The organism is Vibrio sabulosilitoris (assembly GCF_055391395.1).
The window spans coordinates 514600-975972 of record NZ_AP029599.1; the positions used below are offsets into that span (position 1 = coordinate 514600).

A 461373-nucleotide genomic window follows, 5' to 3' on the forward strand; every position below is an offset into this window, starting at 1 on the left:
CTGAGTTCGATAAGTGTGCTGCAGACATGCTAATGATTGGTTGGCACCCTGATACTGAAGATTCAGCCAACTTCACTGAGTTCCTGACTATGACTCGAAACAGTGATACAGGTAAAGGTCAGTACAACTGTGGTTACTACAGCAATGCTGAAGTTGATCAGCTAGTGAACGATGCGAACGCGGAAACAGACCTAGAGAAACGCGGAGTGATGTTGAAGAAGGTAGAGGAAATTCTTTACGATGAAGCCGCATTTATCCCGCTACACTGGGAAGATCCTTCATGGGCAGCGCGTAGCAATGTTGAGATTGGTCCAATCGTCAACGGCATGAACTTCCCATACTTTGGCGACCTAGTGGTCAAATAAGTCATGTGTTTGAGTTCGCTATAGCATAGGCCTCCCTCAAGGTCGGGGGAGGTCTTGATCTACTTAGCGACGCTTTTTGGTGCTTAGCTCTGTTCAGTCGGGTTAGGTGCCATTTTTAAGACTGAACACTGACTCCTCTTATCGCGCTTTTCTATTGTTTATCCCATAGCCAAATGAACCAAAATGAAGTTCATCGCTAGGTAACAAAGCAGCGCAACAAGAGTGGAGTTGTTGACTGAAACTCAAGGATAGTTAAGGGGCAGGGAATGTTTTCGTTTCTGGTCAAGCGCCTGTATCAGGCACTGATAGTGATGTTTGTGATCAGTTTGGTGGCGTTTGCCATTCAAGATAATCTTGGCGACCCGTTGCGCGAGTTGGTTGGACAATCGGTTTCTGAAGCCGAGCGCCAAGCGATGCGTGATGAGCTCGGCCTGAATGATCCCTTCATAACTAAGTATTCACGCTTTGTAGGCAGCGCCCTGCAAGGTGATTTAGGTACCTCCTATTTCTTCAAGCGACCAGCGGTGGATGTGATCCTCGACAAGCTGGTTGCGACACTCGAGCTCGTATTTGGCGCGACATTAATCATCGTTGCGCTGTCGATCCCGCTCGGGGTCTACTCCGCGATTAATCCCAAGAGCTTTTTTACTAAGGTGATTATGGCCGGCAGTAGTATCGGTATCTCGATCCCGGTCTTTCTGACCGCAATTATGCTGATGTATGTGTTCTCGATTGAGCTCGGTTGGCTGCCGTCCTATGGACGTGGACAAACCACCAGTCCATTTGGTTGGGACTCGGGCTTCTTTAACCTTGATGGCCTGCGTCACCTAGTATTACCAAGCATTGCTTTGGCATCGATCATGCTGCCACTGTTTATCCGTCTGGTGCGCTCAGAGATGCTCGAGGTATTGAGCTCAGAGTACATCAAGTTTGGTAAAGCCAAAGGCCTAGCACTGAACAAGATCTACTACCAGCACGCACTGAAAAACACCATGTTACCAGTGCTGACCGTTGGTGGCGTACAGATCGGCACTATGGTTGCCTACACCATCCTAACTGAAACCGTGTTCCAGTGGCCGGGCACAGGGTCGTTGTTCCTCGAGGCGATCAACCGCGTCGATACACCGCTTATCACCGCCTACGTGATCTTCGTTGGCCTGATTTTTGTGGTGACCAACACCATCGTTGATCTGATGTACGGCATCATCAACCCAACCGTCGATATCACCGGTAAAGGAGCATAATCATGGAACAATCACTATCAGCTCCATCTCGTTGGGAGCGATTTAAGCAGTCAGACTTTCTGTATTACTTTGTGCGCGATAAGGTCGCGATGACTAGCTTTGCTGTATTTTTGATGTTCTTGGTTGCCGCTCTGCTTGCGCCATGGATCGCCACAGCGGACCCGTATGATCTGGCCACTATCAATATCATGAATTCAGAGATGCCACCGATGTGGCTCGATGGAGGAGACTCGGAGTTTATTCTTGGTACGGATGAGCAGGGGCGCGATATCTTCTCGACCATTCTTTATGGTGCTCGCCTTTCTTTGACAATCGGCTTTCTAGCAGTAGCGTTACAGCTGTTTCTGGGTGTTGTTATCGGTCTATCTGCCGGCTACTTTGGCGGTCGCATCGATAACTTCCTGATGCGTTTTGCCGATATTCAACTGTCGTTCTCAACTATGATGGTCGCTATTATTGTCTCGGCGATCTTCAAAGCCAGCTTTGGCAGCCAATTCTACAGCCAATACGCGGTGGTAATGCTGGTGGTGATCATCGGTATCGCGGAGTGGCCGCAGTATGCGCGTACCATTCGTGCCTCGGTTCTGGCAGAGAAGAAGAAAGAGTACGTTGAAGCAGCTCGCGTGATGGGCTTTAGAGCGCCACGTATCATGTTCCGTCATATTTTGCCAAACTGCCTATCGCCCATCTTGGTTATCTCAACCGTACAGATTGCCAATGCGATCATGTCAGAAGCCGCGCTGTCGTTCCTCGGTCTGGGTCTGCCAGTCGATCAGCCGTCTCTTGGCGCGCTGATCAGTATCGGCTTCCGTTATATCTTCTCTGGCGCTTGGTGGATCACCGCCTTCCCAGGCTTGGTGTTAGTGACACTAGTGTTGGTGATCAACCTTCTTGGCGACTGGCTGCGTGATGTGTTTAACCCGAAAATCTACAAAGGGTGATCATTTTTACGGACAGCTAGGATAAAAGCCGTATAAACTGGAGTTAAGGCTCTGGAAATCAGCCAATTAACGAGCCGCATTGATGCGGCTCTTTTTTTGTTTGCCGGGCGGTAATAACGGCGCAACAAGGAAACCGATATATGGATATAGGCTCTTTACGTGACAAGTTTCGTGGCAAGGCAATGGTATCGCTCATCGCTTTGGTGGGCGTGAATCTGCCGACTCAAGCCGCAGATACTTTTCTGTGTGATGCCACCCAGGCATCAAGCACTGAGCTTGCGGTGTTGGAAGAAACCTGTCCAATTGGCGCGGGCCTGTGGGGGCAACAGCAGCCCAATCAACCGGTCTCAATGTTCTGGATTCAGTGCGGTATCTTCGCTAAACCATTGACCCTAGAGCAAGCTAAGCCGCTGTATAAGGTGATTAAAGCCGATGTCTGGGCAAGACCAGAGGAGCGGGGCAGTCGCTGCTTGATAGGGCCTTACGCATCGCTACTAGAAGCTAATATCGATCTGCGTGAGGTCAAACGCGTCAAAGGCTATCGCGAGGCATTTGTGCGTGCCGTGTATAAGCCTGATGGCGAGATGGGGGCGGTGAGTGATACCGCGAATACCGTGGCGACGAAGAAGCCCAAAATCAAATTAGACGTCAAAGTCCCACCCATGATCGCCAAGTCTCCAGCACCAGCATCGCATGCAGCAATGCGGCTCAGTAGTGTGGTCAATGGCGTGAGCTACAATATGCCCGATCTCAGCTTTAGCAGTGACGCTTTTTATATGGAATACGGTAAGCCATGGACACGCCTAAGCTACACGCGCGCAAATCAGATTTGCCAGCAGCTCAATATGCGCCTGCCAAGCGTGGGAGAATGGCAACAACTGATTGACTCGCGGGTGTTAGACCGCGGTGAGTGGCCGGTGCATCTACCCTATTGGGGGGAGGAGCGAACCGGGCTATTTACCACGGGGCGGGTCAATCCGCTTTCTGGCCAGTCACTATTGAATGTGATGTGTGTGAAGTAAATTAAAAAGGCTCGAGCAGAGCCTTTTAGGATAGTCAGTTTAGATACACTGCCGATTAGAAGTTGAAGATCAACTGAGCTGATGCACCGTAGTTTTGGTCTGCGCCGTAAGAGCCTGAGATATCAAGACCAAACACGCCAAATGGTTTTAGACCGATACCAGCAGTGAGCACATCTTCTGCGTGGTCCGTCATCGAGTGCGCGTAACCAACACGCACTTGTGCCCAGCCCCAAGCGTTTAGCTCAGCACCAACGCGAGCGAACTGAGTGCTGTACTCAAAACCTTTAAAGTACTCTTTCTCTGTTAAATCAACATCTGCTGCAATGACAAACCAGCCACGGTCATATGATGTGCCGATAACATACTCGGGATTGAGGACGAAGGTATCAGGTAAGCCATTGACGCCATTGGTTTCAAGCTCGCGAGCAATCAAGTTGCGTGCACTAAAGCCTAGATTCCAGCGATCGCTTAGCTCATACGCCATACCGATATCTAGGTTAAAGCGGGTCTCAGAGTTTGCGTCGGCAAAGTCGAACTCATCATCTTCAACCTCATCAACACTTTCTTGGTAGAAAAGGGCATGCATGGTTTGTGCTTTTGGCGACACACCTAAGTGAAACGGCTTGTTAAACAGAGACAGCTCACGAGCGAAAGTTAAACCGATATCCACAGTGGCGCCACCATAAGCATTCGCGGTAGAAAGCAGTTCGTGGTCTTGTGGGTTATTCGGGTCAATATCGAAGTCACCCTCGTCAATATCGACACGACCAAGCACATTGACATTAACTAAAGCAAAGAAGTTAGTACTGAGGTATTTGTTTGGAATCGCGATGATCATGCCTGTGCTTGCCTCGACAGCGACAGTCTCACCGTCAAGTTCACGCAATATATTTTGCCACTCTTCTGGTGAGGCGTCGAAATCACCATCATCAATGGCGTCTTCCCAAGCCATGTAAGCATCATCTAAGCGTTCAATGGTATCCACCATGTCACTGTTATCGTGCACACTTGCACTTAAAGTGGGGATAATCATCCCAAAGTTATCGCTATCGCCGTATTGAGAGGCAAGGGCCGGGTTATGGATACTGCTGGTGAGGTAAGTGGCAGAGGCCACTCCGGTACCGCCCATGGCAAAAGAGCGCGTATCTACCGTGGCATTTGCCATCATAGGTAGAGCGAGCGCGACTGACACTGCTAATTTCGTGAACTTTTCCATCTGTACTTATTCCTGATTGGTTCAATTTTATGTAATTTTTGTTATTGCACTAACGTATTTCCCACTGTTAGTGCAGTGACTATTTTGGAATAAAAAGCACAGAAATAGAACATAAAAAACCAGTAATTTATCACTAAATAACTGGTTTTTTAGAAGTTTTGGCCAAATTAGCTTTGCATGTAATTTTCTGGCATATCAATGCGTGCTACACCAGATTCAACTGCTGCTTGTGCAACTGCACGTGCAACTCTTGGCAGTAGGCGTGAGTCCATCGGTTTTGGAATGATGTAGTCGTGACCAAACTCAAGCTTGTCTGCACCTGCAGCCTGTAATACCTCGGCAGGAACGGGCTCTTTGGCAAGCTGACGAATCGCCTCAACTGCTGCCAGCTTCATTGCATCGTTAATCTCGCTTGCGCGCACATCAAGTGCTCCACGGAAGATAAACGGGAAACACAGCACGTTGTTGACCTGGTTTGGATAGTCAGAGCGACCGGTGCCCATGATCAGGTCATCGCGCACTTGGTATGCCAGCTCCGGCTTGATCTCAGGGTCTGGGTTTGAGCAAGCAAATACAATAGGCTTGTCCGCCATCAGTTTTAACGCATCAGGTGAAAGCAGGTTCGGACCTGATACGCCAAGGAACAAATCAGCGCCAGTAATGACATCCTCTAGGGTGCGCTTATCGGTGTTATTCGCAAATAACTGCTTGTACTCATTCAGATCATCACGACGAGTATGAATAACGCCTTTACGGTCGAGCATATAGATCTTCTCACGCATCGCACCGCACTTGATCAGCAGCTCCATACACGCCACAGCGGCAGCACCGGCGCCAAGGCAGACGATGGTCGATTGTTCTAGCTTCTTACCTTGCAGCTCGATCGCATTAAGCATACCTGCTGCAGTCACAATCGCGGTGCCGTGTTGGTCATCATGGAAAACCGGCACGTCACAGCGCTCAATCAAGCGTTTTTCAATCTCAAAGCAATCAGGCGCTTTAATATCTTCTAAGTTAATGCCACCGAAGGTATCGGCAATATTCGCCACGGTATCGACAAACTCATCGATGGTGCGGTGCTTGACCTCAATATCAATCGAATCAAGACCAGCAAAGCGTTTAAATAGTAGTGCCTTACCTTCCATCACTGGCTTAGATGCCATTGGACCAAGGTTACCCAGGCCCAAAATCGCGGTACCATTAGAGATAACCGCGACCATGTTGCCCTTGGCAGTGTACTTGTAGACATTGTCGGCATTCGCCGCGATTTCACGCACCGGTTCGGCAACGCCTGGGCTGTAGGCGAGGGCGAGATCTTGCGCTGAATCGGCAGGCTTGGTCAGTGAAACGGCAATCTTGCCAGGCGTCGGTTGGGCATGATAGTCAAGCGCTTGCTGACGGAGTTGCTCTTCGGCTGTTGGGGGCGTTGAGTCGTGTTTATGGTCGGACATAATTGTCTGCTTTTAATCCTAGTTTTCAGTTTCGATAGTGTTGTACAAACCGAGCAATGACAGTGCACAACGAAATTTCTGCAGTACAAACTACTGATAATAGGATAAATTACAAGTCGGCGTACGACTAAATTAGCTGAGAAGGTTTTTAGCGGGTGGGGTAAGGCTGTGATGAGGTGTTGATACGCGGATGACGGGCAACAAAAAAGGACACCCGAGGGCATCCTTTTTCAAGCTTTGCTTCTAAAGAATTACTTCTTAGAAGAAAGAGCACCGAAACGCTTGTTGAAGCGATCTACACGGCCGCCTGTATCAACGATACGCTGCTTACCAGTGTAGAATGGGTGACATTTGTCACACACGTCTAGGTGGATTGAATCTTTTGCTAGAGTTGAGTTGAACTCAAAAGTGTTGCCGCAAGAACAAGTTGCTGTTACAGCTTTGTATTCTGGGTGGATACCAGCTTTCATAGGGAAAACCTCAAATTAGGCCGTGTCGCCATCCAACTCTACGCTGGACACCACACGTAATTAAACAAAAACGTTTCAGTAGCGATACCGCTGTCAATGCACATTGTACAAATTCAAGCCATATCACTAAGGCGCGATATACTAATGAAACGAACGGCTGGGATCAACCAATTTGATAAAATAATCGCCACTTTTTTGTTCAATAGTCGGCTCAGCGATTGGATCAGGGCTAGATTGGGTATACTATGTCGCCTCTGCAAACCTTATCAATTTGTCCATGCGTCCAACCATCGCCCGTGTATCTTTGCCAGTTCCGCTGGATAGGTCATTTGACTATGAGATCCCTGCTCACCTTTTCCCTGTGATTGGCGGGCGTGTCAGTGTGCCTTTTGGACCGAAAACCTTGATTGGTATTGTGACCGCCTTTGCCAGCGAGTCGGAGTTTGACAAGCTCAAGCCGATCAAGGCTGTGCTTGATAGCGAGCCTTTATGGCCAGACTCTCTTTATCAGCTGCTGGTGTGGTGCAGTCAGTACTATCAGTATCCACTCGGTGACACCTTTGCCAATGCCATGCCTGCTGCGCTGAAAAAGGGCAAGCCCGCCCAAGTGACGGCCATCGTAGAGTGGCATCTTAGTGAAGAGGGGCGCTCTCAGTTGATGGCGGGCTTTAGCCGCGCGAAAAAACAGGCGCTGGCACTGCAGCTGCTAGAGCACGGCGGAATGACGCGCGAGGCGCTCGCAGAACAAGGCGTCTCATCCAGCGTGGTCAAAGCGCTTGAGGAAAAGGGCTGGATAAGCGCCAAGTCGCGACTGCCTACTATCCATCCGTGGGGACGTGAGGTAGAGAAAGCAGCGGATAAACCCAAGCTCAATGAGGAGCAGGCGGTAGCGATTGCCAGCGTCAATAACCGCGGCAGCTACGGCTGCTTCCTACTTGAGGGAGTCACTGGCTCGGGTAAGACAGAGGTTTACCTTAATCTAATTAAGCCAGTGCTTGAGTGCGGTCAGCAGGCCTTGGTGTTGGTGCCGGAAATTGGTCTTACGCCACAAACGATCGAGCGATTTGCTTCGCGGTTTGATGTACCGATCTCTGTGGTTCACTCGGGACTCAACGAGACCGAGCGACTCAATGCTTGGCTCGCGGCGCGCGATCGCGCATGTGGCATCGTGATTGGTACCCGCTCAGCCTTGCTCACACCGTTTGCCGATCTCGGCATTATTATCGTCGATGAGGAGCACGATAGCTCCTACAAACAGCAAGATAGCTTGCGCTACCATGCTCGAGATGTGGCAATCATGCGTGCTAACAAGCAAGGTATCCCGATTGTGCTTGGCTCGGCAACACCGGCCCTAGAGACTCTGCACAATGCACGCAGCGGCAAGTACAGCCACTTACACCTTACCCAGCGTGCGGGCAACGCCAAACCCACCACTAATAAGGTGCTCGATATCAAGGGGCTGTACCTTGAGGGTGGGCTGTCTGCGCCATTGATTGCGGAGATGCGCAAGCACCTGGATTCGGGTAACCAGGTATTACTGTTTCTCAATCGGCGTGGCTTCTCTCCGGCGTTGATGTGTCATGAGTGTGGCTGGATCGCTGAATGTCAGCGCTGTGAGGCCTATTACACTTATCACCAAAACAGCAATGAGATCCGCTGTCACCATTGCGGATCACAAAGACCCGTTATTCACCAGTGTCATGGGTGTGGAAGTACTCACTTAGTGACGGTCGGGGTTGGGACTGAGCAGCTTGAAGCGCAGCTTAACCAACTGTTTCCGGATTACAGTGCGATTCGCATCGATCGAGATAGCACGCGGCGCAAGGGCAGCCTCGAAGAGGCACTCGAGTCTATAAGGCGCAATGAGCATCAGATCTTGATTGGTACTCAGATGCTCGCCAAGGGACACCATTTTCCTAACGTCACTCTGGTTGCGCTGCTGGATGTCGATGGCTCGCTCTACAGCAGCGATTTTCGCGCCTCCGAGCGTCTGGCACAGCTATTTATTCAGGTGGCAGGGCGTGCGGGTCGCGCCAGTAAGCGGGGTGAGGTGATCCTGCAGACACACCATCCAGAGCATACGTTGCTCCAAGCCTTGCTCAAACAAGGTTACGATCAGTTTGCCGACACGGCGCTGCAAGAGCGCAAGATGGCTCAGTTGCCGCCGTTTAGCTTCCTGACCCTGTTTAAGGCTGAAGCGAATGATAATGCACTTGTAGAGCAGTTTTTGCGCCAGGTTCGTCATACCCTAGAGGCGCACCCCCTGTTTAGTGGTGGCGATGTGGTATTGGGTCCAACGCCAGCCCCCCTGTCTAAGCGCGCTGGCAAATATCGTTGGCAACTGCTACTTCAAACACAAACGCGCGGGCAAATGCAGCGATTACTCGCCAGCGCCAAGCCTGCGATAGCGATGCTGCCTTTGGCAAAAAAGGTGCGCTGGAGCCTAGATATCGAACCACAAGATCTCAGTTAGGTGGTCAGTTATTGGGCAGATTTGGCGGGTTGTGATGGCCATCACTACTTGCCTGCAAAAAATGTTAATTGTCCCGTAACATAAAATTTATTAATACTTACACTAGTTTATCGAATAGAGAAAAATAGAGATGAAACCAAGAGGACAAACCTTATGGCGACAATGAAGGATGTTGCTTTACTGGCTGGGGTTTCGACAGCGACGGTGTCCCGTGCACTGATGAATCCAGAAAAAGTCTCCGCCGCCACTCGCGAGAAAGTCGAGGATGCGGTGATGGAAGCCGGATATTCACCCAATTCGTTAGCGCGCAATCTGCGTCGTAATGAATCTAAAACCATTGTTGCCATCATTCCAGACATCTGTGATCCGTACTTCTCAGAGATCATTCGTGGTATTGAAGATGCGGCGATGGAGCATGGGTATTTGGTTCTGCTTGGTGACAGTGGTCAGCAGAAAAAGCGTGAGTCCTCCTTTGTTAACTTGGTTTTCACTAAGCAGGCTGACGGCATGTTGCTGCTCGGCTCAGATCTGCCGTTTGACGTGAGCAAGTCTGAGCAGAAGAATTTGCCTCCGATGGTCATGGCCTGTGAGTATGCGCCAGAGCTTGAATTGCCCACAGTGCACATCGATAACCTGACTTCAGCCTTTGAGGCAGTGAACTATCTCGCCCAGCTTGGGCACAAGAAAATCGCTCAATTGTCTGGTCCCGACACCTCGGCATTGTGTCAGTTTCGTCATCAGGGCTATCAGCAAGCGCTGCGCCGAGCCGGGCTGGATATGAAGCCGGAGTATGTTGAATACTGTGACTTTAACTTTGAGGGTGGCGTGGCTGGTGTGCGTCGATTACTGTCTAACCCTGAGCCACCGACGGCGATCTTCTGCCATTGTGATACCCAAGCGATTGGTGCAATTCAAGAGGCGAAGCGACTTGGCTTTAGAGTTCCCCAGGATCTGTCGGTGGTTGGCTTCGATAACATTGATTTTGGCATGTACTGCGATCCACCGCTGACCACCGTCGCTCAGCCTCGCTATGAGATAGGCCGCCAAACCATGCTAATGATGCTAGAGGTGCTGCGTGGCAATGACGTTCGAGCAGGCTCGCGCCTTCTGGATACTGAACTGGTGATCCGCGATAGCGCCGCGCCACCAAGACTGGTGTGAATCGCAGTCGCTCATATCAATTACGCTTTGAATAGAACCGGTTAGGTGTTTTTTTATCACCATAACCGGTAATCGTTGTTCTCAACAGACGTTCTGCTTTACCATGCATAGCGTCATCCACTGATTATTTTTATATTGTTGTGGCAAAAGATTATGTAAAACGTGGTCGCGGAAACACGCGACGCCCAACCAAACGCGGTGCTGCGCCGAAGAAACCTTGGCGCAGTGGCCTGTTGGCGATCCTGCTGATTGGCACATTCAGCTATGGCCTATATCAACTGCATATCGCCGATGAGCCCGCCAAGCCTGCGCCTGTGCAACCCAAGCCACAGCCAGTGGTCAAACCAAAGCCGAAGCCTGAACTTCCACCTAAGCCAGAAGAGAAATGGGATTACGTCGAGTCTCTACCAAACCGTGAGGTGAAGGTGGAAGCCAAAGAGCTCCAAGTATCTGAAATCCCATACATCATGCAGTGCGGTGCTTATAAAACTCTAGATCAAGCCGAGTCACGTAAGCTGGATATTGCCTTCCAAGGCATCGAGAGCAAAGTCGTGAACCAAGAAGGCAGTAGCTGGTATCGCGTCGTCCTTGGCCCTTATAAGATGAAACGCGACGCCGAGCGTGACAAGCACCGCTTGGAGCGCGCGAAGATTGAGCCTTGTGCGATTTGGAAGCAATCCGCGCAATAAGCGCAGGGGCGAGGCGCGAGGACGCTGGCGCTTCGGGGAGCGAGGAGTTTATCGATGTGGTTACTTTTTCGCTCTCCCTGCTATCGGCTGGTCCTCACCTTTTGTTTCTCTGTTTCGTTTCCAGTTGCTTATTACAGATTCCCTCTCGCAACTTAAAGCGCAATCAACACCATTATTTTTCCTCAGAATTTTCGTAACCCACCCCTCGCTCCTCGTAGGGCGCAGCCCGTCCCCGTACCTCGCCCCTAAAAAGAGGGGGGCTTGAATTCCCCCTTTCCGAGCCTCATATAACTTTCATATCCAATGTGAAATTCTAATTAGAGGCTCGAATCATGACTACGATTGTATCTGTTCGCCGTAATAATAAAGTTGTCATTGCTGGTGATGGGCAAGTGTCACTGGGCAACACTGTAATGAAAGGGAACGCACGCAAGGTTCGCCGTCTGTATAACAACAAAGTACTGGCTGGATTTGCCGGCGGCACAGCCGATGCGTTTACGCTGTTTGAGCGCTTTGAGAGCAAGCTGCAGATGCACCAAGGTCACTTGACCAAGGCGGCGGTTGAGCTGGCGAAAGACTGGCGTAGCGACCGCGCTCTGCGCAAGCTAGAGGCACTGCTCGCGGTAGCCGATGAGACGGCATCGCTGATCATCACGGGTAACGGAGACGTAGTTCAGCCAGAGAACGACCTGATTGCGATTGGCTCAGGCGGCAGTTTTGCCCAAGCTGCGGCAACTGCGCTGCTTGAGAATACTGATCTAGATGCAACAGAGATCGCTGAAAAATCGCTTAAAATTGCTGGTGATATCTGCGTGTTTACTAACCATCACCACACTATCGAAGAACTAGAAATACCAGCGAACGCTGAATAACCCCAAGATAGTATGTTGTCGACTGGCCTATGGCCAAGCAAAGAATTAAGGAAATCCTATGTCTGAAATGACTCCTCGCGAAATTGTTCATGAGCTTAATCGCCATATCATTGGCCAAGATAAGGCCAAGCGCTCGGTGGCGATCGCACTGCGTAACCGTTGGCGTCGTATGCAGCTTGAAGAGAGCTTGCGTGCTGAAGTAACGCCAAAGAACATCTTGATGATTGGCCCAACTGGTGTCGGTAAAACCGAAATTGCCCGTCGCTTGGCAAAATTGGCCAATGCGCCGTTTATTAAGGTTGAGGCAACCAAATTTACCGAAGTGGGTTACGTGGGTAAAGAGGTGGAAACCATTATTCGTGACCTGACCGATGTGGCGATCAAGATGACCCATCAACAAGCAATGGAGAAGGTCAAATTCCGCGCAGAAGAGCAGGCAGAAGAACGTATTCTTGATGCGCTGTTGCCACCGGCCCGCGATGCATGGGGTCAAAATGAGCAAAGCGAGGATAACTCGAATACACGCCAAATCTTCCGCAAGAAACTGCGCGAAGGCAAGCTCGATGACAAAGAGATTGAGGTTGATGTCGCTGCGCCGCAAATGGGCGTTGAGATCATGGCGCCTCCAGGCATGGAAGAGATGACCAACCAGCTTCAGGGCATGTTCCAAAACCTGGCGGGCGACACCAAGAAAAAGCGCAAGCTTAAGATCAAGGACGCTTTCAAGGCGCTGACGGAAGAAGAAGCGGCCAAGCTGGTCAACCAAGAAGAGCTTAAAGAGAGCGCCATCAGCAACGTAGAGAACAACGGCATCGTATTTATCGATGAGATTGACAAGATCTGTAAACGCGGCGAAAGCTCAGGCCCAGATGTCTCGCGTGAGGGTGTTCAGCGTGACTTGCTGCCACTGATTGAAGGCAGCACAGTATCGACCAAGCACGGCATGGTCAAAACCGACCATATCCTGTTTATCACCTCGGGTGCTTTCCAGGTAGCCAAGCCATCGGATCTGATCCCTGAGCTGCAAGGCCGTCTGCCAATCCGCGTTGAGCTCGAAGCGCTTTCTAGTGATGACTTCAAGCGTATCCTAACCGAGCCTAAGGCATCTCTGACCGAGCAGTACTCAGCACTAATGAAGACCGAAGACGTCAACGTGAGCTTCACTGAAGATGGCATCAACCAGATCGCAGACGCCGCCTGGCAGGTGAACGAAACCACTGAAAACATCGGTGCCCGCCGCCTACACACGGTCATGGAGCGCCTAATGGACGAGATCTCATTCGAAGCCACCGACAAAGCCGGCAGCGAGCTAGTCATCGACCAAGCTTATGTGAAGGCCAAGTTGGGTGAGCTGGTTGAGGATGAGGATTTGAGTCGCTTTATTCTCTAAAGCGCGATAGCGCTTTAAGGGGCGAGGTTCGGGGACGGGCTTTGCCCTACGAGGAGCGAGGGTTTCCGTTGGTGTGGATGGCTATGCATTCCTTCTTATAACTCTGCGCTTTACACAATAAAAAGCCAATGGCATCGCCAATGGCTTTTTTTGTTGGCTTAAGCGGAGAGGCCAGGGAGAGTGAGAACGTCGCCAGTAACGATAAACTCCTCGCTCCCCGTAGCGCTAGCGTACTCGCACCTCGCCCCTGAAAAGCCTGCGGCTTTTAGACCATTAACACGAAAATAATAGCGAGTAAGGTAATCGCCGAAGCAAACCAATAACAAGCGATCTTCCCAACCACGCCTGTGTGGAATTTTAGGTCGTGCATGCCGTGGTGTAGGCGGTGCATGGCATGCCACATCGGGAGGGCTAGGGTGGCGATGATGAATAGGCCGCCGATGATCGAGCCGACAAAGTCGCGCGCGCGATCGTAGCTCAGGGCCTCTGCATCAATGATGCCTAGCGGGACCAGTACGCCTAATACAAACACTGTGATTGGGGTCAGCATAGCGAACCAAGTGCCGCCAGCGCCAAACAGTCCCCACCATATTGGCTCGTCCGAGCGTTTCGGGGCAGTATCTACCTTAAAGTTGGTATGACTCACGATAAACTCCTTAGACAATAATCAATACGACGAGTGAGATAAAGGCAACGGCTGCCCATTGTGCTAGCACAATCAGTCGTTTATCGACTGACTTACCCTTAAGTTTGATCGGCATAACCTGCGGCATCATGCTAAAGAAGGTGTGTGCATGGAACAGACTACCCGCCAGAGCAACCAGGTTAATACCAACCACCAATGGGTTAGCCATAAATGCCAGCCAGGTTTGCCAAGCTTCAGGGCCCTTAACCAAAGCGCCAAGGCCGAAGGTCAAAAACAGGGTAAATAAGATCAGTGGCAGCACCGTCGCTTCACGCAGCATGTAGAAACGATAGAAGGCGTGGTTTTTCCACCAAGTGCGCTTTACCTCGCGCACGTAAGGTTTACGATTACTCATAATTACACTTCCTCTGCCACAGGCTTACCATCAGGCTTAAGCATCGCGATAACAAAGTCCATTGATGAGGCGACTTTACCTTGGTTCACAGCCGCTGCTGGGTCAACGTTCTTCGGACAGACCTCAGAGCAGTAGCCAACAAAGGTACAGCCCCAAGCGCCGTTTTCACCATTGATGATCGACATACGCTCGTCGGCGCCATTATCACGGCTATCCAGGTTGTAGCGATGCGCCAGCGTCAGCGCTGCTGGGCCAACAAACTCAGGGTTGAGACCAAACTGAGGACACGCCGCATAACACAAACCACAGTTGATACAGCCAGCGAACTGCTTGTAGCGCGCCATCTGCTCTGGAGTTTGGATGTTAGCGCCGTCTTCTGGCGTGCGGTCATTGCCAATAATGTAAGGCTTAATGGCCTCGAGACGCTCGATAAACGGCGTCATATCAACAATCAGGTCTTTCTCGATCGGGAAATTGGCCAGTGGCTCAATCTTCACGCCGTTCGGGTAGTCACGTAAGAAGCTCTTACATGCCAGCTTAGGCACACCGTCGACCATCAGGCCACAAGAGCCACAGATTGCCATACGGCAAGACCAGCGGTACGACAGGTTTTTATCTAGGTTGTCTTTGATGTAGCCCAGTGCGTCCAAAATAGACATGGTTTCATCAAATGGCACCTCAAAAGTCTGGAAGAAAGGTTCTGCGTCACGCTCAGGGTCGTAGCGCAGGATCTCAACTTTCTGAATACGAGTAGATGACATTAGGCTTGCTCCTCTTCCTTATTCTCGGCTTGCTCTGCAGCCTTCTTCTCTTCCGCCGCCGCTTTTTCTGCCGCTTCACCGTAGAGACGCGCTTTTGGTTGAGACTTAGTGATAGTCACATCGCTGTAGTCGATACGTGGATCGGCATCGGCTTCGTAGAAGGCCAGCGAGTGTTTCAGGAACAACTCGTCATCACGCTCAGTACAACCCTCATCTAGGCGCTGGTGGGCACCACGAGACTCTTTACGCAAGATAGCCGAGTGAACCATGGCCTCGGCCACTTCTAGTCCATAGCCAACCTCAATCGCATAGAGCAGATCAGTGTTGAACACCTTGCCTTTGTCCTTGATGCTGACTTTTTTGTAGCGCTGTTTTAGCGACTGCAGCTTCTCGATGGTTGCCTGCATCAGATCTTCTTGACGGTAGATACCACAGCCTGCTTCCATGGTGTGACCCATTTCCGTGCGGATATCAGCCCAGTTCTCGTCGCCTTCTTGGTTTAGCAGCGCAGTGATGCGCTCTTCAACCGCCTTAACTTGGCTGTCGATGGCGTCTTGGTTCCAACCCTTGAACTCTTCCACACGCTTAACCGCGTTTTCACCCGCGACGCGGCCAAACACCACGAACTCAGCCAGTGAGTTTGAGCCCAAACGGTTCGCACCGTGCAGACCAACCGACGCACACTCACCAACCGCAAACAGGCCTTTAATGCGTGTCTCACACTGTTTGTCAGTCTCAATACCACCCATGGTGTAGTGCACCGTTGGACGGATTGGGATCGGCTCTTTGGCTGGGTCAACGTTAACGTAGGCTTTCGATAGCTCACAGATAAACGGCAGACGCTCTTGCAGGTACTCTTCACCGAGGTGAGTCAGGTCGAGATGCACTACATCACCAAGAGGGTGCTTGATGGTGTTGCCTTTTTGCTGCTCATGCCAGAAGGCTTGTGAAACCTTGTCGCGAGGACCCAGTTCCATGTATTTGTTTTTCGGCTCGCCAACCGGCGTTTCCGGTCCCATGCCGTAATCTTGCAGGTAACGGTAGCCATCTTTATTGACGATGATCCCGCCCTCACCACGACAACCCTCGGTCATCAGGATACCGGTGCCAGGAAGGCCGGTTGGGTGGTATTGAACAAATTCCATATCACGCAGTGGCACGCCATGACGATAAGCCATTGCCATGCCGTCGCCAGTCACGATGCCGCCGTTGGTGTTACAGTGATAAACGCGGCCCGCGCCACCAGTGGCAAGCACGACTGATTTTGCCTTGATGGTGACCAGTTCACCCTCAGACATGTGGATGGCGACCAAACCTTGCACTTCGCCCTCATCGACAATCAGGTCGACGACGAAGTATTCGTCAAAGCGGTTGATGTTGCTGTATTTAATCGAGGTTTGGAAAAGGGTGTGCAGCATATGGAAGCCGGTTTTATCCGCGGCAAACCAAGTACGCTCAACCTTCATGCCACCAAAGCGGCGCACGTTCACTTCGCCGTTCTCTTTACGGCTCCATGGGCAACCCCATTGTTCCATCTGAATCATTTCGCGGGTTGAGTTCTCAACGAAGAATTCAACAACGTCTTGTTCACACAGCCAATCGCCACCGCCAACGGTGTCGTTAAAGTGGTTATCAAGGCTGTCTTCATCTTTGATGACGGCAGCTGAGCCACCTTCCGCCGCAACGGTGTGAGAGCGCATTGGGTAGACTTTAGAAATCAGAGCAATCTCTAGTTCTGGGTTTGCTTCAGCCGCAGCGATTGCGGTTCTCAGGCCAGCGCCACCAGCGCCAATTACTGCGATATCTGTGGTAATTGTTTTCACAGTTATCCTCCAGGTGTGTAAGTGAAATCAGCGGTTTATACCGCTCTAATCTTCTTTTTTCTAGTCTGAGCCCATGCATAAAATCATCAATGAAAGGCTCAATAATGCCACCTATCCCAAAGTGGTAGCCCAGTGTAAAAGACCCAGATGAAGGAAAAATTGATTTACTTAGGTTTTTGCGGCGGAATTTCAGCCAGACAAGCGAGATTTGCAGCAAACTGTGACTAGGCTCACCGGCTGATAATGGGTTGAACAGTAGGCGAAACGCTTGGGTCTAGGGCGATGAACAAGTACACTACGGCGGTCAAATATCATGAGAATTACGTATGTCGAACTCCCAAGCATGGCAGCCTTCTGCTTCTATTACTCAGCTCAAACAGCGTGCACGCATCATTGCCCAGATCCGTGATTTTTTCGCCCAGCGTGAGGTGATGGAGGTCGATACACCAGCGATGAGCCATGCCACCGTCACCGACATCCATCTGCATACGTTTGATACTGAGTTTGTCGGTCCCGAGTACACCAATGGACAAACTCTGTACCTGATGACCAGCCCAGAGTTTCACATGAAACGTCTGCTTGCCGCGGGCAGTGGGTGTATCTATCAGATCAATAAAGCGTTTCGTAACGAAGAAAACGGCCGCTACCACAACCCGGAATTCACCATGCTCGAGTGGTATCGAGTCGGCTTTGACCACCATGCCTTGATGAATGAGATGGATGAGCTGTTGCAGCAAGTGTTAAACAGTGCGCCAGCCGAGCGCATGACCTATCAGCAAGCTTTTCTCTCTGTTCTTGGGGTATGCCCACTCGAAGCCTCAATGGATGAGCTAAAACAGGTCGCCGTCACCTTGGGTCTTGCTGATATTGCACTGCCAGAGCAAGACCGTGACACCTTGCTCCAGCTGCTGTTTAGCGTCGGTGTTGAGGTCAAGATTGGCCAAAACGCGCCAGCCTTTGTCTACGACTTCCCAGCCAGCCAAGCCGCCCTGGCAAAAATTAATCCAGCCGATCCGCGGGTTGCCGATAGGTTCGAGGTGTACTTTAAAGGTATCGAGCTCGCCAATGGCTTCCACGAACTCGACAACCCGCAAGAGCAATTGACCCGCTTTGAACAAGACAACCAAAAACGACTTGAAATGGGCCTCAAACCCCAACCCATCGATCACCACCTGATCGCCGCTCTCGAAGCCGGTCTACCCAAGTGCGCGGGCGTCGCGCTTGGAATCGACAGGCTTATTATGTTGGCGCTTGGGTGTAGTCATATTGACGAGGTTACAGCGTTTGCTTTTCCAAGGGCGTGAAGCAGAATCGAGAGTCGAGATCGTTTCACTGCGAGTACGCTGCGCTCGAGGGGTGTAATACTTGACAGCAGTGGCAGAGGTTGAGAGGTTTTCTCGCCTCTCGCCTCTCGCCTCTCGCCTCTCGCCTCTCGCCTCTCGCCTCTCGCCTCTCGCCTCTCGCCTCTCGCCTCTACCCTAAGTGTCCAAGCACATTGATGTTCTTGTCCTCTGGGATCTCGTTGTAAGACAGAACAATCAAACCCTTAGCAAAGGTGCGTGCGTAGCGGGATAGGAGGGGGCGTAGTTGTGGTGCAACCAATAGAACCGGTTTGAAACCGTTTTGTTTTAGTTGCTCGCGGATGTTGGGCATGTTTTGTTGTAGCTGCGCGAGTAGGTTTGGCTCTACTGGGAAGCTGTCTAAGGCGACACTGCCAGCTTGTTGGGCTTTGTTTAGGGCGGTCATTAGCATCTTTTCCAGATTATCGCTGAGGGTAAAGATATTAAAGTCATTGCCCGTACCAACCAGGTGGTTGGTGAGCGTGCGTTTGAGGCCGCAGCGGATATCTGAGGCGATAAGGATCGCATCTTTGGTCACTTCACTGCTTTCTAGCATGATTGAAGAGATGTTGAGAGTGTCCTTGACTGGGACTTGATCCGCCAGTAGTTGGCGATAGATACGCATCTGTTGCTGGTGGGTCAGCTGCGTTGCTAGGCTTTCTGCCAGTTTTGGCGAGTGCTGGGCAAGACGCTCCATCACGCGCTCGACATCATCGTGATTAAACAGCTCTGCGGTGTGCTCTTTGATGATTTTACTCAGGTGAGTGGCAATCACCGTCGCGCCATCGACAACCGAATAACCTAGGTTTAGTGCCTGCGGCTTATTGTTGGGCTCAATCCATACTGCATCAAGCTGATACGCTGGGTCTTTTGCGAGTACACCATCTAGTTGACCATAGACTTCACCGGTTGCCAACGCCATCAAGCGCTCAGGGTCAATCTCGCCCTTGGCGAGGGTCTCACCATACAGCGAGATGGTGTATTGAGTTGGCTTAAGCTTAAGGTTATCGCGAATAGCGATCTCTGGGATCAAGAAACCTGCTTGTTCTGTAATGGTCTTGCGCACGCCGCGTACACGCAACGCGAGTGGCTCACCTTGGTTTTTATCCACTAGGTTCACCAGGCGATAGCCAAGCTCAAGCGAGAGTGGATGAACATGTGGGACATCTTGCCAGTCAAGCGTGGGTGCCTCGTCTTGAGCCACGGCCTCAGCCACGGCCTCGGCTTGCTCAAGGGGCTCAGGGTCGAGGTGTTTGCGACCCTGTTTCCACGCCGCGAAGGCGAGCAGAGCGGCAAAGCTGAAGAAGGCCAAATGTGGCATGCCCGGTACGATACCGATAATAAGCATGATGCCACTGGCTGTCGCGAGTGTTACTGGAGAAGCCAGCATCTGCTTTTGCACATCATCCGATAGCTCACCGGAGTCACTGACTCGGGTCACAATGATGGCAGCGGCAACCGCAAGCAGCAGTGAAGGTATTTGTGCGACCAAGCCGTCACCAATAGTGAGCAGGGCAAAGCGTTGGAAGGCTTCACTTGCGGCGAGGTCATGCTGAACCATACCTATGGTTACACCACCGAGAATGTTGATGATCAGGATCAGCATCCCGGCAATCGCATCACCACGAACAAACTTCGAGGCACCATCCATCGAGCCATAGAAGTCCGCCTCACGCGCGATCTCACGGCGACGCTCTTTGGCCTGGTTCTGGTCGATGATACCGGCGTTTAGGTCGGCATCAATCGCCATCTGTTTGCCGGGTAGCGAGTCAAGGGTAAAGCGCGCAGAGACCTCGGAGATACGCTCACCACCTTTGGTGATCACCACAAAGTTGATAATCATCAAGATGATAAACACTACGATACCGACAAAGTAGTTACCGCCAATTACCACATTACCAAACGCTTGAATCACCTTACCAGCGGCATCGCCCCCGTTGTGACCCTCGAGTAACACCACGCGCGTCGAGGCGACGTTGAGCGTGAGGCGCATCAGGGTGGCGATAAGCAAGATGGTCGGGAAGACACTGAACTCAAGTGGTCGCTGACTGGAGACCGCGACCAAAAGCACGATCACCGACAGTACGATATTAAAGATAAATAGCGCATCAAGTAGTACTGGTGGCAACGGAAGGATCACCATTGCCAACACGGTTAGCAGTAGGATCGGGATGCCAAAGTAACTATTTTTAATCGCTGGAAATATTAAATTTAGTCTTTCTTTCATAGGAATATCTACTCGATATGGCGATTGTGTAAGTGGTCAGGGTTAATTCAATGGGTTAATCGTGGCGCAGCGCTTTAGGAATAACCAATGGCGGTAACGGCGTTGGTTTTCGCGAGCGATCTTGTCGGTACTCTTTCAGTTGCATCACGTAGGTCAGTACATGGGCAATAGCGACAAACAGTGGACCTGGCACCTCTTGGTCGACGCGGGTATTAAAGTACACTGCTCGGGTCAATGGTGGCAGGTTGAGGATCTCGACATCATGTTGCCTTGCCACCGCTTGGATGCGCAGCGCCATCTCATCCTCACCCTTGGCGACGACAAACGGAGCACCGGCGCGCGATAGGTCATACTTGATTGCCACGGCGTAGTGGGTCGGGTTGGTGATCACCACATCCGCCGTTGGCACCGAATTATCGATTCGACGACGCGACATCTGTTGCTGCAACTGTTTGATCTTCTGCTTAATCTCAGGGCTACCTTCAGCGTTTTTATGCTCTTCTTTGACCTCTTGCTTGGTCATCTTTAGCTGCTTGGTGTGATTCCATAGCTGATAGGGCATATCGATAAGGCCAATCAGAAGCACGACAAAACCGAAATAGATCAGAGCTTTGATCAGGTGGCCCAAGGTGGTACTGATCCCTTGCTCAAGCGGGGCACGCTGCGCGGCGATCAGATTGGCCAGATTACTGCTCAGTAGCCAATACAGCACGCCGCCGATAAAGACAACCTTGAGTATCGACTTGGCGAGCTCGACCAAGGACTTGATCGAAAACAGGCGTTTAAATCCCTCAATCGGGCTGATTTTGCTTAGCTTTGGCTTGATAAGCTTAAGTGACATCACCCAGCCGCCTGGGATCATTGAGCTTAAAATTGTCACCAATATCAGCACCGCTGCCATAGGGATAAACAAACCACCTAGCAGCAAGACACTCTCAGTTAATTTGCGCGTCATGATGTCTGGCTGGCGCAGCTCCTGAAACGAGAGCTGGTAGTTAATCGTAAACAGCTTCTGTGCCTGCTGGCCGAGATAGTGACCATATGCCCAAAGAAATAGGGCGATAGCAATAAACAAAACCCCAACGACAAACTCTTTCGAGCGCGCCGCCTGACCTTCCTGTTTGGCTTTGCGCAGTTTCTGGGGACTGGGTTTCTCGCTTTTGTCTTGACTGCTTTGATTTTCAGCCATGGCTAGCTACCTCCCATTTGGCGCATTTGTTCAAGAATGTCGTGCGCCAGCTCAGCATAGATGCTTGGCAGCCCCGACAGGGAGAGCAACACGGCACACAGGCCGAGCATCATCGACATCGGAAAGCCAAGGGCAAAGACGTTCAGCGATGGTGCGGCACGGTTCATCACACCGAAGGTCAAGTTAACCGTCAGCATGGCGGCGATAGTCGGTAAGGCGATCGATACAGCGGCGACCATCATCCAGCCAAACAAGCCAATGAAGTAAGTGAGTGACAATTCACTGATACCCGCGCCGACCGGGAAGCGCTCAAAGCTTTGAATGACCACATCAAGCGCGACTAAATGGCCATCAAGAGACAGGAACATCAAGGTGGTGAACATCAAAAAGTAGTTACCCAGCAGGGCAACGGAGATGCCATTGGCAGGGTCATTCATCATTGCCATACCAAGGCCCATCTGCATCGACATGATCTGACCGACCATCGCCATGGCAGCAAACAGAAAATGCAGAGTCAGGCCGAGCAGCGCGCCGATAGCCACCTGCTCTAGGGCGATGGCAACGGCCTGAATAGAAATAGGGTCAACCTCGGGCATCGCGGGCAATAGTGGCCCTGCAACGGCGGCGATCACCAGAGCGAGAAGAATGCGAATTCTGGGGCTGATATAGCCATCACCGTAGAAGGGCATGGTGATGAATGCGGCGGACAAGCGAAAAAAGGGCCACCATACCTGACCGAGCAGCGCCGTGATTTCAGCAAAACTAACCGCGTACATTCGACCTAACTTACGATGGTTGGGATGGTGTAAAACAGATCGGTAAAAAAGGTGCTGATATTGCGCAGCAGCCAGCCCCCGGCAAAGATCAACATCAACAGTGTGGTGAGCAGACGAGGTAAGAAGCTCATCGTTTGCTCATTGATTTGGGTGGTGGCCTGGAAAATCGCCACCACCAAACCCACCAATAGACTCGGCCCAATCAATACCACCACCATAGTAATGATCATAAAAATGGCATCGGCGTAGAGGTTAGCGATTGCTGGGTTCATGGCTAGAGCCCTCCAAAGCTGGCGCTCAGGCTGCCAACCGTCATCGCCCAGCCATCCACCATCACAAACACCATCAGCTTGAATGGTAAGGAGATGATCAAAGGGGAAAGCATCATCATACCCATGGCCATCAGCACACTGGCAACCACGATATCGATGATTAAAAACGGAATAAACAGCATAAAGCCAATCTGAAACGCGGTCTTGAGCTCACTGATCACAAAGGCTGGCATCAGTACGGCGAAGCTGATTTCCTCTGGTGCCATATTCAGTGGTTCGTTGGCGATACGCAGCATCTGCTCAAGGGCGGTCTCATAGGTCTGGCTGAGCATGAATTGGCGAACTGGCTGCTCAGCGACAGAAAACGCCTGCTGCAGGGTGATCTCACCGGCCTCGTAGGGCTGATACGCGTCTTCGTAAATAGGAGTCCAAACTGGCTTCATCACCAGCATAGTCATGGTTAACGCAATACCAATCAAAATACGGTTCGGCGGACTCTGCTGCAGGCCGAGCGCTTGACGCAGGATCGCTAGAACAATAATGATGCGCGTGAAACTAGTCATCATCAGCAGCATGGCGGGCAGGAAGGAGAGGGCGGTCATCAAGACTAAGATCTGAACCTTGACCGAGTACTCTTCACTGCTGTCACCGTCGTTAACGGTGATAAATGGAATGCCTTGATCAGCAAAGGCCAGGGTTGAAAACAGCCCCAGCCCGGTGATCAATAGCAGCCCAATAATGAGCTGCTTGGATAATTGCTTAGAGCGAAACTTCATTCAGAGCATCTTCTGCGATATTGGTTAGGCGCAGGCCATACTTATCGTTGATGACGACCACCTCGGCGTGACCAAGCAGGTGACCATTGACCTTCACATCCAGTGGCTCACCGTTAAGCTTGTCGAGCTCGATCACTGAGTTAGGTCCTACTTGCATCAGTTCACCAAGAGAGATAGAGGTGCTGGCGACTTCGAGGGTGACGGATACCGGGATCTGGCGGAAGAAGCTCAGCTCGCGCGGTGCCGTTGTCGGCGCCTCAGCCGCTGCGACAGGGTTTGGCTCAGAAAATAGGTCACCGACATTGGAGTCGAAGTTCAAATCATCTTCAAGTGATAGGTTTAGCTCAGTCATAATCAAAAATTCTCTGCTGGATTAAGGTGGTCCGTGATCTGCAAGACCAAATGGTTGTTTTGCTCGGAAACGCGTGCACGATACAGCTTTTGCGCTCCAGCACTTACTTCAACAATTTCTTGGATATCGGAGGTGATGATGTCGCCAACTTTCAACTGCGTCACTTGCTCAAGCGACATCGTCTGCTGAGCCAGCACAGCATTCAACTGCACCGGGATCTTGCAAAGCTGTTTATGACGTCGGTCGGCAAGCTCTTGTGGGTCTAACTCGACTGTGTTGCTGGCTTGGCCCAGTGCGATAAGGAGCTCATCATCCATCTGCAGGCTAAGCTTGCCAACGACTTCGCCGACGGTAAGCTCAAAGTGAGCGTTGAGACAGCAGCTGCTCAGTGGCGCAGTGTGTGTATTCTCGCGCCATGAGGTATCGAGTTGCTGCAAGATAACTTTCGCTAAGCGCGCTTGGACTCGTTGCTCACTAGCATTGAGCAGCAGTAACCCTTCAGACTCTTGTGCGGGTGTGTTAAAGCATGGCGTACCACCATAGAACGCATCTGCTAGACGAGTGAGCAAGGCGGGGCTCACCTCAAGCATGCAGTCTCCACCATGCCTTTCATGAGTAAAATGAACCGGCGCTTGGTAAGACACCTCAGTCGTACGCATTTCTAGGCCAAGATGACATAAGCGTACTCGACAATCGTTACGTTTAGTCATGGCATTGAGCGTCACAGTCAGCGCTTTTTCGGCACGGCTAATCTTTGGTGTAAGATTATTTTTAGCAATATTTAATGGTCGACCCAAAGTGATTGGATCGATATTAAATGCATCGTTATCACTGGTGACCGGACTGGTGTGCTGGTTAGTAGTATTGCTCTTCATATGGCATCTGAAATAGTTGGAATAATGACAATTTACAGGCGCTATATACCTAGAAACTTATTGAGCATTATATAAGCGCGTTACTTTGCAGACATTAAGCCTTATATGGCATGAAATTAATATGTGTTTTTTAAGCATAGTGAACCAAGATCTCAGTTTTGACTTTTTAGGCGGAAATATTTAATTTTTATGTAATGTGTGAATTGCGTCATGCAGAGTGAATTTTGTAATAATTACATAAAATACAGCATCTTAATGTAAAGGCGCGGTGTATTTAACTTGTTTGAAAGGTGTTATTTACTTAAAGTTAACATTGTCAGCAAAGTGAAAAATACACGCAACTGTAACCGTGTATTAATATTTCTGATCAATAAGTAGGCGAATGTGATCTTTACCCAATCGCTAAAAATAAGTCACTCAATTGTGGTGGTATTTATTATTTACAGAAAATAGCATATTCAAGATTTTATTATTCTAGTTCAAATTGTTATTTAAATTTCTTTCCTGATTCCGCATTGCATTTAGTCGTTGCTCATGGCGTGAGAGTGTCGCTTGAGCCGTTTAACATCTAGGCTGCATCAGTTGCAAGGGATTCAGATTTTATTGTGTGGCTTAAGGAGTAGAGATGGATTTCACTAAATTACTTGTCATTGGTGTCATATTGATACCAGGCCAACTGCTTGCCCAAACGATGCAAAAGCCGCTTGATCTGATTGAATGGCGCTACAGTGGCGATAGCTTCCACTGTCAGATGGAAACTGCGCTTAAATTCGATGGTCAGGCGCGCATCTTGGTTCGCTCAGGTCAATCACCGGTGTTTACGCTTGAGACCTTCCAAAGACCTGTGGCGGTTGAATCGGCTTGGCTGAGTATCAACAAGCAGGTTTGGCGTATCGAAAAGTCGGTTGATCGATGGCTTGATGGTGATGTCACTGGTGACTATGGGTTGAGTTTCTATGATGAGACGGCAATCAAGTCACTGCTCAATCAGATGGAGCAGGGGGCATGGGTTCAAGTCTCTGCGCGTGATGAGCACACTGGCAATGCCGTTCACTGGGATATTCCAGCGGTCAATTTCACGGCTGGCCTGCAAGACATGAAACGCTGTATGGCTGAGCTGCTACCAATGGACTTTGCCGGAGCGCAAGACAACCAGTTCCATTTTGCCACCAACCAAGTAGAGCTGGCTGAGCAAGATATTCAAACGCTAAAAGATTTGGCGACCTACATAAATTACGATAGCTCTTTATCGCACATTCTTATTGATGGCCATACGGATAACGAGGGTCACTCTCTGAGTAATCTCGACCTATCACGTCAGCGCGCGGTTCAAGTGAGAAATCAGCTGATTAACCATGGCGTAGACGGCAACAAGATCCAGCTGCGAGCACATGGCCAACGTTACCCTATGGTACCGAACATCAACGAGTCGAATCGCAAAAAAAATCGTCGCGTGCAAGTCCGCTTGGTGCAAGGAGGCAACTCGTGAGCTTTTCTTCTCGACCCGAGGTAATTTTTGCTCATGCCTGCGCCCAGCAATCAGCGGCAGCAGGCAGAGAATTAGCACAAGCAGGCTATGGGTTCCACTGGGTTGAGTCTGGATTTGATGCGCTTATTAGATTGAGCGCCGCGCCAGATTCAATCTTGATTGTATCGTCAGAGCTGAGTGATATGTCACTGCTTGAGGTTATCGAGCGCTCGAAAAACCTTGCCCCTCTTTCAACCACCATCGCGATTGTTGATTACGTACATAATCAGTTGGCCAGTGAGGCGATGCGCCTCGGTGCGTCTGATTATCTGCTGCAGCCGTATCAGCCACAGCAGCTCACCGATTTGGTCCAGCGTGTCTCGACGGTGCGTCAATCTTCTTCTCAGTTGGTGGCGATCAGCTGGCGCAGCCAACAGGTCTTACAGCTTGCTCATCGCGCTGCGCAAACCGATGCCACCGTGTTGATCACCGGTGAATCGGGGACCGGTAAAGAGGTCCTAGCTCAGTATGTTCATCGTCACTCGTTTCGTCGTGAGGGGCCTTTTGTAGCGATCAACTGCGCGGCTATCCCAGAATCTATGCTAGAGGCTGTGTTATTCGGTCATGTCAAAGGGGCCTTTACTGGCGCCACCTCCGCGCAGGCAGGTAAATTTGAAGAGGCCAATGGCGGTACCTTGCTGCTCGATGAGATTGGTGAAATGCCACTCGCGGTGCAAGCAAAGCTGCTGCGTGTCTTGCAAGAGCGTCAAGTCGAGCGCTTGGGTAGCCACAAAGCGATCGATTTGGATATTCGTATTATTGCGGCAACTAACGTCGACTTGCAGCGCGCTGTGAGTGAGCGACAGTTCCGCCAAGATCTCTACTATCGGCTCGATGTGCTGCCACTTCAGTGGCCACCGCTGCGAGAGCGCAAAGAAGACATCTTGCCACTGGCGGAGCACTTTATTGCCAAGTACAACCGAGGTTGTACAGAAACCTGCCGCTTAACGGCAGAGGCGCAGCAGGCACTGCTCGGCTATGACTGGGTCGGTAATATTCGTGAGCTTGAAAACACCATTCAACGCGCCTTGGTGATGCGCCACAGCACCTGGATCACTCCCCAGGATTTGATGCTGCAAAACCTTGCTGGCATTCAGCCTCAAGCAGCAGTGACCCAAGCCCCACCTGTGGCGGTCCAAGAACGACTTAAGTCAACCAAAAAGCAGGCAGAAAACCAATACATACTCGATACCCTGGCCAGGTTTGATGGACGCAGAAATCTCACTGCTGAAGCGCTTGGTATCACCACCCGCGCGCTGAGATACAAACTTGCGGCGATGCGTGAGCAGGGAATTGATGTCGACGCCGTCCGCCAGTATGCCCATAGCGCGGCTTAACTAAGAGAGTAATTTGATGTCAATGCAACACTCCACAATGCACAACAGCATGATCAATACCATGGACGCGATGCGTGAACGAGCGCAACGCGGGGTCGAGATCCAAGCCAATGCGCATACCGCACAGCAAGATAATTTTCAGACCGCGATTCAACAAGCCGTGCGTCGAGTCGATCACCATCAGCAACATGCCAGTCAAATGACGGCCGATGTGGACGCTGGTCGTTCGGATGATTTGGTGGGGGCAATGGTAGCAAGCCAGAAGGCGAGCTTATCGTTTCAAGCCCTTACCCAAGTAAGAAACAAAGTACTGTCTGCCTACGATGACGTACTGAGAATGCCACTTTAGTGAGGGTTAAATGAGCACAACAGCAATAGAGAGCCAGTCTAGCAGCAGCGAGTCTGCGCGCTGGAAGCAGTGGCAGGAAAAGGCAATGACTGCGATTAAAGAGAAGAATAAGGCGGCGATCATTACCGCGATCGCGGCCTTGATTACCCTCTTTCTTGTGGTCGTGCTCTGGACTCAGTCAAGCCCATACCGGGCCTTGTATGGCGAGTCAGAGCGATACGATAGCGCAGAGATCTTAGAGGTATTGACCCAAGCCAAGATCGCGCACCAGATCGACAGTCAGACTGGGCAAATTTTAGTTCCTGAGAATAAGCTCGCTGATGCGCGAATCACTCTGGCGGCGCATGGGGTTAAGGCTCAACTGCCAGCTGGCCTTGAGATCTTGGACAAGGCGACCGGGCTTGGCACCAGCCAATTTATCGAAAACGCCCGCTACCGCCAAGGGCTTGAGGGTGAGCTGGCGCGCACCATGCTGGCAATCAGCGCGGTCAATAATGCGCGTGTTCACCTCGCCATCCCGAACCGCACCTTGTTTGTCGGTATCAACGACGAGAAGCCATCGGCGGCGGTGATGGTTGAACTGCTTCCTGGACGCTCACTTGAGCAACAGCAAGTCGAAGCGATCGTTAACCTGGTTAGCGGCAGCATCACCGGCATGCCTATCGAGGGTGTGTCTGTGGTCGACCAGCACGGCAACTTACTCAGCGCTGACATTGGCAATGGCTCTAACTCACGCCTGAGCGTGCAATACCATGAGTTGCAGCAGCGCACAGAGCGCGACATCGTCCACCGTGCCACCGATATGCTGGCGCCGCTACTTGGCGAGGGTAACTTCCGTGTTCAGGTTTCGGCGACACTCAATTTTGATCAAGTTGAAGAAACCGAAGAGTCGATCGAGGGTGACCCAGTTCTGCGCTCTGAGTTTAGTAAACAAGACAACTCTCAAGGCCAGCTAGCGCTGGGTATCCCGGGCGCGCTGAGTAATCAAGCTCCAATGGCGGATGCAGATGGGCAGGCTAATGAATCGCGCAACGAGCGTGCAGAAAGTTCGCGCCAATACGACTTTGGCCGCAAGGTGCGTCATACCCGCATCGCGCAAGGTGGGGTAGAGCATCTATCGGTCTCGGTGCTGATCAACGATGCCGTCAATGAACAAGGCTGGCAGCAGGCTGAACTTGAGCAGATCGCTCAGATGGTGAAAGACTCTGTTGGCTATATCGATGAGCGTGGCGATCAATTTAGCCTCCACGCGTTTAATTTTGCAAGGAGCCCAGAGGTGGTAACAGTCTCCGTGCCTTGGTGGCACCAACAACAAAACCTAACCTTGATCCAATATGGCCTATACGCCCTGCTGGTGTTGAGCTTCTATTTCTTTGTATTGCGCCCACTGATTAAGGCATTGACGCAATCCTCTGTCCCGGTTGAGCGAGAGGTAATTGTTCGCCGCGCCGCTCCAGTCCCGGCTTCAGAGAGCAGCAATATCAGTTCATCACCAATTGACGGCGGCCAAGATCTCGCCGATGCATTGATTGATTCAATTCAAGCGGGTGGTGGCCTTGGCGATGACGGTTCATCAAGTGATGGCACGGATATCTACGACCTGCCACCAATCGGGTCCAACCTTGAAGTTCAGGTTGAGCATTTACAAAAACTAACTAACGCGGAATCAGAGCGCGTTGCGGATGTTGTGAAGAAGTGGGTGAGTTCCAATGAGTCTTAGTAATCTGTCTTTGCCGGATGATGTGTTTCTTGATCCGATTGAACAAGCGGCAATTTTATTGCTGTCTATGGGTGAGGACGCTGCTGCCAAGGTAATGGCACATATGTCCCGTGATGAACTGCTGAAGGTGAGCCATGCGATGGCTCTCCAACCAGCGATCCGCAGCATCGAAGCGCAGTTCGTTCTGCAAGGCTTTTTTGATGAATTTCGCGCCCAGTCTGGTATCAGCGGCGCGTCACGTACCTTCTTACAGCGCACGCTAGACAAGGCACTTGGCGGTCGCCTAGCGCGCAACCTACTCGATAGTATCTATGGTGATGAAGTGCGCACAGTGATGCAGCGCCTGCAGTGGGTACAACCAAGCCAATTGGCGCAGTTCCTTAGTCATGAGCATATTCAGATGCGTGCGCTGTTTATCGCGTTCTTGCCACCCAATATCGCCTCTGAAGTGATGGAAGAGTATGACGAGCAGACGCAGCATAATCTCTTGTATCGTATCGCCAACCTCAGTGAGGTCACGCGCGATGTGGCCGATGAGCTGCAAGAGCTGGTTGAGCGCTGCATCGAATACTTGGCTGACAACGCCAACTCGATTGTTGAGGGTGAGCAGCAGGCAGCGGATATCATCAACCGCTATCAAGGTGACCCAGCAACCCTAATGAGCGCGCTGCAAGAGCAAGACCAAGAGCTGGCAGAGCGCTTGAAGAGTAAGATGTACGAGTTCAGTATTCTCACTCGTCAGACTGAGGCGGTGCGCACGCGTATCGTTGAATCGATCCCTGTTGAAACCTTGGCTCTTGCGCTTAAGGGGGCAGATAGCCAGACACGTAAGTCGATTCTATCCATCTTGCCTAAGCGAATGCGTCAGTCATTTGAGACTGAGATGGCCTCGATGGGTAAGGTTTCCCTCAATCAGGTCAAGCGTGCGCGTGATGAGATCATGGAGTACGTCCGTGAGCTTAACGAAGCGGGCGAGATTGATCTGTTGTTGTACCAAGACAAGACAGTGGAGTAGCTATGTTTAGACGCAACACTATTATGCGCCTTGCGCCGCATCAGTATCGCAGCTTTCGTTTTCCACCGATTGTTGACCCATCACAACTCGCCCAAACCACGACGCCACAGGTACCGGTGGAAGATGAGTTTGGTCTAGGAGAGTTTGGTTTTGATGAGTTTAACTCAGTGGCCTCCTTTACCGATGAGCCAATGCTCGAGTCCTCACCCGAGCCAAGTATCAATGAGCCCGCGGCGGAGGATATTCAGCAGCAATACAGCCAAGGCTTTCAACTTGGTATGACCAAAGGTTATGACGAAGGGGTGAAAGAGGGCATTGAAAAAGGCCAAGCGCAAGGGTTTGAGCAAGGACTGACTGCCGGTCAGCAGCAAGGAGTTGAGCAGGGCATGGCAGAGGGTAAGAAAGCCTTTCTTAAAGCGGCGAGCCCCTTTGAATCAATGACGCAAAAGCTTGAGCAGCTATTTGTTGAGCAAGAGCGCCGTCAGCGTGAGCAGGTGTGCGAGCTGGTACAAAAGGTCGCGCAGCAAGTGATCCGCTGTGAGCTGGCTCTTCAGCCACAGCAGATCTTGGCACTAGTGGAAGAGACCTTAGAGACGCTGCCAAGCGAGCCCGAGGGCATCAAAGTGATGATGGCTCAAGAGGAGTTTGCCCAGATCCAACAGGTCGCAGGTGAGAAGATCAAGCAGTGGAATATCGTCTGTGACCCAGATTTGCGTCAAGGCGATTGCCGAATCATCACCAAGACCGCCGAGGCGGATGCTGGCTGTGAGCAGCGACTAGAGACCTGTATGCAGGCGGTGCAAAAGCACTTGCTTGAAGAGCCTGCTTTAGAGCCAAGCCTATGAGCAATGCGATAGACCAGCGACTGCAAGAGGCGATGGACTCGATCCATACCATACCAGTGGCCAAGGTCACTGGTCGTTTGGTTAAGGTGACCGGGCTGATGTTGGAAGCTGTCGGCTGTCGTTTGCTTACCGGTCAGCGCTGTTGGGTTGAAACTGGCAGTGGTGAGCGGATTGAGGCGCAAACTGTCGGCTTTAGTCACGATGTCGCCTACTTGATGCCAATCCGAGCGGCAAGCGGATTGTTCTCCGGCGCACGTGTCTGGCCGGTTGAAGGCGAATGCTCGCTATCGATCAGTAATAACTGGTTTGGTCGCGTGGTGAATGGCCTTGGTGAGCCTATCGATGGCTTGGGTGAGCTTGGTCATGGTGAGCGGATTAGCCTGCAGGGACAGAGCGTTAACCCGATGCAACGTAAACCCATCACTGAGCCCCTGGATGTTGGCGTGCGCGCCATCAACACCATGCTGACCATGGGTAAAGGGCAGCGCTTGGGGCTATTTGCCGGCAGTGGTGTGGGTAAGAGTGTCCTTTTGGGCATGATCACCCGCCAAACTCAGGCCGACGTAGTGGTGGTTGGACTGATTGGTGAGCGTGGCCGTGAGGTCAAAGAGTTTATCGATCATGCTCTTGGACCTGAAGGGCTGAAAAAGGCGATAGTGATTGCCTCACCCGCGGATGAATCTCCCCTAATGCGCCTGCGTGCCTCTAAGCTTTGTCATCGCGTTGCTGAGCACTATCGCGACCAGGGCAAGGATGTGCTGCTTTTGATGGACTCACTCACGCGCTTTGCAATGGCGCAGCGTGAGATCGGCTTGGCGCTTGGCGAGCCACCGGCAACCAAGGGCTACCCACCTTCCGTGTTCAGTATGCTACCTCAGCTGGTCGAACGCGCCGGTAATAGCCATCATCCACAAGGCAGTATGAGTGCCATCTACACCGTCCTGACTGAGGGCGATGATCAACAAGACCCGATTGCCGACAGTGCGCGGGCCATTCTTGATGGCCATATCGTGCTCAGTCGCCAACTAGCGGAGTCAGGCCACTACCCAGCGATCGATATTGCTCAATCGATTTCTCGCACCATGCCTCAGGTGGTGGATAAAACGCAGGTGGCGGACGTGATGCAGTTTAAGCACCTATATAGCCGCTATCAGGAAGTCAAAGAGCTGATCCCACTCGGTGGTTATCAGCCAGGTAATGATGAGGTGATGGATACCGCGGTACGCGTCTACCCATCTCTGATGAACTTCCTTCAACAAGGTCAGGATGAATCCTCGCCGTTTGACCCATCACTACAACAACTTACCCAACTGATTGGAGAGATAAGCCATGGCAGCTAGACCAGGACTGGAGCGCTTTCGTGATATCCACCAAGACCGTTTAGAAAAGTTAGGCCAACAACTGCAGCAGCAGCGCAGCCAAAGCGAGCGCTACGCCCACAATGCCCAGCAGCTGCAAACCATCTATGACGAATGCCAAGTCAGTGGCGGTGAGAGCGCCTTCGCCTGGCACAACCGTCACCAACTGCGTGGTAATCTGCAACACCTAGAGAAACTCCAACAGCAACACCTAGCCCTAGCCGAGGCCGAACAGCGCCGCCTACAGCACACTCTCATGCAGCAAAACGTCAAGGTCAAAAGCCTAGATACCGTGCTCGATAAACGCAAAAAAGCCGCTCAACTAAGAGTGTCGAAGGCTGAACAGAAGTTGAATGACGAGATTGGGGCGCAGCGTTATTTCCATCAGAAAAGATAGAGTCGAGAGGCGAGATCGTTTCACTGCGAGTACGCTTCGCTCGAGGTGAAGTAGTACTTAACAGTCGTGACCAAAGTTGGAGAGTTTTCTCGTTTCTCGCAATGAAGTTATCTTGCTATTCGATAAAGGTTTGAGGGACGAATCTGGCTCTGCCGGATGGGAGACGAGGAGTGTCCACGAGCGATGGACACCTCGATTCTCGCCTCTCGCAGTGAAACGGCCTCGCCTCTGCCTAAACCTATTCAGGCGCGTAAGTCTGGACCGAAGCAGGTTGCGTCAGTTCCGTGAGGATGCTTTGTTGCATAGTGAGCAGTTTGCCGTTGCGCTCGTTTTGTACTTGGCACTCATTGACCAGGCGGTGCAGCTTGTTCCAGCTGGCTTGCAGTGGCTCGGCAACATGGCTCGGCAGCGCGGCGATAAGTCGCTTCACACCCGTAGCATCGGCAGAGACACCGATTTGCTCTAACATCTTGCTGCGCTCCTCGGCGCGGCCAGTGAGCTTGGCGAGGAACTGCTGCTGCTTGCCTGCGGCGGCTTCTAGGCGCTGCGACTCACGCTTTGTCATCCATTCATGCTGACTGCGCATCACCTTGAGCAGAGTTTGGTAGTCTTTTACATCGGCTTGCACGCCCTGGATAAAGGCTTTAATGATGGCCGTCTTACTCATTTACTCACCTTGGTGGGTAGTGAAGATCGCTGCGGCCAACTCATCCAAGTCGACGGAGAATTGCCCTTGCTGTAGCTCAGCACGCACTTGATTCACGCGCTCAAGATCCACCTCAGGTAAGCTACGCAATTCTTGCTGCAGAGATTCAAGCTCTCGCGCTTGTTTGCTGACCGTCGCCAGCTTAGTTACTTGACTCGATGCCACGCTATCGGCCTCTTTTGCTTGTGGTGCATCCTGGCTAGCGCTGCGGGTCGTGATCAGCGCTGGGTTACTATTGGAACTAATATTAATCATCTGCTCTGTCTCTGGTTGAATAGGCTCACTGAAAACAAACGACCGAGGCGGTGGTTTTCTTTAGTAAAAGCTAAAAAAGAGTGCGAACTTTTCCGCTTTCCATCACCACGGCCTGGATCACACGCCCTGAACTGCTGTTTCGTACCCGAATTTGCTGGTCTAGGTAGCCATTCTCGAGCGCTGTGCCTGTCATACTGGCGGAGAAGCGATCGCTGCCGGCATGAATCACCACCTGCTCACCTCGGGCAATCACGAACGGCGCACTGATCCGAGCTCGTGTGATCACCTGACCTTGGCGGATCTGACGCTGCGCGCGCAGTCCCACCATCTGCTCAGGACTCGCGACAAAATCGCGATTGTGGCTCGCGAGCGGCTCGCGACGTAGCTCAAGATCATCGAGTTGAACCAAGGCATCTTTGGCGATAGTACGCTGGGCATAAGTGACATTGACTAAGGCATCGGCCTGCGCCTGCGCTTGAATTGACCAACTGCCTTGCTCGGGGCAGGTGACTCGATAGCGCAGCCGACCTGCCGGGTGGAGGCGCTTATCGCGACGCTCAAGCACTAGGGGATCATCACAGGTGAGGCGATGACTCCCCGGAGGCAGGCTTATGTCAATTTTTGGCTCGCTTAAGCGCCAGCCATAGGTTTGGTCGGCCTGAGTCATTGCCTGTTGGATATCGCTGTTAATCGCTTGTGCAATCACAACGTTATCGGTGCTGTCGACCTTGGTTTGAGCCAGTGCCGCGGGCAAGCACTGGCAGAGCGTTAGGCCAATAGCGATAAAAGCGAGTTTGAAATTCATATTGCTAGTTCCTGTCCAAGCACCTGATTAGGTGCCTGTTTCCTCTTCCGATTGTACTTCCTACTGGGCGGAAGTATTGCTTCCCTTTATTGAGTTGTGTGTGTTTTTATTCAGCAAAAACAGTAACTTAAAACATGGCACGTATCTTGTTATGTCTAGTGCCTAACTCAGTAATTGTTGGCAAGGATACTCAATGACAATCAGTTTTGATAGTGCACTTGGCATTCATCCGCATGCTTTAAATCTGCGCGCAGAGCGCTCAACAGTCATCGCGGGTAATTTGGCCAATGTCGATACCCCGGGATACAAGGCGCGGGATTTTGATTTTCAATCGGCGCTGAGTGAGGTCGAGCATCGCAGTCGTTCTGGACAGCGCATCGATGCAGCTGCGACACCACTGCAGTATCGCAACCCATACAACAATGCGATTGACGGCAACACCGTCGAGCTCGGTGTAGAGCAAGCGGCGTTTGCCCAGAATGCGATGGACTTTGAAACCAGCTTGACCTTTCTCAACATGAAATTTAAAGGGCTGTCGACAGCCATAACAGGACAGTAATCGTATGTCATTCGGAGATATTTATCAGATTGCAGGCTCAGCGATGACGGCGCAGACCACACGTCTCAACACCATCGCCAGTAATCTTGCTAACGCTAATACTGCCTCAAGCAGCGCAGCTGAGACCTACCGTGCGAAAAAGCCGGTATTTGCTACTGTGTATCAGCAGCATCAAACCTCACTGATGAGCCAAGACGACGCCTTTAAGGGCGCACGTGTTCAAGTCTTGGATGTGGTCAGCACCGATGCGGACGCCGACAAGCGCTACGAGCCAGGCAACCCAATTGCTGATGCTGATGGCTATGTCTACTACCCACATGTGGACGTGGTGCATGAAATGGCGGACATGATGTCAGCCTCACGCAGTTTTGAAACCAGTGTCGACGTCCTCAGTCGCACGCGCAGTATGCAGCAAGGGCTGCTGAAACTCGGCCAGTAAGGAATCGCTATGCTTGCAGCAATGTCAGACAGCCCAAACACCAACTCGGGCAGCAACGATGGTCAGATCGCAAATAATGGCGGTCAGGACAATACCTTCCTGACTCTAATGATCGCCCAGATTCAAAACCAAACCCCGCTTGACCCACTGGATACCACTCAGTTTATGACCCAGTTGGCACAGATGACCCAGGTCGAGACCATGCAGTACATGAACTCAACCGTGACCAATCAGATGGTGCTGCTGGATAACATCCAGGTACTGACCACCGCAGGCATGGTCGGCCAGGAAGTGCGTGTTGAGACGGACGAGATTGAATTTGATGGCTCGAAACACAATGGCGTGATTGATCTTACCAGCGCCGTCGACGACCTGAAAATCGAGATCCGCGATGAGGCGGGTCAAGTGGTCGAGACGATTGAGCTTGGCGGTCACAAAGAGGGTGAGGTGGCGTTTGTCCTAGACCCGAGAGCCATGGGTTTGGCCGATGGCCATTATGAGATCTCGGCGGTGACCAATGATGACGACTACACCCCAGCCATCATGATTGAGGGTGTGATCGATAAGATGCGTATTCCACCAGGTGGAGGCTCACCAGAGTTCTTGATCTCTGGCCTTGGCTACGTGCCGTTCTTCCAAGTGACCCAGTACGGTGACATGGACCCAAGTGATGACACGCCAAGTGTCTCGCCATTGATGAATCGTTTTGCTCGCCGGTAGTTCAACCCAGCAGCTAGTTGTAATGCTAATTAACCCAATTTAGGACCAATTCAAATGAGCTTTAATATTGCAATGAGTGGCTTGAACTCCACTTCACAAGAACTTAACACCATCAGTAACAACATTGCCAACGTCTCAACCGTAGGTTTTAAGTCCTCACGTGCTGAGTTTGCTGCGGTAATGAACGGCGGCATGGGCGGCGGTGTTGAGATGTCAGCGGTGTCGCAAAGTTTTAATGGTGCCAATATGGTGATGACAGGTCGTACTACTGACCTTGCGATTGGTGGCAGTGGCTTCTTTGTGATGGAAGGCCCTGATGGTAGCACGACCTATACACGTGCGGGTATGTTCCATCAAGACAAAGACAACGTTATCGTCGATAACGCCGGTAACCGCCTGCAAGGCTACAACGTCGATAGCAACGGCAACATCATAACGGGCTCAGTGACTGACCTACAAGTTAAGACTGGCTCAATACCAGCAGAAGCAACGGGTAACGTTGACTTTACTGCCAACCTAGATGCTGGCGCGTCAGTGGTCGATAGCGAGGAGTTCCCATTCGACCCCGAAGATAGCGATAGCTACAACTCATCTTACACCACGACAGTTTACGACTCGCAGGGTAACGAGCACACCATGACTCAATACTTTGTTAAGACCGATGAAAACGAGTGGGAGGTGCATTACACCATGAATGGTGAAGCACTTGGTCAGACGACCACCATGGAGTTTGACAGCGAGGGTAACCTAACCGCGCCTGCAGGCGGCGTGACCATCAACTACGACCCAGCTAACGGTGCATCAGCGATGCAGTTTGATATCGCGATGAGTGGCACGACTCAGTATGGTAGTGATTTTGCTGTCTCAGCCAATCGCTCAGATGGTCATACTTCGGGTGAGCTCACGGGCATCATGATTAATGAAGATGGCTACCTATTTGCCAATTACAGCAACGGTGAGCAAATGCTTCAAGGCCAAGTTGTATTGGCGGACTTCCCGAACAGTGGTGGTCTGGTGCAGGTCAGTAACACGGGCTGGAGCGCAACCCAAGCTTCTGGCCAGCCATTGGTTGGAGCGCCGGGTACCGGCACACTAGGCTCCCTAAATGCAGGTTATTTAGAAGAGTCGAACGTTGATCTGACTGGTGAGCTGGTTGGCCTAATGACGGCGCAGCGTAACTATCAAGCCAATGCTCAGTCGTTGTCTACTCAGCAGCAGCTTACTCAAGTGCTGTTCAACCTATAAGTGATTCGTCATGGATAAGATGATTTACACCGCAGCAAGCGGCGCTGCGCGCACCTTCACCGCGCAGCAAGTGGCCAGCAATAACCTGGCCAATATAAATACCCACGGCTTTCGTGCAGATATGGAGCGCGCGCACTCTTACGCGGTAAAAGGCGCAGCGTACGACACACGAGCGCTAGTGCAGCCACAAACCAGCGGCACGCGCTTTGACGCCGCTGAGCTGCAGCAAACTGCGCGTGACCTTGATTTGGCAATTCGCGGCAATGGTTTTTTTGCGGTGCAAACGCCAGCGGGCGATGAGGTCTACACCCGTGCAGGTAACGTTGAGCGTAACGCCGAAGGCGATCTGTCGGTCAACAATCTGCCCCTGCTTGGAGAAGGTGGAGAGGTGCTGAATGTGCCTCTGTACAGCTCAATCGAGTTTGGCACTAACGGTGCGATCAACATTGTCCCTGAAGGGGAAGCCATCGCGATTGAGGTTGGTCAGGTCAAACTGGTTAACCCAGATACACGCGATCTGCAAAAGCTTGAGACCGGTCTGTTTGGCAGCGAAGAGCCGTTTGCCAATGCCGCAGAAGGTGAAGTGACGATGGTCTCTGGTTTTCTTGAGCAGAGCAACGTCGTCGCCGTTGAGGAGATGGTGACCTCAATGCAGCTGAGTCGTAACTTTGAAATGCAATTAAAAATGATGCAAACCGCTGAAAAAGCAGCGGAAGCAGGCAACAGAATTATCCGCGGGTAGAGGAATTAATCATGAACGCAGCACTATGGATCAGTAAAACCGGCCTCGCGGCACAAGACGCCAAGATGGCGACGATTTCGAACAACCTAGCTAACGTGAACACCGTTGGTTATAAACGCGACCGCGTCGCATTTGAAGACTTGTTCTACCAAATTCAGCGTCAGCCAGGCGCGATGGTTGATGAAGTAAACGAACTACCAAGCGGTATTCAGCTTGGCTCAGGTGTGCGTGTGGTGGGGACGCAGAAAGTCTTCACCGAGGGCATGTACCAAACCACTAACCAAAGTCTAGATGTGGCGATTGATGGTCAGGGTTTCTTTGAGCTAGAAACGGCTGATGGCGATCTGGCTTACACCCGTAACGGTCAGTTCCACCTCAACTCAGAGGGCATGTTGGTCAACGCACAAGGCCTGCCTCTAGCACAAGGTATCCAGGTCCCTGACGATGCAGAAACTATCACCATCGGTAGCGATGGCACGGTATCAGCGAAAGTGGCTAACAATGATTTCCCGCAGGATATCGGTCAGATCACCCTGGCGAACTTTATCAACCCAGCCGGTCTTGAGGCTCTTGGTGGCAATATGTACCGCCAAACAGCATCGAGCGGTGATGCAATTGATGGTATTGCCGGTGAGGGCGCATTTGGTCAGCTGAAGCAGGGCGTCCTTGAGGGATCGAATGTTCAGGTGGTTGAAGAGATGGTGGATATGATCACTACTCAGCGCGGCTACGAGATGAACGCGAAAGCATTGTCGTCTTCGGATGAGATGCTGCAGTACGTTAACCAAGTTCTATAAACAGTAGGAAGGGCAGTACGTATGCTGAGATGGCTAGCCTTGCTTTGTAGTGTCGTAACCCTAATGGGTTGCGCCTCAAGCACTCCACCACTAATTGATGATCGCCCGTCACCCGACGACGATGTCTACGCGCCGCCAGCTCTGGACTATTCACTGCCAGATGCAGAGGCTGGGTCGGTGTATCGCGATGATTACATTTGGACCCTGTTCCAAGATCGCCGCGCCTATCGCGTGGGCGATATCCTAACCGTGTCGCTTGATGAGGACACTCGCTCAAGTAAGCAGGCCAATACCAACTTTGGTAAGAGCTCGTCGGTTGGTATGTCCGGTGGCTATGATAACGGCAGCAGCTCTGGTGGTGTCTCTGGTAACCTCGGTGGCGATCGTGATTTTAAAGGTGGCTCGGCCAGCTCTCAGCGAAACTCACTGAGTGGTTCAATCACTGTGATGGTGCATGAGGTATTGCCCAATGGCGTGCTGCGCATCAAGGGGGAGAAGTGGCTGCGCCTAAACCAGGGTGATGAGTTTATTCGCCTCAATGGTCTAGTGCGGGTTGATGACATCAACAACGGCAATGAGATCTCCTCTCAGCGTGTTGGTGATGCGCGGATCACCTACTCACAAAGCGGTGTGTTGGCGGATGCCAACGAAGCAGGTTGGCTGACCAAGCTGTTTGTTAATCCACTGTTCCCATTCTAAGAGGTCACTATGACGGACAAATTTTTTGTGCTGGTAGGTCTACTGATGGTCTCGATTGCGATCGCGTTGCCGACCGAGGCGGCAGGCAATCCTTCTTTTTCTGCTAGCGAGCGTCACCTGATTGACCTTGTGGATATTCAAGGCCTGCGTGATAACCAGTTGGTGGGTTACGGTCTGGTAGTGGGCCTAGATGGCACGGGTGATCGTAACCAAGTCAAGTTCACTAGCCAGTCAGTGACTAACATGTTGCGCCAGTTTGGCCTGCAATTGGATGACAATATTGACCCGAAGCTGCGTAACGTCGCGGCGGTCAGTGTACACGCCTCTATTCCACCGATGGGCGGCAAAGGTCAAACCATCGATGTCACCGTTTCCTCAATTGGTGATGCCAAGAGCTTGCGCGGCGGCTCACTGCTGATGACCCCGCTGCGTGCTATTGATGGCCAGGTTTATGCCGTGGCACAAGGCAATCTTGTGGTTGGCGGTATCAAGGCAGAAGGTCGTACTGGCTCAAGCATTACGGTTAACGTGCCGACCAGTGGTCGTATCCCGTCAGGCGCGATTATCGAGCGCGAGATCCCATCCGATTTCGTCTCGAAGCCATTGGTGACGCTAAACCTGCTGCAGCCGAACTTTACCACCGCGCGCAATATCTCTCGCACCATTGATGAGACGTTTGGTCCGGATACCGCAATGGCGGTGAGCCATGCACGTATTGAACTGCAAGCACCGGAAGACCTAGAGCAACGCGTGGTGTTTATGTCGATGCTGGAAGAGATGACGGTTGATATTGGCCGCCAGCGTGCCCGCGTGGTCTTCAATACTCGTACTGGCACCGTGGTGGTTGGTCAAGGCGTACAGATCGGCCGAGCTGCGGTCAGCCATGGCAACCTAACCGTCACCATTGGTGAGTCGTTTAATGTCAGTCAGCCAAATGCCTTTGCCGGTGGTAACACTGTGGTGGTGCCGGAAACCGACATCGATATTGCCCAAGAGCGTAATCCAATGTTTATCTGGCCAGAGGGCGTTGAGCTGGAAACCATTGTCAATGCAGTCAACAGCTTAGGCGCGTCACCGGATGATGTGATGGCCATCCTTCAAGCGCTCAACACCGCAGGGGCACTCAATGCCGAGCTGGTAGTGATCTAGGAGCGAAGGATGAGTATTACCGTGATGCCGATTAACCCAATGACGATTCAAGCCATGCCTGGGCGCTCTTCTAGCATCAGCAGCAACACTGCGCTAGGTGGTGTTAATGCTTTCGACAGTCGTAACCTTAATCAACTTAAGGTAGCCGATGAGCAGCAGGCCTTAGAAGGTGTGGCCGAGCAGTTCGAGTCGATGTTTCTACAGATGGTGCTCAAACAGATGCGCCAGGCCAACGAGGCACTCAATGACAACGAAAATAACCCGTTGTTTAACAGTCGCGAGCTGAAAACCTATCAAGAGTTTTTTGACGGTCAACTGTCGATGGAGATGGCCAAAGGCAGCATTGGCCTTGCAGAATCTATCGTTGCACAGCTCTCGCGTGAGGATAGCAATCAAGTGGCGAATTTGACGCCCGATCCATTTAAGGAAACCGACGATTCGGTCGCTTTATATTCTCAACAGCAACCGACGGTTGCCCCTTCACACAGTTCACGCGCATTTCAGCAGCCTTTACTGCTGGTGAACGACAAGGAGACTGAATTATGAGTTTGATGAACATTGGTCTTTCTGGCGTCAGCGCCAGTCAGATTGGGATGAATGTCACGGCGCAGAACGTAGCCAATATCAATACCCCAGGCTACAGCCGCCAGTTGGTGCAGCTTGGTGCCGTCGGACCTAACAGTATGGGCGAGGCGGGTAATGGCGTGAGCGTCAACAGCATCCGTCGCATCACTGACCAGTATCAGACTAACCAACTGTTTCGCGCCAGCTCGATGCTGGGCGCAGCATCGACTTCCGCGCAGCAGCTTGAGCGCTTGGAGAACTTATTATCAGCCGATTCGATGGACATCGATCAGGGCTTTAACAGCTTTTTCTCTGCCTTGAATGGTTCGAGTGTTTCACCCTATGGCTCGGCCCATCGCATGCAAATCATCAGTGAGGCGGAAGCACTTGCCAGTCGCTTTAACCAATTGAGTGGTTCACTCGATGGTCAGTATGCGGATCTTAACCAGCAGCGTGAATCGGCAGTGGCGCAGGCGAATAGCCTATTGACTAACATCGGTAAGCTTAATGAGGAGATCCGCAAGGGTGAAGTCAGCGGCGTTAATACCTCAGCACTGCAAGATGAGCGTGATGTATTGCTCACTGAGTTATCTGAGATTGTCGATGTACGCATCACCGATGCAGGCGATGGCACCATCGACCTAGCACTGCCCAATGGACAGCCTCTAATGAGTGGGAATCAAACGGCTCAGTTTGGCCTGATCACCGACCCAGATAATCCACAAAGTAAGATGCTAACTCTGGGCTTTAATGGCCAAGAATTCCCAGTTGGCTCAGATATTGGTGGCAAGCTGGGCGCACTGGATGACTATGAGCATGACGTGCTCAAGCCTGCGATGGATGTGATCAATGATATTGCGCTTGAGTTTGCCACTGCATTTAACAACCAGCTAGCGGAAGGTTTCGATCCCGAAGGCAACGAAGGTAAGCCCTTGTTTGTCTTTGATCCTGAAAACCCTGCATCGACCTTATCTATCGACCCAGACTTCAAGCCTGAGGACTTGGCTCTATCATCCGATGGCACACCTGGTGATAACGGTAACTTGCTGAAATTGATTGAAATCCAAGATAAAGAGTTTGAGATTGGTCACCTAGGTAGTCAAACCTTGAGCGGCGCATACTCATCATTGGTGGGTGATGTGGCGGTGAAATCACGTCAGGCTAAGTCTGACTACCAGGCTGCAGGCAATATTTATGTCCAGGCGACGGTGGAAAAGTCGGGCACCAGTGGCGTCAATATGGACGAAGAAGCGGTTAACTTGATGAAATACCAGCAGGCCTATCAAGCCAACCTGCAGGTGATCAGCACCGCCAATCAAACCTTCTCTGCTGTAATGCAGCTGTTTTACTAAGGATTTCCCATGCGTGTAAGTACCCATCAATATAGCCAGATGATGTCGTCGAGCTTGAATAATAACTCGCTTGGCCTGAACAAACTGATGCAACAGATGGCCACTGGTAAGCGATTGCTGCTGCCATCGGATGATCCAATGGCAGCTACCCGCGTGATGAGTCTGCAGAGCCAGCAGGCGTCACTTAGCCAGTATCAGAGCAACATCGACTCAGCCGATATATTGCTCAAAAACCAAGAGACACATTTGTCGAATGGGGTGGATGTGATGCTGCAGATCCGTGATTTGATGCTGTGGGCGGGTAATGATTCCAACAGCGTTGATGAGCGTGCAGCGATGGCGAGTGAGTTAGAGCAGTTGCAAGACACTCTTGTCTCTCTGATCAATGCCAAGGATGAGAACGGTAAATACATTTTTGCCGGGAACGAGGTCAATACTAAACCTCTGGATAAAGACGCTGATGGCAACTGGGTGTACAACGGTGACAGTGGTGTTCGCGAAGTCGTAATTGGCGATGGCGTGACGGTCAAAGTTAACGTCAACGCTGGTGATATGTTCTTCTCTGACGATACTAATTTGTTTAGTCAGATTGATGCCCTAGTGGAAGAGCTGCGTGATCCTGATTTTACCGCTGGTGGCAGCGATATTATCGACGCCAGCGTTAAGGTGCTGGATGAGGCACTTGGCTCGGTAACTGCTGCGGTTACCGATCTCGGTGTACGTCAGAACACGCTGATGACAGTGTCAGACGGTCATAGTGAGATTGAGCTGTTCAATAACCAGTTGATTGGTCAGCTTGAGGACCTAGACTACGCGGATGCGATGATTGAGTTCAATAACTATTTGTTAGCGCTGCAAGCAACCCAAGCAACTTATTTGAAAACGGCTAACATGTCTTTGTTTACTATGATGTAATAGCCAAGGTGGCGCAGTTGTGACGACGTGCGCCATCCTTGTTTCGACCCTTAGCATACAGTTAGGTTTATATCACTATGGTTTCCCAAATCAGCGATCTTAGAGCTGCCGCGTCCGGCAATCACAATCAGCCTCAAGTCATAGCCAAGCGCACAGAGCAGAGCAGTGCGGTTGCTGAGAGTCGCCAGCGTGATCCCATTCGTCTGTCGCGCACGCTCACGCCAGAGCATACGCGCTCGCAAAGTCTGCTGCAGCGCGCTCAGCATCAGCTGGCGTCGGCGCAGGTTGCGGAGCAAACCCTGATGGATTTGGGTAAAAGCCTAACTGAGCTCAATAAACGTCTGAGCAGTGCCTCGCGTAGCACACACGCCTCGCATCAAGTTCAGTCGCACGTTGAGCAGCTGACCGCGAATATGGAGCGTGAGTTTCAATCGGCGCAGTATCAAGATCAGCCTGTTCTGAGTCGCCAACTTAAGCCTATTTATCATGGTGAAGGGCAGACAACGTTTAAGGTCAAAGGGCTTGAAACTCAGCGCGTCGTGCCGCGTGATGAGATGCTGGTGTTTAACCTTGGCAAAGGGGGGGCCAGTGCCGTCCCGGTTAAGTTGCCAGCCAATGCCACGCCAGAAAAAATGGCCCAGCAGTTTCGCCAAGCCTTCAACGAGCACGGTATTGGTGTCGGGCTGGATAAGCAGCGCCAACTGGTGTTCAGTGCCAATGAAGGCGACTGGCAGCGCTTGCAGCAGAGCCTGAAAGTCACCGGTCAAGGCGAGCGCTTTCCGGCCGGACGCGCTAATCGCGCCAAGCTCGATACGACCCAGCTGCGCTTTGAGCCAACCAAGCTTAAAGCGGATAAGCCGTCACTGGCAGAGAGTCAGGCCGAAACTAAGCAGTTGCTTCAGCAGGTCAAAGCGAGCATCCAAGAGCTGCGCGACTATCGCCGCGTGATCAGTAATAAGATGTCGGATATCAGCAGCCGCAATGCGCAGCTGGCCGAGCTCTCTTTGGATACTGCTCAGCGTGACCTAGAGGCGATACTGCCGGCGGAGCTGAGCTTTACTCAGGTGTATCAAAATATCCGTATCCAAGCCAACGTCCATCGCCATACTGTGGTGGCCCTGCTATCTAAATAAGGCTTGGCTGCGAACTGTCATCCACTGACTGTTCGCCTAGCGTCTGGTGGAGGGGGTAGCCCTCCCTGCGGGCAATAGTCAACTATTGCCCATTAGTGAGACCCAGATGCAATCCCAACTTCCTCCCGGTATCGAAAAACTGGTTCGTGTCGAGCCACAGCAACTCAAGAGTGAGCGTCAGCTCTCCCAACCTGCGCAGCAGGCCAGTCATGTGCCGGCACGCCCTGGGCAGCAGCAACTGCCTGGGTTAATGATGCCACTTGCTCAATGGCAGGTGGTACGGATGCTTTATGCGCCCCATTCAGTCACCACCAACCCACGCGAATCCGCTTATCAAGCTCCGCCGCAATCCAGCCCCTCGCTGCAGTTTTCTGGTGAGCGGGGCGTATTGATGGCCAAGTTTGAGCTAGATGGTCAGGTGCACCAATTGCGCTGGCAGATCACGCCGGGTGAGGCTATTTTGCTCGGGGCTAGTTTAGCACACGAGCCACTGCTTAAATTGCTCCCCTCACTTAATGGCACGTGGCGTATCGTCGCCAATGGCACCGATATGGTTGATCCGCTGCAACTGCTTTGGCTTCCTATCGGCGCTGTTCAGACAAGTGGATTGACCACGGTTCCTTTCTATCAACAAGTTTGGTTTAAGCGTTTAGCGACCTTATTGGTCGCTCTTGGCGTGGTGTTTTTTGCTTGGCAGGGCTAAAGGTGAGGAGAGAAGACTCCTTGTTTAGGTGGTCAAATAGTGATCCCGAGCAAATAAAAATACCCATATCGGACTTAATTTAATTTTTTTCTTGTCGTCGAAAAAAGATCGCTAATTTTTTATTTAAGCGCCGAGAATCAAGTGACGTTTTCAAGTTGTGTAAGCGGTACAGTACAACAATAGAGGATTTTACTCATGCTTTCGATCCACACTAATTACACGTCACTACTGACGCAAAACAACCTAAACAAAACTTCTGGTGCAATGGACCAAGCGATGCAACGCATCTCAACGGGCTTCCGTGTAAACTCAGCTGCAGATGACGCAGCGGGTCTTCAAATTGCAACTCGTCTTCAGTCTCAGTCTAACGGCCTATCGGTTGCTTCACGCAACGCGCAAGACGCAACGTCTATGCTGCAAACAGCAGAAGGTGCATTCGACGAGATGACTAACATCGCGCACCGCATGAAAGACCTGGCAACTCAAGCTGCAAACGGCACCAACTCAGATACTGAGCACGCAGCAATGCAGGCAGAATGGGATGAGCTGCAGTTAGAATTGAACAGTATTGTTTCTAACACTCAATACGGCTCAGGCAACAACCTATTGGGTGCTGGTGGTCTACTAGATGGCCCAATCACCTTCCAAATTGGTGCTTCAACAAGTGAAACAATGACAGTGAACGTTAAGCCAGCTCTGGATGACGTGCGCGCTCAAATCACTACTTTAGCTTCAGAAGATCTAGCGACTGATGCGGGTCAAGCGATGGATGCTGTTGATGCGTTGCTGAATGGTGATAGAAGTGATGCTGATGTGGCTAACCACACTCAAGGTATCGGTGAAGTACGTTCACAACTGGGTGCGACTATCAACCGTCTAGACCACACAGTAACCAACCTTGGCAACATGCGTGAAAACACTGAAATGGCGAAAGGCCGTATCATGGATACTGACTACGCCGTAGAGTCTTCAAACATGATGAAGAACCAAATGTTAACGCAAATGTCTATGTCTATGCTTTCTCAATCAAACGGCATGTCTGGCATGGTAATGAGCCTAATCTAATCCATTAGCGATTGAATTTCAGGCAGAAAACCGCACCTCTCGGGGCTGCGGTTTTTTTATGCCTGAAATTCAGAGGCGAGAAGCGAGATCACTTCGTTGCGAGAGGCGAGGGCGCTCACAGCGCGCGGATTACTCCTCGCTCCCCGAAGTGAAACGTCCTCGAACCCCGCTTCCTATGCTTTGTGAGTAATGGAATCGAGATCAAATTAAGCCATTTCAACAACATTAATTCCGCTTAGTGAATGGTCGTTGATAGTCATTAATGACCAATAAAAAACTGCGTCCCACCAGTGAATTTATTCACTGAGTTGTATGCGGAATAAAGCGGATAACGGCTTTTCCGCGCAGCGGAAGCTTCCCTTCCGCCAAAAAATCCCCTTCGTAGCTAAAATCGGCGAAAAAGTGGGTATTTGTGAGGAAAATGGGCGTAAAAATTAATATTTGCTCAGGTTATAGGTTGGAACGCATCTTGCTCTAACAAGGTATTGGCCGACAGCACAGACCTGATGATATGACTCAGCCTGAGACGGCAAACAGAATAGGAACAGCGAAATGATTGATCCAGCACAGATGGCGATGCAGATGGTGATGATTCAGCGTCAGCCATTTGATATTCAATACGGCAACCAGAAGAAGATGTATGAGACCCAGCTTAATGCTTGGAAAGAGATCGACTCGGCATTTTCTAGCTTCAAGTCCGCGCTTGATGGCGTGAACCAGCCGGATAATAGCTTTGTTAAGAACTCAGTGACCACCAACGAAGATGGTTACATCAATGCCACCGCTGGCCGTTATGCCCGCGAGGGGTCGTACGATGTGTTTGTCGAGAGACTGGCCAAGGCGCAACAAGATACGGTGAGCTTTGGTGGTGACAGTCTGCCAAGTGAGGGCACGCTGACATTAACCGTCACCAATGAGAAAGGGGATGAAGAAGACATCGTCATCAACTTTGCTCAGTTCGATGACTTCCATGCCCTTGCCGATCACATCAACGAGCTGGATGCCGGCATCAATGCCAGTGTAGTGCGCTCGGATGGCGAGCTCAATCTGATGCTCAGTGCAGAGGAGACAGGGGCTGAAAACGGCTTTGGGGTTAAAGTCGATGGTGTTGAGCACTCGCATAACCGGTTGAGTGAGGCACTCGATGCCGTGGTACATCTTGGTGGCGAGGGCGGCCTTGTTGTCAAAAGCAGTGATAACGTGTTTGACGATGTGATCTACGGTGTCTCCTTTGAGGTGACCAAAGCCCATGAGTCGGGTGATGCCCCAATCACTATGGTGGTCGGTACAGACCAAGAAGCCTCTAAAGAAGCGGTTGAAGAGTTTGTTGATGCCTATAACGATCTGATGCGTGTGCTGCTCAAGCATACTCAGACCGAATATCAGGTAGAGAATGATGACGGTGACGACGATGACGAAGACAGTGATTATACCAAGGTCACCGAAGCGGGCGTACTAGCCAGTGATTCTACAGCCCGCAGTATAAAAAGCAGCCTCAACAATGCCATGCGCGGCATGTATGACGAAGGCACGTTATACAGCATCGGCATCGAAGCTAACCGTGATGGCACACTGAAGATTGATAGTGAGCGTTTTGAAAAAGCGTTATCGGAAGATCCAGAGAAAATCGATGCAATCTTTTTCGGCGAGACAGGGCTACTGAATAACCTTGAGCGTGTCATTGATCCGTACACAGGTAGCGCCAACAGTGGCAACAACTTGCTAAAAACTCGCCAAGATACCCTTCAAGGCAATATTGACCGTGTTGAGGACAAGAAAGAGCGCCTCGATTACCGCATGGAAAAAACCTACGAGCGTTACCTGCGCGAATACACCGCAATGTCACAGGTGATGTCACAGATGCAGTCGACTGGCTCAATGTTTATGTATTAAGGAAACCATGATGTTTAGCGAAGAAACGGGCTTTGATGCCTATCACCAAGTGGATGTCGAGGCACAAGCCGCGGCAGCTAGCCCTTATCAATTGGTTTTGATGCTGATTGACGGGTTTCTCGATACCTTAACTCGTGCAGAAGCACACATGAAGGCTAAGCGCCTAAGAGAGAAGGGTGAGTCAATCGCTCGTTGCCTAGACATCATTGGCGGCTTGAACAGCTCACTGGACATGGAGCGCGGCGGCGAAATGGCAGCACAAATGAATCGTCTCTATGACTTCTGCAGCCTACGTCTCTTCGAGGCCAGCACACAAAACGACCCGACCAAGCTGTCAGAGGTGCGCACTGTGATGACCAACATCCAGGAAGGATGGCAAAACTTTGGAGCCACGCATGGAAATAACTAGCACTGACCTGCGCAAGTTAGCGCTGCATATCGGTCACTGCTGCGAGAAAAAAGAGTGGCAGAAGCTGCGCAGTTTGGATCTCAAGATCCGTCAGGTACTTGAGCATCTCAAGCAGCACCCGCAGATGGCCCAAAGGCTACAACGTGATATTGCTCAGCTGCGCACCCAGCACAGTCAGGCGATTGAACGCTGTGATGAAGAGAAGCAGCGCATTGGGGAGACTCTAGCACGGCTGCATAACCAGCGCGAAGGCCTACAGGGCTACGATCAAGTAGAAAGGAGTGGGCTATGAGCACGGTCAGTGCCGCAGGTGCCAGTTCGGCTGCGCCATCTGGTGTCAGTAGTCAGGTGAGTTCAGGCGGGCATTCTGAGCTGAGTTTTGCTGAGCTGCTCGGCATCACTGAGCTGCCGAGCAGCCAAGAGGGTGAGTATTGGTTCGACCTTTACGATCAGCTCAAACACCTGGCTGAGCAAGAGGATTGGCAATTTAACCAAGACGAGCCGTTTTGGGCGCAGTTGACCCCAGAAGGGCAGTTTCGCGTTATCTCAATCGCGAGTCAGTTTGATGGTGAGGTGCAGCAGCAACTGGTGCAGATGATGCGCCGCGCGGATGGCCTGCAAAGCGTCGATGTGATGCTGGGCCAAGCTGGTCATAACCAAACGATGTCGGGCGCTCAGGGCGAGCATCATTCGCTGAACTTCTCGCAAGCACTCGAGCGGATGATGGCCAACGCTATGGTGCCAGTTCGCTCTGAGTTCAACAACCCAGAGCTATTGCAACCTACCAACAATCAAGCCTCACTCTCGATGCTGATGGCGCAAACAGGCAACTTTACCAGCACCGCCCAAGCCACTGGGGAGGTGCAGAGCACGCAAGCTGAGTGGGCGCCAATTAAGGTCGATGAAAACAAGCAGGCTTGGGGTCAGCAGATGCTCTCGGTACTGAAAGACCGAGTGCAGATGCAGATGAATCAAGATATCTCTCAGGCGCGCATTCGTCTCGACCCGCCGCACCTAGGTACCTTGGAACTGTCGGTTAAGGTCGAAAATCACAAGGTGCATGTGCAACTGTTTGCTAGCGATCCAACGCTAAGAGAGGCGATCTCTTCTCAGGCAGAGCGCCTGCGCACGGACTTGGAAACCAAGCAGCTGGCCGGGGCCAGCGTCGATGTTGATGTCAGTGATCAACCCCAAGAGCAGGGTGAGCCTCTATTCGTTAGCGAGCATCTGATCGCTGAGTCGAACTGGCAAGACTCCAACTTGCTCACTTCCGGTCCTGAGGACCATCGAATTACACGAATTATCTAAGGATGACACCATGATCAACTTTAATCACCCGACGGCCAAAGTGCTTCTGGCCGGTCTTGTTGCCGCCGCTCTGGTGGCGGTTACCGCCGTGGGTACCTACTCGATGATGGATAACCGCATCAATAGCGGTCAGGGGATATTTGGCTCGAAGAGCGACGAGAGTCGTGCGCACTTTATGCCATTGGATAAGTTTGTTATCTCGCTCAATGGTGATGAGCGTATGCACTACCTACTGCTTGAGCTGGACATAAAAACCATGAGCGAACGCGCGCATGAGGAATTGCACGATTATCGACCCATCGTCAATAACGTGCTTTTGAAGATGTTCAGCCAGACCTCGTACGAAGAGATGCGTGAGATGGATGACATTGAAGAGTTGCAGCGCAAGGTTAAGGCTCATCTAACCAGCACGCTGGCACAAAATGGCTATCAGCATGGCATCACCGATGTGCTGTTTACTAAGTTGGTTCTGCAGTAAGTAGGAGCGAATCATGCTGGATGCTCAGTGTAGTTTACCCGAGGAATATATCGATATTCAGCCCAAGCCCGCAGCCCGCAGCGAAAGCGAGGTACTGAGGGATTATCTGCCGCTGGTCAAGCGCATCGTTAATCAACTCAGACCACACTGCAGTGCGGCGGTTGGCGCCGATGATATGGAGCAGTTGGGCCTGATGGGGCTTTTGGAAGCGCTGCGCCGCTATGGTGAGCCCGATGAGAATTTTGGGCTGTTTGCCTCAAGGCGTGTCCGCGGGGCGATCTTAGATGAGCTGCGTCGACGCGATTGGCGACCACGCCAACTGCGTCAGCAAGCGCACGATCTGATGAACAAGCTCAAAGTCCTAACCAAGAAACTCTCTCGTGAGCCGAGTGAGCACGAGATCTTAGCTGAGCTCGGTTTAACCAGTAAAGAGTACCATCACCTGTTGTCGGTCAGTCAAGCGGAGGAGCTGCAAAGCCTGGATAGCTTGATAGAGCAGAACGGTGAAGGGTATCACCCTGAGAGCATCGAGGATGGCACGCGCCAGTTAATAGACCAGGATTTGATCCGCTATGCACTGGGCAAATTACCAGAACGAGAACAAATCATTTTAAGTTTGTATTACCTAAAAGAGCTGAGCCTTAAAGAGATCGCCATGGTGGTGGGTCTGACTGAGGCTCGCGTCTGTCAGTTACATAAAGCAGCACTGAATAATCTGCAAACGATGATCAAGCAACAATTATAGAGGAAAAATCATGCAACAAATTATTGGGATACTGGTCATTGTATTTGGCGTGTTCGGTGGCTATGTCGCTGCCGGCGGCTACCTCAACACCATGTGGCAACCAGCAGAGCTGGCGATCATTTTGGGCGCAGGTATTGGCGCAGTTATCTTGGGTAACCCACGCCATGTGATCGTCGAGATGTGGCGTCAAGGCACTTCGATTGGGGTGAAGAGAGATGAGCGTCGTTTGTATCAAGAACTGCTGTCTTTGATGCACCACCTGCTGGAACAAGTGCGAATTGGCGGTATGCGAGCGTTGGATGAGCACATTGAAGAGCCGGATCAGAGCAGCTTATTCCTGGCTTACCCAGAGATCATGGAGCACCCGGGCTTGGTGGTGTTTATCTGTGATAACTTCCGTTTGCTAGCGATGGGTAAGATCTCAGGTCATGAGCTGGAGGGTATGCTTGAGCAAGAAATCCTAGCGATTGAAGATGATATGCTCAGCCCATCGCGCAGTATGCACCGTCTAGCGGAAGCGATGCCGGGCTTTGGGATTCTTGCTGCGGTGATGGGGATTGTGATCACCATGACTAATATCGATGCCGATATGGCGCAGATTGGTATCAGTGTTGCAGCGGCACTGGTGGGGACCTTTTTGGGTATCTTCTTCTGTTACTGTGTGTTCGAGCCAATCAGTGCTGCGATGGCGAAGAAGATCAAGCGTGAGATTTCAGCCTATGAGTGTGTGCGCGCCATCTTAGTGGCGTACGCGACGGGCAAGTCTTCGTTGGTGTCTGTGGATGCAGGTCGTAAGTTGATCCTGCTGGATGTCAAGCCGACCTTCTCTGAGATGGAGAGTTGGGTAACTCAGCGAGTGTTCCAATAATGCGTAGTCCTACCCAAAATATCATTGTGCGTCGACCCCGACGCCGCAGCACTGAGAGCTCGAACAGTAGTGCGTGGAAAGTCGCCTTTGCCGACTTTACCCTCGCGATGATGGCCTTCTTTATGGTGATGTGGGTACTTCAGGTCACCACAGAGGATGAGAAGCAGCGGATTGTCGGCAAACTGGCCGGCAACCCAGACCTAATTGCGGTTGATGAAAGCTTTAATAATAACAGCCCAATGGCGATCGACTTTGGCGGTAGTGCGCTGCCCGATCAGATTAGTGCGGTGCCAAGCAACCCTGAAAACTTGGGCAATAGTCTGACCATTCAGGTTAAAGATGGCGATAGCAATAACTTCGGTGGTATCGGTACAGAGAGCTTAGCTTTGATCCCAGGACGTTACGACAACCAAGAGCAGATGACGATATTGGGTGAGTTTATCGATCAATACAGTGCTAACTTACATGTCAGTGAGCATGTTCAGGTAGAGATTGTGCCACAGGGGTTGCGAGTACTGATCAATGACGGTGATGAAAAACCGATGTTCCGCCGCGGTGGCGCTCAGTTTACTCACTTCTTCGAGGATCTGTTACTTGCCCTAGCACCCGTGTTCACCACGGTTGAAAACTCATTAATGATCTCCGGTCACGCCGACTCAACCGCGTTTGACCGCCGTTCATCTGGCAACAACTGGGTCCTTTCCGGACAACGCGCCCAACGAGCCCGTGCAGTGCTTGAATATGGCGGCATGCCAACCGAGCGGGTATCAAAAATCACTGCGATGTCCGACACCATGCTGCTCGATGCCGACAACCCAACCAGTCCAGTCAACCGCCGGATTGAGATCCTAGTCCTCACCGCCGAAAGCGAACAAATGCTCAACGCCCTGTTCGGCTACGGCAATGAACCAGGCACGGCGTTGGAAGAGGCGCGTACGGCGGCGGCTTATAATCAACCATTGGAAATCTATTGATTTCCAGAGGCGAGAGGCGAGATCGGGCTTTGCCCTGCGAGAACGCTTCGCTCGAGATGGTGGAACACTTGACAGCGGTTGTCTGAGTTGGAGAATTTTCTCGCTTCTCGCTTCTCGCTTCTCGCTTCTCGCTTCTCGCTTCTCGCTTCTCGCTTCTCGCTTCTCGCTTCTCGCTTCTCGCTTCTCGCTTCTCGCTTCTCGCTTCTCGCTTCTCGCTTTTATTTTTCCTCGCCTCTCGCCTCTCGATTCTCGACTCTCTCTCGAAGAGAGATTTTTTCACTTTGAGACAAGTACGCCAGTTCCAACCCGTTAATCTGCGCCTGCTCGATTTGGGCGGCTGATAATCCGGCCTTTGGTGCGGCTACTTGATATTCGTGGGGTAGCTCGATGCCTTCGACGGCTGGGTCGTCGGTGTTGATACACGCCATAACGCCGTGCTCAAGGAAGGTCTTGAGTGGGTGGGTGGCGAGGGACTCGACCGTGCTGGTTTGGATGTTTGAAGTTAGGCACGACTCGATGCCGATGCGGTGCTTGGCGAGGTAGTCCATAAGTTTTGGGTCTTGAATCGCTTTGACGCCATGGCCGATGCGGGTTGCGCCGAGCTGCTCGATGGCTTGCCACATGCTCTCAGGGCCAGCCGCTTCACCGGCGTGGACTGTGACGGCAAGGCCAGCATCGCGCACTTGCTTAAAGTGAGAAACAAACTGCTCGCCAGGTTGACCAAGTTCATCACCCGCAAGATCAATAGCCACCAAGTGATCACGTTGAGTCAGCAGGCCATCAAGCTCTTGCTGACAGGCTTCGGTGCCAAAAGTGCGGCTCATGATGCCAATCAGGTTAGCTTGCACGCCAAAATCACGCACCCCAGCTTGAACCCCATCAACCACCGCCTCAACCACGCCTGCGATAGGCAGTTGGTGCTTCATCGCCATGTAGTAAGGCGAGAAGCGCAGCTCGGCGTAATCAATCTGCGCGTTCAGCGCATCTTGAACATTCTCATACGCCACGCGGCGACACGCATCCAGGTCACCCAGCACCGCCACTCCCCAATCAAGCTTACTCAAAAACGCCACCAAAGACGGCTCAGCCTCAACAATCTGTACATGCGGCGTCAGGTTCGCCACATCATGCCCCGGCAAGTCGATTCCAAACTGCTGGCCCAGCTCTAGAATAGTCTGAGTACGAATATTCCCATCAAGATGACGATGGAGATCGGTAAGAGGAAGGCGTTTATTGATCATTGGAGTTATCCCTGCAGCTATTTAAATAAAGTCAATCGTAATTAAGGTATAGCGCGCTGAGGCGCAATTGACCGTAAAATACAGGGATATATCAGATTCATGGCTGTCGTAACAGCGTTATTCGCGGCGGGCGGGGAGGTAAACGTTTGCGCAGCGGGATCAGAAGCGAGAGTCGAGATCGTTTCACTGCGAGAACGCTTCGCTCGAGAGGGTGAAACACTTGGCAGCGGTAGTCGGGGTTGGAAAACTTTCTCGCCTCTCGCCTCTCGCCTCTCGCCTCTCGCCTCTCGCCTCTCGCCTCTCGCCTCCGATTTTAATAGAGTTCTTTAAGCTTACGCGTCAACGTATTACGCCCCCAACCAAGCACTTTCGCCGCTTCTTGCTTGTGGCCGTTGGTGTGTTCTAGGGCAGCTTCTAGAAGAATGCGCTCGAACTCTGGCAAGGCAACCGAGAGGATGTCGGAGTCGCCTTGGGCGATGGAGCTTTTGGCCCAACTGGCTAGTTGGGTTTGCCATGAGCCTGAGCCTGGGGTGCTGAGGGTTGATTTCTCTTCGATTAGCTCACTTGGTAGGTCGTTGGGCAGGATTTCGCTGCCACTGGCCATGACGGTCAGCCAGCGACACACGTTCTCTAGCTGACGAACGTTGCCTGGCCAATCGAGGCGGTTGAGCACTTCGATCGTTGAAGGGTGGAGGGTCTTGCTGTCCACGCCAAGCTCATCGGCGGCGCGTTTGAGAAAATGCAGCGTCAATTGCTCGATGTCTTGCTTGCGCTCGCGCAGAGCTGGGATCTGTACACGGATAACATTCAGGCGATGGAATAAGTCCTCACGGAAGTCTCCCTTATGCACCAGTTTCTCAAGGTTCTGGTGGGTCGCAGCGACAATGCGCACATCGACTTTAATTGCCGAGTGGCCACCAACGCGGTAAAACTGACCATCAGCAAGCACACGCAGAAGTCGCGTCTGGATATCGAGCGGCATGTCACCAATCTCATCCAAGAATAAAGTACCGCCGTTGGCCTGCTCAAAGCGACCTTGGCGCACGCTATTCGCACCGGTAAACGCACCTTTCTCATGACCGAACAGCTCTGACTCGATCAAATCTTTCGGGATTGCCGCCATGTTGAGGGCGATAAAGGGTTTTTGTGCCCGTGGGCTATGGCGATGGAGGGCGTGAGCAACCAGTTCTTTACCAGTCCCGGATTCACCGTTAATCAACACTGAGATTGATGAGCGAGATAGTCGGCCAATCGCGCGAAAGACCTCTTGCATTGCTGGCGCTTCACCAATGATCTCTGGCGTGCTGGTATCAAGCTCGTCTTTCATCGACTCTTGGCGCTGCTCTTGGCGATGGGCGAGGGCACGCTCAACCAGGTTCAAGGTCTCATCGACATCAAACGGCTTAGGCAGGTACTCAAATGCACCTTTTTGATAGGCGTTGACGGCCGCATCGAGATCCGAGTGCGCGGTCATAATGATGACGGGCAGCTCTGGACTTTGTGAATGGATCTGTTGCAGAAGCTCGATACCGTCTATCCCTGGCATACGGATGTCTGAGACCAGTACATCAGGGGTCTCGCGCTCAAGCGCGAGCAGGACACTTTCACCGTCGGCGAAGGTTTCGCAGCGGATATTGGCGGAGGAGAGGGTCTTCTCCATTACCCAGCGGATAGAGCTGTCATCATCAACAACCCACACATATCCTTTACTCATAATTCTCGTCCTCAAACTTGCTCACTGACATTGTGATAATTTTTAATTGAATTCTATTGCGTCTGATCCCGGCAGGTAGCGTTAAATCGGCAAATAAATAGTAAAAATGGTTCTACCCGGCCAGCTCTCGACATCAATCTTACCCTGGTGCTGGTCGATCAAATTCTGTGCGATGGACAGTCCTAGCCCGGTGCCGCCCTCGCGGCCGCTGACCATCGGATAAAACAGGGTATCTTGCAGCTCAGACGCGATCCCAGGCCCGTTGTCAATCACCTCGATGCGCGCAGCTAATTTATGGCGCTTACCGTGAATATTGGCTTGATGCACCGTTCTGGTGCGAATGGTGATCAGGCCATGCTCCTGCTTCTTGAGAATTTGCCCGGCATTGCTGACAATATTAAGCAGGGCTTGCTCAACCTGATCCGCATTCATCAGAATATCCGGCAAGCTTGGGTCATAATCACGCTCAATCACCACATCGGAGCCCACCTCGAGCTCGACCAATTGACGCACTTTCTCAAGGATTAGGTGAACATTTTCTTGCTGTTTTTTACCGGGCTTTTGTGGGCCAAGCAGGCGATCCACCAAGGCGCGCAGGCGGTCAGCCTGCTCGATAATAATATGGGTGTACTCTTTGAGACCTTCCTCCGGCAGGGCACGCTCAAGCAGCTGTGCTGCCCCGCGCAGGCCGCCTAAAGGGTTTTTAATCTCATGGGCAAGGCCACGCACTAGAAGCTTGGCTGCCTGCTGCTGGGCATGCTGATTGAGTTCTTGGGTGAGTCGGCGCTGCTGGTCAATCTTGCGCATCTCAATCAGCAGCATCAACTCACGCTGCCATGACACAGGGCTTGCGGTAACCTCAAGCATCAGCGGTCGACCATCCACCACAAACGTGACGTCGCTATCGGTCATGCTTTGCCCGGTCTGCAGAGGCTGAGTGAGCAGGGCAAGGTCAAGCGAGGCATGCTGGATCAGCTTAGAAAGCGGCTGCTCTAAAAGGCGCTTAGCGCTTTGACCAAACAACTGCTCTGCAGCAGGGTTAGCATGGCGCACCACAAGGTGCTCATCGAGCATCATGGTCGCGGTAACAACATTATTAAGAATCGCCTGACTGAGTTCGCTATTCACTACTGCTTCCTTGTACTTGAGAGGATGAGCTAATGACTCATGCACTATTTTGGTGCGCTTGCATCAAGTATGGCGCATCATTATGGTGAGAGAAAGCAAAATCGCTTATCTAAGACAGCGACTTTACGCTGATTTGATCTAGATGCACCTGTATGGGGTTAACAATGCAATAAGCGCGCCGATTCTCGGCAGAGGCGGAAGAGCAGAGGCGAGAATCGAGAGGCGAGAAGCGAGGGGGATTTGTGGGTGTGGATGGGTTGTCATTCTTGCAGATGAGTTTTTTGGGCTTTGTGAGTTTTTAAAGAGACTCGGGCTTGAAGCGAGAGGTGATTTACAAAACGTCGGGCAAGCGCTGCGTGCTCCACCACCTCGCCTCTCGATTCTCGACTCTCGCCTCTAAAAACTAAAAAGGCCCGCCAAAACGGCGAGCCTTTGAATAACATAAACCAATCCGGCTTACATCAAGCGATCTTATACAGAGTAGTAAAGTTCGAACTCAAGTGGGTGAGTTGTCATGTTTACTTGCTCAACGTCTTGCGACTTAAGCTCGATGTATGAATCGATGAAGTCGTCAGAGAATACGCCGCCAGCGGTTAGGAACTCACGGTCAGCGTCTAGTTCGTCTAGCGCTTCTTTTAGTGAGTAAGCCACTGTTGGGATTTCTGCTGCTTCTTCTGCAGGTAGGTCGTAAAGGTCTTTATCCATCGCTTCGCCTGGGTGGATCTTGTTCTTGATACCGTCAAGACCAGCCATAAGCATTGCTGCGAAACATAGGTATGGGTTCGCTGATGGATCACCGAAGCGTAGCTCGATACGACGTGCTTTCGGGCTTGGTACCACTGGGATACGGATAGAAGCAGAACGGTTACGTGCTGAGTAAGCTAGCATAACTGGCGCTTCGAAGCCTGGTACTAGACGCTTGTATGAGTTAGTAGAAGCGTTGGCGAAAGCGTTGATTGCTTTAGCGTGCTTGATCACACCGCCGATGTAGTAAAGTGCAGTTTCAGATAGACCGCCGTACTTGTCGCCAGCGAATAGGTTAACACCGTCTTTCGCTAGAGATTGGTGAACGTGCATACCGCTGCCGTTGTCACCAACGAGTGGCTTAGGCATGAATGTCGCCGTCTTACCAAATGCGTGAGCAACGTTGTGTACAACGTACTTGTAGATTTGGATTTCGTCAGCTTTAGTGGTTAGCGTGTTGAAACGAGTCGCGATTTCGTTCTGACCCGCAGTCGCCACTTCGTGGTGGTGCGCTTCAACAACAAGACCCATCTCTTCCATGATTAGACACATTGCAGAGCGGATGTCTTGTGAAGAGTCAACTGGAGCTACTGGGAAGTAACCACCTTTAACGCCTGGACGGTGACCTTTGTTACCTTCTTCGAAGTCAGTACCTGTGTTCCAAGCCGCTTCGATGTCGTCGATCTTAAAGAAAGAACCAGACATGTCAGTGTTGAACTTAACGTCGTCGAATAGGAAGAACTCTGGCTCAGGACCGATCAGAACGGTGTCTGCGATACCAGTAGCGCGCATGTAGTCTTCAGCGCGGTGAGCGATAGAGCGTGGGTCACGGTCGTAACCTTGCATTGTGTCAGGTTCTAGGATGTCACAACGAATGTTAAGAGTTGCTTCTTCAGTGAATGGGTCAAGAACAGCAGAAGCCGCGTCTGGCATCATTACCATGTCTGACTCATTGATACCTTTCCAGCCTGCTACTGAAGAACCGTCGAACATTTTACCTTCTTCAAAGAAGTCTGCGTCAACTTGGTGTGCAGGGATAGAAACGTGTTGCTCTTTACCTTTTGTATCAGTAAAGCGTAGGTCAACAAATTTAACTTCGTTTTCTTGGATCAGCGATAGAACGTTTTCAACTGACATCTTGGATAACCTCCAGTGTATTTAAAGCGTGTATGACTCGATTCTTGGAATCCAGCATTGAATAGTGTCTAAATATGGTCTACTCGATGCTGGTTTTTCTTAAAGCCAAAATCGTGCCAACTTTTCAATTCCTTAAATTTCAATAACTTGTGATTTTGCGCTTCATCGTGAAGCAAACGGTTGCACCATTATTGAAAGCTAGTGCACCAGATTGGTGCATGTGCGTAATGTTTGCACTGTTTTGTACCAATCTAGTGCAACTATTCAGCACTCTATGGCGAAAGATGTCAATCCAAACCCACAATATTCACGGCGAAAACTTCCGCCGTCTTCTATGCTCATCAAAGCAACGGGTTATAGATCACATATTCGTGCGATTCTTAGCAAAATCTGGTACATTAACGGCCGTTTTTTTAATCAAACTCGTGGCCAGCTATCCACTCCCGCTGAAATAGAGAGGGAAATTAAGCGATAACTGAGCGGCGACTCCACCTGAGTGAAGCAAATTCATGGCAACTCCACAGATTGATAAATTGAGAAACATCGCGATTATCGCGCACGTTGACCACGGTAAAACGACCCTTGTAGATAAGCTGCTTCAGCAGTCTGGTACGCTTGAGTCTCGCGGCGAACAAGAAGAGCGCGTAATGGACTCGAACGACATCGAGAAAGAGCGTGGTATTACCATTCTGGCGAAAAACACTGCCATCAACTGGAACGACTACCGTATTAACATCGTAGATACTCCAGGACACGCGGACTTCGGTGGTGAAGTAGAACGTATTATGTCGATGGTTGATTGTGTACTGCTGATCGTAGACGCAGTTGACGGCCCAATGCCTCAGACTCGCTTCGTGACGCAAAAAGCATTCGCTCACGGCCTAAAGCCAATCGTGGTTATCAACAAGATTGACCGCCCAGGTGCACGCCCTGATTGGGTTATGGACCAAGTATTCGACCTATTCGATAACCTAGGTGCAACCGACGAGCAGCTAGACTTCCAAGTGGTTTACGCATCAGCACTGAACGGCTGGGCAACCAGAGAAGAAGGCGAAACGGGCGAGAACATGGAGCCGCTATTCGAAACTATCGTTGAAGAAGTAGCAGCACCAGAAGTTGACCTAGACGGCCCACTTCAGATGCAAATCTCTCAGCTTGACTACAGCTCATACCTAGGTGTTATCGGTGTTGGCCGTGTTACTCGCGGTACTATCAAGCCAAACCAACAAGTAACTGTTGTTGGCGCTGACGGTAACACACGCAACGGTAAAGTGGGTACAGTCCAAGGCTACCTTGGCCTTGAGCGTCACGACGTTGACCAAGCAGCTGCGGGCGACATCATCGCGATCACAGGTCTTGGCGAGCTGAAAATCTCTGACACTGTTTGTGCACAAGGCGATGTTGAAGCGCTGCCACCACTATCGGTGGATGAGCCAACGGTAACCATGACTTTCCAGGTAAACACGTCTCCGTTTGCGGGTAAAGAAGGTAAGTTCGTAACGTCACGTAACATCCTTGAGCGTCTAGAGAAAGAGCTGGTACACAACGTTGCACTACGCGTTGAGCAAACTGACGATCCAGACAAATTCCGCGTATCAGGCCGTGGTGAGCTTCACCTATCGATCCTGATCGAAAACATGCGTCGCGAAGGCTTCGAGCTAGCAGTATCTCGTCCAGAGGTAATCATCAAAGAAGTTGATGGTCAGCTAATGGAACCGTTTGAAACGGTAACGATTGACGTTCTTGAAGAGCACCAAGGCGGCATCATGGAGAACATCGGTCTGCGTAAGGGTGAACTGAAAGACATGGCACCAGACGGCAAAGGTCGTGTGCGTATGGACTTCATCATGCCATCTCGTGGCCTGATCGGTTTCCAAACTGAGTTTATGACCCTGACTTCAGGCTCTGGTCTTCTTTACCATACATACGACAGCTACGGCCCACACAAAGGCGGTAACATCGGTCAGCGTATCAACGGCGTACTGATCGCTAACGCGGCAGGTAAAGCTCTAACCAACGCACTGTTCAACCTACAAGAACGTGGCCGCCTATTCATCGGTCACGGTGTTGAGGTTTACGAAGGCATGGTTATCGGTATTCACAGCCGCGACAACGACCTAACGGTTAACGCTCTGAAAGGTAAGCAGCTAACCAACGTTCGTGCATCAGGTACTGATGACGCTCAGGTTCTTACTCCGCCAATCAAGCACACTCTAGAGCAAGCACTAGAGTTCATTGATGAAGACGAGCTAGTAGAAGTAACCCCTGAAAGCATCCGCATCCGTAAGAAATTCCTAACGGAAAGCGACCGTAAGCGCGCTTCTCGCGCGGCGAAATAATCCTTTCGTCTAGCTGAACGCTTTTAGAAATGAGCCCTAGGTTTTTATACCTGGGGCTCTTTTTTTAGAGGCGAGAGTCGAGATCGTTTCACTGCGAGTACGCTGCGCTCGAGGTGGTGTAACACTTGACAGCAGTGAAAGAGGTTGGGAAATTTTCTCGCCTCTCGCCTCTCGCCTCTCGCCTCTCGCCTCTCGCCTCTCGCCTCTCGCCTCTCGCCTCTCGCCTCTCGCCTCTCGCCTCTCGCCTCTCGCCTCTATTTTTTCAGTTGGGCGATGAACTTATCAGATTCCGCAATCGCCGCGTTCATTTGTTGGATTGCGAGTTCGATGTCATTTTCTAAGCTCATAAACTCGCCCTGTAGTGAGCCGATGGCTGAGGCGTTGAGGTTGTGTTTTAGGTAGAGGGTGTTGTCTCTTAGGGTGTTGAGGACGGGGGTCATCTTTTGTTCGGCGCGCTTCATGGCGCTGAGCATGGTTTGGTAGGATGACTGGGTGGTGCGTAGTTGCTGCTCGCTCGAGCGGCGCAGGTTGTCGTTGGTGTAGAGTTCGAGTTCTTCATTCCATTCGGCGAATAGGGCGTCGGAGACATCCTCGATGCCCTTGATACGGTCGCGCACGTCTTCGGCGGCGGCCTCACTGGCCTCGTAGCGACTGTTGATGTCGTTGTAGGCGCTCTCAAGCTCACCACCGTCGAAATTGGTTAAAGCGGAGAGTGCCTCAAGCGCGCTGGTGAACTCTTGCTGCGCGTCTTGTTGGGCGGTTTTGGCGTCTTCGACTCGGTCGACCATGATGTCGCGTTTGTGATAGCCGACCTGCTCCATAGCGGCATAGTAGGTGGAGGAGCAGCCGGTGAGCATCAGGGATAGAAACAGCAGGGCAGAGATGGCACGCATATCGATTTCCTTTCGATTAGAATGAGTTAGACTGAACAAGTATAGTTGAGTGTATCGGCTTGCGACGATGAAAGTCATGACGGTGCAAAAACGAGGCAGTCACGCCATACTGAGAGCAGGCCGCGTAGCAGTGGACTAATTTGTCGGTCGAGAGCGTGATAGAGAATCATGGATGAGGTGGATGAGAAATAAGTTAAGTCCCAGTATTGAGAATCGGCTTGTGCCGTATTACCACTTTGTGCGTTACCTAGGGCGGCGGATGCACCACGATCGTGTCAATGTGAATGCGGGCTACTTAGCTTACATTACCTTGCTATCGGTGGTGCCACTGGCCACGGTGCTGTTGTCGGTGCTATCGACCTTTGCGATATTCTCCGATGCCGGAGAGGCGATTCAAGACTTTGTCATCACTCATTTTGTGCCGGCAGCTGGGCAAGCAGTGCGCTCGGCACTGTCTGAGTTTATTGCTAATACCGGTAAGATGACCGCGGTGGGTGGTGCTGCGCTGTTTGTCGCGGCGATGATGCTGATCTCAAACATCGACAAAAATCTAAATTACATCTGGCGGGTCAAGAAAAAGCGCCGAGCGATCATCTCGTTTTCCATTTACTGGATGATCTTAACCCTAGGGCCGATTTTGATGGGGGCGAGCCTTGCTGCCACCTCTTATGTCACCTCACTGGCGATACTCAATAATGAAGTCGCCTCCGGCGCGTACAATGTCTTGCTGCGTCGCTTACCCTTGATTTTATCCACTGCCGCCTTTGTCGTGCTCTATCTTGTGGTGCCGAATAAAAAAATCCGTTTTCACCACGCCCTGGTTGGCGCGCTGGTGGCGGCATTACTGTTTGAGCTGAGTAAAAAGGGATTTGCCACTTATATCACCATGTTCCCGTCGTATCAGCTGATCTACGGCGCGATTGCGGCGATCCCTATTTTGTTTGTTTGGGTTTATCTGTGTTGGTTGATTGTCTTGTTCGGCGCCGAAATCACGGCGGCGCTCGGTGAGCGAGCATACTGGAGTGCGGCGCCAAGCATGGTACACTCGATGCAACATGAATATGATATACAAAGTTCTAGTAAACAAGAACATGACAAACAAGAGGTAAACCGTGATCGCTTTGATTCAGAGGGTGAGTGAGGCCAGCGTCCGCGTCGAGGGTGAAGTAGTAGGTGAGATCAACCAGGGGCTGTTGGTCCTGCTGGGGGTTGAAAAAGGCGATGATGAGGCCAAGGCCAAGCGCTTAATGGAGCGAGTCACGAGCTATCGTGTGTTTGAAGATGATGAAGGCAAGATGAACCTCAACGTCAAGCAGGTTGAGGGCGAGGTGTTAGTGGTGTCGCAGTTTACCCTGCCGGCTGACACCAAAAAAGGCACTCGTGCGGGCTTCTCCCGCGGCGCTGCACCAGCGGATGCCGAGCGCTTGTACGACTACTTTGCCGACCAATGTGAGTTAGTATTACCGACACAGCGTGGCTGTTTCGCTGCAGACATGAAGGTTGGCTTGGTCAATGATGGCCCAGTGACTTTCTGGTTGCAGGTGTAAGCCGACTATTGGTTTCGAAAATAATTGGTTCAGGACAACGTCTAAAGGAAGAGTATGTTTAAACTGATCACGCCCAAAACCGACAATCAGCTCAACAAATACTTTCAGTTTCGCTGGCAAGTTCTGCGTGAGCCATGGCGGATGCCGCTCGGCTCGGAGCGTGATGAGTATGACTCGATGAGCTTTCATCGCATGATCACCGACAGCCGTGGGCGACCAATGGCGATTGGGCGCTTGTACATTACTCCCGACAACGAGGGACAAATCCGTTTTATGGCGGTGAAACCCAATCGGCGCAATAAAGGCATGGGCTCACTGATCTTAGTCGCGCTTGAATCCTTGGCGCGTCAGGAGGGAGTGAAGCGCCTGGTGTGTAATGCGCGCGAGGATGCGATTGCCTTTTATCAGAAGAATGGTTTTGAGCCTCGCGGTGAGCTCAGTGATGAGCGCGGCCCAGTGCGTCACCAACAGATGGTCAAGCCTCTGGATTTGATGGCCAACGTGCTGCGCAAGCCCGAGTGGTGTCACGAGTTGCAGCAGCGCTGGGAGCAGCAGATCCCAATCAGCGACAAGATGGGCATTAAAATCAATCAGTACACTGGCTATCAGTTTGAATGTTGTGCCCAGCTAAACCCTAATCTAAACCCACACAACGCCATGTTTGCAGGCTCGGCTTTCACCCTAGCGACCTTGACCGGCTGGGGCATGACCTGGCTACTGATGAAAGAGCGCAACCTGATGGCGGATATTGTGCTGGCAGATAGCCAGATCCGCTATCGCCATCCGGTGACCCAAAGCCCGGTTGCTCAAACCTCACTCGATGGGATTTCGGGTGATTTGGACCGATTGGCCACGGGGCGCAAGGCGCGCATCGTGATCAGCGTGACCATCTATAGTGGCGATACGCCATCTGTGGAGTTTGTAGGCACTTACATGCTACTGCCGAATTACCTGGTGTGAGGGATCTGTCGAGAGCAACTAATTAGCTTCATGGCAGATTGCTTCAATCTGAGTGTCACCACTGAGCAGATCAATCTGCCACTGCTCGCACTCGATCGCTAGCTCAAGTAGCACTGAGGTGGCTTTGGGCTCCACCCAGTCATACAAGCCACGAAACTGTCCCGAGAGATTGGGCCCGCTGAGTTGTTTGGTATCAAAACTCATTCGGCCACGATTAAAGTTGGCATAAAACCCATCGAGCTCGAAGTCTTGCTCAAGCGTTTTATCCTGACCATCGACGGACGCGTGATGTTGAAAACGCCCGCTACGCAGCCCCGCGTCAATGTGCCCATCAATCGAGTAACGCAGCAACTCCCAGTCACTGCTAAGCCCCTTGAGATCACCCTGAATATCCAGCAGCCCCTCAACGTCGAACGGCAGCTTGGTAAATGGCTCAAGAGCAGAAAAAGGCAAGCCATCAATGGTGAAATCAAGCTGCCAAGGCTGATTGCGCTCGGTGAGGTGACGTGTGCCCGAGGCATCGAGATAGCCTTGTTCGAGTGGAATAAACAGCCGCTTGAGCTGCATTTTTTGGTCGATGGTCGCCAGCTCAACAATGCCTTGGGTGGCGATAATCGTGTCAAAGCTGGCGCTATTGACCGACAGCTCCGTTTGTCCTTGCCACAGTCCCCAAGCGCCATCTTGCTTGAGCACCATATCGCTACCTCTGATGTTAAGTCCAGATAACTGCCAGAACGGTGCTTGCTCGACTTGGACCAGCTGTGAGCGTGAAACGGCTAAATCTTTAATGCTTAAGTTTCTGACTTTATTAAATTTACTAATTAGCTCGTTCGCCGCTTGTTCGGTTTGCTCTAACAGCTTAATCCCCGAAATGTGCAGCTTATTGAGCTTTAGGTCTACTGGTGACCAAAGCCCAGAGACCTGTACACGCCCTTGCCAGAGATCGCTGTCCCACTCTTCAATCTCAATCAGCTGTGGGGAAAAATTGACCCGGCTGCGCGGACTGACAAAGCTTAAATCGTCAATAACCAATAGATCGGCATCGAAGGACAAATAGCCTTGCTGCTGATTGCTAAGGGGTTGATCCAATTGGATCGATTCGATCGAAAGGTTAAGATTTTCCGCTTGGGCGATCTTAGTGATTATTTGGCTATTAATCAGATCTAAGCTATTGATATAGTTGATTTCAAAGCCCTCAATCAGCTGGGAAAAGTGCGACATCGAATCCTCTTCGCTGAGGTCGAGGTTAAGCTGATTTATAGTGACATTGGCCAGTGACCACTGATCGTTAAGGCGCTCTGCCTGACCACTGAACCTGGCCTCATTCCATTCAAACGACGCGCCGTAAACAGTGCTTTTTTCAGGTTGATGGACGACATGGAGCAGGGCGTTATTTAATGCTTCGCCCTCGATATAGACCTGATCGGCCTGAAACTGGATATCACCATAAGGCAGCCACTGGTGTTGATGTCGCCAGGTTGGCTCGGCGATCTGCAGGCTGGCATCGCGTAAGATCCAACCCGAAAAATCGATATCAACGTGCTTAAGGGCCAGTTGATGAAACTTGACCTGCTCAAGGAACCTTGGGTTAAACACTGGCAGAGAGCGCAGTTGCTGGCGATCATTGAGCTGAATGCCCTCAATCAGTACGCTGTCGATGATGATCTGTCGGTTATGCACCAACGAAGGGTTGAGCCATACCGTTGCAGAAGGCAGATACAAGTCGTACTCAATACTGCGCAGCCCCTCAACCTGAAGCTGATACGGCGGGGTATAATCGACGCGCTCAACACTCAATTGGTAGGGCTCAAGCAGGTGATTGACCAAGGTGGTTTTGTGCTTGACTGGTAACAGCCACAAGGATGTGACCGCCGCGCCAATCAGCACAACCAGGGCAATCACAACGATGACAAGCCATTTCTTCATTTCCAGCGCATCCTTGTGTGGGTTCTGATTGGGTTCCTGTGCTGTATAGATTGGAACAGATTTGATGACACGGCAACAAAAAAAGCCCTTCAAAAGAAGGGCTTGTAATCAGGTTATCAATTTTCTAGTCCAGCTGCGGCCCTGCAGCAACCAGTGCCTTACCCTCATCATTATCAGTGTATTGGGCAAAGTTCTTGATAAAGCGCTCAGCCAAGTCCGCGGCCTTGCTCTCCCACTGTAGTGGGTCGACGTAGGTTTCACGTGGGTCGAGGATCTCTTTATCCACACCTGGCAAGTCCAGCGGTACCTCTAGATTGAACACCGGCAACTGCTTGGTTTCTGCATTGTCAAATGAGCCATCCAGGATCGCATCGATGATGCCGCGTGTATCTTGAATTGAGATCCGCTTACCTGTGCCGTTCCAGCCAGTGTTGACCAAGTAAGCTTCTGCGCCTGCCGCTTGCATGCGTTTCACCAAGACTTCGGCATACTGAGTAGGATGCAGAGTCAGGAACGCAGCGCCAAAGGCGGCCGAGAAGGTCGGCGTTGGCTCAGTAATACCGCGCTCAGTACCGGCCAATTTCGCGGTAAAGCCAGACAGGAAGTGGTACTTGGTTTGCTCAGGCGTTAGTTTCGCCACTGGTGGCAACACGCCGAACGCATCCGCGGTCAAGAAGATAACTTTCTGTGCATGACCAGCTTTGGATACTGGCTTGACAATGTTATCAATGTGATGGATTGGGTAAGAGACGCGTGTGTTCTCAGTTTTTGAGCCATCATCGAAGTTGATCGAGCCATCGTTGCGCACGGTGACGTTCTCAAGCAGTGCATCGCGGCGAATCGCATTGTAGATGTCTGGCTCAGCTTCTTTCGATAGACGGATGGTTTTGGCGTAGCAGCCACCCTCGAAGTTGAAGATACCGTCGTCATCCCAGCCGTGCTCGTCATCACCAATTAATTGACGTTTAGGATCGGTCGATAGCGTCGTTTTACCTGTGCCTGATAGACCGAAGAACACTGCCACATCGCCTTCTTCGCCGACGTTGGCCGAGCAGTGCATAGAGGCGATGCCCTTTAGCGGCAGTAGGTAGTTCATCATCGCGAACATACCCTTTTTCATCTCACCGCCGTACCAAGTACCGCCGATAATCTGCATCCGCTCAGTAAGGTTAAAGGCGATAAAGTTCTCGGAGTTAAGACCGTGCTCTTGCCATTTAGGGTTACTGGTTTTCGCCCCGTTCATCACGACAAAGTCAGGTTTAAAGGTTTCCAGCTCGGCCGCCGTAGGACGGATGAACATGTTCTTAACGAAGTGCGCTTGCCACGCGACTTCTGTGATGATTCGTACACTCAGGCGAGTATCTGGGTTGGCACCACAGAAACCATCAATTACGAATAGGCGCTTGGCAGATAACTCTTCGGTTACTAGTTGCTTAAGATCGCGCCACACCTCAGTCGAGATGGGTTTGTTGTCATTCTTACCTTGATCTGACCACCACATGGTGTCTCGCGTCGAGTCATCTTTTACGATGTACTTATCTTTCGGCGAGCGGCCAGTAAAGATGCCGGTATCAACGGCGATCGCTCCTAGCTCAGTCACAGTACCTTTTTCATAACCTTCTAGTTCAGGACGTGTTTCTTCTTCGAATAGTTGCTCGTAGCTGGGATTGCGAACAATCTCCCTTACGCCAACAATACCGTATTGAGAAAGATCAAGTGTTGCAGCCTTTGTATGTTCCATAACAGTCATAGGTGCTCCTTTATAAGAAATGTAGGGATTTGAAATTTTTTAAATAGAGTAATCCTGTTGTAATAATCTTTTGAGTCTGCCTCCATGCTAACAACGCAAATGACTTAAAACAGGGAGGTAGTTCAAAAAATGTCCGCATTTTTTTCGTACATTATCTGCCTATATCACAAGCTAGTTTGAAATATTATTTGGTAAGCACTAATCCATGCAGGACATTCATTTTTTTGTTGTGAGTCTGAGTGAGGTTAAGCGTAGTCGAAAGTAGTGAGGATTGAAGGGTTTGTGAGTTTTTTATCAACAAAAAAAGAGGCGATAAGCGAGATCGGGCATTGCCCTGCGAGAGGCGAGGAATTTAGGCACGAGAGTCTAGAATCGAGAGACGAGGTTTGAGAGGTCCCCCTCTCGCTTCTCGCCTCTCGCAACGAAGTGATCTCGCCTCTTGTTTCACTAAAAGAAAATTTAGTGCAGAGTCTTATTACCCGACGCATGAGCGAATAACTCCGCCACTTGTGCAGAGTCGAACGCGTAGTTTGTGCCGCAGTAGTCGCAGTGTAGGGCGATACTGCCTTCGGTGGCTAGGATGTCATCTACCTCTGCGCGATCTAGCGTCACGATAGCCGCGCCGCTGCGTTCGCGTGAGCAGCCGCAGAAGAACTCAACTGGCTGTGGTTCAAATAGGCGCACTTGCTCTTGGTTGTAAAGGCGGTATAGCAGCTCCTGCGCTTCAAGCGTGAACAGCTCTTCGTCTTTGATGGTGTCCGTCAACTGCTCTAGGTGCTCGAAGTCATCCGGTGTGCCAGTGCCATCTGGCATGACCTGAATGAGCATGCCCGCTGCGTGCGGTTTGCCGTCCATCTCACCGGTGCGGATCCACAGGCGAGTTTTCAGCTGCTCTGAGTTGGCAAAGTAGTTCTCAATCACTTGCGTCAGGTTGTCACCTTCAAGACCGACCACACCTTGATAACGCTCACCCTGTTTCGGGTCAATCGTGATCACTAGGTAGCCTTTACCCATCATCTCGTGCAGCGTTGCGTCTGGGGCGATATCGCCTTCCCAGCGTGCCACTCCACGTACTTTTTGGTCATGGTCGCCATTGATCACTGCCAGTGATACTGGGCCGTCACCTTGAAGCTGGATGGTGATCGAGCCTTCAAACTTTAGGGTTGCAGTAAGCAGCGTGGTGGAGACGAGTAGCTCACCCAAAAGCTTTTGCAGCGCCGCTGGGTATTCCTTGCTGGTAATAATCTGTTGGTATGCGTCATCCAGTTGTACCAACTCGCCACGTACTGATAAATCTTCAAAGAGGTAGCGATTTAAAACATTGTTTGCCATAGAAGGAAGCTCCAGCTTATTGATGTTTGAACTTAATAATATCACGACGCTGCTTTTTGTCTGGGCGTCGGTCCGGACTCGGGTTGTGCGCGTGCAATTTGCGCTGTATGGCGTTGCTTTCGCGTTTTTCAACACTTTCTGAGGTTTCGCGGTACAGCGTTTGTGCCTCTGGCGCGCCGCGACGTTGATCGGAGATCCGCTCGATGACCACGGTTTTCTCTTCGTGGCCCTGACGCAGTGCAACAGTGGCTCCGACCTCAACAACCTTACTCGGTTTGCTGCGCTGGCCATTATAATGCACTTTACCGCCATCGATCATGTTGCGTGCGATGGAACGGGTTTTATAGAAACGTGCGGCCCACAGCCATTTATCGAGACGAACGGCTTGTTCGTTTTGGTCATTGTGTGATTTGTTGGAACCCATTTGTGCGCTATCTCTCCTACCATTAATATTGGATCAACCTCACAATGGTAGCGCGATCGCACTTTTTCAAGGTGTAAGAGTGTGTAAAGCACAAAAAACCATTTGCTTAAACCGCGTATGATATAGTGAAATATTTCTCATCTATACTAACGCACCATTTTATTTCAGTAAGGACATAGGTTTGGCAACTACCGCCTTTAATATGGCCCGCTTTGACGGACAGGCACTGATCAATTTCTTTAAGCAGCACCAGCAGCGTATCAGTGGTGTGCTGGTGATCGTGTTGCTCGCAGTGTCCGCTTGGATGTTGGGTAGGATGCTCTGGATGCTGGTGGAGCCTGAAGCCGAGGTTACCCCGTGGCGCGCTACGCAGACATCAGGCAATGCCAACGTGAACTCTTCGACGATCGATCTGTCCAAAGTGCATGACGGTCATTGGTTTGGTCGCTTTCAAGAAGACGCACAACCGGTCGAGCGTAAGCAGCCGGTGGTTCAGGATGCGCCCAAGACCCGTCTAAATCTGACCCTAGTTGGTGTGGTGTCGAGTGACAATATTCGCAAGAGTTTGGCTGTGATTGCCAATCGTGGCCAGCAGGCGACCTATGGCATCGACGAGACCGTTGAGGGTACGCGTGCTAAGTTGAAAGCGGTACTCGCGGATCGCGTGATCATTGAAAACGCCGGCCGTGACGAGACCCTGATGCTCGATGGTATTGATTACAACCAGCGTTCACAAACGCCAACCCAGAGCACGACGCAGTCTCGTTCACAGCCTGCAGCAGCGAGCCCAGACACTGACCGCCTAGCGGCGATCCAAGAAGAAATCTCCTCAGACCCACAAAAACTATTCCAGTATGTGCGTATGTCACAGGTGAAACGTGACGGTGACGTGGTGGGATACCGCTTAAGTCCGGGGCGCGATAAAGAATTATTTGAGTCCATAGGCCTGCAAAATGGCGACATTGCGACTCAACTCAATGGACAAGACCTAACTGATCCGGCGGCGATGGGTCAAATTTTTCAAGATATCAGTAACCTTACCGAGCTGAGCCTTACCGTCGAGCGTGACGGTCAGCCGTATGATGTCTACATCCAGTTTTAACACCCTGAGTAACAACAAAACTCAGCTTTAGGAGTACCGCGTGAAGCATTGGTTCAAGAAAAGTGCTTGGTTATTGGCAGGAAGTCTATTAACCACAGCACCTGTGCTAGCTAACGATTTTAGTGCAAGTTTTAAAGGCACAGACATACAAGAGTTCATCAATATTGTTGGCCGTAATCTCGAGAAAACCATCATTGTTGATCCCACTGTTCGAGGCAAGGTGGACGTGCGCAGCTACGATACGCTGACCGAGGAGCAGTACTACAGTTTCTTCCTTAACGTATTGGAAGTCTACGGGTTTGCCGTGGTTGAGATGGACAATGGCATCCTCAAGGTGATCAAGGCGAAAGACGCTAAAACTTCAGCGATCCCCGTTGTCGGTGATGACACCGCTGCAGGCGACAGCGTAGTAACCCGCGTGGTCGCGGTACGTAATGTCTCGGTGCGTGAGCTATCACCATTGCTGCGTCAGCTCAATGATAACGCGGGTGCGGGTAACGTTGTCCACTATGACCCGGCGAACATCATCTTGATCACAGGCCGCGCAGCGGTGGTTAATCGTTTGGCTGAGATCATCAAGCGAGTTGACCAAGCGGGTGATAAAGAGATTGAGGTTGTTGATCTGAAAAATGCCTCAGCGGCAGAAATGGTGCGCATCGTTGAAGCGCTGAATAAGACCACTGATGCGAAGAATACACCACCGAATATGCAGCCAACGCTGGTGGCAGACGATCGCACTAACTCGATTCTTCTTTCAGGCGATCCTAAAGTGCGTGCTCAGCTTAAGCGCTTGATCAAACAGTTGGATATCGAGATGGCGAGCAAGGGTAACAACCAGGTGGTTTATCTCAAGTACGCTAAAGCTGAGGACTTGGTCGATGTGCTACGTGGCGTATCTGACAATCTGCAGGCAGAAAAAGCCGCTGGTCAAAGTGGTAGCTCAGCAGCGCCAAGTGCACGTGGTGAAGTCACCATCGCTGCGCACGCACATACCAACGCATTGGTAATGACGGCGCCGCCGGACATCATGAATGCCCTGCAAGATATCGTGACTCAACTGGATATCCGCCGCGCACAGGTCCTAATTGAGGCGCTGATTGTTGAGATGTCTGAGAATGATGGCATCAACCTTGGCGTGCAGTGGGGTAACCTAGAGACAGGTGCTGTCATTCAATATAACAACACGGGTACCTCGATTGGTAGTGTTATGGTCGGTCTGGAAGAGGCAAAAGACCAGACTCGTACGGAGTATTTCACCAATAGTGATGGAAACCGTGTTCCTTACGAGGTGACTGAATCAGGAGACTACTCAACACTCGCAGCAGCCCTATCTGGCGTAAATGGTGCTGCAATGAGCCTGGTCATGGGTGACTGGACGGCATTGATCAGCGCGGTGTCCTCGGACTCCAACTCCAACATCCTGTCTTCGCCAAGTATTACCGTGATGGACAATGGCGAAGCGACCTTTATTGTTGGTGAAGAGGTTCCGGTTATTACTGGTTCTACCGCTGGCTCAAACAACGACAATCCATTCCAAACCGTTGATCGTAAAGAAGTTGGTATCAAGCTCAAAGTTGTGCCTCAGATCAACGAAGGCAACTCAGTGCAGATGAATATCGAACAAGAGGTATCGAACGTGCTGGGTGCGAACGGTGCGGTCGATGTACGTTTTGCCAAGCGTCAGTTGAATACCTCGGTTATGGTCGAAGACGGCCAAATGATTGTATTGGGCGGCCTGATTGATGAGCGTGCGCTTGAGAGTGAGTCTAAAGTTCCGCTACTTGGTGATATCCCACTCTTGGGTCAGCTGTTTAAGTCAACCAGCACCCAAACCGAAAAACGCAACTTGATGGTATTCATTAAGCCAACCATTATCCGTGATGGTATGTCAGCAGATGGCATCACCCAGCGTAAGTACAATTATATTCGTGCAGAGCAGCTATTGAAGGCAGAGCAGGGCCTGAAACTAATGGACGACGAAAACGTACCTGTATTACCAGAGTACGGTAAGTCGGTTGAGTTCGCGCCTGAGCTTCAAGTATTGATTGAACAGATGGAAGCGAAGTAATGCAAGCCGAGGCTATTCATCATCGCCTGCCATTCAGCTTCGCCAATCGCTTTAAGATGGTGCTGGAGCATGAAGAGCAAGGCAGTGTCCTTTATTATCAAGAGCCGATGACCATGAGCGCGCTGTTGGAAGTGCAGCGCGTGTCACCGCGTGTGTTTACCTTGCAAGTGCTTGGCAGCGAGGAGTTCGATGCCAAGCTGACCGAGGCGTATCAGCGTGACTCAAGCGAAGCGCGTCAGCTGATGGAAGACATCGGCGCCGATAGCGATGACTTCTTCTCGCTGGCGGAAGAGCTGCCACAAGATGAAGATTTGCTTGAGTCGGAAGATGATGCACCGATCATCAAACTGATCAACGCCATGCTGGGTGAGGCGATCAAAGAGGGCGCCTCAGATATCCATATTGAGACATTTGAGAAGTCGCTGTCGATCCGCTTTCGCGTCGATGGTGTGCTGCGTGACGTACTGGCGCCAAGTCGCAAACTTGCGCCGCTGCTGGTCTCGCGAGTTAAGGTTATGGCCAAGCTGGATATCGCTGAAAAGCGTGTGCCGCAAGATGGTCGTATCTCGCTGCGTATCGGTGGTCGCGCCGTGGATGTGCGTGTTTCAACCATGCCATCGTCGCACGGCGAGCGCGTGGTAATGCGTCTTCTGGACAAGAACGCCACTCGTCTTGATCTGCACAGCCTGGGTATGACGCCATCAACCCACGATAACTTCCGTCATATTATCGCCCGTCCGCACGGCATCATCCTGGTGACTGGTCCAACGGGTTCGGGTAAATCCACCACCTTGTACGCCGGTCTTCAAGAGCTCGATAGCAGTGAGAGTAATATCCTCACGGTTGAAGACCCGATTGAATTTGATATCGATGGCATCGGTCAGACTCAGGTTAACCCAAAAGTCGACATGACCTTTGCTCGTGGTCTGCGCGCGATCTTGCGTCAAGACCCAGACGTGGTGATGGTAGGTGAGATCCGTGACCTAGAAACGGCGCAAATTGGCGTCCAAGCGTCATTAACCGGTCACTTAGTGATGTCAACCTTGCACACCAATACCGCGGTTGGTGCGATTACTCGTCTGCGTGATATGGGCATCGAGCCCTTCTTGATCTCATCATCACTGCTTGGGGTTCTGGCCCAGCGATTGGTGCGCACCTTGTGTAACGACTGTAAAACGCCTTATCAGGCGGATAACGAGCAGAAGAAATGGTTTGGTTTGACGCCAGCTGATGAGCTGACCTTGTACCGCTCAAGTGGCTGTGAGCAGTGTAATCAGAAGGGTTATCGCGGTCGTACCGGCATTCACGAGCTACTTTTGGTCGACGATCAGGTGCAAGAGCTTATCCACAGTGAAGCGGGTGAGCAGGCGATTGAGCGCTGCGTGCGTGAGCGCACACCAAGTATTCGCCAAGATGGTTTGAACAAGGTGCTTGCGGGCGTCACCACGCTGGAAGAAGTCCTGCGTGTCACTAAAGATGGCTAACGGGGACGGCTCTAATGGCGGCGTTTGAATATAAGGCACTGGATGCCAAGGGTAAGCAGAAAAAGGGTGTGATTGAGGGCGATAATGCCCGCCAAGTCCGCTCACGTTTAAAAGAGCAGGGATTAATCCCGGTTGAGATCACCGAGACGCGCGCCAAGACGCGCAAGTCATCATCAGCCAAAAAGCCCGCGTTTCAGCGCGGGGTCAGCACGCCAGATTTGGCGCTGATCACTCGCCAATTGTCGACCCTGGTACAATCAGGGATGCCACTGGAGGAGTGTCTTAAGGCGGTCTCTGAACAGTCAGAGAAGCCACGTATTCGCACCATGTTGGCGGCGGTACGCTCAAAGGTCACTGAGGGTTACACCTTAGCCGACAGTTTGGCGGATTACCCACACATCTTTGATGAGCTGTTCCGCTCAATGGTGGCGGCGGGTGAAAAGTCTGGTCACTTGGATGCGGTGCTCGAGCGCTTGGCGGATTATGCCGAGAATCGCCAGAAGATGCGCTCCAAGCTACAGCAAGCATTGATTTATCCTGTGGTGCTGGTGGTGTTTGCCATCGGTATCGTGGCCTTCTTGCTTGCCGCGGTGGTGCCAGAGATTGTCGGCCAGTTTTTGACCATGGGGCAAGACTTGCCTTGGCAGACTGAAATCTTGCTGGCGGCGAGTGATTTTATCCAAGAGTGGGGGTTGATCCTGCTTGGGGTTATTGTGGTGCTGGTTTATTTAGCACGCTTTGCCTTATCTAAGCCATCGATTCGTCTTAACTGGGATCGCCGTATCGTGCGTATGCCAATGCTGGGTAAGATCAGCCGCGGTTTGAATACTGCCCGCTTTGCACGCACTTTGTCTATTTGTACCTCTAGTGCGATCCCAATCTTGGAAGGGATGAAGGTTGCGGTGGATGTGATGACCAATAAATTCATCAAGCAGCAGGTTAATATGGCCGCTGATAACGTGCGTGAGGGTGCGAGCTTGCGCAAGGCGCTCGATCAAACCCAGTTGTTCCCGCCAATGATGCTGCACATGATTGCCAGTGGTGAACAGAGTGGCGAGTTGGAATCGATGCTGACCCGCGCCGCGGACAACCAGGATGCGAACTTTGAATCAACGGTGAATATTGCGCTGGGCATCTTTACCCCAGTGCTGATTGCGCTGATGGCAGGCATGGTGCTGTTTATCGTCATGGCGACCATGATGCCGATTCTTGAGATGAACAACCTTATTGGTTAATCGAGTGACTGATATTTAGTGTCAATCAATTGATAGTATTGAATTTCTCGACCGAAGTTGGCACGAGAAAAATTTGTTTTTGGAGATTGTAATGAAAAACAGACGTAGCAAACAGGCTGGTTTTACCCTGTTAGAGATTATGGTAGTAGTGGTCATCTTGGGTGTGCTCGCTGCGGTTGTGGTACCTAACCTAGTGGGTAGCCAAGATACGGCAAACCAGAAAAAAGCGGTGAGTGATATCGTGGCGCTAGAGAATGCGCTGGATATGTACCGCTTAGATAACAGTGTTTATCCAACCACAGACCAAGGCCTTGAGGCATTGGTGACCAAGCCAAACAACCCAGAGCCGCGCAACTACCGCGAGGGTGGTTACATTCGTCGTCTGCCAAATGACCCATGGGGTAACGAATACCAATACCTAAGCCCTGGCGACAACGGCACAATTGATATCTTTACTCTTGGTGCTGATGGCCAAGAAGGTGGTGAGGGTGTTAATGCCGATATCGGTAACTGGAATCTAACCGATTTCCAATAAATCAATGAAATTGGGGTGAGTGAAGACTTACCCCAATTGAGAGTATGCTTGTGTTTTTTACCTCTACATCGCGTTCCATCCCCTCTTCGCGCGGCTTTACCCTACTAGAAGTTTTGCTTGTCTTAGTGGTGATCGCCGTCGGCGCGGTAGCCGCGATCTCGACCGTCGTCAGCTCAACTCAAGATCAGGCCAAGGATGAGACCCAGCGCGTGTTTCTGCAGTTGCAACTGCTCAACGACGAAGCGCTGTTGAGTGGACAAAACTATGGATTGCGCATAGATGAAAAACAGAATCGTATTCTTTTAATGGCACTGGGTGAAGATGGCTGGGAACCAATGGATATTGAGGGTAGGGCGAATGAGATCGCCCTGCCGGATGATCTGATGATGAGCATGACCCTAGGTGGTGATATCTGGAAGAACAACGACAGCCTGTTTTTGCCAGGCTCGCTGTTCGACGAGGAGATGTTTGCCGACGTTGAGTCTGACGCACCCCCTCAGCCACCACAGATTTTTATCCTATCAAGCGGGGAGATTACTCCCTTTACGCTGCACATCCTCGGCAACACGGATCAGGTCAACGATGATAACTGGCGCGTGATTGTCGGCGAAAATGGCGTTATCCATCGCCTTGAGCCGGGGGATGAGTATGAAGAGTAGGTCTAAATCAGCTGGTATGACCTTGATTGAGGTGCTGGTGGCGCTGGCGATTTTCTCTACCGCGGCCATCGCGGTGATCCGCTCGGTTAGTCAACATATCAACACCTTGAGCTACCTTGAAGAGAAGACCTTCGCCGCGATGGTGGTGGACAATCAAATGGCGGCGGTGATGCTTGACCCGAGTAAACTGAGTGCAAAAAAAGGCACTGAAGAGTTGGCGGGGCGAACCTGGTACTGGCAGGTGACGCCAGTCAGCACTTCAGACAACCTCTTGCGTGCCTTTGATGTGAGCGTGTCTGCCGAAGAAGGTGGCTCAACGCTAGTAACGGTAAGAAGCTATGTACCCTAAGCGTCCATTCTCGAAGCGATCCGTGCCAAACAATAAAGCCCACAAGGGTTTTACCCTCATTGAAGTGTTAGTGGCGATGGCCATCTTTGCCAGCTTGAGTGTTGGCGCTTATCAAGTGCTGTTTCAAGTTCAAGAGAGTAATGCTCAATCGCTGCAAAAAAGTGAGCGCTTGAAAGAGATCCAGCGCGCGATGGTGCTGATGGACAATGACTTTCGCCAGATGGCGACGCGCCGTATGCGCACCAATGGTGAGGCGCCTGCTGGGCAGTTGCTTTACTGGCAGGATTACCTGCTCGACTCTGACAGCAAAGGGTTAGTGTTTACCCGTCTTGGTTGGCATAACCCCGAGCAGCAATTTCCGCGCGGTGAGGTGACTAAGGTCGGCTATCGCACCCAAGAGCAAGTCTTAGAGCGCGTTTGGTGGCGCTATCCAGACACGCCGGTAGGCCAAGAGCCGATTAGCGCGCCGCTGCTGACTCAGGTTGAAAGCTTTGATGTTCGTTTTTACAACGGCTCGGAGTGGGTCACCGAATGGTCGACGAATGGGCAACTGCCGCAAGCGGTGTCGGTGCGTCTAGAGCTGGAAGATTATGGCGAGATTGAGCGTATTTACCTCACCTCAGGTGGTCGGCTCAATGATTTGGCAGGAGGCAATGATGGGTAAGTCTCCTTCACGCCAGCGTGGCGTGGCAATTATCGTCGTGTTGATGGTGCTCGCGGTGATGGCGGCATTGGCGGCCAGTATGTCAGGGCGCTTGTTCACTCAATTTAAGCGCGCCAATAACCAGATAAACTATCAGCAGGCGTATTGGTACAGCCTTGGTGTTGAGGCACTCGCGATTGTGGGTATTGAGCAGAGCTATAAAGACAGCGATACCATCAACACCTCGCAGGCGTGGGCGCTCGAAGAGCAAGTCTACCCGCTTGATTATGGTACGGCGCAGGGGCGCATTCGTGATCGCCAGGCGTGCCTGAACCTCAATGCGATTGGCTCGGCCGTGATGCCTAGCAACTCCAACCAAAGACCGTACGTGCTGCGCGTCTGGCAACAGTTGCTTGAAGCGACAGAGGTTGATAGCTATGCAGCAGAAACCATCAGTGACTCGACGTATGAATATATCAACCCTGAATTTAGCACCCAGACCTCAAATGGGGTGGGCGACAGTTACTACGAAAGCGTTCAGCCTGCTTATCTAGCGGCCAATGGTTGGTTGGCAGACAGCAGTGAGCTGCGCGCGATCAATGGCGTGACCGGTGAGGTGATGCAAAAGATTGGACCTATGGTATGTGCACTGCCGACCGATGAGTGGATCTTGAATGTCAACACGCTTGAGCCGGAGCAAGCGGTACTGCTAGAAGCGATGTTCTATCCACACCTGTCACAAAGTGATGCCAAGAATTTGATTGAGAGCCGCCCTTATGACGGCTGGGACTCAGTTGATGACTTTCTGGCTGAGTCAGAGATGGGCGGGGTTGAGGCCGCCGTTCGTGATGAAGCTAAGCCGTTTATCGGTGTTGATAGTCAATATTTCGAGCTAGATGCTCAAGTTTGGGTTGAGCAGTCTAGAGTAAGAATTAGAAGTCTATTGTACAGTGACAATAGAGAAACAGCGTCGGTGGTACGCCGACGTTTTGGAGGGATCAGTGAGCGAGTTTCTGACCGTTCGACTAACTAGTCAACCGGAGGCCGCCGTGCCTTGGTTGGTGTGGTCTACACAAGACAATGAAATTATTGCCAGCGGTGAGTTGGCAAGCAGTGCTGAGCTGGAGACTTTGCAAGATTATGCCGAACATCGCGGCGTGATCCTGCTGCTGTCTGCCAGTGATGTGGTGTTGAGCGAGGTGACGATCCCGGCGGGTGCCAGTCGTCAGTTTGAGTCGATGCTGCCATTTTTGCTTGAAGATGAGTTGGCGCAAGACGTCGATGACTTGCATTTTACCATCTTGAAGAAAAAAGGTGACCAGGCGCTGGTTGCGGCCGTTGATCGCCATTGGCTTGAGCAGTGCCTCGAGCAATGTAAAGCGCTCGGCTTTGAGATTAAAAAGGTGGTGCCTGATGCACTCGCCCTGCCGACCAACGAAGAAGGACTGAGTGCGGTTCAACTCGGCTCGGAGTGGCTACTGAAAAAAGGTGAGTATCAGGGCGCGGTGGTGCCGGATGCTTGGCTTGGTATGACGGCGCAATCGCCTTGGGTGCAAGAGCAAGGTGCCTACTTACCACTGAAGGCCTATAGCCCATTGCCTGAGCTTGAACTTGCAGATGAGCAAGGCTGGCAAATAATGCCAGCAGAGCTTGCGATGCAGCTACTGACCAAAGAGGCGATCGTCGGTAAGACAACCTTGCTAACGGGCGCCTTTAAGCAGAGCTCACCAATCAGTAAGTACTGGCGCGTGTGGCAGAAAGTGGCGATTGCCGCAGGGGTACTTTTGACGGTGATGATGGGACAGTATGCGCTAGAAACCTATCGTTTCGAGGCGCAGGCTTCGGTATATCGCGCTGAAAGTGAGCGTATTTTCCGTGATATTACCGGTAAAAGTCGCATTCCTACCACGGGCTATCTAAGACGTGAGCTTGAGAGTGAGATCACTCGACTGTCTGGAGGTGCTGGTGACAGCTCATTGCTTAACTGGTTCGTAGAGCTCTCTAATTCACTCGGCCCATCGCCGGCGATCCAAATGCAAAGCGTACGCTTTGATGGTAACCGTCAAGAGCTGCGTTTAGTTGCTGAAGGGAGTGATTTCCAGGTCTTCGAGCAGGCTCGTCTGGCACTCTCTGAGCGATTTGAGGTCGAGCAGGGGCCACTCAACCGTAACAATGAAGTGGTGTCTGGCACGTTCACCATTAAGGCGCAATAGGGGAGTATCATGGAGCTATTGACCAACGTAAAAAGCTGGTGGTACAGCCTGTCGGTACGTGAGCAGCGCTTGGTATCCGTGTGCGGTGTATTGCTAGCGATAAGTCTGCTGTATCTCGGGCTTATCAAGCCACTGCAATCGCGCGCAGAGGCAGCGCGTACGCGCATTGACTCAGAGAGACAGTTACTCGGTTGGGTCTCTAGCAAGGCCGATGAGCTGGTCGAGTTGCGCGCGCAGGGCGGGATTGTCATGAGCGATCAGCCACTTAACCAACTGATCTACTCCTCAGCCAGTCGCTACAGTGTGGAGATCATTCGTATGACCCCGCGTGATGACATGATGCAGGTTTGGGTTCAGCCGATTGCCTTTACTCAGTTACTCAACTGGATCACTTACTTAAAAGAGCAACAAGGTGTTGAGGTGGCATTCCTTGATGTAGACCGCACCGAGCGTGCAGGGCTTGTCGATGTCAAGCGTCTGCAATTTCAAAAGGGAGCCAATTAATGCGTCGAGTTATTCTGATTTCACTGCTGTGCCTGAGTGTTTTTGTCTTCAGTGTGATCGCGCATCTCCCAGCCAGCTTCGCACTTAACTATCTGCCGAATCAGGTCGCGCAGGTTGAGGGTGTATCGGGCACTATCTGGAATGGTCAAGTGCAGCGCGTTAGCGCGCAGGGTCAGCAGTTAGGTGAGCTGCAGTGGCAGATTAAGCCATGGTCGATGTTCACCGCTCGAATTGAAGCCGATATTCGTTTTGGCCGCGGTAGCCCGATTGACTTGCGCGGTCGTGGCACTGTAGGTGTTGGCCTATCAGGTCCTTACGCCGAGCAGTTCGTCGCCTCAATCCCAGCCGACTTTGTGATGAGTCAGATGCCAACCCCAGTGCCGATTAACGCGCTCGGTCAAGTTGAGCTGACCATGCGCGATTATCAGTTTGATCAGCCTTACTGCGCCGCAGCCGAGGGCACGCTTGCCTGGTCGACCGGCGAGCTAAGTACCCCAATTGGTCCGCTAGTCCTCGGCCCTGTCATCGCAGACATCAGCTGCCAAGACAGCCAATGGCAAGTCCAAGGCACACTGCAAAGCACCCAAGTCAGCGGCGAGTTCAGCGCCCAACTGCAAGCAAACAACCAGTACCAGTCAGAAGCCTGGTTCAAACCTGAAGATGAATTCCCATCGATTCTAGCTAACCAGCTGAGCTTTTTGGGCCAGCCGGATGGGCAGGGGCGATATCAGTTGAGACAAAGCGGACGGCTCTAAGGAGCCGAGAATCGAGAGGCGAGAAGCCAGAATCGAGAGTCGAGATCGTTTCACTGCGAGAACGCTTCGCTCGAGATGGTGAAATACTTGACAGCGGTGGCCAGGATTGAGAATTTTCTCGCCTCTCGCCTCTCGCCTCTCGCCTCTCGCCTCTCGCCTCTCGCCTCTATTATCCCTTGTGGATAATAATACGTTCCCAGTCCAACGATTCATCCCCAAGCACAATAAAGTTCGGGTTTTCTAGCGTTTCGCGTTGGTTGTAGGACAAGGGCTCTAGGTGGGTGTTGAGGATGCGGCCGCCGGCTTCTTCGACGATGCATTGGGTGGCGGCGGTGTCCCACTCGCCGGTTGGGCCTAGGCGTAGGTAGCAGTCGACGGCGCCCTCGGCGACGAGACAGGCCTTGAGTGCAGCTGAGCCTAGTGGGACGAGCTCATAGTTCCAGGCCGAGCTGAGGCGGTTGGTTATGCTGTTGATGTCTTGGCGACGGCTAATAGCGATGGCGATTGACTGATTTGGGCCTGGATGAAGGTGCGATTTGATCCGTACACTCTCATCCATCTCAGGGATCTTCCATGCACCTTTGCCATGATAGGCGTAGTAGGTAACACCAGAAACTGGAGCATACACCACACCCATCACCGGGCGATGATTGTCGACTAGCGCAATGATGGTGGCAAAATCCCCGCTGCGAGCGATGAACTCTTGGGTGCCATCAAGTGGGTCAACCAACCAGTAACGGCTCCACTGTGAGCGCTGCTCTAAGCTTATGTCGGCGGCCTCTTCTGAGAGTACGGGGATATCCGGTGTCAACTCGGAGAGGTGTTTCGTGATCAGCTTGTGGGCCGCGATATCTGCGCTGGTTACTGGGGTCTCATCCGATTTGGTGTACTCCTCATACTGCTTTTTCTGGTAGATATCCAAGATCAATTGACCGGCCGAGCGGGCAATCTCGATAACATTGGGGATCAGAGGAGACAAATCACTGGGCGTGGTCATGCAAAATCCTATCAGTCTTACCTAGCCTATCCATAAGTAGGTATGGGTTATTGGGCGTGTAGATAACGCAGCGCGAATAACAACGCGGTAATACTGCGCGCCTCACAAAAATCGAGATGGGTGAGCAACTCTTCTGCTTGCGCCAGCGGCCAGCGAACAATCTCTAGCGGCTCTGGCTCATCACCCTCGAGTGTTTCTGGGTATAAGTCTTTGACAACAAACAAGGTCATCTTACTAGAGAAGTACGATGGTGCAAGTACCACCTCTTTAAGTGCCACCATTTGATTCGCACCAAGGCCAATTTCTTCCTTCAGCTCACGGTTTGCCGCCTGCGCCGGGGTTTCGCCCTTATCAATTAATCCCTTGGGAAACCCTAGCTCATAACGCTCTGTACCCGCCGCATACTCTCGCACCAATAATAGGTCACCACTGTCGGTCACCGGCACCATCATCACCGCATTACGCCCGCTTGGCCTCATACGCTCATAAGTGCGTCGAGTGCCATTACTGAACTCCAAGTCTTGCGCCTCAATCGTAAACAGGCGCGACTGAGCAGCCACTCGAGTGTCAAGAATCTTAGGTTGGGTGCGTTTTTTCAAAAGAATACCCCTTTTTTCACGCGCGGTGGGCGCTGTTATTGCGGTGGATAGGTCTACTATAGGTGAAAACTTTGGGTCAGGGAATGATCAGGGGCGGGGTTCGGGGGCGGACTTCGTCCTACGAGGAGCGAGTAAAAGCCAAAAGCAAAAGAGTCGAGCTTTGCTCGACTCTAGTAAATAGTGTGCTTTTCTTAATACGGGAAGCGAGTGCATTTGGTTATGCTTCTATCGAGCTAACAGCGTGCACCCCTCGAAGCGAAGCGTACCCGGCCCTCGTAGCGAAGCGTCCCCGCCCCTTACTAACGAAGTTAGTAGTAAGAGTGCTCCCCAGCCTGGTGCTCTGTCGCATCTTTCACGCCAGTTAGTTCACCGCTAAATTCTTGTAATAGCTGTTTCTCGATGCCTTCTTTTAGGGTGACGTCGACCATTGAGCAGCCGTTACAGCCGCCGCCGAAGGCAACGATGGCAACGCCTTGTTCGGTGATCTCGACTAGGTTTACGTGGCCGCCGTGGCCAGCGAGCTGTGGGTTAACCTGAGTTTGAATAACATACTCAACACGCTCAATTAGAGGTGCGTCGTCAGAGACCTTACGCATTTTGGCGTTGGGTGCTTTAAGGGTCAGTTGCGAGCCCATCTTGTCGGTCACGTAGTCGATCTCGGCATCCTCTAGGAACGGCAGGCTGAGCTCATCGACAAAGGCAGAAAAGGGTTCATAGTTGAACTCGGTGTCGCTGGCTTCAACGGCTTCTGGTGGGCAGTAAGATACACCACACTCGGCGTTTTGAGTGCCTGGGTTAACGACGAAGACACGGATATTAGTCCCTTCGGGTTGTTGCGCCAATAGCTTGGCAAAGTGAGCTTGAGCGGCTTCTGAAATGCTGATTGGATTTGACACGGCTAATACCTGACTATTTTTGTAAACTATTATTGTATTCTACTCCTGAAAGCGCTGAAATCTAGTCTTTTATTTGACCCTTTTATTTAAACATGGCCTGATCATCGATTGCCAAAAGAACTGGAGAACACTGCGCTCAGTCGCCCGTTGTCGTGCGACAGATACAATAAATATCAATGGTTTCTACACCAACATCAAGCAGTAATTTGCATAGTTGCTCAACGGTCGCACCGGTGGTGACCACATCATCCGCGATGGCGATGTGCTTGTGATGCGGCACAGAGTTGAGGGTGAAGGCGCTGTACATATTGCGCTGGCGTTGCTTGGCGGTCAGTCCCCTCTGTGGGGGCGTATGGCGGCAGCGACGAAATAGCCAAGGATCAAATTGAGTAGCAAAGTGCTGACTGAGAAAGGCTGCAAGGTGCTCACTTTGATTAAAGCCTCGCCACAGTCTTCTGCGCCAGTGCATCGGCACACAGGTGATAAGTGGCGCAGGAGAGCAAATTTGACTGGCCAGCTCTAGGGCGAGGGGGCGAGCAAACCAAAAGCTGCGTTGGTACTTTAACTGATGAATGATTTGACTCAGAGGTGGGTGATATTGATTGAGACAAGTTAGGCTCGACCATAAAGGCGGTGATCTCAAGCATTGACCGCAATGAGGAGTCGGTTGATTAGTCGGTGCACCGCAGCGTTGGCAGCGATTAGGCTCAACAATAGCACTGCGACAGCTTGTACACCAAAAAGCCTGACCGGAGCTAAAAAGCTGTGGTTTAGCGATCGGCAGACCGCACAAGCAACAGCTCGGGACAGTCAGTCTAGCGATGTTTTTTTGCCACCAATTCGATACCATGGTTTTATAAAGGGTGCGCAAGGTTTATGGGTTATCCCACAAGTCTGGCTGAGATTGATACAGGCAATGACCGGTTAAAGTAGGAGAGTTTGCGATCATGGACACAATCCAAGCAGAGCAATTGCACTGGCAAAGCACAGGCCAAGGAGAGGACGTTATCTTGCTCCATGGCTGGGGGATGAACGGCGCGGTGTGGCAAGCGACCGCAGAGGTCCTCAGTGAGCGATATCGAGTGCATATTGTCGACCTGCCTGGTTATGGTCATTCGGCGCATGTCCATGCCAGTAATATGGATGAAATCGTTAAGCGATTGCTAGCAATGGCGCCACCACAGGCCGTTTGGATAGGCTGGTCGCTAGGCGGTTTGATTGCCACCCAGGTTGCACTCTCTCATCCACAGCGGGTCACCAAGCTTGTGACGGTCGCCAGCTCGCCCAAGTTTGCTGCAGATCTACCGTGGCGAGGGATAAAGCCTCAGGTCTTGAGTGCATTTACCGACCAGCTGCGAGAGGACTTTAGCGCGACGATAGAGCGGTTTATGGGCCTGCAAGCGATGGGCAGTCCCTCAGCGCGTCAGGATGTCAAAACTATCAAGAAAGCGGTGTTATCCAGACCCACACCGAAAACGGGCGCGCTGGAGCTAGGCTTGTCTCTGTTGGCCGAACATGACTTGCGCAGCGCACTTCACCAGCTCCAGCAGCCGCTACTGCGACTATATGGTCGTTTGGATGGTTTGGTCCCGGTCAAGGTTGCCAGCGATCTGCAAGCCTTATTGCCAGAGAGTGGTCAACATATTTTTACTGATTCCTCACACGCACCATTTATCACCGAGCCGGGCGCATTTAATCAGCGCCTAGTTGCATTTATCGGCTAAGTATTTTCATTTTGCAGTCGATAAAGGTATAGATAAACCGATGAAGTACTGACTGTCGCGGGTACGATAACCAAGGAGGAGCGATGATTGTTTCACCCAACAACATCAGCATGCCGCTGATTGCTCCCTCTGTGAATGTACAGACAGAACAGGTTGCGCGCGAGAACCGTACCAGTGAAGCAGTCAAGCCAGCGGTGGAGCTGGCCAAAACCAATCCAGAAAGAAAAATCAAACAAGACGATAAGCGGCAACGCCAGTCGGCTTGGGATCCTGCAGAGCACCCAGATTATGAGCTGGAGAATGATTCTGAGGATGCAGCTCAGGATGAGTTGGAACGTTTATTTAGCTTGCTTGCACTTGAGAGTTACAGTGAGAGTCAGGGAATGGGTTACACCATTCGATTTAAGCTTCCAAAGCACATCATTGAAGCCGCTATTCAAAAAGGACAGATGGCACGCAGACGTGCCGTAATTAGATATCACTACAGATGTAGCGTTGTTCCTAACCCTCCATCGGGCGTACTGGCTGTGCTGTGAATACCCACGACTAAATCTTGACGATATTTCTGAACATACTTTTCAGCTGTTTATTGGTTTTGTACATTCTCATTGGTGCAATGCAGTTGCGCAAAAAGTAGAGAACGTTACTTTTCTTAGGACCAAAACCGTCGATCATCTTGGGTGTAAAACACCCATTTTGGTCTTTTTGCAACAGAATGTTGCTCAGGCCTGCATCAGATATAAGGTATCGGTTTGATCGTACCTCTGACTTGATCTCGTCGATAAATGCAAGCGCCTCTTGGCGTGAGATGACCCCATTCTCCAGGTAATATGGAAGGGATTTCGATATTTCGCCGTTAAAGTCTCTGATCAACTCCACGACCATCCCATGGCCTAAATTGGTCTTGAGTTCACCAAAATAACGAGGGAAAAGGCTGCTGCCTGAGGAATTAGCGAGAAAGCGGGACTCTCGGTAGTTTTGCTTGCGGGCCTTTTTCGAGCTCTTTTCAATCTTTATACAAGCATCTGGGTTTTCAGGGTGAGTATACACATCTCGAGTAGCACCCGAAGCGATGTAGAGACTTGTATTAAGCTTTAGAGGCATCTTTAGACCAAAAATTCACAATAAGTTCAAATTTAATACATAAAAGGGGGCTCGTACAAGTTAATCGGGTAATTTTGTATTTTTTTGCGAGGAGCAAGGGGAATAGTCTTTGTATGACAAACAGACAAAGACTATATCTTGTCTTACTTTTTCGCTTTAGCAAACGCTGCTGCAAACGCACCACCCATGGCACTGTTGCCTGTAGGCTCGTTGCGTTGACGTTGCTGTCGGCCGCGAGGAGCTTTGTCGTTCGGGGTAGAGTTGCGTTGGCTGCGGTTGTCTTGCCCCGGCTCATCCTTAAGACGCATCGAAAGGCCAATGCGCTTACGCTGAATATCAACCTCCATCACCTTAACCTTAACGATATCGCCCGCCTTGACCACATCACGTGGGTCGGCAACAAAGCGATCGGTGAGAGCTGAGATGTGCACTAGGCCATCTTGATGCACGCCAATGTCGACAAAGGCACCAAAGTTCGCCACGTTAGACACCACGCCTTCCAGGATCATCCCCGGCTCAAGATCAGAAACCTTGTTCACCCCCTCAGCAAAGGTTGCGGTTTTAAACTCAGGACGTGGGTCTCGACCCGGCTTATCCAGCTCTTTGATAATGTCAGTCACGGTCGGTACACCGAAGCTGTCATTGGTGTAGTCAATCGCGTGCAGTGATTTAAGGAAGCCAGAGTCACCAATTAGGGCTTTAATGTCTTTGCTGTTCTTCTCAGCAATCGCTTTGACCACCGGATAGGCCTCTGGGTGCACCGCTGAGCCATCAAGTGGGTTTTTACCCTCCATGATGCGCAAGAAACCCGCACACTGCTCGAAGGCCTTAGGGCCGAGGCGCGGGACTTTCTTCAGGCTAGTACGCGCATCAAAGCGACCATTTTCATCGCGGTACGCGACAATATTTTGCGCGATAGTGGTGGACAGTCCTGCTACTCGATTGAGTAGCGCGGCTGATGCAGTATTCACATCTACTCCGACAGCGTTTACACAGTCCTCGACCACGGCATCAAGACGTTTCGCCAACATGGTTTGACTGACATCGTGCTGGTACTGGCCGACACCAATCGATTTAGGGTCGATCTTCACCAGCTCTGCCAGCGGGTCTTGCAGGCGACGAGCAATTGACACTGCACCGCGCAGAGAAACGTCCATATTCGGGAACTCTTTTGCTGCTAGCTCAGATGCCGAGTAGACTGAAGCGCCAGCTTCACTAACCATGATTTTCTGCACTTTGAGATTGCCGCGCTTGATAAGGTCAGCGACGAAGCTGTCGGTTTCACGCGAAGCGGTGCCGTTACCTATGGCAATCAAATCTACATGGAACTTACGTACGAGCTGATCCACCACTTGCGCTGCTTTGTCATATTGGTTTTGCGGTGGGTGAGGGTAGATGGTGTCGGTTGCGAGTACTTTGCCGGTGGCATCAACAACGGCAATCTTTGAGCCTGTGCGCAGGCCTGGATCGAGACCAAGCGTGGCGCGTGGGCCCGCAGGTGCAGCCATCAGCAGATCTTTGAGGTTAGTGGCAAATACTTCAATTGCTTCGATTTCCGCACGCTCTTTCATCGCGCCCATCAGCTCGGTTTCCATATGCATTGAAACCTTGATCCGCCATGCCCAACTGATCACTTGTTTGCGCCATGCATCGGCAGGGGCGCTACTCAAGGTGATGCCATAATGATCGGCAATCAGGGTCTCACAGTAAGACTGGCGCACGCCTTCCTCTTGCTCAGGGTCGGCATCCATCGCCAGCGTCAGTGCGCCCTCGTTGCGACCACGCAGCATCGCCAGCGCGCGGTGCGACGGCACCTTGCTCAGTGATTCATTGTGCTCAAAGTAGTCTTTAAATTTCTCACCCGCTTGCTCTTGGCCAGCAACGACCTTAGCTTGCAGTTGTGCATTACGATTAAGGTGCTTACGCACTTTTTCCAGCAGATCTGCGTCCTCGGCAATACGCTCCATGATGATCGCGCGTGCGCCATCGAGTGCAGCTTTGCTGTCAGCCACACCTTTATCGGCATTGATGTAGCTGGTGGCCTCTGATTCTGGGCAGGTTTGCGGGTGATGCCAAAGCTGGTCGGCGAGAGGCTCAAGTCCAGCCTCAATCGCAATCTGGCCCTTGGTTCGGCGCTTTGGTTTATACGGCAGATAGAGATCCTCAAGGCGCGTTTTGCTGTCGGCCTCACGGATGGATTGTTCTAGTTCAGCGGTGAGTTTGCCTTGCTCTTGAATCGAATTGAGGATCGTCGCACGGCGGTCTTCAAGCTCGCGCAGATAATTCAGGCGCGTATCAAGGTTACGCAGCTGAGTATCGTCCAGACCACCGGTGGCTTCTTTACGATAGCGGGCAATAAATGGGACGGTGTTCCCATCATCGATAAGGGTCACAGCCGCCGTGACTTGGTCAAGGCGAACACTCAGCTCACTTGCAAGCTGTTGATTGATAGTTTGGCTCATTCCGATGGCCTCGTTGTTAGTGCTTAATGGCAAGATATGAGGGTAATAAGGAACTTTTGCAATGCTATAGCCCTCTCACTGGGTAACAATTATTTCTAATTAGACATTTACAACCGTAAGAAACGTGTCAAAACTTTTAATAACTCATAGAATTAAATGATGTCGCACGTCATTTTTGGGACAATTGACCCCAATATGTGATGAGTCCGGCTGACAGTGTTCAGCCAGTGCCACAACTCACGGACAATAACAAATGAGAAAAAAAGCAATTACCCTTGCAGCGAGCCTGGCTTTGATTTTAGCAACTTGTGTCACCGCGCAGTCAAACAGTACTCTTGAAGCCACCACCCAGCATCCGGCTTTTGAGCTCGACGGTCTGCCAGTTCTTGGTGGGATTGAAAACGTCTACTACGACCAGATCCCAGAATTAGAGGGCGTGGCATTTACCGGCAAGATTGATACCGGTGCTGATACTACCTCGATGCACGCACTGGATGTGGAAATTTACAGCAACAACCCCATTTACCAAGATCTCAAAAACGAAGAGCTGTTAATGCAGATAGTTGAGGATCTCGGCGGGGTGAAAACCATGACCTGGCGAACCGGTTTTGCCGAGCATGCTGAGAGGGTCGCTGGCGTTGTGTCGTTTGTGATCCCACACCCTTACACCGGTGATTTAGTGCGTGTTGAACGCCCATTGCATAGACCGAGTGTGGTGCGTAGTCGTACTAGCGAGCAGCCGATCTATCGCCCAGTAATCGAGCTGCCACTGACCATCGCGGGCACGACGGTGATGACAGAAATCAATCTCACCGACCGAACCCATTTTTCGGCACCGATCCTGATTGGTAAGACCTTCTTAAAGGAAAATGCTTGGGTGTTTACCGGTTACGATTTTCTCCAAGCCCAATCAGAGGCGCAGTTGATCGGTAAGCGTGAGGTAGTCAGCGTTGATGGTCTGGATTACACCACCAGTTTATCGCTGGCTAACCGCTACAGTATTTTCCATGCCACTGATATTGAAGTGGATGAGAAAAAACGCCAAGTGAGCTTTATCTTGCATGGCAATGATAAAGCGACTAAGGCGATGACCTTGCCGTTGGTGCGCAGCGCCCGTATCTCAGGTAATGAGCGCCCATTGGTGTATCTACCAGTCGAATTTGGCCACCTTGGAACCAAAATGGTGCTCGGTTATCCAGCCGATCGCAGCAAGAGTAGTTCCACCTTGCGCCTTGGCCATGAAATTCTCAATCAATGGTTTATGATCGATACCGACCGCAACCAGTGGCTTGATGGAGAAGGTATGAGCTATCAAGCGACACTAGCAGAGAAACCGTTGGTGCTCTCTCCGGTTGAGCAGGTGCATATCGATGGCATTCCGCTACCTGCGGAGCCCTCTTTTGTGGTTCAGACCTCGCTGCTGCGCGTGAGTGGGTTTGAGTTCGAGAAGAAGGGTAAGAGCGAGTTTGTGACTTTTACTCTGACTGACCAGCGCGGTGAGCCTGTAAGGATCACTAAACCGGTTGAGCGTAAAGTGCGTGTTGGCGAGACAGTGCGCCCGATCATCCGTGCAGAGCTGACACTGGGCAAGAGTACTGAGAGTTATGAGATTGCGCTTGGAGAGCTCTCGGGGGATGAAACGCAAGCCCACTTCGTTTTAGGCCAGACTTTGACACAGGGCGAGTTGCTGGTGGACACCCGTACCGAGAACATTCTAGATAGTTACCCTTTGTTCAAGGCCGGGTACGTAGAACAAGTGACGGTTGAAGGGCTCACCTTTCCTGCCAAGCTGGATACCGGGGCGGATGTAACCTCGATTAATGCTACTAACATTGAACAGTTTGAGCACGACGGCAAACAGATGGTCAGCTTTACCTACAGCAATAGCCTAGGTCAAGAGCAAGACTTTACCCTTGAGGTGGTCGATGTGATGCGCATTCGAGCAAAAGCGGGCGAGGAGACCAATGTTCGTCCAGTGGTGAAGATGAACATCAAGCTCGGCGAGGTTGAGCAGCAAGTACGGGTTAACCTGCAAGATCGCTCACGTTTTGAATACAGCATGATTTTGGGCAAGAACTTCCTCAAGTATGGTGCGGTAGTCAGCAGTGATGAGCAGTACCTCTATACTGACAATCCAAACCCTTAATTCAGTTAACCAAGCCAGTTAGCCAAGCGGCGGCACATGGTGGTGCTGCCCAATAAATAAGCCCGTAAATAGTTGTAAAAACGCCTGTGAAAACAAAACTGATTACCCGCGAGGGGTACAATAAGCTCAAGCAAGAGCATGATCACCTTTGGCATGAGAAGCGCCCTGAGGTGACCAAAATCGTCACCTGGGCAGCCAGCCTTGGCGATCGCAGTGAGAATGCTGATTACACCTTTAATAAACGCCTGTTGCGTCAGATTGACCGCAGGGTGCGCTTTCTGCGTAAGTTCCTCCCTGAAGTCACCATTGTCGATTACTCTCCCCAGCAAGAGGGCAAGGTTTTCTTTGGCGCTTGGGTTGAGATTGAGAACGAGCAGGGCGACGTGAAGCGCTTTCGTATTGTTGGACCTGAAGAGATCTACGGCGACTCAAAAGGCTACATCTCCATCGACTCTCCCATGGCCAGAGCGCTGCTGAAAAAAGAGGTTGATGACGAGTTTGTGGTGCACACTCCAGAAGGGCCGAAAGAGTGGTTTGTGAATGCCATCGAGTACGATAAATCGGGGCTTTAGGCCGATTTATATAGCTAGTTTGTACAAGAAATACTCATTAACAATTAACCACAGCGCCTCACAGCGAAAAGTGTTACATTTTAGCGATAATAATTGCCCCCAACGGATGCTACTTTGCCCTGCGTTGGAACAGTGGGTGAGTAATAACCTATTTAGTAGGATGGTTTCATGCAAGAAAACTTCAAGATTCTAGTGGTCGATGACGATGCGCGTTTGCGTGCGTTGCTCGAGCGCTACCTAACGGAGCAAGGCTTCCAAGTACGCAGTGTGGCAAACAGTGAGCAGATGGACCGTCTTTTAACGCGAGAAAGCTTTAACCTGATGGTGCTGGATCTGATGCTGCCAGGTGAAGACGGCTTGTCGATTTGTCGTCGCTTGCGTAATGCCAATAACACGCTGCCAATCCTGATGCTGACCGCCAAGGGCGATGAGGTTGACCGTATTGTTGGCCTTGAGGTTGGCGCGGATGATTATCTGCCAAAACCGTTTAACCCCCGTGAACTTCTCGCGCGCATCAAAGCGGTACTGCGCCGACAAAACGTCGAAGCGCCAGGCGCACCAAGCTCTGCAGAAGCCGTGGTGGAGTTTGGTGAGTTTCGCCTCAACCTTGGCACTCGTGAGATGTTCCGTGGCGAGGAGCCAATGCCCCTGACTTCCGGTGAATTTGCGGTGCTTAAAGCGTTGGTGACTAATGCGCGGGAGCCAATGTCGCGCGATAAGCTGATGAACATGGCGCGTGGACGTGAATACTCGGCCATGGAGCGCTCAATTGATGTGCAGATCTCGCGTCTACGCCGCATGCTTGAGGTTGATCCAAGTAAGCCGCGCTACATTCAGACGGTATGGGGTCTAGGCTACGTCTTTGTTCCAGACGGCAAAGCGGTATAAACTGCAACAGAATTGACGACAGGCGCTCATAGGGGCGCCTTTTTTGCACATTAGGGATCACAACTTAGGGACTACTATGCGTTTTCGCAGCTCAATTACTCAGTCGATTATCCTGTTTCTGACCATCTTGATCGCCAGTCAGCTCTACTCGTATTATGCGGTTTTCAACTATGCGCTGCTGCCGAGCTTGGGTCAGTTTAACAAACTGCTTGGCTATGAAATCCAATTGATGATTGGTAATCAGCAGAGTTTAGACCTTGATCAGCCAGAGCGTCGTCAGGTACTTGAAGAGCTTGGTGTAACGCTCCACACCTCAGACAGTGAAATCGGTCAGCGCTACTTGGATGCGATGAGTATTGATCTAATGAGCGAGGACATGAGTAGCGAGCTTGGTCATCCAACCGAAGTGCGTTTGAGTCTGGGTGAAGACAGTTATGTACTGTGGATGGAGATTGAGGCGCTGCCCAATTCGGTAATCCGTATCCCGCTTACTGAGCTGCAAGAAGAGGACTTTACTCCGCTGTTTTACAACAGCGTGTTTATGGCACTGGTCTTAGTATTGTGTGGCTGGCTGTTTGTTCGTTTGCAAAATCGTCCCTTACTCGCCTTGGAAAAGGCGGCGAAAAAAGTTGGCCGAGGCGAGATCCCGCAGCCATTGCCTGAGCGTGGCTCAACGGAAATCCGCTCGGTGACGCATGCCTTTAACCAGATGTCGAAAGGCATTCAAGAGCTCGAAGAAGACCGTACCTTGCTGATGGCGGGGATCAGCCATGATATTCGTACCCCGCTCACGCGCATTCGCTTGGCGACCGAGATGATGTCGCCAGAAGACAGTTACCTAGCCGAGGGGATCATCAGCGACACTGAAGAGTGTAACGAGATCATTAGTCAATTCATGGACTACCTCAAACCCGTCAAGAGCGATCAGTTTGTGGCGGTGGATATTAACGATATCGTTGAAGAGGTCGCTTCTGCTGAATATGGCCCTGATGTCGAGATTGAGGCGCTGCTCAGCGACGAGGTCATGCACGCCAAAGGCAGCCACATCGCCATCAAACGCGCCGTTGCCAACCTGGTCGTCAACGCCACCCGCTACGGCAACGGCTGGATAAAAATCTCCACTGGCATGACTGCAGACACCAAGCTGGTCTCAATCACCGTCGAAGACAACGGTCCCGGCATCGCCGACGATCAAATCAGCAAGCTCTTCGAACCCTTCACCCGCGGCGACACCGCCCGCGGCAGCGAAGGCACCGGCCTGGGCCTCGCCATCGTCAAACGCATCGTCAGCCAACACTCCGGCGCGATCGTGGTCAATAACCGCCGCGAGGGTGGGTTGAAGGCGCAGATTAGTTTCCCGACTAAAAAATAGAGTCGAGAGTCGAGACCGTTTCACTGCGAGTACGCTTCGCTCGAGGCGGTGTAACACTTGGCTGTCTTGGTCAAAGCGAACACAGCTCTCGCTTCTGATCTTAGGTTTTTTTGCTCAATATTTGGTCTTGTAGGAGTAGGGGGATTTATCTTTATTTTGCTGGAACCTACAGGTCGTAAAATGTTCGCCAACTGAATGCCCAACTAACAAAGTGCGAGAGACTTCCTCGCCTCTCGAATCTCGCTTCTCGCCTCTGCTCCTAGGCTTTAGCGTAATGATCCCTCTCCCCCAACCACCTTTCAATAATCGCCTTAGCATTGTCAGGATAGTTATCGTGTACATAGCGTGATAGGCGTTGGACTTCGGGGATCAGGCGTTGGTCGCGCACCAGGTCGGCGATCTTGAAATCGGCTAGGCCGGTTTGTTTGGTGCCTAGCAGTTCGCCGGGACCGCGGATTTCTAAGTCGCGCTGGGCGATGACGAAGCCGTCGTTGCTCTCTCTAAGCACACCTAAGCGCTTCTGAGCGGTTTTAGACAGTGGGGAGTGGTATAGCAGCACACAGTGGCTGGCGACCGAGCCACGGCCGACACGGCCGCGTAGCTGGTGTAACTGGGCCAGTCCCAGACGCTCTGGGTTTTCGATGATCATCAGACTCGAGTTTGGGACATCCACGCCGACCTCAATCACCGTTGTGGCGACTAGGAGATGGAGCTTGTTGTCTTTGAAGTCTTGCATCACGGCTTGTTTCTCAGCGGGCTTCATTCGCCCGTGTACTAGACCGATTTTGACTTCTGGCAGCTTACGACTTAGCTCTTGAGCGATCTCTTCTGCTGCTTGTGCTTCCAAAACCTCTGACTCATCGATTAGGGTGCATACCCAGTAAGCCTGTTTGCCTTCATTAACACAGGCGCTTTTGACGCGTTCAATGATTTCATCACGCTTGGTATCGGGTATGGCCACGGTTTTAATCGGCGTGCGCCCCGGTGGCAGCTCGTCGATAACCGAGGTATCAAGGTCTGCATAAGCGGTCATGGCAAGGGTGCGCGGGATTGGGGTGGCGGTCATGATCAACTGGTGGGGGAAAACACCTTGCTGCTCGCCCTTGGCACGCAGTTCAAGGCGCTGATGGACGCCGAAGCGGTGCTGCTCGTCGATAATCACCAGTGCAAGCTTCTTAAATTCAACCTGTTGCTGAAATAGAGCATGAGTGCCCACCACCATTTGCGCTTCACCCGAAGCTATCTGCTCGAGTTGCTTGTCGCGCGCTTTGCCTTTGAGTTTACCGGCCAGCCAACCGACTTTGATGCCCATCGAATCAAACCATGTGGCAAAGTTAACAGCATGTTGCTCAGCCAATAGCTCAGTCGGCGCCATTAGAGCGACTTGATGGCCATGCTCAATGGCACGAACCGCAGCAAGAGCGGCTACTAGGGTCTTGCCGGAGCCGACATCACCTTGAACGAGGCGCATCATAGGATGAGGCTTGGAAAGGTCCGCTTCGATCTCACTCACCACACGCTGTTGTGCTCCGGTAGGGGTAAAGGGGAGAAGATCGAGTAGCTGCTGTTTAAGCTTCTCTACCTTAGCTAATGGTAATGCTGCATCCTTGTGTCCCTGTGAGCGCACAGACAGCATCGACAGGTTCTGTGCCATCAACTCTTCTAAAATTAAGCGCAACTGCGCTGGGTGGCGCCCATCATCGAACTGCTGCATATCAAGGTTCGGTGGTGGACGATGGATGGTATGTAACGCCTGTGCCAGTGTGATCTGGTGATCATATAACCCGGAAGGCAGCAGCTCTTGCACCGCACTGCCCTCAAGCAATTTGATTGCTTGGTCAGTCAGGTTGCGCAGCGTCACTTGTCTCAGACCATCGGTGGTGGGGTAGACCGGTGTCAAAGACTCCTCGAGTTGCTCAGGGCGGTCACCTGTGTGTAGCTTATAATCTGGATGGATGATCTCTAGTCCCATATTACCGCGCTTAAATTCACCATAGGCGACCACGGTTTTGCCTTGGCTGAAGTTGTTCTTCATCGCAGCGGTGAAATTAAAGAAACGCAGTGTCACGCTGCCATTACCATCACTGATCTTTACCGTGAGCATTTTTTTGCGACCAAAGATGGTGTCGGTACTCATCACTTGCCCCTTTACACAGCCCCACAGGCCAGGGTGAATCCGTGCCATTGGGTAGATTCGAGTGCGATCTTCATAGCGCAGTGGCAGGTGAAAGAGTAGGTCTTGAACGGTGTTGAGACCAATCTTGGTTAATTTTTCAGCTACCTTCGCTCCTACACCAGTGAGGGAGGTCAGCGGGATAGCAGACAATAGCTGAGACATAGCAACTCGAAATTGTGTAAAGATTAGAAATAGTTAATCATTTAACTGTGAATTTGTACAGTTTAGCCAGAAATTTGCGCAGCATGTGACAAATTCTAAGCCTTACTAAACGTCGATTTAGTCTAATTTCAGCGCCTTGGAGGAAAATCATGAATTTTAGTTGTCCAAGGCACGAAATCTGCTACAATCCTTCGACAATTTTTAACCTAATTTCAGCTCTGCTCAAAAAAAGATCACGAAAACCTGCAAAAAGGATCTGTTCGGGTCTTGAGCAATGCTAGTCAAGTTAGTATAATGCGCGACCTTTGATAGCCTTGTATGGATTTTCCATAACGGTTTTTACCTCTAACTTCTGGTTCAATTAGAAATGGAGAGGTTCGGCCACCAAGGTTGATATCGAGCTGAAACGATTTGGAGAAGACATTCATGTCCCGAGTATGCCAAGTAACTGGTAAGCGTCCAGTAACGGGTAACAACCGTTCACACGCACGAAATGCTACTAAGCGTCGTTTTCTGCCGAACCTACAAACTCATCGTTTCTGGGTAGAGAGCGAAAAACGTTTTGTTAAACTACGTCTAACTGCTAAAGGCATGCGTATTATCGACAAGAAAGGCATCGATGCTGTTCTTGTAGACATCCGTGCACGCGGCGAAAACGTTTAAGAGGAATTAGGCAATGGCTAAAGGCATTCGTGAGAAAATCCGTCTAGTATCATCTGCTGGTACTGGTCACTTCTACACAACTGACAAAAACAAGCGTAACATGCCAGGCAAATTTGAGATCAAAAAGTTTGATCCAGTTGTTCGCCAGCACGTTATGTACAAAGAAGCGAAAATCAAGTAATTGATTGCTTTCTTGTAGATTGTGTTAAAACCCAGCTTTCGAGCTGGGTTTTTTATTATTCGGCGCTACACAAAATTGGCGTTATCTCGTCGATTTCCACTTTGATCATTGGTCACTGTAGTGAGTTACATTGCATTCTCAAAGTACTTTTTAGCGACGAGAAGTGACAGTAGCTGCTCTTTCTCTGGGTCTTGAAATTGAGCTATCCATTGATGAGCATTCGAGATGATTTCTTGTGCTTTGCTCGGGTTGCTTGAGTAGTATTTGAGTTTGTCGACCAAATCAGAGTAATCATCAGCCACTTGGACGTAGTGCACTCCAGCAACTAATCTCCCCTCCATAAACCATGTTTCGTACTTAGGTTTACACATCACTACGACTGAATTAGAAGACATCGCCCACTTTAAGTTGCTTGCGACATCGTTGCCCTCAATGGCCAGAATAAACTTATACTTCAATTGCTCAGCGATGCTTAGAAAGCCTTTCTCATAGGGCTCTCCTTCAATAGGTGCGACTCTTCCGATATCACACATAGGGTGATCGTGGAACTTCTCCAACACCAACTTTCTATGTGGTTTTTTACCCAGCCCGCGCCAGACAATTTTGTCGAGTTTGTCTTGGAAGGCTAACTTATCATCAACAAAATTAAAGTGGCGCACAGCATTCAGTTTAAGCAATACAGCGTTAGTATTATCCTCACTGATAGGCCGACTTTTCACAAAGCTAGGGCGCATGGGGACTTTGGTGACATCACCCGGAGCAAAGTCAAAGCGAAAACTCGGCTCAAATCCTTTGATGACTTTTATTAGGTCGAGGTAATAGGTTGTTCCGCCTGTCTTACGAAAATTTTTAATGGAAAAGTCACTTTGTGTGCTGTCGAAATGCATCGATAACTTGTTGTAATAGTTCAATCTACTACTTATTTCATACTCATCATATTTTGATAAACGAGATAAGAGGCGAGCTTTCTTCCAATAGAAAAAATGCCGCGGCAAAACAGAGAGTAGGCCGTTGTAGGTATAGTATTTGAACTTTCTAAGACTCATTGATTTAGCTTCTCTTGCAGGGCCAAACTAACATTTTCTGGTACGAATCTCTGTACGTCTCCACCGTGAATCGCAACTTCTCGAACTATGGTCGACGAGAGAAAGGCATACTCATCGGCTGGAGTAAGAAAAATGCTCTCTAGGTTGGGGAGCAGTTTGCGGTACATACTGGTTAGACCAAACTCATATTCGAAATCGACAGTGGTTCGCAGTCCACGAACAAGGATGTTAGCTCTCTGCTGTTGGGCAAAATCAACAAGCAAACCACTAAAACCAACGCATTGAACATTAGACAAATCTTGGGTTGCTTTTTGTACTAGCTCCACACGTTCAGAAAGAGTGAACAAGGTTTTTTTTGAAGGACTTTCAGCGATGCCAATGACGATTTCATCAAACATATTTGCAGCGCGGGTGATGATGTCCAAATGCCCATTGGTGATTGGGTCAAAGGTTCCTGGGTAGATCACTTTCTTCATTGGGTTACACTCTGGTAAATGTCTCTGTACTGCTGAGCCGTGTTGTGAATATAAAATTTTTCAAGGGTCTTTTTGCTGTGTGCAATGTATCTTTCACGGCGAGAACGATCTTGAGACATATCTTGGATAGCGCAAGCGAGTTGCTCCGGACTGCCTGCGGGGAGTAACATGCCATTATAATCATGCTCAATGATATCTGGGATCCCTCCTGTTTCGGTTGCTATAACAGGTAGACCCGCTTCCATCCCTTCGAGAATAACTGAGCCTAATCCTTCTGTGTAAGAAGGGTGGATTTGCAGATCCGCCGCCGTGAACCAATCGCCCATATTGGACTGTTTGCCCTCAAAGCTGATATTGGTTAAACCAACAGCTTGAGCCTCTAGCTCAGCACGCTCTTTGCCGTCCCCAAGCAGACAAATATGGATATTGGTATTTTGCTCCGCAAGCAATCGGGCCGCGCTAACCGTGATATCAAACCCCTTGTGCTTAACCATATTGGCTGCATGGATCACAATAAACTTACCTTTAAAGCGCTGCTTAAGAGCATAAACGGTGTTCTGGTCAGTAGGGTAGCTAACCGGCGAGCTGGGAATGCAATATGTGGTGAGAGCTGGATAGGCTTCTTTAATCCGGCGAACGATCTCTGAGCTTAGACCAACAACTGCAGATGCCTTGTTATAGGCGAGGTTGGCGAGCCATTTTCGTTTCAGTCGGTTATCGATGCGGCGTGTGACAAGGTATGGAACACCATACAGCAGGTGTTGTATCAGTGCCCAGTAGATAGCCCGTCCCTCATGCACATGGATCAAAGCGCAATCTTGAGTGATCTGCTTTGAGTGAGATTGAGTAAAGTGGGAAGCCAGAACCAAGTTCACGTCGAGCCGGCGCATAGCATCAGCAAACGGACTTTTAGGGTTAGCAACCACGGTCAGCTCATAGCCAAGGCTCACCTGCTGTTTGATAAGCGCTAGGGTTTGATTCTCCCCACCATGATAGCCAGAAGCTAAATTGACATGACAGATCTTCATTATTGCTGTTTATCCTGATTGTTTTTAACGTAGTCACGAAGCCACAAATCAGCATAACGGGTGAAGGTGGTGTTGGCGCTGAGGATCGCCAGCATCAAACCATGTCTGCCATCTAGGAAGCCAAGTTTCAGTACATACATCTTAAAGAAACGGAAAAAGCCGTGCAGAATAGCCCCAGCTAATGATGATTTTTTCTTGCCCTCTCGTTGGTCGGCCCAAGACTGCATATATAGCTGGGTCTTGCGGGTATATTCGCTTAATCGCTCAAAGGTGAAGTGCTTAAGGCGACCATCCAGCGACACGACTTGATAGCCTTCTGGAACTACCACGCTCTCATGAACCAGCGCATTGTTGTATCGGGTGTCGCGCGTTTGGTACAAGCGAACAACCCAGTCTGGCGACCAACCTGAGTAGTTGATCTCTTTGGCAAAGGCAGTAGTTAAGCGATTGATACGATACAAACTCTTGTCTTGGTGGTGACTGATTGCGCCAAGGATTGCTTGCTTTAGTTCAGGAGTGACTCGCTCGTCTGCATCAAGCCAAAGGACAAAGTCAGACTCGACATAGTCCTGAGCAAGCTGACGCTGTTTACCGAAGCCCGGCCACTCGCGGTTGGTGTAGAACTTATCGGTAAACTCTCGAGCAATCTGCTCAGTGGCATCGCTGCTGCCAGAGTCAAGGATCACGATTTCATCCACCCAGCCTTGGACTGTCTCTAAACAGGCTTTGAGGTGTTTGGCTTCGTTTTTGACGATCAGTGCCACAGCTAACGTTGGTTTAGGCAAGGGTTTTTCCTTTTTGTTCATTTTCCGAAGATTTTAGCTGGCACTCGGGTAGAAGTCCTCTACCAGCTTATCAAACATTTCAATCACAGCCTGCGGGGTAATGCGTTGCATAGCCTGCTTGTCTTTCACGCGCGTGCGCCAATCGAGCTCAGTGCTGTGCTTACCAGTTTCAGCGTGCAGAGCCTCTTCATAAACCGACACAACATAATCAAGGTAGTGATAGGGACCAACGCGCAGCGGGTTATGGTGAGCATAAAGCCCGATAACCGGTGTCTGCATCGCGTTTGCCATATGAGCTGGCCCCGTGTCTGGTGCGATAACGGCCTGGGCTTTATCTATCAGAGCAAGCATTTGCATCAGCGAGCTCTCACCAACCAGGTTTAGACACGGCTCAGTGAGCTTGGCCTGAATATTTTCGGCAAGGTCTCGCTCTACTTGAGCTGGGCTGCCCGCAAGGACTGCGTTCCAGCCGCGTTGTCGCGCATGCTCGATTACCTCTGCATAGCCCTCGGCTGACCAATTTTTGTATGCTTTGCTTGCCGCTGGGACGAGAACCAGGTTTGGCTTGTGCGGATCCAGCTGTTGCTGAGCCCAAGCGAGATCTTGGTCTGAGTAGGAGAGGGACCAGCTTAGCGTGTCAGCCTTGATACCTAAGGTATGAGCAAAGGCCATCAGGCCATCAGCGACATGCGGTGATGTTGGTGAGGGCACCTTAGTATTGGTAAAGAGGGTTTGTAGATCTTGGCTGCGTGCAGCGTCAAAGCCGAGCCGATATCTTGCTTTGATACCCAGAGTCGCCACACTGGCGCGAATCGCGTATTGCATATGCAAAAGGGCGTCAAACTTGCGACCACGGAGTTGGCGCCAAAGCTGGCGATAGCCCTGCCAGCCCGCCTTTTTATCAAAAACGATGACCTCGACACCCTCTATTGCTTCGAGAAGCTTGGCTTCTAATTTGCCCGTTATCCAAGTGATTTGTGCGTTCGGCCACTGAGCCTGGATAGCCTGGACAGTAGCGATAGTATTGCAAACATCCCCAATCGCAGACAGGCGAAGAATACATAGGGAGCGAGGAGGTGAGTGGAACAACGGCATGGAGTAAACTCTACAATCTTGATTAATAAGAATTATGCAGTTGCACCCAAGAAATGTAAAATACCATCACTTAATCCCGCGAGTAGAGTTGATGCAAACACGGAAATTTGATGATCAGGTTGTCTGGTTTGACCCATTATTAATTGATGAGGCGCATATCGAGCGTGCGTTTGATATCGATTACTGGCAAGCGCAGGATAAAGTCGTTGGCAGCGCTAGCGGGCGAGGTACAACTTGGTTTATTGAACTCGATACCATTCAGGCAGCGCTGCGCCACTATCGACGAGGTGGCCTGTTTGGCAAGTTGGTCAATGACAGCTACTGGTATCAAGGTGAAGCCAAAACACGCTCACGACAAGAGTTCGAGCTACTTAAGGTGCTTAAAGCGGCCGGCGTCAATGTGCCAAGGCCAGTCGCAGCGCGGGTCGTAAAAAGTGTGCTGACTTACCAAGCCGATCTGCTGAGTGAGAAAATTGCCAATTCTCAAGATCTCGTCTCCATTCTCAGCAAACAAAGTCTATCCGCCACTGTCTATCACAAGATTGCTGCAGAAATTGAAAAAATGCATGCTGCTCAGGTCAATCACACCGATCTTAATATTCATAACATCTTGATCGATGAGGATGAAAAGGTGTGGATCATCGATTTTGATAAATGTCATCAGCAAAGCGGCGATGACTGGAAGCTGGCCAATTGGCAGCGCTTGAAGCGATCATTTGAAAAAGAAGTGCACAAGCAAAGCATCATGGCAAATCAAGACTACCAAGTACTATTTGAAAATAAGGGATTGTAATGAAAATTGCGCTGGTTCATATGCGTCATGCCAATACGGGTGGTACCGAACTATTCTTAAACAACTTGTCACGTTACTTGGCGGCGAAGGGTGAAGACGTCACAATTATCTGTCGCACCCATGTTGAGCCCTCTCATCCTAACATCAAGTTTGTGGTACTGAGCCCGTTTGGTATTGGTAAAGCACATCGTATGTGGGCCTTTTCCCGTGCGGTTGAGAAACACGTTGCGAGTGAGGATTACGACTTTGTCTATGCACTGGGCAAAACCTGGTCTCATGACATGCTACGTATTGGCGGCGGCACTCATTACCATTTCCTAAAAGCGACTCAGAAAAAGGGTAATCGCCTTAAGGATCGAATCGCCCTGAAGATTGAGAGCCGGGCGATGGCAAAAGGCGCGTATAAGCATATCGTCGCCAACTCGCACAAAAGTGCCCGCGAGATACACGAGGCCTATTCTGTCCCACAAGATAAGATCTCAGTGATCCACAATTTCGTTGATACCCACAGATTTGATAGCAGTCGCTACCCGTCGGAGGTAGCAACCCTAAAGGATAAGCTCGGGCTGGATTTTGCAAAGCCGACATTTTTGTTCTTGGGGACAGGCTATGAGCGCAAAGGGCTGCGCTTTGCAATCTCAGCGCTTGCCAAATTGGATCTAGATTACAACTTTATTGTTGCGGGACGCGAAAGTAATCAAAAAGAGTTTGAGGACTTTGCCCGCCAGCAAGGCATCTTCGATAAGTGCTTGTTCCTTGGTGAGAGAAAGGACCCTGAACATTTGTTCTCGCTGGCAGATTGTTATGTCCTTCCAACGCGTTATGAGCCCTTTGGCTTTACTGCGATTGAGGCCATGGCGTGTGGCACTCCCGTGATCACCACCGAGCAATGTGGCGCCAAAGAGGTCCTCAACGACAAGGTATCCTCAATCCTAGCTAAGCCCGAAGACCCAGAAGCATTTGCAGCCGAACTAAAGCGCTGGGCAATTGCCAAAGGCGACACCGTAATAAGAGAGCAATGCCGCGAGACCGCAATGCTACTCGACGTCGATTACATCATGGACCTAAACTACAAAAAAATACTAGAGATCGCAAAATTGAAATAACAAGAGTCGAGGTCGTTTCACTGCGAGAACGCTTTGCTCGAGGGGGTGAGACACTTGACATCGCCAACTCAGGTTGGGTTCTCGTTTTTCGTCTTTTGGTTAGATTTCTCGTAGAGTTAACGCGATTGTACCAATGCACATATTCAAGGAGATTGACATGCGAGTTCGTTCGACCCAGCGTCAGCGGCGTTGGAATAATTATCTGATCCTTGGCATTGTGGCATTTATCGTCTTGCTTAATGGACCCAAGTTGATCCAATCGTATTTACTTGATGATACTCAGCCTGAGGCAGAGGTATCGTCAACTCATCCCAAGCTCCTTGACCCGAGCCACGCCATTGAGGCGCTATACTTCAAGCATGCCGAGTTCCAGTCGAAAAATGGTGAATGGCAATCCAATCTGAATCTTTCCAAGCAGGCGCTCTCTGAGCTGATGGAGCGGTGGCGAATGCTTGAGGGAACCTTGGTTGAACCAGAAATGTTTGAAGCGATGAAAGGGGCGTTGGGTATGCCTGAGACGATAGAGGTATGGTATGTTGGCATCGAGGAGCCGCAAAGGATCACGGTTTACCAGGGTGAGCAGTTCTGGCTGATGCAAAATTGGCAACAGCAATGGATCGCCATCTCGTTTGATTTAGACTACCTAATACCCTAGTTAAAACTATATTTGAGGTTGTTATGCCAGAATTACCAGAAGTGGAAGTGAGTCGTCTTGGTATTACTCCTCATCTGCAAGGTCAAACTATCGCTTGCTTTACCTTTCGAGCTCCTAAGTTGCGTTGGGATATTCCTCAACAGCAGCTCAAGCAACTGGAGGGGCAGGTGATTTGTCGGATCTCTCGTCGCGCTAAATACCTAATGCTGGAGACCAGTAAAGGGACCATTATTATTCATCTGGGGATGTCAGGATCTCTGCGAGTCTTGGACGGTGAGTTCCCGGCCGGAAAACATGACCACGTTGATTTACGCTTAACCAATGGCAAGGTATTGCGCTATAACGACCCGAGGCGGTTTGGCGCATGGCTTTGGGCTCCTGTGGGTAAGGAGCATCAAGTGCTCACTCATCTGGGGCCTGAACCACTGATAGAGGCATTCAACGCTTGTTATATTGCGGAGCGCGCAAAGGGCAAACGTGTGGTTGTGAAGCAGTTTATTATGGACAATAAAGTCGTGGTTGGGGTTGGGAACATTTATGCTAATGAGGCCTTATTTAAGGCCAAGATCAGCCCACTGCGCCCTGCAGGTAAGCTATCTCTCACCGAATGGCAGCGGCTAGTGAATGAAATTAAAGCAACCCTAACCATTGCTATCGAGCAAGGCGGTACAACATTAAATGATTTTGCCCAGCCAGATGGCAAGCCTGGATACTTTGCGCAAGAGCTACTGGTATATGGTAAAGGTGGGGAGCCATGTCCAAGCTGCGACAATGAGTTGATTGAACGAAAGATTGGGCAAAGAAACTCATTTTATTGCCCTGAGTGTCAGGTCTAGATTTTCTCATGGTGTGAGCCTTCTTATACTATCTGGTTAAGATATTGTACAATTTACCAATTAGGCTGTTGATATGCTGCTGCGACCGATGGCCGCGGGTAGAAAAATTGGTAAGTGATATGAAGTATTTAGTAACTGGAGCCGCAGGCTTTATTGGCGCTGCTGTTGTAGAAAGACTCTGTGAAGCGGGTCATCAGGTCATCGGTATCGATAATCTTAACGACTATTATGATGTTAAGTTAAAACACGATCGTTTGGCACGCATCAAGCATGATAACTTCAGCTTTTTCCAGCTTGACCTTGCCGACCGCGAAGGGGTAGCAACCCTGTTTGAAACTGAGCGTTTTGAGCGCGTGATCCATCTAGCGGCGCAGGCGGGGGTTCGTTACTCTATCGACAATCCATTGGTATACTCCGACAGTAACCTTCTTGGACATCTGACCATTCTTGAAGGGTGTCGGAATACCAAGGTTAAGCATCTTGTTTATGCCTCTTCAAGCTCCGTTTATGGCCTCAATCAAAAGATGCCGTTCTCGACCTCGGACAGTGTCGATCATCCGGTTTCACTCTACGCCGCAACCAAGAAGTCAAATGAACTGATGTCGCATACCTACTCTCATCTGTACGGTGTGCCGACCACTGGCTTACGCTTCTTCACTGTTTATGGCCCGTGGGGCCGTCCGGACATGGCGTTGTTTAAGTTTACCAAGGCTGTGCTGAGCGGAGAGTCAATCGATATTTACAACAACGGCGATATGCAGCGCGACTTCACTTATATCGATGATATTGTTGAAGGCATTATTCGCATTCAGGACGTGATCCCACGGCCAAATAGTGATTGGAGCGTAGAGCAAGGCTCTCCAGCAACCAGCTCTGCACCTTATCGAGTGTACAATATTGGCCATGGTCATCCGGTGAAGTTGATGGATTTTGTCATCGCAATCGAGCAAGCGACAGGGATTGAAGCGATCAAGAGTTTCAAACCGATGCAGCCTGGTGATGTCTACGCGACCTATGCAGAGACGCAAGACCTATTTGAGGCGATTGATTACAAGCCTCAGGTGTCAGTAACCCAAGGTGTGCAGAGTTTTACAAATTGGTATCGTGATTATTACAGTAAGTAGCGCGCGTTGATAATACGACTGTTTTAGTGTATCGCACAAAGGAAGCAATAATACAACCAGCCTCCAAGCCGAAGTTGTAACCGACTTGGTAAATTAACACGTCGCTAGCACATGGAAGTATTTTGGCGAGCTTAAGCATTATACGCATTTATGTGATATGAAAAACACTAGACGATGTAGCTAACATATGAAAAAAGAAATTAAACTAAAAATCAAAGTTACCCATTTAGTGTCGATCTTGTTGGTTGTCTCTAGTTGGACGCTTATCAATTACACCGTTGACTTATCAAGTCTATCAGGGAAATTGTTGACGCTGTTTATCTTGCTCACGGCTGGCGTGATGTTTTTTCTGTTTCGTGCAAAATTAAAGGCGAGCAACAAAAAAAGCTGGCAGGGAGCGCAGAACCTTCTCTCCGAGAGTAATGTCGGTATTTATCAGAGACTTCGTCTTGGTGAGTCTCAGCCGACTGCAATAGATGCCACTGATATAACCAGAGTATTTGGCATTCACGGTGACAAACAGGCTCGTGAATCGGTTCAATATGAGCGCAAAGAAGCCAACAACAAACATGATGTCGACTATAACTGTGGCCAATTCATCAGCTACGACTCAGCGGCTATCCCTTTCTATGAGTTGTTACCCAAGGACTTTGACCCAATCATGCGTGGTTATGATGAGATAAATCTCAGTTAACTAGATTCGATGTTTAGTGAGATAATCAAATAAGGCTTATTAAGTATATGTGTGGATTTTTCATAACCAACAACCCTCAAGTAAATATGCAACATGAGGCACTTGTCGAGCAATCACTGCGATTTCGTGGGCCAGATTGTTCGTCGGGGCTAATTGATATCGATAATGGGTGGTTAGCTTATCACTCTCGTCTATCCATTATCGATTTGAGCACTGGCGTTAACCAACCGGTTGTTGGCCAATCAGGCACGTTAGTCTTTAATGGTGAAATCTTAAATTATGTTGAGCTGGGGCTTAAGTACTTTGAGCAGCAATATAAAAGCGATACTGCATTATTGTACGATTTGATTGCTGAAGAACGATTGGACCTTAATGAATTAGATGGTTTTTTTGCTTTTGTGTTTATTGATGCCAAAGGCAACCTTAGTCACGCAGCGCGCGATAAATTTGGTGTTAAACCGCTCTTTTATCATCAAGAAAATGGCTACTGGTCATTTTCATCAGAGCCGTACTTGCTCAAGCAACTGTTTAATTGCCCAATCAACACCCAGGCTGAGCAAGAATACTATTCGGTTCGCGCGCCGATTTTCTCTCAGAGTTACTTTGTGGGAGTTAAACAAGTAGAGTCGGGACACTGCTTAATCGCAGGTGAGTACTTCAACTGCCTTGACCATATTCGTCAGTCATACGATAAGCTTGACCTTAACTTGGTTGACGATGCTCTTAAGCGTGGTTTGTCTACACGCTTGGTCTCTGATGCTCCCGTTGGGCTTCTGCTCAGCCGCGGGGTCGATAGTCACCTACTGAAGTCACTGGGTAACTTCGACAAACTCTACTCGATAGGTTTTTCTGGCGATGAGGATATCGAGTACCTTAAACAGCGAGGCTATCCAAATGTTGCCCTAGTTGAGGCGACACCAGAGCAGTACCTAGAAGACTTTAACCACCTCCTAAAGCTGAGAGGTGAGCCGATGTCAGTGCCAAACGAAGTGTTGCTTTACCGCGTGTCTAGGGTGGCGGCCTCTGAAGGGATTAAGGTCCTGTTGTCTGGAGAAGGGGCCGACGAGTTCTTTGCTGGCTATGACCGTATTTTTAAGTGGGCGGCACAGGCGGAGCATTTTGACCTAGACAAGTTCCTCGAGCTTTATTGCTATATTGCACCTGAGCGTCAATCGACGCTGTACCAAACCTTTGAGCAACTTTTCCAGGCACTGCCGGAAACGACCCCGTTTGAAACCGTGCGCTGGTACTTTATCAAGCATCATATGCCCGTGCTGTTCCGTCGTTTAGACTTTGCATTGATGGCCGCAGGGATTGAGGGCAGAGAGCCGATTGCCAACTTCCATACCTTTACAGTTGCGATGTCGATAGACCCTCAAGACTTGATGGGTGAGCTCCTTGGTAAATACCCACTACGCCATATTATCTCTTGCTATATGGGCGAAGAGTTTGCGTTTGAGACAAAAGTGGGCTTTCCGGTCGATTTGACCAAAATATTCGACAATCCACTGGGGCTGTCGTCATACGAACTTTGGTTTAAGAAGAATTTAGAGGTATTGGGATCATGATTATTGGTTACACCAGTGGGGTTTACGACCTTTTTCACGTCGGCCATGTCAACTTGCTGCGCAACGCAAAAGCCATGTGCGATAAGTTAGTGGTTGGAGTAACCGTGGATGAGCTTGTGGCCTATAAAGGTAAGCAACCGGTTATTCCATACGTTGAGCGAATCGAAGTGGTGAGAGCCTGTCGTTATGTTGATGTCGCGATCCCGCAACAAAATATGGACAAAGCGGCGGCAGCAAAAAAGAATCATGCCAGCTTGTTGTTTGTTGGTGATGATTGGTATGAAACGGATAAGTGGCAGCAGTACGAGGCTGATTTGGCTAAAGTTGGCTGTAAGGTTATCTATTTCCCTTACACACAAGGGACATCGACCACCCTGATTAATAGCACTCTAGAAGACCTAAGAGCGACTAACCGAGGCTAATAGTATTTTGTTCCGTAAATTGAAAGCTGCGTTAAAACAGCGAAGACGAGAGAAAAGCATCGCGAATGCTCTAAGGCTGAACCAACAGGGGGTACTAAAACTCAAGAATAAGAATGAGCCGATTAACGTAGCCTTCATTGTTTTGAGAGAGGCGGTCTGGAAACTTGATAGCGTATATATCCATATGATGGTTTCAGAGCGCTATAATCCTACTATTGTCATCGCTCCCTTAAAAAAACTGCCTGATGCCGAGAGACAGATGAATATTAACAAGGCATACGATTGGTTTGCCAGTCGGGGCTATCAGGTGGTCAAAGGGGAAGAAAACGGCCGACAGATAAACGTTAGGACAAGCCTATCACCTGACTTAATTTTCTACACAAACCCTCATAACGATACAAACAGTCGTTTTTATCCCTCAGGATTGATTGGGATCCCCTCTGTCTATGTGCCCTACGCCCATCAGATCAGTTGCTACAATAATTACCAACCACAATATAACCAGTTGTTTCATAACTTGATGTGGCGGATTTATACCACCAATGATCTGGATAAAAAAATTTTTGAGGACTTTTCAGATCTAAAAGGTAGCAACGTTGTCGTGACGGGATACCCTGGGATTGAGCCGCTGATAACCTCACAGCTTGAAGATAAAGTGAGTGTATGGAAGACACAAGACAAGTCTAAGAAAAGAATTATCTGGGCTCCTCACCATACGATCTTTCCAGGTTCTTCTTTGGGTTACTCAACGTTTATTGCCAATGCGCAATTCATGAAGGCTCTGGCCATCAAATTTGCCGATCAGGTTCAATTTGCCTTTAAACCCCACCCAATGTTATATGACAAGTTGACTCAGCATCCGGAGTGGGGGGCAAAAAAGGCCCAAGAGTATTACGATTTTTGGAAAGACATGGAAAACACTCAGCTAGAGCAAGCAGATTACCTAGTACTCTTCTATCAATCTGATGCTATCGTCCATGATTCGGGCTCATTTTTGGCTGAATACCTGTACGTTAACAAGCCTGCAATGTACTTATCTAGCTCACAGGAGCTCGAACTTGATTCGTATAACCCTTTCGGTAAAGCGTGTTTGGAGCAGTATGAAATTGGTGTTACAAAGGCCGATATTGAGGCGTTTGTACAGAGGGTTATCTTGAATGAGGATAAATATCTATCTGTTCGCACTGAGTTTTTGAAAGAAGTGTTACTACCCAAACAGCTGCCGTCGATACAAATTATGGATGATCTCAATAGGAGCCTCTTTGGTTAGGCAAGTGGCGAGCTAAGGGGCGATTTTACGCTTATGGAGTCCACCTAACTCATTCGTAGATTCTATAAGAGCCCTGTCTGATGCCTTTTTTAATTGTGATAAACACACTGTGAGGTGTGTACATACCATTGCTTACCGTGTAGAAAGCTACATAATTTGCTAGAGTCCTTGGTCTGTACTGCCCAACAGTAAGATAACGTCTTGTTTGTCAATGCAAAAGTTGAGCTTATTTTTATTGTTTACCTTTCAGGACGGCAATAATGTTACCTATCTGCTCATAGACACGAAAGAGCTCGATGTAGATTTTATCACGGATAGTCAGATTGACTTTAACTTTGCGTTTAGCACCAATTGTTGAAGGGATTCTGGCTCGTTTGATCAAATCAGGCTTTATCGAATAGGTAATAACCCCATGTTTGTATGTTTTGTCCATGTAGTCATCGACAGGCTCAACGAATTTATCAGCACCTTTGATAAATCTATCTGCTGCGGTTGGAGTGAGAACATAACCTCGTGCCCCCGTAGTGCTTTTGAGAAAGCGTACTACAGAAAACAAATCATTGATTTTTTCCAATGTGTAGTAGCAAAGGCGTTTTTTCGCGGCGCAAAGTTTAAGATAGTCATACTTCTTCGCAAGGACTTCAAGCTGACCAATATAATTTGAGAAATCAATGGTTAGGTCACAGTTGTCCTCTAATACTATTATTGGTTGCCCGACAGCGAGGCACTTCTCCCATGCTAAATAGTGGCTTGCAAAACACGCTACCTCATTAGTTACAAGACTGTGACCTAGTCTTTTCAGGCTTAAGCCATCATCTCTTCTATTCGAATAGATAAAGTCTGGGGTGGAGGAGTCAACAGCCTCAATGAACTCAAACTCTATGTTTTGCTTGTGTAAAGCGGATTCTATTCTTTGTCTACGCTCAACTGAACGTTTTAGGTTAATTACAAATACTTTCATGATTTATTCTGCATATACAGATGTAGGTTTAACACAAGTGACTATAGTAGCTTATCCTTTTTAGGACTATATGTGAGCTACAACTTTTGCTTTTGCTCCGGAGTTATTGGAAACAAAGTCTAGTAGGAGTTGTTTATGAAGCAATTGCTGATCACTATCTTCAAGGATACTAATTAACGATCGAGCTAATTGGCTTGCATCATTGATGATTTCAATAGCACCCAGTGAGGAAATAGCATCGACACTCTCCTTGAAGTTGAAATAACTTGGGCCAGTGATTATTGGTTTGCCTAGAGCTGCAGGTTCAAGGACGTTGTGTCCGCCGACTTTATCTCCGCATAGGCTACCACCCATAAAACAGACATCAGAGCACCCAATCAAAACCAGCATTTCTCCCATCGTATCTGCCAAATAAACCTGGCTGTCTATCACATTATGTTGAGCGTGCGTTCTACGAATTGTAACAAAGCCTTGGCTACAACAACTCTGATAGACCGAGTCGAAGCGCTCGGGATGGCGAGGCACTATGATCAGCAATGCATCTGGATGAGCTTTGAGGAGTGAAGTATGTGCATCCAGTATTATTTCATCTTCGCCTCTGTGTGTGCTTGCTGCAATCCAGACTGGTCGTGAAGGTCCTAGTTTGCCTCTAAGTTCGTGCGCTCGGTTAATAGTACTGTCAGAAATTTGGATATCGAATTTAATGGAACCAGTAACGAAAAGCTTGTCTGCATGCACACCAAGTTGTTCGAATCGTTCTGCATCAGCCTGTGATTGGCATAGTATCTTGTCCATGCAAGGATGCATAAGGTTAAACAGTGGCTGTATTCTTGCGTAGTTTTTGCGAGACTTTTCAGAAAGCCGAGCATTAACGACTGTAACAGGAACTCCAGAGCGATGGACAGCATATAGAGTATTTGGCCACAACTCTGTTTCGATGATCAACAGTTGTGAGGGTTGAATAGCTCTTAAAAACCCCCTGACCGCAAAGGCAAAGTCGACAGGCATATAACGATGCTCTACGAGGTGTCCTAATTGCTCTATTTGTGCAGCACCAGTGCTGGTGGTGGTGGTAACAACGATATTCTGTTGTGGTCTCTGTCTTTTCAGTTCTCTAATTAGTGGAATGGCAGCGACACACTCACCAACCGAGACTGCGTGAATCCATAATGGATTGCCTCTTACTTCTAAAGCAGGAGTGAGCCCGAAATGCTCCTGCCAACGTCCACCAAATTTTGGCTTATTTGGTTTACTCTTATATAAGCCAAACAATAGTACTGGTGAGACTAGAAAAAGAAGCAGGGTATAGAGCAAGCGTATTAACATGTCTTCACCGCACTCTCTTCAAGCCTCCTAATGGCCTTGATAGCTGAGCTCGCTGGCAACTCTTTCAGGCACTTCAGGTGACCAAGTGGGCATTCTCGCTTAAAGCAAGGGCGGCACTCAACATCGATGTGCACCATTTCAACTTTTTCCGCTAATGGTGGTGTGTATTTAGGGGAGGTAGAGCCATAGATAGCCACCACATTGCAACCCACCGCCGCTGCGACGTGCATCAGTCCCGAGTCATTTGAGATCACGGTATCACACGCACCCAAAAGGTCGAGGGCCTCAATTAGGCTGGTTTGCCCGGCAAGAACAATCACTTGTGACTGGTGCTTATCTGGCACCAAAGAACGAATTTTGTTACAGGTTTCGACATCCTTTTGAGAGCCAAATAGCCATACTTGAGCTCCTTTTTCGGTCATAGCGCTGGCAACCTCTGCGTAATGGGATTCAGGCCATTTCTTCGCCGGGCCAAACTCCGCACCAGGACAAAGACCATAGATCTTGCTGTCGCGGTTGAGACCAAACTTATCTAAGGTTGCCTGCTGGAGGGGTACATCAATTCTTAGTTTTGGCCTTGGCAAAGTCTCAAGGCCACCAAGAGAGGCTGAGTTTTGCATGCTTGATTTGGGAAAAGCCAGAGCCACATAGCGCTCAACCATATACTGGAAGTCTTTCTTGTTTGGGCGCAAGTCACTTAGCAACCCATAGCGCATTTCACCTTTCCAGCCAATACGAGTTGGGATTTTGGCAAACCAAGGGATCAGGGCCGATTTTGCCGAGTTAGGTAAGACAAATGCCTTGTCATAGCCTTCAGTACGTAACTGGACACCAAGCTGACGGCGCGCTTTGAGATTAAATTCACCATGACCAATTGGCATATCGATGGCGTGATTCACCTCTGGCATACGCTCAAGGATCGGCTTACACCAACCCGGCGCCATGACATCAATCGTGCAATCGGGGTTTTGCTCTTTCAGCGTGATATATAGTGATTGTGACATCACCATGTCACCCACCCAAGATGGGCCAATTACCAAAATCTTAGTCATTATTTTACCTGCCAGTCACTGTCATAGCGTGGTTTGTAGAGGTTATAGTAGTTATTACCATCTTCTTGGGTGTAAAGTAGTTGTAGAACCCACATATATTGATGTGGCTTGTCATGGACAAAATACTCAATTGCTTCATTGCAGGCACGAGCATCCTGCTCATCGCTTTGATTTAGCTCGAACGCTGGTAAGATCTCGATATCAAATTGGCCAGTTTCACCATCGATCGCGGCAAACATAGGAAGCACCTTAGCTCGAGAAAGCTTAGCAATCTTACCTAGTCCAGGTAGCGTCGCTTTGCGTGTAGAGAAAAAATCAACAAACACGCTGTGATCGCGGCCATGATCTTGATCGGGTAGGTAATAGCCCACGTACCCATCTCGGATTGACTTCAGGAATGGCTTTATTCCTCCAGAGCGCTCGTAAACACGACCACCGTACTGCACTCGCTGACGATGCATCAACCAGTCCGCCACTTCGTTTTTCTGTTTCTTCGCCATAGCAGAAACAGGCATTCCGAGTGAGGCTAACAACACCGCTGGGACATCAATTGCCCATGAGTGTGGCACCATCAAAATAACATTATCGCCGTTCTCGATGTGGCCTTTGAGGATCGATTCACCGCGAATGGTGCAGTTGTCTTGTAGCCACTGGGAAGAGCGTAAAGTCAGCAAACTAAAGCGGAAAAAGAACAGCGCAGCCGTATACAGGTTGCGTTCGATCATCGCCTCGCGCTCAGCAAAACTCTTTTCTGGAAAGCTCAACTCAAAATTGACCCGTGCACGATGCGCAGGGCCTTTGCGTGATTTAGTCAATTTTTCAGCAATAACGCGCGCCATCCATTTATGTACTTTGAGTGGCAGCAATGCTACGGGCAGTGATGCAATTGCCGCGAACCATGTTCCCCAATACTTGGGCGCAAGAAAGTGCCACTGAAACGTTGGGTTGTAAGCCTTAGAGTCAAAGTCGTCGCGTTTGTGGGTCATAATTTATCATAATAAAATAAAGAAGGGGTGCGGTTCAGTAACAGTTGCGAGATCGAGGACATATTGCCAAAGGGAGGAAAGCTCTAGCTGACAGAGTTAGCAGAGAGGCAAAATAACTTCGCCTCTCGCCTCTCGCCTCTCGCCTCTCGCCTCTCGCCTCTCGCCTCTAGCGATTGATCAGTGCCATGTATTCAGCCACGCCTTCAGCGACTGTCTTAAATGTATGGTCACAACCTGTGGCACGCAGCTTAGTTAAGTCCGCTTGGGTGTACTCTTGGTATGCACCTTTGAGGTGTTCGGGGAAAGGTACGGTCTCGATCTCACCTCTACCATGATGCTTGATCACGGCTTTCGCAACCTCTTCAAAGGACTCAGCGTTGCCAGTGCCCAGATTGAAAATACCCGAGGTGCCGCCTTCTAAAAACCAAAGATTAACAGCAGCTACGTCACCCACATACACAAAGTCACGCTTAAAGCCTTCGCTGCCAGCAAACAGCTTCGGATTTTCACCGGCATTCATTTGGTTGTTAAGATGGAAAGCGACGGAAGCCATCGAGCCTTTGTGCTGCTCACGTGGACCGTAAACGTTAAAGTAGCGGAAACCCGTGACTTGAGAAAGTGTTTCACCATGCTCCTCAGCATCTTGCCATACGCGTCGCACGTAGTTATCGAACTGCTGTTTAGAGTAACCATAAACATTGAGCGCGCCTTCGTATTGCTTTTCTTCAATAAAGGTATCGGTCTCGCCGTAGGTGGCAGCCGAAGAGGCATAAAGGAACGGAATCTCACGTTCAAGACAGTAGTGAAGTAGCTCCTTAGAGTACTCATAGTTGTTGAGCATCATATATTTACCATCCCACTCAGTTGTTGCCGAGCAAGCACCCTCATGGAATACAGCATCGATTGGGCCGAAGTCGTCACCAGCCATGATTTGAGTTAGGAAGTCATCACGATCCATATAATCGGCAATGTCAAGGTCAACCAGGTTTTTGAATTTCTTGCCATCGGTGAGATCATCTACCACCAAGATATCATTAATGCCTTTTTCATTTAGAGCCTTAACGATATTGCTACCAATCATACCAGCGCCGCCAGTCACGATAATCATAATTACTTCCTATCTCTATGATGCGTAATAATGGTTCAGTATATCACCCTCAATGCTGAGAGGCGAGAAACGGGATGATGGAACAAGGTGAGTTATGAAGAGAAGTGTGGGCTGCCATTTAGGTATGCTTTGTGGGTATAGTTCGTACGGATTGCTCGTGCGCGAAATATATTCAGATAATGTAGGCAGAATTTGCACCGCTTCTACTCACTATCTTACCGCCGTGAACTGGACTTTAACGAGATTAAAGCTGCGGATGGACGGTGCGCTGCATAGTCTCTTCCTGCAAGCGATGGATTACAACTAGATAGCCAGCAAAGCAGAGCAAAAAGCCATAAAACATCAGATACTCTGGCACTTTGAAAGCCTCACCTAGCATGCCAATGAAAGCAAATACAGAAGAAACAGAGCAGATGACTATCAGGGTTTGTGCCGGCGACATCCCATTGTGTTGGCAGATGTGATGCAAGTGCTGACGATCAGGCTTGAAGGGCGATTTACCCTCACGAATTCGCTTGATCATGATCGCCACCATATCCATTAGCGGAATAGCAATCAGCCAAAGCGCGGTGACAGGGCGGACGGAAGGTTGAGGTAGGTCTTGGCTTGAAAGCAGCAAAAACCAGATCACTGTATAACCGACTAACATACTGCCGGCATCCCCCATAAATACCTTGCGTTGGTGACCAAAGACACCCAAGTTAAGCATGATGTACGGAACCATTGCCGCGACAATCACTAGGCATAAATAGGACGTGTTAGTCTGGCCGTTTAATAGCAGTAACGCGCCAAGTGCACCAAAGGTCACTATCGATAGCCCACCAAGCAATCCATCGAGCCCATCTACCATATTGAACGCGTTCATGGCCCCCATTACTGCTAACACAGTGATGACGTAGCGTATCCAGTTGAGTTTTATAGTTTCTCCCTGAGAGAGAAGTTCCCCAAGTGTGTGAATTTCTATCTTCGCCAGATAGATCATCGCCACGGAAAGGAAAAATTGAATGATGAGGCGGTATTTAACTTCGAGGTCGTACTTGTCATCGATAGTGCCAACAATAACTAACACCACAATGCATGAAGCATAGACATGAGCATGATGAATAATGTCTGGGTTATTAAACAAGAAGTATAGAAGGCATATGCATAATGACAGACCGCCGACAAGCGGAACCTGCCCTTGATGCATTTTACGCGCAGAAGGGGTGTCAACTAACCCAATATTAGCTGCGATTTTTCTTAGGAAAAACAGCGATGTAAGCGAAAAGAAAAATACGAATGCAAGCTCAAGAAAGTTGTAAAGCACATAGCCACCAATAATCAAAGAGACGAAAACGACAACAGCTCCAGGTACCAAAATCTTAGTCAACCAGCATGCAATTGCAGTGAGACGATCACTCACTCACTATTCTAAGTTAAAATTCTCATAAGTGTAACTGAACTTTCATCCATGATGAAGGCTCTTTTATATAGGGAAAGTCGTAGTTTTGCTGATATTTTAGTTAAAAAGTGCGTGCATCTATTTGATATAAAAGCAAATGTGTCATAGATTTAAACGATGTATGCTTCAGTCTATGGTGCTGTACTGTAAAACCGAGCATTGAGCGCTTTTCCGTCGAGCTTTAGTACGGATTTACTCCTGTATTCAAAATGCATATACTGAAGCATTTTTTATGTGGCACGTCAATTTTGTTAGGCGTGTAACTTGGCCCAATTTGCGCATTCAGGGGATATGCTTAACCCTTGGGGCGGTAGCGTACCTAAAAACAAGAGTATGGAAAGAATGAGAGTTGTAATCAGTGCCCTTAGTGTGCTGCTTTTAAGCGCATGCAGCAGTCAGCCAAGACAAGTGCAAGCCAGTCTTCCCCTCGTTTCTGAGCAGTTCGCACCGATTGGCAGCCCAATATCAAGCCAATACTGGTCTTCACTGAATATCGAGAACACCACCAGTATTCCACACCCGCAATACTCAATTTTAGCGCAGCCTAGTTATACTTCGGCACTTGGAATCACCTGCCGAACCCTATCTATTACGCCGCTTGCAGAGCTAAACAGTGTCAGCACTACACCCATTACTCGCACCGCATGTCAACAAATGACCCAAGATGAAAATGGTAAACTAATCCCAGGGTGGTTTCTGGTCAAAGACATCGTCGAGAACTCATCAGCTGTAGAAATCTAGCCTATGTCCTATAGAACCATACTGAGCCTTGTTGCGATTGCCGCAACAGGTTACCTGACCGCTGCCAGCGCATATGCACTTACGCCAGAGCAGCAGATGGCTGCGTTGCAGCAACTGTCACCTTCGGCAATCCCTCCAACCAGTTTGGCTGGAGAAGCTAAAGCAGCCAACCCTACTCAAGCGCTCGAGGCGGGCTCGTTTCAGCCTGAGCTGCGAACGGGCACACTATTACCCGGTGAAACAGATGTTAGAGAGTTGCTCCCTTCATCCGGTGAGGCGCTGCCGCCGCCATACGGCGCCAATCTATTTGCTGGAGGGTATGAGACCGAGCGTAGCGATGGCCTCAATGACAACTATCTGATCGCGGCCGGCGATAAGATCAATATCTGGCTTTGGGGGGCGGTGAACTACTCCAATGTGGTAACCGTTGATAATCAGGGCAACATCTTTATCCCTGAGATTGGCCCCATTCAGGTTAAAGATGTTCGTGCGAGTGATGTTAATCGCCTAGTGACAACAAAGATCAAGCAGGTTTATACCAATAACGTCAGTGTTTACGTTAACTTGCTGACCGCAACGCCAGTAAGTGTTTACTTATCTGGCCCAGTAATACGCCCGGGACAATACGCTGGGATGGCTTCCGATAGCGTGCTTTATTTCCTCAAGCGTGCTGGAGGTATCGATTCTGAACGTGGCAGTTATCGTGAAATCAAGGTACTGCGTAACAATAAAGTTGTGCAAACTATCGACCTGTACGATTTTATTCAGTCAGGTGTGATGCCTGAGGTGAGCTTTAAAGATGGTGATGTGATCTTGGTGAGCCCACAAAAATCAGCCATTACAGTTGCCGGCGGGGTACGCAACCCGTTTCGCTTTGAGTTGGCAACAGAGACCGCATTGGGTGAGCAACTTGCCAGCTACTCGCGACCGCTCGCTAAAGTCAGTCACGTTGGTGTTATGGGCAGCCGCTTATCTGGCCCCTTCTCACGCTATATGACCTACGACGAGTTCCAGTCATTCGAGCTTGAAGATGGTGATAAGGTGCTGTTCAACGATGACCTACATGCGCAAGTCATTGATGTACAGGTGTCGGGTAGCTATCTAGGCCCTTCGTATTTTGTAGTGCAAAAAGCCACCCGCCTGCACGAATTGATGAGTCAAATCCCGATTGATCCTAATCTTGCTGATTTTAGCTCAGTGCATATCTTGCGCGAGAGTGTGGCACAAAAGCAGAAAGAGATGATTGACGAGTCACTCGACCGACTTGAGCGCACGGTATTTACGGCGCCAACATCATCGACGGGGGAGGCTGCGATACGTGCAGAAGAAGCCCGTTTGGTTCTTCAGTTCACCGAGCGTGCGCGCAAGGTGATGCCGTTGGGTAAGGTTGTTGTCGCTGAAAACGGTAATGTTGCCAATATTCTTCTCGAACAGGGAGACAAAATTGTTATTCCGGCTAAAACTGACTTGGTGCAAATCGGTGGTGAAGTACTCATGCCACAAGCGGTGGTGTTCAATCCTGATGCGACCTTAGATGACTATATCGCCTGGGCCGGAGGGTTTACTGAGCGCGCCGAGGATGAACGCATTGCGATTGTGCGTGCCAATGGTCTTGTGGAGTTTAATAGCCGTCGCCCAGTGCAGAAGGGTGACCAAATCCTAGTACTGCCGAAAGTTGATGTGAAGCTGATGCAGAACGTGAAAGATATTACCCAGATCATTTATCAGATGGCAGTGGCGGCGAATGTGGCGATCAACTAATGCGGCGGTCAACTAAAGCGATGAGATTGAGACTTGGCTAAAGTAAATAAACGATCGCTGCTTAAGGTTTGGGGCGATGTCATCTTTGCGATATTTCTGCGAGAAATAAAAAGTCGCTTTCATGACAAGATAGGCATCAGCTGGGCTGTTATTCAACCAGTGTCATTTATTTTTCTCCTATCTTTTATGCGCGGCCGACTTGATGGCGGAGAATCACATACACTACCGACATTCGTTTTTATTGTATATGGAATGATGTGTATACAGCTCTTCCTGACCACTATGAGTTCAGCGGCAAATAGCTTCAAGAAAAACAAGCCACTGTTCGCCTTCCGCCAAGTTCACCCTATAGCGTCGACAATAGCGGTTGTAGGCTTTGACTTATTAGTAAAAATAGCAGTTGCTATCGTTATCTTCTTATCAATGTACTTTCTTAGGATTGAGATAAGGATTGATAACCCTTTGCTCGTGATTTGGTGCTTCATTCTATTGTGGCTACTTGCTACCAGTGTTGGCCTCCTTTTTGCGATTGCGCGTTCGTTCGTATCAGAGGTAGATAAAGTGCGAAATATGCTTCAAAGGCCGCTACTGTTCATATCAGGCGTGTTTTTTAGCCTGCAAGATATTCCACGCGAAACGTGGAAATACTTTGACTGGAACCCGATAGTGCATGCAATAGAGTTGTCAAGGCAAGCCGCCTATTCATCATTTTCAGCAGAAGGTGTTAGTCACTTATATCTTTGTCTATGTACACTTGGGACATTGTTTTTTGCTCTAGCTTGTTACCAAATTAGTTGGAAGCAAGCAATTAGTCGTTAGTTAGGTTTTATTATATAGATATCAATATGATACAAAAAAAATTCCAAGAGTTTAGGAAGACGATTACCAAATCGCAATTTAACAGTGCTTTTTTTCTTAAACAGAAAGTGGCTGAGTTAAAAGATACTGACCCAGGCCTAGCGCAAAGAATAGAGACAAGAATCAAACACCTGAATGCCAGAAAGTCTAAAGCGGTGATTCAAAGCACCCAAGACAATGATTCTTTACCAAGTGCCCCACAGCAATCGCCTCTTGAGGGCAGCGCAGAAAAGGGTGAAAAAGGTGAAAAGGACGAAAAAGCGGAGCAAAGACCCAAGAAGACACTTTTAGAGTTACTTTCGGGTCAACCAATGATGATAATTGTTGTCATACCTGTTTTGCTATTTTCAATATATCAGGTGATGTTTGCGGCACCGAGATATGAGAGCCGAATCCAGGTTGTCGTCCAGCAGCCAGACGGTATGGCAACGATGGATGCTGGGATGGCATTATTGAGTGGGTTAGGTGTCAATACGACCAACAGTGATACTCAATTAGTCAGTGCATATATATATTCGAATGATATGCTACAGCACTTGGAAGAAGAGCTTAATATTCGAGAGCACTTTGAAAACAATGGTGACTTTTTTAGCCGGCTACATAGCTGGAATACGGTTGAGGACTTTTACAACTACTTCAGTCGCCGGGTTATAGTTGAAATTAGTGAAAAGTCTCATGTTATTACGATAAGAGCACAAGGGTTTACCCCAGACTTTGCACACTTACTAGCAGAGAGTATAGCCAGTAAAGCTGAATGGTATATAAATAACATCGGTCACCAGCTCGCTAATGCTCAATTGGAGTTTGTTGGTGAGGAGCACAAATTAGTAGAGAGCAGACTCCAACTTGCTCAAGTTAATTTACTTAACTTCCAACAGCGATTTAATTTGTTAAGCCCTGAGGCAGAAGGGGAGGCGCTATCAAAAATAGCCTATGAACTCGAAGCTCAGATTGCACGTAAAAGAGCTGAGTTAGCTGCGCTATCAAATGTTATGAGTGACTCTGCGCCCCAAGTTGTAGTATTAAAAAATAGTTTATCTGCGCTGGAAAGTCAGCTAGCAATAGAAAAGAATCGCCTGACACAAGTAAGTTATGAAGGAGCTGAAACTGTTGCTCATAACGGGGCTTCAGTAAGTGAAGTTCTAGCAGGTTTCACTGAGTTAAAAATCGAACTTGAGCTTGCATTAAAAGCCTATACTTCATCTACGATATCTTTAGAAAAATCAAGAATAGAAGCTTACAGACAATTGAAGCACCTAATTGTGGTTGAGTCGGCCACAAAACCTGAAGATAGCTCTTATCCTGAAAAAGGCTATAACATAGCCTTACTAACTGTCATTCTGATGCTGATTTATGGCGTAGGTAAGATAATTTTCGCGACTGTTAGGGAACTGAAATAGTCAGTCGTTATGTCCAAATAGACAATACCTCTTAATAAGTTCATTCAATTCACAAATAAAAAGTTGTGAGTTGAATGAAAAGTATGAATAGCCAAGCTGAGAATCTCTAGTATTAGTGAAAGATAAAAACATTTGATTTGCTCTTATTCAATATAACTTGTTTCCATGGAAGGTGGTTGATGTTATGAAAAAGGTATATCTACATGTTGGTTCACACAAAACGGGAACCACATCCATTCAAAAATCATGCAGATTAAATAAAGAGTTGTTGAAACAACAGGGAGTTGACTACTTTACAAAAGGTAGGGGTGGAGTCGAATTAAGCCAAAGGTTCTTGGGGCATTGGTTAAATAAAGGTAAGGTAATTACACCACATGAATCTAATGTCACGATTGAAGATCTCGATGAATTAGTTTCCTTAATCGAACAAACAGATTGTGAGAAAGTTATTATTTCTGACGAAAACTTGTCCTGGATTTTTGATGAGGCTGAAATTGAAAAAATATCACAAAAGTTTAAGTCATCTTTCGACTTCTATGTGGTGTTTTATATTCGTCGACAAGATGAGCTAGCCATATCACACCTAGCTGAGGCTGCAAAGCATGGCGGCGGCGGCGGGCATGCGAGAAGTCATTATTTGACTTGCGGCAAATCTTTACCCATGAAAAATGGCGATTCATACTATTATCGATATCTAGACTTTTATAGAAAGATCAACGCTTGGGCTTCGCATACGGGTATACAAAACGTTATAGTGAGAGTCTTCAACAAAAACACTTTACTCAATGGTGACGTTGTAGATGATTTCTATTCAAGCATAGGTGTCGACTCCTCCAGTTTTGCACGTTTTCAGGACTCGAATGTTTCTATGGGTTTTGAAAGAACAAAGGTCGGGCATCTTTTACATCATTCTGAAGAAGTCGGTAATAAATTACCTGTCGGTGTAAAAGCAGCAATCCTGAAGTCGACCAATAATTCTGGGAAATTACTGCCCTCAAGAGCTGAAGCCAGCGAATTTTACTCATGCTATCAGCAGTCAAATATTGACTTAAACAGACAAATGAACATCTTTGATGGGAGCGAAGATGTTTTTGATATGGACTTTTCCAAGTACCCGGAGATAGAGCAGGATACTTGGGACGAAGACAGCGCAAATAGCGCTATAGTAAATTTAATTCTGGGCTTATCTAAAAAAAGTAGAGAGATTGACTTACTCCGTGATTGTGCAATCGCACTAGAGTCTGTAGATATGCACAAGGCACTACAGCTTATGGAATTAGCACGAAAGGCTAGGCCTCATGGCGTGTTTATTAATCAAAAGTTAGCAGAATATAAAGCTACACTGATTGATGATGAGCCGCCCATCCCCACAGTTGAAAGATCAAATAGCAGCCTTTGTCAACCAATAAAGAATGAATGACATTGCTAAATACAGATGTCGCTAAAAATCGTGCCAATATGTGATAATTTAGCTATGTTTATTCTTTGTGTTCAATATTTGCTATCTAGTTGTTGAAATAGAGATTAATATGTCGACTAAAAAAATGGTTTACCTTCATATTGGTACCCATAAAACAGGAACGAGCGCAATATTTCAATTCTTAACGAAGAACAGAAATAAGTTATCGACTAACCATGACTGTTGCTTTTTTGAGCCGTCGCCTTGGCCGCTAAAAATGTCAAAGAACAAGCTGAAGTTTTCTGTTCTAACAAAAGGCTTCGGGCAATTGAAACAAATTGAACCGAGCAAAATTGTCATCACTCATGAAAATTATTCTTGGCTCAATGATGCAAAAGATTGGACTAAGATTAAAAAAGAAATTGATAAAAATGATTGTGAAAGCAAAGTTGTACTTTATTTGCGCAGACAAGATTCATTAGCTGTTTCTCAGAAGCAGGAAGGTACAAAATGGATTGATAACTCTCTTGCGTACGGTCACGACCTCGAACCACTGCCAAGTTATTCAAGTCTAACCAATGAAGCTCGATTATACTTGGATTACTTAACCCGCTATAGAACTCTAGTGTCTGTATTTGGCAAAGACAACGTAATCGTACGAGTTTTTGAAAAAGATAAATTATTAAACAAAGATATCGTGACTGATTTTTGTTCTGTAATTGGAATTAAAGATCTATCAGGTTTTTCGCTGCCAGGAAGAGTTAACGAATCTATTAGTGCAATCTGCCAAATATTCTTGCATAAGACTAGGAAATATTTTCCAGAGCACTCGCTTGCAAAGAGGATTTTAACTCAAACAGCCGTACGACAGGACAAGGGGAAAGATAAACACCTTCCTAGTAAGCAAGTCGCTAAGGATTTTTATAGCAACTATGCTGAGAGCAACGTCACCTTGTCAAAAGAAGTGTTTGGTGTAGATAAAGATCTTTTTGCTGACAAATGGGACATGTACCCAGACAGCATTGTTAGAGAAGACATCTCAGTTGATGAGCTCAGCAAAGTCTATGCTAATGTGATCACGGATATTTCTGAAGAGCTCGAGATGTGGCGAAATAAGTTTAAATCTCAAGATAAAGGGGCTGACGAAAGCCTGCTTGACGATTTGAGAAAACTAGCGATCAGCTTCGAAAAGCAGGGCGACTATAACAACGCGTTACGTACAATGAAGATTGCTCTTAAAGTTCGTCCAGATGGGCCATTTATAAAAAGAAAAATTGAAGAGTACAAAGGTAATCTGAATGAAAAAGATATCTAAGATAGTTTTACATGTTGGCCCGTATAAAACTGGAAGTACTTCGATTCAAAGTTTTAGCCATCGACATAGAGACGCAATTAGAGACGAGCACTCGATACTGTATCCTAGCTTTCACTACGATCATGGGCCGCTATTACGATCTGCGTTTAGCCAGGAACCAGAAAAGCTACATGATAATGTTGTAAGATCTCTTGATAAAGAACAAATCCTTGCAGAAGTGAATCATTGTTTGAGCTTTTTAGAGAAGGAAGTCTCATCACATCAAGTTGAGACTCTTTTCCTATCTGGAGAGCATATCTCTGACTTAAATAAAATAGAGCTTGATAAGTTGAGAGAATACTTATCTAAGTTCTGTGACAACATCAGTGTTGTCTATTTTGTAAGAAATCCGAGTTCCTTGATCATTTCTGATTTACAAGAATCAGTAAAAACTGGACGTGCCACTTTTAATGATTGGAAATTTGATTACTTACTGCCGCGCTATTTTGAAAAAATAGATCATCTTGAAAAAGTCTTTGGTGCAAATAATGTTGCCGTTCTTGAGTTTGAACGATTAGTGAAAAGCCCAAAAGGACTGGTCGGTGCTTTCTTTGAAGAAGTGCTCAACGTGACTGTCGATGTCGATAGAGAAGAGCGATCTAACGACTCAGTCTCCGATTTTGCGTTTAGAATGCTAGAGAAACTTAACATCAGCAGCCCATCGGTTGTTAATGGAAGTTTTAACCACCAGCGCAGTAAAAAACTAGTGTCTCTGTTGAAAAGTCACAAGGGTTCAAAAATTAAGTTCCCCTGTGATTTGACGACCAAATTCTGTGAACAGATAAATGACCGATTAAAACGCATTAAGAAAAAGTTCGCTATTTCTTATGGCAGTTTTCCGGCGTTCCCCTCAGGTGTGAGTTCGTCTGAGGACATGGTTAAGGTCGATGCAAACGACCTGCAAACGTTCGTCGATTTGCTGAATTCAACGTTTAACTCTGAAAAGGAGCATGCGAATAAGTTGGCGCACAGCATAAGAGATATCGCTTTAGATCTTGAAGAAAAAGACCCCACTGTCGCTTTGGAGCTGATGAAAGTTGCAGGTGAGTTAAAGCCTGACGGTCCGTATATCAAGCGTAAAATCGCCGAGTTAAGTAAAGGAGCTTAGGTTATGTTTAAGTTAGCGAGGCTTAAGGGGTTGGTCTCGAATGTTTTTGAGCTACTTGTCTATCTTGTAAAATCGAGTATTCACGGAAGAGACCTTCAGTTACGTAGTAGTGATCAATCTATATCGAGTAAAAACAGGCTTCTTTTTTGTACCCTTAGAAATGAAGCTCATCGAATCGAGTTTTTTCTAGATTACTATAGAAAACTTGGTATCGAGCACTTTATCTTTGTCGATAACGGCTCAACAGATAACTTCCAGGAACTAGTTAAAGACTGTGAAGATGTCACGATTTACCACACAGAGGCCAGCTACAAGGCGTCAAATTTTGGTATGCATTGGCTTAATTTTCTTCTGCGGAAATATGGTCGAGGCAAGTGGTGTTTGACTTGTGATCCTGATGAGTTTTTTGTTTATCCCAAAATCGAGCGTTTTGACTTGGGTGCGTTGACCCATTACCTCGATCAAAATCATCGTCCGGCCTTTTTCACCTTAATGCTGGATATGTATGGACACGGGAAGTTAACCGATTCTAATTATGTTGCAGGTACCAACCCTTTAGACGTCAACCCTTACTTTGACGAGAAAGGTTATTTCTATACTGAAAATGATAAATACAATTCACTCTGGGCACAGGGTGGGGTGCGGCTGAGAACCTTGTTCAAAGACAACCCATACGCCGCACCAGCAATCAATAAGACACCGTTGATCAAGTGGAGGTGGTATTACTCTTATACATCTTCAATGCATATGGCAATTCCGCGACGCCTTAATGGTGGATACAGGCATGAACTAACTGGTGTTCTACTTCACTTTAAGTTTATTGCGGCGTTTGAAGAAAAAATCGTCGAAGAGATGGAACGTGGTGAGCATTATGGTGACTCTACTGAGTACAAAAAATACCAGCAGTTTTTGGCCGATTCGCAAAATTATTGTGAGCAAAACAGCGTGAAATATGAAGGTTGGCAACAGCTTGTGAAGCTAGGTCTAGTTCGAGCGAAGGAGTGGATGTAATGCGTTTAGGGTATATCTTACTCGCTCATGAGAAGTATGAGACACTAAAGCCGCAGTTAGAAACGTTAACGTGTAATGATGACAAGGTTGTATTGCATTACGATGCTTCACAGCCACATATCGATGACATCGTAAAAATTCGTCAGCACTTCCCAAGTGTTGTGTTTGCTAAGTCTGAAAATGTGGAGTGGGGCGAAGCATCCATTGTCAGAGCGACCTTAAACGCTATGCGTGTCTTCTCTGAAATGGACGACTCTCCAGAATATATCACACTGTTAAGTGGCAGTTGCTTCCCAATTAAGCCCAGAGCAGAGTTAGTGCAGTTTTTGCAAGACAATCGTGGTGTTGATTTTATCGAGTGCCACGATCTCAAGCGCAAGGGGCCTTGGGTACAAGATGGTCTCGAGTGGGGACGTTGGGAGCTTTATCATTTCCTCAACTGGCGTAAGACCCCAAGACTATTTAGTTTGTCAGAAAAACTGCAACGTAAATTTCGCATCAAACGAGCGTTCCCTTTTGGTGACACCATGTATATGGGGTCGCAATGGTGGACGCTATCGATTGAGACCATTCGTGCGACGATTGACGTTATCGACAAGTATGACTTGATTCGTTTCGTCAATCGCACTTGGATTCCCGATGAGTTTTTCTTCCAAACGCTCGTTGGTAATATGGCCGGCTCAGACAAAGCCATAGCCAAGCCCCTAATGAAGCATCGCTTCAACAGTGCCGGGATACCCAAAATCTACAATCATGAGGACTTGTCTGAGTTGATTGACACCGACAAGTTCTTTTGTCGAAAGATTCAACATAATGATCAAGGCTTAATCGAGCAGTTAAACCGCTGCTACACGGACGCGATTCCGCTTGCTCCAACGGAGTATGATGTAATCGATACCGCATTTCAGTGGTACAAACGCAGTGGTTTCAAGGATTGGTTCCAAGATTGCCCGTTACCGATCACCGTGATTATCGACACATCCCACGCGAAAGACTTTATGCCATCTCTTCGTCAAAGCGTTAGAGAGCTGGATAGTTCGATCAAGGTGTATGGCAAGCTGTTTTCGTCTAAAGAAATTGACTACAACGGCGAACCGGGTCCAACCAACTATTCTCCACAAGACATTCGTTTAAGGGATTACGACTGGGATGAATTTATGGCGCAAGTAGCGCTAAATTCACAACGTGGCTTGGTTTTTCAAAGTACGTCGCGCAAACTGAATGGACTGCTCGATAGCCTCAAGTCAGCATCCAACGTTTTGTTCATTGACCTTAACGATGGTATTAAGAGTATCGCTGATGTCGAGCGCTCGAACCGGCTTGAACGCTACCTTTCACATCACGCATGTCGCTATATGAGGGCATCTCGCAGCGAGCTATCCGAAATCGCTCAGGCGGTGGTCGATAACTCTGAGTGTAACCTCTACTTGAGTGTTACCAAAGACACCTAGATGATGCGTTTACCTTGGCGGGTATGCCAATTTTCCGCAGTTTGGTTAATTAATGTCTGATTTTCCGTTAGTAATCGTTGTTACGAGAACAAAAAACCGCACCAGTTTGCTGCGCCGGGCACTGCAAAGTGTCCAGCAGCAATCGTATGGCAGGTATTACCACGTCATTGTTAATGATGGCGGTGATGCAAACGAAGTCGAAAGCCTGGTCAATGAGTTTCAAGACTCCAGAATCAAGGTGCTTCACAACCGTGAATCGTTAGGCATGGAGGGAGCAAGTAACCGAGGTTTAGAGGCCTATGTTGGAGACTTTGCTGCTATTCATGATGATGACGACTCATGGAGTCGTGATTTTCTTGAGAAAACGGTTTCGTACTTAGTGGACAACCCTGCGGTGGCTGGCGTGGTGACGAACATCACTCAGGTCTTTGAAACGGTAGAGCGAGGCGTTGCACAGCCAATTTCTTCAAGGCCGTTTAACCCGGCCGTGAAGCATTTTCGCTTCGACGACTTCTTAGTCGTCAATCAGTTTGTGCCCATCGGTTTTGTTTATCGCTATTCACTCCACCAGACGCTAGGTCTTTTTGACCCGTCACTGCTGGTTTGTGGCGATTTAGACTTCCACCTTCGGGTATTGCAGCAGCACCGAATTGGAAAGATCTCAGATTATCTCGCTAACTATCATATCCGTTGTGATAGCAAGGAGAGTGCAATGACCAACTCTGTGGCTCAATCCGTCAAGCATCAAAACTTTGCAGCGCAGGTTGTCGCGAAATATGAGCAACGAACTAGGTTGCGACGCTGGATGTCAGTAATTAGAGTGAAAGCGTACTATCGTGTTATGAATATCTTGATGCGCACAGGGTACAAACTGGGTATTGGAAGATGAAAATTGCCTGTGTCGGCGCAGGATTATCCTGCGCTGTGATTGCCAACAAACTTGCGAATGTGGGGCACTACGTCACCCTCTTTGAATCACGCAACCACCTAGCAGGCAACTGCTACACAGAGCGCGATCAAGAGACGGGTGTGATGGTTCACACCTATGGTCCACACATCTTTCATACGGATGATAAAGAGGTGTGGGACTTTGTTAATGAGTTAACGGAGTTCAAGCCATACACCAACCGTGTAAAAACCACCTCCCAAGGTGCTGTCTACTCACTGCCAATTAACCTGCACACGATTAACCAGTACTTCGGCAAAACATTCAACCCAACCCAGGCGCGTGAGTTTATCGAGTCGATTGCGGATCCCCGCATAGAAGACCCGCAGAGTTTCGAAGAACAAGCCATGCGCTTTGTGGGTCAAGACCTCTACGAGGCGTTTTTTAAAGGTTATACCCTCAAGCAATGGGGTATTCACCCAAGTAAATTGCCGGCGAGCATCTTGAAGCGATTGCCGGTGCGCTTTAACTATGATGACAACTACTTCGCGCACAAATATCAGGGAGTGCCGGCCAACGGCTATAATGAGATTGTCGAGAAGCTACTGAACAATGACAACATCGACATCAAGCTCGAAACTCAATTTGAACGCCAAATGGCTGAGGGATTTGATCATGTGTTCTTCAGCGGGCCGTTGGATAGCTATTTTGAATATGAGTTAGGTCGCCTTGGCTATCGCACCCTCGACTTTGTAAAAGAGACGCATCACGGTGATTACCAAGGTACAGCGGTGATGAACTATGGTGATGAAGACGTGCCCTATACTCGTATCACCGAGCACAAGCACTTCGCTCCATGGGAGGAGCATGCAGATACCGTCATCTACAAAGAGTACAGCCGATTGTGTAAGGGAAATGATATTCCTTATTACCCAATTAACCTCATGGATGAGAAAGAGCTGCTAGCTAAGTACGTTGCGCTGGCTAACAATACGCCTAATGTTACCTTTGTGGGGCGATTGGGAACGTATAAATACCTTGATATGGACGTCACCATCCGTAAAGCGTTAGACGCGGCGAAGCAGGCTGTTGCTCTTCTTGAGCAGGGAGAGACACTGTCGGCATTTTTAGAAAAGATGTAGCGGAACAACATGTTGCGCGCACATAAAAGGGGAGTTCGCTCCCCATTTTTAGCTTAAAAGGTACACGATATCAGTCACCATGAAATCACAGCGGTTGTTGTCACCTACAATCGACTGGCCAAATTAAAAGTGACCATAGATAGGTATCTGGCTGAGCCCAGTCTTGCGCAGTTGATTATTGTCAACAATGCCTCGAGTGATGGGACGACAGACTATCTTGAACAGTTAAAACACTCTGAGCCTCGACTCTGGGTGATCAATGAACCTTGCAACCTGGGTGGTGCCGGCGGATTTCATCAAGGGATAAAAACGGCTCGTGAGCGCGCAACAACCGATTGGTTGGTGATCTCCGATGATGACAGCTTCCCTGAACAAGGGGCTTTAACAGACTTTTCTGCCATTGTGCCAAAGCTACACCCACAATGTGGCTGGGTCGCCAGTCAGGTTCGCTATCCTGAAGGGGGCCTGTGCTCGATGAATGAGCCAATGAAGTTCCCTTCACTAGGAAGCGCCATCAGCCGCCTGTTCAAGCGCCAAAAAATTACCTGGGATCCAAGCCAAGATGGGCAAGAGCTTGCAAAAATTGATGGCTCCTCTTTTGTTGGAATGTTTGTCAAACGTGCGACCTTGCAACAAACTCAGGTACTGCCCATTAGTGACTATTTTATCTATTGGGATGACATTGCTTTCTGTTATGATCTTGTGAGGCAAGGTGCCGTTGGTCAGTACACCAGCCAACTTACTTTCATTCATGATTGCGACCGTCACACTAAATCGCTGCGAGAGCAACGGCTTTACTACATGGTGCGCAATGGTATCTGGACGATGGCCAAGCTGCCGATAAGCAAGCGCGTTTGGGCGATGCCGTTCAAACTGATTTCTTGGCTAATGATTGCCATTAAATCTCAATCACTCTCATGGTATGTCCAGGCTGTAAAACATGCAGCGCAGAGACGTACTTAATCATAAATAATCATGGATTGATTAATAAGATAAGGTTCGAGCTTGAAACTCCTTATTACCTCAAACACATCCTGGTTTATTTACAACTTCTTTCGCTCCTCGATCACCGAGTTTATGAGTGACGGTAACCGCGTGTATGTGCTTTCCCCGTACGACCGCTATGCTGATAAGCTTAACGAACTGGGTTGTGAGCACTTTGACCTCGATATGGACCGCTCTGGGATCTCCCTTTCGCAAGAAGTGCGTACCATGCGCCGTATCAATGTTGTTATGTCGGCGCTACAGCCTGATTGCGTGCTCAATTTTACCCCTAAGCTGAATATCTACTCGGCGATGATGGCCAAGCTGCAAAAGCGCCCAGTGGTCAACAGTGTCGCGGGTCTTGGCTCTATTTTTACCGAGAAAAGCATCAAAGCCACGATTGGCAAACAGTTGCTGCGTTTGACTCAGCCGATGGCCGATCACATTGTGTTTCAAAACCCTGATGACTGGAAGGTTTACCTTGAAAATAACTACGTCAAGCAAGACAACAGCTCACGGGTGCATGGCATTGGCATTGATTTAAGTCAGTTTATTCCTCATGAGGCACCGGATGATGAAATCACTCGATTCATTCTTGTTGCACGCATGCTCAAATCAAAAGGGGTGGAAGAGTTTGTCCATGCCTCGCAGGCGGTGGAAGAGCACTATGCCATTAGAGAGCTAGCGGGAGAGGCCATCCCTAAGTTTGAATTCTCTTTGCTCGGCTTTATTGATGAGAACAACCCGCAAGGAGTCTCTCAAGCTCAGCTTAAATACTGGCACGACAACACCTTAGTCGATTATCTTGGTGAAACCGATGACGTATTCTCTATTGTTAAGGATTACGACTGCGTGGTGTTGCCATCTTATTACCGTGAGGGTATTCCCCAGTGCTTGATAGAGGCGGCATCAATGGCAAAGCCTATCATCACTACAGATAATGTTGGCTGTAGAGAGACAGTCGAAGATGGTAAATCAGGCTTGTTAGTGAAGCCTCAAAGTGTCCCTGAGCTCAAAGAAGCCATGATCCAGATGATTGAGCTTGGCCACAAGCGTCGCCTAGACTTTGGAGCAAAAGGGCGCCGTAAAGCTGAACGCGACTTCTGCCACATAAAAATTTCTCAGCACTATCTTGATGTGATCAAGTTGGTCAGTCACCTAGAAGAAAAAGATGGCAATACTTGGTAGGTCACTGGCAAGATATTCACTGCAATATCTTATAGATATTTCATCTATGCATAACCCTTCCAGAGTCGTTACTCTTATGTCTATATTTTATAAGAAACAGAATGATAGAACTTCGTGATCTAACCAAGTATTACCCGTCAGACCTCGGTAATCAGTATGTGTTCAGGGACGTCAATTTCACTTTTCCCGAGGGGCACAACGTGGCTTTGCTCGGGTCGAACGGGGCAGGTAAGTCGACGCTATTTCGTATCATCGCGGGTAGTGAATACCCTAACTCAGGACGAGTGATTACGGACAAAGCCATCTCATGGCCAGTGGCGTTAGCGACGGGTATTCATCCACAGATGACTGGACGGGAGAATACTCGATTTATCGGTCGGGTGAATGGCGTTGCGGATCTTGATGAGTATGAGGAAAAGGTTAAGAATTTTGCTGAGCTGGGGATAAAATACGACTTGCCAGTAAGAGGCTATTCAAGCGGGATGCGCTCTCGATTAGCCTTTGGTTGCTGTATAGCGATTGATTTTGATATTTATCTTATAGACGAAGCCACCTCGGTAGGCGATCAAAAGTTTCGCCGTAAGGCCAAGCGCGCCCTGCTGGACAAGACCCAAGAGGCTTCAGTGATCATGGTGAGCCACGACATGAAAGAGATAAGAGAATTTTGTGATAGTGCAATTATTTTGCACCAGGGAAGCCTGACCTTCTATGACGATCTGGAAGAGGCTCTCCAAGTTTACCAAGAGTTATAATTAAAAACGATTTGGAGTTGTGGTGCTTTATTCATCTTCCACACTAGTGTTGCTGCTGTTTGTATTGACGATTGCAGGTCTGATCCGCTACCAGCAATCATCACACAAAGTCTTTGCCGCACTGTTTCTGGCTCTCTATCTTAGTGAGTTAGTCTCAACCGAACAGGTGATAAGTAGTTTTTCAAATCAAGGGCTGCTGACGTTAATGCTGATCATGACCTGCTCGTTGGCGATAGAAAAAACGCGCCTGTTGCGCGCTATCACGAGCTATATGATTGAGAAGGACTATCGCTTGACCTGCATTAAGTTGTTTGGTTTAACCGCGTTAGCCTCATCAACACTGAACAATACCGCGGTGGTATCGACGATGCTCGCACCAATCCGCAACAACCCGCATCATGCGTCGAGTAAGTTACTTATTCCACTCTCTTACGCGGCGATATTGGGCGGAACGCTGACCCTAGTGGGCACATCGACCAACTTGATAGTTAACAGTATGGTCATTGAAGCGGGTCTGCCAAGCTTGGGCTTTTTCGACTTCACCCCAGTTGGGATTGTGGTTGTGGTGCTAGGTGGGCTACTCATGCTGCTGATCAGCCGTTGGTTACCCGAGCGTCATCGTTCTAAAGAAGCGATAGCGGATTACTTTATTGATACCGAGGTGGGCGAGGGCTCAAGCCTTATCGGCAAGAGCGTTGAGCAAAACGGGCTGCGTCACCTTGAAGACTTGTTCTTGGTCGAGATCATGCGCAAAGGGCGCTTGATCTCTCCAGTCACCCCAGCAGAGGTGATTGAAGCGAGCGATAGATTGCTGTTTAGTGGTGATGTTAAAAAGGTCACCCTGCTCAATCAATTTGATGGGCTGAGCATTTTTGCCAGTCAAAACGGACTGCCGCTGGACAACCTCAAAGAGGTCGTCCTCAAACCAGACAGCCGCTTAGTTGGCAAAACCCTAAAATCAGCAGGGTTTCGTGCCTTGTTTGACTCGGCGGTCGTAGCAATGCGTCGCGATGGAGCGCCGATGTCAGGTAAGCTCGGCGAGGTCGTATTAAAATCCGGTGACTATCTTGCGTTGGCCACTGGTCGAGACTTTGCCGCTAGGCGCAATATCAGCAAAAACTTTTACATGCTCACCGAATTAGCAACCGAGCAAACGCTTGAGGGCTTGAAAGAAAAACTGGCGGTTGGTGGCTTTTTTGTTGCGATAGGCTTATCAGCATTAGGCATTATGCCGTTGTTTAAGGGCATGTTGTTGTTACTCAGCGCATTACTGGCGGCTGGGGCGTTGACGGCCAACGAGGTCTTTCACCGTCTGCCACGTAATATCTGGCTGATTATCGCCAGCGCATTGATGCTGTCACAGGCGCTTAGTAATACTGGTGCCCTAGATGTCATCGACCAGGTGGTGCAACGTAACCAAGGCGTATTTACCCCATGGGTTGGCTTAGTGTTTATTTACCTCCTGGCATGGGTGATGACAGAACTGGTCACCAACAATGCTGCGGCAGCCTTGGTGTTCCCCATCGCAATTGAGCTTGCAGAGAGCCTCGCGGTGGAGCCAAAAATCTATATACTTGCCCTCGCGTTTGGCGCAAGCGCAAGCTTTATCAGTCCATACGGTTATCAAACTAACCTGATGGTATTTAATGCAGGTCACTATCGAATACAGGACTTTGCTCGAGTCGGCATCCCAATGTGTGTGTTGTACGGCTTGATTGTGATTGCAACCCTGCCTGTATTCGTTGGTTTTTAACAAAGGAAGTAGGAATGAATATTTCTCCAGAACGCATGACTCACCTTAAACAGCTTGAAGCTGAGTCAATTCACATTATGCGCGAGGTTGCCGCTGAGTTCGACAATCCAGTCATGCTTTACTCTGTGGGCAAAGACTCATCAGTTATGTTGCACTTGGCCAAAAAAGCCTTTGCACCAGGTATCCCACCGTTTCCTTTGATGCACGTAGACACAACGTGGAAGTTCAAAGAGATGATCCAGTTCCGTGACTACATGGCTGAAAAACTGGGTATGAAGCTGATTGTGCACCAAAACCCAGAGGGTTTGGCGATGAACATTAGCCCATTTACTCACGGTAGCTCGCAGCATACCGACATTATGAAAACCCAGGGTCTAAAACAAGCACTGGACAAGCACGGTTTTGACGCGGCCTTCGGCGGTGCGCGTCGCGATGAAGAAAAGTCACGCGCGAAAGAGCGTGTTTACTCATTCCGCGACGAGCACCACCGCTGGGATCCAAAAAATCAACGCCCAGAGCTATGGAACATTTACAACGGTAAGGTTAACAAGGGCGAGAGCATCCGTGTCTTCCCTCTATCAAACTGGACCGAGCTCGATATCTGGCAATACATCTACCTAGAAAGCATCGAGATCCCAGGCCTATACCTATCAGCCAAGCGTCCAGTGGTTGAGCGTGACGGTATGTTGATCATGGTTGATGACGATCGCATGGAGCTTAAAGAGGGTGAAGTGATCGAAGAGAAAATGGTTCGCTTCCGCACCCTAGGTTGTTACCCACTGACTGGCGCAGTGGAATCTGAGGCAACAACTCTGCCTGAGATCATCCAGGAGATGCTACTGACCACGACTTCAGAGCGCCAAGGCCGTGCGATTGACCACGACAGCGCTGGCTCAATGGAGAAGAAAAAACGCGAAGGGTATTTTTAATCGCCTTTTGGCGATTAAGAGGCGAGAGGCGAGGTGTCGCTCGCTGAATGCCATCGGAACCTCTTAAATGCAGGAAGTCGTTGAAGCCAAAGCGAGTATCTCTCGATTCTCGCCTCTCGCATCTCGACTCTATGTAAAACATCGAAGCAAGAAGCGTGCGTCCCTCGACTCTCGCCTCTCGCCTCTCGACTCTGAACCTAAAGAAGAATGAAGAACTCACCATACGAAAAAAAGTTAAATGGATCGATCAGTGATGACGTTGTGTGGCATAACAGCACAGTGACGCATCAAGACAGGGTTGAGCTTAAGCAGCAAAAGCCAGTGGTGCTTTGGTTTACGGGCTTGAGTGGCTCGGGTAAATCAACGGTGGCCAATGCAGTAGAGAGCAAACTGCTGAGCCTGGGTAAGCACAGTTATCTGCTGGATGGCGATAATGTGCGCCATGGGCTGAATAAAGACCTTGGCTTTAGGGATGCTGACCGCATTGAGAATATTCGCCGCATTGGTGAAGTGGCTAAGCTGTTTGTTGACTCGGGCACAATTGTCCTGACGGCGTTTATTTCGCCATTCATCTCAGACCGCGAGCAAGCTCGCAGCCTGATGGAAGAAGGGCAGTTCCTTGAGGTCTTCGTCGACACCCCACTAGAGGTGTGTGAACAACGCGACCCGAAAGGCCTATACAAAAAAGCCCGCGCCGGCGAAATCAAGAACTTCACCGGCATCGACTCAACCTACGAAGCCCCACAAACCCCAGAAATCCACGTCCTAACGGCAGACAAGTCGATCGAGGAGTGTGCTGAGTTTGTGGTGAGTGAGCTTCAGAAATTAAATTACATTTAAGAGGCGCGAGTCGAGAATTGAGATTAGGCACAATGCCCACGAGTACACCACTCGCCTCTCGCTTCTCGCCTCTCGAATTCTGCTTATGAACTATGACATTTTCAACGGCGACGCCGATGGCATTATCGCTCTAATCCAGCTCCGCCTAGCCGAGCCAAAAGAGTCAGTATTGATCACGGGCGTTAAGCGCGATATCAAACTGCTTGCTCAGTTGGTAGACCAGAATGATGTTTCTAGCGTCACGGCGCTGGATATCTCGATGGAGAAAAACCAACAACCTCTAGCAGCACTACTGGAGCAAGGGGTAGAAGTATTCTATTGCGATCACCACCGCACTGGTGACATTCCGCAGTCAGATAATTTGACCACGTTGATCGACCTAGACGCTGAGGTATGCACTAGCTTGTTGATCAACCAAAAGCTCGGTGGTCAATACGCCAAATGGGCAGTCGCTGCCGCATTTGGTGACAACCTATTCGCCAGCGCTGAAAAGCTAGCAGTCGAGATAGGCTTGTCCAAATCAGACACCGAGTTCCTAAAAGAGCTAGGCACACTAGTCAACTACAACGGCTACGGTGCTTCACTAGACGATTTGCACATCGCTCCAGCAGACCTATACAAGATGCTGCTGGAATATCCGTGTCCGCTAAAGCTGCGTGATGACAAAACCTCGCCATATTACACGCTGAAACAAGGCTACGAGTCCGACTACCAAAATGTCGCTGCCCTAAGCCCAATCAGCCAAAGCGAAGTAGCCACCGTCTTTGAACTCCCATGCGAGCCATGGGCAAGACGTATAAGCGGCGTATTTGGCAACGAGTTAGCTAACAAGGCACCCAACACCGCTCACGGCGTCCTAACCCTAAACGCCAGCGGCAGCGACTACACAGTCAGTGTCCGCGCGCCCCTCAACAACCGAGTCGGCGCCGACGAAGTCTGTTCGTCTTTTCCGACCGGCGGCGGAAGGAAAGCAGCGGCTGGGATTAATCAGCTGCCGGTTGATTCTAAGGCTGCGTTTATTGAGGCGCTTGAGGGGTATTACGGCGGTGGCCGCTGAGAGGCGAGAGTCGGGATCGGGCTTTGCCCTGCGAGAGGCGAGGGGAGTTCGTTGAGAGTTATCGTAACTTCTTAAGTGAAGGAAGTCGCTGAAGCGAAAGCGAGAGGGAGGTCGCGGAAAGTCAGTCTTTATTCGTCATATTTTTTGGCGCTTTGAGAGTAGTGTTTTAGGAAATGCTGTTCTTGGAGTGGGTATGAGATATGAAAAGTTGGCAGTTTGGCAGCGTAGTGTTGATGTGGCGGTAGAGGTCTATCGGTGTATGAAGCCTTGCAAGGATTATGGTTTCAAAGATCAGATTTGCCGCAGTGCAGTCTCTATCGCATCCAACATCGCAGAGGGCTCCGAGCGAGCCTACCCAAAAGAGCACAAACAGTTCCTTTCCTTCGCCAAAGGCTCAGTAGGGGAACTCAAAACACAGCTAATTATTGGTGAGAAGATCGGATACATTTCGTCTTCTCAGAGCAAAGAGCTAAAAAACGAGTGCGAAGCGATATCAAGAATCCTTGGCGCTCTAATAAAAAAAATTAATGAACTTGAAGGCTGACTTGAGTTGTTGATCGTGGCGTATATTGCCTCTCACTCCTAAGTACTTGCCCTCATTTTTCGAATCAAAATCAAATGGAAGTGAAGGTAGATTCGAGTTGGTTAAAGCGGGCGTTCCTCGCCTCTCGCCTCTCGCGTCTCGCCTCTCACCTCCGCAAGGAGTGAAAGATAATGTCACATTCTTCAGATCTAATCGCAACAGATATCGAAGCATATCTAAAAGTACACGAAAACAAAGACCTACTGCGTTTTCTTACCTGTGGTAACGTGGATGACGGTAAGTCGACGTTGATTGGTCGTCTACTGTTTGATAGTAAGTTGATCTATGAAGATCAGATGGCGGCGATTGAGAAAGACTCGCAGAAATTTAATACCACGGATGAAGCGTTTGACTTGGCGCTGCTGGTGGATGGTTTGCAGTCTGAACGTGAGCAGGGTATTACAATTGATGTGGCGTACCGTTACTTCTCGACGGACAAGCGTAAGTTTATCATTGCCGATACTCCGGGGCATGAGCAGTACACGCGTAATATGGTGACCGGTGCGTCGACTTGTGATTTAGCAATTGTGATGGTGGATGCGCGTCATGGTATTCAGACTCAAACCAAGCGTCACAGTTACATCTGTAGCCTGCTAGGTATTAAGCACATTATTGTAGCGATCAACAAGATGGACCTGATGGATTACAGCCAAGAGGTGTACCAGAAGATCAAGGCTGACTACCGTGAGATGGCGAAGAACTTCAATATCGACGATATCCGCTTTGTGCCAATCTCGGCACTGAAAGGCGATAACGTGGTCACACCAAGCGAAGCAATGGACTGGTACCCAGGTGCTACTCTGATGAAACTGCTTGAGACAGTAAAAATCGCCCAAGATAAAGATCTTGAACACATGCGCTTCCCAGTGCAGTACGTTAACCGTCCGAACCTGAACTTCCGCGGCTTCTGCGGCACTCTGGCATCGGGCCTGGTTCAGGTGGGTGATGAAGTGGCAGCATTGCCTTCAGGCAAAACCTCACGCGTCAAAACCATCTACACCCATGATGGAGAGTTGGTCACGGCCTACCCAGGTCAAGCGATCACGCTAACACTTGAAGACGAGATCGATGTCTCTCGCGGCGATATGCTGGTACACGTTGGCCATGAGCCAGCGGTGACTAACAAGGTCGAGGCGCACGTAGTCTGGATGGATGAAAACCCAATGCGTACCCATAAAGAGTACATCTTCAAGTTTGCTACCAAGTCTTGCCCAGGCAAGGTGACGGAGATAGAACACAAGATTGACGTCAACTCACTGGAGCAGCACGCTGAAAACAGTGAGTTGCTCGATCTTAACGAAATTGCACTCACCAACATCGCCCTAACGGATAAAGTGGCAGTCGACGTCTACGACGGCCTACCACAAACCGGTGGCTTCGTCGTCATTGACCGCCACACCAACGTAACCGTAGGTGCAGGTATGGTCCGTAAAACTACTGAGTCAAACGACGAAGAGCAGCGTAGCTACTCAAAAGCTGAAAAAGAACTCAACGCCTTCATTCGCAAAAACTACCCGGAGTGGGGCTGTACAGAGATTTAAAAAAGAAGGTTCGAGGGGCGAGTACGGGCATAGCCCTACGGGGTTCGGGGGAGTGAGTCATAAACGACGTCTTCCTCAGTCACTCTAGCAAGGTGAAAGCCTCCGCTCCTGAGTTTTGCGTGCTTCGAGTGTTAAAGGTCATAACTTTCGATGAGTAAGTCACGTGCGACAGAGTCCTCGGATCTCGGAACGAAGTGAAATCCGCACCTCGCACCCTGACTGAGCTTCGCTCAGTTTTGTGACCTTGAGTCAAATATGTATAAAAAGCAGCCAAGTGGCTGCTTTTTTTGATCATTTAACTACATAAATTTCATACACTTGTAATTAAATACGTTTATTGTCATTATAACGAGTTGAATATGTGATCGCACCCATTGTGTCGGATAGTATATGTAACACGTTTTAGGTAGAATACCCCGCACAAAAAGATAAAAACTACACACAGATTGCCATTAGGAGCGAAACCTAGGGGCGGTAGCGTGCCAAAATAATGCTAGTACGTCGTCAGAACAGTACGGTGTAAAACACAGGCATGGTGTGAAACGTCAGAATCGCTGGGATAGGTTGGTTAACCGGAGTGTGGGCAAAGTCAGTCTACGCAAAAGTTAAATGTTTTGAACAAATTCCACTCAACTTCCCCGCTAAAACTAATAACATTTACAATGCTTTAAAAGATTCCTTGAGAACTTTTCCTCGAGGGTATTACCTTGAAAGCGTTGCCTTGAAGCAAATGCATAGAACTAGCGCATGAAGCTGACAGCTTGAGCTGTCGTTAGTCTTTTTCAGGACAAAAGTGAATGTTTCTTCATTTAAATTGAAGTAATTCCCATTTCTATTCAATATGAACGCCTAATAATGACTTTTAAGTCATGATAGAAATATCTATCGACAACATTAAAATATCAATCATTTGGCAACAGAAGTGTGACTTTGCACACAGGTTGTTAGCGCTGTTGTTGAACCAATGCTCAGTTGTAACAAAGTTCACACCCTCTCTATGCTTTTGAACATAGTGGTTAAAAAACAACATGGATGTATGTCTAATAAATAGGCCAGTGCTTGGGGCGCACTAGAAAAAGTGGCGTAATATAAAGCGCTAGAAACCACTTCTGAACGGTGCTTTGCTGATGGAATGACACGATTTGGTGCTTTCCAGCGAAGTCTAGCATCGCAATGGGTACAATAAGCCTCCATGTATTTAACCCTATACTCAGGCATCCTGTATTGGGGCATCGATTTTTTAAGTTAGTATCCTGAGCGGACACTCAAACTTAGGTGAATAAAACATGTTTAATAAGATTCTGGTGGTTTGTGTCGGTAATATCTGTCGCTCACCCACAGGGCAATACCTGCTCAAAAGTCTACTCCCGCACAAACAGATAGATTCGGCTGGTGTTGGCGCCTTGGTTGGCAAACCTGCCGACAGTATGGCAAAGCAAGTGGCTAAAGTGCACGGCGTTGAGCTTGATGCGCATGTCGCCCAGCAACTGACTCGCGAACTTTGCCACGATTATGATTTGATTCTGGTGATGGAAAAGAAGCACCTAGAAGCGGTGTCTTCAATTGCCCCTGAGGCGAGAGGGAAAACCATGTTATTTGGCCAATGGATTGGCGGTAAAGAGATCCCCGATCCCTATCGTCAAAGCCGTGAAGCCTTTGACTTTGCTTATGACCTTTTAGAGCAGTCAGCTCAAGCTTGGTCAAAAAAATTATAAAGATCACTCATACCAAGTGAGATTCGATAGGGATTTGCGTTCTCGCCTCTCGCCTCTCGCCTCTCGCCCCTAAATAAAGAAGATTATGTATCATTCGAAGAAGTTATTACTAAGCTGTGTGATCGCCATGACGCTTGCGGGCTGTGCCGTACCTGGCTCTCACATGAGTATTGATGACAACCAGGTGGTTGGTGATGCTGAGCAACTGGATATCAGCCAGCAGGTCAACGTATACCCATTGACGCCACAGCGCGTGCGTGAGTACCGCTCGCCAATGGTAGTGTCACAGCCTAATCCAGCGTTGGATGCCGAGGTTGCCAACTACCACTACCTGATTGGTACGGGGGATATCCTCAATATTACTATCTGGGACCACCCTGAGCTGACTATACCGGCTGGGTCATACCGTAGCTCGGAAGAGGCAGGCAACTGGGTTCACGCAGATGGCTCTATCTTCTATCCATACATTGGTAAGGTTGAGGTGGCTGGCAAGACAGTCTCTGAAGTACGTGAAGAGCTGACTAGACGTCTAACCACTTATATTGAAAGCCCACAGGTGGATGTCAATGTTGCTGCTTTCCGCTCACAAAAGACTTATGTCACCGGAGAAGTGAATCGTCCAGGTCAGCAATCGATCACTAACGTGCCTTTGACTCTTTTGGACGCAGTCAACGCCGCTGGCGGCCTTGGCAGTGACGCTGATTGGCGTAATGTAACTCTGACTCGCCAAGGCGAAGAGCAACACCTATCACTCTATGCGCTAATGCAGCGTGGTGATCTAACCCACAACCGTCTATTGCGCCCGGGTGATATCGTTCACGTGCCGCGCAATGACAGTCAAAAAGTGTTTGTGATGGGTGAAGTGAACGATCCGCAATTACTCAAGATTGACCGTGCAGGCATGAGCTTGACTGAAGCACTCAGCAGCGTAGGCGGCATCAACCAGCTCTCAGCCGATGCGACGGGAGTGTTTGTAATCCGTGGGATTGAAAATACAAGCGGTGAAGCCAAAGCAATTGCCGATATTTATCAGTTAGATATCCAAGACGCCTCAGCATTAGTCTTAGGCACTGAATTTGAGCTGCAGGCTTATGATGTGGTTTACGTTACCGCCGCGCCGATTGCGCGTTGGAACCGCGTAATTTCACAGCTGGTGCCAACCATCAATGGGTTTAATAACCTAACTGAAGGTGTTAACCGAGTTCGTACCTGGTAACTCGTCCTATCGATAGTATCTGATCAGCCTGTTCCAGCTGGTCGATTTATAACAAAGAATTAGATTATTTATGAGTGTTAATCAAACCACTTCTTCAAAACCAGATAATGACGAGATCGATCTTGGCAAGTTGTTCGGCATCCTGCTTGATGGTCGCTGGACCATTGTTATTGTTACTGTCATTTTTGCTATTGCGGGTGTCATGTTCGCGATGCTCTCGACCCCGATCTATAAAGCAGATGCGCTGATTCAGGTTGAAAAAAAGTCCGGTGGCGTTTCAACGTTACTAAGTGATGGTATGGGTGATTTCTTTGCTCAAGATTCTTCTGCCACTACAGAGATTGAGCTTATTAAGTCACGTATGGTCTTGGGCCAAACCGTTGACAAGCTTAACCTAACAACGATTGCTGAACCTATTTACACTCCGTTCGTTGGTAAAGGTTTAGCGAGACTCGGTGGCAGCCAAGGCTATATCGATGTCGGTCGTCTGGAGCTTCCTGATCATTGGCAGTATGGGCAAGATAAGACCTTGATTTTGGTACAAACGGATAGCACCAACCAAGGATTTAAGGTTATTGATAGTGAAGGTCGTGAGTTGCTAGAGGGTCAAGTTGGTGAGCTTGCTAGTGATAACGGCTTTAATATCTTTGTCACAGAGCTACGCGGCGCACAAGAGCAGGCATATTCATTGGGTAAAATTGCTCGAATCGATGCGATTAATAGTCTAAACCGAGATCTATCGATTTCAGAGCGCGGTAGTCAGACCGGCATCCTTCAGCTTTCCCTTGAGGGCGAGCATAAGCCAACTATCGAGCGAGTGGTGAACGATATTGCTCAAAACTACTTCCTGCAGAATGTGGCGCGTCAATCCGCAGAAGCAGAAAAAAGCCTGACCTTCTTGAAAGGGCATCTACCTGATATCAAAGACAGCCTAACAGTTGCCGAAGACCGCCTCAACCAATACCGCCAGGAGCACGAATCGGTTGACCTTGGCTTAGAAGCGCAATCAGCTCTGCGTGTGATGGTTGAGCTTGAAGCTAAGCTTAATGACCTGACGTTTAAAGAAAGTGAAATTAGCCAACGCTTTACCAAAGATCACCCGGCCTATCGCTCACTATTAGAAAAACGCGAGACACTACTTGGTGAGCGTGAGCGTCTCAACCGACAAATTCAACAGTTGCCTAAGACCCAGCGTGAAGTCTTACGTATGACGCGTGATGTCGAAGTCAATCAACAAATTTATGTTCAGCTACTGAATAAAGTACAAGAGTTGAACATCATGAAAGCGGGTACGGTCGGCAATGTGCGGATTATCGATAGCGCACAGTCTTATACGCACCCAGTTAAACCGAAAAAAGCGCTGATTACTGTATTGGCGACTTTGCTTGGTGGCATGGCCAGCGTTGCTTTTGTGTTGGTTAAAGCTGCGTTTCACCGTGGTCTTGAGAGTCCGGAAGACATTGAGGCAGCGGGTATCGCTGTCTATGCGACGATTCCTAAATCTGACCAGCAAGAGCTGATGTCAATAAGGATGAAGAAAAAGCGCGCAAAGGGCAATCTACTTGCAGAAGTCAATCCGGCAGATTTGTCCATTGAAGCATTACGCGGCCTGAGAACCAGCTTGCACTTTGCCATGCTTGAGGCCAAAAACAATATACTGATGATTTCTGGTCCTGCACCAAACATTGGTAAGTCTTTTGTTTCTACTAACTTTGCGGCTGTCGCTGCTAAAACTGGTCAAAGAGTACTATTGGTTGACGCAGATATGCGAAAAGGCTATTTGCAACGTCCTTTTAACCTCAAGTGGGAAAACGGCCTATCTGAGCACCTGAGTGGAAAGCTATCAGTTGAGCAAGTGATCAAGGCAACGTCAATTAATGGTCTTGACATCGTTACCCGCGGCCAAGTCCCACCAAACCCATCAGAGCTACTAATGCATCCTCGATTTGCTGAGTTTATGGAGTGGGCAAGCGACAATTACGACCTAGTTATTGTCGATACCCCACCGGTGCTGGCAGTGACGGACCCAAGTATTGTTGGTGCTTTGTCTGGCACGACTTTGATGGTTGCTCGTTATGGTCAAAACACCTTGAAAGAGCTTGAAATTGCCCAATCACGATTTGAGCAAGCTGGAGTTTCAGTTAAAGGCGTGATATTCAACGCGCTTGAGAAGAAAGCCTCTAGCAGCTATGGCTACGGTTACTACAATTATACGTATGCGAGTGATAAGTCTTAATATGGTCGGGGCAGTAAATGACTAAGTTTGATGTTGTTCTATCTACATATAATGGCCAGAGCTTTCTTCATGAGCAAATAGAGAGCATCTTGGCTCACTCTGCTTTTAAAAAACTATTAGGTATATTTAACAACTCAGACCTAAACATGGAATTAACAATAGGTCGCAACAAGTATACTGTCTCAAAATAAAAAAGTGTCTTAATTGTTAAAAGTTGATTGACGTGAAAAGTGATAATTAAATCTAGGCTAAGCGGAGTCAAAAAGCTAAAGTGCTGATGGGTAGAGTTAAGTAGCAATATGATTAGCAAAAAAATTTTTAAAAATACTTTCATGCTATATATAAGGCAATTACTATTGTTAGCCGTAAATTTATATATGGTTAGGGTTGTTCTAGACGTACTTGGAGTGACTGATTACGGTATTTATAGTGTGGTTGCAGGGGTAGTAACGTTTTGCTCGTTTATCAGCGGAAGTATGGCATCTGCAACGCAACGTTATTTCTCTTTTGCACTAGGAAAAAATGATGAGAGTTTACTGTCAAGCACCTATTCGCTAACATTGGTAATCTACTTTGTGATTGGTGCATTTGTTTTACTTTTACTAGGTACATTGGGTGTCTATTATGTAGAGGAAAGGCTTAACTTGCCAGTTGATAGAGTTGAGTCAGCAATATATCTATACAAGTTCACAGTTGCAACTTTGCTAGTAACAATAGCCACTACTCCTTTTCTTTCGATAATAATCGCTCATGAGGATATGAAATATTTTGCGGCTATTTCTGTGATTGAATCTATTGCAAAATTAGCAGCCGTTACCACGTTAGTAATGATTCCAGGAGATAAATTGGAATTGTATGGGGTTGCACTATTCCTGGTAGCACTATTTACATATTTGGCATATTTTCTCATTTGTTTGATCAAATACCAAGAATGTAGGAAGTTAAATTTCTCGCTCGATAGAAAGTTACTGAAACAAATGAGTTCATTTACAGGTTGGACAATGTTTGGTCAGTTATCAACGGCTATCAGGGTCCAAGCTGTAACAATTTTGATAAACCAATTTTTTAATCCAGCCACTGTTGCTTCTAGAGCTATAGCTATTACAATTGCATCTAAGGTCAACATCTTTGCAACAAACTTCAATACTGGACTTTATCCTTCAATCATAAAAAGTTATGCAAATGGGTCTGAGAAAGAATTCAGTTCCTTGGTTTTTAATGGTTCAAAACTGGCATTTTTTCTTATGTGGGTATTGGCTCTACCGCTTTTGATAGAAATGGAAGCAATATTAAGCATTTGGCTAATTAACCCGCCCGATGAAGCCATTTTATTTGCGCGACTCGCTCTATTAGAGTCAATAATATTCTCGATCAGCTTACCTCTAGCAACCGCAGCTAGAGCTCCTGGAAAAATGAGGAACTATGAGCTCATATTAGGCTCAATGCAAATATCAATATTTCTTCTCGCCTATTTATTTTTAAGTCTTGGATATCAAGCGTATACAGTGTTTATCGCAGCTATTATTGTCAATTTAGTCATGTTTTTCACTAGGCTTCATATTGTAAGTCGTTTAGTTTCAATTTGCTTTTCTGGGTTCATGAGCAATGTTATAAACCCTATATTGAAAATCGTGACTTTAAGTTTGCTCATATCACTGCTAGTTAAAATTTCGCTGCCTCAAGGAATTATTTGGTCAGCGATTACTATAATTATTTGTATTACTAGCTCTTCAATAGCAATGTACTTTTGGGGATTGAGCATTGAGTGGAGAAATAAAATCAATCAAATAATAAAAAGCAAGCTAGGCAGACTGTCAGAAAATAATTCTTAACTATTTAAAGTAAATAGACACTCTTCTGTAGGTAAAATGAAAATTTATTAAGGTTGCAAAATTATGATTTTTGGCAAATTAAAGAAAGGTATTGTTAATAGCCTAAAAGCCATTGTCTTCTTGTTAAAAAATGGTGGTGCTACGTATGCCAATATTTCTCAAGTAAATTATGGTGGTATACTCGAAGGTAAGACAATATTGATCACTGGTGGTACTAGCGGTATAGGTCTCGCTATTGCTAAAAAGGCCCTTAGTGAGAAGGCAAATGTTATAGTTACAGGCCGTTCGAAAGAAAAATTAGAACGATTAAGGGAGGCTGTAAAAAATGATAGACTTAAAACCATGCAGTGGGATGTTGGTAATACTAGTAAGGTTTCTTCATATATAGAAGAAGCAGACAGTCTGTTTGGCAAGGTTGATGTATTAATTAATAATGCAGGTGTTTTACTAGAGCAAAAATTCCCTAATGTATCTGAAGAATCCTGGGATGAAACATACAAAATAAATTCAAAATCGGTGTTCTTTCTTTGTCAAACCATATCTAAACACTGGATTAATAGTCAACAACCAGGAAAAATAATTAACATTTCTTCCACTAGTGGTTTCTACGGCTCTGTGATTCCTTATGGTATGACTAAGTGGGATATAGTCGGGTTGACGGAAGGTTTAGCTAAAAGGTTAATTAAAGACGGAATTGTTGTCAATGGAATAGCGCCAGGGCGGACCGCGACAGGTATGCTAGGTAGAAATAGTGACGGTAACATATATGACGCAAACACCCTGCCTAAAAGGTTTGCTCTTCCAGAGGAAGTCTCTGAGTTGGCTTTGTTCCTTATATCCGATGCTTCGAACTTTATTGTAGGGCAAACGATTATCTGCGATGGCGGTTATAGTCTAGAACTATAAAAACAAATAGAACTAATTTAGGTATCTCATGGCAACTTTATATACTAGAGAAAAGAACGCTCAAATATTGATAGCGTTGTTAAAGAAAAAAAATATTAAAAAAGTAGTAGCTTCTCCTGGAAACACTAACATCTCATTTATTGGTAGTGTGCAGTCAGATCCCTTCTTCACAGTATATTCTTGTGTTGACGAAAGATCTGCAGCCTACATGGCTTGTGGTCTTGCAGAGGAAAGCTCAGAGCCGGTCGTTATTAGTTGTACAGGCGCAACCGCTTCACGAAACTATCTCCCGGGTATGACCGAAGCCTATTACAGAAAACTACCAATTCTAGCCATAACATCAACGCAACCAGTAGGAAGAGTTGGGCATCATGTTGCTCAGGTTCTCGATCGCAGTACTATTCCTAATGATGTTGCAAAAGCAAGTTATTCTTTGCCTATAGTGAAAAGCAAGGAAGATTTTTGGACCTGTGAAGTTAAAGTCAATAGTGCATTGCTCGATTTGGAGCATAAAGGAAAAGGTCCGGTTCATATTGACCTGCCAACTGACTTCACACTCCCATTTGATATTAAAGAGTTACCAACGGTTAGAAATATAGAAAGACTGACAAGAAATGATAGTCTTCCTGAACTAAAGGGTAAAGTTGCTGTTTTTGTCGGCTCCCATGAATCGTGGTCAGAAGAAAAAACTGAGATCTTGGACAGGTTCTGTAGTAGTAATAATGCAGTAGTCTTTTGTGATCACAGTAGTGGGTATAAAGGTAAATATAGAGTTCTTATTTCTCTTTTGGGTTTCCAATCATTAATGGAGCTATCAAGCTACAAACCAGATACTCTGATTCATATTGGAGAAATCACAGGAGATTACTCAGCTTCCAAGCTTGTTGGTCAAGAGGTTTGGAGAGTAAGTCCTGATGGTGTGCTTAGGGACACTTTTAGGAAGCTAACATGTATATTTGAAATGGAAGAAAGCGAGTTCTTCCAGTTGTACTCTTCAGACAAAAATTCAGCAATCGACTACTATGACTATATTAAGTCTACATTGATGGAATTAAGGTCTAACATCCCAGAGCTACCTCTTTCAAATATTTGGGTTTCTTCTATCTTATCTGATAAATTACCAAAGAACTCATATTTGCATCTTGGAATACTAAACACATTAAGATCCTGGAATTTCTTTGAGGTTGACGAAAGTATATCGACTAGCTCAAACGTAGGTGGGTTTGGGATAGATGGACCACTTTCAACTACAGTTGGTGCGTCATTGTGTGATAGTAGCAAAATTTATTACTGTGCATTAGGTGATTTGGCTTTCTTCTACGATATGAATGCGCTAGGAAATCGTCATATCGGAAGTAATATCAGGATTCTTATAGTTAATAATGGCAAAGGGACAGAGTTCAAACACTATAATCATCACGCAGCTTACTTTTCGGACTCCAGTGATGATTTTATTGCTGCTGCAAATCATTTTGGTAATAAGTCTGGAGACTTAATCAGGAATTATGTAGAAAGCCTTGGGTTTGAGTATATTTGTGCAAGCAGTAAAGACGAATTCTTAGCCACTTATGAAATGTTCACCAAAGCAGAAATTACCGATAAGCCGATAGTTTTTGAAGTATTTACTGATGATAAGTTGGAAAGTAGAGCTTTGCAAATGATACATAACTTAGTTTCTGACCCAAAATTAGTACTTAGAAGTAATGCAAAGAAAATCCTTGGTAAGAGCGGAATTAACGTAGTTAAAAAGGTATTGAACAAATAAAATGACCGTCAAAGAAAACAAAAAGAAAGTAGGGATAGTGACCTTTCATGATGCTCATAACTATGGCGCGCTATTGCAAGCATATGCGCTTAAACATAGAATTAGCTCATTAGGCTATGATGTAGGTTTTGTTGATGCAAAAAACGAGAAGTTAAGTGGAAAGTACAATATTTGGCCTACAATCAAAACCGATGGAAGTTTGGTGGTCGAAGCTAAAAAGTTTGTTAGGTTACTTCTTGATTTCAAGAGAAAAAAAGCGAGATATAGAGGTTTCAATCAGTTTATCAATAAATATGTAAACACCGATATGCCTAACTCATTGGATTCGATTGTTATCGGTAGTGATCAAGTATGGAATTTCAATATTACAGGCGGAGTTGATCCAATATACTTTGGTCAGATCGAAGGTGTTTCTGCAAAAAATATTATTTCTTACGCCGCAAGTATGGGCAATGGGATGAGGCCGGAAAGTTTCACACCAGAGTTCCGTGGCAAGCTAGGCAATATTAATTCAATTGGTGTAAGGGAGAATCAGCTTAAAGAAAGTTTAGAAGATAACTTTGGTGTTGAAAGTGTTGTGACTCTCGACCCAACGCTTCTGCTTACAGAGGATGAATGGTCGGCGATTACGCCTCCCAACAAGCAAGAAAAGCAATATGTTGTAGTATACCAGGTCGTGGAGCACCCAATGGCAGAGCCTATTGTAGAGCTCATAGCCAAGAAACTGGGGCTAGAAGTCGTAGTTCTCACTTCGAAGACAGATCATAGAGTAAGTAAGAAACACTTTTCCACCGCATCCCCTGATGATTTTTTGTCACTATTTAAAAATGCTGCATTTGTTATAACGAGCAGCTTTCATGGCACAGCCTTTTCTATCATTAATAAAGTACCATTCTATACGATGAAGTTTGGCAATACGGTAGACTTACGTTCTGCCAACTTGTTATCAAGCGCTAACCTACTAGATAGGCATATTTCTGACATTTCTGAAGTTAACCTTGATGTAGATATAGAGTTTGACAAGGCGCATGACAGTTTAAGTTTGTTACGTGATAAGTCAGTGGCATACCTTAAGTCTTCATTAAATTGATTTAATAGGTAGTATAACTAGCTACTCAAGGAAGAGTGGTTGATTTTCGAAAAAGCTAGACTCTTTAGTTTGTTAAAGTGTCAAAATATATTGTTAGTTGGTTTGTATGAAGCTGTCCATAGTTATTCCTTGTTATAATTCCGCAAAGAATATTTCTAGTCTTTTAAGGAACATTCTTTCTCAAATTCTTGATAATGTAGAGATCGTAATAGTTAACGATGGTTCTAAAGATAACACCCTTGAAGCTATTAACAACGTTCTAGGTGAATACAATGATCTTCGTGGTCAAGTCAATGTAATCTCCATTGAAAACTCTGGCGCAGGGATGGCTAGGCAAGTAGGCCTTGAGCAATCCAAGGGGCAATATGTTTCATTTTGCGATTCTGATGATCGAATATCAAACGATTTTGTCAAGCTAGTACTAAGCTCAATTGAGAATACACCTGATATGATTTACTTCTCTTCGGTAGTATCGGGTGTTGATGGACGTTATATTCGCGATAAAATCAGAGTGCCAGATTGTATGAGCCTATCGGATAATCGTGAAGCGTTTAATCTATTGTTTTCAAAGTTGGGCTACACTTCTGCTGTTTGGAGCTTTGCTTTCAATAGAGATGTTGCGATCTCTTCCGGAGCATCATTTATAAATAGAGCTGTCCATGAAGACCATATGTTCACACTTACAGTATTAAGTAGAGCAAAGCGGATAAATTTCCTGTCGAATGTAATTTATTATTATGTTGATGAGATGGGCTCTCTAACTAGAAGTGCAAAGAAAATTACTTACCTGGAGCAAAGATACGAAGCCTATTTAGAGACTAAGAACTTAGTAATGAATTCATTTGGGCTAGAAAACTTTGGTTTATATCGGGAGTGGACCATAAGAGCATTACTTGCTTTAGTTCGTGATAATAAACACCTTTTTTCTAATCCAAAAAATTTAGGTTTTCTAATTAATCTTCTTGCTAAAGAAGGTTTTTTTGCTGTAAAGGTAACATTCAATAAAATACTGCACTCTTAGGATTTATTGTGATGATTATGTTGATTTTTATCTGTTGATTTAAGGTTTAAAGATGAAAATAGTTCAAAAGCTGATGTTCTATACAGTTTCACTGATACATCAGATATATTATTTTTTGATTAACCGTCTTTCAAGTAGAGGCGTTAATCTCGATTCTGATTCTGAGTACTCTATATCTCTCACATCTTACGGGAAAAGAATAAGTACAGTTTATTTGGCAATTGAGTCGTTAGCTCGACAATCTGTCGCACCCCTAAGTATAACGCTTTGGTTGTCTAAACAAGATATTAGCCCTGAAGAACTGCCTACAACTCTGGTAAGATTGAAGAATCGTGGCGTCGATATTAAATTTGTTGATGAAAACATTCGGTCATACAAAAAATTGTATTACGAATATAAAAGAACTATCGGCGAAGTTGATTATATTATGACTGTTGACGATGATGTGTTTTATCCTAGTTGGTTAGGTAAACGCGCACTGGAGTATTCAAATAGAGAACTTAAGACTGTCGTTTGTTTTCGTTCTCACATTGTAGAAGCGTCAGATAGTGGAAGCTTGCTTCCTTACACTCAATGGAAAATGTGTAAAGGGACATCTATGGGACAAAATGACATATTTCCAACGGGAGTTGGGGGAGTGCTTTATCCAACAGGTTCATTAAAGGGCTTGGATATACAGAAACAAGCTTTCTTAGACAATGCCCCTCATGCTGATGATGTGTGGTTTAAAGTTCTAGCACTGAAGAATGGTTATACTTCTACAAATGTTGGTCATAGGCTTGAGCACTTCTATTGTGTATTATCTAGACAAAGGAAGGGGTTAGAATTGATTAATGTTGTCGAGGGCAGGAACGATATACAACTAAGATCTACAATGAGTTACTTTGAAGTTGATCCTAGCCAATTCAGTAATGGTGAGTAAGTTGAAGAGGTTCACCAGCGCGTCAATTTTCTATTGTTACTTCCCTCTGTTGTTTTTGTTACTACCTACTTTCCCAAATATAACGGGAGCTGGTGACTATTTAGTATTCTTCTTTGCAGTAAGTTTTATTTGTCTTACTTTCGTATATAGTCGCACAGGTATCATGCTTCCAATAGTACCAGGGTTATATTTTTCTTTTATGTTGTTTTGCCTATCATGGGCACTTTTTTTAGATGGCTATAGTGGGGTTATTAGCTATTCAGATATATCTGAGATTATTAAGGTACTATGCTATAGCATATTTTTTCTGTACTTTTATAATGCTAGGTTAAAGCCAGAAGAGTTATTGGGTTGTATCGTTAAGTTGATAGTCATATTTTCAGTTTTTGCTGTAGTGTTTAATTTTTTGGATGTGTTTAATGTTGGTGGTTTTCGGCGTATTTCATATTTGCTCTATAAACGAGAGTCTGTAATAATACTGAATAACAAAGCAATAGCGCCATTTTTTACAACATACAATTTCGCGTCATTCATGGTTTTACCACTATCATTCTTTTTTGTGTGTGCCTTCAACTTAAACCGCATTTCGCATAAGCTTCTGTCAATACTGAGCTTTTTAGCGATTTTTTTTGTTATTTTATTATCTCAAAGCCGCAGTAGTCTTTTAACAATATTTGTTGCTTTGATTATGATTTTGTTGCTTATCATAAGGCCAAAGCAAATATTTTCTCTGCTAGTCTTGTTCACACTGGTTGTTGCGGTGTTTATCTATAATTTAGATCAATTGTCTGAGTTAATGCCTTATTTGTTTGAGGGGGTTGAGCAGATTCAACAAGGTAATAGCAACTCTGTTAGCTATAGGCAAAGTCAGATCGATTTCGTTATTGATAATACGACAAGCCCCTTTGGTTTTGGTGTTTCTAAATCACTATATATGTTTGAGTCTTTGTATTCATTGTATCCTGCTCGGTACGGGTTACTATTTACACTTATTTTTACTACTGCTTGTTTTTTTGTTTCTTATCTGTTTTTTGTGCATTCAAAGCGTCCAAATTTAGATAAGTATAATAAATGCTTGTTACTAGCTCTAAGTGTATGGTTTGTTACATATCCAGTCTCTGGGTTAAGCTCAGCTCATCATGACACAACAAAGTTTTCATTTTTTTTCTATGGATTTGTCGGTTTGGCTTTATATTTGAACCGCGCTAATAGTTATCGTCTTTCTGCACAGTGTGCTTAAAGAATAAAGTGTTGGCTTTAAAAGTGTCAAATCTATTTTGTTTGAATGTCAAAGTGTTATACCTGCTCGGGCGGGAGTTGTACGCTCGGCCGCATTAATCTTTGTCTATGATAATTGTATGTAAGGTTCTCTATGAATTGTTCATGTTTGAATGGTTTAGTGTCAGTTGTTACGCCTGCTTTTAATTGTAAAAGTGTTATTCAAAGGTGTGTAGAAAGTGTCGCAAATCAAACAGTAGCCGTAAAAGAGCATATTATAGTTGATGATGGTTCCGTGGATGGGACTGGTGAATATCTAAAACAGCTATGCCTAAAATATCCCCATTTAAAAGTATTTACCCAACGTAACCAGGGGGCTGGTGTTGCTCGAAATTATGCAATTTTAAAGGCAAAAGGAAAGTACATAGCTTTCCTAGATGCTGATGATTGTTGGCTTCCAAAGAAGCTTGAGTTACAGATAGGATTTATGGAGGAGAATAAAGTAGACTTCTCTTATGGTGACTATGAAAGGGACTATATTGACTTGCCAATAGACCGATCTGTTTTTGTAGCTCCTGAAACGCTTACATATAGAGATTTATTACTTAGTTGTCCTATTGGCTGTTTAACCGCAGTTTACAACCAAAACTCTATTGGAAAGCACTATATGTCTGAAGTTAGGCAAGGTCAGGATTGGTCTTTGTGGCTTAAAATCACTAAGTCAGGTGTAGTGGCAAGAAAATATTTTGGTGTACAAGCTATTTACAATATTGACGAGGGTTCTTTATCTTCTAATAAGAAGAAGAAGTTAATCAATATGTATAAAATTTATCGTGAGCAACCTTTCGGGCACATACGCTCCCTCTTTCTTTTAGTTTGTCACTCCTTTGGTGTTATATTTAGGAATAAAAGATGAATATATTGATTACCGGAAGTAATGGTTTCGTGAGCAAGCACTTAATTGGTCGCTTACAAGGACACAAACTTTCACTTGTTGATAGATCGCCATCAGTACACCCAGCAGACTTCTCCTTCCATCAACTTGATATCAATGGTTCAACTGATTTTTCAACGGCACTTACTGGCTGCGAAACAGTGATCCATTGTGCGGCTCGCGTTCACATAATGGGTGATGCTGTTGAAAACCCTTTAGAAGCCTATCGAGATGTTAATACTGCAGGAACCATAACACTTGCTGAGCAGGCAGTTAAAGCCGGAGTTAAGCGCTTTATATTTATTAGTTCAATTAAGGTAAACGGAGAAAGCTCTCGAGAAGGTTCCCCTTTTAAGGCGAGCGATCCACATGCATATGAGGATGATTACGGACAATCAAAATCTGAAGCGGAAATTGAGCTTCAGCACCTTGCTGATGCCACAGGCATAGAGCTAGTGGTCATACGACCAACATTAGTTTATGGTGCCGGGGTAAAGGCGAATTTTGCTTCATTAATGAATCTGGTCAACAAGGGAGTGCCGCTTCCGTTTAAGTGTATTTCTAACAACAAACGCAGCTTAGTCTCAGTGACCAACTTAGCCGATTTGATCGTAACCTGTATCGATCACCCGAAGGCGGCAAATCAAGTCTTCTTGGTTTCAGATGATAAGGATGTTTCCACGTCTGAAATGGTTGATTACATGGCAGCTTCCTTGGGTAAGAATAAATTTCAAATTCCAGTACCTCAAAAAGTGTTTCAGATCGCTGGTAAGGTATTCGGTAAAAGTGATGTGATAGACAGGCTATTAGGATCTCTCCAAGTGGATATTACTCACACTAAGCAAACCTTAGATTGGGTTCCGCCACAAAAAATTGAAGATGGTTTTAAAGAAGCGGCATCAGCAATAATAAACTCAACCGAGAAGTAACACAAAATGATTCGATTACTTGATTTTCTAGCAGCGTTTTTTGGCCTTTTGTTTCTTTGGCCAATATTATTAATTGTTTCGGTGATTGGCCTTTTCGATACGGGCTCACCCATATTTGTCCAAGAGCGGGTCGGGCGCTATAAAAAACCGTTTAAACTGATTAAATTTCGCACCATGTCTGTTGAAACAAAGTCTGTTGCAAGTCATTTAGCTAGCAATGCGTCTATCACCAAACTTGGAGGCTTTTTACGTAAAACCAAGATTGATGAATTGCCACAATTAATTAATGTGCTTAAGGGCGAGATGAGTCTAGTCGGTCCAAGACCAAATTTGTTTAACCAAGAAGAACTCATTAATGAACGCGATACAAAAGGTGTATATAATGTTCTTCCTGGTATTACTGGTCTTGCTCAGGTTCAAAACATCGATATGTCGACACCAGAGTTATTAGCTAAGACCGACAAAAAAATGATTGATACATTAACAGTGCGAGATTATTTCAAATATATCATTATGACGGCGACGGGTAGTGGTTCGGGCGATGCGGTTCAGGGCAAAGACTGATTAGCATTATTTGATTTAACTTAACCGATTTCTCCAGTACTCCCAATAGCAATATTGAGATGCAAACTCTAAATAACCCAACTATAAAAATACGATTATGCAACGTCTTCAACTTATTTGGCAGCTTTCACGCAGAAATAAGCGTATTGTCAGTGTGCTTATCGATTGTGCACTCATCTTCTTCGCCTTCCATTTAGCTCTGTTTGCGCGATCTGGAAATCTTGAACATTTGACAGAGCCCACTTTGTGGGGGCTATTAGTCTCGCTTACCATGGTATCTATAACGATCTTTACTCGTCTTGGTCTTTATCGAGCCGTGTTGCGGTACTTGACGTTTCAAGCCCTGTTTGTGATAAGTATTGGTGCGATTGGCTCCTCAGTGTTGTTTACAGCTATGGGTTTTTATATCGATTATCCTGTCGCTGGCACCGTGCCTATTATCTATGGTGCATTTCTGGCGTTGTTTTGTGGTGCGCCCCGTGTTCTCGTGCGTTCACTGGTTACACAAAGCTATGCCAAACAGAGCAAGGAAGTCGTTATTTATGGTGCTGGCTCAGGCGGACGCCAACTTGCTATGGCGCTGCGTGGTACGGGTGACTATCGTGTTCGGGCTTTTATCGATCAAGATAGGACGCTAACTAATACTATGATTTTGGGCTTGCCAGTTTTACCTCTTGATGAAGTTGCACCTATCATCGATAAATACGATGTGTCGCAAGTACTGCTCGCCGTACCAAGTGCGAGTCGAGCTCGTCGTAAAGTCATTCTCGATGAATTGACCAAGCTTCCTTTAGAAGTTCAGACGGTGCCAGACATGACGGATATTGTTTCTGGCAAAGCCAAGATTGACGAACTCAAAGACGTGCCGATTGAAGACTTGCTTGGTCGCGACCCTGTCGCGCCACAACAGGTTTTACTTGAGGCAAATATCAATGGCAAGGTTGTCATGGTTACTGGAGCGGGGGGCTCAATTGGTTCAGAGCTTTGCCGACAAATAGTGATGCAAAAACCGACTTCGATTGTCCTGTTTGAGCTGTCTGAGTTTGGTTTGTATCAAATCGACAGGGAACTTAACGAGCTAAAAAAAGAGAAGGGACTTACCTGCGACATTATTCCACTTTTGGGGTCAGTTCAACGAGAGCATCGCCTCGAAACTGCAATGAAGTCGTTTGGAGTGCAGACTGTTTATCATGCTGCGGCATATAAACACGTTCCTCTTGTTGAATATAATGTAATCGAAGGTGTGCGTAATAATATCTATGGTACCTTTTACACGGCCCGTGCTGCGATTGATGCTGGCGTAGAGTCTTTTGTTCTAATCTCTACCGATAAAGCCGTACGCCCAACTAATGTGATGGGTACCACTAAACGAATGGCAGAACTGGGTCTACAAGCATTAGCTGAACAAGAGAACAAAAAGAAAAAAGGCACGCGCTTTTGTATGGTGCGCTTTGGTAACGTTCTTGGCTCATCGGGCTCTGTGATCCCTTTGTTTAAAAAGCAAATTACTGCAGGCGGCCCTATTACGGTCACTCACCCTGATATTACTCGTTACTTTATGACGATTCCTGAAGCTGCCCAACTTGTAATTCAAGCCGGTGCCATGGGCAAGGGAGGGGATGTGTTCGTGCTTGATATGGGTGAGTCCGTCAAAATCATTGATTTAGCGAAGAACTTGATCCAGCTATCGGGCCTTGAGGTCAAGTCGCAAGATAACCCTCATGGTGATATCGAGATTCACTATGCTGGCCTTCGCCCCGGTGAAAAGCTCTATGAAGAGTTGCTGATTGGCGATAACGTCAATAAAACTGCACATGAGCGAATCATGACTGCCCATGAGGTTCACTTGCCGCTAAACCAATATCAAGGCCTACTTGATCAGCTCGATACTGCTTGTCACCAAATGCAGCATGAGACTATTCGTGAACTTTTATTAAATGCACCTACGGGTTTCGCACCAAGTGATGGGATTGGTGATTTAGTGTGGAATCACAGTCAAGAGCCTGAAAGTTCAAAATTAGGCGTTGTGGCCAATAGCTAACTGAACAAATGGTTGAATAAAGATTACTACAGCAGGAGTATCCACATATTCTACTAGTTCGAAGTTGAAAATTGTGAGTTTTGCTTTATTTTCTGTTAATTAAGGTTGTACTTAATGGAAGCTAAGAAAAAATACTTGGAATCACTTAATTGGTTTCGTGGGATAGCTATTATATTTGTTTTTCTAACTCATATTCCTAAGGAGGGAATGAGTGATAGTGTTGCTCACTTTGTGGCACTTTTTTTTGGGAATGGAACTTTTTTCTTTATGTTTATCTCTGGCTATTTGTTTTGGCACTTAAAAGATAGATATGACTACATTTCTTACTTGGAAACGAAGTTTAAAAATGTAATTTTACCATACCTGTTTATTTCCTTACCTGTATTGATTATGGCTGGCGTCCTTGGGGTTGGAGCAGGAGGTAGTAAAGAGGTCCTACTTTTTGACTTATTCTCTACAGGTGGGGTTTTATGGCATTTACTCGTGGGTGGAATGGGAATCAATGTACCAATGTGGTTCATTCCAATGATCTGTCTGTTTTTCTTTACCTCGCCTATAATATATGGGTTGGCAGAATCGAAATATTTCTCATGTGTATTTGCTTTGTCTATGGTATTTTCTTTATTGTCATTTAGGCCCGACTCCCTTCAGTACCCAATATACTCATACTTTCACTTTTTTGGAGTTTATTTGCTTGGTATTTTTTGTAAGAAGCATGAAGGATATATTTTTGAAAATGCAAAGTGGATTGCGTCGGTGTCGTTTGTTTTGTATCTGCTTCTTATAGTTCTTGATTACAATTATAGCTCTTACGGTATTGATGCGCCAAAATTTTACCCTATGTTTACAGAGCAGTTGTCAATTAAATATGTTAATCTAAATCAGTTGCAAAAACTCTTTGGGGTTTTGTTTATTTTGGCACTTCTTTTTTTTATTGAAAGTAATGGTAGGGTGAGATTGCCATTTCTTGATATGTGTGCGAAATATTCTTTTGGGGTGTTTTTTGTTCATTACTACTGGATTGTATTATTCAATATTGCTCTGTCTGAATTGCCATACAGTGTTGTTGTTGTCTCTTGTTTGTCATTCATTTTTTCATTGGGTAGTGTTTTTATATTTAAGAGTGTCTTGTCGAAGTTTAGGGCTGACTCCAGAGTTTTTATAGGGTGCTAATCGACTCTAAGAAATTACATCTGGCAGAAATCCAATATGCCAAGCAGCATTTGCACCATTAGATAGTATTGCTGCTTCAACGTGGACGAAAATCCAAGACTCGCACAAGATGAAGCGGAGTGTTGTGGCTAATAGCTAGTTGGTATGATGAATAGAGTTATATAAAGAGAAGATTGAATGAAAGTTGCTATAGCGGGTACAGGCTATGTTGGCCTATCCAATGCGATGCTTTTGTCGCAAAATCACGAAGTGATTGCCGTAGATATCGTTGCTGAAAAAATTGAGATGCTGAATCACAAGCAATCTCCGATTGTCGATGAAGAAATTTCAGATTTTCTAGCGAATAGGGCGCTAAATTTTACTGCCACGCTGGACAAAGAGCTCGCCTATAAAGGGGCTGAGTATGTAGTCATTGCAACACCGACAGATTATGACCCGCAAACCAACTACTTCAATACCAAATCTGTCGAAGCGGTTATTAAAGATGTGATGGCGATTAATCCAAGTGCAGTAATGGTGATCAAATCGACTGTGCCGGTAGGTTATACCAAGCGTATTAGCCATGAGTTGAGCTGTGAAAATGTTATTTTCTCGCCAGAGTTTCTGCGGGAAGGCCGCGCGTTATATGACAACCTTTACCCGTCTCGGATAATTGTGGGCGAGTGCTCAGAGCGTGCTAAAGTCTTTGCCGATTTGCTAATCGAGGGCGCATTGGAGAAAGATGTGCCCGTTCTGTTTACCGACTCAACTGAAGCGGAGGCGGTAAAATTGTTCTCAAACACGTACCTTGCTCTACGAGTCTCCTACTTTAATGAGCTCGACACCTATGCTGAGACGCTTGGTCTTAATTCCCGTCAAATCATCGAAGGGGTAGGCCTAGACCCACGTATTGGTAGTCATTACAATAACCCATCCTTTGGCTATGGTGGATATTGCCTACCCAAAGACACCAAGCAGCTTCGTGCTAACTATGAGGATGTGCCAAACGAGATTATCAGCGCGATCGTCGATGCCAACCGTACGCGTAAAGACTTTATTGCCGAATCGATAATTAGCCGTAATCCGAAGCGTGTTGGAATCTATCGCCTGATAATGAAATCTGGCTCCGATAATTTCCGCGCATCAAGCATTCAGGGCGTGATGAAGCGTATCAAGGCTAAAGGAATTGAGGTTGTGGTCTACGAGCCAGTCTTGGAAGAGAAAGAGTTCTTCCACTCGTTAGTGATAAAAGATTTAGAAGAGTTTAAAGAAAGCTGTGATGTGATCGTGTCAAACCGCATGGTGGATGAAATTTTCGATGTAGAAGACAAAGTTTACACGCGTGATCTGTTTGGTAACGATTAAGGTCTAGTCGTTCATTGTATAATGAGTCAACTCAATGTAACGTTTTCCTAAACTTTCTAAACATCAAGGTGATAGAAAGCATTCTTCACTTTAAAACAATGGCAGTTGACTTCGGTGAACTGCCATTTTTCTTACAATGTCGCTTGGATAGTTTAATAATGATAAAAAAATGTTTATTCCCCGCAGCAGGTTATGGCACCCGTTTTCTCCCTGCAACCAAATCTATGCCTAAAGAGATGATGCCAGTAGTTAACAAACCCTTAATTGAATACGGGGTTGAAGAGGCCATTCAAGCTGGCATGGATGGAATGTGTATCGTCACAGGGCGTGGCAAGCACTCGATCATGGATCACTTTGACAAAAACTATGAGCTTGAGCATCAAATCAGCGGTACTAGTAAAGAGGATTTGCTGGTTGATATTCGCCATATCATCGAAAGTGCTCATTTTACTTATATCCGCCAGCACGAGATGAAAGGCCTTGGCCATGCCATATTGACCGGACGTGAGCTGATTGGCGATGAGCCGTTTGCCGTGGTGCTGGCCGATGATTTGTGCGTTAATGAAGAGCAGGGTGTATTAGCTCAAATGGCTGCGTTATATGCACAGTTCCGCTGTTCAATTGTTGCGGTGCAAGAGGTGCCTGAAGATGAAACACATAAATATGGCATCATCTCTGGTGAGATGATCAAAGACGATATTATTCGTGTGGATGATATGGTTGAAAAACCGGCGCCTGACACTGCGCCAAGCAATCTCGCCATCATCGGGCGCTATATCCTAACGCCAGATATCTTTGATTTGATCGAGCAGACTGAGCCTGGTAAAGGCGGTGAAATCCAGATCACGGATGCTTTGCTTAAACAGGCTAAGGCGGGGTGTGTGCTGGCCTATAAGTTTAAGGGCAAACGCTTTGATTGCGGTAGTGTTGAAGGATATATCGAGGCAACAAACTACTGCTTTGACCGCTGGGTAACAGCACAAATGTAATCGATAGAAGAGAGTCTGACAGACGAGGGTATGATTGTCATGCTGTGGCCTTCAGATTTAAATCGATAGCAATAACTTTTATAGAACGGGCAATGAGTTTCAAACTCCTTGCCCGTTTTGGGTTTTACCCTGCATGAGTTAACGGGATAAAATGGGACACCCATATATTTGCTATCTGAGCCCATCCTGGCCAGTCACAGTTGTCCGTCGAAAATTCGGTAATTTTCCTATTTAGCCGTCATTCCGCACCTAATTTTAGAATTAAAACAGTGTGATCCAGTGAACATTTAGCAGTGAAAAGGATGATAACATCTTGACCGCGATCTGCAGGTTTGATCTATTACTGTTATTTGACGGTTTTAAACTATGCCTACTCAGCAACCTGTTATTAAGCGTTTGGATCACCTCGGGCTCATTGCTGCATTTTGTCACGAGATTGGCCTATCAAAAATGATAGATTCAGTCATTCCCAAGTACTCTAATCACAACGTTTCCCATGGTGATGCAGTCTTAGCCATGATTCTCAATGGGTTAGGCTTTCACAGTAGAACATTGCATATGTTCTCTGACTTCTTTGAAACCAAACCCATCTCTAAGTTGCTTGCTAAGGATATTGAAGCGCACCATCTCACCGATGATGTACTCGGCCGAACCTTGGATGCGCTGTATGAGGCCGATGTCTCAGCGCTTTATCAGGTCATCGCCGAACGTGTGGTCGATAAACTTGGCCTCGCTAGCGACTCTGTACACCTTGATATCACGAGCTTTCACGTTGATGGTGAGTATGCGCACGAGGAAGATACCAAGGCAATCAAGTTAGTGAAGGGCTATAGCCGAGATCATCGTCCTGAGCTCAATCAGGTGGTTCTTGAGCTCATTTGTGAAAACCAAGCTGGCCTTCCTGTTTATATGCAGGCGCTTAGTGGCAACACCAATGATGCCAAGGCATTCGCTGAAGTCACTAGTAATCATATCCATTGCTTAAAAGCGGCACAGAATAGTCGATACTTTATCGCTGATGCAGCCCTATACACTGAAGAAAGTATCTGCTCACTTGATGAGCAAAAACAAAAGTTCATTACCCGTGTTCCAATGACTATCAAGCAAGCAAAACAAGCACTACTTAGCCTAGAGCCAGAGCAGTTAAGTAAGATTGTAGATGGCTATTCAGGATGTTGGGTAGACTCAAACTATGGCAAGGTTGCTCAGCGGTGGTTGTTGGTTCACAGTGAGCAAGCAACTAAACGAGAAGAAATTACCTTCTACAAGAACTTAGAGAAAAACATGTAAGCGTTCACCTGCCCCCTATTGACACAGAAAATGTGACTAAGAGCACTTGATCCACTTTTGCCTATTGATTGATCATTCCGCTGGCTCATGCTGGAAACCATGAAAAAGAAAAAAGCCAGCTTTAAACTAGCCCCGCCTGAGGTCTCTAATCTAAGTGAGGCAAAGGCGCTTATTGACGAGCTCTGGGAGCAGCTTCGGTTTTATGAGGATAAGCTTGCGACCAGTTCACGGAACTCCTCAAAATCACCTTCATCGGACGGCCCTAAAGAGCGAGCCGAAAGAAAAAAGCTCAAAGCCCTAGTAGTGGCAATACGCGAGGAGCTCAACAAGGCCACACAGGGCATCGACGAGAAATCAGCAAACTAAAACCCACTGACAACGTTGTTAAATGCTTGCCTGACTCTCAATGTCCATGTTGTGGAAAACCCGACGTCAAAATAAACTCGTCGCCATTTTATCGCCACCAAGTTCACGAAATACCCGAGCCTGTTGTTCACATCATCGAATATCAACTTTATTCTGGCCATTGCTCCCACTGTCAAACCCAAGTTCGAGCCAAGAAACCAGATGATGCCCCACAAGGTATCTTGGGTCCGAATTTATTAAGCTACATCGCCTTGCTTGCGGGGCAGTATCATCTCAGTGTCCGTAAAATCCAATCTCTACTCAAAGAGCATTTGGGAACAACCTTTTCGATTGGTGCTATCAGTGAAGCTCAAACCAAAGTGGCCTCAATGCTAACACCACTGCACCAAGCCATTAAACTGGCAGTGAACAAAGCGCCGTTAGTTCATATCGATGAAACCTCACACATCCGTAATGATGAGCAGAGTCTAAGATGGTGTTGGCTGGTTGCCAGTGAGGATCTTGTTTATCAGAAGATCTTATACTCCCGCTCCATACACTCTGCCAAGCTTGTGCTCGGAGAAAAATACACAGGTATCGTTGTCTCTGATCAATATGCCAGTTACAACTGGCTACCTAGCGAAAACCACCAACTCTGCTGGGCTCATGTAAAACGAAACTTACAGCAGATGGCCGACTACAGTGGTGGTGGGCATACGGCCTTTATTGGTCAGCACCTATGCTTTATTGTCAACTTGGTCTTCCGTAATCGTCACAACTTAGAAGAAGGCCACATCACAGAACTTGTCTACCTTCGCAGAATGCAGCGCTTGAGGAAATCGTTACATAGTTGGCTCAACAAAGGCACAGATGTGATGGTTAAGCGATATCGAGGAAGGTGTGCTCACTTACTTAAGCATGAAAGTAGCTTGTGGGTCTTCCTCAAGGATCTCACGATCCCTCTGACCAATAATGAGGCGGAGCGACGTCTTCGAGGTTGCGTGATCATGCGTAAAATTAGCTATGGAACCACTTCTGATGCTGGTGACAAGTTCCGAAGCCGGATCCATACGCTTATCGAAACCTGCAAGAAACGCGGCCTATCAACAATGGATGTGTTGAGTCAGATTATCACTGCTGTTGTGCACCGCCAACCATACCCTGATGTCTTTGAGCTTGCTACTTGAGTCAAGCTACTCCGGTGAACGGTTACGTTCATTCTAGCCACTAATGACATCGGCAACGAAAGTCTGACAATGGCAGCACTTCTAGATCACTACAAGTCTCAACAAAAGGTTGAGCGTGGCTTCCGTTTTCTAAAAAGTCCCGAGTTTTTGACCTCTTCAATATTTTTGAAAAAGCCCCAACGCATTGAAGCGTTACTCATGATAATGACATTGAGTCTGCTAGTTTATGCCAGCTTAGAGCACAAGATCAGAGAGCAACTGGGACAAACCGAGGAGTTTTTCCCGAGTATGGTTAAGAACAAGCAAACATCGAAATCGACTGCACGCTGGGTCTTCTTGAAGTTCGAGGGAATAGATACCTTAGATATTAACGACCAACGATTCATTACAGGGCTTCAAGAGCACCAAACTCGGCTGCTTAGTTTACTGGGTAAGTTCTATGAAGCGGTTTATTCCTGAATAAGGTGCGGAATCTCGGATTTAGTGCATAAAAGTAAGAAAATAACCGGCCAATAACACCTGTGATGACTTGTGATTCACACTTGATACTCTTTCATCACATCGACTAAATTGTCGAGTGAGAACCCTCGATACTCAATGCTATAGCCTTTTAGGTTCATCTTTTTTAAAAGGTGATGTGATTTCTCGATCAATTTTGTCTCGCTATAGTGTTTTTGTTGGCGTTTGACTTCAGCGATAAGTACTTTTTTGTCTAAGTCATTAATTGCTACAATATCGATCTCGTTGTGACCTTTGGCATCCCAATACCCGCCAATCCTTCCAAACTGTTTAGATTCAACCAAGATAGCGGTGAACAGACTTTCTAATTCCAGGCCGGAGTAGACGGTAAAATCACGTGCTATGTATCGTCGGATATAGTCATAGTTTTCCATCTCAACCGCACTCTTGTTGGCATGAATGAATCGAAACCAGAAGTTTAAAAACGGGTCAGCAATGGCGTAGCGAATGTCTCGTGAATTCTCCTTCGAGCTGATAGGGCGTTTTTTGGTGATCACATCAAAGACTTCATCCAATTTTTCGAGATGAACCCCAACACTCATGTCTAAGAAATTCTCGATTCTAGCGCGGCTGGTGTGGCCTTTTGATATGGCGCCGAGGATGTCGAAGTAGACGCGATGTTCGGAGCCAAAATCTTCAACGAGTCGGTGTGTTCCCTCTTTTATCAAAGGGGAGAACTCAGAGATCACGCCTTCAAAGAGATCATCATGCTCAGCAGAGAAACGTGTTAACCACTCAAGGTATTTAGGGATCCCACCGGATAAACACCACCAAATGAGCAGGCTCTCGGCATCGAATTGATGGTGGTCTTTCATCACTTGAGATATGTAGGACGGTTGTAAAGGTTGGATTTTAAAGAATCGGTCATCTCGGTTGAACAAAGGCTCGTCATTGCCTTTAAAGATCTTGCTCATCATACTGTAGAGGGAGCCACAGCACACAAGATGCATCATCGACGTGCTCTTATGAGTATCCCATAAATTTTGTATGTCAGAGAAGAGGGCAGGATTGACGATATCAATGTCTTGAAACTCATCGATGATGACCGTCAGTGGGGTGTGCTGGGTATAATCGAGCAAGAAGTCAAAGATATCGCGCAGCGATTGTGGCTGAAAAAACTTCACCCCAAGTTCACTTGTAATGATCTCTGCAAATTCAGCCACTAAGGCGCTTTCAATCTTGCGGCTAATGAATAGGTAGAGAAATGGAATCGGCGCCTGATGAAATGCTTCGTTTAACAAGCGAGTTTTACCCACGCGTCTTCTGCCGACCATCACGCTCAGTTGTCCCTTTGAATCTGCAATTTGTGTAGAGAGTGTTTGTAGGGCTTTTAACTCTTTTTGACGATTGTAAAATTTCTTCATGGTGTTGGGCTTTGGCTTTTATGGGGTATTCATAAGTAAGATAGTGGATATGTGGGTTACTGTAAATATAGTTACTGTAAGGTTTAATACAGTAACTATATTTACGGTGGGAAGGAAGGAAATTGAAAACATAGAAAAACCACCACAAAAAGCTTAGGACACCAATTGATTTGTGGTTGTCATACTGCGGCTTTCAGATTTTAATCGACAGCATTAACACGTTAAATACAGAGAATACTGGACACCCACATACGCGCAATGCAAGTGTGTTGGTCAGAACAACTTACTATGTGAGCTAATTCTGGCCAGTTGCAGTTGTCCGTCGAAGAATAAATAAGACACCCATATTTTTCCTCTTTGATTAAGAGAAACCGCACTGAGGCTTAGCTGGTTACTTCAACGGGATCCCATACTGGCTAATATGAGCGAGCAGTGCCTCTGAAGTAATTGTGCGTTTGATCACCAGGTCAACCTTATAAGGGAGTGATGACTGCTCAAGCTGATCTTGAATCTGTGCGATGGTGGTTATAGAGAGGTCGGTGCCCTCTAGGGCAAGGTCGATATCTGAGCTGTCTTTGAAAGTTCCTAGTGCTCTTGAGCCAAATACCCAAGCTTGTTCTACGAGTGGGTGATGAAGAACAATATCTTCAATTAACTGGTATTGGTGTGGCTTTAGACCCAAGGCAGCTACTAAGGAGTTGAGGTTTTGCATAACTGTGCTTCGTTTAACCTTGCTTTATCTTTAAATATTCTGTGACTTGTTCAATCACAGGGGCAAAGGAGCCCAAGATAAGCTTCTGAGCCTCGAGAACATTTTCTTCATCATAAGTATGTGACAACAGGTTGCGTTTGATCAGCGCCTCCAGTAGCGTCTCACACTGTTGTGACGACAGGTGTCTTGCTTCTAAAGCAGTACGGATGACACTGCGCGGAGAGGCGACATCAAACCCTTCAAATTCGAGTAGATCTTTTAGCGTTTTCCATGTGAGCTCGAATGAAAACTCAAAAGTTTGCACTAGGCCAGCGAGCTCTAACTCATTGTAACTATCTTGCGCGCAGGCCTTCTTGAGCCTTTGCTGGGCTTTGCTTAAATTCTGTAAACGTTGTTTCCAGCGGTCTGGGTTTGAGTTCATCTTCGCTAACCTAAGTGTGATGTTAATCGTTGCGCTTACTTTACTGGGTTTGGGAGGGGGATGGTAGGGGAAAGGCTAAATAGGACACCCGTTAATTTGCCATAAATTTTGTCAGATTGACGGGCAAGGGCGTATAATCGGGCCTTCATCAAACTTATTCACCGTCGGGATCATCTGCTCATGACAGCGATAACTCTATCTTCTCTGGCCACCACTTCAGTGACCAAGGCACCACAAGGCAAGCTGAATCAATTGTGGAAAGAGATCGAGAAAAAAGCTCTGCGAAATCAGCGCTATCAAATCAAGCTTGAAGGGTTTTACCATGATTTTAAAGCATTGGTTGAGCCCCAGGAACAGGCTGTTTGTCGCGCCACCGAAAAATGGATTGGGCATTTGATTGGCTTTATTGCTCGTAAAACGATCAAAGGGTCGCAGCGTGAGGCCTTGTATGAGTGGATCGACCAAGAGCTGTCGATACTGGAGTCGAACCCCTTCAGCCCGGTAGAGTTGGGCGCATTGCGCGGTAAATTCAGTGAAGCCATGATCGCGTATACCGAGGGTCAATCCAGTGACGCTTCTTATTCCAAACATGATCTTGAGTTGATGCGCCATGAGTTATCAAAGATGCTTGGTATCAGCGTGGTGCTTACCGATGAACAATTGACAGAGATGGTGAACAATCCTCGTCTGTTTCAGGCTTACATCCAAGAGCAACTCGAACTGCAACATGAGCAGCAAGCGTTTGATGAGGATGACGATGAGATTGATGATATCGATTGGGGAGAGGAGCGCTTTTTTGAGCACGACTTTACAGCCGATGATGCGCCATCGCCTGATATCGCGCCAATGGCTGATGTGTTGTACAGCAATAAGGAAATGACCCGGCTTTATCGTCAGTTAGCGAAAAAGCTCCACCCTGATCGCGAAACCGATCCCAGCAAGAAAGCACAAATGCAAGTCTGGATGCAGCAGTTGTCTCAAGCCAAGAAAGACAAAGATCCGGTGTCCCTTATTTTGCTGGCGCAGCAGTTTCTTCCCGAGTATGAAATGATGCTTGATAAAGAGATGATCCAGCAATTACAGCGCACACTTGAGGACAAATTGGCCCAGCTCAACGCCGAGTATCGAGAGATGCAACACGGTGAGGGTCTCGAAAGTCAGCTTTGGCGCCGCTTTGGTGGAGGCAGCAAGGCCTCACGAGAAAAGGGCCTGAATCAATATCGCTCTCGGTTGGAGGAAGAGGTTGATGAGCTACATCAACAATGTGCCCAGCTTAAGACGGTCAAGCAGATCAAAGTGAAGCTGGCCGGACGCGTTGAGCAGGCGCAGCTTGAGCAGATGTTGTTTGAGCTTAATCCTTTTGAGTTAGATCCCTTCGAGCTTGACCCTTTTAACAGGCGCTAGATTTGAATAGATGAGAATAATACAAATAAAATAATACAGGACACCCATTAGTTTGACTAAAATAATAGAGGTAGAGTTTTCGTTGTTGGACTACTTAGCGTTAGTGGAAGCTTTGGGGCAGTCTGTAAGACCGAATAAGCGCGGAGTAATATCGTCAGGTAAACCTCCACTTCTCGAATGGTTAGGCATGGGTACAGAAGAGTGGTTAAAGTTCTCAAAGAGCTTTGGTGTCAGGTTTCGTTGTGCGGTTGGGACTATAGAAGAGCTGGCATCTTATGCTTCGCACACCAATCGAGCGTGGGTTGCGGGTCAAAGGATAGCGGCGATACCACTCTGAAAGAGCCTTCTATATTAGTGAGTAAAAAGGAGCGATGGTGTCCTATATCAAAAAGCAGGTCTCAATCGATAGCACCAACACGAAAAAACGGGCAATGAGTTTCAAACTCCTTGCCCGTTTTTGGTTTTACCCTGTATGAGTTAGGGTGTGAGGTGTGTTAGTCATCGGGAAAAATCACTAACACAGATTATTTTTCGAGAGTCCCCAGTGTGATGATTGAGCCTTCAGTAGAGTGAATTAGGCTCGGGGTAACTGATTCATCAGCTCCTATTGGCAGCATGTAAAGGTGGTTATCTCGGCTAAAGTAGATATTGTCGCCATGGATAGCTAAACCAAATACTTCTCTTGAGTGAACTTGAATGCTTTCGTCATGGAAGTGGGTGATTAAATTACTACCAGTAAGGTCGATGGACTGAATGGCCGATGCCGTATTCCAGAAAATTCTTGAGTTCTCTTCATCAAAAATCACGTTTTTGATTGAATCTTGTTCACTGATAAAGAGAAGGCCTGAAGATTGATTAACGATCGCTTGGCGGTCTTGGGTGCTATCAACGCCTCGTGTGGCACTAAAAATTGCCGCTTCATCATTGCTCAATGATGGATCAGACGCAACTCCGAAGTACATACGGTCCATGCCCACAGCGATACCCCATGGGCGACAGTTGTTTTTACAGCGCTCGGCAACAGGGTCATAAATGACATGGTGTGCGTCGCCTGAGTCACTGCCATCCCCATCCAAATAGTTTGCTAGGACATAGTCGATTAGCTCACTACTGTTATAGATGTAGTTGTGCTCGCTATCGACGATGATGTTACCCAGACCAAAGAATTTCAGATAATGGGAGGTACGAATATCGTTACCGTTTAAGTCGTACTGTTTTATACCATTAAAATTATTATGGTGAATACGAGTGAAAATCGTCTGATCGTGAATATCAAATGCTGTAAGTCCGTATTCTTCAATCAGGGTCTGGGTATCATGATTCTCCAAGCTCAGTGTGTTGAGTTTATTAGGTACTGTAAAATCTGTGTACTCTACCCAAGCTAAAGACACAGATAGCTCTTTTTCACATGTCACGCCGTTATAAGTGAACGATGCTTGGCCAACAAAGTCATGATTTTCTGCGCAAATCACATAGTCTTGTTTTCTAGGATCAAAAATTGCGACTTGGGAAATGGTGTCACCAGGTTGAATATCAAGAAGAGTAAGCCATTGATCATGCTCATCATAAAGGTGGCTTTTGTCTTTAGTGATTGGCCCATTAACGGAATCCTTTGATAGGTTTGGTGTGGCAGCAGATTGAAAGGCGCCAAAAACGGCGTTGTTGCCTACGTTAGTAATCTCGATGCTTGGCGATGAGTGGGGTAAAGCGCTGTGCGCTTACAGTGCCATCATTAATGATGATAAACCAATAAATAACTTCATTTAATAACCTGTTATATTTTTTGATAATGCTTTTGTTAATGTTCTGAAATGTTCAGACAATCAGAAGGTTAGTGACGTTACTACACTGCAGGGATTGTTATGTCACTAATAATGACAGAAATGTAAATAGATGGCAGAGCATCACATATTGATTTCAATGGGTGAAAATCTTTCCAAGTTGATGTGGCACAAGTCACTTAATTGAGCTTAGTTAACGCCTGAAGTCCTGCGTTTTTGTGCTACTGAGTTGATCGTTTTTTGTTCGATGTGTGAACCTCACCCAAGAATGGGGAAGCCGTTAGGTTTACTCTAGCAGGACTAAAATAAGCACACAGATGCTTATAAAAATATAAGTAGCTCACAAGATTGAGCTCAAATAAAACCAACGTCAGGTAAATTACTATGCAACGTCTGCAATTCTTTTGGCAGCTGTCACGTGCGCACAAGCGTATCATCAGCGTGCTTATCGATGGCGTGCTCATCTTCATTGCGTTTCATCTCGCAATGGTGGCACGTCTTGGTCACAACCAGCACCTGCTTGAACCTCAAGCTTGGCTTATCGTCAGTGCGCTTACGTTCGGTACAGTGCTGATTTTTGTCCGCGCAGGGCTCTATCGTGCGGTATTGCGCTACCTTACTTTTCAAGTCTTGTACGTTGTTGGGGTAGGTACGATGGCCTCAGCAATCTATCTGTATGTGCTTAATCTCAGTTTTGGATTGCCGCTGCCGCGCACCTTACCGTTGATTTATGCCGCCTTTTTAGCGCTGTTGTGCGGTGCGCCGCGAATGCTGGTGCGCTCGCTGGTAACGAAAAGCTCGGTAAAGAAACTCAAGCAGGTAGTTATCTATGGCGCGGGCTCTGGCGGGCGCCAACTGGCTATGGCATTGCGCGGCACGGGCGAATATCGTGTTCGTGCTTTTGTTGATAAAGATGCGACGCTGATCAACACCGTGATCCTCGGCTTACCTGTGCTCGCTATTGATGACGTTGCGCCATTAATCGACAAATATGAGGTTTCACAAGTACTTTTGGCGATCCCAAGTGCCCGGCGCTCTCGACGTAAGATGATCTTAAAAGAGCTCACTAAGCTGCAGGTTGAGGTGAGAACTGTGCCGGATATGAGTGATATCGTCTCGGGCAAAGCGAAGATTGATGAACTCAAAGATGTGCCGATTGAAGACCTACTTGGCCGCGATCCTGTCGCACCGCAACCTGCGCTGCTTGAGGCAAATATCAAGGACAAAGTCGTCATGGTCACGGGGGCAGGGGGCTCGATTGGCTCGGAGCTGTGTCGCCAAATTGTGATGCAAAATCCTAAGGCGATCATCTTGTTTGAGCTGTCTGAGTTTGGTTTGTATGAAATCGAGCGTGAGCTTTCGCAGCTGAAAGTCGAAAAAGGACTCTTGTGCGACATTGTTCCGCTGCTAGGCTCGGTGCAGCGAGAGCATCGCTTAGAGACGGCAATGAAGTCGTTTAAAGTGCAAACGGTTTATCATGCTGCCGCTTATAAGCACGTGCCATTGGTGGAATACAATGTTGTTGAAGGGGTGCGTAATAATATCTATGGCACCTTTTATACCGCGTGTGCGGCGATTGATGCTGGAGTCGAATCGTTTGTACTGATCTCAACCGACAAAGCTGTGCGCCCTACCAATATTATGGGTACCACTAAGCGTATGGCGGAGCTGGGGCTGCAGGCACTGGCGGAGCTTGAGAACAAGAAGCCGTTTGGTACACGCTTTTGCATGGTGCGATTTGGTAATGTGCTGGGTTCTTCGGGCTCGGTGATCCCACTGTTTAAAAAGCAAATTCAGAAAGGTGGCCCAGTCACGGTCACGCATCCTGATATCACTCGGTATTTTATGACTATTCCCGAGGCGGCGCAGCTGGTGATTCAAGCCGGTGCGATGGGTAAGGGCGGGGATGTGTTTGTGCTCGACATGGGCGAATCGGTCAAAATTACCGATTTGGCGACCAATCTGATCCAGCTCTCAGGTCTGGAAGTCAAATCAGAGGCCTATCCCGATGGGGATATTGAGATCAAGTTTACTGGGTTGCGACCGGGTGAAAAGCTGTATGAGGAGCTACTCATAGGCGATAACGTTAAACGCACCGCCCATGAGCGGATTATGACCGCGCACGAAAGCTACCTGCCACTGAATGATTACCAAGCCTTACTCGATAAGTTGGATAAGGCCTGTCATTTGCTTGAACATGACACGATTCGTCAATTGTTGCTCGAGGCTCCAACTGGGTTTGCGCCCACTGATGGAATTGGCGACTTGGTGTGGACGTGTAACCAAGAGCAGAATAAGAAAGTGGAGCATAAGCGAAGCAACGTTGTTGCAATTAAATTGGGTTAGCCGAGCAATGAGGCTGCCCAAGATGGAAAAACGATTTACTACATCGGTAAATCGTTGCAGTCGTGTTCGGGATTATTCTGGGATCACTCGGCGAAATTTTTCGGCCTTCTTGAAGAAGAGCAGTGAACACATGCATACAAAAATAACGGCCATTGCTGCGGTCATGTAGTGCAAGTTCTCTGTCAACATTAGCACCGCGATCGCAAGAAAGATCATGGCAATCACGCTCGCCTCGATAACCTTGCCAACATTTTTTCGTTTCTGGCGAAACTTTGCGTAACGATAAGTAAAAATGGTGCTCATGGGAACTGCCTCTCTTGAGGAAAACAATAGCGAATTGACCTAGTCATTATTAACGACCAATTGTGAAGGATTTAAGTGACAAGTCGATGCAAAAAAATACAGGGTGGAACAGAGATCTAATTTTACTTTGTTGTTTCTGATTAGGTATTTATTTTGAGTATGCTGTGCGGGTAAAAAGTGACCGTAAATTCACAAAAAGTATGTGCAAGATCACGTTATATGCAACAAAGTGAGCTTAAGCTAACCAGTTGCAGGGTCTGTCAGTGAATTAGATTGTTGATGTTTAAGTAATTTATTCTAGCTTACAACAATAGGCCATTTGAATATAAGGATGTAGATGGTGCTAGGAGTAGTGGGTAGCAACTTAGTGTGTAAAAAAACAGTGCTAAAAAGCAATGATATAGCCAAGCCGGTGACAAGGAGTGCATTGTTGGTAAAGAAGATAGCTGCCGTATTGGCGTTGTGTAGTCCAGTGGTTGTGTGCCCTTTAACCAACGCTGAACCACTGAAAACAACAGTAGCGCAAACGGGTTGGACAGGTGTGCTGAGAACACCACACGCCGATACCTTGCCTTTTGGTGATGTGACATTGACTTACAATACAGAGGATAACGTCGATCACACGGCCAGGAACCGTCAGGGGGCACATGAGACTCTTCTAATGGGGTTTGGGCTGCTGCCACACACGGAGTTTGTCGCGCAGTTAACTTACTATGATTATGACACCTGTAGTGGCGGGCTATGCGATCTCTCGGTGGCAGGCAAGGTGAACTTTGACTGGTTGATCCCCAAGGAATGGTTCCAGTTTGCCTTGGGCGGTAGCGATCTCGGTGGGCAAGCTGTGCGTCATCGCGCCTATTATGCGGTGGCCAGTAAGCAAGTCGCTCAATTTCGTTTCTCGCTTGGTTATGGTGATAATGATGCTAAAACCAATCACCAAATGGGTAACCATTATCTCTCGGGCATTTTTGGTGGTGTCGAATATCAACCCTTATCTTGGTTACAGTTAGTCGGCGATTACGATGGTACTGGGGCGAATGCCGGGCTGAAGTTGTTCACTCCAGAAGATTGGTTACCGCTAGGCTCTACCGCACACCTAACGCTGCAAGCCTATACGGATTCTGATACGCCGACGCGTGACAATAAATGGCTTGGGCTCGGGCTGACTCTGCCATTGGCAGGGCCGAATTTTGCGCCGCGCTATGTTCGTGGTAATGAGTCTGGGCGTGAAGGTGAGTCACGTCCGGGTGTCGATATCACTCAGCCAACCGCTATTGAGCAGGCTACGGATACAGCGATTAGTGAGTCGGCTGTCGTGATAGAGAACACCAACGCTAGTCAGACTGCTAATGCGGCCGTGACAAGCAATGAACGTATCTCTGAACCCACTATTGCTTCTGGCTCACCACAGCAACTTGAAGTTTTGCAAGATAAGTTGGTCGAATATGGTTTTGAGAATGTCTCGGTAGGGCGTGTCAATCAAACGGTGTTGGTGAAAGCGGAAAATAATCTATTCAACCGCAATGAACTGGACGCGATTGGGGTCATTCTTGGCTTGATCCTAGATAACACGGATTTTGCTGAGTTCTCTTTTGCCTTGCTGAATAACAACATTCCCGTTATTTACGTCTCAGGCAGCCAAGAAGAGCTACAAAGTCTCTTTGCGCCTCAGTCATCGGCCCAATCACCACGACTGCGTGTTTCAGAGACCAGTCGTGATTTTGATGATGTCCGCTGGGTGAATGAACGGCAGAACTCACACACATTTAAACCGAGATTGGTTTTTGCACCAAGCTTGTACTCGACATTAGGGACTGAGTTTGGCGCATTTGATTACTCGTTGGCTCTATCCAGCAACTTACAGATCCCAGTGTGGAGCGGTGGCTTGGTGGATGTGCGACATATGTTGCCGTTGTCGAACTCCGATGATTATGAGGACGGTAGGCGATTTGGTAACAGCCGACATCAAAGCAGTATTGATCGAGCGCTGTTCCATCAAGGGGTGAAGCTGCCCGGCAATCTTATGTCGCAATTGAGTGTCGGGATCATTATGACCGATTATTTAGGTGGTACCGGTGAGATGCGCTGGCAATCGCCACACGGGCGCCACCGACTAGGTTTTGAGGCATCTTACTATGAGCACCAAAAAGACGACAGGATTGAAGATGCGACACCTTTGATTGCCAATTATCGCTATTACCTTGACCGCTATGACTGGGCGCTGGAAGCCACTGTAGGCGAGTACTTTTTCGGTGATCAAGGCTTTACCGTAACCAGTCGCCACTGGTTCGGTGATACGTCTGTGAGTGTTTTCTATCAAGAAACCGATCAGAGCTTTGCTGGATTGAACATTTCGGTGCCATTGACGTTCAGAAAAGACATGGCGCCAAATCCAGTTCAAATTCGAGGAATCGATCAATGGACATGGGGTTATCGCACTATGGTGCGTAATCCTGTCAACTTGCTGGACTTCGGTGCAGCCCAGCAATCAGATTTGCAAAACAATATCGATCGTAATTATTACAATCGGGATAGGCTATCAGCTGGCTATATCAACGCCAATCTGACGAGATTGAGAGACGCCTACTTGCTTTATCGATAAGTTTTATAGGTTTTAAAGGATTATTAACAGAGGCTAGAAAATAAGGGAAGTACAATGAACAATAAACATTGTTTGGCACTGGCAGTGGTGTCTACCCTCACTGCATTTTCAACTGCCGCGCAGGAGATGACACCATCGCTATATGTGGGGGCTTCACTGGGAGCGGGGAAACTCACCGATATGGACTCGGCGGTGACCAATGCCACAAGTGTCGATCGCGATACGACGGTATGGACATTTTATGCCGGTGCGCAGCTTGAAGAGTATCCATGGCTTGCGCTCGAGGTTGGGTATGTTGACCTTGGCAAGGTATCGTTGGATGACGTGCGAGGGGATTACAAAGCATCGGGCTTTGATTTTGCAGCAAAACTGATTTACGACGTGGACGAGCAATTTAATGTGTTTGGTCGCCTTGGTGGCATTGCTTATGACTGGGAAGCCAATGGCAGTGCTTGTTGCAACGACTCTGACATGTCAGCTAGCTATGGCGCTGGTGTGACCATGAACTTCCAGAATAATTGGAATGGAGTGTTGGAGTATCGCTTTTACAACAATATCGGTGGCTCACCAGATTTCCATACCTACAACCTTGGCGTGCAATACGCATTTTAACGGCGCTCGGTTAGATCGACGTGTTGAAGTGAAATCAAACACAATTAAAAGGCTTAAATCATGAATAAGACGTTATTAGCGACAATGATAGGTCTGGCAGTGCTAACCGGGTGTGAGCGCTCAGACAATAAGAACTTTATCGATGAGGGGGTTGAGGTTGAGGCATTTAATTCTCCTTACGCGATTGACTTTCAGGGCTTAGGCGCTGGGGTAATAGAAGAAGATGTGCCATTTGAGCTAAAAAGTGCTGATGGTGAACTCAATTACCTTGATATCACCAATGCCGAGGAAGTGACCAACCCTGCGACGCGCAGTACGTTGGTTGAAAAGAAATATGTGACAAAGACTGGTGGATTCATTATTTCACGCACTGCCAACTCTTCTCCGGATCCGATTGTTTTGGAGTTGTTGGTTACTATTCCGGACTATTTTACTACCAGTCAAACCATTACCATTCCGGCATCATCTGATGTTCTTGAGGAGGGGGCTGGGTTTGAGGTGGTGATCGTTACGCCACTTGAACTGGATGTGGACGATGTTGGGGTGACGTCTCAAGAAGCAACGGGTAGATCGAATGATTCTGGTGCGGTAACCAAAGCGATTGAAGTGAGTACTCCCGTTCCCGGTGACGATGCGGCAAACGCTCAGGCTGTCGCAGGTGGTAAGGTTGACTTGACGGTTCCAGTCTCAACCGTAGTCCTTGATAGAGACGATAAGGCAGTTACTGGGCCTCTAACAGCCAATGTGGTTTACTATTCCAACGAGCCAGATGGCACAGGGAGTTTAGATATAGACTCAGCCTTGCTCGCTTTCCCTGGTGGGTTATCACCAACCGAAATTATCGGTGAAGGAAGTGATGAGCCTGATCCGGCTTACAATGACAGCACGTTTGTTTCGGCAGGCTTCACAGCAATTCAAATTCAGAATGACAAAGGGGATATCGTCTCCAAATTTGTACCGTCGGTTGAGTTGAGTTTCCAAGTCTCAGAAAATACCATTGCACCTGAAGGCGAGGTTATTGAAGTCGGCAACACTATACCAGTATGGTCTTACTCAGGGGATAAAGGTAGATGGAAAGCAGAGGGTGAGGCTAAAGTTGTTGCCTATAATGATGTGAGTAAAATGTACACAGTAACCAAGGAAATCAGTCACCTGTCTTACTATAACCTCGACTACTTATTAAGTGATAACTGCAACATCGATATGACGATTCAAGATGCAGACGGTCAGAATTATGCCACTAGTCTGTTGATGGTCAGAGGTGGGGGGGGCTGGAACAAGCGAAAATATATCAGTGGTTTCGGTGCGCATAAGTTTCTTCGGGTTCCGGTTGAAGGAGAAGGAACTCTTGCGATCACGCGTTCGTTTGGCGCTAAGCTAACTAGTTTAATTACATCTGCATCAGTCAATGGCACTGATATTGACATTAATGATGATGGTACCCTAACTTACAAGTTCTGTGATCTCGATGGTGGCACCATCACGATAGGCTCAGATGCGCCTGTGTCAGTAGATTATTCGGTGAAGTTGCAGACCTTCTGTTGGGATGGATCAAAGCAAGTGATTCAAAAGAATGTGCCTGGGTTCGTGCAGATATACCGAATGATTGGTGATGATCGCTTCAGTGTCGCCAAATTTAATGTCGGGGCAGGTATACCCTATTCACTTTTCCTCGAGCCTGGAGATTACAAAGTAAACGGTATCCTGCGTGGCAATCCAGTCGGTGATCAAGAAGCCAGTAACAGTATTACTATTGTAAAAGATACGCCTTTGGATGATAGCTTACTTTTCTATGCTGGTAATTCACAGTGTAGTACAACCGGTGGCACCGGAGGCTCTGGTAGCGGTGGCGCCAGTGGTGGTGGTACTGGTAACTAAACTACCTATTGAGTCAACAATAAAGAGAGCCATGCTGGCTCTCTTTATTTTTACAAAACAGATTTAGTGTACGAGTTATCGCCTCGTATCTGCTCTAAAAGCTATAACGGTATTGTACATACCCCGACATATCTTCATCATTATCCGCACCATCACGATACTTGATATAACTGTACTGCCCACCCAGTTCAATCTCACCTTGCTGCAGTGGGAAGCGATAGCTAAAGTCCACCACCCAAGTATCTTCGCCATCCGAGACCTGGTTTCCGCCCCATTCAGGGTTGAGAACAAAGTCATTGTTTTGCCTGTTCAGCTCAAGATAGCGAATATTGGCTCTCCACAAGTGGTTGTTGTGATTGTTGATACCAATAAAGCCTAGCGTGTAGGTGTTAGCATCATTGTCATAGGTTGAGCCAATCACGCGACCGTGATAGCGATAGCCAGATTTGTAGGTGCCGTGTTCATAGGCGCAGTTGTACTCGTAGAAACAGCTTGGCATCGTCTCTGAGTACTCAAAGAAGGTTGTGATACGCTGGTCGGCAATATAGTAACTGATGTCTGCACCATACAGGTGGCTGTGGGCATTAAATGGGGGAATACGCCATTTGAATGAATCCTCACCCATGATCTCATAATAGAGGCTGTAAGGCACATCCCGCAAGGTATGGCCCCAGCGAAAATCGATCGATGCGAGTTGGTTGGCCGGGTTATTAGCGATTGGGTTATCCTCATCTGGGTTACCACCAACATAATCGTTGGTATTACCAATCAGCATTTTCCACCACTCTTCAATAGCACACGACTTTTTAAAGCCCTCGTTGGTGGTGCCACAGATCTGCGCCGAGCGTGACACACCAATTGTAAAGTTTGGATGGGGTTGGATGGTGCCACGCCAGGTCCACAGCAGGGCATCAGAGACATAGCGGTCGTCATTCATCCAGCCGACGCCAGTGGTCATTGTCCACGGGCCGAGCCACTCGAGGATAGGCACATCGAACGCCTCTGGGCTGTGGCGCGTAACATTTACCGATGGCAATGGACGGGCGTTGGTGCTCATCAACAGGGTGGTATCCCAGCCAGGGCCATACCATTGTTGTTGATAGCCCGCGCTAATCACCCAGTTACCAACAATCCCTGCGATGTAAGAGCCATCTAGGCGAGCATCTTCACCGTCTTGTGCATCATAGGCAAGTGTGGCCTCTAGGTTATATGCCCACCATCGCCCTTGGTCACTGACGCCAGCAGTCACTTCGGCCTTCTCACGCATTGGTGTGCCAAAGTGTTGGAAGCGTGCCGGATCTGAGGCTATACCAGCCTCAAGTTTGACTTGAGTGCCTTGTGAGGCGCGATAAGCACGATTAACGCGCTGCAGCGCGCTGGCTTCAAGGCTAGTATTGGCCTTGCCACTATTAGCGCGTACATCACTGATGATCCCGTCCCACATTAGTGGATAGGTAGTGAGGGGGACGGTGATTATACCCGAATTGGCGAGTAGTTGTAGGTCGGCTCTTAGGTGCAGATCATTGGGTTCAACCCAAGGTTTTGCCTGAGCAAACGCCGCGCTGGCAAACAGGGCGAGACCGAACCCTCGCCATAGTGTTATTGGTTGTGACTTCATCGCAAGAATAGGTAGGACAACTAGTAATATTAATAGCAATTGATTAGTTTAGCACGGCTCACGGAGAACGCACCTTTTAACTATCTTTGATGAAGATCTTCATGCAAATAGTTGTTATTATTTGCCCAGTAAAATTAACTTAGTATGGCTTGGTAAATAAAATGAAAATAGCAATAGCAGGGACAGGGTACGTTGGGCTTTCGAACGCGATGCTGCTCGCACAAAACCATGAAGTGGTGGCAGTGGATATCATTGCCGAGAAAGTTGAAATGCTAAATCGCAAGCAGTCACCGATTGTGGATGCTGAGATTTCTGATTTTCTACAAAATAAAACTCTCAACTTCACCGCAACATTGGATAAGCAAGCGGCTTATGCGGGCGCAGAGTATGTAGTGATTGCCACGCCAACCGATTACGATCCGCAGACCAACTACTTCAACACCAACTCGGTTGAAGCCGTGATCAAAGACGTGATGGCGATTAACCCAGATGCGGTGATGGTGATCAAATCGACTGTGCCGGTGGGTTACACCCAACGCGTGAAAGAAGAGCTGGGTTGTGATAACGTAATCTTCTCACCAGAGTTCTTGCGTGAAGGTCGTGCCTTGTTCGACAATCTGCACCCGTCACGTATCATCGTCGGTGAGCAGTCTGAGCGCGCTAAAGTCTTTGCTGACTTGCTGCTGGAAGGCGCTGAGAAAAAGGATGTACCAGTTCTTTTCACAGAGTCAACAGAAGCTGAAGCAGTAAAGCTATTTTCAAACACCTACCTAGCGCTGCGCGTGGCTTACTTTAACGAGCTAGACACCTACGCAGAAACTCACGGACTGAACTCTCGTCAAATCATCGAGGGTGTCGGCCTTGATCCGCGTATCGGCAGTCACTATAACAACCCATCGTTTGGTTACGGCGGCTACTGTCTGCCAAAAGACACTAAGCAGCTGCGCGCCAATTACCAAAACGTGCCAAACGAGATCATCAGCGCGATCGTTGAAGCCAACCGTACACGTAAAGACTTCGTTGCCGATTCGATCATCAGCAAACAGCCAAAACGCGTTGGTATCTACCGCCTGATCATGAAGTCCGGCTCAGATAACTTCCGCGCCTCAAGCATCCAGGGCGTGATGAAGCGTATCAAAGCAAAAGGTATTGAAGTCGTGGTTTACGAACCAGTACTAGAACAAGACGAGTTTTTCCATTCACTTGTCATGCGCGACCTTGAAGAGTTCAAGGCCAGCTGTGATGTAATCGTCTCTAACCGTATGGTTGATGAGCTGAGTGATGTTGAAGAGAAGGTTTATACTCGCGACTTGTTTGGTAGCGACTGATTTTTCTTCGAAGAGGCGAGATTCGAGAAGCGAGAGTCGAGGTTTATCACTGGCGCTGAAGCTTATATGCACCTCTTGGGCTTTAGTGTCCTTGGCAACGTTCGAAATTAGTTGCTTGGGGCACCAATTGCTTTAGATTAGTCTCGCCTCTCGCCTCTCGCCTCTCGCCTCTCGCCTCTCGCCTCTCGCCTCTCGCCTCTCGCCTCTCGCCTCTGAACCGTATCGGCTCGCCAAGATCGCACAATAAAAAATCTGGATCTGGTGATAAAACATTATCGGCAGCAACAGCATTCCAAGCATCGGATCTGCGCCAAAAATAACCTTCGCCATCGGCACACCCGCAGCGAGGGTCTTCTTGGTGCCGCAGAAGACGGCGGCGATCTCATCTTCGCGGTTGAACCCGGCTCTGCGGGCTATCCACTGCATGCTGTGGACGACCACGATGAGAATGATTGAGGTCGCGGCTAAGGTGAGGGCCAGGGTTGATAGGGCAAAGTCACGCCAGATACCGTCGGCGACGGAATCACTGAAGGCATTGAAGACGATAAGCAGGATCACCCACTTGTCGATCTTGTTGATGATTGCTTTGTGTGGCTCAAAATGCGCGAGCAGGGCAGGTCGCAGCAGCTGGCCCAGTGCCATCGGTAGCAGTAGCATTGAGGAGATTGAAACAATCGTATCCCATATATCCATCTCCACACCATCCATGCCCATAAACCACTGGATCAGCAGCGGCGTGATTAAAACGCCCAACACACTGGATAGTGACGCATTAAAAATCGCGCCGGGCACATTGCCCTTTGCCGCACTGGTCATCGCCACCGATGAAGAAATCGTGCTTGGCAAGACAAACAAATAACAAAAACCAAACGCCAACGCCGCCGGCATCAGGGCATGAAATACATCCCCAAACACCAACCACAAAATGGGATAAGCAATAAACGTCGCACTCTGCACAAACACATGCAAGCGCCAGTTAGTCACCCCCGCCTTAAGCGCCTGTGGCGATAACCCAACCCCATGTAAAAAGAAGATCACCGCAATCCCCACCGCCGTCACCTGATCAAGGTGTAAAAGCCCAGCAGACTGACCAACAGACGGTATCAGCGCCGCCAGCGCCACGGCAGTGATCATTCCGGTTAGGAACCATTCTTTCTTCAAATAGGATAAAAAATCGTTTAGCACAGAGTTTCCTTGCACGGGATATGAGAGAATCTTGGTTATTCTACCAAATATGTTCCTAGGTTTAAGGGGTGAGGAGCGTATTTCGGGCGAGAGCCCAGCGAGGAGCGCGCGCGGTGGTTTTCATGGCCACGAAATTCCGTGAACTCGTTAGGTTCAGGGTGTAAATCGGGTTCAATTGGTTGAGGCATACCGTCAGGTGTATCGGGTGTTAGCGTCTGCCGCCAAGCGCTGAGCTGATGGCGAGAGAGGCGCAGCGCCCTGGCTTTGGCTAACTCGCTAACCTCAATCTACGCCAGGGCTACAGACATGCTTACTTAGCGGATCTGCAATCGTTTAAATATTGGTCAGTCAGGTTTGGGGTGGGCCTATCTGTCGATTGAATGGCCAATGTTTTCGTCGTGATCATCGCCATCTTGGTTGTTTTTCTCAGCGAGTCCCCCTTGCGTGAGTTTGGCGGGATCGAGTAAGCGCGTTAGCGTTTCTCTGTCTAAATCGGTTTCCTCTTCCGCAACATCAATGATGGCACGCCCCTCTTTGGAGGCTTTTTGGGCGATTTCCGCTGCTTTCAAATAGCCAAGCACTGGGTTAAGTACGGTCACCAGAATCGGGTTTTTAGCCAGTGCCACATCGAGATTGACCTTTTTTACGGTGAATGTGGAAATGGCCTTATCAGCCAGTGCGCGGGCGCTATTGCTCATCAGTTCGATGCTTTCCAACACATTGAGGGCAATTACGGGCAACATCACGTTGAGCTGGAAGTTGCCTGACTGTCCCGCCACCGTCACGGTGGTGTCGTTGCCGATCACCTGTGCCGCCGCCATAGTCGCCGCTTCTGGAATCACAGGGTTCACTTTGCCCGGCATGATGGACGACCCAGGTTGCAAGCCTTGAATCTCAATCTCGCTTAAACCAGCTAATGGGCCCGAGTTCATCCAGCGCAGGTCATTGGCAATCTTCATGATGGCGACTGCGGCGGTCTTGAGCTGGCCAGATAGCGAAACCATGGCGTCCTGGCTGCTGAGATTAAAGAAGAAGTTCTCGCTGATTCTGAAAGTTAAGCCTGTTTCCTGCGACAGGTTCGACGTGAAAGCAGAGGCGAAACGCGGATCAGCATTAATACCGGTTCCGACGGCTGTGCCACCTTGGGCTAATGCTTTGATGACGTTGAGGCTGTGCTCTATACCTTGCTTGGCGTGATCCACTTGGAATTGCCAGCCGCTGAGCTCCTGATCAAAGGTGACTGGCATTGCATCCATCAGGTGGGTTCGTCCTGTTTTTACCACGTTCCCAATCTTCTCTCGCTTCGTTTGTAAGGTACGGGAAAGATGAGTAAGTGCAGGCAGTAGTTGATTCTCTATCATCAACGCAGAGCTAACCTGAATGGCAGTCGGGATCACGTCATTGCTGCTCTGTCCCATGTTGACATGATCATTTGGGTTGATGGTATCGCCAAGAAGGGCGCTGGCAATGGTCGCGATCACCTCGTTGGCGTTCATGTTTGAGCTGGTGCCAGAGCCGGTTTGAAACACATCAATAGGGAACTGCTCGAGGTGTTGACCATCTATGATCTGCTGTGTGGCCTTAACGATAGCGTCGGCAATATCGCCCTGCAGCAATCCAAGCTGTGCATTGGTCATGGCCGCCGACTGTTTGATATGAGCTAAGGCCTTAATAAATATGACGGGCATGGTGTGATGGCTGAATTGGAAATTGTCTACCGCCCGCTGGGTCTGGGCTTGGTACAGGGCGTTGGCTGGAACGCGGACCTCTCCCATACTGTCTTTTTCTGTTCGGAATACCGGTGTCGTCATATTGTGTCCTTTTGTCATCCATCCAGTGGGTGAGTGGCGAGTTTCTTATAATATTAATACTCCAGATCATAGGAAGTGTTATGAAAACTCTCGATTGAGTGAGTATGGTTCCTGCAAACTGAGTGGTCGACAACACCAAGATGTATTGCTAATGAGACATGAGCAACTTGCTATTAATCAAGAATTACCCTTTCTAAATAAGTGGACTAATATTTACATAACCCCATCGCTTAGTGGGGACCCCTTGTACCCTCCCGAAATGACGCCTCGGCTCGAACTTGTTGCCCCCTAAGCCCAAACCCAACAAGGCTTGTAATGTCCATGGTATCGCTCCCCGAGTCACCCGAGACCGACACGCTTGACGTTCAACGGGTAAAACAGTTTTCAATATTGCTCTTAATCCAATCAGGGTTCAAACCTGTGCCTGCGGCCACTGTTTATGGCCAAGCGAACCTTGGAAGAATGAGCGGAAAAACCGCGAAGGGCCTTATTAGGCATTCACCAAACTGTCGTATTGTTTCGGTCATTGATAGCGCGAAATCCGGTTTTGATGCCGATTATATTCTTGATGGTGAATGCAACGGCACTCCTGTTTGTGCAAGTTTAAAAGATGCAATTAACAACGCTGGTAGTGAACTGGACGGCCTAATCTTTGGATTGGTACCTTCAAGTGGGTTGTACTCTGAATCTGAAAAGTCTCTTGTCCTTGAGGCCGAGGGACTTTTTTTGGGGGGGGCATAAATCATGATTCCTAATAATGAAAAAGGATGGTACCAAACGTATCAAAAGGCACTCAATGTAAAAGGCGTTGAGTATAAATACTGGTCATTAAGAACAATCGCTCAGGATTATCAGGCCGTTCTGTCAAAAACCCCTTTTGCTAAGCGCTTGCTTATTGAAAATGTTATGCGACAAACCTCTGATTTAAAAGAGTCATCTCGAATTATTAAAGCATTGTTTTTTAACAATACGACACGCGATTCAGAGCGCAAGGGTAAGTCATCAGAGTTTAGTTTCTACCCTAGCAGAGTGCTGATGCAGGACTATACCGGGGTACCGGCTTTGGTCGATATTGCCGCAATTAGAGATGCGGTTGCACAAGCTGGCGGGGAGCCAAGCCATGTCACACCTATGTGTCCAGTAGATCTTGTTATAGACCATTCTTTAATTGTTGATAAGTCAGGTTCAGAATCGTCAATAAACACGAATCGTGAACTTGAAATGGCGCGAAATAGAGAGCGCTATACCTTCCTAAAGTGGGCACAAAAAAATTTCCATAACTTGACCGTGATACCGCCTGGTAAGGGCATATGCCATCAAGTGAATCTGGAGTATCTATCACACGTTGTTCGTGCAGATGACCAACGTGTGTTAACACCAGATACGGTAGTAGGAACCGACAGCCACACCACGATGGTAAACGGGTTAGGTGTGCTTGGTTGGGGAGTGGGCGGCATTGAAGCCGAAGCCGCAATGTTAGGTCTGCCGCTCAATATTGCTGTCCCACGTGTTGTCGGCGTGCGTCTTGATGGCCAACTGCGTCCCGGTGTGACAGCGACGGATTTGGTTTTAACAATAACTGAAAGGTTAAGAGCACACGGGGTGGTCGGTAAATTTGTAGAGTATTATGGTTCTGGCATAGCCCATTTATCGGTGGCCGACCGTGCTACTCTAGCCAATATGGCGCCAGAGTACGGCGCCACATGTGGTCTTTTCCCCATTGATGAAAACACGATTGCCTATTTAACGCTTACAAACCGCCCCTCTTCGCTAGTCGATCGAGTGCGAGCTTACGCTCAAGAGCAAGAGCTATGGTGGGATTCAAACACGGCCTCCGCGGAATATGATGAAGATGTGGTCGTGGATTTATCAGCCATTGTCACTTCAGTAGCTGGCCCCAAGCGACCTCAAGATAGACTGAACATCGATGCAATTAAGCAGGCGACTCTTGACCAATGTTCAATTGACGGTGCCTCATACTTGCGTTCTCGACCAGAAGGCGCGGACTCACCTGCACTCTTAAATCATGGTGATGTAGTCATTGCAGCCATTACCTCATGCACTAACACATCGAACCCTTCCGTTATGCTAACTGCGGGCTTGGTGGCTATGGCAGCAGTGGAAAAAGGGCTAACTGTTCCTCACTACGTCAAAACCTCTCTTGCGCCCGGGTCATTGGCTGTCGCTCGATATCTCAATAATACGGGCTTGCAACACTACCTCGATCTCTTGGGGTTTCATCGTGTTGGATACGGCTGCACAACATGCATTGGTAACTCTGGGCCACTGAAAAATAATGTTGAAGCAGAGATCATAGAGAGAAGCCTTAACGTGTCGGCTGTGTTATCCGGTAATCGGAACTTTGAAGGCAGAATACATCCCTCCGTTAGCCTAAACTGGCTTGCTTCACCGCCACTCGTGGTCGCGTTTGCGTTAGCGGGTACCACCTGTATTGACTTAGGAAACGATCCAATTGCTTTCGATAGTAACAATGAGCCTGTCTATCTCAGTGATCTTTGGCCCAGCCAAATCATGCTCAATGAAATGCTGAAACTGTTACATAAGCGCGACTTTAGGTTGAGCTACGACGACATTACTGAGGGTGATGAACAGTGGGAGCAATTGTCGATGAAAGACAGTCCCTGCTACCCATGGGAGGAAAATTCCACGTACATACAACGCCCTCCGTTTTTGGAAATGCCACCGCCAACTTTTCCTGTTGAATCAGCGCGAGTATTAGCAATTTTGCGGGATTCGATCACGACTGACCATATTTCACCCGCAGGTCGCATTGCAGAAAATAGTCCGGCGGGTCAGTATTTGCTCTCAAAAAACATTCGCCCAGAAGAGTTCAATAGTTATGGCGCACGGCGAGGGAATCATCACGTCATGGTTCGCGGGACTTTTTCAAATGTACGTTTGGAAAACAAAATCGCCTTCCCGATCAGAGGAGGTGTCACGCGATGTTACGGCGATACCAAACTGGATCACTGTAACATGTCGACCACTGAGAATAAGCCTGCAGTCATACCTATTTTCGACGCGAGTAGACGGTCAATCGAGCTTCAAGTTCCTTTGGTTATCTTTGCTGGCAAAGACTATGGTTCAGGCTCCAGCCGTGACTGGGCCGCAAAAGGATGTTTGTTATTAAACGTAAAAGCGGTTATCGCGGAATCGTTTGAACGGATTCATCGCAGTAATTTAGTCGGTGTGGGCGTGTTACCACTTCAACTAACGCGACCAGGTGAATTGGATTCACTCGTTCTAGATGGAAAAGAGACGGTTTTTGTTGCGCCCAATGAGCCCATTAAGCCATTGCTAGATATGAATATTATCGTCGTAACCGCTCAGGGTTCGGAGCATGCCATTCCCGTTATTGTCCGCATCGATAATCTAAAGGAGCTGGAATATTTCAACTCGGGCGGCATCCTCAAGTATGTTCTCAAACAATTGACCTCGACCCTTAAAGGCTAATCGCTGTTTTAGTTTGTTATGAACGTCTAAAAGCAGTACTCGTAAATCGCTCGTTTGAGCACATCAACAGTAGGCTCCACAAATTCCAGTGCCAGATATTCATCCGGCTGGTGGGCCTGATCGATTGAACCGGGACCCATGACCAGTGTAGGGCAGAGCTCTTGCAAGAACGGGGCTTCGGTGCAGTAGTTGACCGTTTCGGTTTGGTGGCCGGTGAGATTTTCTATGCTGCCGATGAATGGATGGTCGTGTTGGCACTCGTAGCCGGGGATGGGCTCGTGGAGTGGGGTGATGGCAATGCGGCCGGGCCACGTGGCTTCGACCTCTTTGAGGGCGCCGCGCAGCATATTGTCGAGGCTGTCAAGGCTGATGCCAGGGAGTGGGCGCACGTCGTAGTGCAGCTCGCAGCAGCCGCAGATGCGGTTGGCGCTGTCGCCGCCGTGGATGTGGCCAAGGTTAAGCGTTGGGCTTGGAATGGCGAAGCCTGGGTGGTGGTACTCTTTGATCAGCTTGTCGCGCAGTTGCATCATGGCGAACAGGACTTCGTGCATGATTTCAATCGCGTTGACGCCAAGCGCCGGGTCGGATGAGTGGCCCGATTTACCCGTGATGCGGATGGCATTGGCGACATGGCCTTTGTGGCCGCGGATGGGCTTGAGGCTGGTGGGCTCGCCGATAATGCAGTAGTCCGGTTTAAATGGGGCGTTGGCGGTGAAATGGCGCGCGCCGAGCATGGTGGTTTCTTCATCGCAGGTGGCGAGCACATAGAGCGGCTTTTGTTGCTTGCTCCAATCGACGTTTTTTACTGCCTCAAGAATAAAGGCGAAGAAGCCCTTCATATCGGCGGTGCCTAGGCCATAAAAGCGTCCGTCTTTTTCTGTTAGGGCGTGCGGGTCAAAACTCCAGCGGCCTTCATCAAATGGCACGGTATCGCTGTGACCAGAGAGCAGCAGTCCACCTTCGCCGGAGCCGATCTTACCAATCAGGTTGTACTTGCCCGGCTCTACCAGCTCAGTTTCTACCTCGAAGCCGAGGTCTTTCATCCAAGTGGCGAGTTTTTCAATTACTTTTTCATTGCCCTGGTCCCAGCTCGGGTCCGTTGAACTGATCGATGGGGTGGCAATCAAGCCTTGATAAACATCAATAAATTTAGGTAATGACATATTCTCGCTACTTTCCCTGTTGACAGTGAGTTAAATTGACGGTAAAACACATATTAAGTCATTTTTAATGAATAAAAAACCACAATAAAACTAAAAATGAAAATTTATAGTCACTAATAGTTACGGCCATTAATGACTGAAGTGACTAACAACCAAAGTCATTAAAAACAGTTTAATGCTAACCAAATGGAATCGGTAGGATGTCAAAGCTTTTAAAAACGGTCATTGTCGGCGCAAGCGGATACACAGGGGCAGAGCTTGCTCTGATGGTGCACAAACATCCCGAGCTCACGCTATCAGGTTTGTATGTCTCCGCCAATAGCTTAGATGCGAATAAATCGATCGCGGAGCTGCACGGCAAACTGGCTGGTATCATTGATATGCCGGTTTCACCGCAGAGTGATGTTGCGGCGGTTGCCGCCAATTGTGATGTGGTATTTCTTGCCACCGCACACGAGGTTAGCCATGACTTGGCGCCGGTGTTTCTTGAGCACGGCTGTCAGGTGTTCGACCTTTCTGGCGCGTACCGCGTCAGAAGCCAGGCCTTCTACCAAGAGTTTTATGGCTTTGAGCATCAATTCTCGCAGCAGCTTGAGAGCGCGGCTTATGGCCTAGCAGAATGGAATCAAGAGGCGATTAAGCAGGCCAAGCTTGTCGCGGTGGCGGGCTGTTATCCCACGGCTTCTCAGCTGGCCATCAAGCCGCTGATTAAAAGTAACCTTTTAGACGCTCAGCAGTGGCCTGTGATCAACGCAACCAGCGGCGTATCGGGCGCTGGGCGCAAGGCCAGCATGACCAACAGCTTTTGTGAAGTGAGCTTGCAGCCGTATGGGGTGTTTAATCACCGCCATCAGCCTGAAATTGCCACGCACCTAGGGCAAGAGGTGATCTTTACCCCGCATCTGGGCAATTTTAAGCGCGGTATTCTGGCCACCATCACCATGAAGCTGAAACCAGGTGTGAGCCCTGAGCAGGTGGGCGAGGCCTTCCAATCGGCTTATCAAGGCCAGGCAGCGGTGCGCTTGAAAGCGGGCATTCCACGCCTGCAAGATGTTCAGTACACCCCGTTTTGTGATATCGGCTGGCAGGTGCAAGGCGAGCATGTGATTGTGGTGTCTGCCATTGATAACTTGCTTAAGGGCGCCTCGAGTCAGGCGATGCAATGTTTGAATATTCATTATGGTTTTGAACCACTTACTGCACTGGTATAGGGAGAGCAACGATGACCACTCCATTGGTGATTAAGTTAGGCGGCGCAGCACTATCGTGCCAAGATACACTGCAACAACTGTTCGGCGCGATTGCCGAATACCAGCAACAAGCTGGGCGTGCGATTGTGATTGTGCATGGCGGCGGCTACTTGGTTGATGAGCTAATGAGCAAGCTCAACCTAGAGACGGTGAAGAAAAATGGTCTGCGCGTGACGCCTTACGATCAGATCCCTGTGATTGCTGGTGCGCTCGCGGGTACAGCCAACAAGCTGCTACAAGGTCAAGCCGTGGCGGCCAAGCTCAACACAGTTGGTCTCAGCCTCGCCGATGGTGGTCTGTGTCAGGTCTCAGAGCTCGACCCAGAACTTGGCGCAGTAGGCCAAGCAACCCCGGGCGATTCTTCAGTGTTGCAAGCTATTCTGGCTGCGGGTGCTTTGCCTATCATCAGCTCTATCGGCCTAACGGTGGATGGTCAGTTGATGAATGTTAACGCGGACCAAGCGGCAGTGGCGGTTGCTGGCGCGCTGGATGCTGACTTGGTATTGCTATCAGATGTGAGCGGCGTACTCGATGGTAAAGGCCACTTGCTGCACTCGCTTGATGAGAAGCAGGCGCACGCTTTGATTCAAGGTCAAGTGATCACTGACGGCATGATTGTTAAGGTCGAAGCGGCACTTCAAGCAGCGCAAGAGCTGGGTCGCTCTATCGAAGTTGCCAGCTGGCGCTACCCTGATCAACTAAAAGAACTTTTTGCAGGCAAAAACATCGGTACCCAGTTTTTGCCTCACTAGTGCCTAATTTTTTAGGCATAAAGAATTGAAAATACAGATCTGTAGCCATCAGTTTTGTACTGAATAGATTTGTACTTAATGGATTTAGAGAGTAACGATTCCACCTGACCGCCAAGCTCAGTGTTGGAGAACATGGAGAAACAAAATGAGTAATGTTCAAGTAAATAAAGTCGTCGTAGCCTATTCTGGCGGTCTGGATACGTCCGTGATCATTCCGTGGCTAAAAGAGAACTACGATTGTGAAGTGGTGGCGTTTGTCGCCGATGTTGGCCAAGGTGCGGAAGAGCTCGAAGGCATCGAAGAGAAGGCTAAAGCTTCCGGTGCGTCTGAGTGTTATGTCGTTGACCTCAAAGAAGAGATGGTTGCTGACTACATCTACCCAACGCTAAAAACCGGCGCTTACTACGAAGGTAAGTACCTACTTGGTACGTCAATGGCGCGCCCAATCATTGCGAAAGCACAAGTTGAAGTAGCGCGTAAAGTGGGCGCAGATGCCCTGTGTCACGGCTGTACTGGTAAAGGCAACGACCAAGTGCGTTTTGAAGGCGCGTTTGCAGCCCTTGCCCCAGATTTGCACGTAATTGCCCCATGGCGTGAGTGGGACCTAGTGAGCCGTGAAGAGTGTCTGGATTACCTAGCAGAGCGCAACATCCCATGTTCAGCCTCTCTGACTAAAATCTACTCGCGCGATGCCAACGCTTGGCACATCTCAACTGAGGGTGGTGTACTGGAAGACACTTGGAACGCACCAAACGATGATTGCTGGGTATGGACCGTGGACCCTGAGCAAGCACCAAACGAAGCGGAAACCGTGACGTTGAAAGTGGAGCAAGGTGAAGTGGTTGCAGTTGATGGCGAAACGATGACTCCATACAACGCGCTTGTTTACCTCAACGAGAAAGGCGCCAAGCACGGCGTTGGCCGTATCGATATCGTTGAAAACCGTTTGGTTGGTATGAAGTCACGCGGCTGCTACGAAACTCCGGGCGGCACCATCATGATGGAAGCATTGCGCGCGGTCGAGCAGTTGGTACTGGATAAAGCTTCTTTCGAGTTCCGCGAAGAGTTGGGCGTCAAAGCCTCTCACCTAGTTTACGATGGCCGCTGGTTCACGCCACTGTGTAAGTCAATCCTAGCCGCTTCGGAAGAGTTAGCGCAGGATGTCAACGGTGAGGTTGTGGTTAAGCTCTATAAAGGCCAAGCCGTTGTGACGCAGAAACGCTCTGACAATAGCCTATACTCAGAAGAATTCGCGACATTCGGTGAAGACGAGGTTTACGACCAAAGCCATGCTGGTGGGTTTATTCGCCTTTACTCACTATCTAGCCGCATCCGCGCTTTGAAAAATAGCTAAGGCTATTTTTAGAGGCGAGAAGCGAGAGTCGAGTGGGGGGCGTTGTGAGTCCTTTACTCGCCTTTTTTAAGAGTCGAGAGACGAGAATCGAGAGGCGAGGGGGTGGGCGCTTTTGGGTTCTTTGTCACGCTTGTTAGATGGAGTGATTGCTTGGGGTCTTGCTCATAATTAATATCAACACGCTCAGTATTTTCCATTCATTTAATTCACTGCGCAAACGTAAAATTAGATAGTTAATACTTTCCACCTAAATCACCACTCCTACCCCTCGCCTCTCGCAGGGCAAAGCCCGATCCCGATTCTCGCCTCTTATCCGTCATGCATATTTATGTAAAAATTGTGAATTATTACTTTATTTCCACCCAAAATTACCGTACCTTATAATCCTATAGACGGATAAACCAAACCGACCAGGGAAGCATTAGGAGAACAGCAATGGCATTATGGGGCGGAAGATTCACCCAAGCGGCAGACACGAGATTCAAAGACTTTAACGATTCGTTGCGCTTTGATTATCGATTGGCTGAGCAAGATATTGTTGGCTCGATTGCTTGGTCTAAGGCACTGCTGTCGGTTGATGTGTTAACTGAAGATGAGCAGCAAAAGCTCGAGTTGGCACTGAATGAGCTTAAGCTTGAGGTGATGGAAGACCCACATCAGATCTTGGCATCGGATGCAGAGGATATTCACTCTTGGGTTGAGCAGCAACTGATCGGCAAAGTGGGCGACCTGGGCAAGAAATTGCACACCGGACGCTCGCGTAATGATCAGGTGGCGACAGACCTTAAGCTATGGTGCCGTCAGCAAGGGCAGCAGTTGCTGCTGGCGCTGGATCGCCTTCAATCTCAGATGGTGTCGGTCGCACGTGAACATCAAGGCACAGTCCTACCTGGCTATACCCACCTGCAGCGCGCTCAACCAGTGACTTTTGCGCACTGGTGTTTGGCTTACGTTGAGATGTTCGAGCGTGATTACTCGCGTTTGAGCGATGCGATTAAGCGTTTGGATACCTGTCCTCTAGGCTCGGGCGCTCTGGCGGGTACTGCTTACCCAATGGATCGTGAAAAGCTGGCGCATAACCTTGGCTTTAGACGCGCGACGCGTAACTCGCTCGATTCGGTGTCTGATCGCGACCATGTGATGGAGCTAATGTCGATTGCCTCTATTTCGATGCTGCACCTCTCTCGTCTGGCTGAAGATATGATTTTCTACAACTCAGGTGAGTCGAATTTTATTGAGCTAGCTGATACGGTGACCTCTGGTTCATCTTTGATGCCACAGAAGAAAAACCCGGATGCGCTTGAGCTTATCCGTGGTAAAACCGGTCGTGTCTATGGCTCGCTGGCGGGCATGATGATGACGGTTAAGGCGCTGCCACTGGCGTATAACAAGGATATGCAGGAAGACAAAGAGGGTCTGTTTGATGCTCTGGATACCTGGAATGATTGTATGGAAATGGCGGCGCTGTGCTTTGATGGCATCAGAGTCAACGGCGAGCGTACGCTGGAAGCGGCTAAGCAGGGTTACGCAAATGCGACTGAGCTGGCTGACTACCTAGTCGCGAAAGGTATTCCATTCCGTGAGGCGCACCATATTGTCGGTGTCGCGGTGGTGGGCGCGATTGCCAAAGGCTGCGCACTGGAGGAGTTGTCGATTGAAGAGCTTAAGGTCTTCTCTGAAGTTATCGATGAGGATGTGTATGACATCCTGACTATCGAGTCTTGTCTCGAGAAACGCAGCGCGCTTGGCGGTGTCTCACCAGCTCAAGTCTCGTTTGCGGTTGAGCAAGCAGAGAAGCGCCTGACTGCGCGTGATACGTCAGCGGTGAAGGTACGTCCAGCGCGTCTAACCGATATCGAATCACTCGAGGGCATGGTGACCTACTGGGCGAACATGGGCGAGAACCTACCACGCTCAAGAAACGAGTTGGTACGCGATATCGGCTCCTTCTCTGTCTCCGAGCACCATGGCGAGGTAACTGGCTGTGCATCCCTGTACGTCTACGACTCAGGCCTAGCGGAAATTCGTTCACTCGGCGTAGAAGCTGGCTGGCATGGACAAGGCCACGGTACGGCAATTGTTCAGCACCTAGTGGAAAAAGCCAAGCAGATGGCAATCAAGAAGGTATTCGTGCTGACTCGTACCCCAGAGTTCTTTATGAACCACGATTTTATTCCAACCTCGAAGAGCTTGCTGCCTGAGAAAGTCCTCAAAGACTGTGACCAGTGTCCGCGCCAACACGCCTGTGATGAGGTAGCACTAGAGATTAATTTCGCCGAACAATTGATTGCAAAACAGAGTGTTGCCTAACATTTGTGCGCTATGCACAAAAAAAGATCAAAAAGATCTTTCCAGCATGGAACCATTAACAAAAAGCCCGGTCTATTTAAGTACCACTGCTTTTTCTTAGAAGAATCTAAGAGAGCCCCGATATCTATTTTGATGTTGGGGCTTTTTTCTTTTAGAGCAGAGTCGAGAGGCGAGATCGGGCTTAAGCCCTGCGAGATGCGAGGGGGTGGGCGCTTGAGTTTTCGCGGTTTTCTTTTGAGGTGAGGTAGTAGGTATTTATCCAAAGAAAAAATCCCCAACCTCGACAATAAAAGGAAGGGGAGAAAGGGTTGCATCTACTTGCCTATTTCGGCATCTGAAGCGATAAATTTACGTAATCAATGTGCGCTGTATCGGCCACGCGTGAAAAACACCTCGCCTCTCGATTCTCGTCTCTCGCTTCTGCTCTTAACAGCCAGGCCCGCAATCCAAGCAGTGTTTAATCATCTCAGGTCCCAAATGCAGCTTGGCATTCAAATCACGTAGCGCAGTACGCACGCCTTCTTCAATCACTGGGTGGTAGAACGGCATATCCAACATTTCTGATACCGTCATTTTATTTTGGTGCGCCCAAGCTAGCAGGTGCGCTAAGTGCTCGGCATTGGGGCCGATCATCTCTGCGCCTAGGAAACGGCCAGTGCCTTGTTCACCGTAGACATGGAGTAGGCCCTTGTTGCGCAGCATGACGCGTGAGCGGCCTTGGCCCTCGAAGGAGACTTCACCGGTAGCAAAGCAGCCGCAGTTGCCAAGGCGCGTTTCAAGTTGGCGGAAGGTTTCACCGACCATGGCGATTTGTGGGTCGGAGAACACCGCTGATATTGGCGAGCGGCGCAGGCCAGCGCGGATGTCTGGGAAGCGCCCAGCGTTATCACCTGCGATGCGACCTTGGTCGGCCGCCTCGTGAAGCAGCGGGATCTGATTGCTGGCATCGCCAGCGATAAAGATGCTCTCGGCTGAGGTCTGCAGCGTGTAGTGATCTGCCGTTGGTACGCCGCGCGCGTCAAGTTCGACACTGGTGTTTTCGAGCCCCAGCTTATCAACATTGGGACGACGCCCCGTCGCGGCAAGCACATAATCAACGATAAAGGTCTCTAGCTCACCATCGTGATTGATAAACTGGATCTCGACCTTATCTTGCCCTTCTAGGCGCGTCATCGACTCGACTTTGACATCGGCATCCAGATAGAACTCTTGCTTGAAAGCGTTATCGGCGTAGGCCATGACTTCTGGGTCAGTGAGTGGACCCACTTGACCACCAAGACCAAACAGTTTGACCTTAACCCCTAAGCGGTGCAGCGCTTGACCTAACTCGAGGCCAATCACACCTGGACCGAATACGGCGACAGCTTCTGGCAAGTCATCCCAGTCGAACACATCGTCATTGATCACCAGACGATCGCCAAGCTCATTCCACACCGCTGGATAAGCGGGGCGTGAGCCAGTTGCAATCACAATACGCTTAGCATTAATTTGAGTATGGTTATCGACAATCAGGGTTGTGTCATCGACAAATTGGGCATAACCAGCAATCTTGTCTTGCGCTGGGATCTCATCGACTCCCTCAAGCACAAAGCCGACAAAGCGGTCGCGCTCGCGCTTAACTCGGTCCATCACCTCAGGGCCATTAATCACAATCTCACCTTGTGGGTGCACGCCAAAGCCAGGGGCTTTCTCGATTTGGTGCACGCTTTCCGTGGCCGCAATCAATAGCTTAGAAGGCATACAGCCGACACGCGCACATGTGGTGCCGTAAGGGCCGCCCTCAATCATTATCACACTCGGGGTGTGCGCTTTGGCTGCGCGGTAAGCACCAAGACCTGCGGTGCCTCCACCAATAACGGCAACATCGACGTTTAACTGTTTCATAATGGACTCTCTTAGGTGTTCCTTGTTCCAAGCACTGGAAGCAAAGGAGAAGACAAAAAGGGTTTAGAAGTAGGAAGTTACCTATCCCTAAGGATAGGTAACTGGATAGGGAATGGATTAACCTAGGTAAGCTTCAAGCTCTTCGCTGCCGCCGATGTGCTTACCACCGATAAACACTTGTGGCACTGTCGACTTACCCGTTACCGCACGAAGACTTACGGTGGTAGCATCTTTACCCAGTACAACCTCTTCATACTCTAGACCGCTGTCGATCAGATTTTGTTTCGCCTTAGCACAGAAAGGACAGCCAGGTTTTGAGAACACGGTGATCGACTCTTGTACTGTATGCTCTGGCGCAACATAGCTCAGCATAGTGTCTGCATCTGATACCTTGAACGGGTCGCCTGGCTCGTTTGGCTCAATAAACATCTTCGCCACCACACCGTTTTTCACCAGCATGCTGTAGCGCCATGAACGCTTACCAAAGCCTAGGTCATTCTTATCAACCAGCATGCCCATGCCATCGGTGAACTCGCCGTTACCATCAGGAATAAAGGTGATATTTTCTGCTTCTTGGTCTTGCTTCCAAGCGTTCATCACGAAGGTATCGTTAACCGAAACACACAGGATTTCATCCACGCCGTGCTGCTTAAATACCGAGAACAACTCGTTGTAGCGTGGCAAGTGGCTTGATGAACAGGTTGGTGTAAACGCGCCTGGTAGGCTGAATACGATTACGGTTTTGTCTTTAAATAGCTCATCTGTTGTTACGTTAACCCACTCATCACCTTGGCGAGTTGGAAAAGTTACTTGTGGTACTGCTTGGCCTTCTTTTGATGCGAACATATTGATACCCCTAAAAATCTAATTTTGCATTTGCTTTTTTTAAGCATTGGTTGTTGAGCATTGTTTTAGAGCGATTCTTATAATGACTTGCTGTCGCTCTTTGCTTCGATGGGTTCATTATTAACAAAAACTTTTGATAGGGATAATCGTTTGGTGTTATCGTTTCGATAGGTAAGTTCTATCATACGGTGGTAAATCAATGAATATTCGTGACTTTGAGTACCTAGTTGCACTCGCAGAACACAATCATTTCCGTAAAGCGGCCGAGGCGTGTTTTGTCAGCCAGCCTACACTCAGTGGGCAGATCCGCAAGCTTGAGGACGAGCTTGGTACCGCGCTCCTTGAGCGCAGCAGTCGCAAGGTGCTGTTTACCGATGCTGGCTTGCAATTGGTTGATCAAGCAAAACGGATTCTCGCGGAGATTAAGCTATTTCGTGAGATGGCCAGCGGCCAAAGTGGCGAAATGGTCGGCCCAATGCACATCGGCTTTATCCCAACTGTGGGGCCTTATGTGCTGCCAAAGATCATCCCAAGCCTCAAAGAGCAGTTTCCTCAGCTTGAGTTGTTCCTCCACGAGGCGCAAACCCATGAGCTAGTCAGAAGGCTGCAAGATGGCAAGCTGGATTGTCTGATGCTTGCGGCCGTTTCAGAAACCGAGCAGTTCAAAGAGATCACCCTCTACGATGAGCCTATGAGCCTAGCCGTCCCATGCGATCACGAATGGTCACAGCACGACAGCATCGACATGCAGCACCTCAATGGCAAAACGGTGCTTATGCTCGGCGATGGCCACTGCCTACGCGACCAAGCCCTCGGTTTTTGTTTCGCAGCAGGTGCGAAAGACGATGATCGTTTTAAAGCAACTAGCCTAGAGACTTTACGTAACATGGTCGCAGCAGGCGCAGGCATCACTCTATTGCCTGATCTCGCCTTGCCTAAAGAAAAGCAAAAGGACGGCGTCTGCTATATCAGTGCCCAAAACCCAACCCCTTCGCGAAGAGTAGTGCTGGCGTATCGACCTGGTTCGCCATTGCGGGGGAGATTTGAGCAACTGGCTGAGTCTATACGCACTCGTCTTTTGGACGAGTAGAGGCTCGTCAGAATCGAGAATCGAGAGGCGAGAAGCGAGTGGAGTACGCTGTTACTTTGACGGATAGCCAAAGTTACCCAATCGCTGTTTGTCCAAAAAACAAAAGCGCCAAACACGGCGCTTTTTTCGTAAATACTAACCTCGAGTGCGACTCATCTCGCCTCTCGCAGGGCGCAAGCCCGATCTCGACTCCCGCCTCTGCCGTTAGGCATTAAAACAGTTCATCCCCATCAGCAAGCCCGCCACCCACATTGGAGCTAGTCACATAATCCGTTGGTTCGGTGCCTTCAGAGAAGTACTCGAACATGGTTGAGCCATCAAACTTGTTGGTTAGCAGGCCGCTGTCACGATCGATGCGCACGCGGATGATATCTTTTGGTACGTCCTTGCCTTGTTGTGGGACGCCATCAAGGGCGACTGACATAAAGTCTACCCAAGCTGGTAGGGCGGTTCGTGCGCCTGCTTCAGCGCCGGTGACCTGATTTTTACCCAAGTTTTGGTTGGTGGTAGTGCGGCCAAGTTTGCGTGTGTGGGTGTCAAAGCCGACCCAAGCCGTTGCCACTACACCAGGGCCGAAGCCGTTGTACCAGGCGTCTTTAGAGTCGTTGGTGGTGCCGGTTTTACCGCCGATATCACGACGTTTAAGTGACTGCGCGCGCCAGCCTGTGCCATTCCAGCCTGTACCTTCGCGCCAGTTACCACCGCCCCATACGTTGCTGTACATCATCTCGCGCATTAAGAATGCGGTCTGCTCAGAGATCACTTGCGGCGCATAAGATGACTCGAGATCTTGCTCTTGGAACTCGTCAATCGCGGCAGTGGTGCAGTCTTGAGCGCAAATCGTCTTTGGCTGCGCCTCGAACTCTAGCTTGCCAAATGGGTCTTCAACGCGCTCGATATAGAACGGCTCAACATAGTAACCGCCGTTGACGAACACTGAATAGCCCTGTGCCATCTGCATTGGTGTCAGACTGCCTGCGCCAAGTGCAATCGTCTCAGAGCGAGGAAGGTCAGATTTCTCAAAGCCAAAACGAGTGAGGTAGTCACGGGTTTCATCGAGACCCACTTCGCGCAGCACACGCACAGCCATCACGTTCTTTGAGGTCGCCAGACCAATACGTACGCGCGTTGGGCCGGTGTACGTCGGTGGTGAGTTTTTAGGACGCCATGCGGTGCCTTGGCTCTTGTCCCATTGGTTTATTGGCGCATCGTTAATTAGGGTAGCCAGCGTCATGCCATTATCGATGGCTGCCGAGTAGATAAACGGCTTGATGCTTGAGCCAACCTGGCGCACTGATTGAGTTGCACGGTTGAATTTGTTGTGGACGAAGTTAAAGCCACCCACTAGTGAGATCACCGCGCCGTTATCAGGATTCATTGCTACAAAGGCAGTGTTTGCCTCTGGCACTTGGCTAAGACGCCATGTGCTCACTACTTGGTTTTCTTGACCTTGTTCACTCTCAGCGAATTGTTCGCCTTCAACTGACTGTTCGTTTTCAGCTGTCTGTTCGTTATCAACTAAGGTTGCAAGCTCACGTACCCAGATCATCTCACCAACGCTTACCACCTCACTTGGTGATTTTGGCGCAGCACCTTGGCGATCATCATTGATAAATGGGCGTGCCCATTTCATGTTGTCCCACTCGATGATCTGTAGGCCACGGCTCTTGACCTGAACCTGTGCACCGGTGTCATCGACGCTGGTAACCACTGCCGGTCGTAGCTGGCCGTAGATAGGGTGCGGACGCAAGAAGCGGTTGATCTCATCGCTTGAGAGAGGGGCATCGCCTTCCGGCCACGCTGTTTCACGGGCACCGCGGTAACCGTGTCGCTCGTCGTATTCCAACAGGTTATCGATCGCTGCGGTGTTCGCGGCTTGCTGAAGCTTAGAGTCAACCGTGGTGTAGATGCTCATGCCCGAGGTATAGGCATCTTCGCCATAACGCTCAACCATCCAAGCGCGAGCCAGTTCAGCCACATAAGGAGCGCTGAGTTCTATCTCAGCGCCGTGGTATTTTGACACTACCTCATCTGCACGCGCATCATTATGCTGCTGTTGCGTGATGTAGCCCTCTTCAAGCATGCGCATCAGCACCACGTTACGGCGACTGATGGCGCGTTGTGGTGAGTAGATTGGGTTCATGGTCGATGGGGCTTTTGGCATGCCCGCTAGGGTTGCAATCTGACTCAGGGTCAAATCTTGCAGATCGTTGCCAAAATAGGTTTGCGCGGCGGCGCCAAAACCGTAGGAACGATAGCCAAGGAAGATCTTGTTGATGTACAGCTCAAGGATCTCTTCTTTGGTCAGCAGTTGCTCGATCTTCATCGCAAGGAAGATCTCTTGCACCTTACGCATGATCTTCTTCTCGTTAGAGAGGAAGAAATTTCGCGCCAGCTGCTGGGTGATGGTACTGGCGCCCTGCTGAGCACTGCCCGACATGACCACGACTACGGCAGCGCGGGTGATACCAATCGGATCAAAACCATAGTGAGAATAGAAGCGGCTATCTTCTGTGGCGATCAGGGCATCGATCAGCTCTTGAGGGATGTCATCAAACTGAACAGGGATGCGTTTTTTCTCACCAAATTGGGCGATCAACTTGCCGTCTTGGCTGAAAATCTGCATCGGCGTTTCGAGCTCGACTTGACGTAGCTCATCAACATTAGGCAGATCTTTCTCCACATAAAAATACAAAGCAAAAATTGCACTGACTCCAAGAATCATGCAAACCAATGTGAAAATGAATAATCGCTTTATGAATTTCACCGAAAAATCCTTGATTGGTTAAGGTTGCCAATTAGCAAACCCTTGTACTCTAAGCTAAAAAAAGCTCATGGCTAATTATCGCTTAAATCTGCAGCAAATGAAAAAAAAGATTGCTGCTTTTATCGAGGGAGCTTTCTACTATGGGTATTCCACAGCTCACGGGCATCGATTTTGGTCGCTATAGTATCAAGGCAGTGGTTGTAAAGCCCGCAAAACACCACTGCACCATTCTAGCGTGCCATGAGTTAACTGTGGAGGAGGCGTTATTTTGCGCTAACCACGAGCTGAAGTATCAAGACAGTGTCAATAAACTCAAACAACTGAACAAAAAACTACCAGGTTTTCGTCGTTATGCAGCGATCCCACTACCCAGTCATGCGGTGATTTGCAAGCCAGTCAGCTTGGATATCGCCACCGACAGCGCTGGGCGTGAGGCCTTAATAGCCGACCAGTTTGCTGCCCAATCGCCCTGTCATATCAGTGAGCTTTACCTCGATTACGTTGCCCAGCCTAGCGGGCTTGAGGTCAAAGAGTCTTATCAGGTTTATGCCACCAAGCGACATCTAGTCGACAACCGCACCGAGATTGTAAAGGCGGCAGGGCTTCGCCCGCTGGTGGTGGATACCCAAGCTCATGCCTTGTTACAAATCTGGTCCCTTGCCGCCGCCATGCACAGTAACAAGCGCTGGTTACTGGTGGACATCGGTATTAGCCAAGCGATTGTTTGCGCTGCGCCAGAGGACGGACAACAGATAGTGCAGGTGGTGCACTTTTCTATTGTACAGCCACAAACTTCCGATGCATCGTCACCAACTTATGCGAATGCCTCTAACCATGTTGATGCGAGCTTTGCTGAGTTACTGGATAAGCTGGCATCTTTGATGGTACGGATTGCCTCCAGTACTCCAGAGAGGATCGAGGGGCTTTGGTTGACAGGGGGCAATGCCGTCGAGCTGATGCAAGCGATTCAAGTCCGTATCAACCTGCCAGTTGAGTGTTTGGATCTTGGTGGCCTTATCAAGACGAGGTGTCAGCCAGTCGCGAGTTATTATGCTACCGCCTTAGGAGCTGCGCTGGGAGCATGGCGATGGCTGGAGGCACACTCTGATGAGCACGATTAATCTATTACCCTGGCGTGAGCAGCGCCGCCGAGCCCATCAGCAGCGATTTTGGCTGGTGTTGGTGTTTGGTGTGCTGGCTGCGATTGCGCTGCAGTGGGCGACCAGTGGTTACCTTATTTTGCTTGTGGATACTCAGCAGGCCCAAGTGAGCAGTCTTGAGCAGCGCAGTATTGCCGTGGATAAGCAGCTTAAGCAGTTAGCTGAACTCAAACAGCAGCACTCCGCGTTGATGAGCGAGTCTCATTTGCTGGAGCACAAGGTACAACGGCGAGCTATTGTCACCCAGTGGATGAATCTATTACCCCAATTGGTGCCTGATGCCGTGTATTTGGATACGGTGCGCCTTAAAGGTAATCAAATCAGCATCAGTGGCTTTAGCGATAGTACTTCGGCGATTGCCTCAATGCTCGAGAATATCGAGCGCAGTGAGGTATGCGCCTCGGTCAAGGTACACTCTATCGCTCATCAAAGGCGTTATGGCCTTGCGGGGCAGCGCTTTCAATTATCGATTCAGTTAGCCCCGTTCCAATCATCTTATCTGGGGAGTCAGCCAGATGCCTGATCTGCGAGAGTGGGAGTTAGAAGATATCCTCGACTGGTCGTTCCGCGCCCAGCTTGGTGTGGTGGTGGGGGTGATGCTGATAGTTCAGGTGATTGGCTCGATTTGGGTTCAATACGCACACTATCAGCAGTGGTCAGCGCTTAAGCTACGTCAGCAGTCACTTGAGCATACACTCAGTGTCAAAGGCGCACGCGTGTCGGCGCTAGCGAGGCAGCAAGCCGTGAATCAGCAAGCGCAGCAGCGTTATCGTCAGTTGTTTGATTTGCTCAGTCAACCGGTTGAATTGGCGACCATTGTAGCCGATATCCATTCCCACGGTCAGCGTTTTGCCCTGAGCTTTACTCACTTGGAGTGGGGAGATAAGCAAGCAATTGAGGGGATGACGCGAGTACCTGTGAATATTCACTTATCTGGGGCGTATCATGCCATTGGTCAATTCAGTGAGGCACTAGCGCACCTACCCTATGTAATCAGTATTGAGCAGGTCAGTTGGCAGCGCCTAACCTCTGATAGTGATTTGGTGGAGCTGCAGTTGCAAGCCTTTACTTATCAAAAGCTAACCTATCAAGAACAACAGGAGGTCAATGATGCAAATTAGTGTCCGGCACTTATTGGCGTCCGTGAGCCCGTTCTTATTGTTGCCGAAGTCGATGCTGTCGACTTTGCTCGTTGTTAGCTTCTATTTTCAATCTCAAACTGAGCTTACGGCGAGCCAACGAATGCCGCAAGAGCCGACAGAAGGGCCAAGTCGACTGAGTTATTTGGGAATAGGTTACATAGCCTCAGATTTACGCCAGCCATTTACGCTGCCAGCTCATACCACTCCTGAACCAACAGTCAGCGAGAGTGTCAGTCAACCCTGTTCTCCAAGTGATAGCAAGCAAGTCAAAGGGCAAGGCCAGGGTGCAGGGCTTCTACTGCGTGGTGTGCTCGGAACCGCGCAGCACCGGATTGCATTACTACAAACCTTGGATGGCAAGAGCTTACAAGTCAGAGAGGGTGATCGGCTGGACGCACAGGGCAGTATGGTGGCAAGGGTCATGTCTAATCGCGTTGAGATAGCGCAGGTGAGCCGCGACCAGCATGGCTGCATTCAGACACGCAAGTTAACTCTGACTCTGGAGCAAAGATGAGTAGGCACAGGTTTTCTCCGTTTTTACTCGTCATGCTATTGGCGATAATCATTGGCATTGCTTGGGTGGGTGTGGCGAATGCCAATACTCAGAGCAATTCAGTGTCGGCTAATCAATTGTTGGGCGTCGACTTTCAACTGACGGCGCAGCACCAGGCACTGGTTAAGGTGGCACTGGCCAATCCCAATGTTGCACTTGATGTATCACCCAGAGAGCGAGAGTTAAAGATCACCTTGTTCGACACCAGTGTGGCGGATTCGATGCTTAATCTTTTTGATGTGACGGACTTTGCTACCTTGGTCGAGAGTATTGAGGTGATGCGCCTTGAGCGCCAGACGCAGTTGGTGATTAGGGTCAGCGAGTCGTTTGAGTTTGAGCATCAATTAGCTAAGTCCGGGCTTGAGGTGGTTTTATGGCGCGCCCCAGTCAATGCGATGCAGCGGCTTGGCAATCAGGAGATCTCGCTTAACTTTCAGCACATTGCGGTGCGTGATTTGCTGCAGATGATCGCTGACTACAACAATTTTAACCTGGTGGTATCGGATGCGGTTGAGGGGCATTTAACCCTGCGCCTAGAGAGCGTGCCTTGGCAGCAGGTGCTGGATATTGTCTTGCAAGCCAAAGGACTCGATAAGCGTCTTGAGGGTAATGTGATGTTGGTGGCGCCCGTAGCCGAGCTGGCCGAGACTCGCCAGGCAAGGGCGATGGGGGCGTTGGTCTCGCGGGTGTTTGCGATCAACTTTGCCAGCGCTTCGGATGTGGCACAGGTGATCTCAGCGCAAGGCGAACAGGGTTTGCTGTCACCGCGTGGCTCGGTGACGGTCGATCAGCGCACCAACTCGCTGCTGGTGCGTGATGTGGCGGTGAATCTGGATGAGATAGAGGCCATCGTCACCGCGTTGGATATACCGGTTAAGCAGGTGCAGATTGAGGCGCGAATTGTCTCCATCAGTGAGGGGAACCTTGATGAGCTTGGGGTAAGATGGGGGCTGCGTGCGGTGGGTGACAATTATAAAGTGGGGGCGACAATTGAGGGCAATCAGGGTGATATTTTGGATGTTGACCGTGCCTTGGATGAGCTATTGAATGTCAACTTAGCGGTGAGCGCGGCAAGCGCCTCATCGATTGCCTTTCAGGTGGCTAAGCTTGGCTCAGATACCTTACTTGATTTAGAGCTTTCCGCTTTGCAGCGTGAGTCTAAGGCGGAGATCATCTCCAGCCCGAGACTGCTCACCACCAATAAGACGCCGGCGTATATAGAGCAGGGCACAGAGATCCCCTATTTGGAAGCCGCATCCAGCGGTGCGACCAGTGTGTCGTTTAAGAAAGCGGTACTCAGCCTTGAGGTAACGCCACAGATCACGCCTGATAATCGTCTGGTCCTGGATTTGAGCGTCACGCAAGACCGTCCCGGTGAGGTGGTCAAAACCGGCACCGGCGAGGCGGTGGCGATTAACACCCAGCGCATCGGTACTCAGGTTTTGGTCGAAGATGGTGAAACCGTTGTGTTGGGTGGCATCTATCAACACAGTGTGTCTGATGCGACAGAGAAAGTGCCCCTGCTTGGGGATATCCCCTTGTTCGGGGCTCTGTTTCGTCGCACCTATCAGCAATTGGGCAAAAGTGAATTGCTGATTTTTGTCACGCCTAAAGTAGTGCCGCAAGCCAAATAACCGTCACGTAACTAGACTCTGCCGACGATAATTTATCATCACATCAAAAATAAATTTGCATTACTGGCACCTTATCTAGATAATTTCGGGTCTTATCACGTCTGTCTGTGAGGAATTGGTGCTACAAGAGGGCGCTTTGCAACCCAGCTATTTCTGGGGTTCTTGTAGCGATGTCATTGATTTAAAAGTTGTAAGTTACTGCTAACATGGCTGAAAAACGAAACATTTTTCTTGTTGGTCCTATGGGCGCGGGCAAAAGCACAATTGGCCGCCACCTAGCTCAACAATTACACATGGAGTTTATTGACTCCGACACGGTTATCGAAGAACGCACTGGTGCGGACATCGCATGGGTTTTTGATGTTGAAGGCGAAGACGGTTTCCGCAAGCGCGAAGAAACAGTGATCAACGATCTAACTCAAGAGCAAGGTATTGTGCTTGCGACTGGTGGCGGCTCTGTACTTAGCAAAGAGAACCGTAATCGTCTTTCTGCTCGCGGTCTTGTTGTTTACCTAGAAACGACGATCGAAAAGCAGCTAGCCCGTACGAATCGCGACAAGAAGCGTCCACTGCTTCAAACGGATGACCCGCGTGAAGTACTTGTATCGCTAGCGGACGAGCGCAACCCACTTTATGAAGAAGTCGCTGACTATACCGTGCGTACTGATGATCAAAGTGCAAAAGTGGTAGCCAACCAGATCGTAAAAATGCTAGAAGAACGTTAATACGTTTTATTTTTAGCGGAGACAAACCATGGAACGGATTACGGTCGAGTTGGGCGAACGAAGCTACCCAATCTCTATTGGTGCCGGATTATTTGATGATCCGGCTCACTTCTCTTTCCTTTCAGGTCAAAAATCATCAGTGCAGAAAGTGGTGGTGATCAGCAACGTCACGGTTGCGCCTCTCTATGCAGAGACCATTTTGACCAACCTTAAACAGCAAGGCTGCGATGCCGCGTTGCTGACCCTGCCTGATGGTGAGCAATACAAAAATCTCGAGACCTTTAACCAAGTGATGGACTTCTTTATCGAGGGTAACTATGCCCGCGATGTGGTGGTTGTCGCGCTCGGTGGCGGTGTGATCGGTGATTTGGTTGGCTTTGCCTCAGCGTGTTACCAGCGTGGGGTGGACTTTGTCCAGATCCCAACCACCTTGCTCTCGCAAGTGGACTCTTCGGTGGGCGGTAAAACCGCCGTGAACCACCCGCTGGGTAAGAACATGATCGGCGCCTTCTATCAACCGCAAGCGGTGATCATCGACACCAACTGCCTCAAAACCCTGCCAGCGCGTGAGTTTGCGGCCGGTATGGCTGAGGTGATCAAATACGGCATCATCTACGATGGTGAGTTTTTCACTTGGCTGGAAGACAACCTTGATGCGCTGTATGCCCTGGATGAGCAAGCACTGACTTACGCGATAGCCCGCTGCTGTCAAATCAAAGCCGAGGTTGTGGCGCAAGATGAGAAAGAGTCGGGCATTCGTGCGCTGCTCAATCTTGGTCACACCTTTGGTCACGCGATTGAGGCTGAGCTCGGTTACGGTGAGTGGCTGCACGGTGAAGCGGTCTCTGCTGGCACTGTGATGGCGGCGAAAACGGCGCTGATGCAAGGCATGATTGAGCCGGCTGACTTTGAGCGTATGCTGGTGCTACTCAAGCGCGCTCAGCTTCCGGTGCAAACGCCAGATTCAATGACTTTTGCGGATTTTATGACCCATATGATGCGCGATAAAAAGGTCCTTGCAGGGCAGTTGCGTCTGGTGCTACCAACCTCGGTGGGTAGCGCACAAGTGGTCAAAGGCACCCCTGAAGACGTGCTGCGCGAGGCGATAGATTTCTGTCGTCAGGTGTAGTAATACCCGTTATAGTGATCGTGAGGTGACACGGCGATGAGCAATGCCCGAGTATTGGAGTTGGACTCGCAGCAAGAACTGCTCGAACGCCTGTCACTATTAACCCGCTTCGGTTCAAATCTGGTGGTGGTTGGCGGGCATGCCGGCTGTGGTAAGTCGTGGCTAAGCCAGCGCTTTTTAGAGCAGTATGCCGATGAGCAAAATCAGTCGCTGCTGCTATGCCATCCCAATCAAACCGAGCAACAGCATCGCACAACGATAGTTGAGCAGTGGTTTCCAGGTCATGGCTTGTATACTAATCAGAGCCTGACTGAAAACCTTGAGCGCATTCTCGATGGTGAGCGGTGTCAGCTACTCTTAGTGGTAGATGACGCGCATCTGCTGTCAGACCAACTGCTTAGCGAATTATGGCTGCTCAATGTCGCGGCCAATCAGCGCTATGCGTGGTCAGTAAATATCGTCTTGATGGTCAGCGAGGGCAGCGTCAATCCACTGCTCAGAAGGCTGAGTTTTGGGCAAGAGCTCAAGCCCGTTGAGATGGATATTGAGCCGCTTGACGAACACGAAGCGGAGCGATTTTTTGAATTTTTGGTTATGCGCTACGTTGAGCTGGATATGGAAAAGCAGGTTCGACGGTCATTTGCAACAGTGACACGATATCCAGGAGAGATTATGGCACTCGCAGAGCAGAAAAAAGAGACAAGGGTGATCGTGCGTTCTATCGTCGGCTCACCGATGTGGCTAGCACTGATCGTACTGATCGTCTTACTGTTGATTGGTGGGGGCTATTGGTGGCTTAACCAGCAAGCAACGCCGGATGAGAACCGCCAGCGGATCGAGTCCATGCTTGAGCAGACCGTGATCCCAACCCTACCAAGAACACGCACGGCCCCGACCAGCGAGCCAACCGAAGATCCACTCTACTCACAAGCTACCGATGACAGCTCGGCGCTGCCGCCTGAGATCACCAGCCAAACCGCGACCGTGGGAGTGGACGATAGCGATCGCCGTGTGGTGATCACCGCCGATGTGGTGGATGCCTTGCTCGATGAGAGCGCGACTGCCGAGTCGATTCCGCAGATGCAACAACTTGAGCAACTAGTGATCCAAGATATTGCGCCGCCGCCAACGATGGAGATGCGCGAACTCACTGAGACAGCGCCGCCAACACCCCCCACTCAGATTAACTTCTCTTTTGCCCGTGAGGAGCTATTGGCTTTCTCGCCGCGCAGTTACACAGTGCAGATCGCGGCATTGACTAGCCTTGAAGACGTGCAGGCCTTTCTCGATGAGCATCAGGTCGAGGGTGAGGTGCGTGTTTACCCAACCGAGCGCAGCCAGGTCACTTGGTATATCGTCACTTACGAGAATTACCCATCGATTCAAGCTGCGCGCGAGGCGATTGCAACGCTACCGGGCGATATCAAAGAGCTGGGCCCGTGGGCCAAGGCGATGACTCAGGTGCATCGTGAAATCGAGGCCGCAAACTAAGTTACTTGCACGGGTAAATGTGATACATTCCGCAGCCTAATTTTTCGAGTCAAGAAAACAGCAGAGCAGTAGATGAAAAAGCAGCGTGCCTTTTTGAAATGGGCTGGTGGAAAATACGGTTTGGTTGAAGACATTCAACGTCACTTGCCAGAGGCGCGCAAGCTGGTGGAGCCGTTTGTTGGCGCAGGCTCTGTGTTTCTCAATACCGATTACGATCAGTACCTGCTGGCGGACATCAACCCCGATCTCATCAATCTGTATAACCTGCTTAAAGACGATGCCGAGGAGTATATCTCTGAGGCCAAGCGCTGGTTTACCCCGGAGCACAATCGCAAAGAGGTTTACCTCGATATCCGCGCGCAGTTTAACCAGACTGACGATGTGATGTATCGCTCGCTGGCATTTCTGTACATGAACCGCTTTGGTTTTAATGGCTTGTGCCGTTATAACAAAAAGGGCGGCTTTAATGTGCCGTTTGGCTCGTACAAAAAACCGTACTTCCCTGAGCAAGAGCTAGAGTTCTTCGCTGAAAAAGCCAAGAAAGCGACCTTTGTTTGTGAGGGCTACGTAGATACCTTTAAGCGCGCTCGTAAAGGCTGCGTGGTGTATTGCGATCCGCCTTATGCGCCGCTATCGAATACCGCGAATTTCACCTCTTATGCGGGCAATGGCTTTAGCTTAGATGACCAAGCCGCGCTGGCGGATATCTCTGAGCGCACCGCCTTTGAACGCGAAATCCCGGTGCTGATCTCCAACCACGACACTACGCTGACGCGCCGTTTGTACCATGGGGCGAACCTCAACGTAGTCAAAGTAAAGCGCACCATCAGCCGTAATGGCGCCGGGCGTAATAAGGTTGATGAGCTGTTAGCCTTGTACGATCCCGCCAAACCAGTCAATTAAACGTTTGCGTAACCGGATCTGGGTTAGGTAGAATGGCGCGCAACTCATAACCGCCGTCACTTCACCGAGGTCCGAAATGAAAGATTTCCTAATTGCCCCTTCCATCCTATCTGCTGACTTTGCTCGTTTGGGCGAAGACGTTGATAAAGTACTGGCCGCGGGCGCTGACGTTGTTCACTTCGATGTGATGGACAACCACTATGTGCCTAACCTGACCTTCGGTGCGCCAGTGTGTAAAGCGCTGCGCGACTACGGCATTACTGCGCCTATCGATGTACATCTTATGGTTAAACCGGTTGATCGCATAATCCCTGATTTTGCCAAAGCGGGCGCGTCGATGATCACCTTCCATATCGAAGCCTCTGAGCACGTTGACCGCACCTTGCAACTAATCAAAGAGCACGGCTGTAAGGCGGGTGTGGTACTCAATCCTGCAACGCCACTGAGCCACCTTGAATACATCATGGATAAAGTCGATATGATCCTGCTGATGTCGGTGAACCCAGGCTTTGGTGGTCAGTCATTTATCCCGAATACGCTGGACAAGCTGCGCGCAGTGCGCAAGTTGATCGATGAGTCGGGTCGCGATATTCGTCTTGAGATCGATGGCGGCGTGAAAGTGGATAACATCAAAGAGATCGCAGAAGCGGGCGCGGATATGTTTGTTGCTGGCTCGGCGATCTTCAGCCAGCCAGATTACAAGCAAGTGATCGACCAGATGCGCAGCGAGCTAGCGCAAGTTAACTAATTGCCTGTCTCTGGCTGGCGCCAGAGACGCCTAACATTCAAGGACTGTGAATGAATAACATCAAGCTGATTGCTTTTGATCTCGATGGCACCTTGCTCGACAGCGTGCCAGACTTGGCGGTGGCGGCAGACCAAGCCGTGCAGGCGCTGGGCTTTCCCGCGGTAAGCGAGGCGCAGGTGCGTGATTATGTTGGCAATGGCGCTGACGTGCTCATCGGCCGTGCGCTGAGCCAGAGCTTAACGGTTAATCCTGAGCTTAGCCCAGAGTTGCGTGCCAAGGCGCGCACCTTGTTTGATGATTTCTATCAGCAAACGGGGCACAAGCTGAGCCACTTGTACGCTGCGGTGACTGAGACGTTGGAAGTCTTGCATCAAGCAGGGATAACCCTAGCGCTGGTGACCAACAAGCCATCGAAGTTTGTCCCAGATGTGCTGGCTAAGCATGACATCGATAAGTACTTTAGCGATGTGATTGGCGGCGACACCTTTGCTGAGAAAAAGCCTAATCCAATCGCGCTTAACTGGCTGATGGATAAGCATCAAGTCACCCCAGAGCAGATGCTGATGGTCGGCGACTCGAAAAACGACATTCTTGCCGCGCAGAACGCTGGCTGTTACTCGTTTGGCCTGACTTATGGCTACAACCATGGTGAGCCAATCAGCAACAATAACCCACACTATGTGGCGGACTCAGTGGCGGAGATTGTCGACTTGGTTTTAGTTTCGGCTTAATGTCGAAAAAACGACTAGCAAAATACTCGTTAATAAGTACACTGGCATAACCGTGTGGGTAAAACTCACGCGGTTTTTTCATTTTATTAGATTAAGAAGTCAAAGGAATTATTCCCATGAGCAAACCCATTGTATTGAGTGGTGTTCAACCATCAGGTGAACTAAGTATCGGTAACTACTTGGGTGCTCTTCGTCAATGGCAACAGATGCAAGATGATTACGATTGCCAATACTGTGTCGTCGACCTTCACGCGGTAACGGTTCGTCAAGACCCGAAAGCCCTGCATGAAGCGACCCTCGACGCACTTGCTATCTGTCTTGCGGTTGGTGTTGATCCTAAAAAGAGCACGCTATTTGTTCAGTCACATGTACCAGAGCACGCTCAGCTAGGTTGGCTTCTTAACTGCTACACCCAGATGGGTGAGTTGAACCGCATGACGCAGTTCAAAGACAAATCTCAGCGCTACGCGAATGACGTCAACGTGGGTCTGTATGATTACCCAGTATTGATGGCGGCGGACATCCTACTTTACGGCGCACACCAAGTGCCAGTGGGCAGCGATCAGAAGCAGCACCTTGAACTAGCGCGTGATATCGCGACCCGCTTTAACAACATCTACAGCCCAGAAACGCCAATCTTCGAGGTACCAGAGCCGTACATTCCAACTGTGAATGCGCGTGTGATGAGCCTGCAAGATGCGACCAAGAAGATGTCAAAGTCGGATGATAACCGTAAGAACGTGATCACCCTGTTAGAGGAGCCAAAGTCGATCATCAAGAAGATCAACAAGGCGCAAACCGACACTGAGACACCACCACGCATAGCCAACGATTGGGAAAACAAAGCGGGCATCTCAAACCTAATGGGTCTGTACTCTGCGGCGACAGGCATGAGCTTTGACGAAATCGAAGCCAAGTACCAAGGCGTTGAGATGTACGGCCCATTCAAGAAAGACGTTGGCCAGGCACTGGTTGAAATGCTAGAGCCAATTCAAGCCGAATACCGCCGCGTACGTGAAGATCGCGCGTTCCTAGACGCCGTGATGAAAGAAGGCGCAGAGAAAGCGTCAGCTCGCGCGGCAGAGACGCTGAAGAAAGCGTATGCTGCTGTGGGCTTTGTAGCTCGCCCTTAGTTGCCCTTCGGGCAGAGGCGAGAGGCGAGGACGCTGCGCTCGAGAGGCGAGTATTTTGAGCGCGCTGTGATGCCATCGATCTCCTAAGCACTATTTCATGACAATTAAGGCCCCAATGCCGAAGGCATTGGGGCCTTTTACATCTAGACCAATAACAAGCACGTCGAGTTCTGAGCATTAGGCCTTCCAACGCGCTCGAACCTGTCTCGCCTCTCGCCTCTGCCCCAAGGCATAAGATAGTTTTTACCTATCAAACCAACAGGCACAGCAAATTTGTCATGCCTGATTATGTCGCTATTCTGTCGTGGTTTTTATGGGAATTATCCTCTTTTATGGTCAATGTGAGACAGATAGCTCCTACCAGTGAATTAATTGTCTGACAATTGAGCATTATTGATAAATCCATAGTAAGATTGTGGAATTGGATAAACCTCCCCATGTCAAGGTTTGTCCGCACGAATAATAAAAAAGCTTGTTGAACTGAGCGTTAGAGTGCTTAGGAGGCACCTATGATCCAAATTGTCATTGATGGCAAATATCGAGTAGTAGAAGAAGGACTTACACTACTGGAAGCAGCAAAGGTATGTGGAGTCGACATTCCCTCATTGTGTGGATTGAACAAGAGCAATGAGAAAGTACCTTGTGACCTGTGTGTTGTCGAAGTAGAAAGCGGGGGCGTGAAGCGCTCTTGTGAACTGAATGTTTACGATGGTTTGAGTGTTGTGACACACTCAGACTATTTACGCGATCATCGCCGTAAGGCGCTCAATCGCATTATGACCGACCACTACGCTGATTGTGAGGCGCCGTGTAAGACTGCGTGTCCGGCGGGGGTCGATATACAATCCTATCTGTATCATATTGCTCAAAACGATCATCAAAAAGCCATCGAGGTGATCAAGCGCACTTTACCGATGCCGCTGTCGATTGGACGGGTGTGTCCAGCGTTTTGTGAAACCGAATGTCGCCGTGGTGTGGTGGATGACTCGATAGCGATTCGTCAGCTTAAGCGCCATGCGGCGGATGCGGATCTTGATGCTCAAGAAGCCTACGTGCCAGCAAAGAAAGCTGATAAAGGTAAGCGCGTGGCGGTTGTCGGTGGTGGTCCTGGTGGTCTGACGGCGGGTTACTATCTGTCGAACGAGGGCTATGAGGTCACGGTGTTTGAATCGATGCCGAAAGCGGGCGGTTGGCTGCGCTACGGTATTCCAGAGTACCGCCTGCCAAAGAGCATTCTCGACAAAGAGATTGAGTTGATGTGCCGCAATGGCATGACTATCGAGTGTGATAAAAAGCTCGGTGAAGACTTTACCCTGTCGTCGCTCAGCAATGAGTTTGATGCGGTGTGTCTGGCGGTTGGTGCCTCGAAAGCGGTTGAGATGAATTACACCGGTAGTGATCTCGATGGTTGTTACCTTGGGGTTGATTACCTTAAAGACTACGTTACCGAGAAAAACTACACCACCGGCAAGAAAGTCGCCGTAATTGGTGGTGGTAATACCGCGATTGACTGTGCACGCACCGCCGTGCGTGATGGTGCGGAGACCACGCTTATCTATCGTCGTACTCGCGCAGAGATGCCTGCGGAAGATTACGAGATTGAAGAAGCAGAGCATGAAGGGGTGAAGTTTCACTTCTTGACTAATCCTGCTGAGAACCTTGCCGATGAGAGTGGCCGTGTAAATGCAATCCGTCTTGAGAAGATGGAGCTGGGACCGGCGGATGCCTCCGGTCGTCGCAGCCCGAAAGCCACTGGTGAGTTCTTTACCGAAGCGTTTGATACTGTGATTGCGGCGGTCTCGCAAAAGCCAGATTTGAGCTTTATGGATGATGAAGCGCTGCAGATCCCTCTAACGCGCTGGAACACCGCTGACGTTAACCCAGACACCCTACATACGGGCACGGGGAATATCTTCAGTATCGGTGATTTTCGTCGTGGCCCTGCCACGGCCGTTGAGGCGGTGGCTGATGGTCGCGTGGTAGCTCAAGCGATTGATCGCTTCTTTAATGGCGATATGGATCAGATCCCAGTGATGCCATTTAACGCCCGCAAAGGCGAGAACGTTAAGCAGGTTGATCCGCAGCAGTTTGAACACCTACAGAAAGTCGCGCGCAAGATCATGCCGGAGCTGACCAGCGCGCAGCGAGAGCAGAGCTTCGCCGAGGTAGAGCTTGGCTTTGATAACGCCGAGGCCATGGCTGAGGCGGCGCGCTGCCTTGAGTGTGGCTGCCAGGCGAACACCGCCTGTGAGCTGCGTGACTACTCGACCGAGTATGGCGCACAGCAATCCTTCGAAGGCGCAGTGACAATCCAATCCGATGCTGACTGGCAAGTGGTGCGCAACAGCGACGCGCGTCAGAAGTTTGCGGTGGATACTAGCTCAGAGTTTATCGTCTTTGATGCCAACCGCTGTATCAGTTGTGGTCAGTGTGTTCAGGCGTGTCGAGAGAAATCTGTGCATGGTGTTTTGAGCTTTATGACCAACCAAGACGGTCGTCCGGCGTCACGTCCTGAGTGTCGTCCAAACTTTGGTCCAAATCAGACCCTGATGGGTGACTCAGCGTGTGTTCAGTGTGGTGCGTGTATCCAGGTGTGTCCAACAGGCGCAATGATCGATGGCCGCGATCGCGCACAAGGGCGTATCGAAGAGCTTAAGGTGGTTGACACCATTTGTACTTACTGTGGCGTGGGCTGTAAGCTCAGTATGCATGTTGACGAAGCGGCAAATAAGATCCGTTACGTCAAAGGCGGCGACTCACCAGTTAACGAGGGCATGCTGTGTGTTAAAGGTCGCTTTGGCTTCGACTTTATCGGTAGCGAAGAGCGTCTGACCACACCGCTGATCCGCAAGGATGGTTGGCTGCAGCCAGCGAGTTGGGAAGAGGCGATCAATCTGATTGCGACTAAGTTTACGTCCATCAAGCAAAGCTTTGGTAGTGGCGCTCTGGCCGGTTTCTCTTCGGCTAAGACCACCAACGAAGACAACTATGTGTTCCAGAAGTTTATGCGTCGCGAGCTGGGCACCAATAACATCGACCACTGTGCGCGTCTGTGTCACTCATCGACCGTGACTGGCCTTGAGGCCTCGATTGGTAGTGGCGCGATGACCAACGATATCCCGAGCATCAAGCACTCAGACGTGATCTTTGTGATTGGCTCTGATACCACCGCAGCGCACCCGATCATTGCCTCGCATATCAAGCAAGCGATCCGTCATGGCGGTGCTCGTCTGGTGGTGGCCGATCCTAAGCGTATTGAGCTGGCGGATCACGCTGAGCTGTATATGTCGCAGCGACCTGGCACGGACGTGATGCTGATCAACGGCATCATGCAGCAGATCATCAAAAACGGCTGGCATGATATGGAGTACATCGAAGATCGTGTCGATGGCTTTGATACGCTGCTGCAAGAGGTGATGTCGCCAAACTACGCGCTGGATAAAGTTGAGCTCGTGACTGGTGTGAAAGCCGATGACATCTATGCGATGGCGCGCCTGATTGGTACCGCTGAGCGTACCGCGGTTTACTACGCGATGGGCATTACTCAGCACACCACAGGGCACGATAACGTGCGCTCGATTGCGAACCTGCAGCTTTTGTGTGGCAACATTGGTGTTGAGGGTGGCGGTATCAACCCGCTACGTGGCCAATCTAACGTACAAGGTGCGTGTGATATGGGCGCGCTGCCAAACAACTACCCCGGTTATCAGAAGGTGTATAACCCACTGGTGCAGCAGAAGTTTGCCTATGAGTGGGATGCGCCGAATCTGCCGACCGAGCCGGGCTTGACCCTGACTGAGATCATTGACTCTGCGTGCAAGCGTGAAGTGCGCGGTTTGTATGTGATGGGGGAAAACCCGATACTGAGTGACCCTGACCAAACCCACGTAATTGAGGGTATTGAGGCGCTGGATTTCTTGGTGGTGCAGGACATCTTCCTCACTGAGACGGCGCAATACGCGGACGTGGTGCTGCCGTCGTGCTCTTTTGCTGAGAAAGCCGGGCACTTTACCAATACCGAGCGCCGCGTGCAGCGTCTCAACCCTGTGGTTAACCCACCTGGGCAGGCGCGTGAAGATTGGCTGATCATCCAAGATATCGCCAAAGCGATGGGCGGCGACTGGGATTACCAGCACATCAGCGAGATCACCAATGAGATCACGCGAGTGACGCCGCAGTACGCAGGCTTGCGCTGGGAAGCGATCCCAACCGATGGCATGCAGTGGCCGAGCAACAAGAACAACCCGGAAGGCACACGCATCATGCACCGCACCCAGTTTACCCGTGGACGTGGTCAGATGGAGGCCATCCCGTTCCGATACGCGGCTGAGCTGCCTGATGCTGAGTACCCAACGATTCTAACCACAGGCCGTATGCTTGAGCAGTTCCACACCGGTACCATGACGCGCAAAACCAAGGGTTTAGACAAGCTTGCTGGCCCACGTGTGATGATCAGTGTCACGGACGCTGAAGCGATGGGTATTGGCAACGGTGAGATGCTCACTTTGACTACCCGTCGTGGCTCAATTGATATTGCCGCGTTCGTCACTAAGCGTATTCAGCCTGGCGTGGTATTCATCCCATTCCACTTCGCTGAATCACCGGCCAACCGTCTGACTAATACTGCTAAGGATCCGCACGCTAAGATCCCTGAGTTTAAGGTTGCCGCGGTTCGGGTGGAGAAGAGTCGAGAGTCGAGAGGCGAGAAGCGAGAAGAAGCCGCCGCACGCTGATGTTTTGATGTGTATCTGTAGATTGCATCGTTAGCTTTTCGTTCAGAAAATCAAAAGCGCCGTACTCCGGCGCTTTTTTCTTAAGGGCGAATAACAAGTGCTTTTTCCTCGCCTCTCGCAGGGCAACGCCCGATCTCGCCTCTCGAATCTCTAATTAATGGTCATAGAAATCAGATACCCTACCGTAGTCGCCGTAACCACCCCAATAAACCCAGGCAGCAAGAAGCTGTGGTTGAGGACGTATTTGCCAATTTGGGTGGTGCCTGAGCGGTCGAAAGAGATTGCTGCGAGGTCGCTTGGGTAGAACGGGAAGAAGAAATAGGCGTAACAGGCTGGGAGTACACCAATAAGGACAGGGGCTGGGATACCCATTGCAAAGCCGAGGGGTAACATGATGGTCAGTACTGCGGCTTGGCTTTTGAGGAAGATTGATACCACAAACATGGCGATGGCGAAGGTCCATGGGTACGCGGCGACTAAGTCGCTCACCAAGCTTATTAGATAAGGCTTGTGGAAGCCGATAATGGTGTCACTCATCCAGGCGATACCAAAGATGATGATCACGGCTGTCATCCCGGCGATAAACACATTGCTGTGGACGATTTTTTTCGGCTCGACCTTAGTTACCAGCAAGATGATCGCACCGACGGACAGCATCAAGAACTGGATTGCGACCGACATATTGACGCCATCGGGCAGTAGTGACAGATCTTTACCAAACATAGCGACAAAGATCACCGTCGCGATACCCGCAAGGAAGATCATTAAGCCGCGTTTTGCGGTTGGCGCAACGCCATCATTGCCCTCATCACCCTCTTCGATATCGATCAACTGCGCTTTGAACTCAGGATCTTTGCAGCGCTCAAGAAACTCTGGATCTTGCTCGAGTTCTTTACCGCGCTTGAGGCTCCACAAACAGCCGGTTAACACCCCAATCAAGGTCGCCGGAATGGTTACCATCAATACGTTCACTAGGCTAATATCTAGGTTATTATCGGCGGCTGTGGCCATGACTACCGCCGCTGCGGCCGCAATTGGACTGGCCGTGATGCCCATTTGTGAGGCAATGGTGGCCATGGCCATTGGGCGTTCGGGGCGAATGCCTTTTTTATACGCCACATCGTAGATCACTGGCAGAAGGGGATATACTGAGTGTCCCGTACCAACCAATACGGTCAGTGAGTAGGTACACAGAGGGCCGAGGAAGACAATCTGGCTTGGATGCTTACGCAGCAGGCGCTCAGCAAAGCGTACCAAGAGTTTGAGACCACCTGTGGCCTCTAGAGTTGCAGAAGCGGCAACGACCGCAAGAATGATCAGCATCACGCTGATTGGTGGGGTGCCCGGAGCAATACCAAAAACGAAGGCTAGAATAGAGACGCCAAGGCCACCGAGTAGGCCAAAGGCGATCCCACCATGTCGGATACCGATAAAGATCACGGTAAGCAACAACAGCATGTGTACGTAAAACATAATCGTATCTCCAATGAGGTTACATGGGTATATAAGGGAAAGATTTATCGTAACGAAATTGATGTGCTGCTAATGTGAACTAAATGCCTTATTTATATTCGCTTTTTGTCTACAGACTGCTTCATTGTGTTGGGTCAAAGTTGCTCTCTAAGGGTCAAAAAATCGGCGGTTTTTGTGAGGTGTGCCACTTGCAGAGCTTTTAGGACATGGGTGGTAAAAAGGTGTTTAAGCTGTACGCTTGTGTTTGGTGTACAGCGATATGGGCTTTTGGGCTACGACAACCCAAAGCTCAAAAGGCTGCGCAAGATAGATTAATGAGCGCATAATTAGGTATTAGAAATACCAAGACAGGTGTTTGTGTACAGCACTAAGGGCTTTTGGGTTACGGTAACCTAAAGCTCACAGAGCTGCTTGAGAAAGCTTAATGAGCGCAAAATTAGGTAATAGAAATACCAAGATTAGCGTTTGTGTGCAGCGATAAGAGCTTTTGGGCTATGGCAACCCAAAGCTCAAAAAGCTGCTCGAGATAGCTTAATGAAGGTAAAATTAGGTATTAGAAATGCTAAGGTTGGCGTTTGTGTACAGCGATATCAGCTTTTAGGTTACGGTAACCCAAAGCTCGAAAAGCTACTCAAGGTGCAAATCGAGCGGGGTTTTACTCTTCTTACCACTCTGTTCACGGGTGAGTCTCGGTACCAAATAACCCGACACCTGCTCAATCAGACCGGCAATGATCTGACGTGCGCGCTCATCACTGACATAGAAGTGCGCAGCGCCCTGCACCTTATCGAGCACATGCAGGTAATAGGGTAAGATCCCAGCCTCAAACAGGCGATTGCTCAGGGCAATTTGGCTCGCAACATCATCATTGACCCCCTTGAGCAGCACGCCTTGATTGAGAAGAGTCACGCCACAGCGTTTGAGCGCAGTCATGGCAGCCATCACCTCAGTATCAATCTCATTGGCATGGTTAATATGAGTGACAAGCACCACTTGTAGGCGAGTGGTGGCGAGTGGTTCGCACAGCGCTTGAGTCACACGAGCGGGCAGCACAATAGGCAGTCGCGAGTGAATGCGCAGGCGCGTGATGTGGGGGATCTGACTGATCTGCTCGATCAACCACTTTAGTTCATGATCCTTGGCCATCAGAGGGTCGCCGCCAGAGAGGATCACCTCGTTGAGCTCGCTATGCGCTTGAATATACTCGAGACTCTGTTGCCAAACCGACTTGCTGCCCTTGTTATCCTCGTAGGGGAAGTGGCGACGAAAACAATAACGACAGTTAACTGCGCAGCCACCCTTTACGATCATCAGCACGCGATTGCGGTATTTATGTAGCAGGCCTGGTTGCTGATTATCTTGCTCCCCAAGAGGATCAACAACATAACCCGCGGGCTGTTCAAACTCTTCAATAACCGGCAGCACTTGGCGTAAAAGCGGGTCGTTGACGTTGCCTTTTTCCATTCTTTCAACAAAACTCAAAGGCACGCGCTGAGCAAACAGCGACCGTGCGGCAAAGCCTGACTGCCAGTCTTGTTGATCAATTTCGAGGTATTCAAGCAGTTTATGAGGATCCGAGATCCCATTAGCTAGCTGTTTGAGCCAGTTTTGCTCAACAGAATCGACTTTTCGGGTTATGATGTGCGGCATTAAATTTAACTCGAAGAATGGTAAAGAGGAAAAAATGGCTACTGTTAGCACGAATGAATTCAAAGGCGGTCTTAAAATTATGCTTGATAATGAGCCTTGTGTCATTCTCGAAAACGAGTATGTAAAACCAGGTAAAGGTCAGGCATTCAACCGCGTTAAAATCCGTAAGCTGCTTTCTGGTAAAACTCTAGAGAAAACCTTCAAGTCTGGTGAGACGGTTGAAGTGGCTGACGTTCTAGATACTGATCTTGACTACCTATACAACGATGGTGAGTTCTTCCACTTCATGAACGCAGAAACCTTCGAGCAGATCGCGGCTGATGCAAAAGCGGTTGGTGAGAATGCGAAGTGGTTGGTTGAGAACAACACTTGTATGCTAACTCTTTGGAACGGTAACCCAATCGTTGTAACACCACCAAACTTCGTAGAGCTTGAAGTCACCGAAACAGACCCAGGCCTAAAAGGTGATACGCAAGGTACAGGCGGTAAACCTGCAACGCTAACCACTGGCGCAGTTGTTCGTGTTCCTCTATTTATCCAGATCGGTGAAGTGATCAAAGTAGACACGCGTACGGGTGAGTACGTAGGTCGCGTTAAGTAACTTAACACTTAACGCAGGGGCGAGGACGTTGCACTGCGGGTTACACTTCATTCCGAGGAGAGGTGATTCGTGGGCATAGTAAGTACTTGCTCTACTAAAAGTTTTAAAAAAAGGTCGCTTTTTAGCGGCCTTTTTTTTAGGCTCGGAGAGCGAATTGTGCATTGTATCGAGGAGTGAGGAATTCACCACGTGCGTCGAACTCCTCGCTACCCGCTCCTCGATACTCGCCTCCTAATTTATGGATAGATACATGACTCAAACATCGTCACCTAAAACTCTCTCTGTTTGGCTAAGTGCGGCGCGGCCGAAGACCTTGCCGCTTGCCTTGACGGCCATTATTACCGCCAGTGCGCTGGCCTGGAGTCATGGTGCCTTTTCATGGTCGGTGGCGCTGCTAGCGCTATTGACTGCCACCTTGCTGCAGATCTTGTCAAACCTTGCCAATGACTACGGCGATGCAGAGAAGGGCACGGATAATGAGCAACGCATTGGACCGATGCGTGCAATTCAGTCTGGTGCCGTAAGTCTTGGGGCAATGCGCAAAGCCATCATCATTAACGTAATTCTTACCATCATTAGCGGCAGCGCCTTGGTCACGGTGTCGTTAGAGTCTTTACAGAATGTATTGCTGTTTTTGACCTTAGGTGGGCTGGCGATTGCTGCCGCGATTGCCTACACGGTTGGGGCAAAGCCCTATGGTTATATCGGCTTGGGTGATATGGCCGTCTTTGTCTTCTTTGGGCTACTTGGCGTGTTGGGCACGTACTTTCTCCATACCGGTGAGCTGACTTTAATCACGCTACTGCCCGCGATTGGCTGTGGTTTGCTCTCGGTTGGGGTGCTAAACGTCAACAATATGCGTGATATTGAGAACGACGCTGTGTGTGGAAAACGTACCCTCGCTGTGAGGCTGGGTCTTGCTGGCGCTAAGCGCTATCACTACCAAGTCGTCCTGATTGGCTTTGCCTGTTTGATGATCACCAACCAATTGCTTGGGGCACCGTTATGGTTGATGCTGCTGTGGCTGGTAGCATTACTGGCTGTGCGTGGCCACCTGCTGGCTGTGAAGCGAGCTGTAAAGCCTATGGAGCTTGCTCCGCAACTGCCACAGATAGTTAAGTGTGCCCTGATTGCCAATTTAGTTTTTGTACTAGTGACTATTTTAAGCCTAATTGTGAGCTCGAATTAGCCCTGTCATTGCAATGACTTGTTGAGACGATATACTCGAATGTAGCCTTTTTGAGAGGAGAGAACTGCAATGGAATACAACACTTCAGCTCTTTGTGATATTTACCAAGACCAAGTCGACGTGGTCGAGCCCATGTTTACCAACTTTGGCGGTCGAGCGTCGTTTGCCGGTCAGATCACCACTGTTAAGTGCTTTGAGGACAATGGTCTGATCCGTGAGGTGCTTGAGCAAGACGGCCTGGGGCGCGTGCTGCTGGTTGATGGTGGTGGCTCACTACGCAGAGCCTTGGTGGATGCCGAAATCGCGACATTAGCCGAGGAGAATGAGTGGGAAGGGATTGTCATCTATGGCTGCGTTCGTGAGGTTGATGAGCTGGAAGATATGAATATCGGTATTCATGCCCTGGCTTCTATTCCGGTTGGCTCAGTGGTTCAGAGTATCGGTGAGGTCGATGTTGCGGTTAACTTTGGTGGCGTGACCTATCTACCTGAAGATTACCTGTATGCCGATAACACCGGCATTATCCTCTCTCAAGAGCCCTTAGACATCGAGCTTGAAATCGATGAGGGAGAAGAGGGCAGCGAGCAATAGTGCTTGTTTGACTCGCCGAGTGCTCTCCAGCGCTCGGCATTAATTATTGTGTAGCCAGTGTATACTGGCTGCGCAGACGCAGTGCATACAGATAGCCAAGGCACCCTCCCAAGACATTTCCGGCTGCAATGCCAATAAATACCCCTTCAGCACCATACCAATACCCGCCAAGCCAGGCACACGGTAGAGTAAACACAAATAGTCGCAGCGCATTACAGTAAAATGCCGTTAGCGGTTTGTGCATCGCATTCAGCGCAGAGCTGAGCATCATCATAATTCCTTGAAACCCGTAGCTTAATGGCACCAAGATTAGATAGCGCCACAGCAGCTTATCCACTGCAGCCTCTTGGGAAAACAGCGCGGCAATTGGCATACTTAGTGGCACCATCACGATAAAGATCAACAGCTGAAAGACGATTGAAAAGCGCATGCTGACAAATAGCCCTTGAAAGCTGCGCTCGGGCTTCTCTGCGCCAAAGTTTTGCGCCATAAATGGAGTAAGTGCAGACGTCAGCGCCATCAAGACCAAGATCAATAACGACTCAACCCGCTGTGCTGCCCCGTAAGCGGCCACAGCAGGGTGACCAAACTGGGAAAGTAGACGCATGATCACAGCGCTAGCAAGCGGCATCATTGCGCTCGATAAGGCGGCAGGCAGGCCTATCGTCAAGGTCGCACGCCAATCAGCAAATAATTGATTCAAATCCGGGAGCGCTAAGAGGTGTTCACGCCTAGCAAGCACATACAGTGAAGCACAGGCAGCCACTAACCAACTTATCGCGCTGGCAATCGCGGCACCTTGGATGCCTAAAGCTGGTATAGGACCCAGACCAAAGATCAGCAGTGGATCAAGCAGACCATTGATGAGCCCTGCCAGCATCATGATCATCGCCGGGGTTTTGGTATCGCCACTGGCACGGATCGCGCTATTACCTGTCATTGGGATGGCGAGCAGAGGAACCGCGAGATACCACACCACCATATAGTCATGGATCAGTGGCACAAGCGAAGGCGTTGCCCCCAAGGCAAGAAACAGCGGCTTAATAGCAAAATACCCCAGCGTCGAGGCCAGTGTCACCAGCGTGGTGGCAAGCAGCAGGGCATGAGTCGAGAAAGATGCTGCTTGCTTCGCTTGTCCCATGCCAAGCAGTCGCCCCAGCTGACTAGACAGCCCAACACCCAGCCCCATAGTGATGCAGTTAATCGCAAAAGTAACCGGAAAGGTATAGCTGATCGCCGCCAAGGACTCAGTCCCCAGCAAGGAGATAAAGAAGGTATCAACCAGATTAAACAGCAACACCGCCACCATGCCAAAAGTCATCGGCACCGTCATCTGACGTAATACTTGCGCGACAGGGTCGGTCAATAGGCCGTGTTTATCTATTTTTTTCCGCAATTGTCTTTTCTCTGGAGTGGCGAGTGATCAAGACTACTTGATTTGGGTGCTTGTGGATAGGTTTATGGGCCTGCGGAGAGGCGAGAATCGAGAGGCGAGAAGCGAGAAAGAGCGTTCAAGTGTATTTGACGCTGTCGAGTCTAGCGCCCCCTCGAGCGAAGCGTACTCGCAGTGCAACGGTCTCGCCTCCGATGTCGGAGAGTCGAGAATCGAGAGACGAGAAGCGAGAAAAAGCGTTCAAGTGTATTTGACGCTGTCGAGTCTAGCGCCCCCCTCGAGCGAAGCGTACTCGCAGTGAAACGGCCTCGACTCTCGCCTCTAAAAGCGAAAATGGCCAGCTAACCGCTGACCATCATACGTAAAATCGCTTTTAAAAAAGCTTAAGCTTTAGCCGCCGCAGCTGCTTTAGCGATAGCTGCGAAACCCGCTGCATTTAGAGCTGCGCCGCCAACTAGAGCGCCGTCGATATCTGGTTGTGCGAAGTAAGACTCAGCGTTTTCTGGCTTAACAGAACCACCGTATTGGATGATAACTTGCTCAGCAACTGCTGCGTCTTTTTCTGCGATCATTGCGCGGATAGAAGCGTGGATGCGCTGTGCATCTTCTGCTGTTGCTGCTTTACCAGTACCGATTGCCCAGATTGGCTCGTATGCGATGATTGCGCCGTTTAGTGCTTCAACGCCGTATGCGTCGATCACTGCGTTGATTTGACGAGCACAAACTGCTTCAGTTTCACCTGCTTCGTTTTGCGCTTCAGACTCACCGATACAGAAAACTGGTTTTAGGCCGTTCTCTTTTAGGAAAGCGAATTTCTTAGCGACGAACTCGTCTGATTCGTTGTGGTACTCACGACGCTCAGAGTGACCGATGATGATGTGAGTTGCACCGAAATCTTTCAGCATTTCTGGAGACATGTCGCCAGTGAAAGCGCCGCTGTTGTTTACGTCAGTGTTTTGCGCACCCAAGATGATTTTGTTACCACCTTCTGCGATTAGGCGCTCAGCCATATCTAGGTACAGTGCTGGTGGAGCAACGGCAACATCAACGCCAGTTACACCTTCAAGCTCTTTGTTAAGACCGTTTAGCAGCTCAGTTACCATTGCCTTGCTACCATTCAGTTTCCAGTTTCCCATCACTACAGGACGACGCATAGGAGTATCTCCATTTCAAATAAATAAAAAATAAAAAATAATAATCGAGGATGACCTGTTCTTGCCCCCGCAAGGCCATCCCGTTTAAGTGTTTCGAATATAACAGATTAATTTTTCCAGATCATGACTCCCGACAAACCTTTCTCGCCCACTACGCCTACAAAATGTGATCAGCCAAACGTTTTACGCGTCCGAGACGCTAGTATCACTGCGTTCCGAGGTGCGGGTATCACTTCGTTCCGAGCTGCGAGGATTTCGGCGCGCGAGTTAAATTCGTCGAGGCTCACGTTTTAGGTTCGAGGACGGGGTTTCGCTCTGCTCTGAGGGGCGAGGGGAGTGTCGTGTGTGGTAGACTCCTTGTTACTCAAGCGCCTTTAAATAGCGCCAAAGTACACAGAGTTCCATGGAGTGAGGAACATACCGAGTGCACTAAACCCCTCGCACCTCGAAGGGCAACGCCCGTACTCGCTCCTCAAACCTTTTTTAAGGAGAAAGGTAGATGCCGAATTTAATCATGGAGTACACCAACACGCTTGAGGAGCGAGTCAATGTTCAAGGGTTGTTGGAAGACTTGCATCAAGTGGTGCTCGACAGTGGCCTGTTTGAGCTCAACGATGTGCGCTCACGCGCGTTGCGCTACCACCACTGGCTAATCGGTGAGCATCAAGACGACGCCGACTTTATTCACTTACGCTTTGAACTACTGGCCGGCCGAAGCGATGTACAAAAGCAGACCCTTTCCGAACAGTTAATGGCGGTACTACAAGCGCAAGCAAGCCAAGTGGGATCGCTGAGTGTGGATGTGCGAGATATGGATCCTGTGGGGTTTGGGAAGCGAATCACCCTGTGATTCAGAGTCGAGAGGCGAGATCGGGCTCTGCCCTGCGAGAGGCGAGGGGAGTTGGTTGAGCGTTCAGGTGAAAGTTACTCAAGTTTGGGTGTTTGTTGCATGAAAAGAGGATTAACACGTAAGTGCCAACCCTAGATGCTACTCTGGAAAGGTTCCCCTCTCGCTTCTCGACTCTCGCAACGCAGTGGTCTCGCCTCTATTTCCTCAGGAGGATTTGTTCCACCAAGTGATTAGGCCCTTTCTTCAATATAAGTCGAGCGCGCTCCTTAGTAGGGAGGATGTTGTCTTGGAGGTTTTTGCCGTTGATCTCTTGCCAGATGGACTTGGCTTTTTCTATCGCCTGGTTTTCGCTTAGGCGGGTGTAGTGGTGGAAGTAGGAGTTTTTGTCCATGAAGGCACCACTGCGAAAGTTGAGGAAGCGCTCGACATACCACTGCTCAATCACCTCTGGCTCGGCGTCAACGTAAAGAGAGAAGTCTAAGAAATCAGAGATAAACGTGCGGTGTGGCTCGTGTGGGTAGTCCATGCCGCTTTGTAGGACATTTAGACCCTCTATGATGATCACATCCGGTGAGTCAATCACCTGCTTTTCATCAGTAATGTCATAGGTTAGGTGCGAATAGACCGGTACCTTGAGTGGAAACTGACCCGCTTTAGCGCGTGCGACAAAAGCAAGTAGACGACGAATGTTGTACGACTCGGGAAAGCCCTTGCGATGCATGATGTTGCGCTGCTCTAGCTCGCGCTTTGAGTATAGAAAGCCATCGGTAGTGACCAGATCGACCTTGGCATGGTTATCCCAGCGAGACAGAAGGGCCTGCAGCAGGCGGGCGGTGGTGCTTTTGCCGACCGCGACGCTGCCCGCCACACCAATAATGAAGGGTTGCTTACTAATCTTGTGACCCAGGAAGTTATTTAACACCGTATTGCGGCCCTGGCGTGACTTTATATATAGATTAATCAGACGGGCGAGTGGCAGGTAGATCTCGACCGCCTCTTTCATGGTCAGACTCTCGTTTACCCCTTGAAGCTCGATAAGGTCATCCTCGGTGAGGGTCATGGGGACTGAATTGCGCAATTCTGCCCATTGATGACGGTCGAAAGTTAGGTATGGGGTCATATCATTCGTCCAGATTGTTCTTCAAGGTTGTGGTGTCAATGGTGTTATCTATAAGGAGGATTGTTAATAAATTTCAACGAGCTCCTGCGAGGAACATACTCCAGTCAACACAGAATGCAAATAATGCACTAGGATTTCTGCGCACTTAGCGCAACTTTTGTCCAAAATCATGCCATTTAGAAAAAATGTGCCCAAAAAGCGTTTTTTTTTGTGATTTGGTCTTGCCAGCGAAGAAATCCTTCAATAAAATGCGCCCCACTTGTGCCGACTTAGCTCAGTAGGTAGAGCAACTGACTTGTAATCAGTAGGTCACCAGTTCGATTCCGGTAGTCGGCACCACTTTCACTTTGCCTCGGGCAATGACGACGAAAGTGGACAAGTTTTGTGGGGGGGTTCCCGAGTGGCCAAAGGGAGCAGACTGTAAATCTGCCGGCACTGCCTTCGATGGTTCGAATCCGTCCCCCCCCACCATTTTCTTTAGGAAATAGCGTTCAAGAGTTACGTGTTGCGGGCATCGTATAATGGCTATTACCTCAGCCTTCCAAGCTGATGATGCGGGTTCGATTCCCGCTGCCCGCTCCACTCTTTACGAGTGCTGATATAGCTCAGGTGGTAGAGCGCATCCTTGGTAAGGATGAGGTCGGCAGTTCGAGTCTGCCTATCAGCACCAGCTTCATGCATGCATTTCCTTTTGATCCTTTCTTTTAACTAAACTACGTTTAGTCTTTAAGAGGAAGTCTATTACCAAACTATTTTGGTTGCGTGGTCATCAAAGCCACTTAAATCCGTACCTATGAGGGACAACTCATGTCTAAAGAAAAATTTGAACGTACGAAACCGCACGTAAACGTTGGTACTATCGGCCACGTTGACCACGGTAAAACAACTCTAACTGCAGCTATCTGTACTACTCTAGCTAAAGTATACGGCGGTGAAGCGAAAGACTTCGCATCTATCGATAACGCTCCAGAAGAGCGTGAGCGCGGTATCACAATCGCAACTTCTCACGTTGAGTACGACACTCCAACTCGTCACTACGCACACGTAGACTGTCCAGGACACGCGGATTATGTTAAGAACATGATCACAGGTGCTGCACAGATGGACGGTGGTATCCTAGTTGTTGCTGCAACTGACGGCCCAATGCCTCAGACTCGTGAGCACATCCTACTAGGCCGTCAGGTTGGTATCCCATACATCATCGTATTCATGAACAAATGTGACATGGTTGACGATGAAGAGCTACTAGAACTAGTAGAAATGGAAGTTCGTGAACTTCTATCTGAGTACGAATTCCCAGGTGACGACCTACCAGTAATCCAAGGTTCAGCTCTTGGTGCACTAAACGGTGAGAAGCAGTGGGAAGACAAGATCGTTGAGCTAGCAGAAGCTCTAGATTCTTACATCCCAGAGCCAGAGCGTGCAGTAGATCAGCCGTTCCTACTACCAATCGAAGACGTATTCTCGATCCAAGGTCGTGGTACAGTTGTAACTGGTCGTATCGAGCGCGGTATCCTAACTGTAGGTGACGAAGTAGAAATCGTAGGTATCAAAGAAACTACTACTACTACTTGTACTGGTGTTGAGATGTTCCGTAAGCTTCTTGACGAAGGTCGTGCTGGTGAGAACGTTGGTGCACTTCTACGTGGTACTAAGCGTGACGAAGTTGAGCGTGGTCAAGTTCTTGCAGCTCCTGGCTCAATCAACCCACACACTAAGTTCGAGTCTGAAGTATACGTACTTTCTAAAGATGAAGGCGGTCGTCACACTCCATTCTTCAAAGGCTACCGTCCACAGTTCTACTTCCGTACAACTGACGTAACTGGTGACATCCAACTACCAGACGGCGTTGAAATGGTAATGCCAGGCGACAACGTTCAAATGACTGTTGAGCTAATCGCTCCAATCGCTATGGACGAAGGTCTACGCTTCGCAATCCGTGAAGGTGGCCGTACTGTAGGTGCTGGTGTTGTAGCTAAAATCTTCGATTAAGATTTGACGAAACACTACTAAAAAGGGCATCATTTGATGCCCTTTTTCTGCGCTGAAACAAGAGACTATTGCTTTCAACTAATAATTTCTTGTTTTAGCGTCGAGTTTAAATTGAGTTAAGTGCTTGATTGCTAAGGTAGTTGTCGTTTATTTCTCAGATTGGATAAACTACAAAAAAATAGTGAGCCCTGCTACAGCGGGGCTGTTGTCGTCTATATTTAAGACTTATTACAGGTTGGTTTTATGAAAGCAAATAATGCTGAAACTCCTGAAAGCTCGAATGGCGCAGACACAATTAAGTGGATCGTCGCTTTTGCGCTGGCCGCTGCCGCTGTCGTAGGTAATTACCTGTATGGCGAAATGTCTGTAGTGATCCGAGCTGCAGGTGTTGTTGTTCTTATCGCCGCTGCTCTTGGCGTAGCTGCAACAACAATGAAAGGTAAAGCTGCGATTAGCTTTGCGAAAGAATCCCGTATGGAAGTTCGCAAGGTTGTTTGGCCGACTCGTCAAGAGACAACGCAAACAACGCTAATCGTTTTGGCTGTAAGTATTGTAATGGCTCTAGCTTTGTGGGGCATCGACGGCATCATGGTTCGTCTGGTTGCATTCATAACTGGGGTATAGAGGGTTTTTATTCATGAGTGAAGCTCCAAAAAAACGCTGGTATGTAGTTCAAGCCTTCTCTGGTTTTGAAGGTCGTGTTGCTCAATCTCTACGTGAGCACATCAAGATGCACGACATGGAAGAGTTGTTTGGTGAAGTACTGGTTCCAACTGAAGAAGTTGTTGAGATGCGCGCAGGTCAACGTCGCAAATCTGAACGCAAGTTCTTCCCTGGCTACGTTCTTGTTCAGATGATCATGAACGACGAGTCATGGCACCTAGTGCGCAGTATTCCGCGCGTAATGGGCTTCATTGGTGGTACCTCTGATCGTCCAGCTCCTATCACTGATAAGGAAGCTGACGCGATTCTTAATCGTCTTGAGAAGGCGAGCGAAGCGCCTCGTCCACGTACTATGTACGAAGCGGGTGAAGTGGTTCGTGTGAACGACGGTCCATTTGCTGACTTCAACGGTACTGTTGAAGAAGTGGATTATGAGAAGAGCCGCCTGAAAGTGTCTGTATCGATCTTTGGTCGTGCAACACCGGTTGAGCTTGATTTTGGTCAGGTTGAAAAACTTGATTAAAAAAACACCTTTTTAGGGTTGTTTAAGGCGCGAATTATGACTATAATTTCGCGCCTTTTTACAGCAATGCTGTAAAAAAGTTCTTTATGAAATCACGGGGAGCTGACCAATCGGTTAGCGATTGAACCCAAAACTTAGGATATATCATGGCTAAGAAAGTTGAAGCTTATATCAAACTGCAAGTTGCAGCTGGTATGGCAAACCCAAGTCCACCAGTTGGTCCTGCTCTAGGTCAACACGGTGTTAACATCATGGAATTCTGTAAAGCGTTCAACGCGAAAACAGAATCTATCGAGAAAGGTCTACCTACTCCAGTTGTTATCACTGTATACAACGACCGTTCTTTCACGTTCGTAACTAAGACTCCACCTGCTGCAGTTCTTCTTAAGAAAGCGGCTGGCGTTAAGTCTGGTTCAGGTCGTCCAAACACTGAAAAAGTGGGTACTGTAACTGACGCTCAGCTACAAGAAATCGCAGAAACTAAAGCTGCTGATATGACTGGTGCTGACATCGAAGCGATGAAGCGTTCTATCGCAGGTACTGCTCGTTCAATGGGCCTAGTGGTAGAGGGTTAATAAGATGGCAAAACTAACTAAGCGCATGCGCGTAATCCGCGAAAAAGTTGACGTAACTAAAGAATACGAAATCAACGAAGCTATAGCTCTTCTTCAAGAACTAGCAACTGCTAAATTCGTTGAGTCTGTTGACGTTGCAGTTAACCTAGGCATCGATGCTCGTAAATCTGACCAGAACGTACGTGGTGCAACTGTACTACCTCACGGTACTGGCCGCGACATCCGCGTTGCAGTGTTCACTCAAGGTGCAAACGCTGAAGCAGCTAAAGAAGCTGGCGCAGACATCGTTGGTATGGAAGATCTTGCTGAGCAAGTGAAGAAAGGCGAAATGAACTTCGACGTAGTTGTAGCATCTCCTGATGCAATGCGCGTTGTAGGTCAGCTAGGTACTATCCTAGGTCCTCGCGGTCTAATGCCAAACCCGAAAGTTGGTACTGTAACTCCTAACGTTGCTGAAGCGGTTAAGAACGCTAAAGCGGGTCAGGTTCGTTACCGTAACGACAAGAACGGTATCGTACACACGACTATCGGCAAAGCTAACTTCTCTGCAGAGCAGATCAAAGAGAACCTAGAGTCTCTTCTAGTTGCTCTTAAGAAAGCTAAGCCATCTTCAGCGAAAGGTACTTTCCTGAAGAAAGTAAGCATCTCTACTACTATGGGTGCTGGTGTTGCGGTTGACCAAGCGAGCCTTGATACTCAAGCAAGCTAATTCAATTTGCAAAGGCGCAAAATTTGTGTATAATTTTGCGCCTAATATTTGTGGTTGGGGCTGAGTTAATTCTCACTGAATTAGTCTCCAGTCTCCGTCCAAGACCGTAGGTGTTTGACTCGTCAAACTTAATCACCCTACGTAGATGGTGCCCGAACTGACTGAAAGATTTATTTTTATAAGTAAACTTTCTTCTGGGACTGCACCTAATAAGCTCTCACTGTCGTGATGATAGTGAGTGGTGTAACGACAACCAGGAGTAAATCCAAGATGGCTTTAAACCTTCAAGACAAAAAAGCAATTGTTGCTGAAGTCAACGAAGCAGCCAGTGGTGCACTTTCTGCAGTTGTAGCTGACTCTCGTGGCGTTGAAGTTGGCGCAATGACTGTTCTACGTAAACAAGCTCGTGAAGCTGGCGTTTACATGAAAGTCGTGCGTAACACTCTAGCGCGTCGTGCGGTTGAAGGTACAGAGTTTGAGTGTCTAACTGACACTTTCACTGGTCCTTCTCTAATCGCTTTCTCTAACGAGCACCCTGGTGCTGCAGCGCGTCTTTTCAAAGACTTCGCTAAAGAGAACGACAAATTTGAGATTAAAGCTGCTGCATTTGAAGGCGCAGTTACTGATGCTGAAGTACTAGCGACACTACCAACTTACGACGAAGCAATTGCACGCCTAATGATGTGCATGAAAGAAGCTTCTGCTGGCAAGCTGGTACGTACTATCGCTGCACTCCGCGACCAAAAAGAAGAAGCTGCGGCTTAAGCCTTGCTTTTCACTGGTTGCTATTTAAACTTATTGTTGACTTAAAAGAGAATTGTTATGTCTATTACTAACGAGCAAATCCTAGACGCAGTTGCAGAAATGTCTGTAATGCAAGTTGTTGAACTAATCGAAGCTATGGAAGAGAAATTCGGCGTATCTGCTGCAGCTGCTGTTGTAGCTGGCGGCGCTGCTGGTGGCGAAGCTGCTGCTGAGCAAACTGAATTCGACGTAGTTCTTGAGTCTGTTGGCGGTAACAAAGTTGCTGTTATCAAAGCTGTTCGCGGCGCAACTGGCCTAGGTCTTAAAGAAGCTAAAGCACTAGTTGATAGCGCTCCAGCTCCTCTAAAAGAAGGCATCGAGAAAGATGAAGCTGAAGCTCTTAAAGCTCAGCTAGAAGAAGCTGGTGCAACTGTTGCAGTTAAGTAATTATTACTTAAGCTTCTTAGCCTAACGGCTAATGGCTGGTGGTTTTATAACCACCGGCCTTTTTGCGCTGTAGGGTCTAGGCGAATTTTCCCGCTGTTTTTCGCGCCTCACCCTAGCAAAAAAGTATCGCATTGCCACTCAGTGCGCTGCTCCTTCAGAAAAAACAGTCGTTATTAGTCACTGTCTCAATATGATTGGAGACAGTTTGGGTCACTTATCAGCGAGCTGAGGAACCCCATGGTTTACTCTTATACCGAGAAAAAGCGCATCCGTAAGGACTTTGGTACTCGTCCACAAGTTTTGGACATTCCATACCTGCTATCGATCCAGCTCGATTCGTTCGACAAATTTATCGAACAGGATCCTGAGGGACAATACGGTCTTGAGGCTGCGTTCCGTTCTGTATTCCCAATTCAGAGCTACAACGGCAATTCTGAGCTGCAATACGTTAGCTACCGTCTTGGTGAGCCAGTTTTTGACGTTAAAGAATGTCAAATCCGCGGTGTAACTTATTCAAAACCGCTACGCGTTAAACTACGCCTAGTTATCTTTGATAAAGACGCGCCAGCAGGTACTGTAAAAGATATTAAAGAACAAGAAGTCTACATGGGTGAGATCCCACTCATGACAGACAATGGTACCTTCGTAATCAACGGTACCGAGAGGGTTATCGTATCCCAGCTGCACCGAAGCCCTGGCGTATTCTTTGACAGCGATAAGGGTAAGACCCACTCATCGGGTAAAGTACTTTATAACGCACGTGTAATCCCTTACCGTGGTTCATGGCTCGACTTCGAGTTTGACCCTAAGGATAACCTATACGTACGTATCGACCGTCGTCGTAAGCTACCAGCTTCAATCATCCTTCGTGCCCTAGGCAAGTCGACTGAAGAGATCCTAGGTCTGTTCTTCGAGAAGGTGAACTTCGAAGTGAAAGATCAAACTCTACTTATGGAGTTGGTTCCTGATCGTCTACGCGGTGAAACTGCGTCATTCAACATCGAAGCGAACGGTACGACTTACGTTGAGCAAGGTCGTCGCGTAACGGCTCGTCACATCCGTCAACTTCAAAAAGATGGCGTTGAGCACATCGAAGTGCCAGTAGAGTACATCGTTGGTAAAGTTGCATCGAAAGATTACATCAACGAAGCAACTGGCGAGATCATCGTTGCAGCGAACCAAGAGCTAAGCCTAGAGGCGCTTGCTCACCTGTCTCAAGCAGGTCACAAATCTCTAGAAGTTCTGTTCACCAATGACCTAGACCACGGTCCGTTCATGTCTGATACGCTACGTATCGACAGCACGGTTGACCGTATCTCTGCGCTAGTTGAAATCTACCGCATGATGCGTCCTGGTGAGCCGCCAACGAAAGAAGCGGCAGAAGCCCTATTCGAGAGCCTATTCTTCTCTGATGAGCGTTACGATCTATCGACCGTTGGTCGTATGAAGTTCAACAGCTCTATCATGCGTGAAGATGCTCAAGATCAGGGTATCCTAGACGAAACTGATATCATCGAAGTGATGAAGAAGCTGATCGCTATCCGTAACGGTATTGGCGAAGTGGATGATATCGACCACCTAGGTAACCGTCGTATTCGTTCTGTGGGCGAAATGGCTGAGAACCAATTCCGTGTTGGTCTAGTACGTGTTGAGCGTGCCGTGAAAGAGCGTCTAAGCCTAGGCGATCTCGATGCGATCATGCCTCAAGACCTCATCAACGCGAAGCCAATCTCAGCGGCAGTGAAAGAATTCTTTGGTTCTTCACAGCTGTCTCAGTTTATGGACCAGAACAACCCGCTATCAGAAGTAACGCACAAGCGTCGTATTTCTGCATTGGGTCCTGGCGGTCTAACTCGTGAGCGTGCTGGCTTTGAGGTACGTGACGTACACGTAACTCACTACGGTCGTCTATGTCCGATCGAAACGCCGGAAGGTCCAAACATCGGTCTGATCAACTCTCTATCTGCGTTTGCGCGTTGTAACGAGTACGGTTTCCTAGAGACGCCATACCGTCGCGTTGTAGATGGCATCGTAACTGACGAAGTAGATTACCTATCTGCTATCGAAGAAGGTCAGTTCGTTATCGCTCAGGCTAACACCGTACTGACTGGCGAAGGTACCTTCGCTGAAGAGCTAATCACTGCTCGTCAGAAAGGTGAATCGGGTCTACACCCACGCGAAAACGTCGACTACATGGACGTTGCAACCAACCAGGTTGTATCTATCGCTGCGTCGCTTATCCCGTTCCTAGAACACGATGATGCGAACCGTGCATTGATGGGTGCGAACATGCAACGTCAGGCTGTGCCTACACTTAAGGCTGATAAGCCACTAGTAGGTACCGGTATCGAGCGTAACATCGCGGTTGACTCGGGTGTAACTGCTGTTGCTAAGCGCGGCGGTATGATCCAGTCTGTGGATGCTTCTCGCATCGTAGTTAAGGTTAACGAAGATGAGCTGATCCCTGGCGAAGCAGGTATCGACATCTACAACCTAACTAAGTACACACGTTCAAACCAAAACACGTGTATCAACCAGCGTCCATGTGTGATGCCAGGTGAACCAGTACTACGTGGTGACGTTCTTGCTGATGGTCCTTCAACCGACCTTGGTGAGCTTGCACTTGGTCAGAACATGCGTATCGCATTCATGCCTTGGAACGGTTACAACTTCGAGGACTCGATCTTAGTATCTGAGCGCGTAGTTCAAGAAGACCGCTTCACGACTATCCATATCCAAGAGCTTTCTTGTGTGGCGCGTGATACCAAGCTGGGTGCTGAAGAGATCACTGCTGATATTCCAAACGTAGGTGAGTCTGCTCTGTCTAAACTAGACGAGTCAGGTATCGTTTACATTGGTGCTGAAGTGAAGGGTGGCGACATCCTAGTTGGTAAAGTAACCCCTAAAGGTGAAACCCAGCTTACTCCTGAAGAGAAGCTACTACGTGCGATCTTCGGTGAAAAAGCATCAGATGTTAAAGATACATCACTGCGTGTACCAAACTCTGTTTCAGGTACCATCATCGACGTTCAAGTCTTCACTCGCGATGGCGTAGAGAAAGACAAGCGTGCGCTTGAAATCGAGCAGATGCAGCTGAAAGAAGCTAAGAAAGACCTAACTGAAGAGTTCCAAATTCTTGAGGGTGGCCTTCTAAACCGTGTTAAAGCACTTCTAATCGAAGGCGGCTACACGGAAGCGAAACTAGACACTATCGAACGTAAGAAGTGGCTAGAGCTGACGCTTGAAGACGATGCACAGCAAACTCAGCTAGAGCAACTAGCCGAGCAGTACGACGAGCTTAAAGCGGACTTCGATAAGAAGTTTGAAACTAAGCGTCGCAAGATCACTCAAGGTGATGATCTAGCGCCGGGCGTACTGAAGATCGTTAAGGTTTACCTAGCGGTTAAGCGTCGCATCCAGCCTGGTGATAAGATGGCGGGTCGTCACGGTAACAAGGGTGTAATCTCTAAGATCAACCCTGTTGAAGACATGCCATACGATGAAACTGGCCAGCCAGTAGACATCGTACTTAACCCACTGGGTGTACCATCGCGTATGAACATCGGTCAGATCCTAGAAGTACACTTGGGTCTGGCAGCGAAAGGTATCGGTGACAAGATCAACCAGATGGTTAAGGAGCAGCAAGAACTGGCTAAGTTCCGCGAGTTCCTACAGAAGGTTTACGATCTTGGCGACACGCGTCAGAAGATCGACGTTGCAGCTCTGTCTGATGATGAAGTTCGCACTCTGATCAAGAACCTGCGTGGCGGTCTACCGATCGCGACACCTGTCTTCGACGGTGCATCTGAGCGTTCAATCAAAGACCTTCTAAAACTAGGTGGCCTACCAGAATCTGGTCAGCTAACTCTGTTTGATGGTCGCACTGGTGATGCGTTTGAGCGTCCTGTAACTGTAGGTTACATGTACATGCTGAAACTGAACCACCTTGTTGATGACAAGATGCACGCACGTTCGACTGGTTCTTACAGCCTAGTAACTCAGCAGCCACTTGGTGGTAAAGCTCAGTTCGGTGGTCAGCGTTTCGGTGAGATGGAAGTATGGGCACTAGAAGCATACGGTGCTGCTTACACCCTTCAAGAAATGCTAACCGTCAAGTCGGATGACGTGAATGGCCGTACTAAGATGTATAAGAACATCGTAGATGGCAACCACAGCATGGAACCTGGCATGCCAGAATCGTTCAACGTATTGTTGAAAGAGATTCGCTCGCTAGGTATCAACATCGAGCTAGAAGACGAAGAGTAATCCCTTTCCCCAAGGCTTTGCCTTGGGGAGACAAAGCGATTATTTAGTAGAAGGCGCTCATCGAGAGGTGGGCTCCTTTTAACTCCTTACAGGAGCTGATTGTGAAAGACTTATTAAACTTTCTAAAAGCACAGCATAAGACCGAAGAGTTTGATGCAATCAAAATCGGTCTTTCTTCACCAGACATGATCCGTTCATGGTCTTTCGGTGAAGTGAAAAAACCTGAGACGATCAACTATCGTACGTTCAAACCTGAGCGCGATGGTCTGTTCTGTGCGCGTATTTTTGGTCCAGTTAAAGACTACGAGTGTCTTTGTGGTAAATACAAGCGCTTGAAGCACCGTGGTGTTATCTGTGAGAAGTGTGGCGTTGAAGTTACACAAACTAAAGTTCGTCGTGACCGTATGGGCCACATCGAGCTTGCATCACCAGTTGCTCACATCTGGTTCCTAAAATCACTGCCGTCTCGTATCGGTCTACTTATGGATATCCCACTGCGTGATATCGAGCGTGTTCTTTACTTCGAAATGTACGTAGTAACTGAGCCGGGTATGACGGATCTAGAAAAATCTCAGATGCTGACTGAAGAAGAGTATCTGGATCGTCTAGAAGAGTGGGGTGATGAGTTCACTGCGAAGATGGGTGCAGAAGCGATTAAAGATCTATTGAGCACAATGGATCTGCCTTCTGAGATCGAGCAGATGCGCGAAGAGCTAGAAACAACTAACTCTGAAACTAAGCGTAAGAAGATCACTAAGCGCTTGAAGCTTGTTGAGGCATTCGTTCAATCAGGTAACAACCCTGAGTGGATGATCCTAACTGTGCTTCCAGTTCTTCCGCCAGATCTACGTCCTCTAGTACCACTAGACGGCGGTCGCTTTGCGACATCTGATCTGAACGATCTTTACCGTCGCGTGATCAACCGTAACAACCGTTTGAAGCGTCTTCTAGAGCTAGCGGCTCCAGACATCATCGTACGTAACGAAAAGCGTATGCTGCAAGAGTCTGTTGATGCCCTTCTAGATAACGGTCGTCGCGGTCGTGCGATCACAGGTTCGAACAAGCGTCCTCTGAAATCTCTTGCTGATATGATCAAGGGTAAACAAGGTCGTTTCCGTCAGAACCTTCTAGGTAAGCGTGTAGATTACTCTGGCCGTTCTGTAATCACAGTAGGTCCATACCTTCGTCTACACCAGTGTGGTCTTCCGAAGAAGATGGCACTAGAGCTATTCAAACCATTTATCTACAGCAAGCTAGAGACTCGTGGCATGGCGACGACAATCAAAGCTGCGAAGAAGATGGTAGAGCGCGAAGAAGCGATCGTTTGGGATATCCTAGACGAAGTTATCCGTGAACACCCAGTACTGCTTAACCGTGCACCAACACTTCACCGTCTTGGTATCCAGGCGTTTGAACCAGTACTAATCGAAGGTAAAGCGATCCAGCTACACCCACTTGTGTGTGCGGCGTATAACGCGGACTTCGATGGTGACCAAATGGCGGTACACGTGCCTCTAACTCTAGAAGCACAGCTTGAAGCACGTACCCTGATGATGTCGACCAACAACATCCTGTCGCCAGCATCGGGTGATCCGATCATCGTACCTTCTCAGGACGTTGTATTGGGTCTTTACTACATGACACGTGACAAGATCAACGTGAAAGGTGAAGGCATGTACCTTGCTGGCCCAGAAGAGGCTGAGAAGGCATACCGCACTAAGACCGCTGAACTACACGCTCGCGTTAAAGTACGTATCACTGAAACTGTCGTTGACGAAGATGGCAACAGCACAACTGAGACCAAGATGGTAGATACTACTATCGGTCGTGCAATGCTATGGCAAATCGTTCCAGCAGGCCTGCCTTACAGCCTAGTTAACCAAAAACTAGGTAAGAAGCAGATCTCTAACCTGTTGAACGAGGCGTACCGTAAACTGGGTCTGAAAGACACAGTAATCTTCGCTGACCAAATCATGTACGCTGGTTTTGCTTACGCAGCACTATCAGGTGTTTCTGTAGGTATCGACGATATGGTTGTACCTGCTGCGAAATACACTGAGATCTCGGAAGCAGAGGAAGAAGTTCGCGAAATCCAAGAGCAGTTCCAATCTGGTCTGGTAACCGCGGGTGAGCGCTACAACAAAGTGATCGATATTTGGGCATCGACCAACGATCGCGTAGCGAAAGCGATGATGGAAAACCTTTCATCTGAAACGGTTGTTAACCGTGACGGTGAAGAAGAGCAGCAAGAGTCATTCAACAGCATCTACATGATGGCGGACTCGGGCGCTCGTGGTTCTGCAGCTCAGATTCGTCAGCTAGCGGGTATGCGTGGTCTGATGGCACGTCCAGATGGTTCAATCATCGAGACGCCAATCACCGCGAACTTTAAAGAAGGTCTAAACGTACTTCAGTACTTTATCTCAACGCACGGTGCTCGTAAGGGTCTTGCGGATACGGCACTGAAAACTGCGAACTCGGGTTACCTAACTCGTCGTCTAGTAGACGTAGCGCAGGACGTTGTAGTACACGAACACGATTGTGGCACGCACGAAGGTGTAGACATGATGCCGCACATCGAGGGTGGTGATGTTAAGGTAGCCCTAACAGAACTTGCTCTTGGTCGTGTTGTTGCTGAAGACGTACTTAAGCCTGGTACTGAAGATGTTCTGATCCCACGTAACACTCTAATTGATGAGAAGTGGTGTCAGATCATGGAAGAGAACTCAGTTGACTCGATGAAAGTGCGCTCGGTAGTAACCTGTGACTCTGACTTCGGTTGTTGTGCACTGTGTTACGGTCGTGACCTAGCACGTGGTCACCTAGTGAACCAAGGTGAAGCAGTCGGCGTTATCGCTGCTCAGTCTATCGGTGAGCCGGGTACACAGCTTACGATGCGTACGTTCCACATCGGTGGTGCGGCATCGACAGCGGCTGCTGAGAACAGCATCCAAGCGAAGACAACAGGTACTGTTAAGCTTCACAACGCTAAGTTCGTAATCAACAAAGACAAGAAGCTTGTGATCACTTCTCGTGCCTCTGAACTAACTATCATCGATGAGTTCGGTCGTACTAAAGAGAAGCACAAACTGCCTTACGGTTCTATCCTGTCGAAAGCAGACAACGACCTAGTGACTGCTGGTGAGACAGTAGCGAACTGGGAAGCGCACACCATGCCAATCATCACTGAAGTGGCAGGTCGCATCCAATTCGTTGACATGATCGACGGCGTAACGGTTTCTCGCCAAACCGATGACCTAACCGGTCTATCTTCAAGCGAAGTGACTGACGCGGCAGCTCGCCCAGCAGCAGGTAAAGATATGCGTCCAGCTATCAAACTTGTTGATGAGCAAGGTAACGATGTAATGATCCCTGGTACTGATATGCCAGCTCACTACTTCCTACCAGGTAAAGCGATCGTGAACATGGAAGACGGTGCAGAAGTAGGTATCGGTGATACGCTTTCTCGTATTCCTCAGAAGTCTGGCGGTAACAAAGATATCACCGGTGGTCTTCCACGCGTTGCGGACCTATTCGAAGCTCGTAAGCCTAAAGAGCCTGCGATCCTTGCTGAGCACACAGGTACTGTGTCATTCGGTAAAGAGACCAAAGGTAAACGTCGCCTAATCATCACTCGTGATGGTGGCGATACGTACGAAGAGATGATTCCTAAGCACCGTCAGCTCAACGTGTTTGAGGGTGAGAAGGTTGAACGTGGTGACGTGATCGCAGATGGTCCTGAGTCTCCGCATGACATCCTACGTCTACGTGGTATCCACGCGGTAACTCAGTACATCGCTAACGAAGTACAAGAAGTTTACCGTCTACAAGGCGTTAAGATTAACGATAAGCACATTGAGACTATCGTTCGTCAAATGCTACGTAAGTGTACTATCACGCACGCAGGTGACTCTGAGTTCCTACCTGGTGAACAGCTAGAATATGCGAACGTTAAGATTGCTAACCGTGACCTTGAAGCTGAAGGCAAAGAGCCTGCACGTTTCGAGCGTGAGCTACTAGGTATCACTAAGGCATCTCTAGCGACTGAATCGTTCATCTCTGCGGCATCGTTCCAGGAGACAACACGCGTTCTAACTGAAGCTGCGGTTTCTGGTAAGAAAGATGACCTACGCGGTCTGAAAGAAAACGTAATCGTGGGTCGTTTGATCCCTGCGGGTACCGGTTTCGCTTACCACCAAGACCGTCAAGCGAAACGCACAGAAGAGCAAGAAGGCCCATCAGCAGAGCAAGCGACGGACAACCTAGCTGCCCTACTGAACGCTGGTTTCTCGTCTGACGAGTAAAATCGCCAATCGCTTTCGCTTAGGCTAGACAAGTTGATTGATAAGAAGGCATCCACTTAATGTGGGTGCCTTTTTTTTCGCTATTGGCGAGAGGCGGGATCGGGCTGCGCCCTGCGAGAGACGAGAGGCGAGGGGGAGCGTGTTGTGCGTTTTGGCGGAAATCTAAAGAAATCGTTGATTGTGAAATAAAAAGGGTTGGCACTTTCACGCCAACCCATAAATTCTTTTCTTTTGACCAGGGCCTAGAAGCGAGAAATGCATCTAACCTTGGTCTATGTCTTAAAGCGTTCACCACCTCGAGCGAAGCGTACTCGCAGGGCACAGCCCGATCCCGCCTCTCGATTCTCGCCCTAGGCAAATAATAACTGTGGAACAAAAAAGTTGGCACTTTAATGCCAACCCATAAATTCTTTTCTTTTGATTAGGGCCTAGAAGCGAGAAATGCACCCAACCCTAGTCTGTTGTCTTAAAGCGTTCACCACCTCGAGCGAAGCGTACTCGCAGGGCGCAGCCCGATCTCGCCTCTCGATTCTCGTCGAAGGCGCGCTAGGCGCCTGGCGGGATAGCCAAACTATCCGCAATTAACTGAATCAGGTTGTCTTCTTGTGCAAACCTAATTTCGAGAATTTCACCCAGCCGGGATAAGTCATCTTCAAGGCTGTCTAGATTGGTTTCTTGGTTGGTTTCGGCGTAGTTGTCGGTGAAGCTGAGAAGAGGCTCGGTGGTTAAGACAATTTTGGCGTAGGCTTGATCAATTTCTTCAGTGGCTTTGAAGCCTGTCGAGCGCCATTTATCCATCACCATGTCGTAAATCTTGAAATGGCCTGCTGAGATATAGTCCACCAAGTGCTGACAAAAGTGCTGCAGTTCATCGGGGGAGGGCAGCGTGGCAAGCTTGTTGCTGTTAGGCGCGGTTTGGAGGTTCGCCAGTTTACAGTACTCAACGATTAAAGATTGACGAGTATCCAACCAGTGATCGATGACATCACTTGAGCCACCCCATTGATCTTGCGTTTGTTTCAGTTTTCTCAACATACGTATTGCCCTCTCGCTCGAAGCACCAATCAGCGCCCGAATTTGTGTGCTTTGGTAGGCACCTTCTATAGGATACCAATGCGTGGTCATTTAGGTTCATAACCTATCGATAAGACTGCATTTGTTTTAAAGTGGTATGATTTTAGATTGCCAGTAAAATGATGATTCTGCAAGCGACGAGAGGCACGGATGTTAGAAAATTGTGATGCAAATGAAACGAGTCCCATACTTTGGATCGTTGTAAGAGATAGCTCGGTTTGGCTGGTCGATAATCAATTGCCTAGCGGCTCTGGGCAAGCTTTGGGGTTGCCGGTGGAAAAAGCTTGTGCCATTGGTGAGTACCAAGGGCAAACCTGTGTGTGGCTTAATGAATCAGACGTTGAAATGCAGCTCGAGATGGTCTCGCTGCGCAGCTGTTTAGAGTTTCCTGAGCCACTGTTTCTGATGGTCAGCCGCGCAATCCAGTACGGCCACATGACCCAAACCATGCGCTACTGCCCGCTGTGTGGCGGGCGTAATCACCTTAACCACAACCAATTAGCCATGCAGTGCGGCGATTGTCGTACCTTACACTACCCAAGAATTTTCCCCTGCATTATCGTCGCCGTACGCAAGGACGACAAACTACTCCTAGCTCAACACCCAAGGCATCGTAGCGGCATGTACACAGTGATCGCAGGCTTTCTAGAAGTAGGGGAGACCCTAGAACAGTGTGTCGCACGCGAGGTAATGGAAGAGACCGGGATAGTAGTCAACAATATCCGTTACTTTGGCAGCCAGCCTTGGGCTTTCCCCTCAAACATGATGATGGCATTTTTAGCAGATTATGCCGACGGCAAGGTAAAACCCGACTATCGCGAGATATCGGATGCAGGATGGTTCAGCCCCGATGAGCTTCCCGAGGTCGCCCCAACCGGAACCATCGCCAGAGCCTTAATCGAACAAACCATCTCCGATATAAAAGCAGGTACGAGGTTCGAGGGCGGGCTTCGCCCAATGGGGGGCGAGTAGTTTGCAGCGCGCGATAGAGTATTCGCTCCTCGCAACTGTTTTTAGGGTCGAGGTTCGAGTACGGGCGTTGCCCTTCGGGGAGCGAGGAATTCAGAGCGCGCGACAAAGTCCTCGTACCTCGGAACGAAGTGTGACTCGACTCTCGCCTCTGTTTTTTGACAAAAAAAACCCTCCTACAGAAGGAGGGGGTAAGTAAGATGTCGTTATGAGATACCGAGTTGTAATAACTCATTTATAGTAGTTTTCGCTAGCAACCAAATAGTAAACATTGTTTAGGGTTGGACGCAAATTAAGCATTGTTATTAAAGTAAATAACATGATCCAGGGCTCAAAGCGTTGGTCTTTTTGCGCCCTAACAGTGTTAAGATAATCAGCGAGAAAATCAGTCTAGATTGGATGAAAAGAATGACAGAATTAAAAAATGATCGCTATCTGCGCGCTTTGCTCAAACAGCCAGTAGACTACACCCCAGTGTGGATGATGCGACAAGCCGGTCGTTATCTTCCAGAGTACAAGGCTACTAGAGCCGAGGCAGGTGACTTTATGTCGTTATGCCGCAATGCTGAGTTGGCTTCAGAGGTGACACTTCAGCCACTACGTCGCTTCCCACTTGATGCCGCAATACTCTTCTCAGATATCCTGACCATCCCAGATGCGATGGGATTAGAGTTGCGCTTTGCCGCAGGTGAGGGACCGGTGTTCGATAAGCCGATCACTTGTAAAGCGGATGTCGACAAAATTGGTCTGCCTGATCCCGAGGGTGAGCTGCAATACGTGATGAATGCGGTGCGCCAGATCCGTAAGGATCTCAATGGTGACGTACCACTGATTGGCTTTTCGGGTAGCCCATGGACGCTTGCGACTTATATGGTTGAAGGCGGTAGCTCAAAAGCGTTCACCAAGATTAAAAAGATGATGTACGCCGAGCCGCAAACCCTGCATGCGTTGCTTGATAAGCTTGCTGACAGTGTGATTGAGTATCTGAATGCGCAAATAAAGGCGGGTGCTCAGTCGGTGATGGTGTTTGATACGTGGGGTGGGGTGCTGACGCCGCGTGATTACAATCTGTTCTCGCTGCAATATATGCACAAAATTGTCGACGGTCTGATCCGTGAAAACGAGGGGCGCCGCGTGCCGGTCACCTTGTTTACCAAAAACGGTGGCATGTGGCTTGAGCAGATCGCTGCTACAGGTTGTGATGCGGTTGGTCTGGATTGGACGATCAACATCGCTGATGCTAAGGCGCGTATTGGGGATAAAGTGGCGCTGCAAGGCAACATGGACCCATCAATGCTGTATGCACAGCCTGAGCGAATTCGTCAAGAAGTCACGAGTATTCTTGAGGGCTTTGGTCATGGTGGAACCGGGCATGTGTTTAACCTTGGCCACGGCATTCACCTTGATGTGCCGCCAGAAAATGCGGGAGTGTTTGTTGACGCTGTCCATCAGCTCTCTAAGCCCTACCACCAATAGCTTTATCACCAAAAAGAAATGGGTCAATACCTCAATTGAGGCATTGTTTAATCAAGGTCAATCAATCGGCGCGCAGAGATCGCGCGCCTTTATCACAGTTAGGTATATACTCTAGAGAACCCTTCTAAGCACGAGAAAATAATAATGAAGACTCGGGACAAAATCGTCTCAGCAGCGTTAGAGCTGTTCAACGAGCATGGAGAGCGCTCGATTACCACCAACCATATTGCCGCACATATTGAAATCAGTCCGGGTAATCTCTATTACCACTTCCGCAACAAACAGGAAATTGTGCGTGATATCTTTGTCCTCTATTCGCAGGAGCTGCTAAAGCGATTTGAACCCGTCCAAGGCCAAACGGAGAGCTTAGTGCTGCTCAAGCAGTATCTTGATTCGATCTTCACTTTGATGTGGAAATATCGTTTCTTCTATGCCAACCTGCCTGACATTCTCCAGCGTGACCCGTCACTGCACCACGACTATATCGCTGTGCAAAAACAGCTGCAGGCTAATCTGAACGATATCATGCGTACCTTTGCCCAACTAGGGCTGCTGAAAATTGAAGAAAGCGAGATCCCGCAGCTAGTCGTGTCGCTGCACCTGATTGCCAGTGGGTGGCTTGCTTATCGTTCAGCAATGAATGCCAGTGAGAGTGTTACCGAGCAAGTCGTCCACCAGGGCATGCTGCAGATGATCTTAGTGGTCAAACCACTGGCAACACCTCTTGGACGTGAGCAGCTCGAGCTACTTGAAGAGAGTATCCGCACCACATACCCACAGGCCTAATGATCAACGGTCGGTGCGATGACTGATTAGCACGACTGACTGGTAACAGTGGTTATTGCAGCCAAGAGGTTGGATTATAGGTCTTGCTGTTGCGGCGTAGCTCAAAATAGACCGACGCTCGGCTTTGACCACCAGTGTTGCCAGCAAGTGCGATGGTTTCGCCTGCGGTCACCTTATCCCCCTCCTTTTTGAGTAGGGTTTGGTTAAAGCCGTAGAGCGTCATATCGCCCTTGCCGTGGTCAAGAAGGATCACCAAACCATAGCCTCGCAAATAGTCGGCAAACACAATGGTGCCAGAGTATACCGCCGAGACTTCTTGCCCATAGTTGGCCTCAACCACCACACCTTTCCAATCTATTTGACCGGCCTGTTTGCTCCCGTAGCGATGCAGCACATTCCCTTTCACTGGCCAAGGCAGTTTGCCTTTTTGCCTTGCCAAGCCATCCATCGGCACTGCAGCTCGTTTAGCCGCTTTGGCTATCTCAGCTTGTAGGCGCGTTTCATTGCGTTGTAACTCTTCAAGGTAGACTTGATCGGAGGAGATGTTTGAGCGGATCTTACGGATGGTCGACTTACGCTCGGTCTGACTATTGCTCAGAGCTTGACGCTGCTTTTTCTGCTCACTGAGTAGCGTTGTGATCTGCTGTTTCTCTACGCTGAGTTGTTGCTGTGTCCCTTCGAGCTGCTGTTGGGTAGTTTCAAGTTCAGCGATAGCGGTGGCACGTGCTTGAGCGATATGTTGAAAGTACTGGCCAATGCGATCTTCTTCTGCGCTGGTGCCGAGTAAATTTTCCGGCATCTTGCCATTTTGCGTGATGTAGTAGAGGCGCAGCAACTCAGCAAGTTGATCGCTTTGGGTCGCCCGGCGCTTATCCAGAGTCGCGACGCGCTGGTTGAGTGAATCAATCTTTTTGTTAGTGTCTTTAAGTAATTGCTCGGTGCTGCGGATCTTTTGCTCACTATTGTTGATCGCCAGCTCTTGCTCTTTGAGTGAACGCTGAAGCTTATCAAGCTCTTTCTTTTGTGAGCTGAGTGATTTTTGCTGACGATTGATCTCTCCCTTTACACCTTTAAGCGCCTCTTGTGAGTTGGCCATCGCATCGGCTGGACTATACAGGCAAACCACAGCCAGTCCTAAACCAACACAGCGAGAAAGCCGTTTGAGACAAATACAAGGGATCATAGGGGTCCGTCCGAAGTCGATTGGAAAGAATCAGTATAACTAAACTTGACGGAGAGTCGAGAATCGAGAGGCGAGAGGGTACACGCTTTCACTTTAGCGATTTTCTTACCTATCAAGTTAGTGATAAGCATAAAGCGCGCATTGTTTTGTCTCGCTTCTCGCAGGACAACGTCCGATCTCGCCTCTCGCCTCTTTTTCCCGAGGAACAAAAAAACCCTAGCTTAAAAGCTAGGGTCTATATCTCGGGAAAAATAAAACTTACTTAACCAAGATCTCGCCAGTCATTTCTGCTGGGATTTCTAGGCCAGTCAGAGACAGCATGGTTGGTGCTAGGTCAGACAGTTTACCGCCTTCTTTGAACTCAACCTCTTTGTCGCCGATGTACACTAGAGGTACTGGTAGGTTAGTGTGCGCAGTGTGAGTACCACCTGTGCTTGGGTCTACCATCATTTCTGCGTTGCCGTGGTCAGCGGTGATCAGCATTTGACCGCCCACTTCTTTAATTGCATCAACGATTTGACCAACACTTGCGTCTAGTGCTTCGATCGCTTGCTCAGCCGCTTCGTATACGCCAGTGTGACCAACCATGTCTGCGTTCGGGTAGTTACAGATGATGGTGTCGTACTTGCCAGACTTGATGGCAGCAAGCATTTTTTCAGTTAGCTCAGCAGAGCTCATCTCTGGCTGTAGGTCGTAAGTTGCTACTTTTGGAGAAGCAACTAGCTGACGCTCTTCACCGTCAAACTCGCTCTCAACGCCACCGTTGAAGAAGAAAGTCACGTGCGCGTATTTCTCTGTTTCAGAGATACGTAGCTGAGTTTGACCCTGCTTAGATAGCCACTCACCGAACGTGTTCTCAAGAGATGCTGGTGGGAATGCGATGGCTAGCGGGATGTCTGCTGCATATTGAGTCAGCATCACGAAGTTGATTGCTGGGAATACTGCACGCTCAAAGCCATCAAATGCTGGTACGAAAGTACGAGTGATTTGACGTGCACGGTCAGCACGGTAGTTCATGAAGATAACCGCATCGCCGTCAGTGATGATCGCGTCTTCTTGACCTTCAGTCTTGATAGCGGTTGCTTTAACGAACTCATCGTTCTCATCACGCGCGTAAGCTGCTTCTAGACCCGCAACAGCTGAGTCGAAAGTGAACTCTGCTTTAGCTTGAGTAAGAAGATCGTAAGCCACTTGAACGCGCTCCCAGTTGTTGTCACGGTCCATTGCGTAGTAACGACCAACTAGAGAGGCAACGCGGCCTTTGCCTAGCTTGGCAAATAACTCGTCAAAACGCTTAAGTGAGTTTTCAGCGCTGCGTGGTGGCGTGTCACGGCCGTCAAGGAAGCAGTGTAGGTAGATCTTCTCTGCGCCACGAGCTGCTGCCATTTCTACTGCTGCGTAGATGTGGTCTTCGTGAGAGTGAACGCCACCTGGAGACATCAGACCCATGATGTGAACTGCTTTCTCAGCTTTTACCGCGGTATCGATAGCTTCTACTAGAGCAGGTGTCTGTACGAAGTCACCGTCTGCGATAGATTTAGTGATGCGAGTTAGGTCTTGGTAAACAACGCGACCTGCGCCGATGTTAGTGTGACCTACCTCAGAGTTACCCATTTGACCGTCAGGTAGACCTACGTCCATACCAGAAGCAGAAATTAGAGTATTTGGGTTGTTTGCTAGTAGCGCGTCCATTACAGGTGTTTTCGCGTTAGCAATCGCATTGCTTGCGGTATCTTCACGGTGACCGTAACCGTCAAGAATAACTAGAGCCATAGGCTTCTTAGCAGACATAGTATTGACCTCGTCAAATCGTTGGTAATTTTTTGGTCGGATGACCTTGAAATAAATTAGCGTAATTTTACTACACTTTTTAGTCAAAACTGTAGGTTAAGATCAAAATTCGCCCCAAGACGGCAAGAAATTTATCTAGATTACAACATAATCCATGAATCAATCCGAATAGACCTAGTGATCTTTAATGATAATCAGCTCGATATAAAGCTTATTGTAGCTATCGATGTGATAGCTCGCAGCTATAGATCTTGATTTAGTACACAAGTAGTGCCGTGCCACTGACGGCAAACAGAGCACCTAGCCACGCGTAGCGATTAGGGCGCTGTTTGGTGTAAAACCAAATCAGGGGCAGCAGCATCACCGGCGTAGTGGAAGAGAGTAGAGCAACCATACCGACATGGCCATCTCGCAGTGCATACAGGATCAAGGTCATACCGACGGCCATCGCAATAAAACCGTTCAGGGCAGTGATCATAAAGATGCGCAGATTCATCAGTTGTGTCGGTTTAGCAAGGCGTGCACCAGTGAGCCTAAACAGGCAGTGAGCGACGAAGGCAGATATCATGCGGATCGCCGATGCGGCAACAGGATCGATATCAGTCATCATGACGGGCTTGGCAATAATGCCTCCCAGTGCCTGACAGAGCGCAGCGACTAAACCTAAAGCAATTCCGATACTGAGGGAGCCCGAGACTTGCTCCAGTTTTGAGCTAGGGGGCTTTTTGCGGCCGAAGAAGATGGCGCCCGCCACGCCGACAAAGACCAACAGCGAGCCCAAAAGCTCTAGGTGGGTCATCGTCTCGCTGAAGATAAAGAAGCCAAGGATCACGGAGAAGACCGCATGGCAAGAGAACAGCAGCCCAGCTTGACGTGGCCCCATTCGGTTGAGGCAGGCAAATAGCGCAGTATCACCAATAAAAATACCGATCAAACCGGATAGGACCATTGGTGAGATTAATTCGATTGAGACACTGGCCCAGCCACCGGTCATTAGCGCCATTGCCGTTAGGATCAACGAGGTACAGCCCATACGCCAACGACTGTAGGCAAAGGTACCCAAGTGCGCTGCGGGCGTGACCGACATTAAGCTTGCCACCGCCCAGAGAAATGCTGCCGCCAGCGCCAACCATTCGTATCCCATCTTATCCTCGAACCCTAGTATCTAAGACGGGATACTATGCCTGAAGTTGCTGGCTGGATAAATAGTTAGGTCAGGATCAACACCGCCACGTAAACGATCGCCAAGCCAATAAGCCCCATAATCAGACCGGTTTTCGCCATGTCCTTGCTCTCAATCAGTCCGGTAGAGTAGGCAAGCGAGTTTGGTGGGGTCGAGACTGGCAGGATCATACCGAGCGAAGCTGAGAAGGCGACCACCACGAGAAGGCCTTGAATGCCACCTACGGCCGCTAGGCTCTCCATTGAGACCCCAATTGCCGCAGCAATCGGCATCAACAAGTTGGCGGTTGCCGTGTTCGACATAAAGTTCGCCATTAACCAACAGATCAGCGAAAGCGAGATCAGTACGGCAACGGGGGATAGGGTGTCATAAGGAATGGCGTGGGCCAGTGATTTAGCCAGACCAGTTTTGTCCAGCCCCATCCCGATGGCGATACCACCGGCAACTAGCCAGAGTACATCCCAGTTAATTTGCTTAAGCTCAGGTTTGCCCATCACACCAGTTAGGGTGAAGACTGCGAGAGGAATGACCGACACCACGTAGGTGTTCATACCATGCAGTTGGGTGGTCATCCACATCAAGATGGTGACAGCGAACGTGGCATAGACGACCCAGGCACGCCAGCTCTTCTCAAACTTTCCGCTCAGATTCAATACCAGTTTATCTTCGCTGCTTGGGAAGAGCTTTTGCAGTAAGAACCAAGCAATGGTCAGCTGCACGATTACAAATGGTAGACCCATCATCATCCATGAGAGGAAATCAATCGCGTTTTCTCCAGTCAGGTACTGAAGGGCGATGGCGTTAGGCGGAGTACCAATCGGCGTTGCAATACCACCGGTATTGGCCGCGATAGGAATACACAGCACTAGGGCCTTGATGCCGAGATCGCCCTTGGGGGCAGCAGCAACAATTGGACCAAGCAATGCCAGCATCATTACCGTGGTGGCAGTATTGGACATAAACATCGAGAACACTGCAGTGATTAACATCAGCCCAAGCATAATGAAGGCCGGTTTAGTACCAAAGGGCTTGAGAAGTACGCGTGCAAGGTTGTTGTCGAGATTGTATTTAGAGGCAGCAATAGCGAGTGAGAACCCCCCCATAAACAGGATGATAATTGGTGATGAGAAGGCGCTGAAGATGTCGGTGTAGGACATCAATTCACCAAGCTCAGTTTGGCTGTTGTCCACCCGAAAGGCGTGTAGACCTTTATCGGAGATCATGATCAACTGCAGCGCGATGATTAATATCGAGGTCGCAAACACCGGCACAGGCTCAAATACCCAAAGCAGCGCGGCGAGCAAGAAGATCGCCAGCAGTCGATGCTGAATCACGGTTAGCTCAGCGATCGGTATCGACTCAGTGGGAAGTAAAAGAACAAACAGTGGAATAAGAATACAAATGGCTAGCTTAACCAAGGAAGCCGATAAACGAATGGGCATGTCACCTACCTAATCAAATCAGTATCTTTGATTACAATACAGTAACTTATCAAGCAACTCTTAGAGCCGGATTGGAGTTTTATTGACCAATTTGAGCAATTGAACATTAGTTTGTCTCAAGTCAAAAATTCTCTTGAGAAGAGGCGAGAAGCGAGAGGCGGGATCGGGCTTTGCCCTGCGAGGTTCGGGGACAGGCGTTGCCCTTCGGGGAGCGAGGAGTTCAGAGATTGTTATCAGATTGTCGTCTATCTCGACTAAGGGCGATGGGAACAGGAGTGAGGGCAGGTTTAAGGAGCGATAAACTCAAAGCGCACTAGGAACTCCTCGCTACTCGGAACGAAGTGTAACCCGCGCCTCGCCCCTTTTTCTTTGGAACGAAGTGTAACCCGCACCTCGCCCCTAACGCGCTAAAGCGCGTGCGCGTATGCTGTGCCCATAACCGTCGGGACGGTGTTTTGCATGCTGTCGTCGAAGCGGATGGCGTCTTTGGCGAACAGGTTGATTACGGTTGAGCCAAGCTTGAAGCGGCCCATTTCGTCGCCTTTTTTGAAGGTTATCGCTTTGTCGCCTTCGCTTGGGTAGTCCCAGCGGTAGACGGTGTTGCCGCGTGGTGGGGTGACTGTGCCTGCCCACGTTAGCTCGATACTGCCTACAATGGTAGCGCCGACGAGTACTTGTGCCATTGGACCAAACTCAGTGTCGAAGATACATACCACGCGCTCATTGCGCGCAAACAGGTTTGGCACATTTTCAGCGGTCAGTGGGTTGACGGAGAAGAGATCGCCGGGGACATAGATCATCTGACGCAGGGTTGCATCACATGGCATGTGTACGCGGTGGTAATCACGCGGAGAGAGGTACAAGGTCGCGAAGTTGCCCTCGGCAAATTCTTCGGCCAGCGCCTCATCACCACCCAAAAGCTCTTGTGCTGAGTAGTTGTGATTCTTAGCTTGAATTAGCTGACCATTTTCAATTGGACCAAATTGGCTTACACAAGCATCGGCAGGGTGGGTGATCACGGCTTGATCTTCAACAATCGGGCGCATACCCGGTTTCAGCTCGCGAACAAAGAACTCGTTAAACGTTGTAAAGTGCTTTGGATCCGAGTGAAGCGCTTCATCCATATTGACTTTGTACTGCTTGATGAAGCCGTTGATGATGGCAGTGGTTAGGCTTCCCGCTCTAGCTGAAGCAAGTTTACCGACTAGACGCGTCAATGCGTGCTGTGGTAGCCAGTATTGCAAACCAACTTTAAGTTTATCCATGATGGTAATCCAATCTCATTAATATAAGTGGTATTTTGGGCGCGAGATGGTACTGAATCGCAGCCCAAAAGTCAGCCACAAAAGCGTAAATTTTGTGGTTGGTCTAAATTACAGGTCAGCCTTCTTATTGCGTGAGTACTGACGGTTGGCACGCCCTTCAACCATGCTCTCAAGAATGCGGTGATAATTGTCAAAGCGAACCTGATTGATTTCACCGTTATCTACCGCCTGTTTCAATAGACAGCCGGGATCGTCCTGATGTTTACAGTCACGGAATTTACATCCGCCAAGGAAAGGGCGAAACTCAACGAACGCCTTGGTGACCTCTTCAGCTTCCAGGTGCCACAGACCGAACTCACGCACGCCTGGAGAGTCAATCAGGTCACCGCCACTTGGGATATGGTAAAGACGAGCTGCCGTTGTCGTATGTTGGCCAAGTCCTGAGTTTTCAGACACCGCACCTTCTTCAACATCGAGTCCTGGCATCAGTGCATTCACGAGGCTCGACTTACCTACACCTGATTGACCAACAAAGATGTTGATACGTCCGGTGAGCTCGGCCTCAAGTTCACTGATCCCAAGATCAGCTTCTTTACTGACATACATCACTTTGTAGCCAATACGCTCGTACTCTTTCAGTGATTGCTTGTACTTCTCGAGTTCCTCTGCTTTAAGTAGGTCGATCTTGTTAAGGACAATCAGTGGAGCGATGTTGAGTGTTTCAGCAGCCACGAGGTAACGATCAATAATGTTGAGTGAAAGCTCGGGCAGCACCGATGACACGATGATCATCTGATTAACGTTGGCAGCAACGGGCTTTAGGCCGTCGTAATAGTCTGGTCTAGTCAATACCGAGGTTCTTGGCTCAACGGCCTCAACCACGCCGGAGATACCATCCATAGACTCGAGCCCTGCACGCCACAAGACCTGATCGCCCGAGACTAGGCTCTCGATGCCACGTCTTAGATTACAGCGATGAACTTGCTTGGTCTCTGGATCTTCGATATCCGCATGCTGACCAAAGCGAGTGATCACGAGTCCAGTCTTAATCCCACCCAGCATGCTCTCATCCCATTGCACGGTATCTGGCTGTTTAAGCTTTTTCTTCTGATTGCTTCTGACTCGTCTTACTTGACCTTTGGTCAGCTTTTTCTTTTTCGCCACGTTAACTCTCAAATCTAGTGTGACCAAGATAGGTGTGATGGCACCAAGCTATCTTGAGGATCTTAATTTGGGTATAGTACCTTTTTTACGTGCAAACAAATAGGTGATAAAACTATGTCGTTCAGCGATCAGAACTTAATCTGGGTTGATCTGGAGATGACCGGGCTCGATCCTGAAACCCACAAAATCATCGAAATCGCCACTGTAGTCACTGACAGCCAACTCAACATATTAGCCGAAGGGCCTGTTTTAGCAGTAAAACAGCCTGAGTCTGAATTGGCCAAGATGGATGACTGGTGTACCAACACCCACACCGCGAGTGGGCTGGTGGAGCGTGTACGCAGCAGTAATATTGATGAGCAAGAAGCGGTTCGTCAGACGATTGAGTTCTTAGAGCAGTGGGTACCAAAGGGGCAATCACCTATCTGTGGTAACAGTATTGGTCAGGATCGCCGTTTTCTATACAAGCATATGCCTGAGCTTGAGCAGTACTTCCATTACCGCTACCTTGATGTGAGTACACTGAAAGAGTTGACCCGCCGCTGGAAGCCCGAGGTGTTGGATGGCTTTTCTAAACAAGGCACTCACCTTGCGTTGGACGATATTCGTGAATCCATAGCTGAATTGAAGTATTATCGCGAAACGATCTTTACGATCTGATCATCTTTAACTGATAGAAATCACTAGTTTAGGGTATGCGTAGTGGGTGTTTTTTCATCACTCTGATCAAAAATGATTTTTTTTTTGAAAAAGAACTTGCATCACAAAAAAATGCTCTTATAATTCGCAGCCCTAAACGACGGAAACGTTGTAAAAAGCGACACTAGCTCAGTTGGTAGAGCGCAACCTTGCCAAGGTTGAGGTCACGAGTTCGAACCTCGTGTGTCGCTCCAATTTGAATAGCTATCATCATGCTTTAAATGATGAAAATCGGACGCGGGGTGGAGCAGCTTGGTAGCTCGTCGGGCTCATAACCCGAAGGTCGTCGGTTCAAATCCGGCCCCCGCAACCAAATTTAATCAATAGCACTTGCTGTTGATATGCGACACTAGCTCAGTTGGTAGAGCGCAACCTTGCCAAGGTTGAGGTCACGAGTTCGAACCTCGTGTGTCGCTCCAGCTTAAAGTTCTCATTGTACTCAACAATGACATTGCGACACTAGCTCAGTTGGTAGAGCGCAACCTTGCCAAGGTTGAGGTCACGAGTTCGAACCTCGTGTGTCGCTCCAGCTTAAAGTTCTCATTGTACTTAACAATGACATTGCGACACTAGCTCAGTTGGTAGAGCGCAACCTTGCCAAGGTTGAGGTCACGAGTTCGAACCTCGTGTGTCGCTCCAGTTTGAAAGCCCTCATTGTGCTTAACAGTGAATATCGGACGCGGGGTGGAGCAGCTTGGTAGCTCGTCGGGCTCATAACCCGAAGGTCGTCGGTTCAAATCCGGCCCCCGCAACCAAATTTAATCAATAGCACTTGCTGTTGATATGCGACACTAGCTCAGTTGGTAGAGCGCAACCTTGCCAAGGTTGAGGTCACGAGTTCGAACCTCGTGTGTCGCTCCAGTTTGAAAGCCCTCATTGTGCTTAACAGTGAATATCGGACGCGGGGTGGAGCAGCTTGGTAGCTCGTCGGGCTCATAACCCGAAGGTCGTCGGTTCAAATCCGGCCCCCGCAACCAAATTTAATCAATAGCACTTGCTGTTGATATGCGACACTAGCTCAGTTGGTAGAGCGCAACCTTGCCAAGGTTGAGGTCACGAGTTCGAACCTCGTGTGTCGCTCCACTTTCTTCAAGGTGGAAAGTAAAGCTATCATCATGCTTTGAATGGTGAATATCGGACGCGGGGTGGAGCAGCTTGGTAGCTCGTCGGGCTCATAACCCGAAGGTCGTCGGTTCAAATCCGGCCCCCGCAACCAAATTTAATCAATAGCACTTGCTGTTGATATGCGACACTAGCTCAGTTGGTAGAGCGCAACCTTGCCAAGGTTGAGGTCACGAGTTCGAACCTCGTGTGTCGCTCCAGTTTGAAAGCCCTCATTGTGCTTAACAGTGAATATCGGACGCGGGGTGGAGCAGCTTGGTAGCTCGTCGGGCTCATAACCCGAAGGTCGTCGGTTCAAATCCGGCCCCCGCAACCAATCTTCCGATATCGTTCTTTCCCATGCTGTGAAGCATAATCCCCCAAAATACCGACCTGAAACTTAATTCCACTGTGGATTAAGGGATGCGCTGCGTTGTCGTCAGCGCTTTAGTGCCCTTAATTACTAGCCCTGTGGAACGTTTTTCTATTGTTGATTCACAGAGTTATCCACAATACGTGACCTGTGGATAAGTTGGTGGGTAAGTAAGATCAAACTTGTCAGTAAGTGCCCTTACACAAGATCATTTGGTTTTCAAATTAAGATAGCCAACATTTGCCCTTGTGTAAGCTGTTGTTTCAAATGGAAAAAAATCTAATTTTGGAAAGTGTGATTGTATTTTGTTGACAATCCATCATCTGGTTTTTTGATCTTTGTCATTTTTTTATAATGTGGCTAACTTTCATTTCCGGTGAAAAAACCAAGAAACAAAAAACATTTTCCACATTAATCAAACTTAGACATAGGTCATATTCTGTAGAGACTTATTTCATACGTTAAGCATCGCGCGGAAGGCCTTTCTCAACCACCCTAATCAGCCGTTGTTGTTTGCGGCTCAACTCTGTCTGCTGTAATTGTTGCTGTTTTTGTCGCTGAATTGCCCAATGAATATGCTCATCCAGCATATCGCTGATACCCAGTTTATCGTGTAATGCGGTAACGTATTGAGGCTGATATGGAGCGTTGCCAATCGCAATAGTGATATTGCGTAACCATTGAGTATAGCCAATTCGACGAATTGCGCTGCCTTGCATTCGTTGCAGAAATTCACTTTCAGACCAACTGAACAAACTCAGCAAGCTGGCATCATTAAAATCTTCGCGGCGATGGAAGTCGTCATGGGTTGTGATTGGAGTCTCGCGATTCCATGGGCAAATCAACTGACAGTCATCACAGCCGTAGATACGGTTGCCGATAGCTTCACGTAACGCTTCATCGATGATGCCGTCATACTCAATCGTGAGATAGGAGATACAGCGCCTTGAGTCGACCACTTTATCGTCGACAATCGCCTGAGTCGGGCAAGCGGTTTTACAGGCCACACAATGGCCACAATCGCCTAAGTTTGGTGGATCGATAGGCAGGGGAAGGTCGATGAGCAGCTCTCCGAGAAAGAACCAAGAGCCCGCTTGTTGATTCAGTAGCAACGAATGCTTACCAACCCAGCCTAATCCTGCTTTTTCTGCGAGTGGGCGTTCGAGAATCGGGGCGGAATCGACAAAGGGACGGTAGCCCAGTTGCTCGACTTCTTGCTCGATCTTCTGCGCCAGCTTTTTAAGTTGATTACGCACGAGCTTGTGATAGTCGCGACCAAGGGCATAGCGGCTGATATAACCCGCATGACGGTCTTTAAGATCTGCGGCAAACTTGGCTTGTGGAGGAAGATAGTTCATTCGAGCACTGATGACTCTAACTGTGCCCGGAAGCAGCTCATCAGGGCGAGCGCGCATCATACCGTGACGTGCCATCCAGTCCATCTCACCGTGGTAGCCTTTATCTAGCCAATTTTGCAGGTAGGCTTCATGGTTTTTAAGATCCACATCAGTGATACCGATTTGATCAAAGCCGAGCTCGATACCCCAAGTTTTTATCTGGTTGGCTAGGTCAGTAAGGTTCATCAAACTCGCTCCTTTTTCGCGGGGCGCTGATCCTAGCGGATCTGCTTGCGAAAGGACACAAAAAATTGTCACAGGGCTGACTTGAGGATCAATTTATCAGCGTATGACTATTTCCTATTCACTGAATTATATATACTTGAATATTAGCTGGCTTTTTACATAGTCAGAGGCAAATACTCGCTATAGTGAGAGTATTAACTGCCAAAGATGATCAACACTTATTACCTAAATCAAATGACATCAAAAACATTTTTACTTAAAGACGAGCAAGATACCATCAAGCTTGGGGATCATCTTGCACAGTGCTGTACTCAGCAGACAACCATTTATTTGCATGGTGATCTTGGCGCCGGGAAAACCACATTTAGCCGTGGTTTTGTCCGATCTCTTGGTCATCAGGGCAACGTCAAAAGCCCAACGTACACGCTAGTTGAGCCATACCAACTGGCTGACTGGATGGTTTATCACTTTGATCTTTACCGTCTCGCTGATCCAGAAGAGCTCGAGTTTATGGGGATTAGAGACTATTTTACTCATGATGCGATCTGCTTAGTGGAGTGGCCTGAGAAGGGACAAGGAATGCTTCCCGAGCCAGATCTACATATTGATATACGCTATGAAGGCACCCAGCGAAAAGCCACTTTACGCAGTGTGTCGGAATATGGAATTAAACTCGTTGAACAGATGGAGCTGGCATAACTCGTTATGTGGAGTCGTGGTTTTTCTTTTCTTGTGTTGATGGCGCTGGTGTCATCAACCGCTTGGGCCAATGTGCTGGAGAGTATTCGTGTATGGCCATCGCCAGATGAGACGCGAGTGGTCATCGATCTCAAAACTGAGGCGAAACACAGTTTTTTCACGCTTAGCAGCCCCGATCGTATTGTTGTCGACCTGCAAAATACGCAACTGGCAGCAACTCTACCGGTAGATATCACTGACAGCCCAGTACTTAAGCGCATTCGTAAAAGCTCCCCGCCTTCAAAGGGAACTTTCCGCTTGGTCTTCGAGCTAAAAGATAAAACCTCACCCAATTTATTTAAGCTGGCCCCGACGCCCGGTGGTCAATATGGACACCGATTGGTGATCGATATGCCACACACAGAGAAGAAGGCAGCACCGACGCCTTCTCCAAGCCAGGCCAGCCGAGATGCCTCACAGTTGGTGGGCAATGCCGATATCGTGGTGGCAATCGATCCTGGGCATGGCGGGGAAGACCCAGGCTCTATTGGTCCGACTCGAAAATACGAGAAACATGTGACGCTTGCGGTATCTAAAAAGCTTGCCGCTAACATCAACGCTATCCCAGGTATGAAAGCAGTCCTGACGCGTCAAGGGGATTACTTCGTCAATCTTAACCGACGCTCTGAGCTGGCAAGGGAGAACGGCGCTCACCTTTTGGTATCGATTCATGCCGACGCATTCCACTCACCTCAACCGCGTGGGGCCTCGGTGTTCGTCCTCAATACGTCGCGTGCCAATTCAGAACTCGCCAAATGGGTGCAAAATCACGAGGAGCAATCTCAACTGCTTGGTGGAGCGGCAGAGCTTCTGGGTAGAAACAGCACGGATCGCAACGTCAGCCAAACCGTGATTGATCTGCAATTCCAATTCTCACAGCGTGAAGGGCATAAAGTCGCAACCAAAATCTTGCGTGAGATGGGGAAGGTGGCGCGCCTGCACCAGAAAGAGCCTATCAATGCCAGCCTAGCGGTGCTTAAATCACCCGACATTCCTTCGGTATTGGTAGAAACAGGCTTTATCTCTAACCCAACAGAAGAGCGATTGCTGTTCCAGCGGGAGCATCGAAATAAGCTGGCTCGTGCACTGACCACCGCGATTGTTCAGTATTTTGAGGGCACGCCGCCGCCAGGAACCTTATTTGCCAATCGCGGCAACACGGTCCAACATAAAGTGCAGCGCGGTGAGAGCTTATCGGTTATTGCCAATCGCTACGGCACGACCGTGTCGGCGATTCGTAGTGCCAACAATCTAACCAGCAGTAGTTTGGCGATTGGTCAGGAGTTAAAAATTCCAGCGGCTAGTCGAGCTGCATCGAGTAGTAATCTCCCAGCACTACGGACTAAGACAGTCACGCACACCGTAAAGCGTGGTGACTATCTGGGCAAACTGGCGCAAGACTACAAAGTGTCGGTGGCCACGATCAAGCGCGAAAACAACCTCAAGACAGACACGCTGCGTTTGGGACAAAAGCTAAAGATCACCGTCAATGTGAAAGATGTTCCACCCAAGCAACACAAGGTCAAGCGTGGGGAGTTCCTTGGTAAAATTGCTGGTCAATATGGTGTCACGGTAGCGAGTATTCGCACGGCCAATAACCTGCGTTCCGATCAGCTTGCGGTCGGGCAGGTGTTAATCATTCCTAACAAGTAGTACGAGTATGACGATCAAAATCTTACCAGCTCGACTGGCTAACCAAATTGCAGCAGGTGAGGTGGTTGAGCGCCCCGCTTCGGTTGTTAAAGAGTTGGTAGAAAACAGCCTAGACTCTGGCGCAACCCGTATCGATATCGATATCGAAAAGGGAGGCGCTAAGCTTATCCGCGTGCGCGACAATGGCAAGGGGATCGTCAAAGACGAGTTGGGGTTAGCGCTCAGCCGTCATGCTACCTCTAAAATTCATTCATTGGATGATCTTGAGGCGATCGTTAGCTTGGGGTTTCGTGGTGAGGCACTGGCCAGTATCAGCTCAGTAGCACGCTTAACCCTAACCTCGCGTCCAGCAACTCAGGAAGAGGCATGGTCGTGTTATACCGAGGGGCGTGATATGGAAGTCAAGTTGCAACCCGCTGCGCACCCAGTTGGTACCTCGGTTGAGGTTCTGGATCTGTTCTTTAACACGCCAGCTCGGCGTAAGTTCCTCAAAACAGAGAAGACCGAGTTCACTCATATCGATGAACTGCTTAAACGCATCGCCCTAAGTCGCTTTGATGTAACGATTAACCTGCGCCACAATGGCAAGATGATCCGTCAATATCGCGCGGCGAAAACCGAAGCTCAGGCGACCAAGCGTATTGGTGCGGTGTGTGGTAGCGCCTTTGTTCGCTCGATGCTCAAGGTTGAGCTTGAGCACAATGATCTAAAATTGCATGGTTGGATCACCACGCCAGAGGGGGCGAGGCAGCAAGCCGATCTCCAGTACTGCTATGTCAACGGGCGTATGATGCGTGATAAGTTGATCAACCATGCGATCCGACAAAGCTATGAGAGCACGCTGCGACCGGAGCAGTACGCAACCTATATCCTGTTTATCGAGATTGACCCACATCAGGTTGATGTGAATGTTCACCCGGCGAAACACGAGGTGCGTTTTCATCAAGCACGCCTGGTACATGATTTTATTTATCAAGCCCTTGCGGGCGCCTTAGCGCAAAGCTTGAGTATCGAGGCGCCCAAACAAACCGAGTCAGCCTTCCATCATGCTCAGCCAGAGTCTGCTGTGTCAACGAGTGATGCCAATATTGAGCAGCAGTTGTCGCAGGCGGTAGAGCGAACACCGGCCTACCCGAACAAGGCATCGGTCACTTCTGCCCCCGCAGAGTCCAGAGCAGTAGCTGCGGGGCCAAGAGTTGCTGAGTACAGAGTCGAGGAGGGGGAGGCGCGCCATCATTGGCAAGCAAATCGCTCAAGCTCGCCCGGCAGAAGAGAGACGGGCTCAGGAGCGTCAGCGGCACAAAAAAACGCGCCCTCCGCTAATGAGGTTGCGGCCTATCAAGAGCTGATGCAGACTTCTCAGCCTGATCCACAGGCTGGGGGCAATCCATCAGCGCAGACGCGTGACGTGTCCAAACGTGACTTGCCCAAGGCGAAAGGAATAAAGGTTTCAGCGGAACGTTTTGGCAAGGCAGTGTGTGTGATTGAGCACAAGCATCTTTTGATCCACCTTGATGATCAGTGCTCAATGTTGTCGATCCCTCGAGCGCAGTGGTGGCGCTTACTCGGTCAATTAAGCCCAAGACAAGGTCCTTTAACTATGCAGCCTTTGCTGATCCCTTTGGCGCTAAAGGTCGATCCAGCGCAGTATAAAGCACAAGAGGCACTCCAGAGCACGCTGTTGCAGTTGGGGATCAAGTTGGTTGCAAGGGATAAGTCGACCTTGATGGTGATTGCCGTACCGCAACCGATACGACAACAAAACCTTCAACAACTGATCCCAGATCTGTTATCGTACGCGGCTCAAAATTGTTTGGAGCAAGATCCTCAATCCGTCAAACAGGTAACGAAATGGCTGGTGAATCAGATCATTATTGAGAAACCTAGCTACACTTTATCCGAGGCGGTTCAAATAATTGGGGAACTGGAGCAGCTCTGGCATGGTCAACTACCTGTAGACGATCCGAAATTAATCATTGGCATCGACTTCACCGATACGATATCTGCTTTTACACTATGAACGAAAAATTACCACTTGCACTGTTTTTGATGGGGCCAACCGCCTCCGGCAAGACAGATTTGGCCATTCGCCTAAGACAGCGCTATCCCGTTGAGATTATCTCCGTGGATTCGGCTTTGATCTATCGCGGTATGGATATCGGCACAGCAAAGCCAGATGCAGACGAGTTAGCCCAAGCGCCACATCGCCTGATTGATATCTTAGACCCAAGTGAGGCCTACTCTGCGGCTGACTTTCGCCGTGATGCACTAAAAGAGATGGCCGACATCGTTTCTAAGGGTAAGATCCCATTGTTGGTGGGCGGCACAATGTTGTATTACAAAGCCTTGCTTGAGGGGTTATCGCCACTACCCGCGGCCAATCCTGAGATAAGGCAGCAGATTGAGAAAGAGAGTCAGGAACGGGGTTGGCAGGCATTACACGACCAACTTCGAGAGATTGATCCCGTATCAGCACAAAGAATTCACCCGAATGATCCACAAAGATTGTCTCGGGCATTGGAAGTTTATAGGATTTCAGGTAAAACTCTAACTGAGCTGACACAAACTAAAGGTGAATCACTGCCTTACCGTGTTAAGCAGTTTGCAATCGCTCCCAAGGATAGGGCAGAGCTGCATCGCCGGATTGAACTTAGATTCGATAAGATGGTGGAAGCTGGATTTGAACAGGAGATGCAAGCGCTCTATCAGCGTGAGGATCTTCACTCCGATCTTCCTTCTATCCGTTGTGTCGGTTACCGGCAGATGTGGGACTACTTGGACGGGAACGCCACACTTGAGGAAGCAATTTTCCGCGGTGTGTGCGCCACTCGTCAATTAGCCAAGAGGCAAGTCACCTGGTTGCGCAGCTGGGATGATCTCACTTGGTTGGATAGCGAAAATATTGATCACGCTTTAGAAACTCTGTCACAGGCAATCGCCACCGATTGAGAATACAGTGTATAATATTTTTGCTTTTGCGCAGGAGATCATTCTTACTTAAGGTGATCACTTGATTACTGTTTAGCTCAGATGCAAAGGCAGCGCAATTCTATTGCAAAGCACCACTAGCTAAATAACAACAACATAATTCAAATAAGGAAAATAAAATGGCTAAGGGGCAATCTTTACAAGACCCATTCCTAAATGCGTTACGCCGCGAGCGTATCCCAGTATCAATTTATCTGGTAAACGGCATCAAGCTACAAGGTCAAATCGAGTCTTTTGATCAGTTCGTGATCTTGTTGAAGAACACGGTAAACCAAATGGTGTACAAGCACGCAATCTCTACGGTTGTACCGGCTCGTCCAGTTAGCCATCACAGCGGTGACCGTCCTCAAGGCGATCGTCCTCAAGAAAAATCGGAAGATTAATCTCTGATCTACAATAAAATAATAAGGAGTTGAACGCTTGTTTGACCGTTATGAAGCCGGTGAGCGAGCCGTACTTGTTCATATCAACTTCACGCAAGAGGGTGAATGGGAAGACCTAGTCGAGTTTGAAATGCTGGCGTCTTCCTCGGGTGTCGATACGCTACAGGTGATCACCGGTAGCCGTCAGTCACCTCACCCCAAGTATTACGTCGGAGAGGGTAAGGCCCAAGAAATTGCTGAAGCAGTTCAGCGAGTCGAAGCCGATATTGTGATTTTTAATCACTCCCTTTCCCCAGCCCAAGAACGAAATCTCGAAGCACTGTGTCATTGTCGTGTGCTCGATCGTACTGGCTTGATCCTTGATATCTTTGCTCAGCGAGCGAGAACACATGAAGGTAAGTTGCAAGTCGAGCTTGCGCAGCTGAGACACATTTCGACTCGATTGATTCGTGGATGGACCCACTTGGAGCGACAGAAAGGTGGTATTGGTCTGCGTGGCCCGGGTGAAACCCAGCTTGAGACAGACAGACGCCTACTGCGTGACCGAATTAAAGCGATACTGCGCCGTTTGGAGAAAGTCTCCAAGCAGCGTGAACAAGGACGACGAGCTCGCCAACGCGCCGAGATCCCTACGGTATCCTTGGTTGGTTATACCAACGCAGGTAAGTCCACCCTGTTCAATCGCATCACACAAGCGGGCGTTTATGCCGCTGACCAGTTGTTTGCAACGCTTGATCCAACCTTGCGTAAGATTGAGCTGAAAGAGGTCGGGCCGGCCATCTTGGCGGATACGGTAGGTTTTATTCGTCACCTACCTCATGACCTGGTCGCTGCGTTTAAGGCGACATTACAAGAAACGCAAGAAGCTGACATTTTGTTACACGTTGTTGATGCCAGTGACGAGCGTTTTCGTGAGAATATTCATGCTGTTCATGAAGTTCTTGAGGAGATAGAAGCCTCGGAAGTACCCACGCTTGTGGTGATGAACAAAATCGATAATCTCGAAGGGCAAAAACCTCGTATCGAAAGAGATGAGGAGGGCGTGCCTACTACTGTCTGGGTTTCAGCCATGGCTGACCAGGGAATGGATTTGCTCTTTGAGGCATTGAAAGAGCGTCTTGCCAGTCAAATGGTGGAATATAAGCTGCAGATACCGCCAGCTTTTCAAGGCCGAATCCGGAGTGCCTTTTTTGAAAAGAAATGTATTCTGAGTGAAGGCTACGACGAGCAAGGGAATCTTCTGATCGATATCCGCATGCAAAGTGTCGACTGGCAGCGACTTGAAAAAAGAGAAGGGGCAGTTTTACGTGACTTTATAGTTACTTAAATGACTGCTACAGTATAACGTCATATCAAATGATGGAGCTTACTAATGGCGTGGAACGAGCCTGGTAATAATAACGGCAATAATGGCCGCGATAATGACCCTTGGGGTAACAACAATCGTGGTGACCAGAAACCTGGTGGCCGTGAGCAAGGACCACCAGATTTGGATGAAGTTTTCAGCAAACTAAGTCAAAAACTGGGTGGTAAGTTTGGTGGTGGTGGCAATGGTTCATCATCGGCTAATGGCGGATTCTTAGGATTCGGCGTTGTCGCTTTGATTGCCATCGTTATTTGGGTATTTGCCGGTTTCTACACGATTGGTGAAGCCGAGCGAGGCGTGGTATTGCGTCTGGGTAAATATGACCGCGTGGTCGATCCAGGCCTAAACTGGCGTCCATATTTCATCGATGATGTGGAACCGGTCAACGTTCAGGAGATCCGCTCACTGCGCTCATCAGGTCTGATGTTGACCAAGGATGAAAACGTCGTGACGGTGGCGATGGACGTTCAGTACCGTATCGCCGACCCATACAAGTCTCTTTACGTTGTGATTGATGCCGATGACAGCTTACGTCAAGCGACCGATTCTGCTTTGCGTGCGGTAATTGGTGATTCGTTGATGGACAGCATTCTGACCAGTGGCCGTCAACAAATTCGTCAAAGCACACAAGAGACCTTGAACGAAATTGTTGACGCTTACGATATGGGGATTGTGATCGTTGACGTCAACTTCCAGTCGGCACGTCCGCCTGAGCAAGTGAAAGATGCCTTCGATGATGCGATTGCTGCACGTGAGGATGAGGAGCGTTTTGAGCGTGAAGCCGAGGCCTATCGTAACGACATCCTGCCTAAAGCAACTGGTCGAGCTGAACGTTTGAAGAAAGAAGCCCTTGGTTACTCTGAGCGCATCGTCAATGAAGCTTTGGGTCAAGTGGCGCAGTTTGAGAAGCTACTACCTGAATACCAGGCAGCGCCGGAAGTGACGCGCAACCGTCTGTATCTTGATACGATGGAGCAGGTATACACTAGCTCGTCTAAGGTACTGATTGACTCTGAATCAAGCGGTAATCTTCTGTACTTGCCAATTGATAAGCTCGCTGGCGAAGGTCGTACTGAGACCAAGCGTACTCAGCGCTCATCAGCAGGCTACGATGCAATCGAACTGGAACAACAAGCGCCAATTCAAACCTCATCTGGTTCGCGCTCTACAGACACTCGTGAAGGGAGATTCTAATCATGCGTAAATTAATGATCCCTGTATTGGTTGTCGCGTTAGCGCTATTGCTGATGTCTATGTTCGTTGTTCAAGAAGGCGAGCGTGGCATGGTGATTCGTTTTGGTCGCGTACTTGATGATAACGGTGTTTCTCGTATCTACGAGCCAGGTCTGCACTTTAGAATGCCTTTGTTTGATCGTGTGAAGACACTTGAAGCACGTATTCAAACCATGGAAGGCCGCACTGACCGTTTCGTAACGTCTGAGAAAAAAGATGTGCTTATTGATACCTATGTGAAGTGGAGAATCGCAGACTTTGGACGTTTCTACTTGAGTACTGGTGGTGGTAACAACCTTACTGCTGAGGCGCTTCTTGAACGAAAAGTGATGGACGTGTTGCGTTCGGAGATTGGTTCACGCGAGATCAAGCAGATTGTGTCAGGTCCACGTAACCAAGACGTTCTACCTGACTCTCTAGAAGATGAAGAGATTGTGACTGAAGCCGCCCTTCAAGCGCTAGAGATCGACGGTGAGCGGGATAAGATCATGGAAAACGTACTGCTTGGTACCAGTGAAAGTGCGATGGCTGACTTGGGCGTAGAGGTGTTTGACTTCCGAATGAAGAAAATCAACCTCCCGGATGAGATCAGTGAGTCTATCTATCAGCGTATGCGCGCAGAGCGTGAGTCAGTGGCGCGTCGCCACCGTTCGCAAGGTCGTGAAAAAGCTGAGGTTATCCGAGCGCAAGCTGAACTAGAGGTAGCGACAGTACTTGCTGAGGCAGACCGTACTGCTCGTGTTACGCGCGGTGAGGCCGATGCAGAAGCTGCAAAAGTTTACTCAGATGCGTACAGCAAAGACCCTGAGTTCTTTGGCTTTATTCGTTCGCTACGTGCTTACGAGAATTCATTTAGCGACAAGAGCGATATCCTCGTTCTTGATCCAAAGAGTGACTTCTTCCAGTACATGAACAACTCTCACGGTAGCGCGGCACAGAACTAATAGCGCTTACCTGTGTCTATATCAAAGGCTCCCTGATGGGGGCCTTTTGTTTTAGTATCAAGTTAGAAATAAGGGGAACAGTGTGTCTAATGCAATTTGGTTGGCACTGGGGTTAGTGCTTATCATTGAGGGCTTAGGGCCATTACTGGTACCAAATGGTTGGCGAGCGATGCTGCGTGAGATCGTTGCACAACCAGACAGCCAACTGCGAAGATTGGGTGGCTGCTTGGTCGTTAGCGGTTTGGTGATGGTGTCTTTTTTTAGCTAGGTAATGGCTTTAGCTAAGTACCTACTTCAGCTAACCATCAGTAGTGCGGTGGTGGGGTCTCTTCTGATGGGTCAGCGAGGTTTGAGCTGTCTAGGTTCTTCACCTTACCCACTACATACTTCATCTGATCTTGCATCTTGGTGATCAGAAGTTGTTGTTGGCTCAGGGCGTGATTGAGCTCTTCAATCGTCTGTTCTTGGAATGCCAACTGACACTCAAGATCATTGACTCGTTGGTCTAACGCTTGAGTGGTGAGGGATGCGTTGTTGTCTGTATCGGTCATGACTAAGGTCGAAACTCCCATGCTTGTGCAATACCCGCCGATGTTGCAGCGACTATCTGCTGGTGATCAGTAAAGGCCGCATCATACACTACCGCGCGCGCAGGTCGGGTATCTTTTTGTGCTTGGGCCTGCATCTGTTGTACTTTTTTGCCACTTTGCGTATCCCAAACGGTGATCCTACCTGAGGGTGTTCCAGTCACCAGCCAGTGACCATCATCTGAAAAGCGAGCGCTCGAGAAGATCAACTGCCTTGATAGGCTCTTTAGTTCACTCACTTGCTCACCCGTTGTCAAATCCCAAATCACGGCCATATTGCCCCCATCAGAGGTAAAAGCAAGACGTCCATCTCGCTGCAGCGCGACTCGATTGACTCGGTTTTGATGGGTAAAGGTACGTAGGATATGACCAGTTTCGGTATCCCATAGGTAGGCATGGTAGTCATTCCCCCCAGTGAGTGCATAACGGCCATTGGCCGCAATTGCGACCGAGTTCACTTTTTCATTATGGGCAAGGAACTCTATGCGCCTGCCGGTGACTAAGTCCACGTGGATTGCCTTGCCATTGGTTAGGCCCAGAAGAACCTGTTGACCATGATTAGCGATATCAGCATCACGAATCAGCCCATCGGAGATGGACCACAAGCCTTGAGATTGGGCCCAACCGAGATCCCATACGGCGAAGTTGGTTTGCCCCGCCGTCACGGCAAAGCGACCACTATCTGAGATTCGCATTCGTGAGACACGGCTGGAGCTTGCGTCTAGGTGACCTAGGTCGGCTAATTTGCTATTTTGTTTTAGGTCCCAGATAACTAGTTGATTATCTGGAGAGTATGTCAGGGCAAAGTGCGCGTCACGGCTGAGTGCAAAACTTGATGCCCCTTGTGGTTCGAGCTCCCAAGAGGTGGTTTGCGCTGGACCAAAAAGGCAGCCGTTGAGGGCTAATAAGCTGATCCATGAGATGTTTTTAGCTAGAAATCGTGTAACTGACAAATTATTGACTTAATTTATAGGGATAATTGCTAATTACGAGTCTATAGTGGTGCATCTCTGTTGTACACGCCAAACGTAATGGCTGTTATATTTAACAAATCACTACCAGATTGAATCCGAATCAATTGGAGAATTTAATGAAATCTACGTTTAAAGTTTCACTACTTGCAGCAACAGTTTTGCTTGCGGTTGGTTGTCAGAAAGAAGAAGAGTCGAAAGCCCCTGTTGCGGCTGAAGCACAAACCGAGCAAGTTCAAACAGTCGCAGCAGCGAACTTTGAATCAGAGGATGATAAAGCGGCTTACGCAATTGGTGCATCTTTTGCTACTTACCTAACCAGCACCATCGATAAGCCAGCAGAGCTAGGAATCGAGCTCAAAAAGGAATTGGTACTAAAAGGTATCGAAGACGTATTCACTGCTGAATCTCAGCTTTCTGAGGAAGAAACGCGTCAAGCGTTAGAGTCTCTAGACCAGCGCGTGTCTGAGTCACTACAAGCTCAAGCTGCAGAGCAAGCGGCTGAAACTCAACAAGCAGGCGATGACTTCCGCGCTGAATTTGAGCAGCAAGACGGTGTAGTAAAGACTGAATCAGGTCTACTTTACCAAGTTATCGAAGCGGCGGAAGGCGACAAGCCAGCAGAAAGCGCAACGGTTGAAGTACACTACAAAGGTACTCTGATCGATGGTACTCAATTTGATAGTTCATACGATCGCGGCGAGACTGCGACTTTCCCATTGAATCGCGTGATTCAAGGTTGGACTGAGGGCGTTCAGCTAATGCCTGTCGGTTCTAAGTTCAAATTTGTTATCCCACCTGAGCTTGCATACGGCGATCAAGACACACCGACTATCCCGGCAAACTCAACGCTAGTATTTGAAGTAGAGCTAGTACAAATTGTTGATGTAGAAGAATAAGCTGACTTATCTTCACCTCTATCAAAGCCCAGCCTCGTGCTGGGCTTTTTACGTGGCGGAGTTCGAATATTCGCGAAATGACCGAGAGATTGCGCCAATAGATAGGTGTTTGATTAAAATTTTCTGATAAACTTACATTAATTTGTTGAATTTGTGCCCAGCAGAATCCATTTTCCTGTCGCGATGGCAGATGTATGGATGAAGCTTTTTGGGCAGTGTGAATCGGGGGAAAGAGAGTGACATCAACAGAAGCGATTAATGTCGATGCTTTGCTTGAGATGGAGTCGGTTAATGCGATGCCATTTAGCGAGCACGATAAGATCATCTTGAAATCGTACGAGGCTGTGGTCGATGGGATTGCGAGCCTAATCGGTCCTTTTTGTGAGATCGTGTTGCACTCGCTAGAAGATCTTAACACCTCGGCGATAAAGATCGCCAATGGTGAGAATACCGGGCGTCAAGTGGGCTCGCCGATCACCGACCTTGCATTGAAGATGCTTAAAGATATTGAGGGCTCTGAGCGAAACTTCTCACGCTCTTACTTCACTCGCGCCAAGGGTGGGGTGCTGATGAAGTCAATTACCGTTGCCATTCGTAACGGTGATAACCGCGTTATTGGCCTGTTGTGTATCAACGTCAACCTGGATGCGCCATTCTCACAGGTGCTGCAGTCGTTCATGCCAAATGAAGAAGCTAAGCAAGCGGCCTCGTCGGTTAACTTTGCCAGCGATGTTGAAGAGCTGGTGGATCAGACGGTTGAACGCACCATCGAAGAGATAAATGCTGATAAATCGGTCTCGAACAACACCAAGAATCGTCAGATCGTAATGGAGCTGTATGACAAAGGGATCTTCGACATCAAAGATGCGATTAACCGTGTTGCCGATCGATTGAATATTTCCAAACATACCGTCTATCTTTATATTCGTCAGCGTAAGACTGAGGATGACGAGATTTGACACCACTAAGTTACACCCTAGTTGTTAATGGCGCAGCGTACGGCAGCCAATCGGCGCGTAATGCGTTGCTTTTTGCCCGAAGCTTAATTGAGCAAGGGCATCAACTGGTGAGTGTGTTTTTCTATCAGGATGGCGTCAGTAATGGGTCGGCGTTGACCCTGCCAGCAAACGACGAGTTTGACCTGGTTGGTGGTTGGCAACAACTTGCCGAGCAGCACAGCGTTCGCCTGGAAACCTGCGTTGCTGCGGCGCTACGTCGTGGCATCATCAGTGAGGGCGAGGCTCGCCAACATGGGCTCGAGCAGCACAATTTGGCTGAGCACTTTACGCAAGCCGGTCTTGGTAGTCTTGCAGAAGCCATGTTGACCCAAGATAGAGTGGTGCAGTTTTGACAAGCCTAGGTTACCTTTTTTTTAGTGCCCCACATGGGCAGAGCCGCGGGCGAGAGGGTATCGATGCCCTGCTGGCCGCTTCGGCCTATTGTGATTCAATCAAGGTCATGTTCTGTGGCGATGGCGTGTTGCAACTGCTGCGTGGCCAACAGCCAGAGGTTATCTTGAGCAAAGATTATGCACCTATGATGAAGCTGTTCGATCTCTACGATATCGAGCAGGTTTATGTGTGTAAGCAGTCTCTTGCTGAGCGTGGCTGTGCCAATGCTGACCTGATCATTGATGTCGAGCTGCTTGAACGCGATGACTTTCAAGCTCAGCTGGCTCAGTGCAAATCCGTTTTGACGTTTTAAGAGAGCAAAGATGCTATTTATTGTTAAGTCCGTGACCGCGATTGAGCATCTGTCGGTGCTCAGTGGTGAGCACGACGCGATATTACTGGTGGAAGGTGCGGTCTATGCCAGTATCGCGCAGCATCGCGCATTTGTCGGTTTGAAAGGGCTGACGACATTTGTGCTCAAAGAAGACCTGCAGGCACGTGGCATTGAAAGCCGAGTCAGTCCTTCGATTTCTGAGGTCGATTTTGCTGGGTTTGTTCAGTTAACAGCAGAGCATCTGCAGTCAATCACTCTCAGCTAGGTGGATCCCGCACACAATCAGGATCGCTCTACTCTTAACTAGGTGTGTTTCGCTCTCGACCTAGCGTATTTCACACCCAGATTTGCATTTAGATTGCTTTATAAGCAAAAAAGATCTGTATATTTCTTGACACACCTCTCCCCTCTGAATAGAATTTTGCGTCCCTAATTACCACTTGTGATTAGGGCAAGATTTTTCACAAAGCTTACTTTCAGTAAATCAGGAGCTAGTTAATGGCAACTATTAACCAGTTGGTACGTAAGCCTCGCGTGAAGCAAGTTGCTAAAAGCAACGTGCCAGCGCTAGAAGCGTGTCCACAAAAACGTGGTGTATGTACTCGTGTTTACACAACTACACCTAAAAAACCTAACTCGGCACTACGTAAAGTATGTCGTGTACGTCTAACAAACGGTTTCGAAGTAACATCATACATCGGCGGTGAAGGTCACAACCTTCAAGAGCACTCAGTTGTTCTAATCCGCGGTGGTCGTGTTAAAGACCTTCCGGGTGTTCGCTACCACACTGTTCGTGGTGCACTTGACTGTGCAGGCGTTAATGACCGTAAACAAGGTCGTTCTAAGTACGGTGTGAAGCGTCCTAAGTCTTAATGGTTCCCCGTTAAGTAAGGCCAAACACTAAATTATTTTTAATTTTTGAAGAAACTGTAAAGTTTTGGATAACCTGAAGAAGACAACGGAGAATATCCATGCCACGTCGTCGCGTCATCGGTCAGCGTAAGATCCTTCCAGATCCAAAGTTCAAATCTGAACTGCTGGCAAAATTCGTTAACATCCTTATGGTTGACGGTAAAAAATCTACTGCAGAGAAAATCATTTACACTGCACTAGACACTATGGCTGAGAAGTCTGGTAAAGACCATCTAGCTATTTTTGAAGAAGCTCTTGAAAATGTTCGCCCAGCGGTAGAGGTTAAATCTCGCCGTGTAGGTGGTTCAACTTACCAAGTACCTGTAGAAGTACGTCCGGTTCGCCGTAACGCACTTGCTATGCGTTGGTTGGTTGAAGCTGCGCGTAAGCGTGGTGAAAAATCTATGGCTGCACGCCTAGCTGCTGAATTGCTAGACGCGTCAGAAAACAAAGGTACTGCTGTTAAGAAACGTGAAGACGTTCATAAGATGGCAGACGCGAACAAAGCGTTCGCTCATTACCGCTGGTAATGACTTTGTCGTGCTGCGAGCTTGCTCGCAGCACCCCAATAGTTCCTATGCGCAAGCTAGGAACTATTGCTATATCTGAGGCCCAGAAATTTCTATTAAATATGGAAATTTTACATTTTTGTTGCCTCTCGACATAGCAATAGTCCCTATGTACCACATGAAGAGGATTCTATCGTGGCTCGTAAAACACCCATCGAGCGCTACCGTAACATCGGTATTGTCGCTCACGTAGACGCCGGTAAAACTACCACTAGTGAACGTATTCTGTTCTACACAGGTCTCTCACACAAAATTGGCGAAGTACACGATGGTGCTGCGACGATGGACTGGATGGAGCAAGAGCAGGAGCGTGGTATTACCATCACTTCGGCTGCTACTACGACCTTCTGGCGTGGTATGGAAGCGCAATTCCCAGATCACCGCATCAACATCATCGATACTCCTGGACACGTTGACTTTACGATTGAAGTAGAGCGCTCGCTGCGCGTACTTGATGGTGCCGTGGTTGTATTCTGTGGTTCATCTGGTGTAGAGCCACAATCTGAAACCGTTTGGCGTCAAGCAGACAAGTACCACGTTCCACGCATGGTATTTGTTAACAAGATGGACCGCGCGGGTGCAGATTTCCTACGCGTTGTTGAGCAAATCAAGAACCGCCTTGGCGCGAACCCTGTGCCAATCCAATTGAACATTGGTGCGGAAGAAGAGTTCAAGGGCGTAGTTGACCTGATTAAGATGAAGGCGATCAACTGGTCTGAAGATGACATGGGTATGACCTTCACTTACGAAGACATCCCAGCTGACATGATTGAGATGGCGGAAGAGTACCGCACTAACCTTGTTGAAGCGGCGGCGGAAGCCAACGAAGAGCTGATGGATAAGTACCTAGAAGAGGGTGAACTGTCTGAGGCTGAGATCAAGCAAGGTCTGCGTACTCGTACATTGAACAACGAAATCGTACTGGCAACCTGTGGTAGTGCATTTAAGAACAAAGGCGTGCAAGCCGTTCTTGATGCGGTAATCGAATACCTGCCATCACCAGTCGATGTTCCAGCAATCAAAGGCGTTGATGAGTCTGAAAAAGAAGTTGAGCGTCATGCTGACGACAACGAACCGTTCTCAGCTCTAGCGTTTAAGATTGCGACTGACCCATTTGTGGGCACGCTAACCTTTATGCGTGTTTACTCGGGCGTAGTAAATTCTGGCGATGCTGTTTACAACTCTGTGAAACAGAAAAAAGAGCGTTTCGGCCGTATTGTACAAATGCACTCAAACAAGCGTGAAGAAGTGAAAGAAGTTCGCGCGGGTGACATTGCAGCTGCCATCGGTTTGAAAGAAGTCACCACCGGTGACACGCTGTGTGATGCTGGCCATAAGGTCATTCTGGAGCGTATGGAGTTCCCTGAACCCGTAATCCAGATCGCGGTAGAGCCTCGCTCAAAAGCCGACCAAGAAAAAATGGGTATCGCGCTGGGTAAACTAGCAGCTGAAGACCCGTCGTTCCGTGTTGAAACCGATGACGAGACAGGCCAGACTCTGATCTCAGGTATGGGTGAGCTTCACCTAGACATCATCGTTGATCGCATGAAGCGTGAATTTAGCGTTGACTGTAACGTTGGTAAGCCTCAGGTGGCGTACCGAGAAACTATCCGCGGCAGCGCGGAAGTGGAAGGTAAGTTTGTACGTCAATCTGGTGGTCGCGGTCAGTATGGTCACGTATGGATCAAACTGGAGCCTGCAGAGTTGGGTGAAGGTTTTGTCTTCGTCGACGAGATCGTTGGCGGTGTGATTCCGAAGGAATACATCAGCTCGGTATCGAAAGGTATCGAAGAGCAGATGAACAGCGGTGTTGTGGCTGGTTACCCAGTGCTTGACATTAAAGCGACTCTGTTTGACGGTTCTTTCCACGACGTGGACTCAAACGAGGTGGCATTTAGAATTGCTGGCTCGATGGCATTCAAGAAGGGTGCACTAGAAGCGAACCCAGTGCTTCTTGAGCCAATGATGAATGTTGAAGTAACCACTCCAGAAGACTGGATGGGTGACGTGGTTGGTGATATCAACCGTCGTCGCGGCATCATCGAAGGTATGGACGAGGGTGTGGCTGGTCTTAAGATCATCCGTGCACAAGTACCACTATCTGAAATGTTTGGTTACGCAACCGACCTGCGCTCTGCAACTCAAGGCCGTGCGTCTTACTCTATGGAGTTTAATGAGTACGCTGAAGTACCGAAAAACTTCGCAGATAAAATCGTTGCAGAACGAGGTTACTAATCTGGTCGCTTGATCTATAAAAAAGTCTGTGCTTTTTTTAAAGATCGAAGCGTCCAAATATTGCGCTGACGCACGTTGGCGCATAAAATAGCAAATTCTGGCGCGTCCCGGTCAATTCAGTCCGCGACGAATCATAACTAGGAAGGAACACGATCGTGTCTAAAGAAAAATTTGAACGTACGAAACCGCACGTTAACGTTGGTACAATCGGCCACGTTGACCACGGTAAAACAACTCTAACTGCTGCAATCTGTACTACTCTAGCTAAAGTGTACGGCGGTGAAGCGAAAGACTTCGCATCTATCGATAACGCTCCAGAAGAGCGTGAGCGCGGTATCACAATCGCAACTTCTCACGTTGAGTACGACACTCCAACTCGTCACTACGCACACGTAGACTGTCCAGGACACGCGGATTATGTTAAGAACATGATCACAGGTGCTGCACAGATGGACGGTGGTATCCTAGTTGTTGCTGCAACTGACGGCCCAATGCCTCAGACTCGTGAGCACATCCTACTAGGCCGTCAGGTTGGTATCCCATACATCATCGTATTCATGAACAAATGTGACATGGTTGACGATGAAGAGCTACTAGAACTAGTAGAAATGGAAGTTCGTGAACTTCTATCTGAGTACGAATTCCCAGGTGACGACCTACCAGTAATCCAAGGTTCAGCTCTTGGTGCACTAAATGGTGAGAAGCAGTGGGAAGACAAGATCGTTGAGCTAGCAGAAGCTCTAGATTCTTACATCCCAGAGCCAGAGCGTGCAGTAGATCAGCCGTTCCTACTACCAATCGAAGACGTATTCTCGATCCAAGGTCGTGGTACAGTTGTAACTGGTCGTATCGAGCGCGGTATCCTAACTGTAGGTGACGAAGTAGAAATCGTAGGTATCAAAGAAACTACAACGACTACTTGTACTGGTGTTGAGATGTTCCGTAAGCTTCTTGACGAAGGTCGTGCTGGTGAGAACGTTGGTGCACTTCTACGTGGTACTAAGCGTGACGAAGTTGAGCGTGGTCAAGTTCTTGCAGCTCCTGGCTCAATCAACCCACACACTAAGTTCGAGTCTGAAGTATACGTACTTTCTAAAGACGAAGGCGGCCGTCACACTCCTTTCTTCAAAGGCTACCGTCCACAGTTCTACTTCCGTACAACTGACGTAACAGGTGACATCCAGCTTCCAGAAGGCGTTGAAATGGTAATGCCAGGCGACAACGTTCAAATGACTGTTGAACTAATCGCTCCAATCGCTATGGACGAAGGTCTACGCTTCGCGATCCGTGAAGGTGGCCGTACTGTAGGTGCTGGTGTTGTTGCTAAGATCTTCGACTAATTTTTAGTTGAGTCTTGCAGCTCTTCAATTTGATTGAAGACCGCATCTTGAAAAAAGGGAAGCTTAGGCTTCCCTTTTTTAGATCACTACGTTTCGAGAATCGAGATCGTTCCACTGCGAGTACGCTGCGCTCGAGATAGTAGAACACTTGACAGCGGTGGTCAGGGTTGGGAAATTTTCTCGCCTCTCGCCTCTCGCCTCTCGCCTCTCGCCTCTCGCCTCTCGCCTCTCGCCTCTCGCCTCTCGCCTCTCGCCTCTCGCCTCTCGCCTCTCGCCTCTCGCCTCTCGCAAGATTTATCTTGCTATCTCTGCTTGCATTCTGTACTATTCGCGACTCTTATTTCTCGGTCAATTTATTCGTTCCTTGCTTCCTCTGGATGACCGGGCCATTTTGGAAGCTACTAATCCGTAAGGAGCAACCTATGCGTCATTACGAAATCGTATTCATGGTGCACCCTGATCAAAGCGAGCAAGTTGCTGGCATGATCGAGCGTTACACTGGTACTATCACTGAAGCTGGCGGTACTATCCACCGTCTAGAAGACTGGGGTCGTCGTCAACTGGCTTACCCAATCAACAAGCTTCACAAAGCTCACTACGTTCTAATGAACGTTGAAGCTGACCAAGCTGTAATCGATGAGCTAGAAACTGCTTTCCGTTTCAACGATGCAGTTCTACGTAACATGATCATGCGTACTAAGAAAGCGGTAACTGAGCAGTCTATCATGCTTAAGCAAAAAGAAGAGCGTGCTGAGCGTGCTCCTCGTCGCGAAGAGCGTTCTGAGTCTAAGCCAGAAGCAGCTGCTGAGTAATTTCTTTGATGACCAATCGAATGGAGCTCAGTGGCACGATTGTCAAACCTCCTATTCGGTCTAAAAGTCCCAGTGGCATTGAACACTGTCGATTCTGGCTTGAGCATCGCTCAACCGTTATCGAAGCGGATCTTCCCAGGCAAGTGTTTTGTCGCATGCCAGTGGTAGTAAGCGGACCTAGGTCACAAGCATTAACTCAGAACTTAGTATCAGGCAGTAGCATTAAGGTGGGCGGCTTTGTCGCTTATCAAACCGGCCGAAATGGCGTTGGTAAATTAGTGCTTCATGCCGACAACATCACTCAAATTTAAGATCAGGAGATAGCCCATGGCTCGTTTCTTCCGTCGTCGTAAATTCTGCCGTTTCACTGCAGAAGGCGTACAAGAGATTGATTACAAAGACGTAGCAACTCTTAAAAACTACATCACTGAAGCTGGTAAAATCGTACCTAGCCGTATCACTGGCACAAGCGCTAAGTACCAGCGTCAACTAGCTCGCGCTATCAAGCGTTCACGCTACCTAGCACTACTACCGTACACTGATAAGCATCAGTAATCGGTCGGTTTATTAAAAGAGGATTAAACAATGCAAGTTATTCTACTTGATAAAATCGGTAACCTAGGTGGTCTTGGCGATACTGTAAACGTTAAATCTGGCTACGCTCGTAACTTCCTTATCCCACAAGGTAAAGCAGTTATGGCAACTAAGTCTAACGTTGAAATGTTCGAAGCTCGTCGCGCTGAACTAGAAGCTAAAGTTGCTGAGCAACTAACTGCTGCACAGGCTCGTGCTGAGAAAGTTAACGCTCTAGAAGCAGTTGTTATCGCTTCTAAAGCTGGTGACGAAGGTAAGCTGTTCGGTTCTATCGGTACTCGTGACATCGCTGACGCAATCACTGCGGCTGGCGTTGAAGTAGCTAAGAGCGAAGTTCGTCTTCCAGAAGGTGCTCTACGCAACACTGGTGAGTTCGAAATCAGCATCCAACTTCACTCTGAAGTATTTGCTACAGTTAACCTACAAGTTGTACCAGCTGAGTAATTCAGTTTCGGTAAACACTTTTAGTGTTGATTGTAAAACACCAGCCCTCGGGCTGGTGTTTTTTTTCCTTGTGGAAAAGAGGCGAGAAGCGAGATCACTGCGTTTCGAGAGTCGAGAACCACTCGCACCTCGGAGGGCGAAGCCCGTAACCCGAACCTCGCACCTAATATTCTCAGAATGAAACCAGAATACTCACCGTAATGACGCTATCTGAGTGGCTTAGTCCCTCAGGAACTTTGTCGTGATATTCGCGGTTGTGGCTTACCTTGAGAGCGACATCCTCGGTAATGTTATTGGCAAAGCTTAGGTCAGAGTCAATGCGGGTATTACTGTCACCAGCGACGACCGTCATCGTGGCGGCAACCGTCACATTTTCTAGCGGTCGCCATTCACCATTAATGTTTCCACGAAAGATAACTTCCTGCACGATAGTCGGAAAAATAATATCATCATCTTTAAGCTCATCTAGATTAGGCTCTTGGTATCGATAACCAGGACCGACTTCCGTCTCCAATAGGAGCTCATCGGTGTTGAAGAATTGAAAACCCAAACCACCCGATAGGGTGTAGTCTTTAAAATACGCACTGTATTTAGAGTCGACGCCACGAAAGCTATTATACAGGTAGGTGCGGGGACCTAACTTATAGTCACTTTGGACGGCGTAAGTCGCTTGGCGCTTGTCTTCTTCCCCGTCTTTGTAAAGCAGGTAATACTTCCATTCACCGTAGGTACGGTGACGCCCAGAGATGTACTCGACATCAATGCGAGAGTTGAGTGATTTGGTATCGGAGTTGCCGGAGTGGGCTTGATAGCCAAACTCGATTTCATTTTTCCACGGCGAGGGGACAGTAATTGTCTCTGGCTCCTGAATGTCCTCAGCGAGTGCATTCGAGCCAATCAACAAGCTGGCACCGACAAGCAGCGATTTACGCACCGATCATACCTCTCATAGTGAAAACATGAATTTTAGATGAACCCAATTTTTGGTTAGTCATTGAACGGTCAATTCTACACAAGTTAGCGAGAAACATCCTCAATGCTAATTACAATTGCTCGATTACCGTTATAATGATGCACCAAGAGAACCAAGCAGAGTAATAACATGGCTGATCGACAAGCGGACTTTCGAACCTTGCCAAATTCGAAAAAGAACAAAGACGCCCAAGTGGATGCGATTAAAGTACCTCCACACTCTATCGAGGCTGAGCAATCGGTCATCGGTGGCTTGTTGCTGGATAACGAGCGTTGGGATACCGTGGCAGAGCGTGTTGTTACCAAAGACTTTTACAGTCGCCCACACCGATTGATTTTTGAGTCAGTGAGTGACCTGCTTGAGTCGGGTAAACCTCTTGATTTGATTACGCTGTCTGAGTTTCTTGAGCAGCGTGAGCAGTTAGAGGATGTCGGTGGCTTTGCTTACCTAGCCGATCTTGCCAAGAATACCCCGAGTGCCGCCAATATTAATGCTTATGCCGATATTGTTGCAGAGCGTGCATTGGTGCGTAATCTGATTGGTGTCGCGAATGAGATTGCCGATGCTGGTTACGATCCGCAAGGGCGCAGCTCAGAGGATCTTCTTGATCTTGCCGAGAGTAAGGTCTTTGCGATTGCAGAAGATCGCACCAACGAGAACGAAGGTCCACAGAACGTAGACTCGATCTTGGAAAAAACCTTAGAGCGTATCGAGATCCTGTATAAGACACCACAAGATGGTGTGACAGGGGTTAACACAGGCTTTAGCGACCTTAATAAGAAGACTGCCGGCCTGCAAGGCTCGGATTTGGTGATTGTGGCGGCGCGCCCATCAATGGGTAAAACCACCTTTGCGATGAACCTGTGTGAAAACGCCGCGATGGAGCAGGAAAAGCCAGTGTTGATCTTCTCGCTTGAGATGCCAGCAGAGCAGATTATGATGCGTATGCTCGCGTCCTTGTCGCGTGTTGATCAAACTAAGATTCGTACTGGCCAACTTGATGATGAAGATTGGGCGCGTATCTCTTCGACCATGGGTATTCTTATGGAGAAGAAGAACATGTTTATCGACGATAGCTCTGGTCTGACACCGACAGAAGTGCGCTCGCGCGCTCGTCGTATTGCACGTGAGCATGGTGGTTTGTCGATGATCATGGTCGACTACCTGCAGCTGATGCGCGTGCCAGCACTGTCGGATAACCGTACCCTAGAAATTGCTGAGATCTCGCGCTCGCTTAAAGCGCTGGCAAAAGAGCTTAATGTGCCCGTTGTAGCGCTCTCTCAGCTTAACCGCTCGCTAGAGCAACGTGCAGACAAACGCCCAGTGAACTCCGACTTACGTGAATCGGGCTCGATTGAGCAAGATGCCGATTTGATCATGTTTATCTATCGTGATGAAGTCTACAACCCAGAGAGCTCACTGAAAGGGATCGCAGAGATCATCATTGGTAAGCAGCGTAACGGTCCTATCGGCTCAGTGCGCTTGACCTTCCAAGGGCAGTTCTCACGCTTCGATAACTATGCAGGACCTGCTTTTGACGATGAGTAGCTCGGTAACTAGTCCTTTAAGCTATATGAAGGCGGCCACCGCACATATTGATTTGGCCGCGCTGAGGCATAACCTCAGTCAAATCAGGCTTCAAGCACCACAGAGTAAGATCTTAGCGGTAGTTAAGGCCAATGGTTATGGTCATGGACTGCGCCATATCGCCCAGCATGCACAAGGCGCGGATGCGTTTGGCGTGGCTCGGATTCAAGAGGCGCTTGAGCTACGTGCTTGTGGTGTGGTTAAGCCGATATTGCTACTTGAAGGCTTTTATTCAGCCATGGACTTGCCGTTGCTAGTCACCAGCCATATTCAAACCGTAGTGCATTGCGAGGAGCAGCTTGAGGCTCTTGAGCAGGCGCAACTCGACTCGCCGGTCATCGTGTGGCTCAAAGTGGACAGTGGTATGCATCGCCTTGGAGTAAGACCTGAGCAATATGATGACTTTGTTCGTCGTTTGCATGATTGCCCGAATGTCGCTAAGCCATTGCGTTATATGAGCCACTTTGCCAGTGCGGATGAACCGCAAAAAACGGTCACCTCTGAGCAAATTGAGCTGTTTTCTTCGCTTACCCAAGGCTGCTTGGGAGAGCGCTCTCTGGCCGCATCGGCGGGGCTATTAGCTTGGCCTGACAGTTATTTTGATTGGGTGCGCCCGGGGATCATCATGTATGGTGTCTCACCATTTGGCGATAAAACTGCCCAGTCTATGGGGTATAAGCCTGTGATGACGCTTAAGTCACATCTGATTGCAGTTCGTGAGGTGAAAGCGGGTGAGTCGGTCGGTTATGGTGGTACTTGGACCAGTATGCGTGATACCAAAGTTGGCGTGATCGCGATTGGTTATGGTGATGGCTACCCAAGAACGGCTCCTAATGGCACTCCTGTGTTGGTTAACGGTCGCCGCGTACCGATGGCTGGTCGCGTCTCTATGGATATGCTCACGGTGGATTTAGGCCCAGAGGCCAGTGACAAGGTCGGTGATGAGGCTATTTTGTGGGGAGGGGCTCTTCCGGTTGAAGAGGTCGCTGAGCACATTGAGACGATTGCCTATGAGTTGGTCACTAAGCTGACCTCTCGCGTCGACATGGAATACAGCGAATAGCCTGATGAAATGGATAGGACTTGCTAGCCTCTTATGCGTATTTTCCAGCAGCCACGCGCTGGCTAAGCAAAAAGATCTCGCCTTCGTACCTTTCTTTTTTCAAACCGAATCGTTGGGTAAATCCTTCGGTGTTGCGGGCGTCGCAAAAGGGGTTGGGCAGCCACAAACCGCTCTATTTGGCATGGGGTTGTATACCGATAAAGACAGCTATGTTGGCTTTCTTTCTGCCTTTAACTATGCCTTATCTGACTCCGTTACTTCCTCAGTACAGCTTTATCAGGGACAATTGAATCAGACCAAGTACTATGTTGGTGATCAGGGAAATAATGACTCATCTCTGGACGACTTTACCTTTACTGACGGAGCTGAAAATCGCTACAAGCTCGAGTTTCGTTTCTTCCTTCCTTGGGGGGAGATCGCACAGCAGGGACTTAAAGGAGCATTTATCCCACAGCGCGAAGTGCACCGCGCCTCTCCACTTGAAAGCGGAATATCTTCTATTTATGTCAAGCCATTTTATAGTTCTCGCACGCTTGAAAGCGATGGGGTCAGAAGCGAAGCATCAGGCGTAGAGCTTGTTGCTGACTGGGATAACCGTGATTCAAATAGCCGACCCACTCGTGGCTCCCACTCATCATTTACAACCACGGTTGGTGCGGACAACTGGTCGAATGACGACAAGTGGGTCAAGCTTGAGGCAGAAACCAGTCACTACGTTTCTTTAGGTGAGTTAGGGGAGTGGTTTGATCAGCAAGTTATCGCCCTTAATGTCTATACCGCTGATACACCAACGTGGCAAGATTGCTCTGCTGGTCAGCGCGAGTCGCGTTGTGGTCGGCCGGCGGAGCATGAGCAGGTGCGCCTTGGCGGGCTTTATCGACTGCGCAGCTACAGTGGCAGTCGTTTCCATGGCCGCTCAGCTGTCCATTATGCGGCTGAATATCGAGTCATCCCTGATTGGCAGCCTCTAGGAGAGATCCCCGTGATCAACTACTATGATTTGCCGTGGTGGCAATGGGTGGTGTTTGCCGAGGCTGGGCGCGTCGCCGACAGTTACAACCTCAAAGAGTTACACACCGATATGAAGTGGAGTCTAGGCGGAGCGATCCGCTTTCAGGTTGAGGGCATCGTCGTTCGTACTGAGATCGCTCAATCAGAGGACGACCGTGCATTCAGGGTGATGATAAACCAGCCCTTCTAGTTATCCTGTTTCCACTCTATTCACCTTGTAGTGTCGCAATCAAGGTTCGCCCTCCAGCATGGTCGCGATGCTCTCCAAGATAGATTCCCTGCCAGGTTCCAAGCGCCAATCTACCGCGCGTGATTGGGATCGTCACGCTTGAACCTAGCAATGATGCCTTGATGTGCGCCGGCATATCATCATCCCCTTCATAAGTATGACGGTAATAGGGTGCGCGCTCAGGTACATAGCGATTAAAGTGCTGTTCCATGTCAGCGCGCACGGTGGGATCGGCATTCTCGTTCAAGGTTAAGCTCGCCGATGAGTGCTGGATAAAAACATGTAGCATTCCAACGTTAATCGTACTTAGTTGGGTTAAATGTTGTTCAATTTCATCAGTGATCAGATGAAAGCCACGCGGGTAGGGGGGAAGTTGAATGGTTAATTGTGACCACATAGATTTTTACCTTGATTTTATTTGCACTAGATCAGTTTTTTTTGCTCAAAATTTGTCGGGTTCGTGATGTAACTCACCAACCGTGCGCTTTTACTGCTTCATAATGTCGTGACTGAAAATTTATTACAATTTGCCTTCAAGGCACTCTATTTTTTATATTTACTAAATCGGGGATTCTACTGAGGAAAATGGGCGTTCACGCTCCACGCTAGGTAGAATAGAACCTACTGTAACATCGGGACAGATGACATGTTAAAAAATATCAATCCAACACAGACGCAGGCATGGAATGCTCTGACAGCTCACTTTGAAACCGCTCAGGATATGGACCTGAAGCAGTTGTTTGCACAGGACCCTGCGCGTTTTGACAAGTACTCTGCACGTTTTGGCTCAGACTTTCTTGTCGATTACTCAAAGAACCTGATCGACGAAGAAACACTTAAGCATCTATTTGCTTTGGCGAAAGACACTGATCTAGCCTCGGCTATTGACGCCATGTTCAGTGGTGATGCGATTAACCAAACGGAAGGTCGCTCAGTACTTCACGTTGCTCTACGTAACCGCAGTAACACGCCAATCCTTGTCAAGGGTGAAGACGTGATGCCAGCGGTGAACGCAGTTCTGGAGAAAATGAAAGCATTCTCTGAGCGTGTGATTGGTGGTGAGTGGAAAGGCTACACTGGTAAGGCGATTACGGATGTGGTTAACATCGGTATCGGTGGTTCGGACCTAGGTCCGTACATGGTGACTGAGGCGCTAGCTCCTTATAAGACGCACCTAAACATGCACTTTGTGTCGAATGTTGACGGTACCCACGTTACAGAGACACTGAAGAAAGTAAATCCTGAGACCACTCTTTTCCTAGTTGCGTCTAAGACCTTTACCACTCAAGAAACTATGACTAATGCTCACACTGCACGTGATTGGTTCCTAGCGAGCGCGGGTGATGAAGCGCATGTAGCAAAACACTTTGCCGCACTATCGACTAATGCACCAGCCGTTTCTGAGTTTGGTATTGATACGGACAATATGTTTGAGTTCTGGGACTGGGTTGGCGGCCGCTACTCACTATGGTCAGCTATCGGTCTGTCTATTGCGCTAGGCGTGGGTTTTGATAACTTTGTTGAGCTTCTAACTGGTGCTCATGAGATGGATAACCACTTTAAATCAACGGAGCTTGAGGGCAATATCCCGGTTATCCTTGCGCTGATCGGTATCTGGTACAACAACTTCCACGGAGCTGAGTCTGAAGCTATCTTGCCATACGATCAGTACATGCACCGCTTTGCTGCCTACTTCCAACAAGGCAACATGGAGTCAAACGGTAAGTTCGTTGATCGCAGTGGTGAGGCCGTGACGTACCAAACGGGTCCAATCATTTGGGGCGAGCCGGGTACTAATGGTCAGCACGCGTTCTACCAGCTTATCCACCAAGGCACGAAATTGATCCCATCTGACTTTATTGCTCCAGCGATCAGTGCAAACCCAACTGGTGACCACCACCAGAAGCTGATGTCTAACTTCTTTGCGCAGACAGAAGCACTGGCATTCGGTAAGTCTGAAGAGGCAGTGAAAGCTGAGTTCCTTGCGGCGGGTAAAACTGAGCAAGAAGTGGCTGAGCTAGTACCATTTAAGGTCTTCGAAGGTAACCGCCCAACCAACTCTATTCTGGTTAAGCAAGTTGACCCACGCACACTTGGCCAATTGATCGCAATGTACGAGCATAAGATCTTTGTTCAAGGTGTCATTTGGAACATCTTCAGCTTCGACCAATGGGGTGTAGAGCTTGGTAAGCAGCTAGCAAACCAAATCCTACCTGAGCTAGCTGACGACAGCGCCATCACAAGCCACGACAGCTCAACCAACGGCCTAATCAACGCATTCAAAGCCTTCAAAGCTTAATTGAATTTACCTAACCTAAAAAGCTGGCCCAACAGGTCAGCTTTTTTTTCAAAATAGAAAGCGCGCAGACTCCGTTCCAAAGACCGATTCACTCAGCACACGCGCCAAATTCCTCGCCTCTTTTCCCATAAGTAACAGAACCCTGCGATAAGTTATTTCAAACTAAGACCCAAATCTTTCCAATCAGACTAAAATTAAAGGGCAGCGGTTAAAGCTAGATAGGAGAATATCATGAGCTTGATACCCAGAGACTCTTGGTCTGAGATTCATCGAGTGTTTGATCACTTGCCAAAATTTCGTGCTCACTCGGAGGGAGAGAACTTCTCACCGCGAGTAGATGTGGTGGAAAAGGCAACGGCATTCGAGGTAATTGCAGATTTACCAGGAGTGAATAAACAAGACATCAATGTAACCTGTGCTCATGGGGTGTTGACGATTGAGGCACAAACCTCAAACCATCACCAGTACGAGAGTGAAGACAAGGTGATCCATAAGGAGCGCTTTGAGGGCGTGATGAAACGCAGCTTTACTTTAGGTGAGCATCTAGAGTGGCAAGACATCTATGCTGAATTTGAAGATGGTGTACTGCTGGTGGCGGTGCCTAAGTCTGAGGGGCATCAAGACTATGAGGCGACCGTCGAGATACATTGATTATGACTATGAAAAAGCCAGCGAGGTGTTCTCGCTGGCTTTATTGTTCCTACTAGCTGCGGTTATTCGAAGCAGATCTCGATAAACGCATTTCCCCACTCAGAGGTGAAAGGCATGATAATGATGGCTCCCTCACACTTATGACGAAGGGTATGCCCCTTGCCAGAAACGACAACTGGCGTCGCCATTTCAAACTCAAAGCCATTATCCGCTAAGATACGTTTTGCTCCGCCAGTGACCATGTTGGTGATCTCCCCGACCATGTCGGTGACTTCCTCATCGATACTGCTCGGTTTCTCACCAAGCATTTTGTCCATGATTTCTAGAGCCAATTGCTCATCGAAAGTGATCGACATAGAGCCACGAGTCTGGTCGCCGACCATACCAATAAGACCAGAGACATCGCCACGGGCCACTTCATCTTTTTTGATGCGAGGTTTGAGTGGTTTTAGCTCCAATGATGCCATTGTCTTTAGGACGTTGATCAGTGAAGCGAGAAATGGATTTACAAATTCAGCGCGCATGGTTATTTACTTCTTCATTGTTGTTTTTTACACGATGAGCAGGTGCCGTGTGATTCAATGACATGATTCTGAATTTCGAAACCATGTTGCTGAGCATTGCTCTGTAGCAATGCGATTAGATTTGAGTCTTGCAACTCAACAACACTGCCACATTGGTCACAAATAAGTAGATGAGAAAAATGTTTCTTATCGTGACCATGACTGCATGAGACATAGCTGTTTGTGGATTCAACACGGTGAATGAACCCCTGCTCCATCAGAAAGTCTAAGGCTCGATAGACGGTAGGTGGCTTCGCGCTGGACTCGGTTTCTCGCAGCGCGTCGAGTAACTCATAGGCACTGGATGCCTTGGGGCTTTGACAGATCAACTCATACACTCGGCGTCGCTGTGGAGTGAGTCGCACACCGCGTGCGATACACAGTTGTTCAATCTGATTAACCGTTGCTTTCAATGCTATTACCACCTTTAAAATCGAACTTGTGAGTATAACACTAACTCATCGTGATCTGAGTGAATAGATCAAAAATAATGCTATACCCAAGTGACCTCAAGATGCTCTGAAGTCTGCATCTTGAGGTCACTTGGGTATAGAGCATACGAATAAATACTCGCGTTTAACCATCGAGGTTGAACGCGAGTAACATATTGATATTTTGAATGGTATTTTCTAGCGAGAATTCGGCATTGGTACCACGAGTATATCCACAGGTGATTTGTGGATCAGGTGGCGGGAGTAGGAAATGATCTTGCTCCAGAAGTCTTGGTGGTGACCACAAATTAGCAGATCAACCTGATGCTCTACCACAGTTTCATGGATCTTATCGCCCAAGTCTCCTGTGCCGACTAAAAAGCTCTTGAGTGGGTAGTCCATGTAGGACTCAAACTCATTGAGCTGATCCATGGCATTAATGGTCAAGGGACGTTGACTACTATCTTGTTTCATATCGACTAACTCATGATAAATTTCACCATGTGTCCCGTCGATATGGATAAAGGATACCTCGGCATCAAGCATTTTCGCCATCATCACTGCTTTATCGATTAGGGTGTGACTCTCTTCTGCCAGTTCGAGTGCGACTAAGATGTGCTTATATTTCATGATTCTGCCCTCCTATTGAAGATACTACCTCAATGATAGGTCGAATTTAGCAAGAATTATATTACTCAGCTCCTGATTCTAAAGGGCTAAATAGGCTTAAAAGTCAAATTGTGAGCTAGCGACATCGACGGCAATACTTAAATTCGATGAGTAAAGTGATTCAATATAACGCCATGCAACCTAGAAAAGAATCCATAGAATACAAGACACATAATCATGAGCATAACCCCCTGTTAAAAATGATAGTTTTAGCAAACGTTACGAAAGCAACATGCCGCTGATTATTTTCTAGGGGGTAAGTATCCTCTCTGCAAAGGTCAAAAATTTTACTTTGTCTGATCGTTGAGCTCTTGGGTTGGCTCATCCAGAATTTGTTTATTAGGATTAGCCTGCTGGTGGTTGAACTCTTTGCTGCTATTGGCTGGGCTCTCTTTTACTCCTTGGCAGCAGTGGCTAGCTCCAATTGAAATGATTGAATTCATTACGTGATTGTCATGTTTGGTTCTTTGCATAGAAGTTCTCCATCAATATATTTTTCTTGGTAATTTAGTGGTTTATATGTGGTTTCTCATCAATGTTTCTTATGGATAACAAAAAATTGTATTGGTTGATTTTTTTATAATTGGTTGTCCAATGTGTTCTCAGAATACAAGCCTAGAAGTAATTTACAGTGATCAGTCTCTCGTTGGGTCAAACTACACTGCAGACACGAAGATATTTTGGACTTGCATCACAACGAGCAAATACGAGGAAGGAAATAGCTCGAATTTAGTGAAGTGTTATTTGAATTAAAGTCTAATATTTTCAGTATCAAACTAACAAAGGGGTTTTTATCTATACCTTTAACGGTTGTTACGCTCCGAGCTTTTGGGCTGTTTAGAGTGGCTTTTTCTCTATGACCTATTCAAATACGACTGTCACCATGAGGGATTCCTCTCTTGTATCGAATGGTGAAAGGGTGTTGATGGTTAATCTACTAGTGCTTAATTGAAGCATTGGAGAGCAGTATGTATAATCCCGCCTCTGACTATAACCTTGCTTCCTTGTTGTCCCTAAAGACCCTCCCCTTAAGAGGAGGTTTAGGGGTAAAAGCGGTAGTTGTACTTAATGTAACTTGCTTTGCCGTCATGGATTGTATGGCTAAGGCCTTTAAAATTTGAGAGATTTTAACCATGCTTCCATCTTCTCGCTTATCCGTTGCCCCAATGCTCGATTGGATCAATATCCACTAATTTTCAATATCTTAACTAAATTCAGGCGTACTATGGGTGTACCATGGTTTTCTTGCTGGTCACGAAATTAGTGTTTTCGCCACTCATTATCGTTCACTCATCCAGTCTTTAGTGTTTCACTATTAAGTATTCAGTTTATTGCAATTCATGCTTTTCGCTTTAGGCCTTGCCAGTACTGGTGCTACTGTGGATTATGAGATCCTTTTTGATCCTTGAATAGTCCTAAAGTAACTGACCAAATCTATACATGTCCTTTAATTTCAGTAACTTGAGTCTTTATGCTAATCCTTTTGTATAGTGTGCAATTTCAATTCATTGCAAAGTTTCTCAATTTTTGAAATTCCCTATCTGGCCCTGTAAGCCATTCTAAGCACATTTAACATCAACTCTCACCCCAAGTTACATGGTGCTTCTTTCGTTTTACTATGGAGCTGATAGCTGCGCTAATTTCGATAATCAGAACTGAAATAAAAACTAGATCGCAAAGCGCGCCGGAGGGGGGGAGGAGTGCGGATTACGTCATCGAGTCATTCGATTAAGCCCGTTCTGAGAGAGCAACAAAAAAAGCGCCCGATTTGGGCGCTGTTGAGCGTTATAGTAAGTAATGTCGCTAGGTCACAGAGTAAGTTCCCGCAGAGCTACCACTTGTCACCGGCACTTTGGCATTCTGGGTCATCTCATCCACAACTGCGTTTGCGATCGCTTCTGCAAGTCGACTTGCCATCGCAAACTCTCCTTCAAGCACGAAGCCTTGCGCTTCTAACTCTATTTCGATTTTCTCTTTGAGTGAGTCCTTAGATAGTGCCATGTCACTTCCCTGCAAATACGGTGGATGATACATCTACATGTGGACTGCCAGTGAACGGGCAAATGGTATCGCCTGTGCAAACACCCTTACCACCATTCATCTTAATAGTATTGGCATCCTCTGTGATGTTCTTGGCTTTGATGATGAGGTCTTTTCCCACCGTCAGGTTGGCTTGGCCCTCAATATTCTCAACCTTATCTTTGAGTATTTTGATCTCTTCACTCTGCTTGACGATGACTTTACGCATCTCTTCAATTGTTGCGGTGTAGTTGGTGGCATTGACGCTACGGTCGATACAGTTCAATGTCGCGTTTTTGTCGGTGGTACTGACGAAATTGCCGTTTTCGTCAACAAGGTGATAGACCCCCATCCGTTGTTGGTAGCGGCTTTCACCCTCTTTGATAGTGGGTAGTTTCCAACCTAGGGGTAGCACGGTGCGAATAAACGGTTTATCTGGCTGGCCGAAGATAAAGCCAAGCTCTACTATGGCGCCAATGGCTGGCGGCTCGAGTCTACCGGCATGGTCGCCAATACCCGGTATCGGAAGCGGAACCACTTGCAGTGGAGGAACATCTAACTCAACGCCTTGTTCATCAAGGAGAACAACGTCTGCTGCATAGCGCGGTAAAAAGCGGTCAGAGAGATCGCCCTCTTTCGGAAGTTCTGGTAACCGGACTACCTTGCCCCAGCGGGGCAGATGCCAACGGCCTGTCATTTCAGGAAAGAGTCGATAGATGATGCGCTTGATGGTTTTTATATCCATGGCGTATTGCTTTCACTCCTACATCCACGTAAGGGTACTTTCTGTGGCAGTATGCTCCACCTCTGTCAGTTGAAGACCATTGACGATAGCGCCGGGTTTCAGTTGTGGAATGCAAGGCAAAGTCACGGTTTTGTTTGCTCGATGGTTAGTCATTAACTCATTAGGGATAGTGACCGGCTTATCTGCCCAGTAAGAGTCTTGCCAGCTGCCGACATAGACTTGGCCATTACCTTGTTGTTGCCACATGTAGTCGGTGATATTGAAGGCTTGGCCGATTTCATCCAAAACACGATAGCCGTTACCAATACTGTAGAAACAAGGGATTACCTGCTTGCTGTAGGCTTTTTCTGGTACCACAAACTGTAAGCCGGTTTGCTCCGTGAGGTTACTAAGCAGTTGCATCAACGTCGGTTGCCGGATCACGACGTTAAATGGACGATAAAGAATAGCGGCCATCTCACGACAGAATATGGCGCTATATCCCGGTTTTTCTGGTGTGACGCGCTCAATGTACCCGGTGAATACACGACAAACGCAATCCCCCCAACCAAGGTCAATGGCCACAATGGTGTGCACATCCGGTGTGCCTTTTACAGTGATTTGTGCCCGACCAGGCATATCAGAGGCAAAGCAAACGCGATAGTGTGTTACCTCAGCCTTTTGGCTCCCAGTGTAGATTTGAATCGTGAAATGATGGTTCATGAGAGTATTTTCTCCACATGAGTTGCCGCTTTCATGAATAACCCCATTTCAACTTCGGTATTTGGGGGAACACCCTCGACAGGCTCACCAGAAACTGGTGTGGCAACCCCTTCCACTTTCTGTTGAGCAGCTTGCTTGTCCGGCTCTCTGGATTCAACGCGCTCTGGTACGCTGAGGTGCTCTACCAGCTCAAAGGAGATGGTCCACTGACGCAGCGTCATCTCTTCTTGCGCGGTGATGTTGCCCTGGAACTTCACTTGCCGAATCGACAGAGCGTTTGCAGTGCGGTTATCGATTCGGTAGATTGTGCGGGCGCCATTGTCTTTGGCTCCCGCTAAGGTAAATAGACTACTTAGCTCTTTGGCATTGGCGAACGGCAAAAAGCCTGTCACAGCTAACACCTTTGCCTTATCGCCCGTTTCAGCTTGTGCCGTTGCTGCCGACTGGCCAGACATATCTTGCCCAGCTAGTCGCTGACGTGCCGTGACCTTGAGATTGCTTAAGGTGATAATTGAACCGGATAACGCTAACAACTATCAATCCTCAGAGATGAACTCAATTTTACCATTTGGGGTCGCGCTCTTGATGACCAATACATCATCAGAACCATCGTGTGTTTCTGTAATGTTGACATCTACTGAGTTGTTCGTTTTGTTTGATAGAGTGATATTGTATAGGTCTTTATCAGGCCCAGATACATCAACCCCCCACACATCGCCAAATGCGTTGTATATCTTTACTGTGGCCAAGTAGGCTTTATCACCTCCACCCTGATTGTTTGACCCTACAATATCAGCTTCAAACAAAGAGTGCCCTTGAGCTGAGCTTGGCTCACCAAAAATAGTTTCTGAAAAATCGAGGGCGAAGTTTATGCTTTCTCTCCAGAACACCTTTCTATTAAGAAGTGGGATATAGTCTTTCTTCCCATCGTTCTTTTGGAAGTTAGCTCCGGGAAGCAATCCAGATCCTGTAATGTTGACATTCCAGGCTGGGTTTTCATTTGCAAAGCCCTTAAACACGAGCCCCTTTTGTAGTGCATCGGTAATATCTGAGGCTTCAGAGAAGTGCAGTCCATTGTAGCAAGCTTTCATCTCAACACAGACTGTTGACAAGTCATCTACATGCCGGAAGTAGAACACTCGAGTATTGGTACCTAATCGCGTTCCGTTGAGTTCAATAGCGACATTATTATTCAATGGACAAATCGAGAATTTTTCAGCTCCAACAATAGAAAAGCACTCGGAAAGGTAACCGCCATCAATTTTCAAGAATTTTTTTACACGAAAGAAACGGTTGTACCCTTCAAGCCATAAAATTCCACCAAAGATCCCAGTGTCGAACTCTAATCCTGCTTCTTCATGGCTGTATGATGAATTATTGAATGATACGTTTTCACCAGCGACTCTATTTATGTCCCCAAGCTCGTAGTTATCATAGAACTTACTCCCTGTTATGTCTAAACCTGTAGTTGAAACAATGTTATCAAACACACGTCGGTTACCCGTCACCGAGTTATTGGTAAACTTGGTATGGCCTAAATACCCATGACCCGAGACTGGTTTCATTGTATGTTTCATGTTTGCAAATACGCACCCATCGACTTCAAACCCTTGCTTAATTCCCGAGGGGTCAATGGCGATAATCCCTTTATCTTCTGTCTTTGATAGCTCTTGCCATGGTGAATATGTATCCCCTTCAAATGATATTTTTCTAATCTTGAAGGACTGAATTTGAGTTTGCTCAGGTGCTGCTTTTAGTAAAGTGCCACCATCACCTAGCCAGCTCCTTTTGCTGGTAAAAACAACCGAGCGATTGTTCATTTCTTGCTCAAAGAGTGAAGTCAATGTAAATTGGGTTTTGCCCACAATTTGAGAGTGAAACTCATAAATTCCTTTTTTGTCGATAATAATCTGATTGTTTACTCTGTTTATACACGCTTGCCAAGCTAATGAGTTATCAACTCCAATTTTTGGACAAAATCCCCATCCACTGGCATACGAGCTTTCTCGACCGGCATAGACACTTGCCGACACTAACTCCACTTCTCCGCTAGTGGTGACTAAAACGGCTACGCGATATTCTAAGTTGTCCAATTTGGTAAAATTAGTGATCGACACTACTTCACTATCACTCGGAATGTTATCCCAAGCGTACCAAAGTTGCCCCTTATAGCGTAAACAGTTGACACCATCAGGTATTCTATCGCCAGCCTTAATTGACACCATTGGATCCACAGGAAAGATAGTTTTGTCAGTCAACTGCTGAGATATCTGATTGCTTAGTAATATTGACCCGCTGACTCCTCTAGAGTCCTTGATTTCGTCCTCGGATACCTCAGCCAGCTTACAAACATAATGAGGTACAGCAGGGTAAATAGTATTATCGAGATAATCATCCAGCTCATCATTGACAACGACAAAATTGAACTTCGTTTCCCATTCACCAGCAGGCGTGCCTTCACGGTAGGCATCGATATAGACGAAAGCGGGCTTTTCAGTGACATGGAGCACTCGTGGATAGTCAAGCTTGACGCGATTCCCACTTACATAACCGATACCCGGTGAAACGACGTAATGACCACTGTCCTTATCCTGAGAAACCGCAAAGCCATCTTCAACAAACCAATCTTTGCCATTCATATCGACTAGCGCTTGCGCGCTATCAGCTTCCATCCGACGCAGACGCTTGCCATTCTCATATTGCCAGCTTTCAGCCTCAACATTGATGTTGGTGATTTCTGCGATGTCTTTGTATTCCAGAACAATCGAGCGCACCAGAGTATTTCCTGCTACCCCTGGTTGATTGATGGTCTTGGGCGTGGTTGCGTGATGGTCAATCGTCACTAACACGTCATACTCAGAGCAGTATGCCCCTGTCCAGTTGAACTCAAATGGCCCAGTTGTGCTGGCAAGGGTAGTGGTGTAGATCACCGAATCTTCAGAGACACGGCCACGGGCCTCAACAGGCGCCTCATGCACCACATACTCAATCGGGATCGTGTCATCTGGCTGAGGGTAGTCCGGGCGGTCTGGAACATTCGCTAAAATCATCTTATCGATGACCAAAGCCTTCTCTTCTGCATTGACTTGTGCCAGTAGGGCCTTCCCTTTGGCGGTGACTATTTGACGTTCAGAAAGGTTAATCATGGTGGTCCCTTAACTGGTTATATGGCAAACATAAAAATCGCATTCCATCGCCAATACCTTAGGCAATGAGCCGAGACTAAATCGTGCGCTGGCATGACTGGTTATGTATTGGGCATCAGTTGATAACACCTTAGGCGTCATTGGCAGCGCTAAACGGGTGGTGACGTGTGATTGGTCAAAATCGGCGGTGATGGCTCGGCTTTTCGCCGCCAGTGGCATCTCGATATACGTAGTGTATTGGTAGCGACGGCACGTGCGGCCATATTGACGTATTACGGTGTCCAGCAACTTGGGCACTTCGGTCAAATCACTGTCACGTATCACTAGGCTCACCACATCCCAATCGACATCTTTCAGCCGCTCATTTTGGGAGATATGCGGATAACCCAACTTTTCAAACATCTCTTCCCAACCGGCTTTGCTGCCTCCGTCGCGGGCAAAGCTGTAAGCATGGGCAACACGGATACGAAATAGCTCTTCTGGCTCTTGGCCTAGTCGCTCCACATCACGCTGCCATGCCAGCAGCTCAACCAGCCCTATTGGAGCGGTCATTGGGTCGTGTTGCTCTAGTGGCATTTTGAGTGCCGCTTCAATATGAGCCCAGTAGTTGCGAAGCGCTCGGGCAAATTTCGCGAGCTCACCACGACCCATCCACCATTTGAATTTAATCTCAGGCAGTTGCAAGCTTCACCTCCAACGAATTAAGGCGAGGGATAGACATTGCATTGACGATATCCTCTTGATCAAACTGCAGCGAGGTGATGTCCTCGAACTCTTCATGAAGCTCTTGGCTGAGTTTGGAAAAGCTAAACCGCGCAACTGGACTGGTACGAGTTGGTGAATAATCGGTATTCTCACGAAAAGCCGCTCGAATAAAATTCCCAACTCGAGTCTTCAAGACTTCTCGCTCCTCATCCACCAAGCGATAATCCGGCCAGACGGTCACAGTGACATTGGCCTGCGTATTTGGCATGGACATCACCTGCAGGTCATCTCCATGCCCATGTTGGCCGTTGTCAAGAATATGCTGATTGAGACTGTCAATCATCTCTTGAGCAGGTTCGCCTGTATCAAGCAAGATGAACGCATTGGCGGTACCGGGACCGCGCGGGGCATCGTGCTCAAAGAAAATGTTGTCGTCTTGAATTCCGGATTTTTCCATTAGCAAGGAGCGATAAGCAGCATCAATGTGCCATTTGGCCACGGCGGACCATTGGTTGCGAACGCGCAATCGCAGCTCGTCGTCACTCTCTTGGTCGGCACCGGCCACGGTGAGCCAATCGTCGGTATTAGTGACCGCAGCTATACCAGGAATAGTCTGTGGCAGTATGTGGTAGTAACCACCACCGAGGTTAAATCCTGCACCGGCACTTTCTGCTTCAACAGGCACTAAAACACTAGTTTCATTTTCAACTAGGGTGGTGTCTTCCAGCACCCGCACACGATAGATTTTGCCGTTAATTGGCTCTGTCTGAATCCATCTATCTTTCGGAATAATAAGATCGGGGCCTTCTATTGCTGCTCGTTGCATCGCGATAAAGCCCTGTGCCTTACTGGCGGGTTTGCGCTCGACACGGCAAGCCCATGCGAGTAAATCGAGATAGGTGTCTTTTGCGGTAGCGAGAAACAAGTTCGGTAGTACGTATTTCACCAACAGCACGTTGATAAGCCAGGTGGTACAAGTGATCACCGCCGTTTCAATCATTCGCCAAAAAGGAGAGAAGCGGCTATCGTTATTAATCACGGCGCCTTCTTTGGCCATCTCTTCTTTTAGCACTTTACGCCAACTATCACTATCAGTTGGAATGCCAGCGTCTTTGACAACTTTTTCATAATCAGGCGTTGGGATATCAGACATTACTCACCTCCAGCTCTAGCCCACCAAACTCCGTTGTCGTAGCGAATATCCATATTTTGCCTAGCTCTGCCTCTTCGAGTCGAACTGTGCCGGGGATTAAGCGAACCTCTTCTTCAACCAGTAACTCAATCTGCTTTTTGATATCCGTACGACCGGTGCGGCTCTTTTCCCCGATTAGTGCAACCGCAAGGCCACTCTCAATGATGGCGTGTTTAATATCCTGCGCGATCACCGCCAAATCTTGAATCAACACCGGGTTGCGCCCCGCATCGAGAACCACGTCCCCGTTATCAATAAGAATGTCCTGATAGCGATAACTCATGGCGCCAACATCTCCATTTCTGTCGCAAAATCTTGAGGGTTGTTCATGGCGACTGGATAAATACTGACTCCGCCATAGTTCACGCTGCGCTGTTGATAGTTGGCCATGGTCTTAGCCACGCCACCTTGTTGCACAGAGAGTCTGGGTTTTGATGTTTGGATAGCTTGGCTTTGTGGCTCTTCCGTCTTATCCCCCCCTAAGCCTGGTATCCAAGACACCAACCCTTTGACGCGGTCAGTAATGCCGCTCAGAAGGTTGCGAAACCAATCAAAGACCTTACCGAACACGGCATACATCTCATCGGCCATGGCATAGATGAAATCAAAACCACTGGTATCGGTGAATCCACTGGTTACCCATTTCCAGCCACCATGGATAAAATTGAATAAGGTTTGGAATGGAAAGGTCAGCGTGCTTAGAGCATTTTTAAGACCTTCAAACCACCAAGTGTCGGCGAACATGGCGGTCATACTGTTCCACTTGTTGCCCAAAGCATCGAAGCCCTGTTTGAGATAATCGACAACCGGCGCAAATGCCGCTTTGATTTCATCCCAGTAGTAAATCAGAGCAACGACCCCTGCAATCAAGGCGACGATGCCAGCCACAACCCAAGTGATGGGGTTAGCTAGTAATGCTGCCGAAAATTTAAGTGCCGCTAACGTGCCTTTGCTTAGCGCTCCCCATAACCAACTGCAAGCGGCAGTGGCTGCGCCATACGCGGCAGTAGAGGCGATGATCGCTGCATTTTGCATCCATTGTGCTGCCGTAAGCAGTTTCGATTTCACGCCATAAATGGACAGCTGCATATGGGCGGCAAGCACGGCGGCTCTGAGAAATGTCATTATTTTGGTTTGAGCCAATGTCACAAGGCCAAGCGCTTTGGTGGCCAGTGTCCAAGTTAACATCGCTTGCTTAGAGAAACCGGCTGTTAGAGTGACGACACCGCCAGCGGCGGCTAAACCAAGCAGAGCAAGTGCCCCATAACCGACCCACCGAGTTATGTTTGGGAACATCTCAGTCCATTTAATGATTTCCATGGCACCATCAGCCATGGAAGAGATCATGGGCACTAGTGCTGGCATCAATGCTGCACCAATCGCCGTGCGAACCGCAAACACACCTTGCTCTAACCGCTCCCATTGGTCGGTCATTGTTGCGGCCATACGTTGCGCAGTATCGAGATTAGCGGCACCATTTAAAGACTGGATATTAGATTGAAGATCACTCGTTTTGCCAATCAGGTCGGTGATGAGCATCACCGCTTGGTCAGAGCCAAACGCCGTTTTCAGTTGAGCAATATCAGCGGTATTAAGATCGCCAAATCGCTGCTGTAGTTTGCCCATGATTTCATACATGGGGAGCATCTTGCCATTACTGTCAGTAAAAGAGATACCAAGCTGCTTCTGCGCTTTCATCACACCGCCTAAGAATGCCCGATAACGTGTTCCCGCCTCACTGCCTGACATACTGCCTTGCAGCATACCAAGCACGGCCATTTGCTCTTGAATTGCGACTCCGTTACTCTGTCCTAGCGAGCCGACACCTTTAAAGGCGTCCGCCATGCCTTGCCCAGTGGTTTTGAACATCTCCACGGACTTGGCGGTCATGCCTGCAATCTGTTGAGACCAACTGTCTTTACCCAGCAAGTCCGCTTGGTCTTGAAAGATTGAGTACATGGTACCCATGTAGCTGGTGATTGTCGCCGTATCGGCCTTGGTTGCAGCTGCGAGAATGGCAGAATTTCGTGTTACCCCGGCCAACTCATTTCCCTGCATGGCGCCCATCGCCGATTGAATGTCATAACTGGAGCGCACGAACTCGGTCGCTGACTTGCCGTACTCGACGGAAAACTGCATTGCGGTCTTGGTCAAGCCTTGTAATTGGTCATCAGCAACGCCGAGTGACTTCACTTCACCAATCACTCGATCCATTTCAATTGCGGGCATCATGGCTTGTTTTAGGGCAAAACCGGCGCCAAATACCCCGGCAGCGCCAGCGGCCATTGTGTGCGTCGCTTGGCGATAACCTTGAGTAAACTGATTCACTTGCCGCTGGATGTTTCCTAACGGCTTACTGATTTGGTCAATCAGACCAACCGTGAACTTAAGTGGTGCCGGTAGTGCCATTTGCCTTAATCCTATTTACCTGAGAAAGCTTTTGCTGTGCCATTGGCAATCGCGTTGGTCATGTTTTCCCAGTGCTCTTTCTCAAGCCATGCGGCTCTCGCGAGATTGATATCATCATCGAGCTCACCCGGTAGCCACTTTCGCCTCAGGGTGAGCAGCTTGCCTAAATCGCTACTTTCTAAGCCTGTAACGAGGCTGTCGATTTTTTTACTGAGATAGCAATTTGCGGCGCGTACTCAGCCATCAACAAGCCCGCAATTTGCATCATTGCCCCTGGGTTTTGATCATCGAGCTCACGCAGATACGGTTTGCCATCCTCAGTCACCGAGCGCATGACAAAGTTATGCGCACCATCTGCGATATTGCCTTGTGCCATTTGCCCAACATAATCGCCGTAGGTATCCGGTGTGGGCTCGAATGTCACATCGTGGTTAACGATCTCAAGAACAATTTGTTTTACTTTCATCGCCATCTCTCTATTCCTTTTGGTTCTCTGTGGCCTCTCGCCACATCAAGTAGTCATCAATTTGTGCGGCGCAGCGTGCTAATGCCACTTTTAGTCGTGGTACGTCCTCACTGGCTGTTTCCGCTGGGGTTCGCCCAGTTACTTCTGGTTTATGGCATGGCACAAGTAAACCTGCGGGTGGCAAACGGGTGATCACGTGCACCTGCTTAGTAGGGCTCGCGCAGCCGCTTAGTAACAGCATCAGGCCAAGGGCGCTGATAACAGTTGTCTTTTTCCAACAGGGCTTTAAGCGTTTTGATGTCTTCATTAAGTTTGTCCTGTTGCACCTGGTGACTGTGCTGCCGCTCTTTAAGGCGTCGCTGGGTTTCATATTCATCACTCATCAGGGTGGCGATAGTCACTAAGTTGGCTTGATTGCTGCTCTCAACATGGCTCAGCTTCTCCTGCATGAGCGCATTGTGTGCATAGCTGCTGCTCAACATTGCTGCCATCACACCTAACGCAGCGAGCCCAAGCAACCCAATCATCCACCTCGTCGGTATCATCATGTTCTCTAACCACTACCGACACATAAGGCGTACTCGTTAGCCCGCCGAGTCACTAATCCGGTGAGCCGCTCGCCACCGCTGTACACCCAACGGGGTAGCTGATGACAGGCTTGATGGTAGTCGCCTTGTTTAATCAGTTTGTAAATGCTCGTTTCACTGCCATTACGATTGTGACGATAGCGCTGGCAGCCGAGGTTAAAGACAAAACTGGTAAAGGCGTCATGTTGCCCTTGAGTGAGTGGGTTATCTGGCGGAATGTCCCGGAGCAAGCAGCGCTCTGCCTCAATAATGTTGGTGGTAAAATCTTTGGCGACTTGTTCTAGTGAAATTGCCGCATCAGGCACACCGTGGGTGTTGCCGATTCCATTGGTGATGAGCCCAGCCGGACAGGAGTAAGGCGCTTGACGACACCCTTCAGCATCACCAATCATGGCAAGACCTACTGGGCTGATTGTGAGCGTACCCTGCTCAATGCTATCGATGGTGACCTGCCCAACCGGCTGTGTTGATGTCAGTGGGACAGCACTGCCGGCAATAAGACCTATCACCGCGACCACGGAGCAGATCACGCCTTTGAGTTTAGTTTGCTTCATTGATAGAAATTCCTTGTTCTCTCGCAATGCGCTGGATTGCGCGCTTGTGCCAAAAATTGAGTCCGAGAGCGATAACGCCAATCACAATCGACCCAATGAAATACCATTGCTCAAGTGATAATTTGCTGACCGTGATGCCAAACAAAGACATCCCATAGGCGACAGCGCTTGTGACTCGGTCAAACCAATCTTTCATTGGTTACTCCTTACTCTCGCTTTGCTTGGCAAGCGGTGCAGAAGCGACAGCCCGGTACGTGTTGGCGGCGTTCTTGTGGGATTTCATCTCCGCAATCTTCGCACTCTGTTGCGCTTTCGCGTGTTGACCTCGCTTTTTGACTGGTAGCAAGCTGCTCGGCCAACGCCATTTCTGTGAAGAGGGCTTCAACGCCACTGGCATGATCAAATACATCCGGCATCCATGCCCCCTGTTAGTCGGTTAACTCTGAGGTTTCGTCTTCACGTAGGTAAGGCACCCCATTGATGCGAACAAAGTCTGGTGAAGTGACTTCGTATGGAATTTTGTGCACCAGTGCACTGCCACCATTACCATCCACATCGAGCAAGTCTGAAATTTTTAACCGGCAACCAAACATCTCCACTTTCAGCTCATCCTTATCCGTTTTGCCATAACCCAATGCATCAAATGCAGGTAAGGCGCGAAATGCTCCTGCTTCTTTGGCGGCTTCCATAAGGACATTGAACTGAGTCGTGGTTAGTTCAATTTCACCGCTGGCCTCCACATCACCATCGACATAACCATTTGGCACACCGTTGTCTTTTACCGTGGCGCTGTTATCGGTAATGGAGAGAGTGAACTTCTGAGCAGTGATTTTGAGATCGCCTAACGTAAACCGAAGATTCTTACCTGAAATTCGCATGGATTAGCCCTCACCAGCTGGATTAGAAAGGTCAAGTGCAATATTGACCACGATGTGTTTGGGGCAGTTATGGGGGCGTACCATGAGACCAATTTGCACTTTGGTTTTGGTCATCCACTCGATGGTGACGTCTTGATCACGTGGCGGCATGATTTCACCTGGGAACTTAATGCCACCAATGGTGATGCCTTTGGACATTTGACGCATGTCACCGCTGAAATACTGCCGGTTCATCTCGATAGACGCAGGCGTGGAATTTAGGATCTTGTCACCAATTCGACGAATGGCTTTCACTCGCACACGTCGATTGAGCTTATGAACGGGCCGCACATACTCAATCACCTGGTAATCACCGCCTTTGGCTTCCAGTGTCATGGCATCAGACCAATAAATCCCTTCATAGTCGGCGTACCACTGAGGAACGGAAAATCGGGCTTCAGCCAAGGTGCCAATGGTTGACATTGCGAGCGTCTTACCTGCGTTATCCATCGGCATTTCACCCAGACCCAGTACATTACCTGTCGCGACGCGCATCGGGGTATCCGCTATGGTGACGCTACGGTCACACAAACGCCCAGCCAACACCCCTGCGTTATTACCATTGAGCTGCGGTACTGGGATCACCATATTAGCCGCGACGTCTTTTTGCAGAGCAAGCTGCGCGGCCTCATAGTCAGCCCAGCTTTGACTGTTGCTATCAATGCCGGATGTGGCTGCGATAAAGAACACCCAACGACCGAGCTTACTCACCAGCTCGGAAGCTTTCGCCTGCATGGCATTAAAGTTGGCCGCATCGGTGGTGACATCGACAATCACAATACCCTCAAAGGAGTCTGTTTTGTTGGCCTCGTCAACAGCGTCTGTCCAGCTGTCGTCTTCCTTTAGGCCCCAAATTGCCGCCGTCCAGTTTTGTTTTCCGTTGAGCTGTGCCGCGATAATGTTTTTGCCTAGCGCGTCATCAACCACAATCTCTTCTAGGTTGGTCATGGCAGAGATACGTGTGACTTTACCCTGTAGCTCTGCTTTGTCAGTTGTACCGATGAAGAGCAGATGGCGTTCGATTTCAGGCACGCCGCCTTGCCCTAAATTGAGGTTGTTAACCTCGACCTTACCGATTGCCATGTTCTGCTGTCCTTTTGGTTATCTATCTGTTTGTTCTGGCTGCTCTACGCTTGATGAGCGGATGAATAGTCTTTCCCCACTGTGAGCCATAAGTCTCTTTCATCGCCTTGTAGAGCTGGTTGTATCGTTCAGGGTTTTGATTTGGGTCATCAAGCAAGCGGCGTATGGGAAGTTTGTTTATCCAGCTAGTTGCGGCTTGACCTGTCATCATGCGAATCAACATACCTGCCTGTTGTTCGCTGATATTGCTTTCTATCCATCTCTTCGATGGTCTACGAAGCTTCCCTTTTGGTGCAGAAGGGTTAAGTCGCCTTGCCCAGACGCGAAAACCCATTTCATAAAGTCGTAATGCTTGGTGCATAGTTGCCATGTTATTTACCCTCACGTTGCAATGCCCGTATTGCCTGGGCTCTTGTGTGGGTTTCGGCATGGCCAAGGTGATGGGCTGCGGCAACTTTTGCAGTGCGTTTGTTCTTCCAGCTCACTTCGACATAGGAGTTGGCCAGCTTGGACACTCCCATTGTTCGTGCCAAACCACGAAGCATTTTCTTTCTGCTTCGTCCCTTTCGTTTAGGCCACTTTTGACCGCTAGGACTACTTTGTTTTTTCGCATTAATGCGCCCTTGCTTGATGTACTCCTTACCCATTGCATGCAGGATTTTTCTACGTTTTGCCGCTGGTAGCATAAGTAAATCAGTGGCCTGCTTAATACGCTCGTTAGCTTTGGGATCACAGGTAACCTTAAGCATCATCTTTCTCCAGAATCTCTGCTTCTTCAGCAATCCAAATATCGTAGGGTGCTAAACTCCAACGGCGCTCATTCCAAAGTACATCGCCGTTATCATCGGGTAGCAGCATCATAGTCTCGCTAAACTCAAGCTCGAACGTCATAATCGCGGTGTCTTCGGACTCTGGCTCAACATCGAAAGTAGGGTCATCGAGATCACACTCATCACGCGATGGGTCATTGTCACAAAGCCAAACCGCCACATTGGCCATTACGCTGGCAGGGTCGGTTTTACGAAATGGAAAACCTTCGAAACTGAACACAGCGGTATAGCGGACGTGCCCAAGGTTGTAGCCGTTCCCCCGGTCTTCAGGGCTGATTTGGACAGTGATGTCCTCCATCCAAGCTTCCATTTTTCTCAGTACCGCATCAGGCAAGGCTTGTTGCAGATGTTCGGTTAGGCGGCGCAACTTGAAGCCTGTGCGAATATCAAGCTGACTCATAACAAATCCACCGTGGCTCGGGTTTGGCCTAGCATGTTACGAATGATCCGCTGGCTCTCTCCTAGTAGCTCAGAGCGAGTTTCATGGCTTCGCTCAGCAATGTTATTCCCGGCATCTCGTTGACTTAACGTCGCAATATCAGGCAGTAAGTCGGCCTTGGCCCGCGCAAAGACTGCTCGCTCGTATTGGATCTCTAAGCCGTTCTTATCATCTATCTTTGCTTTGCCAGTCACCTCACTGGCTTTGGTAAATCCATCTGCCATGTAATTGGCTTTTAAAGTGGCTAGCAATGGGTTCACTTCTTCAATTGCGGCTACGATGGCATAGGTAATGTTGTCAGCATCCTGCGCAGCTGGAATACCTCGACGTTTTTCAAATTCCCCAGCATGAAGATCGGGCCAGAAGCCATCATTCGTGATGGTGGTGTCTTGATAACTTTTGTCGATACCTGAAAACATCTACCAATTCCTTGTTAGGACGCCTCTAACCCACTGGGTCGATGAGATACGATAAGCGCCGCTTTCGTTCTCTCGCCAGTCGAGGCGTGAGGGTGGAGGAGCCTATAAATTCTTATTGTCTTCCAGTGCGTTAATTCGTGATTCGATTCGCTTGATCATCGTTCCCACACCCACTTTGTCGTGGAAGTTGTGCGCTTGCTCCAATAGCGCCTTAGCCTGCTCTAGGGTGCTGATGTCTCCAACCGCTGTTGCTCTGGGCTCACCCTTATCATCACGCAGCAGCCAATAGCCCGCGAACTTGTACCATTTGGCGTTCACCTTCTCGTGCAGTCGCCAATCGTTCTGAACCTTGCTAAACACCTGGCTAAAGTACGGCTCGATACTCTGACCGCGCTCGGCTTGCTTTTCAGCCCAATCAAAAACCACGTCTGCACAAAAGGTTGGCCAGTCGCGCTTGATAAACTCAGGCGTGGGTAAATTCAGCTCAATCGCTTTCAGGCACCAGTCAATACCCAGCTCGATTTCACCGATATCAAACAGCCATAAAATCAAGGTGCTAAAGATGGGGTTCTCATAGTGCTCACCACTACTTAAAAACGCTTCCGCAATTGGGCGCCACTTGGGCATCAACACATCGCGTTTATGGGTGACTTTGTCGGCAATCGCGTTGAATTGCTTCAAGCTTTGTCGATCATTGGCAAACTCAGTCAGCTGCAACTGCAGACTGTCTGGGCTTGCACTTGGGCTGGCTAACGGGGAACTCCCCGTTAGCTCTTGTTGAATAATCGCGTCTCGCGCTTTACGTAAAGGGCTGACCATCTTATTCACTCGGCGTTGCTGTTGGGTCGACAATGGTGACGTTTTCGATTGCCGCGAACTTCTCTAGCGTGCCAACCGCATAGCCTTCCATACGCAGGTATGAGTTCTCATACTGTTTGCGGTCTTCTTCATTGCGCGCTTTACGCCACTGAGTGCCTTTTTGAGTAAGCACTTGAAGATTGGAGAGGGAAGTCACCCACAGCTGATCTTTCTTGAAGAAAGGCGGCTTGTACGCTTTTTTAGCATCAATCGTTTTCGCCAGTGACTGCGCGGCTTTGTGCTCGGTTGGCGTATCGGCAGCGCTCAGCAAACGATGCTGCTCAGAGGCAATCAGATCACGACCAGACAACACCACAAGATCGCTGTCCTCATGAAACACCTCATGAATGTTCGTGTTCACCAAATCGTTGACGAGTGCATCAAGGTTTTTGTAGCTATCCGGCGTTTGCCCCGTGGGATCTAGAATGGCATTGGAAAGCACTTGCTCCGGCTTACGCTCCTTGACGTACTGCAACCAGCCCTTGTTAACATCTTCGCCATTGGGGTTAGTTTCGGGATCGGTTGTTTTTGCAATGGATTTGCCATGGAAACCAATACGCAGAATATCCAATGCAAAATGGCGAGTGGCAGCGGCATTCATTAACTTCACAAACTCGCCGGGCTTACCGCTGTTTGCCCACTGCGTGAGTGTTTGCCAAGCAATCACGGCGCAAGAGTCGGTTTCGGTTAACTCGTAGGTGTGACCGTCATGACCTAAACCACCACGAAAGCGCCCACCTTCCTTGCGACCTGTGAGCAGTCCGCCGGTGCCTACATCGACCACTTGTCCTTTGATTTGATCAACAGGGAGCAGTGATAGCATGCGAAGGAAGGCATCAGATTCCAAAATGGCCTGACGCAGCTTGGTTTCAATCACCGGCGTAACAGCAAACAGCTTGTTGGTGTCATTAGTGCAGTAGCTTTCTTGTAAGCTTGAGGCGTACTGTTCAATATATTGTGCGGCTTGTTGACTAAGAGACATAACTTAAAGCGCCTCCACTTTCTGGGTGTGACCATTGCCTGCTTCACCTGGGCGTTGCCCTGGTGCTTCTTCAGCGAGCTTGGCGAACTCCTCTTTCATTGCTGTAACTTGATCAGAAAGAGGTTTAATTGCGTCAGACAAGGCTTGGTTAAACTGCTCTTGAGTGAGAGTACCGGATGGGGTCTCTTCCTCTTCTTGTCCTGACTCGTTTGTATCTGTATTGAACTTGCCCTCCAGTTCACCGACAATTTCCTCTTTCAGTTCGGTGCGGAAGGTGCTGAACTGTGCGCTCAGAAGTTGATTCAATCTCTCTTCGTCCACGTCAGTGCCCTCGGGGTTAGTTTGGGGTGGGGTAGATGGTTGTTCGGTACTGGTAAAAAAGCACTTAACCATTTGGAAGAAGCTAAGTGCTCGCTGCTCCTCATTTTGTTCTTCCGGTTCAAACTGGAATGGCTCAAGCTGGCTGTATTCGCGGTTACATTGTTTCTCTCCCATCGAAAATTGCAGACGAGTGGTACCAGAGCTCGCGGGTGAGTCAGTGACCGCTAAGCCCATTAGGTAGCAGCGGCCAGTGCCACGAAAATCAAGGTTTGGTTCAATGCTGGTAAACAGTTTTTGCCCATCCTTGTTCGCGGCAAGGAGATATTGATTGGCAGTGATTTTGACGAATAGACGTAACTTACCGTCTTTTATCTGAGCTTTAGCGGCATCGACCGTGCCCCAATTTTTTCCGTCAAACTCAGCCCAATAGGAGCGCTTGTGTTCAGGCCAAATTAGAGCAGTGTATTCCTCTTGGCTGTACAGCTCAGCCATATCATTTATCCAGCTGGCGGTGATGGTGCGCCCGTCTACGGTTGCCCCTTCCGTTGCCACGATGATCCATCCGCTCTGTTTGCTCATAGCCCACTTCAATTGTTCGTTGATTCAGCATCAGATTAGGGCTTTATTAAAGTGTTTTCAGTAAGGTAGGTTCTTGAAAGTTCGGATAAATAGGGCTATCCGAATTGATCAGAATTTGGCTTGGCTAAAACAGTTCCCAGAGCCAGTAAACTGCTAGCATGGCATACTCACCAGAAATTAGAGAGGCGGCTAAACGCCTCTACTTACGGCGCTATACGCCGGATGAAATTCGCGAAGACTTAGACCTGCCGAATGCCCGAATCATTTATCACTGGGCGGACAAATACGGCTGGCGCGATCTGTTGCGCGAAGAAGAAGTGGACGAAGCGATCGCTCGTCGTATTGTGATGCTTACTGACTTATCCGAAAAGTCGCCCGGTCAGCTTAAAGAATTAGACATGCTGATTGAAAAGCATGTGAAGCTGAAAAAGCAACGGCTGCATGGCGGCAAAGACCCCAATTCATCTCGTCATGGTAAAGGGCCGAGCAGTCATCCTACTAATGAGCCCGCATGTGACGAGAGCAGCAGAGCTAAGCGAGGTGGAAAGAAGCCACGCAAAAAGAATGATATTAGCGAGATAAGCGAAGGTGACTTTGCTGAGTTAATGGATACTTTGTTTGCTTACCAGCTCACTATGTTGGCAAATAAGCATCAGCGAATACGCAATATTCTTAAATCTCGCCAAATAGGCGCCACCTACTATTTCGCTATTGAAGCACTGCAAGATGCGGTGTTAACTGGCGATAATCAGATTTTCCTTTCTGCTTCACGAGCGCAAGCCGAAGTGTTCCGGAGTTACATTGTTCAGGTCGCCAAAGAGTTCTTAGGACTAAACCTAACAGGTAATCCGATAATTCTAAGCAATGGGGCAGAGCTGCGCTTTCTTTCCAATAACAGCAAAACTGCACAGAGTTATCATGGCCATGTTTATATCGACGAATATTTCTGGATACCGAAATTCGACGAGCTCAACAAGTTGGCTTCAGCCATGGCAACACATAAAAAATGGCGAAAAACCTATTTCTCAACACCTTCGAGTAAAACCCATCAAGCCTATGCGTTCTGGACCGGTGATAAATGGCGTGAAGGCAAAGAGAGCCGCAAGTCTATTGAGTTCCCTACCTTTGACGAATATCGAGACAAGGGGAGAGTCTGCCCTGATAGGCAGTGGCGCTATGTGGTCACTATTGAGGATGCTGCTAATGGTGGTTGTGAGCTGTTCGATATTGAAGAGTTGCGTGATGAATACAGCGCCAGCGACTTTGCCAACCTGTTTATGTGTGTGTTTGTTGATGGTAACGCTTCGGTGTTCTCCTTCAGTAAACTTGAAAAGGCTATGGTTGATGCCAGTAAATGGCGTGACTTCAAGCCCAACCAAGGGCGCCCTTATGGTAGCAATGAGGTATGGCTTGGGTATGACCCTAGTCGAACCCGCGATAACGCCTGTTTAGTGGTCATAGCACCGCCAGCTACCGCCGTTGAGTGCTTCAGAGTACTAGAGAAACACTATTGGAAAGGGCTTAACTTTCAACATCATGTGGCAGAAATTAATAAGATATTTGAGCGCTATAACGTGACCTATTTAGGCGTTGATACGACAGGTATTGGTGCTGGGGTATGGGATTTAGTGAAAGCACAGCACCCTCGTGAAGCGAAAGCTATCCATTATTCAAACCAGAACAAGGAGCTTCTTGTGCTGAAGATGATCAACATTATTGATTCAAACCGTCTGCAGTTTGATGCGGTGCATAAAGACATTGCTATGGCTTTCATGGCCATCAAGCGAGTAAGCACCCAAAGTGGCAACAGGATGACCTTTAAAGCTGAGCGAAGTGCAACCACTGGTCATGCCGATGCCTTTTGGGCAATTGCCCACGCTGTGGTCAATGAGCCGCTAGATACCACCAATCAACGTAAATCAACTTGGGCGACTGCTGCATGATAGACACGGAAACGGCTGTAAACAATGAACAGCAAATTAACAATGACGAAGCTCGACAGCCTGTCAGTTGCTATTCGATCGATAGCAGCTTTGAAACAGTAGATAGCAACAGCTGGATGACTGAGTATACCGAGCTATTTTATAACGATTCCGATGACTATTGGGAGCCGCCAATCAACCCGGAAGGGCTTGCTCAGTTAGCGGGTGCCAATGCATATCATGGCAGTTTGTTGATCGCTAGAAGCAACCATGTTGCTGGTCGATTTCAAGGAGGGGGCGGTTTAAGGCTGTCGCAGTTTCAGCGTTTTTGTCGAGATTACACTCAATTTGGGCATGCTGGATTGTTGAAATTACGTGATAGGCTAGGGCGAGTGATTGGGCTGTTTCCGTTACCCTCAATGTACTTACGTAAGCGTAAGAATGGTAGCTTTTGGCTGTTAGAACGCGATGAGAAGAAACGCCCTTATCGTGAGCAAGATGTCATTTGGTTGACGCAATATGATCCCAAACAGCAGGTATATGGTTTGCCAGATTACTTATGCGGCCTACAAAGCAGCTTACTGAACAAAGATGCGACCTTGTTCCGCCGACGTTATTACCTTAATGGAGCGCACATGGGCTTCATTTTCTATGCGACCGATCCCAACCTGAGCAAAGAAGATGAGGATATGTTGAAAGAAAAAATCGCCAGCTCGAAAGGGGTTGGTAACTTCCGAAGCATGTTTGTGAATATTCCGAACGGCCACGAAAAGGGTATCCAGCTTATTCCTGTTGGTGATATTGCAACTAAAGATGAGTTTGAACGGGTGAAGAACATTACCGCGCAAGATATCTTAGTGTCACACCGTTACCCACCAGGTAAAAGTGGAGTGGTGCCAACCAATGCGGCTGGGTTTGGTGACATTGAGAAGACCAACCGAGAACATGCACGTGATGAGGTGATTCCCATCTGCAAAATAATGATGGATGAAATCAATGGTGATCCAGAGATAGCACTCAAGCCGGAGCTGCAAGTCACGTTTGATTTAGTATTACCTGGTGATAGCTAATCTGTATAAATATACAGTCTTAGTGATATACTCATTGGCAGGGGAGAGATATAAGGGACTGTTGCCAATGCGTATTAAATGCCAATGTGGACGACCGGCGGTAATTTCTAAGTCAGAAATTATATCTAAGGAGTCTACTGAGCTGTATTGTTCATGCACCGATGCCAGTTGTGGTCACAGCTTTGTGACAGAAGTCGCTTATAAGCACACTCTCAGTAAACAATGGTTAGGTGGCTATGCGGTAGGTGGTCGGGTGTATTGTGGTTGTGGTAGTAAAGCGATTATCACTAAAACAAACCGCCTTTCAACCAACGTTGCTGATCTCTATTGTCGTTGTACCGCCTGCGAACACCGCTTTGTGATGTCACAGGCGTTTAGCTTTTCCTTAAGCCCATCGGCAAAGACAACCGATGAACTTGCCATGGCGTTAGTTAGATCGCTTTCTCCTAGTCGACGTAATGAGCTTCGTCAGCAACTCTCCTTGTTCTAGCATCTTCTTTCACTAAGTATCTCAAGTACTCCACGACTCCTTTGTTGTCCTCCGAATGCGCTGTGTTTTCAGCTGCTCGAAAATCAATCCATTGCAATGTACGCTCTATCATTATTTTCCCTTTAATTTATGAACCAACTGAACGTTTCTGGCGTTGATAAGTGTGCGATTTGTAGATATGCGCTACTAATTTGACCGCCAAGTATCAAAATATAAGCAGTATCAATGCTAAAATGTGACTAATATCAATAAATAGTGGCTGGGTGCCATTTCTGGTATGTTTTCAATGATAATCAGGCGTTTATGAATGAGTTTTACGAATTGGTAACAAGTTATGCAGAAAGATTTTCAGTCAATTCAACCAGATAGCCTGATGGTCTATTTGAGTGTTCTAAGGCGTAAAAGGAACATGAGCCGGGAAGCACTGTCGTCGCGGTGTCAGTTTAGCTCGACAACGTTAGGCCGATGGGAGCGTGGTGAAAGTGAACCAACATTGACTCAACTTAGAGAGATAATGCGAGAGCTAAAAGTATCCAGTATGGAGCTGGCACTAGCCGATCTGCATTATCGTCCAGCAGAATCGGCAGACGTGCTTTCGGCGGTGATGCGCTTGCCACAAAATGTTCGTAAGCCAATGATTGAATTGGCGCTGGCAATTTCTGATGTATATAGACGTTAACCCTCTATTTGTTTTCCTCCTTCTGTAACAGTGCTAGCAGGTACGCTACAACTTTTTCATTTTCTTCGGGCTTAGCAGTGTTCTCAGCCGCGCGACATAGAATCCATTCAATAGCCTGTTCAGTCATGCATTTTACCTGTAATCTATACTGTATATATATACAGTATCATTTTTAGTGCAAATGTCACTTCTTTCAATAAGGGTATAACGCGACAATGCATATTCGGTTTAGACACAATTACAGCGTGGTAGAGCTGAGCGCTACTGGGATGGTGGGTAACAGTAAAATATTGACAGGAAACACCATTCCAGCGCTTTTGAAAGACGGGGAAAGTTGCTTTAAACCATACGGTGGTGATGTTGATTATCGTTTCATTGGTCAGAGCCCTAGGGTAAAGCTTATTGGTATTATTGCGTGGCAAGATGCAAGCGATGTTTGGCATGATTTACCGAGTGATCACTATTTGGTGGGTGTGTACCTGAAGAGGTGTTATCGAATACTGCTTAAGGAAGGAAAGCCCCTGATTTTTCAACTATCTTCAGTCCCTAAGAAGCAAACAGGTGAAGTGGTTGAGTTACGTCGATTCAAATGAACTAGTCTGGATAGAATGTGTAACTTTTTTAGGTGTGATTACAACTGGCAGATTCCCTTCAATCTGTTCTACCCCGTAGAGAGTTCCAAAATCGGTAATTTGTGTACCATGCTCTTAGCCATTTGACTATTTTTCAGTCAGTAAAGTAAAGTAGAAGCGTGTTTGAATGCCATATGAGTAGGATTAGAAAGTGGGTAGCGAAGATATGTCACTGAAAAAAAATGAATCATGCTGGTCGCTATTATTAAAGATCGTTATCATTGTGACACTCATTGTTCTCGTCATAATGTTTATTTTTATCCTCCGAAGTGACTACACTCCAAGAAGTGATGTAGAGGGCATGAATTTTCTTTTTGATGTAGTTTTAAAGGCCCCCTTGACCTTTCTATCTGTGTCACTGCCAATTGTGGTAGTGATAACAGTTATGATAAGGATGCTTCAAACCGAAAGACAAATCCAACTTACGATGATCCAAAATACAACAACTAACTTCTTTATGCATCGTAGAGAGTTTTATGATTTTTGTGACAAGCTTGAGTTAGAATACTGTTTTAAAATAGATAGCCAAAAAGCGTATGCCGCTATTTTTCCAGATAATAACCCACAAGAGTGCGTTTCACTAACAGGGAAAAAATTAGTCTTTGATGAAATAGACCAAGAATTACATACTCTACCAGATAGACTAAAGGCTACTTTTCCTAACTACAGTGGCCTTAAAGATAAAGCTAACCGTTCAGAACTGTTACAATATATACAGCAGGCACTTGGTATGATCAACTATAGTGCAGAAAAACTTGGAATCACCGTTCCCTACGACAGTGCCTTTAGAGTAGAGATCAAGGAGTTTGAAAAAGTCGGGAATACCATTCATATACCTGTTCCAATACCATCACTTCAAGAATATTTACAAATGGTACAGAGAATTGAAATTGATTTGGCGAAATTTGCTCATATAAAACTGCATACAACGCCCGTTGATGTATTAGCTATGCCAGGTATAAGTGACTTATCGCCGGTTAACACTCGGTTTGAACAAGGTGTTATGTTAACCAGCTACCCTCCAATTATATACTTCCCTCTCATTCAACATCAGAATACCCATATAAGTGAAATAGAGGGTAAAGATCTGATAATTAGCGCTAAAGGTGCATCACTACGGATACCAAAGAGTATGTTCTATGAGGTATGAGTGACATGCTCTCTATACCCTAATTTTATAGTCATAATTTAAAATCCTCATACTAACGGCCAGTCGTCATCCGCATAAAACAGAGATGGTTTAAGATCTGGCTGGGGTTGAACTTCCTGCTTTGATGGAGATAAAGTTGGCTCATCCCACCAATCGAAGTCATCTCTTATTGGCTCTGTATGCAAGCTGACTAACTCATAAGGTGCGTTAGGACTATCTGGTGTTTTCATCGAGCGTAATTGGTAGCTATCGACTTTATCGATCTTGATTATTTTGCCGCTCGCTAACAGCTCGGCGTTGTAGTCAGTGGCAAACACAGCCCCAATTACTTGGGTAATAGTGTTCTTAATCGATTCAATAACTTTTCGAGGGTACCCCGTACAGTTATTGACAGGACTCCGAGAGGAGCCAAAGGCTCCATTAACAGTCGCTTCGCTCCCTGAAGGACTCGCTTCAGCGCTTGTGTTATCAGTTGATTTCTTTTGGATAGTCCAGACTTTGGTGCGTGTTTTTATGGTCTCTTCTGGTGTTGAGAACCCTGAAATTTTTCGCACGTCCTCCCCATGAGGTGATGCAAAGGGTAAAACCTCATACGAGTTGACGATCAGCAAGTCCTCACGCTTAACAAATGGTCCGCCTTGACCCATGATGTACCCTTGCCAATTACCTTCGTCAGCGGCTATTAAAGTCTCTTTTATACTCGGTTGATCAGTCTTTATTCTGGATTGAAAGCTGGCGCCAATTACTTTTACAAGCTCTTCATTGCTGATCAGCTTACTCGGCTTAATGGGTCCAACAAGCTCACGTTGTAGCATCGAGTAGATCGTCAAAAGGTCACTACGCTGTTGCCTAAAGAGGTATTCCATAAAGGCTTTTTTGTTTTGGTTGGCAAAACGTCGAAGTTCTCGGTAGGTTGTGACTGGTGCTCCACCGAAAAACTGGAACTGTCGGATACTCCAACGGCTCTTCCAAGCGGTGACATTTTTAGCCATATCTTTAACGGCTTTCCCGGTTTCATCCGAAACTTCGTCATCCATCGCATAGCCGTCAATGTTCTTTGATATATATTTTGCAATGTAACCGGTTGCGGTCCCTTTCTCTGGGTCTATTTCTCCCACATCACACCGTGGGGTATGGTCAAAAATACCTCGTTTATCAATCAGCTCGTGCTTGTCCTCCTGTGTTGCGTAGTCAACAAATACTTTTGTAATTGCATCCTTATCCTCTGGTTTAACCCAGATCAGCAAATGCCAATGTGGCGTCCCATCGTGATGAGGCTCTGCAACCCGCAAGCCAAACCAACGTAGCTGGTCACGTCCAAGCTTGGCACGAACTCGTTTCCAAACGTTATTCAAGTAAGCTTGTGTATCTCGTGGGCTTGCTCCACTCCAGTGACTAATGAAGCCGCCTTTTTTATATGAGTTGTGGTACTTTGAAGGTGCAGTGAGAGTTAAAAACAAACCTTGCAAACCAAGCTCATTGCCGATGTCCTCACAACCACGACAGCGGACCATGAGTTCATGGCGCCTAATCGCTGGATTAGACACGCTTTTCAAGACCATCGCTTCCAGTTCGGTGGTCTCTCCCGTTTCCTCGTCCAATAGCTCAGATTGTTGAATAAACTTCCAGTTGCTGGTTTGTTGTTCACGATGTTCTCGAATACAGTCCCATGAAGCATATGGTGAAGCTTTTGATGAAACTTGCCCCATAGCAATAGCAAGGTGCTCACGCATGATCTTGCGAATTTTAGTGAGGCGTCGATACCACCAGTCTTCAGCCAGCATTCTTGACATATCGCTGAGTGCTGTCAGGTCAGTTTGATTCTTCTGCTTACGCGGTGGAGCGATACCAAACTGGCGAATAAACTCAGCGAGTTCCTCATAACCAACTACTTCAGGAGGAGCATCGTCTAAGTTTTCTTCTCTCGTGATACGTTCCACAATGAGGTTGAATTTTGTGTTAGTAATTTGACTGAGTTTGAATGCCATCTCTTTGACTTCAGATAGTTCTAGTTCAGCGAGTAGGCGGCTTTTTATTGGCTTTCTGTTGCGCTCTGCATGCTCAAAGTCAAACTGCATCTGTGCTTTTGTCTCGAAGCCACTTTGCTCAGTGTCGTTATATTCCTCACTGAGCAAAGCAACCTTTTGGGTTGTTGGTAACTTTTTGTATATCCGTACAACAATCAAGGCGCGTTCTGCGGCTGGCCCCATTCTTTCGCGAAGAAAGAGGTTGGCTTGTTTCCGCCCTTTTTTATTAAATACCGAGATGTAACGTGTGACGAAATACTTGGTTAGGTAGTCTGGTAGGTCTTTGATTTTGTCTCGTGCCCATTCAAAGTCATCTGGATTGGCTTCAAATAGCTTTCGCTCAAGAACACTAAGATCATCGGGTTCAATCACTGTGGTGTATCGACGTGCCCCAAAGCAGCCCTCGATAATCTTTGTTAAAGGGGCTTGCCATGGGTAATGGTATTGGTCTATTTCAGTTGGTTCCAACAATTGTTTCAATGTAACCACCTCAAAACTACTGTTCTGCTAGGGGGCTCAGCATCTGTTTCATACATCCCCCATGTTTTGGGTAGTGATTAGCATATAACCGCCTTTTCCATACCCCTTGCTAATAATGCCTTTCTCAATAGGAGGGATAATGCTGCAATCCAAGGCGAGACAAGCTTGATTTACGGCATCAGTCATTAACTCAAAATCACCTATCAAAACACTGGCAACCTCTTGGGTATCCTGATGGCGAACAATTCCGCCATCAGGACATAACATGATCGCTGCGTATTCCATCTAGCCCCCTTAGTTATCTATCGTTGATAGGCAGTACTGCTCAAACTGAAAAAGGGCTTCGTCATCAAAGTGCCCAAGGTCTCTTAACCCAAGCATTTCAACAAAGAGGCGACGATTCTTTCTGTCTAGTTGTGACCAATGATGGAGCTGTGGCGCCATTTCTTTGTTTTGGCGGTACCAGCTCACGTAGGAATGAGCAAAAAATACTCGAGCACGATCACCCTGCATTGCTTCTTGGATATCGCCCAAGACTCGTTCTTGTTGGCGGTGGGTTTCTATTGGGGTTAGTTTTGCGGCAATAGCATCAAGCTGGATGACCATTTTTTCCTGCTCATCTGCGTTACTCGAATTAAAACGTGCGGCTATCTCTTCCAAAGAAGTATTAAATAGGTACTCATAGATATTGCTCATGCCTGACCCCCTGCTGAAATTTCAGCAGCCTCACGGGCTTCAATGACTAACTCTGTCACTAGGCTTTCAACGTATAAAAGTTGCTCAAGAGCATTCTGACATCTGAGAAAAACTTGTTCTGACAAAAGCTCCAGGTGATATTGACAGTTATAGTTGGTTGAAGCGGGCCTGACTGTGATACGAATTGAGTTTAAATGGCCACTGAAATCAACAAACACATGAATCACATCTGTATTTGCCATGGCCAAGCTGGTTATTGCGTTTACCACATCGAACACATCAGTATTGATTTGATCACCATTTAGTAGCTTTTGCTTTTGTGCCAGAGACTCAGCGGGTAGGTAATCCGGTCTAAAAGAGCCCGCGCGGTTTTCTAGTGTTTGGTCGATTAGGTCTCTTGCCTGGCTAAGTTTTTGGAATGTATTCATCTTCCACGCTCCTATGTTTAGATGAAAAAAAGCCCCCTTTTACAGGGGCAAAGGTTAGTTGTGGCTCAAGAAAAACTGGATGGGTTTAGGCGGCTTAACGGGCCTATGCTATTTTCAAAGCGCTTAACGATGGTGTTTATTTCTTTAACTCCACGACCAATGGCTAGTGCTTCCTCGTCAGTAAAACTATCGAAGGCCATGTCACAGTGCTCCCTTTTCAGACCAGAGCAGAACACCACCATACGACGTTGCTTTTCGCTAAGGCTGGCATAGGCAAGGCGAATCCGGTTACGGGTGTATTCACTTGTGAACATTCCTTTCATGGCTGCGATGCTCTTTTCTGCAGGGCAAGCTGGTGAGCGATTTGCCGCTTGTTCAGCTGCCTGTTGAACTTCTTGTCGGTTACGTGGTTGGCTGCGCAACAATGGGTGAATGCTAGCCGGTTTAGTTTGGAGCTGTGGTGCTGTATTTGGCATGGTTGACTCCTATTGATTGACGCTTGCCCACTCATTAGCTGCTTTGGTGTACTGCTCATCGATATACGCAGCGAGATCTTCAATTTTGACGAATAGTGGCGCTTTCTGGCTGTCGCGCAGTCTGAAAGTTGGTACTGGAAAGGTGCAGTTCCTTGCTTTCTCAGCTGCAGTCTTCGGTGTTAGCCCGAAATACTCTTGTGCAACTTCCGATAACGGAATGGTGGGTTTTCCGTACATGGCGAGTAACGCGAATTGAGTTTGCATAGCGTCTCCTTACGACAATCCCGGTATTGGCATGCCGGAAATAACAAAATCTGAAGCAAATCCAAGTAACGGTGAGGTGCTGCCTGTGCGGTTTTCTAGCTCATTAACGATCAGGACTAAGTTAGCCAGTGCACTTTGGGCTGTTCTCATTACTTGGTTTCGTCTGCTGCGAGGTAAGCGGATGGTGTTGTTCAACTCCAAAGCTTCTTTCGCTAAGTCACCAGAGAAAGCGGCATTGACAAGCGCTCGCTCCGCTAGTGAACGGGATTCATTTTTCAAATCAATTGGTGCAGCAACCATATTGAGGTTGTGTAAAACACTTTGAGTGAGGCTGTAGTCACCACTTTTCTCTGTGATCACCATGAGGTCGGTGACGGTGAGTTGGTGTGGCTGCGATGGGTTGAGTTTGTTGCGCAGCATAGTTCCCGTGATTGCAGATTGCTTTGCAAGTTGCTCGACATTGTGGCGATTTGCAAAAGCGACACATGCCTCATCCAAAATACTTTGTTTGCGTTCGCGTAGTTCGCACATGGCTGATTTCTCGGTTATGACAGATACTCAAAAGCGAAGTTTGGGTGTGCAATAGCAAGAATGACGATGATGGTGCCTCGTAACGGGCTTTTGTATTTCTTGCTAGGACTGCCCTGCTTAACCCCGTGTAGTGGTGTGTAATTTACTGCTGGCACGGGGTTTGCCTTTGTTTTGGGTAAAGAGCGAAGGTGCATTAGGATTGCTCCGCTAGTTGCATGTTTAACTTCACTAAGTTGATCAGCACCTTTCGAGAGCCTTCTTCGTTTGGAAGGGTGGGGATATCGCCTGACTTAATTCGGCGGCGAATTGTCCCAATGCTCAATCCTGTTTGTCTATTGAGTTCCTCAATAGTGCAGAAAGGTGCGCTGGGTGCTATTTGAATGCTTTGCATACGTGGTATCCTTGTAAGTTGACTTATTTGAGCACTGCTGCTCACTTATGAGCACAATTGAAAGCCATTCCTCTTTTGAGATCATGATATGACGCATTTGAGGCTTATTTCAAGTTTTGGTGCTTCATTTGATCTCTTGGTGGTGGTTTTCATTATGTTTCATTCTTCTTTTGAGATCCTTGTCGACTTTGAGTTTGGTTTTGTTTTTTGAAGAGGTAGATTTAGATGGGTAGATTGAAGGCGATGATTCCACCTTATGACTATTTGAAAGGTGAAGAACTAGTAGATAGGTTGAAAGACATATCTGGAGTGAAACAAGATCTGCAGTTGGCAGATATATACGGTGTCCCTAGAGGGACTATAGGTACTTGGAAGCAAAGAGACCTTACCCCTTATGAGCTGATTATCCGTGCATGCCTTGCACATGGTGTTTCACTGAGGGCTCTAGCTTTAGGTGATGGTCCTGTCGTTGTGCAAGAAGAAACTACAATGCAAGCGCCACCAATGAACATAATGAAATTAGTTGACGGTGTAAAAGAGGCTATTGGACACACCAACATTGATGCATGGACGTTAGAACGTTACGGATTGAAAGCAGACAGTACCGAGGTGATTGATGATGAAGGTGCATTAGTCTTCATTAATACTGAGAACACAAGCCCATTTTCTGGTGAGTACCTTATTGATATTGATGGTCGCCTGTCTTTGAATAAAATTCAGCGACTACCAGGCGGTAAATTGTCCATTTACTTTGATGATGTTCCGACGGTCATTGACGAGTCAGATGTAAAGGTTGTCGGTAAGGTTGCAGCGTCTTTCTCGGCAAGATAAGTGGCAAATTTCCATATATCTTGCGCTGAAGCGGATTTTTTTAATTGGTTATTGAAACATAGCTTCTTAACTTAGGGGCAGTAGGGACTAGGGAAGAAGGAGAGTGATGGCAAAATAGGGATAGTAATGTGTCGAAAGATATATCGATAAAACCTTGCAAAAAATGCAAGGAGCCCGTTCAAAAGGCAATAGATAAGTGCCCCAAGTGTGGAGAGATCTATCCTGCTGGAATAGGGCTTAAGCGTGGCGTGAAGATGACAGTTGGATTTATAATTTTCGTAGGCGTCATTGGCTCTTATTTTGACAGTAAAGAAGATGAGCGTTCTACTGTTATTAGTTCAAGCTCACAAGGGGAATTTAGTAAAAGTGTAGTTACCGCTCAGGGTGATAAATGGTATCAGGGCAACAATCTTCAAGGTGAGTCTGCACTAGTTTGGCAAAAAGCTTCTTATGAAGATAAACTAGCGACCAGTGCATCAATTATTTATTCGGCATGGCAACATGACATGCTTAGTCCTAATTTCTCTAGTAGCATTTCATCAATAGATTCATTGCGACCTCTTTCTGAGCATTTACTTAATAATTTAGACGCAGCTTTTGAGTCTGAGGATGATCTGGCGTTGAATTCTCAAATATTTTCGAACCAAAGAGTATTAGATACAGCGGTTATATTGCTCTCTATGGATGGAATACTAGTTAGCAAATAAGGAGTAGCATTGTGAAATGCTTTTCTAGATTTTTAGCGATAATTATATTTTTTCTTTCATTACCTGTTGCTGCATTTCAAAAAACGGACTGTGAATATGCATTTGATGTGTTTTTAAAAACTTTACCGTTGCTAGAGCAAGCCGTAGATAAGTATGGCAATAAGGTTGACTATCAAGATTTTGCCCAGTGGAGGGTGTTTACAGAACAAGTAGAGCGTTCCAAGTTGGATGAGGAATTCAGATCTAGGCAATACCCTTTTGATGAAGCGAATTTTCCAATTTTTAATAGCATGTATTTTGGATATTTTGTTCAATCATCTCTATTGTTCGAAAGTCTGTATTCCGTTCTTCGTCATGGCGATGCTTTCAAAGAGTCTGTCTCTTTGCAGTGGGGACAAATGCGAGAGGTTGGTCAGTATTTTGCTGAGAACTGTCCAGAGCAAGCTGCAAGGAAATAGAGGTGTGTACACTCCGTTGAATCATCAATAATTATATTTGGCCTCCGAATATTCGTAGCTATTTGCTATGAACATTCGGAGCTAGCAGCTGTGAATGTTCGATGATAGATAGGGTATGACAAAGGAAAGCTAGGCGTTATCCCTATGTAGTTTATGTGGGTATAACTGAGTGTAGATAGTCCACAAAATGTTTAGATTTCTATGACCAGTGACCTGTGCTACCTCTTCAATGCTGTAGCCTTTTTCAAACAGGCGACTAGCACCTTCTCGACGTAGGTCGTGATATCTCAGATCATTAATACCCAGCTCATTTCTAACACGCTGAAAACCTGTGGTTACTGACCTTGGGTTATATGGAAAGATACGTTCACCTATTTTCGGTTGCTTGATAGCAATATCGAACGACTCTCCCAGTAATGGCACTATCATATGGTTACCATCTTTCTTACGAGGGTCTTTGCGATCACGGACTAGTATGGTTTTGTGGTCTACATTGAGATCTTCCCATTTCAGAGCACACACTTCGCCAATTCTCATACAGGTGAGTATCGAGAAATCTAGAATGTCGAGATAGGGAATACGAGTCGGGCCATTTGGCCGGTACGCCTCGCGTTTTTTCAGTCCTTCTCGGAGCTTTTCCAGTTCACCTTCAGTTGGGCGCCTAGTCCTCTTTTGGCTTTTGCCGATAAGTTTCATATCGATCAGTACTGGGACTGCCTCTTCAAACACGGCATAATTGCAGTTTATGTTGAATGCAGCCTTGGCTTTTTTCATTACTGTTCGGAGGTAGGCGATATCATGGTAGATAGTGGCAGGGCCGGCACCACTTGAGTGACGATGTTTGCAATGCTCGATGAGGTCGGTCGCCTTGAGTTGGTCAGTTTGCACCTTTGCAATCTCGCAGTCTCGCAGCATTTTGATGACGAATTGTTTGGTACGACCCGTGTTATTCCATAGGTGCGCCTCGTTAATGTATGAATCTAACAGTTTCCCAATAGACGTAGGTTTCTGACTATTAACACCATTTTCTTCTATTTCGGTAACCTGCTTCTTCGCCCATGCAGTCGCGAGCGGCTTTTTCCTGAAAGTCTTGGCAAATCGGTGTACAATCTCACCATATTTTTTGACCGTAATAGTTGCTTTGTAGCGTGATTCGCCACTTGCCAGTGTGCGTTTCTGAATACTGTAAGATGCCATCGCTTTCCCTCCGAGGCGTACCGTGCACCTCAAATTGAGGCGTACATAAGGCGTACTATATACCGCAAAACCATACGATATGAAGCAAAACTAAGCAATATATTGAATCACGTAAACTCCTTATGACACTAGATAAATCAACGAATACCAGTAATTACCCAATGCAGCGTTTGAGCGTTGCGCCCATGCTCGATTGGACTGACCGTCACTGCCGTTACTTTCATCGCCAGCTCTCTTCACAGACGCTACTCTACACAGAGATGGTGACAACAGGGGCGATTATCCACGGTAAGGGTGATTTTCTTGCGTACAATCAAGAAGAGCATCCTATTGCTTTGCAACTGGGTGGCTCAAACCCTCAAGATCTTGCTCACTGTGCCAAACTGGCTCAAGAGCGTGGCTATGATGAGGTCAACCTCAATGTCGGTTGCCCATCAGATCGCGTGCAAAATGGTCGCTTTGGCGCTTGCTTGATGGCCGAGCCACTGTTGGTGGCGGACTGTGTGGCAGCTATGCGTGACGTGGTGGATATTCCAGTTACTGTCAAGACACGTATTGGTATTGATGAGCAAGACTCTTACGAGTTTCTGACCGATTTTGTCAGCACATTGGCAGCGAAAGGCGGTTGTGAGCAATTTACTATTCATGCGCGCAAAGCCTGGCTAAGTGGCCTTAGCCCAAAAGAAAACCGTGAGATCCCACCACTTGATTATCAGCGCGCTTATCAAATAAAGAAAGATTTCCCTGAGCTTTCGATTGCTGTGAATGGTGGGATTAAGACGCTTGAAGAGACCCTAGAGCACCTTGCTCATCTTGATGGCGTGATGATTGGCCGAGAGGCTTACCAAAACCCATACCTTTTGGCACAAGTCGATCAGCAAGTGTTTGGTCTCAATACACCGGTGAAAAAACGCAAGCAAGTGGTTGAAGAGATGCTACCTTACATTGAGCAACAACTGGCAAAGGGCGCCTATTTAGGTCATATTACTCGTCATATGTTGGGACTTTTCCACAATATGCCGGGGGCCCGTCAATGGCGTCGTCACATCAGTGAAAATGCCCACAAACCAGGAGCAGGCATTGAGGTGGTAACGACCGCTATGAGCAAGATTCCAGCCGACTTAGATGTTTAGGCAACAGACAGGATAAAAAGAAAGATGAAAACAATCCAAACAGTGTGTCGTGGTTTATTGAGCCTCAGCCTTGTGCTCTCGCCCGCTGCTTTTGCCCAACAAGACTCAGTGTTCAAATTGGGCCTTGATTACTGGTGGGGGCAAACTGAGGTTAATGAAGTTCGTCGTGATAAAAACAATGCGCCTTCTTTTTATCTGGCCTACGAGCACTCGACACCTTACCTACCTAATGTGGGCTTCCGCTATACCACAGTCGATGCTGACTTTATGGCCTTCGACAAGTCAGACTTCATGTTTTACTATCACTTGTTGTCACGCGATGTGTTGAATTTTGATGCTGGTGTCACGGTCACAAATTATACCAACACCAAGTATGTGAATGCTGTTGACCCATCGCTAAATACTGATTTTGATACCACGACGTGGAATTTGTTTGCCCGAGCAGAGATCGCTATCCCAAACAGCAATTTCGACATCATTGGTGCGATGGAGTTTAGTGACCGCCGTAACCTAAAAACAACCGACCTCGAAGCCGGCGTCCAGTACAACATCGCTCTAGAACAGAAACGTAATATAGCACTGCGCGCGGGCTACCGTGTTATTGACTTAGAATCGAATGACTTCAAGATTTCAGGAAGTGATTTTGGTAAAGAATTCATCTTCGTCAATGGTTGGTTCCTTGGCGCAGAATACCAGTTCTAACCTAACCCCTAGACGACATAAAAAGCGCCACCTCCACAAGGTGGCGCTATTTTTAGGTGCGGTAAGCAGCTAACATGTTGCGCGCACCAATCTCCTCGAACCCCGTAGGGCTTTGCCCGTCCTCGCACCTCGCCCCCTTTCATTTGTACCTCGCACCTGTGCTTTTTATTCGCTCATTCGCCAAATATGCACCATGCTTAAAGAGATGTTTATCAGAGAGAGCGGTGTGATATGACAATTTCGGAACTTAGAGCACTGTATCGTGACGATCAATTGGTTGAAGCGATCATTGAGCCGTCGATTCAGGAAGGCTCATGGGTGGTGGAGTTTCGTCATCGCAGAGGTGGCTTGGTGCTGCTAACGGATGCGCATGGCGAGGAGTGCCTGTATCAAGACATTGACCTTGCTTCTAAGTCAGCAATGGCGGTTGGCTTTCAGCAGGTGCGAGTCGAAGATATCCCTAATTATTAACCAAATATCTTCACAACCATCCAAAAGGTTATAAAACATTCACTTCTATTCTTTCTTGTTATTTACCAGAGTGGTTAATCTAAATGTCACGTAATGATTAGGGATATCGTGACAATGTCCAAAGGAAACTCTCAACAACAAGAAGCGCCGATGATAACGGCACCTCTCAATGACCAGCAGCTCGGGCAGCTGCAGCAAACGGTCTCAGAACTTTCTTCACAGCAGCTTGCATGGGTGAGTGGCTATTTTTGGGGTTTGGCGCAAGCTCCATCCTCTGCCGCCAGTGTGCCGATTACTCAAGCGGCCACAGCTGTTGCCAGCCAACCCGCGGGTAAGCTCACCATTATTTTTGCTTCTCAAACCGGCAATGCTAAAGGGGTAGCAGAAGCTCTTGAAAGCGAGGCCAAGGTGCTGGGTATTGAGGCACAGTTGTTTGATGCCTCTGACTACAAGGGTAAACAACTCGCCAAAGAGACGCATGTGATCATCGTGGCATCGACTAACGGTGAGGGTGAAGCACCAGATAACGCTATCGAACTGCATGAATTCTTACAGTCGAAGAAGGCCCCTAAACTACCAAACTTAAAGTATGGGGTGATCGGTCTTGGCGACTCTAGCTACGAATTTTTCTGTCAGACAGGTAAGGATTTTGATGCCTTCTTATCTAAGCTAGGTGCAAGCGCATTCCTAGAGCGTGTTGATTGTGATGTCGACTATGAGTCGGCAGCGACAGAATGGCGCTCCAAAGCACTGGAAGTCGTGAAACAAGATCTTGCTTCTGCGACGGAAGCCGAAGTTGTTCAGCTTCCCGTAGGTCAGGCGGCAGTGCAGCCTTCTGCCTATAACAAGCAAAATCCTTATACCGCAACATTACTCACTAGCCAAAAGATCACGGGGCGAGACTCGGGCAAGGATGTTCGCCACATCGAGATCGACCTCGACGGGTCGGGCATGACCTACCAACCTGGCGATGCGTTGGGGGTATGGTTTGAAAATAGCTCTGAGTTAGTCAATCAAATCCTTGAGCGTACCGGGCTATCCGGCGTGGAAAGCGTAGATGTTGAGGGTGAGAGCCTATCGCTGCATAGCGCGTTAGTGAGTAAATACGAGATCACCGCAGCCAACCCGCAGTTGGTCACCAAGTTTGCAGAGCTTTCAGGTAGTAAAAAGCTGCTCAAACTGGTCGAGGACAAGAATAAGCTGCGTGAGTATGCCACGAGTACTCAAGTCGTGGATGTGCTAGGCGAGAAAAAGACCAAGCTAACAGCCGAGGAGTTGGTCGGTTTACTGCGCCGGTTAACACCACGCCTTTATTCGATCGCATCCAGCCAAAGCGAGGTTGAGGACGAAGTGCACCTAACCGTCGGTGTGGTTGAATACGCCAAGGGTGAGCAAGTACGTCAAGGCGCGGCCTCCAGCTACCTTGCCCATCGTCTGGAAGAGGGCGGTGAGGTTAAGGTGTTTATCGAACACAACAACAACTTCAAGCTGCCTCAAGATGACAATACCCCAATTATCATGATTGGCCCAGGCACTGGTATAGCGCCATTCCGTAGCTTTGTTCAAGAGCGCGATAACCGTGGGGCACAGGGTAAAAACTGGTTGTTCTTTGGCGATCGCACTTTTACCCAGGATTTCTTGTACCAAGTCGAGTGGCGGAAGTACCTCAAAAATGGCTTGGTTTCTCAGCTCGATGTCGCGTTCAGTCGTGACCAAGCGGAAAAGGTCTATGTTCAGCACCGAATCCTTGAACAAGCAGAGCAAGTTTGGCAATGGATCCAGCAAGGTGCGTATATCTACGTCTGTGGTGATGCTAACCGTATGGCAAAAGATGTGCACGAGGCACTAATAGAGGTAGGACAACAACAGGGGCAGCTCAGTCGCGCTCAGGCCGAAGAGTTCATCAATACACTACGTAAAGAAAAACGTTATCAGAGGGATGTTTACTAATGAGTCAGCAACAAGAAGTTTTAGGTCAAGTCTTAGGACCGCTCTCTGATAACGAGCGCCTAAAGAGCGAGAGCAACTTTTTACGTGGAACGATTGAGAACGATTTAGCTGATAAGATCACGGGTGGCTTTTCGGCGGACAACTTCCAGCTTATCCGTTTCCACGGTATGTACCAGCAAGATGATCGTGATATTCGTAATGAGCGCACCAAGCAAAAGTTAGAGCCTCTGCATAACGTTATGTTGCGTGCGAGAATGCCTGGTGGGGTGATCACACCAAAGCAATGGCTGGCCATTGATGAGTTCGCTACTGACCATACCCTGTATGGCAGTATTCGTCTGACTACACGCCAGACCTTTCAGTTTCATGGTGTCCTTAAGCCTAATATCAAGCTGATGCACCAAACGCTAAATAGCATTGGCATTGACTCGATTGCTACTGCTGGAGATGTAAACCGTAATGTGTTGTGTACCTCTAACCCGGTTGAGTCTCAGCTGCATCAAGAAGCCTATCAATGGGCAACTAAGATCAGTGAGCACTTATTGCCGAAGACCCGCGCTTACGCAGAGATTTGGCTAGATGGTGAGAAGCTAGAGACCACAGACGAAGAGCCCATTCTTGGCTCTACCTATTTACCACGTAAATTTAAGACCACAGTCGTGATCCCACCACTGAATGATGTGGATGTGCACGCTAATGACCTTAACTTTGTCGCGATAGCCGAAGAGGGTAAATTGATTGGATTTAATGTGCTGGTGGGTGGTGGCCTTGCCATGACCCATGGCGATACGTCGACCTACCCAAGAAAAGCTGACGATTTTGGTTTTGTCGCGCTCGACAAAACGCTTGAGGTTGCTGCCGCAGTGGTGACAACTCAGCGGGATTGGGGCAACCGTTCTAATCGTAAAAATGCCAAGACTAAGTACACCTTAGATCGCGTTGGTATCGATGTGTTTAAAGCTGAGGTGGAAAAACGCGCTGGTATCCAGTTTGAATCAAGTCGCCCTTATGAGTTTACTGAGCGAGGCGACAGAATAGGTTGGGTAGAAGGGATTGATGGTAAGCATCACTTAACCCTGTTTATTGAGAATGGTCGCCTATTGGATTATCCAGGCAAGCCGCTCAAGTCTGGTGTGGCTGAAATTGCAAAAATCCACAAAGGGGATCTGCGCATGACGGCCAACCAAAACTTGGTCATCGCGGGTGTGGCGAAGAGTAATAAAGCCAAAATAGAGAAGATTGCGATTGAGCATGGCTTGATGGATGAGACGGTCAGTGAGCAGCGCAAGAACTCGATGGCTTGTGTGGCTTTTCCAACCTGTCCGCTGGCGATGGCCGAAGCCGAACGATTTTTGCCGGACTTTGTTACTCAAATTGAAGAGATATTGGCGAGTCACGGACTCGACGAAAAAGACAATATCATTTTACGAGTCACGGGATGCCCTAATGGCTGTGGCCGAGCGATGTTGGCAGAAATTGGTTTAGTGGGTAAGGCCCCAGGGCGTTACAACCTGCACCTAGGCGGTAATCGTGCGGGCACCCGAGTACCGAAGATGTATAAAGAGAACATTACCGATAAACAAATTCTACAAGAGATTGATTCGCTGGTGGCGCGTTGGGCGGTTGAACGTCAAACCGGTGAGGCATTTGGTGACTTCGTGATTCGTGTTGGGATCATTGAAGAAGTCATCGTATCAAAGAGGGACTTCCATGCTTGATTCTGTCACTTCACCTTTGAAGTTAGCAGAACTGCTCTCATTGACTAAGACGGAGCAAATACTCCGTCTTGCTGAAATCAATGCTGAGTTAGAGAAGCTAACCGCCGAGCAAAGAGTTGAGTGGGCCGTGAGTTATCTACCAGGTACTCATGTGGTCTCCTCAAGTTTCGGCATCCAAGCCGCGTTGATGCTTCATTTACTGACTCAGGTGAAACCGGATATACCAGTGATCTTAACGGATACTGGATACCTGTTCTCTGAAACCTATAACTTCATTGATCAGCTGAGCGAAAGGCTGACTCTAAACCTCAAGGTGTACCGTTCGGCGCAAAGTGCCAACTGGCAAGAAGCGCGCTACGGTAAATTGTGGGAACAAGGTATAGAGGGAATAGAGAAGTACAATAAGTTAAATAAGGTTGAGCCGATGCGACGTGCGCTCGCAGACTTAGAGACGCAGACTTGGTTTTCTGGATTAAGAAGAGAGCAAGCCAAGTCGCGAGCGCATCTTCCAATCTTGTCGATTCAAAATGGCGTATTTAAGTTCTTGCCAGTTATTGATTGGAGCAATAAAGATGTTCATCAGTATTTAGAAGCCAATCAACTGCCTTATCACCCGCTTTGGGAGAAAGGCTATCTCTCCGTCGGTGATACTCATACGACTAAGAAGTGGGAGCCGGGCATGTCAGAGGAAGAAACGCGTTTCTTTGGTTTAAAACGTGAGTGTGGTCTGCATGAAGATGATGGAGAGCAGTACGGCTCAGGTATTTAATCGACAGATTCATTGTCGACAAAGATAAAAAGGCTGCTTTTAAGCAGCCTTTTTTGATGTCTTTAAGTGCGATTGTGGATAAGTTTGTGGATTTCACGTTTATATATGTGGGGTAAACTTGAATAAATAAAGCTTTGAATGAGAAATGCCCTTATAACCATTGTTTTTGCAATTTTATGAAAAAACCACTTGCCAAAGTGAGCGCGATCTCTATAATGCCACCTCGTCGACAGGGCAAGGGCTCACAAGGGTTCACAAGCCAGTCAGACAGGTCATAAAGACTAGCGAAATGAGCAATCGGATTTACTTTTTAAAAGTAAAGAAAATTGAAAAAAGTGTTTGACACTGACAATTATCTCGCTAAAATGGCCGCCTCTTCCGAAGTGATTCAGGTCACAAAAGAAGATAGCTCTTTAAAAATATAAACCTATCAATCTGTGTGGGCACTCGTTGATGATAATCCACTTTTGGTTTTCACTTTTTTATAAAAAGTAAAATCAAAAACTGATTCCTCGGAATCAACTGACTATCAATGAACTGAGTGACCAATTCAAGTTGGGAAGCAGCCTTGAGCTGTTTTGTTTTACTCCTTTATTTAAATAGAGAGGAAAAGTGAAAACCAATAAGAGCACAGTCAATTCAAACATTACTATGTAATGTTCAGTATTCATTGAGTCACAAAATCTTAAATTGAAGAGTTTGATCATGGCTCAGATTGAACGCTGGCGGCAGGCCTAACACATGCAAGTCGAGCGGCAGCGACAGTCACAATCCTTCGGGTGCGTTTCTGGGCGGCGAGCGGCGGACGGGTGAGTAATGCCTGGGAATATGCCTTGATGTGGGGGATAACTATTGGAAACGATAGCTAATACCGCATAATGCCCTTGTTTATAATGAACAGGAGCCAAAGAGGGGGACCTTTTAGGCCTCTCGCGTCAAGATTAGCCCAGGTGGGATTAGCTAGTTGGTGAGGTAATGGCTCACCAAGGCAACGATCCCTAGCTGGTCTGAGAGGATGATCAGCCACACTGGAACTGAGACACGGTCCAGACTCCTACGGGAGGCAGCAGTGGGGAATATTGCACAATGGGCGCAAGCCTGATGCAGCCATGCCGCGTGTGTGAAGAAGGCCTTCGGGTTGTAAAGCACTTTCAGTCGTGAGGAAGGTAGTGTAGTTAATAGCTGCATTATTTGACGTTAGCGACAGAAGAAGCACCGGCTAACTCCGTGCCAGCAGCCGCGGTAATACGGAGGGTGCGAGCGTTAATCGGAATTACTGGGCGTAAAGCGCATGCAGGTGGATAGTTAAGTCAGATGTGAAAGCCCGGGGCTCAACCTCGGAACAGCATTTGAAACTGGCTATCTAGAGTACTGTAGAGGGGGGTAGAATTTCAGGTGTAGCGGTGAAATGCGTAGAGATCTGAAGGAATACCGGTGGCGAAGGCGGCCCCCTGGACAGATACTGACACTCAGATGCGAAAGCGTGGGGAGCAAACAGGATTAGATACCCTGGTAGTCCACGCCGTAAACGATGTCTACTTGGAGGTTGTGGCCTTGAGCCGTGGCTTTCGGAGCTAACGCGTTAAGTAGACCGCCTGGGGAGTACGGTCGCAAGATTAAAACTCAAATGAATTGACGGGGGCCCGCACAAGCGGTGGAGCATGTGGTTTAATTCGATGCAACGCGAAGAACCTTACCTACTCTTGACATCCTCAGAAGAGACTGGAGACAGTCTTGTGCCTTCGGGAACTGAGAGACAGGTGCTGCATGGCTGTCGTCAGCTCGTGTTGTGAAATGTTGGGTTAAGTCCCGCAACGAGCGCAACCCTTATCCTTGTTTGCCAGCGAGTAATGTCGGGAACTCCAGGGAGACTGCCGGTGATAAACCGGAGGAAGGTGGGGACGACGTCAAGTCATCATGGCCCTTACGAGTAGGGCTACACACGTGCTACAATGGCGCATACAGAGGGCAGCCAACTTGCGAGAGTGAGCGAATCCCAAAAAGTGCGTCGTAGTCCGGATTGGAGTCTGCAACTCGACTCCATGAAGTCGGAATCGCTAGTAATCGTAGATCAGAATGCTACGGTGAATACGTTCCCGGGCCTTGTACACACCGCCCGTCACACCATGGGAGTGGGCTGCAAAAGAAGTGGGTAGTTTAACCTTCGGGAGGACGCTCACCACTTTGTGGTTCATGACTGGGGTGAAGTCGTAACAAGGTAGCCCTAGGGGAACCTGGGGCTGGATCACCTCCTTATACGATGATTATTGCGATGAGTGTTCACACAGATTGATGGTTTATAGAATTGAAGAGATGATGTCGGGTCTGTAGCTCAGGTGGTTAGAGCGTTCGCCTGATAAGCGAGAGGTCGGTGGTTCAAGTCCACTCAGACCCACCAATTTCCTCCCAAGAAATTGGCAAAGACATCAACCTATTGATGGGGCTATAGCTCAGCTGGGAGAGCGCCTGCCTTGCACGCAGGAGGTCAGCAGTTCGATCCTGCTTAGCTCCACCATCTTTAAGCACATTTCTTTCAAATAGAAAGTCTTGAGTGTTCTTAAAAATGGTTTTCGATAGAAAATCTGCTCTTTAACAATTTGGAAAGCTGACGAATAACAACAATCCCCTTATCTTTTAGATAAGCGTTGTTATTCAAATAAAAGTTCTCAAATCCTATATCGAACCTTTTTATTAAGGGAACATATAGGTACCAACACACATTCAAGTGTTCTTGGAAGTAGCGAAAGCTACTTAATATTTGAGTCCGGCAAAATCGAGTCTGCATCATGTATAAAAATTGCAGACAACTTTGGTTGTTTGATTAAACAATCTCTAGATTTTCCTTTGGAAACTCTTTGGGGTTGTATGGTTAAGTGACTAAGCGTACACGGTGGATGCCTTGGCAGTCAGAGGCGATGAAAGACGTAGTAACTTGCGATAAGCCCAGATTAGGTAGTAACAACCTTTGAGTCTGGGATTTCTGAATGGGGAAACCCACTCTCATAAGAGAGTATCACTAACTGAATACATAGGTTAGTGAGGCGAACCGGGGGAACTGAAACATCTAAGTACCCCGAGGAAAAGAAATCAACCGAGATTCCGAAAGTAGCGGCGAGCGAAATTGGACTAGCCCTTAAGCTTTTAATGATACAGGTGAAGCCTCTGGAAAGTGGCGCGATACAGGGTGATAGCCCCGTAACCGACATATCATAATCAGTGAAATCGAGTAGGGCGGGACACGTGATATCCTGTCTGAATATGGGGGGACCATCCTCCAAGGCTAAATACTACTGACTGACCGATAGTGAACCAGTACCGTGAGGGAAAGGCGAAAAGAACCCCTGTGAGGGGAGTGAAATAGAACCTGAAACCGTGTACGTACAAGCAGTAGGAGCACCTCAAAGTGTGACTGCGTACCTTTTGTATAATGGGTCAGCGACTTATATTCAGTAGCGAGGTTAACCATCTAGGGGAGCCGTAGAGAAATCGAGTCTTAACTGGGCGTCGAGTTGCTGGATATAGACCCGAAACCAGGTGATCTAGCCATGGGCAGGTTGAAGGTTGAGTAACATCAACTGGAGGACCGAACCGACTAATGTTGAAAAATTAGCGGATGACTTGTGGCTAGGGGTGAAAGGCCAATCAAACCTGGAGATAGCTGGTTCTCCCCGAAAGCTATTTAGGTAGCGCCTCGGACGAATACTACTGGGGGTAGAGCACTGTTAAGGCTAGGGGGTCATCCCGACTTACCAACCCTTTGCAAACTCCGAATACCAGTAAGTACTATCCGGGAGACACACGGCGGGTGCTAACGTCCGTCGTGGAGAGGGAAACAACCCAGACCGCCAGCTAAGGTCCCAAAGTATAGCTAAGTGGGAAACGATGTGGGAAGGCTTAGACAGCTAGGATGTTGGCTTAGAAGCAGCCATCATTTAAAGAAAGCGTAATAGCTCACTAGTCGAGTCGGCCTGCGCGGAAGATGTAACGGGGCTAAGCTATACACCGAAGCTGCGGCAATGACTTTTAGTCATTGGGTAGGGGAGCGTTCTGTAAGCCGTTGAAGGTGAGCTGTAAGGCTTGCTGGAGGTATCAGAAGTGCGAATGCTGACATGAGTAACGATAAAGGGGGTGAAAAACCTCCTCGCCGGAAGACCAAGGGTTCCTGTCCAACGTTAATCGGGGCAGGGTAAGTCGACCCCTAAGGCGAGGCCGAAAGGCGTAGTCGATGGGAAACGGGTTAATATTCCCGTACTTCTTACAATTGCGATGGGGGGACGGAGAAGGCTAGGTGGGCCTGGCGACGGTTGTCCAGGTTCAAGTGCGTAGGCTTAAGAGTTAGGTAAATCCGGCTCTTTTTAAGGCTGAGACACGACGTCGAGCATCTACGGATGTGAAGTCATTGATGCCATGCTTCCAGGAAAAGCCTCTAAGCTTCAGATTGTAAGGAATCGTACCCCAAACCGACACAGGTGGTCGGGTAGAGAATACCAAGGCGCTTGAGAGAACTCGGGTGAAGGAACTAGGCAAAATGGTACCGTAACTTCGGGAGAAGGTACGCTCCTCGCGGTGAAGTCCCTTGCGGATGGAGCTATGGGGAGTCGCAGATACCAGGTGGCTGCAACTGTTTATTAAAAACACAGCACTGTGCAAAATCGTAAGATGACGTATACGGTGTGACGCCTGCCCGGTGCCGGAAGGTTAATTGATGGGGTTAGACTTAGGTCGAAGCTCTTGATCGAAGCCCCGGTAAACGGCGGCCGTAACTATAACGGTCCTAAGGTAGCGAAATTCCTTGTCGGGTAAGTTCCGACCTGCACGAATGGCGTAATGATGGCCACGCTGTCTCCACCCGAGACTCAGTGAAATTGAAATCGCTGTGAAGATGCAGTGTACCCGCGGCTAGACGGAAAGACCCCGTGAACCTTTACTACAGCTTGGCACTGAACATTGAGCCTACATGTGTAGGATAGGTGGGAGGCTTTGAAACTAGTACGCCAGTATTAGTGGAGCCATCCTTGAAATACCACCCTTGTATGTTTGATGTTCTAACTTAGACCCCTTATCGGGGTTGAGGACAGTGCCTGGTGGGTAGTTTGACTGGGGCGGTCTCCTCCCAAAGAGTAACGGAGGAGCACGAAGGTGGGCTAATCACGGTTGGACATCGTGAGGTTAGTGCAATGGCATAAGCCCGCTTGACTGCGAGAATGACAATTCGAGCAGGTGCGAAAGCAGGTCATAGTGATCCGGTGGTTCTGTATGGAAGGGCCATCGCTCAACGGATAAAAGGTACTCCGGGGATAACAGGCTGATACCGCCCAAGAGTTCATATCGACGGCGGTGTTTGGCACCTCGATGTCGGCTCATCACATCCTGGGGCTGAAGTCGGTCCCAAGGGTATGGCTGTTCGCCATTTAAAGTGGTACGCGAGCTGGGTTTAGAACGTCGTGAGACAGTTCGGTCCCTATCTGCCGTGGGCGTTGGAAGATTGAAGGGGGCTGCTCCTAGTACGAGAGGACCGGAGTGGACGAACCTCTGGTGTTCGGGTTGTGTCGCCAGACGCATTGCCCGGTAGCTAAGTTCGGAATCGATAACCGCTGAAAGCATCTAAGCGGGAAGCGAGCCCTGAGATGAGTCTTCCCTGATACTTTAAGTATCCTTAAGGGTTGTTCGAGACTAGAACGTTGATAGGCAGGGTGTGTAAGCGTTGTGAGGCGTTGAGCTAACCTGTACTAATTGCCCGTGAGGCTTAACCATACAACACCCAAAGGGTTTTGATGGACTCAAAGCAAGAACTTTGAATGTGTTAGAGAATAGAAGCGAGAAACGAGAGTCGAGAGACGAGTTTTTAAGCTTACAGCTTTCCGAATTTAAAAATTTGCTTGGCGACCATAGCATTGTGGACCCACCTGATTCCATGCCGAACTCAGAAGTGAAACACAATAGCGCCGATGGTAGTGTGGGGCTTCCTCATGTGAGAGTAGGACATCGCCAGGCTTTAATTTCGACTTTGCTTATTATGTAAGCAAGTCACCATAAAATTCTAAAACTATTTAGTGTTTTATGTTGACTTACAGAGTCAATAGCGTATTATACGCATCCGCTTCGGGCTTAAGACCTTGAAAGCAAAGCTCTTTAACAATATAAACCTATCAATCTGTGTGGGCACTCGTTGATGATAATCCAATTAGAAATTTCTCTTTTATAGAGAGGGGTTTCAACTTTGATTTCAATGAACGAAGTGACCATTACGAATCATTAGATTCGGCACAGTCAATTCAAACATTACTTTATGTAATGTTCAGTATTCATTGAGTCACAAAATCTTAAATTGAAGAGTTTGATCATGGCTCAGATTGAACGCTGGCGGCAGGCCTAACACATGCAAGTCGAGCGGCAGCGACAGTTACAATCCTTCGGGTGCGTTTCTGGGCGGCGAGCGGCGGACGGGTGAGTAATGCCTGGGAATATGCCTTGATGTGGGGGATAACTATTGGAAACGATAGCTAATACCGCATAATCTCTTCGGAGCAAAGAGGGGGACCTTCGGGCCTCTCGCGTCAAGATTAGCCCAGGTGGGATTAGCTAGTTGGTGAGGTAATGGCTCACCAAGGCAACGATCCCTAGCTGGTCTGAGAGGATGATCAGCCACACTGGAACTGAGACACGGTCCAGACTCCTACGGGAGGCAGCAGTGGGGAATATTGCACAATGGGCGCAAGCCTGATGCAGCCATGCCGCGTGTGTGAAGAAGGCCTTCGGGTTGTAAAGCACTTTCAGCAGTGAGGAAGGTATCGTAGTTAATAGCTGCGGTATTTGACGTTAGCTGCAGAAGAAGCACCGGCTAACTCCGTGCCAGCAGCCGCGGTAATACGGAGGGTGCGAGCGTTAATCGGAATTACTGGGCGTAAAGCGCATGCAGGTGGATGATTAAGTCAGATGTGAAAGCCCGGGGCTCAACCTCGGAACAGCATTTGAAACTGGTCATCTAGAGTACTGTAGAGGGGGGTAGAATTTCAGGTGTAGCGGTGAAATGCGTAGAGATCTGAAGGAATACCGGTGGCGAAGGCGGCCCCCTGGACAGATACTGACACTCAGATGCGAAAGCGTGGGGAGCAAACAGGATTAGATACCCTGGTAGTCCACGCCGTAAACGATGTCTACTTGGAGGTTGTGGCCTTGAGCCGTGGCTTTCGGAGCTAACGCGTTAAGTAGACCGCCTGGGGAGTACGGTCGCAAGATTAAAACTCAAATGAATTGACGGGGGCCCGCACAAGCGGTGGAGCATGTGGTTTAATTCGATGCAACGCGAAGAACCTTACCTACTCTTGACATCCAGAGAACTTAGCAGAGATGCTTTGGTGCCTTCGGGAACTCTGAGACAGGTGCTGCATGGCTGTCGTCAGCTCGTGTTGTGAAATGTTGGGTTAAGTCCCGCAACGAGCGCAACCCTTATCCTTGTTTGCCAGCGAGTAATGTCGGGAACTCCAGGGAGACTGCCGGTGATAAACCGGAGGAAGGTGGGGACGACGTCAAGTCATCATGGCCCTTACGAGTAGGGCTACACACGTGCTACAATGGCGCATACAGAGGGCAGCCAACTCGCGAGAGTGAGCGAATCCCAAAAAGTGCGTCGTAGTCCGGATTGGAGTCTGCAACTCGACTCCATGAAGTCGGAATCGCTAGTAATCGTAGATCAGAATGCTACGGTGAATACGTTCCCGGGCCTTGTACACACCGCCCGTCACACCATGGGAGTGGGCTGCAAAAGAAGTGGGTAGTTTAACCTTCGGGAGGACGCTCACCACTTTGTGGTTCATGACTGGGGTGAAGTCGTAACAAGGTAGCCCTAGGGGAACCTGGGGCTGGATCACCTCCTTATACGAAACGGATAGTTTGCTTTCACTTTTTAAAGTGAAGACAAATAAGTCGCGATGAGTGTTCACACAGATTGATGGTTTATAAAGTTTGAGAGTATTGAATATCCCCCAAGATATTCACACCAGTGTCCCGTTCGTCTAGAGGCCTAGGACACCGCCCTTTCACGGCGGTAACAGGGGTTCGACTCCCCTACGGGATACCATTTCTTTTGAAATGAAATGGGTCGTTAGCTCAGTTGGTAGAGCAGTTGACTTTTAATCAATTGGTCGCAGGTTCGAATCCTGCACGACCCACCATTCTTTCTCCGCGAAGGAATCAAAACTATCGTGGGCGATTAGCTCAGTTGGGAGAGCACCTGCCTTACAAGCAGGGGGTCACTGGTTCGAGCCCGGTATCGCCCACCATTCTCTAAGTATTTTTGGATTCGGATTCCCAAACCACTTCGGTAACTTGTATGTGGTTGGATTCTTCGACTCTGAAAGTCTTTAGAAAATGTCTTCTTTAAGTAGAAACATAGCTCTTTAACAATTTGGAAAGCTGACGAATAACATTTTGATTTAAATGTTATTCAATAAAAGTTCTCAAATCCTAATATTCTTTGAAACATAAGAGATTAGGTACCAACACACATTCAAGTGTTCTTGGAAGTAGCGAAAGCTACTTAATATTTGAGTCCGGCAAAATCGAGTCTGCATCATGTATAAAAATTGCAGACAACTTTGGTTGTTTAAACGACAACTCCGAAACTCTTTGGGGTTGTATGGTTAAGTGACTAAGCGTACACGGTGGATGCCTTGGCAGTCAGAGGCGATGAAAGACGTAGTAACTTGCGATAAGCCCAGATTAGGTAGTAACAACCTGTGAGTCTGGGATTTCTGAATGGGGAAACCCACTCTCATAAGAGAGTATCACTAACTGAATACATAGGTTAGTGAGGCGAACCGGGGGAACTGAAACATCTAAGTACCCCGAGGAAAAGAAATCAACCGAGATTCCGAAAGTAGCGGCGAGCGAAATTGGACTAGCCCTTAAGCTTTTAATGATACAGGTGAAGCCTCTGGAAAGTGGCGCGATACCGGGTGATAGCCCCGTAACCGACATATCATAATCAGTGAAATCGAGTAGGGCGGGACACGTGATATCCTGTCTGAATATGGGGGGACCATCCTCCAAGGCTAAATACTACTGACTGACCGATAGTGAACCAGTACCGTGAGGGAAAGGCGAAAAGAACCCCTGTGAGGGGAGTGAAATAGAACCTGAAACCGTGTACGTACAAGCAGTAGGAGCACCTCAAAGTGTGACTGCGTACCTTTTGTATAATGGGTCAGCGACTTATATTCAGTAGCGAGGTTAACCATCTAGGGGAGCCGTAGAGAAATCGAGTCTTAACTGGGCGTCGAGTTGCTGGATATAGACCCGAAACCAGGTGATCTAGCCATGGGCAGGTTGAAGGTTGAGTAACATCAACTGGAGGACCGAACCGACTAATGTTGAAAAATTAGCGGATGACTTGTGGCTAGGGGTGAAAGGCCAATCAAACCTGGAGATAGCTGGTTCTCCCCGAAATCTATTTAGGTAGAGCCTCGGACGAATACTACTGGGGGTAGAGCACTGTTAAGGCTAGGGGGTCATCCCGACTTACCAACCCTTTGCAAACTCCGAATACCAGTAAGTACTATCCGGGAGACACACGGCGGGTGCTAACGTCCGTCGTGGAGAGGGAAACAACCCAGACCGCCAGCTAAGGTCCCAAAGTATAGCTAAGTGGGAAACGATGTGGGAAGGCTTAGACAGCTAGGATGTTGGCTTAGAAGCAGCCATCATTTAAAGAAAGCGTAATAGCTCACTAGTCGAGTCGGCCTGCGCGGAAGATGTAACGGGGCTAAGCTATACACCGAAGCTGCGGCAATAACTTTTAGTTATTGGGTAGGGGAGCGTTCTGTAAGCCGTTGAAGGTGAGCTGTAAGGCTTGCTGGAGGTATCAGAAGTGCGAATGCTGACATGAGTAACGATAAAGGGGGTGAAAAACCTCCTCGCCGGAAGACCAAGGGTTCCTGTCCAACGTTAATCGGGGCAGGGTAAGTCGACCCCTAAGGCGAGGCCGAAAGGCGTAGTCGATGGGAAACGGGTTAATATTCCCGTACTTCTTACAATTGCGATGGGGGGACGGAGAAGGCTAGGTGGGCCTGGCGATGGTTGTCCAGGTTCAAGTGCGTAGGCTTAAGAGTTAGGTAAATCCGGCTCTTTTTAAGGCTGAGACACGACGTCGAGCTACTACGGTAGTGAAGTCATTGATGCCATGCTTCCAGGAAAAGCCTCTAAGCTTCAGATTGTAAGGAATCGTACCCCAAACCGACACAGGTGGTCGGGTAGAGAATACCAAGGCGCTTGAGAGAACTCGGGTGAAGGAACTAGGCAAAATGGTACCGTAACTTCGGGAGAAGGTACGCTCCTCGCGGTGAAGTCCCTTGCGGATGGAGCTATGGGGAGTCGCAGATACCAGGTGGCTGCAACTGTTTATTAAAAACACAGCACTGTGCAAAATCGTAAGATGACGTATACGGTGTGACGCCTGCCCGGTGCCGGAAGGTTAATTGATGGGGTTAGACTTAGGTCGAAGCTCTTGATCGAAGCCCCGGTAAACGGCGGCCGTAACTATAACGGTCCTAAGGTAGCGAAATTCCTTGTCGGGTAAGTTCCGACCTGCACGAATGGCGTAATGATGGCCACGCTGTCTCCACCCGAGACTCAGTGAAATTGAAATCGCTGTGAAGATGCAGTGTACCCGCGGCTAGACGGAAAGACCCCGTGAACCTTTACTACAGCTTGGCACTGAACATTGAGCCTACATGTGTAGGATAGGTGGGAGGCTTTGAAACTAGTACGCCAGTATTAGTGGAGCCATCCTTGAAATACCACCCTTGTATGTTTGATGTTCTAACTTAGACCCCTAATCGGGGTTGAGGACAGTGCCTGGTGGGTAGTTTGACTGGGGCGGTCTCCTCCCAAAGAGTAACGGAGGAGCACGAAGGTGGGCTAATCACGGTTGGACATCGTGAGGTTAGTGCAATGGCATAAGCCCGCTTGACTGCGAGAATGACAATTCGAGCAGGTGCGAAAGCAGGTCATAGTGATCCGGTGGTTCTGTATGGAAGGGCCATCGCTCAACGGATAAAAGGTACTCCGGGGATAACAGGCTGATACCGCCCAAGAGTTCATATCGACGGCGGTGTTTGGCACCTCGATGTCGGCTCATCACATCCTGGGGCTGAAGTCGGTCCCAAGGGTATGGCTGTTCGCCATTTAAAGTGGTACGCGAGCTGGGTTTAGAACGTCGTGAGACAGTTCGGTCCCTATCTGCCGTGGGCGTTGGAAGATTGAAGGGGGCTGCTCCTAGTACGAGAGGACCGGAGTGGACGAACCTCTGGTGTTCGGGTTGTGATGCCAATCGCATTGCCCGGTAGCTAAGTTCGGAATCGATAACCGCTGAAAGCATCTAAGCGGGAAGCGAGCCCTGAGATGAGTCTTCCCTGATACTTTAAGTATCCTTAAGGGTTGTTCGAGACTAGAACGTTGATAGGCAGGGTGTGTAAGCGTTGTGAGGCGTTGAGCTAACCTGTACTAATTGCCCGTGAGGCTTAACCATACAACACCCAAAGGGTTTTGATGGACTCAAAGCTAAGAACTTTGAATGTGTAAGAGAATAGAAGCGAGAAACGAGAGTCGAGAGACGAGTTTTAAGCTTACAGCTTTCCGAATCTTTTGCTTTCACTTTTTGAAAAAGTGAAGACAAAAACAGAATTTGCTTGGCGACCATAGCGTTGTGGACCCACCTGATTCCATGCCGAACTCAGAAGTGAAACACAATAGCGCCGATGGTAGTGTGGGGCTTCCCCATGTGAGAGTAGGACATCGCCAGGCTTTAAATTTTGGACACTTGCTTGATAGCAAGTACGCCACTGCGGAGTGGTAGTTCAGTTGGTTAGAATACCGGCCTGTCACGCCGGGGGTCGCGGGTTCGAGTCCCGTCCACTCCGCCATTTATATTAAGCCTCAGCAGAAATGCTGAGGCTTTTTTGCATTTCAGAGGCGAGATCACTTCGTTGCGAGAAGCGAGAGTCGAGGGGGCGGGTACGTTGCACTTCGGGGACGCTTACGCTTCGAGGAACGAGGAGTTTCGTTGGCGTCGAACGTTTCACGCGCACCACTCGAACCTCGGAGGGCGAAAGCCCGAAACCCGACCCTCGCCCCTGAATTCGCACTTATCTTTTACTCGCTTCTCGACTCTCGACTCTCGTTTCTGGATTTTCATTACGAGGCTCGGTATTGGTCAGCTCCTGCGCCTCTTTAATTAGCTCAATTCGCGCCTCATCATTGTTATCAGTCCAAAGCACACCTAAGAAGGTAAAGAGCTCTCCCTCATCGCGTTGGTAGACAATCTCTGCATTGAAAAGCTGACCAGTTGAGGTTTCAATCAGAATATTTTTGGGTACTTCAACTCGGTTTGATACCAGGATTCCTGCCCCGCCTAAACTGATGTCTTTAATAACAGCGCGGCCTAGTAATTTGTTACTAAACCAGCCTGATTGTTTTAGTTGTACTGCTACGCCACTGGCTTGTGACTTAATTGGTTCATCCGGCATCCAAAAGTACCAGCGAACATACTTCCTATTTGTTTTGTTGCCCATTTTATATGTGACTCACAGATTGTTTGATAAACCTCTTCATAGGTAAAACGACCAAATTAGATGAAATCAAAAATTAATCTATCCGGTTTATTTAGACGTCTAGATATCTGTAGCTTGTGTGGTAGGATGTAGGAAATGAACACGGAATGAGGCTGTAAAGTGGGAACGAATGTAAGACAGCAGATTGAGGCTCAACTCAAGCAAAAGATACTGTTGATCGACGGTGGCATGGGCACCATGATCCAGGGACATAAGCTCGAGGAAAGCGATTATCGAGGAGCACGTTTTGCTGATTGGCATTGTGACCTAAAGGGAAACAATGATTTATTGGTTCTAACGCAACCAGAGCTGATTAAGGCTATTCACAGCGAATACCTAGAAGCCGGTGCGGATATTCTTGAGACCAATACCTTTAACGCAACCACCATCGCGATGGCCGACTATGATATGCAGGGCCTGAGCGAGGAGATCAACTATGAGGCTGCGAGGCTAGCTCGCGCTGCCGCCGATGAATGGACGCAAAAGACACCAGAGAAACCTCGCTATGTCGCGGGTGTGTTAGGTCCGACCAACCGCACGTGTTCTATCTCTCCAGATGTGAACGATCCCGGCTACCGTAATGTCAGCTTTGACCAGTTAGTTGAAGCGTATTCTGAATCAACCCGTGCGCTGATCAAAGGTGGCTGTGATCTGATCCTTATTGAAACCATCTTTGATACCCTTAACGCTAAAGCCTGTGCTTTTGCCGTTGATAGTGTCTTTGAGAAAATGGGTACCACATTGCCTGTGATGATCTCCGGGACCATTACCGACGCATCTGGACGTACTCTCTCGGGACAAACCACTGAGGCATTTTATAATGCGCTGCGTCATGTTAACCCAATTACCTTTGGCCTCAACTGTGCACTTGGCCCTGATGAACTAAGACCTTACGTCGAAGAGCTTTCTCGTATCTCTGAGACCTATGTTTCCACCCACCCTAACGCCGGCTTACCGAATGCGTTTGGTGAATATGACTTGTCACCGGAAGAGATGGCCAGTCATGTTAAAGAATGGGCACAAAGTGGCTTCCTTAATATGATAGGTGGCTGTTGCGGCACAACACCAGAACATATCCGCCAAATGGCTACGGCTGTTGCTGACCTCAAGCCGCGAGCTTTGCCCGAGCTTTCGGTTGCCTGTCGTCTATCTGGACTTGAGCCGCTAACGATTGAGAAAGATAGCCTATTTATCAATGTTGGTGAGCGCACCAACGTTACTGGCTCTGCTCGATTTAAGCGTCTAATCAAAGAAGAGCTTTACGATGAGGCTCTAGAGGTTGCACGCCAGCAAGTTGAAAACGGTGCCCAGATCATCGATATCAACATGGATGAAGGGATGCTGGATGCCGAGGCATGCATGGTTCGCTTTCTCAATCTGTGTGCGTCAGAGCCTGAGATCTCACGCGTACCGATTATGGTCGACTCCTCGAAGTGGGAGGTGATTGAGGCTGGGCTGAAATGTATCCAGGGCAAAGGGATCGTTAACTCCATCTCACTTAAAGAGGGCAAACAGAAGTTTGTTGAGCAAGCTAAGCTGATCCGCCGTTATGGTGCTGCTGTGATCGTTATGGCGTTTGATGAGCAGGGGCAGGCTGAGACTCGTGAGCGTAAACTGGAAATCTGTACCAATGCCTATCGCATTCTAGTCGATGAGGTTGGTTTCCCAGCAGAAGATATCATTTTTGACCCGAATATTTTTGCGGTTGCGACCGGTATTGAGGAACATAATAACTACGCGGTTGATTTTATTGAGGCTGTGGCAGATATCAAACGTGACCTCCCGCATGCGATGATTTCTGGTGGGGTGTCGAACGTTTCCTTCTCATTCCGCGGCAACAACTACGTTCGCGAGGCGATTCATGCGGTGTTCCTCTATCACTGTTTTAAAAACGGTATGGACATGGGCATTGTTAACGCAGGTCAACTCGAGATTTATGACAACGTGCCGGAGAAGCTGCGTGAAGCCGTTGAGGATGTGGTTCTCAACCGTCGCGATGATAGCACTGAGCGACTGCTAGAGATTGCGGAAGAGTACCGTGAAAATGCCGTGGGTAAAGAAGATGATGCATCGGCGCTTGAGTGGCGCACTTGGCCTGTTGCCAAGCGTTTAGAGCATGCTCTGGTGAAAGGGATCACTGAGTTCATTATTGAGGATACTGAGGAAGCACGTCAGAATGCCACCAAGCCTTTGGAGGTGATTGAAGGGCCTCTCATGGATGGGATGAACGTGGTCGGTGACCTGTTCGGTGAGGGTAAGATGTTCCTGCCACAAGTGGTTAAGTCGGCGCGCGTGATGAAGCAAGCTGTTGGGCACTTGGAACCTTATATCAATGCTGAAAAGCAACAGGGGAGCTCAAACGGTAAGATCTTGCTCGCGACAGTGAAGGGCGACGTTCATGATATTGGTAAGAATATCGTTGGTGTGGTCTTGCAGTGTAATAACTACGAGATCATCGACCTTGGCGTTATGGTGCCGTGTGAAAAGATCCTCAAGGTAGCCAAAGAAGAGAACGTTGACATCATTGGCCTGTCGGGTCTGATCACCCCATCGCTTGATGAGATGGTGCATGTGGCTAAAGAGATGGAGCGCTTAGACTTTGACTTGCCACTCTTGATTGGTGGCGCCACCACGTCTAAGGCGCATACTGCGGTTAAAATTGAAAAAAACTATTCGCACCCTGTAGTTTACGTCAACAATGCCTCACGCGCAGTGGGCGTTTGTACCTCACTCCTCTCTGATGAACTCAGACCTGATTTTGTGACCAAATTGGATGCGGATTATGAGCGAGTGCGTGATCAGCATAATCGTAAGAAGCCGCGAACCAAACCGGTGACACTCGAGCAGGCGCGAGAGAACAAAGTCGCAATTGATTGGAGTTCCTACACTCCGCCAGTGCCGGTGAAATCAGGTATTCACATCTTTGATGACGTCGATGTGGCAATATTAAGAGATTATATTGACTGGACCCCATTCTTTATGACTTGGTCTTTGGTCGGTAAGTACCCAAAGATCTTTGAACATGAAGAGGTCGGTGAAGAGGCTCAGCGCCTCTACCAAGATGCTAATGAGTGGCTAGATCGAGTCCAGGCAGAGGGACTACTCAAGGTCCGTGGTATATGCGGCCTATTCCCGGCAGCCAGTGTCGGAGATGATATTGAGGTGTATATCGACGAGTCTCGCACGCAAGTCGCGCAAGTGCTGTGTAACCTGCGTCAGCAGACAGAGAAGCCAAAAGGCTATAATTACTGTCTATCTGACTATATCGCGCCAAAAGAGAGCGGTAAGCCGGACTGGATTGGTGGTTTTGCTGTGACGGGTGGTATAGGTGAGCGTGAGCTTGCTGATCAGTTCAAGGCCGAGGGTGATGATTACAACGCGATCATGATCCAAGCGGTTGCCGATCGCCTTGCGGAGGCATTTGCTGAGTACTTGCATGAACGAGTACGTAAGGAAATTTGGGGTTATGCTGCGGACGAAGCCCTCTCTAATGAAGAGCTGATCCGTGAAAACTACCAAGGGATCCGCCCTGCACCAGGTTATCCTGCATGTCCTGAGCATACCGAAAAGGGCTGCATCTGGTCACTGCTCGATGTTGAGCAAAATATTGGCATGTCACTGACCTCAAGCTACGCGATGTGGCCTGGGGCCTCGGTATCAGGTTGGTACTTCTCACACCCTGAATCTCGCTATTTTGCCATTGCTCAGATCCAACCAGACCAGGTTGCGAGCTACGCCGATCGCAAGGGTTGGGAGCTTGAAGAGGCAGAAAAGTGGTTAGGGCCCAACATTAATGGCTAATCACTGATAAAAAAATAACAAAGCCCCTTACAATGAGGGGCTTAGTTTTGGTCAACCCCGGCGATTGGGGGCAACAAGCATTATGGAAAAGTCATTACTTCTCAAACAGCTCTTGGTGAAGTTTTTGCACCGCTTGCTTAGCAACAGATTCATGGAGCAAGAAGCACAGGTTGTGTTGGCTAGCACCGTAACAAATCATGCGTAGGTTGAAGTCTTCCAATGTGCCAAAGACTTGTTTTGCACAGCCTTTTGAAGCGCTCATATTGTTGCCGATAAGCGCTACCACGCTGAGGTTGTGCTCTACCTCTACATGACACATCTCTTCTAGCTCTTCGCGAACAGCGACAGGCAGTTGCGGTGCACCACCCGAGGTATCAGTTTGATCAAGGGTCAACGACACACTGATCTCCGAGGTAGTGATAAGATCGACCGAGATCTTATGCTTGGCTAGGATCTCAAACACCTTAGCGAGGAAGCCATAGGCGTGGAACATTTTTGCACTGCGCAGAGTCACCATGGTCTGGTTACTGCGCAGTGCAAGTGCACGATACAGCGGTGTGGTTTCAGCGTAGTGGCGGATCCAAGTCCCACCTTTCTCTGGCTCACGTGAGGAGCCCACAAATACAGGAATGTCGTGGCGCAGCGCAGGAACCAGCGTTGATGGGTGAAGGATCTTCGCGCCAAAGTTGGCCATTTCTGAGGCCTCACTGAAGCTGATCTCAGCGATAGGAGCGGCATTGGGAGCGATACGTGGGTCAGTAGTGTAGATGCCTGGAACATCGGTCCAGATCTCCAGTCCTGATGCTTCAACCGCTTCTGCGATTAGGGCGGCACTATAGTCACTGCCTCCTCGTCCTAGCGTTGTCGTATCACCTTCATCATTTGAGCCAATAAAGCCCTGGGTCACTACCACCTGCTCTCGACATAAAGGGACCAACATATCCTTGGCAAGAGCAGCGGTTTGTTCAAGGCTTGGCTCTGCACGGCCAAAGTTGCTATCGGTTTTGAGCACTTCGCGGATATCAAAGCGAACCGCGTTGATGCCTTGCTCGCGCATTAATTGGGCAAGGATGTGGGTTGACATCAGCTCACCACACGCAACCAAATGATCCGTTAGCTTAGTGCTAGATTGGATCGAGGCAGCCTCAGCTAGGCTGGTAATGGTATCTAGAATTGCATATACCTCAGCAGCTGCCTCATCTGCTTGATTGAGTTTTGCCAGGATAGCTTCATGAATATCGGCGATTTGCTGCAGGATCTCACTGCGCTGTTGTTGCTCAGGAACACCATTGGCAAGTGCCACCAACAAGTTGGTTACGCCTGAGCAGGCGCTACTCACGACAAGTCGTGTTGATGGGTGGCTCTCGATAATCGCTGCACAACGACTCATGGCGTCAAAATTGGCTACGCTTGTTCCGCCGAATTTGGCGACATTAAATGTGCTCACAGTTGGTCTCCCTATACTTCAAAAAGATTAAACGTCCAGTATGTTTGAAGAGGGAATGGGTGAGCAGAGGGTGAGAAAAGTGCCGTCACGACCTCAGAAGCTCATCATCAGACTGAGCTGATGACAGTTGAAGGGATTCAGCCCATTCAACCGACAGGAAAATCTCGCAAAAAATTCCTATCTCGGCGCTACTCCCCCTCGGTAAATAGTATCGGAATTGCGATTCCACTATCCACCTGCCTGGGCAGCGCTCCTCTTCTGTTCTATGTCGATCATTGAACGGCTTTGGTGCAAAAATGTCAATCAATATTTGAAGTTGTTAGCAGTTTTGCTATTTGCTCCCAATAGGTTGGCTGGTGACTCTATACTTAACTGTCCAATTTTGTTCCTATCTGGTCGATGCTTTAACGGCGTCGCTAGTTTTACAATAATAAATTTCAATGGAGTGATGTATGTCTATCCAAAGCTTTATTCCCCCTCGTCGAGTCTTGATGGGACCTGGCCCATCAGACATCTCACCACAAGTGCTTCAGGCAATGAGTCGACCCACGATTGGTCACCTCGACCCACTCTTTATCCAGATGATGGATGAGCTCAAAAGCCTACTTAAATACGCTTTTCAAACCCAAAATGCGTTTACTATTGCGGTATCTGCCCCCGGTAGTGCGGGCATGGAGGCTTGTTTTGTCAATTTAGTTGAGCCAGGTGATAAAGTTATTGTTTGTCGTAATGGGGTGTTTGGTGAGCGGATGCGAGAGAATGTTGTCCGTGCTGGTGGTGAAGCGATAGTGATAGACGATGACTGGGGAACCCCAGTTTCAGTGAGTAAGGTAGAGCAGGCACTGATTGAGCACTCAGATGCTAAGATATTGGCTTTTGTGCATGCTGAGACATCGACAGGTGCCGTCAGTGATGCGCAAGCATTGGGCGCACTGGCTAAACGTCATAGTGTGCTAACCATAGTTGATACCGTTACTTCGCTCGGAGGTGTTCCACTCAAAGTGGATGAGTGGCAGTTGGATGCGGTCTATTCTGGAAGTCAGAAGTGTCTATCCTGCGTGCCAGGCCTTTCTCCATTAACGTTTTCACCAGCAGCTATCGAGAAGATTCAATCACGTACCCATCCTATTCAAAGTTGGTTTCTCGACCAAAGCCTAGTGCTGGGTTACTGGAGTGGTGAGGGTAAACGTAGCTATCACCATACTGCACCGGTGAATAGTCTTTATGCGCTCCACGAGTCATTAGTCATACTCCAAAATGAGGGTCTAGAGCAAGCCTGGGCGCGTCACCAAGCAATGCACGACAAGCTAAAGCAGGGGCTGGAGAGTCTTGGCTTTACGTTTGTGGTTGATGAGGCATATCGCCTGCCTCAGCTCAACGCCGTTTATGTGCCTGAAGGCATCGATGAAGCGCAGGTGCGCTCAGAGCTACTCAATGAGTTCAATCTTGAGATTGGGGCTGGTTTGGGCGCGCTTGCTGGCAAGGCATGGCGGATTGGCTTGATGGGCTATGGTGCCTCAGAGCAAAACGTCGCGCTATGTCTAAAGGCGCTTGAGGAGAAGCTACGCTAGTTTTTTTCTGGCGCCGCCAAACATGGAGTTTGGTGGCGCTTGGCGATTTTTCTTATGCCGTCACGGTTGCAAGTCTGGAGTGATAACAGAAGCTCGGACAGGAGCGGTGCGACTCTGGGCCGGAAAAGCGAGCCTTGGGTACAAGAGTTCGGCTTCAGTGCGTACCTGCTTAGCTTTACGCTCATCCCCCATCGCAGAATACGCCAATATCAAGTTCTTATACAGCTCAGGCCTTGGTTTACGTTTGATCATATCAAGTGACCAGTTTATGTAGACTTGGGTGTAGCTATGGTCACCCGTCTGTAGGCCAATATCAAAATAGGTGCTGTAGATTGCCCATTGATAACGCTCTGCCCATGCATACGGGTTAGAGATTCGCTCAAGGATTTTGGGGTCCTTAGGCGAAGACTGCTCAAATTGAGTCAGGACATGGTTGGTATGCATAGCACTGACCATGTAGGTCATTGTAGCAACGGGAACAACCAAGCAGCTCACACGTAAACCAGCTTTGATCAAGGGTGAAAAGTGGGCGTGTCTTAGCTTGCTCGTGCGCTGGTCAACCCAGTACAGCAAGATGATCAGAACGATCCAATGGATCGCTGAGTGGTAAAAGGGATACTCAAGCTGAGAGTGGAGCAATAGCGGTACAAAAAGCGCCAGCAAAGCAAGACGAGTTCCCGGCTTTGCCTGTCTGATCCGCGCCACAGTCAGTAGGGCAACCAGCAATAGCCCAAATAACGGGACAATCCCACCTTCAATCCCCCACAACAAGATTTCGTTATGAGGATGGTCCATCGCCGGCAAGCCAGGTTGATATTTATGGTTGATTTGATGTTGGCGCGCTGTATACAGGGTGTATTGCGATTCAAACCGTCCATAGCCCCAGCCAGTAAACGGCTTCTCAATCATCATATCCATTGCTTGAGAGTAGATATCTTGTCGGACATCCGTCAGGGTCACTTTTTGTGCAATAAACTCGGTCTTGTGTTGATGTTGGCTTGCGACAAAGCCGAGCCCTGTGCCAATCACAACCATCGCTAGCCAAGTCAAGGCACGGCGTTTGGTAGAAAAGCGCCATAAGTAGGGCATGATCATCACGACCACAACAAGTGCACTAATCCAGCCCGTTCGTGAGGCTAGAACCACCAACATAGGGGTAAGAAGTAGCGGAGTGATATAGTGCAAACCAGTATCGAGCAGTGTACTGTAGCGGTTGTTTTTGCGTGCCAATAGATAGCCTGATAGAACCAGTCCAGTCGCAAGGAAACTGGCCATCACATTCGCTTGTTGGAAAATACCATAGGGGCGATTGTCGATAGCGTTATAGCCAAATTGATTGCCCGGCTCTAACCAGAAATACTGCCCATAACCAATTAGTGCCTCAATCACGCTGGCGATAACGATAAGCTCTAGGATTCGCTGCTTGTGTTTATTGCCCAAACGAAACTGCTGCAAGGCGATAAAAAACACCCATCCAGACCACAAGGCGAGTATGCGCGGTGCGACCGTTGGTATGTCGGCAGCGGAGTACAGCATTGGCAGGCTGAGTAAACCACAGGCAATCAACAGACCTATAGTGAACTTGTTGTAACGCAGGTAGTGGTTGATGCTGATTTGATATAAACCAAGGCCAATAGCTAGGCTAAGGCCAGCCCAGGTAGTATTGTTGAAGGTAAGCGCTAAGCCTGAGCCTCCCGGGTTAGGCATAAAAACATGCATAAATAGCAGGAACACCGCGCTGAGCGCCATGATGAATGGACGATTTAAAGGGATAACCGGTTTTGCCGGCTGAAGTTGTGTCCCGCTAACATGGATAGTGGCCATAATTTGCTCTGAGTGAGGGTTGCCCAAAAAAGAAACCAGCGCAAGGCTGGTTTCCTATCTTACCTATTTTGCTCACTTTAACATAGGCTTCAAGAAGCGAGCCGTGTGTGAGCCTTCGACCAGACTCACGTCTTCAGGTGTGCCTTGTGCAATGATCTCACCGCCTCCTTGTCCTCCCTCAGGGCCAAGGTCAACAATCCAGTCAGCGGTTTTGATCACATCGAGATTATGTTCAATCACTACCACGGTGTTGCCATGATCCCGCAAACGATGCAGCACAGTGAGCAGTTGCTGAATATCATGGAAATGCAAACCTGTGGTCGGCTCATCAAGGATATATAATGTCTTGCCAGTATCTCTCTTTGACAGCTCACGAGCCAATTTAACCCGTTGAGCTTCACCGCCTGACAGCGTGGTTGCCGCCTGTCCAAGGCGAATATAGGAGAGACCGACATCCACCAAGGTTTGCAGTTTTCTCGCGATCACTGGCACGGGGTCAAAGAAGTTGCGTGCATCTTCGACCGTCATTTCCAGTACCTCATCGATACTCTTGCCCTTATAACGCACTTCGAGGGTTTCACGGTTGTAGCGCTTACCCTGACACACATCACATGGCACGTAGACGTCAGGCAGAAAGTGCATCTCAACCTTAATCACACCATCCCCCTGACATGCCTCGCATCGCCCTCCACGGACGTTAAAGCTAAAGCGCCCAGGTTTGTAGCCGCGTGAGCGAGCCTCTTGGGTACCGGCAAACAGCTCTCGAATTGGCGTAAAGATACCGGTGTAGGTGGCCGGATTAGAGCGTGGAGTTCGCCCTATCGGGCTTTGGTCAATATCGATGACTTTATCAAAGTGCTCTAGACCTTCAATCTTATTGTACAGCGCCGGTACCTGGGTTGTTGCGCCATTAAGCTCGGTGTGAGCGATTTTGAAAAAGGTATCATTGATTAGGGTCGATTTACCTGAGCCAGAGACCCCCGTTATGCAGCTAAACAGTCCGACAGGGAGCGTAAGGGTGACATTTTTTAGGTTATTGCCCTTAGCACCAGTTAGTTTCACCACCTTCTTTTTATCAATTGGTGTACGATCAGTCGGGATCATAATCGCCTTTTCGCCGCTCAAATACTGCCCAGTCAGAGAGTTTGAGTTGGCAATGATCTCATCCACCTTACCCTCGGCGACAACTTGACCGCCGTGCACCCCGGCACCAGGGCCAATATCGATGACATGATCCGCCATGCGAATGGCATCCTCGTCGTGTTCGACCACAAGCACGGTGTTGCCCAGGTCGCGCAGGTGAGTCAGGGTCTTGAGGAGGCGCTCGTTGTCGCGCTGGTGGAGGCCAATTGAGGGCTCATCCAACACATACATCACCCCGACAAGACCAGCGCCAATTTGGCTGGCAAGTCGAATACGTTGCGCCTCTCCACCTGAGAGGGTTTCGGCACTGCGCGATAGGTTGAGGTAGTTCAGGCCGACGTTGACGAGAAAGTGCAGGCGGTCATTGATCTCCTTCATGACCTTATCGGCAATCTGCGCTTTTTGTCCCTCAAGTTGCAGTGACTGGAAGAAGCCCAGTGCATCGGCAATACTCAGCTCTACGATCTCAGGCAGAGTCGTTTCGCCGATAAATACATTACGCGCCTCTATTCTCAGACGTGTACCGTCACAGCTTGAGCAGGATTTGGTCGAGATGTACTTCGCCAGATCTTCACGCACGGAGTTCGACTCGGTATCGCGATAACGACGCTCAAGCGTGTTTAAGATCCCTTCAAAAGGGTGGCGCTTGACTCGAATATCGCCGCGATCATTGACGTAATGGAATTCGATTTGAGTTCGGCCGGAGCCCTTTAAAATCACATCGCGAATTGGTTTTGATAGGGATTTAAACGGGGTATTAAGGTCAAAGTCGTAGTGATTAGCCAGTGAGGTGAGCATCTGGAAGTAGTAATAGTTCTTCTGATCCCAGCCGCGAATCGCACCCTCAGCAAGACTCAGGGAGTCATCCACGATCACGCGAGCAGGATCAAAGTACTGCTGTACACCCAATCCATCACAAGTGCCACAGGCGCCCGCCGGGTTATTGAACGAGAACAAACGAGGCTCAAGTTCTTGCATGCTGTAACCACAGTAAGGACAGGCAAAGTTCGCTGAGAACACCACCTCTTCGCCGTCTCCATCCATCGGCGCGACGACGGCAATACCACCAGAGAGCTCGATCGCTGTCTCGAACGATTCTGCTAATCGTTGCTGTAGATCATCACGTACCTTAAAGCGATCAACCACCACTTCGATGGTGTGCTTTTTATGTAGCTCTAGCGGCGGTGGATCAGAGAGATCGCAGATATCCCCATCGATACGTGCACGAATAAAGCCCTGAGCTGCAAGGTTTTCCAGCGTTTTAACGTGCTCACCCTTGCGCTCTTTGATAATAGGAGCAAGCAGCATCATCTTACTGCCTTCTGGCATCTCGAGCACTTTATCCACCATCTGGCTGATGGTTTGTGCCGCTAAGGCAACTTTGTGGGTCGGGCAACGTGGCTCACCAACGCGAGCGTACAAAAGGCGCAGATAATCATAAACTTCGGTGATCGTGCCGACGGTTGAGCGTGGGTTGTGTGAGGTGGATTTCTGCTCGATTGAGATGGCAGGAGAAAGCCCCTCGATGTGGTCGACATCAGGCTTTTCCATCAACGACAAAAATTGACGCGCATAGGCCGAAAGCGACTCCACGTAGCGGCGCTGACCTTCTGCATAAAGCGTATCAAACGCAAGAGACGATTTGCCGGAACCAGAGAGGCCGGTGATGACAATCAGTTTGTCGCGTGGGATGGTGAGATGTATGTCTTTTAGGTTGTGGGTTCTCGCCCCACGCACTTCTATATTGTCCATATTCGCTGCGCTGTAAAACTTGAAGATGTTTAAGTATTACATAGTGTGCGCATTGTTCAAAGAAGATACTGGTTATAAAAACAGTAAAGCCACCAGGGGGACGGTGGCTTTACTTTTTAAATCAGTTGGCTAAAAAACGCTTAAGCGGTTTTTTCTGTTGAGTGCTTACCTAACTCTGTGGTTTTTTCATCTTTCAGATAGAGATTTTCGAAGCAGTAGTTTGTGGCCTCAATGTAGCCCTCAACACTGCCACAATCGAATCGCTTACCCTTAAATTTATACGCAAGCACACAGCCTGCTTGAGCTTGCTTAAGTAGCGCATCAGTGATCTGAATTTCGCCACCTTTGCCCGGCTCAGTCTGCTCGATAAGATCAAAAATATCTGGGGTCAAGATGTAGCGACCAATAATCGCCAAGTTGCTAGGTGCGGTACCTGGCTCAGGCTTCTCAACCATATCGTCGACGCGGAAGATATCGTCTTTGATCATTTCGCCAGAAATCACCCCATACTTATGTGTCTCATCTTCAGGAACTTCCTGAACGGCTACGATTGAGCAGCGGAACTGCTTAAAGAGTGCAACCATCTGTGCGAGTACGCCGTCTTGCTCATTAACACACAAGTCATCAGCAAGAACCACGGCAAATGGCTCATCACCCACCAACTCACGACCGGTTAAGATCGCATGGCCAAGACCTTTCATTTCGCGCTGGCGAATGTAGGTAAAGTGAGCGCTATCGATGATCTGACGGATATCAACCAACAGCTCTTCTTTGTTGGTCCCGCTGATCTGGTGCTCTAGCTCGTAGTTTTTGTCGAAGTGGTCCATGATCGAGTGTTTGCCACGACCGGTAACAATACACATACCGTTCATGCCAGCTTGAATCGCTTCTTCAACACCATATTCAATCAGTGGCTTATTAACCACTGGCATCATCTCTTTTGGCATGGATTTCGTCGCTGGCAGAAAACGTGTGCCATAGCCTGCAGCTGGAAACAGACACTTTTTAATCATTTTACCTAACCTTATCTATGTATTTGGTTTTACATTTCGTTACTTCCCGCCATATAGAGTATCACCTTTTATATGACTTAATCATTATTCCTAGCGATCAAACAATCTAAATCGAAGTAATTATTACGAGATTAGGTGTAAATCTGCCCAAGCCACAGCTTGAACACGATTTTTGACATTGAGTTTGCGAAAAATCTGGTAAAGATGAGACTTCACCGTGAACTCGCTGATAAACATGCTTTCGGCCATCTGAATATTCGATGAGCCACCCTGTAAGTAGCGCAGGATTTGCAACTCGCGAGCGGTCAGATCCACCACGGCTGGAGAGGTTTTATGTTTGTAGGTATGTCGGTAATAATGCAGCAGTTGGCTGGTTACTTTACGAGGTAGCCAATTTTGGCCATTGAGCACCTGCTGGCAGCCTTCGACTATTTCATTGGTATTCTGACCCCGCTCAAACAAGCCTTTTAAATTACCGTAGCGTACCAGCTCATCCGTAGTCATGCGTTGCATGACGTTAATTAGTATCGTATCAAACTCGAGAATGTCGATAGGTAAGCTACACACCTGCTGAGTAAAAAGGGTGCGAGTGGGATAGTCAATCAACAAGATTTTGTGTCTGTACTTCTGGTGTTTATCGAGTAACTCATGCGGTGTAATACGCAAAATGGGCTGGTCGAGATTCTGCTCAAGTCGGTTGATATGAAGATGGTTCTCTTGAGTGTCAGCGCAGAGGAAGAAGAGAGTTCGTGTGTATTCCGCTCTTGGTGAGATGGCTCGTTGTGACGACGAGGGTGTTTGAGATGGCATAGTACATTGAGATGACATAGTAGCTCCTAGCGTTTGGCATACTATCAGCAAACCATGGATACGCGTGACTTGCCGTGCTAACGCAATTAAAGTGCGTCTGACTTGGAAAAATCATCCTCAACTATTGAAAACGGGTTTGGGATAGGATGATGTCACTCGAAATTTTCTCATCCAACTGATTATGCACTTGTTAATCTCTGAATCATACTTAGGGCAGGAGCAGTGACAGGAATCGCCCCAGCTCTGGCTAGGCGATTTGTCACTAAGCGTGTTATCCTACCCGCTGTCTTTTGAAATAAACAAGAATACGGAGCAAATCATGGCTAGCCGTGGAGTAAACAAAGTTATCTTGGTGGGTAACCTAGGTAACGATCCGGAAATTCGCTACATGCCGAGCGGCGGCGCAGTAGCAAACATCACGATCGCCACTTCAGAAAGTTGGCGTGATAAAGCCACTGGTGAACAGCGTGAGAAAACTGAGTGGCACCGTGTCGCCCTATTCGGTAAGTTGGCTGAAGTGGCTGGTGAATACCTGCGTAAAGGTTCACAGGTGTACATCGAAGGTCAACTGCAAACGCGTAAGTGGCAAGATCAGAGCGGTCAAGATCGCTACACCACAGAAGTGGTTGTGCAAGGCTTTAATGGTGTAATGCAGATGCTTGGCGGCCGTGCGCAGCAAGGCGGTGGTATGGGCGCACCAGCTGGTGGCCAGATGCAAGGTGGTCAACAGCAATCTTGGGGTCAGCCTCAACAGCCAGCGGCACAAGCCCCTCGTCAGCAGGCGGCTCCGCAAAATGCCCCTCAGCAGCAGCCACAATACAATGAGCCACCAATGGACTTTGACGACGATATTCCGTTCTAAGTCGACTGCTCACCTTGTTGTGATATTAATGACCCCAGCCCTAGTGCTGGGGTTATTGTTAATGGCACGCTGGATAGTAGGTTCACTAAGTTAGCTAACGCACAAGGGCACTTAGGCACTTGAGCATAATTGAGAGCCCTTCTACTATTTTTAATTATTTCACACCGATATCTCGACTCGTGCTGACGCCGTCTTTTATACTGCGGTCTGAGGCAGGCTAAGGAAGCAACGCAACGGATGGCAAGGTATACACCAACCCTAAAACTCAGCACTCGGCTGGTGGCATTCGTCACTATGATAGTGATCAGTGCGACCTTTATCCTATTTGTCGGTGGTGCACTCTCTTTCAAACGTATTGGTCAAGACTATATCCATCAATCACTTGCAGGGATTGCCGAGGTGGTCGATAAGGAGATGGAAGACCCAGATGCGGCTTATTCGATGCAGAGCTGGATCCCGAAAATGCTTCAAGCAAACAACATTGTGGAGATGCGCTTGCTCTCTCAAGTCGGGGTTGTCTATCGCTATAAGAACACCGCCTCACGTCATGATACCGCTCTTCTGGTTGAGCAGAGTTTTGAGTTAGAGCGTAATCCCGGTTATTCGATCATTTTTACCGTCATGCCCCCTTACCTTGGCTTTGGTTATTCGATTGGGGCGCTGTCCTCGATCTCCTTAGCCTTTGCACTGATCGCATTTTGCCTAGTGCGTGGGGTAGGCTGGCTGCGCAAGCAGTTACACGGGTCCGAGCTCTTGGAGGAGCGGGGGCGGATGATCTTAGCTGGCCGAGTCGAGCAGTATGCTAAAGGTGATGAGCAAGAGTGGCCATTCACCGCGAGTGAAGCCCTTGATAAGTTGATTGAAGAGCTTAAAGATGCCCGTCAAGAGCGGAGTCGCTTCGATACTTTTATCCGCAGCCAAACCTTTCTCGATAAACTGACTGGCAATGCTAACCGCATCCTATTTGATAGCAAACTCGACTCAACCCTGAATGAAAGTGGCTCTGCTGGCGGGGTGTTACTGGTTCGTATTGATGACTGGGAGGCACTTAAAGAGGCCCATCCTCGTAAGGATATCGATGGTTTTGTCGTGCAAGTAGCAGAGAGCCTCGCTCATATCGTGCAGCGCTATCCCGATGCCATGCTGTCACGCTACTACGCCAGTGATTTTGCTTTGTTGCTGCCGCATCAAGGGGGCAAAGAGATCGCGACTATTGCCGTCAACTGCCTTAAGCAGGTGGAGAAAATTGCGCCACTAGCGCCTTTGGAGCGAGACAATTGGTGTCACATTGGCGCGACACTGTATCAAGAGGGGGAGCTCCCAAATCGAGTAATCAGTGAGGTAGAGACAGCGGTAAAAACAGCTCAGTTGCAGCGTGTTACAGGCTGGAGCAAGTTTGAAAAACAGACCTTAGATAACCAAGAGCGTGGAAGCGTGCGTTGGCGCTCCTTGTTTGATGAAGTCCTTCAGCCCGAGCGCTTGATCCTTTATACCCAACCCTGCTTCAAGCTCTTGATAGACAACCAAACATCTCTGATCCACCAACACGTTTCTATCCGGCTCGAGGACCCAGAAAAAGGCGAGCTCAAGAGCAGTCGCTTTGGCTTGGCGATTGAGTCAGTCGGGTATGAGGCTCGGTTTGATAAGGCGGTAATGACACGTATTATCAAAGAGCTCAATCAGGATACTTTGTCGGGTAATATCTCTATCAGCTTGTACGTCAGTCCTTTTTCAGACCGCAACTACCTACGCTGGTTTAGTTTCGAGTTGCTTCAGTTAACCTCGCAAATACGCAGTCGACTGGCGTTTGAGTTTGTTGAGGGACAGCTGGTGGAGCACCTTGATTATATGCGCCCGGTGATCCGTAGGCTTACTGGTATGGGGTGCCAAGTAGTGGTTGCTCAAGCCGGACGTACTATTGTCAGTACCTACTACCTTAAAGATCTCAACATCAGTTACCTTAAATTGCATCGCAGTCTAATTAAGCGCATTGATCAGCGCCAAGAGAACCAGTTGTTTATCCTGAGTATGATTGGGGCTTGTGAGAGTAATGAGGCGAGCGTGGTTGGGGTTGGTGTCGAGAATAGGGCAGAGATGAAGATGTTACGTGAACTTGGAGTTACGGGGGTTCAAGGGCGAATGTACCAAGCTGAGCAGCCATTGCTAGAGCCAGTAACGTCGCTTGAGCATTCGGTCTCTCGGGCTGAGCCGCTTTCTTCTCGGGTAAAGCCAGGTCGCCGCAACCGTTGGAAGCGAAGTCGCTGAGCACAACCGGGTGAGGGTTTTAAGTAATCGCTGTAGGTCTCAAATGAATCGAGAATGTCGCCTAATTGTGGCTACACTTTAACCGGTGTATCAATTCACAGCAATGCACAGGCATTAAATCTAAATTTCGCAGTTGAGGTATTGATCGCAATAATTTCGGCTTTCAAGCGGGTTTTACCGAACAGTAAAGGCAACAAATTTTTAACTCGGTAAAGAATCTGTCAGAAATTGTGCTTTTTACTCCATCTTTACTCAGCAATGCCTTGCTGTAACAGCAAGGCATTGGTACATTTAGAGCAATTTTCTATCTTCTAATTCTTGCAGGACGAGCAAAGAATATGTTCAAAAAACTTCGTGGCATGTTTTCGAACGACCTATCTATCGATTTAGGTACTGCCAACACTTTGATTTATGTAAAAGGCCAAGGCATCGTCCTAGATGAGCCTTCAGTAGTTGCTATTCGTCAGGACAAAGGTCGTGGCGGAAAAAGCGTTGCAGCGGTGGGTCATGCTGCGAAACAGATGCTAGGTCGTACACCTGGCAATATTTCTGCGATTCGTCCAATGAAAGACGGTGTGATTGCCGACTTTTACGTAACGGAGAAAATGCTGCAGCACTTCATTAAGCAAGTGCATGAGAACAGCTTCCTAAAACCAAGTCCTCGCGTGTTGGTGTGTGTCCCATGTGGTTCAACTCAGGTTGAGCGTCGTGCGATCCGTGAATCAGCGCTAGGCGCAGGTGCGCGTGATGTGTATCTAATTGATGAGCCAATGGCTGCGGCTATTGGTGCTGGCCTGCGCGTCTCTGAGCCGACAGGCTCGATGGTGGTTGATATCGGTGGCGGCACCACTGAAGTTGCAGTGATCTCACTCAACGGCGTAGTTTACTCTTCATCAGTGCGTATCGGTGGTGACCGTTTTGATGAGGCGATCATTAACTACGTGCGTCGTAACTACGGCAGCTTGATCGGTGAAGCAACGGCTGAGAAGATCAAGCATGACATCGGCTCGGCTTATCCGGGTGACGAAGTGCGTGAAATCGAGGTTCGTGGTCGTAACTTGGCCGAGGGTGTGCCGCGCAGCTTCAGCCTCAACTCGAATGAGATCCTTGAAGCCCTGCAAGAGCCATTGACGGGTATCGTATCTGCAGTCATGGTGGCGCTAGAGCAATGTCCACCTGAGCTGGCGTCGGATATCTCTGAAAACGGTATGGTCCTCACCGGTGGTGGCGCGTTGCTGCGTGACCTTGACCGCTTGATCGCTGAAGAGACGGGTATCCCAGTGGTGATCGCAGAGGATCCTCTGACCTGTGTTGCCCTTGGTGGCGGTAAGGCTCTAGACATGATGGATATGCATGGCGGCGATCTATTCAGTGAAGAGTAATGACATCAGCACTCAGTTGTTGTAAGGGGGAGTGTTGACTCCCCGTTTAATGATCGAGGAACTCTCATAATATGAAGCCGATTTTTGGCAGAGGACCTTCGCTTCAACTACGTCTATTTATTGCCGTTGTACTATCAGCCAGCCTTATGCTGGCTGATAGTCGTTTAGATGCGTTTTCAAGTGTCCGCTATTTTCTTAATACCCTAGTATCCCCTTTGCATTATGTGGCAGACACGCCTCGCCGTATGTTTGATGACTTCTATGATCGCTTTCATACTCGGGGTCAACTGCGTCGTGATAATATGGCGATGCGTCAAGAGGCGCAGATCCTGCAAAGTGAGTTGCTCTTGTTGCAACACTACAAAGAAGAAAACCAACGCCTGCGCAAACTGCTTGATTCACCATTCATCCGCGATGAACGCAAGGTCGTGACCGAGGTCATGGCGGTGGATACTACGCCGTACAGTCGCCAAGTCGTGATTGATAAAGGCTCTGTGGATGGTGTGTTTGAAGGGCAACCGGTGATTAATGAGAGTGGTGTTGTGGGGCAGGTGACCTTTGTTGGTTCGCACAACAGCCGAGTCTTATTGCTTGGCGACAATCACAGCGCGATACCGGTCCAGGTGCTGCGCAACGATATCCGCGTGATCGCCTCCGGCTCTGGTTCGATTGATTCCATCGAACTTGACCATATTCCAACCAGTACGGATATCCAAGAGGGGGATATGCTGGTCAGCTCTGGATTGGGTGGTGTCTACCCAGAGGGCTATCCAGTTGCCGTCGTCAGCTCCGTCAATAAAGACACGCGCCGTGAATTTGCCTCGATCCAAGCAGAGCCAACCGTCGATTTTGAACGCCTGCGTTACTTGCTGCTGGTGTGGCCAAGTGATGAGCGAGGTGAAAGAGTCAATCATACTGTAGAGGAAGAGAGCAATGAGGACTAGCTCGCTGGGTGGGCGTCTGATTATATACGCAACGTTTTTTATCGCCCTAGTACTGCAGATGTTGCCCTGGCCTGGTACCTTCGATGTTTTTCGTCCAGCATGGTTGTTACTCGTGGTCTGTTACTGGGTGATGGCGCTGCCGCATCGAGTTAATGTTGGCACCGCCCTGATCCTTGGGTTGTTGTGGGATATACTGCTCGGATCTACCCTAGGCATTCGCGGTATGATGTTCTCTATTATCGTATATTTAGTTGCGCTCAATTTTCTTGTTTTGCGCAACATGGCGCTTTGGCAGCAGGCATTATTGGTTGCGATATTAGCTATGCTATTGGAGATATTTGTCTTTTGGGGCGAGTATCTGATTCAAGATATCGTGTTTAACCCGTCCTCATTGTGGAGCGGATTGGTGACGTTTGTCCTCTGGCCATGGATGTTTTTGCTTCTTCGCCGCGTGCGACGTCACTGGCACATAAAATAACTATCCAAGCGGAGTTAGCAGGTGACTGAAAAACGGTTGATATTAGCCTCTGGCTCACCGAGACGAGCCGAACTGCTCGAGCAACTCGGTTATCGTTTCGAGATTATTAAACCCGACGTTGAAGAACGTCAACTGGCGGGAGAGAAGCCGTATGACTACGTCGCGCGGCTGTCACGAGATAAAGCCCAGGCAGGCTTGGATCTGATCCGTGATGATCAGGCGGTAGTGATAGGCTCTGATACGATAGTGGTCAGTGGCGACACGGTGCTTGAGAAGCCTTGTGATATGCCACATTCAAAACAGATGTTGATGCAATTGTCAGACAACCAGCATCAAGTCATGACAGCGGTGACCGTCGTGTCCTGGAAAAAAATCCACACCTGCGTAGTGACGACCAAGGTGTGGTTTAAGCCATTAAGCGAACAAGAAATCGAACAATACTGGCTATCGAGAGAACCTCACGATAAAGCAGGCAGCTATGGCATCCAGGGGCTCGGTGGGCGCTTCGTGACTCGCATTGAAGGAAGTTACCACGCGGTGGTTGGTCTGCCCTTGTATGAGACCGACCAGTTGCTGCACAAGTTTTTATAAATAGGATTGGGGTGCACATGAGTGCGGAGCTATTGATTAACGTGACACCGAGCGAGACTCGAGTTGCGATGATTGAAGGAGGAGTCCTTCAAGAAGTCCATGTGGAGCGAGAAGCGAAACGTGGCATCGTTGGAAATATTTATAAGGGTAAGGTCAGCCGAGTGCTGCCAGGGATGCAAGCGGCCTTTGTTGATATTGGCCTAGAGAAGGCAGCCTTCTTGCACGCGTCGGATATTGTGCCGCACACAGAATGCGTGGCTGAAAATGAGAAAAAGCAATTTCAGGTGCGAGACATCTCTGAGTTGGTACGCCAAGGGCAAGACATTGTGGTTCAGGTGGTTAAAGATCCGCTCGGCACTAAGGGGGCTCGCCTGACTACCGATATCACCTTGCCATCACGTTACTTGGTCTTTATGCCAGGCGCGAGCCATGTTGGTGTGTCGCAGCGTATCGATAGCGAAGAAGAGCGCCATCGCCTAAAGAAAGTGGTATCACAATACTGCGATGAAAACGGTGGGTTTATTATCCGCACAGCGGCGGAGGGCGCTGAGTGCAAAGAACTGGCTCAAGATGCCAAGTTCCTTAAACGCCTATGGACTAAGGTCCAAGAACGCCGCAGTAAGTACATCACGCGTTCGACTCTGTATGGTGAGCTTGGCTTATCTCACCGAGTATTGCGTGACTTCGTGGGTACTGAGCTGACCAAAATTTTGGTGGACTCACGCCTAGAGTATGAAAACTTGTTGGAGTTCTGCAGCGAGTATGTCCCTGAGCTTGCCGAGAAGCTTGAGCTTTACGAGGGCGATAAACCTATCTTTGATATGTACGACACCGAGAATGAGATTCAGCGCTCTCTAGAGCGCAAGGTGGAGTTAAAGTCTGGCGGCTACCTAATCATTGATCAAACCGAGGCGATGACCACAGTGGATATCAACACTGGGGCCTTCGTCGGTCGACGTAATCTTGAGGAAACCATCTTCAACACCAATGTTGAGGCCACGCAAGCGATCGCACGTCAACTACGACTGCGTAACCTTGGCGGTATCATCATCATCGACTTTATTGATATGGCTTCTGAAGAACATCGTAAGCGAGTACTTACATCGCTTGAGTCTGCTCTTAGCGCAGACCGAGTTAAAACCAATATCAATGGCTTTACTCAGTTAGGGCTGGTTGAGATGACTCGCAAACGTACGCGAGAGAGTATCGAGCACGTACTTTGCACGGGATGCCCTACCTGTGAAGGGCGCGGTAGCGTCAAGACAGTCGAGACCGTCTGTTATGAGATCTTGCGTGAGATCACACGAGTGAATCGTGCCTATGATGCGGACAATTTTGTGGTTTATGCCTCGCCTGCGGTTGCAGATACGCTTGAGGGTGAAGAGTCACATGCCCTAGCTGAGCTGGAGATCTTTATCGGTAAACAGGTACAGATACAGGCGGAGCCACTCTACATTCAAGAACAGTTTGACGTTGTGATGATGTAGGGGCTCTCGTGAGTAAAGCAATGACGCGCTTATGGCACGGTATTTTGTGGCTATTGGTTTCGGTGATGGTGATGTTGGCCATCGCCGTCACCGCTTTGCGCGTGACGTTACCTAAACTGAACCAATTTCAGGATGAAATCCACGTTTTCGTCAATCAGTACACTGGACTCGACCTTGAGATCCAAGATGTGCGTGGCTATTGGCGTAACACCCACCCCTCAATTTCATTACAAAGCATTCATGTTGACCTGCCTGCTGGTACGGAGATTCAGCTGGTTGCTGAGCGTCTGGATATTGAGTTTGATATCATCCAATCACTGTTTAGGCTCAAGCCGGTCGTGGCCGAGCTCAATGTGCACGGACTCGATCTCAACCTGCAGTCGGTTGATTTGTTTAACTCCGTCAACGAGGCTGGCGAAGAAGTACAGCCACGTGACACCAAATCGCAGCTACAACAGATCGAACAACTGTTTTTGCGTCAGCTCGATGATTTTTCCCTTTATGACTCAAGGATTGCGTATCTTGGTATCGATGATGAGCTGCGCGCCCTAGACATAAATAAACTACGTTGGCGAAATATTGGCAAACGTCACCTAGCCGAAGGCGTGGTAAGTATTGCCGATGCCAACATCAGCGCCCTCAAGGTGAGTGCCGATTTTCGTGACCATGGCTCATTAGCGGATATTTCTGGGGAGTTCTATCTTGAGGCAGAATCTCTGTTTGTGACCCCGTGGCTCAATAGTTACCTGCAAAGTGAGACGGGTATCCAGAGTGGGCACTTGAGCTTTGCAACTTGGATATCTCTGGCCAATAGCCGACCGGTTGATGCTTACCTTGAGTTCAACCCATCTGAGTTGATTTGGCAAGAAGGGGATCAACATGAGCTGATGCTTGAATCTGGTGTATTTAAGCTTTTCCCAACCGAAAATGGCCTGCAAGTGAGTGGTCACTCACTAGAGTTGCGAACCGACGATATTCAGTGGCCGGAGCTGGACTTGGCGTTTGAGCTGTCTAATATCGGCTGGCGGTTGAATGTCTCCGAACTGGACATTCAAGCGGTGACACCACTGGTAAAGTTGTTACCCGACTCTGAGCAAGCCTCACAAACTATTGAACAACTCGCCCCTTATGGTCGGGTGGAAGATCTACGCATCTCGATGAGTGAAGGAATTGACTCTCTCACTTATTCTGTCGACGTGCACAATTTAGGTATTGCTCAGTGGGGCCTATTACCTGAGGTGCATAAGGCGAACCTATCCCTGTTTGGTAATGCCTATCAAGCGCGTGCGACGCTGTCGTTATTTGATGATGTGCTACCCTATGCCGATGTTTTTCAAGCGCCTCTGAATATGCGTCAAGCCCATACCGATATCGTATGGCAACGCGATGAGAGCGGCTGGTCACTGTGGGCCGATAAGGTCACGGCAGCAACCCCTGATATTCAGGTATTGGGTGCGTTTCGTTTAGACTTTCCTAAACAAAAAAGCCCGTTCCTTTCTTTCTATGCAGAGGCAGACCTGTTTGATGCTGGTCAAGTGTGGCGCTACCTGCCTACGCGTGCTTTGGGATTGGGACTTACGGATTATCTATCAACCGCTATTCAGGGAGGTCGAGTCGAGACCGCCAAACTGCTTTGGTATGGTGAGTTAGGTGACTTCCCTTACCGTGATAACGATGGTGTGTTTCAGGCATGGGTGGGTCTGCGTGAAGCCAAATACAGCTTCGAAACCTCTTGGCCTGCCTTGACGGATATGCAGCTTGATTTGCTGTTCGAAAATGAGTCGATGTATCTTGATTCCCGTTCGGCCAAATTAATGGACATTGAGGCTTCTCGCGTAGTGGGGCGCATACCCGCATTACACAGTGATGGGCATATTGAGATTGAGGCGCAGGCAATTGGTCCCGGCCCGGCGGTGCGTGATTACATGACGGCTTCACCTTTGGTTGATTCTGTCGGGGCTGCACTGACTGCGATTGATGTTCAAGGTGAAGTCGAGGCGAGTTTTCAGCTTAATATACCTTTTGAGGGCAGCGAAGAGGCACGCGCATGGGGCCGCGCAGAGCTAAGCGATAATCTTGTCACGATAGATGCCCCGCCGATGGTACTCGAGTCGGTCAGTGGCACGATTGAATTCGATAATGATGTCGTGCGCTCGACAGGGCTTGATGCGCAGCTGCTCAGTCAACCTGTTTCAGTCGACTTTAGTGGTGAAAATGCCGGGCGTGGTTATGCAGTCAATGTTGATGTGCTAGGGGATTGGCAGATCAAGCCTCTTTATCCCTATGTTGGCCAGCAATGGCTTGAGCCTGTCACCGGGCATGCGCCATGGACTGTTGGCATCGATATCCAGCTCAATGATGTTGGATTCACCTATCAAATTGACGGTGAGGCGCAGTTGAGTCAGTTAGCAAGTACTCACCCTTACCCACTAAACAAGCCTCATGGTAAAGCCGGCAAGCTGCGACTAGAAGCCTCAGGTAATCAGGAGATGATTTCGGCGCGCTTGCAACTGCCACAGGCCAAATATCAAGCAGAGATTGATATCCGCCCGCAAACGCCAGTTCTGGCTGCCACTCATTTAGTGGTTGGCAGTGGCAGCTTTAAAATGAGTCCGATAGTGGGCCATACTGCTCAGATACGTGCGAATCGGTTTAACCTCGATCACTGGGTGAGTGCGGCAGAGCCGAGTCAAGGTGAGTCAAAGGTGGCGCTTGATGAGCTCAACACGCCGGAGATCCCACTACCTCAGCGAATTGATTTGGATGTTAAACGACTCTCTTTTGCCACCATGGACTGGCATGATGTGAGCTTTAACGCGCGCAAGCGTGGTCAAAATTGGCGCTTTAGTCTTGATAGCCAACAGGCTAAAGGGCGCGCCAGTTTTGAAGGCGGAGATCAACTTAATATCGCTCTTGAGGAGTTGAATATCTTTGTGCCAGGCCTTGAAGACAGTGCCGAACAAGAATCTAAGCTGGTGGAAAGTTTGGAGTCCAATCAGCCTTTGATCTCTGAGCATGATCGCCATTTGCACGCCAGCTTGCCCAACATTGATCTGCAGATTGATGATTTTTGGTTGCAGGGCTACAAGGTTGGTAAGGTCAATGTCGACTTGCGTAGAGAGGGAGATACCCTCAACTGGCACTCGATTAAGATCCAAAGTGGCAGAAATCAAATGGATATTTCGTCACAATGGACATTGACGGAAGATCAAAGCTATACAAAGCTGAAAGTAGACATCAAGGGTGAAAACAACAGTGATGTGCTGGAACGCTTTGGGATCAGCTCAGGTATTCAGCAAGCTCCATTTGAGTTGCAAGCCCAAAATCGATGGCAAGGGGCACCTTGGTCAATGCGTGTCGATAGCCTGCAGGGTAATGCCACCATTAAGTTGGGTAAGGGCATGGTCTCTGATGTCTCCGGTGCGGCTCGCCTGCTTGGCATGTTTAGTCTCGATTCGATCATCCGTCGTATGCAATTAGACTTCACTGATGTATTTGATCGTGGCATGGCTTTTAACTCGATTACCGGCCAAGGTGAGTTTCGCAACGGCGTGTTCGTCACCAACGATATCCGTATGGATGCGATTGCCGGTGAGATGGTCATCAAGGGACTGGCGAATCTCAACGATCAAACCGTGGATGCTGAGGTGACCTTTACACCGGACATCACCTCAGGGATCCCGGTACTAACCGCTTTCGCCGTTGCACCGCAGACTGCGCTGTATGTTTTGGCGATAACCACGGTGGTATCACCAATCGTTGAGGTATTCACCCAGGTTAATTATGAAGTCAAAGGCCCGTTTGATGCACCGTCGGTACGGGAGATATCTCGAAGCCAAGGCGAGTACACCTTGCCAGAGGAGCTAAGAGGCAAGTAAACCAATAAGGAAGTAGATGACATGGAGCGTGTCGGCATCATACAGATGACCTCGGGACCTGACCCGATAGAAAACCTTGCGTATATCAAAGAGCAAGTCTTTCACCTAGCTAAGCGTGGCGTCAAATGGATAATGACGCCTGAGAATGCGCTGGTGTTTGGGCGTAAGAGTGACTACCACGCTGTGGCTGAGCACTTAGGGGTTGGCGCGCTGCAACTGGAACTTGGCTTGCTCGCCAAAGAGGCAGGGGTATGGCTGATCATTGGCAGTATGCCAATACGCAGAGCTGGTGGCGTGTCCACCTCAACCTTGGTTTTTAATGATCAAGGGCTACTGGTGACACACTACGATAAGCTGCATATGTTTGATGTCGATGTGGATGATGCACACCGTTGCTACCGTGAGTCTGAGACCTTCACGGCAGGCAATGCAGTGGAGTGCATTGATACCCCATTTGGTCACCTTGGGCTGTCCATCTGTTATGATCTGCGTTTTCCACAGCTCTATTCGGAGCTGGTTCGCCTTGGTGCGAATATCCTCTTGGTTCCAGCAGCATTTACTGCGGTGACAGGAGCGGCCCACTGGCGCTCTCTTTTGACCGCGAGAGCGATAGAAAACCAAGCCTACGTGGTGGCGGTCAATCAAACTGGCCGACACCCATGTGGGCGAGAAACCTGGGGGCACTCGATGGTCGTGAGCCCTTGGGGAGAAGTGATCATTGAGTTGGGGCAGCGAGCACAAAATGGGATTGCGGAGATAGATCTTTCCGTGGTGAAAGAACTAAGACACAATATGCCCGTCACTCAGCATTCAAGATTTCAAAATCGATTGATCAAGTAGAATAACTTTTAATAAGAGCAATTTATGAGCATAGACCGCATTGAAGAGGCCCTACTGGCTCCAGCAGGATTAACGGAACAAGATATTGCCGATACGCTCGCCAGTATCGCGACACGTCAGATTGACTATGCTGATATTTACTTCCAGTCCAGTTGGCATGAGTCACTGGTGTTAGAAGACAGCATTATTAAAGATGGCTCGTTCAACATCGACCGCGGTGTTGGCGTTCGCGCGATCACGGGGGAGAAGACCGGTTTCGCCTACTCTGATCAAATCCAACTCGATAGCCTTAAGCAAAGTGCTATTGCAGCTCGTGGTATCGCTCAGCAAGGGCAAAACGGCTCGGTTCAGGCGTTCAAACGTAGCGATAACCAGGCCTACTATCAAGCGGTCAATCCGCTTGAATCTTGGCAAAAAGAGCAGAAAACCAAGTTACTTAAAGAGCTTGATGCCTACATTCGTACCAAGGAGCCACTGATCCAAGAGGTGTCGATTAGCCTTAACGGTGTGCATGAAAGTATGCTGGTGGCGGCGACTGATGGCACCTTTGCTGGTGATATTCGTCCACTGGTGCGCCTGTCGATCAGCGTCCTTGCCCAGCGTGGTGAGCGTCGTGAGCGTGGCAGTGCGGGTGGCGGTGGCCGTGTGGGTTATGATTTCTTCCTCGATGATCTTGAGGGTCAGCAACGTGCTTACCACTTTGCCGATGAGGCGATCCGCCAAGCGATGATCAACCTTGAGGCCGATGCTGCACCAGCTGGAACTATGCCGGTTGTATTGGGCAATGGCTGGCCAGGTGTACTACTGCACGAAGCGGTCGGTCATGGATTAGAGGGAGACTTTAACCGTAAAGAGTCTTCCGTCTTTAGTGGCAAAATCGGCGATCAAGTGACCTCGAGTCTGTGTACGATTGTTGATGATGGCACCATGGCTCATCGTCGTGGCTCACTCAATGTCGATGATGAGGGCGTCAATGGTCAGTACAACACCCTTATCGAGGGGGGCGTGCTCAAAGGCTATATGCAAGACAAGCTCAATGCGCGTCTAATGGGCGTTAACCCAACCGGCAATGCGCGTCGTGAGTCGTATGCCCACCTACCAATGCCACGCATGACCAACACCTACATGCTACCTGGTGAGCACACCCCGGAAGAGATCATCTCGACCGTGAAGAAAGGCTTGTATGCACCAAACTTTGGTGGCGGTCAAGTCGACATCACCTCAGGTAAGTTCGTATTCTCAACCTCAGAAGCCTACTTGATTGAAGATGGCAAGATCACCCGCCCAGTCAAAGGTGCCACCTTGATCGGCTCAGGCATCGAAGCTATGCAGCAGGTATCAATGATAGGTAACGATCTCGACATCGACCGCGGCGTCGGCGTGTGCGGCAAAGCCGGCCAAAGCGTCCCAGTCGGCGTCGGCCAACCGACCCTCAAGCTTGACGCTATCACTGTTGGCGGAACGGAATAACCGAAAAAAGCAGCCTGAGGGCTGCTTTTTTATTCCCTTCGGGAAGAGACGAGAAGCGAGATCGCGTTGCTGCGAGAGTCGAGATGTCACCGCGAACACTACTCGTCTCTCGCCTCTCGATTCGCGCCTCTGCCTTAAAGGCCATCACGCTCAATCGGGCAGCTCATGCAGCGGGCGCCGCCGCGTCCTCGGCCAAGTTCGTTGCCGGGGATAGGTAGAACCTTGATCCCTGCTTTATCATACTTTTCATTAGTATAGACGTTGCGCTCATAGCCAATCACGACGCCAGGTTTGACGGTCAGTACATTGTTGGCATCGTTCCACTGTTCACGCTCGGCCTCGTAGCTATCCCCGCCGGTGGTGATGATTTTTAGGTAATCGAGTCCTAGCGCAAGCTCAATCGCGTGGATAAAGCTTGGCACTTGCTCAACCTTTACCGCGCCATTTTTCGGTGACAGACGCCAAGTCGGTAGGTCATCACGCATGATCTCAGGGTAGATAGAGAAGGTATCGACGTCGATATGGGTCATGACGGTATCAAGGTGCATGCATGAGCGATGTTTTGGCAGCTCAACCGCAATCACTTGTGTCGCTTGGCCATGCTTGAACAGCTGCGCTGCTAGGTTCTCAACCCCTTGAGGTGTAGTTCGCTCTGACATACCAATCAATACTGCGCCCTTGCCAATCACCAGAACATCACCACCCTCAATGTTGGCGTTGTCATAATGCAGGTCCTCATCACCGAAGTACTTGACGAAATCTTGACCGGCGAATACCGGGTGCCAGCGATAGATCGCACGCAAATGATTGGTTTCTCGTTGACGCGCAGGCTTCATCATTGGGTTGAGGGAAACCCCGCCGTACACCCAGCATGAAGTATCGCGAGTGAAAAGGTGATTGGGTAGCGGCTCAATGACAAAATCGAGCGGGCGGTGCATCTTAGGCAGCATCGATGAGGATTTGAGCTGCAGCTCCGAATAAGCCAGACCACCTAGCAATACTGTTGCGAGGTGCTGGTTGTCCATCTCTGCCAAGTAACCACGCAGGTCGTGGGCGAAAGTTGGGCCATAGCGATAGTCTGAAATTTGATTAGTCAGTAGCCACTGCTTCGCCTCTGGCACCGTGAGGGTCTCTTCAAGCAAGTCGTGCAACAACAGAACCTCAACGTCTTGCTCGCGCAGGGTGTTGGCAAAGATATCGTGTTCTTCGCCTGCAGCCTCAACCGCGAGCACGTCATCAAACAGCAACTCATGACAGTTTGATGGCGTTAGGTGGGTGAGGGCGCGCTCTGGGCGGTTGAGCAGTACTCTTCTTAGCTGTCCAACCTCTGAACCCACGTACAACTTACTCATTGTGTATCCTTACTTGTTTGTCCTAAACGTATTTATGACAAGCTTGATATCAAGATGCAAGTTAAAAAATACCGCTCTCATCCTGTCAAAGGAACAAAATTAAGCAATTAATTTTGAATTTATGCGAAATGGCCAGACAAAGATTCAAGACACTGCGACTGAGAGTTAGATCACAAAAATGACTGGCTATGCGATGTGGATGACTCAAAGCGGGAGTCTATGCGTTCAAGAGCCATATCGAAGCGATACCTTGCCATAGTGAGGCACTCAAGCGATTGCACAATATCCTAAATTGCGCGGATGAGCCCGCTGAATGGATTGGACGGAGAGTGAGCGTAAAACATCGATTTATGAGTGAATATCTGGTATTTGGCAAGGATCCGTGCCATATTTCCACGCAAACTCATATCTTTAAATTATTCCACCTTGGAGTCCCTTACTATGTCTCATGAAGATGAATACATGTCTGTTGAAGAGCTGATTGAATTTCAGAAAGAAGAGACACGCGATATTATCCAAGCGCTGCTAGAAGATGGCAGTGAGCCAGATTCCCTGTATGAGATTGAGCACCACCTGTTTTCTGAAGATTTTGACAAGCTAGAAAAGGCGGTTGTTGAAGCGTTTAAGATGGGCTTTGAGGTGCTTGAGGCAGAAGAGACCGAAGACGAAGATGGCAATAAGCTACTTTGTTGTGATGCAACCATGGAGTCGGCATTGAACGCTGAGGCGATTGATGCTCAAGTAGAAAAGCTGGTTCACCTTGCTGAGAAATACGACATCATCTACGACGGCTGGGGCACCTACTACGAGGGCGAAGATGCCATTTACCCAGAGGAAGATGACGAGCAAGAGTAGTGACTATTTAGTACTGCTTTGAATTAAGCATCTTGGTGTGTCTTTGCAAAGGTCGAGCATCTGCTCGACCTTTTTACATTCCTTAAGCGGGTATTATTCACTACTATCAGCTAGCGCCTAGCTGCGAAATCTGCACCTTGAGGTTAGGGGGGGTTAGCGTTAGTATTTGCAACTCGAATTGATCACAAAAGATGGACTGGGCGGTGTTAAGAGTTGCCATTAATGGATTTGGACGAATTGGACGCAATGTTCTTCGTGCGGTGTATGAAAGTGAAAAGGATCAGCAGATCAAAGTTGTGGCGGTCAATGAGTTAGCTCAACCCGATGCCATGGCGCACCTGTTGCAATACGATACCAGCCATGGGCGGTTTAAAAAGCGCATCAGCAACGATCAAGAACATATCTATGTTCATCATGACACCGGTGAGCGAGACTCGATTCGTATCCTACATTTGGCTGAGATTGAGCTGCTACCGTGGCGCGATCTTGAGGTTGATATTGTCCTAGACTGCACAGGCGTGTTTGGCTCTCAAGCTGATGGACAAGAGCACATCAAAGCCGGCGCAGGCAAAGTTTTGTTCTCACATCCAGGTGCGACTGATCTGGATAACACCATCATTTATGGCGTTAATCACACCAGCCTGCGTGCAGAAGACAGAGTCGTCTCAAATGGCTCTTGTACCACCAACTGTATCGTACCCATCATCCAGACACTGGATGACGCCTTTGGCATCGATTCTGGCACCATCACCACCATCCACTCGTCGATGAACGACCAACAAGTGATTGATGCCTACCACTCTGATCTGCGCCGTACTCGCTCGGCTAGCCAGTCGATCATCCCAGTTGATACAAAATTACATAAAGGTATCGAAAGAATCTTTCCGAAATTTTCCAACAAATTTGAAGCAATTTCGGTGCGAGTACCGACGGTAAACGTCACTGCGATGGACTTAAGTGTCACAATTAACGCAAATGTGAAAGTTAATGACGTAAATCAAGTCATTATTGATGCCTCTCAGTGTACATTAAGGGGCATAGTTGACTATACTGAAGCGCCGCTCGTCTCCATCGATTTTAATCACGATCCCCACAGTGCGATCGTTGACGGAACCCAAACGCGAGTGAGCAACGGGCATCTGGTTAAGATGCTGGTCTGGTGTGACAACGAATGGGGCTTTGCCAATCGAATGCTGGATACAGCGCTGGCAATGCGGACATCAAGCGCCAGTTCATAAAACCGGGAGAATTATTTATTTTTTACTTGAAAATAAATCAAAGATCTCCATATTCGATAGTAGTTTGAAGGATTAACGAGTTCGGCCGGATGCCGGGCTTAACAAACACTTTAATTATTTAGTTGAGAGGACAAAATGTCTGTAATCAAGATGACTGACCTGGATCTAGCAGGTAAACGCGTATTTATCCGTGCTGACCTAAACGTTCCAGTGAAAGAAGGCAAAGTAACTTCTGATGCACGTATTCTAGCATCTCTTCCAACCATCAAGCGCTGCCTAGAAGCTGGCGCTAAAGTTATGGTGACGTCACACCTAGGTCGCCCAACTGAAGGTGAATACGCAGAAGAATTCTCTCTACAGCCAGTAGTAAACTACCTAAACGACGCACTAGACTGCGACGTGAAACTAGCAAAAGACTACCTAAACGGTCTTGAGCTAAACGCAGGTGAGCTTGTTGTTCTAGAAAACGTTCGCTTTAACAAAGGCGAGAAGAAGAACGACGAAGAGCTGTCTAAAGCATACGCAGCGCTATGTGACGTATTCGTAATGGATGCATTCGGTACTGCTCACCGTGCACAAGCTTCAACGCACGGCGTTGGCATGCACGCACCAATCGCATGTGCAGGTCCCCTACTTGCTAACGAGCTAGAAGCACTAGCAAAAGCGATGGACAAGCCAGCTCGCCCAATGGTAGCTATCGTTGGTGGTTCAAAAGTATCGACTAAGCTAACTGTACTTGAGTCACTATCAAAAGTGGCTGACCAACTGGTTGTTGGTGGCGGTATCGCAAACACCTTTATCGCAGCTGCTGGCCACAACGTAGGTAAGTCACTATACGAAGCAGACCTAGTTGACACAGCGAAGAAGCTAATGGACGAGTGTGCAATTCCAGTAGCGACTGACGTTGCTTGTGCAAAAGCATTCGATGAGAACGCTGAAGCTGAGATCAAGAACGTGGCTGACGTTTGTGATGACGACATGATCTTCGACCTTGGTCCTGACTCAACAGCTGAGCTTGCTGAGATCCTGAAAAACGCTAAGACTATCCTATGGAATGGTCCTGTTGGCGTATTCGAGTTCAAGAACTTCGAAGCAGGCACGAAAGGCATCTCTGAAGCGATCGCAGCTTCTGAAGGTTTCTCAGTAGCAGGCGGTGGTGACACACTAGCAGCTATCGACCAGTTCGGTATCAAAGCGGACGTCTCTTACATCTCAACAGGCGGCGGTGCTTTCCTTGAGTTTGTAGAAGGTAAAGTACTTCCAGCGGTTGAAATGCTAGAAGCGCGCGCTAAGTAATTTTGTAAAGCGGGGGACGAAAGTTTCCCGCTTTTCTATTTCTGCAGGCGGCAACAAAATTTGCTAAATTTTGATCACTGCAGGTAAGCAGAAGCAAAAGTTTAAACGTAACAGTTATTATTATTTAAACGACAGATATAAATAGGATTGGATCCATGTCTAAGATCTTTGATTTCGTAAAGCCTGGTGTTATCGCTGGTGATGACGTACAAAAAGTATTTGAAGTAGCAAAAGAGAACAAGTTTGCTCTTCCAGCGGTAAACGTTGTAGGTACTGACTCTGTAAACGCCGTTCTAGAAGCAGCAGCTAAAGTGAAAGCACCGGTTGTAGTTCAGTTCTCTAACGGCGGCGCAGCGTTCTTCGCAGGTAAGGGCCTTAAGCTTGAAGGTCAAGAAGCGCAGGTTCTTGGTGCAGTTGCTGGTGCGAAATACGTACACGCAGTTGCTGAGTCTTACGGCGTACCAGTTATCCTACACACTGACCACGCAGCTAAGAAACTTCTACCTTGGATTGACGGTCTACTAGACGCGGGTGAAGAGTTCTTCGCTCAAACTGGTAAGCCACTATTCTCTTCTCACATGCTTGACCTTTCTGAAGAGTCGCTAGAAGAGAACATCGAAACTTGTGCTAAATACCTAGAGCGCATGGCGAAGATGGGCATGACTATCGAAATCGAACTAGGTTGTACTGGTGGTGAAGAAGACGGCGTAGACAACACTGATATGGATCAGTCTGAGCTATACACTTCTCCAGAAGACGTTGCTTACGCATACGAGAAACTAAGCGCTGTTTCACACCGCTTCACTATCGCTGCGTCTTTCGGTAACGTACACGGCGTTTACAAGCCAGGTAATGTTGTTCTTACTCCAACTATCCTACGTGACTCTCAAGCACACTGTGCTGAGAAATTCGGTATCGCGTCTAACGCACTGAACTTCGTATTCCACGGTGGTTCTGGTTCAACTGAAGCTGAGATCCAAGAGTCTATCGGCTACGGCGTTATCAAGATGAACATCGATACTGATACACAGTGGGCAACATGGGACGGCGTTCGTGCATACGAAGCTGACAACCGTGACTACCTACAAGGTCAAATTGGTAACCCTACTGGCGACGACGCACCAAACAAGAAGTACTACGACCCACGCGTATGGCTACGTGCTGGTCAAGCGTCAATGGTTGCACGCCTAGAGAAAGCGTTCGCTGACCTAAACGCAGTAGACGTACTATAAGCTAGCCCTTGGCTTGCTGTTGGGGCTGCCTGATGCGGCTCATTGATTGATAAAAACCTGCTCATGAAGCAGGTTTTTTTATGTCTATCTTAAAACAATTAACTATCTGACAACAAAAATCTGGAATTAATATAAGAAGTTGCATAGGCTTGATAGCAAACAGTGTAGCTTGAGGGAACCAAGACTGTTGATTGTGTAGTGCGAAAGTTCACTACTGAAAACTAAAGGTATTTGCCAGTGCCAAGTGAGACTGTTGGTTTTGGGGTTGTAATACCAGATAAGCTCCAAGTTGAGCGATATAGATTGGATTTTAAGGGGTAACTATGTCAACCGAATCTATTGATATTGAAGAGTCCTTGGTCAACGGAGTTGCCGAGGCTGAGAAGTGGTTTAGTAATAACAGTGATCTGATTGTGCAGTATGGCGTGAACATTATTTCCGCCCTACTGATTCTGTTCATTGGTAATATCGTCGTTAAGATGGTGGCAAATAGTGTAGCTAAGCTGCTCAAGAGCAAGAACATGGACAACGCGGTGGTCGAGTTTGTCCATGGCCTCGTGCGCTATCTTCTATTCGTGATTGTTCTGATTGCGGCATTGGGTCGTATTGGGGTCCAGACCGCATCGGTCGTTGCCGTAATTGGTGCTGCCGGTTTGGCGATTGGTCTTGCCTTGCAAGGCTCGCTATCTAACTTTGCCGCGGGTGTCTTAATCGTTGCGTTTAGGCCCTTCAAATCCGGTGATTATGTCGAGGTGGCTGGCGTGGCGGGTAATGTCGCCTCGATTCAGATTTTCCAAACGGTTTTAACCACGCCAGATAACAAGATGGTCGTGGTGCCGAACGCTGGGGTGATTAATGGGCCCATCACTAACTATTCGCGCCATGATAAGCGTCGCGTCGACATGGTGATTGGGGTGGCTTATAACGCGGACCTACAGTTGACCAAACGCGTGATCCGAGAAGCGCTGGAGAAAGATGAGCGTATTCTTAAAGACCCTGACATTACCATTGGCGTTCTTGAGTTGGCTGACTCTTCGGTCAATTTTGTCGTACGTCCATGGTGTAAAACCGAGGATTATTGGTCAGTGTACTTTGAGTCGCATCAGGCGATCAAAGAAGCGCTCGATGCAGCGGGTATCGAGATCCCATTCCCGCAACTGGATCTGCATATGGACAAGGCGCCTGTTTAAGCGTCTGCGCTTGCGAGGTCGTCAAGACCTCGCTTTCATGACTTAGATAACATGAACAGGGTTAGGCAGTGTGGATAGCAGCTGTTCCAAACCCTTACCACTTAACGCAAAGGTGATATCTGGTTTACCTGGGGTGTAGAAAACCTCATCATGGCTTAGCAGGTGTTTATCAATCACTAGGCTAACGCTTGCATCTAGGCCAAAGGGGCACACGGCGCCAGGAAAGCAACCGATCTGGCTTTGCATCTCGTCATCACTGCAGATTGTGACTCGCTGACCGAGCACGCACTTAATCGCCTTGCCATCCATACGCGAGTCTTTGTCGGTGACAAAAACGGCGTAGGTGCCCGAATTCTTGGTCTTGATAAACAAGCTTTTGCTGTGTGTCCCTTGCCAGCCAAGCTGCTTGGCGACTTTGATATCGGTGGCGAAGTCAAAAATGGGCTCATGTTGCCATTGTTGATAAGCGATATTGTGCGCTATCAGCTGATCTTGATTCCAGGTAAAAAGGCGTTGGCAACTCTGCTCTATCTCGAGCGTTATCATTTTAAGTTCATCCTTGTTGGTTAGTATCCACGGTCCTAGAGTAAATCGATGGGTACACGATAGCCAAGAGATATTGGCAGTTAGGTTGAATTAATTGTCGAGTTTCCGGTCAATAGGGTAGGGCAGAAGCTCGTAATCTGATTGATATACAAAAAGGATTGATGGAATGATGATGAACTCTTTTCGAATGACGGGCTTTTCTCTCATAAGCCGGTTGATTTTGGCTGTAATTTCAGTGATGCCAGTAAGATCTGCAATGGCGATTCAGCTTGATTTTGCCCATATACAAACCAGCGGATTTGGTGAGGTAAAGGTGATGCCAGATCGAGCTTTGCTGAGGTTACGGGTTGAAGAGCAAGGTCAGACAGCAGAAGAGGCGAAATCAGCCGCTGACTCTAGTGTTGACTCACTGTTTGAGTTATGGATGAACGCGGGTATCAAGCGTGAACAAATCGAGAGCTCAAACCTGTATATCTCCCCTCAATACCACTATGCGAAGAACGATCGGCCCCGCGAGCTTGTAGGTTACAAGGCCTCTCGCAGCATCACGCTACACGTCGAAGATATTAGCCAGCTTGAACAATATATGGACATGGCAATGACCGCTGGCGTCAACCGGGTTGACAGCATCACGCTGCAGTCCTCACAGTTGGAGCAGCATCAACAGCGTGCCTTGCAGCTGGCGATTGAGGATGCTAAGACCAAAGCAGCCCGATTGGCGGCAGGCTTTGATCAAGAAATCGAACAAGCTTGGCGGATCAACTACTCACCCGCTCGGATCCAACCGATGAGGGCGCAAGCGATGGACAGTCAACTCGAGACTAATTCGTATCAAGATCAATCGATAGCGATCAACGAACGCGTCGAGGTGATATTTAAACTGGTGCAGTAAGCTTGATGCTTAAGCATTTATCCCTAGGTCACGCCTCATCGGGCTGCTTCTTGGTGTCACTTGGGTATAATGAGCCGCATAAATCTAGACCTGCAGAGGCACAGTAATCGATGCAAAAGAGAGATGATAGGTGAGACCACTGCGACTGCTTGGTTTATCCACTTTAGTTTTTATTACTTTGTTGGTGGTGATCTTTGGCAATTATTATCAGCGATATTTAGACAGTAAGGCCGCTACACAGGAGCTTGCTATCGCTGAGTCGCAAACTCAGCTGAACCATATCAAAAACGAGTTTGGTCTAATGCGGGGGAGATTGATTTCAGCCTCGCGTATGCTGGCTCAGAGCCAGACCCTAAATGATTACCTAAGGCACCCCAATGAGGACAGTCGGACGGTCTTGCATGACTTTTGGTTGGCTGTGGCAGAAGGGCAAGAGTGGTTCTCTTCAATTCAAGTGCTCAACCTAGAAGGCCAAGTAATGCTGGATATAGATTACTTGAATGACGGTGAGGAAACGAAGTTAGTCAGCCGTCAACTGCAAGATGGAGCAGCGGAGTATTTTGATTACCTGTCCAATATTCCCAATGGACAGTTTGCGACTTGGGGAATAGAGACCAGTTATCAGTATGGCAATGAGGTGCGACTTTCCCCATCCTTGAAGATCATGATGCCTGTTACGCATCGTGAACAACGGCTTGGTTATTTGGTGATTGATATCGACCTGGAGCAAGTCACATCTCTATTGACCTTCTCACCAGACCCTACTTTAGTTGCCGACCTGATCATCGGGGATGGACAGTATGTCAATCCACGCTCAAGGCATAAACGGGTAACCTTGTTTGCCTCACAATACCCAAGTTTTTGGCAGACTATGCAAGCTAATCCGGAGTTTGGTTACCAGTTACATGACGGGACGCTGTCTGTTTATGCATTTGTTGGTGTTGTCAGTGAGCCTGCCCTGTACGCTGTGATCCAGGTGAGTTCAGAGCAACTAGCGCAGCGAGCAGAGCAAGATATTAGTGGGATAGTCCAAGAGGCGATGTTTGTGGTCGTACTGCTATTGATCATTTTATTGCCAACCACTTATTTGGTGTTTATCTCTTCGAAAAAAAGTCTCGAGAGTAAGCTGGCTATGGCAGCCTTAGAGGGAGTTTCAGCGGTGATGATCACCGATGAGTATGAGCGCACCGTGCTGGTTAATCGAGAGTTTACTCGCTTGACGGGATATGGCGAAGCGCATGCTAAGGGGCGAGCGATGCTTGATGCCCTGCTTGGCGCTGAAGGGTCTGATGTGTATAGCAAGATTGAAGCGGAGCTCGCTGGTGATCGTGTTTGGGAAGGAGAGCTCGTGCTAAAAAAACGCGATGGGGGAAGCGTCGCGGTGATATGCCGCATCCAGGCTGATTTATCGCGTCGGGGTGAGCTCAACTACTACATTTTTTCGTTTGTCGATATCGATCAGCGTAAAAGATTAGAAGATCAGTTGCGTATATTGAGCGAGAGAGATGACCTTACGGGGCTGTGGAATCGCAGAAAATTTGAGAGTGAACTAGACATAGCCGCCTCATTGATTGAGCGCTATCCTGAGTCTCAGGCCTATTGTCTGGCTCTGATCGATATCGATCATTTTAAACGTATTAATGACCAACAAGGCCATGATGAGGGTGATCGTACCATTCGAGATGTCGCACAGGTGATCACGCGTAGTGTCCGAGATACGGATTTTGTTGCTCGGGTGGGTGGAGAAGAGTTTGCGCTTTTACTCCCTCATACCACACTCAGTGAAGCGCAAAGCCTATTGGAGCGGGTATTGATGAGTGTTGCGAACGAGCCAAAGCTCAAAGTCACGGTGAGTATCGGCTATACCGACATGACATCGGACAGGCAGCGCAGTTACAAGTGGGCGGATATCGCCCTATACGAATCTAAGGCGCTGGGGCGCAATCGAGTATCCCAATGTCTCAGTAACGAAGAGTACATGTAGGCGGGCTGAGGATAGAAAACAAAAAAAGAGAGCCGAGGCTCTCTTTTTTCTTAGCAAGTGTTCGACGAATTATAGTACGTGAACAGATGCAGTGTTAGTTGTACCAGAAGCAACTAGAGCACCAGAAACCATCACTACGATGTCGCCTTTCTTACCTAGGCCAGTCTCTAGAGCGATCTCTTTACCCGCTACGTAGAACGCGTCAGTGCTGTCGATAGACTCAACAACAACTGGAGTTACGCCTTTAGTAAGAACTAGCTGAGCAGCCGTCTTAGTGTTAGTTGTTACTGCAATGATGTTTGCAGTTGGGAAGTATTTACGCACAGAACGTGCAGACTTACCAGCTTCAGTAGCAACAACGATGATTGGAGAAGCTAGCTTCTCAGCTGTGTCTACTGCGCCTTTACATACTGCTTCAGTGATACGTAGACGTGGGCTGTCTAGACGAGAACCTAGTTCAGCTTTTAGAGCGCTGTCAGTACGAGCACAGATTTGCGCCATGATAGCTACAGATTCAACTGGGTACTTACCTTTAGCCGTTTCGCCAGAAAGCATTACTGCGTCAGTACCGTCCATTACTGCGTTAGCAACGTCGCCCGCTTCCGCGCGAGTTGGACGTGGGTTGTTGATCATAGAATCAAGCATTTGAGTTGCAGTGATAACCATCTTACGTGCACGGTTACACTTCTCGATCATCATCTTCTGAGCGAAGATTACTTCTTCAGCTGGGATTTCAACACCTAGGTCACCACGTGCAACCATGATGCCGTCAGAAAGCTCAAGGATCTCGTCGAAGTTATCTACACCTTCTTGGTTCTCGATCTTAGAGATGATGTGGATGTCTTGACCGCCGTTCGCGTCTAGAAGCTCACGGATTTCTTTAACGTCAGCTGCTTTACGGATGAAAGATGCTGCAACGAAGTCAACGCCTTGCTCACAACCGAATTTAAGGTCAGCTTTATCTTTGTCAGAAAGAGCTGGAAGCTGCACAGAAACACCAGGAAGGTTAACACCTTTGTTTTCGCCTAGTGCACCGTTGTTAAGAACTTTACACTTAACTTCAGTTTCAGTTGTTGCGATAACTTCCATTTCGATTAGGCCGTCATCTACTAGGATAGTGTTACCTGCAGATAGGTCAGCTGCGAAACCTGCGTAAGTTACTGCTACGATGTCTTTGTTACCAACTACAGAAGTGTCTGTAGTGAAAGTAAATTCTTGACCTGCTACTAGATCAACGTCGTTGCCGTCTTCTAGTTTGATAGTACGGATTTCTGGACCTTTAGTGTCGAGAAGGATTGCTAGCTGTTTACCAGTGTTAGCCATTACTTCACGGTAGTTAGAGATACGTGCAGCATGCTCTTCGAAGTTACCGTGAGAGAAGTTCAGGCGCATTACGTTCATGCCTGCGTTTACTAGTTCAGTTAGCTTCTCTACAGATTCAGTTTTAGGGCCAATCGTACATACGATTTTGGTCTTTTTCATGGAAAATACTCTCCGGTAAGTATTGTTACAATTTGAAATTAAAATTCTTAGCCAGAAGTGTAGGTGAAAAAATGAGAAATGCGTGCACTTCTCGGTCAGTATCAAAAGTATCACCTACCGTTCTGTTCGTGAAAGTCTTTCACGTGCTTTAGTCATTTTATGACTGTTTCATTTCCAAAAAATGAAAGATTATTTCGACTTTATCCCAGTTCACGTCATTGGGAGCAAAAAATCGCGGCTAATTTTGTAATTAACTTTCTTTTGATGGCCGAGATTCTACCACTGTAAGTCGACAAATTCACGATCAGAGTTTGTTTTAGGACAAGGTTTTGCCCTGTAATTTTAATTTTTCACTTCAAAATAAATAGACGGCCCCCTTTCGTTTCGACTACACTATGTTTCGTTGTGAAACTTACTGCTAATATTTTAATGTCGAAACGAAATACACAGATGCGCCGACATGCGATTTCTAATCTCGTCGAAGAGAAAGGAGAGATCAGTGTTGAGGAGCTATCAGTACGCTTTGAAACCTCAGAGGTCACGATTCGTAAGGATCTCGCCTCACTAGAGAAAAACGGTCAACTTTTGCGCCGTTACGGTGGTGCGATTGCATTGCCAAAAGAAGTGGTGACAGAAGCACTCAGTAGTAAAGTTTCGACTCGAAAGGTTATGCTTGCCAAGTGTGCAGCAGACCTTATCCGAGACCACAACCGTATCGTGGTCGACAGCGGTAGTACCACAGGCGCGTTAATCGAACAACTCAGCACAAAGCGTGGGTTAGTTGTGATGACCAACTCATTGATGGTCGCTAATGCCCTGAATGACTTAGAAAACGAGCCTACACTCCTAATGACAGGGGGCACTTGGGACCCACATTCTGAGTCGTTTCAGGGTCAAGTGGCCGAGTCGGTGTTACGCTCGTATGACTTCGACCAGTTATTTATCGGTGCGGATGGCATCGATCTTGACCGCGGCACCACTACCTTTAATGAGCTGGTGGGGCTGAGCAAGGTGATGGCCGAGGTTTCACGCGAAGTGGTTGTGATGATCGAATCGGAAAAAATCGGTCGCAAAATCCCGAATTTAGAGCTCAGCTGGGAGCAAATTGATGTCTTGGTCACCGATGCAGATATCAGCTTGCAGCAGCGAGAGATCATTGAAAATAAAGGCGTAAAGGTTATTTGCGCTAAATAATTAACCCTCTCACATATGGCGAGCCTATGGCTGTCATTGGATGAGAAAATCATTACTTGGAGTAACGTTATGTGTGGAATTGTAGGAGCTGTCGCTCAACGCGATGTCGCTGAAATTTTGGTTGAAGGTCTGCGCCGTTTGGAATACCGCGGTTATGACTCTGCAGGTGTGGTTGTGGTTGATAGCGAGAGCAATCAAACCCGCGTGCGCCGCCTAGGTAAGGTTCAAGAGCTAGCTGATGCTGTCGATGAGGCCAAAGTGATTGGCGGCACGGGTATCGCGCACACTCGTTGGGCAACCCACGGCGAGCCTTCTGAAGTGAATGCTCATCCACACATGTCAGGTGATATTGCGGTAGTGCACAACGGTATCATCGAAAACCATGAAGAGTTGCGTGAGCTTCTCCAATCACGTGGTTACGTCTTCGAGTCGCAAACCGATACCGAGGTGATTGCACACCTGGTGGAGTGGGAGCGTCGTTCATGCGATAGCCTACTTGAAGCTCTACAGAACACGGCTAAGCAACTTGAGGGCGCCTATGGTACGGTTGTGGTTGATTGTAAAGATCCATCTCGCATAGTCGTCGCTCGCTCGGGCAGCCCAATTGTGATTGGCTTTGGTGTAGGTGAAAACTTCCTCGCCTCGGATCAGCTTGCACTACTTAGCGTTACTCGCCGCTTTATGTACCTTGAAGAAGGTGATGTGGCTGAGATCACGCGTCGTGAAGTTAACGTGGTTGATATCAATGGCGCGCCGGTTGAGCGTGAGATCGTTGAGTCAAATGCAGAGCATGATGCCGGTGACAAGGGTAAGTTCCGTCACTTTATGCAAAAAGAGATTTTTGAGCAGCCAAAAGCGCTGATTAACACCATGGAAGGACGCCTGTCTGACTCTGCCGTGATCACCAATGCGATTGGCGTGAATGCTGAAGAAATCCTGAGCAAAGTCGAGCACGTGCAGATCGTGGCTTGTGGTACCTCATACAACTCTGGTATGGCGGCGCGCTACTGGTTTGAGGATATCGCTGGCGTCAGCTGTGACGTTGAGATTGCCTCAGAGTTCCGTTACCGCAAGTTTGTTACTCGTCCAAACAGTTTACTGGTGACGCTTTCACAGTCGGGTGAAACGGCAGATACACTTGCAGCGTTGCGCCTAGCCAAAGAAAAGGGCTATATGGCAGCGATGACGATTTGTAACGTGGCAGGCTCTTCGTTGGTGCGTGAATCCGACTTTGCCTTTATGACCCGTGCTGGTACTGAGATTGGCGTGGCATCAACCAAGGCGTTCACTACCCAGTTAGCAGCAATGCTGATGATGGTGGTATCAATCGGTCGTCTGCAAGGTCGCGTTGATGAGGCTCGTGAGACAGAAATCGTACAAGCACTGCATGAGTTGCCAAGCCAAATTGAAGCGGCGCTAGAGTTTGATGCACAAATCGAGGCGTTAGCCCCTGATTTTGCCGATAAGCATCATACCTTGTTCCTAGGTCGTGGTGAGTTTTATCCAATCGCAATGGAGGCGTCACTTAAGCTAAAAGAGATCTCCTACATCCACGCAGAAGCGTACGCTGCGGGCGAGCTCAAGCATGGCCCACTGGCATTGATTGATGCGGATATGCCAGTTGTTGTGATTGCACCAAGCAACGAGCTACTTGAGAAGCTTAAGTCTAACGTTGAAGAGGTGCGCGCTCGTGGCGGCATCTTGTATGTATTTGCTGATCAAGACGCAGGCTTTGAAGAGGACGAGAGCATGAAGATCATTCGCATGCCACACGTCAATGAGATCACCGCGCCTATCTACTACACGGTGCCAATGCAGTTGCTGTCTTACCACGTAGCATTGATTAAAGGTACGGACGTTGACCAGCCGCGTAACCTAGCCAAGGCTGTTACGGTAGAGTAACGGAAGATAGTAAGTGAGTTAAAACGGCGGCTTGCCCTCTGGGCATGCCGCCGTTTTTTTCTCAGCACACTACTTTTTCTTCTGGTATTTCATCGAGTCGAGTGCCACGGCGAAGATAATGATGCTGCCCTTGATGATGTATTGCCAGTAAGGACTCACGCCGATATAAGTCATGCCGTAGTTGATAACAGTGAAGATCAGCACGCCAGTTACTACCCCGGCAACACTGCCGACACCACCGGCAAAAGAGACCCCGCCGACGACACAAGCCGCAATCGCATCCAGCTCATACATAAAGCCAAGGTTATTGGTAGCACTACCGATTCGTCCGGCTTCAAGCATCCCACCGAAGGCGTAAAATACACCAGATAGCGCGTAAATTTTCAGCAGTGTTAGCGGCACATTGACCCCAGACACTTTTGCCGCTTCTGGGTTGCCCCCGATGGCAAAGATGTTTTTACCAAACACGGTCTTATTCCACAACACCCAGACAAACGCCGTGGCAATAATGGCGTAGAAGGTAATGTAGGACAGCCTAAAGTCGCCTAGCTGGACAAAACCCTGAGCAAACGTCGAGAATCGTTCATCAAACCCAGCAACCGGTGAGGCACCGACGGAGTCAAAATAGAGCGAGTTGATCCCATAGACAATGATCATACTGCCTAAGGTAGCGATAAATGGTGTGACCTTGAGATAAGCCACAACAATACCGTTCATTAGGCCAATCAGGGCACCGACACAGCACACTGCGATGATCACTGCGACAATCGGGATCTCACCTAGGTTAGGGAACACCTTATTGACGTTGTCGACCGATTGAAGCAAGGTTGCTGACAACACTGCGGCAAGGCCAACTTGGCGACCGGCGGATAAGTCGGTACCTTGGGTGACAATCAGGCCAGCAACCCCGAGGGCAATAATGATCCGCACCGAGGATTGAGTCAGAATGTTACTTAGGTTTCTTAGGCTCAGAAACGAAGGCTCTTGAATAATGATAATAGCCAACAGAATGATCAGAACCGCATAAATGCCGCCTTCTTTGAGGTAATCAGCGATTTTTATGTCTTTGGGTGGGCGTAGTTTTGCGATATCCATTTGCGCGTCCTTATAAATACTTTGAGGCGAGACTGAGGATCTCATTTTGATCGGTGTCTTTGGTCACGAGCGTACCGGCTGCTCGACCATTACTCATGACTAAGATGCGATCGGTGATCCCGAGCAATTCCGGCATCTCAGAAGAGATGATGATGATGCCTTTGCCTTTTTTGGCCAGATCCAAGATCAATTGATAGATTTCAAACTTTGCTCCAACATCGATCCCGCGGGTCGGCTCATCCATCATCAGTACCTCAGGCTCGGTTAGCAGCCAGCGACCAATCACGACCTTTTGTTGGTTTCCGCCGGAAAGGGAACCAATTTGAGTCTTATGGCTGGGGGTTTTGACGCTCATGGAGTCAATTACCCACTGGGTATCGCCCTTCATTTGTTTGTCACTGAGCAACCCCGATTTCTGGCGGTAGCTCTCGATATTGGCAACCAGGGAGTTGAAGGTCACATCCAGATTGGCATAGATACCAGTCGAGCGGCGCTCTTCTGTGACCAGGGCAAAACCATTTTGGATGGCCTCATGGGCATCTTTATTGCGCATCAGTTTGTCGTGCAAATAGATATCCCCGGCCTGTTTCTCTCGAACACCAAAGATGGTCTCAACGATATCGGTGCGCTTGGCGCCGACCAAGCCTGCAATACCTAGGATCTCGCCTTTGTGTAGCTCAAAGTTGATGTCATTGATTGAAGGTTGGTTTTTGGCAGTCAGGTTGTTGACCTTAAGAATGACCTCTTGAGGGGTATTATTTTTCTGCGGGAAGCGTTGGGTCAATTCGCGGCCGACCATCATCGCAATGATCCGGTCCATGGTCAGGCCTTGCAAGCGGCAGGTTTGTACCCATTGTCCATCGCGCAGCACCGTGAGCTCATCGCACAGGGCAAAGATCTCTTCCATCTTGTGTGAGATATAGACAATCCCACAGCCTTTGTCTTTGAGTTTACGAATGATGGTGAAGAGGTGATTAACCTCTTTCTCTGTCAGCGAAGAGGTGGGCTCATCCATGATCACAATTTTGGCGTCATAAGAGAACGCCTTGGCGATCTCGACCATCTGCATTTGTGATACCGAGAGGGTGGCGACTTTTGCTCGTGGATCGATATCGATATCGAGTTCTTGAAAGATGGCGTTGGTATCGTGGTACATCTTGTTGTGATCAACGAAGAAGCCGTTTTTGGGGTAGCGTCCCAGCCACATGTTGTCCATTACTGTGCATTGCAGGACTTGGTTGAGCTCTTGGTGCACCATAGACACACCATTATCGAGTGCCTCTTTGGAAGAGGTGAAGTTGACGCTTTTACCCAAAAATTGAATTGAGCCTTCGTCTTTCTCGTAGATGCCAAATAGGCACTTAAGGAGAGTGGATTTGCCTGCGCCGTTCTCTCCCATCAGGGCATGGATAGAGTGGGGGCGCACTTTTAAAGTGACATTATCCAGAGCTTTGACCCCGGGAAAAGACTTGCTGACACCGGTCATTTCGAGTAGCCACTCTGGTTGGGTTTGGGGTTTTAATACAGCAGTCATAGCAGTGTCTCTATAAGCAAATAGGGCAACCCGAATGGGTTGCCCTTGAGGAACTAGTCGAGATTAGAGGCATCAACGCCGACGTAAGGAACACGGACAACCTTGTTGACAATGTTCCACTCAGTGCCTTCATCTGGCAACTTACCTTGGGCAAGGTTACGAGTGATCTCAAAGGTTGCCTTGGCTTGATTGCTCGCATCATTGAGCACGGTGCCTTGCATCTCACCTGAGCGCACCAAAGCCAACGCTTCGTTGAGTGCATCCACACCAAATACAGGGATCTCACTACGACCAGCGGCTTTCAGCGACTCAATCGCCCCCATCGCCATTGCGTCATTATTAGCGATCACCACCTCAATATTTTTACCGTTCGGGCCCGATATCCACGCATCGACCTTGTCTTTGGCCATCGCGGTATCCCACATCCCGGTATCTAGGTGCAGCTCTTCGGTCTCGATATTGTGTTGCTCATTGAGGGTTTTGATCACGTAGCTCGATCGCGCTTCAGCGTCTGGATGGCCGGGCTCACCCTTGAGCAATACATATTGCAGCTTGCCATCACCATTAACATCCCAATCAGGGTTTTGCCCCCAGTGCTGCGCAATCAAGTCGCCTTGAATAATACCCGACTCTTTAGAGTCGGTGCCAACGTAATAGGCCTTGTCATAGCTAGCCAAAGCCTCAGGACTGGGCTCTTTGTTGTAAAACACAATCGGTACGTTATCGAGTTTGGCTTTGTTGATCACCACTGGAGCGGCAGCAGGGTCAACTAGGTTGATGGCGAGTGCTTTGACTCCTCGAGCCAATAGAACATCTATTTGGTCGTTTTGCATCGACTGGTTGTTTTGCGAGTCGTTCATCAGCAGGCGGACATCTTTGTCGGTTGAGGCTTCCGATTCAATCGCTTGCCTAACGACAGACATAAAGTTGTCATCATACTTATAAACAGTAAAGCCGAGGGTGGTTTTTGCTTGGGCAATGCCCGATACAGCGAAGCCAGCAAGCATTGACAGTAAAAGTGTTTTTTTATTCATTATGCATTCCTAGTTAACGTTATTGGTTTGATGAACTAGCTATGTGACGTTAACGCAAAAGACTTTTTCTAAATGTGATTGATGTTAAAAACTGGTATCGTTTACATGTTGTGATTGATTAAAGTGTGAACAGTGCGAGTGTTTGGAGACACTAAACTCGAGGAATCTTTGGTTAATAAAATGTTGTTATTTATATGGTTTGAAGAGTGTGAACGGTGGTATAGAAGTACTATAATCGGTTGGTTCAACAGCATTTATCGACATGCAATCGTTTGAAGGTAAATAATTTGTTAACGATTACATTCTTTTTCTGAGTTTTCCGAAGCCTAGCATTGGGTCAAAACTAGGATAGTTTTCGCGACACGAGTCTGAAGGGATTGCTGCTGAATAGGGGAGACAACCTTAGACCTGTAAGCTGATTAGGCTAGCAGATCGAGATACGGGATAACTTGGTCCAGCGATGAGAGTAAGGTGACTCTATCCTGATACTCAGGTAGTGCAGGCAGTAGGTCAGGGATCATGATCACTTGGCAGTTCGCGGCCAATCCTGCGTGAGCCCCATTATTGGAATCTTCCAAAACCAAGCACTGTCGGGCGTCAAAGCCCAAGTTTTGATAAGCCATTTGATAACAGTCGGGGTTGGGTTTTCCACGTTGGACATCTTCGGCCGTGATGACGAGATCAAACTGGGAGAGATAGTCACTTCTTGAGAAGTTGTGCTCAACATCAGCAAGGGGCGCAGAGGTGACTATTGCTGTTTTTAATTGCTTGGACTGGATGGCTGAAAAAAGCTCGGCAAAACCAGGCTTAAAGTCGATCCCTTGAGCTCGTGCGTTGTGAAAGTGTTGATCGCGAACTTGCGTAAAGCGCTGGCGATCAAATTGATCAGCAAACGCCTCGACCAGCATTTGTTCACACTCTGGGTCTTGTACACCAATAAAGTTTTGGTAGAGGTCCTCACTGATCACCAAGCCTTGCTCGCTCGCGGCAAACTGCCAACTGCGCTTGTAGAGTGATTCACTATCAAAGATCAATCCATCCATATCAAATAGCACTGCTTTGATCATCTTATCTCTCCATTTTTCGCATCGATTACCTTGATTAAGTAAAACACAAGTTAATCAAATCTGAGGTCGGTTAATGCTGTAATAAAATTACTAAACGTGTTTTATGGCGCTATCTAATGATAAATCTATGGCTAAAAATCAGGCTAAATTTGGAGTGTATCCAGCTTTTTGCTAAGTAATTTTTTCTTAGTGTGATCATAATCAATATTTACCAATGAGCAATTGACTTACTTAATGTGATCGGTGTCACATATTAGTGAGAGTTGTTCGCAACTATATTGGTGTGTAATTTATAAACAAGTAAAAAATGTGATCCATGATCGATGATTGACATAAGTGATAGTTTACATATGTTACATAGATCACAAATTTGCAGCCGCTGGGGTGTTTTTGAAACCTTGTGTTACATTTTATTCAAAGTACACACAAGATAACGCGACCTTATGTCGCCCAATAACAAAAACTGAGGCACCTGTATGCTATCACCTGATGCAAAGATCAAAGTGCAAAACTTTGGCCGATTCCTCTCCAACATGGTCATGCCCAACATCGGCGCATTCATTGCTTGGGGTTTTATCACCGCTCTATTTATCCCCACGGGTTGGTTGCCTAACGAGACTTTAGCAGCCTTAGTCGGGCCGATGATCACATATTTACTGCCACTTTTGATCGGCTACACTGGCGGTAAGATGGTTGGCGGGGACCGAGGTGCAGTGGTTGGTGCGATCACCACCATGGGTGTGATTGTCGGTACCGATATCCCTATGTTTATGGGGGCGATGATCGTCGGGCCACTGGGTGGCGCTGCGATCAAACGCTTTGACCAAGCAGTTGAAGGTAAGATAAAAAGCGGCTTTGAGATGCTGGTCAACAACTTCTCAGCCGGTATTATCGGTATGATCTGTGCCATTATTGCCTTTGTCGTGATTGGCCCAGCAGTTAAGGTGCTGTCCAACCTGCTTGCCGCTGGAGTCAACGCCATGGTGGAGACTGGGCTATTGCCACTGGCGTCAATTTTTGTTGAGCCAGCGAAGATTCTATTCCTCAATAACGCGATCAACCACGGTATTTTCTCTCCGCTCGGCATTCAGCAATCGGAAGAGGTGGGACGCTCGATCTTCTTCCTAATTGAAGCCAACCCAGGCCCTGGACTTGGGCTGCTCCTTGCCTACATGGTGTTTGGTAAAGGCAACGCTAAGCAGTCTGCTGCCGGTGCTTCGATAATTCACTTTCTCGGCGGGATCCACGAGATCTATTTCCCTTATGTATTGATGAATCCACGCTTGATTATTGCTGTGATTGCGGGTGGCATGGCCGGGGTGTTTACCAACGTGATGTTCAACTCTGGTTTGATTTCACCGGCCTCCCCGGGCTCTATTTTTGCGGTGTTGCTGATGACGCCAAAAGGCTCGTACATCGGCGTGATCCTTTCAGTGATTGCCTCTGCCGCTGTGTGCTTTGTTGTGGCATCGATTCTGATGAAGACCTCGTCGGCAACCGATGACAACGAGTCATTAGAAAAAGCCTCTGCAGCGATGCAAGACATGAAAGCCTCATCTAAGGGGGCGACGTCTGGTGCGCAGGTTAACTTAGCCGATGTGAAATCCATCTATGTGGCTTGTGATGCGGGCATGGGCTCGAGTGCGATGGGCGCCAGTCTGCTGCGTAAAAAGGTTGAGGCCGCCGGTCTAGGCATCGAGGTGAGCAATTTGGCCATCAACAATCTGCCGGCTGACTCGCAGCTTGTGATCACCCACAAAGACCTTACCGACCGCGCTCGTACCCATGCGGGCAGTGCAATGCACATCTCTTTGAATAACTTCCTCGACGGCGATATCTACGACAACCTAGTGAGCAAGCTGCTCGGCAGTCAGAAGGCGGGAGCGTCTGAGCCACTGACTGCGCCAAGCATTGGCAGTGAAACTCAATCTAACACTCTCAGCTTAACCAAAGACAATATTTTCCTAGGGTTGCACGCAAGTGAAAAGCACCAGGCCATTCAGTTCGCGGGTGACCAATTAGTTAAGCTTGGTTACGTCAACCCAGAGTATGTCGCAGGGATGTTTGCTCGTGAAGAGATGGTGTCCACTTACCTGGGCGAGTCGATTGCCGTACCACATGGCACGATTGAAACCAAAGAGCATGTACTAAAAACCGGTATTGTCTTCTGTCAGTACCCAGAGGGTATTCGCTGGGGTGAAGACGAAGGTGAAATTGCCAAAATGGTCATCGGTATTGCCGCGCAGGGTGATGAGCACAATATGGTGCTGATGGCGATCACCAATTCACTTGATGATGAGGCGGCCGTTGAGCGTTTGCAAAACACCACAGACCCTGAGGATGTGTTGCGGATTCTCAATAGCTGATTGTGTCTCACTCCTGAGTGAATGAGGCCAGCCTTTCCCTCCGCTGGCCTCCCTGTTAGCCCAGTCTGTATAGCCTACCGTTCAGAGGGATGTTGAGCTGTTCGCTATAGAGATTCATTAGGTATAGGGTCTAAATTATGAAAGCATTACATTTTGGCGCCGGGAACATTGGACGTGGCTTTATTGGCAAGTTGCTCTCTGATGCCGGCATTAGCGTGACATTTGCCGATGTGAATGACACCGTGGTCAACGCGCTACAATGCCGTAATCAGTATCCAGTGAAGGTGGTTGGAGAAGAGTGTGTGGTTGAGACGGTAACCAAGGTGACCGCTGTCAATTCAGCTACAGCCGCGGTGGAAGATTGCATCGCGGAGTTTGACTTGGTGACCACAGCCGTCGGACCGACGGTGCTTAAGATCATCGCGAAATCGATAGCAGCAGGCATCGAGAAGCGTGCCAGTCGAGCCCACGCTACGCCTCTCAATATTATTGCGGCAGAGAACATGGTGCGTGGGACCAGCCAACTTAAAGAGAGTGTTTATCAGCTGCTTTCTCCGCAGATACAGTCTTTTGCTGATGAGCATGTCGGTTTTGTTGATTCGGCGGTCGATCGTATTGTGCCACCGCCAGAAGCGGGCGAAACGGACCCTCTTTCCGTGACCGTTGAGACGTTTAGCGAGTGGATTGTTGATCAAAGTCAGTTTAAGGGGTCAATCCCGAATATTCCCGGTATGGAGTGCACTGACAACTTAATGGCGTTCGTCGAGCGCAAGTTGTTTACCTTGAATACAGGGCACCTGATCACCGCCTATTTAGGCGTACTGGCAGGATATGAAACGATTAAGGAGTCGATCGAGGATCCAGCAATACGCAGTGATGTGACCGCCGCGATGCAAGAGAGTGGCGCGGTTTTGATCCAGCGCTATGGCTTTGATCCGCAGGCGCATGCGGCTTACATCGAAAAAATCTTAGGCCGTTTTGCCAATCCTTATCTGCGTGATGAGGTTGACAGGGTCGGGCGCCAGCCGATTCGCAAGCTCAGTCCGCAAGATCGTCTAATCAAGCCGCTCAATGGTACTATCGAGTACGGATTGCCCAATACTCATTTAATCAAAGGCATTGCCGCTGCGTTCCACTACAAGAACGATGATGATCCCCAGGCGGTCGAACTTCAAGCCATGTTCGCCGATAAAGGCTTTGCTGAGACATTAGCTCACTATTCAGGGCTGAATGTTAGCGATGAAGTTGTTAAACTAGCTGAAAGTGCGTATCACGCGCTAATTTAATTGATTTACAAAGTGCCACCTCGGTGGCTCTTGTTGTTATGAAGTCGCTATGCCTGTACACAGTCGCCACGAAACTGAGCTCCTAGAGGCGCTCGCTGAGTCCAACAACGCTGCAGAGTGTCTGCTCTGCGCCTTTGATGCCCTGGAAGATATGATTGACGCTCTTCTACATAGTGTCTTTCACAAGGATGACTATTCGGTCAAATTTGTTGTTGAGCCGTTGCTCACTGCGGATGGTCCGCTGGGGGATATCATGATCCGCTCCAAGTTGCTGCTTGGTCTTGGGATATTGAGTAAGGCCAACTACGATGACATTGAAATCTTCGTTACACTCAAAGAGTGGGTCAAGGCGCAGCAAGGGCAGGTAGATTTTTGCGATGAGAATATTCTGTTTGAGCTCAACCGAGTCCAAGCTATCAAACAGTCGATGCCGATTGAGTTTTCCACCGCTGCGCTCAATGATCTGTCTGATGAATTAAAACAAATGTACCTAATGCGCCATTTCCAAAAAGTGCGCTCAACCATCGTACTGGTGGTCACAGGCCTCACTCAGGGCCTAAGCCAAGACAACCCCCTAATCTCATAACTGCTCAAAATAGTTTTTGTGGTTAGGGCGAGTAAGCACTGAGGAGTTACGTTCTCTAAGTCGGACATTTCCCGCACGCAGCTCTCCTCGAACCTCGTAGGGCAACGCCCGTACCCAATGGTATGGACTCCCCACCTTAACCGACGTTGTCAGCTAAAGTTAAAGCGTCAACCAAAAAAGGAGCCCATACCATGAATAAGCCTAACACCATTTCTATCGATCTTGCCAAAACTGTCTTTCAAGTTGCGTTGTTCAACCAGGCTGGAAAGTTAAAATCTAATCGAGCTATGTCACAAAAACAGATGCTGGCTTTTATTGCCCAGCATCCGTCTGCTCACATCTATATGGAAGCCTGTGGGTCTGCGCACCATTGGGGACGTTACTTTCAAAAGCGCGGGTACCAAGTTCGTCTTCTTCCTGCTCAAATAGTGAAAAAATATCGTTCTGGCAATAAAAATGATGCCAATGATGCACTGGCGATCTACGAAGCTTCTAAGCGCTCAGATATTCACTTTGTTCTAGTAAAAACCACTGAACAACAAGACATTGCAACTATCTTGCGCTTGCGTCAAAGCTACCTTAAACAACGAACCGCTACTGCGAATCGAATTCGAGGTTTTGCAATGGAATACGGCGTTAAGTTCCCACAAAGCATCAAAAAATTACGCCAATTACTTCCTCAAGAATTAGAAAATCCAGACAATGGGTTAACTCCTGCTATCCGGTTCAGCTTACAATTACTGCTTGATCAGCTGATTGCTCTTGATAAGCCCATCGATGATGCAAATAAGCAGTTGATTGCTTATGTGAGGCAGATCCCTGCCTGTCGTTTACTGACGTCATTGAGAGGTGTCAGTTGGATAGTTGCAGCAGCTTTATACGCCCGGATAGGGGATGCTTCAACTTATAAGTGCGGTCGCGATGCCAGTGCTAGCATTGGGGTTGTTCCAGCACATACAGGTAGTGGCGGTAAAAACAAAAACCTTGGTATTACCAAAAAAGGTGACCGAACACTTCGCTCTCTGGTAGTACACGGAGCGCGAGCGGTGGTCAGTAATATCAAAGATAAAACTGACCCATTAAGTTGTTGGATACGCTCCTTGCTGGAGAGAAACCACTTCAACAAAGTCGTTCTGGCCTTAGCCAACAAGACCATCAGAATAGCATGCGCTATGCTGAAAAAAAATGAGCCTTATAGAGAAGAACTATCCGCTTAATAGTATCTAGATAAGGCTGACTGAGAGGTTAAAGAGCGACAGCTCACCAATGTAACTGCAAGAAACTATGGACAACGTGCTATCAAAGCCGGCAAGGAAAACTCTGAGAGGAGCGGTGGTACTGAGATACCTTAACCTCGTTTAGAATCCTTGCTATGTGGATGAAGCCATACAGGTTCGGGGTAGCGCCCCATTTAGAAACCGAATATACGTGCACTTGCTAACACGCGTCCTTGATTACTTGCACTACTAGGGGAGTCCATATACGCTCCTCGTCTCCTTTGTTATTAGAGTCCTTTGATATTTTCCGCTTCTAACTCAGAGAAGTATTTCACCGTCTTGACCTTAAGTTCCTGTTGAGCAGGTTCATCAGCAACGATGATCGCTTTAGGATGCATCTGCAGAGCTGTCACCGTCCACATGTGGTTAATTGAGCCCTCAATCGCCATCTGTAGTGCGAGTGCCTTGTTGTGCCCCAAAGACAGGATCATCACCTCTTCGGCATCAAGCAAGGTCGCCACGCCAATCGTGAGTGCGTATTTAGGCACTTGATCAATATCGTTGTCAAAAAAACGTGAGTTTGCGATTCGTGTGTCTTCGGTCAGGGTTTTAATTCGGGTACGCGAGCGCAGTGAGGATCCTGGCTCATTAAAGGCTATGTGACCATCAATACCCACTCCCCCCATAAACAAATTGATCTTGCCATAGGATCGGATCTTCTCTTCATACGCGGTGCAGTGTGCATCGATATCGGTGGCTAAACCATCGAGCAAGTTGATGTTCTTTTCCTGAATATCAACATGATCAAAGAAGTTGCTGTACATAAAGGTGCGATAGGACTCGGGGTGACTCGGATCAATACCGACGTATTCATCCATATTGAAGGTCACAACGTGCTTAAAGCTGACAAAGCCTGATCGGTACAGCTCGATCAGCTCTTTATAGGTGCTCAGCGGGGTGCCACCGGTTGGTAATCCCAGCACGAAGGGCTTGTCTTCGCGCGGTTTAAACTTATTGATCTTTTCCGCAATATGGCGCGCTGCCCACTTGCCGACTTGTGCTGCGTTTTGAAGAGGAATCAGTCTCATGGTCAATGTCCTATGTGAGTGTTAGGTAGCCCTACTAAGTTATTTTGCATTGTAAATTAACTTTATTGCTGTCGCTATCATTTTGCGAAAGTAAGCTAAAAACTGTGATCTTTGATCGCAGTGACGGCGAATTAAAGATCATAGATGTGAGGTTATTTTACAGGGAGTATTAAGTTGATTTACCGATAAGCGGAGAAGTAGACACAGCCTTAAGAGCACTCAAGGCTGTGTGAGAGCGTGTTAAGACTGGTGATGATTCAGGTACTGTTCAGCGCTTTCCATACCCATGTAACGTCCTAGGGTCTTGCTTGGCACGCTGCACATATCGACCACAATCAGACCATCAAGAGCGTTATTAAAATCAGGGTCAACATTAAAACACACCAGCTTGCCATTTAGGCCAAGGTATTGTCTAAGCAGCACAGGCACGCCTTTGCCAGCATCGACGCGTGCAATCACCCGCGATAGCAGTTGTAAATCAACCAAAGAGGCAAGCAGCTCGCTCTGCCAAGAATAAGGCTCAGTAACTAGAGGATTAAGAGGTTTCACTAAACAAGCTGACTCTTGGTCGTAATGATGCAGAGCCAGTGTCTCAGTCAGGAGTTGCTTGGCTGTGTCATTATATTCATCACTGATGCTTACCGGTCCGAATAAATGGGTGTAATGTGGGTTGCGCGTGACAAAAATCGCAATCCCTTTCCATAGCAGCAGCAGGGCGCTCATGCTCTTTTGGTACTGTTTGGCGATCACTGAGCGCCCCATTTCGATCGCATTACCGTGCCCCATGCGATCGACAAATTGCTCTTGGTAGTCAAACAGCGTGCGAGAATAGAGTCCATCAATGCCATGACTAGCAAGGATTTCATCGACTAACCCTAATCGATAGGCGCCGACCAATTGCTGCTGCTGTTTATCCCAGACAAACAAGTGGCGGTAGTATTGGTCAAAATGGTCGATATCGAGGGCTTTGCCTGTACCCTCACCAACCGCACGAAAGTTGATTTCACGCAAGCGACCGATCTCATGCATTAGGTGGGGGATGGCCTGTTGCTCTGTGCAATAAACCTCAAATTGCCCACTCTCAAGCAGTTTTGCCTGCAAAGGCAGAGCGGCAATCTCAGCTAATAACAGACCAGCAGGCTTGGCAGGAGCCACTGCAGTCATCGACTGGCTATTATCTATTTTGGGCTGCGTATGTTGGACGCGATGGCGAAGTAAGTAAGTGTTAAGGCGCAAATAGTGCACCGCTTGCTGATCGGTGAGTGAGTGGATCTCTTTGAACTTGATCGGTTCACCCACACTGAGTGAAATTGGCGCACTTTGCTTGTTAAGAAGCTCTCTACCGAGCATGAGGGTGCGCAGCATAGGGTGAATTTTACCCGCCATATAAAAGTGTTTTGAATTGTGGCCGTGAATAAAGAAGGGCACGGTCGTCGCTTTATGGCGTTTGATCAGTGAGGCGATGGAGCGATGCCATTCCTTGTCTTCCACACGGGTCAGATCGCGCACCGTAGGGTGCGACACCTCACCAGCAGGAAAAACTAACAGCAGCCCGTCTTGGGCAAGGTGTTGATTAGCTTGACGCAGGGCATGAACATTGGTGCTTTTGCTACGATCTTGCTCGAGCACATCTACGCCGATAAACAACTCACTCAGCTCCGGAACCAATTTAAGGTACTGATTGGCTAGGATCTTAACATCCGGTCTTACCATCAGCAGCAGCTCGGCAAGGATCACGCCTTCAATACCGCCGAGTGGGTGATTGGCAATCACTATGGTTGCGCCTGTGCTCGGCACTGAGCTCATCTCACTACTATCGAGCTGGTAGTCGATACCCAGTGCCCCTAGTGTGAAACGCAAAAACTCTTTTACTCCGCAACCGGCGGGGCGCTGAGCGTAAAGTCGGTCGAGACGATTTAGTCCGGTTGCCCACTCAGCCATGTTTTCACCAATGCCGAATGGGGTTTTTCTTGGTAAGCGAAATGGACTCGTTTCCATTTTTATATCCCTAAGCGTCAATCCTGACACACCAACATAGAAGAGCAAAATGACATTTTAGCGGCGAAAATATGAACAACCCATGATCGAAGTATGAACTTCAACTAAGCAGTAAAAAGTGAATAAAAGTCATTGAGCTTACAGTTGTACGCTGATATTCTAGCTTACAGTTGTTCACTGAAATGGTAAATAGGGAAATGAAACAGGATGCAAAAATGATCGAGGAGAAACCGCCTCTGATCTGGCTTAATGTGATGATTTTTGCGTTAACGGCATTGATCGCGCTGATCGGCGTGCCTTGGTACGCTTGGCAGGTTGGCTTTGAGTGGTATCACTTGGGGTGGTTTTTGATCACATTCAGCTTTTGTAATTTGTCGATCACGGCGGGCTATCATCGCTTGTGGTCGCACAAGGCCTATCAAACGAAAGAGTGGATCCGTGTTGTGTTTGCTCTTGGCGGGGCGTTTGCATTGCAAAATAGTGCCCTGCATTGGTCTTCAGATCATCGCCCTCATCATAAGTTTGTTGATGATAATCAGAGAGATCCTTACAGTGCCAAACGCGGTTTCTGGTATTCACATATCGGCTGGATGCTAAGGCACTACAACCATGCTTGCTATGATGATTATGCTAATTGTCGCGACCTGCAAAAAGACCGCGTAGTGATGTGGCAACATCGCCATTATATACCGCTCGCCATAGCGACCAACTTCGGTATTCCGTTGCTTTTGGGGCTAATCTACGGGGATGTGCTCGGGATGTTATTAGTCGTGGGTATCGTTCGCCTAGTACTCAGCCATCACTCGACCTTTTTTATTAACTCGCTGGCACATATTTGGGGCTCTCAGCCATACACAACTAGGAACACTGCGCGTGACAATGGTGTGCTGGCGGTGTTTACCTTTGGCGAGGGATATCATAACTTCCACCATATCTTCGAGGGTGATTACCGTAACGGCGTGCGCTGGTGGCAGTATGACCCGACCAAATGGCTGATTGCTAGTTTGGCACGTTGTGGTCTCGCCAGCAATCTGCGTATTACGCCAAACTTTCGGATTGAAAAAGCTAGGGCGCTGGCCAAGCTAAGCAAGGCCAAAGATCACCTAGCGCAGCGTCCAAACTGCCAGTACTTGATGACTCACCTGCAGACGGAGTATGAGCAGTTGATTGCCAAGATGGGTGATTACTACGACCTGAAAAAGCGTCTGTTGGAGAGTAAAAAGCACAAACTATCAAGAAAATATGAGCTCTCGGTTGCCAAGCTAGAATGCGAACAGATGAAGCGTCGCTTCATTGAGCAGAGGGCGCGTTGGAATGCGTTAGTGGGGCAGTACGCCTAGTTTGAGGTGCTCGATAAAAAGAAAGGTCTGAGAAGTCACTATCTTCTTAGGCCATATGACTACTCTATTTTTAAGCGACTTAGTGATGGGATTGGAAAAGTTAGGCGAGTAGTCTTTGCTCGCCAGCATAGCCTTAGCCAAACCAGTGTTGTATGCCCTAGACGGCCTGGGAGGGAGACTGTATTGCAGTTTGGTTGAGATATTTAGCCTGATCAATGAATAAGAGTTTGGCGGAAGAAGCCAAAGGCCTGAGATAGATAGGCCAAGACGAAAAAAGCCTGATGAGTTTCCTCATCAGGCTTTCTAGAATCTGGTGGCCCCTCGCAGACTTGAACTGCGGACCAATCGATTATGAGTCGACTGCTCTAACCACTGAGCTAAGGGGCCGAATAGGTGGTTGATTATAGGGGAAGGTCGCGAAGCTGTCTAGGTGGTGGGCAAGTAAATGTGTTTAGTTTTTACCCACTTAGACCTGGAAATAAAAAAGGTGAGCATGTGCTCACCTTTTTTGGTCTATTTAGCGACTTGATTACTCGTCAAGGAAGCTGCGCAGCGTTTCTGAGCGGCTTGGGTGACGCAGTTTACGTAGGGCTTTTGCTTCGATCTGACGGATACGCTCACGCGTTACGTCGAACTGCTTGCCCACTTCTTCAAGCGTGTGGTCAGTGTTCATATCGATACCAAAGCGCATACGCAGTACCTTCGCTTCACGCGGCGTTAGGCCAGCAAGGACGTCTTTAGTCGCCCCTTTTAGGCTGGTTGCGGTCGCTGAGTCTACTGGTAGCTCAAGGGTGGTATCCTCGATAAAGTCACCTAGATGCGAATCTTCATCGTCACCGATTGGCGTCTCCATTGAGATTGGCTCTTTAGCAATCTTGAGTACCTTACGGATCTTGTCCTCAGGCATTTGCATGCGCTCTGCCAACTCTTCTGGTAGCGGCTCACGACCCATCTCTTGCAGCATTTGGCGCGAGATACGGTTGAGTTTGTTGATCGTCTCGATCATGTGTACCGGAATACGGATAGTACGTGCTTGGTCAGCAATCGAGCGAGTGATCGCCTGACGGATCCACCAAGTCGCGTAAGTCGAGAACTTGTAACCGCGACGGTATTCAAACTTGTCTACCGCTTTCATCAGACCGATGTTACCTTCCTGGATCAGATCCAAGAACTGCAGGCCACGGTTGGTGTACTTCTTCGCAATCGAGATAACCAGACGCAAGTTCGCTTCTACCATCTCTTTCTTCGCGCGGCGTGCTTTCGCTTCGCCGATAGACATACGACGGCTGATGTCCTTGATGCTCTGAACGGTCAAAGAAGTCTCTTCTTCGATCATCTTCAGCTTCTGGATGCTGCGACGGATGTCTTCTTCGCTGCGACGGATCTTGTCCGCGTATGGCTTATCTGAAGCCAGTACTTCATCTAGCCACGCTTCAGTCGACTCGTTGCCAGTAAATAGAGCAATAAATGATTTCTTAGGCATCTTGCCGTATTCCACCACTGAACGCATGATTAGGCGCTCTTGGGTGCGTACACGGTCCATCGAAGTACGTAGCGATTCTACTAGGTAATCAAACTGCTTAGGCGTTAGACGGAACTCAGCGAAGACTTCTTTAACCAACTCACCGGTTTGCTTAGCTTGTTCGCTATCTGGACCGTGCTCGTTGATCGCTAGCTGACGGTTTTGGAAGGTGTTACGTAGTTCAGTAAACTTCTCAAGCGCCAGTTCAGGGTCGATACCTGTATCTTCTTCTTCGTCGTCATCGTCGCTGTCTGAATCTTCATCAACATCTTCGCCATCTTCATCTTCAAGATCAGATTCTGCCAACTCTGAGCCGATGTGCGTTGCAGTAGGTGCAGCCGTCTCATCATCGTTCGGGTCAACAAAGCCCGAGATGATGTCAGTTAGGCGCAGCTCTTCTGCTTGGACTTTGTCAAATTGCTCAAGAACGTATGGGATGGTACCTGGGTATTCAGTTACCGCGTTCTGCACCTGGTTGATACCATCTTCAATACGCTTAGCGATATCAATCTCGCCTTCACGGGTAAGAAGCTCAACGGTACCCATTTCACGCATGTACATGCGCACAGGGTCAGTGGTGCGGCCAATTTCGTTTTCTACACTTGAGAGTGCAGCAGCAGCGGCTTCAGCAGCGTCTTCATCGGTGATGTTGTTATCATCATTGATCACAAGATCATCAGCATCAGGAGCGGTTTCAACTACCTTAATGCCCATGTCGTTGATCATTTGAATGATGTCTTCTACCTGTTCTGAATCGACGATCTCAGCAGGTAGGTGATCGTTAACTTCTGCGTAGGTCAGATAGCCTTGTTCCTTGCCCTTGATGACAAGACTTTTTAGCTGTGACTGCGGATTTTGCTCCATAGACGGTATCCAACTTCGTATCTGGTAAAGTTTAGTATGCGAATGCAAACCACGAATGATAACAAATTTTCTTTATGCTGACTAATTCAACAGGGTTACGCTTTTAAATCAAGCATCAAGGCTTGTAGCTCCCTTTTTTCCTCGGTTGATAAACCGATGCTTCTTGCTTTTGCCTGCAGGTTTTCAATTTGCTGTTCAACACATTGGGCAAGGATTTTGTCCAATGAGTCGATAAATATGTCTTCTTGATTGTCATCGTCGAGGGGGATATCCCAGCTCGCGAGACGAGACAGAAGTGCCTCATTTTGGCGTCCACGCCACTGTTCCATTAACTGGCCTGTGCTGATATTGGGGCTGGCTTGACAATATTCAAGCACCTCCATCAATAAACTTAGTCCAGGAAGTGATAAATGTCTCACGGTTGATAAATCGGGCACCATTTCAGCATAGCTTGGATTTTGGATAAGCAAAGCGATAACCGCACGCATCGGGGTGCGTTTTATCTCTTTATGTGGCTGTGGTCGAGTTTCTGCCGGCGCCTTGCGCTTGGCTCTTTGACCCATAAAGCCCGTCAGCTTGTCGAGCTTCTCATCGAGCTCTTGCTGCAGCCCTTCATTAGGGATCTTATTAATCAACTGATTGGAGACATTGCGCAGGGTAGATTTCCCTTCACTGTTGCCGAGATTAATGTTGTTAGTTTCAATCAGGTTGAGAAACAGGTACTCAGAGAGCGGGATCGCGCTGTGTACTTGCTGCTCAAATTGCTCTTTGCCGTATTTACGGATATAGCTGTCTGGGTCCTCACCATCGGGCAGGAACAGGAACTTCAGGGTGTTACCGGATTTGAGGTATTGCAGCGCATTTTCAAGTGCGCGCCACGCAGCCTCTTTACCTGCTCGGTCACCATCGTAGCAACACACCACGGTATTGGTTTGACGAAACAGGTTATGGATATGCTCACCAGTGGTCGAGGTGCCAAGCGATGCGACAGCGTAGTCGACACCATATTGGGCCAGCGCCACTACATCCATATAGCCTTCCACCACCAGCACTTGGGGCGGCTCACGATACGCTTGCATCACTTCATACAAGCCGTAGAGCTCTTTACCCTTATGGAAGACTGGGGTTTCTGGCGAGTTGAGGTATTTTGGGGTGCCATCACCGATAACGCGACCACCAAAGCCGATCACCCGTCCGCGACGATCGCGAATTGGGAACATGACTCGACCACGAAAGCGGTCATAGCGGTTGCCTTTATCGTTTTCGATCAGCATGCCGCCAGAGACGAGCATCGCCTGCGCAGATGGATTGTTGCCAAAGTTCTTGCGTACCAAGTCCCATTCATCTGCGACATAGCCGATACCAAATTTTTGCACGATCTCTTTGGAGAGGCCGCGCTGCTTGAGGTAATCGATAGCCACTTTGCTGCTGCCGAGTTTTAGCTGCTGGCGATAGAACTGAGCAATACTGCCCATCATATCGTACAGGTTGCGCTTTTGTTCGGTATTCGCGGTTGGACCTTGATGGGCTCTTTGGCCTGAGCGCTGCTCGCGCGGGACATCTAAGCCGAGCGATGAGGCTAGCTCTTCAATCGCTTCGACGAACTCGAGGCGTTCGTATTCCATCAAAAAATCGATGGCATTGCCGTGCACACCACAGCCAAAACAGTGATAGAACTGCTTTTCTTGGCTAACACTAAAGGATGGGGTTTTCTCGTTGTGGAAGGGGCAGCAAGCGCCGTAGTTTTTGCCTTGCTTCTTTAGCTTTACCCGCGTGTCAATGACGTCGACAATATCCAGTCGAGCGAGTAGGTCATCAATAAAAGCGCGAGGAATGATTCCAGCCATAGAAGAAAATGTAACCCTTTGACAATGAGACTATATCAATAGCAGGTATGAACGACAGATACAAACAAGCCGTGCATTCCGAAGGAGAGCACGGCTTGTTGTAATTAGGATTGGGAGTTAAGCCAATTTAGCGCGAACTAAACCACTTACTTTACCCATATCTGCACGCCCTTGAATTTGCGGCTTCAGCACACCCATCACTTTGCCCATGTCTTGCATGCCCGCAGCACCAGAGTCGGCAATCGCACTTTCAATCAGTGCCGCTACTTCATCTTCGGTTAGCGGTTGAGGCATAAAGTCCTCAAGCACAGCGATTTCGGCCTGTTCCGCGTCTGCCAAGTCTTGACGACCTGCAGATTCGTACTGAGCGACAGAATCGCGACGTTGTTTAACCATCTTGGTCATTACAGCAAGAATGTCGTCGTCTGAGAGAGTGATCTGCTCATCCACTTCACGTTGCTTAATCGCCGAAAGAGCTAAACGAATAGTGCCAAGGCGCAATTTGTCCTTGGCTTTCATCGCTAATTTTTGCTCTTCTTTGAGAGTATCAATCAGAGCCATAACTAAAATCCTTTACAGAGCTTTAGTTATTAGTACAGGCGAACGCGACGAGCGTTTTCGCGAGCTAGCTTCTTAGCGTGACGCTTTTGAGCTGCTGCTTTAGCGCGTTTGCGAACTGTAGTTGGCTTTTCGTAGTGCTCACGACGACGCACTTCAGAAAGGATACCTGCTTTTTCGCAAGAGCGCTTGAAACGACGTAGAGCAACGTCGAACGGTTCGTTTTCACGTACTTTAACTACTGGCATATGCCTTTCACCTCAGGGGTTATTCGTTAACGCTGGAAAATACTAGGACCAGAACACACTATTTGTTCGGTCAATAACCAGCTTGATCAAAAATGGTGCGGAATTTTAATCCGATCACAGTGGCTTTGTAAAGCCTTTTGTCGATTATTGTCTGTACAAAATTTGTTTGCAAAGCCAAGGCGCGGTAAGATTGCGCCCATTGAGAGAATTATCGAAAGTGAAACGAGAATATCATGCGTATTATTGGCATTGAAACCTCATGCGATGAGACAGGAATTGCGATTTATGATGATCAGCAAGGCCTATTGTCGCATCAACTCTATAGTCAGGTGAAGCTGCACGCTGACTACGGTGGTGTCGTACCTGAGCTCGCTTCGCGCGATCACGTTAAGAAAACCATCCCTCTTATTAAAGAGGCCCTTAAAGACGCCAGCCTGACCCCAAAAGACATTGACGGCGTGGCGTATACCGCAGGCCCTGGGCTGGTGGGTGCGCTGCTGGTAGGCGCGACGATTGGTCGCAGCTTGGCCTATGCCTGGGGTGTGCCTGCCGTGCCGGTGCATCATATGGAAGGGCACCTGCTTGCCCCGATGCTGGAAGAGAATCCGCCGCCATTCCCGTTTGTCGCGGTATTGGTCTCTGGTGGACACACCATGATGGTGGAAGTTAAAGGCATTGGTCAGTACAAGATCTTGGGTGAGTCGATTGACGATGCGGCGGGTGAAGCGTTTGATAAAACCGCTAAGTTGATGGGGCTGGATTACCCCGGTGGTCCGCTGCTCTCACGCCTTGCGGAGAGTGGAACGCCAGGTCGCTTTAAGTTCCCGCGTCCAATGACGGACCGTCCAGGTCTGGATATGAGCTTCTCTGGCCTTAAGACCTTTACGGCTAACACCATTGCCGCCAATGGTGACGATGAGCAGACACGCGCTGACATTGCTTTGGCGTTTGAGGAAGCGGTGTGTGATACCTTGGCGATTAAGTGTCGTCGTGCCCTTGAGCAGACAGGCTTTAAGCGTATTGTTATCGCCGGTGGTGTGAGCGCCAACAAACGCCTACGAGCCGAGTTGGCTAAACTGGCAAACAAAGTCGGTGGTGAGGTGTACTACCCGCGCACCGAGTTCTGTACCGACAATGGCGCCATGATCGCCTTTGCTGGTATGCAACGCCTGAAAAATGGGGAAGTAGCGGATCTGAGTGTTCAAGCCACGCCGCGCTGGCCAATTGATAGCCTGACGCCAGTGGCGTAACGCAAACTCAGTTTTCTAAGAAACATCCAGCTATTTGAGAAACGCGCTTTAGGCGCGTTTTTTTTCACCTACTTTAGGCTCAGTGCCCTCTAACAGTCGGCGAATGTTTTGATGGTGGCGCAAGATGATCAGGCAGCACAGCATCGCCACGGGCAGCGTGTATTGTGGTTTGATCCACCAGGTGTAAAGTGGCGCAAGCAAGACAGAGATGATCGCGGCCAGTGAGGAGTAACGGAAAATCGCCACGATGAGCAGCCAAGTGGCAATCACTAGGCCAGTCAGATCCAAGCCGATCGGGGCGAGTGCACCCAGGGCAGTCGCCACGCCTTTGCCACCGCGAAAGTGGAAAAAAAGTGGGTACATATGACCAAGGCAGGCCGCAATCGCAATCACACCCAGGATAACGGCGTCAATTTGGAGGAAGTAGCCAGACCAAACGGGGATAGTGCCTTTGAGCATGTCGCACAATAACACCGCCAGAGCGGCTTTTCGTCCGCCAATGCGCAAGACATTGGTGGCGCCCGGGTTTTGCGAGCCTTGCGTGCGTGGGTCGGGCAAACCTAATAGCCGACAAATGAGCACAGCACTGGAGATCGACCCAAGTAAATAGGCAAAAATGATCATGCTAAGCGCAAGTGGCGTCATACAAGGTTACTCGTGTTAAAAGATGGTCTTATGACCGATAGCTGGTATCATATCGCGATATTTTTATATGCACTACCGTAATGATGCGATTGATTATCTTTGGGTAAATGTCGATACCTTGCATTTTGTTTTGCAAGGCAAACTAGGCTGACCTGATTATAGTAGGTGCTTTGATTCATTTTAGGTATCCGACCTCTCTAGTATCGGTACCGCAAGCGAATAGGAACGTCATTGTGAAAGACATGGTTTTTATCGAGCAGCTCGAGGTGATCACCACGATTGGTGTGTATGACTGGGAGCAGGAGATCAAACAAAAGTTGGTGCTGGATATCGAGATGGCTCACGATAACCGTCCTGCAGGTTTGAGCGATGATGTGCAAGATGCCTTGGATTATTCCGAGGTGAGTGAGGCGGTACTCAATCATATCGAGAATGGTCGTTTTCTATTGGTCGAACGTGTAGCAGAAGAGATCGCTCAGATCATCATGGACCGCTTTGGTGTTAGCTGGATCCGTATTCGCTTGACTAAACCTGGCGCGGTCGCTCAGGCACGCGGTGTTGGTGTTGTCATTGAGCGAGGAGCACGATGACTGAAGTTTATATTGGTGTCGGTACCAATATACAGCGCCGTAAACATGTTGAGGCTGGGGTGCGCGAGTTGATGCAACTTGGCTCAAATACGCGTGTCTCGACCATCTACGAGTGTGATGCGGTCGGGTTCGATAGTCAGCCATTTTATAATTTGGTGGTTGGCTTAGAAACCTCACTCTCTCTTAATGAACTTGCGAGTAGACTTCGCGCGATAGAGATCAAGTGGGGCCGTCCAAGCGATGCGCAGAAAAACCAAGCGCGCACCCTCGATCTGGATATCTTACTGTTTGGTGAGCTCGTCGCACAGAAGCCTCAGCTTCCTCGTGACGATATTTATAAGTTTGCCTTTGTGATCCAGCCTTTGGTTGAGCTGTGTCCAGGACGGGTTATTCCCGGTCGTGGTCAAACTGTCAAACAGTTATGGCAAGCTAGCCATTCCCTTTTAACCCAACCACTGACCAAGGTGGCTCCTTGGTTTTCAATCCAACAATAAAAAGAGAGTACAATGACGTATTTTGAGGCATTAGTCTTAGCACTAATTCAAGGCTTAACGGAGTTCTTGCCTATTTCCAGTTCGGCTCACCTAATTCTTCCCTCTGCCCTTTTAGGCTGGGATGACCAAGGTCTTGCATTCGATGTGGCCGTGCACGTGGGCACGCTGGCAGCGGTGATGATCTACTTCAGAAAAGAGGTAGTGACCCTGCTTTCTGCCTTTATCGGTTCTATTTTCAAGGGTGAGCGTGGCAAAGAGGTCACCTTGGCCTGGATGATCATTCTCGCCACCATCCCTGCCTGTATTTTTGGTCTACTCATGAAAGACTTCATCGAGGTGTACCTGCGTAGCGCCTGGGTGATTGCTGTGACCACCATAGTGTTTGGCTTGCTGCTATGGTATGTCGATCGCCGTGCGCCGCAGCAGATGGATGAGTATCAAGTTGGCTGGAAGAAAGCCCTATACCTTGGCCTAGCGCAGGCAGTCGCTTTGATCCCAGGCACCTCACGCTCGGGTATCACGATTACCGCAGCCTTACATCTTGGCTTTACCCGAGAAGCGGCAGCGCGTTTTTCATTTCTGATGTCGATCCCGATTATCCTGCTCGCGGGTGCTTACTTAAGCCTAAAGCTGGTCACCAGCGGAGAGCCGATTCACATGGGCCACCTTGGAACTGGGCTTGCGGTCTCATTTGTTAGTGCTTATTTGTGTATACACTACTTCTTGAAGCTAATATCTCGTATGGGTATGACGCCATTTGTGATCTATCGTTTGGCACTTGGCATCGGTTTATTTACGTTCTTGATGATGGGCTAACGATATGCGCATATTGGCCTTGATGCTGCTCGTTGTTGTCGGCTGGCTACAATATCTATTGTGGTTTGGCAAAAACGGCGTGGCAGATCTGACTAGCACACAAAATGAGCTTGCGGCTCAGCAGCAGGTGAATCAAAACCTGCGCGAGCGCAATGACGAGATGTTTGCTGAGATAGACGACTTACGTCAAGGCCTTGATGCCATTGAGGAGCGTGCCCGGCATGAGCTGGGCATGGTCAAGGATGGCGAGACTTTCTACCGAATCATCGGTGAGGACACACAACCCTAATAAAAGGCATTCAATGCAAACCATCTACGCGATTATACCTGCCGCTGGTGTAGGGAGTCGTATGCAAGCGGACAAACCTAAGCAGTATCTGTCACTCCTAGGAAAAACCATCCTCGAACATACTGCCGAACGCTTCCTTCGGCGTGACGACATAACACAGGTGATCATCGCCACCTCTCAAGGCGACCCCTATTTCCCACAATTACCCTTGGCGCATCACCCAAAGGTCACGCGTGTTGAGGGTGGATCAGAGCGGGCTGATACGGTGCTCTCAGCGCTGAACTATATCGCCGAGCACGAGAGCCAACCATGTTGGGTGATGGTACATGATGCCGCGCGGCCATGCCTTGTGCAGGCGGATATCGATGCACTGAAAAAGACCGCACTTAATCACCCTGTCGGGGCGATACTGGCATCACCCGTGCGTGATACCATGAAGCGCGGCAACGAAGAGCATAATATTGAGCGAACGGTTGAGCGTGACAACTTATGGCACGCTCTAACACCGCAGATGTTCCCTGTCGACACCCTTAAACACTGTCTTGAACAAGCGCTAGACCAAGGCTTTCAAGTTACGGATGAGGCATCTGCGCTCGAATTTGCAGGACAAGCGCCAGGGCTACAGCCTGGGCGCGGTGACAATATTAAAATCACTCGGCCAGAGGATCTGGCGCTGGCCGAGTTTTATCTAATCAAGAGTAAGGAGCCTTTATCATGAGAATAGGTCATGGTTTTGATGTGCATAAATTTGGTGGTGAAGGCCCAGTTATCATTGGTGGCGTTGCTGTTCCTTACCAGCAAGGGCTGATTGCCCACTCTGATGGTGATGTCGCCTTACATGCCCTGTGTGATGCCTTGCTGGGTGCGATTGCGGCAGGGGATATTGGTCGCCATTTCCCTGATACCGATGACAAGTGGAAGGGCGCCAACAGCCGAGATTTACTTAAAGATGTTTATCAACGCGTCAAAGCCCAGGGCTACCAGTTGGGTAATGCCGATGTGACCATAATGGCGCAAGCGCCGAAGATGGCCCCTCATATCGATGACATGTGTCAGGCGATTGCCGAGGATCTCGAAACGGACGTCAGCAATATTAACGTCAAAGCCACCACGACTGAGCGACTAGGGTTCACCGGTCGCAAAGAGGGAATCGCGACGGAAGCGGTGGTTTTGCTTATCAAACAGGAGCTGTGAACGTGACTGATATTCTTGAACAATTTGCCTATGCTAATGGTAAGCCACAGGCCAAGGCGAAGATCAAGGCTCAAGCCAGTGACTTTGTCGTGGTTGAAGATCTTGGTTTTGAATTTACCGATGACGGTGAGCATCTGATGGTGCGGATCCAGAAAACCGGTGAAAATACAGCTTTTGTTGCCAATGAACTGGCGAAAGCGTGCGGTGTTGCCTCAAAAGCGGTCAGCTGGGCAGGCCTTAAAGATCGCCACGCCGTTACCGAGCAGTGGCTAAGTGTACACCTGCCGGGTAAAGAAACCCCAGATTTCAGCGCCTTCTTGGCTCAATATCCAAGCATTAAAATTTTGGCCATGGCGCGTCATAACAAAAAGTTACGCCCGGGTGATTTGGTTGGGAACCATTTTGAACTGCGCTTGACTGAAGTAACAGAGGTGGAGGAGGTGCTGACTCGTTTAGAGCGGGTTAAGCAGTTTGGGGTGCCTAATTACTTTGGTGCTCAGCGTTTTGGACGTGAGGGCAATAACCTCAATGAGGCGAGGCGCTGGGGACGTGAAAACGTTCGAACGCGCAATCAGAATAAGCGCAGCCTGTACTTGTCAGCGGCACGCTCGTGGATATTCAATCGCGTGGTTTCTGCGCGTATCGAGCAAGGGTTATTTGACCAAGTTATCGAGGGCGATATCGTCGCGACCGAGCAGGGCGTGTCAGCGCCAGTGACATCCGAGCAATTGGATGAGTTGAATCAGGCCCTGAAGGCTGGCGAGCTGTTCGTGACCGCGCTGATGGCGGGGGACAATCAATTACCGACGCAGGCTCAGGCCCTAGACCTAGAGCAGCCAATTGTTGATGACGAGCAAGATTTGATGGCGTTGATCCGCGGTAACCGCATGCGACAAGAGCGACGCTCAATCGCACTGATACCAAAAAATCTTGTTTGGCAGGTGGAATCGGACAATATCACCCTATCCTTTAGTTTAGAGGCTGGCGCGTTTGCGACGTCAATTGTCCGTGAACTGATAGAAGAGATCCCTGTTGAGCGAGTGTACGAGTCGAACTAATGAAGATCCTACTGAGTAATGACGACGGGGTGCATGCAGAGGGCGTCCATCAATTAGCCGATGCACTGCGAGACATTGCTGATATCACCATTGTTGCCCCGGATCGCAACCGCTCGGGTGCCTCTAACTCGCTCACGCTCGAACAGCCGTTAAGAGTGAATGAGATCGCACCACGTGTGTTTTCCGTTCAGGGCACGCCAACCGATTGTGTGCATTTTGCGCTCAATGAGCTGATGAAAGACGATCTGCCGGATCTGGTGCTATCGGGGATAAATCACGGTGCAAATCTCGGTGATGATGTACTGTATTCAGGGACAGTGGCGGCGGCTATGGAAGGGCATTTTCTCGGTGTTCAGTCGATTGCTTTTTCACTCCTTGGTAGCCAACACTTTGAACAAGCAGCAAAAGTGGCTCGCAGATTGGTGCAGCAGCATTTAATCCAGCCGATCCCGACCAACCGCTTGCTCAATGTCAACATACCTGATATCAAGAGTGACAAGCTAGAGATTACCATCACCCGCTTGGGTGCAAGGCATCATGCCGAGAATATGATCAAGCAGACCGATCCTCGTGGTCATGAGATTTATTGGTTAGGCCCCCCGGGTAAAGAGCAGGATGCTGGTGAAGGAACAGACTTTCATGCGATAGAGCATGGCTATGTGTCGGTCACCCCACTACAGGTTGACCTAACAGCCCATGAGTCGCTTCGTGCAATGAATGAGTGGTTAAAGGAAAAGAGTGAATGACGAACCCGCAAGCGGATAAATTAGTGTCGTTTTTGATTGCCAATGGTATTCGCAATCAGGCGGTGCTCAATGCCATCTATTGTTTGCCGCGCGAAAATTTTGTCTCTCAGGCGATGGTTCACCAAGCCTACGACAACAATGCCCTGCCAATTGGTCAGGGGCAGACCATTTCTCAGCCCTACATCGTCGCTAAAATGACCGAGCTTCTGGAGCTTAAATACCACAGTAAGGTTTTGGAGATTGGTACAGGTTCCGGTTATCAAACCGCAGTGCTGGCGCAGTTGGTTGAGCACGTCTATTCCGTTGAACGCATCAAGGCACTGCAATGGGCGGCCAAGCGCCGTCTGAAGCAGTTGGACTTTTATAATGTCTCGACCAAACATGCTGATGGCTGGCAAGGTTGGTCTGCCAAAGGCCCGTTTGATGCGATTATCGTGACCGCTGCTGCGCAAAATGTGCCGCAGGCGCTCCTTGATCAATTGGCCGATGGTGGGGTGATGGTTATCCCGGTTGGCTCTGATGAGCAGCAGTTGCTGCGCATTCGTCGGGAAGGGGATGATTATCGCTCTGAGGTGATCGAATTGGTCCGCTTTGTGCCATTGGTCCCTGGGGATGTCGCCTAATGATGCCTTCTTCTTGGCGTATTTATCTGTTTGCTTCAATCTTGGTGCTGGGAGGATGCGCTGCGACCTCTCCTGCGCCTATCTCAGGTTTGAGCAAATACGAAAATAGCCAGAGGGGAAGTTACCGTGGCAGTTTTTATGAGGTGCAAAAGGGAGACACTCTCTACTACATCGCCTACATTACCGACAAAGATGTTAAAGAAATTATACAAAACAACCGTTTGAAAGAGCCATACACCATTTTTCCTGGCCAAAGATTACGCCTTTGGGGACGCTCATATCAGGCGCCAGTGTACGGCCAAGCGCCGCAACCTACCGAGCCAAGCGTAAGCCAAACGTCTAATAAACCAGTCGTTGCAGCAGCCCCAGTTGTTGCTAAGGCCCCGCCGCCAAAGGAGAGTAATAACTCTAAAACTGATACACCACCAGCCAAATCTGAGCCTAAACCGCAGGTTGCGGCCCCTGTGCCACAAAAGCAGGTTGATCAATCGAAGTCAAAAGAGTATGTTGGGGCTAAGAGTCAACAAACTGTTAACAAAAACAGTCAAAACTCTCAACCTACAAACGGTAAAGTGGCCACTTGGCTGTGGCCAACAAAAGGTAGGGTTATTAAAAACTTTTCTGCAGGAAACCAAGGCAATAAAGGGATAGATATTGCTGGACAGCGAGGGCAAGCAATCGTGTCTACTGCAGATGGTAGCGTTGTGTACTCAGGTAGTGCTCTGAGAGGGTATGGCAATCTAGTTATCGTCAAACACAATGATGATTACCTAAGCGCTTATGCTCATAATGACAAGCTACTGGTTAACGAAGGTCAAAGTATCAAAGCCGGCCAGCAAATCGCTACCATGGGTAGCTCTGGCACCGACAGTGTTCGATTACACTTTGAAATTCGCCACCAAGGAAAGTCTGTTAACCCTAAAAAATATTTGCCGTGATAACAATTTACTCTTAATCGAGTAGATGACTTTGAACTGAGCAAACTGTGACATTTTAGGTAGTAATGTCTGTGTGCTCGCCAGGGGAGGCGCTTATGAGTATCAGCAACACAGCAGCAAAAGTTGAAGACTTCGAGTTAGATGCAGAGCTAGAGTCTACTCTAGAACAAGACGTAGAAGAGTCGACACCCGAAACCGTCGGCAAAGAATCCCCTCGAGAGGAGTTTGAGGCTTCATCGAAAAGCCTAGATGCAACCCAACTGTATCTCAGTGAAATCGGCTTTTCGCCACTGTTAACTGCCGAAGAAGAGGTGCTGTACGCACGTCGAGCCCTGCGTGGTGACGAGGCAGCTCGCAAACGTATGATTGAGAGTAACCTGCGCCTAGTGGTGAAGATCTCCCGCCGCTACAGCAATCGTGGATTGGCGCTGCTCGATTTGATTGAAGAGGGCAACCTTGGCCTGATCCGCGCGGTAGAGAAATTCGACCCTGAGCGTGGCTTCCGTTTCTCAACTTATGCAACTTGGTGGATTCGCCAAACCATCGAGCGCGCCTTGATGAACCAAACCCGCACCATTCGCTTACCTATTCACGTGGTTAAAGAGCTCAATGTGTACCTACGTACCGCTCGAGAGTTATCACAAAAACTCGACCACGAGCCAACCGCTGAAGAGATCGCCAACCAATTGGACAAGCCTGTGGGTGATGTGAGCAAGATGCTGCGCCTTAACGAACGTGTCAGCTCAGTCGATACCCCGATAGGCGGTGACGGTGATAAAGCCTTGCTGGACATCATTCCTGATGCGGTTCATGCCGACCCTGGTGTCTCCACGCAAGACGATGACATCAAACACTCGCTGCTTGACTGGCTCGATGAGCTTAATCCCAAACAGAAAGAGGTACTGGCCCGCCGCTTTGGTTTACTTGGCTATGAGCCATCGACCCTTGAGGAAGTAGGCCGCGAGATCAGCCTAACCCGCGAGCGTGTTCGCCAGATCCAAGTCGAAGGACTGAGACGCCTGCGCGAGATCCTTATCAAGCAGGGGCTTAATATGGAGAATTTGTTCAGTTTTGATGATGAACAATGATTGAAAAGGCGCCGATACCGGCGCCTTTTTTTCCCTTCGGGAAGAGGCGAGAGGCGAGATCACTTCGTTTCGAGAGACGAGAGGGTACGAGGCACCTTTTCGGTTCTCTTGCTTGAACCAAACTTCATCTGTAGCGGATGATATGCAGCGTGCGCTGACTTCCTCGCCTCTCGAATCTCGCTTCTCGTCTCTATCCCCTAAAGTAGTTGCTTTAAACGATACAAAGCTTCCAACGCCTGACGAGGAGTTAAGTCGTCCGGGTCAATCGCAGCAACGGCTTCTTCAATCTCGCTTGGCTCAGGGATTAAGCTCAGTTGAACTTCTGCTTTCGGCTCAGTGTTAGCTTGGCTGGAAGCGTTGTTGCTTGCGCCAGTGCTTATCGACAGTTGCTCAAGTTGGGTAAGCTTTGCGCGCGCGTTTTTAATCACCGTTTTTGGTACGCCCGCTAATCCTGCTACCGCTAGGCCGTAGGACTTGCTGGCTGCGCCTTCTTGAACCGCGTGCATAAAGGCGATGCTGTCACCATGCTCAACCGCGTCGAGGTGTACGTTCGCTAGAGTGTCGATCTGCTCTGGTAGTTCAGTCAGTTCAAAGTAGTGAGTGGCAAATAGGGTTAGTGCACCAATCTTCTTTGCTAGCCACTCTGCCGTTGCCCAAGCCAGAGATAAGCCGTCATAGGTGCTAGTACCGCGTCCAATCTCATCCATCAAGACTAGGCTGCGATTGGTCGAGTTATGCAGAATATTAGCGGTTTCGGTCATCTCAACCATAAAGGTCGAGCGGCCAGAGGCTAGATCGTCTGATGCGCCGATACGAGTGAAGATGCGATCAATTGAGCCAATCTGCGCCGCTTCAGCAGGAACAAAGGAGCCAATGTGCGCCATCAAAGCGATCAGCGCGGTTTGGCGCATGTAGGTGGACTTACCCCCCATGTTTGGCCCGGTGATGATCAGCATGCGGCGAGAATCATTGAGGCTAATCGGGTTGGCGATAAACGGCTCATCCATGACTTGCTCGACCACTGGATGACGGCCACCCTGAATTTGAATGCCAGGCTCTTCACTGAGCTGTGGGCGGCAGTAATCAAGCGCATCGGCACGCTCAGCGAGGTTTTGCAGAATATCGAGCTGTGACAGAGCTGAGGCAAGGTTTTGCATCTGCTCAAGCTTGGGCAGTAGCAGGTCGAACAGCTCTTCCCAGAGCTTTTTCTCCAGCGCCAGTGCCTTTGATTTGGAGTTAAGGACTTTATCCTCATGCTCTTTGAGCTCAGGAATGATGTAGCGCTCAGCATTTTTCAGGGTTTGACGACGCACGTAATGTGGCGGCACGAGATGGCTTTGACCACGGCTGACCTGAATAAAGAAGCCGTGGACATTGTTGTAGCCGACTTTTAGCGTATCAATGCCGTGATGCTCACGCTCATCTTGCTCGAGCTTGTCAAGGTACTCCGTCGCACCGTCAGCCAGATCGCGCCACTCATCGAGTTCGGTATTATAGCCAGAGGCGATTACGCCGCCATCGCGGATCACCACTGGTGGATTATCTTTGATCGCATGCTCAAGTAGCTCGCAGGTTTCATCCATAGGCGCACTGAACTGAGCCAGTTGCTTAAGGTACGGATGCTCAACTGCCTCTAGATGCGTTTGCAGCTCAGGAAGTTGCTGCAGTGCTTGGCGCAGACGAGCCAAATCACGCGGTCTGGCGCTACGCAGTGCCAAGCGCGCGAGAATACGTTCGATATCACCAATCTGCTTGAGCACGGGCTGCAGGTCAGTAAATAGTGCCTGATCTTTAAACTCGCTGATGGCATCAAGACGCTGATTGAGCGTATCGAGATTGCGCATCGGTTGGTGCAGCCAGCGTTTAAGCATTCGGCTACCCATAGGCGTTGCCGTGCAATCGAGCACTTCTGCCAGGGTATTATCAATGCCACCGGACAGGTTGTGGGTGATCTCAAGGTTGCGGCGCGTGGCGGCATCCATTATCACATTATGGTCTTGGCGGTCGAGGGTGAGTGAGCGGATATGCGGCAGCGCGGTGCGCTGGGTGTCTTTCACGTACTGGATCAAACAACCAGCAGCACATAGCCCTAGGTTGGCATGTTCAACGCCAAACCCAATTAGATCACGGGTGCCAAATTGCTGATTGAGCTGCTGGCGAGCAGTATCGAGCTCAAACTCCCAGATTGGACGGCGGCGGTTACCATTGCGGCTACTCATCAAATGCACCGGCTCAAAGTCTTCCGGAAACAGCAGCTCACGTGGAGAGGTGCGCTGCAGCTCAGCGCTCATTGCCTCTTCACTCTCAGGTTCGATAAGCTGGAAGCGCCCAGAGGTCACATCAAGAGTGGCGTAACCAAAGCGACCGTTTTGATGATAAATAGCCGCAATCAGGTTATCGATGCGCTCAGAGAGTAAGGCTTCATCAGTGACGGTACCTGGCGTGACAATACGTACCACTTTACGCTCAACTGGGCCCTTGCTGGTGGCTGGGTCGCCAATCTGCTCGCAGATAGCGACAGATTCACCAAGTTGAACCAGTTTAGCCAGATAGCCCTCAACCGCATGGAAGGGAACACCCGCCATTGGAATTGGTTCACCGCCAGATGAGCCGCGCTTGGTCAGCGAGATATCTAGCAGTTGTGAGGCGCGCTTGGCATCATCGTAGAAAAGCTCATAAAAGTCGCCCATACGGTAAAACAGCAGGATCTCGGGATTCTCTGCTTTGAGCTTGAGATACTGCTGCATCATCGGGGTGTGTTTTGGTTGTGCTTTCACTACGCTTGCCTTTAGTTCATTTTTTTCGCCGCTAAGGATACGCCAATCCTAGAACAGCGAAAAGCCTTTCTCATCAAACTATCGACGGCCATAGCACGCAAACTTACCAAGCAAATGAAGTCCTATTCGCGTCACTTTGGCCACTTGTGCTAATGTGCTTGCAATACACCTGTACACGGAGACGTCATGCCATCATTAATCGAATTAAGTGAGCAGTTAGGACTACGCCTAGCTGAGCAAAATCACGTTTTGACCAGTGCTGAATCTTGCACTGGTGGAGGCATTGCAACCGCAATTACAGACATTGCGGGCAGTTCGGCTTGGTTTGACCGCGCATTTATCACTTACAGCAATGAGGCAAAGGTTGAAATGCTGGGGGTGAGCAACCAGACATTGCGCCAACATGGGGCAGTCAGCGAGCCGATTGTGCTTGAGATGGTTGAGGGCGCACTGCAACGTTCGAATGCCACGATTGCTGTATCTGTCAGTGGGATTGCTGGGCCGGGTGGTGGCAGCGAGCACAAGCCGGTTGGCACTGTGTGTTTCGCCTTTGCCAGCCGTGATGGTTGGTTGGAGGCACAGACCTGTTATTTTGCGGGCGATCGCAGCCACGTTAGAGCGCAAGCAATCGAATATTCACTGAGTAGGATATTTGACTACCTGGATCGCAATTAAAAAGCTGCGGCAAATTTTTTTCCTATCCAGGTATGGACACTGTATGAATCAACAGTATAATAACTGACAAATAACGCAGGGTTGCAACACCCTAGTGTCGAACTAATATCGTATTCATCAGAGTAGATGAGTTTTTGGAGAAAGAGATGGACGAGAACAAACAGAAAGCGCTCGCCGCTGCGCTAGGTCAGATTGAAAAGCAATTCGGTAAAGGCTCAATCATGCGCCTGGGTGACAACCGCGCAATGGACGTTGAGACAATTTCTACTGGCTCACTCTCTCTGGATATTGCTCTTGGTGCGGGTGGCCTACCTATGGGCCGTATCGTTGAGATCTATGGTCCAGAATCTTCAGGTAAAACCACTCTAACTCTTGAGCTAATTGCTGCGGCTCAGCGCGAAGGCAAGACCTGTGCGTTTATCGATGCAGAGCACGCGCTGGATCCTGTCTATGCGAAGAAGCTCGGTGTTGATATCGATGCACTATTGGTTTCTCAGCCAGATACCGGTGAGCAGGCGCTTGAGATCTGTGACGCACTAGCACGCTCAGGTGCGATTGACGTTATGGTTGTCGACTCGGTAGCAGCACTGACACCGAAAGCGGAAATCGAAGGTGAGATGGGTGATAGCCACATGGGTCTGCAAGCTCGTATGCTGTCACAAGCGATGCGTAAGCTGACGGGTAACCTAAAGCAGTCTAACTGTATGTGTATCTTCATCAACCAAATCCGTATGAAGATTGGTGTGATGTTCGGTAACCCAGAAACCACCACCGGTGGTAACGCACTGAAGTTCTACGCTTCTGTCCGTCTTGATATCCGCCGTACTGGCTCAATCAAAGAGGGCGATGAGGTTGTTGGTAACGAAACCCGTATCAAGGTTGTGAAGAACAAGATTGCGGCACCATTTAAGCAAGCGGAAACGCAAATCATGTACGGTGCTGGCTTTAACCGTGAGGGTGAGCTGATTGACCTTGGTGTGAAGAACAAGCTGGTAGAAAAAGCCGGTGCTTGGTACAGCTACAACGGTGACAAGATTGGTCAGGGTAAAGCGAACGCATGTAAGTTTATGCGTGAGAACCCAGAGGCAGCACAGCAGCTTGATAGCAAACTGCGTGAAATGCTGCTCGTACCGGCTCAGCCTGAAGAGCCAGAAACCGGTGAAATGCCGAAAGAAGAAGAGCTATAACCTTTTCTCGACTGATTCCAGAGCCTCGCATTATGCGGGGCTTTTGCTTATCTGACGTATACCTTATTTCATAGTATCTACACTTATATTTATGTATCAACGCTCTACACCACCGGCGCTGTCGGTCAAAGAATCGGCCATTCAATTGCTTAGCCGCCGTGACCATGGCGAGTATGAATTAGCACAAAAGCTCAAGCTTAAAGGCTATCCGGATGAGGAGATCAGCCAAGCGATCGCCTTTTGCCTTGAGCATTGCTACCTAGATGATCTGCGCTATGCCAAAAGCCAAGTGCGCCAGCATATCTATAAGGGCCATGGAGCTCGCCGGATTAGCCAAGAGCTTAAGCAAAAGCGCGTCGATGAGGACGTGATTGAGATGGCACTTGAGGAAGAGGGCTGTGATTGGTTTGAGCTGGCGCGCACTACAGCAGAGAAGAAGTTCGCCGGTAAAAAAGCCGAAGATCAAAAGCAATACGCCAAGCAGGTTCGTTTTCTTCAGTATCGCGGCTTTAGCTTTGAGCAGATCCAGTACGCCCTGCAAGAGCTTTAAGCCTCTAGCATCCATGCCCCGCTTGGGTATACAATACCCAAAATTTTATCTCGACTATTTTCAGGAAGAGCTGCATGTACATGAGCACAGACGAGGTTCGTAACGCGTTCCTTAAGTTCTTTGAAGGCAAAGAACACCAAATCGTAGAAAGTTCATCGTTGGTTCCGCATAACGACCCAACCCTGCTATTTACTAACGCAGGTATGAACCAGTTTAAAGATTGCTTCTTGGGCGCTGAAAAGCGTGCCTACACACGAGCAACTACGGCTCAGCGTTGTGTACGTGCTGGTGGTAAGCATAACGACCTTGAGAACGTTGGCTTTACCGCTCGTCACCATACCTTCTTTGAGATGCTGGGTAACTTCAGCTTTGGTGACTACTTCAAAGAGGACGCGATTGCGTTTGCTTGGGAGTTCCTGACAGAGGTTCTGCAACTGCCAAAAGAGCGTCTATTGGTAACTGTGTATGAAACCGATGACGAAGCGTTTGACATCTGGAACAAGAAAGTCGGCGTACCGGCTGACAAGATTGTTCGCATTGGTGACAAGCCAGGCGGCAAAGCGTACGAGTCAGATAACTTCTGGACTATGGGCGATACGGGTCCATGTGGTCCATGTACTGAAATCTTCTACGATCACGGTGAGCACATCTGGGGTGGCCGTCCAGGCACACCAGAAGAAGATGGCGATCGCTTTATCGAGATCTGGAACAACGTATTTATGCAGTTCAACCGTCACGCCGATGGCACGATGGAGCCGCTACCTAAGCCTGCAGTAGACACAGGTATGGGTATTGAGCGTATCTCAGCCATCATGCAGGGCGTGCACTCAAACTACGAAATCGATGTGTTCCAAAAGCTAATCAAAGCGGCAGCAGGCACGATCGGCTATGATGACCTATCGAACCAGTCTCTACGTGTTATTGCAGACCACATCCGTTCATGTTCATTCCTTATCGTTGATGGCGTCATGCCTTCAAACGAAGGTCGCGGTTACGTGCTGCGCCGTATTATTCGTCGTGCGGTTCGCCATGGTAACAAGCTGGGCGCGAAAGGCGTGTTCTTCCACAAATTGGTTGGTGTTCTGGCTGAGGTGATGGGCACCGCAGGCGATGAGCTGAAGAAACAACAAGCCATGGTAGAGAAAGTGCTGCGCATCGAAGAAGAGAACTTTGGTCGCACGCTTGAGCGCGGTATGGCGATCCTTAATGAAGCGCTAGATAGCCTTGATGGCAAGGTGCTTGATGGTGAGACGGTATTTAAGCTGTACGACACCTATGGCTTCCCAGCGGATTTGACCAACGATGTCGCACGTGAGCGTGACTTTGCTATCGATGAAGCGGGCTTTGAGAAAGCGATGGAAGAGCAGCGTCAGCGCGCGCGTGAAGCGGGTCAATTTGGCGCCGACTACAACGCGACTATCAAAGCGGATACTGAGACCGAGTTCTGCGGCTACACAGGCACAGCGGGTCGCAGCACCGTTGCTGAGATCTTTGTTGACGGTGAGGTAACTGAGTCACTATCTGCAGGCGAGAAAGCGATCATCATTCTTGGTAAGACACCGTTCTACGCTGAATCAGGCGGTCAGTGTGGTGATGCTGGTGTACTGAAAACCGACTCTGGTTTGTTCCAGGTTGAAGACACACAAAAGCTTGGTAATGCGATTGCGCATCACGGCATTCTTGCTGAGGGTGTGGTTGCTAAGGGTGACGAGGTTGAGGCAACCGTGGATGCTGAGCGTCGCGCGTCTATCTCACTCAACCACTCGGCAACTCACCTGTTGCACGCAGCGCTACGCCAAGTTCTTGGTGAGCATGTGACTCAGAAAGGCTCGCTTGTTAAGCCTGAAAACCTGCGTTTTGACTTCTCGCACCTTGAAGCAGTAACGCCAGTGGAGCTGAAGGAAGTTGAGCGCCTGGTTAATGCACAAGTGCGTCGTAACCACTTGATTGAAACTAATGTCATGGATATTGAAGCGGCTAAGCAGAAGGGTGCTATGGCACTGTTCGGCGAAAAATACGATGACGAAGTACGCGTCCTGTCGATGGGTGAGTTCTCAACCGAATTGTGTGGTGGTATTCACGCTGACAATACCGGTGATATTGGTCTGTTTAAGATCACCTCAGAAGGCGGCATTGCTGCCGGCGTTCGTCGTATCGAAGCGGTCACTGCAGATGCAGCGCTAGATGTGATTGAAGCGGCGCAAGACAAGGTTGAGCAGAAACTGGCTGAATCGGCCAAGAAGACCAAGTCACTTGAGAAAGAGATCCAACAACTGAAAGACAAGATGGCGGCAGCAGAAAGTGCCAATATCATGGACAAGGTTGAAGAGATCGCAGGTATCAAGGTACTGATCGCAGGTCTTGAGGGCGCAGACAGCAAAAACCTGCGCACCATGATGGATGACACCAAAAACCGCATTGGTAGTGGCGTGATCTTGATTGCCAACGTAGCGAATGACAAGGTTGGTTTGATTGCGGGCGTGACCAAAGATCTGACCGGTAAAGTCAAGGCGGGCGAGCTAGTTAATATGGTTGCTCAGCAAGTCGGTGGTAAAGGTGGTGGTCGACCAGATATGGCCCAAGCCGGTGGTACAGACGTGGCCGCGCTTCCAGAAGCACTAAAATCTGCTAGATCTTGGCTAGAAGAGCGTTTATAACGCCTTTTATCAATAAAAATTGATTTTTTAGCTGTAACCAAGTGGTTTTCTTGGCGTATAATCCGCCACCGTTAAACCACTTGGTTTTTTTGTTTAATTTTATCGGGCGCTTGAAGAGCCGTTTGAGGATGTCGAACCGACATTACCAAACGCGTTCTCAGGCGCCTTGATACGAATGAGACGAAATGTCTCGGGAAGGTGAAGACTGGTGAAAAAATCCCTAATCGTGCAGAAGTTTGGCGGCACCTCAATGGGCTCAATCGAGCGCATTCATACCGTTGCCAAACACATCATTCGAGCGAAAGATGATGGAAATCGAGTTGTTGCAGTGGTTTCGGCCATGTCAGGCGAAACGAACCGCTTAGTTGGGCTAGCCCAGCAAGTGGATAGTGTACCAAACGCTAGAGAACTCGATGTGTTGCTCTCCGCAGGTGAGCAGGTGTCCATGGCACTGTTGGCGATGACGTTAAATAAGCTGGGTTATAAAGCGCGTTCAATGACGGGCGGCCAAGCAAATATCATCACTGATGGACAGCATAACGATGCCACGATAAAGCAAATTGATACTTTGAAGCTCGACACGCTCCTTGACGATGATTACATCGTGATTGTGGCTGGGTTTCAAGGCATCAATGAAAATGGGGATATCACCACACTCGGTCGCGGTGGCTCAGACACCAGTGCCGTTGCGCTGGCAAGTGCGCTGTCTGCGAGCGAGTGTCAGATCTTTACCGATGTTGATGGTGTGTACAGCTGTGACCCTAGGGTGGTCAACACTGCCCAGCGTTTGGATGTTGTTGATTTTCCTTCAATGGAAGAAATGGCACGAAAAGGCGCAAAGGTGCTACATTTACCTTCAGTACAGACGGCGTGGAAGAACCAAGTTCCTCTGCGCGTGCTGTCGACCTTTGAGCTTAATCAGGGCAGCCTGATCAAGGGTGAGAAGTGTCAGCAAGCTATCTGTGGTGTGGCGATTCAACGCGATCTGGCTCTTGTTTCTGTGCAGCCTGACTCGGTTGAATCGATAAAAAAACACTGCCAGATGATGGGTGTGTCCGTTTGGGATGTGGTCAATGACGCTGATGTGTTGATAAAAAGTGATTGTTTAGCAAAATTGCAACAGTCTTGCGACAGTAAGCTGTTGGATACGCAACAGGTAGGCCAACTGACCGTAGTGGGCACTATCGCTGGACAAATCGCTGAGCATGCGCTGGAGTTGTTGTCAGCCGCGCAGATTGATGTGGTTCATGTTTCTGCTGCTAATCAGTCACTTAATTTGATTATGTTACCAGATTGTGTCGACAAAGCTGCAAACATACTGCATGATTCATATATTACATCGGCGGAAGCTGTGGATTTTCATCCGAAAAAGGCGTTTCTGGGGTAATGGGCGGTTCTCCCGCCATCAATATTTGTTAAACAATAAAGCCTTATAGCTAAAGAGATGACTCAAGGAGCATAGAATGCTAATTTTGACCCGCCGTGTTGGCGAAACTCTAATGATCGGTGATGAAGTAACTGTGACTGTTTTGGGTGTTAAAGGTAACCAAGTACGTATTGGTGTTAACGCTCCAAAAGAAGTCTCGGTACACCGTGAAGAAATCTACATGCGAATTCAAGCTGAAAAAGGCAATGGCAACGTTGCTCCAAGCAGCTACTAATTTGCACCAGAAAAGTCAGCGAGAAGCTGGCTTTTTTGTTATTTACGCTCAATAAAGTCTATTTTTTGAGTGGTTTGGTTAAATCGCCAACGGTTAGACGTTTTTTTCCAAATTTTATCGATAAAGTGTTTGACTTAATTTTGGAAAATCGTAATATGTGCCTCCGCAAGACGGTGAGGTGGCCGAGAGGCTGAAGGCGCTCCCCTGCTAAGGGAGTATACGGTTTGTAGCCGTATCGAGGGTTCGAATCCCTCCTTCACCGCCATTCTTGCACTGCTTCTTTTGAAGCGACAGCGCGTCCTTAGCTCAGCTGGATAGAGTACCTGGCTACGAACCAGGCGGTCGGAGGTTCGAATCCTCCAGGACGCGCCACTTTCCTTCTTTTGGGAAGGTAAGAATCTTTTGAAGGCAAGAAGCTTTCTTTAGAAATATACGACGGTGAGGTGGCCGAGAGGCTGAAGGCGCTCCCCTGCTAAGGGAGTATACGGTTTGTAGCCGTATCGAGGGTTCGAATCCCTCCCTCACCGCCATTTATTTCACATGGAATGTTGACCTAGAGTCAATTTTTTTGTTTCAAAAGAAAATAAGTGTGACGTAAATCACACTACTGCGCGTCCTTAGCTCAGCTGGATAGAGTACCTGGCTACGAACCAGGCGGTCGGAGGTTCGAATCCTCCAGGACGCGCCACTTTTTTCGGTCTTAGACCTTGGATTGAACTACAATGTTCAGTACTAAAATTTTGCGCGTCCTTAGCTCAGCTGGATAGAGTACCTGGCTACGAACCAGGCGGTCGGAGGTTCGAATCCTCCAGGACGCGCCACTCTTTAGGTCTTTAGACCTTGTATTGACCATGTTTGTGTTTATATAACTGAGTTAATACTAAATCTTGCGCGTCCTTAGCTCAGCTGGATAGAGTACCTGGCTACGAACCAGGCGGTCGGAGGTTCGAATCCTCCAGGACGCGCCACTCTTTAGGTCTTAGACCTTGTATTGACCATGTTTATATCTATATAACTAAGTTGATACTAAACCTTGCGCGTCCTTAGCTCAGCTGGATAGAGTACCTGGCTACGAACCAGGCGGTCGGAGGTTCGAATCCTCCAGGACGCGCCACTCTTTAGGTCTTAGACCTTGTGTTGACTATGTTTATATTTATATAACTAAGTTGATACTAAACCTTGCGCGTCCTTAGCTCAGCTGGATAGAGTACCTGGCTACGAACCAGGCGGTCGGAGGTTCGAATCCTCCAGGACGCGCCACTCTTTAGGTCTTAGACCTTGTATTGACTATGTTTATATTTATATAACTAAGTTGATACTAAACCCGTGCGTCCTTAGCTCAGCTGGATAGAGTACCTGGCTACGAACCAGGCGGTCGGAGGTTCGAATCCTCCAGGACGCGCCACTTTACAAAGCCTCGCTTAATGCGAGGCTTTTTTTGTATCTGCTCGTCAGCTATCTCTGCGCAATCTAAGCCTTATTTGATTCATTTGTATCTTTTCTAAGACAAACGATTAAGTTTGGTCTGCAGGTTGCAGAACTCAATTTTCCCGCCTAAACCTTAAATACAGTCAATAGCTAAGGAAGACTAAATGTTAAGGAAGACACTGGTTGCTTACGCCCTAGGTTTGAGTTTTGCTGCCCCGATGGTTTTCGCTGAAGAGGGTGATGGAACAACGGCTCAAAGGGCACAAAATGTTGTAGATGTCATTGAACGTCCTGGTGTTTTAACGCCAAGAGGGAAGTGGTCATTTGATACCTCATTTAGTTATTCACAAAACTCAGCCAATCGCGTTTCTGTCATTGGCTACACTGTTTTGCCATCTCTTTTGGTTGGTTTAATTGAAGTTAGCGACTCAGACCGGACAACAATGACCCTGGGCTTTACAGGTCGCTACGGCATTACGAATGCGACAGAGATTGAGGTTCGCGTACCCTATGTTTACCGTAATGACCAAATATCAGAACGCAGTCTTACCGAGGGTAGTGACGAGCCTACAAACTTTTCTCTTGATGGTGGTGGCATGGGGGATATTGAGTTCGCTATGCGTCATCAGTTCAATTTCGAGTCGGCACCCTACTGGGTCGGCGGGCTAAGGGTTAAATCTGATAGTGGCCGCTCTCCCTATGAGATTGACGTGGATGAAAATAACAACTTCACAGAGGCACCAACAGGATCAGGTTTTTGGAGTGTTGAGCCAAACATTTCAATGATTTACCCTTCAGATCCTGCCGTCTTGTATGCAAACCTAAGCTATATCTATAACTTTGAGGATGAAAAGCGTGTCGGCGATCGCAACGACGATATTCAACTGGGCGATACCATCTCGATTGGTGGGGGTATTGGTTTTGCTGTTAATCCAAGACTTTCGTTCTCGCTTGGTTTGAGCCACCGAACCATTTTCAAAAGCCAAGTTAACGGCTCTACAGCGCCAAACGCAAAAGTCTTGCAACTCGACTATTTAAATTTTGGCGTCAACTACAAAATCAATGAGCGCACCTCAATCAATGTTGGCGGCCAAGCCGGCTTGACTGAAGATGCGCCCGATTTTCAACTTACTATACGCGTCCCATTTAACATGTAGTGGGTTGCTGTTGAGCTAATGAAGATGGTTGAGCAGGGCTTCATTAAGTTGTTGGTTAGCCCTGATTCTCCTAATCGTATTGTCGGCCTGAACATCAATGTCCACAATGGTGTTCAGACCTAGTATGCTGTCATCCATAGTGTTTTGAATGACATTAATAAGGCTTGCATTAAGAGTCTCTGTATTGAGTGTTGTGACAAGAGGTGCTGTTGGACTTGTATCCGACGGTGCACTTGCAATACTGGCTGGTGTAGCGTTTGCTGGTGCTGTGGTTGGCCCCCCGCTCGTGACAACACTACCAACCGAACTATCACCTGAGTCACCGCCCAAATCATCAGCCACCGCTTGGCTAGATGGCGCAGTGATACCCTCGACAAAATTACCTTCACCTACTTGGACAATATTGACCACGCCTTGATCGAGCAGAGGTGGCAATGGCGCTGCTGCTTGTGCTTGCTCAATCGCATTGGTCGCAGTCAGAATACCGTTTTCTATCATAAGATTAGCTATTGAAGCGCTGTAGACAAGCTCACCATTGATTGCCGTTGTCACACTTAGACCAATATTAATCACGTAGTCATCGGCTAGTTGAAAGCCGCCGCGATACTGATCAAGCTGTTCCACTGACATGGGTTCAAACTGGTCCATGGCAATGAAACTATCAGCGCCGCTAGACTGCACCGGTAGGGCGCAGCAAAAAGTTGCTAGCATTGTGGAAGGGATCATCAGCCGATCTCCTTGTTAATATTTAATACTCTCCCGCTGCCGGAAGAGTGATACTGAAAAAGCCTAGTGAGTCTCGCGAAACACCAGAGCTCAATGGGGATGCGGTGTACACTGCAAACTGGTCGTCGTTGATGAAGCCAGAACGCCCCGCGTCAGCTTCGTTTTTTATGAGCAAGACAACCCCTTGGTAGAACTGATTAAATCGTTCATGTGACATGACTAAGGTTCCACGTGAGGGATCACCAAGGATAACCGAGTGCTGGTTGATGCCTTTGATCACTACAAAGTGCATGTAGCCATCAAAATTGACCAAGGTAATACCCGGTACGCCCACGCTCTGAATTTTTTCTAAGTCAATTTGAAAGCCATCAGCGCGAAAACCTTTTTTCTCTAAGTAGGACTTCATATCCAGCAAAGAGAATCCTTGTTGCTTGATCTTTTCTTTGTCACCGTACTCGTACATCGACTTGAAGATGTCTTCCTCAGTGACGGGCGAGTCGTAGTGGAATGTAAGTAATGAGGCGAGCGCGGCTGAACCACAACTAAAGTCGTAAATCTGGCGAAATACATCACCAAATACGATCTCTTTGTAGCTCTTCACCGGCACGGAGTAGTGCCCTCGGTTTGGCAGATATTCTAAAGAATTGGCCGATGCTGCAGCCAGCAACATCAGCCAAGTTAGTTTTTTCATAACGTTTCTTCAATTAGTTACTTGAGTGTCACGTTAACAACGGTTGCGTTCTGGATCAGAACATTATTACCGGTGTTCTGGATAACGCTTGAGATACCAGAACTGTCTGTAAACGCCCCGGAAGTAAGGTAGTTATTCCCGGTTACAGTATTTAGAGCCTCATTACCTGCGACAAAGCCATCGATGTCTGAAGTGGCCGAGATGAGGTCAAGCTCGATCTCAACGAGCTGACCTCCTCTGGCTTCTTCCATTGCTTCTAGGCTGATTTCATCAGTTAACGAGATCTCATCGGCGCTTGCAGAGAGGGCAACAACCATACCCATGATGCAAAGTGCCAGACGCATCTTACGCTCCTATCCGATTACTCATCGGTAAAAATGTTGGCGTTAGTAGCAACGTTTTGTTGAATAAGCGTGTTACCACCAGCGCTTTGAGCAACTGTAGTAATACCTGACGCACCGCTTAGGCCGCTAAGGTCATTGCTGTTCGCCACGTCCACGCCACTACAGCAGCTACCACCCATGTTGTTGATACTGTTACCGTGTACGCTACCTAGCGCTGATGCACTTGCTGTTACCATATCGACATCAAGGTCAATGGTGTTGAAGCTGTCAGTGTAGGTGTCATCATCTGAGTAAGTCATGGTCACGTCATCGTCACTGTAAGACGTTTTTGTGGTGTCATCGTCACTAGATGTGTAGGTGTAAGTATCGTCATCACTGGTTTGCGTGATATCGTCGTCACTAGTCTTAGTCACATCATCATCCGAGTATGTGTAAGTGTCGTCATCACTAGACTTGGTTACGTCGTCGTCTGAGTAGTTAGATGTGTAAGTGTCATCATCACTAGTCATAGTGATGTCGTCATCACTGGTCTTAGTTTTGGTCACGTCGTCATCAGAGTAACTAGCAACATAGCTGTCATCGTCGCTGGTTGATGTCTTAGTTACATCGTCGTCTGATGAAGAGTAGTTCGAGCTATAACTGTCATCATCGCTGGTTGATGTCTTAGTCACGTCGTCATCAGAGTAACTAGCAACATAGCTGTCATCGTCGCTTGTTGTTGTCTTAGTTACATCGTCGTCAGATGAAGAGTAGTTAGAGCTGTAACTGTCGTCATCGCTGGTCGATGTTTTAGTAACATCATCGTCAGATGATGAGTAGGTTGAGCTGTAGCTGTCGTCATCTGTAGATAGCGTATAATCGTCATCACTTGAGTTGGTTTTGGTCACATCATCATCTGATGAAGAGTAGCTTGAGCTATAGCTATCATCATCACTCGACCATGAGTAATCATCATCGCTGGTTGATGATTTGGTGACGTCATCGTCAGATGAAGAGTAAGTTGAGCTGTAGCTGTCGTCATCACTTGACCAGCTGTAATCATCATCGCTAGTACTTGTCGTCGTCTTAGTCACGTCGTCATCGGTTGACGAGTATGTGCTGCTATACGTATCGTCATCAGATGTATACGTGGTGGTTGTATCATCATCCGTTGTGGTTTCGTTAAAGCTGCTGCTATAGCTATCATCATCGGACGACGCTGCTGGTGTTACCGCTAACGCACCGCCGGCGAAAAAAATTGCTGAAATTGCAATCGCAAGGCCTGTCTTATGAAATCTCATGGTGATTACTCCGTATTCCTAGTATTCCTATTAGAAAAATTACTGCGTATACACTTTTCACTTTTCAATTTTGTTCCCGAGCCATGGGAAGCAATCGAATTATAGGTAAGCTGGCTATGTGAGCTATCTCATACTTGAGAATGATTCTGGGCGGTTAGCTGGTACTACTCGGGCATACGTTGTGAGGGGTAAAAAACCTCACTTTTTACAGCTGCTTATTTAGATTAGAGACACTTTGGCTGTTCCAAGTATGAAACTTGAGATGATTAAAGGCTGAATAAGTATGTATTTTCTTGAAGCCATAACAAGCCTACAACTAGGGCTCTACTGATGAGTTATACCGGTTGATAAAATAATCAATATATAAAACAGAATGTTAAAATATTACAGGCATGAAGCGATGTAGTACTTAAGCAGAAATACATTATTCATTTGGCTTAGAAGTGTAGATTTAACGTTGCTCGTGAACTCAGCCTTAACTGCTATATTTCTGATATTGAATTTCGAGAGGCTCTTGATTCTAGTGAAAGTAGTACTGAGGCAACTAGGATGCTTGGTAAATCGTCATTGAAGTGGTGGTACTATGGGAATGAAACACGTTCTTCTGTTAGCAGAAAACAACCTGCAATCTAACTTAATAGAAAAGCAATTGCTCTCCATCTCGAGCTTGGAGGTACAAACCTGCTTGCCCCAAGAGGCAATCTATCAAAGTCACAATCTGCCCGTCGATTTGGTGTTAATTGACTTTAGCTTTCTTCAACAACTCGATCAGCAAGAGGTCGCGCCGGACTTCGACTTGTTTGGATGGTCCTTGATGGTGCTCAATGTCCCTGACGACAAGGTTTATAAAGAGCTGCTGCGCTGGAAGTTTCTCAAAGGAATATTGATGAGCAGTGCATCGATAAAGCATATTACCGATGGTGTGGAATACATCTTCGATGGTGGCTTGTGGTTACCACGCTCTTATCTCGAGACCCTTCTCAGCACCTATCGACACTCAGGGGTTGCGGTGGATCGCCAGTTAGACATCTTGACCAGCCGAGAGCGGCAGGTATTAGAGCTTCTTGCTTACGGTATCTCCAACCAGCAAATTGCCTCGAGATTATACTTATCCGAAAGCACGATAAAGAGTCATATCTACAAACTGTATAAAAAGCTCGACGTGCACTCGCGCCACGATGCAATCAAAATGGTGCGCATGAATGCTGGACTAACAGGGCCTTAGGTTCGGGGAGCGGGTTTCGCTTCGCTCCGAGGTGCGAGGAAGTTGCTACACGCGGTAAACTCCTCGCACCCCGCAGGGCTTTGCCCGTACTCGAACCTCGCACCTGTTCTTTACCGTATGCGGTACATTCCTCGCTTCTCGTAGGGCTATGCCCGTCCCCGATCTCCGCCCCTTTTTTTTGGGGTTTTTTCAGACATTCCACCTCTATCACGCTTTCTTGTGTGGCAAAAACTTAGATATTGAATTCGTTATCATTGTTTGATATTGGTTTGTAAATCTTTTTAGTATCTTTGGTGTTGCACGGAAACTTTGTCTAAACAAAATTGACAAAACATCACCATTCGAGATAATTCTATGTCACTCTACGTTGGCGAGGATGCCTATTTGAGAGTGCTGCTGTCAGGATGACAATGAAGGGAAGTACTATGACAACTATTGGAAGCCAACTGCTGGATGCTGCGACACTCATGATGACTGGGATGGCGGTTGTATTCATCTTTCTCACTATTCTCGTGTACCTAGTGAAAATCATGTCCAGGCTGGTACCAAGCGATCTGCCACCAGAGACCACTCCCGCTATTAAACATAGCGTGACCAAATCCGCTCACACAGTCGACCCTAAAGTGGTGGCTGCGATCTCGGCTGCGATTCACCAACATCGTGCGGCCATGGCGAAATAGATTTCAAGCATTTAAATTAAAAGGAGTTAATAAGTATGTCGAAACCACTTTCGATTACTGATGTGGTGCTGCGTGACGCCCATCAATCGCTATTTGCGACACGTATGCGCCTTGAGGATATGCTGCCTATCGCAGCCGAGCTGGACAAGGTCGGTTACTGGTCTCTTGAGACTTGGGGCGGTGCGACGTTTGACGCTTGTATCCGCTTCTTAGGAGAAGATCCTTGGGAGCGACTAAAAGCGCTCAAGCAAGCGATGCCGAACACACCAATGCAGATGCTTCTGCGTGGCCAGAACCTGCTTGGTTACCGTCACTATGCCGACGATGTGGTTGAGAAGTTTGTTGAGCGTGCCCATGCCAATGGTATGGATGTTTTTCGTATCTTTGATGCGATGAACGATGTGCGTAACTTCCAGACCGCAGTTAAAGCAGCGGTGGATGTCGGCGCCCATGCGCAAGGCACACTGTCATACACCACCAGCCCAGTTCACAATAGTGAAACTTGGGTCGATCTCGCCAAGCGCCTTGAGGATCTTGGTTGTCACTCACTGTGTATTAAAGACATGTCTGGTCTCCTCAAGCCATATGAGGCAGAGGAGCTGATCACTCGCATTAAAGCGTCATGTGATGTCCCGCTAGCGCTGCACAGTCACGCAACAACCGGCCTGTCAACGGCAACCGCAGTGAAGGCGGTGGAAGCGGGGGTCGATATCCTCGATACCGCTATCTCGTCAATGAGTTGCACTTATGGTCACACGCCAACAGAGACCGTGGTTGCCATGCTGCAAGGCACTGAGCGTGATACCAATCTTAAACTTGATCAACTTGAGTCTATTGCCAGCTATTTCCGCACCGTGCGTAAGAAGTACGCTAAGTTTGAAGGCCAACTTAAAGGCGTTGATTCTCGCATCCTGATTGCCCAAGTACCGGGTGGGATGTTAACTAACATGGAAGGCCAGCTCAAAGAGCAAGGTGCGGCTGATCGTATCGATGAAGTACTCGAAGAGATCCCACGCGTACGTCAAGATCTTGGCTATATTCCACTGGTGACTCCAACCTCACAGATCGTGGGTACCCAGGCGGTGATTAACGTTCTGACTGGCGAGCGATACAAGTCGATCACCAAGGAAACCGCTGGTGTCCTTAAGGGTGAGTATGGCGCAGCACCAGCTGAGGTTAACACCGAGTTACAAGCGAAAGTGCTGGACGGCGCAGAGCCGATCACTTGTCGTCCGGCTGATTTGCTGGTGGCGGAGATGGATACCCTAACGGCCGATCTACTCGATAAAGCTAAGCAAGAGTCTATCTCACTGGCTGACGATGCGGTTGATGATGTGCTCACTTATGCCCTCTTCCCACAAGTGGGTCTGAAGTTCCTGAAAAACCGTAATAACCCAGATGCTTTCGAGCCAGTACCAACAGCAGAAGCGGCGGCTCCAGTGGCTGCGCCAGCACCAGCTGCGGGCGGTATTGAGAGCTACAGCGTGAAAGTGGATGGTCAGGTTTATGATGTTGAGGTGGGCCCACAGGGTCAGCTGACGTCGGTAACACCAGCGGCATCGACTACGGCGCCGGCTGCTCCTGCTACACCGGCAGCGACGGCTGAAGCTGAAGCGGTTCCTGCGCCTTTGGCTGGCAATATCTTTAAGGTAAATGTGCAAGCCGGTGCTCAAGTTGCTGAAGGCGATGTGTTGTTGATCCTCGAAGCGATGAAGATGGAGACTGAGGTTCGTGCGGCGCGCGGTGGTGTGGTGCAAGATCTTCATGTTAAAGAGGGTGACTCTGTGACGGTGGGTGCGCCACTGGTTAGCTTGGTATAAGGAAGAATCATGGAAGGATTATTGATTCTTTGGTCAAGGACGGGCATCTCCAACTTTGAGTGGGGCCAATTGGCGATGATTGCGGTTGGCTGTGGCTTGCTGTTTTTGGCCATTCGCAAAGGGTTTGAGCCCTTGCTTTTGCTACCAATCGGCTTTGGCGCCATCCTGGCGAATATCCCCAATGCCGGTTTTACCGAGCCTGGCGGGCTGCTGTACTACGTCTACTACATTGGTATTGAATCAGGTGTGTTCCCACTGCTGATCTTTATGGGTGTTGGGGCAATGACGGACTTTGGGGCGCTGATTGCGAACCCCAAAACCCTCTGGCTTGGTGCTGCAGCGCAGTTTGGTATCTTTGCTACCCTGTTTGGCGCTATCTTGCTGAACTTTGTGCCTGGCATGGAGTTCAGCATGCAGGATGCGTCTTCGATTGCCATTATCGGTGGTGCAGATGGTCCAACCGCGATCTTCCTCGCGAGCAAGCTATCACCGGATCTGCTCGGTGCGATTGCGGTTGCCGCCTATAGCTACATGGCCTTGGTGCCGATCATTCAGCCGCCAATCATGAAAGCGCTCACTAATAAAGAGGAACGCCAGATCCAGATGGCGCAGCTGCGTCATGTGAGCAAGGGAGAGAAGATCTTATTCCCGCTGGCTGTGCTGGTGATGACGATCCTCTTCTTGCCTTCAGCGACACCCTTGGTAGGGATGTTCTGCTTAGGTAACTTGATGCGCGAAGCTGGCGTGGTGGATCGCTTGTCGAAAACCGCCCAGAATGAGCTGATCAACATCGTGACGATCTTCTTGGGTCTTGGTGTCGGCTCTAAGTTGCAGGCGGATCAGTTCCTCAATGTTTCGACATTGGGTATTCTGGCGCTAGGTGCCGTTGCGTTTAGTATTGGTACTGGCACTGGTGTGTTGATGGCAAAACTGCTCAACCGCTTCTCAAAAGAAAACATCAACCCCTTGATTGGTGCTGCGGGTGTCTCTGCCGTTCCGATGGCAGCGCGTGTTGTCAATAAGGTGGGCCTAGATGCCAATCCGCAAAACTTTTTGCTAATGCATGCGATGGGACCAAACGTGGCAGGTGTGCTTGGTTCTGCGGTTGCAGCGGGGATCTTGTTGGCGCTGGTCGGTTAACAACTATCGAGCAAAATTAAGCTAACTATCAGTATTTTGTCAAAGTTCGTTAACCGAACGCACAGTGAAACAAAATTGAGATATAGTCCATGGGGTGCGCAATGCACCCCATTTTTTTTATTACTCGATACTTTTTCACACTAGACTCGTTTATGGCCGACTTTTTCTCAACCTTGTTTTCTGATGTTGCTCTTTGGTTTTCAGACTCAGCGCTTTGGGTGCTGTTTGTGACGGGTTTTTTGAGTGCCACTTTGTTACCAGGTGGCTCGGAAGCGGGCTTAATCGCGACACTCGCTCTTGATAGTTTTAGCCCAAGTTGGATCATTACCGTTGCAACTATTGGCAATACACTTGGTGGCATGACCAACTATTTCATTGGCCTGTGGCTGCCAAATCGAACTGAGTCAGAGAAACATGGTCATAAGGCCATAGCCTACTTAAAAAAATACGGTTATTGGTCGCTTTTATTCAGTTGGTTACCGGTGATCGGAGACCCACTCTGCCTTGCTGCCGGGTGGCTTAGAATGAATATATGGCTCACAACATTGTTAGTTTTTATCGGTAAAGCAGCACGTTATTGTGTTCTCACCGCTGTTTTTTATGGATTTTTCTGAGGGGAAACTATGCGTATTCTCGACAAGCGCACCCTATGGGTGGGCTTAGCCTCTATCGCGACGCTGGTGGGTTGCAGTCAAACAGAGCCATTGGCCGTTCCGAGCAATGATTTGCCAGCGGGTGTGACGTTATTAGATAAGTCACAGCCAGCACTCAATAATGCCGATGTCATGATCCCTTATGCCAAGTATCAGCTTGAAAATGGTTTGACCGTTATCTTGTCTCCTGATCATTCCGATCCTCTCGTGCATGTTGATGTGACCTATCACGTTGGCTCTGCGCGTGAAGAAGTGGGAAAATCGGGTTTTGCCCACTTCTTTGAGCACATGATGTTTCAAGGCAGTCAACACGTCGGTGATCAAGAGCACTTTCGCATCGTTACGGAAGCGGGGGGCTCGCTCAATGGCACGACCAACCGGGATCGCACTAACTACTATCAGACCGTGCCCTCAAATCAGTTGGAGAAAATCCTTTGGCTAGAGGCGGATCGGATGGGCTTTTTGCTCGAGGCGGTCTCTCAGCGTAAGTTTGAGATCCAGCGTGACACGGTTAAGAATGAGCGTGCTCAGAACTATGATAATCGTCCTTATGGCTTAATCTGGGAGCGTATGGCAGAGGCTCTGTATCCGGAGGGGCACCCATACTCTTGGCAGACCATCGGCTATGTTGAGGATCTTGACCGTGTTGATGTGAACGACCTGAAAGCATTTTTCTTGCGCTGGTATGGACCGAATAATGCGGTGATCACCATTGGTGGCGATATTGATAGTAAACAGACACTAGAGTGGATCAATAAGTACTTTGGCTCCATTCCACGTGGCCCAGAGGTTGAAAGTGCTGAGAAGCAGCCGGTGAGTCTGAGTGAAAGTCGCTACATCACGCTTGAAGATCGCATTCAGCAACCGATGCTAGTAGTGGGTTGGCCCACGCAATACCGCGACTCTGAGCAGCAGGTGAATCTTGATATGCTTGCTAGTGCACTTGGCAGTGGTGCCAACAGTGAGTTCTATCAAAAGCTGGTTAAAACCCGAAAGGCGGTGGATGCCGGCGCATTTCACGATTGTGCTGAGCTTGCGTGTACCTTCTATATCTATGCCATGGCGCCATCGGGTGAGCAAGGGCAGCTCGATGTGCTTTACCAAGAACTTATGCAGGTGATGGATGACTTTGGCCGCAATGGTGTACAAGAGCAGCGCCTTGAGCAGATCATCGGTCAAGCGGAAGCCAGTGCCGTATTTGCATTGCAGAGTGTGCGCGGCAAGGTAACACGCTTGGCATCGAACCAGACCTTCTATGACCAACCGGATCGTATTCAATTGGATCTGGACCGATTGAGGGGCGCCAATAAGCAAGATATCGATAATGCCTTTGAACAGTTTATTGAGCAAAAGCCTTACGTGGCCCTGAGTGTGGTGCCACGTGGCCAAACTGAGAAGGCGGTGAGAGAAGCCACATTCATGACGCCGCCTCGCACGCTGCCTGATTATGTCAAGGTGGGTGAGAGCAGCCTGAACTATCGTACTGTCACCGATAACTTTGATCGCAGCGTGGTGCCAGCGCTTTCTGGTGCGGTGTCCGCGCAGCTGCCCAAGTTACACAGCTTTTACTTTGATAATGGTATTGAGGTGCTCAGCACAGCCAATACCGAGACGCCTACCACCGCGATACAAGTGTACATTCCTGCCGGTGAGCGCCAAGTGCCGCGTGGAAAAGAGGGGCTGGCTAGCCTGACGGCCTCGATGATGCAAGAGGGCAGTGAGGATCGCTCTATTGAGCAGATAAAAGCAGAGTTGGATAAACTTGGTAGTTCGATATCGGTGTCACCAAGTCGCTATTCGACTGTCGTGTCTATTTCCTCACTGACAGCCAACCTTGATAGAACGTTAGAGATCATTCAAGAGGTGCTGTACCGCCCCGCGTTTGCTGAACAAGACTTTGAGCGCCTCAAGCAGCAAATGTTAGAAGGATTGGTTTATCAGCAGCAGAAGCCAACCTGGATGGCATCGCAAGCCACACGTCAGGTGCTGTACGGTGAATCGATCTTTGCCCGCTCGGGGGATGGCAGCTTTGAATCAGTCAACAGCATCACGCTAGATGACGTCAAACAGTTCTACCGCCGTCACTACACGCCCCATGGAACCCAAATCGTTGTGGTATCTGATTTGCCGCCTAAGCAGGTAGAGCGCAGTCTTGATGGCTTAAAAAGCTGGCAGGGAGACGTTGCGCCTTTGATTCAACCTGAGGTACTTGCCCCGTTGGGAGAACAGGCAATTTACCTCGTCGACAAGCCTAATGCCCCGCAGAGTATTATTCGTTTTGTTCGTCAGGGCCTGCCATACGATGCGACGGGTGAGGTTTATCGAGCCTCGCTAGCGAACTTTAACTTAGCGGGTAACTTTAATAGTCGATTAAACCTTAACTTGCGTGAGGATAAGGGCTATACCTATGGTGCGAATGGATATTTTGCTGCCAATCGCGAAACAGGCGCGGTAGTTTTTAGCACTCAAGTACGCGGTGATAGCACAATAGCGTCTATACTCGAAATTCAGAGCGAGCTGGAAAAGTACAGTCGCGAAGGAATGACGGATCAAGAGCTTGAGTTTATGCGTTTAGCGGTTGGGCAGCAGGATGCGTTGAAATACGAAACCCCATCGCAAAAAGCCAACTTGCTAAGTTCGATTTTGATTTATGGATTGGATGAGGACTACCTCAAACAGCGTAATGAGATAGTCGATACCATTAGTAAAGAAGAGCTTAATCAGTTAGCGGCGAAGTGGTTTGCACCACAAGATTACCAGATTATCGTTGTTGGTGAAGCTGAACAATTGAGAGGCGAACTAGAAGCACTAAATATTCCCTTGGTCGAGCTTGAAATCCGTCACTAACATACCAATATACAGGGAAATATGCCTTCTCTGAGTGTTGCAACATTAAGAGAGGGCGAGTTCTGATTGTTGTGCTAGCAGGCTTAATGGCGCTGGCACCTCTCCAATATAAGTGAACGCGTTTTGACTAATTTTGTTGCCCGCTTGGAGCGAATCGCCGAGCACACCCAAGTATTCAATGACTACACTCGCGGTGTTGAGCGTGAGACGTTGCGCTACCAAGAAGATGGATCTTTGGCACAAAGCCCTCATCCATCATCACTTGGCTCTTCCTACTCAAACCAATGGATCACCACTGATTTTGCGGAGTCATTACTGGAGTTTATTACTCCGGTGAGTCACTCTGTCGATGAGCTATTGGCGCAGTTAAAGGATATCCATCATTTTACTCAAACCAAGCTTGGTGATGAGTCGATGTGGCCACTCTCGATGCCCTGTTTTGTTTCTGATGAACAAGATATTCAACTGGCCCAGTACGGCAGTTCGAACTCTGGGCGAATGAAAACGCTCTACCGAGAGGGGCTTAAGCGCCGCTATGGTAGCCTGATGCAGGTGATCTCCGGCGTTCACTTTAATTTCTCTTTCCCGGATAGTTTCTGGGATGCATTACACGGCGAACAGAGTGAAACATTGCGTCAAAAGACCAAGTCTGACAGCTACTTTGCGATGATCCGTAACTACTATCGCTTTGGCTGGTTGATCCCTTATTTCTTCGGCGCATCACCTGCTCTATGTTCCTCTTTCATTGGTGGTCGTGAAACGGAGCTGCCGTTTGAAAATATCAATGAGACATTGTACCTGCCGCATGCAACCTCATTGCGTTTGAGCGATCTTGGCTACACCAATAGCGCGCAAAGTGTACTTAGAATCGGTTTTAATGGCTTAGATCAGTACTTGGATGGGCTGAATAATGCCATCCGTACTCCTTCAGACGAATTTGCCCAGATTGGGGTTAAAGTGGATGGTGAGTACCGTCAGTTGAATAGCAATGTGCTGCAAATCGAGAATGAGTTGTACGCACCGATCAGGCCCAAGCGTGTCGCAAAAAGTGGCGAGAAGCCCTCAGAGGCACTAGCTCGTGGAGGCGTCGAATACATCGAGGTGCGCTCGCTCGACGTGAACCCATTTAGTCGTGTCGGTATCAGTGATGAGCAGATCCGTTTCTTAGACCTGTTCTTGACCTGGACAGCACTGACCGATTCAGCACCAATGGACGATTGTGAGCTGACCTGTTGGCGTGAAAACTGGAATAAGGTCATCACCCATGGTCGCCAGAAAGGTCTGGAGTTAACCATAGGCTGCCATGGTGAGGTTCTGACCCTGCAAGACTGGGCTAAGCGTGTATTTGTCGAGTTGCGTGAAATTGCCAAAGTGATGGATAAGGCCAAGGGTGATAACGCCTATCAAGCGGTGTGCGATAAGCTATCGAGCTGGATTGAAAACCCAGAACTGACCATTTCAGGTCAACTTCTGGCAGAGATAAAACAGCGTGGTGGTGTGGGTGAAGTGGGGCGTGAACTGGGTCAGCGCTTTAAACAGCAGCATCTTGCTCACCAGTACCTTCATTACTCTAAAGCTGAGATGGAAGCGGAAGTCGAACGCTCTATCACAGCACAAAAACAGGTTGAGCAGCAAGACAGCATCGACTTCGATGCGTTTCTGGAGCAGTACTTCGGCTACCTAAAATAGGAACATGGATGAAACCAAGTTGTATCGGTAAGGGATTACTCGTTCTCCTGCCTGCAGTATTACTGGTGGGGTGTGCCACCCCACCACCCTCAAATCAAAATAATCTGTGCGATATTTTTCGCGAGCACCCAAGTTGGTATAAAGACGCGGTCGCGATGGAGGAGAAATGGGGCACGCCTATCAATATCGCCATGGCGTTTGTTAAGCAGGAAAGTAGCTTTCGCCACGATGCGCGCCCGCCGAAAAAGTATGTCTTGGGCTTTATTCCTTGGGGACGTGTCAGCAGTGCCTATGGTTATGCGCAGGCGCAAGACCCCGCTTGGTCGGATTTTCAGGCTGCCACACGCAATGGTGGCTCACGGACCAATTTCGATGATGCCATGATGTTTATTGGCTGGTACACCCACGAGACTCGTCGCCAGCTGGGCATATCGCTATGGGACCCGTATAATCAGTATCTGGCCTACCACGAAGGGCGTGGTGGCTATCAACGCAAAACCTATCAAGCGAAACCTTCGTTAATTACGGTTGCAAGGCGCGTTGAGCAGCAAGCCAAGGACTATGGGTGGCAACTCAAGCAGTGCCGCCAAGAGCTAGAAGATAAGCGCCGCCGCTGGTGGTTCTTCTAGGGGACAATGACAGGATAATCAGTGAGAGAAAAACGATGCCTTTACTAGACAGCTTTACCGTTGACCACACTCGTATGAATGCGCCAGCTGTGCGCGTTGCGAAAACGATGCAAACGCCAAAGGGCGACACCATTACTGTGTTTGATTTGCGCTTTACCGCCCCAAACAAAGACATTCTTTCTGAGCAGGGTATCCACACTCTAGAGCACCTGTATGCAGGCTTTATGCGCAATCACCTCAACGGTGACAGTGTTGAGATTATCGATATCTCACCGATGGGTTGTCGTACCGGTTTCTACATGAGCTTGATCGGCACCCCCGGTGAAGAGCAAGTGGTCGCGGCTTGGACAGCGGCAATGGAAGATGTGCTGAAAGTAGAAAGCCAGGACAAGATCCCCGAGCTCAACGAATACCAATGCGGAACCGCCGCAATGCACTCACTAGACGACGCCAAAGCCATCGCAAAAACCATCCTAGATTCCGGCATTAGCGTAAACAAAAACGACGAGCTAGCCCTGCCAGCCGCCATGCTCCAAGAGCTCAAAGTCAACTAACGAACCTCGTTCGTTCAGGGTGCGAGGAGCGTATATGGACTCCCCTAGTAGTGCAAGTAATCAAGGACGCGTGTTAGCAAGTGCACGTATATTCGGTTTCTAAATGGGGCGCTACCCCGAACCTGTATGGCTTCATCCACATAGCAAGGATTCTAAACGAGGTTAAGGTATCTCAGTACCACCGCTCCTCTCAGAGTTTTCCTTGCCGGCTTTGATAGCACGTTGTCCATAGTTTCTTGCAGTTACATTGGTGAGCTGTCGCTCTTTAACCTCTCAGTCAGCCTTATCTAGATACTATTAAGCGGATAGTTCTTCTCTATAAGGCTCATTTTTTTTCAGCATAGCGCATGCTATTCTGATGGTCTTGTTGGCTAAGGCCAGAACGACTTTGTTGAAGTGGTTTCTCTCCAGCAAGGAGCGTATCCAACAACTTAATGGGTCAGTTTTATCTTTGATATTACTGACCACCGCTCGCGCTCCGTGTACTACCAGAGAGCGAAGTGTTCGGTCACCTTTTTTGGTAATACCAAGGTTTTTGTTTTTACCGCCACTACCTGTATGTGCTGGAACAACCCCAATGCTAGCACTGGCATCGCGACCGCACTTATAAGTTGAAGCATCCCCTATCCGGGCGTATAAAGCTGCTGCAACTATCCAACTGACACCTCTCAATGACGTCAGTAAACGACAGGCAGGGATCTGCCTCACATAAGCAATCAACTGCTTATTTGCATCATCGATGGGCTTATCAAGAGCAATCAGCTGATCAAGCAGTAATTGTAAGCTGAACCGGATAGCAGGAGTTAACCCATTGTCTGGATTTTCTAATTCTTGAGGAAGTAATTGGCGTAATTTTTTGATGCTTTGTGGGAACTTAACGCCGTATTCCATTGCAAAACCTCGAATTCGATTCGCAGTAGCGGTTCGTTGTTTAAGGTAGCTTTGACGCAAGCGCAAGATAGTTGCAATGTCTTGTTGTTCAGTGGTTTTTACTAGAACAAAGTGAATATCTGAGCGCTTAGAAGCTTCGTAGATCGCCAGTGCATCATTGGCATCATTTTTATTGCCAGAACGATATTTTTTCACTATTTGAGCAGGAAGAAGACGAACTTGGTACCCGCGCTTTTGAAAGTAACGTCCCCAATGGTGCGCAGACCCACAGGCTTCCATATAGATGTGAGCAGACGGATGCTGGGCAATAAAAGCCAGCATCTGTTTTTGTGACATAGCTCGATTAGATTTTAACTTTCCAGCCTGGTTGAACAACGCAACTTGAAAGACAGTTTTGGCAAGATCGATAGAAATGGTGTTAGGCTTATTCATGGTATGGGCTCCTTTTTTGGTTGACGCTTTAACTTTAGCTGACAACGTCGGTTAAGGTGGGGAGTCCATACCATTGGGTTACACTTCGTTCCGAGGTGCGAGGGTCACGCCACGCGCGTTCAACTCCTCGCCTCTCACCTCTGCTTTTTCCTCGCTCCCCGTAGCGCAGCGTCCTCGAACCTCGCCCCCCTTTTTTAAGACGCTTTTTGCTGCGCCTTAGGCGGGTAGACCTTAACGAGTTTGATCTTATTCTCATCGACCTCGATGATCTCCATCAGCATGCCTGACACTCGCACGCTAACTTGGCTGCGTGGGATATCTTCTAGGTGCTCAAGGATCAGACCGTTCAGGGTGCGCGGGCCGTCGGTGGGTAGTGCCCACTTGAGGCCTTTGTTGATATCACGGATGTTGGCGCTGCCCTCAATCATAAAGCTGCCATCGGTTTGCGGGGTGATCTCGTCAGAGAGGCTCGGTGCGATTGAGGTGGTGAACTCGCCGACGATCTCTTCAAGGATATCCTCAAGGGTAATCAGGCCAACAATATCACCATACTCGTCCACGACTAGACCAATGCGCTCTTTGTTTCTTTGAAACTTAAGCAGTTGAACGTTAAGTGGTGTGCCTTCTGGAATAAAGTAAATCTCATCGGCTGAGCGCAGTAGGGTCTCTTTGTTGAACTCATTCTTCTCGAGCATCAGGCGATACGCCTGGCGCAGACTCAGCATGCCGACCACTTCATCAATCTGATCGCGATACAGTACGATACGGCCGTGTGGTGAGTGAGTGAGCTGGCGAACAATTGATTTCCAGTCATCATTGATATCGATGCCGGTGATCTCATTACGTGGGATCATCAGGTCGTTGACCGTAACATGTTCCAGGTCGAGGATGGAGACCAACATATCTTGGTGGCGGCTTGGGATCATACTTCCCGCTTCAGCAACCACCGTACGCAGTTCATCGGTGCTGAGGTGATCCTCAACCGTGTGTGAGGCATTAAAGCCGAGCAGGCGGATAAAGCCATTGGTAATAAAGTTGACCAAGATCACCAGAGGCGATAGCAGCTTCATCAATACCATCAGCACAATCGAGCTGGCATAAGAAACACGCTCAGGGTGGATCGCCGCGACGGTTTTTGGGGTCACCTCGGCAAATACGAGCACGACTAAGGTTAAGGAGCCGGTCGCAATCGCCACGCCATAGTCACCATACAGGCGCATACCGATAATAGTGGCAATCGCCGAGGCTAGGATATTGACCAGGTTGTTGCCAATCAAGATCAAGCCAATTAGGCGATCGGGGCGATTGAGTAGCTTTTCGACGCGTTTGGCACCCTTGTGCCCTGATTTTGCTAAATGTCTCAGACGGTAACGGTTGAGAGACATCATCCCTGTCTCAGAGCCGGAGAAATATCCGGATATTACAATGAGGCCGGCGAGGATGGCGAACAAAAAGCCAGTCGATATGTCGTCCAATGTATGGGGTATCCTTTGTTTTGATTAATCTAATATATGTTTGAGCACAGCAAGAGTGTCAAGTGAAAGTTTTTGTGTCTCTAAGACAAGATAATCTCTTTGACAAAGCGGCTGCCAAAATAGGCCAGAGTCAGTAGCCCAGCACCCACTAGGGCAAACCAGGTGACTTTTTTGCCCCGCCAGCCGCGTTGGTAATGTCCCCACAGCACCACGACGTACACCACCCAGGCAACCAAAGACAATATCGCCTTGTGCGCTTTACCTTGGGCAAACATATCGTAGACGAACCCATAGCCAGTGAGCAGCGTCGCGGTGAGGAGCACAGTGCCAATGACAATGATTCGAAACAGCTGGCGCTCAACGAGCATTAGAGGAGGCAGGTTAGGGTTAATCGCCAGTGCCTCTTTTTTCTTTAGCTTCTCATCCAGCCAAGCCAGTTGCAGCGCATACAGTGCCCCTATAGTTAGAGTCGAATAGGCGAACAGTGCCAGCGAGATATGGACTAACAGCTTGGGAGTGTGCTCAAGATGAGTGATAAAGGCGCCGGGAATAAAGGCAGAAGTCAGTAGGTTAATGATGGCAAACCCGTAAGCCACCGGGAGCAAAAACCACACCCGCATCTTGAGCATGGCGCCAGTGAGCACCACACTAATGATAAAACTGATCAGGGTAGCCACATTAAGAATGCGCAGGTTCTGGCCGGAGTCAGCTAAGATCAGGTCACCGATAAGCCACCCATGTAAAATCAGCGCCAGAACAGCACTGATGAATACTGTTTTCGACCGGATGCCCGTTTGCTGGAGCAAGCCCGGTATGATGGTGGCAATGGCTGCGCCGTAGCACAGTGCGGCAGCAACAGCGATAATGTGATCCATGGTGGTAAGACGGTTCTCTGCGTATTGAGTAACAGCACCCGCCTAAAACGGGGCGCGAATTGCCGTTATTATAACCTGCATCAATGCGTGGGGCTATCGGCAATCTGCTTGATTATTGAGTGATTTGGGTAGTGATCACCCTGCAAAGCTGTGAAGCTTGAGTTGGCTAATGTATACTCGCTGCAATGATCGCACAAAAGCGAAGAGAGAAAGATGTTTGATAATTTAACGGATCGTTTATCCAAGACGCTGAAAAACCTCAGCGGCAAAGGTCGACTGACCGAAGACAATATTAAGGACACCCTGCGCGAAGTACGCATGGCGTTGCTTGAGGCAGACGTTGCGCTGCCCGTTGTACGTGACTTCGTCAAGCGCGTCAAAGAGGGTGCGGTGGGTGTTGAGGTTTCTAAGTCTCTAACCCCAGGTCAAGAGTTCATTAAGATCGTTCAGCGTGAGCTAGAAGCGGTAATGGGGGAGTCGAATGAGGCTCTTAACCTTGCGGCGCAGCCACCGGCGGTGATCTTGATGGCAGGTTTGCAAGGTGCGGGTAAAACCACCAGTGTTGGCAAACTGTCTAAGCTACTTAAAGAGCGCGACAAGAAGAAAGTCTTGGTTGTTTCCGCTGACGTGTATCGCCCAGCGGCGATCAAGCAGCTTGAAACCCTAGCGAGTGACATTGGCGTTGATTTCTTCCCATCAACGGCGGATCAAAAGCCGATTGATATTGCCAACGCCGCTATCGATCACGCCAAGAAGAAATTCTATGACGTGCTGATCGTCGATACCGCTGGTCGCTTAGCGATCGATGAAGATATGATGGCCGAGATCAAAGATCTTCATAGCGCTATCACGCCAGTAGAGACGCTGTTTGTCGTCGATGCCATGACAGGTCAAGATGCGGCGAATACCGCCAAGGCGTTTGGCGATACTCTACCTCTTACCGGTGTAATCCTGACCAAGGTCGATGGTGATGCGCGTGGTGGTGCGGCGCTGTCGGTACGTCATATCACTGGTAAGCCGATTAAATTCCTCGGTGTGGGTGAAAAGACTGACGCTCTAGAGCCATTCCACCCTGATCGTATTGCATCGCGCATTCTTGGTATGGGTGACGTGCTGTCGCTTATCGAAGATCTGCAGCGCAACGTTGACCAAGATAAAGCTGAAAAGCTGGCCAAGAAGTTCAAAGAGAAGAAAGGCTTTGACCTAGAAGATTTCCGTGAGCAGCTTGGTCAGATGCAAAACATGGGCGGCATGATGGGCATGATGGATAAGCTGCCGGGCATGGGTAACCTGCCTGACAATGTTAAAGATCAAGTCGATGACAAGATGTTTAAGCAGATGGAAGCCATCATTAACTCAATGACGATGAAAGAGCGTCAGCGCCCAGAGATCATCAAAGGCTCACGTAAGAAGCGTATCGCGGCGGGTTCTGGTACCCAAGTGCAAGACGTAAACCGTCTACTCAAGCAATTCACTCAGATGCAGAAGATGATGAAGAAGATGCAGAAGGGTGGCATGAAAGGTATGATGCGCAACATGCAAGGTATGATGGGTGGCATGGGCGGAGGCGGCGGCTTCAACCCCTTTGGTCGTTAATTGAGCATAACGCTCAATTCATCATATTGAGTTTCAAGGTGTTAGCTGACTCACAGTTTGGCCACAGGCTGAATGTTGGTGAAAAAGTAGCTAAACACCTTGCATTGGTCGGGAATAAGAGTAAAATTCCCGAGCTTTAATTTGGCACGAGACCCCAACCTGTTCAGGTTTTTGAGCGGACTTTGGGGTTAATTTTATTTTTGAGAAAGCAAAGAGGACGACATGGTAACCATTCGTTTGGCACGTCACGGCGCTAAGAAGCGTCCATTTTATCAAATCGTAGTAGCGGACAGCCGCAATGCTGCAACTGGCCGTTTCATCGAGAAAGTTGGTTTCTTCAACCCAACTGCTAAAGGTCAAGAAGAAGGTCTACGTCTAGACCTAGATCGCGTTAACCACTGGGTTGGTCAAGGCGCATCTGTATCTGACCGCGTAGCTAAGCTAGTTAAAGACGCTCAAAAAGCGGCTTAATTGAACAGCTTAAAATCGATGGAAGGTAAAGAAACTATGAGCAAGCAAGACGATAAAATTGTTGTAGGCAAGCTTGGTGCTACCTATGGCATTCGCGGCTGGCTTAAGGTTTTTTCTTTCACAGATGATTCTGAAAGTATTTTTGATTACGCCCCTTGGTACATTAACCAAAAGGGTAAGTGGGTCGAGTACAAAGTAGAAAGCTGGAAGCGCCATAACAAAGGTATGGTGGCTAAGCTTGAAGGTCTAGATGTTCGTGAAGACGCGCACCTATTGACCAACTTTGAGATTGCTATTGACCCGGCAGCACTGCCTGAACTGTCAGAAGATGAATTCTACTGGCGTGAATTGTTCGGTATGCAAGTGGTGACCACAAAAGGCTACGACCTTGGCGTTGTAACTGACATGTTGGAAACCGGCTCGAACGATGTTTTGGTAGTTAAAGCCAATCTAAAAGATGCTTTTGGACAAAAGGAACGGTTAATCCCGTACCTTGAAGAGCAAGTGATCATCAAAGTTGATCGCGAAGCTCAACGGATCGAAGTTGACTGGGATCCTGGATTCTAACTCCAAGTAATAAGGCGCATGAGCATGTGGGTTGGCGTAATTAGCCTGTTTCCTGAAATGTTCCGCAGTGTTACTGACTATGGAGTAACAGGTCAAGCGGTTAAAAAAGGTCTCTTATCGATTGAGACATGGAATCCTCGCGATTTCACTCACGATAAGCATCGCACTGTCGATGACAGACCTTACGGTGGTGGGCCGGGTATGCTGATGATGGTACAGCCTTTGCGCGATGCCATTCACGCCGCCAAACAGGCCGCACCGGGTAAGACGAAAGTAATCTACCTGTCACCTCAAGGTCGTAAACTCGACCAACAGGGTGTAGAAGAGCTAGCAACCAATGAGAACTTGCTTCTGATTTGTGGCCGCTATGAAGGGGTAGATGAGCGCATCATTCAATCTGAGGTTGACGAAGAATGGTCAATCGGGGATTTTGTGATGACGGGTGGTGAAATCCCCGCCATGACGTTGATTGATTCCGTGTCCAGGTTTATACCTGACGTACTGGGAGATTTCGCGTCAGCAGAAGAGGACTCTTTTGCAAATGGCTTGTTGGATTGTCCCCATTACACGCGTCCTGAAGTATTGGATGGACAAGAAGTACCAGCGGTACTCAAGTCTGGCAATCACAAGGATATTCGTCGCTGGCGATTAAAGCAATCGCTGGGCCGTACTTGGCTAAGAAGACCAGAGCTCCTGGAAAACCTAGCTCTGACTGACGAACAGGAACAATTGTTGGTTGAGTTCGTGAAAGAACATCGAGCTCGTTAAAGCAACCAGCAACCTATTTAAATTAGTATCAGTTTATTCTAGGAATTTAAAAAATGAGTAACATCATCAAAGCTCTTGAGCAAGAGCAAATGAAACAAGACCTACCTACATTCGCACCTGGTGACACTGTAGTAGTTCAAGTTAAAGTAAAAGAAGGTGACCGTGAGCGTCTACAGGCGTTCGAAGGCGTTGTAATCGCAATCCGTAACCGTGGCCTTCACTCAGCATTCACAGTTCGTAAGATCTCGAACGGTGAAGGTGTTGAGCGTACGTTCCAAACTCACTCTCCAATGGTTGATAGCATTGAAGTTAAACGCCGCGGTGCAGTACGTCGTGCCAAACTGTACTACCTACGTGAGCGTTCTGGTAAGTCAGCTCGTATTAAAGAGAAACTTGCTAAGAAGTAATGCTATTAATAGCGTTCTCATAGAAACGGAGACCTTCGGGTCTCCGTTTTTTTTTAGAATCGATTTGCGATTCTAAGAGTCGAGAGTCGAGATCGTTTCACTGCGAGTACGCTGCGCTCGAGATGGAGTCATACTTGACAGCAGTGGCTAGGGTTGAGACATTTTCTCGCCTCTCGCCTCTCGCCTCTCGCCTCTCGCCTCTCGCCTCTCGCCTCTCGCCTCTAATATTGGTCTTCCGACCACCCATCCGCATCCGACATATCTGGTGCGCCAGGAATGCTGTTTTCTTCGTCCGCCCATTCGCCAAAGTCGATCATTTGGCACTGTTTGCTGCAAAATGGGCGGTGAGGGCTTTGCTCGCCCCATGCGACATCCTTACCGCACTGTGGGCAAGGGACGATGGTGGTTTTCTTGGTCATAACTAACTCTGTGGTGGTGGTGAACTCTTTATAAGCTTAGCTACAAACGGCCAGCTCAAAGGTAATGTTTTGGTTGATGGCTTTGCCGGTACGAAAGTCGAGGAACTTGATCGCGAAGCGGTTTTTGTGACCAGAGATCATCGGGTAGGCGCCATAGTGGATTGGGATATTCAGGCGCAGGATATTGGCTTCCTCGGCATCACTCTGGAAAAAGCCATTGCTCGCCAGTTGCTCGCGAAAGTGCCCCGTCTCGCGGGTGAGCTTTAGCCACAAGTGTAGGGCGTCTTTTAATGGCTCTAAGCTCATCAGCCAGCGCTGAACATCGCCTTGCTTGTTGTCATTATCAAGGTGCAGCCAATGGTGCAGTGCCGGCAGGTCAAAGCAGCAAGCGCCACCCGGCAGATTGAAGCGTTGTCGAATGGTGCTTAAGAAGCGATCCTCTTTGAGTGAGTGACCGAAGCGCTCTGCCGAGAGTAGACTTGAGTGAACAATATCGATATCAGTGAGGATGGTGCGCAGGATCTCTTGATTGACGCCCTCGATATTAAGCCAGCTTTTGTAGGCCTGACGCTGTTTCTCGATATCTTTCGCCAACTCACTTTTTAGCTGGATTTGGTCAAAGATCTCGAGCAAATCAAACAGTGAGCGAAAGAACAAAAGATGCTGATCACGAATTTCTAAACACGACGAAGAGTTCAAAGTATTGAGCAAGGATTCCACTCGCAGGTAGATGCGGGTTTTTTCATTCAGTGGGTGTTCAAACTTTGATGTACTCATTCATTCGCCTTCGTTTCAACCGTGCGTTACAACTTCCCTTGCTGGCTGATTGTAGTAAGTTCGACAAACCGAGTATGCAGCTTCTCGACTTGCGGTAATAAACTGTTGGGATTGCTATTATTTTTAATGATCTCGTCGGCAATAGCCAGTCTTTCTTGTCGATTTGCTTGAGAGTTGACAATGTTAAGCGCTTGTTCGCGCGAGACGCTATCGCGAGCCATGGTTCTTTGCAATTGAGTCTCTTCGTCCACATCAACCACCAGCACACAATCCGCCATTAATTGCAGCCCTCCTTCCACCATCAATGGAATCACCAAGAGGACATAATCCGACTTTGCCTGGGTGATCTGATGCGCCATTTCTTGACGGATCAATGGGTGCAGGGTCTGGTCGAGCCAGGCCTTTTGATCTACCGAGGAAAATACAATCTCGCGCAACTGGCGTCGATCAAGTGTGCCATCTGCGTGTAGGATCTTATCCCCAAAGCGAGCGACAATCGCCGCCAGCCCTTGGGTATTTGGCTCAACAACTTGGCGCGCAATAATGTCGGCGTCAATGATATCGATATTAAAGTGCTGATGAAAGAGATCAGCAACGGTGGTTTTACCACTGGCGATACCGCCAGTGAGCCCAACAACAAATGGCATACAGTTACCTTATAAGAAACGACCAGTACAGAGAGAGAATGTCATCGCCCCACAGCATAGTGATCCAACCGGCAATAGCCAGATAGGGACCAAAGGGGAAGGCTTTTTCGATCCCTTGTTTACTCAGGCGCAGCTGGAGCACGCCAAACACAACCCCAACCATAGAGGAGAATAAAATGATCATCGGTAGGGCTTGCCAGCCGAGCCAGGCACCCAATGCGGCAAGAAGCTTGAAGTCGCCATAGCCCATTCCTTCTTTGCCTGTCAGCAGCTTAAAAGCCCAATAGAGGCTCCATAGTGATAGATAGCCCGCCATGGCACCTATGATGCTATCGGTTAAACTGACCGGACTGATAGCGAGAAGGGCCAGTGAAATTCCACCCCACATTAGGGGCAGGGTCAATTGGTCAGGCAGCAGCATCGTATCAAAATCGATAAAGGTCAGCGCAATCAAGGCGAAGGTCAGAGCGAGAGCGGCCAGGGTGTAGTAGCTAAAGCCCATGTGCTGGGCAACCAAGTACGCGCTCAATGCCGATAGCAGCTCTATCAGTGGGTAACGCACACTGATGCTCTTCTGGCAGTGGTGGCATCGCCCGCGTAGCAGTAGCCAGCTAATCACGGGGATATTATCCACTACCCGAATGCGGGTTTGACACTCGGGACACGTTGAGTGGGGCTTGCTGAGTGTGAGCTCCTCAGTGGGTGGCGTGATCTTATATTCAGGAAAATAGTCAGCGCACTCTCGGCGCCAGTCGAGCTCCATCATTTTCGGCAGACGATAGATGACCACATTGAGAAAGCTGCCGATTATTAAGCCAAACACAGTGGCAAAAACCACGAACAACCACGGATGATAGATAAACACGTCCATAAATGCGCTCAAAATAAAAAGGGGATTCCGCAAGTCAAACCGTCACTTGCCCTACCAACAGCTCACTCTAGAGCCGTCACTATCCTAGCACATTCATAAGGTTAAATATGGGTAAATACATTGCCAATATTAATCCGCCAATCAGCCCTCCCAAACCTAAAATGATCAAGGGCTCTATTACCTTGCTAAGACTATCGACGCGCTCCTCAACCTCGGCCTGATATAACGATGCGCAGCGATTAAGCATCTCCTCAAGTTGCCCTGATTGCTCTCCCACCATCACCATCTGCACCATTTGCTCTGGTATCGCGCCACTGGTGCGCATTGCCGTGTGCAGAGCGATGCCACCAATGATGTCCAGATAGATCTGTGTGATTGCCTGATGGTGATAGGCATTACCCGAGGTTGCCGCACTGTTTTGTATCGCGCTGACAATCGGAACCCCTGCCTTAATGGTGGTGGCCAAAGTGCGACTGAATCTGGCCATTGCTGCCTTGAGTAAAATCGAGCCCAAGACAGGTATCTTAAGTACCCCCTGCCAGGCGATAATCTGCGCACGTTGGCTGCGCCTGATCCAGTGCCTTACCCCCCAACTTGCTCCACCAAGGGTGAGCAATAGCATGAGTGCGTACTGCTGAGTCCACTGTGATAGCTGGATCACCGATTGGGTAAACCAAGGTAGTTGACCACCAAAACCACGTAACATCGACTCAAATTGGGGGATAACTAAGGCGAGCATAAGATAGGTCACGCCGAATGCGGTGAGGATGATCATTCCAGGATAGATCATCGCCTTAGTGACCTGTGTTTTTAATTGCTGACTCCTTTCTCGATAGTCTGCCAGATTCAGCATCACCTCCTCGAGTGATCCTGAATATTCACCACTGGCAATCAAGTCGATATACAAGTTATCAAACAGCCCACTGCTGGAACGCATCGCGCTAGAGAGTGGGGTGCCGGACTCTATAGCTGCGGCGATTTGGCCGATAATCAGACTGACTTCTCGCTTGCGATAGCTGGCGGCAATCAGTTTTAGCGCGGTAACAATCGGTACGCCTGTCTGCAACATCACCGCAAGTTGCCGGGTTAGTTGGGTAATATCGGATGCGGTTGCACGATGTGAATACTGTACCCAAAAAGGCGCGCGTCGCTTGCTCAACTTGGTGGTCACAATTTGCTGACTTTTAAGCCAATCAATCACGTCGCTCGCGCTTGAGGTTACCCGATGACCTGAGCGTGGTTTACCCATCGCATCAATGCCTTGCCAACGATAACGACTCAGGCGCATGAGTATCCTACCTTTGATAAAGAAGGGTTAGAGAAAGAGAACCCGTTGCAGCTCTTCAAAGCTGGTGAGCCCTTGACGCAGTTTATCGATGCCGGCTTGCTTAAGTGGCATCATTCCCTCGGAGATCGCGATAGATTCCAGTTCGATACTGCTTGCCCCCTTAAGCAGAGCCTCGGCGAGAGAGGCAGAGAAACTCATCACCTCGTAGATACCCACGCGGCCACGGTAGCCATGGATGCACTCACTGCAACCTTGATGATTAGCTTGATAGATCCCTTCAACCTCCGTGATACCAACCGCTTTAAGGTTTGGGTTGGTTGATTGGGGCAGTTTGCAGTGCTGGCACAGGCGACGAGCCAGTCGCTGGGCAATGAGCAGACTCAATGAAGAGGCGAGATTGGCTGCATTAACCCCCATATTGCTAAGACGAGTGAGTGTCTCTGCTGCGGAGTTAGTGTGTAGGGTTGACAGCACTAGGTGGCCGGTGTGCGCCGCTTTGATAGCGATCTCGGCCGTCTCAAGATCGCGGATCTCACCCACCATAATGATGTCTGGGTCTTGCCGCAAAAACGCGCGTAGAGCCTCGGCAAAATCAAAGCCTATTTTGGGGCGCACCTGGACTTGATTGATCCCCTCAAGGCGTATTTCAACAGGGTCCTCCGCCGTTGAGATATTGACCATCGAGGTATTGAGGTGCTTAAGCCCAGTATACATAGACACGCTCTTACCACTGCCGGTTGGGCCGGTCATGAGGATCAGGCCTTGCGGTTTTGCTAAGGCTGCGAGGTAGCGCTGCTTTTGGTCTTGGGTGTAACCGAGTTTGTTGATATCTAGGCTGGTGGTGCGATTATCGAGCAGACGCAAGACGATCTTCTCGCCCCAGAGCGTCGGTAAGCTGGAGATCCGCAGATCAATCGATAAGCTCTCGCTTAGACGTAATTTGAGTCGGCCATCTTGCGGCAAGCGTCGCTCAGCAATATTCAGCTGCGCCATGGCCTTGAGGCGCGCTGACAGGCGTTGGCTAAGTTGCACTGATGGCTGCTGGACTTCGGTCAAGATACCGTCGCAGCGCAGCCGGATTCGATAGGTGTTCTCATAGGGCTCAAAGTGAATATCGGAAGCCTGTTTAGCCACGGCATCGAGTAACACTTGATTGATGTATTGACTGATCGGCGAGCTATCGAGCTGGGTATCATCGCTGGCGTCTTGCTCTTGTTTGGTTAACTCCACCATTTCAGTTAAGGCTTTGTGATTGATCTGGGATGAGCTCGCCGATGGAGACTCGAGCACTTGACCAAATAAGTGGCGGGTCATGGTCTTAATCTCAGCGTAATTAGCCAACACCCACTCGACCTTAAGGCCTGTCGCGAAACCAAACTCACTCTCCGCCTCCCCACAACAGGGGTCAGCCGCTGCCAAAACCAGTTTGGTGTGGTTATGGCTAACTGGGAGACACTGATAACGCATCACCAACTCTTTAAGGCCAAGTGAGCTGCACAACTCAGCGATAGGAACTTGTTGTAGCTCAACCACCTCAAGGTGAAATAATTGCTTTAGGTGACTGCACAGCTGCTGAGCACTAAACACATCAAGCGCCATCAAGGCCTCAAGCATGCTCACCTGATGATGAGAGGCAAAGGCTGACAAGCTTTGTTCTTGCTCGCGAGTCAGCAGCTCTGCTTGGCGCAAAATAGCGCAGAGATTACTGGCCATAGCTTAACAGTTACTCGGAATGGCTTCTTCGGGAATATTGGTTGCGGTGCATTGCCAACCTTGGCCGTCGGTGCGCTTTAACTTCAGTATCCCCTCATCAGCCATAGAGCCAGAGGTAAAACTAAACTGCAGGGTATTGGTTTCAGGGATACTCACCGTCCCCAAGGTGCTTGAGGCAGAGGAGATGCCAATTTCGTTGAATACCGTTGCCTGATCATCGGCATCGAAATCCCCATTTTGCAGGATATAGAGCTCGGCTGGCGTGACAGTCGCATTGAGTGTAGCCAGGGCCGCAGAAGCCTCGCTTTTGGTCACATAACCTTTGTACATCGGCAGCGCAATCGCCGAAAGGGTACCAATAATCGCCACCACGATCATCAGCTCAATCAAAGTGAAACCGCGAATCCGCGACGGGGCTGCTAAATCTCTTCGTTGCTGTTGCGTTTGCTCTTGCTGCATAGTGACTCCGAGTAATTGGAAGCGGAGCAGCGAGATTAGATAAGGGGTTAGACAATCGCCCGACAGAACAGATAGACCACGCGAGTCAGATTAGGCAAATGATGGTAAGAATTGAGCGCTAGGGTGAGATGCCGCGAGCAACTTCACATTCTAAGAGGCGAGAATCGAGAGGCGAGAAGCGAGAAAGTTTGATGCGCGCGGTTAACGCCTCGAACCTCGGAACGAAGTCGAAGTGTAACCCGCCCTCGCATCCAAAAGAGATGGTCGAGAGTTGGGAGGCGAGAAGCGAGATGTCTAACGCGCGCGGGTGACTCCTCGCACCTCGGAACGAAGTGTACCCCGCCCCTCGAACCTTTATTTCTCGAACCTTTATTTAAAGCGCATGGAAAGGTCCATCGCTTTCAGGTGTTTGGTCAGTGCACCAACCGAAATGTAGTCCACACCCGTTTCAGCAAATTCGCGGATGGTTTCTAGCGTGACATTGCCTGAGTTTTCTAGTGCTGCACGCCCAGCATTGATCGCAACGGCTTCGCGCATCATGTCGGTGGTAAAGTTATCCAGCATGATGATATCAGCGCCTGCATCGATGGCCTCACGTAACTCATCAAGGCTCTCGGTTTCTACTTCCACCGGCTTGCTTGGGGCTAGTGCTTTGGCTGTCTCAATCGCTTGGCGAATACCACCGCAGGCAATGATGTGGTTTTCTTTGATCAGGTAAGCATCAAATACACCAATGCGGTGGTTGTAACCACCTCCGCATGCTACCGCGTATTTCAGTGCGCTGCGCAGGCCAGGGATGGTTTTACGCGTGTCCAATAGACGACACTCAGTGCCCTCTAGTTGAGCGGTGTATTCTGCGGTCGTTGTCGCGCAGCCTGACAGCGTTTGAATAAAATTCATCGCATTGCGCTCGCCGGTAAGCAGGATGCGTGCAGGTCCGGTTAGGGTGCATAGGGTTTGGTCTGGAATCACCTTATCGCCATCTTGCACGTGCCAATCGATAGAGACCTCTCCACCAAGCTGCTTAAACACCTCATCAGCCCAAGCCTGTCCACAGAAAATACCGTGCTCGCGGGTAATGATGGTGGCGACACTCACCGTATCAGCCGGGATCAGGTTTGCAGTGATATCCACATTCACATCCAGCGCGCCGCCTAAATCTTCACGCAGGGTATCGGCGACCGCTCGGGTGATCTCTTGTGGAAGTTGTTGCTTTAGGTATTCAAGGCGCTCTTGGCTGTTGTGTGTGTTTTTCATTGCAAATCTTTATCGTGTGAGACTATGCGCTGAATGATACGCCGAGCAGGCAAAAAATTCAGCAGATAAATACCGAAATTTTCTTGCGCGCGGTAAACTGAGCAAGCAGAAGAGAAAGACTGAGATTGGGGAGCAAGATGATCGATAAGCAAGGCTGGTATCAAGGGGCACGCCATGTCCCCTCAAATCACTGTGACCTGCGCAGCGATGAGCAAGATATCTCGCTGTTAGTGATGCATAACATCAGTTTGCCCCCAAGCCAATTTGGCGGCCCCTATATTGAGCAGTTTTTTACCGGCAGGCTTGTTGCCACCGAGCACCCTTTCTTCGCGCAGATAGCGGCAATGCGCGTATCTGCACACTGTTTGATCCGCCGCGATGGTGAGGTGGTGCAGTTTGTCTCTTTCCTTCAGCGAGCCTGGCATGCCGGTCAGTCTTGCTTTGCCGGGCGAGAGAAGTGCAATGATTATTCGATTGGTATTGAGCTCGAGGGGAGTGACTATATTGCTTATACCCAGGCACAATACCAAGCGCTGGCTACGCTAACTCAAGCCTTGATGAGACGCTTCCCTAAGATTGAGCCGACGCGGATCACCGGTCATCAATACATTGCACCGATGCGCAAAACCGACCCAGGGTTGGTTTTCGACTGGCGAGGGTTTCGCGCTATGTTAGGCAAACAGTCCGTGAGCAAATAATCGCTGAGCAGTGACTCGCTGCTGGGTGCAGGTTAGAGGCTATCTTGATATTCAATCAGGATCTGTTCCATCCAGGCGGCGATGCGCTCATCACTGAGTTCATATTGTGAATCTTCATCAAGCGCGAGGCCGACAAACTGGCTGCCATCTTCAGTCAGTGCCTTCGAGGCATCAAATTGATAACCCTCAACAGGCCAATAACCAATGACCTGAGCACCACCGAGCTTAACCTGGTCGTGAAGTAAGCCCATGGCATCGAGAAACCACTCGCCATAGCCCTCCTGATCGCCAAGACCAAACAGTGCAACGGTTTTACTCGCCAGTGAGATGTTGCCTATTTGCTCCCATATCGCACTCCAATCCTCCTGGATTTCACCGAAATCCCACGTGGAAATACCTAAGATCAGCAGGTCATAGTCCAGCATCTGTGACAGCGGCGTGTCCTTTACATTGTGCAGTTCAACCAGGTCTTCACCTAGGATAGCTCGCATCTTCTCTGCTGCCATTTCGGTGTAGCAAGTGGTTGAGCCGTAAAACAAACCTATTTTCATTTATTACTTTCACGTTGTTATGATTTGACAGCATCTAAGCATACATTTTTATAGCATTCAAACCGACTCTCGCTTAACCTGTCGCTAAACGATACCCAAGTTAATCTGAGGCCTGTTACCAAGCGGATTGACTTGGCGTGCAGCCAAGACGCTGATTGGAAGATTTAGCCTGACTAAGCAAAGCCGTACGTGGTGCCACAACTAAGCATTTCGGAGAACAATGTGACTGAACAAGATAGCGCTATGATGCAGGAAGAGGACTTTGCGACTGTGGAGCGATTCCTCGATGCAATGTGGATGGAGCGTGGCCTGTCAGAGAATACGCTCACCTCTTATCGCACCGACTTAATCAAGCTCTTACAGTGGATGAATGAGCGTAACTTTCGGTTAAACTTCATCAGTTTGGCGGGATTGCAGGAGTACCAAGGTTGGCTGACGGATAAAGATTACAAGCAATCGTCCCGAGCCAGAATGATCTCGGCGATAAGAAGACTGTTTCAGTATCTACATCGTGAGAAGATGCGCAGTGACGACCCTTCCGCGCTGCTCGTCAGTCCTAAGCTGCCGTCGCGCTTACCCAAAGATTTGTCTGAAGAGCAGGTCGACGCCCTTCTCGAGGCCCCCGATCCCAATGATGCGCTAGAGTTAAGGGACAAGGCGATGCTCGAGCTGCTTTATGCGACAGGCCTGCGCGTGACGGAGTTGGTCAGTTTGACCATGGAGAACATCAGTCTGCGCCAGGGCGTGGTACGGGTCGTGGGTAAGGGCGGTAAAGAGCGCTTAGTGCCGATGGGCGAAAATGCCGTTGATTGGATTGAAACTTTTATCGCCCAAGGCCGGTCTGAGTTGTTAGGCGAGCAGACCTCGGATGTAGTGTTTCCCAGTCGCCGAGCAAAACAGATGACGCGTCAAACGTTTTGGCATCGGATTAAACACTATGCCGTTCGCGCGCAGATTGACACGGATAAGTTGTCGCCGCACGTGCTACGCCATGCGTTTGCAACTCACCTGCTTAACTATGGTGCAGACTTGAGAGTGGTGCAGATGCTACTGGGTCATAGCGACTTATCCACCACACAAATATACACGCACGTGGCAACAGAAAGGCTCAAGCAAATCCATCATGAGCATCACCCTCGAGCGTAATTTTGATTCAATAATTAGGAATGTAACTATGCGTTTATCACGCCCTTTATCTTTTTTATCTGCCGCGCTTTTAGTAGCGGCCTGTAATGCTGAAGAACCCGTCAATGAGACTGTGTCAGCGACTCAACCAGCAGCCGTTGCTGCCGCTGATTTTGACCGTCAAGCTCTGATCGACAAGTTTACTCAACTGCGCCTGCAAGTCGTGGATGTGGTTCCATCGGATATCGATGGTATGGTTGAAGTCCAAACGAGCAGCGGTGTGCTGTTTAGCTCGCTTGATGGGGAGTTTTTCATCGCGGGCACCCTGTATGGCTATGATGCACAAGGTAACGTTGAGGATGTGATCGCCAAGCGTCAACAGCCACTCAATGCTAAGTTGATCGAGCAATACACCGATAGCATGATTGAATTTAAGGCGGACAATGAGAAGCATGTGATGACGGTATTTACCGATATTACCTGTGGCTACTGCGTGAAACTGCATGAACAGATGAGCGACTACAACGACCGCGGTATCACCGTGCGCTACCTAGCATACCCTCGTCAGGGACCAACCGGCCAGGTTGCTGAGCAAATGGCGCAGATTTGGTGTGCTGAGGATCAGCAAGCGGCAATGCGTGATGGTAAACTGACTCGCAAGTTCCCAGCCAAGACAGCCAACTTTGACCAGTGCCTAGAGACGGTGCAAGACAACTTTGCCCTTGGTCGTCAGCTGGGTATCAGCGGCACACCGGCGATGTTTACCACTAAAGGTGAGCTAATTGGTGGTTATGTTCCTGCCGAAGCGCTTTTGCAACAACTTGAACAATAGTCAAGCTTGAACGAAAACTGACTCTGAACCAAAACGATAAAGATAAGCCCTAAACCATGATAGAGATACAACGTCGACCAGAGGTCGATATTAGCCAACTCCCAGATAACATTGATCCACTGCTAAGGCGTTTGTATTTGGCACGGGGCGTTGCCAGTGAGCACCAATTGGTCAAGACCGCACAAGGTTTGCATACTTATCGAGACCTGCATGGCATTGAGCAGGCGGTCACTTTGTTGTTTGAGGCAATACGCACCAATAAACGCATTATTGTCGTCGGCGATTTCGATGCGGATGGGGCAACCAGCAGCGCGTTGTCGGTGCTTGCACTGAGAATGCTGGGTTCAAGCAACGTCGATTACCTGGTGCCAAACCGTTTTGAGGATGGTTATGGCCTGAGCCCCGAGGTGGTTGATCAGGTGCTTGAGCTCAAGGCAGACCTGATCATGACCGTTGATAACGGTGTGTCCTCAATTGAAGGGGTACGCTACGCCAAGCAAAATGGGCTGCAGGTACTGGTCACCGACCATCACCTTCCCGGCCATGTTCTGCCTGAGGTCGATGCGATGGTTAACCCGAACCTTAACGAATGCGCGTTCCCGTCAAAGGCGCTCGCTGGGGTGGGGGTGGCGTTCTACCTGATGATGGCGCTGTGTGTTCATATGCGTCAGTCCGGCTGGTTTGCCCAGCAAAATGTTGCCGAGCCCAAGCTGATGGAGCTGATTGACCTGGTCGCGCTGGGGACGGTGGCGGACGTGGTGCCGCTTGATGACAACAACCGCATCTTGGTCCATCAAGGTTTGCAGCGCATTCGTGCGGGTAAGGCGAGGCCGGGCATTCAGGCGCTGATTGACGTTGCCAAGCGCGATGCACGCAAACTAGTGGCGGCCGATTTTGGTTTTGCACTCGGCCCTCGTATCAACGCGGCTGGGCGCTTGGACGATATGTCGTTTGGGGTTGAGCTTTTGATGTCGAATAACATTCATGCCGCGCGCCGAATGGCCAGTGAACTGGATGGTCTCAATCAGACCCGTAAGGAGATTGAGGCGGGCATGAAACAGGAGGCGATGGCGTTTTGTGAGCGTCTGCAGTTTGGTGCAGATAGCGAGCTGCCGTATGGTTTGGTGCTGTTCCAGCGTGACTGGCACCAAGGGGTGATTGGTATCTTGGCCTCTCGGATCAAAGAGCAGTTTCATCGCCCAGTGATTGCGTTTGCTGACGGTGGTGATGGGATGATCAAAGGCTCGTGCCGCTCGATCCCTGGGCTGCACATGCGTGACACGCTGGATCGCATTGATACCCAAAATCCGGGACTGATCGTCAAATTCGGTGGCCACGCCATGGCTGCGGGTCTGACCATTGCCGAGAAGAACTACGATCAATTTGCTCACTTGTTTGATCAGGCGGTCAAGCAGGATCTCGATGAGGCCGCACTGAAAGGCATCGTGCTCTCTGATGGAGAGCTGCAGCCAGAGCAATACTCAATGCAGACTGCCGAGCTGATCCGCGCTGGTGGCCCTTGGGGCCAAGCGTTCCCAGAGCCGGTATTCGATGGTGAGTTTAAGGTGTTGCACCAAAAGTTGGTCGGCGAAAAACACCTTAAACTGATGGTTGAGCCACTGTTCAAAGGTCATACCACTAACATCATGCTTGATGCTATTGCCTTCAATGTCGACCTGCGCCGCTGGCCTGACGCCTCAACAACTCGCGTGCGTCTTGCTTATCGATTAGATATCAATGAGTTTCGCGGTAACTCCTCATTGCAGCTCATGGTTGAACACATCGAGCCTATCTAGCGTTTCGCCACAATCTAACCAGGCACCAACCTTACAATGTGATCTGCAACACAGTTTGTAGATCATATTGTATGACAATTCTATGAATCTCTGATTTTCATTTGTATATTTGCACAGCAATTATCGTGGTTGTGAATACATCATCACTCACTTTCACCTCTCTCGTGCACTTTCTTAACACCTTCAAAATACAATCCCCTGATTATTTTCAACTACCAGCAACACCTCCTTAACTTTATTGCTATGTAGTTGTGTGGTAAATGTTGCTAGGTTGTAGTTCTGGATCTTATTCCATGACCTGAATCAATTTTTCACTAGACAAGCTCAAATGTCCTGTGTTAATTTTTTGGTCAGATTCAATTGGTAATACCAATTAACCTTGATGGCAGAGAGACAGGACGATGGCTTACCAAAGGATTCGACAGCCGAAGCTCTCCGATGTGATTGAGCAAGAAATAGAGCGGCTGATAGTAGAAGGGACGCTGGCTCCGGGTCAGCAGTTGCCACCCGAGCGCGAGCTGGCGAAGCAATTTGATGTATCTCGCCCATCAATCAGAGAAGCGATCCAGCGCCTTGAAGCCAAGCAGCTTCTCACTCGCCGTCAAGGTGGGGGGACATTTGTCAGTGAGTCGATTGGCAAGAGCTTTTCCAATCCACTGCTCGACTTGTTAGCAAACCATCCCGAAACACAACTGGATTTACTTGAAACACGACATGCAATGGAAGGCATTGCCGCCTATTTTGCCGCCCTGCGTGGCACCAAAGAAGACTTCCAACGCATCGAGCTCAGCCTAGTCGTGATTCAGCAAGAGCAGCAAAGTGGTGATATCCGCGCCGAATCAACGGCCGTGATGCAATTTTTGATCGCCCTGACTGAGGCCGCTCACAATGTCGTGCTACTGCATGTGGTGCGCAGCCTCGCTCCTCTGCTCGAACAAAATATTTTACAAAATTTAGAACTATTACACCGCCGCAGCGAAGTGGTGGAGAAAGTAAGTAAACACCGAGCCAATATCGTGAAGGCGATAGTTTCGGGTCAGCCTGAGAAGGCGCGCGAAATGTCACACTCACACTTGGCTTATATCGAAGAAACGCTGCTGGATCTCAACCGCGAAGAGTCTCGTCGAGAGCGCTCTTTGCGTCGGATTCAGCGGGGAAATGAGTCGTGATTGACTCGTAACCAGTTTAAGTAGATCCAACTAACAAAAGGATAGATCGCCATGTCTGACATGAAGCATGACGTAGACGCACTAGAGACTCAAGAATGGCTACAAGCACTAGAGTCTGTAGTTCGTGAAGAAGGTGTAGAGCGTGCTCAATTCTTACTCGAGCAAGTTCTGGATAAAGCACGTTTAGATGGTGTCGATATGCCAACCGGCATCACGACCAACTACATCAACACCATCCCAGCCGACCAAGAGCCAGCTTACCCTGGCGATACCACGCTTGAGCGCCGTATTCGTGCCATCATCCGCTGGAATGCAGTGATGATTGTCCTACGCGCGTCGAAAAAAGATTTGGAGCTCGGTGGTCATATGGCCTCGTTC

At 48.7% G+C, this 461373-nt stretch carries 410 protein-coding genes, 32 tRNA genes, 6 rRNA genes, 4 pseudogenes and 1 riboswitch (2 of these 453 cut by a window edge); of the genes and pseudogenes, 301 read left to right on the forward strand and 151 right to left on the reverse strand.

Features of this window, described 5'->3' with window-relative positions:
- The 4 genes from ACZ5R2_RS02565 to ACZ5R2_RS02580 all read left to right on the forward strand — a co-directional run.
- Positions 1 to 365 carry the 3' end of an ABC transporter substrate-binding protein gene (locus tag ACZ5R2_RS02565; RefSeq protein ID WP_464900902.1) on the forward strand. The gene continues 1189 nt to the left of window position 1, outside the view, so only the last 365 of its 1554 coding nucleotides appear in the window; its start codon lies beyond the left edge, outside the window; its stop codon occupies positions 363 to 365.
- A 266-nt stretch (positions 366 to 631) separates the two neighbouring features.
- Complete coding sequence (locus ACZ5R2_RS02570) at positions 632 to 1609, forward strand: ABC transporter permease (protein WP_464900903.1); 978 nt, start codon at positions 632 to 634, stop codon at positions 1607 to 1609.
- Positions 1610 to 1611: 2 nt separating this feature from the next.
- The gene (locus ACZ5R2_RS02575) at positions 1612 to 2550 is read left to right on the forward strand and encodes an ABC transporter permease (RefSeq protein WP_464900904.1); all 939 of its coding nucleotides are present in this window, start codon (positions 1612 to 1614) and stop codon (positions 2548 to 2550) included.
- 140 nt (positions 2551 to 2690) lie between these two features.
- Entirely contained in the window at positions 2691 to 3572 is an 882-nt protein-coding gene (locus tag ACZ5R2_RS02580; RefSeq protein ID WP_464900905.1) for an SPOR domain-containing protein, read from the forward strand.
- Positions 3573 to 3627: 55 nt separating this feature from the next.
- On the opposite strand, the gene ACZ5R2_RS02585 is transcribed toward ACZ5R2_RS02580, so the two are convergent.
- The 3 genes from ACZ5R2_RS02585 to rpmE form a co-directional block, all read right to left on the reverse strand.
- Positions 3628 to 4788 carry a conjugal transfer protein TraF gene (locus ACZ5R2_RS02585; protein ID WP_464900906.1) on the reverse strand — a complete coding sequence of 387 codons (1161 nt, stop codon included), beginning with the start codon at positions 4786 to 4788 and terminating at the stop codon, positions 3628 to 3630.
- A gap of 167 nt (positions 4789 to 4955) precedes the next feature.
- The gene (locus tag ACZ5R2_RS02590; protein ID WP_464900907.1) at positions 4956 to 6239 is read right to left on the reverse strand and encodes a malic enzyme-like NAD(P)-binding protein; all 1284 of its coding nucleotides are present in this window, start codon (positions 6237 to 6239) and stop codon (positions 4956 to 4958) included.
- Positions 6240 to 6490: 251 nt separating this feature from the next.
- Positions 6491 to 6709, reverse strand: a complete 219-nt coding sequence (rpmE, locus tag ACZ5R2_RS02595; protein ID WP_375751702.1) for a 50S ribosomal protein L31 — start codon at positions 6707 to 6709, stop codon at positions 6491 to 6493.
- Positions 6710 to 6986: 277 nt separating this feature from the next.
- Here rpmE and priA point away from each other — a divergent pair, with 277 nt between their 5' ends.
- The 5 genes from priA (at position 6987) to hslU (ending at position 13294) form a co-directional block, all read left to right on the forward strand.
- Positions 6987 to 9182 (forward strand): primosomal protein N', encoded by a 2196-nt coding sequence (priA, locus tag ACZ5R2_RS02600; protein ID WP_464900908.1) that lies wholly within the window; start codon positions 6987 to 6989, stop codon positions 9180 to 9182.
- 114 nt (positions 9183 to 9296) lie between these two features.
- Positions 9297 to 10343: a DNA-binding transcriptional regulator CytR gene (cytR, locus tag ACZ5R2_RS02605; RefSeq protein WP_464902288.1), complete on the forward strand. Its 1047-nt coding sequence runs from the start codon at positions 9297 to 9299 to the stop codon at positions 10341 to 10343.
- A gap of 134 nt (positions 10344 to 10477) precedes the next feature.
- Positions 10478 to 11032 carry an SPOR domain-containing protein gene (locus ACZ5R2_RS02610; RefSeq protein WP_464902289.1) on the forward strand — a complete coding sequence of 185 codons (555 nt, stop codon included), beginning with the start codon at positions 10478 to 10480 and terminating at the stop codon, positions 11030 to 11032.
- Positions 11033 to 11364: 332 nt separating this feature from the next.
- Positions 11365 to 11904, forward strand: a complete 540-nt coding sequence (gene hslV, locus ACZ5R2_RS02615; RefSeq protein ID WP_464900909.1) for an ATP-dependent protease subunit HslV — start codon at positions 11365 to 11367, stop codon at positions 11902 to 11904.
- 58 nt (positions 11905 to 11962) lie between these two features.
- On the forward strand, positions 11963 to 13294 hold the full coding sequence (gene hslU / locus ACZ5R2_RS02620) for an HslU--HslV peptidase ATPase subunit (RefSeq protein ID WP_464900910.1): 1332 nt from the start codon (positions 11963 to 11965) through the stop codon (positions 13292 to 13294).
- A 265-nt stretch (positions 13295 to 13559) separates the two neighbouring features.
- Here the strand turns inward: hslU and frdD are convergent, their stop codons facing one another.
- Genes frdD through frdA form a run of 4 tightly spaced genes read right to left on the reverse strand, consistent with a single transcriptional unit; the run spans position 13560 to position 16918 of the window.
- A complete protein-coding gene (gene frdD / locus ACZ5R2_RS02625; RefSeq protein WP_464900911.1) occupies positions 13560 to 13940 on the reverse strand; it encodes a fumarate reductase subunit FrdD in 381 nt (126 codons plus the stop codon).
- Positions 13941 to 13950: 10 nt separating this feature from the next.
- Positions 13951 to 14334: a fumarate reductase subunit FrdC gene (gene frdC / locus ACZ5R2_RS02630; protein ID WP_464900912.1), complete on the reverse strand. Its 384-nt coding sequence runs from the start codon at positions 14332 to 14334 to the stop codon at positions 13951 to 13953.
- Positions 14335 to 14336: 2 nt separating this feature from the next.
- Positions 14337 to 15095: a succinate dehydrogenase/fumarate reductase iron-sulfur subunit gene (locus tag ACZ5R2_RS02635; protein ID WP_438475377.1), complete on the reverse strand. Its 759-nt coding sequence runs from the start codon at positions 15093 to 15095 to the stop codon at positions 14337 to 14339.
- Positions 15095 to 16918, reverse strand: a complete 1824-nt coding sequence (gene frdA, locus ACZ5R2_RS02640) for a fumarate reductase (quinol) flavoprotein subunit (protein WP_464900913.1) — start codon at positions 16916 to 16918, stop codon at positions 15095 to 15097. Before frdA ends, ACZ5R2_RS02635 begins: the two co-directional genes overlap by 1 nt.
- Positions 16919 to 17244: 326 nt before the next feature.
- Between frdA and epmA the strand changes: the two genes are divergently transcribed.
- Positions 17245 to 18222 (forward strand): elongation factor P--(R)-beta-lysine ligase, encoded by a 978-nt coding sequence (epmA, locus tag ACZ5R2_RS02645; protein WP_464900914.1) that lies wholly within the window; start codon positions 17245 to 17247, stop codon positions 18220 to 18222.
- 169 nt (positions 18223 to 18391) lie between these two features.
- Here the strand turns inward: epmA and flhA are convergent, their stop codons facing one another.
- The 7 genes from flhA to ACZ5R2_RS02680 are packed head-to-tail and all read right to left on the reverse strand — an operon-like array spanning position 18392 to position 24725.
- The gene (gene flhA / locus ACZ5R2_RS02650) at positions 18392 to 20485 is read right to left on the reverse strand and encodes a flagellar biosynthesis protein FlhA (RefSeq protein WP_464900915.1); all 2094 of its coding nucleotides are present in this window, start codon (positions 20483 to 20485) and stop codon (positions 18392 to 18394) included.
- A 55-nt stretch (positions 20486 to 20540) separates the two neighbouring features.
- Positions 20541 to 21674 (reverse strand): flagellar biosynthesis protein FlhB, encoded by a 1134-nt coding sequence (flhB, locus tag ACZ5R2_RS02655; protein WP_464900916.1) that lies wholly within the window; start codon positions 21672 to 21674, stop codon positions 20541 to 20543.
- Positions 21675 to 21676: 2 nt separating this feature from the next.
- On the reverse strand, positions 21677 to 22450 hold the full coding sequence (gene fliR / locus ACZ5R2_RS02660; RefSeq protein ID WP_464900917.1) for a flagellar biosynthetic protein FliR: 774 nt from the start codon (positions 22448 to 22450) through the stop codon (positions 21677 to 21679).
- Between the two features lie 5 nt (positions 22451 to 22455).
- A complete protein-coding gene (locus tag ACZ5R2_RS02665; protein WP_438459732.1) occupies positions 22456 to 22722 on the reverse strand; it encodes a flagellar biosynthetic protein FliQ in 267 nt (88 codons plus the stop codon).
- Positions 22723 to 22724: 2 nt separating this feature from the next.
- Complete coding sequence (fliP, locus tag ACZ5R2_RS02670; protein WP_464900918.1) at positions 22725 to 23498, reverse strand: flagellar type III secretion system pore protein FliP; 774 nt, start codon at positions 23496 to 23498, stop codon at positions 22725 to 22727.
- Complete coding sequence (gene fliN, locus ACZ5R2_RS02675) at positions 23482 to 23850, reverse strand: flagellar motor switch protein FliN (RefSeq protein ID WP_464900919.1); 369 nt, start codon at positions 23848 to 23850, stop codon at positions 23482 to 23484. Before fliN ends, fliP begins: the two co-directional genes overlap by 17 nt.
- A 2-nt stretch (positions 23851 to 23852) precedes the next feature.
- Positions 23853 to 24725: a FliM/FliN family flagellar motor switch protein gene (locus ACZ5R2_RS02680; protein WP_464900920.1), complete on the reverse strand. Its 873-nt coding sequence runs from the start codon at positions 24723 to 24725 to the stop codon at positions 23853 to 23855.
- 625 nt (positions 24726 to 25350) lie between these two features.
- On the opposite strand from ACZ5R2_RS02680, the gene ACZ5R2_RS02685 reads away from it, so the two are divergent.
- Genes ACZ5R2_RS02685 through ACZ5R2_RS02720 form a run of 8 tightly spaced genes read left to right on the forward strand, consistent with a single transcriptional unit; the run spans position 25351 to position 33274 of the window.
- Positions 25351 to 26214 carry a MotY family protein gene (locus tag ACZ5R2_RS02685; RefSeq protein ID WP_464900921.1) on the forward strand — a complete coding sequence of 288 codons (864 nt, stop codon included), beginning with the start codon at positions 25351 to 25353 and terminating at the stop codon, positions 26212 to 26214.
- A 23-nt stretch (positions 26215 to 26237) separates the two neighbouring features.
- Positions 26238 to 27590 carry a sigma-54-dependent transcriptional regulator gene (locus tag ACZ5R2_RS02690; protein WP_464902290.1) on the forward strand — a complete coding sequence of 451 codons (1353 nt, stop codon included), beginning with the start codon at positions 26238 to 26240 and terminating at the stop codon, positions 27588 to 27590.
- Positions 27591 to 27606: 16 nt separating this feature from the next.
- Positions 27607 to 27939, forward strand: coding sequence for a flagellar hook-basal body complex protein FliE (gene fliE, locus ACZ5R2_RS02695; RefSeq protein ID WP_464900922.1), 333 nt, complete (start codon positions 27607 to 27609; stop codon positions 27937 to 27939).
- A 10-nt stretch (positions 27940 to 27949) separates the two neighbouring features.
- Positions 27950 to 29659 carry a flagellar basal-body MS-ring/collar protein FliF gene (fliF, locus tag ACZ5R2_RS02700; RefSeq protein ID WP_464900923.1) on the forward strand — a complete coding sequence of 570 codons (1710 nt, stop codon included), beginning with the start codon at positions 27950 to 27952 and terminating at the stop codon, positions 29657 to 29659.
- Positions 29649 to 30674 carry a FliG C-terminal domain-containing protein gene (locus ACZ5R2_RS02705; RefSeq protein WP_464900924.1) on the forward strand — a complete coding sequence of 342 codons (1026 nt, stop codon included), beginning with the start codon at positions 29649 to 29651 and terminating at the stop codon, positions 30672 to 30674. Before fliF ends, ACZ5R2_RS02705 begins: the two co-directional genes overlap by 11 nt.
- Positions 30675 to 30676: 2 nt before the next feature.
- Positions 30677 to 31519 (forward strand): flagellar assembly protein FliH, encoded by an 843-nt coding sequence (gene fliH, locus ACZ5R2_RS02710; protein ID WP_464900925.1) that lies wholly within the window; start codon positions 30677 to 30679, stop codon positions 31517 to 31519.
- The gene (gene fliI, locus ACZ5R2_RS02715) at positions 31516 to 32859 is read left to right on the forward strand and encodes a flagellar protein export ATPase FliI (RefSeq protein WP_464900926.1); all 1344 of its coding nucleotides are present in this window, start codon (positions 31516 to 31518) and stop codon (positions 32857 to 32859) included. Before fliH ends, fliI begins: the two co-directional genes overlap by 4 nt.
- On the forward strand, positions 32849 to 33274 hold the full coding sequence (locus ACZ5R2_RS02720; protein WP_438459742.1) for a flagellar export protein FliJ: 426 nt from the start codon (positions 32849 to 32851) through the stop codon (positions 33272 to 33274). The genes fliI and ACZ5R2_RS02720 overlap by 11 nt, the downstream gene beginning before the upstream one ends.
- Before the next feature lie 238 nt (positions 33275 to 33512).
- On the opposite strand, the gene ACZ5R2_RS02725 is transcribed toward ACZ5R2_RS02720, so the two are convergent.
- The 3 genes from ACZ5R2_RS02725 to flgA form a co-directional block, all read right to left on the reverse strand.
- Positions 33513 to 33941, reverse strand: a complete 429-nt coding sequence (locus tag ACZ5R2_RS02725) for a flagellar protein FlgN (protein WP_464900927.1) — start codon at positions 33939 to 33941, stop codon at positions 33513 to 33515.
- A complete protein-coding gene (gene flgM / locus ACZ5R2_RS02730; protein WP_438459744.1) occupies positions 33942 to 34235 on the reverse strand; it encodes a flagellar biosynthesis anti-sigma factor FlgM in 294 nt (97 codons plus the stop codon).
- A gap of 70 nt (positions 34236 to 34305) precedes the next feature.
- Positions 34306 to 35040 carry a flagellar basal body P-ring formation chaperone FlgA gene (flgA, locus tag ACZ5R2_RS02735; protein ID WP_464900928.1) on the reverse strand — a complete coding sequence of 245 codons (735 nt, stop codon included), beginning with the start codon at positions 35038 to 35040 and terminating at the stop codon, positions 34306 to 34308.
- Positions 35041 to 35233: 193 nt separating this feature from the next.
- Between flgA and flgB the strand changes: the two genes are divergently transcribed.
- From flgB to ACZ5R2_RS02845, 22 genes are all read left to right on the forward strand, one after another.
- Positions 35234 to 35599 carry a flagellar basal body rod protein FlgB gene (gene flgB / locus ACZ5R2_RS02740; RefSeq protein WP_464900929.1) on the forward strand — a complete coding sequence of 122 codons (366 nt, stop codon included), beginning with the start codon at positions 35234 to 35236 and terminating at the stop codon, positions 35597 to 35599.
- A gap of 4 nt (positions 35600 to 35603) precedes the next feature.
- Positions 35604 to 36038, forward strand: coding sequence for a flagellar basal body rod protein FlgC (gene flgC / locus ACZ5R2_RS02745; RefSeq protein WP_438459747.1), 435 nt, complete (start codon positions 35604 to 35606; stop codon positions 36036 to 36038).
- A 9-nt stretch (positions 36039 to 36047) separates the two neighbouring features.
- A complete protein-coding gene (locus ACZ5R2_RS02750; protein WP_464900930.1) occupies positions 36048 to 36758 on the forward strand; it encodes a flagellar hook capping FlgD N-terminal domain-containing protein in 711 nt (236 codons plus the stop codon).
- A gap of 54 nt (positions 36759 to 36812) precedes the next feature.
- The gene (flgE, locus tag ACZ5R2_RS02755) at positions 36813 to 38003 is read left to right on the forward strand and encodes a flagellar hook protein FlgE (RefSeq protein ID WP_464900931.1); all 1191 of its coding nucleotides are present in this window, start codon (positions 36813 to 36815) and stop codon (positions 38001 to 38003) included.
- A 10-nt stretch (positions 38004 to 38013) separates the two neighbouring features.
- Entirely contained in the window at positions 38014 to 38745 is a 732-nt protein-coding gene (locus tag ACZ5R2_RS02760; protein WP_464900932.1) for a flagellar basal body rod protein FlgF, read from the forward strand.
- An 11-nt stretch (positions 38746 to 38756) separates the two neighbouring features.
- The gene (gene flgG, locus ACZ5R2_RS02765) at positions 38757 to 39542 is read left to right on the forward strand and encodes a flagellar basal-body rod protein FlgG (RefSeq protein WP_464900933.1); all 786 of its coding nucleotides are present in this window, start codon (positions 38757 to 38759) and stop codon (positions 39540 to 39542) included.
- Positions 39543 to 39563: 21 nt separating this feature from the next.
- Complete coding sequence (flgH, locus tag ACZ5R2_RS02770; protein ID WP_464900934.1) at positions 39564 to 40241, forward strand: flagellar basal body L-ring protein FlgH; 678 nt, start codon at positions 39564 to 39566, stop codon at positions 40239 to 40241.
- Positions 40242 to 40286: 45 nt separating this feature from the next.
- Complete coding sequence (locus ACZ5R2_RS02775) at positions 40287 to 41390, forward strand: flagellar basal body P-ring protein FlgI (RefSeq protein ID WP_464902291.1); 1104 nt, start codon at positions 40287 to 40289, stop codon at positions 41388 to 41390.
- Between the two features lie 9 nt (positions 41391 to 41399).
- Positions 41400 to 41936, forward strand: coding sequence for a rod-binding protein (locus ACZ5R2_RS02780; RefSeq protein ID WP_464900935.1), 537 nt, complete (start codon positions 41400 to 41402; stop codon positions 41934 to 41936).
- The gene (gene flgK, locus ACZ5R2_RS02785; protein WP_464900936.1) at positions 41933 to 43306 is read left to right on the forward strand and encodes a flagellar hook-associated protein FlgK; all 1374 of its coding nucleotides are present in this window, start codon (positions 41933 to 41935) and stop codon (positions 43304 to 43306) included. Before ACZ5R2_RS02780 ends, flgK begins: the two co-directional genes overlap by 4 nt.
- 9 nt (positions 43307 to 43315) lie before the next feature.
- Complete coding sequence (gene flgL / locus ACZ5R2_RS02790; RefSeq protein ID WP_464900937.1) at positions 43316 to 44221, forward strand: flagellar hook-associated protein FlgL; 906 nt, start codon at positions 43316 to 43318, stop codon at positions 44219 to 44221.
- 77 nt (positions 44222 to 44298) lie between these two features.
- Entirely contained in the window at positions 44299 to 45354 is a 1056-nt protein-coding gene (locus ACZ5R2_RS02795; protein ID WP_464900938.1) for a hypothetical protein, read from the forward strand.
- Between the two features lie 106 nt (positions 45355 to 45460).
- The gene (locus tag ACZ5R2_RS02800) at positions 45461 to 46057 is read left to right on the forward strand and encodes a hypothetical protein (RefSeq protein ID WP_464900939.1); all 597 of its coding nucleotides are present in this window, start codon (positions 45461 to 45463) and stop codon (positions 46055 to 46057) included.
- Between the two features lie 195 nt (positions 46058 to 46252).
- Entirely contained in the window at positions 46253 to 47122 is an 870-nt protein-coding gene (gene lafA / locus ACZ5R2_RS02805) for a lateral flagellin LafA (protein ID WP_464900940.1), read from the forward strand.
- A gap of 552 nt (positions 47123 to 47674) precedes the next feature.
- On the forward strand, positions 47675 to 49015 hold the full coding sequence (fliD, locus tag ACZ5R2_RS02810) for a flagellar filament capping protein FliD (protein ID WP_464900941.1): 1341 nt from the start codon (positions 47675 to 47677) through the stop codon (positions 49013 to 49015).
- Positions 49016 to 49022: 7 nt separating this feature from the next.
- The gene (fliS, locus tag ACZ5R2_RS02815; protein WP_464900942.1) at positions 49023 to 49424 is read left to right on the forward strand and encodes a flagellar export chaperone FliS; all 402 of its coding nucleotides are present in this window, start codon (positions 49023 to 49025) and stop codon (positions 49422 to 49424) included.
- Positions 49411 to 49716: a hypothetical protein gene (locus ACZ5R2_RS02820; RefSeq protein WP_464900943.1), complete on the forward strand. Its 306-nt coding sequence runs from the start codon at positions 49411 to 49413 to the stop codon at positions 49714 to 49716. Before fliS ends, ACZ5R2_RS02820 begins: the two co-directional genes overlap by 14 nt.
- The gene (locus ACZ5R2_RS02825) at positions 49713 to 50732 is read left to right on the forward strand and encodes a flagellar hook-length control protein FliK (protein ID WP_464900944.1); all 1020 of its coding nucleotides are present in this window, start codon (positions 49713 to 49715) and stop codon (positions 50730 to 50732) included. Before ACZ5R2_RS02820 ends, ACZ5R2_RS02825 begins: the two co-directional genes overlap by 4 nt.
- A 10-nt stretch (positions 50733 to 50742) precedes the next feature.
- Positions 50743 to 51210 (forward strand): flagellar basal body-associated FliL family protein, encoded by a 468-nt coding sequence (locus tag ACZ5R2_RS02830; RefSeq protein WP_464900945.1) that lies wholly within the window; start codon positions 50743 to 50745, stop codon positions 51208 to 51210.
- Positions 51211 to 51223: 13 nt separating this feature from the next.
- Positions 51224 to 51955 carry an RNA polymerase sigma factor FliA gene (fliA, locus tag ACZ5R2_RS02835; protein WP_464900946.1) on the forward strand — a complete coding sequence of 244 codons (732 nt, stop codon included), beginning with the start codon at positions 51224 to 51226 and terminating at the stop codon, positions 51953 to 51955.
- A 10-nt stretch (positions 51956 to 51965) separates the two neighbouring features.
- Positions 51966 to 52823 (forward strand): flagellar motor stator protein MotA, encoded by an 858-nt coding sequence (gene motA / locus ACZ5R2_RS02840; RefSeq protein WP_464900947.1) that lies wholly within the window; start codon positions 51966 to 51968, stop codon positions 52821 to 52823.
- Positions 52823 to 53797, forward strand: coding sequence for a flagellar motor protein MotB (locus tag ACZ5R2_RS02845; RefSeq protein WP_464900948.1), 975 nt, complete (start codon positions 52823 to 52825; stop codon positions 53795 to 53797). The genes motA and ACZ5R2_RS02845 overlap by 1 nt, the downstream gene beginning before the upstream one ends.
- A 218-nt stretch (positions 53798 to 54015) precedes the next feature.
- On the opposite strand, the gene add is transcribed toward ACZ5R2_RS02845, so the two are convergent.
- From add to glnA, 4 genes are all read right to left on the reverse strand, one after another.
- Positions 54016 to 55038 carry an adenosine deaminase gene (gene add / locus ACZ5R2_RS02850; RefSeq protein ID WP_464900949.1) on the reverse strand — a complete coding sequence of 341 codons (1023 nt, stop codon included), beginning with the start codon at positions 55036 to 55038 and terminating at the stop codon, positions 54016 to 54018.
- 313 nt (positions 55039 to 55351) lie between these two features.
- Positions 55352 to 56752 (reverse strand): nitrogen regulation protein NR(I), encoded by a 1401-nt coding sequence (glnG, locus tag ACZ5R2_RS02855; RefSeq protein WP_464900950.1) that lies wholly within the window; start codon positions 56750 to 56752, stop codon positions 55352 to 55354.
- 81 nt (positions 56753 to 56833) lie between these two features.
- Positions 56834 to 57880 (reverse strand): nitrogen regulation protein NR(II), encoded by a 1047-nt coding sequence (gene glnL / locus ACZ5R2_RS02860; RefSeq protein ID WP_464900951.1) that lies wholly within the window; start codon positions 57878 to 57880, stop codon positions 56834 to 56836.
- 471 nt (positions 57881 to 58351) lie between these two features.
- Positions 58352 to 59761 (reverse strand): glutamate--ammonia ligase, encoded by a 1410-nt coding sequence (gene glnA, locus ACZ5R2_RS02865; RefSeq protein WP_438459770.1) that lies wholly within the window; start codon positions 59759 to 59761, stop codon positions 58352 to 58354.
- A gap of 509 nt (positions 59762 to 60270) precedes the next feature.
- Between glnA and typA the strand changes: the two genes are divergently transcribed.
- Positions 60271 to 62100 carry a translational GTPase TypA gene (gene typA, locus ACZ5R2_RS02870; protein ID WP_464900952.1) on the forward strand — a complete coding sequence of 610 codons (1830 nt, stop codon included), beginning with the start codon at positions 60271 to 60273 and terminating at the stop codon, positions 62098 to 62100.
- A gap of 254 nt (positions 62101 to 62354) precedes the next feature.
- Here typA and ACZ5R2_RS02875 read toward each other — a convergent pair whose 3' ends face one another.
- Positions 62355 to 62921 carry a DUF2959 domain-containing protein gene (locus ACZ5R2_RS02875; RefSeq protein ID WP_464919437.1) on the reverse strand — a complete coding sequence of 189 codons (567 nt, stop codon included), beginning with the start codon at positions 62919 to 62921 and terminating at the stop codon, positions 62355 to 62357.
- A gap of 253 nt (positions 62922 to 63174) precedes the next feature.
- Here ACZ5R2_RS02875 and ACZ5R2_RS02880 point away from each other — a divergent pair, with 253 nt between their 5' ends.
- Genes ACZ5R2_RS02880 through ACZ5R2_RS02890 form a run of 3 tightly spaced genes read left to right on the forward strand, consistent with a single transcriptional unit; the run spans position 63175 to position 65500 of the window.
- Positions 63175 to 64134: a virulence factor BrkB family protein gene (locus ACZ5R2_RS02880; RefSeq protein ID WP_464900953.1), complete on the forward strand. Its 960-nt coding sequence runs from the start codon at positions 63175 to 63177 to the stop codon at positions 64132 to 64134.
- The gene (gene dtd, locus ACZ5R2_RS02885) at positions 64106 to 64540 is read left to right on the forward strand and encodes a D-aminoacyl-tRNA deacylase (RefSeq protein WP_464900954.1); all 435 of its coding nucleotides are present in this window, start codon (positions 64106 to 64108) and stop codon (positions 64538 to 64540) included. The genes ACZ5R2_RS02880 and dtd overlap by 29 nt, the downstream gene beginning before the upstream one ends.
- Positions 64541 to 64594: 54 nt before the next feature.
- Positions 64595 to 65500, forward strand: coding sequence for a bifunctional GNAT family N-acetyltransferase/hotdog fold thioesterase (locus ACZ5R2_RS02890; protein WP_464900955.1), 906 nt, complete (start codon positions 64595 to 64597; stop codon positions 65498 to 65500).
- 18 nt (positions 65501 to 65518) lie between these two features.
- Here the strand turns inward: ACZ5R2_RS02890 and ACZ5R2_RS02895 are convergent, their stop codons facing one another.
- The 4 genes from ACZ5R2_RS02895 to hslR form a co-directional block, all read right to left on the reverse strand.
- Positions 65519 to 67426, reverse strand: coding sequence for an AsmA family protein (locus ACZ5R2_RS02895; RefSeq protein ID WP_464900956.1), 1908 nt, complete (start codon positions 67424 to 67426; stop codon positions 65519 to 65521).
- A 124-nt stretch (positions 67427 to 67550) separates the two neighbouring features.
- Positions 67551 to 69176, reverse strand: coding sequence for a phosphoenolpyruvate carboxykinase (ATP) (gene pckA / locus ACZ5R2_RS02900; RefSeq protein ID WP_464900957.1), 1626 nt, complete (start codon positions 69174 to 69176; stop codon positions 67551 to 67553).
- Between the two features lie 459 nt (positions 69177 to 69635).
- Entirely contained in the window at positions 69636 to 70508 is an 873-nt protein-coding gene (hslO, locus tag ACZ5R2_RS02905) for an Hsp33 family molecular chaperone HslO (protein ID WP_464900958.1), read from the reverse strand.
- A gap of 16 nt (positions 70509 to 70524) precedes the next feature.
- Positions 70525 to 70932 carry a ribosome-associated heat shock protein Hsp15 gene (gene hslR / locus ACZ5R2_RS02910; protein ID WP_464900959.1) on the reverse strand — a complete coding sequence of 136 codons (408 nt, stop codon included), beginning with the start codon at positions 70930 to 70932 and terminating at the stop codon, positions 70525 to 70527.
- Positions 70933 to 71134: 202 nt separating this feature from the next.
- Between hslR and gspC the strand changes: the two genes are divergently transcribed.
- The 12 genes from gspC to ACZ5R2_RS02970 all read left to right on the forward strand — a co-directional run bounded on the left by gspC (position 71135) and on the right by ACZ5R2_RS02970 (position 82479).
- The gene (gene gspC, locus ACZ5R2_RS02915; protein WP_464902293.1) at positions 71135 to 72034 is read left to right on the forward strand and encodes a type II secretion system protein GspC; all 900 of its coding nucleotides are present in this window, start codon (positions 71135 to 71137) and stop codon (positions 72032 to 72034) included.
- Positions 72035 to 72074: 40 nt separating this feature from the next.
- A complete protein-coding gene (gspD, locus tag ACZ5R2_RS02920; RefSeq protein WP_464900960.1) occupies positions 72075 to 74102 on the forward strand; it encodes a type II secretion system secretin GspD in 2028 nt (675 codons plus the stop codon).
- Positions 74102 to 75586 carry a type II secretion system ATPase GspE gene (gene gspE / locus ACZ5R2_RS02925; RefSeq protein ID WP_464900961.1) on the forward strand — a complete coding sequence of 495 codons (1485 nt, stop codon included), beginning with the start codon at positions 74102 to 74104 and terminating at the stop codon, positions 75584 to 75586. The genes gspD and gspE overlap by 1 nt, the downstream gene beginning before the upstream one ends.
- 14 nt (positions 75587 to 75600) lie before the next feature.
- The gene (gene gspF, locus ACZ5R2_RS02930; protein WP_464900962.1) at positions 75601 to 76821 is read left to right on the forward strand and encodes a type II secretion system inner membrane protein GspF; all 1221 of its coding nucleotides are present in this window, start codon (positions 75601 to 75603) and stop codon (positions 76819 to 76821) included.
- A 91-nt stretch (positions 76822 to 76912) separates the two neighbouring features.
- Positions 76913 to 77356, forward strand: a complete 444-nt coding sequence (gspG, locus tag ACZ5R2_RS02935) for a type II secretion system major pseudopilin GspG (protein WP_438459782.1) — start codon at positions 76913 to 76915, stop codon at positions 77354 to 77356.
- A gap of 50 nt (positions 77357 to 77406) precedes the next feature.
- Positions 77407 to 78015 (forward strand): type II secretion system minor pseudopilin GspH, encoded by a 609-nt coding sequence (gene gspH / locus ACZ5R2_RS02940; RefSeq protein ID WP_464919422.1) that lies wholly within the window; start codon positions 77407 to 77409, stop codon positions 78013 to 78015.
- Positions 78005 to 78364 (forward strand): type II secretion system minor pseudopilin GspI, encoded by a 360-nt coding sequence (gene gspI / locus ACZ5R2_RS02945; protein WP_464900964.1) that lies wholly within the window; start codon positions 78005 to 78007, stop codon positions 78362 to 78364. The genes gspH and gspI overlap by 11 nt, the downstream gene beginning before the upstream one ends.
- Complete coding sequence (gene gspJ, locus ACZ5R2_RS02950) at positions 78354 to 79028, forward strand: type II secretion system minor pseudopilin GspJ (protein WP_464900965.1); 675 nt, start codon at positions 78354 to 78356, stop codon at positions 79026 to 79028. The genes gspI and gspJ overlap by 11 nt, the downstream gene beginning before the upstream one ends.
- Complete coding sequence (gene gspK, locus ACZ5R2_RS02955; protein WP_464902294.1) at positions 79000 to 80040, forward strand: type II secretion system minor pseudopilin GspK; 1041 nt, start codon at positions 79000 to 79002, stop codon at positions 80038 to 80040. Before gspJ ends, gspK begins: the two co-directional genes overlap by 29 nt.
- Positions 80009 to 81220, forward strand: coding sequence for a type II secretion system protein GspL (gene gspL, locus ACZ5R2_RS02960; RefSeq protein ID WP_464900966.1), 1212 nt, complete (start codon positions 80009 to 80011; stop codon positions 81218 to 81220). The genes gspK and gspL overlap by 32 nt, the downstream gene beginning before the upstream one ends.
- A gap of 6 nt (positions 81221 to 81226) precedes the next feature.
- Positions 81227 to 81724: a type II secretion system protein M gene (locus ACZ5R2_RS02965; RefSeq protein ID WP_464902295.1), complete on the forward strand. Its 498-nt coding sequence runs from the start codon at positions 81227 to 81229 to the stop codon at positions 81722 to 81724.
- Positions 81724 to 82479, forward strand: a complete 756-nt coding sequence (locus ACZ5R2_RS02970; protein WP_464900967.1) for a type II secretion system protein N — start codon at positions 81724 to 81726, stop codon at positions 82477 to 82479. Before ACZ5R2_RS02965 ends, ACZ5R2_RS02970 begins: the two co-directional genes overlap by 1 nt.
- A gap of 169 nt (positions 82480 to 82648) precedes the next feature.
- Here ACZ5R2_RS02970 and cysQ read toward each other — a convergent pair whose 3' ends face one another.
- From cysQ to ACZ5R2_RS02990, 4 genes are all read right to left on the reverse strand, one after another.
- Positions 82649 to 83476, reverse strand: a complete 828-nt coding sequence (cysQ, locus tag ACZ5R2_RS02975; protein WP_464900968.1) for a 3'(2'),5'-bisphosphate nucleotidase CysQ — start codon at positions 83474 to 83476, stop codon at positions 82649 to 82651.
- Between the two features lie 47 nt (positions 83477 to 83523).
- Positions 83524 to 84075 carry an ADP compounds hydrolase NudE gene (gene nudE, locus ACZ5R2_RS02980; RefSeq protein ID WP_464900969.1) on the reverse strand — a complete coding sequence of 184 codons (552 nt, stop codon included), beginning with the start codon at positions 84073 to 84075 and terminating at the stop codon, positions 83524 to 83526.
- A gap of 308 nt (positions 84076 to 84383) precedes the next feature.
- The gene (nfuA, locus tag ACZ5R2_RS02985; protein ID WP_464900970.1) at positions 84384 to 84971 is read right to left on the reverse strand and encodes a Fe-S biogenesis protein NfuA; all 588 of its coding nucleotides are present in this window, start codon (positions 84969 to 84971) and stop codon (positions 84384 to 84386) included.
- A 136-nt stretch (positions 84972 to 85107) separates the two neighbouring features.
- Complete coding sequence (locus ACZ5R2_RS02990) at positions 85108 to 85614, reverse strand: ComF family protein (RefSeq protein WP_464900971.1); 507 nt, start codon at positions 85612 to 85614, stop codon at positions 85108 to 85110.
- 304 nt (positions 85615 to 85918) lie between these two features.
- Here ACZ5R2_RS02990 and bioH point away from each other — a divergent pair, with 304 nt between their 5' ends.
- Together bioH and ACZ5R2_RS03000 are read left to right on the forward strand one after the other, a co-directional pair.
- Positions 85919 to 86695 (forward strand): pimeloyl-ACP methyl ester esterase BioH, encoded by a 777-nt coding sequence (gene bioH, locus ACZ5R2_RS02995; RefSeq protein ID WP_464900972.1) that lies wholly within the window; start codon positions 85919 to 85921, stop codon positions 86693 to 86695.
- Positions 86696 to 86778: 83 nt separating this feature from the next.
- The gene (locus tag ACZ5R2_RS03000; protein WP_464900973.1) at positions 86779 to 87231 is read left to right on the forward strand and encodes an ATP-dependent Lon protease; all 453 of its coding nucleotides are present in this window, start codon (positions 86779 to 86781) and stop codon (positions 87229 to 87231) included.
- A gap of 10 nt (positions 87232 to 87241) precedes the next feature.
- Here the strand turns inward: ACZ5R2_RS03000 and ACZ5R2_RS03005 are convergent, their stop codons facing one another.
- Complete coding sequence (locus tag ACZ5R2_RS03005) at positions 87242 to 87799, reverse strand: YrbL family protein (protein ID WP_464900974.1); 558 nt, start codon at positions 87797 to 87799, stop codon at positions 87242 to 87244.
- A 143-nt stretch (positions 87800 to 87942) separates the two neighbouring features.
- On the reverse strand, positions 87943 to 90261 hold the full coding sequence (locus ACZ5R2_RS03010) for a Tex family protein (protein ID WP_464900975.1): 2319 nt from the start codon (positions 90259 to 90261) through the stop codon (positions 87943 to 87945).
- Positions 90262 to 90514: 253 nt separating this feature from the next.
- Between ACZ5R2_RS03010 and ACZ5R2_RS03015 the strand changes: the two genes are divergently transcribed.
- From ACZ5R2_RS03015 to envZ, 4 genes are all read left to right on the forward strand, one after another.
- A complete protein-coding gene (locus ACZ5R2_RS03015) occupies positions 90515 to 92407 on the forward strand; it encodes an ATP-dependent zinc protease family protein (RefSeq protein ID WP_464900976.1) in 1893 nt (630 codons plus the stop codon).
- 86 nt (positions 92408 to 92493) lie between these two features.
- Positions 92494 to 92979, forward strand: a complete 486-nt coding sequence (greB, locus tag ACZ5R2_RS03020; protein WP_438459797.1) for a transcription elongation factor GreB — start codon at positions 92494 to 92496, stop codon at positions 92977 to 92979.
- A 168-nt stretch (positions 92980 to 93147) separates the two neighbouring features.
- Positions 93148 to 93867: an osmolarity response regulator transcription factor OmpR gene (gene ompR, locus ACZ5R2_RS03025; protein ID WP_438459798.1), complete on the forward strand. Its 720-nt coding sequence runs from the start codon at positions 93148 to 93150 to the stop codon at positions 93865 to 93867.
- Between the two features lie 76 nt (positions 93868 to 93943).
- Complete coding sequence (gene envZ, locus ACZ5R2_RS03030; protein WP_464900977.1) at positions 93944 to 95239, forward strand: two-component system sensor histidine kinase EnvZ; 1296 nt, start codon at positions 93944 to 93946, stop codon at positions 95237 to 95239.
- 259 nt (positions 95240 to 95498) lie between these two features.
- Here envZ and recG read toward each other — a convergent pair whose 3' ends face one another.
- On the reverse strand, positions 95499 to 97577 hold the full coding sequence (gene recG / locus ACZ5R2_RS03035) for an ATP-dependent DNA helicase RecG (protein ID WP_464900978.1): 2079 nt from the start codon (positions 97575 to 97577) through the stop codon (positions 95499 to 95501).
- Between the two features lie 426 nt (positions 97578 to 98003).
- On the opposite strand from recG, the gene rpmB reads away from it, so the two are divergent.
- The gene (gene rpmB, locus ACZ5R2_RS03040; protein WP_004728407.1) at positions 98004 to 98240 is read left to right on the forward strand and encodes a 50S ribosomal protein L28; all 237 of its coding nucleotides are present in this window, start codon (positions 98004 to 98006) and stop codon (positions 98238 to 98240) included.
- Between the two features lie 13 nt (positions 98241 to 98253).
- Positions 98254 to 98421, forward strand: coding sequence for a 50S ribosomal protein L33 (gene rpmG / locus ACZ5R2_RS03045; RefSeq protein WP_002535344.1), 168 nt, complete (start codon positions 98254 to 98256; stop codon positions 98419 to 98421).
- Positions 98422 to 98546: 125 nt separating this feature from the next.
- Here rpmG and ACZ5R2_RS03050 read toward each other — a convergent pair whose 3' ends face one another.
- The 5 genes from ACZ5R2_RS03050 to ACZ5R2_RS03070 are packed head-to-tail and all read right to left on the reverse strand — an operon-like array spanning position 98547 to position 102845.
- Positions 98547 to 99467 (reverse strand): glycosyl transferase family 90, encoded by a 921-nt coding sequence (locus tag ACZ5R2_RS03050; RefSeq protein ID WP_464900979.1) that lies wholly within the window; start codon positions 99465 to 99467, stop codon positions 98547 to 98549.
- Positions 99464 to 99943, reverse strand: a complete 480-nt coding sequence (coaD, locus tag ACZ5R2_RS03055) for a pantetheine-phosphate adenylyltransferase (RefSeq protein ID WP_464900980.1) — start codon at positions 99941 to 99943, stop codon at positions 99464 to 99466. Before coaD ends, ACZ5R2_RS03050 begins: the two co-directional genes overlap by 4 nt.
- Positions 99940 to 100971, reverse strand: coding sequence for a glycosyltransferase family 4 protein (locus ACZ5R2_RS03060; protein ID WP_464900981.1), 1032 nt, complete (start codon positions 100969 to 100971; stop codon positions 99940 to 99942). The genes coaD and ACZ5R2_RS03060 overlap by 4 nt, the downstream gene beginning before the upstream one ends.
- The gene (locus ACZ5R2_RS03065; RefSeq protein ID WP_464900982.1) at positions 100971 to 101777 is read right to left on the reverse strand and encodes a glycosyltransferase family 2 protein; all 807 of its coding nucleotides are present in this window, start codon (positions 101775 to 101777) and stop codon (positions 100971 to 100973) included. Before ACZ5R2_RS03065 ends, ACZ5R2_RS03060 begins: the two co-directional genes overlap by 1 nt.
- Before the next feature lie 12 nt (positions 101778 to 101789).
- Positions 101790 to 102845 carry a glycosyltransferase family 9 protein gene (locus tag ACZ5R2_RS03070; protein WP_464902296.1) on the reverse strand — a complete coding sequence of 352 codons (1056 nt, stop codon included), beginning with the start codon at positions 102843 to 102845 and terminating at the stop codon, positions 101790 to 101792.
- A 97-nt stretch (positions 102846 to 102942) separates the two neighbouring features.
- Between ACZ5R2_RS03070 and ACZ5R2_RS03075 the strand changes: the two genes are divergently transcribed.
- The 9 genes from ACZ5R2_RS03075 to ACZ5R2_RS03115 all read left to right on the forward strand — a co-directional run bounded on the left by ACZ5R2_RS03075 (position 102943) and on the right by ACZ5R2_RS03115 (position 111319).
- Positions 102943 to 103644, forward strand: a complete 702-nt coding sequence (locus tag ACZ5R2_RS03075) for a 3-deoxy-D-manno-octulosonic acid kinase (RefSeq protein ID WP_464900983.1) — start codon at positions 102943 to 102945, stop codon at positions 103642 to 103644.
- Positions 103644 to 104750 carry a glycosyltransferase family 4 protein gene (locus ACZ5R2_RS03080; RefSeq protein WP_464900984.1) on the forward strand — a complete coding sequence of 369 codons (1107 nt, stop codon included), beginning with the start codon at positions 103644 to 103646 and terminating at the stop codon, positions 104748 to 104750. The genes ACZ5R2_RS03075 and ACZ5R2_RS03080 overlap by 1 nt, the downstream gene beginning before the upstream one ends.
- Positions 104751 to 104907: 157 nt before the next feature.
- Positions 104908 to 105405 carry a hypothetical protein gene (locus ACZ5R2_RS03085; protein WP_464900985.1) on the forward strand — a complete coding sequence of 166 codons (498 nt, stop codon included), beginning with the start codon at positions 104908 to 104910 and terminating at the stop codon, positions 105403 to 105405.
- 23 nt (positions 105406 to 105428) lie between these two features.
- Complete coding sequence (mutM, locus tag ACZ5R2_RS03090; protein WP_464900986.1) at positions 105429 to 106241, forward strand: bifunctional DNA-formamidopyrimidine glycosylase/DNA-(apurinic or apyrimidinic site) lyase; 813 nt, start codon at positions 105429 to 105431, stop codon at positions 106239 to 106241.
- Between the two features lie 119 nt (positions 106242 to 106360).
- Positions 106361 to 107365 carry an NAD-dependent epimerase gene (locus ACZ5R2_RS03095; protein ID WP_464900987.1) on the forward strand — a complete coding sequence of 335 codons (1005 nt, stop codon included), beginning with the start codon at positions 106361 to 106363 and terminating at the stop codon, positions 107363 to 107365.
- 187 nt (positions 107366 to 107552) lie between these two features.
- Positions 107553 to 108059, forward strand: coding sequence for a hypothetical protein (locus ACZ5R2_RS03100; RefSeq protein WP_464900988.1), 507 nt, complete (start codon positions 107553 to 107555; stop codon positions 108057 to 108059).
- A gap of 47 nt (positions 108060 to 108106) precedes the next feature.
- Positions 108107 to 109627, forward strand: a complete 1521-nt coding sequence (locus tag ACZ5R2_RS03105) for an asparagine synthetase B family protein (protein ID WP_464919423.1) — start codon at positions 108107 to 108109, stop codon at positions 109625 to 109627.
- Positions 109624 to 110049 (forward strand): FAD synthase family protein, encoded by a 426-nt coding sequence (locus ACZ5R2_RS03110; RefSeq protein WP_464900990.1) that lies wholly within the window; start codon positions 109624 to 109626, stop codon positions 110047 to 110049. Before ACZ5R2_RS03105 ends, ACZ5R2_RS03110 begins: the two co-directional genes overlap by 4 nt.
- Positions 110050 to 110308: 259 nt before the next feature.
- A complete protein-coding gene (locus tag ACZ5R2_RS03115) occupies positions 110309 to 111319 on the forward strand; it encodes a CDP-glycerol glycerophosphotransferase family protein (protein WP_464900991.1) in 1011 nt (336 codons plus the stop codon).
- Between the two features lie 232 nt (positions 111320 to 111551).
- On the opposite strand, the gene ACZ5R2_RS03120 is transcribed toward ACZ5R2_RS03115, so the two are convergent.
- The 6 genes from ACZ5R2_RS03120 to wecA form a co-directional block, all read right to left on the reverse strand.
- A complete protein-coding gene (locus ACZ5R2_RS03120; protein WP_464900992.1) occupies positions 111552 to 112280 on the reverse strand; it encodes a glycosyltransferase family 25 protein in 729 nt (242 codons plus the stop codon).
- Positions 112281 to 112346: 66 nt separating this feature from the next.
- On the reverse strand, positions 112347 to 113606 hold the full coding sequence (waaA, locus tag ACZ5R2_RS03125) for a lipid IV(A) 3-deoxy-D-manno-octulosonic acid transferase (RefSeq protein ID WP_464900993.1): 1260 nt from the start codon (positions 113604 to 113606) through the stop codon (positions 112347 to 112349).
- Positions 113600 to 114658 carry a lipopolysaccharide heptosyltransferase II gene (waaF, locus tag ACZ5R2_RS03130; RefSeq protein WP_464900994.1) on the reverse strand — a complete coding sequence of 353 codons (1059 nt, stop codon included), beginning with the start codon at positions 114656 to 114658 and terminating at the stop codon, positions 113600 to 113602. Before waaF ends, waaA begins: the two co-directional genes overlap by 7 nt.
- The gene (gene lpxM / locus ACZ5R2_RS03135; RefSeq protein ID WP_464900995.1) at positions 114658 to 115644 is read right to left on the reverse strand and encodes a lauroyl-Kdo(2)-lipid IV(A) myristoyltransferase; all 987 of its coding nucleotides are present in this window, start codon (positions 115642 to 115644) and stop codon (positions 114658 to 114660) included. Before lpxM ends, waaF begins: the two co-directional genes overlap by 1 nt.
- Before the next feature lie 166 nt (positions 115645 to 115810).
- On the reverse strand, positions 115811 to 116752 hold the full coding sequence (gene rfaD, locus ACZ5R2_RS03140; RefSeq protein ID WP_464900996.1) for an ADP-glyceromanno-heptose 6-epimerase: 942 nt from the start codon (positions 116750 to 116752) through the stop codon (positions 115811 to 115813).
- A gap of 244 nt (positions 116753 to 116996) precedes the next feature.
- A complete protein-coding gene (gene wecA / locus ACZ5R2_RS03145; protein WP_464900997.1) occupies positions 116997 to 118154 on the reverse strand; it encodes a UDP-N-acetylglucosamine--undecaprenyl-phosphate N-acetylglucosaminephosphotransferase in 1158 nt (385 codons plus the stop codon).
- A 381-nt stretch (positions 118155 to 118535) separates the two neighbouring features.
- Between wecA and ACZ5R2_RS03150 the strand changes: the two genes are divergently transcribed.
- The 40 genes and pseudogenes from ACZ5R2_RS03150 to ACZ5R2_RS03345 all read left to right on the forward strand — a co-directional run.
- Positions 118536 to 118934: a hypothetical protein gene (locus ACZ5R2_RS03150; RefSeq protein WP_464900998.1), complete on the forward strand. Its 399-nt coding sequence runs from the start codon at positions 118536 to 118538 to the stop codon at positions 118932 to 118934.
- Between the two features lie 3 nt (positions 118935 to 118937).
- Positions 118938 to 120695, forward strand: coding sequence for a polysaccharide biosynthesis/export family protein (locus ACZ5R2_RS03155; protein WP_464900999.1), 1758 nt, complete (start codon positions 118938 to 118940; stop codon positions 120693 to 120695).
- 33 nt (positions 120696 to 120728) lie between these two features.
- Entirely contained in the window at positions 120729 to 121514 is a 786-nt protein-coding gene (locus tag ACZ5R2_RS03160) for an ABC transporter permease (protein ID WP_464901000.1), read from the forward strand.
- Positions 121515 to 121540: 26 nt separating this feature from the next.
- Positions 121541 to 122953 (forward strand): KpsE/RkpR family capsule polysaccharide export protein, encoded by a 1413-nt coding sequence (locus tag ACZ5R2_RS03165; RefSeq protein WP_464901001.1) that lies wholly within the window; start codon positions 121541 to 121543, stop codon positions 122951 to 122953.
- A gap of 184 nt (positions 122954 to 123137) precedes the next feature.
- Positions 123138 to 124373, forward strand: a complete 1236-nt coding sequence (locus ACZ5R2_RS03170) for a hypothetical protein (protein WP_464901002.1) — start codon at positions 123138 to 123140, stop codon at positions 124371 to 124373.
- Between the two features lie 109 nt (positions 124374 to 124482).
- Positions 124483 to 125667, forward strand: coding sequence for a hypothetical protein (locus ACZ5R2_RS03175; protein ID WP_464901003.1), 1185 nt, complete (start codon positions 124483 to 124485; stop codon positions 125665 to 125667).
- Positions 125651 to 126814, forward strand: a complete 1164-nt coding sequence (locus ACZ5R2_RS03180; protein ID WP_464901004.1) for a sulfotransferase domain-containing protein — start codon at positions 125651 to 125653, stop codon at positions 126812 to 126814. The genes ACZ5R2_RS03175 and ACZ5R2_RS03180 overlap by 17 nt, the downstream gene beginning before the upstream one ends.
- Before the next feature lie 3 nt (positions 126815 to 126817).
- A complete protein-coding gene (locus tag ACZ5R2_RS03185) occupies positions 126818 to 127825 on the forward strand; it encodes a glycosyltransferase family 2 protein (RefSeq protein WP_464901005.1) in 1008 nt (335 codons plus the stop codon).
- Positions 127825 to 129276 (forward strand): beta-1,6-N-acetylglucosaminyltransferase, encoded by a 1452-nt coding sequence (locus tag ACZ5R2_RS03190; RefSeq protein WP_464901006.1) that lies wholly within the window; start codon positions 127825 to 127827, stop codon positions 129274 to 129276. Before ACZ5R2_RS03185 ends, ACZ5R2_RS03190 begins: the two co-directional genes overlap by 1 nt.
- A gap of 52 nt (positions 129277 to 129328) precedes the next feature.
- The gene (locus tag ACZ5R2_RS03195) at positions 129329 to 130165 is read left to right on the forward strand and encodes a glycosyltransferase family 2 protein (RefSeq protein ID WP_464901007.1); all 837 of its coding nucleotides are present in this window, start codon (positions 129329 to 129331) and stop codon (positions 130163 to 130165) included.
- Positions 130162 to 131304 (forward strand): UDP-galactopyranose mutase, encoded by a 1143-nt coding sequence (gene glf, locus ACZ5R2_RS03200; protein WP_464901008.1) that lies wholly within the window; start codon positions 130162 to 130164, stop codon positions 131302 to 131304. The genes ACZ5R2_RS03195 and glf overlap by 4 nt, the downstream gene beginning before the upstream one ends.
- Positions 131305 to 131388: 84 nt before the next feature.
- Positions 131389 to 132267, forward strand: a complete 879-nt coding sequence (locus ACZ5R2_RS03205; protein WP_464902297.1) for a glycosyltransferase — start codon at positions 131389 to 131391, stop codon at positions 132265 to 132267.
- A 42-nt stretch (positions 132268 to 132309) separates the two neighbouring features.
- Positions 132310 to 133476 (forward strand): glycosyltransferase family 4 protein, encoded by a 1167-nt coding sequence (locus ACZ5R2_RS03210; protein WP_464901009.1) that lies wholly within the window; start codon positions 132310 to 132312, stop codon positions 133474 to 133476.
- Positions 133477 to 133577: 101 nt separating this feature from the next.
- Complete coding sequence (locus ACZ5R2_RS03215; protein ID WP_464901010.1) at positions 133578 to 134228, forward strand: ABC transporter ATP-binding protein; 651 nt, start codon at positions 133578 to 133580, stop codon at positions 134226 to 134228.
- 22 nt (positions 134229 to 134250) lie between these two features.
- On the forward strand, positions 134251 to 135981 hold the full coding sequence (locus tag ACZ5R2_RS03220; RefSeq protein WP_464901011.1) for an SLC13 family permease: 1731 nt from the start codon (positions 134251 to 134253) through the stop codon (positions 135979 to 135981).
- 20 nt (positions 135982 to 136001) lie between these two features.
- Positions 136002 to 136910: a sulfate adenylyltransferase subunit CysD gene (gene cysD, locus ACZ5R2_RS03225; RefSeq protein ID WP_438459925.1), complete on the forward strand. Its 909-nt coding sequence runs from the start codon at positions 136002 to 136004 to the stop codon at positions 136908 to 136910.
- A gap of 207 nt (positions 136911 to 137117) precedes the next feature.
- Positions 137118 to 137750: an adenylyl-sulfate kinase gene (gene cysC, locus ACZ5R2_RS03230; protein ID WP_464901012.1), complete on the forward strand. Its 633-nt coding sequence runs from the start codon at positions 137118 to 137120 to the stop codon at positions 137748 to 137750.
- A gap of 85 nt (positions 137751 to 137835) precedes the next feature.
- Positions 137836 to 138807 carry a DHH family phosphoesterase gene (locus ACZ5R2_RS03235; RefSeq protein WP_464901013.1) on the forward strand — a complete coding sequence of 324 codons (972 nt, stop codon included), beginning with the start codon at positions 137836 to 137838 and terminating at the stop codon, positions 138805 to 138807.
- Positions 138808 to 139000: 193 nt separating this feature from the next.
- Complete coding sequence (locus tag ACZ5R2_RS03240; RefSeq protein WP_464901014.1) at positions 139001 to 139351, forward strand: four helix bundle protein; 351 nt, start codon at positions 139001 to 139003, stop codon at positions 139349 to 139351.
- Positions 139352 to 139521: 170 nt separating this feature from the next.
- A complete protein-coding gene (gene cysN, locus ACZ5R2_RS03245; protein WP_464901015.1) occupies positions 139522 to 140931 on the forward strand; it encodes a sulfate adenylyltransferase subunit CysN in 1410 nt (469 codons plus the stop codon).
- Between the two features lie 1286 nt (positions 140932 to 142217).
- On the forward strand, positions 142218 to 142646 hold the full coding sequence (locus ACZ5R2_RS03250; RefSeq protein ID WP_464901016.1) for an arsenate reductase/protein-tyrosine-phosphatase family protein: 429 nt from the start codon (positions 142218 to 142220) through the stop codon (positions 142644 to 142646).
- Positions 142647 to 142731: 85 nt separating this feature from the next.
- On the forward strand, positions 142732 to 143862 hold the full coding sequence (locus ACZ5R2_RS03255; RefSeq protein WP_464901017.1) for a polysaccharide export protein: 1131 nt from the start codon (positions 142732 to 142734) through the stop codon (positions 143860 to 143862).
- Positions 143863 to 143932: 70 nt separating this feature from the next.
- A complete protein-coding gene (locus ACZ5R2_RS03260) occupies positions 143933 to 146098 on the forward strand; it encodes a polysaccharide biosynthesis tyrosine autokinase (protein WP_464901018.1) in 2166 nt (721 codons plus the stop codon).
- 299 nt (positions 146099 to 146397) lie between these two features.
- Entirely contained in the window at positions 146398 to 147930 is a 1533-nt protein-coding gene (locus tag ACZ5R2_RS03265; RefSeq protein WP_464901019.1) for an MATE family efflux transporter, read from the forward strand.
- Between the two features lie 63 nt (positions 147931 to 147993).
- Positions 147994 to 148836: an SDR family NAD(P)-dependent oxidoreductase gene (locus tag ACZ5R2_RS03270; RefSeq protein WP_464901020.1), complete on the forward strand. Its 843-nt coding sequence runs from the start codon at positions 147994 to 147996 to the stop codon at positions 148834 to 148836.
- A 28-nt stretch (positions 148837 to 148864) separates the two neighbouring features.
- The gene (locus ACZ5R2_RS03275) at positions 148865 to 150601 is read left to right on the forward strand and encodes a thiamine pyrophosphate-binding protein (RefSeq protein ID WP_464901021.1); all 1737 of its coding nucleotides are present in this window, start codon (positions 148865 to 148867) and stop codon (positions 150599 to 150601) included.
- Position 150602: 1 nt separating this feature from the next.
- Entirely contained in the window at positions 150603 to 151691 is a 1089-nt protein-coding gene (locus tag ACZ5R2_RS03280; protein WP_464901022.1) for a polysaccharide pyruvyl transferase family protein, read from the forward strand.
- 106 nt (positions 151692 to 151797) lie between these two features.
- Entirely contained in the window at positions 151798 to 152712 is a 915-nt protein-coding gene (locus ACZ5R2_RS03285) for a glycosyltransferase family 2 protein (protein WP_464901023.1), read from the forward strand.
- 52 nt (positions 152713 to 152764) lie between these two features.
- Entirely contained in the window at positions 152765 to 153634 is an 870-nt protein-coding gene (locus tag ACZ5R2_RS03290) for a hypothetical protein (protein WP_464901024.1), read from the forward strand.
- Complete coding sequence (locus tag ACZ5R2_RS03295) at positions 153597 to 154874, forward strand: O-antigen ligase family protein (protein WP_464901025.1); 1278 nt, start codon at positions 153597 to 153599, stop codon at positions 154872 to 154874. Before ACZ5R2_RS03290 ends, ACZ5R2_RS03295 begins: the two co-directional genes overlap by 38 nt.
- Positions 154875 to 155006: 132 nt before the next feature.
- Positions 155007 to 155768: a glycosyltransferase family 2 protein gene (locus tag ACZ5R2_RS03300; protein WP_464901026.1), complete on the forward strand. Its 762-nt coding sequence runs from the start codon at positions 155007 to 155009 to the stop codon at positions 155766 to 155768.
- Positions 155765 to 156715 carry a UDP-glucose 4-epimerase family protein gene (locus ACZ5R2_RS03305; RefSeq protein WP_464901027.1) on the forward strand — a complete coding sequence of 317 codons (951 nt, stop codon included), beginning with the start codon at positions 155765 to 155767 and terminating at the stop codon, positions 156713 to 156715. The genes ACZ5R2_RS03300 and ACZ5R2_RS03305 overlap by 4 nt, the downstream gene beginning before the upstream one ends.
- A gap of 6 nt (positions 156716 to 156721) precedes the next feature.
- Positions 156722 to 157279: a sugar transferase gene (locus ACZ5R2_RS03310; protein ID WP_464901028.1), complete on the forward strand. Its 558-nt coding sequence runs from the start codon at positions 156722 to 156724 to the stop codon at positions 157277 to 157279.
- A 97-nt stretch (positions 157280 to 157376) separates the two neighbouring features.
- The gene (locus ACZ5R2_RS03315) at positions 157377 to 159320 is read left to right on the forward strand and encodes a polysaccharide biosynthesis protein (protein ID WP_464901029.1); all 1944 of its coding nucleotides are present in this window, start codon (positions 157377 to 157379) and stop codon (positions 159318 to 159320) included.
- 114 nt (positions 159321 to 159434) lie between these two features.
- Positions 159435 to 160493, forward strand: a complete 1059-nt coding sequence (locus ACZ5R2_RS03320; RefSeq protein WP_464901030.1) for an acyltransferase family protein — start codon at positions 159435 to 159437, stop codon at positions 160491 to 160493.
- Positions 160494 to 160670: 177 nt separating this feature from the next.
- The gene (locus tag ACZ5R2_RS03325; RefSeq protein WP_464901031.1) at positions 160671 to 161837 is read left to right on the forward strand and encodes a nucleotide sugar dehydrogenase; all 1167 of its coding nucleotides are present in this window, start codon (positions 160671 to 160673) and stop codon (positions 161835 to 161837) included.
- Positions 161838 to 161995: 158 nt separating this feature from the next.
- Positions 161996 to 162802, forward strand: a pseudogene (galU, locus tag ACZ5R2_RS03330) (UTP--glucose-1-phosphate uridylyltransferase GalU); the annotation flags it as partial.
- 390 nt (positions 162803 to 163192) lie between these two features.
- Positions 163193 to 164110: pseudogene (locus tag ACZ5R2_RS03335) on the forward strand (IS1634 family transposase); the annotation flags it as partial.
- A gap of 105 nt (positions 164111 to 164215) precedes the next feature.
- Positions 164216 to 165648, forward strand: a protein-coding gene (gene tnpC / locus ACZ5R2_RS03340; RefSeq protein WP_464899933.1) for an IS66 family transposase whose coding sequence is annotated in 2 segments (ribosomal slippage) — positions 164216 to 164405 and positions 164405 to 165648 — 1434 coding nt in all. Because the reading frame shifts where the segments join, the coding sequence is not laid out codon by codon here.
- Between the two features lie 27 nt (positions 165649 to 165675).
- Positions 165676 to 166107: pseudogene (locus ACZ5R2_RS03345) on the forward strand (IS1634 family transposase); the annotation flags it as partial.
- Between the two features lie 77 nt (positions 166108 to 166184).
- Here the strand turns inward: ACZ5R2_RS03345 and ACZ5R2_RS03350 are convergent.
- The 3 genes from ACZ5R2_RS03350 to ACZ5R2_RS03360 form a co-directional block, all read right to left on the reverse strand.
- Positions 166185 to 167531, reverse strand: a complete 1347-nt coding sequence (locus ACZ5R2_RS03350; protein ID WP_464901032.1) for an ATP-binding protein — start codon at positions 167529 to 167531, stop codon at positions 166185 to 166187.
- 391 nt (positions 167532 to 167922) lie between these two features.
- Positions 167923 to 168243 (reverse strand): nucleotidyltransferase family protein, encoded by a 321-nt coding sequence (locus tag ACZ5R2_RS03355; RefSeq protein WP_464901033.1) that lies wholly within the window; start codon positions 168241 to 168243, stop codon positions 167923 to 167925.
- 13 nt (positions 168244 to 168256) lie between these two features.
- Positions 168257 to 168664, reverse strand: a complete 408-nt coding sequence (locus tag ACZ5R2_RS03360) for an HI0074 family nucleotidyltransferase substrate-binding subunit (RefSeq protein WP_464901034.1) — start codon at positions 168662 to 168664, stop codon at positions 168257 to 168259.
- Between the two features lie 180 nt (positions 168665 to 168844).
- Between ACZ5R2_RS03360 and ACZ5R2_RS03365 the strand changes: the two genes are divergently transcribed.
- A complete protein-coding gene (locus tag ACZ5R2_RS03365; protein WP_464901035.1) occupies positions 168845 to 170068 on the forward strand; it encodes a J domain-containing protein in 1224 nt (407 codons plus the stop codon).
- A gap of 524 nt (positions 170069 to 170592) precedes the next feature.
- On the opposite strand, the gene ACZ5R2_RS03370 is transcribed toward ACZ5R2_RS03365, so the two are convergent.
- Complete coding sequence (locus ACZ5R2_RS03370) at positions 170593 to 171540, reverse strand: hypothetical protein (RefSeq protein ID WP_464901036.1); 948 nt, start codon at positions 171538 to 171540, stop codon at positions 170593 to 170595.
- Positions 171537 to 171668, reverse strand: a complete 132-nt coding sequence (locus ACZ5R2_RS03375; protein WP_464901037.1) for a hypothetical protein — start codon at positions 171666 to 171668, stop codon at positions 171537 to 171539. The genes ACZ5R2_RS03370 and ACZ5R2_RS03375 overlap by 4 nt, the downstream gene beginning before the upstream one ends.
- A gap of 565 nt (positions 171669 to 172233) precedes the next feature.
- Here ACZ5R2_RS03375 and ACZ5R2_RS03380 point away from each other — a divergent pair.
- A complete protein-coding gene (locus ACZ5R2_RS03380; RefSeq protein ID WP_464901038.1) occupies positions 172234 to 174195 on the forward strand; it encodes a polysaccharide biosynthesis protein in 1962 nt (653 codons plus the stop codon).
- A 72-nt stretch (positions 174196 to 174267) separates the two neighbouring features.
- On the opposite strand, the gene ACZ5R2_RS03385 is transcribed toward ACZ5R2_RS03380, so the two are convergent.
- Positions 174268 to 174498, reverse strand: a complete 231-nt coding sequence (locus ACZ5R2_RS03385; protein ID WP_464901039.1) for a hypothetical protein — start codon at positions 174496 to 174498, stop codon at positions 174268 to 174270.
- Positions 174499 to 174928: 430 nt separating this feature from the next.
- Here ACZ5R2_RS03385 and ACZ5R2_RS03390 point away from each other — a divergent pair, with 430 nt between their 5' ends.
- The 3 genes from ACZ5R2_RS03390 to ACZ5R2_RS03400 are packed head-to-tail and all read left to right on the forward strand — an operon-like array spanning position 174929 to position 179590.
- Complete coding sequence (locus ACZ5R2_RS03390) at positions 174929 to 177100, forward strand: YjbH domain-containing protein (RefSeq protein WP_464901040.1); 2172 nt, start codon at positions 174929 to 174931, stop codon at positions 177098 to 177100.
- A 54-nt stretch (positions 177101 to 177154) separates the two neighbouring features.
- Positions 177155 to 177712: an outer membrane beta-barrel protein gene (locus ACZ5R2_RS03395; RefSeq protein ID WP_464901041.1), complete on the forward strand. Its 558-nt coding sequence runs from the start codon at positions 177155 to 177157 to the stop codon at positions 177710 to 177712.
- A 60-nt stretch (positions 177713 to 177772) separates the two neighbouring features.
- On the forward strand, positions 177773 to 179590 hold the full coding sequence (locus tag ACZ5R2_RS03400) for a hypothetical protein (RefSeq protein WP_464901042.1): 1818 nt from the start codon (positions 177773 to 177775) through the stop codon (positions 179588 to 179590).
- A 94-nt stretch (positions 179591 to 179684) separates the two neighbouring features.
- Here ACZ5R2_RS03400 and ACZ5R2_RS03405 read toward each other — a convergent pair whose 3' ends face one another.
- Positions 179685 to 181208 (reverse strand): capsule assembly Wzi family protein, encoded by a 1524-nt coding sequence (locus ACZ5R2_RS03405; protein ID WP_464901043.1) that lies wholly within the window; start codon positions 181206 to 181208, stop codon positions 179685 to 179687.
- Between the two features lie 161 nt (positions 181209 to 181369).
- On the opposite strand from ACZ5R2_RS03405, the gene ACZ5R2_RS03410 reads away from it, so the two are divergent.
- On the forward strand, positions 181370 to 182536 hold the full coding sequence (locus ACZ5R2_RS03410) for a nucleotide sugar dehydrogenase (protein ID WP_464901044.1): 1167 nt from the start codon (positions 181370 to 181372) through the stop codon (positions 182534 to 182536).
- Between the two features lie 132 nt (positions 182537 to 182668).
- Here ACZ5R2_RS03410 and ACZ5R2_RS03415 read toward each other — a convergent pair whose 3' ends face one another.
- Entirely contained in the window at positions 182669 to 183670 is a 1002-nt protein-coding gene (locus ACZ5R2_RS03415) for a bile acid:sodium symporter family protein (RefSeq protein WP_464902298.1), read from the reverse strand.
- Between the two features lie 416 nt (positions 183671 to 184086).
- A complete protein-coding gene (locus tag ACZ5R2_RS03420; protein WP_464901045.1) occupies positions 184087 to 185532 on the reverse strand; it encodes a class II fumarate hydratase in 1446 nt (481 codons plus the stop codon).
- 315 nt (positions 185533 to 185847) lie between these two features.
- On the opposite strand from ACZ5R2_RS03420, the gene ACZ5R2_RS03425 reads away from it, so the two are divergent.
- On the forward strand, positions 185848 to 186273 hold the full coding sequence (locus ACZ5R2_RS03425; RefSeq protein ID WP_464901046.1) for a hypothetical protein: 426 nt from the start codon (positions 185848 to 185850) through the stop codon (positions 186271 to 186273).
- Positions 186274 to 186276: 3 nt separating this feature from the next.
- Positions 186277 to 189006: an aconitate hydratase AcnA gene (acnA, locus tag ACZ5R2_RS03430; protein ID WP_464901047.1), complete on the forward strand. Its 2730-nt coding sequence runs from the start codon at positions 186277 to 186279 to the stop codon at positions 189004 to 189006.
- 26 nt (positions 189007 to 189032) lie between these two features.
- Here the strand turns inward: acnA and argE are convergent, their stop codons facing one another.
- Complete coding sequence (gene argE, locus ACZ5R2_RS03435; RefSeq protein WP_464901048.1) at positions 189033 to 190169, reverse strand: acetylornithine deacetylase; 1137 nt, start codon at positions 190167 to 190169, stop codon at positions 189033 to 189035.
- Positions 190170 to 190369: 200 nt separating this feature from the next.
- Here argE and argC point away from each other — a divergent pair, with 200 nt between their 5' ends.
- From argC to argH, 4 genes are all read left to right on the forward strand, one after another.
- Positions 190370 to 191380, forward strand: coding sequence for an N-acetyl-gamma-glutamyl-phosphate reductase (argC, locus tag ACZ5R2_RS03440; protein WP_464901049.1), 1011 nt, complete (start codon positions 190370 to 190372; stop codon positions 191378 to 191380).
- Positions 191381 to 191391: 11 nt separating this feature from the next.
- The gene (gene argB, locus ACZ5R2_RS03445; RefSeq protein ID WP_464901050.1) at positions 191392 to 192171 is read left to right on the forward strand and encodes an acetylglutamate kinase; all 780 of its coding nucleotides are present in this window, start codon (positions 191392 to 191394) and stop codon (positions 192169 to 192171) included.
- 145 nt (positions 192172 to 192316) lie between these two features.
- Positions 192317 to 193525, forward strand: a complete 1209-nt coding sequence (locus tag ACZ5R2_RS03450) for an argininosuccinate synthase (RefSeq protein WP_464901051.1) — start codon at positions 192317 to 192319, stop codon at positions 193523 to 193525.
- A gap of 435 nt (positions 193526 to 193960) precedes the next feature.
- Entirely contained in the window at positions 193961 to 195835 is a 1875-nt protein-coding gene (gene argH, locus ACZ5R2_RS03455; protein WP_464901052.1) for an argininosuccinate lyase, read from the forward strand.
- A 426-nt stretch (positions 195836 to 196261) separates the two neighbouring features.
- On the opposite strand, the gene ACZ5R2_RS03460 is transcribed toward argH, so the two are convergent.
- A complete protein-coding gene (locus ACZ5R2_RS03460; RefSeq protein WP_464901053.1) occupies positions 196262 to 197719 on the reverse strand; it encodes a dihydrolipoyl dehydrogenase in 1458 nt (485 codons plus the stop codon).
- 117 nt (positions 197720 to 197836) lie between these two features.
- The gene (locus ACZ5R2_RS03465; RefSeq protein WP_464901054.1) at positions 197837 to 198565 is read right to left on the reverse strand and encodes a glutathione peroxidase; all 729 of its coding nucleotides are present in this window, start codon (positions 198563 to 198565) and stop codon (positions 197837 to 197839) included.
- Positions 198566 to 198764: 199 nt separating this feature from the next.
- On the opposite strand from ACZ5R2_RS03465, the gene oxyR reads away from it, so the two are divergent.
- Positions 198765 to 199655, forward strand: a complete 891-nt coding sequence (gene oxyR / locus ACZ5R2_RS03470) for a DNA-binding transcriptional regulator OxyR (RefSeq protein ID WP_464901055.1) — start codon at positions 198765 to 198767, stop codon at positions 199653 to 199655.
- A gap of 211 nt (positions 199656 to 199866) precedes the next feature.
- Here the strand turns inward: oxyR and ACZ5R2_RS03475 are convergent, their stop codons facing one another.
- The gene (locus ACZ5R2_RS03475) at positions 199867 to 202422 is read right to left on the reverse strand and encodes a penicillin-binding protein 1A (RefSeq protein ID WP_464901056.1); all 2556 of its coding nucleotides are present in this window, start codon (positions 202420 to 202422) and stop codon (positions 199867 to 199869) included.
- A gap of 140 nt (positions 202423 to 202562) precedes the next feature.
- On the opposite strand from ACZ5R2_RS03475, the gene pilM reads away from it, so the two are divergent.
- From pilM to fdhF, 13 genes are all read left to right on the forward strand, one after another.
- A complete protein-coding gene (gene pilM / locus ACZ5R2_RS03480; RefSeq protein ID WP_464901057.1) occupies positions 202563 to 203543 on the forward strand; it encodes a pilus assembly protein PilM in 981 nt (326 codons plus the stop codon).
- Positions 203530 to 204105 (forward strand): PilN domain-containing protein, encoded by a 576-nt coding sequence (locus ACZ5R2_RS03485; protein ID WP_464901058.1) that lies wholly within the window; start codon positions 203530 to 203532, stop codon positions 204103 to 204105. Before pilM ends, ACZ5R2_RS03485 begins: the two co-directional genes overlap by 14 nt.
- Entirely contained in the window at positions 204098 to 204703 is a 606-nt protein-coding gene (locus ACZ5R2_RS03490) for a type IV pilus inner membrane component PilO (protein ID WP_464901059.1), read from the forward strand. The genes ACZ5R2_RS03485 and ACZ5R2_RS03490 overlap by 8 nt, the downstream gene beginning before the upstream one ends.
- Positions 204690 to 205238: a pilus assembly protein PilP gene (locus ACZ5R2_RS03495; RefSeq protein ID WP_464901060.1), complete on the forward strand. Its 549-nt coding sequence runs from the start codon at positions 204690 to 204692 to the stop codon at positions 205236 to 205238. Before ACZ5R2_RS03490 ends, ACZ5R2_RS03495 begins: the two co-directional genes overlap by 14 nt.
- Positions 205239 to 205270: 32 nt before the next feature.
- A complete protein-coding gene (locus ACZ5R2_RS03500) occupies positions 205271 to 206911 on the forward strand; it encodes a type IV pilus secretin PilQ (RefSeq protein ID WP_464902299.1) in 1641 nt (546 codons plus the stop codon).
- A 206-nt stretch (positions 206912 to 207117) separates the two neighbouring features.
- The gene (gene aroK / locus ACZ5R2_RS03505; protein WP_438459880.1) at positions 207118 to 207636 is read left to right on the forward strand and encodes a shikimate kinase AroK; all 519 of its coding nucleotides are present in this window, start codon (positions 207118 to 207120) and stop codon (positions 207634 to 207636) included.
- 28 nt (positions 207637 to 207664) lie between these two features.
- Complete coding sequence (gene aroB, locus ACZ5R2_RS03510) at positions 207665 to 208765, forward strand: 3-dehydroquinate synthase (protein WP_464901061.1); 1101 nt, start codon at positions 207665 to 207667, stop codon at positions 208763 to 208765.
- A 36-nt stretch (positions 208766 to 208801) separates the two neighbouring features.
- On the forward strand, positions 208802 to 210256 hold the full coding sequence (locus ACZ5R2_RS03515) for an AAA family ATPase (RefSeq protein ID WP_464901062.1): 1455 nt from the start codon (positions 208802 to 208804) through the stop codon (positions 210254 to 210256).
- A 72-nt stretch (positions 210257 to 210328) separates the two neighbouring features.
- On the forward strand, positions 210329 to 211159 hold the full coding sequence (locus ACZ5R2_RS03520; protein ID WP_464901063.1) for a Dam family site-specific DNA-(adenine-N6)-methyltransferase: 831 nt from the start codon (positions 210329 to 210331) through the stop codon (positions 211157 to 211159).
- Between the two features lie 76 nt (positions 211160 to 211235).
- Positions 211236 to 211907: a ribulose-phosphate 3-epimerase gene (gene rpe, locus ACZ5R2_RS03525; protein WP_464901064.1), complete on the forward strand. Its 672-nt coding sequence runs from the start codon at positions 211236 to 211238 to the stop codon at positions 211905 to 211907.
- A gap of 50 nt (positions 211908 to 211957) precedes the next feature.
- The gene (locus ACZ5R2_RS03530) at positions 211958 to 212638 is read left to right on the forward strand and encodes a phosphoglycolate phosphatase (RefSeq protein ID WP_464901065.1); all 681 of its coding nucleotides are present in this window, start codon (positions 211958 to 211960) and stop codon (positions 212636 to 212638) included.
- A gap of 116 nt (positions 212639 to 212754) precedes the next feature.
- Positions 212755 to 213771, forward strand: coding sequence for a tryptophan--tRNA ligase (trpS, locus tag ACZ5R2_RS03535; protein WP_464901066.1), 1017 nt, complete (start codon positions 212755 to 212757; stop codon positions 213769 to 213771).
- 509 nt (positions 213772 to 214280) lie between these two features.
- Positions 214281 to 218504, forward strand: a complete 4224-nt coding sequence (gene fdhF, locus ACZ5R2_RS03540) for a formate dehydrogenase subunit alpha (protein ID WP_464901067.1) — start codon at positions 214281 to 214283, stop codon at positions 218502 to 218504.
- Positions 218505 to 218654: 150 nt separating this feature from the next.
- On the opposite strand, the gene ACZ5R2_RS03545 is transcribed toward fdhF, so the two are convergent.
- Positions 218655 to 219977, reverse strand: coding sequence for an anaerobic C4-dicarboxylate transporter (locus ACZ5R2_RS03545; protein ID WP_464901068.1), 1323 nt, complete (start codon positions 219975 to 219977; stop codon positions 218655 to 218657).
- A gap of 627 nt (positions 219978 to 220604) precedes the next feature.
- The gene (gene epmB, locus ACZ5R2_RS03550; protein ID WP_464901069.1) at positions 220605 to 221627 is read right to left on the reverse strand and encodes an EF-P beta-lysylation protein EpmB; all 1023 of its coding nucleotides are present in this window, start codon (positions 221625 to 221627) and stop codon (positions 220605 to 220607) included.
- Between the two features lie 34 nt (positions 221628 to 221661).
- Here epmB and efp point away from each other — a divergent pair, with 34 nt between their 5' ends.
- The 3 genes from efp to rraA all read left to right on the forward strand — a co-directional run bounded on the left by efp (position 221662) and on the right by rraA (position 224008).
- Positions 221662 to 222228 carry an elongation factor P gene (gene efp, locus ACZ5R2_RS03555; protein ID WP_438459890.1) on the forward strand — a complete coding sequence of 189 codons (567 nt, stop codon included), beginning with the start codon at positions 221662 to 221664 and terminating at the stop codon, positions 222226 to 222228.
- Between the two features lie 250 nt (positions 222229 to 222478).
- Positions 222479 to 223417 carry a 1,4-dihydroxy-2-naphthoate polyprenyltransferase gene (locus ACZ5R2_RS03560; RefSeq protein ID WP_464901070.1) on the forward strand — a complete coding sequence of 313 codons (939 nt, stop codon included), beginning with the start codon at positions 222479 to 222481 and terminating at the stop codon, positions 223415 to 223417.
- A gap of 69 nt (positions 223418 to 223486) precedes the next feature.
- Positions 223487 to 224008 carry a ribonuclease E activity regulator RraA gene (rraA, locus tag ACZ5R2_RS03565; protein ID WP_464901071.1) on the forward strand — a complete coding sequence of 174 codons (522 nt, stop codon included), beginning with the start codon at positions 223487 to 223489 and terminating at the stop codon, positions 224006 to 224008.
- Between the two features lie 43 nt (positions 224009 to 224051).
- On the opposite strand, the gene ACZ5R2_RS03570 is transcribed toward rraA, so the two are convergent.
- Both ACZ5R2_RS03570 and tpiA read right to left on the reverse strand, forming a co-directional pair.
- Positions 224052 to 225341 carry an MATE family efflux transporter gene (locus ACZ5R2_RS03570; protein WP_464902300.1) on the reverse strand — a complete coding sequence of 430 codons (1290 nt, stop codon included), beginning with the start codon at positions 225339 to 225341 and terminating at the stop codon, positions 224052 to 224054.
- A gap of 443 nt (positions 225342 to 225784) precedes the next feature.
- A complete protein-coding gene (tpiA, locus tag ACZ5R2_RS03575; protein WP_464901072.1) occupies positions 225785 to 226555 on the reverse strand; it encodes a triose-phosphate isomerase in 771 nt (256 codons plus the stop codon).
- 499 nt (positions 226556 to 227054) lie between these two features.
- Between tpiA and ACZ5R2_RS03580 the strand changes: the two genes are divergently transcribed.
- Positions 227055 to 227405: a 5-carboxymethyl-2-hydroxymuconate Delta-isomerase gene (locus ACZ5R2_RS03580; protein WP_464901073.1), complete on the forward strand. Its 351-nt coding sequence runs from the start codon at positions 227055 to 227057 to the stop codon at positions 227403 to 227405.
- A 196-nt stretch (positions 227406 to 227601) separates the two neighbouring features.
- Here the strand turns inward: ACZ5R2_RS03580 and coaA are convergent, their stop codons facing one another.
- Complete coding sequence (coaA, locus tag ACZ5R2_RS03585; protein ID WP_464901074.1) at positions 227602 to 228525, reverse strand: type I pantothenate kinase; 924 nt, start codon at positions 228523 to 228525, stop codon at positions 227602 to 227604.
- 263 nt (positions 228526 to 228788) lie between these two features.
- Between coaA and ACZ5R2_RS03590 the strand changes: the two genes are divergently transcribed.
- From ACZ5R2_RS03590 to rpoC, 13 genes are all read left to right on the forward strand, one after another.
- Positions 228789 to 228864: transfer RNA gene (locus tag ACZ5R2_RS03590), tRNA-Thr, on the forward strand.
- Between the two features lie 47 nt (positions 228865 to 228911).
- Positions 228912 to 228996: transfer RNA gene (locus ACZ5R2_RS03595), tRNA-Tyr, on the forward strand.
- Between the two features lie 36 nt (positions 228997 to 229032).
- A tRNA-Gly gene (locus tag ACZ5R2_RS03600) sits at positions 229033 to 229107 on the forward strand.
- Positions 229108 to 229119: 12 nt separating this feature from the next.
- A tRNA-Thr gene (locus ACZ5R2_RS03605) sits at positions 229120 to 229195 on the forward strand.
- A gap of 137 nt (positions 229196 to 229332) precedes the next feature.
- A complete protein-coding gene (gene tuf / locus ACZ5R2_RS03610) occupies positions 229333 to 230517 on the forward strand; it encodes an elongation factor Tu (RefSeq protein ID WP_438459896.1) in 1185 nt (394 codons plus the stop codon).
- Between the two features lie 243 nt (positions 230518 to 230760).
- The gene (gene secE / locus ACZ5R2_RS03615; RefSeq protein ID WP_438459897.1) at positions 230761 to 231141 is read left to right on the forward strand and encodes a preprotein translocase subunit SecE; all 381 of its coding nucleotides are present in this window, start codon (positions 230761 to 230763) and stop codon (positions 231139 to 231141) included.
- 13 nt (positions 231142 to 231154) lie between these two features.
- Entirely contained in the window at positions 231155 to 231703 is a 549-nt protein-coding gene (gene nusG / locus ACZ5R2_RS03620) for a transcription termination/antitermination protein NusG (protein WP_464901075.1), read from the forward strand.
- Positions 231704 to 231849: 146 nt separating this feature from the next.
- Positions 231850 to 232278 (forward strand): 50S ribosomal protein L11, encoded by a 429-nt coding sequence (gene rplK / locus ACZ5R2_RS03625; protein WP_164649291.1) that lies wholly within the window; start codon positions 231850 to 231852, stop codon positions 232276 to 232278.
- Between the two features lie 4 nt (positions 232279 to 232282).
- Positions 232283 to 232987 carry a 50S ribosomal protein L1 gene (gene rplA / locus ACZ5R2_RS03630; RefSeq protein WP_464901076.1) on the forward strand — a complete coding sequence of 235 codons (705 nt, stop codon included), beginning with the start codon at positions 232283 to 232285 and terminating at the stop codon, positions 232985 to 232987.
- Positions 232988 to 233257: 270 nt separating this feature from the next.
- On the forward strand, positions 233258 to 233752 hold the full coding sequence (gene rplJ / locus ACZ5R2_RS03635) for a 50S ribosomal protein L10 (protein ID WP_438459900.1): 495 nt from the start codon (positions 233258 to 233260) through the stop codon (positions 233750 to 233752).
- Positions 233753 to 233809: 57 nt separating this feature from the next.
- Positions 233810 to 234178 (forward strand): 50S ribosomal protein L7/L12, encoded by a 369-nt coding sequence (gene rplL / locus ACZ5R2_RS03640; protein ID WP_438459901.1) that lies wholly within the window; start codon positions 233810 to 233812, stop codon positions 234176 to 234178.
- Positions 234179 to 234415: 237 nt separating this feature from the next.
- Positions 234416 to 238444, forward strand: a complete 4029-nt coding sequence (rpoB, locus tag ACZ5R2_RS03645) for a DNA-directed RNA polymerase subunit beta (protein WP_464901077.1) — start codon at positions 234416 to 234418, stop codon at positions 238442 to 238444.
- Between the two features lie 101 nt (positions 238445 to 238545).
- Positions 238546 to 242748, forward strand: a complete 4203-nt coding sequence (gene rpoC / locus ACZ5R2_RS03650) for a DNA-directed RNA polymerase subunit beta' (protein WP_464901078.1) — start codon at positions 238546 to 238548, stop codon at positions 242746 to 242748.
- 546 nt (positions 242749 to 243294) lie between these two features.
- On the opposite strand, the gene rsd is transcribed toward rpoC, so the two are convergent.
- Entirely contained in the window at positions 243295 to 243789 is a 495-nt protein-coding gene (gene rsd / locus ACZ5R2_RS03655) for a sigma D regulator (protein ID WP_464902301.1), read from the reverse strand.
- 183 nt (positions 243790 to 243972) lie between these two features.
- Here rsd and nudC point away from each other — a divergent pair, with 183 nt between their 5' ends.
- The 3 genes from nudC (at position 243973) to ACZ5R2_RS03670 (ending at position 247053) form a co-directional block, all read left to right on the forward strand.
- The gene (gene nudC / locus ACZ5R2_RS03660; protein ID WP_464901079.1) at positions 243973 to 244794 is read left to right on the forward strand and encodes an NAD(+) diphosphatase; all 822 of its coding nucleotides are present in this window, start codon (positions 243973 to 243975) and stop codon (positions 244792 to 244794) included.
- Between the two features lie 405 nt (positions 244795 to 245199).
- The gene (hemE, locus tag ACZ5R2_RS03665; RefSeq protein WP_464901080.1) at positions 245200 to 246267 is read left to right on the forward strand and encodes a uroporphyrinogen decarboxylase; all 1068 of its coding nucleotides are present in this window, start codon (positions 245200 to 245202) and stop codon (positions 246265 to 246267) included.
- Positions 246268 to 246411: 144 nt separating this feature from the next.
- Positions 246412 to 247053 (forward strand): TetR/AcrR family transcriptional regulator, encoded by a 642-nt coding sequence (locus ACZ5R2_RS03670; RefSeq protein ID WP_438459906.1) that lies wholly within the window; start codon positions 246412 to 246414, stop codon positions 247051 to 247053.
- A gap of 52 nt (positions 247054 to 247105) precedes the next feature.
- Here ACZ5R2_RS03670 and ACZ5R2_RS03675 read toward each other — a convergent pair whose 3' ends face one another.
- The 6 genes from ACZ5R2_RS03675 to rsgA all read right to left on the reverse strand — a co-directional run bounded on the left by ACZ5R2_RS03675 (position 247106) and on the right by rsgA (position 255081).
- On the reverse strand, positions 247106 to 248149 hold the full coding sequence (locus ACZ5R2_RS03675) for a murein hydrolase activator EnvC family protein (protein WP_464919438.1): 1044 nt from the start codon (positions 248147 to 248149) through the stop codon (positions 247106 to 247108).
- Positions 248150 to 248494: 345 nt separating this feature from the next.
- Positions 248495 to 250027, reverse strand: a complete 1533-nt coding sequence (gene gpmM / locus ACZ5R2_RS03680; RefSeq protein WP_464901082.1) for a 2,3-bisphosphoglycerate-independent phosphoglycerate mutase — start codon at positions 250025 to 250027, stop codon at positions 248495 to 248497.
- A 256-nt stretch (positions 250028 to 250283) separates the two neighbouring features.
- A complete protein-coding gene (locus ACZ5R2_RS03685) occupies positions 250284 to 251171 on the reverse strand; it encodes a DMT family transporter (protein WP_464901083.1) in 888 nt (295 codons plus the stop codon).
- A gap of 65 nt (positions 251172 to 251236) precedes the next feature.
- Entirely contained in the window at positions 251237 to 252652 is a 1416-nt protein-coding gene (locus tag ACZ5R2_RS03690) for an SLC13 family permease (RefSeq protein WP_464901084.1), read from the reverse strand.
- A gap of 407 nt (positions 252653 to 253059) precedes the next feature.
- Positions 253060 to 253917: an archaetidylserine decarboxylase gene (gene asd / locus ACZ5R2_RS03695; RefSeq protein ID WP_464901085.1), complete on the reverse strand. Its 858-nt coding sequence runs from the start codon at positions 253915 to 253917 to the stop codon at positions 253060 to 253062.
- 108 nt (positions 253918 to 254025) lie between these two features.
- The gene (rsgA, locus tag ACZ5R2_RS03700) at positions 254026 to 255081 is read right to left on the reverse strand and encodes a small ribosomal subunit biogenesis GTPase RsgA (RefSeq protein WP_464901086.1); all 1056 of its coding nucleotides are present in this window, start codon (positions 255079 to 255081) and stop codon (positions 254026 to 254028) included.
- A 114-nt stretch (positions 255082 to 255195) separates the two neighbouring features.
- Here rsgA and orn point away from each other — a divergent pair, with 114 nt between their 5' ends.
- From orn to ACZ5R2_RS03765, 13 genes are all read left to right on the forward strand, one after another.
- Entirely contained in the window at positions 255196 to 255741 is a 546-nt protein-coding gene (orn, locus tag ACZ5R2_RS03705) for an oligoribonuclease (RefSeq protein WP_464901087.1), read from the forward strand.
- Between the two features lie 157 nt (positions 255742 to 255898).
- Positions 255899 to 255974: transfer RNA gene (locus ACZ5R2_RS03710), tRNA-Gly, on the forward strand.
- Between the two features lie 42 nt (positions 255975 to 256016).
- Positions 256017 to 256093 (forward strand) — tRNA-Met (locus ACZ5R2_RS03715).
- Positions 256094 to 256123: 30 nt separating this feature from the next.
- A tRNA-Gly gene (locus ACZ5R2_RS03720) sits at positions 256124 to 256199 on the forward strand.
- 34 nt (positions 256200 to 256233) lie between these two features.
- A tRNA-Gly gene (locus tag ACZ5R2_RS03725) sits at positions 256234 to 256309 on the forward strand.
- Positions 256310 to 256343: 34 nt separating this feature from the next.
- A tRNA-Gly gene (locus tag ACZ5R2_RS03730) sits at positions 256344 to 256419 on the forward strand.
- Positions 256420 to 256458: 39 nt separating this feature from the next.
- Positions 256459 to 256535 (forward strand) — tRNA-Met (locus tag ACZ5R2_RS03735).
- A gap of 30 nt (positions 256536 to 256565) precedes the next feature.
- Positions 256566 to 256641, forward strand: a tRNA-Gly gene (locus ACZ5R2_RS03740).
- 39 nt (positions 256642 to 256680) lie between these two features.
- A tRNA-Met gene (locus ACZ5R2_RS03745) sits at positions 256681 to 256757 on the forward strand.
- Positions 256758 to 256787: 30 nt separating this feature from the next.
- Positions 256788 to 256863: transfer RNA gene (locus ACZ5R2_RS03750), tRNA-Gly, on the forward strand.
- Between the two features lie 56 nt (positions 256864 to 256919).
- Positions 256920 to 256996 (forward strand) — tRNA-Met (locus ACZ5R2_RS03755).
- A gap of 30 nt (positions 256997 to 257026) precedes the next feature.
- Positions 257027 to 257102 (forward strand) — tRNA-Gly (locus tag ACZ5R2_RS03760).
- A gap of 39 nt (positions 257103 to 257141) precedes the next feature.
- A tRNA-Met gene (locus ACZ5R2_RS03765) sits at positions 257142 to 257218 on the forward strand.
- A gap of 497 nt (positions 257219 to 257715) precedes the next feature.
- Here ACZ5R2_RS03765 and queG read toward each other — a convergent pair.
- Positions 257716 to 258837, reverse strand: coding sequence for a tRNA epoxyqueuosine(34) reductase QueG (gene queG / locus ACZ5R2_RS03770; RefSeq protein ID WP_464901088.1), 1122 nt, complete (start codon positions 258835 to 258837; stop codon positions 257716 to 257718).
- Between the two features lie 234 nt (positions 258838 to 259071).
- Between queG and tsaE the strand changes: the two genes are divergently transcribed.
- From tsaE to ACZ5R2_RS03815, 9 genes are all read left to right on the forward strand, one after another.
- Positions 259072 to 259536: a tRNA (adenosine(37)-N6)-threonylcarbamoyltransferase complex ATPase subunit type 1 TsaE gene (gene tsaE, locus ACZ5R2_RS03775; protein ID WP_438461372.1), complete on the forward strand. Its 465-nt coding sequence runs from the start codon at positions 259072 to 259074 to the stop codon at positions 259534 to 259536.
- Between the two features lie 6 nt (positions 259537 to 259542).
- Positions 259543 to 261228, forward strand: coding sequence for a LysM peptidoglycan-binding domain-containing protein (locus ACZ5R2_RS03780; RefSeq protein ID WP_464901089.1), 1686 nt, complete (start codon positions 259543 to 259545; stop codon positions 261226 to 261228).
- Positions 261229 to 261235: 7 nt separating this feature from the next.
- A complete protein-coding gene (gene mutL / locus ACZ5R2_RS03785; RefSeq protein WP_464901090.1) occupies positions 261236 to 263248 on the forward strand; it encodes a DNA mismatch repair endonuclease MutL in 2013 nt (670 codons plus the stop codon).
- Positions 263245 to 264177, forward strand: a complete 933-nt coding sequence (gene miaA / locus ACZ5R2_RS03790) for a tRNA (adenosine(37)-N6)-dimethylallyltransferase MiaA (protein WP_464901091.1) — start codon at positions 263245 to 263247, stop codon at positions 264175 to 264177. The genes mutL and miaA overlap by 4 nt, the downstream gene beginning before the upstream one ends.
- A gap of 158 nt (positions 264178 to 264335) precedes the next feature.
- Positions 264336 to 264599: an RNA chaperone Hfq gene (gene hfq / locus ACZ5R2_RS03795; protein ID WP_005438329.1), complete on the forward strand. Its 264-nt coding sequence runs from the start codon at positions 264336 to 264338 to the stop codon at positions 264597 to 264599.
- 37 nt (positions 264600 to 264636) lie between these two features.
- Positions 264637 to 265926: a ribosome rescue GTPase HflX gene (hflX, locus tag ACZ5R2_RS03800; protein ID WP_464901092.1), complete on the forward strand. Its 1290-nt coding sequence runs from the start codon at positions 264637 to 264639 to the stop codon at positions 265924 to 265926.
- A 45-nt stretch (positions 265927 to 265971) separates the two neighbouring features.
- Positions 265972 to 267159 carry an FtsH protease activity modulator HflK gene (gene hflK / locus ACZ5R2_RS03805; RefSeq protein ID WP_464901093.1) on the forward strand — a complete coding sequence of 396 codons (1188 nt, stop codon included), beginning with the start codon at positions 265972 to 265974 and terminating at the stop codon, positions 267157 to 267159.
- A gap of 2 nt (positions 267160 to 267161) precedes the next feature.
- Entirely contained in the window at positions 267162 to 268142 is a 981-nt protein-coding gene (hflC, locus tag ACZ5R2_RS03810; protein WP_464901094.1) for a protease modulator HflC, read from the forward strand.
- 82 nt (positions 268143 to 268224) lie between these two features.
- Complete coding sequence (locus ACZ5R2_RS03815; RefSeq protein WP_464901095.1) at positions 268225 to 268410, forward strand: DUF2065 domain-containing protein; 186 nt, start codon at positions 268225 to 268227, stop codon at positions 268408 to 268410.
- A 37-nt stretch (positions 268411 to 268447) separates the two neighbouring features.
- Here the strand turns inward: ACZ5R2_RS03815 and ACZ5R2_RS03820 are convergent, their stop codons facing one another.
- Together ACZ5R2_RS03820 and ACZ5R2_RS03825 are read right to left on the reverse strand one after the other, a co-directional pair.
- Positions 268448 to 268693: a SlyX family protein gene (locus ACZ5R2_RS03820; RefSeq protein WP_464901096.1), complete on the reverse strand. Its 246-nt coding sequence runs from the start codon at positions 268691 to 268693 to the stop codon at positions 268448 to 268450.
- A gap of 2 nt (positions 268694 to 268695) precedes the next feature.
- The gene (locus ACZ5R2_RS03825) at positions 268696 to 269682 is read right to left on the reverse strand and encodes a WD40 repeat domain-containing protein (protein ID WP_464901097.1); all 987 of its coding nucleotides are present in this window, start codon (positions 269680 to 269682) and stop codon (positions 268696 to 268698) included.
- A 137-nt stretch (positions 269683 to 269819) separates the two neighbouring features.
- On the opposite strand from ACZ5R2_RS03825, the gene fkpA reads away from it, so the two are divergent.
- The 13 genes from fkpA (at position 269820) to rplI (ending at position 279230) form a co-directional block, all read left to right on the forward strand.
- Positions 269820 to 270599: an FKBP-type peptidyl-prolyl cis-trans isomerase gene (gene fkpA / locus ACZ5R2_RS03830; protein ID WP_464901098.1), complete on the forward strand. Its 780-nt coding sequence runs from the start codon at positions 269820 to 269822 to the stop codon at positions 270597 to 270599.
- Between the two features lie 236 nt (positions 270600 to 270835).
- Positions 270836 to 271558: a helix-turn-helix transcriptional regulator gene (locus tag ACZ5R2_RS03835; RefSeq protein WP_438461361.1), complete on the forward strand. Its 723-nt coding sequence runs from the start codon at positions 270836 to 270838 to the stop codon at positions 271556 to 271558.
- Positions 271555 to 271950, forward strand: coding sequence for a sulfurtransferase complex subunit TusD (tusD, locus tag ACZ5R2_RS03840; RefSeq protein ID WP_464901099.1), 396 nt, complete (start codon positions 271555 to 271557; stop codon positions 271948 to 271950). Before ACZ5R2_RS03835 ends, tusD begins: the two co-directional genes overlap by 4 nt.
- Positions 271947 to 272303, forward strand: coding sequence for a sulfurtransferase complex subunit TusC (tusC, locus tag ACZ5R2_RS03845; protein WP_464901100.1), 357 nt, complete (start codon positions 271947 to 271949; stop codon positions 272301 to 272303). The genes tusD and tusC overlap by 4 nt, the downstream gene beginning before the upstream one ends.
- Positions 272304 to 272313: 10 nt before the next feature.
- Positions 272314 to 272589, forward strand: coding sequence for a sulfurtransferase complex subunit TusB (gene tusB, locus ACZ5R2_RS03850; RefSeq protein ID WP_464901101.1), 276 nt, complete (start codon positions 272314 to 272316; stop codon positions 272587 to 272589).
- Positions 272590 to 272822: 233 nt separating this feature from the next.
- Entirely contained in the window at positions 272823 to 273197 is a 375-nt protein-coding gene (gene rpsL / locus ACZ5R2_RS03855; protein WP_038181303.1) for a 30S ribosomal protein S12, read from the forward strand.
- A 98-nt stretch (positions 273198 to 273295) separates the two neighbouring features.
- A complete protein-coding gene (rpsG, locus tag ACZ5R2_RS03860; protein WP_438461356.1) occupies positions 273296 to 273766 on the forward strand; it encodes a 30S ribosomal protein S7 in 471 nt (156 codons plus the stop codon).
- A 174-nt stretch (positions 273767 to 273940) separates the two neighbouring features.
- Positions 273941 to 276040, forward strand: a complete 2100-nt coding sequence (gene fusA / locus ACZ5R2_RS03865) for an elongation factor G (protein ID WP_464901102.1) — start codon at positions 273941 to 273943, stop codon at positions 276038 to 276040.
- 155 nt (positions 276041 to 276195) lie between these two features.
- Complete coding sequence (gene tuf / locus ACZ5R2_RS03870; protein WP_464901103.1) at positions 276196 to 277380, forward strand: elongation factor Tu; 1185 nt, start codon at positions 276196 to 276198, stop codon at positions 277378 to 277380.
- A gap of 422 nt (positions 277381 to 277802) precedes the next feature.
- A complete protein-coding gene (gene rpsF / locus ACZ5R2_RS03875) occupies positions 277803 to 278192 on the forward strand; it encodes a 30S ribosomal protein S6 (protein ID WP_464901104.1) in 390 nt (129 codons plus the stop codon).
- 8 nt (positions 278193 to 278200) lie between these two features.
- Complete coding sequence (gene priB / locus ACZ5R2_RS03880) at positions 278201 to 278503, forward strand: primosomal replication protein N (RefSeq protein ID WP_438461353.1); 303 nt, start codon at positions 278201 to 278203, stop codon at positions 278501 to 278503.
- 16 nt (positions 278504 to 278519) lie between these two features.
- Complete coding sequence (gene rpsR, locus ACZ5R2_RS03885; RefSeq protein ID WP_000090472.1) at positions 278520 to 278747, forward strand: 30S ribosomal protein S18; 228 nt, start codon at positions 278520 to 278522, stop codon at positions 278745 to 278747.
- 30 nt (positions 278748 to 278777) lie between these two features.
- Positions 278778 to 279230 carry a 50S ribosomal protein L9 gene (gene rplI / locus ACZ5R2_RS03890; RefSeq protein ID WP_438461352.1) on the forward strand — a complete coding sequence of 151 codons (453 nt, stop codon included), beginning with the start codon at positions 278778 to 278780 and terminating at the stop codon, positions 279228 to 279230.
- Positions 279231 to 279402: 172 nt separating this feature from the next.
- Here the strand turns inward: rplI and ACZ5R2_RS03895 are convergent, their stop codons facing one another.
- Positions 279403 to 280164, reverse strand: coding sequence for a DUF481 domain-containing protein (locus tag ACZ5R2_RS03895; protein WP_464901105.1), 762 nt, complete (start codon positions 280162 to 280164; stop codon positions 279403 to 279405).
- 168 nt (positions 280165 to 280332) lie between these two features.
- Between ACZ5R2_RS03895 and ACZ5R2_RS03900 the strand changes: the two genes are divergently transcribed.
- Genes ACZ5R2_RS03900 through ACZ5R2_RS03910 form a run of 3 tightly spaced genes read left to right on the forward strand, consistent with a single transcriptional unit; the run spans position 280333 to position 284054 of the window.
- Positions 280333 to 281751 carry a replicative DNA helicase gene (locus tag ACZ5R2_RS03900; RefSeq protein WP_464901106.1) on the forward strand — a complete coding sequence of 473 codons (1419 nt, stop codon included), beginning with the start codon at positions 280333 to 280335 and terminating at the stop codon, positions 281749 to 281751.
- A complete protein-coding gene (gene alr, locus ACZ5R2_RS03905) occupies positions 281723 to 282853 on the forward strand; it encodes an alanine racemase (RefSeq protein WP_464901107.1) in 1131 nt (376 codons plus the stop codon). Before ACZ5R2_RS03900 ends, alr begins: the two co-directional genes overlap by 29 nt.
- Before the next feature lie 4 nt (positions 282854 to 282857).
- Positions 282858 to 284054 carry a BamA/TamA family outer membrane protein gene (locus ACZ5R2_RS03910; RefSeq protein ID WP_464901108.1) on the forward strand — a complete coding sequence of 399 codons (1197 nt, stop codon included), beginning with the start codon at positions 282858 to 282860 and terminating at the stop codon, positions 284052 to 284054.
- A 16-nt stretch (positions 284055 to 284070) separates the two neighbouring features.
- On the opposite strand, the gene ACZ5R2_RS03915 is transcribed toward ACZ5R2_RS03910, so the two are convergent.
- Positions 284071 to 284490, reverse strand: coding sequence for a secondary thiamine-phosphate synthase enzyme YjbQ (locus ACZ5R2_RS03915; protein WP_464901109.1), 420 nt, complete (start codon positions 284488 to 284490; stop codon positions 284071 to 284073).
- Between the two features lie 249 nt (positions 284491 to 284739).
- Here ACZ5R2_RS03915 and pgi point away from each other — a divergent pair, with 249 nt between their 5' ends.
- Both pgi and ACZ5R2_RS03925 read left to right on the forward strand, forming a co-directional pair.
- On the forward strand, positions 284740 to 286392 hold the full coding sequence (gene pgi, locus ACZ5R2_RS03920; RefSeq protein ID WP_464901110.1) for a glucose-6-phosphate isomerase: 1653 nt from the start codon (positions 284740 to 284742) through the stop codon (positions 286390 to 286392).
- A 231-nt stretch (positions 286393 to 286623) separates the two neighbouring features.
- The gene (locus ACZ5R2_RS03925) at positions 286624 to 287043 is read left to right on the forward strand and encodes an Hsp20 family protein (protein ID WP_464901111.1); all 420 of its coding nucleotides are present in this window, start codon (positions 286624 to 286626) and stop codon (positions 287041 to 287043) included.
- A 62-nt stretch (positions 287044 to 287105) separates the two neighbouring features.
- Here ACZ5R2_RS03925 and ACZ5R2_RS03930 read toward each other — a convergent pair whose 3' ends face one another.
- The 29 genes from ACZ5R2_RS03930 to ACZ5R2_RS04070 form a co-directional block, all read right to left on the reverse strand.
- Positions 287106 to 287567, reverse strand: coding sequence for a chemotaxis protein CheX (locus tag ACZ5R2_RS03930; RefSeq protein ID WP_464901112.1), 462 nt, complete (start codon positions 287565 to 287567; stop codon positions 287106 to 287108).
- Positions 287568 to 287581: 14 nt separating this feature from the next.
- Positions 287582 to 288019 carry a zinc uptake transcriptional repressor Zur gene (gene zur, locus ACZ5R2_RS03935; RefSeq protein ID WP_464901113.1) on the reverse strand — a complete coding sequence of 146 codons (438 nt, stop codon included), beginning with the start codon at positions 288017 to 288019 and terminating at the stop codon, positions 287582 to 287584.
- A 216-nt stretch (positions 288020 to 288235) separates the two neighbouring features.
- Positions 288236 to 288667 carry a universal stress protein gene (locus ACZ5R2_RS03940; RefSeq protein WP_464901114.1) on the reverse strand — a complete coding sequence of 144 codons (432 nt, stop codon included), beginning with the start codon at positions 288665 to 288667 and terminating at the stop codon, positions 288236 to 288238.
- A 326-nt stretch (positions 288668 to 288993) separates the two neighbouring features.
- On the reverse strand, positions 288994 to 289179 hold the full coding sequence (locus ACZ5R2_RS03945) for a hypothetical protein (RefSeq protein ID WP_464901115.1): 186 nt from the start codon (positions 289177 to 289179) through the stop codon (positions 288994 to 288996).
- A gap of 1330 nt (positions 289180 to 290509) precedes the next feature.
- A complete protein-coding gene (locus ACZ5R2_RS03950; protein WP_464901116.1) occupies positions 290510 to 290707 on the reverse strand; it encodes a hypothetical protein in 198 nt (65 codons plus the stop codon).
- A 1-nt stretch (position 290708) separates the two neighbouring features.
- Positions 290709 to 291470 (reverse strand): hypothetical protein, encoded by a 762-nt coding sequence (locus ACZ5R2_RS03955; RefSeq protein WP_464901117.1) that lies wholly within the window; start codon positions 291468 to 291470, stop codon positions 290709 to 290711.
- An 18-nt stretch (positions 291471 to 291488) separates the two neighbouring features.
- Positions 291489 to 292172 carry a hypothetical protein gene (locus ACZ5R2_RS03960; RefSeq protein WP_464901118.1) on the reverse strand — a complete coding sequence of 228 codons (684 nt, stop codon included), beginning with the start codon at positions 292170 to 292172 and terminating at the stop codon, positions 291489 to 291491.
- Positions 292169 to 292705, reverse strand: a complete 537-nt coding sequence (locus ACZ5R2_RS03965) for a baseplate complex protein (RefSeq protein ID WP_464901119.1) — start codon at positions 292703 to 292705, stop codon at positions 292169 to 292171. Before ACZ5R2_RS03965 ends, ACZ5R2_RS03960 begins: the two co-directional genes overlap by 4 nt.
- 3 nt (positions 292706 to 292708) lie before the next feature.
- A complete protein-coding gene (locus tag ACZ5R2_RS03970; protein ID WP_464901120.1) occupies positions 292709 to 295318 on the reverse strand; it encodes a phage tail-collar fiber domain-containing protein in 2610 nt (869 codons plus the stop codon).
- Between the two features lie 9 nt (positions 295319 to 295327).
- A complete protein-coding gene (locus ACZ5R2_RS03975; RefSeq protein ID WP_464901121.1) occupies positions 295328 to 296002 on the reverse strand; it encodes a phage tail protein in 675 nt (224 codons plus the stop codon).
- Positions 295989 to 297176: a baseplate J/gp47 family protein gene (locus ACZ5R2_RS03980; protein WP_464901122.1), complete on the reverse strand. Its 1188-nt coding sequence runs from the start codon at positions 297174 to 297176 to the stop codon at positions 295989 to 295991. Before ACZ5R2_RS03980 ends, ACZ5R2_RS03975 begins: the two co-directional genes overlap by 14 nt.
- Positions 297169 to 297498 (reverse strand): DUF2590 family protein, encoded by a 330-nt coding sequence (locus ACZ5R2_RS03985; protein WP_464901123.1) that lies wholly within the window; start codon positions 297496 to 297498, stop codon positions 297169 to 297171. Before ACZ5R2_RS03985 ends, ACZ5R2_RS03980 begins: the two co-directional genes overlap by 8 nt.
- Positions 297495 to 299624, reverse strand: a complete 2130-nt coding sequence (locus ACZ5R2_RS03990) for a phage tail tape measure protein (RefSeq protein WP_464901124.1) — start codon at positions 299622 to 299624, stop codon at positions 297495 to 297497. Before ACZ5R2_RS03990 ends, ACZ5R2_RS03985 begins: the two co-directional genes overlap by 4 nt.
- An 11-nt stretch (positions 299625 to 299635) precedes the next feature.
- The gene (locus ACZ5R2_RS03995) at positions 299636 to 299827 is read right to left on the reverse strand and encodes a DUF6890 family protein (RefSeq protein ID WP_464902302.1); all 192 of its coding nucleotides are present in this window, start codon (positions 299825 to 299827) and stop codon (positions 299636 to 299638) included.
- Positions 299803 to 300090 carry a putative phage tail assembly chaperone gene (locus tag ACZ5R2_RS04000; RefSeq protein WP_464901125.1) on the reverse strand — a complete coding sequence of 96 codons (288 nt, stop codon included), beginning with the start codon at positions 300088 to 300090 and terminating at the stop codon, positions 299803 to 299805. Before ACZ5R2_RS04000 ends, ACZ5R2_RS03995 begins: the two co-directional genes overlap by 25 nt.
- A gap of 10 nt (positions 300091 to 300100) precedes the next feature.
- Entirely contained in the window at positions 300101 to 300286 is a 186-nt protein-coding gene (gene lysC, locus ACZ5R2_RS04005; protein WP_464919424.1) for an Rz1-like lysis system protein LysC, read from the reverse strand.
- A 10-nt stretch (positions 300287 to 300296) separates the two neighbouring features.
- On the reverse strand, positions 300297 to 300638 hold the full coding sequence (locus tag ACZ5R2_RS04010; RefSeq protein ID WP_464901127.1) for a hypothetical protein: 342 nt from the start codon (positions 300636 to 300638) through the stop codon (positions 300297 to 300299).
- Between the two features lie 5 nt (positions 300639 to 300643).
- Complete coding sequence (locus tag ACZ5R2_RS04015) at positions 300644 to 301231, reverse strand: lysozyme (protein ID WP_464901128.1); 588 nt, start codon at positions 301229 to 301231, stop codon at positions 300644 to 300646.
- Complete coding sequence (locus tag ACZ5R2_RS04020; protein WP_464901129.1) at positions 301218 to 301427, reverse strand: phage holin; 210 nt, start codon at positions 301425 to 301427, stop codon at positions 301218 to 301220. The genes ACZ5R2_RS04015 and ACZ5R2_RS04020 overlap by 14 nt, the downstream gene beginning before the upstream one ends.
- Before the next feature lie 10 nt (positions 301428 to 301437).
- A complete protein-coding gene (locus tag ACZ5R2_RS04025) occupies positions 301438 to 301647 on the reverse strand; it encodes a TraR/DksA C4-type zinc finger protein (RefSeq protein WP_464901130.1) in 210 nt (69 codons plus the stop codon).
- A 12-nt stretch (positions 301648 to 301659) separates the two neighbouring features.
- Positions 301660 to 302109, reverse strand: coding sequence for a phage protein (locus tag ACZ5R2_RS04030; protein WP_464901131.1), 450 nt, complete (start codon positions 302107 to 302109; stop codon positions 301660 to 301662).
- Between the two features lie 3 nt (positions 302110 to 302112).
- Complete coding sequence (locus ACZ5R2_RS04035) at positions 302113 to 303231, reverse strand: DUF2586 domain-containing protein (protein ID WP_464901132.1); 1119 nt, start codon at positions 303229 to 303231, stop codon at positions 302113 to 302115.
- Between the two features lie 22 nt (positions 303232 to 303253).
- Positions 303254 to 303601, reverse strand: a complete 348-nt coding sequence (locus tag ACZ5R2_RS04040; protein WP_464901133.1) for a hypothetical protein — start codon at positions 303599 to 303601, stop codon at positions 303254 to 303256.
- A 1-nt stretch (position 303602) separates the two neighbouring features.
- Complete coding sequence (locus ACZ5R2_RS04045) at positions 303603 to 303983, reverse strand: phage virion morphogenesis family protein (RefSeq protein ID WP_464901134.1); 381 nt, start codon at positions 303981 to 303983, stop codon at positions 303603 to 303605.
- A complete protein-coding gene (locus tag ACZ5R2_RS04050) occupies positions 303973 to 304461 on the reverse strand; it encodes a phage tail protein (RefSeq protein ID WP_464901135.1) in 489 nt (162 codons plus the stop codon). The genes ACZ5R2_RS04045 and ACZ5R2_RS04050 overlap by 11 nt, the downstream gene beginning before the upstream one ends.
- Positions 304458 to 304919, reverse strand: coding sequence for a head completion/stabilization protein (locus tag ACZ5R2_RS04055; protein WP_464901136.1), 462 nt, complete (start codon positions 304917 to 304919; stop codon positions 304458 to 304460). Before ACZ5R2_RS04055 ends, ACZ5R2_RS04050 begins: the two co-directional genes overlap by 4 nt.
- Before the next feature lie 102 nt (positions 304920 to 305021).
- Positions 305022 to 305738 carry a phage terminase small subunit gene (gpM, locus tag ACZ5R2_RS04060; RefSeq protein ID WP_464902303.1) on the reverse strand — a complete coding sequence of 239 codons (717 nt, stop codon included), beginning with the start codon at positions 305736 to 305738 and terminating at the stop codon, positions 305022 to 305024.
- 1 nt (position 305739) lies between these two features.
- Positions 305740 to 306759: a phage major capsid protein, P2 family gene (locus ACZ5R2_RS04065; protein ID WP_464901137.1), complete on the reverse strand. Its 1020-nt coding sequence runs from the start codon at positions 306757 to 306759 to the stop codon at positions 305740 to 305742.
- 3 nt (positions 306760 to 306762) lie between these two features.
- A complete protein-coding gene (locus tag ACZ5R2_RS04070; protein WP_464901138.1) occupies positions 306763 to 307659 on the reverse strand; it encodes a GPO family capsid scaffolding protein in 897 nt (298 codons plus the stop codon).
- 158 nt (positions 307660 to 307817) lie between these two features.
- Here ACZ5R2_RS04070 and ACZ5R2_RS04075 point away from each other — a divergent pair, with 158 nt between their 5' ends.
- The 7 genes and pseudogenes from ACZ5R2_RS04075 to ACZ5R2_RS04105 all read left to right on the forward strand — a co-directional run bounded on the left by ACZ5R2_RS04075 (position 307818) and on the right by ACZ5R2_RS04105 (position 313602).
- Positions 307818 to 309602, forward strand: a complete 1785-nt coding sequence (locus tag ACZ5R2_RS04075; RefSeq protein ID WP_464901139.1) for a terminase large subunit domain-containing protein — start codon at positions 307818 to 307820, stop codon at positions 309600 to 309602.
- On the forward strand, positions 309599 to 310651 hold the full coding sequence (locus tag ACZ5R2_RS04080; RefSeq protein WP_464901140.1) for a phage portal protein: 1053 nt from the start codon (positions 309599 to 309601) through the stop codon (positions 310649 to 310651). Before ACZ5R2_RS04075 ends, ACZ5R2_RS04080 begins: the two co-directional genes overlap by 4 nt.
- Before the next feature lie 67 nt (positions 310652 to 310718).
- Positions 310719 to 310853: pseudogene (locus tag ACZ5R2_RS04085) on the forward strand (ogr/Delta-like zinc finger family protein); the annotation flags it as partial.
- Between the two features lie 51 nt (positions 310854 to 310904).
- Positions 310905 to 311141, forward strand: coding sequence for an ogr/Delta-like zinc finger family protein (locus tag ACZ5R2_RS04090; RefSeq protein ID WP_464902304.1), 237 nt, complete (start codon positions 310905 to 310907; stop codon positions 311139 to 311141).
- 334 nt (positions 311142 to 311475) lie between these two features.
- Positions 311476 to 311820 (forward strand): helix-turn-helix domain-containing protein, encoded by a 345-nt coding sequence (locus ACZ5R2_RS04095; protein ID WP_464901141.1) that lies wholly within the window; start codon positions 311476 to 311478, stop codon positions 311818 to 311820.
- A 215-nt stretch (positions 311821 to 312035) separates the two neighbouring features.
- Positions 312036 to 312413, forward strand: a complete 378-nt coding sequence (locus ACZ5R2_RS04100) for a hypothetical protein (protein WP_464901142.1) — start codon at positions 312036 to 312038, stop codon at positions 312411 to 312413.
- A 190-nt stretch (positions 312414 to 312603) separates the two neighbouring features.
- Positions 312604 to 313602 carry a hypothetical protein gene (locus tag ACZ5R2_RS04105; RefSeq protein ID WP_464901143.1) on the forward strand — a complete coding sequence of 333 codons (999 nt, stop codon included), beginning with the start codon at positions 312604 to 312606 and terminating at the stop codon, positions 313600 to 313602.
- Between the two features lie 47 nt (positions 313603 to 313649).
- Here the strand turns inward: ACZ5R2_RS04105 and ACZ5R2_RS04110 are convergent, their stop codons facing one another.
- From ACZ5R2_RS04110 to ACZ5R2_RS04150, 9 genes are all read right to left on the reverse strand, one after another.
- A complete protein-coding gene (locus tag ACZ5R2_RS04110) occupies positions 313650 to 316109 on the reverse strand; it encodes a replication endonuclease (RefSeq protein WP_464901144.1) in 2460 nt (819 codons plus the stop codon).
- A gap of 48 nt (positions 316110 to 316157) precedes the next feature.
- Positions 316158 to 316394 carry a hypothetical protein gene (locus ACZ5R2_RS04115; RefSeq protein WP_464901145.1) on the reverse strand — a complete coding sequence of 79 codons (237 nt, stop codon included), beginning with the start codon at positions 316392 to 316394 and terminating at the stop codon, positions 316158 to 316160.
- Positions 316395 to 316403: 9 nt separating this feature from the next.
- A complete protein-coding gene (locus ACZ5R2_RS04120) occupies positions 316404 to 316805 on the reverse strand; it encodes a hypothetical protein (RefSeq protein ID WP_464901146.1) in 402 nt (133 codons plus the stop codon).
- On the reverse strand, positions 316802 to 317233 hold the full coding sequence (locus ACZ5R2_RS04125; RefSeq protein WP_464901147.1) for a hypothetical protein: 432 nt from the start codon (positions 317231 to 317233) through the stop codon (positions 316802 to 316804). The genes ACZ5R2_RS04120 and ACZ5R2_RS04125 overlap by 4 nt, the downstream gene beginning before the upstream one ends.
- 65 nt (positions 317234 to 317298) lie before the next feature.
- Positions 317299 to 317709 (reverse strand): hypothetical protein, encoded by a 411-nt coding sequence (locus ACZ5R2_RS04130; RefSeq protein ID WP_464901148.1) that lies wholly within the window; start codon positions 317707 to 317709, stop codon positions 317299 to 317301.
- 9 nt (positions 317710 to 317718) lie between these two features.
- On the reverse strand, positions 317719 to 317973 hold the full coding sequence (locus ACZ5R2_RS04135) for a pyocin activator PrtN family protein (RefSeq protein WP_464901149.1): 255 nt from the start codon (positions 317971 to 317973) through the stop codon (positions 317719 to 317721).
- A gap of 9 nt (positions 317974 to 317982) precedes the next feature.
- Positions 317983 to 318504: a phage regulatory CII family protein gene (locus tag ACZ5R2_RS04140; RefSeq protein WP_464901150.1), complete on the reverse strand. Its 522-nt coding sequence runs from the start codon at positions 318502 to 318504 to the stop codon at positions 317983 to 317985.
- A gap of 14 nt (positions 318505 to 318518) precedes the next feature.
- Positions 318519 to 318659 (reverse strand): hypothetical protein, encoded by a 141-nt coding sequence (locus ACZ5R2_RS04145; protein WP_464901151.1) that lies wholly within the window; start codon positions 318657 to 318659, stop codon positions 318519 to 318521.
- Between the two features lie 38 nt (positions 318660 to 318697).
- Complete coding sequence (locus ACZ5R2_RS04150; RefSeq protein WP_464901152.1) at positions 318698 to 318895, reverse strand: Rha family transcriptional regulator; 198 nt, start codon at positions 318893 to 318895, stop codon at positions 318698 to 318700.
- Positions 318896 to 319120: 225 nt separating this feature from the next.
- Here ACZ5R2_RS04150 and ACZ5R2_RS04155 point away from each other — a divergent pair, with 225 nt between their 5' ends.
- The 3 genes from ACZ5R2_RS04155 to ACZ5R2_RS04165 all read left to right on the forward strand — a co-directional run bounded on the left by ACZ5R2_RS04155 (position 319121) and on the right by ACZ5R2_RS04165 (position 320891).
- Positions 319121 to 319726 carry a phage repressor protein CI gene (locus tag ACZ5R2_RS04155; RefSeq protein WP_464901153.1) on the forward strand — a complete coding sequence of 202 codons (606 nt, stop codon included), beginning with the start codon at positions 319121 to 319123 and terminating at the stop codon, positions 319724 to 319726.
- A gap of 128 nt (positions 319727 to 319854) precedes the next feature.
- Entirely contained in the window at positions 319855 to 320433 is a 579-nt protein-coding gene (locus ACZ5R2_RS04160) for a hypothetical protein (protein ID WP_464901154.1), read from the forward strand.
- Positions 320434 to 320444: 11 nt separating this feature from the next.
- Positions 320445 to 320891: a hypothetical protein gene (locus tag ACZ5R2_RS04165; RefSeq protein ID WP_464901155.1), complete on the forward strand. Its 447-nt coding sequence runs from the start codon at positions 320445 to 320447 to the stop codon at positions 320889 to 320891.
- A gap of 129 nt (positions 320892 to 321020) precedes the next feature.
- Here ACZ5R2_RS04165 and ACZ5R2_RS04170 read toward each other — a convergent pair whose 3' ends face one another.
- A complete protein-coding gene (locus ACZ5R2_RS04170) occupies positions 321021 to 322088 on the reverse strand; it encodes a tyrosine-type recombinase/integrase (protein WP_464901156.1) in 1068 nt (355 codons plus the stop codon).
- Between the two features lie 122 nt (positions 322089 to 322210).
- Between ACZ5R2_RS04170 and dusA the strand changes: the two genes are divergently transcribed.
- The 18 genes from dusA (at position 322211) to ACZ5R2_RS04260 (ending at position 340752) form a co-directional block, all read left to right on the forward strand.
- Complete coding sequence (dusA, locus tag ACZ5R2_RS04175) at positions 322211 to 323221, forward strand: tRNA dihydrouridine(20/20a) synthase DusA (RefSeq protein WP_464901157.1); 1011 nt, start codon at positions 322211 to 322213, stop codon at positions 323219 to 323221.
- 24 nt (positions 323222 to 323245) lie between these two features.
- Entirely contained in the window at positions 323246 to 323923 is a 678-nt protein-coding gene (locus ACZ5R2_RS04180) for a TIGR04219 family outer membrane beta-barrel protein (protein ID WP_464901158.1), read from the forward strand.
- Between the two features lie 231 nt (positions 323924 to 324154).
- Entirely contained in the window at positions 324155 to 324394 is a 240-nt protein-coding gene (locus ACZ5R2_RS04185; RefSeq protein WP_464901159.1) for a hypothetical protein, read from the forward strand.
- 93 nt (positions 324395 to 324487) lie between these two features.
- Positions 324488 to 326344, forward strand: coding sequence for an assimilatory sulfite reductase (NADPH) flavoprotein subunit (locus ACZ5R2_RS04190; protein ID WP_464901160.1), 1857 nt, complete (start codon positions 324488 to 324490; stop codon positions 326342 to 326344).
- Positions 326344 to 328062, forward strand: coding sequence for an assimilatory sulfite reductase (NADPH) hemoprotein subunit (gene cysI, locus ACZ5R2_RS04195; RefSeq protein ID WP_464901161.1), 1719 nt, complete (start codon positions 326344 to 326346; stop codon positions 328060 to 328062). Before ACZ5R2_RS04190 ends, cysI begins: the two co-directional genes overlap by 1 nt.
- On the forward strand, positions 328055 to 328831 hold the full coding sequence (locus ACZ5R2_RS04200; protein WP_464901162.1) for a phosphoadenylyl-sulfate reductase: 777 nt from the start codon (positions 328055 to 328057) through the stop codon (positions 328829 to 328831). Before cysI ends, ACZ5R2_RS04200 begins: the two co-directional genes overlap by 8 nt.
- A gap of 687 nt (positions 328832 to 329518) precedes the next feature.
- Positions 329519 to 331087, forward strand: a 16S ribosomal RNA gene (locus tag ACZ5R2_RS04205).
- A 65-nt stretch (positions 331088 to 331152) separates the two neighbouring features.
- A tRNA-Ile gene (locus ACZ5R2_RS04210) sits at positions 331153 to 331229 on the forward strand.
- Between the two features lie 41 nt (positions 331230 to 331270).
- Positions 331271 to 331346 (forward strand) — tRNA-Ala (locus ACZ5R2_RS04215).
- A 352-nt stretch (positions 331347 to 331698) separates the two neighbouring features.
- Positions 331699 to 334585, forward strand: a 23S ribosomal RNA gene (locus ACZ5R2_RS04220).
- 124 nt (positions 334586 to 334709) lie between these two features.
- Positions 334710 to 334825: ribosomal RNA gene (rrf, locus tag ACZ5R2_RS04225) — 5S ribosomal RNA — on the forward strand.
- 331 nt (positions 334826 to 335156) lie between these two features.
- Positions 335157 to 336709: ribosomal RNA gene (locus ACZ5R2_RS04230) — 16S ribosomal RNA — on the forward strand.
- Positions 336710 to 336835: 126 nt separating this feature from the next.
- Positions 336836 to 336911 (forward strand) — tRNA-Glu (locus ACZ5R2_RS04235).
- Between the two features lie 18 nt (positions 336912 to 336929).
- A tRNA-Lys gene (locus ACZ5R2_RS04240) sits at positions 336930 to 337005 on the forward strand.
- Positions 337006 to 337037: 32 nt separating this feature from the next.
- Positions 337038 to 337113, forward strand: a tRNA-Val gene (locus ACZ5R2_RS04245).
- Positions 337114 to 337471: 358 nt separating this feature from the next.
- Positions 337472 to 340358, forward strand: a 23S ribosomal RNA gene (locus ACZ5R2_RS04250).
- 159 nt (positions 340359 to 340517) lie between these two features.
- Positions 340518 to 340633 (forward strand): 5S ribosomal RNA (rrf, locus tag ACZ5R2_RS04255).
- Together the 16S, 23S and 5S rRNA genes with 6 tRNA genes alongside form the textbook arrangement of a ribosomal RNA operon.
- Before the next feature lie 42 nt (positions 340634 to 340675).
- Positions 340676 to 340752, forward strand: a tRNA-Asp gene (locus ACZ5R2_RS04260).
- Between the two features lie 222 nt (positions 340753 to 340974).
- Here ACZ5R2_RS04260 and ACZ5R2_RS04265 read toward each other — a convergent pair.
- Positions 340975 to 341355 carry a hypothetical protein gene (locus ACZ5R2_RS04265; protein ID WP_464901163.1) on the reverse strand — a complete coding sequence of 127 codons (381 nt, stop codon included), beginning with the start codon at positions 341353 to 341355 and terminating at the stop codon, positions 340975 to 340977.
- Between the two features lie 204 nt (positions 341356 to 341559).
- On the opposite strand from ACZ5R2_RS04265, the gene metH reads away from it, so the two are divergent.
- A complete protein-coding gene (gene metH, locus ACZ5R2_RS04270; protein WP_464901164.1) occupies positions 341560 to 345240 on the forward strand; it encodes a methionine synthase in 3681 nt (1226 codons plus the stop codon).
- A gap of 94 nt (positions 345241 to 345334) precedes the next feature.
- Here metH and lysC (ACZ5R2_RS04275) read toward each other — a convergent pair whose 3' ends face one another.
- Positions 345335 to 346687 carry a lysine-sensitive aspartokinase 3 gene (gene lysC, locus ACZ5R2_RS04275; RefSeq protein ID WP_464901165.1) on the reverse strand — a complete coding sequence of 451 codons (1353 nt, stop codon included), beginning with the start codon at positions 346685 to 346687 and terminating at the stop codon, positions 345335 to 345337.
- An 89-nt stretch (positions 346688 to 346776) separates the two neighbouring features.
- A riboswitch (Lysine riboswitch) is annotated at positions 346777 to 346953 on the reverse strand.
- A gap of 186 nt (positions 346954 to 347139) precedes the next feature.
- On the opposite strand from lysC (ACZ5R2_RS04275), the gene ACZ5R2_RS04280 reads away from it, so the two are divergent.
- Positions 347140 to 348258, forward strand: a complete 1119-nt coding sequence (locus ACZ5R2_RS04280; RefSeq protein WP_464901166.1) for a pyridoxal-phosphate-dependent aminotransferase family protein — start codon at positions 347140 to 347142, stop codon at positions 348256 to 348258.
- A gap of 60 nt (positions 348259 to 348318) precedes the next feature.
- Here the strand turns inward: ACZ5R2_RS04280 and ACZ5R2_RS04285 are convergent, their stop codons facing one another.
- The 4 genes from ACZ5R2_RS04285 to ACZ5R2_RS04300 all read right to left on the reverse strand — a co-directional run bounded on the left by ACZ5R2_RS04285 (position 348319) and on the right by ACZ5R2_RS04300 (position 354800).
- Positions 348319 to 350082 carry a PglL family O-oligosaccharyltransferase gene (locus ACZ5R2_RS04285; protein ID WP_464901167.1) on the reverse strand — a complete coding sequence of 588 codons (1764 nt, stop codon included), beginning with the start codon at positions 350080 to 350082 and terminating at the stop codon, positions 348319 to 348321.
- A gap of 72 nt (positions 350083 to 350154) precedes the next feature.
- Positions 350155 to 352977: an excinuclease ABC subunit UvrA gene (gene uvrA / locus ACZ5R2_RS04290; RefSeq protein WP_464901168.1), complete on the reverse strand. Its 2823-nt coding sequence runs from the start codon at positions 352975 to 352977 to the stop codon at positions 350155 to 350157.
- A gap of 140 nt (positions 352978 to 353117) precedes the next feature.
- A complete protein-coding gene (galU, locus tag ACZ5R2_RS04295; RefSeq protein ID WP_464901169.1) occupies positions 353118 to 353990 on the reverse strand; it encodes a UTP--glucose-1-phosphate uridylyltransferase GalU in 873 nt (290 codons plus the stop codon).
- A gap of 123 nt (positions 353991 to 354113) precedes the next feature.
- The gene (locus ACZ5R2_RS04300; RefSeq protein WP_464902305.1) at positions 354114 to 354800 is read right to left on the reverse strand and encodes a LuxR C-terminal-related transcriptional regulator; all 687 of its coding nucleotides are present in this window, start codon (positions 354798 to 354800) and stop codon (positions 354114 to 354116) included.
- 319 nt (positions 354801 to 355119) lie between these two features.
- Between ACZ5R2_RS04300 and ACZ5R2_RS04305 the strand changes: the two genes are divergently transcribed.
- From ACZ5R2_RS04305 to tldD, 10 genes are all read left to right on the forward strand, one after another.
- Complete coding sequence (locus tag ACZ5R2_RS04305) at positions 355120 to 355662, forward strand: single-stranded DNA-binding protein (RefSeq protein ID WP_438459261.1); 543 nt, start codon at positions 355120 to 355122, stop codon at positions 355660 to 355662.
- Positions 355663 to 355899: 237 nt separating this feature from the next.
- Positions 355900 to 357927: an RNase E specificity factor CsrD gene (csrD, locus tag ACZ5R2_RS04310; protein WP_464901170.1), complete on the forward strand. Its 2028-nt coding sequence runs from the start codon at positions 355900 to 355902 to the stop codon at positions 357925 to 357927.
- A gap of 338 nt (positions 357928 to 358265) precedes the next feature.
- The gene (locus tag ACZ5R2_RS04315; RefSeq protein ID WP_438459259.1) at positions 358266 to 359309 is read left to right on the forward strand and encodes a rod shape-determining protein; all 1044 of its coding nucleotides are present in this window, start codon (positions 358266 to 358268) and stop codon (positions 359307 to 359309) included.
- Between the two features lie 71 nt (positions 359310 to 359380).
- Entirely contained in the window at positions 359381 to 360253 is an 873-nt protein-coding gene (mreC, locus tag ACZ5R2_RS04320) for a rod shape-determining protein MreC (RefSeq protein ID WP_464901171.1), read from the forward strand.
- Positions 360243 to 360731, forward strand: coding sequence for a rod shape-determining protein MreD (mreD, locus tag ACZ5R2_RS04325; RefSeq protein ID WP_464901172.1), 489 nt, complete (start codon positions 360243 to 360245; stop codon positions 360729 to 360731). The genes mreC and mreD overlap by 11 nt, the downstream gene beginning before the upstream one ends.
- A gap of 21 nt (positions 360732 to 360752) precedes the next feature.
- Entirely contained in the window at positions 360753 to 361322 is a 570-nt protein-coding gene (locus ACZ5R2_RS04330; RefSeq protein WP_464901173.1) for a Maf family protein, read from the forward strand.
- Positions 361323 to 361339: 17 nt separating this feature from the next.
- Entirely contained in the window at positions 361340 to 362809 is a 1470-nt protein-coding gene (gene rng / locus ACZ5R2_RS04335) for a ribonuclease G (RefSeq protein WP_464901174.1), read from the forward strand.
- 8 nt (positions 362810 to 362817) lie between these two features.
- On the forward strand, positions 362818 to 366687 hold the full coding sequence (locus ACZ5R2_RS04340) for a YhdP family protein (RefSeq protein ID WP_464901175.1): 3870 nt from the start codon (positions 362818 to 362820) through the stop codon (positions 366685 to 366687).
- Between the two features lie 21 nt (positions 366688 to 366708).
- Positions 366709 to 367527: a carbon-nitrogen hydrolase family protein gene (locus ACZ5R2_RS04345; protein WP_464901176.1), complete on the forward strand. Its 819-nt coding sequence runs from the start codon at positions 366709 to 366711 to the stop codon at positions 367525 to 367527.
- Positions 367528 to 367551: 24 nt separating this feature from the next.
- The gene (tldD, locus tag ACZ5R2_RS04350; RefSeq protein WP_464901177.1) at positions 367552 to 368997 is read left to right on the forward strand and encodes a metalloprotease TldD; all 1446 of its coding nucleotides are present in this window, start codon (positions 367552 to 367554) and stop codon (positions 368995 to 368997) included.
- A gap of 134 nt (positions 368998 to 369131) precedes the next feature.
- On the opposite strand, the gene arcA is transcribed toward tldD, so the two are convergent.
- Positions 369132 to 370349, reverse strand: coding sequence for an arginine deiminase (gene arcA / locus ACZ5R2_RS04355; RefSeq protein ID WP_464901178.1), 1218 nt, complete (start codon positions 370347 to 370349; stop codon positions 369132 to 369134).
- A gap of 441 nt (positions 370350 to 370790) precedes the next feature.
- Here arcA and rraB point away from each other — a divergent pair, with 441 nt between their 5' ends.
- The 5 genes from rraB to mscS all read left to right on the forward strand — a co-directional run bounded on the left by rraB (position 370791) and on the right by mscS (position 376160).
- Positions 370791 to 371204: a ribonuclease E inhibitor RraB gene (gene rraB / locus ACZ5R2_RS04360; RefSeq protein ID WP_438459250.1), complete on the forward strand. Its 414-nt coding sequence runs from the start codon at positions 370791 to 370793 to the stop codon at positions 371202 to 371204.
- A gap of 203 nt (positions 371205 to 371407) precedes the next feature.
- Positions 371408 to 372442: an erythrose-4-phosphate dehydrogenase gene (gene epd, locus ACZ5R2_RS04365; protein WP_464901179.1), complete on the forward strand. Its 1035-nt coding sequence runs from the start codon at positions 371408 to 371410 to the stop codon at positions 372440 to 372442.
- A 135-nt stretch (positions 372443 to 372577) separates the two neighbouring features.
- Positions 372578 to 373738 (forward strand): phosphoglycerate kinase, encoded by a 1161-nt coding sequence (locus tag ACZ5R2_RS04370; protein WP_464901180.1) that lies wholly within the window; start codon positions 372578 to 372580, stop codon positions 373736 to 373738.
- Between the two features lie 155 nt (positions 373739 to 373893).
- A complete protein-coding gene (fbaA, locus tag ACZ5R2_RS04375) occupies positions 373894 to 374970 on the forward strand; it encodes a class II fructose-bisphosphate aldolase (RefSeq protein ID WP_464901181.1) in 1077 nt (358 codons plus the stop codon).
- A gap of 323 nt (positions 374971 to 375293) precedes the next feature.
- Positions 375294 to 376160: a small-conductance mechanosensitive channel MscS gene (gene mscS / locus ACZ5R2_RS04380; RefSeq protein ID WP_464901182.1), complete on the forward strand. Its 867-nt coding sequence runs from the start codon at positions 375294 to 375296 to the stop codon at positions 376158 to 376160.
- A 42-nt stretch (positions 376161 to 376202) separates the two neighbouring features.
- Here the strand turns inward: mscS and ACZ5R2_RS04385 are convergent, their stop codons facing one another.
- On the reverse strand, positions 376203 to 376706 hold the full coding sequence (locus tag ACZ5R2_RS04385; RefSeq protein WP_464901183.1) for a YbaK/EbsC family protein: 504 nt from the start codon (positions 376704 to 376706) through the stop codon (positions 376203 to 376205).
- 166 nt (positions 376707 to 376872) lie between these two features.
- On the opposite strand from ACZ5R2_RS04385, the gene ACZ5R2_RS04390 reads away from it, so the two are divergent.
- Positions 376873 to 377598: an SIMPL domain-containing protein gene (locus tag ACZ5R2_RS04390; protein WP_464901184.1), complete on the forward strand. Its 726-nt coding sequence runs from the start codon at positions 376873 to 376875 to the stop codon at positions 377596 to 377598.
- 130 nt (positions 377599 to 377728) lie between these two features.
- Positions 377729 to 379582, forward strand: coding sequence for a sensor domain-containing diguanylate cyclase (locus ACZ5R2_RS04395; RefSeq protein WP_464901185.1), 1854 nt, complete (start codon positions 377729 to 377731; stop codon positions 379580 to 379582).
- 69 nt (positions 379583 to 379651) lie between these two features.
- On the opposite strand, the gene pykF is transcribed toward ACZ5R2_RS04395, so the two are convergent.
- Positions 379652 to 381064: a pyruvate kinase PykF gene (pykF, locus tag ACZ5R2_RS04400; protein WP_464901186.1), complete on the reverse strand. Its 1413-nt coding sequence runs from the start codon at positions 381062 to 381064 to the stop codon at positions 379652 to 379654.
- A gap of 429 nt (positions 381065 to 381493) precedes the next feature.
- Here pykF and ACZ5R2_RS04405 point away from each other — a divergent pair, with 429 nt between their 5' ends.
- Together ACZ5R2_RS04405 and glmS are read left to right on the forward strand one after the other, a co-directional pair.
- Positions 381494 to 382258 (forward strand): DeoR/GlpR family DNA-binding transcription regulator, encoded by a 765-nt coding sequence (locus ACZ5R2_RS04405; protein ID WP_464901187.1) that lies wholly within the window; start codon positions 381494 to 381496, stop codon positions 382256 to 382258.
- Between the two features lie 69 nt (positions 382259 to 382327).
- Entirely contained in the window at positions 382328 to 384160 is a 1833-nt protein-coding gene (glmS, locus tag ACZ5R2_RS04410; RefSeq protein ID WP_464901188.1) for a glutamine--fructose-6-phosphate transaminase (isomerizing), read from the forward strand.
- 69 nt (positions 384161 to 384229) lie between these two features.
- Here glmS and mglC read toward each other — a convergent pair whose 3' ends face one another.
- The 4 genes from mglC to ACZ5R2_RS04430 form a co-directional block, all read right to left on the reverse strand.
- Entirely contained in the window at positions 384230 to 385255 is a 1026-nt protein-coding gene (gene mglC, locus ACZ5R2_RS04415) for a galactose/methyl galactoside ABC transporter permease MglC (RefSeq protein WP_438459238.1), read from the reverse strand.
- 10 nt (positions 385256 to 385265) lie between these two features.
- Positions 385266 to 386789, reverse strand: a complete 1524-nt coding sequence (gene mglA / locus ACZ5R2_RS04420; RefSeq protein WP_464901189.1) for a galactose/methyl galactoside ABC transporter ATP-binding protein MglA — start codon at positions 386787 to 386789, stop codon at positions 385266 to 385268.
- A gap of 53 nt (positions 386790 to 386842) precedes the next feature.
- Positions 386843 to 387823, reverse strand: coding sequence for a galactose/glucose ABC transporter substrate-binding protein MglB (gene mglB / locus ACZ5R2_RS04425; protein ID WP_464901190.1), 981 nt, complete (start codon positions 387821 to 387823; stop codon positions 386843 to 386845).
- Positions 387824 to 388242: 419 nt separating this feature from the next.
- Positions 388243 to 388890 (reverse strand): HAD family hydrolase, encoded by a 648-nt coding sequence (locus tag ACZ5R2_RS04430; RefSeq protein ID WP_464901191.1) that lies wholly within the window; start codon positions 388888 to 388890, stop codon positions 388243 to 388245.
- A 533-nt stretch (positions 388891 to 389423) separates the two neighbouring features.
- Here ACZ5R2_RS04430 and ACZ5R2_RS04435 point away from each other — a divergent pair.
- From ACZ5R2_RS04435 to ACZ5R2_RS04450, 4 genes are all read left to right on the forward strand, one after another.
- On the forward strand, positions 389424 to 391256 hold the full coding sequence (locus ACZ5R2_RS04435; RefSeq protein ID WP_464902306.1) for a PTS mannitol transporter subunit IICBA: 1833 nt from the start codon (positions 389424 to 389426) through the stop codon (positions 391254 to 391256).
- A gap of 137 nt (positions 391257 to 391393) precedes the next feature.
- The gene (locus ACZ5R2_RS04440; protein ID WP_464901192.1) at positions 391394 to 392542 is read left to right on the forward strand and encodes a mannitol-1-phosphate 5-dehydrogenase; all 1149 of its coding nucleotides are present in this window, start codon (positions 391394 to 391396) and stop codon (positions 392540 to 392542) included.
- 49 nt (positions 392543 to 392591) lie between these two features.
- Positions 392592 to 393128 carry an MltR family transcriptional regulator gene (locus tag ACZ5R2_RS04445; RefSeq protein WP_464901193.1) on the forward strand — a complete coding sequence of 179 codons (537 nt, stop codon included), beginning with the start codon at positions 392592 to 392594 and terminating at the stop codon, positions 393126 to 393128.
- Positions 393129 to 393319: 191 nt separating this feature from the next.
- Positions 393320 to 394345 carry an IS110 family RNA-guided transposase gene (locus ACZ5R2_RS04450; RefSeq protein WP_464900235.1) on the forward strand — a complete coding sequence of 342 codons (1026 nt, stop codon included), beginning with the start codon at positions 393320 to 393322 and terminating at the stop codon, positions 394343 to 394345.
- Between the two features lie 287 nt (positions 394346 to 394632).
- On the opposite strand, the gene nagB is transcribed toward ACZ5R2_RS04450, so the two are convergent.
- Together nagB and ACZ5R2_RS04460 are read right to left on the reverse strand one after the other, a co-directional pair.
- On the reverse strand, positions 394633 to 395433 hold the full coding sequence (nagB, locus tag ACZ5R2_RS04455) for a glucosamine-6-phosphate deaminase (RefSeq protein WP_464901194.1): 801 nt from the start codon (positions 395431 to 395433) through the stop codon (positions 394633 to 394635).
- 240 nt (positions 395434 to 395673) lie between these two features.
- Positions 395674 to 397431, reverse strand: coding sequence for a lysophospholipid acyltransferase family protein (locus ACZ5R2_RS04460; RefSeq protein WP_464901195.1), 1758 nt, complete (start codon positions 397429 to 397431; stop codon positions 395674 to 395676).
- A gap of 215 nt (positions 397432 to 397646) precedes the next feature.
- On the opposite strand from ACZ5R2_RS04460, the gene ACZ5R2_RS04465 reads away from it, so the two are divergent.
- Positions 397647 to 398771 carry an acyl-CoA desaturase gene (locus ACZ5R2_RS04465; protein ID WP_464919425.1) on the forward strand — a complete coding sequence of 375 codons (1125 nt, stop codon included), beginning with the start codon at positions 397647 to 397649 and terminating at the stop codon, positions 398769 to 398771.
- Between the two features lie 311 nt (positions 398772 to 399082).
- Here the strand turns inward: ACZ5R2_RS04465 and ACZ5R2_RS04470 are convergent.
- The 5 genes from ACZ5R2_RS04470 to rpsU all read right to left on the reverse strand — a co-directional run bounded on the left by ACZ5R2_RS04470 (position 399083) and on the right by rpsU (position 403810).
- Positions 399083 to 399158: transfer RNA gene (locus ACZ5R2_RS04470), tRNA-Ile, on the reverse strand.
- 142 nt (positions 399159 to 399300) lie between these two features.
- Positions 399301 to 401157, reverse strand: a complete 1857-nt coding sequence (rpoD, locus tag ACZ5R2_RS04475; protein ID WP_464901197.1) for an RNA polymerase sigma factor RpoD — start codon at positions 401155 to 401157, stop codon at positions 399301 to 399303.
- A 95-nt stretch (positions 401158 to 401252) separates the two neighbouring features.
- Positions 401253 to 403004 (reverse strand): DNA primase, encoded by a 1752-nt coding sequence (gene dnaG / locus ACZ5R2_RS04480; RefSeq protein ID WP_464901198.1) that lies wholly within the window; start codon positions 403002 to 403004, stop codon positions 401253 to 401255.
- A gap of 117 nt (positions 403005 to 403121) precedes the next feature.
- Positions 403122 to 403565, reverse strand: a complete 444-nt coding sequence (locus ACZ5R2_RS04485) for a GatB/YqeY domain-containing protein (protein ID WP_464901199.1) — start codon at positions 403563 to 403565, stop codon at positions 403122 to 403124.
- Between the two features lie 29 nt (positions 403566 to 403594).
- Positions 403595 to 403810, reverse strand: coding sequence for a 30S ribosomal protein S21 (gene rpsU, locus ACZ5R2_RS04490; protein ID WP_001145625.1), 216 nt, complete (start codon positions 403808 to 403810; stop codon positions 403595 to 403597).
- A gap of 233 nt (positions 403811 to 404043) precedes the next feature.
- Here rpsU and tsaD point away from each other — a divergent pair, with 233 nt between their 5' ends.
- On the forward strand, positions 404044 to 405060 hold the full coding sequence (gene tsaD, locus ACZ5R2_RS04495) for a tRNA (adenosine(37)-N6)-threonylcarbamoyltransferase complex transferase subunit TsaD (protein WP_464901200.1): 1017 nt from the start codon (positions 404044 to 404046) through the stop codon (positions 405058 to 405060).
- 48 nt (positions 405061 to 405108) lie between these two features.
- Here the strand turns inward: tsaD and plsY are convergent, their stop codons facing one another.
- Positions 405109 to 405705, reverse strand: coding sequence for a glycerol-3-phosphate 1-O-acyltransferase PlsY (gene plsY, locus ACZ5R2_RS04500; protein ID WP_464901201.1), 597 nt, complete (start codon positions 405703 to 405705; stop codon positions 405109 to 405111).
- 230 nt (positions 405706 to 405935) lie between these two features.
- On the opposite strand from plsY, the gene folB reads away from it, so the two are divergent.
- The 11 genes from folB (at position 405936) to rpoS (ending at position 413541) form a co-directional block, all read left to right on the forward strand.
- Positions 405936 to 406295 (forward strand): bifunctional dihydroneopterin aldolase/7,8-dihydroneopterin epimerase, encoded by a 360-nt coding sequence (gene folB, locus ACZ5R2_RS04505; protein WP_438473914.1) that lies wholly within the window; start codon positions 405936 to 405938, stop codon positions 406293 to 406295.
- A complete protein-coding gene (gene folK / locus ACZ5R2_RS04510) occupies positions 406292 to 406789 on the forward strand; it encodes a 2-amino-4-hydroxy-6-hydroxymethyldihydropteridine diphosphokinase (RefSeq protein WP_464901202.1) in 498 nt (165 codons plus the stop codon). Before folB ends, folK begins: the two co-directional genes overlap by 4 nt.
- Before the next feature lie 12 nt (positions 406790 to 406801).
- Positions 406802 to 407605, forward strand: a complete 804-nt coding sequence (locus tag ACZ5R2_RS04515; RefSeq protein ID WP_464901203.1) for an undecaprenyl-diphosphate phosphatase — start codon at positions 406802 to 406804, stop codon at positions 407603 to 407605.
- A 4-nt stretch (positions 407606 to 407609) separates the two neighbouring features.
- Complete coding sequence (gene ftsB, locus ACZ5R2_RS04520) at positions 407610 to 407894, forward strand: cell division protein FtsB (RefSeq protein WP_438459206.1); 285 nt, start codon at positions 407610 to 407612, stop codon at positions 407892 to 407894.
- 13 nt (positions 407895 to 407907) lie between these two features.
- A complete protein-coding gene (gene ispD, locus ACZ5R2_RS04525; protein WP_464901204.1) occupies positions 407908 to 408612 on the forward strand; it encodes a 2-C-methyl-D-erythritol 4-phosphate cytidylyltransferase in 705 nt (234 codons plus the stop codon).
- Positions 408606 to 409088 (forward strand): 2-C-methyl-D-erythritol 2,4-cyclodiphosphate synthase, encoded by a 483-nt coding sequence (gene ispF / locus ACZ5R2_RS04530; RefSeq protein ID WP_464902307.1) that lies wholly within the window; start codon positions 408606 to 408608, stop codon positions 409086 to 409088. The genes ispD and ispF overlap by 7 nt, the downstream gene beginning before the upstream one ends.
- 2 nt (positions 409089 to 409090) lie before the next feature.
- Positions 409091 to 410146, forward strand: coding sequence for a tRNA pseudouridine(13) synthase TruD (gene truD, locus ACZ5R2_RS04535; RefSeq protein ID WP_464901205.1), 1056 nt, complete (start codon positions 409091 to 409093; stop codon positions 410144 to 410146).
- Entirely contained in the window at positions 410146 to 410892 is a 747-nt protein-coding gene (gene surE / locus ACZ5R2_RS04540) for a 5'/3'-nucleotidase SurE (RefSeq protein ID WP_464901206.1), read from the forward strand. The genes truD and surE overlap by 1 nt, the downstream gene beginning before the upstream one ends.
- Complete coding sequence (locus ACZ5R2_RS04545; protein ID WP_464901207.1) at positions 410889 to 411515, forward strand: protein-L-isoaspartate(D-aspartate) O-methyltransferase; 627 nt, start codon at positions 410889 to 410891, stop codon at positions 411513 to 411515. The genes surE and ACZ5R2_RS04545 overlap by 4 nt, the downstream gene beginning before the upstream one ends.
- A complete protein-coding gene (locus ACZ5R2_RS04550; protein WP_464901208.1) occupies positions 411515 to 412453 on the forward strand; it encodes a peptidoglycan DD-metalloendopeptidase family protein in 939 nt (312 codons plus the stop codon). Before ACZ5R2_RS04545 ends, ACZ5R2_RS04550 begins: the two co-directional genes overlap by 1 nt.
- Positions 412454 to 412548: 95 nt before the next feature.
- A complete protein-coding gene (gene rpoS / locus ACZ5R2_RS04555; RefSeq protein ID WP_438459201.1) occupies positions 412549 to 413541 on the forward strand; it encodes an RNA polymerase sigma factor RpoS in 993 nt (330 codons plus the stop codon).
- A 197-nt stretch (positions 413542 to 413738) separates the two neighbouring features.
- On the opposite strand, the gene mutS is transcribed toward rpoS, so the two are convergent.
- Positions 413739 to 416318, reverse strand: a complete 2580-nt coding sequence (mutS, locus tag ACZ5R2_RS04560) for a DNA mismatch repair protein MutS (protein WP_464901209.1) — start codon at positions 416316 to 416318, stop codon at positions 413739 to 413741.
- Positions 416319 to 416504: 186 nt separating this feature from the next.
- Here mutS and pncC point away from each other — a divergent pair, with 186 nt between their 5' ends.
- The 16 genes from pncC (at position 416505) to ACZ5R2_RS04640 (ending at position 425633) form a co-directional block, all read left to right on the forward strand.
- The gene (pncC, locus tag ACZ5R2_RS04565) at positions 416505 to 416993 is read left to right on the forward strand and encodes a nicotinamide-nucleotide amidase (RefSeq protein WP_464901210.1); all 489 of its coding nucleotides are present in this window, start codon (positions 416505 to 416507) and stop codon (positions 416991 to 416993) included.
- A 146-nt stretch (positions 416994 to 417139) separates the two neighbouring features.
- Positions 417140 to 418180: a recombinase RecA gene (recA, locus tag ACZ5R2_RS04570; RefSeq protein ID WP_438459198.1), complete on the forward strand. Its 1041-nt coding sequence runs from the start codon at positions 417140 to 417142 to the stop codon at positions 418178 to 418180.
- A 91-nt stretch (positions 418181 to 418271) separates the two neighbouring features.
- On the forward strand, positions 418272 to 418730 hold the full coding sequence (recX, locus tag ACZ5R2_RS04575; RefSeq protein WP_464901211.1) for a recombination regulator RecX: 459 nt from the start codon (positions 418272 to 418274) through the stop codon (positions 418728 to 418730).
- A 74-nt stretch (positions 418731 to 418804) separates the two neighbouring features.
- Complete coding sequence (gene alaS / locus ACZ5R2_RS04580; protein WP_464901212.1) at positions 418805 to 421387, forward strand: alanine--tRNA ligase; 2583 nt, start codon at positions 418805 to 418807, stop codon at positions 421385 to 421387.
- A gap of 208 nt (positions 421388 to 421595) precedes the next feature.
- Positions 421596 to 422774: an aspartate kinase gene (locus ACZ5R2_RS04585; RefSeq protein WP_464901213.1), complete on the forward strand. Its 1179-nt coding sequence runs from the start codon at positions 421596 to 421598 to the stop codon at positions 422772 to 422774.
- Between the two features lie 76 nt (positions 422775 to 422850).
- Positions 422851 to 423048, forward strand: a complete 198-nt coding sequence (gene csrA, locus ACZ5R2_RS04590; RefSeq protein WP_164649151.1) for a carbon storage regulator CsrA — start codon at positions 422851 to 422853, stop codon at positions 423046 to 423048.
- 172 nt (positions 423049 to 423220) lie between these two features.
- Positions 423221 to 423313, forward strand: a tRNA-Ser gene (locus ACZ5R2_RS04595).
- Between the two features lie 30 nt (positions 423314 to 423343).
- Positions 423344 to 423420 (forward strand) — tRNA-Arg (locus ACZ5R2_RS04600).
- A gap of 65 nt (positions 423421 to 423485) precedes the next feature.
- Positions 423486 to 423578 (forward strand) — tRNA-Ser (locus ACZ5R2_RS04605).
- Between the two features lie 81 nt (positions 423579 to 423659).
- Positions 423660 to 423736, forward strand: a tRNA-Arg gene (locus ACZ5R2_RS04610).
- A gap of 56 nt (positions 423737 to 423792) precedes the next feature.
- Positions 423793 to 423869, forward strand: a tRNA-Arg gene (locus ACZ5R2_RS04615).
- A 70-nt stretch (positions 423870 to 423939) separates the two neighbouring features.
- Positions 423940 to 424016 (forward strand) — tRNA-Arg (locus tag ACZ5R2_RS04620).
- A 69-nt stretch (positions 424017 to 424085) separates the two neighbouring features.
- Positions 424086 to 424162: transfer RNA gene (locus tag ACZ5R2_RS04625), tRNA-Arg, on the forward strand.
- Positions 424163 to 424231: 69 nt separating this feature from the next.
- Positions 424232 to 424308: transfer RNA gene (locus ACZ5R2_RS04630), tRNA-Arg, on the forward strand.
- Positions 424309 to 424376: 68 nt separating this feature from the next.
- Positions 424377 to 424453, forward strand: a tRNA-Arg gene (locus ACZ5R2_RS04635).
- Between the two features lie 187 nt (positions 424454 to 424640).
- Positions 424641 to 425633 carry a transporter gene (locus ACZ5R2_RS04640; protein WP_464901214.1) on the forward strand — a complete coding sequence of 331 codons (993 nt, stop codon included), beginning with the start codon at positions 424641 to 424643 and terminating at the stop codon, positions 425631 to 425633.
- A gap of 15 nt (positions 425634 to 425648) precedes the next feature.
- Here the strand turns inward: ACZ5R2_RS04640 and ACZ5R2_RS04645 are convergent, their stop codons facing one another.
- From ACZ5R2_RS04645 to ACZ5R2_RS04660, 4 genes are read right to left on the reverse strand one after another with little or no spacing between them, the layout of a single operon-like run.
- A complete protein-coding gene (locus ACZ5R2_RS04645) occupies positions 425649 to 426359 on the reverse strand; it encodes a hypothetical protein (protein ID WP_464901215.1) in 711 nt (236 codons plus the stop codon).
- A 22-nt stretch (positions 426360 to 426381) separates the two neighbouring features.
- Positions 426382 to 427050, reverse strand: a complete 669-nt coding sequence (locus ACZ5R2_RS04650) for a C39 family peptidase (RefSeq protein WP_464901216.1) — start codon at positions 427048 to 427050, stop codon at positions 426382 to 426384.
- 17 nt (positions 427051 to 427067) lie between these two features.
- Entirely contained in the window at positions 427068 to 427394 is a 327-nt protein-coding gene (locus ACZ5R2_RS04655) for a carbon storage regulator (protein ID WP_464901217.1), read from the reverse strand.
- A 17-nt stretch (positions 427395 to 427411) separates the two neighbouring features.
- The gene (locus tag ACZ5R2_RS04660; protein ID WP_464901218.1) at positions 427412 to 428674 is read right to left on the reverse strand and encodes a hypothetical protein; all 1263 of its coding nucleotides are present in this window, start codon (positions 428672 to 428674) and stop codon (positions 427412 to 427414) included.
- Between the two features lie 583 nt (positions 428675 to 429257).
- Between ACZ5R2_RS04660 and ACZ5R2_RS04665 the strand changes: the two genes are divergently transcribed.
- The 9 genes from ACZ5R2_RS04665 to luxS all read left to right on the forward strand — a co-directional run bounded on the left by ACZ5R2_RS04665 (position 429258) and on the right by luxS (position 439911).
- On the forward strand, positions 429258 to 429899 hold the full coding sequence (locus ACZ5R2_RS04665; protein ID WP_464901219.1) for a response regulator transcription factor: 642 nt from the start codon (positions 429258 to 429260) through the stop codon (positions 429897 to 429899).
- Positions 429900 to 430324: 425 nt separating this feature from the next.
- Entirely contained in the window at positions 430325 to 430579 is a 255-nt protein-coding gene (locus tag ACZ5R2_RS04670; RefSeq protein ID WP_464901220.1) for an oxaloacetate decarboxylase subunit gamma, read from the forward strand.
- Positions 430580 to 430614: 35 nt separating this feature from the next.
- The gene (gene oadA / locus ACZ5R2_RS04675; RefSeq protein WP_464901221.1) at positions 430615 to 432399 is read left to right on the forward strand and encodes a sodium-extruding oxaloacetate decarboxylase subunit alpha; all 1785 of its coding nucleotides are present in this window, start codon (positions 430615 to 430617) and stop codon (positions 432397 to 432399) included.
- A 9-nt stretch (positions 432400 to 432408) separates the two neighbouring features.
- Positions 432409 to 433539 carry a sodium ion-translocating decarboxylase subunit beta gene (locus tag ACZ5R2_RS04680; protein ID WP_464901222.1) on the forward strand — a complete coding sequence of 377 codons (1131 nt, stop codon included), beginning with the start codon at positions 432409 to 432411 and terminating at the stop codon, positions 433537 to 433539.
- Between the two features lie 152 nt (positions 433540 to 433691).
- The gene (locus ACZ5R2_RS04685) at positions 433692 to 434153 is read left to right on the forward strand and encodes a YqaA family protein (protein WP_464901223.1); all 462 of its coding nucleotides are present in this window, start codon (positions 433692 to 433694) and stop codon (positions 434151 to 434153) included.
- A gap of 9 nt (positions 434154 to 434162) precedes the next feature.
- Positions 434163 to 437039 carry a M16 family metallopeptidase gene (locus tag ACZ5R2_RS04690; RefSeq protein WP_464901224.1) on the forward strand — a complete coding sequence of 959 codons (2877 nt, stop codon included), beginning with the start codon at positions 434163 to 434165 and terminating at the stop codon, positions 437037 to 437039.
- Positions 437040 to 437162: 123 nt separating this feature from the next.
- The gene (gene gshA, locus ACZ5R2_RS04695) at positions 437163 to 438728 is read left to right on the forward strand and encodes a glutamate--cysteine ligase (RefSeq protein WP_464901225.1); all 1566 of its coding nucleotides are present in this window, start codon (positions 437163 to 437165) and stop codon (positions 438726 to 438728) included.
- Positions 438729 to 438736: 8 nt separating this feature from the next.
- The gene (locus ACZ5R2_RS04700; protein WP_464901226.1) at positions 438737 to 439357 is read left to right on the forward strand and encodes a transglycosylase SLT domain-containing protein; all 621 of its coding nucleotides are present in this window, start codon (positions 438737 to 438739) and stop codon (positions 439355 to 439357) included.
- Between the two features lie 35 nt (positions 439358 to 439392).
- Positions 439393 to 439911 (forward strand): S-ribosylhomocysteine lyase, encoded by a 519-nt coding sequence (gene luxS, locus ACZ5R2_RS04705; RefSeq protein ID WP_438473864.1) that lies wholly within the window; start codon positions 439393 to 439395, stop codon positions 439909 to 439911.
- A 297-nt stretch (positions 439912 to 440208) separates the two neighbouring features.
- Here the strand turns inward: luxS and ACZ5R2_RS04710 are convergent, their stop codons facing one another.
- The 3 genes from ACZ5R2_RS04710 to ACZ5R2_RS04720 all read right to left on the reverse strand — a co-directional run bounded on the left by ACZ5R2_RS04710 (position 440209) and on the right by ACZ5R2_RS04720 (position 443584).
- Positions 440209 to 441234: an IS110 family RNA-guided transposase gene (locus tag ACZ5R2_RS04710; protein WP_464900235.1), complete on the reverse strand. Its 1026-nt coding sequence runs from the start codon at positions 441232 to 441234 to the stop codon at positions 440209 to 440211.
- A 194-nt stretch (positions 441235 to 441428) separates the two neighbouring features.
- Complete coding sequence (locus tag ACZ5R2_RS04715; RefSeq protein WP_438459180.1) at positions 441429 to 442709, reverse strand: HlyC/CorC family transporter; 1281 nt, start codon at positions 442707 to 442709, stop codon at positions 441429 to 441431.
- A gap of 80 nt (positions 442710 to 442789) precedes the next feature.
- Positions 442790 to 443584 carry a cytochrome C assembly family protein gene (locus ACZ5R2_RS04720; protein WP_464901227.1) on the reverse strand — a complete coding sequence of 265 codons (795 nt, stop codon included), beginning with the start codon at positions 443582 to 443584 and terminating at the stop codon, positions 442790 to 442792.
- A 213-nt stretch (positions 443585 to 443797) separates the two neighbouring features.
- Between ACZ5R2_RS04720 and ffh the strand changes: the two genes are divergently transcribed.
- From ffh to rplS, 5 genes are all read left to right on the forward strand, one after another.
- A complete protein-coding gene (ffh, locus tag ACZ5R2_RS04725) occupies positions 443798 to 445180 on the forward strand; it encodes a signal recognition particle protein (RefSeq protein WP_464901228.1) in 1383 nt (460 codons plus the stop codon).
- A gap of 222 nt (positions 445181 to 445402) precedes the next feature.
- On the forward strand, positions 445403 to 445651 hold the full coding sequence (rpsP, locus tag ACZ5R2_RS04730) for a 30S ribosomal protein S16 (protein ID WP_005379962.1): 249 nt from the start codon (positions 445403 to 445405) through the stop codon (positions 445649 to 445651).
- 36 nt (positions 445652 to 445687) lie between these two features.
- A complete protein-coding gene (gene rimM / locus ACZ5R2_RS04735) occupies positions 445688 to 446218 on the forward strand; it encodes a ribosome maturation factor RimM (RefSeq protein WP_464902308.1) in 531 nt (176 codons plus the stop codon).
- 24 nt (positions 446219 to 446242) lie between these two features.
- A complete protein-coding gene (gene trmD, locus ACZ5R2_RS04740) occupies positions 446243 to 446986 on the forward strand; it encodes a tRNA (guanosine(37)-N1)-methyltransferase TrmD (RefSeq protein WP_464901229.1) in 744 nt (247 codons plus the stop codon).
- Between the two features lie 53 nt (positions 446987 to 447039).
- Positions 447040 to 447393 carry a 50S ribosomal protein L19 gene (gene rplS / locus ACZ5R2_RS04745; protein WP_164649137.1) on the forward strand — a complete coding sequence of 118 codons (354 nt, stop codon included), beginning with the start codon at positions 447040 to 447042 and terminating at the stop codon, positions 447391 to 447393.
- 221 nt (positions 447394 to 447614) lie between these two features.
- Here the strand turns inward: rplS and yacG are convergent, their stop codons facing one another.
- The 8 genes from yacG to nadC all read right to left on the reverse strand — a co-directional run bounded on the left by yacG (position 447615) and on the right by nadC (position 454824).
- Positions 447615 to 447812, reverse strand: coding sequence for a DNA gyrase inhibitor YacG (gene yacG / locus ACZ5R2_RS04750; RefSeq protein WP_464901230.1), 198 nt, complete (start codon positions 447810 to 447812; stop codon positions 447615 to 447617).
- A gap of 36 nt (positions 447813 to 447848) precedes the next feature.
- On the reverse strand, positions 447849 to 448589 hold the full coding sequence (gene zapD / locus ACZ5R2_RS04755; protein ID WP_464901231.1) for a cell division protein ZapD: 741 nt from the start codon (positions 448587 to 448589) through the stop codon (positions 447849 to 447851).
- A 26-nt stretch (positions 448590 to 448615) separates the two neighbouring features.
- Positions 448616 to 449236, reverse strand: coding sequence for a dephospho-CoA kinase (gene coaE / locus ACZ5R2_RS04760; protein ID WP_464901232.1), 621 nt, complete (start codon positions 449234 to 449236; stop codon positions 448616 to 448618).
- Between the two features lie 4 nt (positions 449237 to 449240).
- Positions 449241 to 450107: a prepilin peptidase gene (locus tag ACZ5R2_RS04765; protein ID WP_464901233.1), complete on the reverse strand. Its 867-nt coding sequence runs from the start codon at positions 450105 to 450107 to the stop codon at positions 449241 to 449243.
- Between the two features lie 79 nt (positions 450108 to 450186).
- Entirely contained in the window at positions 450187 to 451395 is a 1209-nt protein-coding gene (locus tag ACZ5R2_RS04770) for a type II secretion system F family protein (RefSeq protein WP_464901234.1), read from the reverse strand.
- A gap of 27 nt (positions 451396 to 451422) precedes the next feature.
- On the reverse strand, positions 451423 to 453108 hold the full coding sequence (pilB, locus tag ACZ5R2_RS04775; RefSeq protein ID WP_464901235.1) for a type IV-A pilus assembly ATPase PilB: 1686 nt from the start codon (positions 453106 to 453108) through the stop codon (positions 451423 to 451425).
- 3 nt (positions 453109 to 453111) lie between these two features.
- Complete coding sequence (locus ACZ5R2_RS04780; RefSeq protein WP_464901236.1) at positions 453112 to 453567, reverse strand: pilin; 456 nt, start codon at positions 453565 to 453567, stop codon at positions 453112 to 453114.
- Between the two features lie 369 nt (positions 453568 to 453936).
- The gene (gene nadC / locus ACZ5R2_RS04785; protein WP_464901237.1) at positions 453937 to 454824 is read right to left on the reverse strand and encodes a carboxylating nicotinate-nucleotide diphosphorylase; all 888 of its coding nucleotides are present in this window, start codon (positions 454822 to 454824) and stop codon (positions 453937 to 453939) included.
- Between the two features lie 137 nt (positions 454825 to 454961).
- Between nadC and ampD the strand changes: the two genes are divergently transcribed.
- Positions 454962 to 455522 (forward strand): 1,6-anhydro-N-acetylmuramyl-L-alanine amidase AmpD, encoded by a 561-nt coding sequence (ampD, locus tag ACZ5R2_RS04790; RefSeq protein ID WP_464901238.1) that lies wholly within the window; start codon positions 454962 to 454964, stop codon positions 455520 to 455522.
- A 32-nt stretch (positions 455523 to 455554) separates the two neighbouring features.
- On the opposite strand, the gene fldB is transcribed toward ampD, so the two are convergent.
- Positions 455555 to 456073 (reverse strand): flavodoxin FldB, encoded by a 519-nt coding sequence (fldB, locus tag ACZ5R2_RS04795; protein WP_464901239.1) that lies wholly within the window; start codon positions 456071 to 456073, stop codon positions 455555 to 455557.
- A 243-nt stretch (positions 456074 to 456316) separates the two neighbouring features.
- Between fldB and xerD the strand changes: the two genes are divergently transcribed.
- From xerD to aceE, 5 genes are all read left to right on the forward strand, one after another.
- The gene (gene xerD / locus ACZ5R2_RS04800; RefSeq protein ID WP_464902309.1) at positions 456317 to 457219 is read left to right on the forward strand and encodes a site-specific tyrosine recombinase XerD; all 903 of its coding nucleotides are present in this window, start codon (positions 456317 to 456319) and stop codon (positions 457217 to 457219) included.
- 28 nt (positions 457220 to 457247) lie between these two features.
- On the forward strand, positions 457248 to 458030 hold the full coding sequence (locus ACZ5R2_RS04805) for a thioredoxin fold domain-containing protein (protein ID WP_464901240.1): 783 nt from the start codon (positions 457248 to 457250) through the stop codon (positions 458028 to 458030).
- A 56-nt stretch (positions 458031 to 458086) separates the two neighbouring features.
- On the forward strand, positions 458087 to 459826 hold the full coding sequence (gene recJ / locus ACZ5R2_RS04810) for a single-stranded-DNA-specific exonuclease RecJ (RefSeq protein ID WP_464901241.1): 1740 nt from the start codon (positions 458087 to 458089) through the stop codon (positions 459824 to 459826).
- A 401-nt stretch (positions 459827 to 460227) separates the two neighbouring features.
- Positions 460228 to 460995, forward strand: coding sequence for a pyruvate dehydrogenase complex transcriptional repressor PdhR (pdhR, locus tag ACZ5R2_RS04815; protein ID WP_464901242.1), 768 nt, complete (start codon positions 460228 to 460230; stop codon positions 460993 to 460995).
- A 51-nt stretch (positions 460996 to 461046) separates the two neighbouring features.
- A protein-coding gene (gene aceE, locus ACZ5R2_RS04820) for a pyruvate dehydrogenase (acetyl-transferring), homodimeric type (RefSeq protein ID WP_464901243.1) crosses the window boundary here: on the forward strand, positions 461047 to 461373 show its 5' end (the start). The gene runs 2337 nt beyond the window's last position; the window shows 327 of its 2664 coding nt (coding positions 1-327); the start codon lies at positions 461047 to 461049; the stop codon falls past the right edge of the window.

Bases quoted from the DNA above. Each gene is read 5' to 3' on its own strand.
- ACZ5R2_RS02570 (WP_464900903.1), top strand. From the start codon at position 632: ATGTTTTCGTTTCTGGTCAAGCGCCTGTATCAGGCACTGATAGTGATG.
- ACZ5R2_RS02575 (WP_464900904.1), top strand. From the start codon at position 1,612: ATGGAACAATCACTATCAGCTCCATCTCGTTGGGAGCGATTTAAGCAG.
- ACZ5R2_RS02580 (WP_464900905.1), top strand. From the start codon at position 2,691: ATGGATATAGGCTCTTTACGTGACAAGTTTCGTGGCAAGGCAATGGTA.
- ACZ5R2_RS02585 (WP_464900906.1), bottom strand. From the start codon at position 4,788: ATGGAAAAGTTCACGAAATTAGCAGTGTCAGTCGCGCTCGCTCTACCT.
- ACZ5R2_RS02590 (WP_464900907.1), bottom strand. From the start codon at position 6,239: ATGTCCGACCATAAACACGACTCAACGCCCCCAACAGCCGAAGAGCAA.
- rpmE (WP_375751702.1), bottom strand. From the start codon at position 6,709: ATGAAAGCTGGTATCCACCCAGAATACAAAGCTGTAACAGCAACTTGT.
- priA (WP_464900908.1), top strand. From the start codon at position 6,987: ATGCGTCCAACCATCGCCCGTGTATCTTTGCCAGTTCCGCTGGATAGG.
- hslV (WP_464900909.1), top strand. From the start codon at position 11,365: ATGACTACGATTGTATCTGTTCGCCGTAATAATAAAGTTGTCATTGCT.
- hslU (WP_464900910.1), top strand. From the start codon at position 11,963: ATGTCTGAAATGACTCCTCGCGAAATTGTTCATGAGCTTAATCGCCAT.
- frdC (WP_464900912.1), bottom strand. From the start codon at position 14,334: ATGAGTAATCGTAAACCTTACGTGCGCGAGGTAAAGCGCACTTGGTGG.
- ACZ5R2_RS02635 (WP_438475377.1), bottom strand. From the start codon at position 15,095: ATGTCATCTACTCGTATTCAGAAAGTTGAGATCCTGCGCTACGACCCT.
- epmA (WP_464900914.1), top strand. From the start codon at position 17,245: ATGTCGAACTCCCAAGCATGGCAGCCTTCTGCTTCTATTACTCAGCTC.
- flhA (WP_464900915.1), bottom strand. From the start codon at position 20,485: ATGAAAGAAAGACTAAATTTAATATTTCCAGCGATTAAAAATAGTTAC.
- flhB (WP_464900916.1), bottom strand. From the start codon at position 21,674: ATGGCTGAAAATCAAAGCAGTCAAGACAAAAGCGAGAAACCCAGTCCC.
- fliR (WP_464900917.1), bottom strand. From the start codon at position 22,450: ATGTACGCGGTTAGTTTTGCTGAAATCACGGCGCTGCTCGGTCAGGTA.
- ACZ5R2_RS02665 (WP_438459732.1), bottom strand. From the start codon at position 22,722: ATGAACCCAGCAATCGCTAACCTCTACGCCGATGCCATTTTTATGATC.
- fliP (WP_464900918.1), bottom strand. From the start codon at position 23,498: ATGAAGTTTCGCTCTAAGCAATTATCCAAGCAGCTCATTATTGGGCTG.
- fliN (WP_464900919.1), bottom strand. From the start codon at position 23,850: ATGACTGAGCTAAACCTATCACTTGAAGATGATTTGAACTTCGACTCC.
- ACZ5R2_RS02680 (WP_464900920.1), bottom strand. From the start codon at position 24,725: ATGAAGAGCAATACTACTAACCAGCACACCAGTCCGGTCACCAGTGAT.
- ACZ5R2_RS02685 (WP_464900921.1), top strand. From the start codon at position 25,351: ATGGATTTCACTAAATTACTTGTCATTGGTGTCATATTGATACCAGGC.
- fliE (WP_464900922.1), top strand. From the start codon at position 27,607: ATGTCAATGCAACACTCCACAATGCACAACAGCATGATCAATACCATG.
- fliF (WP_464900923.1), top strand. From the start codon at position 27,950: ATGAGCACAACAGCAATAGAGAGCCAGTCTAGCAGCAGCGAGTCTGCG.
- ACZ5R2_RS02705 (WP_464900924.1), top strand. From the start codon at position 29,649: ATGAGTCTTAGTAATCTGTCTTTGCCGGATGATGTGTTTCTTGATCCG.
- fliH (WP_464900925.1), top strand. From the start codon at position 30,677: ATGTTTAGACGCAACACTATTATGCGCCTTGCGCCGCATCAGTATCGC.
- fliI (WP_464900926.1), top strand. From the start codon at position 31,516: ATGAGCAATGCGATAGACCAGCGACTGCAAGAGGCGATGGACTCGATC.
- ACZ5R2_RS02720 (WP_438459742.1), top strand. From the start codon at position 32,849: ATGGCAGCTAGACCAGGACTGGAGCGCTTTCGTGATATCCACCAAGAC.
- ACZ5R2_RS02725 (WP_464900927.1), bottom strand. From the start codon at position 33,941: ATGAGTAAGACGGCCATCATTAAAGCCTTTATCCAGGGCGTGCAAGCC.
- flgM (WP_438459744.1), bottom strand. From the start codon at position 34,235: ATGATTAATATTAGTTCCAATAGTAACCCAGCGCTGATCACGACCCGC.
- flgA (WP_464900928.1), bottom strand. From the start codon at position 35,040: ATGAATTTCAAACTCGCTTTTATCGCTATTGGCCTAACGCTCTGCCAG.
- flgB (WP_464900929.1), top strand. From the start codon at position 35,234: ATGACAATCAGTTTTGATAGTGCACTTGGCATTCATCCGCATGCTTTA.
- flgC (WP_438459747.1), top strand. From the start codon at position 35,604: ATGTCATTCGGAGATATTTATCAGATTGCAGGCTCAGCGATGACGGCG.
- ACZ5R2_RS02750 (WP_464900930.1), top strand. From the start codon at position 36,048: ATGCTTGCAGCAATGTCAGACAGCCCAAACACCAACTCGGGCAGCAAC.
- flgE (WP_464900931.1), top strand. From the start codon at position 36,813: ATGAGCTTTAATATTGCAATGAGTGGCTTGAACTCCACTTCACAAGAA.
- ACZ5R2_RS02760 (WP_464900932.1), top strand. From the start codon at position 38,014: ATGGATAAGATGATTTACACCGCAGCAAGCGGCGCTGCGCGCACCTTC.
- flgG (WP_464900933.1), top strand. From the start codon at position 38,757: ATGAACGCAGCACTATGGATCAGTAAAACCGGCCTCGCGGCACAAGAC.
- flgH (WP_464900934.1), top strand. From the start codon at position 39,564: ATGCTGAGATGGCTAGCCTTGCTTTGTAGTGTCGTAACCCTAATGGGT.
- ACZ5R2_RS02775 (WP_464902291.1), top strand. From the start codon at position 40,287: ATGGTCTCGATTGCGATCGCGTTGCCGACCGAGGCGGCAGGCAATCCT.
- ACZ5R2_RS02780 (WP_464900935.1), top strand. From the start codon at position 41,400: ATGAGTATTACCGTGATGCCGATTAACCCAATGACGATTCAAGCCATG.
- flgK (WP_464900936.1), top strand. From the start codon at position 41,933: ATGAGTTTGATGAACATTGGTCTTTCTGGCGTCAGCGCCAGTCAGATT.
- flgL (WP_464900937.1), top strand. From the start codon at position 43,316: ATGCGTGTAAGTACCCATCAATATAGCCAGATGATGTCGTCGAGCTTG.
- ACZ5R2_RS02795 (WP_464900938.1), top strand. From the start codon at position 44,299: ATGGTTTCCCAAATCAGCGATCTTAGAGCTGCCGCGTCCGGCAATCAC.
- ACZ5R2_RS02800 (WP_464900939.1), top strand. From the start codon at position 45,461: ATGCAATCCCAACTTCCTCCCGGTATCGAAAAACTGGTTCGTGTCGAG.
- lafA (WP_464900940.1), top strand. From the start codon at position 46,253: ATGCTTTCGATCCACACTAATTACACGTCACTACTGACGCAAAACAAC.
- fliD (WP_464900941.1), top strand. From the start codon at position 47,675: ATGATTGATCCAGCACAGATGGCGATGCAGATGGTGATGATTCAGCGT.
- fliS (WP_464900942.1), top strand. From the start codon at position 49,023: ATGATGTTTAGCGAAGAAACGGGCTTTGATGCCTATCACCAAGTGGAT.
- ACZ5R2_RS02820 (WP_464900943.1), top strand. From the start codon at position 49,411: ATGGAAATAACTAGCACTGACCTGCGCAAGTTAGCGCTGCATATCGGT.
- ACZ5R2_RS02825 (WP_464900944.1), top strand. From the start codon at position 49,713: ATGAGCACGGTCAGTGCCGCAGGTGCCAGTTCGGCTGCGCCATCTGGT.
- ACZ5R2_RS02830 (WP_464900945.1), top strand. From the start codon at position 50,743: ATGATCAACTTTAATCACCCGACGGCCAAAGTGCTTCTGGCCGGTCTT.
- fliA (WP_464900946.1), top strand. From the start codon at position 51,224: ATGCTGGATGCTCAGTGTAGTTTACCCGAGGAATATATCGATATTCAG.
- motA (WP_464900947.1), top strand. From the start codon at position 51,966: ATGCAACAAATTATTGGGATACTGGTCATTGTATTTGGCGTGTTCGGT.
- ACZ5R2_RS02845 (WP_464900948.1), top strand. From the start codon at position 52,823: ATGCGTAGTCCTACCCAAAATATCATTGTGCGTCGACCCCGACGCCGC.
- add (WP_464900949.1), bottom strand. From the start codon at position 55,038: ATGATCAATAAACGCCTTCCTCTTACCGATCTCCATCGTCATCTTGAT.
- glnG (WP_464900950.1), bottom strand. From the start codon at position 56,752: ATGAGTAAAGGATATGTGTGGGTTGTTGATGATGACAGCTCTATCCGC.
- glnA (WP_438459770.1), bottom strand. From the start codon at position 59,761: ATGTCAGTTGAAAACGTTCTATCGCTGATCCAAGAAAACGAAGTTAAA.
- typA (WP_464900952.1), top strand. From the start codon at position 60,271: ATGGCAACTCCACAGATTGATAAATTGAGAAACATCGCGATTATCGCG.
- ACZ5R2_RS02875 (WP_464919437.1), bottom strand. From the start codon at position 62,921: ATGGAGCAGGTCGGCTATCACAAACGCGACATCATGGTCGACCGAGTC.
- ACZ5R2_RS02880 (WP_464900953.1), top strand. From the start codon at position 63,175: ATGAGAAATAAGTTAAGTCCCAGTATTGAGAATCGGCTTGTGCCGTAT.
- ACZ5R2_RS02890 (WP_464900955.1), top strand. From the start codon at position 64,595: ATGTTTAAACTGATCACGCCCAAAACCGACAATCAGCTCAACAAATAC.
- ACZ5R2_RS02895 (WP_464900956.1), bottom strand. From the start codon at position 67,426: ATGAAGAAATGGCTTGTCATCGTTGTGATTGCCCTGGTTGTGCTGATT.
- pckA (WP_464900957.1), bottom strand. From the start codon at position 69,176: ATGACTGTTATGGAACATACAAAGGCTGCAACACTTGATCTTTCTCAA.
- hslO (WP_464900958.1), bottom strand. From the start codon at position 70,508: ATGGCAAACAATGTTTTAAATCGCTACCTCTTTGAAGATTTATCAGTA.
- hslR (WP_464900959.1), bottom strand. From the start codon at position 70,932: ATGGGTTCCAACAAATCACACAATGACCAAAACGAACAAGCCGTTCGT.
- gspC (WP_464902293.1), top strand. From the start codon at position 71,135: ATGGCCCGCTTTGACGGACAGGCACTGATCAATTTCTTTAAGCAGCAC.
- gspE (WP_464900961.1), top strand. From the start codon at position 74,102: ATGCAAGCCGAGGCTATTCATCATCGCCTGCCATTCAGCTTCGCCAAT.
- gspF (WP_464900962.1), top strand. From the start codon at position 75,601: ATGGCGGCGTTTGAATATAAGGCACTGGATGCCAAGGGTAAGCAGAAA.
- gspG (WP_438459782.1), top strand. From the start codon at position 76,913: ATGAAAAACAGACGTAGCAAACAGGCTGGTTTTACCCTGTTAGAGATT.
- gspI (WP_464900964.1), top strand. From the start codon at position 78,005: ATGAAGAGTAGGTCTAAATCAGCTGGTATGACCTTGATTGAGGTGCTG.
- gspJ (WP_464900965.1), top strand. From the start codon at position 78,354: ATGTACCCTAAGCGTCCATTCTCGAAGCGATCCGTGCCAAACAATAAA.
- gspK (WP_464902294.1), top strand. From the start codon at position 79,000: ATGATTTGGCAGGAGGCAATGATGGGTAAGTCTCCTTCACGCCAGCGT.
- ACZ5R2_RS02970 (WP_464900967.1), top strand. From the start codon at position 81,724: ATGCGTCGAGTTATTCTGATTTCACTGCTGTGCCTGAGTGTTTTTGTC.
- cysQ (WP_464900968.1), bottom strand. From the start codon at position 83,476: ATGACCACGCCCAGTGATTTGTCTCCTCTGATCCCCAATGTTATCGAG.
- bioH (WP_464900972.1), top strand. From the start codon at position 85,919: ATGGACACAATCCAAGCAGAGCAATTGCACTGGCAAAGCACAGGCCAA.
- ACZ5R2_RS03000 (WP_464900973.1), top strand. From the start codon at position 86,779: ATGATTGTTTCACCCAACAACATCAGCATGCCGCTGATTGCTCCCTCT.
- ACZ5R2_RS03005 (WP_464900974.1), bottom strand. From the start codon at position 87,799: ATGCCTCTAAAGCTTAATACAAGTCTCTACATCGCTTCGGGTGCTACT.
- ACZ5R2_RS03010 (WP_464900975.1), bottom strand. From the start codon at position 90,261: ATGAGCCAAACTATCAATCAACAGCTTGCAAGTGAGCTGAGTGTTCGC.
- ACZ5R2_RS03015 (WP_464900976.1), top strand. From the start codon at position 90,515: ATGAGAAAAAAAGCAATTACCCTTGCAGCGAGCCTGGCTTTGATTTTA.
- ompR (WP_438459798.1), top strand. From the start codon at position 93,148: ATGCAAGAAAACTTCAAGATTCTAGTGGTCGATGACGATGCGCGTTTG.
- envZ (WP_464900977.1), top strand. From the start codon at position 93,944: ATGCGTTTTCGCAGCTCAATTACTCAGTCGATTATCCTGTTTCTGACC.
- recG (WP_464900978.1), bottom strand. From the start codon at position 97,577: ATGTCTCAGCTATTGTCTGCTATCCCGCTGACCTCCCTCACTGGTGTA.
- rpmB (WP_004728407.1), top strand. From the start codon at position 98,004: ATGTCCCGAGTATGCCAAGTAACTGGTAAGCGTCCAGTAACGGGTAAC.
- rpmG (WP_002535344.1), top strand. From the start codon at position 98,254: ATGGCTAAAGGCATTCGTGAGAAAATCCGTCTAGTATCATCTGCTGGT.
- ACZ5R2_RS03050 (WP_464900979.1), bottom strand. From the start codon at position 99,467: ATGAGTCTTAGAAAGTTCAAATACTATACCTACAACGGCCTACTCTCT.
- coaD (WP_464900980.1), bottom strand. From the start codon at position 99,943: ATGAAGAAAGTGATCTACCCAGGAACCTTTGACCCAATCACCAATGGG.
- ACZ5R2_RS03060 (WP_464900981.1), bottom strand. From the start codon at position 100,971: ATGAAGATCTGTCATGTCAATTTAGCTTCTGGCTATCATGGTGGGGAG.
- ACZ5R2_RS03065 (WP_464900982.1), bottom strand. From the start codon at position 101,777: ATGAACAAAAAGGAAAAACCCTTGCCTAAACCAACGTTAGCTGTGGCA.
- ACZ5R2_RS03075 (WP_464900983.1), top strand. From the start codon at position 102,943: ATGCAAACACGGAAATTTGATGATCAGGTTGTCTGGTTTGACCCATTA.
- ACZ5R2_RS03080 (WP_464900984.1), top strand. From the start codon at position 103,644: ATGAAAATTGCGCTGGTTCATATGCGTCATGCCAATACGGGTGGTACC.
- ACZ5R2_RS03085 (WP_464900985.1), top strand. From the start codon at position 104,908: ATGCGAGTTCGTTCGACCCAGCGTCAGCGGCGTTGGAATAATTATCTG.
- mutM (WP_464900986.1), top strand. From the start codon at position 105,429: ATGCCAGAATTACCAGAAGTGGAAGTGAGTCGTCTTGGTATTACTCCT.
- ACZ5R2_RS03095 (WP_464900987.1), top strand. From the start codon at position 106,361: ATGAAGTATTTAGTAACTGGAGCCGCAGGCTTTATTGGCGCTGCTGTT.
- ACZ5R2_RS03100 (WP_464900988.1), top strand. From the start codon at position 107,553: ATGAAAAAAGAAATTAAACTAAAAATCAAAGTTACCCATTTAGTGTCG.
- ACZ5R2_RS03105 (WP_464919423.1), top strand. From the start codon at position 108,107: ATGTGTGGATTTTTCATAACCAACAACCCTCAAGTAAATATGCAACAT.
- ACZ5R2_RS03110 (WP_464900990.1), top strand. From the start codon at position 109,624: ATGATTATTGGTTACACCAGTGGGGTTTACGACCTTTTTCACGTCGGC.
- ACZ5R2_RS03115 (WP_464900991.1), top strand. From the start codon at position 110,309: ATGAATATTAACAAGGCATACGATTGGTTTGCCAGTCGGGGCTATCAG.
- ACZ5R2_RS03120 (WP_464900992.1), bottom strand. From the start codon at position 112,280: ATGAAAGTATTTGTAATTAACCTAAAACGTTCAGTTGAGCGTAGACAA.
- waaA (WP_464900993.1), bottom strand. From the start codon at position 113,606: ATGTTAATACGCTTGCTCTATACCCTGCTTCTTTTTCTAGTCTCACCA.
- waaF (WP_464900994.1), bottom strand. From the start codon at position 114,658: ATGACTAAGATTTTGGTAATTGGCCCATCTTGGGTGGGTGACATGGTG.
- lpxM (WP_464900995.1), bottom strand. From the start codon at position 115,644: ATGACCCACAAACGCGACGACTTTGACTCTAAGGCTTACAACCCAACG.
- rfaD (WP_464900996.1), bottom strand. From the start codon at position 116,752: ATGATTATCGTGACTGGCGGCGCTGGTATGATTGGTAGCAATATCGTT.
- ACZ5R2_RS03150 (WP_464900998.1), top strand. From the start codon at position 118,536: ATGAGAGTTGTAATCAGTGCCCTTAGTGTGCTGCTTTTAAGCGCATGC.
- ACZ5R2_RS03155 (WP_464900999.1), top strand. From the start codon at position 118,938: ATGTCCTATAGAACCATACTGAGCCTTGTTGCGATTGCCGCAACAGGT.
- ACZ5R2_RS03165 (WP_464901001.1), top strand. From the start codon at position 121,541: ATGATACAAAAAAAATTCCAAGAGTTTAGGAAGACGATTACCAAATCG.
- ACZ5R2_RS03170 (WP_464901002.1), top strand. From the start codon at position 123,138: ATGAAAAAGGTATATCTACATGTTGGTTCACACAAAACGGGAACCACA.
- ACZ5R2_RS03175 (WP_464901003.1), top strand. From the start codon at position 124,483: ATGTCGACTAAAAAAATGGTTTACCTTCATATTGGTACCCATAAAACA.
- ACZ5R2_RS03180 (WP_464901004.1), top strand. From the start codon at position 125,651: ATGAAAAAGATATCTAAGATAGTTTTACATGTTGGCCCGTATAAAACT.
- ACZ5R2_RS03185 (WP_464901005.1), top strand. From the start codon at position 126,818: ATGTTTAAGTTAGCGAGGCTTAAGGGGTTGGTCTCGAATGTTTTTGAG.
- ACZ5R2_RS03190 (WP_464901006.1), top strand. From the start codon at position 127,825: ATGCGTTTAGGGTATATCTTACTCGCTCATGAGAAGTATGAGACACTA.
- ACZ5R2_RS03195 (WP_464901007.1), top strand. From the start codon at position 129,329: ATGTCTGATTTTCCGTTAGTAATCGTTGTTACGAGAACAAAAAACCGC.
- glf (WP_464901008.1), top strand. From the start codon at position 130,162: ATGAAAATTGCCTGTGTCGGCGCAGGATTATCCTGCGCTGTGATTGCC.
- ACZ5R2_RS03215 (WP_464901010.1), top strand. From the start codon at position 133,578: ATGATAGAACTTCGTGATCTAACCAAGTATTACCCGTCAGACCTCGGT.
- cysC (WP_464901012.1), top strand. From the start codon at position 137,118: ATGAAGAACTCACCATACGAAAAAAAGTTAAATGGATCGATCAGTGAT.
- ACZ5R2_RS03235 (WP_464901013.1), top strand. From the start codon at position 137,836: ATGAACTATGACATTTTCAACGGCGACGCCGATGGCATTATCGCTCTA.
- ACZ5R2_RS03240 (WP_464901014.1), top strand. From the start codon at position 139,001: ATGAGATATGAAAAGTTGGCAGTTTGGCAGCGTAGTGTTGATGTGGCG.
- cysN (WP_464901015.1), top strand. From the start codon at position 139,522: ATGTCACATTCTTCAGATCTAATCGCAACAGATATCGAAGCATATCTA.
- ACZ5R2_RS03250 (WP_464901016.1), top strand. From the start codon at position 142,218: ATGTTTAATAAGATTCTGGTGGTTTGTGTCGGTAATATCTGTCGCTCA.
- ACZ5R2_RS03255 (WP_464901017.1), top strand. From the start codon at position 142,732: ATGTATCATTCGAAGAAGTTATTACTAAGCTGTGTGATCGCCATGACG.
- ACZ5R2_RS03260 (WP_464901018.1), top strand. From the start codon at position 143,933: ATGAGTGTTAATCAAACCACTTCTTCAAAACCAGATAATGACGAGATC.
- ACZ5R2_RS03265 (WP_464901019.1), top strand. From the start codon at position 146,398: ATGATTAGCAAAAAAATTTTTAAAAATACTTTCATGCTATATATAAGG.
- ACZ5R2_RS03270 (WP_464901020.1), top strand. From the start codon at position 147,994: ATGATTTTTGGCAAATTAAAGAAAGGTATTGTTAATAGCCTAAAAGCC.
- ACZ5R2_RS03275 (WP_464901021.1), top strand. From the start codon at position 148,865: ATGGCAACTTTATATACTAGAGAAAAGAACGCTCAAATATTGATAGCG.
- ACZ5R2_RS03280 (WP_464901022.1), top strand. From the start codon at position 150,603: ATGACCGTCAAAGAAAACAAAAAGAAAGTAGGGATAGTGACCTTTCAT.
- ACZ5R2_RS03285 (WP_464901023.1), top strand. From the start codon at position 151,798: ATGAAGCTGTCCATAGTTATTCCTTGTTATAATTCCGCAAAGAATATT.
- ACZ5R2_RS03290 (WP_464901024.1), top strand. From the start codon at position 152,765: ATGAAAATAGTTCAAAAGCTGATGTTCTATACAGTTTCACTGATACAT.
- ACZ5R2_RS03300 (WP_464901026.1), top strand. From the start codon at position 155,007: ATGAATTGTTCATGTTTGAATGGTTTAGTGTCAGTTGTTACGCCTGCT.
- ACZ5R2_RS03305 (WP_464901027.1), top strand. From the start codon at position 155,765: ATGAATATATTGATTACCGGAAGTAATGGTTTCGTGAGCAAGCACTTA.
- ACZ5R2_RS03310 (WP_464901028.1), top strand. From the start codon at position 156,722: ATGATTCGATTACTTGATTTTCTAGCAGCGTTTTTTGGCCTTTTGTTT.
- ACZ5R2_RS03315 (WP_464901029.1), top strand. From the start codon at position 157,377: ATGCAACGTCTTCAACTTATTTGGCAGCTTTCACGCAGAAATAAGCGT.
- ACZ5R2_RS03320 (WP_464901030.1), top strand. From the start codon at position 159,435: ATGGAAGCTAAGAAAAAATACTTGGAATCACTTAATTGGTTTCGTGGG.
- ACZ5R2_RS03325 (WP_464901031.1), top strand. From the start codon at position 160,671: ATGAAAGTTGCTATAGCGGGTACAGGCTATGTTGGCCTATCCAATGCG.
- ACZ5R2_RS03350 (WP_464901032.1), bottom strand. From the start codon at position 167,531: ATGAAGAAATTTTACAATCGTCAAAAAGAGTTAAAAGCCCTACAAACA.
- ACZ5R2_RS03355 (WP_464901033.1), bottom strand. From the start codon at position 168,243: ATGCAAAACCTCAACTCCTTAGTAGCTGCCTTGGGTCTAAAGCCACAC.
- ACZ5R2_RS03360 (WP_464901034.1), bottom strand. From the start codon at position 168,664: ATGAACTCAAACCCAGACCGCTGGAAACAACGTTTACAGAATTTAAGC.
- ACZ5R2_RS03365 (WP_464901035.1), top strand. From the start codon at position 168,845: ATGACAGCGATAACTCTATCTTCTCTGGCCACCACTTCAGTGACCAAG.
- ACZ5R2_RS03375 (WP_464901037.1), bottom strand. From the start codon at position 171,668: ATGGGCCAATCACTAAAGACAAAAGCCACCTTTATGATGAGCATGATC.
- ACZ5R2_RS03380 (WP_464901038.1), top strand. From the start codon at position 172,234: ATGCAACGTCTGCAATTCTTTTGGCAGCTGTCACGTGCGCACAAGCGT.
- ACZ5R2_RS03385 (WP_464901039.1), bottom strand. From the start codon at position 174,498: ATGAGCACCATTTTTACTTATCGTTACGCAAAGTTTCGCCAGAAACGA.
- ACZ5R2_RS03395 (WP_464901041.1), top strand. From the start codon at position 177,155: ATGAACAATAAACATTGTTTGGCACTGGCAGTGGTGTCTACCCTCACT.
- ACZ5R2_RS03400 (WP_464901042.1), top strand. From the start codon at position 177,773: ATGAATAAGACGTTATTAGCGACAATGATAGGTCTGGCAGTGCTAACC.
- ACZ5R2_RS03405 (WP_464901043.1), bottom strand. From the start codon at position 181,208: ATGAAGTCACAACCAATAACACTATGGCGAGGGTTCGGTCTCGCCCTG.
- ACZ5R2_RS03410 (WP_464901044.1), top strand. From the start codon at position 181,370: ATGAAAATAGCAATAGCAGGGACAGGGTACGTTGGGCTTTCGAACGCG.
- ACZ5R2_RS03415 (WP_464902298.1), bottom strand. From the start codon at position 183,670: ATGATCACTGCCGTGGCGCTGGCGGCGCTGATACCGTCTGTTGGTCAG.
- ACZ5R2_RS03420 (WP_464901045.1), bottom strand. From the start codon at position 185,532: ATGACGACACCGGTATTCCGAACAGAAAAAGACAGTATGGGAGAGGTC.
- ACZ5R2_RS03425 (WP_464901046.1), top strand. From the start codon at position 185,848: ATGTCCATGGTATCGCTCCCCGAGTCACCCGAGACCGACACGCTTGAC.
- acnA (WP_464901047.1), top strand. From the start codon at position 186,277: ATGATTCCTAATAATGAAAAAGGATGGTACCAAACGTATCAAAAGGCA.
- argE (WP_464901048.1), bottom strand. From the start codon at position 190,169: ATGTCATTACCTAAATTTATTGATGTTTATCAAGGCTTGATTGCCACC.
- argC (WP_464901049.1), top strand. From the start codon at position 190,370: ATGTCAAAGCTTTTAAAAACGGTCATTGTCGGCGCAAGCGGATACACA.
- argB (WP_464901050.1), top strand. From the start codon at position 191,392: ATGACCACTCCATTGGTGATTAAGTTAGGCGGCGCAGCACTATCGTGC.
- ACZ5R2_RS03450 (WP_464901051.1), top strand. From the start codon at position 192,317: ATGAGTAATGTTCAAGTAAATAAAGTCGTCGTAGCCTATTCTGGCGGT.
- argH (WP_464901052.1), top strand. From the start codon at position 193,961: ATGGCATTATGGGGCGGAAGATTCACCCAAGCGGCAGACACGAGATTC.
- ACZ5R2_RS03460 (WP_464901053.1), bottom strand. From the start codon at position 197,719: ATGAAACAGTTAAACGTCGATGTTGCCGTTATTGGTGGAGGCACCGCA.
- ACZ5R2_RS03465 (WP_464901054.1), bottom strand. From the start codon at position 198,565: ATGTTCGCATCAAAAGAAGGCCAAGCAGTACCACAAGTAACTTTTCCA.
- oxyR (WP_464901055.1), top strand. From the start codon at position 198,765: ATGAATATTCGTGACTTTGAGTACCTAGTTGCACTCGCAGAACACAAT.
- pilM (WP_464901057.1), top strand. From the start codon at position 202,563: ATGGGTATTCCACAGCTCACGGGCATCGATTTTGGTCGCTATAGTATC.
- ACZ5R2_RS03485 (WP_464901058.1), top strand. From the start codon at position 203,530: ATGAGCACGATTAATCTATTACCCTGGCGTGAGCAGCGCCGCCGAGCC.
- ACZ5R2_RS03490 (WP_464901059.1), top strand. From the start codon at position 204,098: ATGCCTGATCTGCGAGAGTGGGAGTTAGAAGATATCCTCGACTGGTCG.
- ACZ5R2_RS03495 (WP_464901060.1), top strand. From the start codon at position 204,690: ATGATGCAAATTAGTGTCCGGCACTTATTGGCGTCCGTGAGCCCGTTC.
- ACZ5R2_RS03500 (WP_464902299.1), top strand. From the start codon at position 205,271: ATGCTATTGGCGATAATCATTGGCATTGCTTGGGTGGGTGTGGCGAAT.
- aroK (WP_438459880.1), top strand. From the start codon at position 207,118: ATGGCTGAAAAACGAAACATTTTTCTTGTTGGTCCTATGGGCGCGGGC.
- aroB (WP_464901061.1), top strand. From the start codon at position 207,665: ATGGAACGGATTACGGTCGAGTTGGGCGAACGAAGCTACCCAATCTCT.
- ACZ5R2_RS03515 (WP_464901062.1), top strand. From the start codon at position 208,802: ATGAGCAATGCCCGAGTATTGGAGTTGGACTCGCAGCAAGAACTGCTC.
- ACZ5R2_RS03520 (WP_464901063.1), top strand. From the start codon at position 210,329: ATGAAAAAGCAGCGTGCCTTTTTGAAATGGGCTGGTGGAAAATACGGT.
- rpe (WP_464901064.1), top strand. From the start codon at position 211,236: ATGAAAGATTTCCTAATTGCCCCTTCCATCCTATCTGCTGACTTTGCT.
- ACZ5R2_RS03530 (WP_464901065.1), top strand. From the start codon at position 211,958: ATGAATAACATCAAGCTGATTGCTTTTGATCTCGATGGCACCTTGCTC.
- trpS (WP_464901066.1), top strand. From the start codon at position 212,755: ATGAGCAAACCCATTGTATTGAGTGGTGTTCAACCATCAGGTGAACTA.
- fdhF (WP_464901067.1), top strand. From the start codon at position 214,281: ATGATCCAAATTGTCATTGATGGCAAATATCGAGTAGTAGAAGAAGGA.
- ACZ5R2_RS03545 (WP_464901068.1), bottom strand. From the start codon at position 219,977: ATGTTTTACGTACACATGCTGTTGTTGCTTACCGTGATCTTTATCGGT.
- epmB (WP_464901069.1), bottom strand. From the start codon at position 221,627: ATGCCGCACATCATAACCCGAAAAGTCGATTCTGTTGAGCAAAACTGG.
- efp (WP_438459890.1), top strand. From the start codon at position 221,662: ATGGCTACTGTTAGCACGAATGAATTCAAAGGCGGTCTTAAAATTATG.
- ACZ5R2_RS03560 (WP_464901070.1), top strand. From the start codon at position 222,479: ATGACTCAAACATCGTCACCTAAAACTCTCTCTGTTTGGCTAAGTGCG.
- rraA (WP_464901071.1), top strand. From the start codon at position 223,487: ATGGAATACAACACTTCAGCTCTTTGTGATATTTACCAAGACCAAGTC.
- ACZ5R2_RS03570 (WP_464902300.1), bottom strand. From the start codon at position 225,341: ATGACGGTGCCGATGACTTTTGGCATGGTGGCGGTGTTGCTGTTTAAT.
- tpiA (WP_464901072.1), bottom strand. From the start codon at position 226,555: ATGCGTCGTCCTGTAGTGATGGGAAACTGGAAACTGAATGGTAGCAAG.
- ACZ5R2_RS03580 (WP_464901073.1), top strand. From the start codon at position 227,055: ATGCCGAATTTAATCATGGAGTACACCAACACGCTTGAGGAGCGAGTC.
- coaA (WP_464901074.1), bottom strand. From the start codon at position 228,525: ATGACCCCATACCTAACTTTCGACCGTCATCAATGGGCAGAATTGCGC.
- tuf (WP_438459896.1), top strand. From the start codon at position 229,333: ATGTCTAAAGAAAAATTTGAACGTACGAAACCGCACGTAAACGTTGGT.
- secE (WP_438459897.1), top strand. From the start codon at position 230,761: ATGAAAGCAAATAATGCTGAAACTCCTGAAAGCTCGAATGGCGCAGAC.
- nusG (WP_464901075.1), top strand. From the start codon at position 231,155: ATGAGTGAAGCTCCAAAAAAACGCTGGTATGTAGTTCAAGCCTTCTCT.
- rplK (WP_164649291.1), top strand. From the start codon at position 231,850: ATGGCTAAGAAAGTTGAAGCTTATATCAAACTGCAAGTTGCAGCTGGT.
- rplA (WP_464901076.1), top strand. From the start codon at position 232,283: ATGGCAAAACTAACTAAGCGCATGCGCGTAATCCGCGAAAAAGTTGAC.
- rplJ (WP_438459900.1), top strand. From the start codon at position 233,258: ATGGCTTTAAACCTTCAAGACAAAAAAGCAATTGTTGCTGAAGTCAAC.
- rplL (WP_438459901.1), top strand. From the start codon at position 233,810: ATGTCTATTACTAACGAGCAAATCCTAGACGCAGTTGCAGAAATGTCT.
- rpoB (WP_464901077.1), top strand. From the start codon at position 234,416: ATGGTTTACTCTTATACCGAGAAAAAGCGCATCCGTAAGGACTTTGGT.
- nudC (WP_464901079.1), top strand. From the start codon at position 243,973: ATGTTAGAAAATTGTGATGCAAATGAAACGAGTCCCATACTTTGGATC.
- hemE (WP_464901080.1), top strand. From the start codon at position 245,200: ATGACAGAATTAAAAAATGATCGCTATCTGCGCGCTTTGCTCAAACAG.
- ACZ5R2_RS03670 (WP_438459906.1), top strand. From the start codon at position 246,412: ATGAAGACTCGGGACAAAATCGTCTCAGCAGCGTTAGAGCTGTTCAAC.
- ACZ5R2_RS03675 (WP_464919438.1), bottom strand. From the start codon at position 248,149: ATGGCCAACTCACAAGAGGCGCTTAAAGGTGTAAAGGGAGAGATCAAT.
- gpmM (WP_464901082.1), bottom strand. From the start codon at position 250,027: ATGTCTGCTAAGAAGCCTATGGCTCTAGTTATTCTTGACGGTTACGGT.
- ACZ5R2_RS03685 (WP_464901083.1), bottom strand. From the start codon at position 251,171: ATGGGATACGAATGGTTGGCGCTGGCGGCAGCATTTCTCTGGGCGGTG.
- ACZ5R2_RS03690 (WP_464901084.1), bottom strand. From the start codon at position 252,652: ATGCCCATTCGTTTATCGGCTTCCTTGGTTAAGCTAGCCATTTGTATT.
- asd (WP_464901085.1), bottom strand. From the start codon at position 253,917: ATGGATAAACTTAAAGTTGGTTTGCAATACTGGCTACCACAGCACGCA.
- orn (WP_464901087.1), top strand. From the start codon at position 255,196: ATGTCGTTCAGCGATCAGAACTTAATCTGGGTTGATCTGGAGATGACC.
- queG (WP_464901088.1), bottom strand. From the start codon at position 258,837: ATGAACCTTACTGACCTAGCCAACCAGATAAAAACTTGGGGTATCGAG.
- tsaE (WP_438461372.1), top strand. From the start codon at position 259,072: ATGACATCAAAAACATTTTTACTTAAAGACGAGCAAGATACCATCAAG.
- ACZ5R2_RS03780 (WP_464901089.1), top strand. From the start codon at position 259,543: ATGTGGAGTCGTGGTTTTTCTTTTCTTGTGTTGATGGCGCTGGTGTCA.
- mutL (WP_464901090.1), top strand. From the start codon at position 261,236: ATGACGATCAAAATCTTACCAGCTCGACTGGCTAACCAAATTGCAGCA.
- miaA (WP_464901091.1), top strand. From the start codon at position 263,245: ATGAACGAAAAATTACCACTTGCACTGTTTTTGATGGGGCCAACCGCC.
- hfq (WP_005438329.1), top strand. From the start codon at position 264,336: ATGGCTAAGGGGCAATCTTTACAAGACCCATTCCTAAATGCGTTACGC.
- hflK (WP_464901093.1), top strand. From the start codon at position 265,972: ATGGCGTGGAACGAGCCTGGTAATAATAACGGCAATAATGGCCGCGAT.
- hflC (WP_464901094.1), top strand. From the start codon at position 267,162: ATGCGTAAATTAATGATCCCTGTATTGGTTGTCGCGTTAGCGCTATTG.
- ACZ5R2_RS03820 (WP_464901096.1), bottom strand. From the start codon at position 268,693: ATGACCGATACAGACAACAACGCATCCCTCACCACTCAAGCGTTAGAC.
- fkpA (WP_464901098.1), top strand. From the start codon at position 269,820: ATGAAATCTACGTTTAAAGTTTCACTACTTGCAGCAACAGTTTTGCTT.
- tusB (WP_464901101.1), top strand. From the start codon at position 272,314: ATGCTATTTATTGTTAAGTCCGTGACCGCGATTGAGCATCTGTCGGTG.
- rpsL (WP_038181303.1), top strand. From the start codon at position 272,823: ATGGCAACTATTAACCAGTTGGTACGTAAGCCTCGCGTGAAGCAAGTT.
- rpsG (WP_438461356.1), top strand. From the start codon at position 273,296: ATGCCACGTCGTCGCGTCATCGGTCAGCGTAAGATCCTTCCAGATCCA.
- rpsF (WP_464901104.1), top strand. From the start codon at position 277,803: ATGCGTCATTACGAAATCGTATTCATGGTGCACCCTGATCAAAGCGAG.
- priB (WP_438461353.1), top strand. From the start codon at position 278,201: ATGACCAATCGAATGGAGCTCAGTGGCACGATTGTCAAACCTCCTATT.
- rpsR (WP_000090472.1), top strand. From the start codon at position 278,520: ATGGCTCGTTTCTTCCGTCGTCGTAAATTCTGCCGTTTCACTGCAGAA.
- rplI (WP_438461352.1), top strand. From the start codon at position 278,778: ATGCAAGTTATTCTACTTGATAAAATCGGTAACCTAGGTGGTCTTGGC.
- ACZ5R2_RS03900 (WP_464901106.1), top strand. From the start codon at position 280,333: ATGGCTGATCGACAAGCGGACTTTCGAACCTTGCCAAATTCGAAAAAG.
- alr (WP_464901107.1), top strand. From the start codon at position 281,723: ATGCAGGACCTGCTTTTGACGATGAGTAGCTCGGTAACTAGTCCTTTA.
- ACZ5R2_RS03910 (WP_464901108.1), top strand. From the start codon at position 282,858: ATGAAATGGATAGGACTTGCTAGCCTCTTATGCGTATTTTCCAGCAGC.
- ACZ5R2_RS03915 (WP_464901109.1), bottom strand. From the start codon at position 284,490: ATGTGGTCACAATTAACCATTCAACTTCCCCCCTACCCGCGTGGCTTT.
- pgi (WP_464901110.1), top strand. From the start codon at position 284,740: ATGTTAAAAAATATCAATCCAACACAGACGCAGGCATGGAATGCTCTG.
- ACZ5R2_RS03925 (WP_464901111.1), top strand. From the start codon at position 286,624: ATGAGCTTGATACCCAGAGACTCTTGGTCTGAGATTCATCGAGTGTTT.
- ACZ5R2_RS03930 (WP_464901112.1), bottom strand. From the start codon at position 287,567: ATGCGCGCTGAATTTGTAAATCCATTTCTCGCTTCACTGATCAACGTC.
- ACZ5R2_RS03940 (WP_464901114.1), bottom strand. From the start codon at position 288,667: ATGAAATATAAGCACATCTTAGTCGCACTCGAACTGGCAGAAGAGAGT.
- ACZ5R2_RS03945 (WP_464901115.1), bottom strand. From the start codon at position 289,179: ATGCAAAGAACCAAACATGACAATCACGTAATGAATTCAATCATTTCA.
- ACZ5R2_RS03950 (WP_464901116.1), bottom strand. From the start codon at position 290,707: ATGGCACTATCTAAGGACTCACTCAAAGAGAAAATCGAAATAGAGTTA.
- ACZ5R2_RS03955 (WP_464901117.1), bottom strand. From the start codon at position 291,470: ATGGATATAAAAACCATCAAGCGCATCATCTATCGACTCTTTCCTGAA.
- ACZ5R2_RS03960 (WP_464901118.1), bottom strand. From the start codon at position 292,172: ATGAACCATCATTTCACGATTCAAATCTACACTGGGAGCCAAAAGGCT.
- ACZ5R2_RS03970 (WP_464901120.1), bottom strand. From the start codon at position 295,318: ATGATTAACCTTTCTGAACGTCAAATAGTCACCGCCAAAGGGAAGGCC.
- ACZ5R2_RS03980 (WP_464901122.1), bottom strand. From the start codon at position 297,176: ATGTCTGATATCCCAACGCCTGATTATGAAAAAGTTGTCAAAGACGCT.
- ACZ5R2_RS03985 (WP_464901123.1), bottom strand. From the start codon at position 297,498: ATGAGTTATCGCTATCAGGACATTCTTATTGATAACGGGGACGTGGTT.
- ACZ5R2_RS03990 (WP_464901124.1), bottom strand. From the start codon at position 299,624: ATGGCACTACCGGCACCACTTAAGTTCACGGTTGGTCTGATTGACCAA.
- ACZ5R2_RS04000 (WP_464901125.1), bottom strand. From the start codon at position 300,090: ATGAAAGTAAAACAAATTGTTCTTGAGATCGTTAACCACGATGTGACA.
- ACZ5R2_RS04010 (WP_464901127.1), bottom strand. From the start codon at position 300,638: ATGATGATACCGACGAGGTGGATGATTGGGTTGCTTGGGCTCGCTGCG.
- ACZ5R2_RS04015 (WP_464901128.1), bottom strand. From the start codon at position 301,231: ATGAAGCAAACTAAACTCAAAGGCGTGATCTGCTCCGTGGTCGCGGTG.
- ACZ5R2_RS04020 (WP_464901129.1), bottom strand. From the start codon at position 301,427: ATGAAAGATTGGTTTGACCGAGTCACAAGCGCTGTCGCCTATGGGATG.
- ACZ5R2_RS04025 (WP_464901130.1), bottom strand. From the start codon at position 301,647: ATGCCGGATGTATTTGATCATGCCAGTGGCGTTGAAGCCCTCTTCACA.
- ACZ5R2_RS04030 (WP_464901131.1), bottom strand. From the start codon at position 302,109: ATGCGAATTTCAGGTAAGAATCTTCGGTTTACGTTAGGCGATCTCAAA.
- ACZ5R2_RS04035 (WP_464901132.1), bottom strand. From the start codon at position 303,231: ATGGCAATCGGTAAGGTCGAGGTTAACAACCTCAATTTAGGGCAAGGC.
- ACZ5R2_RS04040 (WP_464901133.1), bottom strand. From the start codon at position 303,601: ATGGCAACTATGCACCAAGCATTACGACTTTATGAAATGGGTTTTCGC.
- ACZ5R2_RS04045 (WP_464901134.1), bottom strand. From the start codon at position 303,983: ATGATGCTTAAGGTTACCTGTGATCCCAAAGCTAACGAGCGTATTAAG.
- ACZ5R2_RS04050 (WP_464901135.1), bottom strand. From the start codon at position 304,461: ATGAGTCAGCTTGATATTCGCACAGGCTTCAAGTTGCGCCGCCTAACC.
- ACZ5R2_RS04055 (WP_464901136.1), bottom strand. From the start codon at position 304,919: ATGTTTTCAGGTATCGACAAAAGTTATCAAGACACCACCATCACGAAT.
- gpM (WP_464902303.1), bottom strand. From the start codon at position 305,738: ATGGTCAGCCCTTTACGTAAAGCGCGAGACGCGATTATTCAACAAGAG.
- ACZ5R2_RS04065 (WP_464901137.1), bottom strand. From the start codon at position 306,759: ATGTCTCTTAGTCAACAAGCCGCACAATATATTGAACAGTACGCCTCA.
- ACZ5R2_RS04070 (WP_464901138.1), bottom strand. From the start codon at position 307,659: ATGAGCAAACAGAGCGGATGGATCATCGTGGCAACGGAAGGGGCAACC.
- ACZ5R2_RS04075 (WP_464901139.1), top strand. From the start codon at position 307,818: ATGGCATACTCACCAGAAATTAGAGAGGCGGCTAAACGCCTCTACTTA.
- ACZ5R2_RS04080 (WP_464901140.1), top strand. From the start codon at position 309,599: ATGATAGACACGGAAACGGCTGTAAACAATGAACAGCAAATTAACAAT.
- ACZ5R2_RS04095 (WP_464901141.1), top strand. From the start codon at position 311,476: ATGCAGAAAGATTTTCAGTCAATTCAACCAGATAGCCTGATGGTCTAT.
- ACZ5R2_RS04100 (WP_464901142.1), top strand. From the start codon at position 312,036: ATGCATATTCGGTTTAGACACAATTACAGCGTGGTAGAGCTGAGCGCT.
- ACZ5R2_RS04115 (WP_464901145.1), bottom strand. From the start codon at position 316,394: ATGGAATACGCAGCGATCATGTTATGTCCTGATGGCGGAATTGTTCGC.
- ACZ5R2_RS04120 (WP_464901146.1), bottom strand. From the start codon at position 316,805: ATGAGCAATATCTATGAGTACCTATTTAATACTTCTTTGGAAGAGATA.
- ACZ5R2_RS04125 (WP_464901147.1), bottom strand. From the start codon at position 317,233: ATGAATACATTCCAAAAACTTAGCCAGGCAAGAGACCTAATCGACCAA.
- ACZ5R2_RS04130 (WP_464901148.1), bottom strand. From the start codon at position 317,709: ATGCCAAATACAGCACCACAGCTCCAAACTAAACCGGCTAGCATTCAC.
- ACZ5R2_RS04135 (WP_464901149.1), bottom strand. From the start codon at position 317,973: ATGCAAACTCAATTCGCGTTACTCGCCATGTACGGAAAACCCACCATT.
- ACZ5R2_RS04140 (WP_464901150.1), bottom strand. From the start codon at position 318,504: ATGTGCGAACTACGCGAACGCAAACAAAGTATTTTGGATGAGGCATGT.
- ACZ5R2_RS04150 (WP_464901152.1), bottom strand. From the start codon at position 318,895: ATGCAAAGCATTCAAATAGCACCCAGCGCACCTTTCTGCACTATTGAG.
- ACZ5R2_RS04155 (WP_464901153.1), top strand. From the start codon at position 319,121: ATGGGTAGATTGAAGGCGATGATTCCACCTTATGACTATTTGAAAGGT.
- ACZ5R2_RS04170 (WP_464901156.1), bottom strand. From the start codon at position 322,088: ATGGCATCTTACAGTATTCAGAAACGCACACTGGCAAGTGGCGAATCA.
- dusA (WP_464901157.1), top strand. From the start codon at position 322,211: ATGACACTAGATAAATCAACGAATACCAGTAATTACCCAATGCAGCGT.
- ACZ5R2_RS04180 (WP_464901158.1), top strand. From the start codon at position 323,246: ATGAAAACAATCCAAACAGTGTGTCGTGGTTTATTGAGCCTCAGCCTT.
- ACZ5R2_RS04185 (WP_464901159.1), top strand. From the start codon at position 324,155: ATGACAATTTCGGAACTTAGAGCACTGTATCGTGACGATCAATTGGTT.
- ACZ5R2_RS04190 (WP_464901160.1), top strand. From the start codon at position 324,488: ATGATTAGGGATATCGTGACAATGTCCAAAGGAAACTCTCAACAACAA.
- cysI (WP_464901161.1), top strand. From the start codon at position 326,344: ATGAGTCAGCAACAAGAAGTTTTAGGTCAAGTCTTAGGACCGCTCTCT.
- ACZ5R2_RS04200 (WP_464901162.1), top strand. From the start codon at position 328,055: ATGCTTGATTCTGTCACTTCACCTTTGAAGTTAGCAGAACTGCTCTCA.
- ACZ5R2_RS04265 (WP_464901163.1), bottom strand. From the start codon at position 341,355: ATGCCGGATGAACCAATTAAGTCACAAGCCAGTGGCGTAGCAGTACAA.
- ACZ5R2_RS04280 (WP_464901166.1), top strand. From the start codon at position 347,140: ATGTCTATCCAAAGCTTTATTCCCCCTCGTCGAGTCTTGATGGGACCT.
- ACZ5R2_RS04285 (WP_464901167.1), bottom strand. From the start codon at position 350,082: ATGGCCACTATCCATGTTAGCGGGACACAACTTCAGCCGGCAAAACCG.
- uvrA (WP_464901168.1), bottom strand. From the start codon at position 352,977: ATGGACAATATAGAAGTGCGTGGGGCGAGAACCCACAACCTAAAAGAC.
- galU (WP_464901169.1), bottom strand. From the start codon at position 353,990: ATGATTAAAAAGTGTCTGTTTCCAGCTGCAGGCTATGGCACACGTTTT.
- ACZ5R2_RS04300 (WP_464902305.1), bottom strand. From the start codon at position 354,800: ATGCCATCTCAAACACCCTCGTCGTCACAACGAGCCATCTCACCAAGA.
- ACZ5R2_RS04305 (WP_438459261.1), top strand. From the start codon at position 355,120: ATGGCTAGCCGTGGAGTAAACAAAGTTATCTTGGTGGGTAACCTAGGT.
- csrD (WP_464901170.1), top strand. From the start codon at position 355,900: ATGGCAAGGTATACACCAACCCTAAAACTCAGCACTCGGCTGGTGGCA.
- ACZ5R2_RS04315 (WP_438459259.1), top strand. From the start codon at position 358,266: ATGTTCAAAAAACTTCGTGGCATGTTTTCGAACGACCTATCTATCGAT.
- mreC (WP_464901171.1), top strand. From the start codon at position 359,381: ATGAAGCCGATTTTTGGCAGAGGACCTTCGCTTCAACTACGTCTATTT.
- mreD (WP_464901172.1), top strand. From the start codon at position 360,243: ATGAGGACTAGCTCGCTGGGTGGGCGTCTGATTATATACGCAACGTTT.
- rng (WP_464901174.1), top strand. From the start codon at position 361,340: ATGAGTGCGGAGCTATTGATTAACGTGACACCGAGCGAGACTCGAGTT.
- ACZ5R2_RS04345 (WP_464901176.1), top strand. From the start codon at position 366,709: ATGGAGCGTGTCGGCATCATACAGATGACCTCGGGACCTGACCCGATA.
- tldD (WP_464901177.1), top strand. From the start codon at position 367,552: ATGAGCATAGACCGCATTGAAGAGGCCCTACTGGCTCCAGCAGGATTA.
- arcA (WP_464901178.1), bottom strand. From the start codon at position 370,349: ATGAGTAAGTTGTACGTGGGTTCAGAGGTTGGACAGCTAAGAAGAGTA.
- rraB (WP_438459250.1), top strand. From the start codon at position 370,791: ATGTCTCATGAAGATGAATACATGTCTGTTGAAGAGCTGATTGAATTT.
- ACZ5R2_RS04370 (WP_464901180.1), top strand. From the start codon at position 372,578: ATGTCTGTAATCAAGATGACTGACCTGGATCTAGCAGGTAAACGCGTA.
- fbaA (WP_464901181.1), top strand. From the start codon at position 373,894: ATGTCTAAGATCTTTGATTTCGTAAAGCCTGGTGTTATCGCTGGTGAT.
- mscS (WP_464901182.1), top strand. From the start codon at position 375,294: ATGTCAACCGAATCTATTGATATTGAAGAGTCCTTGGTCAACGGAGTT.
- ACZ5R2_RS04385 (WP_464901183.1), bottom strand. From the start codon at position 376,706: ATGATAACGCTCGAGATAGAGCAGAGTTGCCAACGCCTTTTTACCTGG.
- ACZ5R2_RS04390 (WP_464901184.1), top strand. From the start codon at position 376,873: ATGATGATGAACTCTTTTCGAATGACGGGCTTTTCTCTCATAAGCCGG.
- pykF (WP_464901186.1), bottom strand. From the start codon at position 381,064: ATGAAAAAGACCAAAATCGTATGTACGATTGGCCCTAAAACTGAATCT.
- ACZ5R2_RS04405 (WP_464901187.1), top strand. From the start codon at position 381,494: ATGTCGAAACGAAATACACAGATGCGCCGACATGCGATTTCTAATCTC.
- glmS (WP_464901188.1), top strand. From the start codon at position 382,328: ATGTGTGGAATTGTAGGAGCTGTCGCTCAACGCGATGTCGCTGAAATT.
- mglC (WP_438459238.1), bottom strand. From the start codon at position 385,255: ATGGATATCGCAAAACTACGCCCACCCAAAGACATAAAAATCGCTGAT.
- mglA (WP_464901189.1), bottom strand. From the start codon at position 386,789: ATGACTGCTGTATTAAAACCCCAAACCCAACCAGAGTGGCTACTCGAA.
- mglB (WP_464901190.1), bottom strand. From the start codon at position 387,823: ATGAATAAAAAAACACTTTTACTGTCAATGCTTGCTGGCTTCGCTGTA.
- ACZ5R2_RS04430 (WP_464901191.1), bottom strand. From the start codon at position 388,890: ATGATCAAAGCAGTGCTATTTGATATGGATGGATTGATCTTTGATAGT.
- ACZ5R2_RS04435 (WP_464902306.1), top strand. From the start codon at position 389,424: ATGGTCATGCCCAACATCGGCGCATTCATTGCTTGGGGTTTTATCACC.
- ACZ5R2_RS04440 (WP_464901192.1), top strand. From the start codon at position 391,394: ATGAAAGCATTACATTTTGGCGCCGGGAACATTGGACGTGGCTTTATT.
- ACZ5R2_RS04445 (WP_464901193.1), top strand. From the start codon at position 392,592: ATGCCTGTACACAGTCGCCACGAAACTGAGCTCCTAGAGGCGCTCGCT.
- ACZ5R2_RS04450 (WP_464900235.1), top strand. From the start codon at position 393,320: ATGAATAAGCCTAACACCATTTCTATCGATCTTGCCAAAACTGTCTTT.
- nagB (WP_464901194.1), bottom strand. From the start codon at position 395,433: ATGAGACTGATTCCTCTTCAAAACGCAGCACAAGTCGGCAAGTGGGCA.
- ACZ5R2_RS04460 (WP_464901195.1), bottom strand. From the start codon at position 397,431: ATGGAAACGAGTCCATTTCGCTTACCAAGAAAAACCCCATTCGGCATT.
- ACZ5R2_RS04465 (WP_464919425.1), top strand. From the start codon at position 397,647: ATGATCGAGGAGAAACCGCCTCTGATCTGGCTTAATGTGATGATTTTT.
- rpoD (WP_464901197.1), bottom strand. From the start codon at position 401,157: ATGGAGCAAAATCCGCAGTCACAGCTAAAAAGTCTTGTCATCAAGGGC.
- dnaG (WP_464901198.1), bottom strand. From the start codon at position 403,004: ATGGCTGGAATCATTCCTCGCGCTTTTATTGATGACCTACTCGCTCGA.
- ACZ5R2_RS04485 (WP_464901199.1), bottom strand. From the start codon at position 403,565: ATGGCTCTGATTGATACTCTCAAAGAAGAGCAAAAATTAGCGATGAAA.
- rpsU (WP_001145625.1), bottom strand. From the start codon at position 403,810: ATGCCAGTAGTTAAAGTACGTGAAAACGAACCGTTCGACGTTGCTCTA.
- tsaD (WP_464901200.1), top strand. From the start codon at position 404,044: ATGCGTATTATTGGCATTGAAACCTCATGCGATGAGACAGGAATTGCG.
- plsY (WP_464901201.1), bottom strand. From the start codon at position 405,705: ATGACGCCACTTGCGCTTAGCATGATCATTTTTGCCTATTTACTTGGG.
- folK (WP_464901202.1), top strand. From the start codon at position 406,292: ATGACTGAAGTTTATATTGGTGTCGGTACCAATATACAGCGCCGTAAA.
- ACZ5R2_RS04515 (WP_464901203.1), top strand. From the start codon at position 406,802: ATGACGTATTTTGAGGCATTAGTCTTAGCACTAATTCAAGGCTTAACG.
- ftsB (WP_438459206.1), top strand. From the start codon at position 407,610: ATGCGCATATTGGCCTTGATGCTGCTCGTTGTTGTCGGCTGGCTACAA.
- ispD (WP_464901204.1), top strand. From the start codon at position 407,908: ATGCAAACCATCTACGCGATTATACCTGCCGCTGGTGTAGGGAGTCGT.
- surE (WP_464901206.1), top strand. From the start codon at position 410,146: ATGAAGATCCTACTGAGTAATGACGACGGGGTGCATGCAGAGGGCGTC.
- ACZ5R2_RS04545 (WP_464901207.1), top strand. From the start codon at position 410,889: ATGACGAACCCGCAAGCGGATAAATTAGTGTCGTTTTTGATTGCCAAT.
- ACZ5R2_RS04550 (WP_464901208.1), top strand. From the start codon at position 411,515: ATGATGCCTTCTTCTTGGCGTATTTATCTGTTTGCTTCAATCTTGGTG.
- rpoS (WP_438459201.1), top strand. From the start codon at position 412,549: ATGAGTATCAGCAACACAGCAGCAAAAGTTGAAGACTTCGAGTTAGAT.
- pncC (WP_464901210.1), top strand. From the start codon at position 416,505: ATGCCATCATTAATCGAATTAAGTGAGCAGTTAGGACTACGCCTAGCT.
- recA (WP_438459198.1), top strand. From the start codon at position 417,140: ATGGACGAGAACAAACAGAAAGCGCTCGCCGCTGCGCTAGGTCAGATT.
- recX (WP_464901211.1), top strand. From the start codon at position 418,272: ATGTATCAACGCTCTACACCACCGGCGCTGTCGGTCAAAGAATCGGCC.
- alaS (WP_464901212.1), top strand. From the start codon at position 418,805: ATGTACATGAGCACAGACGAGGTTCGTAACGCGTTCCTTAAGTTCTTT.
- csrA (WP_164649151.1), top strand. From the start codon at position 422,851: ATGCTAATTTTGACCCGCCGTGTTGGCGAAACTCTAATGATCGGTGAT.
- ACZ5R2_RS04640 (WP_464901214.1), top strand. From the start codon at position 424,641: ATGTTAAGGAAGACACTGGTTGCTTACGCCCTAGGTTTGAGTTTTGCT.
- ACZ5R2_RS04645 (WP_464901215.1), bottom strand. From the start codon at position 426,359: ATGATCCCTTCCACAATGCTAGCAACTTTTTGCTGCGCCCTACCGGTG.
- ACZ5R2_RS04650 (WP_464901216.1), bottom strand. From the start codon at position 427,050: ATGAAAAAACTAACTTGGCTGATGTTGCTGGCTGCAGCATCGGCCAAT.
- ACZ5R2_RS04655 (WP_464901217.1), bottom strand. From the start codon at position 427,394: ATGCGTCTGGCACTTTGCATCATGGGTATGGTTGTTGCCCTCTCTGCA.
- ACZ5R2_RS04660 (WP_464901218.1), bottom strand. From the start codon at position 428,674: ATGAGATTTCATAAGACAGGCCTTGCGATTGCAATTTCAGCAATTTTT.
- ACZ5R2_RS04665 (WP_464901219.1), top strand. From the start codon at position 429,258: ATGGGAATGAAACACGTTCTTCTGTTAGCAGAAAACAACCTGCAATCT.
- ACZ5R2_RS04670 (WP_464901220.1), top strand. From the start codon at position 430,325: ATGACAACTATTGGAAGCCAACTGCTGGATGCTGCGACACTCATGATG.
- oadA (WP_464901221.1), top strand. From the start codon at position 430,615: ATGTCGAAACCACTTTCGATTACTGATGTGGTGCTGCGTGACGCCCAT.
- ACZ5R2_RS04680 (WP_464901222.1), top strand. From the start codon at position 432,409: ATGGAAGGATTATTGATTCTTTGGTCAAGGACGGGCATCTCCAACTTT.
- ACZ5R2_RS04685 (WP_464901223.1), top strand. From the start codon at position 433,692: ATGGCCGACTTTTTCTCAACCTTGTTTTCTGATGTTGCTCTTTGGTTT.
- ACZ5R2_RS04690 (WP_464901224.1), top strand. From the start codon at position 434,163: ATGCGTATTCTCGACAAGCGCACCCTATGGGTGGGCTTAGCCTCTATC.
- ACZ5R2_RS04700 (WP_464901226.1), top strand. From the start codon at position 438,737: ATGAAACCAAGTTGTATCGGTAAGGGATTACTCGTTCTCCTGCCTGCA.
- luxS (WP_438473864.1), top strand. From the start codon at position 439,393: ATGCCTTTACTAGACAGCTTTACCGTTGACCACACTCGTATGAATGCG.
- ACZ5R2_RS04710 (WP_464900235.1), bottom strand. From the start codon at position 441,234: ATGAATAAGCCTAACACCATTTCTATCGATCTTGCCAAAACTGTCTTT.
- ACZ5R2_RS04720 (WP_464901227.1), bottom strand. From the start codon at position 443,584: ATGGATCACATTATCGCTGTTGCTGCCGCACTGTGCTACGGCGCAGCC.
- ffh (WP_464901228.1), top strand. From the start codon at position 443,798: ATGTTTGATAATTTAACGGATCGTTTATCCAAGACGCTGAAAAACCTC.
- rpsP (WP_005379962.1), top strand. From the start codon at position 445,403: ATGGTAACCATTCGTTTGGCACGTCACGGCGCTAAGAAGCGTCCATTT.
- rimM (WP_464902308.1), top strand. From the start codon at position 445,688: ATGAGCAAGCAAGACGATAAAATTGTTGTAGGCAAGCTTGGTGCTACC.
- trmD (WP_464901229.1), top strand. From the start codon at position 446,243: ATGTGGGTTGGCGTAATTAGCCTGTTTCCTGAAATGTTCCGCAGTGTT.
- rplS (WP_164649137.1), top strand. From the start codon at position 447,040: ATGAGTAACATCATCAAAGCTCTTGAGCAAGAGCAAATGAAACAAGAC.
- yacG (WP_464901230.1), bottom strand. From the start codon at position 447,812: ATGACCAAGAAAACCACCATCGTCCCTTGCCCACAGTGCGGTAAGGAT.
- zapD (WP_464901231.1), bottom strand. From the start codon at position 448,589: ATGAGTACATCAAAGTTTGAACACCCACTGAATGAAAAAACCCGCATC.
- coaE (WP_464901232.1), bottom strand. From the start codon at position 449,236: ATGCCATTTGTTGTTGGGCTCACTGGCGGTATCGCCAGTGGTAAAACC.
- ACZ5R2_RS04765 (WP_464901233.1), bottom strand. From the start codon at position 450,107: ATGGACGTGTTTATCTATCATCCGTGGTTGTTCGTGGTTTTTGCCACT.
- ACZ5R2_RS04770 (WP_464901234.1), bottom strand. From the start codon at position 451,395: ATGCGCCTGAGTCGTTATCGTTGGCAAGGCATTGATGCGATGGGTAAA.
- pilB (WP_464901235.1), bottom strand. From the start codon at position 453,108: ATGGCCAGTAATCTCTGCGCTATTTTGCGCCAAGCAGAGCTGCTGACT.
- ACZ5R2_RS04780 (WP_464901236.1), bottom strand. From the start codon at position 453,567: ATGCAGCAAGAGCAAACGCAACAGCAACGAAGAGATTTAGCAGCCCCG.
- nadC (WP_464901237.1), bottom strand. From the start codon at position 454,824: ATGAAAAACACACACAACAGCCAAGAGCGCCTTGAATACCTAAAGCAA.
- ampD (WP_464901238.1), top strand. From the start codon at position 454,962: ATGATCGATAAGCAAGGCTGGTATCAAGGGGCACGCCATGTCCCCTCA.
- fldB (WP_464901239.1), bottom strand. From the start codon at position 456,073: ATGAAAATAGGTTTGTTTTACGGCTCAACCACTTGCTACACCGAAATG.
- xerD (WP_464902309.1), top strand. From the start codon at position 456,317: ATGATGCAGGAAGAGGACTTTGCGACTGTGGAGCGATTCCTCGATGCA.
- ACZ5R2_RS04805 (WP_464901240.1), top strand. From the start codon at position 457,248: ATGCGTTTATCACGCCCTTTATCTTTTTTATCTGCCGCGCTTTTAGTA.
- recJ (WP_464901241.1), top strand. From the start codon at position 458,087: ATGATAGAGATACAACGTCGACCAGAGGTCGATATTAGCCAACTCCCA.
- pdhR (WP_464901242.1), top strand. From the start codon at position 460,228: ATGGCTTACCAAAGGATTCGACAGCCGAAGCTCTCCGATGTGATTGAG.